We start from the raw sequence: 455,861 nt of genomic DNA, 5'->3' as shown, positions 1-455,861 counted from the left end.
GCGCGTTGACGGCCGCGTACACCTGGGCGAAGTGCGGGAAGTCGCGGAAGGTGTAGAACGCGCGCAGCTCCTCCTCGCTCGTGGGCACGCCGTTGCCGGGGTGGCGGCGGGCCAGCTCCAGCACGGTGGGCACGGAGGCGGATCCGACCAGGTGGACGTGGAGTTCGACCTTGGGCAGGGCGTCGATGAAGGCGTCGATGGTCATGCCGACGACCTTAGGCCGGGCCTGGTTCCATCCGGAAGGTTTCGCACCTAAATCTGCCATTATCTTGTCAGATTTGTCCTGACCCTCGGCGGGCTCTGCGGCACTCCTCCCACCGTGCGGACACCGGTCCTCACATCGGGGACCTCGTATTCATGTCCGTCCTCCTGGTGCTGGCGGCGTCCGGCGCTCCGCTCGGCCACGCGCACGGGGGCGGTTCGCTAGCCGTGGTGGACCTGGACCTGCGACCTTGTCCGCGTCCTGCCCGAGCGGGGCAGGAGCCGAAGGGTGACCGGCCACGAGCTGTGCTCGGCCGGGATGGCGGCCGGCATGACCTTCGTGACCGCGCTGCCGTTCATGACCCGCTGCCGTTCATGGCCGCGCGCTGTCGTACATGGCCGCGCCGTCGCTCTGACGGGCGGTACTTCTGCCTCGGGAGACGCTAGCCGTTCAGCCGGGCGCGGGCGTGGCGCTCCTCGCGGCGGGCCACGTCGAGCCGGTGGGCCGCGGCCTCCAGCCGTTTGCGCGCCTTGGCCAGCCTCTTCTCCAGCCGGGCCACCTTGTCGGCGCGCTCGCCGTGCTCCCGCTCGGCCTCGGCCAGAGTCTCGCTCCACTCGCGGTGCGCGGCCTCGGCCTCCGTCCGCTCCTTCGCTTCCCTGGCCTCGGCCTCCGCCCGCTCCTTCGCCTTCCGGGCCTCGTCCTCCGGCGGGGGCGGCTTCTTCCTGCGGGCCGCCGGAGCGGCGCTCACGGGAGCGGGCGCGAAACCGCTGTAGCTGAGCGGCTTGGCCAGGCGGCCGCGGCGCACCTCATCGGCGGCGTCCGCGTCCACGACGGCGGCGTCGAGCGTCTGGTCCACCTCCGCCGCTGCGGCGGCCGACAGGTCCGCAACCTCCCTGATCAACCGGGACAGCCGGCCGGTCACCTCGCCGCGCCGCCGGGTCGCCGCGGCCAGCGCGTCGGAGTCCTGGGCCGCCCACGCCGCGCGCAGCTCCTCGCCGACGGCCAGCAACTCGCCGAGCTCGTCCGCGTGCTCGCGGGCGGCGCGGTTCACCGCCCAGGCGGAGACGGTGGGCTTGCGCAGCTTGCCGATCTCGCGGGCCAGCGCGGCGTCCCCCGCCTCCTTGGCCGCCCGGGCCTCGGCCGTGCGGGCGGCCGTGAAGTCGGAGGGCGGCAGCGCGTACAGCCGCCCGGCCACCTCATCAAGATCCACACATGTGGGGTACCCCACATGGCCGGTTTTCTAGCGCATAGTGGAGACAGCCCACTCGAACGGAGGCCGCCCGTGTTCGAGCGCTTCACCGACCGTGCCCGCCAGGTCGTCGTCCTCGCCCAGGTGGAGGCCAGGGCCATGCGTCACAACTACATCGGCACCGAGCACCTGCTGCTCGGTCTCATGCGGGAGGGCGAGGGGGCGTCCGCGCGCGTGCTGGCCGACTGCGGGGCGAGCCTGGAGCCGGTGCGGGAGTTCGTGGTGCGCGAGATCGGCACCGGCGAGAGCGGGCCCGACGAGCACATCCCGTTCACCCCCAGGGCCAAGAAGGTGCTGGAGCTGTCGCTGCGCGAGGCGTTGCAGCTCCGCCACACCTACATCTCCAGCGAGCACATCCTGCTCGGCCTGCTCAAGGAGGGCCAGGGCCTGGGCGCGCAGGCGCTCGCGGCGACGGGGGCCGACTTCGTCGCGATACGGCAGCGCGTCCTGGACCGGCTGGACCGGGGCCCGAAGGAGCGGCCGGGTGAGACGTACTTCACCGCGAGTTCGACGGTGGCCCAGCGGCTCGCGCAGATCCAGGAGAGCCTCGAACGCATCGAGCGGCATCTCGGCATCGGGCCGGAGCCCGGTCCGTCAGACTGACGTCATGGCGCCGACGGGCAGCCGCCCCTCCACCACGCCGGGGTCGTCGGTGTAGGCGAGCGTGGCGCCCAGCGAGACGAGCAGCCTGCGCATGCGTACGTTGTCGGCGAGCATGGAGGTCCTGACCTCGGCGTAGCCCAGGTCCCTCGCCTCCCGCACGAGCGCCCTGGCCATGACCGAGCCCAGCCCGCGCCCCTGCCAGCGGTCCTCTACCAGGAACGCCATCTCGGCGATGCCCGGATCGGCGGTGAAGACGAGGTTGGCCAGCGCGACCACCTGCCCGTCGTTGCCCGCCACCAGCGAGTGGCCGCGGCGGCGGTCGCACAGCCGCTCGAACATGCGCGGCGGCAGCGACGGCATCGCGGTGAAGTAGCGGAACCGGCGCGACTCCGGCGAGCAACGGTCGTGCAGGTCGCGTACCGCCTCGCGGTAGACCGGGGTGAGCGGCTTGATCACGACCTCGGCGCCGTCGGCCAGCTTGACCGCGGTCTCACCGCCCGCCTGCTCCACGGGCGGCTGGGCCAGCCGGGCGAAGGAGGCGGCCCTGGCGGCCTCGGTCAGGGTGAACGGCAGCTCCGCGCGGCGCAGCCGCACGGCTCTCTTGGCCGCGACCGGCACGACAAGCTGGGTCGGATCAGGCAAATCACTCACCGCATCACCATAGGTCCACCTGGCGTCGTCCGCGCGCAGCAGCTCCGCCAGCAGCTCGGGGAGCCGCCACGGCATGGCGCGCAGCCGGGAGGCGAGCAGCAGGGCGCGGGTGGGCTCGTCGGTCAGCTCGTGCGCGGTCGCGGGCACGACCACGACGCGCCGCCCGCCGGCCGCTTCGAGCGCCTCGCGCACCGTCTCGGGGTTCGCGGGGATGTCGGCGACGAACTCGTCCACGGTGCCGTCAGGGTCGGACTGGACGCTCAGGCCGAGAATGTTGCCACCCCGCTCGGCGAGCGCGGCGGCGAGGGAGGCGAGTCGTCCGGGACGCTCGTCGACGGTGGTGCGGATGCGCAGAAATCCCATATGAGAAGGATGCCGGGTACCTGTTACGTTGCCGCTAACGTCGTGTTTCACCGCTCAACTACCTGTACGAAAGAGCAGGCCGCATGAACATACTCTTCCGAGGCGGACGCGTGTTCACCGCGAAGGGCGACTTCGCCGAGTCCGTCCTGGTGCGCGACGGAGTGATCGCCGCCGTCGGCGCCGAGCGGGAGCTGTCCGCCCGGGCGCCCGGGCACGAGACCGTGGACCTGGACGGCGGCCTGCTGACGCCCGGCTTCACCGACGCGCACATGCACCCGGTCCAGGCGGGCCTGGAGCGGGCCCGATGCGACCTCTCGGAACGGTACGGGCTGGACGAGTATCTTGACGCCGTCCGCGCCTACGCGGACGCGCACCCGGACAGGGCCTGGATCGAGGGCGGCGGCTGGGACATGTCCGCCTTCCCCGGCGGGCTGCCCAGGCGCGAGCAGCTCGACTTCCTGGACCGGCCCGCCTACCTGATCCAGCGCGACCACCACGCCGCCTGGGTCAACGGCCGCGCGCTGGAACGGGCCGGGATCGGGAAGGACACGCCCGACCCCGCCGACGGCCGGATCGAGCGCGACCCGGACGGCACCCCCACGGGCGTGCTGCACGAGGGCGCGATGGACCTCGTCGGCCTGCTCACCCCGCGCCCCACCGCGGCGGACCTGGACGCCGCCCTGATGGACGCCCAGGCGCACCTGTTCACGCTGGGCATCACGGGCTGGCAGGACGCGATCGTGGGCTCGTACGCCGGCTCGGACGACCAGTTGCCCGCCTACCTGTCCGCGGCCCGCTCAGGGCGGCTCAGGGCGCGCGTGGTGGGCGCGCTGTGGTGGGACCGCACCCGCGGCCTGGACCAGATCGACGACCTGCTCTCACGACGGGCGTCGGCCGAGGGGCTGGACCGGTTCGCCGCCACCTCGATCAAGATCATGCAGGACGGCATCACGGAGAACTTCACCGCCGCCACGCTGGAGCCCTACTGCCGGTGCGGCGGCACGGGCCTGTCGTACGTGGATCCGGCCAAGCTCAGGGAGTACGTCGCCGAGCTCGACCGGCTCGGCTTCCAGGTGCACGTCCACGCGATCGGCGAGCGCGCGGTGCGGGAGGCACTCGACGGCTTCGCCGGCACCGATCCGGCCAACCGCCACCACATCGCGCACCTGCAGATCATCGAGCCGTCGGACGTGCCGCGCTTCGCCGAGCTGGGCGTGACGGCCAACCTGCAGCCGCTGTGGGCCACCCACCATCTGCAGATGGACGAGCTGACGCTGCCGTTCCTCGGCGAGCCGCGCTCGTCCTGGCAGTATCCGTTCGCGGACCTGCTCCGCCACGGCACCCGGTTCTGCGCCGGCAGCGACTGGCCGGTGTCGAACGCCGACCCGCTGCAGGGCATGCACGTGGCCGTCAACCGCACAGAACCGGGCGGGTCCGTGCACGCCGGCTACCCGACGGCGCAGACGCCGTTCCTGCCCGAGCAGCGCGTCGACCTGGCCACCGCGATGACCGCGTACACGGCGGGCTCGGCGTGGATCAACCGCTCCCCCGCCGGGAAGATCGAGCCGGGCCGCCCCGCCGACCTCGTGGTGCTCGACCGCGACCCGTTCGCCCTGCCGGCCGAGGACATCTGGACCACCCGGGTCCGCATGACGTTCGTCGACGGCGAGGCCGTGTACGAGAAGGCCTGAACACGCCGAAGGGCCCCAGCGCGACGCCGGGGCCCTTCGGGTGGTCTGGCCCTACCAGGGGGACTTGTTGTTGCGCAGCCGCTCCAGGGCTTCCTGGAGGATGGCCTTGCCGTCCTTGTCGCTCCTGCGCTCCTTCACGTAGGCGAGGTGCGTCTTGTAGGGCTCGTTCTTCGGGGGGGCAGGCGGCGCATTCTCATCCTGACCGGCCGGGAGGCCACAACGCGGGCAGTCCCACAGCTCGGGGATCGCTGCGTCGCTGGCGAAGCTGGGGCGCGTTTCGTGCATGTTGGCGCACCAGAACGAGACCCGCACTCTCGGAGCCGCTTCGCCGCGCTCGGCCTCCCCCATAGGACCGGCACCGACTCGGCTGCCACGGATCGCGTTGCCACTACCCACGGATGAACTCCTCGCTCGATCGCCCCGTGAGCCACGGGGGGAGAATCACTGTCACGCGTTCTGTCTGGCCTCAGGGCTTGACGAGCAGGCCCAGAGCGATGATGCAGACGAACCAGACCACTCCCGTGATGACGGTGAGCCGGTCGAGGTTACGCTCCACCACCGAGGAACCGCCGAAGTTCGACGAGAAACCGCCGCCGAACATGTCAGACAGGCCGCCACCCTTGCCCTTGTGGAGCAGGACGAGCAAGATCATCAGCAGGCTCGTCAGGATGAGGGCGATGGAGATTCCGAGTTCCACGGTATGCCTAGTCCTTCAATGGTTTGGTACGCGTGACGATTCAGACTTGCCTCTAGAGGGTACGACCTCATGTCAAGTCGCACCCACCGAACGGCTCAGTTAGCCTGCCATATCCGAGAATCGGCAGATCTTCACGAACTCCCCGGCGTCGATGCTGGCTCCACCCACGAGCGCACCGTCGACATCCGGCTGAGCCATGATCCCCGCGATGTTCGCCGACTTGACCGAGCCTCCGTAAAGGATACGGACCGCCGAGGCCACTTCGGGGTCGTACAGCTCCGCGAGTCGCTGCCGCAGTGCGCCGCAGACCTCCTGGGCGTCGTCGGGAGTGGCCACCTCGCCGGTGCCGATCGCCCACACCGGCTCGTAGGCCACCACGATCGACTTCGCCTGCTCGGCGGTGACCTTGCGCAGCGCCCCGTCGAGCTGGCCGAGCGAGTGGGCGATGTGACCGCCCGCCTGGCGCACCTCCAGCCCCTCGCCCACGCACAGGATCGGCGTCAGCGAGTGGCGGAGCGCGGCCAGCACCTTGGCGTTGACGAGGTCGTCGTCCTCGCGGTGGTACTGCCTGCGCTCCGAGTGACCGACGGTCACGAACGTGCAGCCCAGCTTGGCGAGCATGACGCCGGAGATCTCGCCGGTGTAGGCGCCGGCGTCGTGCGGCGACAGGTCCTGCGCGCCGTAGACGATGCGCAGCTTGTCGCCGTCGACGAGCGTCTGCACGCTGCGCAGGTCGGTGAACGGCGGCAGGACCGCCACCTCGGCGCGGTCGAAGTCCTTGTCGTTGAGCGCGAAGGCCATCTTCTGGACCAGCGCGATCGCCTCAAGGTGGTTGAGGTTCATCTTCCAGTTGCCGGCGATGAGGGGCTTTCTCACGCTCAGTCCTCCAAAGCGGCGAGTCCGGGGAGGGTCTTGCCCTCAAGGTATTCCAGGCTGGCCCCGCCACCGGTGGAGATGTGCGAGAAGCCGTCTTCAGGCAGGCCGAGCCTGCGCACCGCGGCCGCCGAGTCGCCGCCGCCCACCACGGTGAAGGCGTCGGACGAGATCAGCGCCTCGGCCACCGCGCGGGTGCCGCCGGCGAACGCGTCGAACTCGAACACGCCCATCGGGCCGTTCCAGAACACGGTCCTGGCGTCGGCCAGCTTGCCGGCGAACAGCTCCCGCGTACGGGGCCCGATGTCGAGCCCCTGCCGGTCGGCGGGGATCGCGTCGGCGGGCACCACGTCGAAGGCGGCGTCGGCGGCGAAGTGGGTGGCGGCCAGCACGTCGACCGGCAGCACCAGGTCGACGCCGCGCTCGGCCGCCTCGGTCAGGAAGCCGCGGACCTGGTCGAGCTGGTCCTCCTGGAGCAGCGACCCGCCGACCTCGTGGCCCTGGGCCTTGAGGAAGGTGTAGGCCATGCCGCCGCCGATCAGGAGCCGGTCGACGCGGGTGAGCAGGTTGGCGATGACGCCGAGCTTGTCGCTCACCTTGGCGCCGCCGAGCACGACCACGTAGGGCCGCTCGGTGTCCTCGGTCAGCTTCCGCAGCACGTCGACCTCGGCCGCGATCAGCCCGCCCGCCGCGTGCGGCAGCAGCGCCGGCACGTCGTAGACGCTGGCGTGCTTGCGGTGCACGGCGCCGAACCCGTCGCCCACGTAGAGCTCGGCCAGCCCGGCCAGCCGCTCGGCGAAGGCGCGGCGCTCGGCGTCGTCCTTGGCCGTCTCGCCGGGCTCGAAGCGGAGGTTCTCCAGCAGGGCCACCTGGCCCTCCTGGAGGCCCTCCACCGTGGCCCTGGCGCCGTCGCCCGCCACGTCGGAGGCGAAGGCGACGTCCTGGCCGAGCAGCTCGCCCAGCCGCCGGGCCACCGGCCGCAGCGAGAACTCCGGCTTGACCTGCCCCTTGGGCCTGCCCAGGTGGGCGCAGACGATGACCTTCGCCCCGTTGCCCGCGAGGGCCCGGACGGTGGGCAGCGACGCGCGGATGCGGCCGTCGTCGGTGATCGTCTCACCGTCGAGCGGCACGTTGAGGTCCGCGCGCACGAGCACGCGCCGGCCCTTCACGTCGAGATCGTCGAGATTGCGCAACTGGCTCCCTTTCCTCGCTCGCCCGTCGTCCTACAGGTCCGCGCCCACCAGCTCGATGAGGTCGACCAGGCGGTTGGAGTAGCCCCACTCGTTGTCGTACCAGCCGACGACCTTGACCTGGTTGCCGATGACCTTGGTGAGGCCGGCGTCGAAGATGCAGGAGGCCGGGTCGGTGACGATGTCGGCGGAGACGATCGGGTCCTCGGTGTAGGTGAGGATGCCCTTGAGCGGACCGTCGGCGGCGGCCTTGACCGCGGCGTTGACCTCCTCGACCGTGACGTCACGGCTGACGTCGATGGTCAGGTCGGTGGCCGAGCCGGTGGGGATCGGCACGCGCATGGCGAAGCCGTCGAGCTTGCCCTTGAGCTCGGGCAGCACGAGGCCGATGGCCTTGGCGGCGCCGGTGGAGGTGGGCACCACGTTGAGCGCGGCGGCGCGGGCGCGGCGCAGGTCCTTGTGCGGGCCGTCCTGGAGGTTCTGGTCCTGCGTGTAGGCGTGGATGGTGGTCATCAGGCCCTTCTCGATGGTGAAGGCGTCGTGCAGGACCTTCGCCATCGGGGCCAGGCAGTTGGTGGTGCAGGAGGCGTTGGAGATGACGGTGTGCTGGGCCGGGTCGTAGGCGGTGTGGTTGACGCCCATGACGACCGTCACGTCTTCGTTCTTGGCCGGCGCGGAGATGATGACCTTCTTGGCGCCGTTGTCGGCGTGGACCCTGGCCTTGGTCGCGTCGGTGAACAGGCCGGTCGACTCGACGACCACGTCGACCCCGAGGTCGCCCCAGGGCAGCTTGGCCGGGTCGCGCTCCTCGAAGACCTTCATGGCCTTGCCGTCGACGGTGATCTCGTCGCTGGAAGCCTTCACCTCGTACGGGAGGCGGCCCAGGATGCTGTCGTACTTCAGCAGGTGGGCCAGCGTCGCGTTGTCGGTGAGGTCGTTGACAGCGACGATCTCGATGTCCTTGCCACTGGCGGCCACCGCGCGCCAGAAGTTGCGACCGATGCGGCCGAAGCCGTTGACGCCTACGCGGATGCTCACGGAACCGATCTCCTCGTACGTGATGGCGGGCTGATACCTCAACTCCAGAAACCCTATCGGACCTAAATTGGTTTAGACCACGCGGTCCCGCCTCGCCGTGAATGGCGGTTCGTTACGCGCGCTTTGTGCACTTCGAGTAAAGTGCCCGACTCATCGGAGTAAACTCGGGCATTCTCTGGGGGCTGAGATGTCAAGACAACGATCCGGCCTGCTTTCAGGCCTGGTCATCGGCTTGATCACGATGCTGATCTGCACTGCCGGATTCGGGACCGCCGTCATCTTCATGGACCGGCTGCCCCCATCGCTGCGCGCCTTCGGGGACGGGATCCCGGTCCTCGCCGCGTTCGCGTTCGTCGTGGGCGTACTCGTCGGCTGGGCCATCCGCCTCGTCCGCCCCCGCAGCGTCCTGCTGTCCTTCTTCGCGGCCCTGTACGCGGCCGCGGCCGTGCCGGGGGGCCTGATCGTCATGGGCGCGTACGTGTTCTCGACCGTCGGCGCGCAGCGCTTCGGCGCGGACACCGCGGCCGCGCCGCTGACCCTTCAGGGCTTCCTCGACGCGCTCCCGGGCGCCGCCCGGCAGTTCTGGAACTCGCTCGACCCCTCGTGGCCGCTGCCGGCCATCATGGCGGCCGCCGCCCTGCCCGCGTTCGTCCTCGTACTCTCCCGCGCCCTGCGCCTGCGGCGTACGGGCAGGCACGCCGCGGCCGAGAAGCCGCAGCGGGACCCGGAGGAGACGGCGGAGGAGCCGGAGCCCGAGTATCGGGCCCCGTTCGAGCCGCTCCAGCCGCCCAAGGCGGACCCGACCGCGACCGGCAGCTTCTTCCTCCCGCCGGACCGCGGCCAGGCCTGAGCGCCGCTCAGGACGTCAGCATGTCGACCGTGAGGTTGGCCTCGGTGCTGGGGATGCCGAGGTCGGCCGCGCGCTTGTCGGCCATGGCCAGCAGCCGGCGGATCCGCCCGGCGATCGCGTCCTTGGTCAGCGGCGGGTCGGCGAGCTGGCCCAGCTCCTCCAGGGACGCCTGCTTGTGCTCCACCCGCAGCCGGCCCGCGACCACCAGGTGCACCGGCGCCTCGTCGCCGAGGATCTCCAGCGCCCGCTGCACCCGCGCGCCCGCCGCCACCGCCGCCCTGGCGGAGCGGCGCAGGTTGGCGTCGTCGAAGTTGGCCAGCCGGTTGGCGGTCGCCCTGACCTCGCGGCGCATCCGCCGGTCCTCCCACATCAGGACGCTGTCGTGGGCGCCCAGCCTGGTCAGCAGGGCGCTGATGGCGTCGCCGTCGCGCACCACGACCCGGTCGACGCCGCGCACCTCGCGCGCCTTGGCGTGGATCTTCAGCCGCCTGGCCGAGCCGACCAGCGCCAGCGCGGCCTCCGGACCCGGGCACGTCACTTCGAGCGACATCGAACGCCCCGGCTCGGTGAGCGACCCGTGGGCGAGGAACGCGCCGCGCCAGGCCGCCTCCGCGTCGCACGAGGCGCCCGCCACCACCTGCCGCGGCAGGCCCCGCACCGGCCGCCCGTGGTTGTCGATCAGTCCCGTCTGCCGGGCCAGCGCCTCACCGTCGCGGTAGACGCGCACGACGTAGCGAGACCCCTTGCGCAGCCCTGCGGGAGCCAGCACCAGCACCTCGGCCTTGTGGCCGAACACCTCCCCGATGTCCTTGATCAGCCGCCGCGCGGTGGCGTTGGTGTCGAGCTCCGCCTCGATCACGATGCGCCCTCCCACGAGGTGCAGGCCGCTGGCGAACCGCAGCAGCGTCGACACCTCCGCCTTCCGGCAGCAGGGCTTGAGCACAGACAGTCGGCTCAGCTCGTCCTTCACCACACCCGTCATCGCCATGAGCGTTAGTCCTCCCCCAAACAGACCGGCTCACAGCATCCTCTCGCACCTTCGCGCCACGCCGACCAGGATCAACGCTTCTGGAGGAAAATCTCGTCCAGGACGGAGGCAAGACGTCGTGGGTCGTGCCGGGGGGAGCCGTCGCGGGCCGCCACGTCGGCCGTCACCAGCCTGGCGCCGAACGCCGCCGCCGACTTCTCCAGCGCGGGCAGGTCGTCGACCACGCCGACGTCGGCGAGCACCACGTCGAGCGAGAGGCCAGGAGCGTGCTGCCTGAGCACCTCCAGGTGCTGCTGCGGCGAGAGGTCGTCGGTCTCGCCCGGCTGCGGCGCCAGGTTGAGCGTGACCAGCCGCTTGGCGCCGGTGTCGTGCAGTGCCCTGGCCAGCTCGGGCACCTTCAGGTGCGGCAGCACGCTGGTGAACCACGAGCCCGGCCCGAACACCACCCAGTCGGCCTCCAGCACCGCCTCGACGGCCTCCGGCCGCGCGGGCGGGTCTTCGGGCACGAGCGAGATCGCCTGCACCCGGCCCGGGGTCAGCGCGCACGCCACCTGGCCGCGCACGGTCGAGATCACGCCGTCGAGCTCGACCTCCGCCACGATGTCGAGAGGCACCGAGGCCATCGGCAGCACCCTGCCGTGCGCGCCGAGCAGCCGGCCCACCCATTCGAGGCCCGCCACGGGGTCGCCGAGCAGCTCCCACAGGGCCACGATGAGCAGGTTGCCGACGGCGTGCCCGTGCAGCTCGCCCTCGCTGCGGAAGCGGTGCTGCACCACCTCGCTCCAGGTGCTGCCCCACTCGTCGTCGCCGCACAGCGCGGCCAGCGCCATGCGCAGGTCACCCGGCGGGAGCACGCCCAGCTCGCGCCTGAGCCGGCCGCTGGAGCCGCCGTCGTCGGCGACGGTGACCACCGCCGTCAGCGCGTCGGTCACCACCCTCAGCGCGGACAACGACGCGTACAGCCCGTGGCCGCCCCCGAGGGCGACCACGCGGGGCCCTCCGGACGGCGGCTGCGACCCCGCCCAGAACGGTGGTTCGCTTAACCCGCGCCCGCTGCCACCGGTCACTCCCGCCCCACATCCCGGTGGCTCACCTGGACCTCCATGCCGCGGTCGCGCAGGCGCGCGGCGAGCTGCTCGGCCATGGCGACGCTGCGGTGCTTGCCGCCCGTGCAGCCGACGGCGAGCGTGGCGTAGCTCTTGCCCTCCCGGCCGTAGCCGGTCGCGACCACCCGCAGGACCTCCTCGTACGAGTCGAGGAACTCCTTGGCGCCGGGCTGGCCGAGGACGTAGTCGCGCACGGCCGGGTCGGTGCCGTTCATCGGGCGCAGGTCGGGCACCCAGTGCGGGTTGGGCAGGAAGCGGCAGTCGACGACCAGGTCGGCGTCGACCGGCAGGCCGTACTTGAAGCCGAACGAGACCACGTTGAGCCGCAGGCCGGGACGGTCGTCGCCGCCGAAGTAGGCGACGATCCGGTTGCGCAGCTCGTGGACGTTGTGGGCGGTGGTGTCGATCACCAGGTCGGCGTTGGCCCGCACCTCGCGCAGGATGCCGCGCTCGCGGGTGATGCCGTCGACGAGCCGGCCGTCGCCCTGGAGCGGGTGGGGGCGGCGGACGTTCTCGAAGCGGCGCACCAGCTCCTCGTCGCTGGCCTCCAGGAACACCACGCGCACCCGCACGGCGCGCGTCTCCAGCTCCTCGATGGCGGCGTTGAGGTCGGTGGTGAACGCCAGGCTGCGCACGTCGACGACGGCCGCCACCTTGTCGGCTGCGAGCTTGACCTTGCCGGCCTCCTCCGCCATGGCGAACAGGAGCCCGGGCGGCAGGTTGTCGATCACGAACCAGCCGAGGTCCTCCAGGGCCTTGGCCGCGGTGCTCCGCCCGGCCCCCGACATGCCGGTGACGATGACGAACGCCGGCTCGGTGGTCTTCACTGCCTCTCCCCCTTCAGGGTCGACACGATCACCTCGGCCGTGGCGGGGCCGATGCCCGGGACCTCGCGGATCTGTTCCGCGGTGGCCTCGCGCAGCTTCTTGACGGAACCGAAGTGCTTGAGCAGCGCCTGGCGGCGCGCCGGTCCGAGGCCGGGCACGCTGTCGAGCGCGCTCTCCTTGACGGACTTGGACCTCTTGGCCCGATGGTAGGTGATGGCGAACCGGTGTGCCTCATCACGCACGCGTTGCAGCAGGTAGAGGCCCTCACTGGAGCGCGGCATGATCACCGGCTGGTCGTCGCCCGGCAGCCACACCTCCTCCAGCCGCTTGGCCAGGCCGGCCACGGCGACGTCGTCGACGCCCAACTCGTCGAGCGCCCGCTGCGCGGCGGCGGCCTGCGGGCCCGCGCCGTCGACCACCACCAGGTTGGGCGGATAGGCGAACTTGCGCGGACGGCCCGTCTCGGGGTCGATGGGGCCGTGGCCGTCGTCGTCCTCGGGGGTCAGCTCGCCGGTGGCGGAGCGCTCCTCCAGGTAACGGCGGAAGCGGCGCAGGATGACCTCGTGGATGGCGGCGACGTCGCCCTCCTTGGTCTTGACCGCGAAGCGGCGGTATTCGCTCTTGCGGACCAGGCCGTCCTCGAACACCACCATGGAGGCGACGACGTTCTCGCCCTGCAGGTGGGAGACGTCGTAGCACTCGATGCGCAGCGGCGCCTGGTCGAGGTCGAGCGCGTCGGCGATCTCCTGCAGGGCCTTGCTGCGCGTGGTCAGGTCGCTCGCGCGGCGGATCTTGTGCTGGGCGAGCGACTCCTTGGCGTTGCGCTCGACGGTCTCCATGAGCGCCTTCTTGTCGCCGCGCTGCGGCACCCGCACCTCGACGCGGGCCCGGCGCTGCTCGGTCAGCAGGTCGGCGACGGCGTCGGCGTCGGGCGGCAGCGCGGGCACGAGGACCTCGCGGGGCATCGACTCGGCGGCGGCGTCGCCGTACATCTGGAGCAGGAACTGCTCGACCAGCTCGCCGGGGCCGGCCTCCTCGACCTTGTCGACCACCCAGCCGCGCTGGCCGCGGATGCGCCCGCCGCGCACGTAGAAGACCTGGACGGCGGCCTCCAGCGGGTCCTCGGCGAGCGCGACGACGTCGGCGTCGGTGCCCTCGCCGAGCACGACCGCCTGCTTCTCCAGCGCCCGCTGCAGCGCCTGGATGTCGTCGCGGAGCCGGGCGGCGCGTTCGTACTCCTGCTCGGAGGCGGCCTCGCGCATCTCGCGCTCCAGCCGCTTGATGAAGCGGCTGGTGTTGCCCGCCATGAAGTCGCAGAAGTCCTCGGCGAGCGCGCGGTGCTCCTCGGGGGTGACGCGGCCGACGCACGGCGCCGAGCACTTGTCGATGTAGCCGAGCAGGCACGGCCGGCCGATCTGGCCGGCGCGCTTGAACACGCCCGCGCTGCACGTGCGGACCGGGAAGACGCGCAGCAGCAGGTCGACGGTCTCGCGGATGGCCCAGGCGTGCGAGTAGGGGCCGAAGTAGCGGGTGCCCTTGCGCCTGGCGCCGCGCATGACCTGCACGCGCGGGAAATCCTCGCCCATGGTCACGGCGAGGTACGGATAGGACTTGTCGTCGCGGTACTTGACGTTGAAGCGCGGGTCGAACTCCTTGATCCAGGAGTATTCGAGCTGCAGCGCCTCCACTTCGGTGGCGACCACGGTCCAGTCGACGTCGGCCGCCGTGGTCAGCATGGTCTGGGTGCGCGGGTGCAGGGCGGAGAAGTCGGCGAAGTAGGAGTTGAGCCGCTGGCGCAGGCTCTTGGCCTTGCCGACGTAGATCACGCGTCCGTGAGCGTCCCTGAACCGGTAGACCCCGGGGGAATCGGGGATGGAGCCGGGCCGGGGACGGAAACTCAACGGACTGCCACCTGATCGCGCCACGATTCCAGCCTAGTGGCCGTCACCGACAGGCTCGCCCGCCGCGAAGGCGGGCGAGCGCCGGGACGTCACGCCAGCGAGATCTGGTCACCCTCCACGGTGAGCTGGTGCTCCGGCAGCGGCTTGGTGGCCGGGCCGTCGCTCACCGAGCCGTCCTCGATCTTGAACTTGCTGCCGTGGCACGGGCAGACGATGGCGCCGTTCTCGACCTTGTCCACCGGGCAGCCCTGGTGGGTGCACGAGATGCCGTACGCCTTGAACTGCCCCTGCGCCGGCTGCACGACGACGACCTTCTGGTCCGCGAAGATCTTGCCCCCGCCGACCGGGATCTCGGAGGTCGTGGTCAGCCCCCCGCCCTGCGCGGGCGCGGCCTGCGAGGGGGCGCTGGACGAGGCCGGAGCGGCCGGTTCCTGCGTCGCGGCCGTGGTGTCGCTGCTGCCGCAGGCGGCCAGTGCCAGCGTCAGCCCACCCGCGCCGACACCCGCGATCACCGCTCTACGGCTCTTGAGGTCTTCTCCCATGCGCCACAGCCAACCGCAGCCAGGTGAGAAAACCATGAAAGGCGCCTTAGGCGAGCCTGATCTTGCCTCCTGACACACTGATCTTTTTCTCTGCCAGCGGCTCGCCGGCCGGACCTTGGACCACGGATCCGTCCTCGATGCTGAACTGGCTGCCGTGGCACGGGCAGTTGATCACGCCGTTGGAGACGCTGGCGACCGCGCAGCCCTGATGGGTGCAGGTGGCGCTGAACGCCCGGAACTCGCCCTCCGACGGCTGGGTGATGACCACGTCCTGGTTCTTGAATATCTTTCCCTCACCGCTGGGGATGTCGCTGGTGTCGGCGAGTGCCTTCGGCTTCTTCTTCTTGGGCGCGGCGGCCGACTCCTCGCCGTCGGGCTCTTCCGCCAGGTCCGCCGTGTCCGGGGCCGGCTCCGCCGCCGGTGAGCCGTAGCTGGCGCAAGCGGTGAGCACCGCGGCGAGGCCGGCCCCGCCCGCTCCGAACATCACCGCCCGGCGCGTCGTTTCGGTCATGGTGCGTCCTCCCAGGTTCGGGTTTCACTTCAGGTACGTCCGGCGACCTGACTGCGGTTCAGCGTGCCGCGCACCAACCCGGGAGAACCACGCACAATTACCGGTTCACACGACCACGATGCCGTCGCCCTCGACCTTGACCTGGTACGAGACCAGGCTTCCGGTGGCCGGGCCCTTCGTTGCCTGCCCGGTGCCGGCGTCGAACTCGCTGCCGTGACAGGGGCAGGTCATCACGTTGTCCCGCGGGGTGCTGACGGCGCAGCCGCGGTGCGGGCAGGACGCCCCGTACGCCTTGTAGACGCCTTCCGACGGCTGCGTCACCACGATCTTGTACTTCTTCACCACCGTGCCTCCGCCGACCGGGACGTCGGCGGTCTTGGCGATGACCTTGCCCTTGATGCCCGGCACCTGCCGGTCCTCCGCTTCGCCGCCGCACGCCGCCAGCGACACGCCGCACGCGGCCACCCCCGCGGCGCCCAGCGCCTGCCGCCGCCCGATCACGGAGCCCCCGTCCACCGTCATGCCCTCCCCTGACCTTCATGGCCTGCGCATTACCGGCTTTTCACGATAGGGCCACCCCCCGTCGCCCTCTCTTCCGCCCCGCCCCGAACGACCCGCGACCTCAGCGGGCGCCGGGACGCTGACCGACCCTGCACGTGATCTTCAGGCCGGTCGCGGTGCTCTCACTCGGGGGCCGACAGGCACGGGGCAGCGCCGCAGACGTCCGTCACCACCCCCGTCTTGAGGAAGACGGCCTTCTGGAGCTGGGCCGCGGGGGTGCGGCGGGGGTCCTCGTGCGGGTCGGTGCCGTGCGGGCCCTCCATCGGCGGCGTGTTGGTGAGCGGCGGCGACGGGGTGCCGCTGTCCCACACCACCAGCGCCGACCCCGCGTGCGCGGTGCGGAAGCCGCGGATGCCCCAGTACGGTTCGGTGTCGGGTGAGCGGCCGGGCGCGAGGGCCGGGAGCCGGACCCGGGCGCCGACGGTGCGCGCCTCGGCCTCCGCCGTCACCGTGGCCACCTGGTGGTCGCCGTACGCCACCTGCATGAGCACCCGGTGCCGGGGCGTGCCCGGGTACGGGTCGTCGGTCATGTGGGCGGCGTACCCACCGGCCTCGCCGCGGTCCCACAGCATCTGCATGAGCGCCAGGATGATCTGCTGCTCCAGCCGGTCGGGATAGCTCTGGTCGAACACCGCCTGGAAGGGCGCCGCGTCCGAGCTGCGGTTGAACAGGGTGCTGTAGTTCATGCCGGTCACGCCGAGCACGCCGCGCCGGATGTCCGTGGAGAGCGCGACGAGAGCGCCGCCGAAGATGCCGCCCTGACTGTTGCCGTCGTAGACGAGCTCGGCGCGGGTGTCGATGAGCGGCCGCCCGCGCTCGTTCCTGAAGGCGGCGTGGGCGGTGAAGCCGTCGCGGGCCGTCATCGCGCGTCCCAGGAACATGAAGTTCAGGAAGCCCTGCTGGGTACGGTCAGGCACGGTATGGAAGCGTGACATGTCACCGAATGTGGCGATGACGTTGGGGATGTCCTCGTCCGCCATGCCGATCCACTTGGTGGCGCAGAACACGAACCCGTGCCGCTGCGCCATCGTCCTGACGTTGGACGCGCCCACCTCGGTGTGCCTGCCGAGCAGCCCGTGCCCGTACAGGGAGGGCCTGGCCGGGCGGGTGAAGGCGACGCGGGGGATCTCGCAGCGGAACGTGGCGACCTGCTCGTTCCCCGGCAGCCTGGCCGGCCGCCCGTCCGGGCCGTAGTTCAGCCCGGAGCCGGGCGGCCCGCCGGGCCTGTCGAGGTAGCTCGGCACCCGGAAGGTGCCCTCGACCCGGCGCGCGATCCTGTCGTCCTGCTCGGGGGTGAGGTCGGTGACGGCGGTGACCTCGTACGGGGGCGCGTTCCCGCGCAGCCCGCGCAGGGCGTCGTCGCGCATGGCGAGGGCCCGGCCGGCCAGGTTCCGCTCGCTGGCCACGGTGAAGTCCCAGGCGAGGTGGAGGCCGCCGGCGCGGACGCCGTGGCGGCGCAGCGCGTGCAGCACCGGCTGGAGCTCCCGCTGCCGGTCCCGCAGCTCGTGCCCGTGCGGCAGCGGTGCGCCGGCGATGGCGGCGAACGCGGCCCCGGGCGGGATCGGGTCGCCGCCGGCGTCGCGCAGGTGGCGCAGCGCGACCGCGTACCGGTGTCCCTCGCGCAGGTTGCGGGCGGGGCGGACGATGAGCGCCCGGCGGCCTTCCGGCGCGTTCGCGTCCAGTTCGGCCCAGTACGGCCAGCGCTCACCGGTGTCGAGGTCGAGCAGGACGATGGGCGCGTCCCTGCCGAGCGAGGCGCCGATGTCGGTGATCGGGGCCGCGCCGGTCCTGGCCAGGTCGAGGCCGGGGACGAGGGTGAGGATCATCGAGCCGGGCGAGAAGCCGTCGTTGCCGTTCCACGCGGTGGGATCGACGGGGACTCCGGCCACCGAGCGGGGCATCGCCTCGACGGGGAACGCGACGCGGCGGCCGGTGGCGGTGCCCCGGTCCGCCACGGTGTAGTGGTCGCTGGGGAACGGCAGCAGGCAGACGGCCGGGTCGATCGGATCACATCCGGGCGCGGCCGGGCCGGTGGTGACAGCCGGGCGCGCGGCGGCGGGCGGGGCCGCAAGCGCCGTGACGAGCGCCGTCATCAGGGCCGTGGCGAGCGTGAGGGCGCGGGCAACGGCTCGCATGGGCGGCACCTTCTGAAGAGCGGTCGGGCGTACCGATGATCAGCCTCCCGCCCGGTCCCGTCAATCCCCTTCACAGGCCCCGCACCGGTTTTGTGACGGGTCACAGCAACCGGCCGCCGACTTTACGTTCCCGTCCAATTCACAGGATCCCGTCCACGGCTCATCGTGTGTGGACGCCGTCGCGTACCCCCTCGGGAGCCGCCATGCATCGCCGGACGTTCCTCCGTACGGTCTCCGCGGGTCTGGGCGCCGTCGCCCTGCCCGGCTCGCTCTGGCAGGAGGCGGCCGTGGCCGGGGTGGTGCGGGGCGCGAGCCCGTACGGGCCGCTGGGCTCTCCCGACGGCAACGGCGTCGCGCTGCCCGCGGGGTTCACCAGCCGGGTGGTCGCCCGGTCGAGCAGGCCGGTCGGCGGCATCCTCTGGCATCCGGCGCCCGACGGCGGCGCCTGCTTCGCCGACGGCGGCGGCTGGATCTACGTGTCCAACTCGGAGGTGCCGCTGGTCGGCGGCGCGTCGGCGATCAGGTTCCGGGCTGACGGCTCGATCGAGCGCGCGTACCGCATCCTGGACGGCACGAACCTCAACTGCGCGGGCGGCAGGACGCCGTGGGACACCTGGCTGTCCTGTGAGGAGATCTTCCGGGGCCGCGTCTACGAGACCGACCCGTACGGCGTGCGGATCGCGCAGCCGCGGCCGGCGATGGGCCGGTTCAAGCACGAGGCGGCCGCGTGCGACCCCGACCGGCGGGTCGTCTACCTCACCGAGGACGAGGACGACGGCTGCTTCTACCGGTTCGTCCCGTCCACGTGGGGCGACCTGTCGAGCGGCCGGCTGGAGGTGCTGTGCGGCGGCGACCCGGTGGTGTGGCGCCAGGTCCCCGACCCCACGCCCGCCGTGCTGCAGCGGCAGACGCGGCACCAGGTGAGCGAGGCCAGGCACTTCGACGGCGGCGAGGGCTGCCACTACGCCAACGGCGTCTGCTACTTCACGGCCAAGGGCGACCGCAAGGTGTGGGCGTACGACGCGGTCCGCGAGCGGCTCGGCTCGGTCTACGACGGCGGCGGCACGCTCGACGGGGTCGACAACATCACCGGCGCGCCCACGGGTGACCTGTACGTGGCCGAGGACGGCGGCAACATGGAGATCAACATCATCACGCCGGACGGGGTGGTGGCGCCCGTCCTGCGCGTCGACGGCCACGACGGGTCCGAGATCACCGGGCCCGCGTTCTCCCCCGACGGCACCCGCCTGTACTTCTCCTCCCAGCGAGGCTCCAGCGGCGGCAGCGCGGGCCTTGACGGCATCACGTACGAGGTGACCGGCCCCTTCCGCCACTGATTCCGCCCCCAGCACCGCTCCACCCCCCACTCCCCCCGAGAGGTGCCCCGCATGATCCGACGTCTGACCGCTGCCCTGGCCGCGCCCCTGCTGGTCCTCCTGCTGTCCCCGCCCGCCCAGGCGCGGGCCGCCGAGTCGTACGTCGCGCTCGGCGACTCGGCCGCGGCCGGCCCGCTCATCCCCAACCAGGTGCTGCCCGACCTGGGCTGCCTGCGCTCCGACCGCAACTACCCCCGCCTGACCGCGCAGGCGATCGGCGCCGCCTCGTTCCGCGACGTCACCTGCTCGGGCGCGAAGACCCGCGACATGTACGAGCGCCAGAACACCGAACTCGGCTCGGTGGCTCCGCAGCTCGACGCCCTGCGCCCGGACACCACGCTGGTCACGGTGCACATCGGCGCCAACGACGTCGGCCTGACCGGCTTCATCGAGGACTGCCTCAACCTGCTGCCGCCTCCGGTCGGCGACGCCTGCAACGACGACTACCGCACCCCGGACGGCCAGGACAGCTGGCGGGTCAAGACCGACGCCCTGCGGCCCACGCTGGTCAGGCTGGCCGGCGACATCCGGGCCCGGTCGCCGCAGGCCAGGATCTTCATGGTCGGGTACGCCACGTACGCGCGGCCCGACGGCTGCTATCCCCGCGTCCCGATCATCAGGCAGGACGCGAACTACATCCGGGCGACGCTGCAGTACTTCAACCAGATGCTGGCCGAGCAGGCGGCCGCCGCCGGGATCGGCTTCATCGACCTGCAGACCCCCAGCGTGGGCCACGACCCGTGCGCCTCCACGGGCACCCGCTGGATCGAGCCGTACGTCCCGGCCTCACCCGCGGCCCCGTTCCACCCGAACGCCCTGGGCATGCGTAACTTCGCCACCATCGTGACCTCGGCCGTGAACGCCGCGCGCTGACGCTCACCCGCCGTTCAGCGTGCGTCGGGCCGCCAGGGCCGCGCCGATGCGCTGGAGCTGGGCCGGGTCCATCGGGTCCAGCCCGGTCAGGGTGACGGCCCTGCGCAGCCGGTAGTCCACGGTGTTCGGGTGGACGTGCAGGCGCTCGGCCGTGCGCCGCCGGTCCAGGCCCGCGTCCAGGTACGCCTTGAGCGTGCGCAGCAGATCGGGGTTGCCGAGCAGCGGATCCAGCAGCCCGGCGAGGCTCGCCAGCGCCTCGCTGGGCCTGCTCAGCTGATACTCCAGCAGCACGTCGGCGAGCCGGTACGCGCCGGGCGGCCGGCCCAGGGTCCGCACCACCTCCAGCACCTCCTCGGCCAGCTTGGCGGCGGCGGGCACGCGGGCCGGCTCGGCGGGCTCGGCCGCGGCCCACACCGGGACGCCCGCGGCGCGGCCCGCCGCCGTCACCAGCTCGCCGGCCCGGCACCACCCGGGCTCGCCGGCGCCCAGCGGCACCAGCACCAGCCCGCCGGTGCTGTCGAGCGCCGACAGCACCTGCCCGGCGGCGTGCCGCTGCCAGGCGGCCCGGAACCGGTGCAGCTTGCGCAGGCCGGCGATAGGCCCGCCCTGGTCGTCGGCCGTCTCGTCCGGGTGCGTGCCGAGCGCGGTGGCGACGACCAGGTAGCGGGGCGCGAGCCGGACCCCGGCCAGCGCCTCCCGGTCACCGGCGAGCAGCGCGGCGACGGTCGCGTGCATGGTGTGCTGCTCCTGGCTGAGCATCGCCTCGCGTTCCTCCAGGTACGCGGCGCACACCGCGGACGTCACAGCGCCGGTGTAGCAGAGGATGAGCCGGTTGGCCTCCAGCACGTCGCCGAGGTCGCCGGGCCCGGCGTGGGCGAACAGGCTCTCCCACACCTTCGTCACCCCGAGCTGGTAGGCGGCAAGCAGCGCGTCGAGCGGCACCCCCTCCTGGGCGCGGCGCGCGGCCGAGGCGCGCAGGGGCGCCAGCTCGGCCCGCGTCGGCGGGCGCCGCTCCCGGAACATCCCGCTGATCAGTCGCAGGTTGTGCTCGGTGATGCGGGTGATGTCGCCGTCGAGCTCCTCCCGGGGCAGCCGCCGGTAGAGCGGGATCTCCTCGGCGAACTCGCCGACCAGCCGCCGCGCGAGGCGTACGAGGGGCCGCTCCAGCAGCTCGTGCACGCACACACCGCCCAGCATGAGGGGCCGCGGCGCATCTTCCGACACGGTCAGACCCTGTCAAACCACCCGTCGGAAGACAAGGGCCCACCCGCACCCCGGTCGTGGCCCCGTCCGGACGGGGCCACGACCCCGTGTCAAACGGACAGGATCTTCCGCAGGAAGCGCCCGGTGTGGCTCTCCTCCACCAGGGCCACCTCCTCGGGGGTGCCCGCCGTCACCAGGGTGCCGCCGCGCGAGCCGCCTTCGGGGCCCATGTCGATGATCCAGTCGGCCGTCTTGATGACGTCGAGGTTGTGCTCGATGACGATGACGGTGTTGCCGCCGTCGACCAGGCGTCCGAGGACGCCAAGCAGCCGCCGGATGTCCTCGAAGTGCAGGCCGGTGGTGGGCTCGTCGAGGACGTAGACGGTCCGCCCGGTCTGCCGCCGCTGCAGCTCGGAGGCGAGCTTGACGCGCTGCGCCTCGCCGCCGGAGAGCGTGGTGGCGGGCTGCCCGAGCCGGACGTAGCCGAGACCGACGTCGTGGAGCGTCTGCAGGTGGCGCTTGATGGCCGGGATGGCGTCGAAGAAGCCGAGCGCCTCCTCGATCGGCATGTCGAGCACCTCGGCGATCGTCTTGCCCTTGTAGTGGACCTCCAGCGTCTCGCGGTTGTAGCGGGCGCCGTGGCACACCTCGCAGGGGACGTAGACGTCGGGCAGGAAGTTCATCTCGATCTTGATGGTGCCGTCGCCGGAGCACGCCTCGCAGCGCCCGCCCTTGACGTTGAAGCTGAACCTGCCCGGCTGGTAGCCGCGCACCTTGGCCTCGGTGGTGGCCGCGAACAGCTTGCGCACGTGGTCGAACACGCCGGTGTAGGTGGCCGGGTTGGACCGGGGCGTGCGGCCGATCGGCGACTGGTCGACGTGGACGACCTTGTCCGCCTGGTCGATGCCGTTGATCCTGGAGTGGCGTCCGGGGACGGTGCGGGCGCCGTTGAGCTCCTTGGCCAGCGAGTTGTAGAGGATGTCGTTGACCAGCGTGGACTTGCCGGACCCCGACACGCCGGTGACGGCGGTGAACACGCCGAGGGGGAAGTCGATGTCGACGCCCTTGAGGTTGTGTTCGCGCGCGCCCTTGACGGTGATCTGCCGCTTCTTGTCGCGCTTGCGCCGGGTGGCCGGCACCGGGATGCTCCTGCGCCCCGACAGGTACTGGCCGGTGATCGACTCCTCGCTGGTCAGCAGATCCTGGACGGTGCCGGAGACGACGACCTGGCCGCCGTGCTCGCCCGCGCCGGGGCCGATGTCGACCACCCAGTCGGCGGCGGCGATGGTGTCTTCGTCGTGCTCGACCACGATCAGCGTGTTGCCCATGTCGCGCAGCCTGATCAGCGTGTCGAGCAGGCGCATGTTGTCGCGCTGGTGGAGGCCGATGGACGGCTCGTCGAGCACGTACAGGACACCGACGAGGCCGGAGCCGATCTGCGTGGCGAGCCGGATGCGCTGCGCCTCGCCGCCCGCGAGGGTGGCGGCGGCGCGGTCCATCGAGAGGTAGTCGAGACCGACGTCGAGCAGGAAGCCCATGCGGGCGTTGATCTCCTTGACCACCCGCTCGGCGATGTGCATGTCACGGTCGGACAGCTTGAGCCCGGCCAGGAACTTGGCGCACTCGCCGATCGACATCGAGGAAACCTCGGCGATCGACTTGTCGGCGACGGTCACGGCCAGCGTGACCGGCTTGAGCCTGGCGCCCTTGCAGGCTGGGCAGGGCACCTCGCGCATGTAGCCCTCGAACCGCTCCCGGGTCGAGTCGCTCTCCGCCTCCGCGTGACGGCGCTGCACCCACGGGATGACGCCCTCGTAGGTGGTGTAGTAGGCGCGCTGGCGGCCGTAACGGTTGCTGTAGCGGACGTGGACCTGCTCGCCGTGGCCGAACAGCAGCGACTTCTGCGCCTTCTTGGAGAGCTTCTCCCACGGGGTGTCGGGGGTGAAGCCCATCGCGTTGCCGAGCGCCTCGATCAGGCGGCCGAAGTATTCGCTGGCGTGGCCGCCGGTCCACGGGTGGATCGCGCCCTCGCGGAGCGTGCGCTCCGGGTCGGGCACGACCAGGTCGGGGTCGACCTCCATCTTGGTGCCGAGACCCGTGCACTCCGGGCAGGCGCCGAACGGCGAGTTGAACGAGAACGAGCGCGGCTCCAGCTCCTCGAACGACAGGTCGTCGTAGGGGCAGTAGAGGTGCTCGGAGTAGAACCGTTCACGGCCGGGGTCGCCTTCGGGCAGGTCGACGAACTCGAGCGTGATCGTGCCCCCGGACAGCTGCAACGCGGTCTCGACCGAGTCGGTGAGCCGCCGCCTGGCCGACTCCTTGACCGACAGGCGGTCGACGATGACCTCGATGTCGTGCTTCTCGTACTTCTTGAGCGTCGGCGGCTCCTCCAGCCGCACGACCGTGCCGTCGACGCGGGCGCGGGCGAAGCCCTTGGTCTGCAGCTCGCGGAACAGCTCGGCGTACTCGCCCTTGCGGCCGCGGACGACCGGGGCCAGCACCTGGAACCGGGTGCCCTCGTCGAGGTCCATCACCCGGTCGACGATCTGCTGGGGCGTCTGGCGGGCGATCGGGCGGGCGCAGACCGGGCAGTGCGGCTTGCCGACGCGCGCCCACAGCAGCCGCAGGTAGTCGTAGACCTCGGTGATCGTGCCGACCGTGGACCGCGGGTTCTTGCTGGTCGACTTCTGGTCGATGGAGACCGCGGGAGACAGGCCCTCGATGAAGTCGACGTCGGGCTTGTCCATCTGGCCGAGGAACTGGCGGGCGTAGGCCGACAGCGACTCGACGTAACGCCGCTGCCCCTCGGCGAAGATCGTGTCGAAGGCCAGGCTGGACTTGCCGGAGCCGGAGAGGCCGGTGAAAACGATCAGAGAGTCTCGCGGCAGGTCAAGCGAGACGTCCTTGAGATTGTGCTCTCGTGCACCACGCACGATCAGGCGGTCTGCCACGGCGATCCCGGAAGTCGAAAGGCGGATAGGTCCACGGGGGATGGTAGACGGGGGCCCCGACAATTTCGCTGAGCCGATCCCGGCCGGCCGGTGCCGCTCGCCGGAACTCCGTCCCTCTCAGATTACGGCCTCCAGGGCACAGCGCAGGAGGTCTTCCGTTGTCAACCGCATGACCTGTGCTTTTATGCCCGTGCCCCGCTGCGCCGGAGCGCGTGATGAAATATCGGTTCATGACTGTGCTTGCCGCGGTGCGGGAGGAACTGGCCGAGGAGACCGCCCGGTTGCTGGCCACCGCCGCCGCCCTCACCGACCCAGAAGTCCGCGCCCCGTCCAGGCTGCCCGGCTGGACCCGCGGCCACGTGCTCACCCATCTGGCCAGGAACGCCGACAGCCACGTCAACCTGCTTACCTGGGCCAGGACGGGCGTCGAGACCCCGCAGTACCCGAGCCCTGAGGCCCGCGAGGCCGGGATCGAGGCCGGCGCCGCCCGCCCGGCGGCCGAGCAGGTGGCGGACCTGCGCGACAGCGCCGCGCGCCTGGACCGCGCCGTCCGCGAGCTGCCCCCGGACGCCTGGCGGGCGCCGGTCGGCGGCCTGCGCCCGCCCCGTCACCCCGCCTGGTACTGCCTGGTCAGGCGGCTGCGCGAGGTGGGGATGCACCATGTGGACCTGGACGCGGGATACGGCCCCGCCGACTGGACGGACGCGTTCGTGGCCAGGGAGCTGCGCGACTGCCTGCGTACGTGGCCGCGCGACCGGAGCACGATCGGCGCGGCCCGGTTCGTCGGCCCGGGCGGCGAGACGCTGGAGGAGTGGCCCGACCTCGGCGACGGCCCGGTGGTGATGGGCACGCCGGCCGACATGCTGGCCTGGCTGACCGGGAGGTCGGAGGGAGATCGGGTTAGGGTGGTGACAGAGGGACGGCCGGTCCCGCCGCCACCGCCGTGGCTGACCGGCGTCGCCCCCGCTGACCTGCCCGCGACGCCTCCGAAGGACTACTGATGACCTACACCGGCGACGTCCAGGTCGGCGGCCCCGCCGACGTGCGGGAGCTGACCGATCTGAGCATCTCCAAGCTCGCCGTCGGCCCCTACGACAACAACGCCTACCTGCTGCGCTGCCGGGCGACGGGCGACGGCCTGCTCATCGACGCGGCCGCGGAGCCCGACCGGCTGCTCGCCCTGATCGCCGACAAGCCGGTCAGCACGATCGTCACCACCCACCAGCACGGCGACCACTGGCAGGCGCTCGACCAGGTGAGCAAGATGACCGGCGCCCAGGTCGTGGCGCACCCGCTCGACGCGCCCGCCCTGCCCGTGCCGGTCGGCCGCACGGTCGAGCACGGCGACCGGATCAACGTGGGCGACGTCACGCTCGAGGTCATCCACCTGCGCGGCCACACCCCCGGCTCGATCGCCCTGCTGTACGAGGGCGACGACGACCACAAACACCTGTTCACCGGCGACTCGCTGTTCCCCGGCGGCGTGGGCAACACCTGGAAGGACCCGGAGCGGTTCGAGCAGCTCTACACCGACGTGGTGGAGCGGATCTTCGACCGGCTCCCCGACCAGACGTGGGTCTACCCGGGTCACGGCAAGGACACCACGCTGGGCGCCGAGCGCCCGTCGCTGCCGGAGTGGAAAGCACGCGGCTGGTAGGAGCGCGGCCGGTCCGCGGGTCAGCCGCGCGACAGGACGCGCACAATCCGCTCGGCCGCCCGGGCGGGCTCGTCGACCAGGCCCACGAGCTCGCCCCACGACCAGCGGTAGAACCAGCCGTCGGCCAGCGGCACGCAGTCGACGGTCTCGGCGAGCATCACCGTGTCGGGATCGCTGACGCGCAGCACGGGCGGGTCGGCCCGGAGGGTGGCGCTCAGCCCGTGACGCTCCAGCTCCCCCGCCAGCTTGGCGAGGAAGTACGTGCGCGTGTGCTCGCGCGGGTTGGCCGGCATGGTTCCATGAAAGCCGATGACACCGGGAAAGTCCGCACTTTCCCGGCGCCGGAGGGTCACTGGCCGAGGCGGGCGGCCTCGCGCCGGAGCTCGCGCTTGTAGAACATCATCCGCAGCGGGATGGCGGCGACCAGGGCGATCTGCATGGTGGCGCCGATCTTGATCGGCATGTCGCCGCCCTCGGGCCAGGCGACCCAGAAGGTCAGGAACGCCACGTTCACCATGATCCAGGCGAGCACGACGGCGGCGAGCTGGCCCTTGGGCTTGGGGTATTCGATGCGGCTGACCATCAGCCACGCGACGGCGAGCACCCCGAGCAGCGTCCACACGCTGGGCTCGAAGAGCAGCACGATCGAGATCACGGTCATCGCGCCCATCGGGATGGGCAGGCCCATGAAGTCGCCGCTCTTGGTCTTGACGCAGGCGAACCGCGCCAGCCGGACCACCCCGGCGACCAGCACCGCCGCGGCGGCCGTGACCACGGCGGCGAACGGCACGGCATCGGTGAAGCCGCCCCAGATCACCACCATGAACGCCGGCGCGAAGCCGAAGCTGATCACGTCGGCGAGGTTGTCGAGCTCGGCGCCCATCGCGGAAGCGCGGAAGCGCCGGGCCACCAGCCCGTCGAACAGGTCGCAGGTGGCGCCGATGAGCAGCAGCACCACCGCGGTGGCGAAGTAGCCGGGCGCGGGCGTGAAGTCGCCGCTGGTGCGCAGCGCGTCGAAGACGGACGCGGCCAGCACGCACACGGCGAGGAACCCGCACAGCGCGTTGCCCAGGGACAACGAGTCCGCGGCGGACAGACGGAACGCCTTGCCGACGGGGCCGCGAGGTTCTTCCTCTTCAGCCGCCTGCCAGCCACCGGCGTCAGCCGTGGTCAATTCTGGTCACCCCCGCAACCGTCTTCTCGCCCACGGACACCGCGGAGGAGATCCCTTCGGGAAGGTAGATGTCGACCCTGGAACCGAAGCGGATGAGCCCGATGCGCTCACCCTGCGCGACCTTCGCGCCGGCAGTCAGGTAGGGCACGATCCTGCGCGCCACCGCGCCCGCGATCTGCACCATCTCGACGTCGCCGAGCGCTGTCGCGAAATGCCACACCACGCGCTCGTTCTGGTCGCTGTCCTTGTTGAATGCCGGCAGGAACCCACCCGCCACATGCTGCACGGAGGTGACATTTCCCGCAAGAGGTGCACGATTGACGTGGACGTTCACCGGGCTCATGAAGATGGCCACCCGGGTGCGGCCGTCGGGCCACGGGTCGACGCTCTGGACGACGCCGTCGGCCGGTGACAGGATCCGCCCGTCCCCGACCGTGCGGTCGGGGTCGCGGAAGAACCAGAGCATCGCGCCGGTGAGGGCGCCCAGCGGCACGGCCGCGAACGCCCATCGGCGGTCCCGTCGCGTCAGCAGCGCGGTGGCGGCCGCCGCGGCCGTCGTGGGGAGGAGCCACGGGGAGACCCCGCGTGCGAGCCTGACCCGGCTCGACTTTGCAGAATCGACTGACACGTACAACCTTTGGTGGTGACTGAACGGAGCGCTTTTGCCGTGATGGTACAGAACCCGCAACTATGACACGATACAGCTTCTCCAGCAAAGCGCCTCGAAAGCCGTTTAGCTAGACCTTCTCCGAGGCCGCCTTCACACTCTTGCGCATGTCGACGCGGGCCTTGATCAAGCTTGCCACGGTGGTGATCACCATCGTGGAGCCGATGACCGTGAGGGACACCCAGATCGGGATGTGGGGCGCCCAGGAGACTCCACTGGAGTGCAGAGCTTCCAGAACCAGCTTAACCCCGATGAATCCCAGGATGAACGCGAGCCCGTAGCTGATGTAGACCAGCTTCTGCAGCAGGCCGCCCAGCAGGAAGTAGAGCTGACGCAGTCCCATCAGGGCGAACGCGTTGGCGGTGAAGACGATGAACGGGTCGGTGGTGAGCCCGAAGATCGCCGGAATCGAGTCGAGCGCGAACAGCAGGTCGGTGCTGCCGATGGCGATCATGACGATCAGCATCGGGGTGACCATGCGCTTGCCGTCGATCTTCACGGTGATCTTGGAGCCGACGTATCCCTCGGTGGTGGGCAGGCTCCGGCGCACCCAGCGGAGCAGGAGGTTCTCGTTGACCTCTTCCGCCTCGCCCTTCAGGTGGCCGCGGATGATGTTGATCGCCGTGTAGATCAGGAAGGCGCCGAAGACGTAGAACAGCCAGCCGAACCGTTCGAGGGCGGCGGCGCCGAGCGCGATGAAGATGCCGCGCATGACCAGCGCGAGCAGGATGCCGATGAGGAGCACCTTGTGCTGGTAGGCCTTCGGCACCGCGAACCGGCTCATGATGATGAAGAAGACGAACAGGTTGTCGACGCTGAGGCTGTACTCGGTGATGTATCCGGCGAAGAACTCCCCGGACTTCTCCGGCCCCGAGGTGAACCAGAGGATCACGCCGAAGATGACGGCCAGGGTCACGTAGAAGCTGACCCAGGCGCCGGCCTGGCGCATGGAGAACTCGCGGGCCTCGCCGCGGTCGACGATCCACAGGTCCACGGCGAGGACGATCAGAAGACCGCCGATCACGACGATCCACGCCCACAAGGGTTCGGTCACGTTGTACAACCTCCGGCACGCAGGACTGACTGCCGGAGGTCTCTCCCGCCCGCCAAACCCGCGGACCGGCAGCCCCGGGGGCCCCGTGGATCGGGGCTACACCGTGATGACGAGGCTGCCGCGAAGGGATACTCCCCTCCCCAACTCACGCAGTATACGAGAACGTCTCAGTGCAATGTCATCTTCCCTCTGGATCACAAACCGGTGCGGTCCGTCACGACCGGCTGTAGGCCGCGAGCGCGCTCCGCACCGCGTCGTCCTCCCCGGGCAGCTCCTCGCCCCTGCGGGCGGCCGCCGCCGCCCACCGGGCCGCCTCCCCGGGATCGGAGATCAGATCCTGTACGGCGGAGCGCAGGGCGGCAGGGTCACCGTAGGGGACGAGGATCCCCGCGTCGCCGACGAGGCCGGGAACGCCGCCGACGGCGGTGGCGATGACGGGTGTGCCGGCCTTGAGCGTCTCGCTGACGCTGAGCGGCAGCCCCTCCCACCGGCTGGCCCAGACCGCGACGGTGGCGGCGGCGAGCAGGTCGGGCACGTCGTCCCGGTTGCCCAGCAGCACCACGGGCAGGCGCTCGGCGTCGATCCGGCGGCGCAGCTCGCCCCGCAGCGGCCCCTCTCCGGCGATCGCGAACAGCGGCGGCGGATCCTGCCACGGGCCGGCGGCGGCGTCGAGCAGCGTCTCCAGGCCCTTCTGCTGGGCGAGCCTGGCGACGGTGAGCACGAGCGGCCGGTCACCCGCCCCCAGCTCGGCCCGCACCTCCCCGGGCGTCCGCCGGGGCTCCCGCAGGGGCGGCGCGGGCACGACGGCGGGCCTGACGTCCCGCGCGCCCAGCGCGCTCATCCGCTCCCCCAGATCGGGCGAGACCACCAGCACCCGGTCCGCCCGCCGGGCCACGATCCGCTCCAGCACCCCGTACACGGCCCCGACGAACCCTCCGGCCGTCAGTGCGTTGTGCAGCGTCACCACGAGCAGCGGCACCCTCTCCCCCGCCGGCGCCCCGAGGGAAGCGGAGGCCGCCTCGGCACGCCGGGGCATGGCCAGGGCGGCCAGCGCGCCGGCGCGCAGACCATGGGCGTGCACGACGTCGGCCCCCCGTACCACCCGCCGGACGGCCAGCACCGCTCGCGTGTCGTTCACCGGATGCGGCCGATCGGACACCGGAACCTCGACGAACCGGACACCGGCCGCACTGAACCCGAACTGCTCCCCGACCTCCCGCGGACCGGCGGCCACCACCCGGTGCCCGCGCCGCACCAGCCCCGCGGCCAGCATGCGCACATGCCGCCCGGTCCCTCCCGTCGTGGTGCCCACCACGTAAGCCACTCGCACCCGTACCCCTCCCTCTCCAGCATCGAGGCCGCCACCACCCAGCCCGGCCCGGTCACCCTCCGGGCGCGCGCCGCCGGAGGACCCCGGCCACCGCCCGGGCGTCGTCCCTGTCGACCAGCACGACCACGCCGGCGCCCACCGCGACCGCCACCACGGCGGCCAGCAGCGTGACGCCCAGGTTCGCCCACACCCCGTGCGCCCCGATCCCGGAGGCCGCCCAGGCCCCCGCCAGGAACCCGGCCGCGCCTCCCGCGACGGCCGCGCCCAGCGCCCGGCCGAGCCCGGCCATGGCCGCACGGCCGCGGGCCGCGACCACGTACCCGAGCATGAGCGCCCCGCCGGCGGTCATCCCCACCGTCATCCCGAGCCCCAGCCCGGCGATGCGCCACCCGTCCGGCAGCGACAGCGCGAAGACCGTCTGCGCCACGATCGTCACCGACCACCCGGACACGGTGCCCACGGCGGCCCCCCGCCCCCGGCCGGTCGCGTACAGGACCCGGCTGAGGTGCGCGATGAGCCCGTATCCGATCAGACCAGGAGCGAACAGCGCCACGGCCCGCGCCAGCGCCAGCGGGTCCACGTCGCTCTTGTCGGCCAGGAACACCGCCGCCCCGGGCTCGGACGCGGCGGCCAGCACCCCGGCGGCCACCCCGGAAACGAGCACGATCGCCCGGGTGGTGCTCGCCGCGAGCCGGGCGAACGCCTCGTCCTCCCCCACGCCGGCGTGCGCGGACAACCGGGGGAACGCGCTGGTCGCGATGGGCACGGCGAGCACCGCGTACGGCACCAGGTAGATCGCCCAGGCGTAGTTGTAGACGGCCAGCGCCCCGCCGCCGATGACGTCGTTGGCCAGCAGCAGCACCACGACCATGGCGGCCTGCTGGGCGAGCAGCCCGGCGATCCCGGCCAGGGCGAGCCTGCGCACCTGCCCGGCCACCCCGTCGGGGAAGCGCAGCGTGGGCCGCCACCGCACGCCGAGCCGGGCGGTCGGCCCGATCACGGTGAGGACGAGCGCGAGCACGCCGAGGCTGGTGCCCGCCGACAGCGCCAGCTCGGCCGCGCGCGGCACCCTCTCCGGCGTGGCGATCCCGCCGCTGAGCGGCACGAACATCAGGTACGCGACAATGACCACGATGCTCGACACCAGCGGCGCGAGCGCGGGCCCGGCGAACCGGTGGTGCGCCTGCAGCAGCCCGTAGAGCACGACCGCGATCCCGTACAGCGGGATCTGCGGGGCGAAGATCACCAGCATGCGGGCGGCGACGTCGACGGCGGCGCGGCCGCACCCCTCGATGGCGAACAGTCCCATGATCGGCCCGGCGAGCAGCGCGGTGAGCACGGCCACCGGCACGAGCACCACGAGCACCCAGGTGAGCAGGGCGGAGGCGATCCGCCCCACCCGCTCCCTGGCGTCCTCGGACACGGCTCCGGCGAGCACCGGCACGACCATGCCGGCCAGCGCGCCGCCGACGACGACCTCGAAGACGATGTTCGGGATCTGGTTGGCGGTGAAGTACGCGGACGTCAGGCAGTTGGTGCCGACCGTGCGCGCGAGCGCGTACTGCTTGGCGAAGCCGGCCACCCGGGCCAGCACGGTGATCGCGCCGATGAGCAGCGCGCCGCCGGCCACGCCACGGGCCAGCCTCGCCTCGCGTTCGGTCAACGGGTCACGCGTCGGCGGGGCGGCGGCCCAGCAGGTCGAGCCGGTTGAGCACCTTGTTGCCCGCGATGACCTTGGTGAAGCTGATCTTCTCGGAGGCGGCGGTGAGCGCGGCCACGGTGCCGAGCAGGACGAGCCTGCCGGGACGGCCCAGCTTGGTCACCGCGGCCAGGCCCAGCAGCGCGCCCAGCGCGTTGGCGCCCGCGTCGCCGAGCATGGCCCGCTCGCCCAGGTCGTCGGGGAGCAGCGCGGCGGCGGCGCCCAGCGGCACGGCGGCCAGCGCGGCCGTCGCGGGCGAGTCGCCGGCCACGGCCGCCGCCAGCAGCGGCCCGCCGGTGAGCAGCCCGACCTTGATCGCCCGGCCGGGCCGCAGGTCGAACAGGTTGGCCAGGTTGGCCGCGCCCGCGACGACCGCGCCGTTGACGAGCGTGTCGGCGGGGCCGTCGGACACCAGCGCGGCGGCGGCCAGCCCCGTCGCGCCGATGCCGAGGATCTTGACCGCGCCGCTGGTGACCTCGCCCCGGGCGAGCGCGCTCAGGTGGCCCTTGAACCCCTTGGACGAGGTCGTGCCGTAGAGGTCGTCGTAGGCGCCGAGCGCGCCGCTGCCGGCTCCGGCCAGCAGCGCCGCCGCCCGCGCGCGGGCGGGCAGGCCGGGCGCCAGCGCGGCCGCGGCGCTCGCCCCGGCCACGAACGCGGGCCCTTCGAGCAGCGTGATGGGCTCGCCGCGGTGGTTCTTGCGGGTCCAGCGGCTGGCGGGGTCGCCGCCCCCGCCTTGCGTACGGGTGAGCGCGGCGTAGGCGGCACGAGCCGCGGCGGCGCCGATCGCGGCGCCCGCGAGGGCGTAGAGCAGGCCACGGGCCATGTCAGCTCCCTGACTCGGTGGACGACGGGGCCGGGCTGGGTGTCACCGGCTGGAACGCCGTGGCTCCGGCGCCGGTGCCGTACTGGCCCACGCCCCCGGTCGCTTGCTCTCGCAGAGCGTAGACGATCACGACCTGGCCTTCAGGCATATCGACGTTGTCGACGCTGGAGACCCGCTTGGCGGTCTCGCTGTCGTCGCGCAGGGCGGTGATGGCGCCGCCCGGCGCGGCGGAGGTGGCGGCGGCGCCGGCCATCACGGCGCCCTTGCCGCCGGCGTCGATCCCGCCCGCCACCGAGACGAGCGCCGCCGCCTGGCTTTCGGCGTTGTCTCCCTCGTACGGCGCGTCGGGCGAGTAGAGGACGGCGAGCGTGGCGCGGTTGATCGGCTCGTCGTTGTCGTCGATGAAGTCGACGTCGATGAACCCGCCCGTCTGGAGGCCGTCGACGACGGCGGACGTGGCCTCGTTGGGGGTGCCGGCCAGCGCCGGGTCGGCGGTCATGAGCGTGGCGGCGAGCAGGGTGGCGGCCTTGTCGTGCACGGTGGCCGTGTCGGCGAAGGCCATCTCGGCGGGCTTGAGCTGGTTGACCAGGCCGTCGAGCACGCCGGCGCTCTTGGGGTCGAAGAACTTGTCGAGCAGCAGGAGCCGGCCGGTGACCTTCGCGCCCGCCTCGGCGAGCACCTGCTCGGTCAGCTCGCGATAGGTGGAGCTCGCGCCGGGCGCCTCCACCAGCAGCACCTGCTCACCGGCGAGCCCGCCCTGGACGAGCTGCGGGGTGAGGGTGGTGATGAACTCCTGGTGGACCTGCTCGCGCCCCTTCATCACGTCGAGCTCGCCGCGCAGCCCTTCGTTGGTCTGGGTGAGCTGACGCGTCATCTCGTTGGCCGTCTTGATCGCTGGATCCTGCAGCAGGTTCGTGCCGAGCACGATGCCGACGGCCAGCGCCAGGAAGATGGCGACGATGGAGACGAGGTGATAGCGGAAATCGATCACGAGAAGAGTCCGACCAACCAGAAGATGAACGCGTTCCAGACGTCTTGCAGGCCGTTCAGCCAGATCTGGCCGAGCGGTGAGGCGGAGAGAGCGACGCCCATGGTGACCAGCGCGGTGGCCGCCAGGAGCAGCAGCTGGGAGGTGGTGATGCGACTGCGGTAGAGCATGCTGACGCCCTTGGCGTCGACGAGTCTGCTGCCGACGCGCAGCCGGGTGAGAAACGTGCTCGCCATGCCGGAGCGGCCCTTGTCGAGGAACTCCTCCAGCGTGCCGTGGGTGCCGACGGCGACGATCAGCTCGGCGCCCTTCTCGTCGGCCAGCAGCATGGCGATGTCCTCGCTGGTGCCGGTCGACGGGAAGACGACCGCCTCCTGGCCGAGCTGGTGGACCCGCTCCAGGCCGGGCGCCCGGCCGTCGCGATAGGCGTGCACGATCAGCTCGGCGCCGCAGGTGAGCGCCTTGGCGGAGACCGAGTCGAAGTCGCCGACGATGACGTCGGGCAGGTAGCCCGCCTCCAGCAGCGCGTCGGCGCCGCCGTCGACGCCGATCAGGACGGGACGGTATTCGCGCAGGTAAGGGCGGAGGGTGGCGATGTCTTCCTTGTAGTGGTAGCCGCGGACCACGATGAGCGCGTGCCTGCCCTCGATCTTGGTGCGGATGTCGGGCACGCCCACGCCGTCGATGAGCAGCTTGCCCTCGCCGCGGACGTACTCCATCGTGTTGACGGCGAACGCCTCGATCTGCACGGCCAGCCCGGCGCGGGCCTCGGCCATGGCCGCCTCGATGGACTCTGCCGTCTGCTCCTCGCCCTTGCCGACGACCTCGTCATCCAGGTAGACGATGCCCTCGTGGAGCCGGACGACGGCGCCGTCCTTGACCCGCTCGAACAGCTCCTGGCTGGCATTGTCGACGAACGGGATGCCGGCCTCGGCGATGATCTGGGGGCCCAGGTTGGGATAGCGGCCGCTGATGCCGGCGGCGATGTTGACCACGCCCGCCGCTCCGCACGCCACAAGGGCCTCCGCGCTGACCCGATCGACGTCGACGTGGTCGATGACGGCGATCTCGCCGGGCTGGAGGCGCTTGGTGAGCCTCTTGGTCCGCCGGTCGATCCTCGCCACACCGGTGACGCCGGGAAGGTCGTTGGCCTTCTTCGCGCGGAGGCCCGGCATCCTGTTCCCCGGAACCTTCATCAAGACCATCCTGCCAGAGCAAAAGACCGGGGAGGCCACGCATGACCGGGCGTGTCCGCTATGTCACACGGAATCACCTGTCGGCCGCCGCCAACCCTAGAAGTTCTTCTGCATGCGCTCTGCCCAGTTCGGAGTCCTCCAAGCCGGCCAGCATGCGCGACAGCTCGCGCACCCGCCCTTCGTGGTCGAGCGTGACCACGCCGCTGCGCACCACGCTGCCGTCGCCGGCCTTCTCCACCACCAGGTGCTGGTCGGCGAAGGCGGCGACCTGCGGCAGGTGGGTGACGACGACCACCTGGGCGGTGCGCGCCAGCCTGGCCAGCCTGCGCCCGATCTCCACCGCGGCCTTGCCGCCCACCCCCGCGTCGACCTCGTCGAAGACGAACGTGGGCACCGGGTCCGCGCCGGCGAACACGACCTCGATGGCGAGCATCACCCGGCTCAGCTCACCGCCGGAGGCGCCCTTGTTGAGCGGCAGCGGCGGCGCGGCGGGGTGGGCCGCCATGCGCAGCTCCACCTCGTCGACCCCGTCGGGGCCGAACTCGGCGGCCCTGGCGAGCTGGACGACGACCCGGGCGTGCGGCATCGCCAGCGCGGTCAGCTCCTCGGTGACGGCCTTGCCGAAGCGCTCGGCGGCGGCCTCGCGCACCCGGGTCAGCTCGCCGGCCAGCTCGGTCAGCCGTTCGGTCAGCTCGTCGTACTCGCGGGTGAGCTCGCCGACGCGGTCGTCGTCGCCCTCCAGCTCGGCCAGCCGGGCGGCCGCCTGCTGCGCCCAGGCCAGCACCGCGGCGCTGTCCTCGCCGTACTTGCGGATGAGGCCGGTGAGCACGGACCTGCGCTCCTGGACGGCGGCCAGCCGGGCGGGGTCGGATTCGACCGACTCGGCGTAGGAGGCCAGGTCGGTGGCCACGTCGGAGATCAGGTAGCCGGCCTCTGCCAGCCGGTCGGCGACGGCGGCCAGCGCGGGATCGTAGTCGCGGACCGCTTCGACGGCCGCGCGGGCCTCGCCGAGCAGCGAGATCACGTCGTGGGCGCCGCCGTCGGCCGCCTCCATGGGGTCGCCGAGCAGCGCGGTGTGGGCGCCGGTCGCGGCGGTGCGGAGGGCGTCGGCGTGGGAGAGCCGCTCCTCCTCCTCGCGCAGCGCGGCGTCCTCACCGGGCTTGGGGTCGACCTTCTCGACCTCCTCCAGGCCGAACCTGAGCAGGTCGGCCTCCTGCGCGCGCTCCCTGGCCCTGGTGGTCAGCTCCTCGACCTGCGCGCCGACCTGCTTGTGGCGCTTGTATGCCTGCTGGTAGGCCCGCAGGGGCTTGACCAGGTCGTTGCCGGCGTAGCGGTCGAGCGCGGCGCGCTGCCTGGCGGGCTGGAGCAGCCGCTGCTGGTCCATCTGGCCATGCACGGCCACCAGGTCGTCGGCGAGGTAGGTCAGCGTGCCGACGGGCACGGACCGGCCGCCGAGCCAGGCGCGCGAACGGCCCTCGGCGGAGACCGTGCGAGAGATGATCAGCTCGCCGTCCTCGGCCTGGCCGCCGATGTCCTCGACCTGCTGGGACACGCGGCCGCCCGGCTCGATGACGAGCGTGCCCTCGACGGTGGCCTTGTCGGCGCCCGGTCTGATGCGGGACGGGTCGGCCCGGCCGCCGAACAGCAGCCCGAGGCCGGTGACGACCATCGTCTTGCCCGCGCCGGTCTCGCCGGTCACCACGTTGAAGCCCGGCGATAGCTCCAGCACGGCCTCATCGATGACACCGAGCCCCTGGATGCGGACCTCCTCGACCCTTGGTCGCACTGCCCACTCCCGTCACTTGCGAGAATACGATCAACCGCGCCGCGGCCCGAACACGTGTGCGTATGCGATCCTACGTGTTCGGCCCTTCAATTCATTCAGGGTCGCACCCTCCCACGCCAGCCCTGCACAGGTAGTTCGAACTTGGCGACCAGCCTGTCGGTGAAGGGGGCGCCGGTGCTCTCGACGCCGTGCAGCCGGGCCAGCAGCACCGGCTCGGCGCCGCGCCGCACCTCGACGCGGCTGCCGGAGGGCAGGTCGAAGCGGCGGCGGCCGTCGCACGACAGCACCCCGCCCGGGGTGTCGGGCAGGATCTCGACGGCGACCGTGGAGCGCGGCGAGATGACGAGCGGCCGGGCGAACAGGGCGTGGGCGCTGATCGGGACCATGAGCAGCGCCTCGACCTCCGGCCAGACCACGGGCCCCCCGGCGGAGAACGCGTAGGCGGTGGACCCGGTCGGGGTGGCGCAGATCACGCCGTCGCAGCCCCAGCGTGACAGCGGCCGCCCGTCGATCTCCGCCACCACCTCCAGCATGCGCTCCTGCTTCTCGACGGTGACCTCGTTGAGCGCCCAGGTGTCGGCGATGACGTTGCCGTTCTGGCGGGCCAGCACGTCGACGGTCATGCGTTCCTCGACGTCGTAGCGGCCGGCGACCACGTCGTCGACGGCGTCGTCCAGGTCGGCGACCTCGGCCTCGGCGAGGAACCCGACGTGGCCCAGGTTCACGCCGAGCAGCGGGGTGCGGGTCGGCCTGGCCAGTTCGGCCGAGCGCAGCAGCGACCCGTCACCTCCGAGCACGATCATCACCTCGGCGTCCTTGGCGGCGCTCGGCTCCGCGGGCACCACCTCCACGCCTTCCGCGCCGACCTCGCCGGCCTCCACGTCGAGGACCCGTACGCGCAGGCCCGCGTCGAGCAGCCGCCGGATGACCAGGCGGGCGCTCTCGACGGCGGCCTCGCGGCCGGTGTGGACGGTGACCAGGACGGTCCGGTTCATTGCGGCCCTTCCGCGACGGCCCGCCGGATCTCGTGCTCGAGGTCGGCGACCGGCGGCTCGCCCTCCCCCTTGCCCAGCCACAGCAGGTACTCGACGTTGCCCGACGGCCCGGGCAGCGGGCTGTAGGTGACGCCGCGCACGGCCAGCCCCAGCCGCGCCGCCTCGGCCGCGGCCGCGCGCACGGCCCCCGCCCGCAGCTCGGGGTCGCGCACCACCCCGCCCGCGCCGACGAGGTCCTTGCCCACCTCGAACTGCGGCTTGACCAGCATCACGAAGTCGGCCTCCGGCGCCGCGACGGCGGCCAGCGCGGGCAGCACGAGCCGCAGCGAGATGAACGACAGGTCGCCGACGACCAGCGTGGGCGGCTCGCCGACGAGATCCGGAGTGAGGTCGCGGACGTTGACCCGCTCCATCACCGTGACCCGCTCGTCGGTGCGCAGCGACCAGGCGAGCTGGCCGTAGCCGACGTCGACGGCGAGCACGTGCGCCGCGCCGCGGCGCAGCAGCACGTCGGTGAACCCGCCGGTGGACGCGCCGGCGTCGAGGCAGCGCCGCCCTTCGACGGTGAGGCTCCCGAACGTGTCGAGCGCCCCGATGAGCTTGTGGGCGCCGCGCGAGACGTAGTCGGGGCCGTCCTGGGACTCGGCGACGACGACGGCGGCGGCGGTGTCGACCTGGGTGGCCGGCTTGGCCGCCCGCCGTCCGCCCACGGTGACGCGGCCCGCCTCGATGAGCTGGACCGCCTGCTCCCGGGAGCGGGCCAGCCCGCGCCGCACGAGCTCGCTGTCGAGCCGGACTCTGCGGCTCACTGGGCGTCCACGGCGCCCAGCGCGGCCTCCAGCCCGGAGAACGCCTCTTCGAACACCGCCACGTGATCGCTCACCGGCAGGCCCGGCAGCCGGCCCAGCCCGGCGAGGACCGCGTCGACCCGCGCGTCGCCGGTCTCCTCTGGCAGCTCACTCATGACTCGACGGTAACGCCTCGGGCGAGCGCGCGGGACCTTGGCAGGCGTGTCACGCGTTGAAGGGTCATACGGGGCGCTCGGTGTGGAACGCTACCGACCGTAAAGGAAGTAGAAAGGGAGCGATCATGGCAAGCGTCGAGGAGTGCCGGGCGGCACTGGTCAAGCTCGTCGCGCAGTTCGACGAGATCGACGAGGAGGACCGTGCCAGGCATGTGGTCGAGCGCACGGTCAGCTGCCGCGTCTCCGATCTCGACGTGACCTTCCACGGACGCCTGCACCACGGGGGCCTGGACCCGTTCCTGGAGGCGCCGCCGGCCGACGGCAGGCCGGCCGACGTGAAGCTGACGATCGTCAGCGACGACCTCGTGGCGCTGGTCGACGGAGAGCTGGATCTGGCCCGTGCGCTGCTCGGCGGCCGGGTGAGGATCGACGCCAGCTTCGGCGACCTGCTCCGCCTGCGCCGGCTCCTCTGACCGAGCCGCCCGCCCGCTCACCGCAGGCGGCGTGGCCGGTCCGGGTCGATTCCTCCGCCGATCACCGGGTCAGCCGGTCGTCCCCGAGCACCGGATCAGCCGATCCGACCGAGCACCGGCTTGACCGCGTCCTCCTCGGCGGGGCTGTCCCCCGCCGCCGCCCACGCCGCGTCGCACGCCGCCCTCAGCCCGTCGATCCGGCTCCCGTCGCCGTCGAGCCGCAGCGTCCCGTCCACCCAGCGGGCCCGCCACCCGCCGCACGCCCCGTCCCGCACTTCCGGGTACGGTGCCAGCAGGCCGGACAAGTCCTCGGCCACGTACGTCGGCCGCTGGTGCGGCGGCGCGGTGAGCACGTCGAGCGGCTTGGCCACCCCCGTGAGCACCAGCAGCCCGTCGACACCCGCGTTCCGCGCCCCCTCGATGTCGGTGTCGAGCCGGTCGCCGACCACCAGCGGCCGCCGCGCCCCCGTACGGATCATCGACTCCCGGTGCAGCGGCGGATCCGGCTTCCCCGCGTAGAGCGGCTCCACCCCGGTCGCCGACGCGATCACCCGCGACATCGCCCCGTTGCCCGGCACCTCGCCGCGCCCGGTGGGCATGGTCGAGTCGCGGTTGGCGGCCACGAACAGCGCCCCCTGCCGCACCGCCAGCGCCCCTTCGGCCAGCAGCCCGTACGACAGCCCCGCCCACATCCCCTGCACCACGGCCGCGGGCCCCTCGGCCGCCGCCGTGACGGGCCTCAGCCCCTGCCCGCGCACGGCCATCCGCAGCCCGGCCCCGCCGACGACCAGCACCTTCGCCCCCGCCGGCACCCGCTCGGCCACCACCCGCGCCGCCGCCTGCGCCGACGTCACCACGTCGTCCCGCTCGGCGGGAACCCTCAGCTCCCGCAGATGGGCGGCGATGGCGGCCGGCGTCCGTGAGGCGTTGTTCGTCACGTACGCCAGCCTCACCCCCTGCCGCCCCGCCTCCTCCAGCGCCTCGGCCGCGCCGCGCACGGCCCTTGGCCCGAGATACACGACGCCGTCGAGGTCGAGCAGCAGGGTGTCGTAACCGTCGATCAGCACCGCGCCTCTTTCCGTCTCCGGCTCACATCCTGTGAGACTCTAGCCCGCCGTCCCACCGCCACGTTCGCGCCCATACCCCCGCGAATCCCGTCCCCGCACCCCCGCGAGTCCCGTTCCAGCACCCCCGCGAGTCCCGTTCCAGCACCCCCGTGAACTCCCATTCCCGCACACCCGCCACCCCGACCGGCTGCCCAAGACCACGGCCGCAGAGCTCCTGCCACCGGACGCCCAGAACCACATGAGACCGCCCACAGGCCCATGCGACGCCGTCGAGCCCCGCCTCGGGAGACCCACCGTGGATATCTGCTGCCGGCCCCACTCCACGACCGACTCAGAGGTCGACACACAACACCCCAGGTCCCGCAGTGGAACCCCACCCGGGAGACCGCTGTGAGGGATCTCCGTACAGATCCGCCACGAAAATCCGCCATGCTGACGCACCGCGCAGACCCGCCACGCGGCCCCGCCACGCGGCCCCGCCACGCAGACTCACCGCGCAGACCCACCGCGCAGACCCACCGCGCAGACCGCCACCCAGGCGCACCGCCCAGACCCACCACGCAGACCGCCACCCAGGCGCACCGCCCAGACCCACCACGCATCGCCTAGACCTGCCACGCCGACCTGCCCTGCAGATCCGCCGTGGAAGGTGCCGCGAGGCGCGCTGCTCTTACCGTCAGTCACGTCCGACCCGCCGAGGCCGCACGCCGAACGGTGCACTCATCCCCGGTGGCGAGTTCCCCTGGGGAGGCCGTCATACAGCGACAGGAGCTCTATCGGGCTGCGTGACGGCGATGACACGTGTTTCCTGGATGGTGTGACGGTTCTTCGTACCAACCGGCTGGAACTACTCCCGGCCAGTCAGGCCGACCTGGACATCCTGGTCGCGCACTGGAACCAGCCGGAAGTGAGGCAGTACCTGTTCGACGACCGGGAGGTCTCCGCCGAACTCGCCGCCACCATCCTCGCCGACAGCGCTGACGACTTCACCGAACACGGGTACGGCCTGTGGAAGGCATACCTGCGGGACGAGCTCGTCGGCGTGTGCGGCCTTCGCCGGCACGACAGCGGCCAGGTGGAGATCGTCTACAGCCTCGAACCCGCCCGCTGGGGCTCCGGCCTGGCCACCGAGGCCGCCCTCGCCGTCCTGGAGACGGGCCGGCGAGCGGGCCTCAAGGAGATCCTGCTGGAGACCGACGAGGGCAACGTCGCCTCCCAGCGCCTGGCCCGGCGCCTGGGCGCCGTGCCCAGGGGCGGTGCGGACGGCATACTCCAGTACGTGATCAGCCCTCCGTGACGGCAGCCGCGCCTCACATGTCCCTCCGGGCCTTTAAGGTGGCCCGGACGCTGCGCAACGCCGACACGTAGTTGCGATCGTCGGGCCGCATGGCGACGGCGATCGCCAGCGGCTCCTGGGCCGCCTCGATGTCGCCGGTCCGCCACAGCGACAGCCCCAACCCGAAGTACGCGTAATCCTCCGTCGGGTTGTCGTCCACGATCCACTGGAAACTGCTGGCCGCCTCCGCGTACCGGCGGGAGTTGAACTGGGCCCGTGCCAGCGCCTCCCTGATGCTGCGCGAATCCGGCTCCGCGTCGGCGGCACGCTCCAGCAGCGCGGCGGCGGCCGCGGGGCTGCCCTCCTTCAAGAGCTTCACACCCCGCTGGTACCAGTCGTACACGTCACCCTGGGGAGTGCCGGGGGAATCTGCGCGGCCGTCGGCACCTTCCATCATGCGTGAGCCCTCCTACATCGGCATACGACGGAGTTACGGAATCGGATCCCAGCGGGGCATTGAGGCGACTACGGGAAGACTCGGGCGTTTATGGCAGCATGCCCGGTATGGGGAATTCTGAACTGCCGATACCGGACGGGCTGATCCTTCGCCCGTTCCGGGGCGTCCGCTTCGCCGTAGACGATCCCGCCAAGGTGACCTCCCCGCCTTACGACCTGATCTCCGACGGCGATGTGAGCGCCCTGCTGGACGCTCATCCCAACAACGTCGTCCGTCTCATCGTTCCCGGCAGACCCGGCACTGATGCTCAGAAGCCCCCTTCCGATCCCTCTACCTCTACAGACCAGAACACCATTAACTCTGACAATCCTCTTGTTTCCTCCCAAAGTCAGATCCAAGTCTCGCCCAATTCCAGGTATCAGGAGGCGGGAAGAACGCTGGAAGCGTGGCTCGCGTCCGGTGTCCTCGTCCCCGACGAGCAGCCGGCGCTCTACGTGTACGAGCAGCGAGGCCCAGGGGTGCTGCAGCGCGGCATCATCGGCGACGTCTGCCTCCCGGATCCGGCGCAGCGCATCATCCTGCCGCACGAGGACGTGCTACCCGGCCCCATCACCGACCGCCTGGCCCTCATGAGCACCACCCAGGCCAACCTCGAGCCCATCTTCCTCCTCTACAACGGCCAGGACGGCGCGGCGACCCGCCTCGTGGACGAGGTGGCCACCCACCGCGAGCCCCTGGTCACCGCGCACACCGAGGACGGCCTCACCCACCGGCTCTGGGCGGTCACCGACGACGCGGAGATAGCCGCCGTCAACGCCGACCTCCATCCCCGCCAGGCCCTCATCGCCGACGGCCACCACAGGTACGCGACGTACCGCATACTCCAGCGCCGCGAACACGCCCTGCACGCCGAACCCACCGGACCCGGCCACCCCGCCCAGGACGGGATCCCCTCGAACGGCCGTGAGGACGACGGCCGAGGCGCTCAGGACTCGGAGCAGGTCAAGCGGAGCCCGTGGGACTTCGGCCTGGCGTTGCTCGTGGACACCGACGCGTACCCGCCCGACCTCAAGGCCATCCATCGCGTCATCCCCGGCCTCCCGCTGGAGGAGGCGGTGGCCAGGGCCAAGGGCTCGTGGCGCGTACAGGATCTCAGCGACCTCGACGAGGGCATCCACGCGCTCCACCACACCGAAGGCCCGGCCTTCCTGCTGGCCTGTGAGAACGGCGCGCACCTCCTCACCAGCCCCGACCCGCTGCAACTCGCGCAGGCCATGCCGGCGGACCGCTCGGCCCGGTGGAACTCGCTGAACACCTCCATCCTCACCGAGTTCGTCCTGCCCAAGGTGTGGGGCCTGCGCGACGACGAGGAGACGGTGCGGATCGTGCACCACGACCCGCACGCCGCCGTGCAGCTCGCCGCGGCCACAGGTGGCACCGCCGTGATCCTCAGACCGCTGGACGTCGCCGACGTCCTCGCGGTGGCGTCGGGCGGCGAGCGGGTGCCGCGCAAGTCGACCTCCTTCGGCCCCAAGCCCCGCACGGGCCTGGTCCTGCGAACCTTCGCCATCCGCTGACCGTTCTCCCCTGTCACGAGCACCGACGGCGGAGAGCACCGGCCCGTCTCGGACGGCCCGCCGAGCGGACCGCCCATCACGGACGGCGCGCCGAACGGACCGCCCGGCGTCAGCCCGCCTCGGCGAGGACGGCGACCGGGCGGGGCGCGGAAGGGACCGGCGGTTCGCCGGGCTCGCCCGCCGGGAGGGGGTCGGCCTCGATGACCCTGACCGTGGCCACCTCGACCTCGTAGGCCCAGACCTTGCCCGACGCCGGACCGAAGACACGGCAGCGGAAGGCACCGGTGACCTCCATGGCGTCACGGGGTCGGAGAGTGCGGAGGACGTCGGCCACCTCCTGGTTGAAGCTGACGCACGGAATGCTGTCGGTGACCATGCCGTCCCGCCTGTGCCTGCGGCGGCGCACCAGCAGCCGCCACTTCGTCATGGTGTCGCCGCTCGGCAGACTCCGGTCTTCGACTGCCGCGGACAGCCGTCCCACCAGCAAGACCTCGTTGCGGTCCACTGTCGTCCTCCCATTGGTGATCGGGTGGAGATCACTCTCTACGATGTGAGGAAGTCCAGTTCGGCTCGAACGCCGTTCTGGGGATAGCGGACACGGCTCTGGAGTGCCTGTGGACAACATCACCGCCCTGGGCGGCGACGTCTATGAGATCGACACGAAGATGGCCGGATACTCAGGTATCACCGCCGGTTACCTCATCCTGGGTGATCGTCCCTGCCTGGTCGAAACGGGGACATCCACCTCGGCCCCCGTCGTGCGAGACGCGCTCGCGTCGCTGGGCGTCGGCCCGGAGGATCTGGCCACCGTCGTGGTCACGCACATTCATCTCGACCACGCGGGCGGGGTGGGAGACATCGCCAAGTTCTTCCCGTCCGCGCAGGTCGTCGTACACGAGAAGGGCGCCCGGCATCTGGCCGAACCGGCCAGGCTGATGGCCAGCGCCAGAATGGTGTGGGGAGACCGCCTGGACACGCTGTTCGGCGAGCTCTCCCCCACCGAGGCCGAACGCATCGTCGCCCTCGGCGACACCGGCGCCATCGACCTCGGCAACGGCAGGACGCTGAGCAGCCACTACTCTCCCGGCCACGCCAAGCACCACGTAGGGCTGATCGACTCCGCCACCGGTGACCTCTATGTCGGCGACGCCGCGGGCGTCTACCTGCCGCAGACCGGCGATCTGCGCCCGGCCACCCCGCCTCCGGACTTCGACCTGCAGACCGCCCTCGACTCGATCGCCCTGTTCCAGGCACTGCAGCCACAACGGCTGCTGTTCAGCCATTACGGGCCGGTCGACGCGGTACGGGACACACTTGACCGATCAGCTGAGGAGCTGCGCATCTGGGTGGACCTCACCCGCCAGGCCCACGCCGAAGGCTTGGACCTGGACCACGCCGTGGCCATGGTGCGGGACCGTACCAGAGAGCGCTACCAGGCGCTGGCCGGCGACGACGAGACGGCCGAGCAGTTCGAGCTGCTCAGCGGCGCCCCGTCGAACGTCGCCGGCATCCTCCACTGGCTGGACCGCGTCTCCCCGTGAACGCGACCTCGGGTACGCACTCGCCGGAACGGGAGTGCGTACCCGAGAACGTCACCTACTCGGACTGCTTACCGGGTTCGTCCCCAGCATGGTCACCGAAGTCCGGCTCGATGAAGGACGGGGAGATCGGCACCGATGAAGCGCCGCCCTGCTTTCCGTGCTCGGCATCCGCCGGCTCGTCCGGCTCGCCCACTACGGGCTCGCCCGTCTGAACGGGTCGTGCCGCCCCGCCGGTTCGCTTGGACGACGCGCCCCCGGCCTGCTCAGGCGACGTACCCGCCTCCTCCCGAGCCCGCCCGGGCGACATGGCCGAGGTGCTCTCACCCTCAGCCCGCTCAGGCGACGTAGCGACACTCTCGTCCCCGGCGCGCTCGGCCGACGTACCCGCCTCCCGAGGCTGCCCCGGCGACGTGGCCGCGTCGCTCTCGCCCTCAGCCCGCTCGGCCGACGTACCTGCCTCCCCCCGAGCCTGCTCGGGGGACGTGGCCGAGTCGCTGTCGTCCCCGGACTGCTCAGGCGACGCAGCCGGGACGCTCTCGGCCTGCTCACGGCGGTTGTCCACGCCGGGCCGCTCGGACGACCTGCCCTGCTCGGCGTCATGGTCGGCCTCTTCAGCACGCGGCGCGTCCGGCTCCGCCTCGCTGCCGGCCTTGCCGGCATCCTGCGCGGCCGGTCCGGCGTCACGAGCTTCCGGTTCGCCTTCGCCGCCGGCCTCCGTGGATGCCTCGGAAGCGGCGTCCCCCGGGGACACGAAGTCCTCGTCGTAGCCTTCCTCGACGTCCTCGATCGTCGCGCCGGTCAGCTCGGCGTACCGCTCGGCGGCGTCCGTCTCGCCGTCCTCGTCGAACGCCACCGCCCTGCCGAACCAGTCCACCGCCGCGTCGTGGTGTCCCGCTTCCTCCAGCGCGTCCGCGTACGCGAACGCCAGGCGCGCCGACCACGGACGGGGCTGCGGGTCGCGCAGCTCCGGAAGCCGCTGGAGCGTGATGACCGCCGCGTCGTGCTGGCCGAGGTCGCGACGCGCCCCCGACTCCACGATCGTCAGCTCGATCCGCCCGGCCCGGTCAAGCCGCTCGGCCTCCGGCGAGCGCACCAGGTCGAGCGCCCGTTCCGGACGTCCCATCCCGCGCTCGCAATCCGCCATGACCGGCAGGTACGCCTCCGAACCGGTCATCCTCCTGGCGGCGCGCAGATCGCTCAACGCCTCGCTGAAGTGTCCGGCCCGGTACGCGACGATGCCGGCTGCCTCCCGTACGACACCGATCCTGGCCGCGAACCTGCGCGCCACCTTGGTGTGTTCGTGAGCCTTGTCGGGATCGTCCTCTTCGAGGGCGCGCTCGGCGGCGAGGAGGTGCCGGCCCACCAGCTCCGCAAGATCCGTGGGCAGGGACCGCAGCTCCTCGCGCACCTCCTTGTCGAGGTCGTCGGCACTGATGTCGGGCGCGACCTCAGGCAGCGGCTCGCGCTGCGGCCGGTCGCCCTCGCGGTCGTCCCTGCCGAAGCGGGCGCGAGTGCCGGGCCGCTCCTCCCGCGAGAACGGACGCGAGCCCCCCTCACGGCGCGGGCCACGGTCGTCACGCCGGGGTCCGCGATCGTCGCGCTCCCTGAAGGGACGGCGCTCAACCTCGCTCCTGGAGCCGCGATCGTCGCGATCCCGGTACGGACGACGCTCATCACGATCCCTGGGAGGACGACTCTCGTCCCGATCGCGGTACGGGCGACGCTCCCCACGATCCTGATAGGACGGACGGTCACCCCGGTCCTGATAGGGGCGACGCTCGCCACGATCCTGATCCGGCCGACGGTCCCCACGGTCTTGGTAGGGCCGACGCTCGCCACGATCCTGGTAGGAGGGACGGTCCCCACGGTCCTGATAGGGCCGACGCTCGCCACGATCCTGATGGGACGGACGATCCCCCCGGTTCTGGTAAGGGCGACGCTCGCCACGGTCCTGGTAGGACGGGCGGTCCCCACGATCTTGGTACGGCCGACGGTCCCCACGATTCTGATAGGACGGACGGTCCCCACGATCTTGGTACGGCCGACGCTCCCCACGATCCTGATAGGACGGACGGTCCCCACGATCCTGGTGCGGCCGACGGTCACCCCGGTCCTGGTAGGACGGGCGGTCTCCCCGGTCCTGATAGGGGCGACGCTCGCCACGGTCCTGGTAAGAGGGACGGTCCCCACGATCTTGGTACGGCCGACGCTCCCCACGATCCTGATAGGACGGACGATCCCCCCGGTCCTGGTAGGGCCGACGTTCGTCCCTGTCCCTTGACGGGCCACGCTGGGAGCCGCGGTCGTCCCGATCGCGGAAGGGACGACGGTCGCCCTCACCACGCGGTCCACGGTCGTCCCGATCCCGGAACGACCGGCGCTCGCCGCTGTAACCACGCTCCTGCCGAGGACCGCGGTCATCACGGTCCCGGTACGGCCGGCTCTCGCCACGGTCTCCGGAAGGACGACCTTCGTCACGATCCCGATAGGAACGGCGGTCGTCGCCCTCACGGCGATCCCGGTAACCCCCGGCGCCGCGCGGCCCGCGATCGTCGCGGTCGCGGAACGGCCGGCCGCCACCGCCTTCGCCCCGCCCCTGGCCTCCCCGGCCTCGGTCCTGATAGGAACGCCTGTCGCCGCCTGAACGGAACGGACGGTCTCGATCGTCGCGCCCGCGGGAACCGGATCCGCCGTTCCTGTCGCCATGCGAGCGCTCGCCCCCGTTGTCGCCGCGCCCGCGCTGCTCGCCGTCCGATCCGCTATCTCTGTTCACTTCTGGTCCATTTCGTTGGCTCACTCAGCGAGCCTCTATTACCCGTACGGGCCCGCCGTGGCTGGTCGCCGCCCATCCCGGGCCTTACGCGACGAAGGCCACCCGTGGTTGGGGTGGCCCGGTACTCCCCCAGCCTAGCAAGCCGGGGCATGTCCGGAACCCGCACAACCACGGATCCGGCCAACCTGAAGCCGCCGGTCATCTGAGTGACCCGCATATTGAGTGGCAGGGCCGAGGCGGCTTCCGTGAGACTGACCCCATGTCTCTGCGCTTCCATGAAATCGCCGAAGCCCGTCACCGCATACTCAATCCGCTCACCGATGACAAGCTCGATCTGCTGGGCGAGATCTGCCATGTCGACGCGGGAACGCGGCAACTCGACCTGGCGTGCGGCAAGGGCGAAATGTTGAATCGCTGGTCCGCCCGTTACGGCCATCAGGGCATCGGCGTCGACATCAGCAAGGTGTTCCTGGAAGCGGCGAGAGATCGCGCCGGTGAACTGGAGGTCGCCGACCGCGTCCAGTTCGTCGAAGCGGACGCCGGCACATACGACGCCGAACCGGAAGCGTTCGACATCGTGTCCTGCATCGGCGCGACGTGGATCGGCGGCGGCCTTTCCGGCACCCTCGACCTGATGCGCCGCCCCCTCCGCCGTGACGGGCTCGCCCTGGTGGGAGAGTGCTACTGGACGACCCCGCCCCCGCCCGAAGCGGTGCGGGCCCTCTCTCTGGAGGAGGACACCTTCACCTCTCTTTCCGGTACGGGCGAGCGTTTCGAGCAGGCGGGATTCGAGCTGCTGGAAATGGTGCTGGCCAGCCCGGACAGCTGGGATCGGTACGTGGCGAGCCAGTGGTGGACGATAAGCGACTGGCTTCGCGCCAACCCCGGAGATCCCGACGCCGACGCCATGCGTGAGTTCCTGACGACGGCCAGGCGCTCACATCTGGAGTACGGGCGGGAGTATCTGGGCTGGGGTGTCTTCGTACTCCGCCAGGAGGCGACCTCCTGAAACACAAAGGGGCCTCGGCAAGCATGCCGAGGCCCCAGAAAACGAGAAAAGCCCCGAAGCCGAAGCCTCGGGGCTCACCACAAGAAAAACCCCCGAGACCGAAGCCTCAGGGCCCACCCACGAAAAAGGCCCCGACACTACTGTCGGGGCCTTTCCCATATGAAAATTGTCCGGCGGTGACCTACTCTCCCACACCCTCCCGAGTGCAGTACCATCGGCGCAGAGAAGCTTAACTTCCGGGTTCGGAATGTAACCGGGTGTTTCCTTCCCGCCATAACCGCCGTAACCCTCCGAAACACACAAGCACCGCTTGCTGTCTCAGAATTGCCTAGTGGACGCGAGCAAAACTCAAAAAGAACGCTTTGTGGTCAAGTCCTCGGCCTATTAGTACCGGTCAGCTCCACACGTTACCGCGCTTCCACCTCCGGCCTATCAACCCGGTCGTCTACCGGGAGCCTTACCCCTTCACAGGGTGGGAGACCTCATCTCAAGGCAAGCTTCCCGCTTAGATGCTTTCAGCGGTTATCCCTCCCGAACGTAGCCAACCAGCCATGCACCTGGCGATACAACTGGCACACCAGAGGTTCGTCCGTCCCGGTCCTCTCGTACTAGGGACAGCCCCTTTCAAGTCTCCTGCGCGCGCAGCGGATAGGGACCGAACTGTCTCGCGACGTTCTAAACCCAGCTCGCGTACCGCTTTAATGGGCGAACAGCCCAACCCTTGGGACCTACTCCAGCCCCAGGATGCGACGAGCCGACATCGAGGTGCCAAACCATCCCGTCGATATGGACTCTTGGGGAAGATCAGCCTGTTATCCCCGGGGTACCTTTTAGCCGTTGAGCGACACCGCTTCCACACGCCGATGCCGGATCACTAGTCCCAGCTTTCGCTCCTGCTCGACCCGTCAGTCTCACAGTCAAGCTCCCTTGTGCACTTACACTCAACACCTGATTGCCAACCAGGCTGAGGGAACCTTTGGGCGCCTCCGTTACCCTTTAGGAGGCAACCGCCCCAGTTAAACTACCCACCAGACACTGTCCCCGATCCGGATCACGGACCAGAGTTAGACATTCAAAACGACCAGAGTGGTATTTCACCAATGACTCCACCCGAACTAGCGTCCGAGCTTCCCAGTCTCCCACCTATCCTACACAAGACGCTCCAAACACCAATGTCAAGCTGTAGTGAAGGTCCCGGGGTCTTTCCGTCCTGCTGCGCGAAACGAGCATCTTTACTCGTAGTGCAATTTCGCCGGGTCTGCGGTTGAGACAGCGGGGAAGTCGTTACGCCATTCGTGCAGGTCGGAACTTACCCGACAAGGAATTTCGCTACCTTAGGATGGTTATAGTTACCACCGCCGTTTACCGGCGCTTAAGTTCTCACCTTCGCACGACGAATCGCGCTAAGCGGTCCCCTTAACGTTCCGGCACCGGGCAGGCGTCAGTCCGTATACATCGTCTTACGACTTCGCACGGACCTGTGTTTTTAGTAAACAGTCGCTTCCCCCTGGCCACTGCGACCCCCACCAGCTCCCACCGCAAGGGCGTTCACCAGCAGAGGTCCCCCTTCTCCCGAAGTTACGGGGGCAATTTGCCGAGTTCCTTAACCACAGTTCACCCGATCGCCTTGGTATTCTCTACCTGACCACCTGAGTCGGTTTAGGGTACGGGCCGCCACAACACTCACTAGAGGCTTTTCTCGGCAGCATAGGATCATCCACTTCGCCACAATCGGCTCGGCATCACATCTCAGACACATGGAACGCGGATTTGCCTACGTTCCGTCCTACATGCTTACCCCAGGACAACCATCGCCTGGGCTGGACTACCTTCCTGCGTCACCCCATCGCTTACCTACTACCAAATCAGGTCGAGCGTTCGGCCTAACACCCGCCCCGAAGGGCCGGCTGACTTAAGGACTCTTAGTATCAATGGGTTCAGTATGGGCGCATTGAAGCGGGTACGGGAATATCAACCCGTTGTCCATCGACTACGCCTGTCGGCCTCGCCTTAGGTCCCGACTTACCCTGGGCGGATTAACCTGCCCCAGGAACCCTTGGTCATCCGGCGCGAGGGTTTCTCACCCTCGATTCGCTACTCATGCCTGCATTCTCACTCGCACAGCCTCCACCACTCGATCACTCGGCGGCTTCACCGGCTGCACGACGCTCCCCTACCCACCAACAAGACTCACGTCCCATCAGTGCCACGACTTCGGCGGTGTACTTGAGCCCCGCTACATTGTCGGCGCAGAATCACTTGACCAGTGAGCTATTACGCACTCTTTCAAGGATGGCTGCTTCTAAGCCAACCTCCTGGTTGTCTCTGCGACTCCACATCCTTTCCCACTTAGCACACGCTTAGGGGCCTTAGTCGGTGATCTGGGCTGTTTCCCTCTCGACTACGAACCTTATCGCCCGCAGTCTCACTGCCACGCTCTCACTTACCGGCATTCGGAGTTTGGCTGACGTCAGTAACCTTGTCGGGCCCATCGGCCATCCAGTGCTCTACCTCCGGCAAGAAACACGTGACGCTGCACCTAAATGCATTTCGGGGAGAACCAGCTATCACGAAGTTTGATTGGCCTTTCACCCCTACACACAGATCATCCCCCAGGTTTTCAACCCTGGTGGGTTCGGTCCTCCACCCAGTCTTACCTGAGCTTCAACCTGCCCATGCGTAGATCACTTCGCTTCGGGTCTACAGCATGCGACTCAAACGCCCTCTTCAGACTCGCTTTCGCTACGGCTCCCCCACACGGGTTAACCTCGCCACACACCATAACTCGCAGGCTCATTCTTCAAAAGGCACGCAGTCACATCACACACGTCCGAAGACGTGTAAGCTCCTACGGCTTGTAGGCACACGGTTTCAGGTACTCTTTCACGACCCCTCACCGGGGCACTTTTCACCTTTCCCTCACGGTACTCGTGCACTATCGGTCACCAGGGAGTATTTAGGCTTACCAGGTGGTCCTGGCAGATTCACACAGGATTTCTCGGGCCCCGTGCTACTTGGGATCCCCTCCAGCAGTCGACAAGGTTTCGCCTACCCGGCTCTCACGGTCTACGGCAGCCCTTCCCAGAGCTTTCGACTACCCCATCGATTTCTCACTGCTCGAAATCCCGGCAGAGACTTCAAGAAGGTCCCACAACCCCGGACATGCAACGCCTGCCGGCTATCACACACGCCCGGTTTAGCCTCCTCCGCTTTCGCTCACCACTACTCACGGAATCACTCTTGTTTTCTCTTCCTACGGGTACTGAGATGTTTCACTTCCCCGCGTTACCACCAACCGCCCTATACATTCAGGCGGAGGCAACACCACATGACTGGTGCTAGGTTTCCCCATTCGGACATCCCCGGATCAACGTCTGGTTGGCGACTCCCCGAGGCTTAACGCAGCCTCCCACGTCCTTCATCGGCTCCTGATGCCAAGGCATCCACCGTGTGCCCTTAAAAACTTGGCCACAAAGATGCTCGCGTCCACTATGCAAATCTCAAACAACAAACAGCAACCAGCTCCACCGCCACCACCTGTGACGACATCCCTGGTCCTGTGCTGAGGTCCCACAGACAGGCGGGCCCACCCGAACGAGTGGGCCCAGCTGGTCCGTTTCCTCAGGACCCAACAGTGTGTCCAACCAGTCTCGATCCTCTGATCGCACGCTCCCACTCCCACCCTCACGAGGAGGGCAGGCGGTACTAGCGCGGTGACAACCGAGACCGGTTGAGTAGCCAGTGCTCCACTAGTGAGCTGCCGTGTGCAAGACGTTCGCTTGCAGGCACAGCGTGGACCAGGGCGGTCAGGCCCCGGCCGGTGCTCCTTAGAAAGGAGGTGATCCAGCCGCACCTTCCGGTACGGCTACCTTGTTACGACTTCGTCCCAATCGCCAGCCCCACCTTCGACCGCTCCCCCCACACAAGGTGGTTGGGCCACGGGCTTCGGGTGTTGCCGACTTTCGTGACGTGACGGGCGGTGTGTACAAGGCCCGGGAACGTATTCACCGCAGCGTTGCTGATCTGCGATTACTAGCGACTCCGACTTCATGGGGTCGAGTTGCAGACCCCAATCCGAACTGAGACCGGCTTTTAGGGATTCGCTCCACCTCGCGGTTTAGCAGCCCTCTGTACCGGCCATTGTAGCATGTTTGCAGCCCAAGACATAAGGGGCATGATGACTTGACGTCATCCCCACCTTCCTCCGAGTTGACCCCGGCAGTCTCCCATGAGTCCCCACCACCCCCGAAGGAGCGTGCTGGCAACATGGAACAAGGGTTGCGCTCGTTGCGGGACTTAACCCAACATCTCACGACACGAGCTGACGACAGCCATGCACCACCTGTCACCCAGTCCGAAGAGGCGCACATCTCTGCACGTTTCCGGGTGATGTCAAACCTTGGTAAGGTTCTTCGCGTTGCGTCGAATTAAGCAACATGCTCCGCCGCTTGTGCGGGCCCCCGTCAATTCCTTTGAGTTTTAGCCTTGCGGCCGTACTCCCCAGGCGGGGCGCTTAATGCGTTAGCTCCGGCACGGAACCCGTGGAAGGGTCCCACACCTAGCGCCCAACGTTTACGGCGTGGACTACCAGGGTATCTAATCCTGTTCGCTCCCCACGCTTTCGCTCCTCAGCGTCAGGTAAGGCCCAGCAAGCCGCCTTCGCCACCGGTGTTCCTCCTGATATCTGCGCATTTCACCGCTACACCAGGAATTCCACTTGCCCCTGCCTACCTCTAGCCGGCCCGTATCCACCGCAGACCCGCAGTTAAGCTGCGGGCTTTCACGGCAGACGCGACCAGCCACCTACGAGCTCTTTACGCCCAATAATTCCGGACAACGCTTGCGCCCTACGTATTACCGCGGCTGCTGGCACGTAGTTAGCCGGCGCTTCTTCTGCAGGTACACGTCAACTTCGTCCCTGCTGAAAGAGGTTTACAACCCGAAGGCCGTCATCCCCCACGCGGCGTCGCTGCGTCAGGCTTCCGCCCATTGCGCAATATTCCCCACTGCTGCCTCCCGTAGGAGTCTGGGCCGTGTCTCAGTCCCAGTGTGGCCGGTCGCCCTCTCAGGCCGGCTACCCGTCGTCGCCTTGGTAGGCCACTACCCCACCAACAAGCTGATAGGCCGCGAGTCCATCCCCAACCAAGAAATCTTTCCACCACCATCAGATGCCTGAAGTGGTCGTATCCGGTATTAGACCCAGTTTCCCGGGCTTATCCCAGAGTCAGGGGCAGGTTACTCACGTGTTACTCACCCGTTCGCCGCTCGAGTACCCCGAAGGGCCTTTCCGCTCGACTTGCATGTGTTAAGCACGCCGCCAGCGTTCGTCCTGAGCCAGGATCAAACTCTCCATAAAATGAATTTGAATCCCAACCAAAAAGGAATCCGTCACAGAAATACATGACGGGGTTGTGCATCATGCACTGGCTTTTAACACACTGTTGAGTTCTCAAGAAACGGACGCGTACACCCGCACCGAAGATTATCGCCTTCAGTACCAGGGGCGCACATCTGCTCTTCTCCACTTTATCAGGTGGCCCGATATCCGGTCAAATCCGTTTATCGGTTCATCTGATCAAGATTTTGGCAGTCCCCGGAACTTACAGTGTCATCCTGCGTCTGTCGAATCAACCGATTTATTCGGTGATCACGCCGGACGCCCGAGACAACCCGATCAAGAGCGCATTGCAGCGCTCCGGCCGAGTGGCTTGTTCTCAAGGGACTCTGCCCTGGGGCCCGTCCGCCTGACCGGCGTCCGGCTCACTCCCGGGGCGAGTTATGAGGTTAGGTCGCGATCCGCCAGACGTCAAATCACACGCCGGACGGACGGCCGGGCTGTCGTCCTCGCGCCACAGCGATGTGGTGCTGAAGGAAGCGTTCTCATCCCCCGAAGCCACCACGCCATGCGTCGGAGGGACGCGGGCCCGCTAACGGATGAGGGCGCGGACCTGGTCCGGTGAGGTGAACAGCTCGGCCGGCATCCCCGCCGCCCGCGCCCCCGCCACGTTGACCTCGTTGTCGTCGAAGAACAGCGCGTCCCGCGGAGCCACCCCGAGCCGCGCCGCGCAGATCTCGTACGCCCGCGGGTCCGGCTTGGCGACCCTGATCCGGCACGAGTACGTCAGCGCGTCGAACCGCCCCAGCCAGTCACCGTGGTTGCGTTCCCACACCGGCACCAGGTCTTCGATGATGTTCGACAGCAGCCCCAGCTTGACCCCGCGGTCGGCGAGCTCGTGCACCAGCGCCACCATCTCCTGATCCACCTGCGACCAGCTCTCCAGATCGGCCGCCGTCAGGGCCGCCACGTCGGCGAACTCCACTCCCAGCCGCTCGCCGACCGCCGCCCAGTACGCACCGGTCTCCTGCCCGGCGTCGTAGGCGGGCCGGCAGCCCCAGTAGGCCTCCCAGAACGCCTCGGCGGAGACCCCGCCCAGGTCCACGAGCTGCTGCTTCGCCTCGTCCGTCTGGGTCCGGGCGATGACACCGTACAGATCGAAAACGATTACTTGATTCATGCATCAGAGCCTATGCGCCGTATTCTGCACCGATGATCTCTGCGGCCACACTTGCCCCTGATGCCCCGCCAGTTCCGCGACAGAGTCGCACCCGCGGCAGGCCGTACGCGGAGGGGGTGATGGCCGCGCTGGCCGGTGGGGTGGCGTTCAGCGGGTCGGGCGCGGCGACGCTGAACGGCGACGAGCTGGCCACGATCAGCGCCGCCACCCGCTCGCTGGCCGGGCTGTGGGAGCTGGTCCAGCACATCGACGGCCATTTCCTGCCCTATTACCTGTTCATGCACGTGTGGGCGCTGGCGGGCACGGCGGAGCTGTGGCTGCGGCTGCCGTCGGCGCTGGCGATCGGCGCGGCGGCGGGCCTGCTGGTGGCGCTGGGCAGGCGGCTGCACAGCACGCGGGCCGGGGTGACAGCGGCCGCGCTGCTGGCGGCGCTGCCGTCGGTGTCGTACTACGGGGCGTTCGCGCGACCGTACGCGTTCGCCGCGGCCGCGGTCGTGCTGTCGTTCTGGGCGTTGCACCGGGCGCTGGAACGCTCCGGCCCGCGCCGGTGGGCGGCGTACGGCGCGACTGTGGCGCTGGTCTGCTGCACGCACCTGTTCGCGGTGCTGGTGCTGCCGGCCCATCTGCTGCTGATCCGGCGGGAGACGGCGGCGCGGATGCTCGCCGCGCTGGCGGCGGGGTGCGTGCCCGCCGTGGTGCTGGGGCTCGTCGGGTACGGGGAGCGGCACGCGATCAGCTGGATCCCGCAGCGTGGCCCCGACGTGCTGCTGAAGTTCCCGAAGATGGCGGCGGGGGCGGCCGAGGCCGGGGTGCCGCTGTTCGTGGTCGCGCTGGCCGGGGCGGCGCTGCTGGGGCTGTCGCGGCGGGCGGCCGGGCCGCGGGGCGCCGCGAGCACGGGTCTCCCGCCCTGGCGCTGGGCGGGCGCGCTGCTGGGGTGGCTGGTGCTGCCGCCGCTGCTGCTGCTCGCGGTGTCCCACCTGGTCACGCCGGTGTACGTGGATCGCTATCTGTTCGTGACGGCGCCGGCGCTGACCCTGCTGGCGGGGCTGGCCGCCGCGCACGCCGGAAGCCGGCGGGTGTCCGTGGCCGTCTGCTGGGCGCTGGTCGCGGTCTGCCTGACGGCGGGAACGTACCAACATGCGGAGGTCCGGGATGAGAACGGGCGGTTCGAGAACTTCCCGTGGGCCATCTCCCGGATCCAGGCCCAGCCGGGCGACGCGATCGTGTACGGGCAGAGCCAGATGCGGTCCGGGTTCGACTACTACGGCCCCGCCTACTACGGGCTCGACGGGTTCGGAGACGGCTCGATGCCGGAGGACGTGCTCCGGCTCGGCCACGACCCGTCGCCAACCGGCTTCGGCTACCGCGAGCGGAGCGCCGTCGCCGGCGCGCTGCGCGGGCGCGAGCGGGTGTGGGTGGTGTGGCGCGGCACCAAGGCCACGGGCGACCGTCTGGCCCGGGTGCGGGAAGTCGAGGAGGCCGGGTACGAGCGGGAGGGCTCGTGGCACTCGGCCGACCTGCCGGGCATGACGGTCGCCCTCTACACGAAGGCGGGCGGCTGAGGGTCAGCCGACCTCGACGCCGCCGACCGACTTCTTGCCGCGCCGCAGCACCAGGAAGCGGCCGTGGAGCAGGTCGGCGGCGGCCGGGACGTACGCCTCGTCCGTGATCTTGGTGTTGTTGAGGTAGGCGCCGCCCTCCTTGACCGCCCGGCGGGCGGCCGACTTGGACTCGACCAGCCCGCTGTCGGCCATGAGGTCGACCAGCGACGCGCCGAGCCCGGGGACGGTCGCCTTCGGCACCTCGGCCAGCGCCGCCGCCAGGGTGGAGGCCGGCAGCTCGTCCAGCGAGCCCTGGCCGAACAGCGCCTTGGACGCCGCCACCGCCGCGGCCAGCTCCTGCGGGCCGTGCACGAGCGTGGTGAGGTCCTCGGCGAGCGTCCGCTGCGCCTCGCGGGCGAACGGCCGGTCGGCGACGGCCTTCTCCAGCTGCTCGATCTCCTCCCGGGAGCGGAAGGTGAACACCTTGAGGAAGCGGATCACGTCGCGGTCGTCGGCGTTGAGCCAGTACTGGTAGAACGCGTAGGGCGTGGTCAGCGCCGGGTCGAGCCAGACGGCCCCGCCGGCGGTCTTGCCGAACTTGGTGCCGTCGGCCTTGGTGATCAGTTTGCCGGTGAGGGCGTGCACGTGAGCGCCCTCGACCCGCCTGATCAGGTCGACGCCCGCGGTGATGTTGCCCCACTGATCGCTGCCGCCGAGCTGGAGGGTGCAGCCGTGGCGCCGGTAGAGCTCCAGGTAGTCGTTGGCCTGCAGGATCTGGTAGCTGAACTCGGTGTAGCTGAGCCCTTCGCCGCCGAGCCTGGCCGAGACCGACTCGCGGGCGAGCATCCGGTTGACCGGGAAGTGCTTGCCGACGTCACGCAGGAAGTCGATGGCCGACAGCTCGGCGGTCCAGTCGAGGTTGCTGACGAGCGTGGCCGCGTTGGGGCCCGGCTCGAACCACAGGAACTTCTCCACCTGGACCCGGATCCGCGCCACCCATTCGGCCACCACCTCGCTGGTGTTGAGCGCCCGCTCGGTGCTGCGGCCGCTGGGGTCGCCGATCAGGCCGGTGGCGCCGCCGACCAGGCCGATCGGCCGGTGGCCCGCACGCTGGAAACGGGTCAGGATCAGCAGCGTGGCGAGGTTGCCGACGTGCAGCGACGGTGCGGTCGGGTCGAAGCCCGCATAGACCGTGATCGGACCCTTCGACAGCGTTTCGCGCAGGGCGTCGGTGTCGGTGGTCTGCGCGGTCACGTCGCGCCATTCGAGCTCATCGAGGATGTCGGTCACGATGCTGACTTTCCTGATAGATGGTGAGTGGGTACAGCGTGCCTGATCGCGGCCGGACGCCGCCACTTGGATAATGTCGGCCCCATGTGGAAGGTCCGTCGTGAACTGGCCGTTTTCAAGATCTTAGGGGCTCTGGCGTGCGCGGGGCTCGCAGCGTACTGGTATGCCGACGGTGACGTGCCAGGAGTGGTCCTCGCGGTGCCGGCGGCGGTGCTGCTGGGCGGGATGGGGTTGCGCGACATACTGGCCCCGGTGCGGCTGGCGATGGACGAGAGCGGCATCACGGTGGTGCACGGTTTCGCGGGCAGGCGGCACGTGCCGTGGGACGCCATCCGGGACGTCGAGGTGGACGTCCGCAGGCGGTGGGGCCTGCGCAGCGAGATGCTGGAGATCGACACCGGCGACCATCTGCACATCTTCAGCGCTCACGACCTCGGCGCCTCACCCACGGAGGTGGCCGCGGCGTTGCGCCGCCGCGGCATGTGAGCGCGGTACGGGGAGACGGTCGGATCTCCCTCGACCCAGAACCGCCACGGGGTGTCCTTGGCCGTCGAGATCCCGGTGCGCGGCCCCGACCTGATCGCTCCGGGCTCCGGCGGGCGGCCCTCCAGGACCACCGCCGACCCGGCGGGCCACACCGGCGGGCCGTCGGCCTGCGGCGCGGCACTGATCAGGCGGTCGACGGCCGGGATCGCGCCGGGCGGGCCCTCCCAGACGGCGTCGACGCCGTTGTGCTCGCGCAGCAGCCCGAGCGCCACGGCCAGCCTGGCCGGCCCCCGGCCGAGGTCGCGGTCGGCCACCGGCCTGGGGCCGCCGTCGCCCGCGGGCGCTCCCCTGCCGGACCGCCGGGACCGGGCCAGGCCGACGCCGCCGACCACCTCACCGGCCCGCAGCAGCACCGCCGAGCCCTGGTCCTCGGGCAGGCAGACGAGGTTGGCGCAGAAGTGCATGCCGTAGGTGAAGTACACGTACAGGTGTCCGGGCGGGCCGAACATGACCGCGTTGCGCGCCGTCTTGCCGCGGTAGGTGTGGGCCGCGGGGTCCTCGCCCGGCCCGCCGTACGCCTCGACCTCGGTCAGGCGTACGGCCACGCCGCCGTGCACGATGAGGCGCCCGAGCAGGTCGGGCGCGACCTCGTGGGACGGCCGGTCGAAGAAGGCCCGCGGCAGCGGGGCCGTGCTCAGCACCCCGCTCAGGAGCCGGCCGCCCAGGCCGCCTGGGCGTCGACCGCCTCGCGCAGCGCCACGAGCTGGTCGCGGACGCGGTCGGGGGCGGTGCCGCCGTGGGCCTTGCGGGCGGCGAGCGCGCCCGGCACGTTGAGCACGTCGCGCACGTCGGGCGTCAGGTGCGGCGAGACCTTGACCATCTCGTCGTCGGTGAGGTCGCCGAGGTCCTTGTCGTTGACCTGGCACCACACCACGAGGTGGCCGACCGCCTCGTGCGCCTCACGGAACGGCACCCCGCGCCGCACCAGCAGCTCGGCCAGGTCGGTGGCGAGGGCGAACCCGTCGGGCGCCGACGCCTCCATCCGGGCGGTGTTGACCCGCATGGTCGAGACGAGGCCGGCCATCGCGGGCAGGACCAGCAGCAGGGTGTCGACCGAGTCGAACACCGGCTCCTTGTCCTCCTGCAGGTCGCGGTTGTAGGTGAGCGGCAGGCCCTTGAGCGTGGTCAGCAGCGCCATCAGGTTGCCGATGAGGCGTCCGGACTTGCCGCGGGCCAGCTCGGCCACGTCGGGGTTCTTCTTCTGCGGCATGATCGACGAGCCGGTGGAGTAGGCGTCGTCCATCTCGATCCAGCGGAACTCCTGCGAGGCCCACAGGACGATCTCCTCGCCCAGCCGGGACAGGTGGGTGCCGATCAGGGCCGCGGCGAACAGGAACTCGGCCGCGAAGTCACGGTCGGCGACCGCGTCCATCGAGTTGGGCGCGGCCGAGTCGAACCCGAGCTCCTGCGCCACCGCCTGTGGGTCGAGCGGCAGCGACGAGCCGGCCAGCGCGCCGGAGCCGAGCGGCGAGACGGCCGCCCGCTTGTCCCAGTCGGTGAGCCGGTCGACGTCGCGGGCGAACGCGTGCACGTGCGCGAGCAGCTGGTGGCCGAACGACACCGGCTGCGCGTGCTGCAGGTGGGTCATGCCGGGCGCGGCCGTCTCGGCGTGCTGCCCCGCCTGCTCCATCAGCGCCGTCTCCAGCTCCACCAGCCGGGAGACGATCGTGCGGGCGTGGTCGCGGAGGTAGAGACGCAGGTCGGTGGCGATCTGGTCGTTGCGACTGCGGCCGGCCCTGAGCTTGCCGCCGAGCGAGCCGAGCCGCTCCAGCAGGCCGCGCTCCAGCGCGGTGTGCACGTCCTCGTCCGCGACGGTGGGCCGGAACTCGCCCTCCTTGCAGGCGCGCTCCAGGTCGTCGAGCGCGCCGATCATGCGCTGCAGCTCCTCGGCGCTCAGCAGCCCCGCCCTGTGCAGCACGCGGGCGTGCGCCCTGGACGCCGCCAGGTCGTAGGGCACCAGCCGCCAGTCGAAGTGCACGCTCACCGACAGCCGGGTCAGCGCGTCGGACGGGCCCCCTTCGAAACGCCCGCCCCACAGCCGCATCGGCTTGCCATCACTCACCGTCTTCTCCTCAGCCTTCACCGCACGTCCTCCGCGACCTTAGTGCACTTCACCCCTGCTTCGCGTCGCGAGCCGCCGCGATCTTCGAAGGCAGGCTGAACAGTTGTACGAAACCCTTGGCCAGCGACTGGTCGAACGAGTCGCCGGTGTCGTAGGTGGCGAGCGAGAAGTCGTACAGCGACTGCTCGGAGCGCCGGCCCGTGACCGTGGCGCGGCCGCCGTGCAGGGTCATCCTGATGTCACCGCTGACGTACCGCTGCGCGTCGGCGATGAGCGCGTCGAGCCCGCGCTTGAGCGGCGAGTACCACAGCCCGTCGTAGACCAGCTCGCTCCACCGCTGGTCGACGCCCCGCTTGAAGCGGGCCAGGTCGCGCTCGACGGTGACGCTCTCCAGCTCCAGGTGCGCCGTGATGAGCGTGATCGCGCCGGGCGCCTCGTACACCTCGCGTGACTTGATGCCGACCAGCCGGTCCTCGACCATGTCGATGCGCCCGACGCCGTGCGCGCCGGCCCGCCGGTTCAGCTCGTCGATGATCTCGTACGGGGTGAGCGGGCGGCCGTCGAGCTTGACCGGGACGCCCCGCTCGAAGGTGATGACCACCTCGTCGGGCTCGCGCGGCACGGCGGGGTCGGCCGTGTAGGCGTAGACGTCCTCGCTGGGCGCGTTCCAGATGTCTTCCAGGAAGCCGGTCTCGATGGCGCGGCCCCACAGGTTCTGGTCGATCGAGAACGGGTTCTTCTTGGTGGTCTCGATGGGCAGGCCCCTGCGCTCGGCGTACTCGATCGCCTTGTCGCGGGTCCAGGCGAAGTCGCGGGCCGGGGCGACCACCTTGAGCTCGGGGGCCAGCGCCGCCAGCCCGGCCTCGAAGCGGACCTGGTCGTTGCCCTTGCCGGTGCAGCCGTGGGACACGATCGTGCCGCCGAGCTGCTTGGCCGCGGTGACCAGGTGCTTGACGATGAGCGGGCGCGAGAGCGACGACAGCAGCGGATAGCGGTCCATGTAGAGGGCGTTGGCCTGGAGCGCGGGCACGCAGAAGTCGGCCGCGAACTCCTCCTTGGCGTCGACCACCACGGACTCGACGGCGCCGCAGTCCAGGGCGCGCTCGCGGATGGCCTTCATGTCCTCGCCGCCCTGGCCGAGGTCCACCGCGACGGCGATGACCTCGGCGTTCATCTTCTCGGCGAGGAACGGGATGGCCACCGACGTGTCCAGGCCCCCGGAGAACGCCAGGACCACTCTCTCCGTCATTGCTCTGTCTCCATCGATTGCGATAAAGCGTGATAATTCGGTCTAAGTGCGCCGGTCTGCCGCCTTCAGCAGCGCCTCCGCGAGAGCCGGCCCGCCCTGCGGGTCTCGGCTGATGACCAGGATCGTGTCGTCACCCGCGACGGTGCCGAGAATCGACTCCCAGTCGGCGTGGTCGATGGCGGAGGCGAGGAACTGGGCCGCGCCCGGCGGAGTCCTGACGATGACCAGGTTGGCCGAGGCGTCGGCGCTGACCAGCAGTTCCTCCGCGATGCGGTGCAGCCGCGCGGCCGGGGACTCGCCGGTGCCGAGCCTGGCCAGCGGGATCCGCCCGCCGCCCTCACCGGGCAGCGCGTACACCAGCGAGCCGTCCTCGGCGCGCAGCTTGAGCGCGCCCAGCTCGTCGAGGTCGCGTGAGAGCGTGGCCTGGGTGACCTCGACGCCGCTCTCCGCCAGCAGCTTGGCCAGCTCGGGCTGGGAGCGCACCGGCTGGCGCTGGAGCAGGTCGGTGATCTTCGCCTGCCGGGCCGCCTTGGTCATCGGGATCGTCATGGTCTGGTCACCAGCCAGTGGAGCAGCGCCTTCTGCGCGTGCAGCCGGTTCTCCGCCTGGTCCCACACGGCGCTGCGCGGGCCCTCCAGGACGTCGGCGGTGATCTCGTTGCCGCGGTAGGCGGGCAGGCAGTGGAGCACGACCGCGTCGCCGTCGGCGTGTGCCAGCAGCTCGGCGTTGACCTGGTAGGGCATGAGATCGCGGACCCGGTCGTCCTTGCCGTCCTGGCCCATCGACACCCAGGTGTCGGCCGCCACGACCTGCGCCCCCTGAACGGCGGCGACCGGGTCCGAGACGGACACCACGGAACCGCCGGTGGTGGCGGCGATGGCCGCGGCCCTGGCCAGGACCACCGCGTCGGGCTGGTAGCCCACCGGGGCGCCGATCCGCACGTGCATGCCGGCGGTGGCGCCGCCCAGCAGGTAGGAGTTGGCCATGTTGTTGGCGCCGTCGCCCACGTACGCGAGTGTCAGCCCGGCGGTGCGGCCCAGCCGCTCGCGCACCGTCTGCAGGTCGGCGAGGATCTGGCAGGGGTGGAACTCGTCGGTGAGCGCGTTGACCACGGGCACCGCGGAGTTCGCCGCCATGGTCTCGATCAGCTCCTGGCCGCTGGTGCGCCACACGATGGCGGCCACCTGCCGGTCGAGCACGCGGGCGATGTCCTCGACCGGCTCGCCGCGGCCCATGAGGGTGGAGACGCCGTCGACGATCAGCGGCAGGCCGCCCAGCTCGCCGATGCCCACGTGGAAGGAGACGCGGGTCCTGGCCGACGGCTTGTCGAACAGCACCGCCACGGTCTTGGGCCCCTCGAACGGACGGTGGCCGAAGCGGTCCTTCTTCATCTCCGCCGCCAGGACGAGCACCTCTTCCTGCTCGGCCGGCGAGAGGTCGTCGTCCCGCAGAAAGTGCCTGACGTCCGCGTTGTTTCCTGCGGTCACTGGCTCGCCTCCGTGAGAATGTTCGGGAACGCGGCGGTGAAGGCGTCCACCTGGCCGGCCGTCACGACCAGCGGCGGCGCGATCCGCACCGCGTCCGGCTGCACGGCGTTGACGAGGAAGCCCGCATCCTGCGCCGCCTTCTGCACCTTCCCCGAAACGGGCTCGGCGAGCACGGCGGCCAGCCACAGGCCGCGTCCGCGCACCCCCTTCAGCAGCGGGTGCGCGATGGATTCGAGACCGCCGCGCAGCCGCGCGGCGACCTCGTTGACATGGCCGAGGTCCACGTTGTCGAGCACGGCCAGGGCCGCGGCGCAGGACACCGGGTTGCCGCCGAAGGTCGAGCCGTGGTCGCCCTTCTCGAACAGGGTGCCGGCCTCGCCGAATCCGACGCAGGCGCCGATCGGCAGCCCGCCTCCCAGCCCCTTGGCCAGGGTGAGGATGTCGGGGGTGAAGCCGTCGGCCTGGTGGGCGAACCAGTGGCCGGTCCTGCCGATCGCCGACTGGATCTCGTCGGCGACCAGCAGCGCGCCGGTCGCGTCACAGATCTCGCGGGCCGCCGCCAGGTAGCCGTCGGGCGGCGGCACCACGCCGGCCTCGCCCTGCGTCGGCTCCAGGAACACCGCCGCGCAGTCGCCGGTCACGGCCTCCTTCAGCGCGTCCGCGTCCCCGTACGGGACGAACCGGACGTCGACCGGGAAGGGGCCGAACTGGTCGCGGATGGACTTCTTGCCGCTCAGCGACAGCGCGCCGATCGTACGGCCGTGGAAGCCGTTCTCGGCCGCGACGAAGTAGGACCTGCTGGTGCGCTTGCCGTACTTGACCGCGAGCTTGTAGGCGGCCTCGTTGGCCTCGGTGCCGGAGTTGGCGAAGAAGACCCGGGCGGGGGCGCCGAGCAGGCCGGTCAGCCTCTCGGCCAGCAGCACCTCGGGCTCGTGCAGGAACAGGTTGCTGGTGTGGGCGATCGTCGCCACCTGCTTCGACACCGCCTCGACCAGCGCGGGGTGGGCGTGACCGAGCGAGACGACCGCGATGCCGGCGATGAAGTCGAGATACTCCCTGCCCTCGACGTCCCACACGCGGGCGCCCTCGCCCCTGGCCAGCGCGACCGGCGGGACGCCGTAGTTGGGCATGAAGACCTGCTCGAACCGCTCGTACAGGCTACTCATCAGGGCACCACCATGGTTCCGATTCCTTCGTTGGTGAAGATCTCCTGCAGCAGCGAGTGGGGCACCCTGCCGTCGAGCACGTGGGCCTGCGGGACGCCGTTGCGCACGGCGGTCAGGCAGGCTTCCATCTTGGGCACCATGCCGCTGGACAGCGTGGGCATCAGCCGCTCGAGCTCGGCCGCGTCGATCTCGTCGATGACGTCGGTGTCGTCGGGCCAGTTGGCGTACAGACCCTCGACGTCGGTGAGGACGATGAGCTTGTCGGCCTTGAGCGCCACGGCCAGCGCGGCGGCCGCGGTGTCGGCATTTACATTGTAGATTTCGCCGTCGGCGCCGCGGGCGATGCCGGACACGACCGGGACGCGCCCGTCGGCCAGCAGCGCCTCGACCGTGCCGGGCTCGACCTTGACGATCTCGCCCACCTGGCCGATGTCGACCGGGCTGCCGTCGACGATGGCGCTCTTGCGCTCGGCGGTGAACAGGTGGGCGTCCTCGCCCGACAGGCCCACCGCGAACGGGCCGTGGCGGTTGATCAGGCCGATGATGTCGCGGCCGACCTGGCCGACCAGCACCATCCTGACGACCTGCATGGCCTCAGGGGTGGTGACCCGCAGCCCGGCGGTGAACGTGGACTCGATGCCCAGCTTGTCGAGGTGGGCGTTGATCTGCGGGCCGCCGCCGTGCACCACGACCGGCCGCAGCCCGGCGTGGCGCAGGAAGACGACGTCCTCGGCGAACGACTCCTTGAGCGCCTCGTCGGTCATCGCGTTGCCGCCGTACTTGATGACGACGGTCGCGCCGTGGAAACGCTCCAGCCACGGCAGGGCCTCGATGAGCGCGGCCGCCTTCTCCTGTGCGTCCCTCATGTCGAGTACGCCGAGTTCTCGTGGACGTACTCGGCCGTCAGGTCGGTGGTGTGCACCGTGGCGGTGTGCGGGCCGGCCGACAGGTCGACGGTGATGGTGACGTCGCGCGGGCGCATGTCGACCTTGTCGCGGTCGTCGCCGACGGCGCCGCCGCGGCAGATCCAGATGCCGTTGATGGCCACGTTGAGCCGCTCGGGCTCGAACTCGGCGTCGGTGGTGCCGACCGCGGACAGCACCCGGCCCCAGTTGGGGTCCTCACCGTGGATGGCGCACTTGAGCAGGTTGGAACGGGCGACCGCGCGGCCGACCTTGACCGCGTCGTCCTCGGAGGCGGCGCCGACCACCTCGATGGAGATGGCCTTGCTGGCGCCCTCGGCGTCGACGAGGAGCTGCCTGGCCAGGTCGGCGCAGACCTCCGTCACCTTCTGCTCGAACTCGGCCAGGTCCGGCCTGACCCCGGCGGCGCCGCTGGACAGCAGCAGCACGGTGTCGTTGGTGGACATGCAGCCGTCGGTGTCGAGCCGGTCGAACGTCGTGGACGTGGCCCTGCCCAGCACCGAGCCCAGCTCCTCGGCGGTCAGCTCGGCGTCGGTGGTGATCACGCAGAGCATGGTGGCCAGGGCGGGGGCCAGCATGCCGGCCCCTTTGGCCATCCCGCCGACCATGTAGCCGGCGCCGCGCTTGAAGGAGATCTTGGACACCGTGTCGGTGGTGCGGATGGCGTCGGCCGCGTTGAGCCCGCCGTCGCGGGACAGCTTGGCGGCGGCCTGCTCCACGCCGGCCAGCACCGCGTCCATCGGCAGCCGCTCGCCGATCAGCCCGGTCGAGCAGACCGCGATCTCGCCGGCGGAGTCGTCGAGCAGCGCGGCCGCCTTCTCGGCGGTCGCGTGCGTGTCCTGGAAGCCCTCGGGGCCGGTGCAGGCGTTGGCGCCGCCGGAGTTGAGCACGACCGCCCGCAGCCGCCCGCCTCGCAGGACCTGCTGCGACCACAGCACGGGCGCCGCCTTCACCCTGTTGGCGGTGAAGACGCCTGCGGCGGCGCGGCTGGGCCCGTCGTTGACGACGAGGGCCAGGTCGCGGGCGCCGCCGGACTTGATGCCGGCGGCCACGCCCGCGGCCCGGAAGCCTAGGGGGGCGGTCACGCTCATGGAGCTACTCCATTCGTGGGGAGACCGAGCTCTTCTGGCAGGCCGAGGGCGAGGTTGGCGCTCTGGATCGCGCCTCCGGCCGTGCCCTTGGTGAGGTTGTCGATGGCGATGACGGCCAGCACGCGGCCGGCCCGCTCGTCGAGCGCCACCTGCAGGGCGGCGGTGTTGGCGCCGTAGGTCATCGCGGTGGCGGGCCAGACGCCCTCCGGCAGCAGCGTCACGAACGGCTCGGCGCGCAGCGCCTCCTCGTACGCCTCGCGCAGCGCGGCCCCGGTGAGGCCGGGCGCGGCCGGGGCGGTGCAGGTGGCCAGGATGCCGCGGCTCATCGGGGCGAGCGTGGGCGTGAAGGAGACCCGCACCGGGACCCCCGCGGCCGCGCTCAGCCCCTGCTCCATCTCGGGGGTGTGGCGGTGGACGCCGCCGGCGCCGTAGGCGCTGACCGAGCCGATGACCTCACTGCCGAGCAGGTTGGGCTTGAGCGACTTGCCGGCGCCGCTGGTGCCGCTGGCGGCGACCACGACGACGTCCGGCTCGGCCAGGCCCGCGGCGAACGCGGGCGTCAGCGCGAGCAGGACCGAGGTGGGGTAGCAGCCGGGCACCGCGATGCGGCGGGCGCCCTTGAGCACCTCGCGCTGGCCGGGCAGCTCCGGCAGCCCGTAGGGCCAGGTGCCCGCGTGCTCGCCGCCGTAGAACTCCAGCCAGGCGGCCGCGTCGGCGAGCCGGTGGTCGGCGCCGCAGTCGACGACCAGCGTCTCGTCGCCGAGCCTGGCGGCGATGGCCGCCGAGTGGCCGTGCGGGAGCGCGAGGAAGACCACGTCGTGGCCGGCGAGCGTCTCTGGCGTGGTGTCTTCGATGATCTGCCCGGCCAGCGCCGGCAGCTGCGGCTGGTGGGCGCCGAGCGGGCTGCCCGCGCTGGAGGCGGCGGTGAGCGCGCCGATCTCCAGTCTCGGGTGGCCGAGCAGCAGGCGGAGCAACTCGCCGCCCGCGTAGCCGCTGGCTCCGGCGACCGCTGCTCTCATGCCTGCCTCCTGCATAGTCATGCATCTTACCTCATGGATTTGCTTTTTAAGAGGATGCACCGCAGGGGATGAACATGCAACCCGTAGACCGTATATCGGGACGGTGACGGAACGCGCACGGCCACGGATAATCCCCGGTGAATCACGGTCTAGCGCTACGTACCTACCGGTCGGTACTGTGATGTATCCGACAGCCGTCCAGCGGGAGTACTGCGTAATGACCCTTTCGCACGCCCAGGTGGAAGCCCAGCTCACCGGACCCGGACAGCTCTTCGAGATGGAGGAGATCGGCGGCACCGGCATTCGGACGTGGAAGCACGCACCCGCCCACTTCCGCGTGCTGCTGGAGAACAGCCGGTGGCACGGCGACAAGGTCTTCCTCGTCTACGAGGACGAGCACATCACCTTCGAGGACCACTACCGGCGCGCCGCCACCCTCGCCACCCGCCTCGCCGACGACTACGGGGTGCGCAAGGGCGACCGGGTGGCGGTCGCCATGCGCAACTACCCCGAATGGTCGATCGCCTTCTCCGCGGCGCTCGCTGCGGGCGCCGTCGCGGTGCCGCTGAACGCCTGGTGGACCGAGCCCGAGCTGGCGTACGGGGTGAGCGACTCCGGCGCGAAGGTGATCATCGCCGACGACGAGCGGGCCCCCAGGCTGGCCGGCACCGGCGTGCCGCTGATCGTCGCCAGGGGCGCGGCGCCCGAGGGGGCGCGGACGTTCGACGAGGTGCTCGGCGAGGTCAGGGCCGACGTGACGCTGCCCGAGGTGGAGCTCTCCCCCGACGACCCGGCCACCATCTTCTACACCTCCGGCACCACCGGGCGGCCCAAGGGCGCGCTCGGCAGCCATCGCAACCTGGGCCAGTCGCCGATGACCGTCGCCTACGGGCTCTACCGCGCCAGCGCGCTGGCCGGCAAGGACCCCGGCGAGGCCACGGCCGTGCGCCGGGTGACGCTCCTGACGGTGCCGCTGTTCCACGTCACCGGCTGCTTCTCGGCGCTGACCACGACCCTGTTCAGCGGCGGCGGCCTGGTGCTCATGTACAAGTGGGACCCGGGCCAGGCGCTGAAGCTGATCGAGCGGGAAAAGGTCAGCGCCATGATCGGCGTGCCGACCAACGCCTGGCAGCTGATGTCCCACCCCGACTTCGCCAAGCACGACCTGTCGTCGCTCAACACGCTCGGCTACGGCGGCGCGCCCGCCCCGCCCAGGCTGCTGGAGCGCATCACCGAGAACCTCCCCGCCCGCGCCGCGTCCAACGGCTACGGCATGACCGAGACGACCGCGCTGGCCATCGGCAACGGGGGCGCCGACTACCAGGCGCACCCCGACAGCATCGGCAGGCCCTCCCCCGTGGTCGACGTGCGCGTGGTCGACCCGATGAACAACGAGCTGCCGCCCGGCGAGGTCGGCGAGCTCTGCGTGCGCGGCCCCAACGTGATCCTGGGCTACTGGAACAAGCCGGAGGCCACCGCCGAGACGTTCGTCGGCGGCTGGCTGCACACCGGCGACCTGGCCAAGATCGACGAGGACGGGTTCGTCTACATCGTCGACCGGGCCAAGGACATGGTGATCAGGGGCGGCGAGAACGTCTACTGCGCCGAGGTGGAGGCCGCGCTGTTCGAGCACCCGGCCGTGGACGACGTCGCGGTGATCGGCGTGCCGCACGACGAGCTGGGCGAGGAGGTGGGCGCGGTGATCCGCCTCGCCGCCGGCGTCCCGGCCACCGGCGAGGAGCTGCGGGCGTTCCTCGACGGGCGGATCGCCGCGTTCAAGGTGCCGCGCCACTTCTGGTTCCGGGAGGGCGAGCTGCCGCGCAACCCCGGCGGCAAGATCCTCAAGACCCACCTGCGCCGGGAGGTGCTCGGCGCCTGACGACGCGCGAAGCGGCCCGCCCTCGACCGGCGGGCCGCTTTTTTCATGACATATCACCAGGTCAGCATGTCTGCACCAGATCGCATTACCTTCCACGTAATCGCGTGGCCTATGTGCTCGCTGGCACCGTTGCGGGTGTCGGAACGAACACCTAAGGAGACGCGAGATGAGCACCCCCACCAGCGCCACTACCGGCCGCGCGAGCTTCCTGCGGCTCGTGCTCGCCGCGGACGCCGTCGTCACAGGGGTCAACGGCCTGGCCTACCTCGCCGCCGCCGGCCTTCTGAGCGACCTGCTCGGGCCGGACGCGGGCCTGCTGCGCGGGATCGGGATCTTCCTGCTCGCGTACGGGGTGGCCGTCGGTCTCCTCGCGGGCCGCCGCCAGGTCAGCGAGGCGGGCACCCAGGTCGTGATCGGCCTGAACGTCGTCTGGGCACTGGCAAGCGTCGCCGCCGTCGTCACCGGTCTCCTCGCGTTCACCACGATCGGCGCGGTGTGGGCGATCCTCCAGGCCCTCGTGGTCGCCGGGTTCGCCGTGCTGCAGATCGCCGGTCTCCGCAAGCTTCGCTAACCATCTGAAAGGCTGACAAATCATGACGAACCTCGTCGAGCGTTACGTGGCCGCCTGGAACGAGACCGACCCCGCCGCCCGCGCCAAGGCCGTGGCCGGCGTCTGGACCGAGGACGCGACGTACACCGACCCGCTGGCGGACGTGGCCGGGCACGCCGGCATCGCCGCCGTCATCGAGGGCGCCCAGGGGATGTTCCCCGGTCTGGTCTTCACCCCCGGCGAGCTGTACGACGCCCACCACGGCGTCGCCCGCTTCACCTGGCACCTCGGCCCGGAGGGCGGGGAGCCGGTGGCGACCGGCTTCGACGTGGTGGAGCTGGCCGAGGACGGGCGCATCAGCAAGGTGCTCGGCTTCCTGGACAAGGTGCCGGCCGTCTGACCCTCCTCTCCCATGGCCCCCGCCCCGGCGGGGGCTTCCGCTTGCCGCTCCGATGTTTCCACGGATGGTCATGGACTTGTCAGGTGGAAGTCAGTAAAGATCTAACTTGCAGCTTTAGCGTGATTTGCGCTCAAGAAGGATCAAAGAAGGGTACGTAACGTACACATGCGGGTGGCAAACGCACTACTCACGGCAGTCCTGGCTTCGGCCCTCGTCACCAGCGCCTCCGCCGCCCACGCGGCGCCGCGCCCCGAGTTCCCCGCGGAGGTGTACGGCGGCGCCTGGCAGGCGGGTCACGTGCAGGGGATCGCGGTGGACGAGAAGAAGGGCTTCATGTACTTCTCCTTCACCAACCTGCTCGTCAAGACCGACCTGTCCGGCAAGCCCGTCGGCTCCGTCACCGGCTTCACCGGCCACCTCGGCGACCTCGACTTCAACCGTCAGGACCGCCGGGTGTACGGGTCGCTGGAATACAAGGACGCGCAGGCGTTCTACATCGCCATCTTCGACGTCGACCGCATCAGCAGCCTCGGCATGGACGCCGAGACCTCCGACGTGGTGACCGCCGTCTACCTCAAGGAGGTGGTCGACGACTACAGCGCCGACATGAACGGCGACGGCGTCTTCGACGGCAACGTGGCCAACACCCCCGACCACCGCTACGGCTGCAGCGGCATCGACGGCGTCGCGTTCGGCCCCGAGTTCGGCAAGCGGCACGGCAAGCAGAAGCTGACCGTGGCCTACGGCGTCTACTCCAACACCGCTCGCCAGGACAACGACCACCAGGTGCTGCTCCAGTACGACATCACCAAGTGGCGCAAGTACGAGCGCCCGCTCACCCAGAGCGCCCCGCACACCTCCGGCCCGGCCAAGGTCGACGGGAAGTACTTCGCCCGCACCGGCAACACCCGGTACGGAGTCCAGAACCTGGAGTACGACGGCCACACCGGCAAGTGGCTGATGGCCGTCTACAAGGGCGCCAAGCCGCAGTTCCCCAACTACTCGATGTTCACCGTCGACGGCGCCACCCGCCCGGTGCGCGGACCGATCGAGGGACAGCCCCAGCCGGAGCAGGGCGACCTGCTCACGCTCGCGCCCGAGGGCCTGCACCACGAGGCGTCGGGCGTCCGCGGCTGGGAGTCCTCCGGTGAGTACGGCCTGGCCTCGCTGGACGACGGCCGCTTCTACCTGGTGGACGCCGGCACCGTGACCGAGGACGGCGTCACCAAGCAGACGGCCCACTCCCGGCTCCACCGCTGGACCGGCAGCACTCCGACCCCGTTCGAGCGCCTCCCCTAGCCATCCGGGACAGGGCTCCCGACCGGCGAAGCCGGGGAGCCCCCGGCGCGGGCCCCGCCACCGCAGCGGCGGAGCCCGCGCCACATCAGCCCTCCTCGCGCCACCCCTCGAACCGCTCGGTCAGCTCGTCCACCTTGGCCAGGCTCTCCCCGGCGAGCCCCTCCACGACGACGAGCCACTGCGCGTCCTCCGCGTCGTCCTCCCCCGCCAGCGTCTCCCGCACCACCCGCGGCACACCCAGGCCGGGGAACCACTCGCCGAGCGTCGCCGCGACCTCCTCGGCGTCGTCCCGCTCAGAAAAGATCAGCAACTGCCTCATGAACGGCATTCTGGCAGCAGGCGAGAGCGCGCGTTCACGAACAGTGAGCGGGGTACGTTGCTAACGTAAGACCATGACGGCCGAAGCGGTGAGCATTCCCATGGCGCCAGAGTCCTCGCTGCCCGACTGGATCTTCCCTCCCCCTGAGGGGTTCACGGCGGATGACCTCGATCACCTTCCGCATTTGCCTGCGCACACGGAGTTGATTGACGGAAGCTTGGTCTTCGTGAGCCCGCAGCTAGACTTCCACACCTCGACGATCTACCTGTTGGAGGCCGGTCTGCGCCGTGCTGCTCCGAAGGGCCACCGCGTGCGCCGCGAGATGAGCGTCAAACTCGGTCCCAGACAGCGCCCGGAGCCGGATCTGATCGTTCTCAAGCCCGGCGCCGACGTCCGTTCCTCAGCCACCTACTACCCGGCCGGCGACGTCGCCCTCGCCGTCGAAGTGGTGTCCCCCGAGTCCGAGGAGCGCGACCGCAAGCGCAAGCCCCTGCTCTACGCGGAGGCGGGCATCCCCCACTTCTGGCGGGTCGAGAACGACTCCGGCAGGCCTGTCGTCTACGTCTACGAACTCGACCCTGCCACCCGCGCCTACGTGCCCACGGGTATCCATCACGACCGCGCCAAGGTGACCGTCCCGTTCGACATGGACATCGACCTCGCCGAGATCGACTCGATCTGACCGAAAAGGGCCGGTACGAACCCGTACCGGCCCTTGACGCGTCAGGCAGAGCGCAGCTGGGCGCCGACGCGGTCGGCGGCGAGCGCCACGGCGGCGTCGCGGGCGGCGGAGATCTCCTCGGCCGTCAGCGTGCGGTCGGGGGCGCGGAAACGCATCGCGTACGCGAGCGACTTGTTGCCCTCGCCCACCTGGGCACCGGCGTAGACGTCGAACAGCCGCACCGACTCCAGCAGCTCACCCGCGCCGTCGCGGAGCGCCGCCTCGACGTCGGCCACCGGGGTGAAGTCGGGCACGATCAGCGCGACGTCCTGGGTGGCGACCGGGTAGGCGGAGATGGCCGGAGCCTGGGCCGGGCCGGGCATGGCCGTCTCCAGGCGGGTCAGCTCCAGCTCCAGCGCGGCCGTGCGCGGCGGCAGCCCGTAGGCCTCGATGACCCGCGGGTGGAGCTCGCCCGCGTGGCCGACGAGCAGGTCGCCGAGGTAGAGGGCGGCGCACCGGCCCGGGTGCCACGGCTCGTGCTGGTCGGCCACGACCGACAGCTCCAGCCCGGCCTCGGCCGCGACGATCCGTCCGGCCTGCACCGCGTCGGCCCACGACGCCTGCCGGCCCGCGCCCCACCAGCCGGAGCGCTCGAACTCGCCGGCGAGCACCACCGCGACCCGCCACGGCTGGTCGGGCAGCGCCGCCTCGATCGAGGCCAGCTCCTCCTCGGTGGGCCGCCGCTCGACGCCGAGCACGGGGGCCGCCTCGGGCGCCCCCTCGCGCGGCCGGTAGACGGCGCCGGCCTCGAACAGGGCCACGTCGGCGAAGCCGCGCCCGACGTTGCGTACCAGGGTCTTGAGCAGCCCGGGCAGCAGCGTGGTGCGCATCAGCGGCTCGTCCTCGCCCAGCGGGTTGGCCAGCCGCATCGCGCGGCGGCGGGCGTCGTCGGCGGGCAGCTGCAGCCGGTCGAAGTCGTCGGCGCTGATGAACGGGTAGGCCAGCACCTCGGCGTAGCCCGCTTCGGCCAGCGCCCGGCCGACCCTCCTGCGCAGCCGCTGGCCCTCCGTGAGCCCTGCCCCCGCGGGGGCGCTGGGCAGCACGGACGGCAGCCGCTCGTACCCTTCCAGCCGGATGACCTCTTCGGCGAGGTCGCTGGGGTCGGTGAGGTCGGGCCGCCACGACGGCGGGGTCACCGTGATCATGTCGTCGCCCTTGACGGCCAGCCTGGCCGCCAGCTCGCCGCCGGTGACCACGCCGGTCGGGTCGACGCCGCCCTCGCGCACGGCCGGGTCGTCGCCGTCGACCACGACGCAGCCGATCTGCTCCAGCCTGCGCACGACGGTCTCTTTCGCGTACGGCATGCCGGCGATGTCGCCGGGGTGGGCGGCGGGGATCGACACGCGGGCGGGCCTGACCTCGACCTCGGCGTGCGTGACCCCGGGCACGATGGTGGCGCCGCCCAGCTCGGCCAGCATGCTCACGGCCCGCCAGGAGGCGACGAGCGGCAGCTCACGGTCGACGCCGCGCTCGAACCGCTTGGACGCCTCGGAGACGAGGTTGTGGCGGCGGGACTCGCGGGAGATGCCGGTAGCCGAGAAGTGGGCGGCCTCGATGACGATCTCGGTGGAGCCGTCGGAGATCTCGGTCTCCAGGCCGCCCATGGTGCCGGCCATGGAGATCGGCCCCGACTGGTCGGTGATGAGGATGTCGTCGGGGTCGAGGTCGCGCACGACGTGGTCGAGCGTCTCCAGCCGTTCGCCCGGCAGCGCGCGCCGCACCACGATCTCGCCGGTGAGCTTGTCGGTGTCGAAGGCGTGCAGCGGCTGGCCGAGCTCCAGCATGAGGTAGTTGGTGATGTCGACGGCCAGCGACACCGGCCGCATGCCGGCCCGGATGAGCCGGGTGCGCATCCACAGCGGGCTCTTGGCCTCCGGGTCGAAGCCGGTGACCTGGCGCAGCACGAACCGGTCGCACGCGGTCGGGTCGTCGATGTAGGCCGGCCAGGCCCGGCTGGTGTGCTCGGGCGGCCGCACGTCGGCGGGGTCGCGGAACGCCGCCCCGAACGCGATCGCGACCTCGCGGGCCACGCCCCGGATCGACAGCGCGTAGCCGATGTCGGGGGTGATCTCCAGCTCGATCACGTCGTCGCGCAGGCCGAGCAGCTCCACCACGTCGGCGCCGACGGGGGTGCCGGCGGGCAGCACCATGATGCCCGCGTGGTCCTCGCCCAGGCCCAGCTCGCGCTCCGAGCAGATCATGCCCTCGGACAGGCGGCCGTAGGTCTTGCGGGCGCCGACCTCGAACCCTCCGGGCAGCACGCCGCCGGGCAGCACCACGGGGACGCGGTCGCCGACGGCGAAGTTGGTGGCGCCGCAGACGATCTCGCGCGGCGTCGGCTCGCCGACCTCGACCCGGCAGTGGCGGATCGGCTTCTTGAAGCCGGTCAGCTCCTCGATCTCCAGCACCTCGCCGACGACGACGTTCTTGACGTCGTGGCCGTGGGAGGCGATGGACTCCAGCTTGAGCCCGGCGGCCGTGAGCTTGTCAGCCACCTCTTGGGCGGTGACCGCCGGGAGATCGACATACTCCCGCAGCCAGGAAAGCGGGACCCTCATCAGATCTCCATTCCGAACGGGAGCGTGAAGCGCACGTCTCCCTCGATCATGTCGCGCATGTCCTCGGCGTTGTGGCGGAACATCAGCGTCCGCTCGATGCCCATCCCGAAGGCGAACCCGGAGTAGACCGACGGGTCGATGCCGCAGGCGACCAGCACCCGCGGGTTGACCATGCCGCAGCCGCCCCACTCGATCCAGCCCTCGTTCTTGCAGGTGCGGCAGGGCGGGTTGCCGGGCACCGCCGAGGCGCCGCGGCAGACGAAGCACTTGAGGTCCATCTCGGCGGACGGCTCGGTGAAGGGGAAGTAGTTGGGCCGGAACCTGGTGGTGATGCCCTCACCGAACATGACCTCGGCGAACCGGTCGAGCGTGCCCTTGAGGTGGGCCATGGTGAGGCCCTTGTCGACGGCCAGGCCCTCGGTCTGGTGGAAGACCGGGGTGTGGGTGGCGTCGAGCTCGTCGGTGCGGAATGTCTTGCCGGGCGCGATCGCGTAACACGGCGCGCCGCGCTCCAGCAGGGCGCGGATCTGCAGCGGCGAGGTCTGCGTGCGCAGCACCATGCCCGAGTCGGTGGAGCCGACGAAGAACGTGTCGTGCTCGGAGCGGGCCGGGTGGTCCTTGGCGATGTTGAGCGCCTCGAAGTTGAACCACTCGCCTTCGAGCTCGGGGCCTTCGGCCACCTCATAGCCCATCGCGACGAACGTGTCGGCGATGCGCTCCTGCAGCGTGGTCAGCGGGTGGCGGGCGCCGCGCGGGCGGCGGTCCCACGGCAGGGTGACGTCGACGGTCTCCTCGACGAGCACCCGGGCGTCGCGCTCGGCCTCCAGCTCGGCCTGCCGGGCGGCCAGCGCCTCGGCGACGGCTCTGCGGGCGGTGCCGACCCGCTTGCCCGCCTCGGCGCGGGCGGCGGGCGGCAGGGCGCCGATCTCGCGGTTGGCCAGGGCGAGGGGCGAGCGGTCGCCGGAGTGCGCCAGCCTGGCCTGCTTGAGTGCGTCGAGGCTGCCGGCCGCCTTGATCGCCGCGATGGCGTCGGCCTCCATCCGGGACACCTCGTCGGCGTGCAGCGGGGTGACCTCGACCGGGTCGTAGTCAGACAAGAGTGAGCTCCGTATCCAGGGCTTGAGCGGGAAAAGTCTAGTGGTGGCCCACCGGTCCCGGTGTCACGCGAAGTCGGGCGTGCCGGTGGGCACGGTAAATCGGAACTCCGCCCCGCCCTCGGGCGCCTGCTGCACGGTGATGGTGCCGCCGTGGGCCTCCACCAGCCCCTTGACGATGAACAGGCCGAGGCCGGTGCCGCCACGCTTGCGGCTGTTGCCGCGCCAGAACTGCCTGAATACGCGCGGGGCCACCTCGGGCCTGACGCCCTCGCCCTGATCGCGCACCGACACGGCCACTCCCCACCCGACGGACTCGATCTCGATGGTCACGGTGCCTCGACCGTGACGCACCGCGTTTTCCACCAGGTTAGCCAGGATCTGGTCAACCTTGTCCTGGTCAAGCCACATTTCGGGAAGATCGTCACCCGTGATGAGGCGGAAGCGGTCCTCCTGCTCGCCCGCCGCGACCCGCCCGGCGACGACCCGTCGGGCCCTGGCGGGGATGTCGACGACCTGGCGGCGCAGCTCCAGCCGGCCGGACTCGATGCGGGAGACGTCGAGCAGCTCGGTGATGAGCCGGGTGACGCGGTCGGCGTCGTTGTTGACGGTCTCGAGCATGACGAGCTTCTGCTCTTCGGTGAAGCGGCCCCACTTGGCGAGCAGCGTCGCGGTGAACCCCTTGACGCTGGTCAGCGGCGAGCGCAGCTCGTGGGCGACCGTGGAGACCAGGTCGGCGCGGCTGCGCTCCAGCCGGGCCCGGGCGCCGCCGTCGCGCAGCGTGATCGCCACCCGCTCGACGTCGCCGCACCGCTCCGGCTCACGGACGAACCGCGCGGTCACGTACAGCTCCTGGCGGCCGGGCAGGTGGAGGGGCTTCTCCGGGACGCGGCTGCGGGTGCGCAGGCCGCCCTCGGGGTCGAGCGCCTTCCACCAGTCGCGGCCGTCGTTGTCGCGGAACGGGAACACCTCGTTCATGTCGCGGCCGACGGCGCGTTCGGGCGTGACGCCGGTGAGCCGGGCGGCGGCGCGGTTGACCGCCAGCACGCGGCCGAACCGGTCGGCGACGACGAGCCCGTCAGGGAGATCGTCGATCGCTATCGTGCACGCGGCGGCGACCAGCCGCCCATCGGTGTCTGCGCCGTGCACGACCTCGCCTCCTCCGCCTCCAAGGCCGACAATAGCGGGTTTCCCGCCGCCTAGGGCACTCGCTGAGCCCTGGCGGAGGAGTAAAGGCACACCGCCGCGGCGGTGGCCAGATTGAGGCTCTCGGCCTGTCCGTAGATGGGCACGCGCACCACATCGTCGGCCAGCCCGAGCACCTCTTCGGGCAGACCCCACGCCTCGTTGCCGAAGATCCACGCGGTGGGCCCCGACAGGTCGACGTCGTCGAGCGTGTGGCGGCCCGCGCCGTCCGCCGCGAGCACGCGCAGCCCACGCTCCTTCAGCCGGCGCACGGCCTGCGCGACCGGGGCGCCGACGGCCACGGGCACGTGGAACAGGCTACCCGCGCTGGCGCGCACGCACTTGCCGTTGTACGGATCCACGCTGGCATCGGTGAAGAGCACCGCGTCCGCGCCCGCGGCGTCGGCGGCGCGCATGACCGTGCCGGCGTTGCCCGGGTCGCGCACGTGCGCGAGCACCGCCACCAGGCGGGCGGCCTCGGGCAGGGCGTCGTCGAGCGGCACGTGCACCGGCCGGCACACGGCGACCAGGCCCTGCGGGGTGACGGTCTGCGACAGCTCGGCCATGACTTCGCCGCTGGCCCGGTGGACCGGGACGCCCTGCTCGGCGGCCGTGCCGACCAGCTCGGGATGGCGCGCCTCGGCCTCGGCGGTGGTGAACAGCTCCAGCGTGATCCCGTCCAGCTTGAGCGCCTCGCGCACCGCCTGCGGGCCCTCGGCCAGGAACTTGCGGTCCTGGTCCCGGAAGGCGCGTTTGGTGAGCCTGCGAGCCGCCTTGACCCGCGGCGACCGGACGTTGGTCAGCTCGGCTCCGGCCATCTCACTCCTGTTGGGTGCGTGCATGGAAAAGGGCCCACCACTCGGGTGAGCCCTTCCCGCAGAATTCGGGTCAGCCCGCGGCCGGCGCGTTCACGTTCGCGGGCAGCGCCTTCTTGGCGGCCTCGACGAGCGTGGCGAAGGTCTGGCTGTCGTTCACCGCGAGATCGGCGAGGATCTTGCGGTCCACCTCGATGTTGGCCAGGCGCAGGCCCTGGATGAGGCGGTTGTAGGTGATGCCGTTCTGACGAGCCGCGGCGTTGATCCGCTGGATCCACAGACGGCGGAAGGCGCCCTTGCGGTCCTTGCGGTCCCGATAGGCGTACGTCATCGAGTGGAGCATCTGCTCCTTGGCCTTGCGGTAGAGCCGCGACCGCTGGCCACGGTAACCGGTTGCCCGCTCGAGAACGACCTTGCGCTTCTTCTTGGCGTTGAGCGCCCGCTTCACGCGTGCCATTTTATTCTCCCCGGGGGTTCGCGCTACTTGCCGAGCAGCTTCTTGATCTTCTTGGTGTCGGCCTCGGAAAGGACGACCTCGTTCTTGAGACGGCGCGTCAGCTTAGACGACTTCCACTCGTTGTAGTGAGCGCGGTTGGCGCGGCGGCGCTTCACCTTGCCGGTGCCGGTAAGCCGGAACCGCTTCTTCGCACCGCTGTGCGTCTTCATCTTCGGCATCTCGCCGTCTCTCCTCAATTCGGTCGTGCCGGTGGCCGGGCCGGCGGCGGAGCCGGCCCGGTCTTCGGCGTCTTCGTCTGGCTGCTCGGGGGTGCGCCAGTAAGGCTAACCCGAGCCGCGGGTCACGCCTCCTGCTTGGAGGGCTCCTCGCTGCCATGCTGGGCCTTCGCGGCGGCCTTCTCGGCCTTGGCCTCGGCCTTCTTCTTGTGCGGACCGATCACCATGATCATGTTGCGGCCGTCCTGCTTGGGCTGGGACTCCACGAAGCCGAGCTCCTGGACGTCCTGCGCGAGCCGCTGCAGAAGCCTGAATCCCAGCTCGGGCCGGGACTGCTCGCGGCCCCTGAACATGATCGTGACTTTGACCTTGTCTCCCGCCTTGAGGAACCGGACGACGTGACCCTTCTTGGTCTCGTAGTCGTGCGGGTCGATCTTCGGCCGGAGCTTGATCTCCTTGATGATCGTGTGCGCCTGATTCTTGCGCGCCTCGCGCGCCTTCATCGCGGACTCGTACTTGAACTTTCCGTAGTCCATGAGCTTGCACACGGGCGGTCGAGCCGTCGCCGCGACCTCGACGAGGTCAAGGTCGGCTTCCTGGGCGAGCTTGAGTGCGTCGTGGATGGACACGATGCCCACCTGCTCGCCGTTCGGGCCCACGAGGCGCACCTCGGGAACTCGGATACGCTCGTTGATGCGGGGCTCAGTGCTGATGGGGCCTCCTAGGTTTGCGATCCCTACGTGCTCGTCGTGCCGGGAGCTCCCGCGAAACGCGAAAAGCCCCGCACGTCGCGCATGCGGGGCCACTGAGCTCTTCGGCATCGTGGCCTTCAAGCTCCCCGGAGTAGTCCGGCGTGATCCTTGACCCGGCCACCTTTCGGTCGCTCGGGTGGGAGGGAGACCTCCGCTTGCGCGTCCAGCAATGGCATGCCGGACCGATCAGAGAGCTACGCTACCACAACACCGGCGCGACCTCGAATCTTCCCCGTGGGCGGCGGCCGCCCTGATAAACTTCTGTCCAGTCTGGACAGAAGGAGGGGCTTCATGGGCGTTTGGCAGCTTCAGGAGGCCAAGCAGCGTTTCAGCGAGGTCGTCAGGAAGGCGCACGACGAGGGACCGCAGATCGTCACCCGTCACGGGTTGGACGTGGCGGTGATCATCGACATGGAAGAGTACCGCCGGTTCAAGGGCGAGCAGCCGGACTTCAAGGAATTCCTGCTCAACGGACCAGACCTGTCCGATTTGGAGCTGACCCGCTCCCGGGACCTGCCTCGGGAAGTCGACTTCGGTGACGGCTGGTGAGCCACCTCCTCGACACGAACGTCGTGTCAGAGATGACCAAGCGCTCGCGGGACCCGCATGTGCAGGCCTGGCTGGACAGCACCAACGGCCCCATCCTGCACCTGAGCGTCCTTGTGCTGGGTGAGATCCGCAAAGGCGTCGAGCAGCTGCGCCGCCGCGACCCGGCGCAGTCCGGGGTCTACGAGGCCTGGCTCGACAGGCTCCAGCGCGAATTCAGCACGCGGATCATACCGATCACGGCCGACGTGGCCGAAGAGTGGGGACGGCTGCACTCCAAGCGACCGCTCCCCGTCGTCGACGGCCTCATCGCCGCCACGGCCCGCGCCCGTGGTCTCACGCTGGTCACTCGCAACGTCAAGGACTTCGACGGCCTGGCCGTGAAGATGGTCAACCCGTTCGAGTGGCCCGTCTGAGGATCTCGGCCTCGCCGGCCGCTCGCATCGCCGCCACCGGGACGTCGGCGCGGCCCGTCATCAGCTCCACCTGGCGCACCGCCTGGTGGAGCAGCATCGGGAAACCGCCGATCACGATGCCGCCCGCCGCCTCGACGGCCGCCGCCGCCCGGGTCGGCCAGGGAGAGTAGACCACGTCGAACAGCGCGGGCACCCCGGCCAGCCGGTCGGCGTGCGCGTCGGCGGCGCCGCCCGGCAGGGTGGAGACCACCAGGTCGACCCCGAGGACCGTGTCGAGCTTGTCGAACGTCTGCACGGCCAGCGCCATCCCGAGCCGCTCGGCCGCGCCCGCCGTCTCGCCGGCCCGCGCCGGATCGCGGACCACCAGCGTGGCCTCGTGCAGACCCAGGTCGCGCAGCGCGGCCAGGGTCGAGCAGGCGGTGGCGCCGCCGCCCAGCACGGTCGCCGAGCGCGGCGCGGGCACCCCCGCCTCGGTCAGGGCCTGCTCGATGCCGTGGACGTCGGTGTTGTGGCCATGGGCGGCGCCGCCGGCGAACACCACGGTGTTGGCCCCGCCGACCTCCAGCGCCACCTCGGACACGGTGTCGAGCAGCGGCAGCACGGCGCGCTTGAGCGGCATGGTCAGCGACAGCCCGGCCCACGTGCCCGGCTCCTCCGGCCCTTCGCCGCGCACCGGGCGCAGCTCGCGCAGCAGGCCAGGCAGCGCCGCCTCGTCGCACTCGAACGCGTCGTAGCTCCAGCCGGACAGCCCCATCTCACGGTAGGCGGCCCGGTGCAGGTGCGGCGAGAGCGAGTGGGCGATCGGCGAGCCCATCACGGCAGCTCGCATGCACCCCCCTTTCGGTCCGCCATCATACGGGTCAGCCGCCGGACGAGTTCCGCTCCAGCTCGGCGAGGAGCGCCTGGAACTCCGCGTCGGTGGTGGCGAACTTGGTGACGTTGCTCTTCGGGTCGGTGGCGGCGAAGAACAGCCAGGGCCCCTTGGCGGGGTTGAGCGCCGCCTCGATGGCGTGGTCACCGGGGTTGGCGATCGGGCCGGGCGGCAGGCCGAGGTTCTTGTACGTGTTGTACGGAGACTTGATCTCCAGCTCGGCGTGCGTCGCCCTGGTGCGGTAGCGGCGCCAGGCGTACATGACCGTGCTGTCCATCGACAGCGTCATCTCCGGCTCGTGGTTCATCCGGTTGTAGATGACCCGCGCGATCTTCGGCATGTCCTCGTGACGGCCCGCCTCCGCCTGGATGATGCTGGCGATGGTGATCATCTCGTGCGGCGTGTAGCCCATCTTCTTGGCGCTGGACTCCAGCTCGAACTTCTCGGCCGTCTGGTTGAACCGCTCGATCATCTGCGCGAGCATCTCGGCCGGGGTGGCTTTCGGCTGGAAGTCGTACGTGGCGGGGAAGACGTAGCCCTCCAGCTTGCCCTTGGCGTACGAGGGCAGGCCGAGATCCTCGGCGCTCTTGGCCGCGTTCTCGAAATCCTTCGGCTTCTTGCCGGTCTTCTCGGCGAGCTGCTTGAAGGTGTCGGACAGCCGCAGGCCTTCCTTGATCGTCGCCTTGGCCACGATCAGGTTGCCCGGGTCGAGCAGCTTGACCGCCTCGGCCGCGGCCATCTGCTTGCGCAGCTTGTACGTGCCGGGCTGCAGGGAGGAGCTCTTGCCCGCGCTGTCGATGGCGTTGGTGAAGGCCCTGGCGCTGGCGACGACACCCTGCCGCTGCAGCTCCTGCGCCACCTCGGAGGCGCTCTGGCCGTCCTTGATCTCGATGACGACCTCGCCCGTGCCCTGGCCGGTGTAGTCGTCGGGCACCAGCGCGTCGCTGACCCATCGGTAGCCGTAGTAGCCGCCGCCGCCGATGATGCCGGCCAGGATGATGAAGGCGAGCAGCGGGGCGAGGAAGCCGCCCCGGTTGCGGCGGCGCCGCCGCCTGCTGCCCCGCCGGCCGTTGCGGCCCCGGCCCCGGCCCCGGCGCCTGCCGCGGCCGTCGTCGTCATCCGAACCGAGCAGGAAGTCCATGTCGTCGAGATCGTTCATAGGTGAGCTGGCCAATCTCCCGGTACTGCTGGCCCGGCGCCGATTGGGAGCGCCTGGCGGCGGGGGGTCACCGAGCGGATGAGGGGGATGCGCCGGTCACGCCCTGACGACCGGCCGAGGTCACTGTGGGTAGCCATGCTAGAGGATGGAAAGAGCGCGTGTGTCCCGGCTCGGAAGGGTCGCCTGGATGGTGCGACGTCCTCCCGAACTGCGGTTACTGGCCCGGTGAGCATGAGTTCGTCCCGAGTCTCTCGTTCGGCTCTTTCCGGTATCTCACGAACTCGCTCTCTTTGCGGGTGAATTGGGTGATTCTATGCACCTGAGGTTGGCTACCAAACCTGCTGCCCGAACCCTCGGCAGTGTGTCCGCCGCCTGGCGTGCGAGCGGACGGTTCACCCAGAGTGACGGGTACACGCCGGTACGAGACGTCCGTTCCGGCATGAGCGTGCCCGCCCACTTTAGCGATCTTCAACGGCAGGGGCGTCCTGCTCACAAATGCGAGTCTTCCCCCGAAAACGGCACACACACGAACCCGTTCACAACCGCCTGTGTTTCCGGGCGAATCGGACGAAGCATCTGCGCGCGCCCTCTTCCGTACCCCCGCGCGACCAGCGGGGACCTCGCGCGGAACCGGCACGCGGGAAGCCGTCCGGGCAGGCCGGAGCGCGAAGGCGCGCGGATGGGTGGGTGGGATGTGCGGGGGTGGCCGGCGGCCCGTCATGAGGCGGGGTCGCCGGGCGGGGTGACGGGGTGGCCCGGCGGCCTGTCGGTGGCGCGTTCGGAGTCGAGGGCGTCCTGCAGCAGCACCACCGCCGCCGCCTGGTCGATGACTCCGCGCTGCTTCTTGGCCCGCACGCCACTGGCGCGCAGCCCGTGCTGCGCGGCGACCGTGGTGAGCCGCTCGTCGAAGAGCCGGACCGGCGTCGGAGCCAGCCGGGCCGCGAGCAGGCCCGCGAACTCGCGGGCGAGCGCCGCGGCGGCGCCCTGGCGCCCCGACAGCGACGTGGGCAGCCCCACCACCACTTCGATCGCCTCGTGCTCGGCGGCGATCGCGGCGATGCGGTCGAGGTCGCCCTTGCCGCGTTTGACGGTCTCCACCGGCGTGGCGAGCATCCCCGATGGGTCGCTGCGCGCCACGCCGATGCGAACCGACCCGACGTCGACGCCGAGCCGTGTGCCGAACCTCATGTCAGCCGAGCTGCTCCGTGATGGCCTGTTCGACGAGCCGCAGCGCGTCGCCGATCGCCTCGGGACGGCTGCCGCCGCCCTGTGCGACGTCGTCCTTGCCGCCACCGCCACCTCCAAGCGCCTTGGCGGCGACGCCGACCAGTCGTCCGGCCTTGAGCCCGCGCTCGCGTCCCGCCTCGTTGACCGCGGCGACCACCACGGGCCGGTCGGAGGGGACGCCGGCGACAACGATCACCGCCGGCCGGTCGGACGGGAACCTGCCGCGTACGTCCAGCGCGAGCTTACGCAGATCGTCGGCGTTCGTGCCATCAGGCGCGCGGTGTGTCACGACGGACACTCCGTGCAGGTCGGTGGCCTTGCCCGCGAGTTCGCCGGCCACCTGCAGCACCTGGGCGGAGCGGACCTTCTCCAGCTCCTTCTCCGCCGCGCGGAGCCGGGTGACGATGCCCTCGACGCGCTCGGGCAGCTCCTCGCGGCGCGCCTTGAGCTGCTCGGTGAGCTGCGAGACCAGCACGCTCTCCCGCGCCAGGTAGCGGAAGGCGTCGATGCCGACCAGCGCCTCGACGCGGCGCACGCCCGCGCCCACCGACTGCTCGGCCAGCACCTTGACCAGGCCGAGCTGGCCGGAGCTGTGGACGTGGGTGCCGCCGCAGAGCTCGCGGGAGTAGTCGCCGATCTCGACCACGCGGACCTCGTCGCCGTACTTCTCGCCGAACATCGCCAGCGCGCCCATCGCCCTGGCCTCGGCCTGCGAGGTGTAGAAGGCGTTGACCTTGAGGTCGTTGACGAGAACGGCGTTGACCTCGTCCTCGACGTCGCGCAGCACGCTCTGCGGGACCGCGCCCGCGGCGGTGAAGTCGAAGCGGAAGCGGCCGGGCGAGTTCTCGGAGCCCGCCTGGGCCGCCGTCTCGCCGAGCGCGTTCTTGAAGCCGCGGTGGACCATGTGGGTGGCGCTGTGGCTGCGCGAGATGGCCCGCCGCCGCTCCAGGTCGATCTCGGCGTGCGCCTCGTCGCCGGTCTTGAGCTCGCCGCTGCGGATCCTGCCGCGGTGGACGACGAGGCCCCCGATCGGCGACTGCACGTCGAGGATCTCGACCTCGGCGCCGCCGGTGCGGATGACGCCCTGGTCGGCGAGCTGGCCGCCGCCCTCGGCGTAGAACGGGGTGCGGCCGAGCACGACCTCGACCTCGGTGCCCGCGCCCGCCGCCGGCACCGACGCGCCGTCGACGAGGATGCCGACGATCGTGGTGTCGGCCGCGGTCTCGTCGTAACCGAGGAACTCGACCTTGCCCGCCTCCTCCAGGAGCCGGCCGAAGATGGAGACGTCGGCGTTGCCGATCTTCTTCGCCGCCGCGTCGGCCTTGGCGCGCTCGCGCTGCTCCTTCATCAGGCGGCGGAAGCCCTCTTCGTCGACCTTGAGCCCCTGCTCGGCCGCCATCTCAAGGGTGAGGTCGATCGGGAAGCCGTAGGTGTCGTGGAGCTGGAAGGCCTGCTCGCCGGAGAGCGTGGCCGCCTTCTTGCGCTTGGTCTCCTCGACGGCCACGTCGAAGATCGCGGTGCCGGTGCGGAGCGTGCCGAGGAACGACGCCTCCTCGGCGTCGATGACCGCGTGGATCTGCGGCGCGTCGGTCTTGAGCTCGTCGTACTGCTCCCCCATGACGTTGATCGCCACGTCGGTCAGGGTGTGCATGAGCCGCCGGTCGCCGGAGCCGAGCAGGCGCAGGTTGCGCACGGTGCGGCGGAGCAGGCGGCGCAGGACGTAGCCGCGGCCCTCGTTGCCGGGCATGACGCCGTCGGCCACCAGCATGGTGCCGGCGCGCACGTGGTCGGCGATGACCCGCAGGCTCACGTCGGTGCGCGGGTCACGACCGTAGGCGGTGCCGGTCAGCTCCGCCGCCTTGTCGAGGATCTTGTAGGTGGTGTCGATCTCGTAGATGTTGTCGACGCCCTGCAGGATCGCCGCCATGCGCTCCAGGCCCATGCCGGTGTCGATGTTCTTGCTGGGCAGCTCGCCTGCCACGTCGAAGTCGACCTTGGAGCGGACCTCGCTGAGCTGGTACTGCATGAACACGAGGTTCCACACCTCGAGGTAGCGGTCCTCGTCGGCCACGGGGCCGCCCTCGCGCCCGTACTCGGGGCCGCGGTCGTAGTAGATCTCCGAGCAGGGGCCGCCGGGGCCGGGCACGCCCATGTGCCAGTAGTTGTCGGCCAGGCCGCGCCGCTGGATGCGGTCGGCGGGCAGGCCGACCGTCTTGTGCCAGATCTCGAACGCCTCGTCGTCGTCCTGGTAGACCGTCGCCCACAGCCGGTCCTCGGGGAAGCCGAAGCCGCCCTCGGACTCGGGCTTGGTGAGCAGCTCCCAGGCGTACGGGATCACCTCGGCCTTGAAGTAGTCGCCGATGGAGAAGTTGCCGAGCATCTGGAAGAACGTGGCGTGGCGGGTCGTCCTGCCGACCTCGTCGATGTCGGGGGTGCGCACGCATTTCTGCGCGGTGGCCAGCCGGGACGCCGGAGGCTTGCGCTGCCCCAGGAAGTACGGCTTGAAGGGCACCATACCGGCGGGAACCAGGAGGAGCGTCGGGTCCTCAGCGATCAGGCTGGCCGAGGGCACTACTTTGTGCCCACGCTCCTCGAAGAAGCGCAGGAAGCGGCGGGCGATCTCTGCCGACTCCATGGCGGCCGTCCTTTGCGTTAGTCGTTGTGTTCAGGGTTGTCGAGGCCGAAACGGGCCCGCAACTCGATTTCGCGGCCGGCGGCCTCGCCGAGCGCGTCAGAAGTAAAGTCTCTCACCTGTTCGAGCATGCCCGCGGCACCGTGGGCGGTCCTGCGGGCGACGTGGTTGGGGTGGAGCGCCTGCAGCTTGCGCATCACCCACAGGGAGAGGAACGCGCCGAGCGACAGGTAGAACAGCCGCCTGATCATCGCCGCCGCCCCGTCCTGCGCGGCTTGCGGGCCTCGATGGCCCGGCGCACGCCGTAGCTGATGGACGACACCTTGATCAGCGGACCGGTGAAGACGGTCTGGGTGACGGCGCTGAGCTTGGCGGCGTGGCCGGTCACCTGCTTGACGTCCCTGGCGATGGACTCGACGGCGACGAGCTGCCGGTTCGTCTCGTTGACCGTGAGGCTCATGTCGTCGAGCAGCGGCGTCAGGCGGGCGTTCAGCTCGGAGACCGCCTTGGTCGTCTCGGTGAGCAGCCTGGCGAGCTTGAGGAGCGCCATCGTGAGAACGCAGACCAGGACCACCCATCCCGTGGCCGCGATCAGCCCGGCGACCTCTCCAGCGGTAAGCATCCGCGCATCTCCCTCGTACGCTGGGCCGGAACGTCAAGACCCTATCGTGTCCGGCGGACGAGGTCGGCGATGACCGAGTCCTTGATCACGCGGCGTGCCAGGCCCGTTCCGGTCCTGACCTCGGCCATCCCGCCCCGGCGGCCCCCTCTGGTACGGGAAACGGGCCTCCTCGCCGTGCGGGTGTGGCGGCTGGGGTCCCGTCCGAGTGCGCTGAGGGAATTCCGTTCGGATCCGTACGAGTGCGCTTGCCTTCGCAACGCGGCCCCGTACGAGTGCGGATGCCTTCGAGACGCTGCCCGTTATGCGAGCTGCCACCTCCCGGAGCAGGACGCCATCGTTGCCCGGCAGACTTAAGGCTGAAGATCGCGGGCGAGGACGCGCCCTTGGCGGCCGAGGCCGGTGCAGGACCCCGTGGCGGCCTTCGCGGGTGGATTCGCGACGGGAGGGACCACTACGGGACGCGGGCGTACGCGCGGGCCGGGGTGGCGCCCGACGCGGCGTGAGGCGGGACGGCGGTGAAGTAGGCGCCCGTGGGCGGCAACGCTTCCAGGCCGGTGAGGGACTCGGCGATGGGTATGCCTGCCTCCAGGAGGAGGCTCCGCGATGCGCCGAGCGTGCGCGCATCGGTGGCGACCAGAGCGACAGCCTGTGAGACGAGCCAGCGAGCGGCTGCCTCGCTCAGGCACTCGCCGGCCTGGGTCTGCAGGAGGACCGCGTGACCGCGGACGGCGAAGGGCGCCAGAGCACCGACGCCGATCGTCTCCCAGTCCGCCCCGGAGGCACGCACCACCACCGCGGGAAGCTCGACCGTACGTGCAAGAACGTCAATAGCCTCCTCGCGGGTCACTGACGGCCCATCGCCACCAACCACCGTCTCCGGGCCGATTCCGGCAGCCTCCCCCTCACCAGCGGGAGCCTCCCCTCGGCCCGTGTCCGACCCGGCCGAGGGCTTTGCAGGAGCTGCAGCGCGCTCGACACCACCCGAGCCCTCCCCGCCGACTACGGCAGGTCCAATCCCACCAGCTCCGGTCTCCCCGCAGGCCGCGGCGGGCCCGGCCACACCCGCCGCGGCCTCTCCTCGGCCTGCGACCGGCCCGAGCATGCCGACCGCGACCTCCTCACGGACCGCAGCGTGCTCGACACCAGCCGAACGCTCCCCGCAGACTGCGGCAAGCCCGACCACACCCGCCGCAGCCTCCCCTCGGCCTGTGGCCGGCCCATGCGGGCCGACCGCAGCCTCCCCACGGACTGCGACGCGCTCGACATCAGTCGAACCCTCCCCGCAGACTGCGGCAGGACCGACTCCGCCGGCTGCGGTGCCCCTGAGTGCCGCGGGGGCGGCTACGCCGGCAGGGAGTTCCAGGCGGGTGGCGGGGGTGTCGAGAGGGAGGATGCAGCCGTGGAAGGCCGCGGGGGCGGTGCGGTCGCTGGGGCCGCCTCGGGTGCCTTTGTGCGGTTCGGGGAAGACACGCACGTGGGAGAGCTCGACCGCGTCGGTCATCAACAGCCCGAGTGAGGCCACGAACAGGGCGGCGATCTCGTCCTCGGTGACGCCGGGCGAGGGCACGTCGACGCGGAAGTCGTGGACGGTCAGATCGCCGCCGTTGCCGAAGGTGATGGACGCGTCGAAGGCTGCGCGGTGGTCGGTCATTGCCGGGCGTCCCTGAGATCGGGAATGTTGTGGTCGGTCATGCCCCCGGCATCCCCGAGTTCATGGAGGTCGTGGTCGGTCGTTCCCGGGCATCCCTGGGAACTTCGTGGTCGGTCATGTCTCGGGGACCCACGAGCTCATGGATGGGGTGCCCCGGCGACCCCCATGCCCATGAACGGCATGGCCCAGAGGCGGCGCGGTCATGGGGATCCGCGCAGGAAGTCGCGGATGCGCGCCCAGCGTTCGGCGACCGGCGCCTCGGCGCCGTGGCGGGTGGGCTCGTAGTAGCGCCGGTCGCGGATCTGCTCGGGCGCGTAGTCCTGGCGGACGAGGCCGTGCTCGAAGTCGTGGGGGTACTTGTAGGCCTCGCCGTGGCCGAGCTTGGCCGCGCCGGGGTAGTGGGCGTCGCGCAGGTGGCCGGGCACCTGGCCGATGAGGCCGCGCCGGACGTCGCCGACGGCGGCGCCGATGGCCTTCACCACGGCGTTGGACTTGGGAGCCAGCGCGCAGTGGATGACCGCGTGGGCGAGGTTGATCTGGCCTTCGGGCAGGCCGATGAGCTGCACCGCCTGGGCGGCGGCGACCGCGGTCTGCAGGCAGGCGGGGTCGGCCATGCCGACGTCCTCGGAGGCGAAGATGACGATGCGGCGGGCGATGAAGCGCGGGTCCTCCCCCGCCTCGATCATGCGGGCCAGGTAGTGGAGCGCGGCGTCGGCGTCGGAGCCGCGCATCGACTTGATGAACGCGCTGATGACGTCGTAGTGCTGGTCGCCCTGCCGGTCGTAGCGGACGGCCGCCTTGTCGACGGCCTTCTCCACCACCTCGATCGTGATGTCGTCGGACAGCAGGGCCGCCGCTTCGAGGTAGGTCAGCGATCTGCGGGCGTCGCCGCCGGCGAGGCGGACGAGCTGGTCGAGGGCCTCGGGGGCGAGCGTGGCGCGTCCGCCGAGCCCGCGCTCGTCGGACACCGCCCGTTCCAGCACCGCGCGGACGTCGTCGTCGCCGAGCGATTCGAGGGTGAGCAGCAGCGAGCGCGACAGCAGCGGTGAGATGACGGAGAAGAACGGGTTCTCGGTGGTGGCGCCGATGAAGGTGACCCAGCGGTTCTCGACGGCGGGCAGCAGGGCGTCCTGCTGGGCCTTGTTGAAGCGGTGCACCTCGTCGACGAAGAGCACGGTCTGGCGGCCGCTCATGCCGAGCTCGCGGCGGGCGGCGTCGATGGCGGCGCGGACGTCCTTGACGCCGGCGGAGACGGCGGAGATCTCCACGAAGCGGCGCTTGGTGACGTTGGACACGACGTAGGCGAGGGTGGTCTTGCCGGTGCCCGGCGGCCCCCACAGGAACAGCGACATCGGCGCCTCGCTCTCGACCAGCCGGCGCAGCGGCGTGCCGGGGCCGAGCAGGTGGCGCTGGCCGATCACCTCGTCGAGGCTGCGGGGGCGCATGCGCACGGCCAGGGGCTGAGGTGTGGCCTCCTCGGCCGCCGAATCGAACAAGCTCTCCACATCCGCGAGGTTACAGCTCCCACACGGCTCTCGCGCCCGAGTCCCCCGCCAGGAAGACGTAGTACGCCGTCACCGCGGCCAGCACCACGGTCAGGCCGGACAGCACCGCCGTGCCGGGCTTGCCGAACCGGTCGCCGCGGGAGGCGTGGACGAGGACGAGCGACACCGAACCGAGACCCGCGGCCGACAGCAGCAGGGGGACGGCGTGCGCCTCGTGGGCGCTGATCCGCTGGCCGAGCTCGCCCCCGGCGGTGGCGAAGCGGGCGGCCTTGAGGCTCTGCCCGCTCTGCCAGGCGGCGAAGACAGCCACGGGGGCGGCGATCGAGAGCAGCGTCACCGCCCACGCCGTCGCGGCCCGCCAGCGGGGCACGAGGGCGTAGGCTACGGCGACCGCCACGAGCATGGGCGTCAGCACCACCGCGAAGTGCACCACGAGGGGGTGCGCGGGCAGGCCGAGAACCTGATCGAACATCCGGGGCTCCTTAGTTTCGTTTTCAACTACGAATCCCGGATCGATATGGTTCCACCCTTCCGGCCACACAGGTGGCTTCTGGTCACTTACGTCCAGCACATATCTAGGGCCGGTAGCATTCCCCAAGTTGTTTGGTCATGTGTAGGCAAAGATGGAGGACATACCGGTGAGCGGCGACGACGACGACCGCCAGAGCGAATTGGCGCGTCAGCACAAGGAGCGGCAGCGGCAACGCGCCGCCGAGCAGTCGTCCAAGGCGAGGCGCAACACCTTCATCGGCGCGGGCGTGGCCGTCGCTGTGGTGGCCGGTGGCATCTTCGCCGTGACGACCCTGGTCAACAACAACGCGCCAGGCACGCCGGCGGCGGCCGAGTCCTCGGCGTCCGCCAGTCCCACGGAGGAGCCCATCACGGCGCTCCCGACGCCGACCAAGACCGGCCCGGTGACCTGCCAATACAAGCGGGACACCTCGGACGTGCCGATGAAGTACGTGGGCATGCCGGGCAAGAAGCCGAACCTGAAGCTGTCGAAGATGACGGTCACGACCAACCACGGTGACATCGTCATCGAGGTCGACCCGCAGCTCACGCCCTGCTCGGTGAACTCGATGGCGTTCCTGGCCAAGAAGGGCTTCTACGACAACACCAAGTGTCACCGGCTGGTGACGCCCGAGGTGTCGGGGCTCTACCTGCTGCAGTGCGGCGACCCGAAGGCCAAGGCCGACGGCGAGAACCCGACCGACGGCCAGGGCACGGCGGGCTACACGTTCCTCGACGAGGCCGCGGGCGCGATCCCGTACGGCAGGGGCGTGGTGTTCCTGACGCAGCCGGCCGACGCGGCGGGCCAGAACAGCAGCCAGTTCGCCATCTCGCTGTCGGACGAGAACACCCAGATCGACCCGGTGTACTCGGTGCTCGGCATGGTGACCTCCGGCCTGGAGATCATCGACAAGGTGGCCAAGGACGGCGTGATCGTCAACGACGACGACATCACCGGCGACGGCGGCTCCACGGCGCCCAAGACGCCGATCATCATCAAGAAGGTCAAGCTCTCCTAAGAAGAGCCGCGAAAGATACGGCAGGCGCCGCGGTGGGCGCCTGCCGTTTCGCATGTCAGGCGTCGGCCTTGGGCCGGGCGTCGACGCCCGCCTCCTTGCGCTGGCCTGCCGTGATGGGCGTGGGCGCGCCGGTGAGCGGGTCGAAGCCGGAGGCCGTCTTCGGGAACGCGATCACGTCGCGGATCGACTCGCCGTCCGACAGCAGCATGCAGATGCGGTCCCAGCCGTAGGCGATGCCGCCGTGCGGCGGCGGGCCGTACTTGAACGCCTCCAGCAGGAAGCCGAACTTGCTCTCCGCCTCCTCCTTGGAGATGCCGAGCACGTCGAAGACGCGCTGCTGCATCTCGGCGCGGTGGATGCGGATCGAGCCGCCGCCGATCTCCATGCCGTTGCAGACCATGTCGTAGGCGTAGGCGAGCGCCTCGCCCGGATGGTCCTGGAAGTTGTCGGACCACTCCGGCTTGGGACCGGTGAACGGGTGGTGCACGGCGGTCCAGCCGCCCTCGCCGTCCTCCTCGAACATGGGCGCGTCCACGACCCACAGGAACGACCAGAGCGACTCGTCGATGAGCCCGCAGCGGCGGCCGATCTCCAGGCGGGCGGCGCCGAGCAGGTCGCGGGCGGCGCCGCGGGCGCCCGCGGCGAAGAACACCGCGTCGCCGGGCGCGGCGCCGACCTTGCCCGCCAGGCCGGAGATCTCCTGCTCGGACAGGTTCTTGGCGACCGGGCCGCCGAGCGTGCCGTCTTCCTGGACGAGCACGTAGGCCAGGCCCTTGGCCCCGCGGCTGCGCGCCCACTCCTGCCAGCCGTCGAGCTCCTTGCGGGTCTGGGAGGCGCCGCCCGGCATGACGACCGCGCCGACGTACTCGGCCTGGAAGACGCGGAAGGAGGTGCCGGAGAAGTAGTCGGTCATGTCGACGAGCTCCTGGCCGAAGCGCAGGTCGGGCTTGTCGGAGCCGTAGCGGGCCATCGCGTCGGCGTAGGTCATGCGGGGCAGCGGCAGGGGGATCTCGTAGCCGAGGATCTCGCGCCACAGCCGGCCGATCAGCTTCTCGCCGACCGCGATGACGTCCTCCTGGTCGACGAAGGACATCTCGATGTCGATCTGGGTGAACTCCGGCTGCCGGTCGGCGCGCAGGTCCTCGTCGCGGTAGCACTTGGCGAGCTGGTAGTAGCGCTCCAGGCCGGCCACCTGCAGCAGCTGCTTGAACAGCTGCGGCGACTGCGGCAGGGCGTACCAGCTGCCCGGCTGGAGCCGGACCGGCACCAGGAAGTCGCGGGCGCCCTCGGGGGTGGAGCGGGTCAGCGTCGGCGTCTCGACGTAGACGAAGCCGAGCTCGTTCATCACCTCGTTGGCGAGGTAGGTCGCCTTGGAGCGCACCCGCATCGCCTCGGCCACCTGCGGGCGGCGGATGTCGAGGTAGCGGTACTTCAGCCGGGCCTCCTCGGAGACGCCCGTGCCGCCCTCGATGGGGAACGGCAGCGGCGCGGACTCACTGAGCACCTCGACCGCGTCGGCCACCACCTCGACCTCGCCGGTGGGCAGGTCGGGGTTCTCGTTGCCCTCGGGGCGCACGCGGACCTGGCCGACCACCTTCACGCAGTATTCGGCGCGCAGGTCGTGGGCGTGGTCCTCCTCCCGGAAGACCACCTGCGCCGAGCCGGAGGCGTCGCGCAGATCGATGAAGACCACCCCGCCGTGGTCACGGCGGCGGGCCACCCATCCGGCGAGCGTCACCTGCTGCCCGGCGTGCTCCTTGCGGAGCGACCCGGCCGTATGCGTGCGGATCACTGCACTTTCCCCTTCAAGACTTCCACGACCCGGGCCAGCGGCACCTCGGTCTGCTCAGCGGTGGTCAGGTCTTTCACTTGCACGGCTTGCGCCGCCAGGTCACGCTCGCCCAAGATCAGCGCGTAACGGGCCCCCGAGCGGTCGGCGCCCTTCATCGCTCCCTTGAGCCCCTTGCCGCCGAAGGCCATGTCGGCGCTGACGCCGGCCTCGCGCAGCTCGGCCACGAGCAGGAACATCCGGCGGCGGGCGTCGTCGCCCAGCGCGACACCGTACACCTGGACGCCGCCGGGCGCGGCATCGCCGAGCAGCCCCTCGGACTCCATGGCCAGGACCGTGCGGTCGACGCCGAGCGCCCAGCCGACGCTGGGCAGCGGCGGACCGCCGAGCATCTCGCTGAGCCCGTCGTAGCGGCCGCCGCCGCCGATCGCCGACTGCGAGCCGAGCCCGCCGTGGACGAACTCGAACGTGGTGCGGGTGTAGTAGTCGAGCCCGCGCACCAGCCTCGGGTCGTCCTCGTACGCGACGCCGGAGGCCTTCAGCAGGGCGCGGACCTCCTCGTGGTAGGCCTTGCAGGCGGCGCACAGGTGGTCGACGACCAGCGGCGCGCCGCCGAGCTGGGCCTGCACCTCGGGGCGCTTGTCGTCGAGCACCCGCAGCGGGTTGATCTCGATCCGGGCCCGCGTCTCCTCGTCCAGGTCGAGCCCGCGCAGGAACTCCTGCAGCGCGGCGCGGTAGGCGGGGCGGCAGGTCTTGTCGCCGAGCGAGTTGAGCAGCAGCGTGAACTGACGCAGGCCCAGCGAGGCGAAGGCGCGGGCGGCGAGCACGATCAGCTCGGCGTCGAGCGCCGGGTCCTCGGCGCCCAGCGCCTCCGCGCCGACCTGCCAGAAGTGGCGGTAGCGGCCCTTCTGGGCGCGCTCGTAGCGGAACTGGCTGCCCGAGTACCACAGCTTCACCGGCAGCTGGCCGTTGTGCAGGCCGTGCTGGAGCACGGCGCGGACCACCGACGCCGTGCCCTCCGGGCGCAACGTCAGCGAACGGCCCTTCTTGTCGGGGAAGGTGTACATCTCCTTGGAGACGATGTCGGTGGACTCGCCCACTCCCCTGGCGAACAGCTGGGTGTCTTCGAAGACCGGCGTCTCGACGTAGCCGTATCCCGCGCGCCTGGCCGGGGCGACGAGCGCCTCGCGGACGGCGAGCACCTGCTCGGAGCGGGGAGGCAGCCAGTCGAAGGTGCCTTTGGGTGCTTGGAAGGTCATCAGATTCCTCTTGTGGGACCGGCGTGCGGCGCGGCCTCCTTGAGATAAGGATTGGTGGCGCGCTCGCGGCCGATCGTGGTCTGTGGTCCGTGGCCCGGCAGGACGACCGTATCGTCAGGCAGCGGCAGGCACTTGGCGGCGAGGCTGCGCAGGATCGTCGGATAGTCGCCGCCCGGCAGGTCGGTGCGGCCGATGGAGCCGGCGAACAGCAGGTCACCGGAGAACATCACGCCGCGGCCCGCGTCTCCCCTGAAGCTCACCGACCCCCTGGTATGGCCGGGCGTGTGGTCGACGACCAGCTCCATGCCCGCGAGTTCCAGCGTGGCGCCGTCGGACAGCTCGCGCACGTCGTCGGGCTCGCTGAGGGTGAGGTCGCCGAAGAGGGAGGAGCTCGTGGAAGACCAGCCCGCCGCCGGGTCGCTCAGCAGGTGGCGGTCGTCGGGGTGGATCCAGGCCGGCACGCCGCGCGCGCCGCACACCGGGGCGACCGACCAGACGTGGTCGAGGTGGCCGTGGGTGAGCAGGACCGCGACCGGCTTGAGACGATGCTCACGCAGCAGTTCGTCGACCCCCTCGACAGCGTCCTGACCGGGGTCTATGATCACGCACTCCTCGCCTTCCGCGGGCGCGATGACGTAACAATTGGTCTGGAAGGCCCCTGCGGGGAAGCCGGCGATGAGCATCTGCCTCAGCTGATCTCGTCAAAAAAGCCAATGGGAATGTAACCGAAGGGTACCGGTGCGGGTCGCCGGGCTGCGAATCATCGGCCTTTGGCCGATACGATTCGCCCACCTCAGTTGATTGACTACGGGAGGCAAAGCGGTGGCCACGGGCAAGGACCGGCAGAAGCAGCTGGCACGCGAGCACTACGAGCGCCAACAGCAGCGCCGGCTCGAGCGCGAGCAGCGCAACAAGCGCATGGCGATCATCGGCTCCACCGTGGGCGTCGTCGTCGTGGTCGGCGGCATCGTGGCCTCGGTCGCCCTGCTGGGCGGCGGCGACGAGCCCACAGAGGCGGCCGCCGAGCCGTCGGCGCAGGCGAGCACGTCCGCCCCGGCGGTCGCTCAGCCGAAGCCCTACGACGAGAAGACCGGCACCTGCGGCTATGTCGCCGACACCGGCGGCGGTCAGGTCAAGGACGTCGGCATGCCGCCGGAGAAGGTGGACCTGAAGCCGGCCAAGAAGACGATGACGATGAAGACCGGTCTCGGCGACATCGTGGTCGAGCTCGACAACGCCAAGGCGCCGTGCACCGTCAACTCGCTGCAGTTCCTGGCGGAGAAGGACTATTACGACGGCAGCAAGTGCCACCGGCTGGGCAACGAGCAGTTCCCGATGCTGCAGTGCGGCGACCCGACGGCCAAGGCCGACGGCAAGAGCCAGACCGACGGCTCGGGCGGCCCCGGCTACGTGCTGGTGGAGGAGAACACCAAGGACGCCAAGTACAAGCGGGGCGTGATGGCGATGGCCAAGACGCAGGCCCCGGGCAGCACGGGCAGCCAGTTCTTCCTGGTGTACGGCGATATCCAGCTCGACCCGCTTTACACACCGGTGGGTACGATCACGAAGGGGCTCGACATCCTGGACAAGGTGAACAAGGCGGGTGTCCTGGCAGGTACGGCTGACGGCACCGGAGCGCCGAAGGAAACCGTGGAAATCAAAGACGTGACAATCGCTGGCAAGAGCTGACGTAATACAAACTAGGGACGAACAGTCCCGAAGGGTCTGATGGAAAGTGCGGGAGGACACGGTGAGCACCGACCCGTGGGGCCGGGTAGACGACGACGGCACCGTCTACGTGCGAACGGCTGAGGGAGAGCGGGCCGTCGGGTCCTGGCAGGCCGGCGAACCCGAAGAGGCGCTGGCCTACTTCCATCGCAAGTACGACGAGCTGGCGGGCCAGGTCCAGCTGCTGGAGCAGCGGGTGCGGGGCACCGACCTGGCGCCCGCGCAGGCCGAGGCGAGCATCGTCAAGCTGCGCGAGGCCGTGGCCGACGCGCACGCCGTCGGTGACCTCGGCGCGCTGACGGCCCGGCTCGACGGGCTGACCGCGCTGGTCGCGCAGCGCCGCGAGGAGCTGAAGGCGGCGCGCGAGGTCGCCCGCGCCGAGGCCAGGGCCGTCAAGGAGCGGATCGTCGCCGAGGCCGAGCGCATCGCCGAGGAGACCACCCACTGGAAGTCCGGCGGTGAGCGGCTGCGTCAGCTCGTCGAGGAGTGGAAGGCCGCCGACCGGATCGACAGGGTGACGGAGGCGCAGCTGTGGAAGCGCCTGTCGACCGCCCGCACCGCCTTCGCCAAGCGGCGCAAGGCCTACTTCGCCACCCTCGACGAGCAGCGCGAGGGTGTGCGTGCCACCAAGGAGGCCATCGTCGCCGAGGCCGAGGCGATCGCCGACTCCACCGACTGGGGGCAGACCGCGGCCGTCTACCGGGATCTGATGCAGCGCTGGAAGAGCGCCGGCCGGGCCTCCAGGGAGGTCGAGGACGAGCTGTGGGGTCGCTTCAAGGCCGCCCAGGACCAGTTCTTCCAGGCCCGCTCGGCGGTGTTCGCCGAGCGTGACGCCTCGCTCGCCGCCAACGCGCAGGTGAAGGAGGAGCTGCTGATCGAGGCCGAGAAGCTGCTCCCGGTCACCGACGTGCGCACCGCCAGGGGCCAGCTCCGCCACATCCTGGAGCGCTGGGAGGCGGCCGGCCCGGTCCCCCGCGAGCACCGCGACCGCCTGGAAGGCGGGCTGCGCAAGGTCGACGAGGCCGTGCGCAAGGCCGAGGACGCCGAGTGGAAGCGCTCCAACCCCGAGGCCCGCGCCCGCGCTCAGAGCACCGTCGACCAGCTGCGCACCTCCATCGAGCAGTTGGAGAAGCGCCTGGCCAAGGCGCAGGCGGCCGGACGGGCCAAGGACGTCAAGGAGGCGGAGGAGGCCATCACGGCCCGCCGCGCCTGGCTGGAGGAGGCCGAGCGCACGCTCGCCGAGTTCAGCTGACCGAGCCCGGCTCGCGGTCCCTGCCCAGCGGAGGCGGGGCCGGCGAGCCGGAGGTCTCGATCATGGTGTGCCCGGTTGGCTATCGTGGCCGCCATGGATCCTGTGAGCGAGGCCCGTGCCCTGGTCGACGAGCTGTTCCCGGAGGCGCTGTACGCCCTGCTCGGCGGCAGCGTGGCGGCCGGGCGCCGGACCCCCACCTCCGACCTCGACATCCTGGTCGTCGTCGACGGGCTCGCGGCACCGTACCGGGAGTCCCTGCGCCGGCACGACTGGCCGGTCGAGCTGCTCGTGCACAGCCAGACCAGCTTCGGGGCCTGGCTGGAGCGTGACTTCGGCAACCGGCAGCCCGTGCTGGCCCGCCTCTGCGCCGAGGGGATCGTGCTGGCCGACCGGAGTGGCGGGCGGCTGGAGGCGCTCAGGGAGGAGCTGAGAGGGCGGCTGGAGCGCGGCCCCGGGGCTCCGCACGACGCCGCGCTCGGCAGGGCCCGCTACGTGCTGTCCGATCTGCTGGACGATCTGGCCGGGGTGACCGACCCGGGCGAGCGGGCGTTCATCGAGTGGAACGTGGTCGAGGAGGCCGCGCGGCTGGCGCTGTCGCTGGGCGGGCGCTGGCAGGGCGGCGGCAAGTGGCTGCTGCGTGAGCTGCGCGCGCACGATCCCGAGCTGGCCCAGGCGCTGCTGAAGGCACGGGAGACGCCCGGCGAGCTGGCGGCGGTGGCCGGAGGGGTGCTGGAGCGGGCCGGTGGACGCCTGTGGGAGGGATACCGGGCCGACGGCGACGTCTTCCACCGTCCGCTGCGGCACCTCACTCCTGAGGACCTGTCCGGGGCGACGGCGCAGAGCGCGGGGATGCGCCGGCTGGCGGCGGTCAGCGACGCCACCACCGGCTCACGGCGGCTCTGGATGGGCCAGACGCACGTGGCGCCCGCGACCCGCTCGGCCGACCACCATCACGGCGAGTCGGAGACCGCCATCTACGTGGTGAGCGGCAGGCCGGTGTTCGTGTTCCTGGAGGACGGCGGGGAGCGGCGGATCGAGACCGGGCCGGGCGACTACGTGTTCGTGCCGCCGTTCGTCCCGCACCGCGAGGAGAACCCGGACCCGGAGCAGGAGGCGGTGGTGGTCATCGCCCGCAGCACCCAGGAGGCGATCGTGGTCGACCTGCCGGACCTGCGGATGCGGTGACGGCGGCCCCTCAGCCGCCCGCGCCGCTGACGCGGTAGACGTCGTAGACGCCCTGGATGCCGCGCACGGCCTTCAGGACGTGGCCCAGGTGCTTGGGGTCGCCCATCTCGAAGGTGAACTTGCTGACGGCCACCCGGTCGCGCGAGGTGGTCACGGAGGCGCTCAGGATGTTGACGTGCTGGTCGGAAAGCGTACGGGTGACGTCGGACAGCAGCCTGGGCCGGTCGAGCGCCTCCACCTGGATGGCCACGAGGAACACGCTGTCGTCGCCGGGCGACCAGCTGACCTCCACCAGCCGGTCGGGCTGCGACCTGAGCTGCTGGATGTTGGTGCAGTCGGAGCGGTGGACCGAGACGCCGTGGCCGCGGGTGACGAAGCCGACGATCTCGTCGCCGGGCACGGGGGTGCAGCACTTCGACAACCGCACCCACACGTCGGCGTCGCCCGCCACCACCACGCCCGCGCCGCCTCCACCCCTGGGGCGGCCGCGCAGCCGGGTCGGCAGCGAGGTCTCGGCGATGTCCTCCTCGGCGCTCTCCACGCCGCCGATGGACGCCACCAGCTTCTGCACGACCGTCTGGGCGGCCGTGTGGCCCTCTCCGACGGCCGCGTACAGCGCCGACACGTCGGGGTAGCGCAGGTCACGGGCGAGCGCCAGCAGCGCCTCGCCGGACATCAGGCGCTGCAGCGGCAGGCCCTGCTTGCGCATCGCCCGGCCGATGGCCTCCTTGCCCGCCTCGATCGCGGTCTCGCGGCGCTCCTTGGAGAACCACTGCCGGATCTTGTTACGGGCGCGGCCCGACTTGACGAACTTCAGCCAGTCGCGCGAGGGCCCGGCGTCGGGCGACTTGGAGGTGAAGATCTCGACCGTGTCGCCGTTGCCCAGCCGCGACTCCAGGGGCACCAGCCGGCCGTTGACCCGGGCGCCGATGCAGCGGTGGCCCACCTCGGTGTGGACCGCGTAGGCGAAGTCGACGGGGGTGCCGCCCTCGGGCAGGGCGATGACCTGGCCCTTCGGGGTGAAGACGTAGACCTCCGACACCGACAGGTCGAACCGGAGCGACTCCAGGAACTCGCCCGGGTCGGCCGTCTCCTTCTGCCAGTCGAGGAGCTGGCGCAGCCAGGCCATGTCGCTGCCGGGCTTGACCTTGCCGACGGGGCCGGGCCCGCCGACCTCCTCCTTGTACTTCCAGTGCGCGGCCACGCCGTACTCGGCCCTGTGGTGCATGGCGTGGGTGCGGATCTGCAGCTCCACCGGCTTGCCCTCGGGACCGATCACCGTGGTGTGCAGCGATTGGTACATGTTGAACTTGGGCATCGCGATGTAGTCCTTGAACCGGCCGGGGACCGGGTTCCAGCGCGCGTGGATCGTTCCGAGCGCCGCATAGCAGTCGCGTACGGAGTCGACCAGGACTCGGATGCCCACCAGGTCGTAGATGTCGTCGAAGGCGACGTCGCGGGCGATCATCTTCTGGTAGACCGAGTAGTAGTGCTTCGGCCTGCCCTTGACCACGGCCCGGATGCGGGCCTCGCGCAGGTCGCCGGAGACCTTCTCGATGACCTCCTGCAGGAACAGGTCGCGCCGCGGCGCCCGCTCCGACACCATGCGCGCGATCTCGTCGTAGCGCTTGGGATAGAGCATGGCGAAGGCGAGATCTTCTAGCTCCCACTTGATCGTGTTCATGCCCAGGCGGTGGGCCAGCGGGGCGAAGATCTCCAGGGTCTCGCGGGACTTCTGGTGGCGCTTGTGCTCCGGCAGGTAGCGCATCGTGCGCATGTTGTGGAGCCGGTCGGCCAGCTTGATGATCAGCACCCGGATGTCGCGGGACATGGCCACGACCATCTTGCGCACGGTCTCGGCCTGGGCCGCGTCGCCGAACTTGACCTTGTCGAGCTTGGTGACGCCGTCGACCAGCGAGGCGATCGTGTCGCCGAAGTCACCGCGCAGCTCGTCGAGGCCGTAGGCGGTGTCTTCGACGGTGTCGTGCAGCAGGGCCGCGCAGAGCGTCTCGTCGTCGGTGCCGAGCTCGGCCAGGATCGTCGCCACCGCCAGCGGGTGGGTGATGTACGGGTCGCCGCTCTTGCGCTTCTGGTCGCGGTGGTGGTGAGCCGCCACCTCGTAGGCGCGCTCGATGACACGCAGGTCGGCCTTGGGGTGGGTGGCCCGGACAGTGCGGAAGAGCGGCTCCAGCACCGGATTCATGGCCCCACCCCCAAACCGCCGACGGCGCGCCGCGGGTGCGGCCGGCGCGGCATCGGCTTGCGCGGCGGCACCACTCGCGTCCGTTACGTCGGGCACGACCACATCACGGGGCACTCAGACTCCTTACGTTCGAGTCCAGATCCCCAGTGTATCCAGGCGACGCACCCGGACCGCCTCGGGTCCTCTCCTCAGACGATCAGCAGGGAGCGGGTCTCCACTCCCGTGAGGCGCTCGCGCCCCTTCAGGAAGGCGAGCTCCATCAGCACGGAGACGCCCACCACCTCGGCTCCCGTCCTGCGCACGAGCTCCACCGCCGCCGCCGCCGTGCCGCCCGTGGCCAGCACGTCGTCGACGATGAGCACCCGGTCGCCGGGCGAGAAAGCGTCGTCGTGCACCTCGATGGTCGCCGAACCGTATTCCAGATCGTAGGACTCTTCGAGCACGGCGGCAGGCAGTTTGCCCTTCTTACGCACAGGTACGAAGCCGGCACCCTCCTGGTAGGCCACCGGCGCGGCCAGGATGAAGCCGCGCGCCTCGATGCCCACGATCTTGTCGGCCTCGAACCCGTCGGCCAGGGCGTCCACCACGGCGCAGAACACGGCGTGGTCGGCGAGCAGCGGGGTGATGTCCTTGAACACCACGCCGGGCTTGGGGTAGTCGGGCACGTCCCGGATGCGGTCCAGGATCAGCGCGGTCAGGTCGCTCATGAGGTGCTCCTCGGAGGGGTCAAGGTGGGTGGCGACGTGGAGGGGTCCGCGTCCGCCGGGCTTCATGATGGCGCATCCCCGCCCCTGACGTCCCCACGGCTGCGCCCCCGCCCGGGAGGGACGGGGGCGCGTGCGGACAGGTCAGCCCTTGGCCGCGGCGGCGCGCCTGGCGCCCTTGCCGCCGCCGGTGGAGGCGAGCCTCCTGGCGATGGCCTGGTACTTCGGCTCCCGCTCCTTGAGCGTCACCAGCAGCGGCGTGGCCACGCAGATCGACGAGTAGGTGCCGACCACCATGCCGACGAACAGGGCCAACGCGAGGTCCTTCAGCGTGCCGGCGCCGAGCACGGTGGTGCCGATGAACAGGATCGCCGCCACCGGCAGGATCGCGACCAGCGACGTGTTCAGCGAGCGGATCAGCGTGTGGTTGAGCGCGTCGTTGGCGGCCATCGAGTAGGTCTGCTTCGACGTGGTGCCGAGCTTGGCCGTGACCTCCTTGATCATGTCGAACACCACGACCGCGTCGTAGAGCGAGTAACCCAGGATGGTCAGGAAGCCCAGCAGCGTCGCCGGCGTGACCTCGAACCCGGACCAGGCGTAGACGCCGGCCGTGATGACGAGGTCGTGCAGCAGCGCGACGATCGCGGCGAGCGCCATCTTCGGCTCGAACGCCATCGACAGGTAGGCGATGATCGCCACCATGAACGCGACCAGGCCCCACAGCGCCTTGGTGGAGACCTCACCGCCCCACGAGGCGCCGATCGACTGCACGTTGACCTGCTCGACGGGGGTGCCGAACTCCTTGGAGATCACGTCCTGCATCCGCAGGCTCTGGCTCTCGACGAGCGTCTCGGTGGTGACGCGGTAGCGGTCGCCGGCGGTCTGCACGATCGGCTGGTGGATGCCCTGCTCGCTGAACGTCTCGCGCACCTCCTGGACGCTGACGGTCTGCGTCGGCTGGAAGGAGAAGACCGAACCGCCCTTGAACTCGACGCCCAGGTTGAGCCCGTTCCAGAGCAGGCCGGCGAAGGAGATCACCAGCAGGATGGCGGACAGGCTGTACCACAGCCGCCACTTCCCGACGAAGTCGACGTCGATCTCGCCCCGGTAGAGGCGTCGCCCCAGTCCCATCTCAGGCCTCCCGCGGGGTGGTCTTGCGGACGGATCCGCTGGTGTCGGCCACGCTCATGCGCTCGGCGTCCAGGCCGGACAGCGGATGACCCTTGGCGAAGAACTTCAGTCTGGCCAGCAGCGCGATGAAGGGCTTGGTGAACATGAACACCACGACGACGTCGATCAGCGTGGTCAGGCCCATCGCGAAGGCGAAGCCGGCGACGCCGCCCACCGACAGCAGGTAGAGCACGATCGCGGCGATGAACATGACGGCGTCGGCGATCAGGATCGTGCGCCGGGCGCGGACCCAGGCCACTTCGACGGCCGCGCGGAGAGTCCGCCTGCCCTCCTTCATCTCGTCGCGTATGCGTTCGAAGTACACGATGAACGAGTCGGCGGTGATGCCGATGGAGACCACCAGGCCGATGATGTGCGGCAGGGAGAGCCGGAAACCGGCGTTCTGCCCCAGCACGACCACCGCGGTGTAGGTCAGGATCGAGGCGACGACGAGGCTCAGCACGGCCACGATGCCGAGGCCGCGGTAGTAGAGCAGGCAGTAGACGACCACGAGGGCCAGGCCGATGACGCCGGAGATGAGGCCGCCCTGGAGCTGGTCCTGGCCGAGCGTCGAGGAGACCGTGTCGATGGAGCTGCGCTCGAACTTCAGCGGAAGCGCGCCGTACTTGAGCTGCTCGGCGAGTTCGGTGGCGGACTGCTGGTCGAACTGGCCGGTGATCTCGGCGCGGCCGCCGGGAATCGGGCTGATGATGTTGGGAGCGGTGATGACGACGCCGTCGAGGACCACCGCGACCTTGTTGCGCGGTTCCTGCGAGTTGTAGGCGGTGGAGGTGAGCTTGCTCCACTCCTGGGCGCCGGCGCTCTTGAAGTCGAGCTGGACCACCCATTCGGTGGTGCCCTGCTGGACTCCGGCTGTGGCGGTGCTGATGTCGGTGCCGACGACCTTCGCTACGTCGAGGACGTACTTGAAGCTGCCGTTGGACTCACACGCGGCGTACTGCTTGCCGGGGTCGTCCTGGACTCCCTGGCCTCGGTTCTTCGGGTCGGTGCAGTCGAGCGCGGCGTACTGCTTGAGCACGGCCGGGTCGATGCCCTTGGTGTCGATCTGCGGGTTGGGGGTCTGAGCGTTGGGATCTGGTGCGGGCTCGTCGGTCGCTGACGGCGACGGTGTCGACTTCTTGTCCCTGTTGCCCCTGTCGCCCTGAGAGGGAGTCGGGGAAGTCGACGGCGCCGGGTCGGTCAGCGCCGACGAGAGCGCCTTCCCGGTCGGAGAGACTGACGGTGACCCCGAAGGCTGCGGCCTGGCCGACTGGCTCGGCGCGACCGACGGCGTCGACGACGGGGCCGTCGACGCCGTCGGGGAGACGTCCGGACTGGGCGCCTCGGTGGCGAGCTGTTCCTGCGCGATCGGAGTCATCTCCATCGCCAGGACCTGCCGGAAGCGGAGCTCCGCAGTGGTGGCGACCAGCTTGATGGCCTCGCTCTGCCCGACGCCCGGGATGGAGATGATGATGTTGTCGCCTGACTTGGCGACCTCGGCGTCGGAGATGCCGGTGCCGTTGACCCGGTCGCGGATGATGTTGACCGCGCGGTCGAGGATCTCCTCGGGAGGAGAGGCACCGTCCTGGGTGACCGGTGACAGTGTCACCGTCGTACCGCCGGCGAGATCGAGTCCTAGTTTCGGCGTGAACGCCTTCTGCAAGAACATCGTCCCGCCCAGGGCGAGGATGAGCGCCAGGAGCAGCAGGAGCGTTCGCCCCGGCTTGCTGTGGCTGCTGGTCGGTCGGGCCACTGGTCGTCAGTTCTTTCGGATTGGGGTCATGGGTTCAGGACTTCTTGCGGGAGTCCTGGTCGTCGTTGTGCTCCGCGCTCGTGTCACCGTCGGCCGGCTCGTCGGCGATGGGCTCGTCGGCCACCGGGTCACCCGGCGTGACGATACGGCCGATGGCGGCCTTGACCCAGCGCGTCTCGATGTTGGGCGCGATCTCGAGGACGACATCTTCATTGTCCACCGCGACGACGGTGCCGAACAGGCCTGTCGTCGTCATGACACGAGTGCCCGGCGTCAACGAGTTCTGCATCTGGATCGCCTCCTGCTGGCGCTTGCGCTGCGGGCGAATCAGCAGGAAGTAGAACACCACCACCAGAAGGATCAGCGGCGCGATGCTCATGAGTTGGTCCATCAGGGGCGACCTTCCATCGTCGTACAGTGAGTTGACACCGGCTTCCCGCCGGAAATTCCGCGGTTGCGGGCGGCGCCGCTCAGCGCATCAGCCTACACAGCCAGCCAAGCCACGGAGTGTAGGCGCTTGTTGCGAAACGCGGCAACGAGGCAGCGTTTCGGCGCGCGGGGAAGTTCCCGATTCGCAATGGTTGCAACCGATTCGTGATCAGGTGGAGGGTCCGGCACCGAACGCGTCGGGCGGTGGCGTCATGCCGAGATGCGTCCAGGCGGCGGCGGTGGCGACCCGGCCGCGCGGGGTGCGCGCGATCAGGCCCTGCCGCACCAGGAACGGCTCGGCCACCACCTCGACGGTCTCCGGCTCCTCCCCCACGGACACGGCGAGGGTGGACAGGCCGACGGGGCCGCCGCCGAACTTGCGCAGCAGCGCGCCGAGCACCGCCCGGTCGAGCCGGTCGAGCCCCTCGCCGTCGACCTCGTACAGCTCCAGAGCCCTGGCGGCCACCGCGCGGTCGACCACGCCGCCGGCGCGCACGTCGGCGTAGTCGCGCACGCGGCGCAGCAGCCGGTTGGCGATGCGGGGGGTGCCGCGCGAGCGCCTGGCGATCTCGTTGGCGGCGTCGTCGGGCAGCTCGACGGCGAGCAGCGCGGCCGAGCGGCGCAGCACCTGCTCCAGTTCGCCGGTCTCGTAGAAGTCCATGTGGGCGGTGAACCCGAACCGGTCGCGCAGCGGCGCCGGCAGCAGGCCGGCCCGGGTGGTGGCGCCGACGAGCGTGAAGGGGGCGATGTCGAGTGGGATAGCGGTGGCGCCGGGACCCTTGCCGACGACGATGTCGACGCGGAAGTCCTCCATCGCCATGTAGAGCATCTCCTCGGCGGGGCGGGCCATCCGGTGGATCTCGTCGATGAACAGCACCTCGCCGTCGCCCAGCGTCGACAGGATGGCCGCCAGGTCACCGGCCCGCTCCAGCGCGGGGCCGGAGGTGATGCGCAGCGGCGCGTTCAGCTCCGCCGCGATGATCATGGCGAGGGTCGTCTTGCCGAGCCCCGGCGACCCGTTCATCAGCACGTGGTCGGGCGGCCGCTGCCGCCGCAGCGCGCTCTCCAGCACCAGTGACAGCTGCTCGCGCACCCGGGCCTGGCCGATGAACTCCGCCAGCCGCTTGGGCCGCAGCGCCGCCTCGATCTGCCGCTCCTCGCCGTCGGCGTCGGGCGACACGAGCTCCCGCTCGAACGTCACGACACCACCTCCGCCGGGGATCGGGACGGGCCCACGCCTCCGGTGTGGCGGGTCATCGGACGCTCAGCGCCCGGAGCGCGGCCTTCAGGAGGGCGGCGATCTGCGGCGCGCGGCCGGCGGCCAGGTCGGCCTCCGCCTGGGGCTCGACGGCGGCGACGGCCTCGTCGGCGTCCTTGCCGGAGTAGCCCAGCCCGACCAGCCCCGAGTGGACCTGCTCGCGCCACAGGGTGTCCTTGCGTGAGCCGTTGAGCGCGGCGTCGACCGCCTCCGGGGAGGCGCCCAGGCGGTCTTTCAGCTCCAGGACGATGCGCTGGGCGCCCTTCTGGCCGATGCCCGGCACCTGGGTGAGCGCCTTGAGGTCGGCTCCGGCCACGGCCACGCGCAGGGCCTGCGGGGAGTGGACGGCGAGCATGGCCAGGGCGAGCTTGGGGCCGACGCCGCTGGCCGTCTGGAGCAGCTCGAAGACGGCCCGCTCGTCGTCGGTCGCGAAACCGTACAGGGTGAGCGACTCCTCGCGCACCACGAGCGAGGTGGCCAGGCGCGCCTCCTGCCCGGTCTTGAGCGTGGCGAGGGTGCCGGGCGTGCAGTGGACGAGGACGCCGACGCCGCCGACCTCGACGACGGCCGCGTCGGGGGCGACGGCGGCCACCCGGCCGGTCACGGAGGCGATCACGGCCGCACGCCCTTCCGCGAGGCGCGGGCGACGGCCTCGGCCAGGCGGTGCTGGGCGCCGCCGCGCCACACGTGGCAGATGGCCAGCGCCAGCGCGTCGGCGGCGTCGGCCGGCCTGGGCATCTCGCTCAGCCGCAGCAGCCGGGTGACCATGGCGCCGATCTGCTTCTTGTCGGCGGTGCCGCTGCCGGTGATGGCGGCCTTGACCTCGGACGGCGTGTGGAGCGCGACCGGCAGGCCGCGGCGGGCGGCGCACAGCACGGCGATGCCGGCGGCCTGGGCGGTGCCCATGACGGTGCGGACGTTGTGCTGGGCGAAGACCCGCTCGACCGCGACGGCGTCGGGGCGCACGTCGTCGAGCCACTGCTCGATGCCGGCCTCGATGCCGACGAGCCGCGCGCCCAGCTCGTCGCCGGCGGCGGTGCGGACCACCCCGACGGCCACCAGGCTGAGCGGCGCGCCCGGGCGCCCCTCGACGGCTCCCAGGCCGCACCGGGTCAGCCCCGGATCGACGCCCATCACCCGCACCGGCATGCCTCCCCGCCCCGCCGAACACTAGTTCGGCACGAGACTCTACCCCGCCCGGCCTGCTCGCGCACCGGGAAACGCCTGTCAGAAGTAGTCGAGCATGTACGGGCGAGCGGCGAACGCGGCGTCGAGCACCTCGTCGTGGCGCTCGTCGCCGGTCATGAGCCCGCCGCGCCGCAGCGTGGCGGTCGGGATGCCCGCGTACAGGGCCGAGAAGGCGTTCACGCTCAGCACGGGCGCGTCTTCCCCGGCGGCGTCCGCCTGGCCGAGCCAGGTGGCGGCGCCCGAGCCGTCCGCGAACTCCAGGCGCCACAAGCCCGCGTTGCCCGCCCGCAGCGGGTCATCCACCCGGACGACGGCGGCGGCTCCGACCGCGGCCGGATAGCCCCGGCGCGCCACCGCCTCCACCAGGTCGATGACCCGGAACATCCACCGCACCTGCTCGGTCTTCTCCTTCGACCGCTCGCGCAGCAGCCACAGCACCGGGTCGTCGGGCGCGACCACGGCCTTGACCTGCTTGGCGACCGACGAGGACGTGCCGACCAGCGACCACAGCGCCCTGGCGGTGTCGGCCGAGCCGGCGACCACGCCGTCGACCTCGATGTCCTGGCCGTCCCACCGGTAGACGACGAACCCGTCGTCGGCCAGGTAGAGGAAGTCGTCCTCCTCGGACAGCCACAGCCGCCAGATGTCCTCCCCGTACGTGATGGGGCCGCTGGCGCGGGCGGCGCCGTGCAGCCGGTGCAGCAGGGCGATGACCTCGGCGGCGTCGTCGGGCCCCATCCGGCGGAGCTTGACGTCCTTGCCTGGCGGGATGGTGCGCAGCGCCTCGGCGGGCAGGGTCATCAGGTTCTGGGCGCCCGCGTGCTCGTAGCCGAGCGACCGGTAGATGGGGGTGGTGGCGGGATAGAGCGCCGACACGGCGTCGCCGAGCGCGGCGGCCCGCTCGATCACGGCGCGCATGATGAGGCTGCCGACGCCGCGCCCGCGGTCTTCCGGGCTGACGGTCACGCCGGCGACGCCGGACATGGGCTGCGGCCTGCCGTGCCACCACTGGGTGAAGGGCCGCAGCCGGGCGGCGGCCGCCATCCGGCCGCCGTCGAAGGCGCCCAGGTAGCGGCCCGCGGCCAGGGTCGGGTGCACCAGCTTGCGGAAGGTCTCCACGTGTCCGGCGGGGATGGGGCCGAAGGCGCGCTTGCGAAGGTCGAGCACGGCGTCGAGGTCGTCGGCCGTCAGGTCACGAATGTCCACAACCGTCCAACCTAAGCATCCGGCCCGTGCTCCCGCGACCCGATATCGCGCCCGACGGTGAGGGCGAGCCGGTCCAAGTACAGCAGTTGCGCCGCGACGGCGGCGGCGAGCGCGAGCACGATCGCGATCAGCGGTGTGGCGAGACCCACGTCGGCGCCGCCGCCGGGGAACTGGCTCGACGCCATGAACTGGGCGAGCGGCGCGGTGGCCAGGTCCGGCTGCTGGGTGACCAGGAGCGGCCAGAGCAGGTCCTGGGCGTTCACCAGCGTGACGGCGACGACCAGGACGCAGGCCATCGGGAACGAGGGTCTGACGACGCCTGAGAGCAGGTCGCCGGTGTTGCGCTCGGCCAGGCCCTTGCAGAGCAGGGTGAGGATGACCAGGGCGGGCACGCTGACGAGCAGCGGTGGCACGAGGGCGGCGACGGTGTCGACGAGACCGAGGCCGCGCAGGGTGTTCCAGTTGGCGATGCTGAGCGGGCCCGCGCCGACGAACAGCCAGGGGGCGAACGGCAGCAGGAGCCACTCGCTGCGCCTGCCCAGCGGGCGCAGGCCGCCGATGCCGAGCGCGCCGAGATAGGCGACGCCGACGGAGACCAGCGCGCCGGCGAAGGCGGGCAGCCAGGTGTTCAGGTGCACGTTCCGCCCGTGGGGCGCGCCCGCCTCCGCCGGCTGGAGAAGGGCCGACAGCCAGGGCCGGCTCCACAGGAAGACGAGAACCGTCGCCACGAGCAGCGCGGCCACCCCGACGGCCATGCCCGCCGCCGAGGGCTTTCGGGCGGTGTCCGGCTTCCCGGCCCCGGTCTCGTACGGGGTGCCCGGCGCGTACGGGTTGCCCGGAGGGGGCGCGGCGCCGTACGGGACGGCCGCGCCCGGCGGCTGGCCGGACAGCCCGGTCGCGAGCCCGGCGTCCTGCGGCCGGGCCTGGAAGTACGGACTGCCTGGGCCCGCCGCGGAAGCCCGCGCGGAGTGATCCTCGTCCGGAGCGGTGGCGGGGGTCACGGTGAGGCGCATGCGGGTGGCGATCGCGAGGATGGTGGCGGCGATGCCGAGCACGCCGAGGATCACGCCCGTCAGGGTGGCGATCGCGGCTCCCATGCCCAGCCTGGCCGCCCGCCAGGTGAACGTGTACTGCAGGAGCGCGAGCGTCTGGGTGGAGTCGCGCGGCCCGCCCCCGGTCAGCACCAGCCCGAGCGTGAACAGCTGCAGCCCCGCCGCGACGGTGGCGAGCGCGACGATCCCGGCGACCGCGAGCATGGCCGGGGTGACGGTGCCGCCGCGCAGGGCGGGCAGGAACGCCAGGACGGCCAGCGCGCACACCACGCCGAAGGTGGCCGCGGCGACGATGAGCCGGAGCGTTCCCGGGGCGGTCGCCGGTTCGGCGAGGGAGCGTGCCATGGCCGTCAGGCCCTCGGCGTCCGGCCGGAGCCCGCGCAGCCAGGAGACGGCGACGGCGGCCGGCGAGAAGGTCACCAGGGACAGCGACAGCAGGATGCGCCCGGCCCGCCTGACCCAGGCGCCGCCCCGGTCGAGGGCGAGCGCCAGCAGCGGCGCGACCACCAGGGCGACGAGCAGCGGCATGATCGTCACCGACAGGGTGAAGCCGAGCGCCGGCCAGAACGAGTCGTCGCCGAGCAGCCGGCCGTAGTTGCCGAGCCCGGCGAACGCGCTCGGCCCCACGAGCCCGCCCGAGCGCAGGCTGAAGCCGATCGTCAGGACCGTGGGCAGGAGCAAGGTGATCAGCATGCCCAGCACGGCCGGCATGAGGAGCAGCCAGCCCAGCACCGGGGCCGGGGAGTCAGGAGTGCGGGAGGTCACGACGCCCGACCCTATGCCGATTCCGGCCCGCCCTGCTACGCGTCCGGGAACGCGCCGAGCGGGAACGACGGCCCCCCTGGGACGGCCCCCAGGAGGTCGCTGACGGCACACCGTGAGCCCTCGGCTACCCAGGCCGGACGACGCGCCCGCCTCCGCGCGACGGCGCGCTGAGCGCCCGCGAGGAGCAGGCTCGCGACGGCGGCCCGTCAGGCGTCGAGCTTCTCCATGACCTCGTCGGAGACGTCGAAGTTGGCGTAGACGTTCTGCACGTCGTCGCTGTCCTCGAGCGCGTCGATGAGCCGGAACACCTTCTTGGCGGCCTCCTCGTCGAGGGGCACGCTCATCGTCGGCAGGAAGCTGGAGTCGGCCGAGTCGTAGTCGATGCCGGCGTCCTGCAGCGCCTTGCGCACCGGCACCAGGTCGCCCGCCTCGCACACCACCTCGAACGACTCGCCCAGGTCGTTGACCTCCTCGGCGCCCGCGTCGAGCACGGCCATGAGCACGGTGTCCTCGTCGAGCCCGTCGCCGGGCACGATCACGACGCCCTTGCGGTTGAACATGTAGGACACCGAGCCGGGGTCGGCCAGCGAGCCGCCGTTGCGGGTCAGCGCGACCCGGACCTCCGAGGCGGCGCGGTTGCGGTTGTCGGTCAGACACTCGATGAGCACCGCGACACCGCCGGGGGCGTAGCCCTCGTACATGATGACCTGGTAGTCGGCGCCGCCGGCCTCCAGGCCGCCGCCACGCTTGCGGGCCCGCTCGATGTTGTCGTTGGGGACCGAGTTCTTCTTCGCCTTGAAGATCGCGTCGAACAGCGTGGGGTTGGCATCCGGGTCAGGCCCGCCAGTCCTGGCCGCCACCTCGATGTTCTTGATGAGCTTCGCGAACAGCTTGCCGCGCTTGGCGTCGAGCGCGGCCTTCTTGTGCTTCGTCGTCGCCCATTTGGAGTGGCCGGACATCGCCTATAGCTCCCTCACCATGTCTACGAAGTATCGGTGCACGCGCGTGTCTCCCGTCAGCTCGGGATGGAACGACGTCGCGAGCAACGGCCCCTGTCGGACCGCGACGATCCTATCCCCAGGCTCGGCCCGCCCCAGCACGTCGACTCCCGGCCCGACCGATTCGACCCAGGGGGCGCGGATGAAGACGGCGTGCACGGGGGCGCCGGCGAAGTCGAGGCCGGCCTCGAAGGAGTCGACCTGGCGGCCGAAGGCATTGCGCCTGACCACCATGTCGATGCCGCCGATCGTCTGCTGGCCGGCGACGCCGTCCTCGATGCGGTCGGCCAGCATGATCATGCCGGCGCACGAGCCGTAGGCGGGCATGCCTTCCTTGACCCGCATCCGCAGCGGTTCGAGCATGTCGAAGGTCTCGGCGAGCTTCCACATGGTGGTCGACTCGCCGCCGGGGATGACCAGGGCGTCGACGGCGTCGAGCTCGGCCGGCCGGCGCACGGGGCGGGCCTCGGCGCCCGCCTCCTGGAGCATGCGCACATGCTCACGCACGTCGCCTTGCAGAGCGAGTACCCCGATTTCGGGCACGGTCGTCCTTCCGTCAGCTTCAGGGTGTCGTCCGTTCAACACCGCACATACCTGACATCTTCCTACAGAGCCAGTTCGGCGTAGAGCGGCCGGTGATCGGAGAGCGTGACGCCGTGGCCGACGTGGCAGCGGCGGACGGCGCCGGGCGGCGCGAACACGTAGTCGAGTTTCTTGCGCCTGCCGCTGCCCAGGTGCGTCCACCGTCCGGTGCGGTCGCCGCCGCGCTGGTCGCACTCCTGGTGACGCCGGTAGGCGGGGGCGACCGCGCGGCGGCCGGCGGCGGCGCCGGTGCGGCTGTCCGGCGGCGCGGCGTTCAGGTCGCCGCCGAAGACGGCCCGGTGGCCCTCCTTGTCGGCGACGTCGAGCAGCCTTCTGATCTGTTTGGTGCGGTAGGGGGCGCCCGGCTGCCTGTCGTCGTAGGAGGTGCCGGCCGACAGGTGGGTGTTGCAGGCGTGCACGCGGATGGCCCGAACGGTGGCGCAGAGGACGGCGCGGCGTACGTACCAGGGCGGGGAGGGCAGCGGGTGGACGCGGAAGTCGGCCTCGTGGCGGGCGACGGCGACGGCGACGCTCTGCGCGCCGCGCGGGCGGCCGAGGCGGTCGGGATGGCACGGGTACGGGACGCCGGCGGAGTCCAGCAGGCTCCAGGAGCCGACCGTCCAGGCGCGGCCGGTGCGGATCTCCAGCGTGCGTTCGAGGGTGTGGGTCGCGCCGGAGCAGAACTCCTGCAGGAAGATCACGTCCGGGCGGACGGGGGCGCCGATCGCGTGCCCGCTGATGTTCCAGGCCAGCTCCTGGGCTCCGGCCCGGTAGAGGGCGCACGCCGCGTTCGTGCCCGCGCACACGTTCCAACTGAGCACCGACAACCGGACCCGCCCGTCCGCCGCGACGCCCGTGACGGTCAGGGTCAGCGTGAGGATCAGCCGTGCGACCACGAACGCATCCAACCAGATGGCCAGACTCCCGCGGATCTCGTACGAGCAGACAGCAACCCAGCCCCACCCCGGCGAAACGGAGCCTGGGAACCCCCCGGCCCCGTCACCGGGCGAGACCCGCAACTCCCGCTTTCAGGGACGACGTCACGAGCGAGGATCCGCGAATCCGCCGACACGAACGTCACGAGTGGAGTCCGGCGATCCCACCTCCTGGGAGGACCTCAGGGGCGGGGGTCTGCGATCGCCACGTTCCGGATCTGTGGGTTGCCGTCTCCGGGAGGGGAGGGCTGGGGGCGGGGTTCCGCCCCCAGGGGTCACGGGCGTTCGGTCTCCCAGCGGACGGTGTCCTCGGCCGTCATCTGGCCGCTGGAGCGGGCCGACGGGTCGAGCGGACGCAGGTAGGTCTGCTGGACGCCCGGGACCCGGTCCTCGATCACGAAGGTGGCCTTGGTGTGCGCCTCCGCACCGGGCTCGCGCACGGTCGGCACCACCTTGAAGTCGGCGGTGAGCCGCTCGCGCTCGACCCGGGTGATCACGTAGCCGCGCTGGTTGTTGTAGAACCGCAGGTGGGGGTTGATGCCCAGGAAGGGGTGCGTGGCGGGGTCGGAGTCGGCGCCGTCGCCGCAGCCCTGGTCGTCGCGGTACTGGCGGGTGTCGAGCATGTGGAAGGTGGCCATCCGGCCCCACCGCACCCGCCGGAACAGCTGCATGTCGACGCCGCGCGGGATGGAGTCACGGCGCAGCGGCATGTTCTCGTAGTAGGCGCGGAAGGCGGCCTCGCGCCGGGCGAGGAAGTCCGGCTGCGGCCGGTCGGGGCGCTCGGGGACCTCGCCGGCCCAGTTGTTGTCCACCTCGTGGTCGTCCCAGACGACCAGCCACGGCGCGGCGGCGTGCGCGGCCCGCAGGTCGGGGTCGGTCTTGTACTGGGCGTGCCGGAGCCGGTAGTCGGCGAGGGTCTCGGTCTCCGGGCCCTCGTGGTCGCGGACGTTGCCGCCGGGGGCCTCGTAGCTGTTCCTGGCGTACTCGTACTGGTAGTCGCCCAGGTGCAGGATGAGGTCGGGGTGCTCCTCGGCGAGCCTGCGGTAGGCGGTGAAGTAGCCGTGCTCGTACTGGCTGCAGGAGACGAAGGCCATCGCCAGCGGGCCGCCGTAGGAGTGCGGGTGCGGCGCGGTGCGGGCGCGCCCGACAGGCGAGACGTACGGGCCGGCGCGGAAGCGGTACCAGTAGTCGCGCCCGGCGCTGAGGCCGTCCAGCTCGACGTGCACGCTGTGGCCCCATTCCGGCGCGGCGACGGCGACGCCGGAGCGGACCAGGCGGCGGCAGCGCTCGTCGGCGTACACCTGCCAGCGCACCTGGACGGGCCGGGCCGGCATGCCGCCGAGGCCGTCCTCGGCCAGCGGCTGCGGGGCGAGCCTGGTCCAGAGCACGAAGCCGTCGCTGCCGGGGTCGCCGCAGGCGACGCCGAGGGTGAAGGGGTCGGCGTGCGGCCCGCGCGAGGCGAGGGCCCGCGTGGTCCCGGGGTCCGCGTGCGCGGCGGCGGGGACGGCGGCGGCCGCGCCGGCCGCGAGACCGGTGACGAGGAAGTGCCGGCGGTTGAGCTCGGGCATGGGAGGCTCCTGAGGAGGCGATCATGGCCAGGGGGACGTCCGTATCCTGACTGGTGATCCTGACTCCCGAGTGAACGCCGATCAACACAAAAATGGCGACATCCTTCGCGGATGTCGCCATTTTCGGAAATAAGCACCCACTGTACGGGGCACCCGCCGGACAAGATCGTCTCATCCGGCGGGCCCGGACACGGGGTGCGACGCGCCGGTTACCAGCCGCGCTCGGCCAGGCGGTGCGGCTGCGGGATCTCGTCGACGTTGATGCCGACCATGGCCTCGCCCAGGCCGCGCGAGACCTTGGCGATGACGTCGGGGTCGTCGTGGAAGGTGGTGGCCTTGACGATCGCGGCGGCCCGCTTGGCCGGGTCGCCCGACTTGAAGATGCCGGAGCCGACGAACACGCCCTCGGCGCCGAGCTGCATCATCATCGCGGCGTCGGCCGGGGTGGCGATGCCGCCCGCGGTGAACAGCACGACCGGCAGCTTGCCGGCCTTGGCCACCTCGGCGACCAGCTCGTACGGGGCCTGCAGCTCCTTGGCGGCGACGTACAGCTCGTCCTCGGGCAGCGAGGCGAGGCGCTTGAGCTCGCCGCGGATGGTGCGCATGTGGGTGACGGCGTTGGAGACGTCGCCGGTGCCGGCCTCGCCCTTGGAGCGGATCATGGCCGCGCCCTCGGTGATGCGGCGCAGGGCCTCGCCCAGGTTGGTGGCGCCGCACACGAAGGGCACCGTGAACTGCCACTTGTCGATGTGGTTGGCGTAGTCGGCCGGGGTGAGCACCTCGGACTCGTCGACGTAGTCGACGCCGAGCGACTGCAGCACCCGCGCCTCGAGGAAGTGGCCGATGCGGGCCTTGGCCATGACGGGGATCGAGACGGCGTTGACGATCCCGTCGATCATGTCGGGGTCGCTCATCCTGGAGACGCCGCCCTGCGCGCGGATGTCGGCGGGCACGCGCTCCAGGGCCATGACGGCGACCGCACCGGCGTCCTCGGCTATCTTCGCCTGCTCGGGGGTGACGACGTCCATGATGACGCCACCCTTGAGCATCTCCGCCATGCCTCGCTTGACGCGGGCGGTGCCGGTGCCGGTGGTCGACGGGGTTTCGGGCGTGCTGGTGGACAACGGTCTTCCTCACGAGCTAGGGGGGAACGGTAAGTTTTCAAACCCATCGTAGGTCCTGAGGCACTTCTCCCCCGCATGCCACCATGTCACGAATGGCGCGGAGTTTTGTACGTCACGGCGTCACGGGCTTGCGGCTGGCGAGCGCCACCCAGACCTGACCGGGCGCGAAGTTCATCGGCTCGCCGCTCTGTGTGGTGAACGTCGTGCCGCCCTCTTCGGATTCCCGCTCCCACCTCGCCTTGTACGCCTTGCCGTCGCGCAGCACGATGGCCGAGCCCTTGCCGACCGTCTTCACCAGCGGCGTGTAGCTCTGGTTGGAGTCGTGGAACTCGGAGCGCTCGGTCTTGGTGTACTGGATGACGACCGTGGACGCGCCGAGCTGGCCGCCCTCCGCCGCCACGTCCTTCTTGCCGTCCTGCCAGATCAGCCACTGCTTCTCGTCCTCCGACCAGCGGAAGGTGAAGCGCGCGGCGGGCCACTTGACGGTGTACGACGTGCGGTCGACGCCGCCCTCCGCGGGCGGATCGCCGAAGGTGAAGCCGATGTCGCCGGCCTTGCTCGCCTGGCGGGCGGCGGCCAGGAGCTTCTTGGGCCTGGCGAACAGGTTGTAGGGGGCGTAGCGGCCGGGCTCGCGGTAGTAGGCGCCGGGCACCCGGCTGTCGGAGACGTCGTGCAGCGACGCCTCGGCGATGAACGGCAGCATCTTGGTCTGCGCGCCCGAGTACGCGAACGCGGGCTCGCCGAACATGGGCGCCACGTGCAGGTCGGTGATGCGGGCGCTGCGGACCGGCCCGATCTTGGCCGGGATCTTCGAGGAGAAGACCGCGATCAGGCGGGTCAGGCCGGCCTCGACCTGCGTGACGTACACGATGTCGGCGCTCTTGAGACCCATCTGCGGCTTGCCCGCCGCGGTGTTCTCGATCTTGACGGCGAGCACCGGCTTCATCTTGTCGGCGGGCTGCCCGGTGAAGGGATGCAGGTTCTCCGGCGTCGGCTCCTCGGTCGGCGTGGCCGACTCGCTGGCCTGCGGGGCGGCGCCCCCCGCGGGCTCGTCCGACGAGCAGGCCGTGACGGGGAGCAGAACAGCCAGCCCGGCCAGCGTCACGGTGATCATCCGGGGTAGCCGCACCTGTACACTCCTCCGCTTTTGCCCAGAACGGATGGAAGCTTACCGGTCTCCCTCAAACCGGGTCATTCAGTTGCCATCGTCGCGGGCGGATTGTCATCGATCTCGAAGAATTGCGGATACTCCGTATGACCCGCCAGGCGCAGCGTGCGCGCCAGCCACCGCCGCTGCGCCGCCCGCGTGACCGCGACCGCGTTGTTGTAGAAGCGGCGCGAGTAGACCACCTTGGCCACCGCGGCGTCCAGCTCCTCCAGCAGGTCCTGGCCGCCGGGCGACTCGCCCAGCCTCTCCCTGAACCGCTCCTGGTCCGCCACCGCGCGCAGCGCCCCCGACAGGTCGCTCTCGGCGTGCTCGCGCTCCTCGGGACCGGCCATCCTGGCCTCGTGCGCGGCCGCCGCCAGCACCAGCGAGGTCGCCGGGTCGAGCAGCCGGGAGCCGGCCAGCTCCAGCACCACGGCCCGCCGCCGCACCAGCGCCGCCTCCAGCGCCTCGCGGGCCAGCTCCAGCCGGATGTGCAGCCGGTCCAGGCGGCCCGCCCGCCAGGAGATGTAGACGGCCGTGAGCACCACGACGATGCCCACGACCAGGACGATCATCGTGGGTGTCACAGGTCTTCCTCCACGCCGGCGCCGGCCGCCGTCACCGTCTCGTAGACGCGCACCACGTCACGCGCGACCGTCGACCAGTCGTACTTCATGACCGCGACCAGGGCCTCCTCGGCGAGCTTGGCCCGCCGGTCCGGCGCGTCGAGCAGCGCGCCCGCCTCGCGCGCCAGCGAGGCCGGGTCGCCGTTGGCGAACAGCGCGCCCGCCTGCCCCTCGCCGAGCACCTTGCGGAACGCCGGGATGTCGCTGGCCAGCACCGTCGCGCCGGAGGCCATGGCCTCGGCGAGGACGATGCCGAAGCTCTCGCCGCGGGTGTTGGGCGCGCAGAACACGTCGACCGAGTGGTAGGCACGGATCTTGTCGGCCTCGCTCACCATGCCGAGCACGGTCACCCGGTCGCGGAACTCCTTGCGCACCCGGTCGTAGACGTCGCCGGTGTCGCCGGGCCCGGCGATCAGCAGCTTGACGTCAGGCCGCTCGGCGGCCAGCAGGTTGAAGGCGTCGAGCAGGATCGGCAGGCCCTTGCGCTCCTCGTCCATGCGGCCGAGGAAGCCGATCGTGGCGCCGCCGGGCCCCCAGCCGTCGAGCGGCTCGGCGTCGGTGTAGCGGCTGACGGTCACGCCGTTGGGGATCACCACGGTGTCGCCGCCGAACTGCTCGACCAGGCTTTTGCGGGCGGCGTCGGAGACCGCGATGCGGCCGCTCAGCTTCTCCAGCGCGCTCTGCAGCAGCGGCTCGGCCATCGCGATCGCCCGGGAGCGGGTGAAGGAGGCGTGGAAGGTGGCCACGATCGGTCCCTTCGCCGCCCAGCAGGCCAGCACGCCCAGGCTGGGGATCAGCGGCTCGTGGATGTGGAGCACGTCGAAACGGCCGTTGCGCACCCAGCGGCGCACCCGGGCGGCCGACAGGAAGCCGAACGACATCCGGGCCACCGACCCGTTGTAGGGCACCGGCACCGCGCGGCCGGCGCCCGTCACGTAGCCGGGGAGCTCGTCGTCGTCACTGGCAGGCGCGATGACGGAGACCTCGTGGTCCTGCGCCATGAGCGCCTGGGCCAGGTCGTCGACGTGCTGCTTGACACCGCCGGGCACGTCCCACGAGTAGGGGCAGACGATGCCGATCCTCACCGCGGGTCGTCCAGCCACAGGCGCTGCAGCATGTGCCAGTCTTCGGGGTGTTCGGCGATGCCCTTCTCGAAGACGTCTGCCAGGCCCTGCGCCACGGCCGCGACCTTCTCCTGGCGGGTGCCCTCCTCGGGCACCGGCACCTCCTCGTGGATGTGGATGCCCCAGTCGGCGCCGTCGAAGTAGACGACGGCGGGCAGCAGCGCGGCACCGGTCTGCACGGCCAGCAGCGGCGGGCCGGCAGGCACCTTGGTGGCCGCGCCGAAGAACTGCACCTCGACGCCGCTCTTGGTCAGGTCGCGCTCGGCCGGCAGGCACACCACGCCGCCCTTGCGCACCCGGGAGGCGAGGGTGCCGAAGTTGTGGCCGTCGCCGCCGGTCAGCGGCAGCACCTCCATGCCCAGCCCCTCGCGGAAGCGCACGTAGCGGCGGAACAGCGACTCGGGCCGCAGCCGCTCCGCCACGGTGGTGAACGGATGGCCGACGCCGACCAGCCAGGCGCCCGCGGCGTCCCAGTTGCCCATGTGGGGCAGCGCCAGCACCACGCCGCGGCCCGCGGCGACGTTGCCGTGGACGTGTTCGGCGCCGACCACGTGGGTGCGCCGGACGATCTCCGCGCGGTCGATGGAGGGCAGCCGGAAGATCTCGTGGAAGTAGCGGAAGTAGGACCGCATGCCGGCCCTGGTGAGCTCGCCGAGCTCGCTGCTGCCGGGCCGCAGCCCGGTCACCCTGGCCAGGTTGGCCTCCAGGCGGCGCACCGACCTGCCGCGCCGCCGCCACACCCGGTCGGCCAGGAACCCGAACGCCGCGGCCGTCGGGCGTTCGGGCAGGTAGGGGACCAGCGTCCAGCCCGCCGCGAACCCCGCGGCGACGACGCGATCGGTGACTGACGGCTTGCCGCTCATCGCTCCCTCGTCTGCCGGTAGACATGGACCACGCGCTGTACAACGGTGACGGCTCCGGCCGCCGCGAGCAACCACATGCCGGCCGCCAGCAGGTAGGGCACCCCCAGCCCGGAGAAGCAGGCGGCGACCAGGACCACCACCAGCCGCTCGGGACGCTCGGCCAGCCCCACGTCGCAGGTCAGCCCGAGCCCTTCGGCCCGCGCCTTCGCGTAGGACACCAGCAGGCCCGCCACCAGGGCGAACAGCGTCACTCCCGCCAGCAGGGCGTCACCGTCGGCGATGAAGTAGAGGATCAGCCCGGAGAAGATGGCCGCGTCGGCGACCCGGTCGAGCGTGGAGTCGAGGAACGCCCCCCACGTGCTGCCCCCTCCCCCGCCGAGCCGCGCCACCACGCCGTCGAGCAGGTCGAACAGCACGAACACGGTGATCACCAGGGCGCCGGCGGTGAGCAGGCCCATGGGGAAGAAGAACAGGGCGGAGACCACCGTGCCGAGAGTGCCGATCGCCGTGACGGCGTCCGGGCCGATCCCGCGGCGGACCAGTGCCCTGCCCAACGGGGTGAGTAGCCGGGTCACGGCCGGGCGCAGGAGTTTCAGCATCGCGATGTCGATCGTAGGCCATCCCGGCACCGGCCACTTTCTTTGCCCCGGCCCCCTTGTGATATCCGCCACATGGGTATTTGGTGAACACACCGCGTCCATGCGGTTTTCTCACTCCCCGCGCGGGCGCGGCGTTGGCACGCAAACCGACGACGCGGGAGGCGTAGTGGCGGACAAGAACGCGGGCGGGGCCATGGGAGCCGCGGGCAGGGCACCAGCGGCCGACAAGGCGGATGCGATACGCAATGTCGTCCTGGTCGGCCACTCTGGAGCGGGCAAGACGACCCTGGTCGAGCAACTGCTGGCGGCGACCGGCACCATCCAGCGGGCAGGCCGGGTGGAAGACGGCAACACGGTCAGCGACTTCGACGAGGTGGAGGTGCGCCAGCAACGCTCGGTCAACCTGACACCGGCGCCGCTGACCTTCAACGGCATCAAGATCAACCTTCTCGACACCCCCGGCTACGCGGACTTCGTCGGCGACCTGCGGGCCGGGCTGCGCGCCGCCGACGCGGCGCTGTTCGTGGTGTCGGCCACCGACGGGATCGACGGGCTCACCCAGATGCTGTGGGAGGAGTGCGCCCAGGTCCGCATGCCCAGGGCCGTGGTCATCACCAAGCTCGACCACCAGCGGGCCGACTTCGACGGGGTGCTCGCCACCTGCCAGGAGGTCTTCGGCGACGGGGTCGCTCCCCTGTATCTGCCGGTCATCACGAACGGGAACGTGAACGGCCTGATCGGGCTGCTGACGCAGAAGTTCTACAACTACGCCGGCGGCACCCGTACGGAGAAGGAGCCGGGAGCGGAGTACGAGGCCCGCATCGAGGAGCATCGCGGCGTCCTGATCGAGGGGATCATCCAGGAGAGCGAGGACGAGTCGCTCATGGAGCGCTACCTCGAGGGCGAGCCCATCGACATCAAGGTGCTCGTCCAGGACCTGGAGAAGGCGGTCTGCGAGGGCGACTTCCACCCGGTGCTCTGCACCGGGCTCGGCGTGGGCGCGATCGAGCTGCTGGAGCTCGTCACCCAGGGCTTCCCCGCGCCCCACGAGCACCCGATGCCCGAGATCACCACCCTCGACGGCAAGCCGGTGGCGAACATCGCCTGCGACCCCGACGGCCCGCTGGTGGCCGAGGTCGTCAAGACGACCAGCGACCCGTACGTGGGCCGCATCAGCCTGGTGCGCGTCTTCTCCGGCACGCTGCGGCCCGACATGACCGTGCACGTCTCCGGCCACGGCCTGGCCGAGCGCGGCCACGAGGACCACGACGTCGACGAGCGCGTCGGCGCCCTGAGCTGCCCGCTCGGCAAGCAGCAGCGCCAGACCGCCAAGGGCGTGGCGGGCGACATCGTGGCCGTGGCCAAGCTGTCGCGGGCCGAGACCGGCGACACGCTGTCGGAGGTCGAGCGGCCGCTGCTGATGACGGCCTGGGACATGCCCGAGCCGCTGCTGCCGGTGGCGATCCGCGCCAAGTCGAAGGCCGACGAGGACAAGCTGGGGCAGGCGCTGGGCCGCCTGGTGGCCGAGGACCCGACGCTGCGCCTGGAGAACAACGCCGAGACCCGGCAGCTCGTGCTGTGGTGCATGGGCGAGGCGCACACCGACGTGCTGCTGGACCGGCTGGCCAAGCGCCACGGGGTCGAGGTGGAGCGGATCGCCCTGCGGGTGCCGCTGCGGGAGACGTTCGGCGGCCGGACGCAGGCGATGGGCCGCAACGTCAAGCAGACCGGCGGCCACGGCCAGTACGCCATCTGCCATCTGGAGGTGGAGCCGCTGCCGTCGGGCGGCGGGTTCGAGTTCGTCGACAAGATCGTCGGCGGCGTCGTGCCGCGCCAGTTCATCCCGTCGGTCGAGAAGGGCGTGCGGGCCCAGATGGACCGGGGGGTGCGCGCCGGCTATCCGGTCGTTGACGTCCGGGTCACGCTGTACGACGGCAAGGCGCACTCCGTCGACTCCTCCGACATGGCGTTCCAGATCGCCGGTCAGCTGGCGTTGAAGGAGGCGGCGTCGAAGGTGCCGACGCTGCTGCTGGAGCCGGTCGACGAGCTGTCGGTGCTGGTCTCCGACGAGCACGTGGGCGCCGTGATGTCCGACCTGTCGTCGCGGCGCGGGCGGGTGCTCGGCACCGAGCCGGTGGGCCGCGGCCGCACCCTGGTCAAGGCGGAGGTGCCGCAGCTGGAGGTCACCCGGTACGCGATCGACCTGCGCTCCATGTCGCACGGCACCGGCACCTTCCAGCGCGCGTTCCTGCGCTACGAGCCGCTGCCGCCGCATCTCGCCGACAAACTGGCCGCGGAGTCGGGCTAGGGTCCCGCCGGGTCGCCGGGAGGGCAGCCCCTCCCGGCCCACCGGTCACAATGGTGTCACGAGTCGATTTCTTTTTTCCGTACGGAGCATGCCGGCTCCGATGCGAGACTGGTTGGCACTATGCGAACCGGACGCCCACTCCTCGCCGCCACCGCCCTCGCCGCCGTGGCCGTCGGCGCTGCCTACACCTTCGGGCCCGCCGAGGCCGGCCAGCGCAAGGCGGAGGCGGCCAAGAAGAAGTCGACCGAGAGCGCGGTGGTCACCGCGGCGTGCACCCCCGACCCGCGCCACCCGAAACGCCAGTTGCGCGGGGTGTGGATCGCCACGGTCAACAACATCGACTGGCCCTCGCGCAAGGGCCTGTCGGCCGACCGGCAGCGGGCCGAATACACGAGGCTGCTCGACGCCGCCGCCAAGCGCAACTTCAACGCCGTCTTCGTCCAGGTCAGGCCGGCGTCCGACGCCCTCTACAAGTCGTCGATCGAGCCGTGGTCGCAGTTCCTCACCGGCACCCCGGGCAAGGACCCCGGCTGGGACCCGCTGCCGTTCCTCATCAAGGAGGCGCACAAGCGGGGCCTGGAGTTCCACGCCTGGTTCAACCCGTACCGCGCCGCCTACGACGCGAGCGTCGCCGAGCTGCCCGCCTCCCACCCGGCGCGCAAGAACCCCGGCTGGACCGTCAAGTACGGCGACCGCCTCTACTACAACCCGGGCCTGCCCCAGGTGCGCCGCCACGTGGTCAAGGTCGTCACCGACGTGGTCGAGCGCTACGACGTCGACGGCGTCCACTTCGACGACTACTTCTACCCCTATCCCGCGCCCGGCAGCACGTTCGACGACCGCGCGGCCTTCAAGAAGCACGGCAAGGGCATGAAGCTGGCCGACTGGCGGCGGCAGAACGTCGACAAGCTCGTGGCCGAGGTCGACGAGGCCGTCCACGCCGCCAAGGGACACGTCAAGTTCGGCATCAGCCCGTTCGGCATCTGGCGCAACAAGGCGCAGGACCCGTCCGGCTCCGACACCTCCGGCATGTCCGCCTACGACTCGATCTACGCCGACGCCAAGGCGTGGATCGAGGCGGGCACCGTCGACTACGTGATGCCCCAGCTCTACTGGTCGCGCTCGCACAAGCTGGCCGGCTACGGCAAGCTGGCGCCGTGGTGGGCCGACGCGGTCGAGGGCACCGACGTCCACCTCTACATCGGCCAGGCGCTCTACCGGGTCGGCGCGAAGGACGAGGCCGCCTGGACCAAGCCGGGCGAGCTGCCGGCCCACCTCACGCTCAACCGCAAGCTCGACCGGATCAGCGGTGACGTGTACTTCAGCGCCAAGCAGCTGCTGACCAACCCGCTGGGCGCCATCGACCGGGTGGCCAAGGCCCACTACGCCCGCCCGGCGCTGCTGCCGCTGATGGAGGAGCGCGGCGGCGCCGCCCCGGCGAAGCCGTCGGGCGTCAAGGCGGCCGGCTCCGCCGTGTCGTGGGCGCCGGTGAAGGGGGCCCGCGCGTACGCGGTCTACCGGGTGCCGAAGTCGGGCGACGACTGCCACACGACCGACGCCCGCAACCTCGTGGCCGTGGTGTCGGACCCGTCGTTCACCGCGAAGTCGGCAGGCACCTACCTGGTGACCGCGCTCGACCGGCTCCACAACGAGAGCGGCGCGGCCCGGGTGAAGGTCGAAGCCGGCTAGTCGCGCCACGCCTCGGCGAGGAGCCGGCGGGTGTCGCGGAGCAGCTGCGGGAGCACCTTCGTGCGCGCCACCACGGGCATGAAGTTGGTGTCGCCACCCCACCGGGGCACCACGTGCTGGTGCAGGTGGGCGGCGATGCCCGCGCCCGCGACGTGGCCGAGGTTCATGCCGACGTTGAAACCCTGGGCGCCGCTGGCCTCGCGCAGCGCGCGCAGCGCCCGCTGGGTGAACTCGCCCAGCTCGACGATCTCGGCGGCGGTCAGCTGGTCGTAGTCGGAGACGTGACGGTAGGGCACGACCATCAGGTGGCCGGAGTTGTAGGGGTAGAGGTTGAGCACCGCGTACACGACCTCGCCCCTGGCGACGACCAGGCCGTCCTCGTCGCTCATCTCGGGGATGGCGTCGAACGGGCACCCGTCGGGGCTGGTGTCGATCGGCTTGTTCTCGCCCTTGATGTAGGCCATGCGATGCGGGGTCCACAGACGCTCGAAGTTGTCGGGCTCCCCTGCCCCTGCCTGATCGTGCATATCTAGCAGCATAGGGCCCCCGTGCAACGGACCGACGAGGTGCTCATCAGGCCGGCTCCACGCCCTTCTAGCGGGTGTCGCGGATCCGGTCGGCGAGGTCCGTGACGGCGCCGATCATCCGGGGCCCGGACAGGAACACCGGGTCGTTGTGCCCGGCCCCGGCGATCTCGACGACCGTGACCGGGCCCGCGGCGGCCGCGGCGACCGCGCGGCTCTGGCCGGCCGGCACGATCGTGTCGGCGGTCCCGTACACCACCACGATCGGCGCCTTGATGGCCGCGACCCGCTCCGCGACCGGGAAGCGGTCGCGGAGCATGGCCCGTACGGGGAGGAAGGGGTAGTTGGCCTGCCCCGCCGCGGCCAGGTCGGTGAACGGCGAGCGGAGCACCAGCCCGTCCGCCGGGCGCTCGGCGGCGAGCCCGGCCAGCACGGCCGCGCCGAGGCTCTCGCCGAAGTAGATCACCGGCACGTCGCCGAGGAAGTCGCGCGCCGCCAGGACGTCCAGGCGCAGCCCTTCCTCGGTGGGGCTGCCGGGGTTGCCGCCGTAGCCCCGGTAGTCGACGACCAGCACCGGCAGCCCGCGGGCGGCGAGCGCGCGGGCCAGCGGCGCCCGATGCAGCCGGTTGCCGGCGTTGCCGCCTGCCACCAGCACGGTCACCGGGTGGTCGCCCGGCACGTACCAGGCGCCGAGCCGCAGCCCGTCAGCGGTCGTCAGCGTCACCTCGCGCGCCCCCGGCACGACCTGCCCGGCCGGCGGCACCGGGGCCGGGTCGGGCAGGTAGATCAGCCGCCGCTGGAAGACCCACAGCAGCCCGAGCAGCAGCACCGCCACCACGAGGACCACGAGGGCGGCGCGCAGCGCGCCGGGCAGGTTCACGGGGCCAGTCCACCACAGGTGAAGCCGTCACTTCACCCGGGTCATATTGGACTCGTAGCCGCCTCCGCCCGGGTAGACCCAGGCGCCGGTGACGGAGTCGCCGTCGAACGTGCCCCGGTAGTAGGCGGGCGAGCCCTTCTCGCCGCCCCAGATGGTGAGCGTGTCGCCCGCCATCTCGTAGACGTAGTCGAAGGTCTCGCCCTGGCTGCCGTAGTAGCGGGACTTGACGTCCTCGCCCGGCTCGCCGCCGAAGGGCCGCTCCCTGCCGATCATCTCCACGCCCTTGACCGCGTGGCCGTCCTGGACGAGGTCGATGTCCTGGATGAGGAAGAAGCCGCCGTCGAGCCAGCGGTACGTGACGGTGCCCTCGCTGCCGCCCGTCACCCGCCAGGTGCCGACCAGCCGGTCCAGGGCCTCAAGCTGCTTGTCGCCGGTGTTCATGTCGCCGTCCTTCACAGGTCGTCGTCGGTTGTGCCCGTATGACGGCGGTGGCGCGGAAAAGGAATCGGCGGGACTCAGATTTTCTCCGGAAGCCCGAAGGCTGCGAGCACCTCGGGGCCGAACGTGGTGATCTCGGCGATCAGGCCGTCCTCGATCCGCAGCACGTCGAGGTTGACCGCGGTGAACGACGTCTCGCCGGGGCGGCGCACGTAGCTCGCCACGGCGGGCTGCCGGTTGGCTCCGGTCTCGATCAGCCGCCACTCGCCCCACGCCTCGGGGCCCTCCATGACCGGGCGCCACATCTCGAGGATCGCGGCGCGGCCCGCGTACAGCAGGGTCGCGGGCGGCATGGCCTGGCGGGCGTCCTCGCGCAGCAGCGCGGCCAGCGTGTCCAGGTCGCCCGCCTGGGAGGCCTTGAGGTAGCGGCGCAGCACCTGCCGCTCCTCCGCGCTCGGTTCGGTGGCCGGCTTCCAGTCGGCGCGGCGTTCGGGCAGGTGGGCGCGGAGGGTGGCGCGGGCCCGCTGGAGCGCGCTCTTGATCGCAGGCACGCTCAGCTCCAACGCGTCCGCGGTCTCCTCGGCCCGCCATCCGGCCACGTCACGCAGGATCAGCACCGCCCGCTGGCGCGGCGGCAGATGCTGGATCGCCGCGAGGTAGGCGAGCTCGATCGTCTCCCGCGCGGCCGCCACCGCGTGCGGCTCGCCTTCCCCCGGGGCGGCCAGGTCGAGCACCCGGTCGGGGATCGGCCGCAGCCACGGCACCTCGGCCTGCGCCGACCGCTCGCCGCCCGCCATCGCCATGACCACCTCGCGCGAGCGGGCCGGGCCGGACAGCGCGTCGAGGCAGGCGTTGGTGGCGATCCGGTAGAGCCAGGCGCGCGGCGTGGCGCGGCCCTCGAACGTCTCGCGCCGCCGCCACGCCCGCAGCAGCGTCTCCTGCACCATGTCCTCGGCGTCGCTGTAGGACCCGAGCATGCGATAGCAGTGGACCTCCAGCTCGTGCCGGTGGCACTGGGCCAGCGCGGCGAACCGCTCCTGGTCGCCCGCCCGGATCGCCTCGGTCACCTCGCCGGTCTCGCTCACCGCTCCTCCCCTCGTCGCGCGGGTCATCGTACGCGCCGCCGCCGACAATCCGGGCGCCCGGCGTCTAGGGTGGCGGGCATGGCCGATCAACTCGAACCCATGCCCACCGACTGGCAGCGGGCGCTCGCCGTGGTGGCCCACCCCGACGACCTGGAGTACGGCTGCGCGGCCGCCGTCGCGACCTGGACCGCGGCGGGCCGCGAGGTCGCCTACCTGATGGCCACCCGCGGTGAGGCGGGCATCGACACGCTCGCCCCGGCCGAGGCGGGTCCGGTGCGCGAGCGGGAGGAGCGGGCCGGCGCCGCCGTCGTGGGCGTGACCACAGTGGAGTTCCTCGACCACGCCGACGGGGTGATCGAGTACGGTCCGGCGCTGCGCCGCGACATCGCGGCGGCGATCCGCCGCCACCGTCCCGAGCTGGTGGTGACCCTCAACTTCGACGACACCTGGGCCGGCGGCGCCTACTGGAACACCCCCGACCACAGGGCTGTCGGCCGGGCCGTGATGGACGCCGTCGCCGACGCCGGCAACCGGTGGATCTTCCCCGACGCGGGCGAGCCGTGGGGCGGCGTGCGCTGGGTGGCGGTCGCGGGCAGCGACTCCCCCACCCACGCCGTCGACGTCACGGACGGCCTGGAGGCCGGCGTGCGCTCACTGGTGGCGCACCGCGCCTACATCGAGGCGCTCACCGGCGACGACCCGGAGAAGTACGCGCGCGAACTCGTCGAGGGCTTCGCCCGCGAAAGCGCCACCCGCTTCGCCGGCCGCCCCGCGATCCCCTTCAGACTGTTCAACCGCTGACCCGGACACTCCAACGCCCGCACATCCGGACGCGTCCCGTGCGCGTCCGGGGTAAGCCGGACGCGTCCGGGGGTTGGGTGTCAGACCTGGATGCGGCGTTCGATGGCGTCGGCGATCTCGGCGACCGCTCGGTCGACCGGGACGCCGTTGTTCTGCTCGCCGCTGCGGTAACGGAAGGACACCGCGCCGCCCGCGACGTCGTCGTCGCCGGCCAGGAGCATGTAGGGCACCTTGGCCTTCTGGGCGTTGCGGATCTTCTTCTGCATGCGGTCGTCGGAGGCGTCGACCTCGACCCGGATGCCGCGCTCGCGCAGCTTCTTGGCGACGTCCTGCAGGTAGGGCACGTGCGTGTCGGCGATCGGGATGCCGACCACCTGGACGGGCGCGAGCCAGGGCGGGAAGGCGCCCGCGTAGTGCTCGGTCAGCACGCCGAGGAAGCGCTCGATGGAGCCGAACAGCGCCCGGTGGATCATGACCGGGGTCTGGCGGCTGCCGTCGGCGGCCTGGTATTCGAGCCCGAACCGCTGGGGCTGGTTGAGGTCGAGCTGGATGGTCGACAGCTGCCAGGTGCGGCCGATCGCGTCCTTGGCCTGCACGGAGATCTTGGGGCCGTAGAAGGCCGCGCCGCCCGGGTCGTCGACCAGCTCCAGGCCGGACTCCACGGCCGTCTCGCGCAGCGCCTCGGTGGCCTCGTCCCAGTGGGCGGGGTCGCCGATGAACTTCTCGGAGTCGTCGCGGGTGGACAGCTCCAGGTAGAACTCCGACAGGCCGAAGTCGCGCAGCACGCTGAGCACGAAGGTGAGCAGGCTCTTGATCTCGCCGACCATCTGCTCACGGGTGCAGTAGATGTGGGAGTCGTCCTGCGTCATGCCGCGCACCCGGGTCAGGCCGTGGACCACGCCCGACTTCTCGTAGCGGTAGACGCTGCCGAACTCGCACAGCCGCAGCGGCAGCTCGCGGTAGGAGCGCCCGCGGGCCCGGAAGATCAGGTTGTGCATCGGGCAGTTCATCGGCTTGACGCGGTATTCGACGCCCTCCAGCTCGAAGGGCGGGAACATGTCGTCGGCGTACCACGGCAGGTGGCCGGAGGTCTCGAACAGCGTCGACTTGGTGATGTGCGGGGTGTTGACGAACTCGTAGCCCGCCTCGGCCTGGCGGCGGCGCATGTAGTCTTCCATCTCCTTGCGGATGATGCCGCCCTTGGGGTGGAAGACGGGAAGGCCGCTGCCCAGCTCGGGCGGGAAGCTGAACAGGTCGAGCTCGGCGCCGAGCTTGCGGTGGTCGCGCTTCTCGGCCTCCTCCAGCAGCTTGAGGTATTCGTCCTGCTTGTCGCGGGACTCCCAGGCGGTGCCGTAGATGCGCTGGAGCTGCGGGTTCTTCTCGCTGCCGCGCCAGTAGGCGCCGCCGGAGCGCATGAGCTTGAACGCGGGGATGGACCGGGTCGACGGGACGTGCGGGCCGCGGCACAGGTCCTTCCAGTGCAGCTCGCCGGTCTTGGCGTCGAGGTTGTCGTAGATGGTGAGCTGGCCGGCGCCGACCTCGACCGACTCCTCGGCGTCCGCGCCGCCCTTCAGGCCGATGAGCTCCAGCTTGTAGGGCTCGTCGGCCAGCTCCTCGCGTGCCTCGTCGTCGCCGACGGGACGGCGGGAGAACAGCTGGCCCTGCTTGACGATCTCGCGCATGCGCTTCTCGATGCGCTTGAGGTCGTCGGGGTGGAAGGCCTCGGCCACGTCGAAGTCGTAGTAGAAGCCGTTGTCGACCGGCGGGCCGATGCCGAGCTTGGCCTCGGGGAACAGCTCCTGGACGGCCTGGGCCATGACGTGCGCGGTGGAGTGGCGGACGATCGCCCGGCCCTCCTCGCTGGAGATCTCGATCGGCTCGACCGCGTCGCCGTCGGCGAGCGGGCAGGCCAGGTCGCGCGCCTCGCCGTTGACCCTGGCGGCGATCACGGTGCGGCCGTCGGCGTCGAGCGCCTGGCCGGCCGTCGTGCCGGCCGCGACCACACGCTCGGCTCCGGCGAGGGTGATGCGTAGCTCGGCTGACACGATGGCTCCCTTGGATAGCGCTCGTCGGTGACGGAAAACGATGCTATCGCGGGTCGAACCCCATCCTGGTCAGCCTTCTGCGGCTGCCCAGGAACACGTTCCGGTCGATCGGGCTGTTGGCGTGCTGGTGGATCGACCAGTCCCGCCACGGTCCCGGCACCGCAGGCCGGCCGCGCGGGCGGTGCGGGCTGGCGATCCACAGCGGGTACTCGCCCAGGCCCGCGCAGTTGCCCTCCTCGGCGAAGGACTGGAAGGTGTAGACGAACGGCCGCGTGCCGGTGCGCGCTTCCACGTACTGGCACCAGCGGCGGGCGAAGCCGGCGACCCGCTCGGGCTTGATCCCGTCATCGGTCTCCAGGTCGAGCGCGATCAGGTCGCCCCGGCGCAGCCCGCCCGCCTGGTTGATCGTGCGCAGGAAGTGGCGCGCCTGCTCCACGGGATCACCCTTGGGTCGCGCGAAGTGGTAGGCGCCGCAGACGATCCAGTTCTCCCGCATGCGGTCCCAGTTGCGGGAGAACCAGTGATCGGTCCAGTCGCCGCCCTCGGTGGCCTTGGCGAAGGCGAACGCCACTCCACTGCGCGCGTGCTCGGCCCAGTCGACGGATTTCTGCCAGTTGGACACGTCGATGCCGTGCAGCAAGCGCTTGTCCATGTCGGAGTACACCCTGCCGGAGTTTATGGCGACTCCGGCTGATCAGCCCTTCGACGCGCCGATGAGCAGCTTGTGCGCGCGCTCGCGGTCGCCATAGACCGCGGCCACGAAGTCGGTGACCCCGGCCTGGGCCAGGGCGTCGATCTGGGCGCGCACCGCGTCCTCGTCGCCGACCACGGCGACGCCGCCGGGGTTCTCGACGCCCTCCCTGTCGAGCATGGCCCGGTAGGACGGGAGCTGCCCGTACATGACGAAGATCTCGTCGGCCTTGGCCCTGGCGGCCTCCGGGTCGTCGGTGACGCAGACGGGCAGGGTGCAGACGACGCGCGGCGCGGGCCGGCCCGCCTCCTTCGCGGCGGCGGTGATGGTGGGCACGATGTGCTCGGCGACGGTCTTGCGGCCGGTCATCCAGAGGACGGTGCCGTCGGCGACGGTGCCCGCCAGCTTGAGCATGCGCGGGCCGAGCGCGGCGACCAGCACCGGCAGGCCGGCCCCCGGCGTGCTGAGCCGCACGTTGGCCTTGAGCGTCTCGCCGGTGTAGTCGACCTGCTCGCCGCGGGTGACGGGCAGCAGGACGTCGAGATACTCCTTCATGTGCCGGGCGGGCCGGTCGAAGCTGTAGCCGTACATGCCCTCGATGACGACCTGGTGGGAGAGGCCGATGCCGAGGGCCAGCCGGCCGCCGAGCGCGGCGTTGACGGTCATGGCCTGCTGGGCGAGCACGACGGGATGGCGGGGGTAGGTGGGCACGACGCCGGTGCCGAACTCGATGTCGCGGCCCCCGGCCAGGGCGGCGCTGCCGGCCACGGCGAGCGAGGTGAGCGCGTCCAGGCCGAAGATCTGGGACATCCAGACCGAGTCGAAACCGTCGTCGGCCGCGCGGGCGATCCGGTCGCGCAGGTCGGGGAACGGATCCTGGCCGTTGGGCTCATTGATCAGAAGTCCGAATCGCATGCTGACAGAACTCCATTCTAGTCGGCTGGGGCGAGTGTAACCCCGGTCGCGCCGGGTGGTGCCGAGGCCGGGCCGTACCCCCTTTGTAAAGTGGCTTCATGACCCACGAACGTGCGGGACAGCCCGCTCAGCCCGCGGATCTGGTGGACGTGGCCCGGCTGGTGACCGCCTACTACGCGTTGCGGCCCGACCCGGGCGACCCGGGGCAGCGGGTGACGTTCGGCACCTCGGGCCATCGCGGGTCGTCGCGGGCCTCGGCCTTCAACGAGTCCCACATCCTGGCCACCACCCAGGCCATCTGCGAATACCGGCTGACGCAGGGCACCGACGGCCCGCTCTACCTGGGCATCGACACGCACGCGCTGTCGGAGCCCGCGCGGGTGTCGGCGCTGGAGGTGCTCGCGGCCAACGACGTGCGGGTGCTGATCGACTCACGCGACGGCTACACGCCGACGCCGGCCGTCTCCCACGCGATCCTCACGTACAACCGCGGCAGGAAATCGGGGCTCGCCGACGGGGTGGTCATCACGCCGTCGCACAACCCGCCGTCCGACGGCGGCTTCAAGTACAACCCGCCGAACGGCGGCCCGGCCGACACCGAGGCCACCTCGTGGATCCAGGACCGCGCCAACCGGCTGCTGGCCCAGGACCTCACCGGGGTGCGCCGGGTGCCCTACGCCAGGGCGCTGGAGGCGGCGGGCCGCTACGACTTCCTCGGCTCGTACGTGGACGACCTGCCCTCGGTCGTGGACCTGGACGCGATCAGGGCGGCCGGGGTGCGGATCGGCGCCGACCCGCTCGGCGGCGCCAGTGTGGCCTACTGGGGCGAGATCGCCGAGCGCCACCGCCTCGACCTGACCGTGGTCAACCCGCTGGTCGACCCGACGTGGCGGTTCATGACGCTCGACTGGGACGGCAAGATCCGCATGGACTGCTCGTCGCCGTACGCGATGGCCTCGCTCATCGACGGCCGCGACCGCTTCCAGATCGCCACCGGCAACGACGCCGACGCCGACCGGCACGGCATCGTCACCCCCGACGGCGGGCTGGTCAACCCGAACCACTACCTGGCGGTGGCGATCTCCTACCTGTACGAGCACCGCGACGGGTGGCCGCGAGACGCCGGGGTCGGCAAGACGATGGTCAGCAGCGGCGTCATCGACCGGGTGGCCGCCTCGCTGGGGCGGCGGCTGTACGAGGTGCCGGTGGGTTTCAAGTGGTTCGTGCCGGGGCTGCTCGACGGCTCGCTCGGGTTCGGCGGCGAGGAGAGCGCGGGCGCGTCGTTCCTGCGCCGCGACGGCTCGGTGTGGACCACCGACAAGGACGGCCTGATCCTGGCCCTGCTGGCGGCCGAGATCCAGGCGGTCACGGGCAGGTCGCCGAGCGAGCACTACCGGGGCCTGACCGAGCGGTTCGGCGAGCCCGCCTACGCGCGGGTGGACGCGCCGGCCACCCGCGAGGAGAAGGCGGTGCTCGGCAAGCTGTCGGCCGACCAGGTGACGGCCTCCAGCCTGGCCGGCGAGCCGATCACGTCGGTGCTCACGGCCGCGCCGGGCAACGGGGCGTCCCTGGGCGGCGTCAAGGTCTCCACGGAGAGCGCCTGGTTCGCCGCCCGGCCGTCGGGCACCGAGGACGTCTACAAGATCTACGCCGAGTCGTTCCGCGGCCCGGACCACCTCGCCAAGGTGCAGGAGGAGGCCCGGTCGCTGGTCTCCGCGGCGCTGGGCTGATCAGGACCCTTCAGGACTTCGCGAGCACCCGGCCGTCGTCGTCGATGGCCGGGAACGCGCCGGTGTCGACGATGCCGTGCTGGTGGTAGAGCTGCTCGATGAGGGCGTGGGCCGCGGGCTCCAGCTTCCACAGCGCGCGCCACTCGCGGGCGACGGGCACCGGGATGCCGATCTCCTGGGCGATGTCCACGGTGCGCGGCACGATCCCCTTGGCGATCTGCCGGTTCCAGTAGGCGCGGGCCTGGCGCATGAGCACCGCGCGCTGGGCGGTGTCGACGATCTGCGGGGCCGCGTCGATGACCGCGATCTCCTCGTCGTCCTCCTCCCGCACCAGCTCGGCGAGCGCGGGCGGCAGCTCGGGCCTGGCGGGCACCGGACGGTGGTCGCGCTCGGGCTCCCACGGCACCCGAGGGTCGGCGTCGATGAGCGCGGTGGTGTTGTAGAGGGCGGCGATCTGGGCGAGCAGCGCCTCCTGGCGGCCCTGGTCGACGGCCAGGCCGGTGTGCTCGACCGCCTGGTCCATGGCCTTGTCGAGCTTGGCCAGGGCGGCGCGCATCTTGCGGTCGGGGGCGCCGGCCTCGCGCAGCGCCTTGGCCCGCTTGGCGGCCAGCGCGACCCGGGTGAGCCTGCGGTGCGCGTCGACCTCGCTGGCGGTGCGGTCGCTGACCTCGGCCAGGCCGAGCCGGACGAGCAGCCGCTCGGGGGTGAGCCGCCAGTTGATGCGGCCGGTGCCGCGGATGCGGTGGCGCTCGATGGCCATGCCGCGCTCCCAGAGCCAGGCGGCCACCAGCGGCGCGGCGAGCCGGAACACCGCCTCGGGGAAGCTGCTGGCGTCCATGCTGGACAGCACCGCGGTCAGGCAGGTCAGCGCCCACACGGCGATGCCGTCGATGCCCGCGGAGAAGTTCTCCCGCATGTTGCGGCGGGCGCGCACGGCGGAGGTGATGATGGCCACTTCGATGAAGGCGAACAGCAGCAGCCTCAGCGGGCCGTCCAGGCCCAGCACGTCACCGGAGAAGCGCCACATGCCCTGGGCGGACACGCCCGTCGCGATGGAGGCGGCCACGATGGTCAGCACGTCCTCGATGGGACGGTTGGCGACGTAGCGGGCGAACAGCCAGGCGGTGACCCGCCAGGCGACGCGAAGCACCAGGAAGGCCAGGATGAGCCCGGCCAGGCTCAGCAGCGCGATCACGGCGGTCGCGAGCGGCTTCTCGGTGATGAAGGTAGTGATTTCCTCAAATGTGGGCATCAGTCACTATCCGTTGAGGCTCAGTCTCGGGGGGCTCGATGACGAGATCATTGCAGACTGTAGCCACCTTGTACGCCAAACTCCGGCTGCTGCCCAGTTTGCACTGATTTCCCCATACGTCCCACCAGCACCGGAGCTGTCGGGGAACGCGCCAAACGGACCCGGAGTGGCCAGTCCCGTGGACGCCACGGCGTCTCCCCGATCCTCACGGAGCGCACCCGGCTCGCCACCCGCTTACCCGGCGGTCGGGGCTCCGTCCGCGAACCCGCCCGTCTACGCTCATCACCGGACGGTTCCGCCCTGGGGGCGAGGTGACCAGGGCTCTTACCTGAGGCTGAGATGAAATCTCGTCCTTCGGGAGGTCACCAGCACGGCTTCCAGGATGGGACCATCTAGCGAGGGATTTATCCCAGCATCGTGCGATGTATCCCAGCAGGACGGAATCCATGTCAGAGTCAGAAGAGTTTCCTCTCGTCCAGTTCATGCGGGAACGGTTCGATCCAGCGGATGAACTGCTCCGCATCCAGGCGGATCACCCCGTCTACCCGATGGAGATCCCCGGCGGGCAGACGGTCTACCTGGTCACCCGCTGGGACGACGTCCGCGGCGTGCTCGGCGACCACGAGCGGTTCAGCAACGACTTCGCCGGCGTCATCGGCCTCGGCTCGAACCAGGAGGACCCGGGCGGCCTGGGCTTCCGCGACCCGCCCGAGCACACCCGGCTGCGCAAGTTCCTGACGCCGGAGTTCACCATGCGCCGGCTGCGGCGGCTGGAGCCGCGCATCGAGGCGCTGGTCACCGAGTGCCTGGACCGGATCGAGGCCAAGGGCTCCCCCGCGGACCTGATGGAGGACTTCGCGCTCCCCATCCCGTCCCTGGTGATCTCCGAGCTGCTCGGGGTCCCATACGACGAGCAGGCCGACTTCGTCAAGGTGAGCACGAACCGGTTCGACTTCACCGCCGGGCCCGAGGCGTCGCTGCAGGCGATCAACGACGCGATGACGTACCTCACCGACCTGGTCGCCCGCGAGCGGCGCGACCCCGGCGACGGCCTGCTCGGCCAGCTGCTGCGCGACCACGGCGACGCGCTGGACGACCGCACCCTGGCCAGCATGGCCGACGGCATGCTCACCGGCGGTCACGACACCAGCACGAGCATGCTCGCGCTCGGCTCCCTCTGGCTGCTGGAGAACCCCGACCAGGCCGCCAAGGTGCGCGAGGTCGACGGCTACATCGACGAGGTGATCGAGGAGCTGCTGCGCTACATGACCGTGGTGCAGGTGGCCTTCCCTCGCTTCGCCCGCGACGATCTGGAGCTGCACGGGCAGCAGATCAAGAAGGGCGAGCTGGTGCTCTGCTCGCTCGCCGCCGCCAACCGCGACCCGAACCTGGGCGAGGACATGAACCAGGTCAAGCCGGGCCGCCACACCGCCGGCTCCCACCTGGCGTTCGGTCACGGCATCCACCGCTGCATCGGCGCGCCGCTGGCGCAGATGGAGCTGCGCATCGCCTACCCGATGCTGCTGCGCCGCTTCCCGACGCTGCGCCTGGACGGGGAGGTCCCGTGGCGCAAGCTGGCCATCGTCTACGGCGTGGAGAAGCTACCCGTGGCGTGGTGAAGCGGTTACGTTCGCAGGGTGAACGAGCTTGTCATCGACCTGAGCGCGATCGGCGCCGTGGTGTTCGACACCGACGGCACGGTCACCGACACCGCCCGCGGGCACGCGGCCGCGTGGAAGCACGTGTTCGACGGGTTCCTGCGCGGCCGCTCCGCGCCGTTCGAGCCGTTCGACGTCCGGGAGGACTACCTGCGGTACGTCGACGGGCGGCCGCGACTCGACGGCGTCCGCGCCTTCCTGGCCTCACGGGGCCTCACCGCGCCGGAGGGCGCGCCGGACGACGAGCCTGGCGCGCCGACCGTGCACGGTCTGGGCCGGGCCAAGGAGCAGCTGTTCATGGAGCAGGTGAGGCTGCACGGGGTGGCCGCGTTCCCCGCCGCTGTGGCGCTGCTGCACGAGCTGCGCAACCGGGGCGCCCGCACCGCCGGGGTGTCCGCCAGTCTGCACGGGCGCACGCTGGTGGCCGCGGCGGGCGTGCTGCACCTGTTCGACACGCTGGTCGACGGCGGCGACGCGGCGCTGATGAACCTGCCGGGCAAGCCCGATCCGGCGCTGCCGCTGGAGGCGGCCCGCCGTCTCGGCGTGCCGCCCGGCAGGACCGCCGTGGTGGAGTCGGCGCCGGCGGGCGTCGAGGCGGGCAGGAAGGGCGGATTCGCCCTGGTGATCGCCCTGGCGCCGGCCGGGGAGGGCGCCGACCTGGTGGTGAAGGACCTCGGTGAGCCGGTCGTGCGCGGCCGCGTTCTACCCTTGACCTCGTGACGGTGCTCATCGATCCCCCGCAGTGGCCGGGGCCGCGCGGCCTGATGTGGTCACATCTGGTCAGCGACACGTCCCTGGACGAACTCCACGTTTTCGCCGCCCGGCTGAGCGTGCCCGTGCGCGCGTTCGACCGCGACCACTACGACGTGCCCGAGACCGTGCACGCGTTCGCCGTGTCGCTGGGCGCGCAGGCGGTCACCTCCCGCGAGCTACTGCAGCGGCTGGTCGCGGCCGGGCTCCGCCGCCGGAAGGTGCACGCCGTACGCGCCGGGGAATGACGCCCCGCCCAGAGAGGCGTACGCGTCCTCGGGCACCGGCTCCTCCTCCTCGCCCGGCTCGCCCGACCCGAGCAGGGTGCGGGTCAGCGCCGCGCGCTCGTGCAGCATCCGGTCGAGCGCCCGGTTCAGCAGGTCGCCGGTGATCGCGGGCGTCCCGCCGTCGTGCGCGAGCGCGTCCAGCACGGCCCGGCGCAGCAGCTCCTTGAAGAACGAGGCGGTCGCGCCCTCGGTACGCGCCACGATCGGCTCCAGGTCGGCCCGCAGGGGCAGGTCGCGGGCGTAGAGGCGGAGCAGCGCCGCCCGCCCGGCGGCGTCGGGCCTGGGGATCTCCACGGCCAGGTCGACCCGGCCGGGGCGGTCGGCCAGCGCGCGTTCGAGCACGTCGGCCCGGTTGGTGGTGAGCACGAACGTCACGTCGGCGTCCGCGCCGACCCCGTCCATGGCGTCGAGGAGCGCGAACAGCAGCGGGTTGCGGTCGTCGCCGAACGACCGGTCGCGCGCCACCAGGTCGACGTCCTCCAGCACCACGATCGCCGGCTGCAGCCGCCTGGCCAGCCCGGCCGCCTGCGACACGAACCGGATCGCCCCTCCGGTCATCACGATCACCGTGCAGCCGGTCATCCTGGCCATGAGGTAGCGGACGGTGTGGGTCTTGCCGGTGCCGGGCGGGCCGTGCAGCAGCAGGCCGCGCTTGAGGTGCTGGCCGTGCGCGCGCAGCCGCGGCGCCTGCTCGGCGACGCCGACGATGTGCCGTTCGATCGTCTCCAGCACGCCGTCGGGCAGCACCACCTGGCCGGGCCTCAGGTCGGGGCGGGGCAGGAAGGTCACCAGGTCGTTGCCGCGGTACTCGCTCCACGCGAACGACAGGATCTGCCCCCGGTAGACGTCGTGCTCGCGCATCAGGCGCTCGATCTCGTCGCGCGACTCCTTGGCGGCGGCCCTGTCCGGCGCCAGCACGACCACCTGGCAGTCGGTCGACATGTGCTCCTGGGCGCCGCGCAGCGCCAGCACCACGGGCGTCCCGCCGGGGGCCCGGGTGAGCACCATCCCCAGCGAGATCACCTCGGTCGTCTCGTCGGGGCCGATCGCCACGGCCTCATAGTCGACCGCGCCCGGCTCGTACCGCTCCCAGCCCCGGGCGGCGCGGGCCAGCATGTTGACGATGTCGTCGTGCTCGCGGCCCTGACCGGCGATGCCGAACCACTCGGCGCCGGGGGTGTGCGCGGCGAGGTAGGCGTCGACGCCGCGCTGCAGGTTGGCGTGCTCCCAGCCGGGGAACGCGGCCACCACGTTGACCACGTGTCTCAGCTCGCAGCCGAGGTGGCCGGTCACGCGGGTCACCAGCTCGGGTGGCGTGTCGAGGGCGAGGGTGTGGTGGGCGTCCTGGATCAGCTCTCTCAGCGACCGGGCCAGTGACCGGGCGTCGTCGGTGTCCATGACCGCCCACACTGACAGATCGCCGGGCCGCGCCGCTCCTTGTCCGTCAAGCGCGGTCATGCCGCTCGTCAGCGCTCCAGCTCGGCCAGCTCCGCGCTCACGGCCTCCCGGGCGCGCGCCTCCCACAGCTCGCGCGCCGGCGGTGTCCTGTAGAGGCGGGGTACGGCCAGCAGGCGGCGGAGCACCTGGGCCCGGCCCCGCCTGAACAGCTCACCGGGGACGTGCGCGTACTCCTGCCTGATCTTGGCCGCGTAGTCCGCGTACCCGTCGCCGCCCAGCACCGCCAGGTCGGCGTCGCAGAGCACGGCCCCGTCGCGGTCTCCCTCGGCCAGCGTGTCGTGCGCCGCGGTCAGCCGTACCAGCCTGGACACCTCGGCCACCCGCCGCGCCGGCACGCCGCAGCGGGGCAGGCGGGACCGGGCGAGCTGCGCGCTGCGTTCCTCGTCCCACCCGGGCCTGCCGTCGTAGACGGCGTCGTGGAACCAGGCGGCCAGGCGCACGGCCACGGGGTCCGCGGCCCACTCCTGGATCAGGCCGACGGCGCGCAGGACTGCCCGCAGGTGGTCGAGGTCGTGGTAGCGCCGGTGCGGCTCGGACCACCGGGCGACCAGCTCGGCTCCCACCGCGTCCCCGGCCCGGGACCCGCCCACCAGCGCACGCCACTCCTCCAGCACCCGGCCACCCTAGCCGCGCGCCGTGACCGCCGGGAAGGTTCACGGGTCGCCGCCCGCTTGTTAGCGTGGCGGCATCGAGCAGGGTCAGGGTGCGGGCCGGCGGCTGCCGCGGTGGCGGGAGCTGCGCGCGTTCGTGCCCCGGAGGCGGGCGCGCGGCGGGCTGGCCGGGGCGGCTGACGTGGCGGACGTGCGCCGGCTGGCGCGGCGGCGGGCGCCCCGGGTGGTGTTCGACTACGTCGACGGCGCGGCCGAGGGCGAGCTGTCGACGGCCAGGGCGGCGGAGGCGTTCGCGCGGGTGGAGTTCCGGCCGCACGTGCTGCGGGACGTGGCCCGCGTCGACACCGGGACCGAGATCCTGGGGCGGCGGGTATCGATGCCGGTGGTGCTCGGGCCCACGGGGTTCACCCGGATGATGCACCGGGCCGGTGAGCGGGCCGTGGCCAGGGCCGCCGCCCGCGCCGGGGTCCCGTACACACTCTCCACGATGGGCACCACGAGCGCCCGGGACGTGGCCGCGGCGGCGCTCGGCGGGTGGAACTGGTTCCAGCTGTACGTGGTGCGTGACCGGGGGCGGGTCAGGGAGTGGCTGCGGCAGGCCCGTGAGGCGGGCATGGACGTGCTGGTGGTCACCGTGGACGTGCCGGTGGCCGGCGGGCGGCTGCGTGACGTGCGCAACGGCATGACCATGCCGCCGTCGCTGCGCTGGGGCGGGCTGGCGCAGGCGATGACCCGGCCGGCCTGGTGGTTCGGCTTCCTGACCGGCGAGCCGTTGCGGTTCGCGACGGTGGAGGGGGCGCCGGACGACCTGGCGGGGATCACGAACCTGATGTTCGACCCGGCGGTGACCCTCCGCGACCTGGAGTGGATCCGGTCGGAGTGGGGCGGGCGGCTGCTGGTGAAGGGCGTGCAGCGGGTCGACGACGCCGAGGAGCTGGTGGCGGCGGGGGTGGACGGCCTGGTGGTGTCGAACCACGGCGGCCGGCAGCTCGACCGCTCCCCCACGCCGCTGGAGCTGCTGCCGGAGGTGGCGGCGGCGGTGGGCGACAGGACCGAGGTGTTCCTCGACGGCGGCGTGCGCAGCGGCGCGGACGTCGCGGCGGCGGTGGCGCTGGGCGCGCGGGCCTGCCTGGTCGGCCGCGCCTACCTGTACGGCCTGATGGCGGGCGGGGAGGCGGGCGTGGACCGGGTGCTCGCGATGCTCCGCGGCGAGCTGGTGCGCACGCTCGCGCTGCTGGGCGCGTCCGGGGTGGACGGTCTGGACGCGGACGTGGTGCGGCTGCGCTGAGCCTGGCGGACTACCTGAGCCGGGACAGCCGGTGCTCCATCAGCTCGTCCTCGGCCTGCTCGGCGGCGGTCCGCAGCTTGCGGACCGCCCGCAACGCCTCCTCGACGCCGGTGCCGCTCCGCTCGACCTCCGCGGCCGCCTCCCGGACCCGGCGGAGCGTGGTGGCGATGAACGTGTCATTCATGACCCGACGGTACGCCGGACATACCTCCCCGAACAGGGCCCCTGCGCGGGGCTGTTGAACCCGGGCCGCGCGCTCCGCGTATCCCCGCGTGTGAGTGGTGTTCGCGCACGCGGCGCCCGGGAGGCGCAGGCGACCGGCCGGTCCGCCGTGCGGCTCCTGGGCGCCGCCGTGTTCGCGACGGTCTGCGTGTACGCGGCGCTCGGGACGCACGTGCTGGCCGGTGGTTCCGGGGCCTCCCTGGGGGTGGTGGCCGCGACGACCGTGGCCGCCGGGGCGGGCGCGTACCTGCTGGGCCGGCGCCGCCGGGGCAGGGGTGTGCTGGTGGCGGCCTCGTTCGCCGCCCAGTACGGCATGCACCAGGTGTTCAGCGCGGACATCCCCGATGCGGCGCACGTCCTGGGCCACGGCGCGGGCCACCATGGCGGGGGCCCGCTGCCCGGGGTGGCGATGCCGCTCGCGCACGTGCTGGTCGCCGTGCTGTGCGCCTGGTGGCTGGAGCGGGGCGAGACGGCGCTGGTGACCGTGCTCGTCCTGCTGGGCTGCTCGCTGGCCGGGCTGTCGCGGCCGTCGCCGCGCGGCCCGCTGACTCCTGCGCCTCTCCGGATCGTGCCCGCCGCCGGAGAGCCACCGGTACGCGGGCCACAGGTGCTCGCGTGGGCCGTGAGCCATCGGGGACCGCCCCGCTAGAGCGGGGAAAGACATCGTCCGCCGACGGAGCCACGCCCTGACCACGGCGCCGGAAACCCGCCGTCGGTCCGTCGCGCCGTGATCACGGCGCCGGAACCGCCGTCGGTTCGATCGTGCCGCGGGATGCCCGCCGCTGTGGCCGGTCGCCGTCGCGCGGCCTGATCGTCATGGCCGGATGCCGGCCGTGGCGGCCCCCTCGCTCTCGTTCTTCCGGAGTTGACCATGACCACTGTCCACGCGCGCCCGGAGACCGTCACCGTCCGGCCCGCCCCGTCCTCCTCGCGGCGGTACCGCGCCTTCTGGCGCTGGCACTTCTACGCGGGCCTGTTCGTCGCCCCCGTCCTGCTCGTCCTGGCCATCACGGGGTCCGTCTACCTGTTCAAGGAACCGTTCGAGGAGTGGCGCTACCAGGACGTGCGCACGCTCGCCGAGCCCGTCACCACCGCCCGCCCGCTGTCGGAGCAGATCACGGCCGCGCAGCGGAGCATGCCAGGCGCGCCCGTCATGTCGGTGATCCCGCCGACCGCTCCCGACCGCACGACCCGGATCATCTTCCAGGGCGAGGACGCCGGCCCGTGGGCGGAGGGCGTCTCGGTGTACGTCGATCCGGGGTCGGCCACGGTCGTCGGCACGATCGACGACGCGGCCACGTTCATGCGGGTGGTGCGCACCATCCACGGCGAGCTGATGGCGGGCACCGCCGGCGACCGGGTGGTGGAGACTGCGGCGTGCTGGTCGCTGATCCTGGTCGCGACCGGCACGTACCTGTGGTGGACCAGCCGCGGCAGGCGCCCGGCCCGCTCGCCGAGGGCCAGGCTGCGCCGCGTGCACGCGCTGACCGGGGCGGGCGCCGGCGTCGTCATCGTGTTCCTGGTGATCTCGGGCCTGCCCTGGTCGGGCGTGTGGGGTGACGCGCTGCAGCGGATCCAGGAGCGGACCGGCTCCACCTACCCCGACGCCGGCGACTACCCGAACCGTTCGGCGGATCTGTCGGACAACCCCGACGCCAAGGTGCCGTGGGCCGCGGAACGGCTGCCGGTGCCGACCTCCCAGGACGGCGGGCACGCGGGCCACGACGCGGGAGGCGGGAGCGCCTTGCACCCGGGCGCGCTCCCCCTGGAGCAGGCGCTGGCCGCCGCCCGGCCTGCCATCCGGGACTGCTCGCCGGCCGAGTGCGACCTGAAGATCCTCCTGCCGAAGGACCACGAGGGCGTCTACACGGTCGTCACCGCCCCGCGCCGCGACCCGTCGGCCGCCCAGACCCTGCACGTGGACCAGTACAGCGGCCGCGTGCTCGTCTCGTACGGGTGGGACGAGTACGGGGTGCTGGCCAAGGCTGTGGAGCAGGGCGTGGCGCTGCACGAGGGCCGCCGCTACGGCACGGTCAACCTGCTGGTGATGCTGGGCGCCTGCCTGGCGCTGATCACGCTGGTCGTCTCGGGGGCGTGGATGTGGTGGAAGCGCCGTCCGAAGGGCCGGATGGGCGCGCCCGCCCGGCCGATGGACAGGCGCGCCGCGTACGGGGTGACGGCGATCATGGTGGTGCTGGGGGTGCTGTTCCCGCTGGCGGGCGTGACGATGCTGGCGGTGCTGCTGCTGGACCGGCTGGTGCTGCGCCGGATCCCGCGCCTGGCCGAGATCGTCGGCTGACGGCGCGGGCCGGTCCGGGCGCTCAGCCTCGGCGGACGGGGACTTCCAGCCGGGCGGCCAGCTCGTCGAAGCCGATGCCGTACGTCTCCGCCACCGTGACGCCGTCCGGGCCGAGGTGGAAGATCGCCTGGTCGGTGTAGAGGCGGCTCACGCAGGCCAGGCCCGTCAGCGGGTACGTGCACTCGGGGACGAGCTTGGCCGTGCCGTCCTTGGCGAACAGCGTCATCATGACGAACACCTGCTTCGCCCCGATGGCCAGGTCCATGGCGCCGCCGACGGCCGGGATGGCGTCGGGGGCGCCGGTGTGCCAGTTGGCCAGGTCGCCGCGCCACGACACCTGGTAGGCGCCGAGCACGCACACGTCGAGGTGACCGCCGCGCATCATGGCGAAGGAGTCGGCGTGGTGGAAGTAGGACGCCCCCGGCAGCTCGGTGACGGGCAGCTTGCCGGCGTTGATGAGGTCCGGGTCCACCTCGTCGCCCTTGGCCGCGGGGCCCATGCCGAGCATGCCGTTCTCAGTGTGCAGGATGACGCCCGAGTCGGCCGGCAGGTGGTCGGCGACCGTGGTGGGCTGGCCGATGCCGAGGTTGACGAACGCGCCGCGCGGGATGTCGCGGGCGACCACGGCGGCCAGCTCCTCGCGGCCGAGCGGCCCACGGCCCGGATGCTCGACGGTGCTCATGCTGCCTCCCCCGCCTTCGTGTCCAGGATCCGGTCGACGTAGACGCAGGGGGTGACGACGGTCTCGGGGTCCAGGTCGCCGACCTCGACCACGTGGCTCACCTGCGCGATCGTCAGGGCGGCCGCGGTCGCCATGACCGGGCCGAAGTTGCGCGCGGTCTTGCGGTAGACGAGGTTGCCGAGCCGGTCGCCGGCGTGCGCGGCGATGAGCGCCACGTCGCCCTTGATCGGGTACTCCAGCACGTGGTCGCGGCCGTCGATGGTGCGCGTCTCCTTGCCCTCGGCCAGCGGCGTGCCTGCGCCGGTGGGGCAGTAGAACGCGCCGATGCCGGCCCCGGCGGCGCGCATCCGCTCGGCGAGCGTGCCCTGCGGCACCACCTCAAGCTCGATCTCGCCCGCGCGGTAGAGGCCGTCGAACACCCACGAGTCGCTCTGCCTCGGGAACGAGCAGATCATCTTGCGTACCCGGCCGGCGGCGAGCAGCGCCGCCAGGCCGGTGTCGCCGTTGCCCGCGTTGTTGCTGACCACGGTCAGGTCCTTGGCGCCCTGCCGGATCAGCGCGTCGATGAGCGTGACCGGCATGCCGGCCATGCCGAAGCCGCCGATCAGGACGGTCGAGCCGTCCTCGACGCCCGCGAGCGCCTCGTCGGGGTCGGTGAGTATCGCGGTCATGCGGCGCTCACGTTCTCCAGGACGACCGCCAGGCCCTGGCCGACGCCGATGCAGATGGCGGCGACGCCCCACCGCTCGCGCCGCTCGCGCAGCACGTGGGCGAGGGTGCCGAGGACGCGGCCGCCGGAGGCGCCCAGCGGGTGGCCGATGGCGATGGCGCCGCCCTTGACGTTGACGATCTCCGGGTCGATCCCCCAGGCGTCGACGCAGGCCAGCGACTGCACGGCGAAGGCCTCGTTCAGCTCGACCGCGCCGACGTCGTCCCAGCCGACGCCGGCCCGTCTCAGGGCCTGGTTGGCGGCCTCGACCGGCGCGTACCCGAACGCCTGGGGTTCGAGGGCGGCGGCGCCGCGGCCGGCGACGCGCGCGATCGGCTCGGCGCCCAGCCGCCGGGCGGCCGTCTCGGAACCGAGGACCAGCGCCGACGCGCCGTCGCTGAGCGGAGAGGCGTTCCCGGCGGTGATCGTGCCGCCGGGCCGGAAGGCGGGCTTGAGCCCGGCCAGCACCTCGGGCGTGGAGCCGGGCCTGACGCCCTCGTCGCGCGCGAGCTCTGTGCCCTCGACCGGGACCGCCAGGTCGTCGTAGAACCCGGCGCTCCAGGCGGCGTCGGCCAGCGCGTGCGAGCGGGCCGCGAACGCGTCCTGCCGCTCCCTGGAGATGGAGAACTTCTCCTGCAGCTGTTCGTTGGCCTCGCCGAGCGAGACCGTCCACTCCTTCGGCATGCGCGGGTTGACCAGGCGCCAGCCGAGCGTGGTCGACACGGCGGTGACGTCGCCGGCGGGGAAGGCCCGCGACGGCTTGGGCAGCACCCACGGCGCCCGCGTCATCGACTCCACCCCGCCGGCCACCACGACGTCGGCGTCGCCGCTCTCGATCGTGCGCGAGGCCATCATGGCGGCGTCGAGGCTCGACCCGCACAGCCGGTTGACGGTGGTCGCCGGGACCGTCACCGGCAGCCCCGCCAGCAGCACGGCCATCCGGCCCACGTTGCGGTTGTCCTCCCCGGCGCCGTTGGCGTTGCCCCACACCACGTCGCCGATGCCGGCCGGATCCAGCTCGGGCACCCTGGCCAGCACGCCGCGCAGCGCGGCGGCGGCCAGGTCGTCCGGTCGGACACCGGCGAGCGCGCCGTTGAACTTGCCGAACGGCGTGCGCGCGGCGGCGTAGACGAAGGCCGAACCCATCACGTCCTCCCCTTCTGTTCGCTATACGAACACACGTTCCTTATGCGAACAGTGTGTAGCTTAGCGCAGCACCCGCACCTACCGAAGAGGCATGAGATGTTGCCTTTGTCAGGGTGTCCGCACTTCCCACCGCGGCACCAGAGGGAGCGCGACACAGTGATCTGGGACGGCATCACCCTCCGGCCGGGCCACCACGAGGCCGGGAAACGCGACGCGCTCGCCGACGCCGCGCGGCACGGCGACTGGGACGCGGTCTTCGCCCTGCTCGGCGAGCACCCCGGCTGGGTGAACAGCGGCAGACTCGGCGGCGCGACTTGGTACGCCCCGTTGCACCAGGCGGCCTGGCGAGGGGCCGCGCCGGAAGCCGTGCGGCGGCTGGTCGCGCTCGGCGCCTGGCGTACGCTGCGCACCGCCAGCGGGGAGCGTGCCGTGGACGTCGCCCGCCGTAAGGGGCATCGGCACCTGGTCGAACCGCTCACGCCCGCGATCCTCCACCCGGTGCCGGAGGGCACGCTGGCGACGATCCAGCGCCACTTCCACGGCCTCATCCGCCAGCGCGCCGAGGACCTGGTCACCCTCCACCGGCTCCGGCTGCCCGAGCTGGAGCCGCTCACCGAGCAGGCGGACCCGTCCTGCTGGTTCCCCGTGCCCGGCATGTACGGCGGGTTCGGCTACCGCCTGGAGCCGCCCGGGCTCGTCGTGGAGAGCTGGTGTCGCGTGGTGGGCGGGTCGGGGCAGAGGCACGCGATAGACGAGGGCGGCGTACGGCTCCTCGACGAGGGCTTCGTCTGAGGCGGTCAGGGCTTCGCCGAGCCCGCCAGGGCCGCTTTGTCGATCTTGCCGGTGGCGTTGCGGGGCAGGGCGCCGACCAGGACGATCTCGCGGGGCACCTTGAAGCCGGCCAGCCGCTCCCGGCAGTGGCCGATCAGGTCCTCCGGCGTGACGGCCAGGCCCGGGCGGGGCACCACGTAGGCCCGGCCCACCTCGCCCATCCGCGCGTCCGGCACGCCGGTCACCACGGCTTCGGCGACCGCGTCGTGCCCGGCCAGCGCCTGTTCGACCTCGGCCGGGTAGACGTTGAAGCCGCCGGTCACGTACATGTCCTTGGAGCGGCCGGTGATGGTGAGGTAGCCGCGCTCGTCGAGCCGGCCGCGGTCGCCGGTGACCAGCCAGCCGTCCCGCACGGCGTCCGCGGTGGCGGCCTCGTCGCCGAGGTAGCCGAGCATCACGTTGTGGCCGCGCACGAGGATCTCGCCGTCCTCCCCGGCGGGCACCGGCGCGCCGTCGGCGCCGGTCACCCGCACCTCGACGCCCTCGATGGGCCTGCCTGAGGTGGTGGCCACGGTCCGGTCGTCGTCGTCCACGGAGCAGGCGGTGACCGTGCCGCACGACTCGGTGAGCCCGTACGCGGTGACGACCTCGGGGAACAGCTCGGCCCGCATCCGGCGGACCAGCGCGACCGGCACCACCGACGCGCCGGTGACCGCGAGGCGCAGCGACGACAGGTCGTGCCGCACGCGTTCCGGGGCGTCCAGCATGGTGATGTAGATGGTCGGCGCGCCGGGCAGGACGGTGATCCGCTCGGCCTCGATCAGCCGCATCGTCTCGCCCGCCTCGAAGACCGGCTGCAGCACCATGGTGGCGGCCCTGATCAGGCAGGCGAAGACGCCGGCCTTGTAGCCGAAGGAGTGGAAGAGCGGGTTGACGATCAGGTAGCGGTCGCCGTGGCGCAGCCCGGTCCTGTCGGCCCAGGCGCGGTTGGTCCTGACGTCCTGGGCGTGGGTGCACATGGCGCCCTTGGAGCGGCCGGTGGTGCCCGAGGTGAAGAGGATGTCGGCCACGTCGCCGGGCCGGACGGCGGCGGCGCGGGCGTCCAGCTCCTCGTCGCCGACCGAGGCGCCGGCGGCGAGGAAGTCCTCCCAGGTGGTGGCGCCCGGACGGGGTCCGGCGTCGTACGTGACAGCGGTCAGGCCGGGCAGGGCCGGGACGCCCGCGCCGGGCGTGAGGCCGAGCATGGCGAGATAACCGTTGCCGAGGAAGCCGTCCTCGGTGAAGAGCAGCCGCACGCCGCCGCGGCCGAGCATCCAGCGGGCCTCGTCGCCCTTGTAGCGGGTGTTGACGGGCACGACGACGGCGCCGGCGGTCAGCGCGCCGAGCGCGGTCACCACCCAGCGGTGGCTGTTGGGCGCCCAGATGCCGATCCGGTCGCCGTGCCGGACGCCGGCCGCGACGAACGCCCTGGCCGCCTCCCGCACGCGGGCTCCGAGCTCGGCGTAGGTGAGCCGGACCGGCCCGTCGACGACGGCCTCGGCGTCCGGGTGCTCGCGGACCGCACGGGCCAGGACGCCGGGGATCGTCAGGTCCTCGTTCACCGGTCCGCTCCCAGCATCAGGCCGCTGGTCGGCACGCCGGTCCCGGCCGTGACGAGGACGTGCCGTACGGACGGGGGCTGGTTCACGGAGGTGCCGCGGACCAGCCGCACGCCCTCGGCGATGCCGTTCATGCCGTGGATGTACGCCTCGCCGAGCTGGCCACCGTGGGTGTTGACCGGCAGCCTGCCGCCGACCTCCAGGTGGCCGTCGGCGATGAAGTCCCGGGCCTCGCCCCTGCCGCAGAAGCCGAGCTCCTCCAGCTGCGGCAGCACCAGCGGCGTGAAGTGGTCGTACAGGACGGCCGCGTCGACGTCGGCGGGGCCGAGCCCGCTCTGCCCGTAGAGCTGCCGTCCGACCAGGCCCATCTCCGGGATGCCGGTGATCTCGGGACGGTAGTAGCTGGTCATCATGTGCTGGTCGTCGCCGGAGCCCTGGCCGGCGGCGAGGATCAGCGCGGGCGGGTGCGGCAGGTCGCGGGCGCGTTCGGCGGAGACCACGACCAGGGCCTGGCCGCCGTCGCTCTCCTGGCAGCAGTCGAGCAGGCGCAGCGGCTCGGCGATCCAGCGCGAGGCCTGGTGGTCGGCGAGGGTGATCGGCCGCCCGTAGAACCAGGCCGCCGGGTTGGTCGCGGCGTGCTTGCGGTCGACCACGGCGACCCGGCCGAAGTCCTCGCCGGTGGCCTTGTACTCGTGCATGTAACGGCGGGCGAACATGGCCACCCACTGGGCCGGGGTGAACAGCCCGAACGGGCTGACCCAGGCGAAGGCGGCGTCGTCGGCCCCGGCGCCGGAGGGCGCGTCGGCCCTGCCGAGTCCGAAGCGCTGCCCGGACCGTTCGTTGAAGGCCCGGTAGCAGACGACCACCTCGGCGACGCCGGTCGCCACCGCCATCGCGGCCTGCTGGACGGTGCCACAGGCCGCGCCCCCGCCGTGCGGGACGCGGGAGAAGAACCTCAGCTCGCCCATGCCGGTGCTGCGGGCGATGTGGATCTCGGAGCTGGAGTCGGCGGTGAACGTCACCATCCCGTCCACGTCGGACGGCCGCAGCCCGGCGTCGGCGACGGCGGCGAGCACGGCCTCGCAGGCCAGCCGGAGCTCGCTGCGGCCGGAGTCCTTGGAGAACTCGGTGGCGCCGATCCCGGCGATCGCCGCCCGCCCGGACAGCCCGCTCACGACTCCGCCCCGCCCGGCAGCCGCACCGCGACGGTGCCGGTGACGTGCGCGCCGAGGCGGTTGGCGCCGCGTACGGCGATCTCGACCCGGCGGTCCTCGTCGTGCTTGGCGGTGACCGTCCCGGTCAGCACCATGGTGTCACCGGGGTAGTTGGGCGCGCCGAGCCTGATCTTGATGGCCTTGACCTCGGCGGCCGGTCCCGCCCATTCCGTGACGTACCGGTCGATGAGGCCGTTGGTGGTCAGGATGTTCATGAACACGTCCGGGGAGCCGCGCTCGGCGGCCAGGCCGGGGTCGTGGTGCACGTCCTGGTAATCACGACTGGCGATCGCCGTCGCCACGATCAGCGTGCGGGTCAGCGGGACGGGCAGCTCGGGCAGCGTCTCGCCGACCGTCACCTCGTCGTACGCGCGGCTCCTCATGCCGTCACCGGCCGGAACACCGGGAGCGACAGCTCAGGGTCCGGGTCGAGCCATTCGAGGGCGACCGGCATGTCGATCTCGACCTCCTCGGGGGCGACGCCGACCAGGTTGGTGACGAGCCTGGTGCCTTCCTCCAGCTCCACGAGCGCGACCACGTACGGGGGCTCGAAGGCCGGGTGGCGCGGGTGGTGGCTGATCACGTAGCTGTAGACGCGTCCCCGGCCGGACGCCTCGGCGGTGTCCCATCCGTACGAGCCGCACTGGGGGCAGCAGGGGCCGGGCGGGTGGCGCAGGGCGCCGCAGGCGTCGCAGCGCTGGATGACCAGGCGGTGCTCCCGCGCGGCCTCGAACCAGAACGCGTTGTCCCGGTTGACGGCGGGCCGCGGCCGCAGGGCCGTCGGCTCCCGGCCTCCGGGCGGCGTCCGAGCGGGGCGGAACCACAGCATGCGCCAGCGCTGGACGGCCACGGTCTCGCCGTGCTGGTCCAGGTACGTGCGCTCGGTGGTCACGAAGCGCCCGGCGCCGAGCGCGGTCTTCTTCTCCGGCGAGATCGACTCGATGATCTCGCGCACCCCGACGTGGTCGCCCACGGTCAGCTCGCGGTGGAAGGCGAACTCCGAGTCCGTCGCCACCACCGAGGTGTAGCCGCCCTCGGCCAGCAGCGCGATCAGCTCGCCCAGGCCGGACCCGCCGTCCTGCCCGGCGGTCGCGGCGGCGTACCCGCGCATGGTCCAGGCCTGCATCATCGAGGCGGGGGCGACGATCCCGGCGCGGCCGGTCCGGCGGGCGGCCTCCTCGTCGAGGTAGACGGGGTTGCGGTCGCCCATCGCCTCCACCCAGTGGCGGATCATCGGCACGTTGACCGGGTCGGGTCCGGGCCGCGGCGGCGCCGCCTCCCGGCCGGCGAACTCCCCCAGCCGTTTCTCGTAACCGTCCTGCTCTGTCTGGGCCAACGGGTCCCTCCCTGAGCAACGCCTGCCGGCCTCCGACGTTAACCATCCGGGAGCCCCGGCAGGAGGGCGAATCCCGCTGAACGGGAGCGACGTCAGGCGTTCGAGCGACCGGCGAGCAGGAGGCGGCAGGCGATGCGCAGGTCGCCCTCCATCCGGGGGATCGGCAGCCGCCCGTTGAGCCCGGACTGCAGCACCCCGTACCAGCACTGGACGAGCAGCCGCACCAGCGTGACGTCCATCGGGGTGGGCTCGTCGACGGCCAGCGTCCGCAGGATGATGTCGCGGGAGGTGTCCTCGACGCGCGCGGCGTCGGCGACCACGGACGGGTTGGCGGTGCTGGCCGACTGGAGCATCGCGGCGGCCAGCGCGGGCCGGCGCAGGAGCTGGCGGCTGGCCTGGACGAGCACGTCGGCGACCGCGTCCTCCGGGCGGATGGCGGGCTCCGGGCGGCGGATGCTCTCGCTGAACCGGTCGATCTGCTCGGCCAGCACCGCGGTGAACAGGTGGGTCTTGGACGGGAAGTAGCGGTAGAGGGTGGCGATGGCGACCCCCGCCTCCTTCGCCACCTCGTGCATCTGCACGCGCTCCAGGCCCCTGTCGGCGCCGATCCGCGCCGCCGCCCCGAGGATGCGCAGGTGGCGGGCCCGCTGCTCCGGCGAGCTGGGCTCGGCCGGTGTCCTGACCTCGGCGATCCTCGGCACCTTCTCCCCCCGACCGGTCTGTGGGATGGCACGACCCTACACACCCGCGCGCCCGTGGACCTGGGAGTCTTCCACTCAACGGGATCCCGGGGGTGGAATGCCGGAGGGGGGTTTGTAGGTTCGAGTCGTCAAGCGCACGTTGAGGGGAAGCGATGACAGCCGAGTTCGCCGACGCCGAACCCCTGATCGACCCACCTACCACGGCCGAGTTCCGCAGGGCGATGGGCATGTTCGCCAGCGGGGTGACCGTGGTCACCGGCCTCGACGACGGCGAGCCGGTCGGGTTCACCTGCCAGTCGTTCGCGTCGGTGTCGCTGGAGCCGCCGCTGATCCTTTTCTGCGCCGATCACCGGGGGCGCGCCTGGCCGCGCATCAGGAAGAGCGGCCGCTTCTGCGTGAACGTGCTGGGCGAGGACCAGGTCGAGCTCTGCGGCCGGTTCGGGTCCAGCACCGGCGGGAAGTTCGACGGCCTCGGCTGGGATCTGTCCCGCTGGGGCGTCCCCGCCCTGCGCGACGTGCTGCTGCGGGTGCACGGCGAGGTGCGCGACGTGCACGTCGCGGGCGACCACGACGTGGTCATCGGTCTGGTACGGGAGCTCGAACCGGTCACCGAGCAGCAGCCGATGCTGTTCTACCGCGGCCGGTTCGGTCTCGGCGAGCGGCGGCCCGGCGAGCCCGGCGCCAACCTGTGGAGCTGGGGCGACTACTGAGTCCGGCCCGCGAACCCCTGGACAGGAGCAAGGACCGGCGCACGACGATCGTCCGGGCAGGCGCGTGGGCTGCCGCGGGGATCAGGACCGGTCGCCTCGTCCGGCGGTGAGCAGCCGGTCGATCGGTCCGGGGAGCCGTCCCCGGTGCGGCACGCGGGCGGCGTGCCGGAGCGGCTCCGGCTCGGGGAACAGCGCGCGCGACGCCTGCCGCGCGGCGTCGCGCACCAGCGGCGCCACCCGCTCCAGCGGCGCGCGGGAGTCGCCCGCCAGCGAGATGCCCGCCACCGGCCCCTCGGGCCCGCGGATCGCCGCCGCGACCGACGTGATGCCGGGGAAGCAGTCGCCGCGTTCGAAGGCCAGCCCGCGGCGCTGCCGGACGCGGTGCAGCTCCTGGTGCAGGGAGCCCGGGTCGCCGATGAGCGCCTCCACCCGTTCCGGCTCCAGCCAGGCGAGGATCGCCCGGCCGAGCGCGGTGGCGCGGGCGGGCGCGCGGCCGCCGACCCTGGACGGCACCGACCGCGCGAACGGGCCGCCGGCCTTGTCCAGGAAGCGCACGTCGGCGCCGTCGAGGACCGCGAGGTGGACGACCAGGCCGCTGCTCAGCTGAAGCTCGTGCAGCAGCGGCGCGGCGGCCTCGCGGATCCGGCCGTGGCCGCCGTCGCCGCCGAGCCCGAGCGCGCGCCGGCCCAGGCGGTAGCCGGACGAGGTGTGCTCCAGCCAGTCGAGCCTGACGAGCTGGTCGAGGATGCGGTGCGCGGTGGAGCGCGGCAGCCGGGTCCGGCGGGCGACGTCCTCCAGGGTGAGCAGGGCGGCGCGGCCGGCGAACGCGTCCATGATGAGCGTCATCCGCTCGACCATGGACGGCGGCGGCTCCGCGCCCGCGTTGAGAGGGGTCATCACACCTCCCAAATCTGAAATGAATTCTTGCGTGGACCCTAACAACGGGACGTACCCGTGGGAAGGCCCGGCGCCGTCACGCGCCGGGCCCGGGACGCCGCTGGGGTCAGGAGGCGCTGTGGCCCACCGCCCTCGCGTAGAACGAGCGGTCCACGTACCGGTCCTCCGCGATGACGTCCGCGTACTTCACGGTCTTGAAGGCGATGAACACCTTCTGCTCCGACTCGCCGGTCCCCTGGCGGATCTCCCAGTCGAAGGTGAGCGACGGCGTGCGGGTCAGCGAGTCGCGCGGCTGCTGGGTGCCCTCCGCCATGGCGTCCAGCACCTTGTCGTCCTTGATGTAGTCGCCGTCCAGGTAGGTGTTGACCGTGCGGATGTACGCGCGGACGAACGCCTGGAGCACCTCGGGCCGCTCCTCGATCATCGACTTGCCCGCGTAGAAGCCGCCGAGCGGCTCACCCGCCGGCTGCCCGCCGACGAGCACGTAGCTGTCCGGCTGGTCGGCCGCGGCCAGCCAGTACGGGTCCAGCAGCCAGGCGGTGTCGATGGCCTTGTTGGACAGCGCGGTCATCAGGTCGGCGGCCGGGAGCTGCTTGATCTCCATGTCCCCCAGCGTGATGCCGTGCTCGCGCAGGGCCTTGTCCATCGGGTAGGCGATCGCGGAGGCGGCGCCCACGGTGGAGCCGAGGGTCTTGCCCTTCAGCTCCTTCAGGTCCGGATCGGCCGGGTCGGAGAAGATGTCGCGGCGGGCCCACAGCCCGGTCTGCGGCTGGGACAGGTCGGCCGCCTTCGGCTCGACGAAGTTGCCCAGCACCCACTTGATGTCCAGCCCCTGGCTGACCGCGTTGAACAGGCCCGCCTCGGTGCCGCCGTACGAGACGTCCACCCGGCCGGCGGCGAGCTGCGGCATCGCGTCGGCGAACGGCAGGACGGAGAACTCGATCTTCAGGTTCTCCTTCTCGAACTCGCCCTGCGCCATCCCGACGAAGATCGGCGCGAGGCTGCTGGAGCGGGACGCGGAGGTCATGCGGATGGTCGCGGGCTCCTTGAGCGGCTGCGCCGCGGGCGTGCCCGCCTCGCACCGGGCGATCTTGCGGTCCGGGCTCAGGTCGGCGGGGTCGACGTACGAGTCCGGCCCGCAGCCCTCGACGGGCACGACCGCGCCGAGGTCGGTGGCGGGCGCGGCCGACGGCTCCCCGCCGCCACCGCCGCACGCCGCGGCGGACAGTAACAGCAGCGCGGCGCCCAGGACGCGGAATCTGGACATGGGTTCCTCCAGGATGAACATGCGGAAGGGGGGGTCAGGTCGGGATGATCGCGTTGTCGTCGGACGTCCACCGGATGAACAGCCGGCCGATGGCCTTCACCAGGAGCGCGAACAGATAGCCGATGAGGGCGACGAGCACGATGCCGACGTAGCTCTGTTCCAGCAGCAGCAGGGTGCGGCCCTGCTCGATGAGATAGCCGAGACCCTGGTCGCTGATCACGAACTCGATGCCGACGAGCATCAGGACGGAGACGCCGGCGGAGATCCGCAGGCCGACGAAGATCTCCGGGAGCGCGGCGGGGAGCAGCACGTGGCGGAACATCTCCCACCGGTTGGCGCGCAGCATCAGCGCGGCCTCGCGGTAGCCGGTGGGCACCGCCATGACGGCCGACATGACCGAGATCCAGACGAAGAAGTAGACGGTCGCCGCGATCAGGACCACGACCGAGGTGTCGCCGAAGCCGAAGATGGTCAGGAAGATCGGCAGCAGCGCCAGCTTGGGCACGGTGTACCAGGCCCAGGAGAAGGGTTCGAGCGCCGCGCGCAACACCCGCGACATGCCCATGAGCAGGCCGACCACGAGCCCGCCCGCGGCCCCCAGCAGGTAGCCGAGTATGACCCGGCGGACGCTGGTGACGGTGGCCTCGACCAGCTTGCCGTCCTCCCACAGCGCGACGAGGCCCGGGATCAACCGGCTCGGCGGCGGGTAGAGGAACGGGTCCACCCATTCGAGCACGGCGCTGAGCTGCCACAGCACCACGAACCCCACGGGCACCGAGACGCCGAGCACGACCTTGGTCGCGTTCCAGCGGCGGCGGGTCCGTACGGGATGCAGTTCGGCCACCCCGGGACGGCGGTACAACGTCGTGCTCATCGCGGGTCCTTCCCGGCGTCGAACTGGGCGACGACCTCGGAGTGCAGGCTCGACCAGAGCTCGCCGCGCAACTTGGCGAACAGGGGATCGGTGCGGATGGCGCTGGAGCGGGGGCGCTCGAACGGGACGTCGATGTCGGCGATGACGCGGCCGGGCCGCGCGCTCATCACGACCACCCGGTCACCGAGCAGCAGCGCCTCCTCCAGGCTGTGGGTGACGAACACGACCGTGCGCCGCCTGGCCTGCCAGATGGCCAGCAGCTCGTCCTGCAGCACCTCGCGGAGCTGGGCGTCGAGCGCCGCGAACGGCTCGTCCATGAGCAGGACCTCGGGGTCGATGGCCAGCGCTCGGGCGATGGAGACGCGCTGGCGCATGCCGCCGGACAGCGCGCTGGGGTAGACGTCGGCGAAGTCGGTCAGCCCGAGGCGGCCGAGCCAGTCGTCCACCGTCTCACGCCGTTCGGCGGGAGGCCGGCCGCTGAGCCGGAGCCCGAGCTCGACGTTGGCGCGGACGGTCTTCCACGGGTAGATGCCGTAGTCCTGGAAGACCATCGCGATGGGGATGCGGTTGTCTCCGGAGATCTCGACCGCGACCTCTCCCGAGGACGGCGCCAGCAGGCCCGCGATGATCTTGAGCAGGGTCGACTTGCCGCAACCTGACGGCCCCACCACGCAGAGGAACTCGTCATCGCCGATCGACAGGTCGACTGGTCCCAGGGCGTGCACGGTCGAGCGGCCGGTCGTGACGAAGGAGCGGGTGACGTCGCGGGCGGCGATGCGCCGGCCAACGTGATCCATGGGTCTCCCTGTCGGCGAGGGGATATTAGATTTAGCATTGCTATTATTTACAAGATAGTAATGAGAATAGAGACAAGTCAACGATCAGGAGGCAACGTGGCGGTCCGGCTGCTCGAAGGTGTCCGCGTGGTGGAGTTCGCTCTCCTCGAAGCGGGAGGTGTCGGCACCGTCCTCGCCGACCTCGGCGCCGACGTGGTGAAGGTGGAGCGTCCCGGCGGGGGCGACTACATCCGCCAGGTCGGGTGGCCGTTCGTGAACGGCGTGTCCCTCATGCACCATCACCTCGGCCGGGGCAAGCGCAGCCTCGCCCTCGACATCCAGCGGCCGGAGGGCGCCCGGCTGGCCGCCCGCCTCGTCGAGGCGAGCGACGTCGTCATCGAGGGCATGCGGCCGGGCGTGCTCGCCCGGCGCGGGCTCGGCTCGGCCGAGCTGCGCGAGCGCCACCCCGCGCTGGTGTGGTGCACGGTCTCCGGGTACGGCACCACCGGCCCGTACGCCGGGCTGGCCGCGCACGGGGTGGCGTTCGACGCCTGGGCGGGCGGGCTGCGGCTGGGGACCGACGAGCGGGGGTTCGCCTCGGCCGAGCTGAACGTGCCGCTCGGGACCCGGGTGGCGCCCCTGCTGGCGGCGAGCGCCATCCTGGCCGCGGTGCTGCGGGCGGCGCGCACCGGGCGGGGGTGCGCGATCGACATCGCCCAGGCCGAGGCGGCCGCGTCGGTGGACTGGCTGACGATCGAAGGGCACCGGGCGCATCTGCGGCCGGCGACCGAGGTGACCGGCAACCCGTCCGACGGCGGGGTACGCCGCGAGCCGGGCACGGCGGGGATGGGCGACAGCGTGCGCTACCAGGTGTACCCGAGCGCCGACGGGCACGTCCTGATCATGGCGACGGAGCGGAAGTTCTGGGAGCGGTTCTGCCACGCGGTCGAGCGGCCCGACCTGCTCGGCGACACCCCCGGCGGAGAGGTCGCCGACCACGCGCTCGGCGACCACCGGCTGCGCGCCGAGCTGACCGAGATCTTCCGCACCCGTGACACGGCCGGCTGGATCCGGCTCGGGCTGACCGCCGACGTGCCGATAGCGCCGGTGAACTCCCCCGCGACCCTTCCCGCCGATCCGCACTTCGCCGCCCGCACCCCGTGGCTGCCCGCCGCCGAGTACGGCGCCGACCTGCTGCCGCTCCCCGTCCACCTGGAGGACGAGGAACTCGCCCGCCCCTCCCCCGCCGCCACCCCCGGTCAGCACACGGACGAGGTCCTGACCTCCCTGGGCGTCCCGGCGTCCGAACTGGCCGAACTCCGCGAAGCCGGCGTTCTGGGCTGACCCCCAGCGGTCACCACACCGCGGAACCGCCGCCCCCGGGGCCACCCGGGGGCGGCGGGCCGCGCGTCGTGCTCGGGTCAGAGCACCTCGATGGCCGCCAGCACCGGGTCGCCCGTGCGGCAGACCTGGACGTCGATCTGGACGGCGCAGGCCGGGCAGTAGAGACGCCGCAGGACGAAACGGTCAGCGCCCTCGTACACGGCGCCGAGCGGGCTGCGCTCGGCCGGGGACGCGTCGGACACGACAAGGTGCTCGTACACGTTCCCGGCCGCGCCGCACAGCACGGTGCCGCACCGCCCGCACGCCACGACGCCCTCCCGGTGCGGCGCGTCGCCGTCCGGTGGGAGGAGGTCGAGGACGGCCGAGAGGGGACGGCCCTGGCGGGAGGGGGCAGGGGGCGCGGGCGGTCGGCCGATCCTGGCGTGCCTGCGGTCGTCGCGGCACCGGGACGTGGCGGGATCGTCGACGCGCAGCCCGTCCGGCCGCCGCGGGTCGCCGGTGACGACGACGCCGTAGTCGCGCAGCGCGCCGCGTACCGACACCAGGCCGTCCAGGACGTCGTCCAGCACGGCGGCCGGGTCGCGGTCCAGCGGGTCGCCCAGCCCGCCGCCGCCCTGGGAGACGGAGACCAGCAGGTCGCCCGTCCGGATCGGCACGGTCGCCGACGGCATGGGCAGCCGCCGCTCCCCCTCGTCCTCCAGATCCGCGAGATCGGGCACGACGGCCACGACGCTCTGCCCGCCGTACTCGCCCCCGCACACCCCCGCCGCCAGCGGATGCTGCAACCCCTGGCCGAACGACATCATGGTCATCGAGGCCCCGTCCCCGTGCGGGGTCAGCGCGTGCAGGGTGCCGACGCCGCCGCGGTGCCGTCCGGGTCCGCCGGTGTCGGCCAGTTCGGCGCGCCGCTCGTACAGCAGCGGCAGGTACGCCTCGTTGACCTCGACGTTCGCGCACGAAGCGCCGGGCGAGGTGGTGTAGCCGGAGGAGTCCGCGCCGTCGCCGGACCAGGTGGCGCCGCCGCCGCCGGTGATCTCGTCGAGCGTCATGGTGGCGTACGAGGTGCCGTCGCCGCGCTCCCCGTGCACCGTCCCGCCCCCGCCGCCCGCGGCCTGGCAGCTCGCCATCACCAGGTGCGCCAGGTCCCGCGACGCCTCCAGCATCCTGGCGAGGCACGCGTTGACGGAGACCCGGACCGCCTGACACGTGGCGGCGGTGCTCATGGCGACCCCGGCGGGCCACCGGGCGTGCACGACGGTGCCCTCGCGGCTGCGGATCCGCACGACCGGCCACACCCCGCCGGGCACCCAGGGCAGGCCGCCGCACAGGTAGATGAGCACGCCGCCGATCGCGAACCCGGCCAGCGCGGGGTATGCGGCGTTGATGGTGCCGGGCGCCTGCGGGTCGCTTCCGGTGAAGTCCAGCTCCAAGTCGTCGCCGCGCTTGGTCATGGTCAGCCGCACCGCGTACACGGCCTCGGTGGTGCCGCCGTGCGGGCGGTACTCGACGTACGCGACGTGCCGCCAGCGGCCGTCCGGCAGCGCGCGCAGCCGCTCGCGCAGCAGCGCCTCGGTACGCTCCAGCAGCCGGTCCATGACGGCCGCCACCGCGTCCGCGCCGTACTGCCCGCACAGCCTGCCCACCTCGGCGGTGACGCTCCGGTTGGCGGCCACCTGGCCGACCAGGTCCAGCCGGTTCAGTTCGGCCGTACGGGAGCGTACGAGATATTCGCGTTCGAGGTCGCGGCGCAGCCGGCCGCCCTCGACGATCCGCACCGGAGGCATGGGCACCGCCTCGTCGAAGATGGAGCGGGCGTCATACGTGATGCCGCCCGGGTTGGGGCCGCCCACGTCCGCCTGGTGGGCGGTGGAGCCGCACCAGCCGACGAGGGCGCCGTCCACGAAGATGGGCGCGACCACGACCACGTCGGGCTGGTGCAGGGTGCCGATGTAGGGGTCGTTGGTGACGAACTGGTCGCCGGGGCCGAAGCCGGGATTGTCCGCGTAGTTCTCCAGGATGTCCCGTACGACCAGGTGCATCGAGACGACCTGGGCGAGCACGTACCGGCCGCAGCAGACGACCCGCCCGTCCGGCGCCATGATCGCGGTGTTGAGGTCCCTGGCCTCGGCGGCCAGGTGCGAGCCGGACAGCCGGGCCAGCACCGCGGCCGCGTCGTCGTTGATCGTGTCGAGCCGGTGCCTGAGCACCTCGAACGTGATCTCGTCGATCATCGCTGTTCCTTGTCAGCTCGGGGATCAGGTCAGGTGGAGGTGGCCGCCGGCGTCCATGCGCGCCCGGCGCCCCGGGGGGAGCACGACGGTGGTCTGGCCGGACTCGACGAAGGCGGGTCCGGTGATCTCGCAGCCGGCGCTCAGGCGGCGCCAGTCGTAGACGGCGCAGCGGTGCTCGGCTCCGGCGAACCAGGCGGCCCGCTCGTCCACCGGCTCGGCCGCGCCGCCCGGCCGCGTGACCGGGGGCGGCACCGGCACCGGGGCCACCAGCTCGACCCGGACGCCGACCGCCTCGACCGGGGTGCCGTCGGCGGCGGTGCCGGCGCCGACGATCTCCTCGTACCGCTTGCGGAACTCCGACTCCAGCCGCGCCAGCTCGGCGGCGTCCACCGGCACGGCGACCGGCAGCTCGATGCGGCGCTGCTGGCGGTAGAAGCGCAGGGCCACGGTGTGGCGCAGGACGGGGGCGCGGCCGGACACCGCGGTGACGCTGTCCACCGCGCCGGGCAGGTCCGCCTCGATGCCGCCGGCCAGCTCCGCCAGCGCGGCCGCGACGGCCGGGCCGGCCTCGGCGACGGGCCCGGGGACGAGGCCGCGCTCGACGCCGATGCTCAGGTCGCTGGACACCGCCCCGTACGCGGACAGCTCGGCGGCCAGGTTCGGGATGATCACGTCCGTCGCGCCGAGCCCGTCGGCGTACCAGCTCGCGTACTGCGGCCCCGCGCCGCCGAAGGCGACCAGCGCGAACGCGGACGGGTCGTGCCCGCGCTGGATCGTGGTGCGGCGGATCAGGTCGCGCATCTGGTCGGCGGCGATGCGGACGATCCCCTCGGCGGCGGCCACGACGCCGATGCCGAGCGGCTCGGCGATGTGCGCGCGGATCGCCTCGCGGGCGGCCGCCACGTCGAGCGGCATCGACTCGCCGAGTCTGTTCAGGTAGCCGAGGACGGCGGAGGCGTCGGTGAGCGTCGGACGGGTGCCGCCCCGGCCGTAGCTCGCCGGACCGGGGTCGGCGCCCGCGCTGCGCGGGCCGACCCGCAGCGCGCCCAGGCCCTGGTCGAGCCAGGCGAGGCTGCCGCCGCCGGTGCCGATGGACTCGACCTCGACCACCGGGATGGCCAGCGCGTGCCGGTGCACCATCGGGGTGCTCGCCCGCTGCATGGCGCCGCCGATGACGAGCCCGACGTCGAAGCTGGTGCCGCCGACGTCGGTGGCGACGACGTTGGCGTGCCCCAGTTCGGCGGCGAGCGCGGCGGTGGCGGCGAGCCCGGCGACGGGTCCGGAGCGCAGGGTGTTCACCGGGGCGCGCAGGGTGTGCTCGACGGGTTCGGCGCCGCCGCCGGTGCGCAGGATCATCAGCACCCCGCCGAAGCCGTGCTCGCGCAGCCGTTCCTGCAGCGCGCGCAGGTAGGTGGCGACGACCGGGGCCACGTACGCGTCCAGCACGGCGGTGGACGTGCGCTCGTACTCGCCCACCACCGGGGCGATGGCGGAGGAGCAGGAGACGTGCACGCCGGGCAGTTCCTCGGCGACCAGGGCGGCCAGCCGCCGCTCGTGCCCGTCGTTGACCGGCGACCACAGCAGGCAGACGGCGACCGAGTCGGCGCCGCACTCGGCGAGGCGCCGGATGGCGGCCCGGGCCTGCTCCTCGTCGAGCGGCCGCACGACGGCGCCGGACACGTCGACGCGCTCGCTGACGCCGGCGGTGCGGGAGCGGGCGACGAGCTGGTCCGGCTTGCGCCAGCGGACCGGCATGGTGACGTCCAGCTCGTCCAGGCCGTGCAGCTTGTTGGCCTTGGCGATGGGCAGCGTGGACTCGAACCCGGCGGTGGTGAGCAGGCCGACGCGGGCGCCGCCGCCGGTGAGGAGCGCGTTGAGCCCGACCGTGGTGCCGTGGGTGAGGATCACCGTACGGGACAGCAGCTCGGACAGGGTGAGGCCGAGCGCGGCGGCGGCCTGCCCGATGGAGTCGAGCACGCCCTGCTCGACCCGGCCGGGGGTGCTGAGCGCCTTGCCGACGCCCAGGCGGCCGTCGGAGAGGGTGACCACGGTGTCGGTGAAGGTGCCGCCGGTGTCGACGCCGATGAACGCCTTGACGCCGCTCGTCTCCGTCTGGATCATGCGGCGGCCCCGCCCGCGACCGGGAGGTTCACTCCGCTGACGAACGAGGCGGCGTCGGACACGAGGAACTCGACGGCGGCGGCCACCTCGTCCGCCGACTGGCCGCGGCCGAGCGGGATGGTGCGGGCGAGCCAGTCGGCCAGCGGGAGCCCTTCGCGTTCGGCCAGCCTGACCAGGCCGGGGTTGGGGAACCGGGGGTCGCCCGGGTGGACGCCGAGCGGGCAGACGGTGTTGACCCGGATGCCGAGCGGGCCGAGCTCGCCGGCGAGCGCCGCGGTGAGGTGGTTGACCGCGGCGCGGGCCACGCCGACCACGCCGGCGTCGGCGACCGGGGTCAGGCCCGCGTACGAGGAGAGGGTGACGATGGCGCCGCCGCCGGCCGCGGTGAGCGGGGGCACGCAGGCGCGGGCGATGAGCCAGGCGGCGGTGAGGTTCCAGTCCAGGCCGCGCTGCCAGGCGTCCGGGCCGGTGGCCGCGAGCGGACCGTCGCCGAGCGCCGAGCCGGTGGCGCCGACCAGGTTGCAGCAGGCGTCGAGGCGGCCCAGCTCCCCGACGGCACGGGCCACGAGCTCCTCGACCGAGGCCGGGTCGGTGGGGTCGACCGGGAACGCGGCCACCGGCCGCCCGGCGGCCTCGGACACCTCGGCCGCGACGTCCTCCAGCTTCGCCGCCGCCACCCTGCCGGTGCCCGCGCCTCCCTGGGACACGTCCACGGCGTCGGCGAGGACCAGCCGCGCGCCGGCCCTGGCCAGCCGTAGCGCCGTGGCCCGGCCGATGCCGGGCGGGCGGGCCGCTCCCACCACCAGGATCGCCTTCGCGCTGAGGTCCATGCCACCTCCACTGATATTATTGTCTTATCAATCTTAACCATGATTGCTCTCTTTGAGCTAGGCTTGATCACATGACTTCACCCCCACTCGACGTCAGCGGCCGCCCGCTCGCCCTGCGGGCCATCGACTGGGACCCCCTGTTCGCCCCGCGCTCGGTCGCGGTGATCGGGGCCACCGACACCGAGGGCAGCCCGCAGCGGGCCCAGTGGCGCCAGGCCAGGGAACGCCTGCTCGCGCGGGGGGCCCACGCCGTCCACCCGGTCCACCCGGTCAAGCCCGCCATCGACGGCGTCCCCGCGTACCGCAACGTCCTGGACGTCCCCGGCGACGTCGACGTGGCGATCGTGCTCGTCCGCGACCCGCTGCCGGTGCTGGAGGACTGCCTGGCCAAGGGCGTGCGGTTCGCGTACGTGTTCGCGGCCGGCTTCGCCGAGCTGGGCACCGAGGAGGGGCACGCGGCGCAGCGGCGGCTGGAGGAGGTCGCCCGCGGCCCGATGCGGATCATCGGCCCCAACACGAACCTCAACCTCATCGAGCCGTGGCGCGAAGGCCTGCCCGGCCGCAAGCTCGCCGTGGTGACCCAGTCGGGCAACCAGGGACGGCCCGTCGTGCAGGGGCAGGAGCTGGGCATCGGCGTCCACGCCTGGGCGACCGTCGGCAACGAGGTGGACCTGGAGTTCGCCGACTTCGCCGCGCACTTCGCCAGGACGCCGGGCGTCGGCGCCATCGCCGCGTACGTCGAGGGCTTCGTCGACGGCCGCACCATGCGGCTGGCCGCCGACGAGGCGGTGCGGGCGGGCGTGCCCATCGTCTGCATCAAGGTCGGCCGCAGCGACCAGGGCCAGGCCATGGCCAGGGCGCACACCGGGCACCTGACCGGCCCCGACGCGGTGCACGACGCCGTGTTCCGCCAGTCCGGGGTGATCCGGGTGGACGACATCGACGAGGCGATCGAGGTCTCCGGCGCGTTCTGCCACACGCCGCCGCTGGCCGGGGACCGGGTGGCGCTGTGCGTCATGTCAGGCGGCACCGGCTCGCACGTGGCCGACCTGTGCGGCCTGGCCGGGGTGCCGCTGCCCCGGCTGGAGGAGCGTACGATCGCCCGGCTGCGCGAGCTGCTGCCAGGCTACCTGCACCTCGGCAACCCGGTCGACACGGGCGGCGTCGCGACCGCCCGGCCCGAGGGCCGCAAGGTGCTGGAGGCGCTGATCGAGGACGCCAACACCGACGTCCTGCTCGCGCCGATCACCGGCGTGTTCCCCGGCATGAGCGACGCCATCACCCGCGACCTGATCGCGCTGCACGAGCGGGGCGGCAAGCCGATCGTGGTCGCCTGGACGTCGCCGATCAGGGACGCCGACCATCGGGCGCTGTGCGAGGCGGGCATCCCGGTGTTCCACTCCTTCCGCACGGCGGTCCGCGGCATCCGGGCGATGGCGGACTTCTGGGCGCTGCACCGCGGCTACCGCGGCCCGTTCGCGGACGCGCCGCGCGAGCCGTCCGCCGCCTTGGCCGCCGTCCGTGACCGGCTCGTGCCCGGCTCGACGCTGGACGAGGTGGCCGCGAAGGACGTGCTGCGCGCGTACGGGATCCCGGTGGTGGAGGAGGCGGTCGCCGCGTCGCCGGACGAGGCGGTGGCGGCGGCGGCCCGCTTCGGGTATCCCGTGGTGCTCAAGGCGCTCGCCGACGGGCTGGCCCACAAGTCCGACCTCGGGCTGGTCCGGGTCGGGCTCCGCGACGCGGACGGGGTACGGGACGCGTACGCGGAGATCGTGGCCGGGGCCTCGGGGCTGCGGCTGACGGGGGTGGTGGTCCAGCCGCAGGTGACCGACGCGGTGGCCGAGCTCATCCTGGGGGTCAGCCACCAGGCGCCGTTCGGGCCGACGATCACGTTCGGGCTGGGCGGGGTGTTCACCGAGGTGGTGCGGGACGTGTCGTTCCGGGTGCCGCCGTTCTCCCGTGAGGAGGCGCTGCGGATGATCGGCGAGACCCGCGCGCCGGCGCTGCTCGCCGGCGTCCGCGGCCGGCCCGCCGGCGACCTGGACGCGGTCACCGACGCGGTCATGCGCCTGCAGACGCTGGCGCTGGAGCTCGGCGACTCCATACGCGAACTGGACGTCAACCCCCTGCTGGTACGGCCGGACGGCCTCGGAGCGGTGGCCGTCGACGCCCTGGTGATCACGTCCTGACGTGAACCCCCGCACGACGCGGGGCCGGGCCGGGCTCCCACACCCGGCCCGGCCCCGCGCACGGTGCGGCGGCCTGGTCTGGTTACTCTGCCCAGTCCTCGGTGCGGTCGGAGCGGGCCGGTTGGCGGCCGATGCGCATGGGGGACAGCGGGGCGTCGACCAGGAGGGTGCGCTGGAAGGACCGGGCCGTGTCGCGGAGCCGGGTCTTCCAGCCGCCGGCGGCCCGGTCGGCGTCGTTCGCGGCCTCGAAGGCGGCCCACCGCTCGTAGTCCGGCACGGCCCAGAGCAGGAAGCACTCGGAGTCGTCGCCGAGCGCGGTCCGCCAGGCGCCGGCCAGGTCCCAGCCGAAGCGCCCGTAGTGCGGGACGGCCTGGTCGCGGACCCGTTCCAGAAAGTCGGCCGCGTCCCCCGGCGGCACCGTGATCCGCTCGTGCGCGTACACCTCGCCGCGCACCCCGTCGGCGCACAGCTCCTCGATGGTGCGCGTCCACGGCGCGGGCAGGAGCAGGCGGTCGACGCCGCCGGAGCGCATCTCGGCGGCGGCCGCCCACCAGGCGGCCAGCTTCGGGTCCTGCAGCGACGGGTGGCCCAGCTCGTGCCGGAACGACGACGCCAGGCCGTCCCACCCGTCCTCCTCCCAGATGTTGACCACGCCCGGCCACCAGGCGGTCGAGCCGACGACGCCCCACACCCCGTAGCAGAGCTGGTCGCGCTCCTCCTGGGCGATGGGGCTGAAGTTGGCGGTCATGTGGTGCATGTACCGGGCGCGGTTGTGGCCGGTGACGTCGATGAACTCGTGGATGTACATCTTGTCGTTCACGGGGACCCTCCGGAGGTTCAGGCGCTGAGGCGCATGGTCTGCTCGGCGACCCCGGCCAGGGAGGCGCCGTCCTGCCACAGCGCCACCCGGCCGGCGGCGGTGCGGCCGGCGCGGGCCACCAGGCTCACGTCGAGCAGGACCCACTCGGCGACGGGACCGCCGAACAGCCGGAGCGACGCGCTGACGGTGGTCACCCGGGGCCGTTCCGGCAGGGTCCGGCGCAGCAGGTAGGGGACGTGGTCGCTGACCACCGCGAGCCGCACCTCGTCCGGCACGTCGCAGAGCACCCGCGCCCACAACAGGACCGACCCGGGCGACCCACCGGCCACCCGGACGTCGAGCATCATCGCGCCGCCTGACCCCGACTCGTACGAGCGCTCCGGACACTCCAACGGCCCGGGAACCCGCGGCGGGCTCGCGACGCCGCCCGAGGTCACCGTCCCAGGGCGAGCGACGACGCCGCCCGGCGCCACCGCCTCAGCGGCGGGGGCCGCCTCGACGACGGCGGTGCCGGTGAGGGCAGGTCGGTCGCCGTCGGTGGCGTCGAGGCGGCAGTGGGACAGGGCCCGGCCCTCGGTGAGCACGTCGCACCGTACGGAGAGCCGGGCGCCACGCGCGACGGGCCGCAGGAAGGCCGCGGACAGGTCGCGCAGCCGCCGCCCGGTAGCGCGCTGGGCGGCGTCGGCGAGCAGCCCGAGCCCCCAGCCGCCGAAGAGCGCGCCGGTCCCGGAGCAGATCTCGCGGGACACGGGCACGTCGGACGGCGGGCCGCCGAGCGGCCAGGTCATCGCCTGATCACGGGTTTGGTCACCGAGTTGGTGCCGCCGAAGCAGAACTGGCTGCGCCCCGCCTTGGCCCCGACCACGAACAGCTCGAAGCAGTCGGCCGACGGGTTGACGGTGACCGGCGTCTCGGGGGCGTCGAGCAGCCAGCGCAGCTCGGGGTGCGAGGTCTCGAAGGCCGGCATCGACTGGTTGAGCATGAGCTGGCGGAAGGGCAGCTTGGTGCGCCGGTGGATGGCCTCCTTGATGTCGGCGGGCGTCCACCCGGCGGCGGCGAACGCGGCGGCGTGGTCGGGCGCCATCAGCAGCAGGTTGGAGAACGTGCCGTGGAACGGGTAGCCGGCCTCCAGCGGCGCGTCCTTCTTGATCAGCCACGCCCCGGCGGACGGGGTGCCGACCGCGTGGGAGGTGAGCGTGGACCAGCTCTCGATGAGCTTCTCCGGGTCGGAGTTCTGGAAGTCGAAGAACTCGGTCATCCCGTACGGCACGTTCACGGTGACCGTGGAGTCTTCGAGGGAGTGGCCCTGCTGCACCCGCCACGGCGCCCACGGGGTGCGCTCCTCGTTCTCCGCCACGCAGGCGGAGAACTTCATCGGCGTGCCGATGGTGTCCATGTCGGTGATGCCGGGGTAGGACAGGCCGACGTTCATCATGATCAGCCGCAGGGCGCGGCCGATGGCGATGTTGACCTCGGAGACGGAGCCGGGGCCGAGGGCGCACATGCCGCGGTTCATGCCGATCTCGTCGGCGATCGGGCCGGACACCAGCACCACGGGCGCCTGCGGGCCGGTGGACATGGCCCAGGTGCGCAGCCCGATGGACGGGTCCAGCACGCACTCCATCATGGCCATGATCACCGGCATGGTCTCGGGCCGGCAGCCGGCCATGACCGCGTTGGCCGCGATCTTCTCGACCGTGCCGATGCCGAACCCCGGCGCGAAGTCGCCCACGACGTGGCCGCCGTCCAGCCCGGACGCCGCGATCATGGCGTCGACCTTGGCCCGGGTGGGCGGCACCAGCGGCATGCCGTCGCTCCAGCCGTTGGCCACGAACCGGCGCTGCATCTCGTCGAACGCCTCCAGCAGGTCGCCCCCTCCGTAGTGCAGCTCGGGGGCGCTCTCCAGGACCATCGAGGCGAACTCGGGCAGCACGTCGAACACCGGCCGCGGCTTGGTCAGGCACTCGACCACCTCGGCGAACGACTCCTCGACCATGCGGTGGATCTCGGCGGTGTCCTTGTTGGAGAAGCACTCGGGCACGATGACCGGGCAGGCCTCGGGCACCCCGAAGGTCTTGGCGCTGAACCGGGCGTCCTCGTCGAAGATCGCCGCGGTGTAGCCGATCGCCGGCACGCCGCGCCGCTCCACCTCGCACAGGTCGCGGATCAGCCAGGAGGTGCAGCTGCCGCAGTCGGCGGAGGTGCCCACCAGGGCGTCGACCTTCTCCTCGATGAGCGTGAGCTGCTCCTCCGACAGGTAGCGGGTCGTGCCGCCGAGCGCGCCGGTCATCTCGACGAACGTGACGTCCTCGTACGCGGCCTCGATCAGCTCGCGGGCCTTGACCAGCGCGTCGAGGCCGTTCTGCTTGCCGTTCCAGTAGAGCGCCACCGTGGCGCCGTCGAGCGTCTCCGGCCGCGGCGCGGGCGGGAACCGGTCGCCGTCGGCGTGGGAGCGTGGCGTGGCCACCGGGTTGACGATGCTCAGCCGGGCACTCATGTAAGGACCTCCACCACGATCTCCGTTCCTGGGCTGCGGCGGCGCAGCGTCTCCGCCATGAGCTGGCTCAGCTCGTGCTGCGGCAGGACGCACACGTCGTCCGCGCAGTCGGGACCCGCGCTGCCGGGCCGGTAGCCGACCCGGATCGTGCCGGCGTCCTCCGCCAGCAGGACGAGCTCGCCGCCGTCACGGCTGACCATCCGCTCGAACTCCGCCACCAGCCGCGCTCCGGTCGACGTCACGGCCATCACCACCCTTGCTTCCATAACCAGGTACCTAGTCTTACAGCCCGTACGAGCGGCCGACAAGAGACCTGAAGCGAATTCAGGTACCTAGTTTTTCTCAGCTATGTTTTCTATCATTGCTACGATAAATTGAAACGGTGGCAACCCTCAAGCGGGTGCGCGCGGGAAAGTCAGGACGGCTCGCGCACGTCCGACCAGTCGATCACCTGGGCGATCTGCCGGGGGTAGCCCTCGCGCAGCCGCCGCCCGAACTCCTCCTCCAGCTCGCGCATCGCGTCGCGGGCCGCCTGCGCGTCACGCGCCGCCACCGCCGCGTGCACCGTGCGCAGCCGGCCCAGCACCTGCGCGCGGTAGCGCTCGTCCGGCACGAACCCGGCGCTGTTCACGATCGCCCGCAGGGCCGGGCTGAGGAAGGCGAACAGCTCGTTGTGGCAGCTCTCGGCCAGGTGGCGCCAGTAGGACTCGTAAGCCGCGGAGAAGGCCCGGTAGGAGCCGAGCCCGCGCTCGATCGCGTCGAGGTCGCCCGCCATCGCGGCCAGCTCCTCGTCGGTGGCGTTGCGCGCGGCCAGCTCCGCCAGGCCGGGCTCGATCATCACCCGGGCGTCCAGCACCGAGCTCAGCGGCGCCCCGGCGAACTGCAGCAGCAGGGCGACGGTGGAGGCGAGGTTGGGCCAGCCGGGCTGCACGATCTCCGGCCCGCCGTTCGGCCCCGGCCGCATCACGATCAGCCCCTGGTGTTCCAGGAACCGGAGCGCCTCCCGGTAGGTGCCCCGCCCCACGCCGTGCCGCCGCATCGCCTCGGCCTCCGGCAGGTAGCGGTCGCCCGGGCCCATGCCGCTGTCGCGCATCGTCTCCACGATCTGCCTGGCGACCTCGAGAGACAGCTTCGGGCGGCGCTCACCGGGATCAACTCGCACCCGCAGATTGTACGCAGCACGCACAGGAGGACCCGATGACCGATCTCGGCCTGCTCGGACTGTGCCACGTGGGCATCGCCGTGCCCAGCGTGGCGGAGTTCACCCGTACCTGGGGCACGCTGCTGGGCGTCTCCGACTGGCTGGTCACCGAGATCGACCAGCCGGCCGGCCTCCTCCAGCTGCACGGCGAGCGGCAGGGCCCGTCCCGCTCCAGGATCGCCATGGCCCGCCTGGCGGACACGGCGATCGAGCTGGTCGAGCCGCTGGAGGGCCGCACCCGCACCTCGGCCTGGCTGGAGACCCGCGGCCCCGGCATCCACCATCTGGCCTTCTGGGTGCGCGACCTGGACCACGCCGTCGCCGCGCTCGCCGACCACGCCGACGTCACCTACTCCCCCGCCGCCCGCCTCCGGCCCGGACCCGCCGGGACGCCGGTGTCCGCGGTGGCCCGCGGCAGCGGCCCGCTTCCCGTCGATCCGGGGTTCTGGCTGTACTCGGAGTCGCGTGACGCCCAGGTGCCCTGGTGCCTGGAACTCCTGGACGCGCGCCGGGCGGACGTGGTGCGCGCCGCCTTCGGCGACCACGTCGTGTACCCCTCTTCGTGATCGGCCGCACCAAGGTCTTGCCGGAGGTGTGACGTAGGCGACAATATAAGTCGCTATACGTCTAACGACGCGCCCCTGGCACCAACGGAGGTGGCCTGTGACGATGATCGGCTCGGCAGTACCACGCAAGGAGGACGCCGCGTTGCTCACCGGGCGCGGCACGTTCGTGGACGACATCCATCGTCCCGGGCTGCTCCACATGGTCTACGTGCACAGCACGGAGGCCCACGCGCTCATCACCGGCGTCGACGCCGAGGAGGCCCGCTCGCTGCCCGGCGTGGTCGGCGTCTGGACCGCGCGGGACTTCGCCGGCCTGCCGCCCCGCCCGTCCGTGCCCGGCCTGGAACGCGGCTACCTGGCCGCCGGCAAGGTGCACTACGTCGGCGAGCCGGTGGCCGTCGTCGTCGCCGCCGACCGGTACGCCGCCGCGGACGCGGCGCGCGCCGTGCGCGTGGCGTACGAGCCGCTGCCGGTGATGGCCACGGTGGCCGACGCGCTCGCGCCGGACGCGGTGCCCATCTTCGCGCCGCTGCCCGGCAACCTCGCCCTGGAACAGCAGGTGACGCCGGAAGACGTGACGGCCGATCTGGAGGCCGCCCCGCACCGGCTGCGCGCCCGCCTGGTCAACCAGCGCTGCGCGGGCGCGCCGATGGAGCCGTACGGGGTGCTCGCCGACTGGACCGGGGCCGGGCCGACCGTGTGGGCCACGGTGCAGGCGCCGCACCGGGTCCGGGCGGAGATCGCCGAGCGGTTCGGGCTCGCCAGGCACCTGGTCCGGGTGGTCGCGCCCGACGTCGGCGGCGCCTTCGGGGTGAAGTCGTCGTTCATGCCCGAGCTGTTCCTCGCGCCCGAGCTGTCGCGCCGGCTCGGCCGGCCGGTCAAGTACGTCGAGACCCGCGGCGAGCACATGGTGCACACCTACCACGGCCGCGACCAGCTGCAGGACGTCGAGGTGGGCTTCGACGACGAGGGCCGCATCCTCGCCCTGGACGTGACGCTCACGGTCAACATCGGCGGCGTGCCCGACCCGGTGGGCATCGGTCTCGCCACGCTCACCTCGTACATGCTGGGCGGCTGTTACAAGATCCCGAAGATCGCCGCGCGCTACCGGAGCGTCGTTACCAATACCACGCCTACCGCGTCCTACCGGGGAGCGGGACGGCCCGAGGCGAGCTTCCTGATCGAGCGGGTGGTCGACCTGGTCGCCCGCGAGCTCGGCAGGGACCCCGCCGACGTCCGGAAGGCGAACCTGATCCAGCCGGGCGAGATGCCGTACCAGACCCCGTTCGAGGGGATCGTGTACGACGAGGCCGACTACCCGGCCGCGCTGGACCTGCTGCTGGACCGGCTCGGCTACGCCGGGTTGCGCGAGGAGCAGGCGCGGCGGCTCGCCGACCCGCGCGCGCCGCTGCTCGGCGTCGGGCTGTCCACGTTCGTGGAGATGGGCGGGTTCGGGCCCACGCCGCTGTTCGAGCAGTTCGGCTACCTCGGCGGCTGGGAGTCGGCGAACGTCCGGATGCAGCCGGACGGATCGGTGATCGTCCTGGTCGGCACCGCCCCGCACGGGCAGGGCCACCAGACCGCGCTGGCCCAGATCGCCGCCGATCAGCTGGGCGTGCCCTTCGACGCCATCAGCGTGCTGTACGGGGACACCGCGGTCGTGCAGGAGGGCACCGGCACCATGGGCAGCCGCGGCATGCCGGTCGCGGGCAACGCCGTGCGGATGGCCGCGGTGGAGGTGGCGGACAAGGCCAGGCGCGTCGCGGCCCACATGCTGGAGGCCGACGCGGACGACCTGGTGCGGATCGGCGACGGGTTCCAGGTCAAGGGCGTGCCCGACGCGACGGTGACGCTGGCGGAGGTGGCGGAGCGCGCCTTCAAGCCGCACCTGCTGCCCGAGGGCACCGCGCTCGGCCTGGAGAACACCTCGTACTTCGAGCCGAAGAACCTCAGCTACCCGAGCGGGGCGCACGGGTGCGTGGTGGAGATCGACCGCGACACCGGGCGGGTGTCGATCCTGCGGTATGTCTGCGTGGACGACTGCGGCACCGTCATCAACCCGATGACGGCCCGCGGGCAGATCCACGGCGGGGTCGCCCAGGGTATCGCGCAGGCGCTGTTCGAGAAGGTCGCCTTCGACGCCGGCGGCCGGCCGCTCACCGCGTCCCTGGAGGACTACATGGTGCCGGGCGCGCTGGACCTGCCCCCGTACGAGACCCACCACATCGAGACGAGGTCCAGCTTCAACCCGCTCGGCGCCAAGGGGCTCGGCGAGGCGGGCGCGACGGCGGCGCCGCAGGCCGTGGTGAACGCCGTGGTGGACGCGCTGGCCCATCTCGGCGTGCGCGACGTGGAGATGCCCTGCACGCCGGAACGAGTCTGGAAGGTCATGCACGATGCGAGTTGAGATCACCGTCAACGGGCAGGCGCACAGCCGGGAGATCGAGCCCCGGCTGCTGCTCGTCCACTTCCTGCGCGACACGCTGTCCCTGACGGGCACGCACGTCGGCTGCGACACCTCCAGCTGCGGCGCCTGCACGGTCCTGCTCGACGGCGAGGCCGTGAAGTCCTGCACCGTCCTGGCGGCGCAGGCCGACGGCCTCGCGGTCACCACGGTCGAGGGGCTGGCCGGTGAGGACGGGCTGTCGCCCGTGCAGGAGGGTTTCCGGCAGTGTCACGGGCTGCAGTGCGGGTTCTGCACGCCGGGCATGGTGATGGCGGCCACCGCGCTGCTCGCCGAGAACCCCGACCCGACGGAGCAGGAGATCCGTGGCGGGCTCAAGGGCAACATGTGCCGGTGCACCGGCTACCAGATGATCGTCGAGTCGGTCCAGTGGGCCGCCGCGAACGGAGGCGCGAAGTGATCCCGGCCGGCTTCTCCTACGTGCGCGCCGGCTCCGTCGAGGAGGCGCTCGACGAGCTCTCCCGGCACGGCGACGCCGCCAGGCCGCTCGCGGGCGGCCACTCGCTCCTGCCCGCGATGAAGCTGCGGCGGGCCGAGCCGGGCGTCCTGGTCGACATCGGCCGGCTCCGCGAGCTGTCGTACGTCAGAACGGACGGCGACCGGATCGCGGTCGGCGCGCTCACCAGCCACCGGACCCTGGAGCGCGACCCGGTGGTGGCCGCGCAGGGGCCGCTGCTGGCCGCCGCCGCGCGCCGGATCGGCGACCCGCAGGTGCGCAACCGGGGCACGATCGGCGGCTCGCTGGCGCACGCCGATCCGGCGGCCGACCTGGCCGGCGCGGTGCTCGCGCTGGACGGGGTGCTGGTGGCGCGCGGCCCTGCGGGCGTGCGGGAGATCCCGGCGCGGGAGTTCTTCACCGGCCGGCGCCGTAACGCGCTGGCGGCGGGCGAGCTGCTCACCGAGATCCGGCTGCCGGCCGCGCCCGGCCGGTCGTACGCGTTCGAGAAGTTCAGCCGCCGCGCCCTGGACTGGGCCGTGGTGGGGGTCGCGGCCCAGGCGCGGCCCGGCGGGGGCGTGGCGATCGCGCTGATCGGCATGGGGCCGACGCCGGTGCGGGCGACGGCGGTGGAGGAGGCCCTGGCGGCGGGCGAACCGGCCGCGGAGGCTGCCCGGCTGGCCGCGTGGGGCTGCGAGCCGCCGGACGACGCGGTGGCGAGCGCGTCCTACCGCGTCCACCTCGCCGAGGTGCTGGTGACCCGCGCCCTGGCCGCGCTGTAGAAGCCCGGGGCCCGGCCGCGACCTCGCGGCCGGGCCCCGCTCGTTCAGGACGTCGGCTTGACCTGCTGGAGGAGCGGGAGCACGCGGTACGGGACGCGACCGCGCAGGGCTACCTCGGTACGGGTCCGGACCACGCCGGGAAGCGCGAGCAGGGCCTGCACGATCTGCTCCAGGTGACCGTTGTCCAGGGCGGCGATCCGGCACAGCAGGTCGCCCTCTCCGGTGGTCGAGTGGGCCTCCAGCACTTCCGGGAGCCGGCCGAGCCGCTCGGTCACGTCGTCCAGCCTGCCCTGCGCGAGGTGCAGGTGCACGAACGCCTGGACGGTGTAGCCGAGGGCGGCCGGCGAGACGTGCGCGGCGTAGCCGGTGATCGCCCCGCGCCGCTCCAGCCGCGCGATGCGGGCCTGCACCGTGCCCCTGGCGACGCCGAGCACCCGCGCGTACTCGCGGTAGCCCGCGCGCGGCTCCTCCAGGAGCAGGCGCAGGAGGGCCAGGTCCAGGTCGTCGAGGTCCACGAGGCTGTCAGCCCGCGAGCACGGGGGCGATCAGGGCCCGCCAGGGGGCCAGATCGGTGTAGTCGCGGAAGCCGGTGATCAGCTCGCGGGCGGGATCCACCTCCGCGACGCCGTTGCAGGCGACGCTGTACTCCCGGCCGTCGATCCAGAACCGGTCGACCCGTTCGAGCCACGCGCGCTCGTCCGTGTAGCTCGCGGTCACCAGCTCCCACCGCACCCGCTCGGCGCGGCCCAGAATCGGCCGGAGCAACGCCGCTACGCCGGCCCGCCCGGCCACGGGCGCATGCGGGACGTTCGCGTACGTGCCGTCCTCCGCGAAACATCCGGCCGCCGCGTCCGCATCCCTAGCGTGCACCGCCGCCAGAAACCGCTCCGTCACCCGATACCCGGCCGTCACCCGTCCCCACCCACCCTCCCGTGAGCGCCCAACACCCCACAGCCGGTCGTCATCGCGTGGGTGGATGTCATCGGAACAGCACTGGATAGGAGGCGAAGTGGTCGCGGGAGGAGTTGGGGTCGCGCCTGGGCGGATGGTGGGGGTCGGGGCGGGCGCCGGCGGTGAGCAGGGCCGACAGCATGAGGGTGACGGTGCCGAGAACCTGCTCGGCGTCGTCCGCCGCCGGGACACCGCCGGCGAGTTCGGTGCCGATGCACGCGTGGGTGCCGCCGCCGAAGGCGTGGCCCCAGCGGGGGACCCCGGCCGGGACCTCGCGCAGGGGGTCGAACTCGTCCGGGCGCTCGAACACCCGGGGGTCGCGGTTGGCCGCCGCGATGTCCAGCACGACGAACGCGCCCTCGGGGATCTCGGTGCCGCCGCGCAGCACGGCGGGGGCCAGCGCGCGGCGCTGCGCGACAGGGCTGGCCGGGTGCAGCCGCAGGGTCTCGTGCACACAGCGCTGGAGCAGGGCCGGGTCGTCGAGGGCCTTCTCGGCGGCGGCCGGGTCGCGGCGGACCCAGGCGAAGAACTCGTCGGCCGAGTGCGTGAACGCGTCGGCGGTGCTGTGCGAGCCGGCCTGGAGGTAGAAGGCGCATTCGCGGAGCAGGATCTCCTGGTCGATGCCGAGCTCGTCCCAGTGGCGCAGCAGGCCGGTGAGCACGTCGCGGGGCAGGTCCTGCTCACCCAGCTCGCCGGCCGCGTGCCGGGCCAGCAGCGCCCTGCGGCGTTCCAGCGACGGCCGCATGAACGTGGCGTCGAACTCGTCCAGCGCCGCCCGCACCTCGGCCCGGACGACGTCCGGGTCCCGGGTGGTGTGCACCAGGGTGGCGCCTTCGGAGAACTTCTTCGCGTAGCGGTAGAGCGCGTCCGCCTCGGTCGCGGAGCCGGTGGGCCGGTCGATGCCGGCGACCAGCGCGGTCAAGCTCATGATCGTGCGGTAGCCGAGCTCGACCAGGTCCGCGCGGCCGTCGGCGGCGAACGGCGCCAGCGTGTCGCGTACGACGTCGTGCAGGAACTCGCGCTCCCAGTGCCGGAACGTGCCCCGGCGGAACAGCCGGTTCTCCACCCTGCGCCGCACGCGGTGGTCCTCCCCGTGCAGCACCAGCAGGCAGTCGGCCATGACGACCCCGCCCTCGTCGTAGAGCGCCTGCTTGAGGTCGCGCAGCCGGAAGGCCTCGCGTACGTCGGCGTAGCCGTCAAGAGTGATCGTCGTCATCGCCACGCGCTCCCTGATTGACACGGGGTTAGAACACTAACGACGCTACCAGCGGACACCGCCCTGCGGAAGATGTGACCCTGCGTACCGCCCTGTCATTCGTCGTTAGGGTCTTGACGCCGCTCGGGGAGCCACGAGACCCTCAGCAGGGACCGGCAACCCCCCGATCCGGTCGTGCGCAACGGAGGAGCAAGTCCAGATGACAGCCGTCGCCGAAGAGACAACGATCGTCCTCACCACGTTCGCGGACGCCAAGGACGCCTATCGCAGCAAGGACCTGCGCCAGTCGCTCTACGACGAGGGCGAGGTCGTGATGGCGGACGTGCTGGTGAACCTGCACGGCGACGAGCACAGGTCCCGGCGCCGGGTGGAGAACCGGATGTTCCGCCGCGAGGTGTTCGAACGCTACGAACGCGAGCTGTTCCCGCGGGTGATCGAGCAGACCCTGGCCCCGTACCAGGCGGAGGGCCGGGTCGACCTGGTGCACCTGGGGCACGAGCTGATGCTCAACCTCGCCGCCCTGACCGCGGGCGTCGACCGCCCCGCGGGCACCGCCGAGGAGACCGGCCGGCTCTACGCGTACATGATGAGCTTCATCGAGGGCGCCACGCTCGCGCACTCGACGAAGGACAAGGACGAGCAGCGGCGCGTGATCGCGCGGGCCCTCGAAGACTGGGACGCGGAGTTCCTGGCCCCGTCCATCGCCCGCCGCCGCGACCTGCTGGAGCGGGAGGCGGCCGGCGAGGACGTGGACGTGCCCAGCGACGTGCTGACCACGCTGCTGCGCCACACCGGGGAGCTGCGCCTGCCGCACGAGGTGATCCGCAGGGAGGTCGCGTTCTTCCTGCTGGCCGGCGCGCACACCAGCGCCACCGCGTTCGTCCGCTCGGTCGATCACATCCTGGGCTGGATCGAGGCGCACCCCGAGGACGCCGGGCTCGCCGCCGCCGACCCGCTGTTCGTCCAGCGCTCCGTGCACGAGACCGTACGGCTCAACCCGTCCAGCCCCATCGGCCGGAGGCGCGCGCTGGCTCCGGTCTCGCTGCGTTCCGGCATCGAGATCCCCGAGGGCGCGACCGTGGTGATCGACCTGCAGTCGGTCAACCGCGACCCGGAGGTCTTCGGCCCGGACGCCGCCGCGTTCGACCCGCACCGCACGTTCCCCCCGAACGTGGCCCCGTTCGGGCTGAGCTTCGCCGCGGGGATGCACGTGTGCATCGGCCAGGACCTCGCCGCCGGGGTCGTGCAACGGGCCGGCTCGGATCCGGACGACCACCTTTTCGGCCTGGTCACCGGCGTGGTCCAGCGGATGTTCGCGGCGCGGGTGCGGCGCGACCCGGACAACCCGCCGCAGCGGGACGCCAACACCCAGCGGCCCTACTGGGGCTCCTACCCGGTCCTGTTCGGAGGCGACGAGTGACGTACCGGATCGAGCTCGACCGGGACGTGTGCATCAGCTCCGGCAGGTGCGTCGCGGAGGCGCCGGAGTCGTTCCGCTTCGACGACGACGAGATCGTCGCGCTGGTCCCTGGCGGGCCGCGGCTGACGGACGAGCACATCTTCGACCTCGCCCGCGACTGTCCCTCCGGCGCCATCCGCGTCTTCGACGGGGACGAGGAGATCGATGTCTACTGAGGGCCTGATCCCGTTCGGCACGGTCAGCGCCGTGGACACCGTGGGCGGGCCGCTCGGGCGGTTCGCCGCGCGGCGCGAGCCGTAGTCGTGGAGCTGGGAATCCGGGGCCGGCGTGCGGCCGTGGCGGCGGCGAGCGCGGGGCTCGGTCACGCGAGCGCGGCCGCGCTGGTCGCGGAGGGGGCGCGGGTCACGATCTGCGGCTCCGACGAGGAGCGGGCGCGCGCCGCGGCGGAGCGCCTGGGGCCAGGCGTGCGGTGGCTGCGCGCCGACGTCTCAGGGCCGGACGGCGCCGCGGCGTTCGTGGAGGAGGCCGCGGCGCTGATGGGCGGGCTCGACATCCTGGTGGTGAACGGGCCGGGCCCGCCGCCCGGCACGATCGCGCAGACCCCGCTGGACGCTTACCAACCAGCGCTGGAACGCAGCCTGCTCGCCGTCGTGCGGATGTCGCTGGCCGCGCTGCCGTTCATGCGGGAGGAGGGCTGGGGCCGGATCGTCGCGATCACCTCGCTCGGCGTGCGCCAGCCGTACCCGAACCTCGCGCTGTCCAACACCGCACGCGCGGGCGCCACGGGTTTCCTGCGCACGCTGGCCCGCGAGGTGGCCGCGGACGGGATCACGGTGAACTCCGTGCAACCCGGCCTGCACCGTACGGAACGGGTCACGCAGGTGTACGGCGACAGCCCGCCGGTCGGCGACGTGCCGGCGGGACGGCTGGGCGAGCCGGCCGACCTCGGCGCGGTCGTCGCGTTCCTGTGCTCGGCGCAGGCCGGTTACCTCACCGGCGCGGCGGTGCCCGTGGACGGAGGGGCCTACCAGGCGCTGCTGTGACCGGGTGACCCGTCGAACGTTGTGAACAAGGCACGCCGCCGCGTCCCTTAGCGTCGTTATCCTTATGACGACGCTTGGGACAGGCCGACAAGGGGAGAGAACAGCATGACGAAATGGGCCGTGGTCACCGGGGCGGCGCACGGCATCGGAGCCGTCATCGCCGAGTACGCGGTGAAAGAGGGCTACCGGGTCGCCGCATGGGACGTCGACGGCCCGGCCGTCGAGCAGACGGCCCGCGACATCGGCGACGCGTGCGCGGGCACGGCCGTCGACGTCGCCGACGAGGAGTCGGTGCGCGCCGCGGCGGCGCTGCTGCCGGAGCCGCCGCAGCTGGTGGTGAACAACGCCGGCATCGTCCGGTTCGGGCCGCTGCTCGACCTGCCGGTGACCGAGTGGGAGGCCGCGCTGCGGGTCAACCTGACGGGCACCTTCATCGTCGCCAGGACGCTCGCCAGGGCGATGGCCGACGCCGGCGGAGGCGCGATCGTCAACCTGGCCTCGATCAACGGCATCGCGGCCGCCCCGAACGCGGGCGCCTACTCGGCCAGCAAGGCCGGCGTCGTCCGGCTGACCGAGCACATGGCGATGGAGTGGGCCAGGCACGGCATCCGCGTCAACTGCGTGGCTCCCGGGCTCATCCACGCGGGCATGTCCGACGCCATCTACGCCGACCCCGAGGTCCGGCGCGTCCGCGAGGGCGCGGTGCCCCTGGCCCGGCTCGGCTCGGCCGAGGACATCGCCGCCGCCGTCCTCTTCCTCGGCTCCGAGAAGTCCGCCTACGTCAGCGGCCAGACCCTCGCCGTCGACGGCGGCCTCATCAAGAGCACCCTCGCCTCCCTCCCACGCCCGGCCTCAGTGGACTCCGTCGGCTTCGCCGAGGCCTGACGACTGGGGGCGCGTCACGTCGTACGTGACGCGCCCCCCGCCGTCTTGTGCACGGGCTGTTCGCGCGCCGGCGGGATCGTCTCGCATGTGCGAGCCGTCGCGTGTGCGGGGCGTCTCGCGTGTGCGTGCCGTCTCCCTGTGCGTGCCGTCTCCCGTGTGACGGGCCGTCTCGCGTGCGGCCGGCCGTTTCATACGCGCTGGTCGGTACGGCGGTGAGGGTTGTCTTCACACGTGCGGGTGCGGTTTGGGGTGTGTGGGTCAGCCGTGGGTGGTCCAGTGGATGGCGCGGCGGAGGATTTCGCGGTGTTCGGGGACCTCGTACGACGGCGGGTGGTGGCCGAGGGCGTCGTAGACGATGCGGCCGCCGGCGTGTTCGCGGGCCCACAGCAGGGGGTGGCGGCTGTGGGTGTCCGGGCCGGTGGGCTGGGCGGCGGTCAGGAGCGGGACGGTCCCGGGCGCCCGTTCCAGGTTCCCGTAGACCTCGTCGACGACCGTGAACGGGGCAAGGCCGTCGACCAGTTCGTGCCCGCCCTCCGGCCGCACCTCGACCGCGGGGCCGATGGGCGGGTGGTGCGAGCGGCCCCACACCCAGGCGGCGCCGAGCGTCCGCCCCCACTCCGGCCAGTCGTCGAAGCAGATGCTCGCCGTGTGCATACCGAGCACGCCGCCGCCCGCTTCTAGGTGGGCCGCCAGTCTGGCCCTGGCGCTCTGGGACGGGCTCTCGCCCTCCGTTCCGGCCAGTTCCCGATAGCGGTCGGGGGTGCCTGGCCCGGTCATCGTCCAGCGCAGCGCGTTCACCACCAGCAGCGCCGCACCCGGCAGCGCCCGCAGGGCGGCGTCCACGTCGGTATGGACCTCCGCCCGGATCCCCTGTCCGGACAGGAGCTCCACCAGGCAGGCGGTGGTGGCGGGGAAGTCATGGGTGAGCCCTCCGGACAGCACAACGGCACGCATGGGGTGTCCCTTCGCAGTTAGGTGTCAGATCAGCCTGGGTGCCCTATCGACAGCCACCGGGGCAGGCTGGGTATCCGCACGAAGCCTCCGTCTCCGCACGGAAGCTCTGTCTCCGCACAAAAGCTTCGTCGCCACACGAAAGCTCTGTCTCCGTACGGAAGCTTCGTCGCCACACGAAAGCTCTGTCTCTGTACGGAAGCTCCGTCGCCGTACGTTCCGTCTCCGTACGGAAGCTCCGTACGAAACGCTGCACGAAGAGGCTGTGGAGGGCATGGGGTCGTCAGGTGGCTGTCCAGGCGCCGTCGACCGGGATCACCGCGCCCGTGAGGTACGACGCGCCGCCGGAGAGCAGGAACGCCACGGCCGCCGCGACCTCTTCCGGCTCGCCCACGCGCGCCATCGGGACCCGGTTCATCAGCCACGCCGCCTGCTCGGGCGCGCCGAGCCGGTCCGCTGTCATGGGGGTACGGATGACGCCGGGCGCGATGGCGTTGACCCGGATCCCGGCGGGGGCCAGCTCGGCCGCCGCCGCGCGGACCAGCCCGGCGACCCCGGCCTTGGCGGCCACGTAGTGCGGCTGTCCGGCGACGGCGTGGGTGCCGGTCACCGAGCTGATGGTGACGACGGCGCCGCCGACGCCGGCCGCCAGCCAGCGCCGGGCGCAGCCCTGGATGCCCAGGAACGTCCCGGTGACGTGCACGGACAGCATGCGTTCGAACTCGGCGACGTCTAGCTCGGTGATCGCGCCGCGGCTGCGGTGGCCGGCGCAGTTCACCAGGGCGTCGAGCGGCCAGGCCGCGTCGAGCACGCGCTCCCAGGACTCCCGGTCGGCCACGTCGAGCTCGTGCCGCCCCGGCCCGGGGCGCAGGTCGGCGACCTCGACCTCCCAGCCCTGGGCGGCGAGGAGCTCTGCGCACGCGAGGCCGATGCCGGAGGCGCCACCGGTGACGAGGACGCGGCAGGATGCGCTGGCCGAATCTCCCACTTGGCCGAGGGTCCTCGCCGGACTTCCCACGTGGCCAGGCGCCGTCATCGGACCTCCAGCAGACTTCCCTCACGGCCAGGCGCCGTCATCGGACCTCCAGCAGGTCAGGGCGGCGCAGGAGTCGGGCGGCGTTGGCGGCCAGGACCGCGGGGTCGAGCCCCGGCCCTTCGTGGGCGCCGGAGTCCCAGCCGGCGAAGTTGGTGCCGAACACCAGCCGCTCGGTCCCCGCGTGCTCGGCGAGCAGGTGAAGCGACAGGTCGTCGTGCACGTGGGTGTCGAACCACAGGCGGCGGTAGTAGTGCTCGAACCCGTTCTCCCGCAGCTTCGCGCCGGCCCACGGGCGCTTCTCCACGGCGCGGGCGAACCGCCCGGCGACGAACGCCGCGGCGCCGCCGCCGTGGGAGACGCACACGTCCAGGCCGGGGTGCCGGTCGAGCACGCCGCCGAAGACCAGCGCGGCCACGGCCAGCGTCTCGTCGCGGGCGAACCCGAAGAGCAGGTCGAGGTCGAAGCGGCGCAGCCGGGGGTCCTGCGGCGGCCCGTCCGGGCCGAGCGGCGACGGGTGCACGAACAGCGGCACGTCCAGGTCGGCGAGCGCCTCGTAGAGCGGGTCGAGCCCGGGATCGTCGAGGGTGCGCCCGGCGGGGTCGGTGCCGATGTACACGGCCGCCATCCCCAGCTCGCGCACGGCGCGCCGGGCCTCGGCGATCGACGCGGGGACGTCCTGCACCGGCAGCTGGGCGGCGCCGAGCAGGCGCGCCGGGTGCTTGCCCACCGTCTCGGCCAGCGCGTCGTTGTGGGTGCGCGCGTAGGCCACCGCCGCGCCGGGGTCCAGCCGGTCGAAGTAGGTCAGCGGGTTGGGCGACAGCAGCTGCACGTCGACGCCGGCCTCGTCCATGGCGGCGATGCGGACGCCCACGTCCATGAAGGGGCTTCCGGCGTAGCGCACGCCGTTCAACACGTACCCGCCGACGCGGTAGAAGGGCGTGCCGTCGGGCGAGACGCCCAGCTCGGGCCCCGCCGCGCCGGCCGCCCCGAGGCTGACCTCCAGTACGGCGTGCGCGTGCACGTCGATCACCGGTGAACGCCCGGGAGGAAGCTCGAGGTGGTCAGACACGGGCCAGCTTCTCCAGTTGATCCTCGGTCAGGGCCAGCCCGCGGGTGAGGGGGCAGGAGGCGAGGAACCTGACCTGGTCGGTGGAGCGCATGCGGCGCTCGGGGATCGGGGTGGTGAGGTCGATCCGGCGCCCGCCCTTGATCACCTCGGCGATCCGGGTGCGGTCCTGGAGGATCGTGACGTCCTTCAGCGGATCGCCGTCGACGATGAGGACGTCGGCGAGCCGGCCGGTCTCCAGGGTGCCGACCTCGCCTTCCATGCGCAGCGCGAAGGCGCCGTTGCGGGTGGCGGCGACGATCGCCTCCATCGGCGTCATGCCCATGTACTGGACGAACATCTCCAGCTCGCGGGCGTGCCACTCGCCGACGGGGGTGACGGCGAAGCCGGTCTCCGAGCCGGTGAGGAACGGCACGCCGGCGGCGTGCGCCTTGGCCATCTGCGCGGCGGTGACCTCGATCTCGGCGCGGAACACGTCGAGCAGCTCGGGCGCGCTGCCGATCTTCTGGCCGTAGTCGGCGAGGTTGCCGAGGAGCGTGAACGTCGGGCACAGCGCGCTGCCGGACTCGACGACGGCTTCGAGCGCCTCGTCGTCCATGTAGGAGGCGTGGTAGATCAGGTCGACGCCCGCCCTCGCGGCGTCGCGGGTGCTCTCGGAGTTGCGGCAGTGGGCGACGACCTTGGTGTTGAGCTCGTGCGCGGCGTCGCAGACGGTACGGAGCTCGTCGAAGCTCCAGACCTTGACCTCGGGGCCCTTCATGGACGGGATCAGGCCGGTGACCATGATCTTGATCCAGTCGACCCCGTACTTGATCTGGCGTCGTACCTCTTTGACCATCATGTCGCGGTTGTGGACGACGGTCGCGTAGCCGGTGGTGCCCTCGTCGCGGATCATCCGGCCGGCGGTGCCGCCGAGCATGGTCATCAGGGCCTGTCCCCCGGCGCGCATGCGGGGACCTTCGACGATGCCGGTGTCGATGGCGTCCCGCAGCTCGACGCCGATGGACCACAGGCAGTCGGCGTCGAGCACGCCGGTCACCCCGGCGCGGAGCACCTTGCGGGCGTGGTAGGCCGACAGCATCGAGCTGTAGCCCTGCGTGCGGTGGTTGAGCAGCTCGTCGTTGCCGGTCGGTTCGCCGAAGCTGAGGTGGGTGTGGGCGTCGATCAGGCCGGGCATGACCGTGCGCCCGCTCGCGTCGATCCGCTCGTCCACGCCGTCCGACTCGGCCTGGGCCAGCGCCTCGGCGCCCAGGGCGGCGATCCGGTCGCCGCGCACCAGCACCGCCTCGTCGGCTCGCGGCGCGGCGCCGGTGCCGTCGATGACGGCGCCTCCGGTGATCAAGATGCTGTCGGCCATCGGCTCTCCTCGGACCTCGTTATGCGTCAGAAGGTTAACTACTATGAAGCGTCCTGGCTAGACTGGCCTGGCGGTGATCGGAATTCGTCCCGGAGCCCGAGGTGATGCGACGATGGCAACGTGTCTCAGCAGAGAGTGATCGAAGAGCTCCAGCGCCTCGGCATGTCCGGCTACGAGGCCAAGGCCTACGTCGCGCTCGTGGCGGCCGGCGCCCCGCTCAACGGCTACGAGGTGGCCAAACGATCGGGAGTGCCGCGCAGCACGGTCTACGAGACGCTGGGCAAGCTCGTGGGCCGGGGAGCCGCCTACGAGGTGCGGCTCGGCGACGCGGGCGTGGGCTACATCTCGCTGCCCCCGATGTCGCTGCTCGACCGGATGCGGCGCGAGTTCGACCAGTCGATCAGCACGCTGCGCGAGTCGCTGCCCGAGGTGGCCTCGCCCACCCAGGTCCGGCTGATCCACAACCTGACCGACCGGTCGTCGCTGATCACCCGGGCCGAGGACGTGGTCTCGGCGGCGCGCAGAGACCTGTTCCTGTCCGGCTGGCCGGCGGAGCTGGAGCCGCTCAAGCCGCTGGCCCGCAGGGCCGAGTCCGACGGCGTCGACGTCTCCACGGTCGTCTTCGGCGACGACCCCGACCCGGTGGGCCACACCACCCAGCACCGCTTCTCCAGCCCCAAGGTGGCGCTTGAGAACCTGGGCTGCCGGCTGCTGGTCGTGGTGGCCGACCGCGAGCAGGCGGTCATCGGCGGCGTGATCAACGACGACGCCTGGGGCGTCTACACCGACGACCCGGCGGTGGTCCTGGTCGCGGTCGAGTACGTGCGCCACGACATCGCCATGCACCTCATCGTGGAGAAGTTCGCAGCCGAGGACTTCGAGACCTTCTGGAAGTCCGATCCGGCGCTGCTGCGGCTGCGCGCCGACCACGGCGCCCCCGCCACGCTGCTCAGAAGGGGCGCCGGCGCGCCCCCGCCCGCCCCCGGCCGCCGGCGCGGGAACGACACGTCCCGCTGATCCGCTGACGCGGGGGCGTCCGGCGGACGGACCCCCGGACCCGCCGGACGGCCCCGCCCGCCGATCCGGCCGCATCAGGATCGCGACGGCGTCCATCTGACGATGGGCGCCGTTTCCGCGTGCCCGCAGGCCGGGCCGCCTGATCGCGCTCCGGTCGCTCCGGTCTCGCCGCGTCGTTGCCAAATCGGGACTGTCGCGTCTTCCCATTGGACGTTAGCATCCTGACGACTAGCGGCTGGAGGCGTAACCGTGTGGCAACAGATCATCAGCGGCTTGCAGGCGGGGAGCTGGTACTCCCTCATGGCACTGGCCATCGTCCTCGTGCTGAAGGCGACCGACGTACCCAACTTCGCCATGGCTGAGCTGGGATTGTTTCCGGCTTTCTGCACCTGGGCGCTCATCGACGGCGCGCACCTGTCATGGTGGCTCGCGGTACCGATCGGGTTGCTCATCGGCGTCGCGCTGTCCGTAGTGGTGGAACGAACGGCTATCCGTCCGATCCTGGCGGAGAACCACTTCGCCACGGTCCTGATGACGATCGCGGTCTTCGTCGTGATCAACGCGGTCGTCCAGCTCGTGTGGGGATCCGAGCCCCGCAAGATCGACTCCCCGTTCGCGGGCTCGTTCACCGTGGCCGGGCAGGTCGTGGCGTACGAGCAGCTGCTCAGCATCGCGGCCGGGCTGGCGGTGATGGCCGGGCTCATCCTCTTCTTCCGCACGCCGCTCGGCGTGCGGATGCAGGCGATCGCGGAGGACCGCGTGACGCCGAGGCTGCTCGGCGTCTCGGTCACGACGGTGTTCCGCACCTCGTGGGCCCTGGCGGGGGCGATCGCCACGATCGCGCTGCTGCTGCAGGGGCAGGCTTCGCTGCTCACCGACCAGAATGGCTCCGGGCTGCTCATCAAGGGCTTTGTCGCGGCGACGCTCGGCGGGTTCTCCAGCATCACCGGGGCGTTCGTCGGCGGGCTCGCGCTCGGCGTCGCGGAGAACCTGGCGGGCGCGTACATCTCGACGTCGAGCAAGACCGCGATCGCGCTGCTGGCCATCGTCGTGGTGCTGTCGATCAAGCCGCAGGGGCTGTTCGGCCGCCACCAGGTCCGGGAGGTCTGATGACACCGCTCGCGCTGCTCTCCGGCTCGCCCCGGCGGGTCGCCGGCGTGGCCGGCGCCGTCGCGGCGGCGCTCGTCCTGCTCGCACTGCCCGGCCTGGTCAACCCGTACCTGCTGTTCCAGGCGTGCCTGGTCATGGTGACGGCGACGGCCGGGCTGGGGCTGGTCCTGATCATGGGATGGTCGGGGCAGATCGCGCTGTCCCAGGCCGGTTTCCTCGGCGTCGGGGCGTACGCGACCACGTACCTGGTCGCGCAGGGCTGGGCCTGGCCGCTCGCGGCGGTCACCGCGGGCCTGGTCGCCGCGCTGTTCGGGGTGCTGATCGGGCTGCCGGCCACCCGGCTGCGCGGCTTCTACCTGGCGATCGCCACGCTCGCGTTCGCCGAGCTGATGATCCGCGTGTTCGTGGAGGCCACGCCGGTCACCGGCGGCATCGCCGGCACCGCCGTGCAGGCCGTGGTGCTGCCCGGGATCGACGTCGACGGCAGCCGCTGGTACCTGTGCCTCGCCGTGGCGGCCGTCACCACCGCCGTCGTCATGCGCATCGGCCGTGTCGGGCTCGGCAGGCGCCTGCGGGTCGTGCGGGACGCGGAGATCGCCGCGCCGTCGCTGGGGGTGAGCCCGATGCGGACGAAGCTGCTGGCCTTCGCGCTGTCGGCGTTCATCGGGGGCGTCGCCGGGGCGCTGTACGCGCAGTGCCTGTCGTACCTGACGCCGGAGATCTTCGACATGGGGCTGCTCATCGAGTTCCTGGTCGTCGCGTTCCTCGGCGGCGTGGGTTACGTCGCCGGGCCGTTCCTCGGCGCGGTCGTCGTGGTGGTGCTGCGTGACCTGCTGCAGGACCTGGGGAGCTGGCAGCGACTGGTGTACGGGCTGATCCTCGCGCTGGCGATCGCGTTCCTGCCGCGCGGGCTGGCCTCGCTGCCCGCCCGGCTGCGGGCCAGGCGCCCGGCCCCGCCTGCGCCCGAACCGCCGCCCGTGTCCGGGCAGGCCGACCTGACGGGAGCCGCCCGATGAACGCGCTCGAACTGTCCGGGATCGCCGTGCGCTTCGGCGGCAACGAGGTGCTGAAGGGCGTCGACCTCGCCGTCGGCCCGGGGTTCACCGGGCTGATCGGCCCGAACGGCGCGGGCAAGACGACGGTGTTCAACGTGGTGACCGGCTATGTGCGGCCGGTCGCGGGGTCGGTGCGGATCGCGGGCGAGCCCGTACGCGCCGGACGCCCGGCCGTCGTGGCCCGCAGGGGCGTGCGCCGGACGTTCCAGACTCCCCGGCTGGTGGCCGAGCTGTCGGTCGAGGCGAACGTGCTGGCCGGGCTGGACGCCGGGCTGCCCCCGGGCGGCGGGCTGGCCGACTTCCTCGGGGTCTCGCGCGGGGCGCGCGCCGCCAGGGAGCGGGCGCGCGAGCTGCTCGACGCCTTCGGGCTGGCCGCACGCGCCGGTGAGCCCGCCGGCAACCTGCCGCTGGGCAGCCAGAAGATCGTCGAGGTCGTCCGCGCGCTGGCTCCGCGGCCGCGCATCGTGCTGCTGGACGAGCCCGCCGCCGGACTGTCGGCGGCCGACGTCGACCGGATGGTGGCGCCGCTGGCCGAGATCGGCGAGCGGGACGAGCTGTCGATCCTGATCATCGAGCACGACCTGGAGCTCGTCTCGCGGCTGTGCCCGCGGGTCGCGGCGCTGCACTTCGGGCGCATCCTGGCGGACGGCACTCCGGCCGAGGTCGTCGCCCATCCCGATGTCGTCAAGGCCTACCTGGGAGCCGGCGTTGCTACTGTCGATTCGTGAGCTGACCTCCGGCTACGGCCGGGTCCCGGTGCTGCGCGGGGTCGACCTCGACGTGGCGGAGGGCGAGATCGTCGCGCTGCTCGGGGTCAACGGCGCGGGCAAGACCACGACGCTGCGCGCCGTCTCCGGCGTGCTGCCCACCTGGTCGGGCTCGGTGAGCTTCGACGGCGCCACGCTCGGCGGGCGGCCGCCGGAGGCCAGGGCCAGGCTCGGCCTCGGCCACGTCCCCGAGGGCCGCGGCATCCTCTCGTCCCTCACCGTGCGGCAGAACCTGCGCCTGGGCGCCACCGCCCGCGGGCGCGGCGCCCGGGACGTCGCCCGGGACGAGGAGCGGCTGCTGGAGGTGTTCGACGCGCTCCGCGACAAGCTGGCCGCGCCCGCCGGTTCGCTGTCCGGCGGCCAGCAGCAGATGCTGGCCGTCGCCAGGGCGCTGCTCGGCCGGCCGCGCCTGGTGATGGTGGACGAGATGTCCTTCGGCCTCGCGCCGATCCTGGTCACCCAGCTGCTCGGGCTGGTCGCCCGGTTGCGGGCGGAGTCGGGCACGGCGTTCCTGCTCGTCGAGCAGAACTCGGCCGTGCTCGACATCGCGGACCGCGCGTACGTGCTCGCCGGCGGAGCCGTGCACACCTCGGGCCCCGCCCACGAGCTCGCGGACTCGGAGAACCTCGTCCGCGCCTACCTCGGCTGAACCACTAGCACCATTCTGACTGGAGGGTCCCATGAGGCCACGACGGTTCCCGCTCACCGCCCTGCCCGTCCTGCTGACCGCGCTCGCCGTCGCGGGCTGCTCGTCCCAGGCGGCCGCGCCGTCGGACGCGGGAGGGACGGTCCAGGGTGTCACGGACGACACCATCACCATCGGCACCACCCTGCCGCTCTCCGGCGGCGCCGCCACCTCGGGGAAGGGCTTCGAAGCCGGGCTGAACGCGGCGGTCAAGGAGATCAACGACAAGGGCGGCGTCCTGGGGCGTCAGGTGAAGCTCGTCGTGCTCGACGACGGGTTCGAGGCGGCGCGCAGCGTCGCCAACATCCGCCGGCTGGGCGACCAGGAGAAGGTGTACGCGGTCGTCTCCCCCGCCGGGTCGGCCAACATCCCGGGCAGCTACCCCTACCTGGCGCAGAAGGGGATGCCGCTGTTCGCGCCGGTGCTGCCGCCCGACCCGGAGCAGGACTCGGTGTTCCTGCTCGGCACCAGCCAGCGTGACCAGGCCAGGGTGATCGTGGACTTCCTGGCGGGCAAGGACGTCAAGAAGGTCGCCGTCATCGGGCAGGACAACGAGCTCGGCCACGCGATCCGGGACGGGGTCAAGGAGGAGGCCGCGGCCGTGGGGGTCGAGGTCGTCGCGAACGAGACGACCGAGCCCAACTCGACCGAGGTGAGCTCCGCCGTACTGAAGGTGCGGGAGGCGAAGCCGGACGCCATCGTGCTCGGGACGGACAACACGCAGTCGGCGCTGATCATGAAGGCGGTCGGCGAGCTGGGCTGGAAGCCCACGATCATGGGCACCTCCTCGACCGTGACCACGGGCAGCGCGGGCACGGTGGGACCGGCGGGGCCCGCGGCGAAGGGCATCTACGGCACGTTCATCTCCGAGCTGCCGACGTCGGACGCCCCGGAGGCGGCGGCGTGGCGGACCGCCCAGCAGGCCGTCGCCCCGGACCAGGCCGGCAGCGCCTACGCCCTGCAGGCGTACGCCAACACGAAGATCTTCTTCGAGATCGTGAACCGGATGGGCGACGACCTGAGCTGGGCGAGCTTCCAGAAGACCGCCGAGTCGCTCAAGGAGCACGCGTCCGGCATCTACCCGCCGATCACCTTCGGCCCGGCCGCCGGCGGCGGGCATGTCGGGACGACCGGCGCGAAGGTCGCGGAGTGGGACGGCTCCGCGTGGAAGCTCGTCAGCGAGGACTGGCTGGAGCCCGGCAAGTCCGCGTCCTGACACGACCCGAAGGGCGCGTGGTGTCCCCGCCACGCGCCCACCGCCGGCAAACCTCGCACAGGCCCGCCCGTGTCGTCAGGCGTTGGTGACGCCGAGGCCGAGGCCGCCGTCGATGGTGAGCACGCCGCCGGTCGCCCACTCGGCCGTGATCAGGTACTCGACGGCCTCGGCGACCTCGGCCGCGGTGCCCGCCCGGCCGAGCGCGTGGGCGGGGCCGAGCGAGCGCATGCGCTCGGCGGCGGTGGCGTCGTCCATGAGCCCGGCCCGCTGGTTGATCTCGGTCAGCACGCCGCCGGGCCGCACGCAGCCGACCCGCACGCCCTGAGGCCCCAGCTCCGCGGCCAGGACGCCGGTCAGCGTCTCCAGCGCGCCCTTCGTGGCGGCGTACGGGGACGCGCCGGGAAAGGCGCGCTGGGTGTGCACGGAACCGAAGAAGACCACGGCGCCGGAGCGCTCCCGCAGGTGCGGCAGGGCGAGCGCGGTCAGCATCATCGGGCCGATCGTGTTGGAGGCGAACACGTCGTGCAGCGCCTGCTCGTCGAGGTCTTCGAGCGCGCCTCGGTACATGTTGCCCGCGGCGTGCACCACGGCTTCCAGCCCGCCGCCGTGCTCGACCGCCCGCGCGACCATGCGCTCGCGGTCCGCGGCCACGGTGACGTCGGCGACGACGCCGCACGCGCCGGAGCCCGCCTGCCTGGCGACCGCCTCGACCCTGTCCGCGCGCCGGCCCGCGAGTGTCACCTTCGCACCGGCCTTGACCAGCCGGTGGACCACCGCCTCGCCGATCCCAGAACCGCCCCCGGTGACGAGCACCGGCATCCCTTCGAGCGAACGCCCCACGGAAGCCTCCCGACCTCACTGTCTTTGGACGGGATGCTAACGACGACTACACCGCTCCAGGAAGCCGTATCCGCTGACTTTTTAGCCGTTAACAGGTTAGCGACTAGCCAAGTGTCCAGTGAGCCCGCCGGCCGACCGGCCTCTTCTGTGCCAGTGGCCCAGACCCTCTTGAGCCCGCCGCGCCCGCGTGGCTGAATCTCGCCCAGCCACCCAGGAAGGGGGACGGACCGGATGCGGCTGGAAGATCGCTACGAGGCGACGGCTGGACGGGTCCAGCTGACCGGCGTGCAGGCGCTGGCCCGGCTGCCCATCGACCAGCACCGCCGGGACCTGGCTCGCGGCCGCCGGGTCGCGACCTTCGTCTCCGGCTACGAGGGCTCGCCGCTCGGCGGCTACGACCTGGAGCTGCACCGCCAGCGCCGCCTCCTCGACGCCAACGACGTCGTCTTCCGGCCAGGGTTGAACGAGGAGAGCGCGGCGACCGCGGTGCAGGGCAGCCAGCTGGCCAACACCCTCGACGGCGCCCGATACGACGGCGTGCTCGGCATCTGGTACGGCAAGGCCCCCGGGCTGGACCGGGCCACGGACGCCCTGCGGCACGGGAACCTGATGGGCGCCCACCCGGACGGCGGCGCGATCGTGCTGGTGGGCGACGACCCGGCCGCCAAGTCCTCCAGCGTCCCCTGCTCGTCGGAAGCGGCGCTGGCCGATCTGGCCATGCCGTTCCTGTATCCGGCCGACTCCCAGGACGTGCTGGACCTGGGAGCGCACGCCGTGGAGCTGTCCCGGGCCACCGGGCTGTGGGTGGGACTGAAGATCGTCACCGCCGTGGCCGACGGCTCCTCGACGGTGTTCCTCGACGACGAGCGGCCCGAGCCGGTGCTCCCGCCGGGCGCCGGGCGCCACCGGCCCACCGCGCGGCTGCTGCAGCCCACGCTGGGGCCGCTCGAACGCGACCTGGTGACCAACCGGCTGCGGCTGGCCGTCGACTACTCCCGGCTCAACCGCCTGAACCGCGTCGTGGGGGCGGCGCCGGGCGACCGGGTCGGCGTGATCGCCGCGGGCCGCACCTTCCTGGACGTGGTCGAGTCGCTGCGCCGGCTCGGCGTCGACGAGCCGGACCTGCGCGCGAGCGGGCTCCGGCTGCTCCGGGTGGGCATGCCGTTCCCGCTGGAGCCGGAGACCGTCAGGGAGTTCGCGGACGGGCTGGCCGAGATCGTGGTCGTCGAGGAGAAGCGGTCCTTCCTGGAGACGGCCGTCCGCGACATCCTCTACGGCGGCCCGGCCGTCCCCCTGGTCACCGGGAAGCGGGACCAGGACGGCGACGAGCTGGTTCCCGCGTACGGGGAGCTGGACGTGGACGCGATCGTCCCCCGGCTGCGCCGGCGGCTGCTCGCCAACGGCATCCCGGTGACGCCGGGACCGCGCCCCGACCCGCGCCGTCCGCTGCCGCTCCTGCGGCGCGCGCCGTACTTCTGCTCGGGCTGCCCGCACAACACCTCCACCAAGACGCTCGAAGGCAGCCTGGTCGGCGGCGGCATCGGGTGTCACGCCATGGTGGTGCTCATGGACGAGGCCCAGGTCGGCTCCGTCACCGGGCTCTCCCAGATGGGCGGGGAGGGCCTGCAATGGGTGGGGATGGCGCCCTTCGTCGAACGTGACCACTACGTACAGAACCTGGGGGACGGCACCTTCGACCACTCCGGCTCCCTGGCGATCCGGGCGGCGGTGGCGGCGGGCGTCGACATCACCTACAAGCTGCTCTACAACTCCGCCGTGGCCATGACCGGGGGGCAGCGGACGGTCGGCGGGATGGACGCGGCCCGGATCGTCGGCGTGCTGCTGGCCGAGGGCGTCTCGAAGATCATCGTCACCACCGAGGACCGCCGCAGGTACCGCCGGATCCGGCTGCCGCGCGGCGTCGAGGTCTGGGACCGGTCGCGCGTCGAGGAGGCGCAGCGGGTCCTGGCCGGCACCCCGGGCGTCACCGTGCTCCTGCACGACCAGGAGTGCGCGACCGAGACCCGCCGCAAGCGCAAGCGGGTCCTGCTCCCGCGACCGGCGACGCGGGTCTTCATCAACGAGCGGGTCTGCGAGGGCTGCGGCGACTGCGGCCGCAAGTCCAACTGCCTGTCGGTGCAGCCGGTCCCGACGGAGTACGGCCGCAAGACGCGCATCCACCAGGCCTCGTGCAATCTCGACACCCGTTGCCTGGACGGCGACTGCCCCGCCTTCATGACGGTCTCCGCCGCCCCGGTGACCCGCGAGGGCGGCGCGGTCGAGGCGGACCTGCCGGAGCCGGAGTCCGTGGTGGGCGGTGACGCCTTCGGCGTCCGGGTGCTCGGCATCGGCGGGACCGGCGTCGTCACCGTCTCCCAGATCCTCGCCACCGCCGGGCTGATCGCCGGATGGAACGCGCGGTCGCTCGACCAGACGGGGCTCGCGCAGAAGGGCGGGGCGGTGGTGTCGGACGTGAAGTTCTCCCGCGACCGCAGGCTGACCTCCAACCGGCTCGCCGAGGGCGAGTGCGATCTCTACCTCGGTTGCGACCTCCTGGTCGCCGCCGACCCCGGGAACCTGACGGTCGCCTCGCCCGAGCGGACCGTCGCGGTGCTGTCCACCTCCGAGGTGCCCACCGGCCGGATGGTCGCCGACCCGGCGGTGGGTTTCCCCGAGCCGGACGAGGTCACCGGCCCGATACTCGACCGGGTCCGTCCCGGCCTGGCCCGGCTGCTCGACGCCCGCGCGCTGGCCTCCGACCTGTTCGGGGACGACCAGACGGCCAACATGCTGCTGGTGGGCGTCGCCTTCCAGCAGGGCGCGATCCCGCTGCCGGCCGAGGCGATCGAGGAGGCCATCCGGGTGAACGGCGTCGCGGTGGAGGTCAACCTGCGGGCGTTCCGGCACGGCCGCACGTTCGTCAGCGACCCCGCCGTGCGGGACGCGCCCGGGCCCGCTCCGCAGGAGGACGTGACGGGGATCGTGCAGGCGCCTCCGGGGTCGGAGCTGGCCCGGCTGGTGGGGCTCCGGTCCCAGGAGCTGCTGGCCTATCAGGACCTCGGCTACGCCCGCCGCTACACGCGCCTGGTGGAACGGGTGCGCGCCCTGGAGGCGTCGCGGGTGCCCGGCTCGGCCGCCTTCGCCGAGTCGGTCGCGCGCCACCTGTTCAAGCTGATGGCCTACAAGGACGAGTACGAGGTCGCCCGCCTCAGCCTCGGCGACGACGTCCGGTCGGCGCTGGCGGAGCGGTTCGGACCCGGCGCCAAGGCGTCGTGGAAGCTCCACCCTCCGCTGCTGCGGGCGATGGGCGTGCGGCGGAAGCTCACGCTGGGCCCGTGGTTCCGGCCGGCGCTGGTGGCCCTGCGCGGCCTGCGCCGCCTGCGCGGGACCGCCTTAGACCCGTTCGGCCGTACGAGGGTGCGCCGGGTCGAGCGTGAGCTGGTGCGGGAGTACGCCGGCCTGGTGGAGCGCCTCGCCGGCCGCCTCTCCCCGGACAACCTCGCGCTCGCGGTCCAGCTGGCGGAGCTGCCTGACCTGGTGCGCGGGTACGAGGACGTGAAGCTGCGCAACGTCGAGAGATACCACGAGGAGCTGGCGAGACTGCTCGCCCGGTTCGAGAACGGAGTTCAGGAGCTGTGATCAAGCAGGTTCAGCAACTCGATCGGGTGATCATCCGGTTCGCCGGTGACTCCGGTGACGGCATGCAACTCACCGGTGACCGGTTCACCGCGGGCACCGCCGAGTTCGGCAACGACCTGTCCACGCTGCCCAACTTCCCCGCCGAGATCCGCGCCCCGGCCGGCACCCTGCCCGGCGTGTCCAGCTTCCAGCTGCACTTCGCCGACCACGACATCCTCACCCCCGGCGACGCCCCCAACGTCCTGGTCGCGATGAACCCCGCCGCGCTCAAGGCCAACCTGGCCGACCTGCCGCGCGGCGCCGACATCATCGCCAACACCGACGAGTTCACCAAACGCAACCTGGCCAAGGTCGGCTACCCGGCCAGCCCGCTAGAAGACGGGTCGCTGGCCGAGTGGCGGGTGCACTCCGTGCCTTTGACGTCGTTGACGGTCAAGGCGCTGGAAGACTTCGACATCAGCAAGAAGGACGCCGAACGCGCCAAGAACATGTTCGCGCTCGGCCTGCTGTCCTGGCTCTACCACCGCCCGACCGAGCAGACCATCAACTTCCTGGAGACCAAGTTCGCGCGGAAGCCGGAGATCGCCAAGGCCAACATCGCCGCCTTCCAGGCCGGCTGGAACTTCGGCGAGACCACCGAGTCGTTCTCGGTCTCGTATGAGGTGAAGCCGGCCCGGCTGGCGCCGGGTGTGTACCGCAACATCTCCGGCAACCAGGCGCTGGCCTACGGATTGATCGCCGCCGCCGTGCAGGCGAAACTGCCGCTGTTTCTGGGGTCGTATCCGATCACTCCGGCCTCGGACATCCTGCACGAGTTGTCGAAGCACAAGCAGTTCGGCATCCGCACCTTCCAGGCCGAGGACGAGATCGCGGGGGTGGGTGCGGCGCTGGGGGCGGCGTTCGGTGGCGCGCTCGGGGTGACCACGACGTCCGGGCCGGGCGTGGCGTTGAAGGCCGAGACGGTCGGGCTGGCGGTCACCACGGAGTTGCCGTTGATCGTGGTGGACGTGCAGCGGGCGGGTCCGTCGACGGGGATGCCGACCAAGACCGAGCAGACCGACCTGCTGATGGCGTTGTTCGGCCGCAACGGCGAGTCGCCGGTGCCGGTCATCGCGCCGATGTCGCCTTCGGATTGTTTCGACGCGGCGGTGGAAGCGGCTCGTATCGCGGTGGCCTATCGGACGCCGGTGATGTTGTTGTCGGATGGGTATCTGGCCAACGGGTCGGAGCCGTGGCGGCTGCCGGAGGTTGCGGCGCTGCCGGACATCAGTGTGCCGTTCACCACCGAGCCGAACGGCGAGGACGGCGTGTTCTTGCCGTTCCAGCGGGACCCGGAGACGCTGGCGCGGCCGTGGGCGATCCCCGGCACGCCGGGGTTGGAGCACCGTATCGGTGGTATCGAGAAGGCGGACGGCACGGGCAACATCTCCTACGATCCGGACAATCATGACCGGATGGTGCGGTTGCGTGCGGCCAAGGTGGCCGGCATCGACGTGCCGGATCTTCAGGTCGACGACCCCCACGACCCGCACAATCTCGACGTCACCGACAACCCCGACGACCCTCACGGCCCCGATGTCCCAGGCGGTCCTGGCGGTCCTGGCGGGCCCGGCGAGTCCCGCGCTCACGCCGGGTCTGGCCGGTCTGGGTCTGGTGGTGCGCGGGTGCTGGTGCTCGGGTGGGGTTCCACCTACGGTGCGATCGCCGCTGGGGTGCGGCGGGTGCGGGCGGCGGGCGGGAAGGTGGCCCAGGCGCATCTGCGGCATCTGAACCCGCTGCCGGCCAACATCGGCGAGGTCCTGGGGCGCTATGACAAGGTGTTGCTGCCGGAGATCAACCTGGGTCAGCTGGCGTTGCTGCTGCGGGCCCGGTTCCTGGTCGACGTCATCAGCTACAACCGGGTGCGCGGGCTTCCGTTCAAGGCCGAGGAGCTGGCCGCAGTGATCCAGGACGTGATCGACCGCGATGGACCGTATGAGCGACCTGTTGATCCGGCGGGTGAACGGCAGTGACTGACATGAACGGGCTCGTCAACGGCAAGGGCCTGTCGCTGGTGCCCAAGACCGACACCAAGCAGAGCCTGAAGGACTTCAAGTCCGACCAGGAGGTGCGCTGGTGCCCGGGCTGCGGTGACTACGCCATCCTGGCCGCGGTGCAGTCGTTCCTGCCTGAGCTGGGGCTCAAGCGCGAGAACATCGTGTTCGTCTCCGGGATCGGCTGCTCCTCCAGGTTCCCGTACTACCTCAACACCTACGGCGTGCACTCCATCCACGGCCGCGCCCCCGCGATCGCCACCGGGCTGGCGGCCTCGCGGCCGGATCTGAGCGTGTGGGTGATCACCGGTGACGGGGACGCCCTGTCGATCGGCGGCAACCATCTGATCCACGCGCTGCGCCGCAACGTCAACCTCAACATCCTGCTGTTCAACAACCGGATCTACGGGCTGACCAAGGGCCAGTACTCGCCCACCTCCGAGGTCGGCAAGGTCACCAAGTCCACCCCGATGGGATCTTTGGACAAGCCGTTCAACCCCATCTCCCTCGCCCTGGGCGCGGAGGCGTCGTTCGTGGCCCGCACCCTGGACTCCGACCGCAAGCACCTGCAGGCGGTGCTGCGGGAGGCGACCGCGCACCGGGGCGCGTCCCTGGTGGAGATCTACCAGAACTGCAACATCTTCAACGACAACGCCTTCGAGCCGCTCAAAGACCCGGAGCTGCGCGACGACATCACGTTGAAGCTGGAACACGGCCGGCCGATCGCCTCGGCCTCCAAGGCGGTCATCCGGGCCGCGAACGGCAGCCTGGAGGTCGTCCCCCGCGACAGCGTGGAGGAGGACCGGGTCCTGGTGCACGACGCGCACAACCCCGACCCGTCGGTGGCGTTCGCGCTGTCCCGGCTGGACGAGCCCGCCTTCGACCACGTCCCGATCGGGATCTTCCGCAGCGTGGACCGGCCGGCCTACGACACGCTGATGACCAGCCAGCTCGACGAAGCGGTGACACAGAAGGGCCGGGGCGACCTCAGGCACCTGTTCGACTCCGGCGACACCTGGCGCGTCCCCTGAGCGCCCGGCGTACCGGCGCCGCACGCCGGGCGCCGTACCGGCGCCGACGGCGCGCGGGCGCCCACGCTCACGCGGCCAGCCCCGGCAGGTCGGGCCGGACCAGTTCCTGCTCGATCGCCTCCAGCAGCTCCCGAGCGGTCCTGATCTTGCCGGCGGGCGCGGCCCGGTCGTCGACCCGGCCCGCCTCGACCGCCTTGGTGTGGGCGATCCGTTCCGCCATCCGCTTGTCGACCCTGTCCGCGATCTCCGCGCTGCCTCCGGCGGTCGTGAACACCATCCGCAGCTCCGACCTCGACACCCCGTCGAACTCGCCGAACCAGTTGCCGGGCAGCCGCCCGCAGTGCCGGTGCAGCAGCGCCAGCCGGACCAGCCCGTACCGGCGCAGCGTCGGCGTCCGCTCCGCCAGCAGGAGAGTGCGCACGATCAGCGCCTCGATGTCGCGGCGCTGCGTGGCCAGATCGCGGCCGGACCAGCGCACACCGCGCAGGGCCACCCATCGCGCGTCCAGCCAGCCGGACGGTCCCCCGGACCGCCCGGCCCGGCGCGGCGGCTGCGGCCTGGCCGACGAGTTGGCCGCGACGGCGCGCGCCGACTCGTCCCACAGGTCCGCGAAGCGGTCGGCCAGGTCCTGGTCGCGGCCCTTCCACGTGTCCTTGCGCGTGCGGGTGATACGGCCGCGCAGCAGCTCCAGTTCGCGGGTGGACGACAGGCGCAGATAGCGCTCCAGCCGCCGGAACGTCCGGTGGAACCAGCTCGACCCCATCCGCTGCGACCACAGCGACTTCGCCGTCACGCCCAGCACGATCGCGGTCAGCAGGCCGAGGACGCCCCACACCATGGCGTGCAGCCGGCGGTCCGCCATGAACAGGTCGTCCACGACCTGCTTGTGTTCGATCTCCATGAAGAAGTCCATAAAGGTGAGGACCGCGAAGGCGCCTATCGTCATGCTCAGCCAGAAGCCCGCCCGTTGCAGCACCTCCAGCTCCCTGACCCGGCGCTCGTCGAAGGCGTGCGCCATCGACTCGAGCAGGTTCTTGTACTGCTCGGTGGCGCGGTCGGCGACGTCCCGCGCCCGCGAGCCGAACCGTTTGAGTTCGGTGAAGTGGCTGGCGTCGGCCAGCGCCTCCCGCAGCCCGCGGCCCGCCCAGCCGAGCGTCTCGGCGAACCGCTCGTCGGCGAGGTGCTCCAGCCGTTCGATCCGGCTCACCCGTTCGTCGACGTGGCTGGCCACGTCGGCGAGGTCCGCCATGCCCTGCAGCAGCATCAGGTGGATCAGCTCCACCGCCCGGTGCGCGCGGTTCAGCCGCCACCAGCGCCGGATCGGCAGGTGGGTGGCCACCCCGTCCCACAGGGCCCCGGCCGTGCGGGCGGCGTGCTGGTAGATCATCGCGTGCTCGCGCCAGACCTGGAGCTGCTCGCGGATGTCGTTGCCGGAGGCGGCCAGCGCCTCCAGGGTCAGAAGCCCCGCCACCGCGGGACGTAATCGCTCCCCCACGACCGTGCCGTTGAGATGCGGCGTGTCGGGCAGCACCACGTAGCATTCGCGTACCGTGCGGTCGTCGCGCCGGGCGGGCTCCACACACACGTCCGCGCTGCTCAGCTCCGTGGCGCCGGCGCCACCGAGCAGCCGGCGCAGCGGGAAGCGCCTGCGCGCCCCACCGGACGTGGCACCTCCGTGCACCACCTCGTACAGGTCACGCGCGTTCTTCAGGCTCGGCCGGTCCCCCGTGCCGTTGTCCTCCAGCGCGATCCAGAACTCCGGGGCCTCGTACTCCCTGATGTCCTGCTTCGCCTTGCGGAAGTGGGCTCTCACGTGGGTGCGGGCCTGCCGCTCGCAGCGCATGAACCATTCGTGCCGCCGGTGGGCGCTCGTCTCCCGCGGTGCGCGGCCCAGCGCCTCGTCGGGGATCCAGTTCGGATCGCCGACCCAGAAGCTGACGCCGATGAACATCATCCGCGAGCTCCAGCGGTTGCGGAACTGGATGTCGAACAGGATCCACGGCTTCCCGCCCCCGCCCTCCCGCTTGAACGGCCCCACTTCGTGGTCGGGGTGGATCAGGACGTGGTACCAGTGGAGGCTGTCGGCCGCGTCCAGGTAGCCGGCCTCGATCTCCCGGTACGCCTGGTCGACCTTCTCGTTGCCCCGGTCGAGCTCCCGCAGCGCGGCGTCGCCGGTGCGCCAGGTGACCTGGTCGAGCAGGCCGTCGGGCGACGTCGCCAGCCACACCCCGGGTTCGGCGCCCCCGTTCGACTCGAGCAGTTCCCTGATGATGCGGTCGTCCGCCTCGCCGCCCCCAGGCCCCCACGCCCGCCACTCCCGCCAGTACGTCACCAGATAGACCAGATGTGTGGACGATTCCGACGACCCCACCGAGAACCCCCCTTCACTCCCCCCTCATGTGATGATCGGTGGAGTGAAGGGACTAACGCGACACATCGTCACGATCCGATTACAGGTAGAGCCCGGGGTCGCTCCGGTCGCGGCGTTCCTCGGGGGAACGCGGCTCGGGCTTGGCCAGGACCTGCGGCTCGGTGTCCGGGCCCACCTCGGCCCCCGCGTCGAGGACGGTGATGGCCAGGTCGCCGTTCCTGACGCCGATGTGGGCGTGCTGTTCCGGCTTGAGCGTGCCGTCCAGCAGCAGCCGCGACAGCGTGTTGTCGAGCTTGCGCTGGATGGTGCGGCGCAGCGGCCGGGCTCCGTACTGCGGCTGGTAGCCCTCCTTGGCGAGCCAGTCGACGGCCGCCGGCTCGATCTCCAGGACCACCTTCTGCGCGTGCAGCCGCCGCCGGGTCTCCTCCAGCAGCAGGACGGTGATCTGGCGGAGCTGCTCGGCGTCGAGGCCGCGGAAGATGATGATCTCGTCGACGCGGTTGAGGAACTCCGGCCTGAACTGCATCTGCAGCAGCCGCGAGAGCTGGCCGCGCAGCGCCTGCGGGTCCTCGCCGGCGTGCGCCATGATGAGGTCGGCGCCGAGGTTCGACGTCATGATCAGCACGGTGTTCCTGAAGTCCACCGTCCGGCCCTGCCCGTCGGTCAGCCGCCCGTCCTCCAGCACCTGCAGCAGCAGGTTGAACACGTCCGCGTGGGCCTTCTCGATCTCGTCCAGCAGGACCACCGCGTACGGCTTGCGCCGGACCTGCTCGGTGAGCTGGCCCGCCTCCTCGTAGCCCACGTAACCGGGGGGCGCCCCCACGAGCCGTGAGACGGTGTGCCGTTCCTGGAACTCGCTCATGTCCAGCCGGATCATCCGGTCCTGCTCGCCGAACAGCGCCTCGGCCAGGGCCCGGGCCAGCTCGGTCTTGCCCACGCCGGTGGGCCCGAGGAACAGGAAGGAGCCGATCGGCCGGTTGGGATCGCTCAGGCCGGCGCGGGAGCGGCGCACGGCCTCGGCGACCGCCTCCACCGCCTGGTCCTGGCCGATGACGCGCTGGTGCAGGTGTTCCTCCAGGCCCAGGAGCCGGTCCCGCTCCTCCTCGGTGAGCTGGGCGACCGGGATGCCGGTGGCCCGGGAGACGACGGCGGCGATGTCGTCCGCGGTCACCTCGGCGACCTTCCCTCGGCCGTCGCGGGTCTGCTCGATCCTGGACTGGAGATCGGAGATCTCGTCGCGGAGCTCGCGGGCGCGTTCGTAGTCCTCGCGCGTCACCGCCTGCTCCTTCTCCCGCTGCCGGTGGCCGAGCTCCTCCTCCAGCTCGCGGGTGCCGGTCGGGGCGGTGCCGGTGCGCAGTGCCACCCGGGCGCCCGCCTCGTCCATCAGGTCGATCGCCTTGTCGGGCAGGAAACGGCTGGAGATGTAGCGGTCGGACAGGTCGGCCGCCGCCACCAGCGCCTCGTCGGTGAACTTGACCTGGTGGTGGGCCTCGTACCGGTCACGCAGGCCGCGCAGGATCTCGATGGTGTCCGCGACGTCCGGCTCGGGGATCAGGATGGGCTGGAAGCGCCGTTCGAGCGCGGCGTCCTTCTCCACGTGCCTGCGGTACTCGTCCAGCGTGGTGGCGCCGATCACGTGCAGCTCGCCGCGGGCCAGGGCGGGTTTGAGCATGTTGGAGGCGTCGATGGCGCCCTCGGCGCCGCCCGCGCCGACGACGGTGTGCAGCTCGTCGATGAAGATGATGAGCTCCTCGCTGTGCGCGCGGATCTCCTCCATGACCTTGCTCAGGCGTTCCTCGAACTCGCCGCGGAACTTCGTCCCCGCGACCAGGCCGGCCAGATCCAGCTGGACCACGCGCTTGCGCTTGAGCGTCTCGGGCACCTCGCCGTCCGCGATGCGCTGCGCCAGCCCTTCGACGACCGCCGTCTTGCCGACGCCCGGCTCGCCGATCAGCGCGGGGTTGTTCTTGGTCCGCCTCGACAACACCTCGACCGCCCGGAGGATCTCCTGGTCCCGGCCCACCACCGGGTCGATGCCGCCCTCGCGGGCCTCGCCGGTCAGGTCCCGGCCGTACTGGTCGAGCGTCGGGGTGCTGCTGGGCGGCGCCTGCTGGCCCGTCAGCGTCTCCCCGTTGCCGGCGCCTTCCTGGACGAACGACTGCGGGGTGACGTGCGCCTCCCGGAGCAGCCGCCCCGCCATCGACCGGGGGTTCGCCGACATGGCGAGCAGCAGGTGATGCGGGTCGATGTAGGAGGCGCCGGTGGCGTGCGCCACCTGCCTGGCGTCCAGCAGGGCCCGTTTGGCCGCCGGTGCGAGCGACATCGGGTCCTGCCGGGGCTCACGCTTCTCGACGGCCTGCTCGACCTCACGGGCCAGCGCGGCCGGGTCGGCCCCGGCCCGCTCCAGGAACTGCCGGGCCGTGTCCACCTGGGCGGCCGCCCACAACATGTGCTCGGTGTCCACGTAGTCGGCGCCCCACTCGGCCGCCTTCTCCGTCGCCACGCGCAGGAGGTCGATCGCGTCCTCGCTGAGCAGCCTCCCGATGTCGACACGGCGGGGCAACGCCGGCTGGCCGTACCCGAAGAACCTGGCCAGGAGATCGTCCATGGGGCCGTGGCCGTAGTTCCAGAAATCACCCGTTGTCATGGTCCCCTCCCCCGAAGGTGACGTCGGTTACGCCCGCCTACCCCCGACGTCAGGAGGTAACCAACACCTCCCGCCCAGGCGCCCACGACGCTACCGGTTGCGGAACACGGGATCCCGCTTCTCCAGGAAGGCCCGGATCGCCTCGCGGGTGTCCTCGGTGGTGCCGTTGATGTTCTGGGCGGCCGCCTCACGCAGGACGCTGTCGTGGAAGCTTCCCGAGGCGGCGAGGTTGAGCATCTCCTTGGTCTGCGACAGGGCGAGGGGCGCGAGGGCCAGCAGCTCACGGGCCCACTCGTACGCCTGCGCCAGGGCCTCCCCCTCGGCCACGACCTTGTTGAGCAGCCCGAGGGCGTGGACGTCGGCGGCGGGGAGCATCCGGCCGAAGAAGGCGAGTTCCTTGGCACGGTGGAGCCCCAGCATGTGCGTCAGGAACCAGGTCCCGCCGAAGTCGACGGAGAGCCCGCGCCTGGCGAAGATCTGCGAGAACCTCGCCGTCTCCTCGGCGATCGCCAGGTCGCAGGCGAGCGCCAGGTTGAAGCCGCCGCCCGCCGCGACCCCGGAGACCGCGGCGATCGTGGGCTGCGGCAGGTCGCGGACGGCGAGCAGCGCCGCGTTGACAATCCGCATCGCGCGGCGCGGCGAGTCCGCGGAGTCGCCGCCGCGCAGGTCGGAACCGGAGCAGAAGTCGCCGCCCGCGCCGGTGAGCACCACCACGCGGTCGTCCGCCCGGCCCGCGATGTCGCCGAACACCTCGGCGAGCTCGATCCAGCCGGCGCGCGGCACGCTGTTCTTGGTGTCGGGCCGGTCGAGCGTGACGGTGACGATGCCGCTCCCGTCACGCTCCACCAGGACGACAAGGTTGTCGGACACGGATGCCGTTCCTCTCTCCCGCCGGTCAGCGGGCGCCGGACGCCTGGTTCTTCAGCGACGCCAGCGCCGCGCGGATCTCCGGCGCGGGCGTGCCGGCCGGCGGCTGGATGTGGACCTGGTCGACCAGCCCGCCGAACCGGCGGGAGACCTCCGCCGTCACCTCCGCGAGGGAGCCGCTGACGCAGAACGTGTCGAGCACCTCGTCGTCGACGAGGTCGGCCATCCGGTCCCAGCGGTCCTCGTCAGGGGTGACCGACAGGGCGTGCAGCCGCTCGTGCAGCTCCTGCCAGCCGTGCAGGTCCAGCACGCCGCGGTAGGCCGGTGTGGAGCCGTAGAAGGCGACCCGCCCGCGCAGCATCCGCCGTTGCGCGTCGACGTCGTCGCCGGGGGCGTGGACGTGCACGAACCCCGGGCAGTGGACGGTCACCTCGGAGCGGTCGCGGCCGGCCCGCGCCAGGCCCTCCTCCAGGGCCGGGAGGGTCACCTCGCGGAAGTAGCGCTCGGTGCTGAAGCCGTGCGGGATCAGCCCGTCGGCCACCTCTCCGGCCAGCCGGGTCATGAGCGGCCCGACCGCGGCGAGGTGGATCGGCGGGTTGCCGTGACCGTGCGGCGCCGGGCGGAAGGTCGCCGTCATCAGCGTGTGCCGGTAGTGCTCCCCTTCGTGCCGGACCGGGCGGCCGGTGTTCCAGTCGTCCCAGATCGCGCGCAGGGCGGTGACGTACTCCCGCATCCGCGCCGCCGGCCGGCCCCACGGCATGCCGAACCGGCGGGTGATGTGGGGCTTGGTCTGGGTGCCGAGGCCGAGGACGAACCTGCCTCCGGACAGCGCCTGCAGGTCGTTGGCGACGTACGCCATCGTCATCGGCGTGCGGGCGAAGGCCACCGCGATCGTGGTCGCCAGCCGCATCCGGCTGGTGTCACGGGCGGCCAGCGCCAGCGGCAGGAACGGGTCGTGGTCGACCTCGGCGCTGGCCACGACGTCGTAGCCGGCCTCCTCGGCCCACGCGGCGCAGGCGGCGACGTCGGCTATGCCGGCCTCGAAGGCGTGCACGCCGGTCTTCACGGCTTCTCCCCCTCACCCGCGTAGTGGTCGCGGAGCTTGCGGCGCTGCAGCTTGCCGGTCTCCGTCCGGGGGAAGTCGGCCCGGAACTCGAAACGCCGGGGGATCTTGAACGAGGCCAGGCGCTCGGCGCAGTGGGCGCGCAGCGCGGCGGCGAGCTCGTCACCGGGGACCGCGTCCTCGGCCGGCTGGACGACGGCCAGCACGTTCTGGCCCCAGTCCGGGTCGGGGACCCCGATGACGGCGACGTCGGCGACGGCGGGATGCGTGATCAGGGCCTGCTCGATCTCCGCCGGGTAGATGTTGACGCCGCCGGAGATGATGAGGTCAGTCCGCCGGTCGAGCAGGAACACGTAGCCGTCCTCGTCGAAGTAGCCGTAGTCGCCGACGGTGGCGAGCCCTCCCCTCCGGCTGGCGGCGGTCTTGACCGGGTCGTTGTTGTACTCGAAGAGCGCCTCGCGCCCGGGGATGCCGAAGTAGATCGTGCCCGCCGTCCCGGTCGGCACCTCCTCGCCGTCCTCGCCGAGGATCTTGACGATGGTGTTCGGCGTCGGGCGTCCCACGGTGCCGGGCTTGCGCAACCACTCCCGCGGGCTCACCAGGGAGACGCCGCCCTCGGTCGAGGCGAGGTACTCCCACACCACCGGCCCCAGCCAGTCGAGCATCCGCTGCTTGATCGGCACCGGGCACGGCGCGCCCGCGTGGATCACCGCTTCCAGGCTGGACAGGTCGTACCTGGCCCGGACCTCCTCCGGCAGGCGCAGCATCCGGTTGAAGTGGGTGGGGACCATGTGCACGCTGGTCACCCGGTGCCGCTCGATCGCCTCCAGCACGCCCTCGGCGTCGAACTTGCCCTGGATCACCACGGTGTGCCCGAGCTGGAGGAACGCGTAGGCGTGCCCGGTCGGGGCGGCGTGGTAGATCGGCGAGCACACCAGGTGCACGCCCTTGTCCAGGGTGACCTCGTAGCGGGCGGCGAGTCCCCCGTACAGGGCGCTGATGACCGGCTCCGGCTCGGAGTCGGGGTAGAGGAGGGACCGCACGCCCTTGGGGTTGCCGGTGGTGCCGGAGGTGTAGCCCATGGTGCCGCCGAACCGGCGGTCCGGCGGCGCGTCGGACGGCTCGCCCTCGCCCAGCTCGGGGTACGGGCGCCAGCCGGCCGTCTGCCCGCCGATCACGAACCGGTGCTCGGGCAGCGACTCCTCCGGCAGCGTACGGGCCTGCTCGACGTCGGCGACGACGACCCTGGCTCCGGAGTCCTTGATGATGTAGAGCATCTCCGCCGGGGTCAGCCGCCAGTTGACCGGGACGAGGAACATGCCGACCTGCCCGGTGGCCAGCATCAGCTCCAGATACTCGTGGCCGTTGTGCACCGCCACCGCCACGCTGTCACCGGCCGACAGGCCGTGGGAGCGCAGCGCGCGCGAGACGCGGTTGACCCGCGCCAGCAGGTCGCCACAGGTGATCGTCGATCCATCGGGGTCGATGATGGCGGGCCGGCCGGGGTCGGCGGCGGCGATCTCGTAGAAGCCGGTGGGTGCCGTGGTCGAGTGAGTGGCAAAGGACATGGTGCGTCTCTCTCCTGTCGGCGTGACGTAGCTAGACGATCCCCCCGTGGCCCCCGGGCCCCCGTGTCGTGGCGGCCGGGCGGGATCGCGGCCCGCCCGGCCGGTGCGTCCCGGTGAGCGGCTGCCCGGCCGCCCCACCTGGACGCGGCCCTCACTTGGGAAGCTGCCCCATGAAGATCGACGGGTGCAGGCCGTCCGCCTTGGGCCGGAACGACGTGGTGAGCTTGGCGGCGAGGTCCTGGAGGTCCCACGGCCCGTCGGAGCTGATGGTCTCGACGACCTCGGGGTTGTTCCACAGCCGGACCTCGTGGCCGGCCGCGCCGATGGTGCGGCCCGACAGCCAGTCGGACTCGGTGCCGGCGAGGTAGGTGACGATCGGCGCGATGTTGTCCGGCGACATGAGCTGCTCCTCGCCAGGGTCCTCGCCGAGCTTCTTGTCGTCGGGGACGGTGGCGGTCAGGCGGGTGGCCGCGCCGGGGGCGATCGCGTTCGCCGTCACGCCGTACCGGGCCAGGCCGTTGGCGAGGGAGGCGGTCAGGCCGATGATGCCCATCTTCGCGGCGGCGTAGTTGGGCTGGCCCGGGGAGCCCTGGAGGGCGGAGTCGGAGGTGAAGTTGATGATGCGGTAGTGCCCGTCGGGGTTGCGCTGCTGGCGCCAGTAGGCGGCGGCGGGCTTGATCGCGCTGAAGTGGCCGCGCAGGTGGACCCGGATGACCTCGTCCCAGTCCTCCTCGGGGAGGTTGAAGATCATTTTGTCGCGGAGGATGCCGGCGACGTTGACGACGACGTCGAGGCGCCCGTAGGACTCGACGGCCATCTCGACGAGACGCCGGCCGGTCCCGGTGTCGCCGATGTCGCCGCCGTCGGAGACCGCCTCGCCGCCGAGGTCGGTGACCTCCTTGGCGATGTCCTGCGCGGGCCCGGCGTCGCCGCCGCTGCCGTCCGGGCCGGCGCCGAGGTCGTTGAGCACGAGCCGCGCGCCCTGCTGGGCGAACGCGCGGCTGATGGAGGCTCCGATGCCGCGGCCGGCACCGGTGATGATGGCGACTCTGCCGTCAAGAGATCCCATGGGACGCCCTTCCGATGTGGAGGAGTTGGAGGTGTTCGCGCGGCGGGGCCGCGCCTTCTGACGGGCGCGGCGGGGCCGCGCCTGTCAGAAGCCGGTCAGCGGATGACCGCGGTTCCGTGGTCGATCACCACGGCACCGGTCTCGTCGGTCGTCCGGAACCGGACGTCGGCGCCGTCGGCCCAGATCGACACCGTGATCGTCTGCCCGGGGAGTATCGGCTTGGTGAAACGGCCGGACATGGCGTGGAAGCGCCCGGGGTCGGATCCGGCGGCGGCGTGCAGCAGCGCGCGGCCGGTGAAGCCGTAGGTGCACATGCCGTGCAGGATCGGCCTCGGGAAGCCGCCCCTGCCGCTGAAGGACGGGTCGGTGTGCAGCGGGTTCCGGTCGCCGGTCAGCCGGTAGAGGAGCGCCTGATCGGGCCGGGTCGCGTAGGTCACGACGTGGTCGGGGGCGCCGGTCGGCAGCTCCCACGACGTGCCCGGCCCCCGCTCGCCGCCGAAGCCGCCGTACCCGCGGAAGAAGAGCGAGGTACGGATCCTGGCGAGCGGTTGGCCGGCGGAGTCGCGGGCGAGCGTCTCACTGGTGACGATGGCGCCGGAGCCCTTGTCGTAGACGCCGACGATCTCGCCCGTCGCCTCGACCTCGCCCGTGGCCGGGACCGTGCCCAGCAGCTCGAAGGCCTGCTCGGCGTGGAGCATCCTGGTGAGGTCGAGGTCGTCAGGCAGGGCCATGCCGCCGCCCATCGCCACGTTGCAGAAGGTCGGCAGGACCCGCTGCGGCTTGCCCTCGGTGTTCTCGGTGGTGAACTCCAGCTCGGTCAGCGGGTCCTCCTGGCCGGCGCCGACGGCGATCGCGTAGAGCAGCGCGTCGGCGGACGTCCAGGACCTCGTGAGGGGCTCGCTCTTGCGGCCGACCAGAGATGCGTCGATTGGCATGATCCTCATTCCCGCGAACGCTCGGCGGACATGACCACGGGATCCGTCCCGGTCCCACAACTGACGACAAGTAGAACACGTTACGGCAAACAGGACAAGAGTCCGTACCCCCTTGACAAGGGGCGCTCTGGCGTCAACCCTGCTATAAGCAGAACATGTTGTCTTTAACTCGGCCGGGCTCGGCCCGCCGACCGTCGTCCCGCGCCGTCGAAAGGAACCGCCATGCCCGGCCCGGCCCCCGCGCCCATCCCGGAGACGCTCCCGTTCTGGGAGGGCGCCGCGGACAAGGAGCTGCGCGTCCAGCGCTGCACCCCCTGCTCGCGGCACTACTTCTACCCCCGCCCGTTCTGTCCCCGGTGCGGCTCGGAGGAGGTGGAGTGGACGACGGTCAGCGGCGACGCGCGGCTGGTGTCGTACATCATCAACTACCGGCCGTTCCCGCCCTTCGACCCCGCGACGCCGGTCGTCGTGGCGCTGGTGGAGCTGGCCGAGGGGCCCCGCATGATGACGAACATCGTCGGCGTCGCGCCCGAGCCCGAGAACCTGGAGCTGGACATGCCGCTGAAGGCCGCATTCATCGAGTACGAGGACTACACGCTCCCGGTGTTCGCCCCGGCGGTGGCCCGATGACGTCGATGCACCGCGGCGACATCGCCGTCGTCGGCGCCGCGGAGACCACCGGCATCGGCGTCCGCCCCGAGATGTCCGTCCTCGGCCTGCACGCGGAGGCGGCCAGGAACGCCCTCGCGGACGCGGGGCTCACCACCGCCGACGTGGACGGCGTGGCCACCGCCGGGCCGCTGGCCATGGAGGTCTCCCACCACCTCGGCATCGAGCCGCGCTGGCTCGACGGGACCCTGGTCGGCGGCTGCAGCTTCATGCTGCACGTCCGGCACGCCGCGGCCGCCATCGCGGCGGGCGCCGCCGACGTCGTGCTCGTCACGCACGGCGAGTCCGGCCGCTCGCGCGTCGGCGTCGCGCCCTGGGCGCCCAACCCGGCCTCCGCGAGCGGGCAGTTCGAGACCGTGTACGGAGCCCAGGCCCCGTACTCCACCTTCACCCTCCCCGCGCTGCGCTTCCTGCACGAGCGCGGCATGACCCGCGAGCACCTGGCCCAGGTCGTGGTGGCGCAGAGGTCGTGGGCGCTGAACAACCCGCGCGCCTTCCGGCGCAAGCCCGTCACCGTCGAGGAGGTCCTGGCGGGTCCGCCGATCGCGTACCCGTTCACCAGGGACATGTGCTGCGTGGTGACCGACGGCGGCGGCGCGCTCGTGCTCACCTCGGCCGAGCGGGCGAAGGACCTGCCGAGCGGCGACCGGGCGGTGTACCTCCTCGGCTCGGGAGAGGCGGCCGAGGGCCCCCTGGTGTCGCAGATGGCCGACCCCGGATCGTTCGCGGCCTTCCGCAAGGCCGGCGAGGAGGCGTTCAGGACCGCGGGCATCACGCACGCCGACGTGGACCATCTCATGGCCTACGACGCCTTCGCGCACGTCCCGCTCTACATGCTGGAGGACCTCGGGTTCGTCGGCCGGGGCGAGTCGGGCGACTTCGTCGCGGAGGGCAACACGGTCAAGGGCGGCTCGCTGCCGATGAACACCAACGGCGGCGGCCTGTCCTACACCCACACCGGCATGTACGGCATGTTCGCCATCCAGGAGGCGGTGCGCCAGCTCCGGGGCGAGGCCGTGGAGCAGGTCCAGGACGTCGACGTCAGCTTCGTGCAGGGCGTGGGGATGTTCTTCGCCGCGGCCGGCAGCCTCGTGCTCTCCCGCCACCGCGGCTGAGCCCGGCGGGGCGGCGCCGGGGAAGGCGCCGCCCCACTCGATAACCTGTACTCTTTGTTTCCGGCTTTCAGCCGTCGACGCCGTACCACGCGGGGTGGCCGTAGCGTTCTCCACCGGCCGGAAAGGGGGCTCTTCGTGGGCCGTGTCAGCAGGAAGGGCCGGACGCCCGAGGCCCGGGCCTTCAGAGCGGAACGCGTTTTGGATGCCGGGATGGCCCTGGCCACCAGGGGCGGCTACGAAGCGGTCCAGATGCGCGAGGTCGCCCGCATCGCGGACGTCGCCCTGTCGACCCTCTACCGCTACTACCCGTCGAAGGACGCGCTGATCAGCGCTGCCATCATGGTGCAGCTCGAAGAGCTGCGGCAGGACATCATCCGGCGCCCGCCACGGCAGCGCACCCCCGAGGGACGGGCCGCTGAGGTGCTCAACCGCGCCTTCCGGGCGATGCAGTACAACCGCGGCTGGGCACACGCCGCGCTCAGCGCCTACCACATCCCCAAGCCGCTGGGGCAGCAGCCGGAGGACGCCTCGCCGCTGGTGGAGAAGTCCGACCCGACCGCGCTCACCGACCTCCTCGCGCTCGCGGCCTGGGGCCCGTCACACCGCACCACGACGGCCGAGTACCGCGTGCTGCACATGCTGGAGTCGCTCTGGAACAGCAGCGTCATCGGCTGGCTCAACGACCAGATGACCCCCGAGTACGTCGAGGAGCGGCTGAAGTTCGCCGCCAAGCGCCTGCTCGCCCCGGAGCCCGAGGCGGGCAGGTGATCCGCGTCAGCGCGCGCCCTGGCCGTCGTCGACCTTGACCACCGTCCCGGTGACGAACTCGGAGTGCGGCGAGACCAGGTAGAGCAGCGTGCTGTCGAGCTGCCGCGGGTCGCCCATGCGAGCCCGGGGGAAGTAGCCCGTCGGGTCGGCGCCGGTCCGCTCCATCATGCCGTCCATCATCTCCGAGGCGAAGGCCCCCGGCGCGATGGCGTTGACGTTGATGTGGAACCTGGCCCACTCGACGGCGAGCACCTCCGTCATCCTGGACAGGGCGGCCTTCGTCACCGAGTACAGCGCCGCTCCCCCGCCTCTGTACTCGTAGGCGCCCATGGAGGAGATGTTCACCACCCGGCCGCCGGTGCCCGCCTTGATCAGCCGGCGCGCGAAGTCGCAGGACAGGAGCCAGGGCGCGCGCAGGTTCGTGCCCAGCACGCGGTCGACGAGCTCCACGGGCATCTTCGTGGCGTACTGGGCGTCGGGGACGCCGGCGTTGTTGACCAGGATGGTGGCGGTGCCGAACCGCTCCTCGGCCGCGTCGAGCACGCCGCCGAGCTGGGCGTCGTCGGTGAGGTCGGCGCCGAGCGGCAGGCAGGAGCCGCCGGCCGCCTCGATCTCTTCGGCGAGGTCCTTGAGCCGGTCGGCCCGCCGCGCCACCGCGACCACGTGGGCGCCGTGCTCCGCCAGGGTGACGGCGAACCGCCGCCCGAGGCCCGAGGAGCAGCCGGTCACGACGGCGGTCTGGCCCGTGAGGTCGACGATCTGAGGGGACATGGCGGTCACCTTCCGTTGCGGGTGGGTCAGTCGAGGACCTGCTCCAGGGTGCCCGACGCGGCGAGTTCCGCCACCTCGGCCCGGCTGAAGCCCAGCAGCGCGGTGAGGACCTTCTCGTTGTCCTCTCCGAGCAGCGGAGCCGCCTTGGTGACGCGGTGCGGCGTCAGCGACATCTCCGCCTGGGCGCCCTCGTAGGGCATCTCGCCCATGACGGGGTGCGGGTGCCGCCGGAAGTAGCGCCGGTGCGCCACCTGCGGGTCGGCCTGGAGCCCCCGGGCGTCGTGCACCGGCCCGGCCGGCACGCCCGGCTGGAGCGCGCCGGCCACCTCGGCGGCGGTGCGGGCGCGCGTCCAGGCGGCGAGCTCCGCTTCGAGCCGGTCCTCCTGCTCCTTGCGCCCGGCCAGGGTGGCGAGGCGGGGATCCGCCGCCCATCCGGGGTCGCCCAGCGCCCGGCGCAGGGCCGCCCACGGCGTCGGACGTCACCGCGATGGCGACCCACCGCTCGCGGCCGTCCTCGGGCAGGCACGGGAAGACACCGTGCGGCGCGGCCTCGCGGCTCCGGTTACCGTCGCGCGTCGCGACGCGCCCGGTCCGCTGGTAGCCCACCAGCTCCGGCGCCAGGAACATCAGGGCCGTCTCCATCTGCGACAGGTCGATGTACTGTCCCTCGCCGGTCCGGTCGCGGTGCTCCAGCGCGGCGATGACGGCCGCGGCCGCGAACCGCTGGGCGATGAAGTCGGTGTACGCGCCGTACGGGGAGCCCGGGTCGCGGTCGGGCCACCCGGTGAGCTCGCAGAAGCCGCTCATGGCGGCGAGCACCGTGCCGAAGCCGGCGAAGTGGCGGCGCGGGCCGGTCTGGCCGTTCATGGACGTCGAGATCATGATCAGCGCGGGGTTGACCTGCCGCAGCCGGTCGTAGCCGAGCCCGAGCCGGTCCATCACGCCGGGCGTGAACGCCTCGATGACGACGTCGGCCCAGGCCGTCAGCCGGTTCGCGACCCGCTTGCCGCCTTCGGTGGACAGGTTCACCCCCAGCCCCAGCTTGGAGGCGTTGTAGTCGGCGAAGAACTGCGAGCGGTTGACGCCCGGCACGCCGTCCTTGAACGGCGGCGCCATCCGCAGCACGTCCACCGACCGGAGGCTTTCCGTGCGCACCACCGTGGCACCGTACTCCGCCAGGTATCTCGCCGGCAGCGGGCCGACGCCCACCCACGACGCGTCCCACACCTTGACGCCGCCGAGCGGCCCGGCCATCAGATCACCCCTTCGTCGCGGTGACGGCGCAGCTCCAGGGCGGAGAGCCCGGCCTCGTCCCGCCACACCGTCTCGTTGTCGGCCCCGGCCTCGGCGACGTGCCCGCCGCCCGCCAGCGGGGTCGCGGACAGGCGGGCCCACGTGCCGGGCACGCGCAGGGTCTCGCCGCCCGCGCGCACCGTGCGGAAGTAGTCGCGCCCGGCCAGCTGCTCGTCGTCCATCAGGTCGGCCACCGTGTTGACGGGAGCCACCATGAGCCGGCGCTCCAGCGCCTTGCGGGTCAGCGTCGCCTTGGTCTCGGTGCGGAAGTACGCCGCCAGCGCGCCGGCCAGCAGCTCGGGGAACCCGGGATCGCCGTCGGCCGAAGCCTCCAGCCCGGGAGTGAGGTGCCCCTCGTCGCGCAGCCAGGCGAGATACCCCTCTGGTCCTGGCCCGAAGGGGACGGTCGCCAGGACGTGCCCGTCGCGGCAGGCGTACAGCTGTAGGGCAGGCCGGGGACCGGCTCCCCGAAGGAGGCCCGGTCCACGACCGAGCCGTCCGTGTACGGGCCGGGCACCGCGTTCATGAGCGAGCGGATCGTCGCCAGCTGCGCCGACACGTCGACGTGCTGGCCCCGCCCGGTGAGCCTGGCGTGCCGGACCGCCACGAGCGTGTGCACCACGGCCTCGGCCGCGGCGTGCAGGAAGTACTGGCCGGAGCTGATGCGGACCGGCGGGCGGTCGGGGTCGCCGCTGAGCCACACCGCGCCGCCGGTGGCCGCGACGACGAGGTCGCCGGCCGCGTGGCGGGCGTACGGGCCGGTCTGGCCGAAGGGGGTGACGCCGGCCAGCACGACGCGCGGGTTCACCGCCGCGAGCGCGCCGGGCGGGCCTTCACTGCCGCCGTGACCGGTCATCGCCGCACCCCGGAGGCCAGGGCCAGCATCGCCTCGGCCGCTTCCCCGTACTCGCGGGCGAGCCGGTCCACCAGCTCGGCGACGGACGGCACGTCGCGGACGCCCGAGACGGAGTGGCCGGCGCTCCAGATGTCGCGCCACCGTTTCGGGGCTCCGCCTTCGCGGCCTTCCAGCGCCGTCATGGAGAAGCGCTTCGGCCCGATGCCGAACTCGGCGGGGTCGAGCCCCTGGGCCGGCAGGGACCGGCGCAGCAGGTTGGTCTCCAGGCCGGACAGGGCGTTGGTCAGGTGGATGTCGTCGAGCTCGCTCTCGACGATGAGGTCCTTGTGGCGCGCCTGGGCGCGGGCCTCCCGCGTGGCGATGAAGCGGGTGCCCATGTAGCCGAGGTCGCAGCCCAGCGCCTGCGCGGCGAGCAGGGCCGCGCCGTCCGCCTGCCCGCCGGACAGCGCGATGATCCCGTCGAACCTCTCCCGTACGGCGCGTACGAAGGCGAACGGGTTGGCGTTGCCGGTCTGGCCGCCCGCTCCCGCCGTGAGCGCACTCTTCCCCGATGCGGCGCAGCCACTCGTCGAGCTGGCCCTCCTCACGGCAGTTCGCCGTCGGGAAGCTCCCGAAGACGCCCGCGCGGCAGGCGGCGATCACCAGTTCGGGACCGGAGACGAGCAGCATCGGGGCGGCGACGAGCGGCAGCCGCGCGCGGCGGAGTATCGCCCGTGGGTCCGTGTCGGCGGGGGCCTGCGGGTCAGCGGTCATGGTTCATCCCAGGTGGAAGGCATGGAAGGCGGGCGCCGCGCGGGCGCCCGCCCGTGGCCGCGTGTCAGACGCCGAGCTTGTCGGCGAGCCGGTCCTGCTGGTAGTCGGCGTCGCCGGCGAGCACGTTGCCGGCGATCGCGTTCTTGTAGAAGAAGTGGGCGTCGTGTTCCCAGGTGAAGCCGATGCCGCCGTGCAGGAGCATGGTCTCCTTGGCCGAGGTGAGATATCCGGGCGAGGAGAGCGTCCGCGCGGCCGCGGCCGCCGTGCCGAGCTTCGCCGGCTCCTCGTCGGCCGCCCGCGTCGCCTCCCGCAGCGCCGCGTCGGCGAGCGCCCACAGGTTGTACATGTCGGCCAGCTTGTGCTTGACGCCCTGGTAGGCGCCGATGGGCTGGCCGAACGCGTAGCGGACCTTGGCGTACTCGGTGGTCATGGTGAGGCACGCGAGCATGGCTCCGCACTGCTCCGAGGCGATCGCCAGGTTCGCGAGGTCGGCCACGCGGTCGAGCGCGGCGACGGCGTCGCCCGCGACGAGCCGGGCCGGGGCGCCGTCGAGCGTCACGGTGGCCGAGCTGCGGGTCGGGTCCACGACCTCGTCCTTGGTCACCGTGAGGCCGCCGGCCGAGCGCTCGACGAGGTACAGGCCCACGCCCTGCGGGCCGCGGGCCTGCACGAGCAGGACGCCCGCCTCCGCGCCGTTCAGCACCGCCACCTTGGCGCCGGACAGGGTGACCGCGTCGCCGGAGCCGGTCGCCGTGGTCTCCGGATCCGCGGGGATCCACCGGCGGTTCCCCGGCTCGCTGACGGCGAGCGCGCCGACGAGGGCGCCCTCGGCGATCCGCGGCAGCACCTCCCGTTTGGCCTCCTCGTCGTCCAGGGCGAGCAGGGCGCCGGCCGTCAGCACACAGGCCAGCAGCGGCGAGGGCACCAGCCCCGCGCCCAGTTCGCGCAGCGCCGCCGACAGGTCCGCCTGGGTGGCGCCGGCGCCGCCGTACTCCTCCGGGATGGTCAGACCGGCCAGGCCGAGGTCCCCGGCCAGCCGCGACCACACCTCCTGGTCGTAGGCCTGGTCGCCGCCGATGACCTCGCGGACCTTCGGCAGGGGCGTGCGCTGCGCGACGAAGTGCCTGACCGTCTCGGCGAGGCTCTTCTGGTCGTCGGTGAAGATGAGTGACACGTGAGCTCCTGAGGTGATGGCCCGGTCAGCGGGACAGCTTGAGCTGGTTGAAGGGCGTGTTCCGGTCGACGCCGGGATCCTTCGCCAGCCCGAGCACGCGCTCGCCGACGATGTTGCGCTGGATCTCGTTGGTGCCGCCCGCCACGGCGCCGCCGGGGGCGGCCACGATGGCCGAGACCACCCGCTCCAGGTCGGCGCCGCCGAGCGCGATGTCGCTGCCGATGATGTCCTGCGCCAGATCGGCCGCCCAGAGGGCCAGCTCGGCGCCGGCGAGCTTCGCGGCGGACCCGCGGGCGCCGATCTCGACGCCGGCGGTGGTCTCCTCGTGCAGCACCCGCCCGTACGCGCCGAGCGCGGACTCCCGGGCGTACAGGACGGCGAGCCTGCGCCGGACGGCGGTGTCGGTCTCCAGGCCGCGAGCGCGGGCCAGCTCGACGAGCGCGTCGAAGCCCAGCGGGTTGGAGCGGGCGCGGCCCCCGGCGCCGATGGTGACGCGCTCGTTGCGGAGCATCACCACCGCGGCGCCCCAGCCCTCGCCGACCTCGCCGACGACCGCGTCCGCCGGCACCTCGACGTCGTCGAAGAACACCTCGTTGAACGGGGCGTGCCCGGTGGCCACGACGAGGGGCCGCACGGTGACGCCCGGGTGGTGCATGTCGACGATGAACATGGTGATGCCGCGGTGCTTGGCCACCGTCGGGTCGGAGCGGGCGATGATGGTGCCGAAGTCGCTGTACTGGGCGCCCGAGGTCCACACCTTCTGGCCGTTGATGAGCCAGCCGGTCTCGGTCCGCGTGGCCGTGGTCTGCAGGCCGGCGACGTCCGAGCCCGCGCCGGGCTCCGAGAAGAGCTGGCACCAGATCTCGTCGCCGCGCAGCAGCGGGGGCAGGTAGCGCTTCCTCTGCTCCTCCGTGCCGAGCTCCAGGATCGTCGGGCCGGGCATGCCGAGGCCGATGGTGAACGGCCCGGTGGGCAGGTCGAAGTCGGCCGCCTCCTCGTTGAAGGCGATCAGCTCCGCGGCGCCGAGGCCCTGCCCGCCGTACTCCTTCGGCCAGGTGATGCCGGCGAACCCGGCCTCCCACAGGGCCTTCTGGAACCGCTTCGACTCCTGGAGCGGGACGGCGCTCCCCTCCAGGTCGTATCCGGCCGCCTCGTCGAAGGGTTTGGCGTGCTGCTCCAGCCAGGCTCGCGCCCTGGCACGGAACTCATCGATCGACGTCATCCGCGTTCCTCTCGGAGATGGAGACGGCCGGACTGCCGGGCACATCACGACCGTTTGGTAACACGTTCTGTTTAGCGAAGGCTCACCCGTCCGGCGGCATCTGTCAAGAGTGCCGCCGAGATTCCGGTGGCAGCAGCGATATTGACAAGCCGTACTCGGCTGGTCACGCTACCTCCAACGGTAACGGGTTCTCTTTGCTAGGACGCCGGTCGGCGCTTGCGGTGGAGACGCGCCTCTCCGAGGAAGTGAGCACACATGAACCTTGCCCAAGCCGCCCATGCCCGCCCGCCCGGCGATCCCGGCGGCGCGAACGTTCTCCGCCTGGCGGACGTGACGGTGCGATTCGGCGGGATCACGGCGGTCGACGCGGTCACCCTGGACGTTCCCGGCGGCCAGGTGGTCGGCCTCATCGGCCCCAACGGCGCCGGCAAGACGACACTCCTGGACTCGGTCTCGGGGCTGCGCACCCCCACCGAAGGGCGCATCGTCCTCGACGGCGCGGACGTCACCGCCAGGACGGCCTCCTGGCTCTCCCGGCACGGCATCCGCCGGACCTTCCAGCGGCACCAGGCGTTCGGCTGGCTGACCGTCCGGCAGAACGTGCTCGTACCGCTGGAATGGCGCACCCGAGGGCGCGGGCTGCTGGGCGACCTGCTGGGCCTGCCGCACCGCAGGCGCGAGACCGAGGCCCTGCTCCAGCGGGTGGACGAGGTCGTCGAGCTGTGCGGGCTCTCCGACGTGCGCGAGTACCAGGTCGCGGCGCACTGCCTGTGGGAAGGGCTGGAGGAGGAGGCGCAGGCGATCCTCGCCGGGCTCTGGCGCCGCTACGACGGCGGCCGGCGCAACCCCTACAACGAGATCGAGTGCGGCGACCACTACGTGCGCGCCATGGCCGGCTGGTCGGTGCTCGACGCCCTGGCGGGAGCCTCCTATGACGCCACCAGCGGGCGCCTCACCCTGGCGCCGCGCGGGCACGGCCGATGGCCGCTGCTGCTCCCGACGGGCTGGGGAACCCTGGTCCGGGACGCCGGCGGCGCCCGCGTGGTCCCCGCGCACGGCGAGCTGAGGATCAGCGAGATCATCTGTCACTGAACGCCCCCTCCTCGGCCGGACGCTGCTGACGGCATGGCAGATCGTGGAATGATCTATTCGTGATCGGTCTGTCATGCATGGTCCGCTATATTCGGCACGTCGCCGCCTCCGCGACATACGGCACCACTTCGGGGGTCATGGTCACCGCATGAGCCGCCTGGACGATTCCGGCCTGACCAGCGTCGGTCAGCTCGGAGGGCTTGGCCCGCCCCACCGCGGCCGGGGCGACGCCGACGTGGCCCTGGTCGACGCGCTGGACCCGCTGACCTGGCGCGCGGCCATGACCTGGCTCGCGGGCAGGCCCTCCACGGCCCGGCGGCGGACCTGCCTGCGGGTCCTCGCCTCATGGCTGCGCTGGCTGTACGCGGCCGAACAGGGCCTCGAACCGCTGGCCGCCTCCGCCACCCATCTCGACGCCTACTGCTACGCCGCACTCACCACCGGCGACGGCGTCACCGCCAGGCCGCTGGCCCAGGCGACGGTGGCCGGCAGGCGCGCCGTCGTGGCCTCCTTCTACGCGCACGCCGAGCGGACCGGCGCCGTACGGGCGCAGCGCATCCTGAACGGCACGTCCCGCCTCACCCGGGACGAACGACGCCTGCTGCGCAGGGGGATCGCGCGGCTGGCCGGTGACGGCCGGCGCGCCGAGGCGCTCGCCGTCGCCCTGCTGGAGGCCACCGGCACGTCCGCGGACGCGCTCGCCTCGCTGTCGGCCCGCGACCTGCACGCGCTGCCCGGCGACGGCCCGCCCGTCGTGCTCGTCGTGCGCGACGAGCGGGACCCGGTCGCGTACCCGATCTCGCCGCAGATCCGCCGCCTGCTGGAGGCCGAGTCCGCCGGACGGGGCGCCGACGAGCCGCTGATCAGGCGGCCGGACGGCGGTCAGGTGGAGCCCGGCTGGATCGCCGACGCGCTCACGGGCGCCGCGCGGGCCGGCGGGCTGCCCCTGCAGCGGGCCGAACTCCTGCGCCCGCACCTGCTGCGGGCGACCGGGGTGCACGGGGACGCCGGGGGCGGGTAGAGGGCGGCCGGGCGCGGCGCGTGCCGGCCGCCCTGCCGCGTCAGTAGACGTACGGCCAGCCGGCCGCGTCATAGCCGATCTTGTTGATGCCCAGCCGGGACGAGTTGTCCGCCGCGTACCAGTGGTAGAAGAGGACGTCGCCGTCGGTGTCGGCGAGGACCGCCTGATGGCCGGGGCCGTGGATGTCGCCGTGGCCGGCCAGGATCTGCGTGCCGCCGCCGGCGGTCAGCGCCACCCCGTTGCGGTCCACGTACGGGCCGGTCACCGAGGTGGAGCGGCCGGCCATGACGCGGTAGGTGCTGGCGGCGCCCCGGCAGCACGCGTCGAAGGAGACCAGCAGGTAGTAGTACGCGCCGTGCCGGTAGACGGTCGGCGCCTCGATCGCGCCGCCGTTGCGGCCGGCGATGGAGTGGATGGCCGAGCCGGGCCGCCTGCCGGTGGCCGGGTCGAGCTGGATCATCTTGATGCCGGACCAGAACGAGCCGAAGCTCAGCCACCAGCGGCCCTGGTCGTCGACGACGAGGTTGGGGTCGATGGCGTTGAAGTCGTCCGAGGTCCGCGACTCGATGACCAGACCCTGGTTCGTCCACGACCCCGACGCCCCGCTCGTGCTGGTGGCGAGGAAGATCGCCGAGCGGTTGGAGCCGAAGGTGGAGGCCGAGTAGTACATGACGTAGCGGCCGCCGGTGTAGGTGATGTCCGGAGCCCAGAGCGTGTTGCCGCCGTTCGTGTACGGATGCGCCCACGGCACGCCGCCGGGGAAGGCGGACCCGGCGTTGCGCCAGGCCGTCCGGTCGGCCGAGGTCTTCAGCTGGATGCCCTCGCCGGTGTGGGCCAGCAGATAGCCGCCGGCGGGAGTCTTGGCCACCTCGGGATCGTGCACGTTGACGGAGCCGGTGACGGTGCCGGGAGCGGGGTAGGAGGGCGGCGGCGTGGACGAGTCGCCCAGCTTGACGAGCTGCCACTGCTGGTTGGCGCCGTTCAGGTCGGCGTACTGCGACAGCCGTCCGCCGTCGGCGGTCGACCACTCCCAGACCTCCAGGGCCTTGCCGCTGTTGCGGTTGATCAGCTTGACGAAGCCGTTGTCGGTGTCGGCGACGCGGAACTGCTGGTTGGCGCCGTTGCGGTCGCTCCACTGGACGATGTTCGCGCCGTCGGCGGTGGAGTTGTCGCGGACGTCGAGGACCTTGCCGCTGTGGCGGGAGCGCAGGCGGTAGTGGCCGCCTCCGGAGTCGACGAACTGCCACTGCTGCCAGGCGCCGTCGTTGCGGGCCCACTGGACGATGGGCGCGCCGTCGGCCGTGGCGCGCTCGTAGACGTCCATGACCTTGCCGCTGTGCCGGTTGACCAGCACGTACCAGGCGCTGGTGTCGATCGTCGCGGCGGCCGCCTGCCCGGCGGCCACGAGGGTCTGGCACATGGCCAGCAGCGCCACGACGGCTGCCGTGACGGCGCGGCGGGGTCTCGGTCGTGAGGGGGCGGGTCTGTTCATGGAGCGCCTCTCGATGTTAGCGCTAACAGATGGCGGGGCTGTCGAGAAAGGAAGGTCGATCGAGAACTACACCACCGAGGGCCGACGTCCGCGGTGCTGGTCATCCTGGTTGTGCGCCCAGTGTTAGCGCGAACAACCGGCCGGTCAAGGAACCGCGCGCAGCCCCGCCGTACCGCAGGAACGGCGCCCGCCGCCGCCCGCGGTGCCCGCCGCCGCCCGCCACCTGCCCGTGATCCCCACGGAAGATCGCCCCGCGCGGCTCCGGTCGCCCGGCGCGGCGCGCTGAAAGTTTCACCGCTCGCGACCGTCGCGCGTCCGTGCCGCCCCGCCCGTGGCCGCTAGGTCGGACAGCTGACCTCTTTTTGAGGGTTGTGCTCCTCCACCAGGCATGGAGGCGAGCAAAGTCTCAACCGTACGTCCAACGATACCGTTGATGGCATGACTAGTGGCATCAAGGACACCGCCCATGCCGTCGAGGCCGCCGCCGTCATGCGGCTGCTCCCGGCTCGGCCGCGGGTGCTCGCGCTGGGCGAGCCGACCCACGGCGAGGAGCTCCTGCTCGACGTCCGCAACGAGCTCTTCCGGCAGCTCGTCGAGCAGGAGGGCTACACCACGATCGCCATCGAGAGCGACTGCGTGATGGGCCTGGTCGTGGACGACTACGTCACCGGGGGCACGGGCACCCTCGACGAGGTCATGGAGCGCGGCATCAGCCACGGGTGGGGCGCGGCGGCGGGCAACCGCGAGCTCGTGCGCTGGATGCGCGCCTACAACGAGGGCCGGCCCGCGCCGGAGCGGCTGCGCTTCGCCGGTGTCGACGGCCCGATGGAGATGACCGGCCCGGCGAGCCCCCGGGAGTCGCTCACCGCGCTCCACGGTTACCTCGCGGCCCTGGTCCACGAGAGCCTGCTCCCCTGCACGGCGGAGACGCTCGACCGCCTGCTGGGCGCCGACGACCGGTGGACCGAGCAGGCCGCGATGATGGATCCGTCCCGGTCCGTGGGACGGTCGGCCGAGGCCCGCGAGCTGCGGCTGCTCGCCGACGATCTGGCGGCGCTGCTCGACGAGCGGACGCCGCACCTGATCGCGGCGACCTCACGCGACGCCTGGGAACGGGCGCGCCAGTACGCGCGGGCCGCCACCGGCCTGATGCGCTACCACTTCTGGATGGCCGACGACTCGCCGGGCCGCATGGCGCGGCTGCTGGGCGTACGGGATTCGATCATGGCCGACAACCTCCTCGCCGCCGCCCGGCGGGGTCCGGTGCTGGTCCACGCCCACAACCTCCACCTGCAGCGGCACGAGGCCGCGATGCGGATGGGCGACCTGCCGCTGGACTGGTGGGGCGCCGGCGCGCTGGTGAGCGCCCACCTGGGCGAGGAGTACGCCTTCGTGGCCGGGGCTCTCGGCACGATCCGGCACCAGGGGGTGGACACCCCGCCCCCGGACACCGTCGAAGGGCTCCTGTACGCGCTCCCGGAGGACCGCTACGTCGTCGACGCCCGCTGGCTGGCCGCCGTCCTCGCCGATGCGCCGCCCGGGCCCCGCGAGTCCTCCTGGTTCGGCTACTTCCCCCTCGATCCGGCCCACCTGGCTCAGAGCGACGGCATCGTGTACGTCAAGGACATGCCGCCGAGGTAGGTCAGCGCGACCGGACGTGTTCCCGGTCGACCAGGGCACGGGCGAAGACGACCGTGACGAGGCCCGCCAGCACGACGGAGAGCAGCCCGGCGCGGAGGCTGACGAGGTCGGCGACGAGTCCGACGAGGAGCGGGGACAGCAGGAGTCCCCCGCGCAGCAGCCAGCTGACGACGGTCAGGCCGGTGCCGGGGGGCAGCCCCGGCAGCTCGTCGGCGGTGTGCATGGCGGCGGGGACGAGCGTCGCGAAGCCGAGCCCGGCCAGGGCGAAGCCGGTCAGCGCGGTCGCGATCGACGGCACGGCGAGCGCGCCGCCCATGCCGGCGGCGGCCAGCGCCCCTCCCGCCCGCGCGACGGCGCGCCGGCCGAAGCGGTCCACCACGCGGTCGCCGGTTAGGCGGCCGGCGGTCATGGCGGCCTGGAAGGCCACCACGGCCAGGCCGGCGGTGGCGGCGTCGGCGTGCAGGCCGCTGAGGTAGAGGGCGCCCCAGGACGCGCCGGCGTCCTCGACGAGCGCGCCACAGGCGGCCAGCACGCCGAGCGCGGCCAGCATCCGCACGGCGGGGCCGGCGAACGAGCGCCGCCCGCCCCGGACGGGCGGGGCGGCCGGATGGCCGTCGGCGGCGGCCGGGGCGGCTGGATGGCCGTCTGCGGCGACCGGGTCCTGGGCCTCGGCGGTGCGCTCGGCGTCCTCCGGGCCGGACAGCAGGAACCGGTAGGCGACCACGGCGACGACGCTGAACAGCGCGGCGGAGATGGCCAGGTGGATCGCCAGGGGCAGCCGGAGACCGGCGGCGGCCGCGCCCATCAGGCCGCCCAGCACCGCGCCGACGCTCCACAGGCCGTGCAGCGAGTTCACGATGGAGCGCCGGTAGAGCCGCTGGACCCGCAGGCCGTGGGCGTTCTGGGCGACGTCGACGATCGCGTCGAGAGCGCCCACGACGAACAGCACGCCGCCGAACGCGACCCAGTTCGGCACCAAGGGCAGGACCAGCGTCGCGATCGTCGTCAGGACGATCCCGAACGCCGCCACCCGCGCGGAGCGGAAGCGGCGGATGGCGGCGCCGGCGAGCAGCCCGGCCAGCAGCGCGCCCAGCGGGTATCCCGCGAGCGCGGTGCCGAAGACGGCGTTGGTCACCCCGAGGTCGGCCTTGATCTGCGGGTAGCGGGGGACGATGTTGAAGAACACGGCGCCGTTGGTGAGGAACAGCGCCGCGACGGCGACGCGGGCCCGGCGGGCGGGCGCGGTGACGGACATCGGCTTTCCGATCGGGGTAGAGGGGGTGGGGGTCAGCGCAGGTAGCGCTGGATGGCGTCGCGGATCTGCGCGGGCGTCATCGGCTCGGTCGACAGCGCGTTGTGCAGCGTGAGGCCCTCGATGAGCGCGTCGAGGCCCCGGGCGGTGTCGGCGTCGAAGTGGCGCTCCAGCGCCTGGCGGCTGCGGGCCATCCATTCCTGGGTGACGGCTCTCAGGACCGGGTTGCGGGCCGCGGCCACGTACAGCTCCACCGTGAGCACGAGGTCGCGCTGCGAGCCGAGCAGGTCGTCCGAGACCAGCGTGATGACGGCCTCGACCGCCGCGTCCCGGTCACGGGCGGCCGCCATCCGCTCGTCGAACACCCGGGCCACCGTGGCGGCGTACCGCTTGAACGCCTCGGCGAGCAGTTCCTCAAGAGAGGTGAAGTGGTAGGTCGTCGAGCCCAGCGGCACGTCCGCCACCCTGGCGATCTCCCGGTGGGTCGTCCCGGCGAGGCCGCGCTCGGCGATGACGGTGAGCGCGGCGTCGATCAGCCGGTCCCGCCGGCCGGGGTCGTGGCGGCGGGCGCGCCGGGGCGCGGCCCCGCCGTCCCCGCCGGAGACACGACTCACCCCGCGCCCGGACCAGCGCCCAGACCTGCACCCGGACCTGCGTCCGGACCTGCGCTCGGTCCGGTGTGCTCGATCGTGCGGATCACCCGGGCAGGGTTGCCGGCCGCGACCACGTTGGGCGGGAGGTCGCGGGTGACCACCGCGCCGGCGCCGACGACCGTGTTCTCCCCGATCGTGACGCCGGCCAGGACGATCACGCCGCTGCCCAGCCAGACGTTGTCGCCAATGGTGATCGGCGCGGCGGACTCCCACTTCGCCCGGCGGAGGTCCGGGGCCACCGGATGGGTCGGGGTCATCAGCTGCACGTTCGTCCCGATCTGCACGTCGTCGCCGATGGTGATCGGCGCGACGTCCAGGGCGACGAGGCCGAAGTTGGCGAAGGACCGGGCGCCGACGCGGATGTGGCTGCCGTAGTCGACCCGCAACGGCGGCCGGATCTCCGTGCCCTCGCCGACCGCGCCGAGCAGCTGGGCGAGCAGCCGCCGCCGCACCTGCGGGTCACGGGCCGACGTGGCGTTGTACGCGTCCATCAGGTCCGCGGCCCGCCGCATGTGCTCGGCCAGCTCCGGGTCGTCGGCGATGTACAGGTCGCCGGCGAGCATCCGCTCACGCATCGAGCGGCCGTCCGAATCATGCGTCATAAGGACGAGTGTACACATTATATGTACATTCGTACGTAAAGGATGTTTTCCCCGGTGGAAACGCGTCAGCGGGGTGACCTACGTGGTCGGCACGGTGACGTCGTCGTCCCGTTCGACCTCGCCGAGGCGCAGCTCCGGCGGGCGGCGGGTGAACATCCGGGTCAGGCCGAGCAGGTAGACGAATCCGGCGCCGACCCAGGTCAGCCCGACGATGAACGTGAGGCCGGACAGGCTGGTCCACAGCCAGAGGCAGAGCAGCACGCCGACGGCGGGCGCCACGCCGTACTTGACCAGGTCAGGCGGAGTCCGCCTGCCCTCGTTCACGACGTAGTGCTTGATCACCGAGAGGTTGACGAAGGAGAAGGCCACGAGCGCGCCGAAGCTGACCATGGCGGACGCCAGCTCCAGGTCGATGACCAGCGCCACCAGCGACAGCGCGCCGACCGCGAGCGTGGCGAGCACGGGGTTGCGGAACCTGGGGTGCACGTAGCCGAAGAACCGCCGCGGCAGCACGCCGTCGCGGCCCATGGCGTACAGGATGCGGGAGACGCTCGCCTGCGAGGTCATCGCCGAGGCGAACGCGCCGGAGATGTAGGAGGCGGTGAAGAAGGCGGCCAGCAGCGTCCCGCCGACGTGCCGCATGACGTCCAGGGCCGCCGAGTCCGGGTCGGTGAACGACTGCCAGTCAGGGAAGGCCAGGTGGCCGACGTAGGAGATGACGATGAAGAAGACGCCGCCGGCCAGGGTCGTCAGCATGATCGCCCGGGGCACCCGCCGCCGGGGGTCGTGCGTCTCCTCCGACAGCGTGGAGACCGCGTCGAACCCCAGGAAGGACAGGCACAGGATCGCGGCGCCGCCGAGGATCGTCGACAGGTCGGTGCCGTCGCCGAAGAACGGCTCGGTGATCGACGGCATCGGTTCACCGGCGATGGCGCGCAGGGCTCCGGCCAGGAACACCACGACGAACACGACCTGGATCCCGATGAGCACGACGTTCATCCGGCTGACCATCCGGATGCCCAGCACGTTCAGCCCGGTGACCAGGGCGATCGCGCCGACGACCCAGACCCAGGCCGGGATCGCCTCGAAGGCCGCGTTCAGGTAGATGCCGATCACCAGGTAGTTGATCATCGGCAGGAACACGTAGTCCAGCAGCAGGGCCCAGCCCGCCATGAAGCCCAGGTGCGGGCCGAACGACTTCTGGGTGTAGGTGTAGGCCGAGCCGGCGTACGGATGCGCCCGGACCATCCGCCCGTAGCTGTAGGCGGTGAACAGCATCGCGACGAGGGTGACGACGTACGCGCCGGGCAGGTGCCCCTCGGTCATCTCGGTGACGATCCCGTACGTGGTGAACACCGTGAGCGGCACCATGTACGCCAGGCCGAACAGGACAAGCGAGGGCAGACCGAGCACCCGCCGCAGGTGTGGGGTGGGGGGTTGGCTGGACAAGGGTTCCTCCTCAGGGGCGTTCGTAGACGACGGACCCCTCGGTGATGGTGTAGTCGACGCGGGCGTCGGCGGCCGGGCCGGCGGCGCGGGCGAACAGGTTGCGGTCGAGGACGGCGAGGTCGGCGCGGTTGCCGACGGCGATGGTGCCGGCGTCGGCGTCGTGGTTGACGTACGCGGAGCCGGCGGTGAACGCGGCCAGCGCGACGGGCAACGGCAGCGCCTGTTCGGGCAGGAACGGCGCGTTGTCCCGGTTCTCCGGGTCGACGCGGGTGACGGCGACCTCGATCTCCTCCAGCGGGTTGGCGGTGGTCACCGACCAGTCGCTGCCCATCGCCAGGGTCGCGCCGGAGCGCAGCAGGTCGCCGAAGGGGTACTGCAGGTCGGCGCGGTCGCGGCCGAGGAACGGCAGCGTCAGCTCCTCCATCTGCGGCTCCATCTGCGCCCAGTACGCCTGGCAGTTGGCCGTGACGCCGAGGGCGCGAAAGCGGGGGACGTCGTCGGGGTGCACGAGCTGCAGGTGCGCGATGTGGTGCCGGCGGTCGCCGGGGCCGTTGGCGGTCCTGGCGGCCTGCACGGCGTCGAGCGCGTTGCGCACGGCGCGGTCGCCGATCGCGTGCAGGTGCGTCTGGAAGCCGAGCCGGTCGAGCTCGGTGACCGCGGCGGCCAGCAGGTCGGGTTCGACGTAGGTCAGGCCGTGGTTGGCGGTGTGCCCGCCGCAGCCGTCGCAGTAGGGCTCAAGCAGCGCGCCCGTGTAGTTCTCCATCACCCCGTCGGTCATGATCTTCACGGTGGTGGGGCGGAACCGGGCGGTGCCCGTCTCCCTCTGGCCGAGGAACTCCGGGATCTGGTCCAGCCCGCGATGCCGGTCCCACCACAGCGCGCCCACGACGCGCGCGGTGAGCCGGCCGGCGGAGTCCAGGGAGCGGTAGGCGTCCAGGGTGGCCGGGGTGACCCAGGCGTCCTGCCAGCCGGTGATGCCGAGGGAGTGCAGGTGCGCCTGGGCGTCGAGGATGGCGTCCTCCCACTCCTCGCGGGAGGGCAGCGGGACGTGCCGGTCGTTGAAGGAGTAGGCCGCGCCCTCGTGCAGGGTGCCGGTGGGCTCGCCGGTCCGCGGGTCGCGTTCGATCCGGCCGTCGGGCGGGTCGGGGGTGGCGGCGGTGATCCCGGCCAGCGCGAGCGCGGCGGAGTTCACCCACGCGCCGTGCACGTCCCGGTTGAACAGGAACACCGGCCGGTCCGGCACGATCGCGTCGAGGTCCTCCTTGCGCGGGGTGCCGCCGGGGAAGTACTCCATCGCCCAGCCGCCGCCGACGATCCAGGGCCGGTCCGGCTCCCCCGCCGCGTAGGCGGCGATGCGGTCGAGGTAGGCCCGCCGGCCCACCAGTCCGTTGAGGTCCACGTTCAGCCGGTTGCGGCCGGCGAACGGCGCGTGGACGTGCGCGTCCTGGAAGCCGGGCAGCACCATCCCGCCGCGCGCCTCGATCACCCGGGTGCGCGGGCCGACGAGCTCGCGGACGGCGGGCTCGCCCAGTGCGACGATCCGGTCCCCGCGCACGGCCACCGCGTCGGACCAGCTCCGTGCGGCGTCGACGGTGTAGACGTCGGCTCCGACGATCACGAGATCGGCGTGTGGGGTCACTCGGTGCACCTTCTTCGAGGTCAGAGGAAGTACAGGCGGGACAGGGACACCTGTTCGGCCGGTGCGGAACTGATGGGCTCGCCGTCCAGCCGGACGGCGCCGGTGCGCGGGTCGACGTGGACGTGGCCGGTGCGGGCGTTGCGCACCATGTCGGGCAGGCCGATGCCGCGCGTGCCGCGTACGGGGACGCGGCGGCGGCGGGTGGGCAGCAGATCCGACCCCGCCTCGGCGGCGGCCCGGCTGACGAAGGCGACGGCCAGCTCGGCGGGAGCGGCCCCGTACCCGCCGAACTGCGGGCCGAGGACGAGCGGCTGCGCCTCGTCCACCGCCGCGTTCGGGTCGCCGGTCACGCCCCAGGCGGGGAACCCGGCCTTGAGCACCAGTTGCGGAGTGGCGGCGAACCTGGCCGGCTCCCAGAGCACGAGGTCGGCGAGCAGGCCGGGCCGCAGCGAGCCGATCTCGTGGCCGAGCCCGTGCGCGAGCGCCGGGTTGACGGTGAGCTTGGCCAGGTAGCGCAGGACCCGGGCGTTGTCGTGGCGGTCGTGCTCGGCCCCCCGCTCGGCCTTCATCTTCGCGGCCAGGGCGAAGGTCCGCCGGACCGTCTCACCGGCCCGGCCCATGCCCTGGGCGTCGGAGGAGGTGATGGGTATGACGCCGAGGTCGTGCAGCACGTCCTCGGCTCCCATGGTCTGCTCGCGGATCCGGTCGCGGGCCATCGCCTCGTCGCAGGGCAGGTCCGGAGAGAGCCCGTGGCAGGAGACGATCATGTCGTAGTGCTCGGCGACGGCGTCCCGGCCGAACGGCAGCGTCGGGTTGGTGGAGGAGCCGATGACGTGCGGCTGCCCGGCCAGGCTGAGCACGTCGGGCACGTGACCGCCGCCGCAGCCCTCGATGTGGAAGGCGTGGATGGTGCGCCCGTCCAGCACCGCCAGCGTGTCGCGTACAGACAGGCTCTCGTTCAGCCCGTCGGTGTGCAGCGCGACCTGCACGTCGTGATCCTCGGCCACCCGGAGCGCGGTGTCCAGCGCGCGGGCGTGCGCGCCCATGTCCTCGTGCACCTTGAACCCGCAGGCGCCGCCCTCGGCCAGCGCCTCGACCAGCGGCTCGGGCCGCGACGAGGAGCCGCGGGCCAGGAACCCGACGTTGACCGGCCAGGCGTCGAACGCGGCAAAGGCGGTGCGCAGCGCCCACGGCGAGTTCACCCCGACGCCCCACACCGGGCCGAACTCCTGGCCGAGGATGGTGGTCACCCCGGAGGCGAGCGAGGCCTCCATCACCCGCGGCGACAGCAGGTGCACGTGCGTGTCGATCACTCCCGCGGTGGCGATCAGGCCTTCGCCGCTGATGATCGTGGTGCCGGTGCCGGCCACCACGTCGACGCCGTCGAGGGTGTCGGGGTTCCCCGCCCGCCCGATCGCGGAGATGCGGCCCTCCCGGATCCCGATGGAGGCTTTGCGCACCCCGAGCAGCGGGTCGAGGATCAGCACGTTGGACACGATGAGGTCGCACGTGTCGTGGGTCGAGGTGGCCTTCAGGTGCAGGCCGTCGCGGGCGGTCTTGCCGAAGCCGGCCAGGAACTCGTCCCCGCGCCGCTGCGCGTCCGCCTCGACCTCCACCACCAGCCCGGTGTCGCCGAGCACCACCCTGTCCCCGGTGGTCGGCCCGTACACCGCCGCGTAGTCGCCGCCGTTCACGGTCACTCCGATCCCAGGTAGCCGCAGGCCCGAGCCCGTTCCAGCGCCGCCTCCCGGGCGCCCGGGGCGTCCAGCGGCCCGTCCACGAGGCCGGCGAAGCCGACCACCACGCGCGCGCCGCCGATCGGCGCCAGCCGCACCCCGGTGGTCTGGCCGGGGTCGAACCGCGTCGCCGTGCCCGCCGGCACGGCCAGGTGCCGCCCGTAGGCGGCGGCCCGGTCGAACCGCAGCCGCGGGTTCACCTCGAAGAAGTGGAAGTGCGAGGTGACGCTGATCGGCACCGCCGCCGTGTTGGTGACCAGGACCGTCACAACCTCGTCGCCGTACGGCTCGGGACGGTCCGCCCCGGGCAGCAGGGCGCCCGGCCCGGCCGGGTCGGGAACCGCAGGGCCGAACGGGGCGGTGACCACGGCCAGCCGGGTCCCGTCGTCGAAGACCGCCTCGACCTTCACCTCGGCGACCACGTTGGTGACGCCGGGCAGCACGTCCTCGTGGGTCAGCACGGAGCGCCCGGCGGCGATCGCCTCGCTGACCCGCCGGCCGTCACGCGCCGCCTCGCAGACCGTGTCCGCGATCAGCGCGGTGGCCTCGGGCACGTTCAGCCGCAGGCCCCTGGCCCGCCGCGCCCGTGCCAGCTCCGCCGCGGTGAACAGCAGCAGCCGGTCGCGTTCCGCAGGAGTGAGATGCACGACGACCGCCTCCATGACCTGTAGGGAATCCGCCGAGGTGGGCATGATTAGAACACGTACAGGAACGTTCCTGCAATGGTCTGGAGAAACGTTCCTGCACAGGCGCGGGAACCACGGCCGCGACCGCCGTCGCGCGGGAGTACGGTGGCCCTTGATGAACGCGCCTCGACCGATCACCTTGCAGGACGTGGCCCGCGCGGCGGGGGTGTCGACGACGACCGTGTCCGACGCCCTGAGCGGCCGGGGCCGGCTGCCCGCCGCGACGCGCGAGCGGGTGGCCGCGGTCGCCCGCGACCTGGGCTACGTCGCCAACCGGAGCGCCCGCAACCTGCGCAGGGGCCGCACCGGGGCCATCGGCCTCTACTTCCCCGGCCGCACGATCGGTCTCGAGTACTACATGCACCTCGCCATCGGCGCCGCCGAGGAGGCCCTGGCCCACGATCTGGCGCTCACGCTCATCCCGGCGACGAAGGATCCGGGGCGCGCGCCGTCCCTCCACCTCGACGGCGTGGTGGTCTCCGACCCCGTGCTCGGCGACCCGATGCTGGAGACGCTGACCGGCCTGCGTGTGCCGATCGTCACCTGCGAGCGCGACCTGACGCCGGGCGCCCGGCACGCGGGCCGGGTCGAGTCCGACCACGCCGCGGCGACCCGCACGCTGCTCGGCCACCTGTCCCGCCACGGCGGCCAGATCGCGATGCTCTGCCCCGGCGAGGAGACCGCGTTCGGCCTGGACATCCGCACCGCCTACCAGAGGTGGTGCGCCGAGACCGGCCGGACGCCGCTGGTCTACGACGTGCCGCTGGTCTGCGAGCCGCAGGACGTCAGCCGCGCCGTGGCCGAGGCCCTGCGGGCGCCCGGCGGCGTCGAAGCGATCGTCTCCGTCCCCGACGGCGGCGCGAACAGCGCCGTGCAGGCCGCCTTCCAGCAGGGCCGCCACGTGCCCGGTGACCTGCGGGTGGCCTCATACGTCGACAGCCCTTCCCTGCGCGGCCTGGCCACCCCCATCACCGCGATCGACATCGCGCCGCGCGAGATGGGCCGCCGGGCGGCGCGGATGCTCGCCGACCTTCTCACCGGCGCCGTCGCGCCGGGCGCGGTGGAGGTCCTGCCCACCCGGCTCATGGTGCGGGCCAGCACCTCACCGGCGGGCTGAACACGGCGCGGTACGGGCGAGCACGCCCAGCGGGTCGGCCAGCAGGCCGGAGAAGCCGAGTTCGGCGGCGCCGGCCAGCGTGGCGTCGTAGCCCAGGGCCGACGTGCGCAGCCGTACCCTCTCCCGGGCGACGGGCAGCGCGTTGGCGGCGATGCGGGCGCGCACCTGTGCCGCCATGCCCGGATAGATCTCGCGCAACGTGCCGCCGAAGATGACCATGCCGGGGTTGAAGAGGTTGCACAGGTTCGCCACCCCGATGCCGAGCCAGTCACCGATCCGGTGCAGCGCCTCCTGGGCCGCCGGATCGCCGCGGTCGGCGTCGTCCGCCACCGCCCGCACGGCGTCGCGGCCGAACAGCTCGGCCGGTCGCCCGGCGGCGTCGAGCAGGGCCCGCTCGCCGACCTCCGCCTCCAGGCAGCCGTGCGAGCCGCAGCCGCACGGGCGCCCGTCGTACGGGTTGACCACCATGTGCCCCAGCTCGCAGCCGTATCCGCTGTCGCCGTCGAGCAACTTGCCGCCGACGATGATGCCGCCGCCCACGCCGACGTCACCATGGAGGTAGATCAGGTTCTGCAAGTTCGCGCCGGCTCCGCGCTGCTGTTCGGCGAGCGCGCCGAGGTGCGCCTCGTTCCCCACCGACACCGGCAGGCCGAGCCCGAGGCGGCGCCCGAGCTCGGCGCCGAACGCCTGGTCGACCCAGCCCAGGTCGGGCCCGAAGCGCACCATGCCGTCGCCGGGCCGGATCATCCCGCAGTAGGACGCGCCGACCCCGACGCACAGCGCGTCAGGAGGAGCCTCCCCGTGCAGCCGGCGACCGAACTCGGCGAGCACCTCGACCACGCGGTCGAGGTCCGCCCCGGCGCGCGGGCGGACCGCCTCCCTGCGGTCGAGCACGATCCCGCCCAGCGCGACCCTGGCGGCGACCAGTCTGTCCACCGCCACGTCGAAGGCCAGCACGTACGCCCGGCCCGACTCGGGCCGGACCACGAGCGACGGCCGCCCCGCCCGCCCGGTGCCCTGGGGAAGCTCCTCGCGCACCAGGCCGGCCCTGGTGAGCTCCGCTATCAGCGCCATGATGGTGCTGCGGTTGAGCCGCATCCGCTCGCTCAGCGCCGTACGGGAGACCGAACCGCCCAGGTGCACGTGTCGGAGCAGGGTGCCGACGTTGTTCCGGCGGATCTCCTCCTGAACCAACCTGACCTCCGCGATCGTCCGGCTTCCCAGTATCGCGGAGTATGCCCCGGAAGTGTGATCTTCGGCACCCGGACGGCCGGGGCGGCCGGTCCTCCGCCCGCCCCGCGGATACAGTGACCTGCCGTGGCCGGGGGGCGCGACGGGACGCCGATCGTCGTCACCGTCCGGAGGGCACCGCGAACAAGAACGCCCGCATCGGGCAATCAGCGCCGACCCTCTTCTCGAGAAAGGCGCCGGATGCATGACCCTTCGTACCCCGCCACACGGCTGGCCGCGGAGCCGGACGACGCGTCGGTCATCGCGAACTCCCGGCACGAGCCGGAGTGGTTCTCGGTGATCTTCGACCGGTACTTCACCGCGATCCACCGCTACGCCGCCGCCCGGCTCGGGTCCGGCGCCGCCGACGACGTGGCAGCGGAGACGTTCCTGGCTGCGTTCGACCAGCGCGACCGCTACGACCTGACCCGCCCGGAGGCCAGGGCCTGGCTGTACGGCATCGCCACCAACCTCATCGGCCGCCATCGCCGCGGCGAGCTCCGCCTCTACCGGGCACTCAGCCGCTCGGCCGCCCGCGACGACGTGGAAGGCCACGCCGACCGCGTCACCGACCGGGTGACCGCCGAGCAGCTCAGCCCCCGGCTGGCGCGCGGCCTGCAGGGCCTGGCCCGGGGCGACCGCGACGCGCTGATGCTCGTGGCCTGCGCCGGCCTCAGCTACGCGGAGACCGCCTCGGCCCTGGACATCCCGATCGGCACCGTCAGTTCCCGGGTGAACCGGGCCAGGGCCAAGCTGCGCGAGGCACTGGGTCACGTGGCGAAGGAGGTTTGAATCATGGACGAGCTGCAGGAACTGCGCCGCTATCACGACGCGCTGCCGGAGACCTCCGCGGAGACCATCGGCGCGGCCCGGTCCCGCCTGGCGGATCACGCGCGAAGGCGTCCGCGGGCCCGCCGCCTCCGGCCGGTGTGGGGGCTGGGCCTGGCCGGAGCGGCCGCGCTGCTGGCCGTGGCCGCGACGATGGTTCCTGGCGTCACCCAGGAGAAAGGCGGCGAGGTCGCCGGGGCGCGGCACTCCCCCGCCATCACCGAGCTCCGGTTGCGACCGGTGGCGAACGCCCAGGATCTGGCCGACAACGCGGCGGTGCTGGCCTCCGGCGAGCCCGGATGGAGCGCCGGCCCCGAGCAGTGGGGCTACGTGAAGAGCCTGCGGGCCCGGACACGGCTGGACGGCGGGCGATGGCTGATCGGCAGGCCGGAGGTGACGAGCACCCACGAGCAGTGGCGGCGGCTCGACGACAAGGCGTTCGCCACCGTCGAGAAGGGCAGGCTCAAGGTCTCCAAGGGGTCGGAGTTCGAGGTGACCTACCCCTACCTGCTCTCCCTGCCGGCCGACGCCGGCCCTCTGCTGGCCCGCGTCTACCAGACCGTCGACACCGAGAACGCCAGGAATCGCGCCTCCTTCCTGCGCTCGGCCCGGGAACGTGCGGAGAACAGGGGCAAGACCCCCGAGGAGGCGAAGCGGCTGGCCGGGGAGTCGCTGCCCGCGTTCACCTCCCAGGACCGCGACCGGTGGGCGTTCCAGCTGATCGCGATGGGCATGAGGGAGACCGCGCTGCCGCCCAGGCTCCGCGCCGCCATGTACGGCGCGATGGCGAAGATCCCGGGCGTCCGCTACGAAGCCGAGGCATCCGACCTGCTCAAGCGCCGAGGCGTCACCCTCTACCACGTCCTGGACGGCTACCTGCGCGACGAGATCTTCGTCGATCCGAAGACCTACGAGTATCTGGGCTACCGCACCCTCGTGGTCGAGGACCACGAGGACAGGCCTTTCGGGACCATGAAGAAGGGCGAGATCCATGACTGGGACGCCCTGATCGCGGCGGCTGTCGTCGACCAGCCGGGGCAGCGGCCCGGCTGACTCCGCGTGGACCGTAGGGCTCGCCCTACATCCCAGGCGGACTCAGCCGATGCGCCAGGTGTCGCCGCCCATCAGCAGACCGGCCAGATCACCCTGGCCCTTCTGTGCCACCGCTTCGTCGAGCTGGCTGGTCATCAGCGTGTCGTAGGCCGGGCGGTCGATCTGCCGGAAGATCCCGATCGGGACGTGGTCGAAGGCGGGTTCGTCCAGCCGGGACAGCGCGAACGCCACCGACGGGTCGGGGCTGTGCACGTCGTGCACCAGGACCCGGTCCTGCTCGACGCTGTCGCGGGGGACCACGTCCAGGCTGCCGTTCGCGGCCCGGATGACGGCCTTGGAGGCCGAGGCGATCGGCCGGCCGTGCTCCAGCTTCAACGTGATGTCGTCGCGCAGCTCGGGGTCTTTGAGTGGTTCGAAGGCGTTGTCGTTGAAGATGTTGCAGTTCTGGTAGATCTCCACCAGGGACGCGCCCCGGTGCGCGGTCGCCTCCCGCAACACCGCCTGCAGGTGCTTGCGGTCCGAATCCAGGGTGCGGGCCACGAACGACGCCTCGGCGCCGAGGGCCAGCGAGATCGGGTTGAACGGCTTGTCCAGTGATCCCATCGGGGTGGACTTGGTGACCTTGCCGACCTCGGAGGTGGGCGAGTACTGGCCCTTGGTCAGCCCGTAGATCCGGTTGTTGAACAGCAGGATGTTGAGGTTGACGTTGCGGCGCAGCGCGTGGATCAGATGGTTGCCGCCGATCGACAGGGCGTCCCCGTCACCGGTGATCACCCACACGCTCAGATCCGGCCGCGAGGCCGCCAGCCCGGTGGCGATCGCGGGCGCGCGGCCGTGGATGGAGTGCACGCCGTAGGTGTTGAGGTAGTACGGGAACCTGGAGGAGCAGCCGATCCCGGAGACGAACACGATGTTCTCGCGCTTGAGTCCGAGTTCGGGCAGGAAGCTCTGGACGGCGGCCAGGATGGCGTAGTCGCCGCAGCCCGGGCACCAGCGCACCTCCTGGTCGGACTTGAAGTCCTTCAGGCCCTGCTTCACGTCGGTCTTGGGCACCAGAGACAGGCCCTTGCCGTTGACGAGCCCGTCCATGTCAGTCACTGCCGTTCACCTGCTGATCATCACGGTCGATCACGTCCTGGATCACTGCGGCCAGTTCCTCGGCCTTGAACGGAAGCCCGCGCACCCGGTTGTAGCTGATGACGTCGACCAGGAACCGGGCCCGCAGCAGCAACGCCAGCTGACCCAGGTTGATCTCCGGCAGCAACACCTTGTCATAGCGCGCCAGGACCTCACCGATGTTGGCCGGCAGCGGGTTCAGATGCCGCAGATGCGCCTGGGCCACCTTCCCGCCCGCCGCCCGCACCCGCCGCACCCCAGCGGCGATCGCCCCGTAGGTGGAACCCCACCCCAGCACCAGCACCCGCGCGTCCCCATCCGGGTCGTCCACGGCCACGTCCGGCACGTCGATACCGGCCACCTTGGCCGCACGCAACCGCACCATCCGGTCATGATTGTCCGGATCGTAGGAGATGTTCCCGGTGCCGTCCGCCTTCTCGATACCACCGATGCGGTGCTCCAACCCCGGCGTGCCCGGGATCGCCCACGGCCGCGCCAGAGTCGCCGGGTCCCGCTGGAACGGCAGGAACGCGCCGTCCTGGCCGTTCGGCTCGGTCGTGAACGGCACACTGATGTCCGGCAGCGCGGCAACCTCCGGCAGCCGCCACGGCTCCGACCCGTTGGCCAGATACCCATCCGACAACAACATCACCGGCGTCCGGTAGGCCACCGCGATACGAGCCGCTTCCACCGCCGCGTCGAAACAATCCGAAGGCGACATCGGCGCGATGACCGGCACCGGCGACTCGCCGTTGCGGCCGAACAACGCCATCAGCAGGTCGGTCTGCTCGGTCTTGGTCGGCATCCCCGTCGACGGACCCGCCCGCTGCACATCCACCACGATCAACGGCAACTCCGTGGTGACCGCCAGCCCGACCGTCTCGGCCTTCAACGCCACCCCCGGCCCGGACGTCGTGGTCACCCCGAGCGCGCCACCGAACGCCGCACCCAGCGCCGCACCCACCCCCGCGATCTCATCCTCGGCCTGGAAGGTGCGGATGCCGAACTGCTTGTGCTTCGACAACTCGTGCAGGATGTCCGAGGCCGGAGTGATCGGATACGACCCCAGAAACAGCGGCAGTTTCGCCTGCACGGCGGCGGCGATCAATCCGTAGGCCAGCGCCTGGTTGCCGGAGATGTTGCGGTACACACCCGGCGCCAGCCGGGCCGGCTTCACCTCATACGAGACCGAGAACGACTCGGTGGTCTCGCCGAAGTTCCAGCCGGCCTGGAAGGCGGCGATGTTGGCCTTGGCGATCTCCGGCTTCCGCGCGAACTTGGTCTCCAGGAAGCTGATGGTCTGCTCGGTCGGGCGGTGGTAGAGCCAGGACAGCAGGCCGAGCGCGAACATGTTCTTGGCGCGTTCGGCGTCCTTCTTGCTGATGTCGACGTCTTCCAGCGCCTTGACCGTCAACGACGTCAAAGGCACGGAGTGCACCCGCCACTCGGCCAGCGACCCGTCCTCCAGCGGGCTGGCGGCATACCCGACCTTGGCCAGGTTGCGTTTGGTGAACTCGTCGGTGTTGGCGATGATGTCCGCGCCGCGCGGCAGATCCGAAAGGTTGGCCTTGAGCGCGGCGGGGTTCATCGCGACCAGCACGTTGGGGGCGTCGCCGGGGGTGAGGATGTCGTGGTCGGCGAAGTGCAGCTGGAAGCTGGACACGCCGGGCAGGGTGCCGGCCGGGGCGCGGATCTCGGCGGGGAAGTTGGGCAGCGTGGACAGGTCGTTGCCGAACTCGGCGGTGCCCGCGGTAAACCGGTCACCGGTGAGTTGCATGCCGTCACCGGAGTCACCGGCGAACCGGATGATCACCCGATCGAGCTGCCGAACCTGCTTGATCACAGCTCAGACCGCCTCGATGATCGTGGCGTTGGCCATGCCGCCGCCCTCGCACATCGTCTGCAGGCCGTAGCGCAGGCCGTTGCGGCGCAGGTGATGGACGAGCGTGGTCATCAGCCGCGCGCCGGTCGCGCCGAGCGGGTGGCCGAGCGCGATCGCGCCGCCGAGCGGGTTGACGCGATCGGCCGGGGCGCCGGTCTCCCGCTGCCAGGCCAGGACGACCGAGGCGAAGGCCTCGTTCACCTCGAACGCGTCGATGTCGCCGAGCTTGAGCCCGGCCCGGCGCAGCACCGCCTCGGTGGCCGGGATCGGGCCCGTGAGCATGAGCACCGGGTCCGAGCCGACGACCGCCATGCTGTGCACGCGGGCCAGCGGCGTGAGCCCGAGCCTCCGTACCGCGTCGCCGGAGGCGATCGCCAGCGCGGCGGCGCCGTCGGAGATCTGGCTGGAGGTGGCGGCGGTCAGCCGGCCGTCGGGGACGAGCGGCTGGAGGGTCGCCATCTTCTCCAGGCTGGTCGCGGGGCGCGGGCCCTCGTCGGCCTCCAGCCCGGCGACCGGGACGATCTCGCCGGCGAAGAGCCCGGCGCCGGCCGCCGCGGCGGCCCGCTGGTGGCTGGCCAGCGCGAACTCCTCCATGGCCGCGCGGCTCACGTCCCACTTGGCGGCGATCGTCTCCGCGCCGCGGAACTGGCTGATCTCCTGGTCGCCGTAGCGTTCCGCCCACTTGCGGCCGCCCCGGGGCATGCCCATGCCGGCGTCGGCGCCCACGATGGCGGAGGAGGCGATCGGGATCAGGCTCATCACCTCGACGCCGCCCGCCACCACGAGATCCTGCGCGCCGGACGCGACCGCCTGCGCGGCGAAGTGGACCGCCTGCTGGGACGAGCCGCACTGCCGGTCGACGGTGGTGCCGGGCACCGACTCGGGCAGGCCGGCGGACAGCGCGACGACCCTGGCGATGTTGGTCGACTGGGCGCCGATCTGGCTGACGCAGCCGAAGACGACGTCGTCCACGTGCTCGCCGGCGATGCCGGCGCGGTCCAGCAGCGCGGCCACGACCTCGGCGCCGAGGTCGGCCGGGTGGACGCCGGACAGTCCGCCGCGGCGGCGGCCCACCGCGGACCGCACCGCGCCGACGATGAAGGCTTCTCGCATGGTTTCTCCTGTCAACGTCCCTGCCACACGGGAGCCCGCTTCTCGGTGAAGGCGCGGGCGCCTTCGCGGGCGTCCTCGGAGGCACGGACGGGTTCCGATATCTCGCGCTGACGGTCGAACGCCTGCTCGGGCGGCCAGTGCGCGGACTCGGTCATGATCTTCTTGCTCGCCGAGACGGCCAGCGGGCCGTTGGCGGCCACCGCCCGCGCCAGTTCGAGCGCGGACGCGACCGCCCCGCCCTCGGGGACGAGCCGGTTCAGCAGGCCGTGGGCGGCGGCGTCGGCGGCGCTCAGCCGCCTGCCGGTGATCGCCAGCTCCATGGCCAGGTGGTAGGGCAGCCGGTGCTGCAGCCGCAGCAGCGCGCCGCCGGCGGCGACGAGCCCGCGCTGGACCTCGGGCAGGGCGAACACGGCCGACTCCGCGGCCACGATGAGGTCGCAGGCCAGCACGATCTCGAACCCGCCGGCCAGCGCGTAGCCCTCGACCGCGGCGATGAGCGGCTTGCTCAGGGGGCGCTCGACCAGGCCGGCGAACCCGCTCCTGGCCGTCGAGGGACGCTCGCCGCGCAGGAAGCCCTTCAGGTCCATGCCGGCGCAGAAGGTGCCGCCCGCGCCGGTGATGACGGCGGCACGCAGGCCGGGCGTCTCCTCGTACGCGTCGAGGGCCTGTTCGATGCCCTCGGCGACGGCGAGGTCGACGGCGTTGCGGGCCTGCGGCCGGTTGATGGTGATGAGCCGCACCGGGCCTTCGTCGGCCACCAGGACGGGGGCGCTCATCGGGGAGCCATCCTGATCGCGCCGTCGAGCCGGACCGTCTCGCCGTTCAGCATCGGGTTGGCGATGATGTGCTCGGCCAGGGCCGCGTAGTCGGCGGGGTCGCCGAGCCTGCTGGGGTGCGGCACGGCCGCGCCGAGCGAGGCGCGCACCTCCTCCGGCAGCCGGCCGAGCATCGGGGTGTCGAACACGCCGGGGGCGATGCTGCACACGCGGATGAGCCGCCGCGACAGGTCGCGGGCCGCCACCAGCGTCATGCCCACCACGCCGGCCTTGGAGGAGGCGTAGGCGACCTGGCCGATCTGGCCCTCGTAGGCGGCGACGGAGGCGGTCAGCACGCACACGCCGCGCTCGCCGTCCACCGGCTCGGTGGCGGACATGCGGGCCGCGGCCAGCCGGATCACGTTGTACGAGCCGATCAGGTTGGTGGTGACGATGCGGGTGTAGTCCTCCAGCGAGCCCGGGGCGCCTTCCCTGTCGACGACGCGGACCGTGCCGCCGCGGCCGGCGCAGTGCACGAGCGCGCGCAGCGGGCCGAGTCCGGCGGCGGCGTCGAGGGCCGACGTCACCTGCTCGGGGTCGGTGACGTCGGCGGGCGCGAACCGGCAGCCGAGGTCCGCCGCCACCTGCTCGCCGGGCGAGCCGGGGAGGTCGGCGATGACGACCTTCGCGCCGCCCCAGGCGAGCCGGGTCGCGGTCGCCAGGCCGAGCCCGGACGCGCCGCCGGTGACGAGCGCGACGGATCCTTCCACTTTCACGGTGATGAACTCCTGTTCACAGACGTTCGACGATGGTCGCGTTGGCCATCCCGCCGGCCTCGCACATGGTCTGCAGGCCCCAGCGCCCGCCGGTGCGGCGCAGGTTCCACAGCATGCTGGTGAAGAGCCGGCTGCCGGACGCGCCGAGCGGGTGCCCGAGCGCGATGGCGCCGCCGACCGGGTTCAGCACCTCGTCGGCGACCGGGTACTCGGCCTGCCAGGCCAGGGGCACCGGCGCGAACGCCTCGTTGACCTCGGCGTGGTCGATGTCCGCGAGGTCGAGCCCGGCCCGCTCCAGCACCGTGGCGGTGGCGGGGATGGGGGCGGTGAGCATCGTCACCGGGTCGTCGCCGCACACCGAGAAGGCGTGGAAGCGCGCCAGCGGGGTCAGGCCGAGGCGCTCGGCCCGCTCCTCGCTCATCACCAGCACGGCGCTGGCGCCGTCGGTGATCTGCGAGGAGTTGCCGGCGGTGACCCGCCAGCCGATCTCCGGGAAGCGCCGGGCGGCCTCCTCGTCCTGGAAGGAGGGCTTGAGCCCGGCCAGCCGCTCGGCGGTGGTGCCTGGCCTGATGGTCTCGTCGCGGTCGACGACGGTCCCGCCGGGCACGGTGATCGGCACGATCTCGTCGCGGAAGTGTCCCGCGTCGGCCGCGGCGGCGGCCCGGTGGTGGGAGCGGGCCGAGTAGGCGTCGAGCGTCTCGCGCTCCAGCGCCCACTTGGCGGCCACGAGCTCCGCCGCCACCCCCTGGGAGACCAGGCCGGGCGCGTACCGCTCGGTCACCGAGGGCCCGTACGGGTCGCGGCCCATCCGCGCCGACCCCATCGGCACCCGGCTCATCGACTCCACGCCGCCCGCGACGACCACGTCGTAGGCGCCGGCGAGCACGCCCTGGGCGGCGAAGTGCAGCGCCTGCTGGCTGGATCCGCAGCGGCGGTCGATGGTGGTGGCGGGCACGTGCTCGGGGAACCCGGCCGCGAGCCAGGCCATACGGCCGGGGGTGACGGACTGGTCGGCCGCCTGGCTGACGCAGCCGACGATCACGTCCTCGACCGTGCCGGGGTCGATGCCGGTACGGTTCACGAGCCCGGCCAGCACCTGGGCGAGCAGCTCGACGGCGTGCAGCTCGGAGAGCGCGCCGCCGGGCTTGCCCTTCCCCATCGGGGAACGGACCGCGTCGACCACCACGGCTGTCCTCATGAGGTCTTCTCCAGCTCGTCGTCGGGGGTGGTCCAGCGGGGCGGGCGCCGGTCGAAGAACGCCTGGGTGCCCTCGCGCAGGTCGCCGCCGAGGAAGAACGGCAGGTTGAGGAACTGGGCGGCGTCCAGCGCCTGCCCGGCCGGCATGTCGGAGAGCAGGGTGAAGGCGCGCCTGCCGAGGCGGACGGCCGCCGGGCTGACCGCCTCGAACTTGGCCGCGTACGCGTCCAGCCCTTCCATCAGGCCGTCGTGGTCGGGGTAGACCTTGCTGACGAAGCCGAGCCGGTGCGCCTCGTCGGCGTCGATGCTCTCTCCGGTCAGCATCATCTCCAGCAGCCGCTTGCGGGGCAGCGACCTGGCCAGGTGCGCCACGATGATCATCGGGAAGAGCCCGATCTTCACCTCGGGCATCGCGAACCGGGCCTTCGGCGTGGCCAGGATGACGTCGCACATCCCGGCCAGGCCCATCCCGCCCGCGTAGGCGGGCCCGTGGACCGCGGCGATCACCGGCTTGGGCGCCTCCAGCATGAGCCGGTGCAGGTCGACGATGGCGCCGGGCCACAGGTACGCGTCCTCGACGTCGCCCTCGGCCAGCTCCCGCATCTGCCTCAGGTCGCCGCCGGCGCAGAACGCGTCCCCGTCGCCGGTCACCGCGACCGAACGCACCTGCGGGTCGGCGAACAGGCCGAGGAAGGCGTCGCGCAGCCCGGCCGCCGTCTCCTTGTCCAGGGGGTTGCGCTCTTTGGCGCGGTTCAGCGTGACGAGCCCGAGGCTGCCGCGCCGGGTCACCAGGATCTTCTCGCCGCTGCTCATCGGCTCTCCTCCGTCTCGCCGAGGACGATCAGTGCGTCGACCGCGACCGCGCCGTGGCCGGCGGGCCTGACGAGCACGGGGTTGAGGTCCAGCTCGGCGATCCGGTCCGCGTGGTCGGCGCCGAGCCTCGACAGGGCGCTGACGGTGTCCGCCAGGGCGTCCACGTCGGCGGGCGGGGCGCCGCGGAAGCCGGTGAGCAGCTTCCGGCCGCGCAGCTCCGCGATCATGTCGCGGACCTCGCCGGGCTCCACAGGGGCGGGCCGCAGCACGGCGTCGGAGAGCAGCTCGGTGAGCACTCCCCCGCTGCCCAGCAGCACGAACGGGCCGAACTGGGGGTCCACCACGATGCCGGCGATCATCTCGACGCCGTCGGTGATCTGCTGCTGCACGAGCACGCCCTCGGGGGCGTCGCCGAGGTGTGCCCGCGCGCGGGCGTCGATCCCCTCGTACGCGGCGCGCACGGCGGCGGCGCCGGCCAGGCCGACCTCGACGCCGCCGATCTCGGTCTTGTGCGGGACGCGGGCGTCCGCGACCTTGAGCACGACCGGGTATCCGATCCGCTCGGCGTGCGCCACCGCGTCGTCCGCGCTCGTGGCCAGCGCCTCGGCGGGGACGGCGACCCCGTACTCGGCGAGCAGCGCCTTGGCGGCCGCCTCGTCCAGCGGGCCGGCGCCGCCGGGCAGCGCGCGCGAGGCCGCCTGGCCGGACTCCCCGGTGCGGGCCGCCGGGCCGGTTCCCGCCCCACCAGACTCCCCGATGCGGATCGCCGGGACGGTTCCCGCCCCACCGGACTCCCCGGTCCGGGCCGCCGGGCCGGTCTTCCTGGTGCGGGCGCGTTCGGCGCCGCGCCGGTAGGCGGCCAGCGTGCGGACGGCGGTGAACAGCTCGCCCGCCGAGGTGAAGACGGGGATGTCCGCCTCGGCGAACGCCGCCTTCTCCTCGTCGTTGGGCTCCCCGTCCATGGAGTAGATCGCGAGCGGGGTGCGCTCCTTCGGCGCGGCGGCCGCGGCGATCCGCTCGGAGGCTCGCCGCCCGGCGTCGCCGGTCAGCTCCTTGCGCGCGTACACGACCGTGGAGACGGACGGGTCGGCGTCGAAGGCGGTGTAGGCGGCGGTGGCCAGGCCGCTGTCCCTGGCCACCTCGCCGGTCAGGTCGCACGGGTTGATGGCGGTGCCGAAGGCCAGCAGCTCCTCCAGCTCGGCGGTGGCCGCCGGGCCGAGGTCGGGCACGGTGACGCCGGAGCGGGCGGCCCGGTCGGCGAGCGCGCCGGCCTGCCCGCCGGAGACGGACATGATGGCGACGCCGTCGTCCTGGGGCAGCCCGCGTGACAGGTAGAACTTGGCGACGGCGACGACCTCGCTGAGCTCGTCGACCCTGATGATGCCGAGCGAGTCGAAGACCGCCTGGTAGATCTCGTCGGCGCCGGCCAGCGCGCCGGTGTGCGCGGCGGCCCGGCGGGCGGCCTGCTCGGTCCTGCCGACCTTGATGAGCACGATCGGCTTGCCCAGCTCGGCGGCCAGCTCGGCGACCTTGACGAAGTCGTCGGGACGGCGGATGGCCTCGACGAACGAGACCACCATGGAGACCTCGGGGTCCTGCAGGGCGACGGACAGGTAGTCGGCCAGGCCCAGGTCGATCTCGTTGCCGGCGCTGGCGTACAGCCGGGTGCCGATGCCCTCCTCCTTGAGCCGCATGATCAGGGAGGCGGCGGTGGCGCCGCTCTGGGTGATCACCGCGACCCGGCCGGGCTCGACGCCCTGGCCGAAGATGGGCTGGATGGTGGCGAGCGCGCCGGTGGCCAGGTTGCCGACGCCGTCGGTGTTGGGGCCGACGATGCGCAGCCCGCTCTCGCGGGCGGCGGCCAGCATCTCGCGTTCCATGGCCCGGCCGTCCTCGCCGGTCTCGCCGAAGCCCTGCGAGGGCAGCACGGCCACCTTGACGCCGGCGGCGGCGCAGTCGCGTACGGCCTGGACGGTGTTCTTGGCGTTGAGCGCGATGACCGCCAGGTCGACGGGCCCGCCGACGTCGGCGAGCGAGGCGACGCAGGGCACGCCCTCGATCTCGCTGCGGGACGGGTTGACCGGGTGCACGCCGCCCGCGAAGCCGTACTGGACGAGCAGGCGCAGCGGCCACCAGCTGAGCGTGCCGGGCTTGCTCGACGCGCCGATCACGGCGACGGACCGGGGGTTGAAGAGCGTCTGGACGGCGGGTTCCGCGCCGGTGACGGTGATCACGCGACCGCCTCCGGCCGCGGTCCCGTCGGGTAGGTGGGGACGTCCTCGGCGGCGGTGATCTCCATGCGCAGCAGCCAGGCGTACATGGTCTTGCCCAGGTGGTCCGAGCGCAGCGAGCGGGTGCCCCCGCCGTCGAGCGCCCCGGTGAGCACGAAGTTGAGCGCCTTGATGCCGGGGATCTCGTAGCGGGTGACGGTGCCGCGCACGAGGGAGCCGTAGTGCTCCTTGACCCGCTCCTCGGTGAGCTCGCTCTTCAGCGTGGCGTAGCCCGCGTCGTCGTAGGCGACCAGGCCGACGTTGCACACGTCGCCCTTGTCGCCCGAGCGGCCGTGGGCGATGTCGGCGACCCTGATGTTCGCCATCTCAGACCTCCAGAATGTCGACGGCCGCGGTCACGTGCTCGCGGGGGATCAGGCAGGGCCAGAGCGAGAACAGCTCCTTCAGCGGCGGGCGGGTGCCGATGCCGCCCACGCCGGCCGGGCCGTTGTTGTACAGGGGGACGCTCTCGGTGAAGACCTTGCGCGCCTCGGTCTCGTCCGGGCAGCGGGCGGCGTAGCGCACCACGAGCTCCAGCAGGTCGTCGTCCGCCGGGTCGGGCTCGGCCACCCGGTCGCCCCACATGGAGTTGCGCCCGACGTACTCGATCTGCACGTCGTCGGACTTGAAGCCGGCCCTGTCGAGCCGGTTCTCCAGGAACTCGATGCCGCGCCGGGCCTTGGCGTAGGCGTCGGGCCAGGTGTAGGTGAACTGGACCTCGCCGATGAAGCCGGCCCGGTAGCCCATGTTGACCTTGAGCGTGTCGGGGCGGGCGCGGCCGGTGCCGCCGGTGATGCGGACCTGGTCCGGGCCGACCTCGGTGAGGCGGACGCCGGAGAAGTCGGCCGTGACGTCGGCGGTGAGGTAGTTGGCCGGGTCGAGGATCTCGTACACGAGCTGCTCGCTCACCGTGCCGATGTCCACCCTGCCGCCGCTGCCGGGGGTCTTGGTGATGACCGCGGTGCCGTCCTCGCTGACGTCCGCGATGGGGTAGCCGAGGTTCTCCAGGCCGGGGGTCTTCCACCAGCCGCCGTCGTAGAGGCCGCCGGTGGCCTGGCCGCCGCACTCGATCGCGTGCGCGACGACGGTGGCCATGCCGAGCCGCTCCCAGTCGTCGGCGGCCCAGCCGAACTCGTGCCGCAACGGCCCCAGGTAGAGCGCGATGTCGGTGACCCGGCCGCAGATGACGATGTCGGCGCCCTGCTCCAGGGCCGTCACGATGCCGTCGGCGCCGGTGTAGACGTTGGCGTGGGTGAGCCTGTCACGGACCGAGGAGAGAGGCTCCCCCGTGTCCATGTTGGTGAACGAGACGCCCTGCGCCATCAGCCGGTCGATGTCGCCGCTGATGTCGTCGCCGGTCACCACGGCGATGCGGACGCCGGTCAGGCCGAGGTCCTTGCACAGCTCGGCGACCCGCTCCGCGCAGGCGCGCGGGTTGGCGCCGCCGGCGTCGGTGATGACCTTGACGCCGTTGGTCACGCACTGGCGGATGCTCAGGCGCAGCAGGTCGAGCACATCACGCGTGTAGCCGTACTCGGGGTTGCGGGACCTCTGCTTGCTCAGGATCGACATGGTCAGCTCGGCCAGATGGTCGCAGCAGAGGTAGTCGATCTCCCCGCGCTCCACCATCTGGACGGCGGGGAGCACGCTGTCCCCCCAGAAAGCCATACCCGCACCCAGTCGGACTGTCTTCACTCGCTGCTCCCCATCACGATCTCACTTGATGCTAATCTTATGCATAGATTCGGCCGCGTCAATCGGTCAGCCTCATCGAATTTCTCCTGGTGGCGGGCTTGCGTGGCGCCGCCGCGGCCGGGGGACGCGCGGCGGCACCACGGTCATTGGAGGCCCAGGAGGCCCGCCAGGTTCCCGCCGAGGATCGCGGCCTCGTCCTCCGGCGGCAGGCCCAGCGCCCGCACCGCCGCGATCTCCGTGGCCGGGTCGGTCATCGGCCAGTCGGAGCCGAACACCACGCGATCGGCGCCGTGCCTCTCGATGATCTTCCGTACCCGCTCGGGCGGCAGGCTCCCGAGGCTGGGCGGCCAGGACGTCTCCAGCACCGCCCCGGAGCCGGCCACGACCTCCTCCGCCTCCTCCAGCCGGTGGTAGCCGCCGAAGTGGCAGGCGATCAGGGTCAGCCCCGGGATGCGCTCGGCCAGGGCGGGGATGTGCCGCGAGGCGCCCCGCTCGTTGGCCGCCTCGTCGCCGCCGGCGCCCACGTGCGTGATGACGGCGATGCCCTCCTCGGCCAGCGCGGACAGCAGCTCCACCACCCGGGAGTCGCCCAGCGACAGCTCCTGGAACAGCGGGTGCAGCTTCACGCCGGGGATCCCGTTGTCCTTCAGCGAGGCGAGGTTCTCCTCCACCGTCAGGTCCGGGTGGACGGTGCCGAACGGGATGAACCTGGTGCGGTCGATGCCGCCGATGAACCGGTTGGTGCCGGCCACGTGCCTGGCCACGTTGGCCACGGCCAGGCAGACGGCCAGGTCGATGCCGGCCGCGTCCATGGTGGCCCGCAGGCCGTCCAGGGTCCCGTCGTGCACCGGGTCCAGGCCGACCGGGCGGTCGGCCAGCACCTTGCGGGCGATCTCGTCCGGCCAGACGTGCGCGTGCGCGTCGATGATCATGTGGCGAGCTCCTTGACCAGCTTGCGGGAGAGCGAGTCGAAGATGACCTCGGTGGCGCCCTCGTAGACGCGCATCGGCCGGGCCGCACGGTAGAGCCGCTCGATCTTCGACCCCCGGACCAGCCCGAACCGGCCCATCACCTGGACGCACCGGTCGACCACCCGACCGGCCGTCTCGGTCGCCGCCACCTTGGCCATCGAGGACAGGTGCAGGCTGCCCAGCGGGTCGCGGGCGGCCGCCGCGGCGGCCCGGTAGGTGAACGCGCGGGCCATCTCGATCTCGGTCCACGACCTGGCGAGCTGGTCGGCCACGGCGCCGAGCTGGATGAGCGGCCGGCCGAACTGCTCGCGGTTCGCGGTGTGCACGGTGGCCTCCTTCAGCGCCGCCTGCGCGGTGCCGACCGCCGCGGCGGCCACCGACACCCGGAAGGTCGCCAGCGTGGCCAGGCCGAGCCGCATGCCCTTGCCGGGCTCGCCCAGCCGCCACGACCGGGGCACCCGGACCCCGTCCAGCACCACGTCGCCCAGGACGTGCGGGGCGATGATCTGGTGCGGGCGGGTGGTGGTCAGGCCGGGCGTGTCCGCGGGCACCAGCACCATGGACAGGCCCGCCTCCTCCTTGCCCAGCACGCAGTAGAAGTCGGCGTCGCCGCCGTTGGTGATGAACGACTTGTGACCGCCGACCACCAGCTCGTCGCCGTCCTCGGCGACGGTGGTGGCGGTGCCGCGCAGGTCGGAGCCGATGTCCGGCTCGGTCAGCCCGAGCGCGGCGATCGCGTCCAGCGCGGCCACCCGGGGCAGCCACCGCTCGCGCAGCTCGGGCGTGCCGCCCCTGGCCAGCGCGTAGCTGCCGATGCCCTGCATGGCGAAGAGCGAGTCCAGGTGCGCGCTCTCGGCGGCCAGCTGCTCGCGGACGACGGCGACGGCCAGCGGGTCGAGGTCCGCGTACCGGCCGCCGTACTCGGCGGGCACGCACACGGCGGCCAGCCCGCTCGCGGCCAGCGCCGCGCGCATCGCCGGGTCGATCGCGTCGGCCTCGTCCGCCTCGGCGGCCAGGTGCGCGACCGACGCGGCGAGCGCCGCGGCCTCCTCGCGCAGCCCGTGGTAGCGCTCGGGCAGCTCGAACTCGGCGCCGCTCATCGGGCGACCGCCGGACGCTGGTCGAAGCCGCGCCCGAACAGCTCGGAGGCGATCCTGACCCGCTGGATGGCGGGCGTGCCGCCGGCGATGGCCCAGCCGTGCGCGTCGCGGTGCAGCGCCTCCAGGCCGAACTCCTCGGTGTAGCCGTTGCCGCCGTGCATCTGCATGCCCAGGTCGGAGACCCGCTTGCCCATCTCGTTGGCGAAGCACTTGGCCAGCGACACCTCCAGCGGGTCCGGCAGGCCGCGGCCGGCGTTGCCCGCCGCCCGGTAGATGAGCAGCCGCGCGGCCTCGACCTGGAGCGCCATGTCGGCGACGGTCATCTGCACGTTCTGGAACTCGACCAGCGTCCGGCCGAACTGCTTGCGCTCCTGCACGTACGCGACGGCGCGGTCCAGCGCGGCCTGCCCGAGGGCCAGGCTCATGGTGGAGTTGCCGAGCCGCTCGATGGAGAAGACGCCGAACAGGTCGCGGAACCCGCCGGGCCCGACCACCAGGTTCTCGGCGGGCACCCGGGCGTCCTCGAAGATCAGGTCGGCGGACGGGATGGTGCGCCAGCCCATCAGCCGCTCCCGCTGCCCGAACGACAGGCCGGGCGTGTCGGCGGACACGATGATCGCGCCGATGCCCTTCGACCCGGGCGCGTCACTGAGCCTGCAGTAGAGCAGGTAGTGGTCGGCGTGGCCGCCGTTGGAGATCCACCGCTTGGTGCCGTTGATGACGTACTCGTCACCCTCCAGCCGCGCCCGGGTGGTCATGTCGGTGGCGGCGGAGCCGGCGTCGGGCTCGGAGATGCCGATGGCCATCGTCACCTCGCCCGTCACCACCTTCGGCAGGTACTTCTGGCGCTGCTCCTCGGTACCGAAGAACTCCAGCACCCGGGCCGGGCCCACGTTCGCCTCGAACACCTGGAACGCGGCGGAGCGGCACTCCTTGGCCAGCTCCTCGATCACGATCAGGGCGTCCAGCAGGGTGCCGCCCGCGCCGCCGTACTCCTCGGGCAGGGCCAGGCCGAGGAAGCCCAGCTCGGCCAGGCGCGTCACCTCCTCGGCGGGCAGCGGCGCGCGCTCCAGGTCCCACTGCGCGGCCTTGGGCGCGTACACCTCCTTGGCCACCTTCGCGGCGACCTCGCGCAGGTGGAGTTGCTCATCGCTGAGCCGAAAACCGTTCACAGGAGTCTCCTCAGATCTTGGCGGTCTCGCCGCCGTCGATGACGTACGTGGCCCCGCTGACGAAGCCGCTCAGCGGCGAGGCCAGGTAGCAGACCAGGGCGCCGATCTCCGCCGGGTCGGCGACCCGGCGGGCGGGGATCTTGGCGACCCGGCGGCGCAGCGTCTCGGGGTCGTCGAGCACCGCGCGCTGCGCCTCGGTGGCGAACGCGCCGGGGGCGATCGCGTTCACCTGGACGCCGTGCCTGGACCATTCGGCGGCCAGCGCCTCGGTGAGCCGGACCAGCGCGCCCTTGGACGCCGAGTAGACCGCGAGGCTGCCCTTGCCGCGCACGCCGGAGATGGAGGCGACGTTGACGACCTTGCCCGAGCCCTGCCCGACGAAGATCTCGCCGCAGGCGCGGGCGAGCAATGCGGGCGCCACCACGTTGACCGCGAAGACGTCCTCAAGCAGCTCGGCGGTGGCGTCCAGGAACTTCCCCGCGGGCGCGATGCCGGCGTTGTTGACCAGGATGTCCAGCCGGCCGAACTCCCGCAGCGCCCGCTCCGGCAGGGCCGCCAGCCCGGCCGCGTCGCGCATGTCGCACACGACGCCGGCGATGCGGCCCGGCGCCTCGGCCGCGAGCTTGTCCAGCTCGTCGCCGGAGCGAGCCGCGGCCACCACGTTCACGCCCTCGGCCACCAGGCTGCGCACGGCCGCGGCGCCGAGGCCGCGGCTGGCTCCGGTGACGATGGCGACCTTGCCGTCGAGTTCCAGGTTCACGCGCGCGCTCCCGGCTTGGATGGACGGCGGTGCCGGTCCATGGACTTCCAGCCCAGGGCGTCGTCGGCGATCAGGACGGCCTGGATGTTGGCCGAGCCCTCGCCGGTCTGCCAGAGCTTGGCGTAGTTGAGATAGGTGCTGATCGGCAGCTCGTCGCTGAAGGCGTAACCGCCGAAGATCTCGGCGGTGGCCTGGGCCGCCCGGTTGCACACCTCGCCGGCGTAGTACTTGGCGATGGAGCTCTCCCGGGTGGGGATGACGCCCTCGTCGTAGCGGGCGGCGGCGTCCTGGACCAGAGCCCTGGCGGCCGACACCTCGCAGGCCATGTCCGCGATCTGCTTCTTGACCATCTGGAAGGAGCCGATCCGCTGGCCGAACGCCTCGCGCTGGTTCGCGTACTCGACCGAGGCGTCCAGGCAGGCCTGGGCGAGGCCGACCGAGCGAGCGGCGACGGAGAGCCGGCCGTAGTCCATGGCGCTCATGGCGACCTTGAAGCCCTCGCCCTCCTCGCCGAGCAGGTTGGCGGCCGGCACCCGGACCTCGCTGAGGATGACCTCGTTGGTGGGCATCAGCTTGCCGAGCACCCGGCAGGGCACCCGGCTGGTGGCGAAGCCCGGCGTGCCGGTGGGCACCACGAACGCGCTCACCCCGCGGTGGCCCAGCTCGGGATCGGTCTTGGCGTAGACCACGGCGACGTCGGCGACGTTCGCGTTGGTGATCCACATCTTGCTGCCGGTGATGACGTAGTGGTCGCCGTCGCGCACGGCCCTGGTCCGCATGGCGCCCAGCAGGTCGGAGCCGCCGTCGGGCTCGGTCATCGCGTTGCAGCCCAGGAGCGTGCCGGAGATCAGGCCCGGCACGTACCGCTCGACCAGCTCGGCGGCGCCCCAGTTGGCGATGGTCAGCGGCACGGTGGCGGCCTGGAGGTTCATCGCGGCGCTCAGCGGCGGGTAGGCCCAGGCGAGCTGCTCGGCGACCGCGGCCAGCGCCTGGTAGCCGGCGTCGGTCCCGCCCACCTGCTCGGGGAAGCAGCAGCCGAAGAAGCCCAGCTCGCCCATCTGCCGGTAGAGGTCGCGGGGGAACTCCCCGGCCTCCTCCAGCTCCCGGATCCGGGGGCGGATCTCCTTGAGACCGAAGTCGCGCACGAGCGCTCCGAGCTCCTGTGCCGCCTCGCCGGCCATGTCGGTGGCTGTCACCATCTGATCCTCTCTGCGTCTCAACCGGCCAGCTCGGGAAGCACCCGGGTGCCGAACAGCTCCAGCTGGCGCATCGCCTCGGTGTGCGGGAGCCCCTGCCAGTGCGACTTGAACATGAAGTGCGTCATCCCCAGCTCGTCGCGGAGCCGGCCGAGCTGGTCGACGATCTCGGCCGGCGAGCCGAGCAGGAACTGCCGCTCGACGTCGATGCCGGGCGCGTCCGCCTGGACCGGGGTGTTCTCGCCCGACAGGCCCCACGAGCGGTAGGTCTGGTAGCGCAGGGCGCTGCGCCGCCGGGCCAGCTCCTCCGCCTCGCGGCGGGAGGAGGCCACGATGAGCTCGCGGCGCAGCGGGAAGTCGCCGTCGAGGGGCAGGCCGTGCGCGGCGCGCTCCTCAAGGAAGATCTCGCGCAGGCCGGCCAGCTCGTCGTGGCTGGGGAACGGCGGCGCGTACCAGGCGTCGCCCAGCCGTGCGGCGCGCCGCACGGCCGCCTCCGACTGGCCGCCGATCCAGACGGGCGGGCCGCCCGGCCGCGCCGGCTGGACGGCCGGGAGCACGTCCTCGACCTTCCAGTACGGGCTGTCGAAGTCGACCTTCTCCCCCGACCACAGGGCCTTGATGAGGGCGAGGCCGTGCTCGAACCGCTTGACCTTGGACCGGGAGTCGATGCCGAAGGCGCGGAACTCCCGCTCGGAGTAGCCGAGCCCGGCGCCGAAGACGCAGCGGCCGTCGGTGACCACGTCGAGCGTGGCGATCTGCTCGGCAAGGTCGACCGGGTTGGCCATGGACAGCAGCATGATCCCGGTGACGGCGGTCATGCGGGGCGCGGCGCCGTGCAGGTACGTGAGGTACGGGACCGGCTGGTAGTAGCGCAGCTCGGTGCCGAGGAAGTGCTGACCGGCCACCATCATGTCGAAGCCGAGCTGGTCGGCGACCCTGACCAGCTCGCGGTGCTCTCTCAGTTGTTGCCCGTACGGCGTCTCGGCGCCGTGGATCGGCGTGGTGAGGATGCCGAACCGCACTCCAGAACCCATCCTGACTCCTCTGCAATCCCTCCTATTGATACACATGATTATCCTCGTCCTGCAACTCGGGTCCGGCTGCTGAGAAGGACGAGGGCCGCGGACACCGCCGTGCAGGCCGTCACGGTGAGCCAGGCGGCGGGCAGGCCCGCGGCCTCGGACACGGCGGCGAACAGCAGCGGCCCGGTGGCCGCGCCCAGGGCGGTGCCCAGCTGGAACCTGGCCCCGGCCACTCCCGGCCGGTCCGGATGCTGCGCCAGCACGCCCATCAGCAGCAACGCGGGCCAGCCCCACGCGCCGCAGAAGGCGACGACGGTGCCGGCCACGGTGAGCGCGGTGCCGCCCGAGGCCATCGCGAGCATCCCCAGCGCGCAGGCGGCGATCATCACGGCCGCGGGCCTGAACCCGTCCGACCCGCGCCGGTCCGCCAGCCGCCCCGCGCCGAGCCGCACGACGAGCGACACGAGACTGGTGACCGAGATCACCAGCCCCGCCGTACTGACATCGAGCCCGGCCCGCGTGAGCGTGCTCACAGCAAAGGTCGTGAGCGAACCAATAGACAACGTCCCAAGCCCGGCCACAACCGAAACCCGCACCAACGACGTCACCGCCCTCGGACCTGTGCTCCCGACCCGCACCTCCCCAGCAACCGCCGCGAACCCTGGACTCGCGGGCGCGGACCGCACGTCTCCAGCGGCCGCCGCAGGCCCCGCACTCGCCACAGGCCCCGGACTCGCGCTTGCGGACCGCACCTCCCCAGCGGCGCCCGCAGACCCCGAACTCGCCGTAAGCCCCGGACCCGCAGGCGTGGGCCGCGTCTCTTCTGCGGACCCCGCCGAATCTTGATCTTTGCGTGCGGGTTGCGTCGTGGGCGCGGGGGTGTGCTCCGGACCGGTGGCCCGAGGTGAGGGCCGGGTGCGGGGGAGGCTGGTTGCGGCTGCGGCCACGGTCAGGAGGGTGGCGAGGACGAAGGCCCATTGCCAGCCGATGGTCAGGGCCACCAGGGGGACGGCGAGCCCGGCCAGGAGGGCGACGACGGGGGTCGCCGACTGCTTGGCGCCCAGCGCCGTGCCGCGCAGCCGGGCGGGGATCTCCCGGACCACGACCAGGTTGCTGGCGGGCGCTACCACCCCGTACCCCGCGCCCGCGACGACCAGCCACGCCAGCAGCGCCGCGACCGACCCGCTCGTGGCGACGCCGAGCTGGCTCACCAGGCTGACCGCCAGCCCCGCCAGGGCCGCGCGCCGCCAGCCGGCGCGGTCGATCAGACGGCCGCCGGCCAGGGCGGTGAGCCCGGTGCACGCCCAGAACGCGGTCACGCACAGCCCGAGCGCGCCGTCGCCGATGCCCAGGTCGGCCTGGATCTCGACGGCCAGGACACCCACCAGGATCGGGGTGGACACCACCGCCGCCAGCATGAGGATGGCCGCCCACCACGCCCGCCCGCCGGCGGGCACCGGCCGGAACGCCTGGACGGTCTCGGCCGGTTCCACCCGTTCCCGCTACAGGGTCACGGGCACGGTACGCGGCCCGCGCATCTTCAGCCCGACGTCACCCGCCGCCTCAGGGTCGGCCAGCCGCATCTCCGGGAACCGGTCCAGGAAGAGGTTCACGCCGATCTCCAGCTCCGCCTTCGCCAGCATGGCTCCCAGGCAGAAGTGCCGCCCGGAGCCGAACGCCAGATGGTCGGCCGCTCCCGAGAACGCCTTGGTCGCGTCCAGGTCCTCACGTTCGAGCACGAACCGGTCCGGATCGGCGTAGCGCCGGTCGTCGCGGTTGGCCGAGCCGATGAGCACCAGCACCGTGGACCCCGCCGGGATGAGCACGCCGCCGAGCTCGACGTCCTCCGTCGTCTCCCGCGTGTTGATCTGCGTCGGCGGGGAGAACCGCAGCGTCTCGGCGACCGCCTTGACGACCAGCGAGCGGTCATGCCTGATCCGCTCGAACTGGCCGGGGTCGGCGAGCAGGTTGCGGAACAGGCTCGCGAAGGTCTTGTCGGTCGTCTCCGCCCCGGCCGTCAGCAGCAGGCTGACGTACGCCCTGATCTCGTCGTCGGCGAGCGGCTCGCCGTCGATCTCGGCGGTGGCCAGGACCGACAGCAGGTCCTCTCCGGGGTTCGCCCGCCGTTCGGCGATGAACGGGGTGACGAACTCGCTGATCTCCGCCCGGACGGCGGCGGCCTCGGCGATGATCTCGGGGTCGCGGCCGAGGTTGGAGATGACCCGGATCACGGCGGTGTACCACCGCAGGAACCTCGGGTGGTCCTCCTTGTCGAAGCCGAGCAGGTCGGCGATCACGTACACCGGGAAGTAGTTGGCGAAGTCGCGCACCAGGTCGACGTCACGCCGCCCGGCCAGCTCCCCGGCGAGGTCCGTCGCGGCGCGCAGCACGATCTCCTCCACCACGGCGCCCGCGTTGCGCATGAGCATCGGGTGCAGCCGGTCCAGGCTCTTGCCCCGGAAGGCGGGAGACACCAGGGCCCGGTGCCGGGCATGCTCGGTGCCGTCCATCTGCAGGATCGTCTTGCCGTGCACCGGTTCGAGCTGCCACTCGTACGCCTTCGTACTGAAGACCGGGTTCTTGTACACCCGCGCGACGTCCTCGTACCTGCTGACCAGGTACGCCCGCACGCTCTCGTCCCAGACGACCGGCGCCTCGGCGCGCAGGCGGCGGTAGAAGGCGTGCGGGTCGGCGGCGACCTCCGGGGACAGCAGCTCCGGCAGACCACGATCAGTCATCACAACTCCTCACGACTCCAGCTCGGACCCGGTGGCCTTCCAGGCCGTGAACCCGCCGTCGACGCTCCACACCGCGCCGTTGACGAACGCGGCGGCGGGGCTCGCCAGGAAGCAGACGACCTCGGCCACGTCACGCGGCTTGCCGATGGAACGGCTGAGGTAGTTCGCCAGGACGTCCCGGCGGGTGGCCTCGGGGTCGGGGCGGGAGGCGATGTAGCGCGAGGCCATCTCGGTCTCGATCATCCCGGGCGCGTAGCAGTTGACCCGGATGCCGTCGGGGGCGAGCTCCAGCGCCAGGCTGCGGGTCAGCTGGGCCACTCCGGCCTTGCTGGCCGCGTACGCGAGGGTGTGCGGCCGGGCCAGGCCGGCGGCGATCGAGGCGGCGTTGATGATGGAGGGGTTCTCACTGCGCCGCAGGTGCGGCAGTGCGGCGCGGGCGGCGAGGTACGGTCCGCGCAGGTTGACGGCGTGCACCCGGTCCCACTCCTCGGGGCCGAAGTCCTCGATGCCGAGGGTGCGGCTGACCACGGCGTCGGCCACGCCGGCGTTGTTGTGCAGCACATCGAGGCCGCCCATGAGAGCGGTGGCACGTTCCACCATCTCGGTGATCGAGGCGGGGTCGCTCATGTCGCCGCGCACGTAGTCGGCGCGGGGGCCGATCTCGGCGGCCAGCCGCCTGCCCGCGTCGTCGGCGATGTCCGCGATGACCACCGTCGCGCCGCGGGCCGCGGCCAGGCGCGCCGTCTCGGCGCCGATGCCGCTCGCGCCGCCGGTGATGAGGAACCGCAGACCTGACACGTCTGACATCAGCCGGGGACCTTTCTGAAGTAGTTGGCGTGGCGGGGCCCGGTGAGCGCGTCGCTCACCGGCACCTCGGGCTCTCGGCCGGCGCGGGCGGCGCGCTCGCGCTCCTCCCCCACGGCGATCCGGCGCTCCTCGCACCGGCCGATCCCGCCTTCGGGCACCGCGTACAGGGTGAGGTAGCGGTAGGGCGGGCTCTGCCCGCCGACCGGCTCCAGGGCGAAGCGCTGGGCGCCCTCGAATCCCATGTGCTCGAAGGTGTGGGCGAGGTGCACCTGGTCGTACCAGCGGGCGTACTCGTCCTCCCGGCCCTGGACGGCGTTGTTGAAGACCACGAAGATCTCCCGATGGTCCTCGGGCAGGGACTCGGACGCCGAAGGGCTGACCCATCCGGTCTGCGGTACGGCCCGCCAGGCGACGTCACCGAACCCGGGGTCGAGCGCGCCGGGACCGGTCACGCGGGCGAGCGCCAGGACGGGGAAGACGGTGTCGTTCTCGCCGATGTCGCGCGCCAGCGACCAGACGGCGGCCCCGTCAGGGGCGGGCAGCCCGGCGGGGCCGAGCGCGATGAACGTCTCCATCAGGCCCGCCCGGTCGGCCGCTTGGGCTTCCAGCGGAGCAGCCACATCTCCATGAGGCGGATCAGCAGCATCAGGGCGATGCCCACGATCATGAGCACGAAGATCGCGGCGAACGTGCCGGCGGTGTCGAACTGGTTGGCCGACTGCACGAGCAGGTATCCGAGCCCGCGGTTGGACGACATCATCTCGGCCGTCACCGCGACCACGAGCGCGTACGGGGCCGACACGCTCAGACCGGAGATGATGAACGTCATCGCCGAGGGCAGGGTGGCCTTCAGGTGCACCTGCAGGCGGCTGGCCCGCATGAGCCGGAGCTTGTCCACCAGCAGGTGGTCGACGTCCTTGACCCCCGCGTACGTGGAGTAGAAGACGAGGAAGGCGACCACGCTGATGACCAGGGCCAGCTTGGAGCCGATGCCGATGCCGAACCAGAGCATGAACAGCGGCACCAGGGCCAGCCGCGGGATCGCGTAGATCGCGTCCACGAAGGGCTGGCAGACGGCGGCGAGGAACGGGCTGACGCCGAGGACGAACCCGGCCACGAGGCCGGCGAGCGCGCCCAGCACGAACCCGATCACGGTCGTCTGCAGCGTGACCCACAGGCTCGGCCACAGCAGGTTCTGCGAGACCCAGAGGCCCATGGCCTCCCAGATGAGGGACGGCTTGCTGACGTAGTACTGGTCGATCAGGACGTGCGGCTCGCCGGGCTTGCCGGCGAAGTACTCCCAGGCCGCGAGCCCGGCGACGAGCAGCGCCACCTGGATCGCGGTGATCAGCAGGCGCCGGGTCAGCCTCGGGTTGAGCCCGCCGGAGGCCGCCGGCGCGCCGACCGGCTTCGGGGCGGCCTCCGGCCGGCCGGCCTCGATCGTGTCGGACCTGGTCATCAGTGATCCTCCATCTGCGGGCTGAGCAGCGCCCACAGCCGTGACCAGACCGCGGCGAACTCGGGGTCCGTGCGCAGCGATCCGAAGTCGCGGGGCCGGGCGAAGGTGATGGGCTCGACGTGGATGATCCGCCCCGGGTTCGCGCCGAACACCACGACGCGGTCGGCCATGAGGATGGCCTCTTCGAGGTCGTGGGTCACGAACAGCACGGTCTTGCGCTCGCGTTCCCAGATCTCCAGGGTCTGCCGCTGCAGGTTGAGCCGCAGCTGCGCGTCCAGCGCGCCGAAGGGCTCGTCCATCAGCAGCGTGTTGGGACGGTAGACCAGGGTCTGCGCGAGCGCCGCGCGCTTGAGCATGCCGCCGGACAGCTGCGACGGGTACCTGTTGCCGTACTGGCCGAGGCCGACCAGGTCGAGCACCTGGGCGACCCGCTCCTTGCGCTCCCGGCGGGGCACCTTCTGCACCTCGAGCGGGAGCGAGACGTTCTTCTCCACGGTCCGCCAGGGCAGCAGGGTGTCCTTCTGGGTGACGTAGCCGACGTCGTTGTTGATGCCGTTGATGGGCTTGCCGTCGTAGAGCACCTCGCCCGTGCTCTGGGTGAGCAGGCCGGCGGCCATGTTGAGCAGGGTGCTCTTGCCGCAGCCGCTGGGGCCGATGATGCAGATGAACTCGCCCTTGCGGATCTCCAGGTCGATCCCCTGCACGGCGGTGAACGTGCGCTTGGCGGTGGTGAAGGTGCGCCCGACCTGGTGGTAGCTCACCGCGATCGGACGGTCGTCCGCCTGTGCCGCCGCGGCGGACGCGCGCTCGGTCGATGTTCCGATGCTGGACACGGGTCTCTCCCTCACTCAGGCGTCCGGCAGGGCCTTGACGAGCTCGGTGTCGTAGAGCTCCTCGAACGGCACGGAGACCGGGTCCGGCTTGCCGATGTTGTAGACCTTGATCAGGTTGTCGGCGAGCTCCTGGGTGGGCACGATGCTGCCGGTGAAGACGGGCAGGATCGCCTCGATGCCGGTCTTCCACGCGGCGTCGCTGGTGCTGGCGAAGAACTTCTGGTGCAGGGCGTCGCTGTGCTCCTGGCTGAAGTCCTTGGCGTCGTCGCGGGCCTGCGTCATCGCCTTGAGGAACTTCGTCACCGCGTCGGGCTGGTTCTTCAGGAAGTCCGGGTTGACGGCCACCACGATGTAGGGGATGTTCGCCGCTTCGGGGGCGTCCTTGACGATGTCGATGAACACCTTGCCCCAGCCGTCGGCCTCGGGGCCGGTCGTCTGGCTGGGGAACCCGGCGAGCCCGTCGGACGCGCCCTGCTTGACCGCGGCGGTGCCGGCGGCGGCGTCGCTGAACGGCTGGATCGTCACGTCGCTGTCCGGCTTGAGGCCGCCGAGGGTGAGGATCTGCCGGAACAGGAGGTCCGTCGTGGAGCCGGTCGCCGCTGAAGCGATCTTCAAACCCTTGAGCGCCGCGAGCTTCTCCTGGTACGGGGACTCAGGCGTGACGCCCTTCTGGGCGAGCTTCTCCAGCGTCTGGTTGTTGAGCGTGATCTGCTCGGGCGCCGGGGCGCCGAGCACGGCCACCACCTTGACCAGCTTGCCGGCCGCGGCCGAGGCCAGCGGAGCGGTCCCGCCGGTGAGCGCGATGTCGGCCTGACCTTGGGCGACGGCCTGGATCAGCTGGTTGGCGTTGAAGATGGAGGTCTTGTTGTCGATCTCGATGCCCTGCTGGGCGAAGTAGCCCTGGGCTTCCGCCTGCAGCCTGGGGTAGCTGCACAGACAGGCCGAGCCGGCGTCGATGTAACTGATCGTGGTCAGCCCGCCATCGCCGGACGCGGCGCTCTCGCCACCCTCCGGCGAGGAGGATGCGCATCCGCTGACGAGAACCGTGAGCAGGACCGCGAGGGCCGAGGCAACGAGTTTTGTGGAACGAACCATAGGAGCGCTCATCTCCGGGGGGCGTGCAGGTAGGCCTCAATAATTCCTGATAACGATAGGGACAGTAGAGCGCAACGTCAACGATTTCCCCGCGTCGACTTGGCGTCACCGGAGTGTCTGCGAGCAGCCAGATCTTGCCGGTTACGGACTCGGCGGACCCGGACGGACCCTCATGAGGGCAGGGTAAGCGATGGCCGGAGCGCGCTACGCCCCGGCCCTGTGCCCTGTGTGGATTCCGTACGATTGGTTATCACTGATAGCGCGGCAGGTGCCTCGGCGGGGACGCCCCGGCCACCGGCGCGCCCGGATCCCCGTCCGGAGACGCCTCGATGTGTTGACGTGATCTTCAACAAGCCGTTGGCGGGCCGTGCTCAGGCGAGGGCGCCGTCGGCGCGCAGCCGGGCCGCGGCCTCGGTGATCCAGGAGGTGACCTCGCCGACCTCCGCCACGGCCCTGGGCAGGTTCAGCACCACCTCGTCCACGTCCCGTTCGGCCAGCGCACGGACGCCGGCGAGCGGCTCGTCCTCCGGGGCCCGCGCCACGATGTGGAAGGAGGAGCGCTCGCGATCCTGGCGCTCCAGCTCGGCCTGGAGCGCGGTGACGTAGGTAGCGGTCTGGTCCGCCGTGCCGGGAGGGCCGTACCAGCCTTCGCCGTGCTGGACGGCGCGGGCCAGGGCGCGCTCGCTGGCTCCGCCGATGAGCACCGGCACCGGCGCGGTCACCGGCGGGGCGACGGTGAGCTCGGGGAAGGAGTACCACCGGCCCTCGTGCCGCACCGGCTCTCCGGTCCACGCCCGGCGCATGACGTCCAGCATCTCCTCGGTGCGGCCGCCGCGGCCGGAGAACTCCTGGTCCAGGGACTCGAACTCGGTGCGCATCCAGCCCACGCCGACCCCGAGCACGAGCCGTCCGCCGGACAGCTCCTGGGCGGACATCACCGAGCGCGCGGCGATGAGCGGGTGGCGCAGCGGCAGCACGTAGACGCCGATGCCCAGCCGGATCCGGGAGGTCGCGGCCGCCAGGTGGCCCGCCATCACCAGCGGGTCCGCGAACGGCGTCGCCGGGTCGAAGCTCGGCCGGCCGTGCGCGCTGTACGGGTACTTGCCGTCGGTCATGGTCGGCGAGACGACGTGGTCGGGGATCCACAGCCCGTGGAACCCCTCCTGCTCGGCCGTCTCCGCGATGGGCCGGTACCACGTGAGCGGGAAGCCGAAACAGCGCACCGACACCTTCATGACGCTCTCACCTTTTCTTGACATGGCAACGTGGTCACCATACTAATCATGCATACCAATTATGACCCCCGGGAGGGCACAACCATGACGAAGCGCCCAGGCGTGATGGTCGCCATGTTCGACATCCCCGACTCCTTGGACGAGGAGTTCAACACCTGGTACGAGGAGGAGCACATCCCCGAGAAGATCGGCCGGGTGCCGGGCTTCCTGAGCGCGCGCAGGTACAAGGCGCTGGACGGGCGGCCGAACTACCTGTGCATCTACGAGCTGGAGGACGTCTCCGTCGTCGACAACCCCGACTACCAGCAGAACTACCGTAACGGCACGGTGACGACCGAGCGCATGAAGGCCAAGGCCAAGACCTTCTACCGCAACGTCTACGTCCAGATCCACGAGGCCGCGAACGGCCTGCCGCTGCCGGAGTGAGGACGGGCATGAGCGACCTGGAGAGCCGGATCCGCCGGCTGGAGGACCTGGAGGAGATCCGCGGCCTGGCCGTCCGGTACGGGTTCGCGGTGGACGAGCGCGACCTGGACGGCGTCTGCGCGCTCTTCACCGAGGACGCCGAGCTGCGCACCATGAGCGGGCCCGGCAAGGGCAAGGGCGTCGCGGCGATCGCCGCCTACTTCGGCGGCCGGTTCGCCGCCCTCGGGCCGACGAACCACTTCACCCACGGCCACGTCGTGGACTTCGACGACGAGGACCCGGACGTGGCCACCGGGCTGGTCTCCTCGCACGCCGAGGTGTGGCGGGACGGCGCGCCGATGATCACCGCGCTCCGCTACCACGACCGCTACCGGCGCGGCCCTGACGGCTGGCGGTTCAGCGAGCGGGTGCAGGCCTACATGTACTTCGTCGACGTCCGCGAGTATCCGCAGGCGCTGGGCGACCGGCTGCGCATGCGGGCGGGCGACCCCTGGAAGAAGGCGGACTGGCCGGCCGGTCTGTGACCGGGTGGAGGGCCGCTCGCGGCCCTCCGCCTCAGGACCGCGCGTCCCAGCGGATGGTCTGCTCCAGCAGCTTCGGATGCTTGCGCTCGACGTAGCGGACGTAGGCGTCGATGTGTTCCTGCATGCGGGCCTCCGCGCCCGCCGCGTCGCGGGCGGCGATCATGGCGTAGATCTCCTCGTGGGCCTTGAGGATGGCCTTACGCCTGCGCTGCGGGTAGTCGCTGCCCACGGCGCTGTAGTCGACGGCGGCGACGGTGCCGTCGAGGATGCCGAGCAGCGAGTCGACGATGTAGCCGAAGAGCGCGTTGCCCGATCCCCAGGCGATGATGTCGTGGAAGCGCTGGTTGGTGTCGAAGAAGATGTAGTCGTCGTCCATGTGGTCACGCATGTCGGCCAGGCACCGGCCCAGCTCGGCGATCTGGTCGTCGCTCATGCGCTCGGCGGCCAGGGCGCCCGTCTTGGGCTCCAGCGTGGCCCGCACCTCCATGATCGCCCGGAACGGGGCCTGCTTGACCTGCATGAGCAGCAGCATGGTGCTGGCCAGGTGGGACGGGTCGGGGTCGAGCAGCACCGGGCCGCCCTTGGGGCCGGGCTTGAGGGCGATGACGCCGTGGAACTCCAGCAGCCGCAGGGCCTCACGGAGCGTGCCGCGCCCGATCTCGTACTTCTCCAGCATGATGCGCTCGGGCAGGAGCATGTCGCCGGGGTGGAGGTCGTCCCGGCTGACGTCACGCATGATCCGCTGGGCCACCAGCATCGCGGCCTTGGGCGGCCGGGTACCGTTCGTCATGTCGCCCCTTCGTGGAGGTGATCGCCCGAGGTCCTGAATCTATGCTAACCATAGCGGTTGATACACCCCTGGTGGCGACGTCGGCGAAGCCGGTCCCGGCCGGGCGGGGTCAGCAGTCGCAGCCGATGGCGTGCGCGGGAGCGGTGAGCGGGTCCACCGCGCGGACGACCCGGCCGTGGTCGTCCTCGACAGGGTAGCCCTCGCGGGCCCAGTACTCGAACCCGCCGATCATCTCCTTCACCTGGTAGCCGAGCTTGGCGAACTCCAGCGCGGCACGGGTGGCGCCGTTGCAGCCGGGTCCCCAGCAGTAGGTGACGACCGGCATGTCCAGGGGGATCTCCAGAGGCGCGCGACGGGCGATCCGCGCGGTCGGCAGGTGGACGGCGCCGGTGACGCGGCCCTGGGTCCAGGCGTCGTCCCCCCGGGAGTCGACCAGCACGAACCGGGCGCCGCGTTCCTGGTCGGCGTGCACGTCAGAGGGGTCCGTCTCGAACTGGAGCTTGCCGGCGAAGTGGGCCACGAGAGCGCTCGCGGCGGAAGTGACGGGTGACATGCCTCGACGATACTGACGGCTCCGGCCTCGGCTGAAGAGCCGATCACCGGCATTCCGCCGCTATAGCGGGGAATTTGATGCAATATCTAGGACATGACCTTCAGTGTCCCTTACGAGCTCGACAAGGTCGACGCGAGCATCCTGCGGGCTCTCCAGGCGAACGGCCGGCAGAGCGTCGCGGACCTGGCGCGGAGCATCAACATGAGCCACAGCGCGACGGCGGAGCGCGTCCGGCGGCTCGAACAGGCGGGCGTGATCACTGGCTACGGCGCCCAGGTCGACCCGGAGCGGCTCGGGTTCACGATCATGGCCTTCCTGCGCCTGCGCTACCCGAGCAGCGCCTACGAGCCGCTGCACAGCCTGCTCGCCGAGCTCCCCGAGGTGATCGAGGCCCATCACGTCACGGGCGACGACTGCTTCGTGATGAAGGTCGTCGCCACGGACATGAAGCACCTGGAACGGGTGAGCGGCCGGATCGGCGCGCTCGGCGGCGTCACCACGAGCGTCGTCTACTCGTCCCCGCTCCCGCCGAGACCGCTGCTGCCGCCGGGACCGCCCGCCGGGCCGGACGGCCCTCCGCTCAGCGGCGGGCGGGCGCCGGTGTGATCGGGCTCGCGGCCAGGTGGCGGCCTCGCGGGGTGGCGTCGGCGAGCACGCCGTCGTGGACCACCACCCGGCCGCCGACCAGGACGGTGCGCGGCCTGCCGGTGACCGTCATCCCCTCGTACGGCGTGTAGTCGGTCGCCATGTGCAGGTCGCCTGAGGTGATCGTCCAACGGGCGGACGGGTCCCAGATCGCGATGTCGGCGTCGGCGCCCGGCATGAGGGTGCCCTTGCGGGGATACAGGCCGTTCGTCCGGGCGGGGTTGGCCGCGGTCAGCTCGACGAACCGGCTGACCGGCAGCGCGCCGCCCGCCACGAACTCCGAGAAGATCACCGGCAGCCGGGTCTCGACGCCGGGCAGCCCGTTCGGCATGGCGCGCACGTCGGACCGGCGTGACTCCTTCTGCGCCACGTCGTAACAGCAGTGGTCGCTGCCGATCGTGGTGATCTCGCCGGTGGCCAGGTGGCGGGCGAGACCGTCCACCACCGGGCGCGGGCGCAGCGGCGGGCAGCACACGAACCGCTCGGGGGCGGCCCCGGCGTAGAGCCCGTCGTCCAGCACCAGGTGGTGCGCGACGGACTCGGTGTAGGCCGCCAGGCCGCGCCGCCTGGCCGCGGCCACCAGCTCGACTGCCTCCGGCGTGGACTGGTGCACGAAGTAGACCGGCGCCTTCAGGGACTCGGCGATGGCCAGCACCTCGGCCACGGACGCGGTCTCGGCCAGCTCGGGCCGGGTCGCCGCCATGTGCTCGGCGCCGATCCGGCCGTCGTGCGAGCAGCGCGTCTGGGTGTCCTCGATGATGTGGTTGGCCTCGCAGTGGATCACCACCATGCCGCCGAGGTCACGCAGCGTGGACATGGTGCGCAGGATCGTGTCCTCGTCGGCCATCGTCTCGCCGCGGTAGGTGGTGAACATCTTCACCGTCGGCATGCCGTCGGCGACCAGTGAGCGGAGCTGGTCGGGCACCGTCTCGTCCCACTCCACGACGCAGGCGTGCAGCGCGCTGTCGCACAGGCCGCCCGCCGCCTTGGCCCGCTGGGCGTGCGCGGCGTCGGCGGGAGCCTGGCCGGGACGCGGGATGGCGAAGTCCACGATCGTGGTGGTGCCGCCGAACACCGCGGCCGTCGTGCACTGGGCGTAGTCGTCGAGTGAGGTGAAGTCACCCGAGGTGAAGCCGACGTGGCAGTGCGGGTCGACGCCGCCGGGCAGCACCAGCATGCCGCCGGCGTCGATCTCGGCGGTGCCGCGCGGCGCGGGCGTGCCCGGCTCGGCCAGCGCGGTCACCCTTCCATCCGCGACGAACACGTCGGCGGGGGCGCACCAGCTCGCCTCCGCCACCGTGCCGCCGCGGATCACCACAGGGTCGCTCATCCGCCGGCTCCGGCCAGGTGCGCGCGCCAGCCTCCGGCCTCGCTGATGTCCACGACGCCCGGCGCCTCCAGCGCCTCGGCGCGCATCCGCATCGACAGCGAGCCGCTGCCGTCGGCCAGCTCGATCACGCCGAGCTCCAGCTCGGGCGGCTCGCCCGGCAGCAGGTGGTCGCGCAGGATCTCGTACGTGACCTCGTACAGCTCGCCGGGCACCGCGTAGCCGTCGCCGACCGGGTGGAGGCCGGGGAACTCGTCGCGTACGGAGTAGAACCGGTAGCGGGGCGCCGTCGTCGCCGGCCCCAGGAACCGGGCGCCGGCCAGCGCGGCGTTCAGGCTGCCGCCCGACATCGCCTGGCCGTTGACGAACATGCGCAGATTCTCCACGTGGTGCTCCTTCATGCGGTGGTGTGGCGCCGCTTGGCGAGCGCCGGGTCGGGGACGGGCACGGCGTCGAGCAGCGAGCGGGTGTAGGGGTGGCTCGGCTCGCCGTAGATCTGCTCGCGGGTGCCGATCTCGGCCAGCTCGCCGTCGAGCATGACCGCCACCCGGTCGCAGAGGTAGTAGACGACCGCCAGGTCGTGGGCGATGAACAGGATGGACAGGCCCAGCCGTTCGCGCAGGTCGCGCAGCAGGTTCAGCACCTGGGCCTGGACCGACACGTCCAGCGACGAGACCGGCTCGTCGCAGATGAGCAGCCGCGGCTCCACCGCGAGGGCGCGGGCGATGGAGATGCGCTGGCGCTGCCCGCCGGAGAAGGAGCGCGGGTGGCGGTCCAGGTGCTCGGCCGACATGCCGACCGTCTCCAGCAGTTCCGCGGCCCGTTCGCGGCGTCGCCGGCGATCGGGTTCCAGCCCGTGCACGAGCAGCGGCTCGCCGACGAGCTCGGCCACGGTCATGCGCGGGTTCAGCGACGAGTACGGGTCCTGGAAGACCATCTGCATGTCCGCCCGCAGGGCGCGCAGCTCGCGCCGCCCGGCGGTGAGCACGTCGCGGCCGCCGAGGAGGACCCGGCCGCTGTCCGGGCGGGTGAGCCGGGTGACGCACCGCGCGGTGGTGGACTTGCCCGACCCGGACTCCCCGACCAGGCCGAGCACCTCGCCCGGCGCCACGTCGAAGGAGACGCCGCCCAGCACGCGCCGCCCGCCGAAGGTCTTGACCAGGTCACGGACCTGGAGCAGCGGCTCGCTCACGATTCCTCCTCCTCGGGCGCGTTCCCGGCGGCGCCGATGACGGCCAGCGGCCGGGTGACGTCGCCGCCGATGCGCGGGACGGCGGCCAGCAGCGCCCTGGTGTAGTCGTGCCGGGGCGCGTTGTAGATCTGGTCGACGGTGCCGGTCTCGACGGCCCGGCCGTGGCGCATCACCACCGCCCGCTCGGCGAACCCGGCGACGATGCCCAGGTCGTGGGTGATCAGCAGGATGGACATGCCGCGCTCGGCGGCCAGCTCGTGCAGCAGTTCCAGGACCCGTGCCTGCACCCGCACGTCCAGCGCGGTCGTGGGCTCGTCGGCGATGAGCAGCGCGGGCTCGGCGATGACCGCGATGGCGATCACCACGCGCTGCCGCATGCCGCCGGAGAACTGGTGCGGGTAGTCGTCGACGCGGTGCTCCGCGTCGCGCACGCCGAGCCGTTCCAGCAGCTCGATCGCCCGGCGGCGGGCCACCCGCCGGGACACGCCCCGGATGACGAGCGGCTGCATGACCTGGCGGCCGATGGTCATGACCGGGTTGAGCGAGGCCAGCGGGTCCTGGAAGACCAGGCCGACCCGGCCGCCGCGGATCTCGCGCATCCGGCGCTGCGGCAGCCCCAGCAGGTCGACGCCCTCCAGCTCGATCCCGCCGGACAGCCGCGCGTCCGGATCCAGCCGGAGCACGGCCCGCGCCGTGACCGACTTGCCGGACCCCGACTCGCCGACCAGGGCGACCCGCTCGCCGGGCGCGAGGTCGAGGTCCACGCCGTGGACGACCTCGGCCATGCCTCCCGCGCCTCCCGCCGCCGGGTAGGACACCCGCAGGTCCCGGATGCGGAGCAGGGGGTCGGTGCTCATCGCGCCTCCTGACGGATCGTCGGGTCGTTGCGCACCCGCAGCCAGTCGCCCACCAGGTTGAACGCCAGGGCGGTCAGCAGCAGGGCGAGGCCCGGGAAGGCCACGGCCCACCAGGCGTTGGTGAGGTTGTTGGCCTCACCGGCGATCATCGCGCCCCACTCGGACGAGGGCACCTGGGCGCCCACGCCGATGAAGGACAGGCCGGAGATCACCAGCATCACCGCGCCCACGTCCACCGTGGTCTGCACGTAGAGCGTGTTGAGCGCGTTGGGCAGGATGTGCCGGAAGATCAGCCGTCCCTGCGGGACGCCCATGACGCGGGCCGCGTCGACGTACTCGGCGTCCTTGACCTCGCGGACGAGCGTGCGCACCAGCCGGGCGTAACCCGGCCACCAGGTGAGCGACAGCGCGATGACCGCGGAGGACAGGCCGGGCCCGAGCGCGGCGGCCAGGCCGAGGGCCAGGATGATCGCCGGCAGCGACAGCCCGATGTCGGTGATCCGCATGAGCACCTCGTCGACGACCTTCCCGCCGAGCGCCGCGAGCGTGCCGATCAGCAGGCCGATCAGCGTGGAGGCGGCGATGACGACGAGGGTCGCCGGCAGGGTGACGCGGGCGCCGTACAGGACCCGGCTCAGCACGTCCCGGCCGTTGGAGTCGGTGCCGAGCCAGTGCTCGGCCGACGGCGGCAGGAGCGACCGGGAGAGGTCCACCGCGTACGGGTCGTACGGGGCGAGCAGCGGCCCGGCGACGGCCATCAGGACCACGAGCGCCGCCACGGCGAGGGCGATCCCCTCCACGACGGGCACCCGGCGCCGGGTCCGCGGCTTGGCGGCGGCGTGCGCGCTCATGCCGGCACCTCCGTCGCGGGGGTCTCGGAAGGCACGGTCGTGCGCCGGGCGCGGGCGCCGGTGTGGCGCAGCCTCGGGTTCAGCCAGAGCTGGACGAGGTCGACGGCGATGTTCGCCAGCACGAAGACCACTCCGATCACGAGAACCGTGCCGATCACGGCGTAAAGGTCGTTCTGCAGCACCGCGGTCACCGCGTAGGAGCCGATGCCGGTCCTGCCGAAGACGGACTCGACCAGGACGGTGGAGCCGAGCATCCAGCCGAGCTGCATGCCGAGGATGGTGCTGGCGGGCACCAGCGCGTTGCGCAGCCCGTGCCGCACCACCACGCGGAACTCCGACGCGCCGGTCGCCCGGGCCAGCGCGATGTAGTCGCAGCTCAGCGCGGTGAGCATGGAGGAGCGCACGGTCCTGGCCACCACCGCCACGAACGACGCGGCGAGCGTCACGGCCGGCAGCAGCAGGTGGGCCATGGCGTCGCCGAAGGCCGCCATGTCACCGCTGAGCAGCGCGTCCACCGAGGTCATGCCGGTGATGGCCGGCACCTGGCGGCCGAAGGAGAGCTGCCCGGTGAGGGGCAGCACCCTGAGCTCGGCGGCGAACACCAGCTGGAGCATCAGGCCGAGCCAGAACACCGGCACGGCCGCGCCCAGCAGGGTGATCAGCCGGGCGGCGGCGTCCGCCGCCCGGCCGCTCCGCCAGGCGGCGTACGTCCCCAGCGGCACCGCCACCACGATGTTGATCACCATGGCGGCGAGCACCAGTTCCAGCGAGGAGGGCAGCATGGCCGCGACATCCTCCAGCACCGGGCGCTGGGTGAACACCGACGTCCCGATGTCTCCCTGGAACAGCCGGCCCATGTAGGCCAGGAACTGGTCCCACACCGGCTGGTCCAGGCCCAGCCGGGCGGCGACGGCGGCCACCTGCTCGGCTGTCGCGTTGCGCCCGGCGGCGGCGCGGGCCGGGTCGCCGGGCAGCACCTGGGTCATCAGGAACGTGACGACGGCCAGGCCGACCAGCACGACGACGCTCGTGACGAGCCGCCGGAGCAGCAAACGGGCCATGCGGGGGTCCCTCCTCGTACCGCGGCTCAGCCGACCTGGATCTTGTAGACGTCCACGGTCTGGTGGTGGGCCGGCTGGTAGGTGTAGCCGGTCAGGCCCTGGCGCAGGACCGTCACGTACTGCGAGTTCGCCAGGTTGACGGCGTAGTGGTCGGCGGCGATGAGCTTCTGGGCCTCGCTGTACGCGGCGCACCGCTCGGCCTCGTCGGTCGCCTGCTGGCCCTGCTCGGTGAGCTTGTCGACCTCGGCGTTGTCGTAGCCGCCGCTGTTCAGCCCGCCGTTGGCGAAGCTGGAGTGGAACTGCAGGTACAGCACCGCGTCCGGGTCCGGGTACGGCGGGAAGCCGTAGATCATGCCGAGGTCCGGCGTGGTCTCGTTGGTCTTCAGCCGCTCCACGTACTGCGGGTAGGTGATGGCCTCCAGGTTCAGCTTGACGCCGATCTCGGACAGGTTGGACTGCAGCAGCGTGGCGGCCTGCTCCATCTCCGCCGTGGCCTTCAGGTACGTCATGGTGAGCGTGACGCCGCTCAGCCCGGCGTCGGCCAGGATCTGCTTGGCCTTGGCCACGTCCCTGACCGGCTGCGGCGTGGTCTCGTCGAAGCAGGTCATGCCGCTGGGCAGGACGCCGACGGCCTTCTTGCCGGCTCCCTTGAGGATGGCGCTGACGTGCTGGTCGTAGTCGTAGGCGTGCGCGATCGCCTCACGCAGCTTCGGGTTCGACACCGCCGAGTCCTTCATCTTGAAGAACACGTACAGCTGGACGTTGGTGTCGGCCTTGTCGACCGTGAACCCGGAGCCCTCCATCCCGGCCCAGTCGGTGGGCGCGATGTCCATCGCGATGTCCACGTCGCCCGAGGCCAGCGCCGTCTTCTGGGTCGCGGCCTGCGGGAGGTAGCGGAACACCACGTCCTTGGCCTGGTTGGTGAACCCGCCCCAGTAGCCGTCGTAGCGGGTGAAGCGCGCCTCCTGGTTGGCGGTGTAGCCGGCCAGCTTGTACGGGCCGGACCCGGCGTCGTTGGTGGCCAGCCACTTCTGGCCGTCGTCGTCGCCGGCGTTGGCGGTCACGAGCTTGGAGTTGAGCAGGTAGACGCGGGTGAGCGCGGAGGCGAACGGCGCGTTCGGCTGCTTGAGGTTGATCCGCACGTGGGTGTCGTCCACGACCTCGGTGGAGTCGTAGGCGCTCACCAGGGACGCGACGCCGATGCCGAGCCGGGCGACGCGGTCGAGCGTGTACTTCACGTCGGCGGCCGTCAGCTTGGCGCCGTCGTGGAAGGTCACGTCGTCGCGCAGCGTCAGGTCGAGCGCGGTGCCCTTCTCGTCGAACTTCCACTCCGTGGCGACCGACGGCGACAGCTCGTTGCCCTCGTACCGCAGCAGCGTGTCGTAGGCCGGGATGGACACCTCGTCCACGGTGGAGTTGTCCGCCTGGGCGGGGTCGAAGGTCGCCGGGGGCTCGTTCTCGGCGATGATCAGGGTCTGCTTGCGCGCGTCCGCGCCTGCCCCGGTGGAGCCGGCGCCGCCGCCGCACGCCGCGAGGGCGAGGGAGGCGGCCAGGGCGGCCGCGACCAGACGCAGGGGACGGACCCGGCGGGACGGTCCCGCTGATGGGGGGATGCGGTGGTGCATGGATCTTCTACCCTTCATGAGTACGCCGTTGCGGCGAACACCTGCTTCCGGCCACGGCGCCTTGCCGTGTCCCACGTGGTCAGGACTCCGGGGCGGCCGTTCGCGCCGCTCTGGCCGGCGTGGGCCGCCAGGCTCCGGAGTCGTCCACGACGACGCCGTAGACCCGCTCCGCCGCCTCCGCGCTGACGTAGCCGTCGAGCACGTCGGCGACCACGGCGGCCGGGTCGCGGTCGAGCGGGTCGCCGTACCCGCCGCCGCCCGCGGTGCGGTTGACGAAGCGGTCCCCCGCCCGCATCGCCGCCCGGTACATGCCGACCCGCTTGGCCCGGTCGGTGCCCGGCCACAGCACCATCTCGCTGGGCTCGGGCTCGTGGCCGCCGTCCAGCGCCCAGGGGCGGGTCTTGCTCTTCTTCTTCATCGACAGCACCTCGCCGTCGGCGAGGTAGCGGACCTGCCGCAGCACGCCCACGCCGCCACGGAAGCGGCCCGCCCCGCAGGAGTCGGGGATCAGCTCCAGCCGCTCGTGGAACACGGTCGACTTGTGCTCCAGCACCTCGATCGGGGTGTTGCGGACCACGCTCTGCGAGGGGTGCTGCTGGGCGTTGGCGCCGTCGCGGTCCTTGCGCGCGCCCCAGCCGATGCCCTCGTTGTTGCTGATGACGAAGTCGGCGCCGGTGCGCGGGTCGTTGCCGAGCGCCATGAAGCCCGGCTCGTCGCCGCCGGAGGAGGCCGGGATGGTGTCGAGCACCTGGGCCAGGGCCTTGTGCAGCAGCTCGAAGGCGACGATGGCGCTCCACTGGGTGAACGTCGCCACCGGATACTGCGCGTTGAAGAAGTTGCCGGGGTCGGCCACGACGGACAGCGCCCGGTAGTGCCCGGCGTTGGACGGCTCGTCCGCGCTGGTCAGCTCCTTGAACGTGGCCTTGGCCAGGCTCTCGGTGGCGCCGATGGGCAGGTTGACCGGGCCCAGCACGGCGCCGTCGGAGCCGTTGAAGTCGACCTCCATGTGGTCGCCGTCGATGGTGACCTTGACTTCCATCCGGATCAGGTCGTCGGTGATGCCGTCGTCGTCGCAATAGTCCACGGCGGTCCAGGAGCCGTCGGGCAGCGCGGCCACGGCCTTGCGGGCGACCCGCTCGCCGTGCTCGATGAGCTGACGGATGGCCTGGTCCACGGTCTCGCCGCCGAACTTCTCCCACACCTGGGCCAGCCGGTTCTCGCCGGTGCGCAGCGCCGCGAGCTGGGCGTGGAAGTCGCCGATGGTCAGGTCGGGCAGCCGGGAGTTGAACCGGATCAGCTCGATGATGTCCCGCACCGGCTCACCACTTCTCACGATCTTCGTGCCGGGGAAGATCAGGCCTTCCTGGTGCATGTCGGTCGAGTCCAGGACGTAGCCGGGGGCCTTGGCGCCCAGGTCCATCCAGTGGGCGCGGACCGCCAGGTAGGCCGCGGGGCCGTCGTGCCCGTCCCGGAACACCGGGGCGAACAGCATCGCGTCGTAGGAGTGCGCGCCGCTCCAGTACGGATAGTTCAGCAGGTAGACGTCGCCGGGCGCGAGGTTCTCGCGGCCGACGTACTCCACGCCCTTGACGATGGCGTGGTCGTTGGCGCCCAGGAACGAGGTGATGCCGGCCGCCTCGGCGGTCAGGTCCAGGTCGGCGTTGTAGATCGAGATGCCGAAGTCCAGCACCTCGTAGATGACCGGGTTGAACGCCGCCCTGACCAGGGTGCGGCGCATCTGCTCGCCCACCGAGACCAGGTAGTTCCTGATCACCTCGACGGTCGCGCCGTCCAGCCGCTCGCCCGTGCTCATGCCTGGCCTCCCGTGATCACCAGTTGCCCGTATCGGTCGACGGTGAGCCGCTGGTCTCCGAAGATGACCGTGGTGGAGGTGCCTTCCTCCACGATGGCCGGCCCGCTCACCTCGTGGCCGGCGCCCAGGGTGGCCCGCGCGTACACCGGGAACGGGACCGTCTCGCCCGTCGCGACGTCGAACGCCGGGCGCTCGGCGATCGGCTCGGGGGTGGCGGTCCCGGCCGGCGGCAGCTCGCGCAGGCCCGGCTTGGCCAGCCGGCCGACCGCGCGCACCCGCAGCGTCAGGATCTGGCCCGGCTCCGGCATCGCGTGGCCATAGCGGGCCTCGTGCTGCTCGCTGAAGCGGGCGAGCACGGACGCCGCGGTGTCGCCCGGCACCAGGTCGATGCCGAGGCTGTGCTCCTGGCCGTGGTAGCGCACGTCCAGGCGGCGGATCAGGGTGCGGTCCTCGGGCTTGACGCCCTGGGCGGACAGCACCTCCTCGCCCTGCCCTTCCAGTTCGGCGAACGTGTCCTCCACCGCGGCCAGCGTCTCGTCGGTCAGCGGGCGCAGGACCGTGGTGGCGAACTCGTACTCCAGGTCCGACATCAGCATGCCGAAGGCCGAGAACGCGGCCGGGACCTGCGGCACGATCGTGGTGGCGATGCCCATCTCGCGGGCCAGCATGGGCGCCAGCAGCGGCCCCGCCCCGCCGAACGCGAGCAGCGCGAACTCCCTCGGGTCCAGCGCCCGCTCCACGGTGATCTCGCGCAGCGCGCCGACCGTACGGGCCAGCAGGACCTGGAAGACGCTCGCCGCCGCCTTGGTGACGTCGACGCCGAGAGGCTCGGCCAGCTCGGTCCGCACGGCGGCGCGGGCGGCGTTGGCGTCGATGGTCATGTCGCCGTCCAGGAACCCGGAGGGGTCCAGGTAGCCGAGGACCAACGCCACGTCGGTGACGGTCGGCTCGGTGCCGCCGGCGCGGTACGCCACCGGGCCGGGCACCGCGCCCGCGCTGTGCGGGCCGACCTTGAGCAGGCCCTCGTCGATCCAGGCGATCGAGCCGCCGCCGGCGCCCACGGTGCGGATGTCGAAGATCGGGATGAGCAGCGGGAAGCCGTCGATGGCGGCCTCGTGCACCTCGCCGGGCTCGCCGTCCTCGATCACGCAGCAGTCCAGGCTGGTGCCGCCCACGTCGAAGGTGATCACCTTCGGCAGGTTCTGCTCGCGGGCCAGGAAGGAGGCGCCGACCACGCCGCCCGCGGGCCCGGACAGCACGGTCATCAGCGGCGCCTGCCGGGCCAGCTCGGAGGTCATCGCGCCGCCGCCCGAGCGCATGATGTGCAGCGGGTGGGTCAGCCCGGAGTCGTTCAGCCGCGACTCCAGGGTGGCGATGTAGTCGTTCAGCACCGGCCGAATGTAGGCGTCGAGGGTGACCGTGCTGGTCCGCTCGTACTCGCGGTACTCGCGGGTGATGTCGGTGGAGGTCGAGACCGACACCTCGGGGTACGCCTCGCGCAGGATGCGCGCCGCCAGCCGCTCGTGCTCGGGGTTGGCGTACGAGTGCAGGAAGCAGATGGCCAGCGAGCGCAGGCCGTGCTCCTCCACCAGCACCCGGCCCGCCTCGCGCACCGCGTCCTCGTCCAGCGGCTCGATCATCGTGCCCTGGGCGTCCACGCGGCCGGGCACGCCGGCGCGGTGCCGGCGGGGGACGAGGGGCGGCGGCGGGGCGTAGGAGAAGTCGTACATGTACTGGGAGGGCACGTTCGCGCGGGCGATCTCCAGCAGGTCGCGGAAGCCCTCGTTGGTGATGATCCCGACGTCGGCGCCGCGCCGCTGGAGGATCGCGTTCAGGCCCAGCGTGGTGCCGTGGACGAACGCCTCCACGTCGTCCAGCCGGTCGGCGAGCCCGCCGACCGCGTCGAGGACGCCGCGTGCCGGGGCGTCGGGGGTGGTGGAGGCCTTGTGCAGCCGCAGCTCGCCGGTGGCGTCGTCGTAGGAGATGGCGTCGACGAAGGTGCCGCCGATGTCGACGGCGAAGCGGGTGCGGCCGGAGTCCTGGCTCACTGTGCGCCCTCCGTGGCGTGGTGGTCGGGTACGGCGGGCAGGTCGTCGCGGACGACCCGCCCGGCCTGCATGACGAAGGTGATCCGGCGCAGCGCCGACAGGTCGCTCAGCGGGTCGCGCTCGGTGACGATCAGGTCGGCGAGGTGGCCCTCCTCCACGACGCCCGCCTGCCCTTCGAGGCCGGTCAGGCGGGCCGCGTCGAGGGTGCCCGAGCGCAGCGCCTGGTGGGTGTCGAGCCCGGCCTCGGCCAGGAACTCCATCTCACGGACCGCGACCACGGTGTCCTCGATCGGCGCGCCGGGCGGGTAGTCGGTGCCGGCCAGGAAGGTGATCCCGGGCTTCTCCGGGTCGGTCGGGTCGGCGACGCCGGCCGCGATGGCGGTGCGGATGCTGGCGAGATGCCCGGGTCCGACCTCCAGCGCCCGCTCGATCTGCCACGGGGTGAAGGCGTGCTCGGCCATCCAGTCGGGGCAGCGGGTCACGCACAGCGTCGGGGTCAGGTAGACCCGCTGCGCCGCCATCTGCCTGGCGGTGGCCTCGTCGAGGTCGTAGGCGTGCTCGTAGCCGCGCACCCCGGCGGTGAGCGCCTCGCGGATGGCCGAGCCCGCGCCGGCGTGCGCGGTCACGTACGTGCCGTGCTCGTCGGCGGCGCGGACCACGGCGCGCATCTCGTCGACGGTCATCTGCGCGCCGTTGAACGACTCGCCCTGGTGGGCGATGCCGCCGGTGATGAAGATCTTGATGAGGTCGGCCCCGGCGGCCAGTTCCGTGCGGGCGGCGCGCAGGAAGGCGTCGTAGCCGTCGGCGTAGGCGCAGCCGCTGCCCTGCCCGTGGCCGCCGGTCGTGGAGATCGCCCGGCCGGCGCCCACGATCCGCGGCGCCTCCACCCAGCCCTGGCCGGCGGCGGTGCGGACGAGGAGGTCGGCGCGGTTCTGCTCGTGCACGGTCCGGATCGTGGTGACTCCCGCGTACAGCGCCTCGCGAGCTCTGGACAGCGCGCGCAGAGCCGTGATGCCGGGGTTCTCCGACTCGTCGTTGTCCGAGAACGGGTAGACCACCGACAGGTGGGTGTGCACCGAGATCAGCCCGGGCAGCAGGTAGCGTCCGCCCAGGGGCACGGTGCGCGCTCCGGGGGGCGGGGCGTCGGTGGTGATCCGTTCGATCCGGCCGTCGCGTACGACGACGTTGGTGTCCCGCCGGATCGATCCGGATCGCACGTCCACGACGTGACCGCCGGACAGCCACACGGGCTCGGTCACGGGCGCTCGCCCGTCTATCGCTGTCACCGTTTCCTCATCTCTTCTTCTCGGGGAGGTTGTGCATGAGCCGATCCGGCCCCAGGTCGGAGACGTCCACGGGCGGCTCCGCACCGGCCACGAGGCAGCGCAGGGTCTCGGCCCACAAGGGGGCGAAGGTGAAGGCGTACGTGCCGCCCGCGACGAGGAACCCCGGCCTGCCCGGCACCTCGCCGATCACCGGCATCTCGTCGGGCGTGGCCGCGAGCGGCCCGGCCCATGCCCGCAGCAGCCGCAGCCGGCGCACGAACGGCAGGATCCGCACGGCCAGGGCCAGGTTGCCCACCATGCTGTCCACGCCCGCGTCGCTGCGGCCGTCGAGGTTCAGCCGGCGGGCCGGCCAGCCGCCGCCGACCAGCAGGTTGCCCGCGTTCACCTGTTTGACCGACAGTCCTTCGCCGATGTGCTGGACCAGGTGCGGCAGGCCCGACGAGCAGCGCACGGTGGCGTGCATCTGGATCGCCACCGGGGCCATGTCGAGCGCGACCCCGGTCAGGGCGGCGATCTTGTGCAGCCACGGCCCGGCCACGTCGATCACCACAGGGGTCTCGATCTCCCGCGCACCGGCGCGCACCCGCCACGAGCCGCCCTCGCGGGCGATCGCGGTGACCGGCGCGAACGGCACCACCTCGGCGCCGTGCCGCACCGCGTCGTCCAGGTAGGCCGGGGTGACCTTCAGCGGGTTGGCGTAGCCGTCGTGCGGGCACCAGGTGGCGGCGGCGACGGTCGGCCCGAGCTGCGGCAGGGCGTCGCGGGCCGCGTCGCCGCCGAGGATCTCCGTCTTGATCCCGGCCGCGTTCTCCCAGTCCTGCTTGTCGTACAGCTCCTGGACCTGCTCGGGGGTCTCGGCGACGGTGAACCCGCCGCTGCGGCGCAGCTCGACCGAGGCGCCCAGGTCGTCCTCGACGGTCTCCCACAGGTCGCTCGCGGCGCGCTGCAGCGGCGCGAACCGGGCGCTGTCCAGGGGGACGGCCTGGCCGGGACGCCGGGTGTGCACCGCCTGCACGTGCAGGTTCCCGGCGGTGGTGCCGGAACCCTCCCGTCCGGGGGCGCCACGTTCCAGCACCACGACCCGGTGGCCGTCGCGGGCCAGCCTGCTCGCCGCCGACGCGCCCAGCACGCCGGCGCCGACGATCACCACGTCCGCCGTCCTCATGCCGGCTCCCCTTCGCCGGCCATCTCCAGCAGCGTGGCCACCGGCACGGGGCGGACCGGGAGCCGGGACGGGAAGACCCCCGCGGGCAGCCCGTCCGCCGGGGACGCCCGGGTCACGGCGGTGACGGCGAAGCCGCACTCCCGGCCCTGGCACGGTCCCATGCCGGCGCGGGTCCACGCCTTGGCGGCGTTCACGTCGCGGCCCGCGGTCCTGGCGATCCCGCGGACCTCTCCCGCGGAGACGGCCTCGCAGCGGCAGAGCGTGGCGGCGTCCGGCAGCGCGGACGGCAGCAGCCGCGCCAGCTCGGCCGGAGCCGGGTAGAGCGCGTCGGTCAGCCGCTTGAAGTGCGCGAGGCGGCGACCGGCCGCGGCCAGCCCGCGCGCCTCGCCGGCGCGGGGTTCGTGCCCCTCGCGGCCCAGGATGTCGAGCGCGGCGGCGAGGCCGCGGACCTCCGCGACGGGCGCGCCGCCGATCCCCGCCGCCTCGCCGATGACGTACACGTCGTCGCGCGAGGAGCGCCCCGAGTCGTCGAGCTCCGGTGTCGCGTCCCCCGTCGCCGGGTCGGTGCGCACCGCGCAGCCGAGCATCCTGGCCAGGTCGGTCTGCGGGCGGAAGCCGTACCCGACGCAGAGCGCGTCCACCTGGACCGTGCGCACCGGCCGGGTGGGCGCGGTGGCGGCGGCCAGCGTCACGGAGGTGATCCGGTCGCCTCCGTCGGCGCGCACCACCACGGTGTTCTGCCAGAGCGGCACGCGTGCCCTGGCCAGTCGCGCGGCGTATCCGGCCAGCTCACGCAAGCGCGCGGGATGCCGTACGGTCCCGAGCGCGCGGGTGCTGGGCCGGTAGGGACGGCCGGCTTCGGCGATCCCGGCGACCGTCACGCCGAGGTCCAGCAGCGAGCAGGCCACCGGCAGCAGGAACGGTCCAGAGCCGGCCAGCACGACCCGCTCGCCGATCGGCGTGTGGTCGGCGGCGGCCAGATGCTGGGCGAAGCCGGGCGTGGTCACGCCGGGCAGCTGCCAGCCGGGGAAGGGAAAGGGGCGCTCGTGGGCGCCGGTGGCGATGATCAGGTAGCGGCCGCGCAGCCGCACGGGACGCTCCGCGGGGTCGCAGACCAGCAGTGTGCGCCCGTCGTCGCCGACGCCCCAGACCAGGTGGCCGGTGCGGCACTCGACGCCGGCCGCGCGCACGGCGCCGACCAGGCGCCCGCCCTCGGGGCGGTGGTCGCCCCAGACGCGGGCGACCTCGGGGGCGGGCCGCCTGAAGTACTGGCCGCCCAGCTCCGCCTGCTCGTCGACGACGGTGACGCTCAGCCCGGCGGCGGCCAGCCGGTGCGCGGCGGTCAGCCCGGCGGGGCCGCCTCCGACGATCACCACGTCGCGCTCGTGGACGGTCACGCCCGCTCCTCCTCGGTCTCGACGCGCATGCCGGGGCGTACCGGGGTCAGGCAGGCCCGCACGCCGGGCCGGCCGTCCACCGTCACCTCGCATTCGAGGCAGACGCCCATGCCGCAGAACGGGCCGCGCGGCTCCTCGCTGACCGGGTTGTAGCGGAAGGTCCAGGTGCGGTCGCCGACGAGCGCCGCCGCGAGGCTGACGCCCTCGACGACGCTGACCGGCCGGCCGTCCACGTGGATCGTGACCGTGCGCGGCGGCGTCCCGATGACGGCCTTCGCTCTCATGCCCGGGCTCCCGCCGCGGCCTTCAGGCCGGATTCGGTCAGGACGGCGTCGATCGCCCGCAGCGTCGCCTCGTCCTCGATCGGCAGGAGCGGCGGGCGGACGTGCCCGCCGGGCTGGCCGAGCAGGTTCATCGCGGCCTTGAGCTGGGCGATGGGCGTGCCGTAGACGCCGCTGTAGTCCGGGTTGATGAGCCGGGACGACAGCGCGCCGTAGCGGCCGGCCCACTCGCGGGCGGCCTGACGGTCGCCCGCGGCGACCGCCTCGTAGTAGGGGACGGCGAACGGGGCTCCCATGCCGCCGCCGTCGATGTTGCCGTCGCCGCCGATCTCCATGAGCACGGCCAGGCCGCGCCGGTGCAGGAAGCTGCCGAAGACCCGCACCCGGTCGCAGACCGCCTCGACGGTGCCGAGCATCCGCAGCCAGTCGCCGGTGCTGTCCTTGATGGCGACCACGTTGTCGAGCGCCGCCAGCCGCTCGGCCAGCCCGGGATGGGCGGAGATGTCCACGGCGACCCCGCGCGGCCAGTTGTAGACCATGAACGGCAGCGCGGTGGCGGAGCTGATGCGGTCGTAGTAGTCCACGATCTCGTCGGGGCCCGGGTGCACGTACGGCGGCGGCGTGGCGAGCACGCCGTCGGCGCCGGCGTTGGCGGCGTGGCGGGCCAGGCCGATCGCCTCGTCCGGCGTGTAGGCGGTGATGCCGGCGACCATGGGGAAGCGCCCGGCGACCTCCTCCGCCGCGATCTCGACGACCCGCCGGCGCTCGTCCGGGCTCTGGCTGAACCACTCGCCGGTGCTCCCGTTGACCAGGACCCCGTGCACGCGCTGCTCGGCGTAGAGGCGCAGCAGCGCGCGCCACGCGTCCTCGTCGAGGCGCCCGTCGGCGGTGAAGGGAGTGGGAGCGGCAGGCCAGTAGCCGTGCCAGGTGACGTCGTCGCGGTCCATGCGGTTCTTCGACCTCTAAAAAGTTGGAATGGGATCGATTGCATAAGGTTGTAGCATCCGCCGGTTTCCGGTCAAGGGCGAAACCGGGTTTTTACCGGCGAAATCTCGGCGTTACATCGACGTACGAGTGATCTTCTGGAAGGATCACCGTGCACAATGGGATCGATCCCAAAGATCCACGCCAGGCAGGAGGACGATGCGGATCGGACTGAAGGAGGTCGCCGCGGAGGCGGGGGTGTCGCGCAGCACCGCCTCTCGCGCCCTCAGCGGCTCCCCGCTGATCTCCGCCGAGACACGAGCGGCCGTCGAGGAGGCGGCCGCCCGGCTCAACTACCGCCCCAACCGGCTGGCCGGCGCCCTGCGCACGCGGCAGTCCCACCTGGTGGGCCTGGTGCTCAACAACCTCATCAACGCGTCGTTCCACACGATCGCCGAGGTCGTCCAGCGCCGCGCCGCGGCCGAGGGATACCAGGTCATGCTGGGCATCACCGACGCCGACCCGGCGCGGGAGAAGGCGTTCCTGCTCACCCTCGCCGCCCACGGCGTGGACGGGATCGTCATGATCGGCACGGGAAAGAACGGCGCGACCACCAACGCGCTGCGCGCCGAGGGCGTGGCGGTGGTCAACGTCATCCGCCGTCCGATCGACAGCGCCGCCCCGGCCGTGCTGGCCGCCGACCGGGAGGGCGCCCACGCGGCCACCGCCCACCTGCTCGACCTCGGTCACGAGCGCATCGGGTTCATCGGCGGCGAGCCGACGGCCAACTCCGGGCGGGAGCGGTTCGCCGGATACGAGCAGGCGCTGCGGGAACGCGGCCTCGACCCGGACGCGTCACTGATCGAGCGCGGCCCCTTCACCCCCGCCTTCGGCACCGAGGCCATCGCCCGGCTGCTGGGGCGCACGCCGCGGATGACCGCGCTGTTCGCCGCCAACCACGAGGCCGTGTTCGGGATCCTGCCCACGCTGGCGAGCACCGGCGTCGCCATCCCCGGCGACCTGTCGCTGGTGTGCTACGAGGACATCCCGTGGCTGCGCTACTGGTCCCCCGCCATCACGGTGGTCGACAACGGCGCCAGCGAGCTGGGCGAGCTGGCGATGAACCTCCTGCTGCACCAGCTGAAGCAGACCCGGGGCGCGGAGAACGGCGAGACCCCCAACGGCCGCGCCTACCGGGTGGGCGCGCAGCTCATCCTCCGCGACTCCACCGCTCCCCGCGCGCGGGGCGGCGACCGCCCGTCGGGTCCCACCGCGGCGGCCGTCGAGGCGTAGGGATCGGGACAGAGCCGCGGGCGAGTTTTCGTCCGCGGCTCTGCTGTTCCATGCGCGCCGGCGCCGGTCTGGAACGTACCGAACGGCTTGGGCTACTGAATTCGATTTCGACAGCACGCGCTCATCGCCCCGATGCATGGGCCCGCATCCGGCGGCGAAACCGCCGTGAAGAAGCCTTTGCCGGGCCCCGCTCCGGGGGATCGGGGAAACCGCCGGACGGGCTTTTCTCAATACGGCCGGGAATCAGGCTGGCGGAAGAGATGCCGAGCTGATATGGACGCTGCACCGGGCACCCGCCGTTATCGGCTACGCACTGGTCACGCCGGGTGGGACGGACGGATCGGGCGCGCGGGACCGCCCGGCTCCCAAGCGCTCAGGACAACCTTCTCCCGCCATGAATCGGCTCGTTCTCCCGTCGGCCTGCCCGCCCGCTCCGGATGGTTCAATGCGCGCCCCGGATGACTTCACGCTCCGGTCTCCGCGTTTCGCACGCACCATAGTCACGGGAGGACAACCCGTCTACTGAAGACCGCTACAGTAGACCGCAAGCCTATGACTATGGAGCTGCAGCATGGCTAAGCAGATTCGCGAGATTTACATTGACGACCTCGACGGAAGCCGGATGTCGTCCGAGAACGTCGTCAAGTTCGGCCTCGACGGCGTCGCCTATGAGATCGATCTGGGAGAGAAGAACGAAGAAGCGTTGCGCAAGGCGCTGTCGCCCTTCATCACCAAGGCTCGCCCGGTCAAGAGCGAGCGGGCCGGGCGCGGCCGTCGCGGGTCCGGCGGCGCCGCCCGCGCGCTGAGCCGGGAGAAGTCCGCCGAGATCCGGCAGTGGGCCAGGGCCCAGGGCCTGCCGGTGAGCGAGCGCGGCCGGATCGCCTCCTCGGTGGTGGAGAAGTACGAAGCCGCCCACTAGGGCGCTCCTGGCATCGCCCGAGAGGTGGCCGGCCGGCCACGGGCTCGGGCGAGGTTCAGGCCCCGGCGGGGCCGGAGCGGCGGCGGCCCACGGCGCGACGGCGCCGGCCACAGCCATAGGTCCCGGAAACCAGGGGCGTTCGCCGCTTCCCCCGGCCCGCCCGGGAAACCATCCTGACGGTGTCACGGCATGTGGAGGTGAACCGATCATGATCGGTGGACGCGTGATCATGGAAGCCCCGGCGATCGACGCCGAACTGCTGGCCCTGAAGAAGCGGGTCGACGACCTCGACGAACAGGTGCGCACGCTGACGGCCGCCTGCCTCGCCCTCGCGCGCGCCGTCGAGAACGCGCCGCGCCGGACCCCGTCCGGCTGAGCGTCCGCCCCCGCGTGGCGCGCTGACCAACGACCGTCCGGCAGAGGACTTCCGGCCCTTCGATCCGCCTCCTCCATGAGGTGCGATGGAGGGGACGACAAAGGAGACCCCGATGCGGATGACCGTCGCGGACGTGATGACGACCGAGGTCGTCTCCGTCACCGCCACCACCCCGTTCAAGGACATCGCGGAAGCGCTCATCACCGGCGGCATCAGCGCCGTCCCCGTCGTGGACGACGACCGCCACGTGATCGGCATGGTGTCCGAGGCCGACCTCCTGCGCAAGGAGGAGTTCAGGGAGCAGTTCTACCGTGAGGGCTACCGGCCGCCGCTCCGCGCCCGGCTGCGCAACCCCAAGGGACGGCAGAAGGCCGAGGGCGACACCGCCGCCGACCTGATGACCGCTCCCGCGGTGGCCGTCTCCCCCCAGGCGTCGGCGGTCGAGGCCGCTCGCCTGATGGACGCGCACGACGTCAAGCGGCTGGCCGTCGTCGACCCCGACGGCCGGCTGGCGGGCGTCGTCAGCCGTCGTGACCTGGTCAAGCTGTTCCTGCGCGGCGACGAGGAGATCGCCGCCGAGGTCCGCGAGGACATCCTCGACCACGCGCTGTGGGTGGAGACCTCCGGCGTGCGGGTGGAGGTGTACCAGGGCGTCGTGACGCTGTCCGGCTGGATGGAGCGCCGCACCGAGGCCGCCATCGCCGTCCGGATGACCCGCCGCGTCAACGGCGTCGTCGATGTCATCGACAAGCTCACCTGGAAGCAGGACGATTCCGCGTGGGAGGGCAGGTAGCCATGCTGGTGCGCGAGGTCATGAGCAGCCCGGTGGTCACCGTCCGCGGCGCCGACCCGGTGCGGCGGGCCGTCCGGATCCTGCACGGCCACGACATCACCGCCGCTCCGGTCGTCGACGACGCGGGCCGCCTGGTCGGCGTGGTCAGCGAGCTGGATCTGCTGCGCGGGGAGTTCGAGCCCGACCCCCGCGCCACCGTGACGCCTGTCCCCCGGACGGACGGGCCGCCGCCGCACCGGGTGCACGAGGTGATGACCGGCGACGTCGTCACGGTCACCGAGACGACCGACGTCACCACCGCCGTCGACCTGATGGTGGGCAAGCGGATCAAGAGCCTGCCCGTGCTCCGCGGCAAGGAGATCGTCGGCATGGTCAGCCGCCGCGACCTGATGGCCATGCTCGCCCGTACCGACGACGAACTGCGCGCGGCGGTCGAGGCGGCGCTGCGCGAGCAGTATCCCTCCGGCCCGAGCTGGGACGTCACCGTGCGCGACGGCGTGGCCGAGCTCAGCGGGCCGCCCTCCGAGCACGCCGGTCAGATCGCCGGTCTGCTCGCCCGCACCGTGCCCGGCGTCGTCCGGGTCAAGCTCCTGAGGAGATCGCCATGACCGCCATCGTCGAGAACGTGATGACCACCGACGTCGCCGCCGTCAACCAGAACGCGTCCTTCCACACCGTGGCCGAGCTGCTCATCAGCCGGGGCGTCAGCGGGGTCCCGGTCCTGGACGACGAGAACCGCGTGCTGGGCGTCGTCTCCGAGGACGACCTCCTGGCCAAGCACGAGTTCAAGCAGCTCTACTACGGCGAGGACTACCGGCCGCCGCTGCGGGCGCGCATCCGCCACGGCGCGGGCGCCGGGGGCGGCGGCTACCGCAAGTCGCTCGGCGAGACCGCCGGCGCGCTGATGACCAGCCCCGCCCGTGTCACCACCCCCGACACGCCGGTCGTGGCCGCGGCACGCGTGATGGACCGCTACGGCGTCAAGCGGCTGCCCGTGGTCGACGCCGGCGGACGCCTGGTCGGCATCGTCAGCAGGCGCGACCTGATCAAGATCTTCCTGCGCCCCGACGAGGACATCGAGCGGCACGTACGGGAGATCGTCCGCGCTGGCGACCACGCCCTGGACGTCGCCGTCGCCGAGGGCGTGGTCACCCTGACCGGCACCCTGCCCGAGCACAGCCAGGCCGTCACCGCCGTCCGCCTGGCCGAGAACGTCGACGGCGTCGTCTCCGTCCGCGACGAGCTCAACTGGAAGCACGACGACATCGCCGACGTGCCCATGTGGGGCGGCGCATGACACACGCGCCGGAGCGGACAACACCAGCACCGCGCCCGAACCTGTCACCACCGGCGACGCACGCCGACGGCGGAACCACAAAGGTCACAACCTTCGGCCGCCGCACGAGTCCTCGTTGACACCCGAACTGCCGATGCTGTATGAAACCAGGTGGTTATTGAACTTCTAGGTTATGGATGAGTGTGCTCGACGACACCTTCGCCGCCCTCGCAGATCCGACGCGCCGGGCGATCCTCGCCCGGCTCAGGTCTGGCGAGGCCACCGTGACAGAGCTCGCCCGCCCGTTCAACATGAGCCAGCCGGCGATCTCCAAGCACCTCAGAGTGCTCGAACGCGCCGGGCTCGTCTCCCGGAGCCGGGATGCGCAACGACGGCCCTGCCGGCTCCAGGCGGGTCCGCTCAAGGCCGCCACCGACTGGCTGGAGGGCTATAGCCGGTTCTGGGAGGACCGCTACCAGAACCTCGACGAACTGCTGGACGAACTCAAAGGTGAAGAGGCCAACGATGGGTGAGATCGCCGACCGCTACCGGCGGCGCGCGGACGCCTTCGACCGCAAGGTCGCGACCGTACGCCCTGATCAATGGAACAACCCGTCCCCGTGCGAGAAGTGGACCGCCCGGGATGTGGTGCGGCACATCATCGACATGCACGGCGTGATACTGCGCCAGCTTGACCGCACGCCCAGCGCCGCGCCGTCCGTGGACGAGGATCCGGTCGCCGCGTTCCGTTCCGCGCGGGCCGACGTCGAGGCGATCCTGGACGACCCTTCGCTGGCGAGCCTTGAGTGTGAGACGCCCACCGGCAGCATGACGGCCGAGGAGCACATCGACAAGGTCCCGAGCGCCGATCTTCCGCTGCACGGATGGGACCTCGCCCGAGCCACCGGCCAGGACGACACGATGGACCCCGCCGATGTGGAATACCACTGGTCGGCCATCACCGCGCTGCCGGCGGACCTCCTGGAGAAGTACCGCACGCCCGGCGCGTTCGGTCCGGGCGTGGAGGTGTTCGGCCCGGAGGTGCGGATCGAGGAGGACGCCCCGCCGCAGGACCGGCTGCTCGCCCTCATCGGCCGCGATCCGCGGTGGTCCGCATGACGGCTGGGGTCACCGTTCTGACGCCTTCCGACCGGACTGTGGTGATGCTGCGGGTCTTCAGCGCCCCTCGCCATCTGGTCTTCGACGCCTGGACCCAACCCTCGCTGCTGGTCAAGTGGTACGGCGCACACGGCTGGAACCTGGTCGTGGCCGAGGTCGATCTCCGTCTCGGCGGCGAGTGGCGCTTCGTCTGTGGGCCGGACGGCGCCTCGATGTCCTCCGGCGGGGTCTACCGGGAGATCGATCCGCCCGCCCGCCTCGCTTACACGGAGTCCTTCGACGACCACTGGTATCCGGGCGAGTCGCTGGTCAGCCACGACTTCACCGAACAGGACGGCAGGACGACGCTGACCACCACCATGCTGTTCGATTCGCAGCACACCCGCGATCTCGTCGTCTCCTCCCCCATGGCCCGCGGTGTGGCCGAGGGCTTCGACCGACTTGATGCAGTGCTGTCCCCAAGACCTGCATCCTGATGCATTCGTACTCGGCACAAGCCCGGCATGATCATGTGGTGGCTGTCCCATGTCACGCCGCCACACCCAAGATCACGACCTCCGGCTGCCGTACCAGGCCGCGGTGCCGCCGGTCGTGGGCAGGCCGGCCGCGCGCCAGGCGTGGAAGCCGCCGACGACGTCGGTGGCCTTGGTCAGGCCGAGCTCGTGCAGCGAGGCGGCGGCCAGGCTGGAGGTGTAGCCCTCCGAGCACAGGACGATGATCTCGACGTCGTAGCCGGTCGCCACCGGCAGCCTGGCCTCTCCCGCGGGGTCGAAGCGCCATTCGAGCACGTTGCGTTCGACGACGAGCGCGCCCGGCACCTCGCCCTCGTCCGCCCGCTGGGCCGCCGGGCGGATGTCGACGATGAGCGCCCCGGCGAGGGACCGGGTGTGCGCCTCGGCGGGCGGCAGCCGGCGCAGCAGCCTCCGCCTGTCGTCGAGGATCTGGTCGATCGTGCGCGCGCCGGGCGGCGGTCCCGTCACCACTGCTCCGCCGTCTCCTCCACCAGCTTGACCAGGCCGTGGTCCGTGAGCTCGTAGCGGTTCATCGTGGACAGCGGAGGCGAGTAGACGTGCACGCTGACCGCTGGCGCGGCGGAGCCGTTGTGGACCTCGTGCACGTAGCCGGGGCCGAACGCGCGGGCCTCACCGGGGGCGAGGTCGCGTTCGGCGGTCAGGTCGTGCTCCCGGAGGGTGCCGAGGGCGACGGCGAAGGCGCCCCGCGAGCCGCCGTGGTCGTGGAAGCCGGTCGTCTGCCCGGGGAGCCAGCTGATCAGCCAGACCTCGTGGTCGTCGTCCTGGTGGAGTCGCTCGTACCAGCGTTCCCCGGTGTTCAGCCGCACGCGCCCCACCCACGCGTCGAGGTCGGCGGCGATGGCGCGGGCCCTGCTCTCCAGGCTGGGACGGGCGGGCGCGGATGTCGTCACGGTCATGTCGGTGTTCCTGATCTCGTCGATGCCGGTCGTCGTCACGCGGATGCGGGCGCCGTACACAGCGCGCTCGCCTGCCGTCCGAGATCGACGGGCAGGTCTGACCAGAGAAGGGACCCGGAGTGCATGCGTCACAGGTTGGCCGAAATTCCCCACTAAGTCAACCTGAAATTAAGGGTTTTGCCGCGAAGGCCCCCACGTCAACGGCCGGCGTCGTCCCGGCGTGGCGTCTCGAAGCAGGCGAGCCAGGTGGCCAGCAGCGACTCCAGCTGGGCGGCCTCCTCGGGCGGCAGGCAGTCGAGCAGCCGGCGTTCGTTGCGCATGTGCTCGGTGAACGCCTCGTCGATCAGCTCCCGGCCGGCGGCGGTCAGGGCGACGACCCGGCCGCGGCCGTCGCTCGCGCTGCGGCGGCGGGTGACCAGCCCCGCGCGTTCGAGCCGGTCGATGCGTTTGCTCATCGCCCCTGTGGTGACCATGGTGTGCGCGGCCAGCTCGCCGGGCGCGCGCTCGAAGGGTTCGCCGGCGCGCCGCAGCGTGGCGAGCACGTCGAACTCCCCCTCCGCCAGACCGTAGCGGCGGTAGACCGCGCAGAGCTGCTCGGTCAGATGTCCGGCGAGGCGGTGGAGGCGCCCGATCACGCCCTGCGGCCGCACGTCCAGGTCGGGCCGTTCGCGTTCCCACGCTCGCTGGATCCTGGCCACGTGGTCCGAGTACTCGCTCATGGTTCCAATATATCTTCCCGGGAAGTTATATTGCTTCCATGGAAGCTACCTTCCGCTGGCTGCCCGTCACCGCGATCGCGCCCGTGGCGTGGGGCGCGACCTACTACGTCACCCAGCAGTTCCTGCCGGCCGACCATCCCATGTACGGCGCCGCGATCCGGGCGCTTCCCGCGGGCCTGCTGCTCCTCCTCGTCCGCAGGAGACTCCCCCGGGGATCGTGGTGGTGGAAGTCGGCGGTGCTCGGCACGCTCAACATGGGCGCCTTCTTCGCCCTGGTCTACCTGGCGGCGCAGACGCTCCCGACCAGCGTCGCCTCCACCATCATGGCGACCTCCCCGATGGTGATGATGCTGTTCGCCTGGGCCGCCCTGTCCGAACGGCCCCGGGTGACCCATCTCGCCGGGGCGTGCGTCGGGATCGCGGGCGTCGGCCTGATGCTGCTGGAGGACATGGGAGCGGCCGGTCTCACCGGCATCCTCGCCTCCGTCTCCGCCATGACGATGTCGTCCTTGGGTTACGTGCTGGCCAAGCGGTGGAGCGGCGACGTCGACGTCTTCTCGCTCACGTCCTGGCAGCTCATCGCGGGTGGCGCCGCGCTGGTGCCCGTCGCGGTCGCGGTCGAGGGCGCACCCCCTTCGCTGGACGGGCCCGCGCTGCTCGGCTTCGGCTACGTCACGGTCGTCGCGACCGCGCTCGCCTTCGCGGCCTGGTTCGCGGGACTGCGCCACCTGAGCGCCGGCACGGTCGGGCTCATCGGGCTGCTCAACCCGGTGACGGGAGTCCTCCTAGGTACGGTGCTCGCTGGCGAGACGCTGACCGGCCGGCAGATCTTCGGACTCGTCCTGGTCTTCCTCGGCATCCTCCTGGGACAACCCATCGCGGCCCGCCTCACCAGACGCTCCCCGGACCGGAAACCGGCGGATCATGCCCCGTGGCGGGTCGCGGAGAAGGGGCCGCCGGGCGGTGAGGCCCCGCGACAGGTCGCAGAGAAGGGCGCCCCCGGGCGATGACGCACCCCGGGAGGTCGCGGAGAAGGGGGCTGCCGGGCGGTGACGTCACGGAGAAGCGCGCCATGCGCTGCCGGTCCGCACGTAACGGCGGCGGAAGCGGAAGGCGCTTTCGGCGGTTGCCCGCCGTTTCGGGGCGGGTGTTCGAACGCGATGTCGGCGGGCGAAGTACCCTGGGCCGATGTTCTCGCCTCAGGGTCCGTCGCTGCGTGAACTGGTGGTCCAGGCGCTGTCCTCGGTGGAGCGGGGTTACGACCTGCTGGCCCCGAAGTTCGACCACACGCCTTTCCGCACCCCCGACAGCGTCCTCGACGCCACGGCCGACGTGCTGCGCCCGCTCGGGCCGTTCGGTCAGGCGCTGGACGTGTGCTGCGGCACCGGCGCGGGCATGCGGGTCCTCGCGCCCCTGTGCCGGGGACCGATCACGGGCGTCGACTTCAGCGCCGGCATGCTCGCGCGGGCGCGCCGGACGCACCCGGACGCCGCGTGGGTCCAGGCCGACGCCCGGGCCCTGCCCTTCGCCGGGTCCTTCGACCTCGCGGTCAGCTTCGGGGCGCTCGGGCACTTCCTGCCCGCCGAACGGCCGGCGCTCTTCGCCGGGGTGCGTCGCGCGCTGCGGCCCGGCGGGCTCTTCGCCTTCCCCATCGGCGCGCCGCCGCCCGTCACGTCGGGCATGTACTGGGCGATGCTCGGGTTTGACCTCGCCATGCGGGCCCGGAACGCGCTGTGGCGCCCGCCGTTCGTCATGTACTACAACACCTGCCCGCTGAGCGCGGTCCGCGCCGAGCTGACCACGGCCGGGTTCACCGTGGCGACGGCCCCCTTGACGGCTCTGGGCCGGCGCGAGGACGGCAGCCCGCGGTGCCTCCTCGTCCTCGCCCACACGATCAACCACCCGGCACCGTAAGCATCCAGCACCGTACGCGAACTTCCGCCCTGGGTGGAGGCTGACCGGCACCGTGAAGGTTCCGTACCATACGCGAACTCCCCCGGGTTCGTGGGGAGGCCGCCCAGCACCGTGAGAGTCCGGTCCGTACGCGAACCCCCGCCCTGGGGTGGTGGAGGCTGCCCGGCGCTGTGAGTATTCGGTACCGTACGCGGGCTTCCATCTGGGTCCGTGGGGAGGCTGGCCGGCGCCGTGGGGGTCCGGTCCGTACGCGACCCCCCGCCCGGGGGGGAGAGAGACTGCCGGGCGCCGTGAGCTTCCGAGCTGGGGTTGTGGAGGCGGACCGGCTTGTCGTACAGCCGGACCTCCGCGAGCAGGGTCGGCGCGAGGTGCGGGTCGATCTCGTCGATCAAGTCCGGTTCGAGAAGCTGAGCGCCGATGCCGGGCGAGAACGCCCCGAGGTTCCTTCCGCCTGCCCGATCCGGGCCGCCTCGGACGCGCCGTAACAACGAGGCCGCGCCGTAACGAGGGTCGCGCCGTAACGACGGGGCCGCACCGTGACAACGGGATCGTGCCGTAAAGAGGGGTCGCACCGTAACGACGAGGCCGCACCGTGACGACGTAACCGCAGGGTGGCGGGAAGGGCGATCGGCGCTGGTTTATGCGGTTGCGTCCGGCTCGGCGGGCGTGCCTATGATCCCCCATGCCTCCCCTCACGCTTCCTCGTCAGCATGCCCGTACGGCCCGGTTCAAGCTCGGCGTCCCCAGGGACTTCACGATCTCGCCGGACGGCGCCCGGGTGGTGTTCCTCAGGTCCTCGGGCGGTGAGGACCCGGTCAACCGGCTGTGGACGCTGACCGTGGCCACCGGGCAGGAGCGGCTGCTCGTGGACCCCGGCACGCCGGGCGGAACGTTGCCGGAGGCGGAGCGCGCCCGCAGGGAACGCACCCGCGAGCGCGCGAGCGGCATCGTCGCCTACGCCACCGACGCCGCCGTCACCAAGGCCGTCTACGCGCTCGACGGCGCGCTCCACACCGTCGACCTGCTGACCGGCGAGGTCACCCCGCTCGGCACGACCGGATCCGACCCGCGGCTCGACCCGGCCGGGCAGCGCGTCGCCCACGTGTCCGACGGCGCCCTGCACCTCGAAGGCAAGCCGCTGCTGACTCCCGACGGTCCCGAGGTGACCTGGGGGCTGCCCGAGCACGTGGCGGCCGAGTCGATGGCCCGCCACCGGGGCTACTGGTGGTCGCCCGACGGCACCCGCCTGCTGGTGGCGCGGGTGGACAACGCCCGGGTGAGCAGGTGGCACCTGTCCGAGCCCGCCGATCCTGGCAGGCCCTCCAGGACCATGGCCTATCCGGCGGCCGGCACCGACAACGCCGACGTGACGCTCTGGCTGACCACGCCGGCCGGGGAGCGTACCGAGGTGGTCTGGGACAGGGCGGCGTTCGAGTACGTCGCGGCGGTGTCGTGGACCGGGCAGGGGCTGCTGATCCTGGTGCAGAGCCGCGACCAGCGCACCACCCGCCTCCTGGAGGCCGACCCCGGGACGGGCGCGACCACGCTGGTGCGCGAGGACGCCGACGATGCTTGGCTGACGCTGGTGCCCGGCACCCCCGCCCGCACGGCGGCCGGTGAGCTGGTCTGGACGGTGGACCGCGACGACACCCGCCGGCTGATGGTCGGGGACGACCTGGTCACGCCGCCGGGCCTGCAGGTGCTGCGGATCCTGGCGGTGGACGGCGACACCGTGCTCGCGCAGTGCTGCGACGAGCCGACGGAACGCCACCTTTACAGCTACTCCAGGGCCGCGGGGCTGACCAGGGTCACCTCCGAGCCGGGGGTGCACACCGGAACGCGCGCCGGCGGCGTCACCCTGGTCGTCAGCCGCACTCTGGAGGAGCACGGGACCCGCGTCACGGTGACCGGCGGAGGGGCGGTCACGCCGATCGTCTCGAACGGCGCGACCCCGGTCGTGCGCCCGCGGGTGGACCTGGTGTCGCTGGGCGAACGGGAGCTGCGCGGCGCGATCGTGTTCCCGTCCGGGCACGTGCCGGGCTCGCGGCGGCTGCCGGTCCTGCTCAGCCCGTACGCCGGGCCGGGCGGCGCCCTGGTGCTGCGCGGGCTGGACGACTACGCGGTCGCGCAGTGGTTCGCCGACCAGGGCTTCGCCGTGCTGGTCGTGGACGGGCGCGGCACGCCGGGCCGCGGACCGGCCTGGGAGCGGGCCGTGCACCTCGACAAGCTGAGCGCGGCGCTGGAGGACCAGGCCGACGCGCTGCGGGCGGCCGCGAGCCGCTTCCCCGACCTGGACCTGGACCGGGTGGCGATCCGCGGCTGGTCGTACGGCGGTTATCTGGCCGCCGCGGCCGTGCTGCGCCACCCCGACGTCTTCCACGCCGCCGTCGCGGGCGCGCCGGTCACCGACGCCCGCCTCTACGACACCCACTGGCAGGAACGCTACCTCGGCCATCCCGACCGGAACCCCGAGGCGTACGACCGCAGCTCCCTGATCGCCGACGCCCCGAACCTGCGCCGCCCGCTCATGCTCGTGCACGGTCTGGCCGACGACAACGTCTTCGCCGCGCACACCCTGCGGCTGTCCGCCGCGCTGCTGGCCGCGGGCCGCCCGCACACCGTCCTGCCGCTGTCGGGCGTCTCCCACATGACCGCCCAGGAGCAGGTCGCCGAGAACCTGCTCCTGCTGGAGCTGGACTTCCTGCGCCGGGCGCTCGGCCCGGAGCCCAGCTGATCACGCCCAGCGGAAGACGTGCCGTCCGGCTCCCACCTCGACGGCGGTATCCGGGTCAGGGGGCACGTGGACGGCGGCGGTGGTGTTCGCCGGCACCACCACGACGAGTTCCGTCTGGTCCCCGGTCCGCTCCCAGCCGGCCTCGGCCCGGCCGTACGGGGTGTCGAGCGTGGCGCGGGCGCGGGTGAGGCCGCCGCCGGGAAGCAGGCGCGCGTCGTGGCACTCGCCGTCGTGGAGGCTCGCGGCGGTGACCGGGCCCGGCGCGCAGCGCCAGGCGCCGTCGGTGGCGACGGTGTCCGTGGTGCCGTCGGAGTAGGTGATCTCCAGCTGGGCGATCAGGGCGGTCCGGTCGCCATAGACGGCGGACCTGCCCCCGGCGAAGCCGACGCGGCCCCGGTAGCAGCCGTCGGCGAGGGTGGCGCCGATCGTGTTGGCGCCCTCCTCCAGCAGGGCGGTGACGTCGTGGGTGCGGTAGCGCAGCCGGTGGTGGTAGCTGCTCCAGCCGGGGGCGAGCACGTCGTCGCCCACGACCCGGCCGTTCATCTCGACTTCGTACGTGCCGTGCGCGGTGACGTACAGGCGGGCCCGCTCGACGGGACCGCGCCGCTCGCGCGAGCCCAGCTCCGGTCCTGGCCACGGCACGAGCACCGACTCCCCCGACGCGACGACGCCGGTGCGGGTGCCGTCGCCGCAGAGAGGTCATGTCATCCCTTGATGGCGCCGGCGGTCATGCCGGCCACGATCTTGCGGTTGAAGAAGACGAAGGCCAGCAGCGGCGGGATCGTGATCAGGACGATGTCCATGAACAGCAGGTTCCACTGGGTGCTGTACTGGCTCTGGAAGTTGTAGAGGGTGACCTGCACGGTGGCGTTGTCGTCGCCGGGCAGGAAGTAGAGCGGGTTGACGAAGTCGTTGAAGACGGCCACGGACGAGGTCAGCACGACCGTGATGGTGACCGGCCGGAGCAGCGGGAAGATCACCCGGAAGAACAGCCGCGCCCCGTGGCAGCCGTCGATCTGGGCCGCCTCGTCCAGCTCGCGCGGGATCGCCGCGATGAACGCCCTGAACAACAGCATCGCGAACGACAGCCCGTAGGCGACCTCGACCAGGATCAGGCCCGGCAGGGTCTTGAACAGGCCCAGTGCCTGCAGCAGCCAGATGGTGGGCACGATCGCGGGCGGGATGATCAGCCCGGACAGCACCAGGAAGTCGACCAGCGTCCCGACCTTGCCGGCGCGGCGCTGCAGCACGAACGCGGCCATGGCGGCGAAGAACACGATGAGCGCGACCGAGGCGACGGTGAGGACGGTGGAGTTGACGAAGGCGCGCAGCAGCACGTAGTCGCGCGCCTGGACGACCTCGACGAGGTTGTCCACCACCCGCCAGTCGACCGGCCAGGCGAAGTCCAGATCGGCGGCCTGCGCCGGGTCCTTGACCGCGGTCAGCAGCATGAACGAGAACGGCACCAGGAAGATCACGGTGGCCAGGACCAGCGCGATCGTGTCGGCGCCGTACCTCCTGAAGGTCCTCATACGGCGACCTGCCTCTTGCCCAGGACGTAGGTGAGCGGGACGACGATGGCGGTGACGATGAGGAACAGCAGCACGTTGCCGGCGGTCGACAGGCCGAAGAAGCCCGCCTGATACTGCTTGTAGATGATCGAGGCGATGACGTCGCTGGTGAAGCCGGGACCGCCCCGCGTCATCGTCCAGATGAGGTCGAACGACCGCAGCCCGCCGATGAACGACAGGATGATCACCGAGTAGGTGGCGGGCCAGGACAGCGGCAGCGTCACGTGCCGGAACCGGTGCCAGGCGCCGCCCCCGTCGACCTCGACCGCCTGGTAGTAGTCGCGCGGGATCGACATGATCCCCGCGATGTAGATGACGGTGGCCAGGCCCACGCCCTTCCACACGTCGACCAGCGCGACCGACAGCAGCGCGGTCGTGGCGTCGCCGAGCCAGTCGGCGCCGTCGACGCCGGCCAGCGCGAGGGCCTTGTTCACCAGGCCGGTGTCCGGGCGGAGCAGCGCGCTGAAGGTGATGCCGACCGCCACGGTGGACACCAGGACCGGGAAGAACACCACCGCGCGCAGGAAGCCGCACAGCCGCAGCCTGGACGTGAGCAGCACGCCCAGCAGCAGGCCGAGCACCACCTTCAGCCCGCTGGTGACGACGGCGTAGACGATCGTGTTCCGGAAGCCGACGCGCAGGTTCTGCTCGGAGAGGAAGTCGCGGAAGTTGTCCAGGCCGACGAACTCGCTGTCGAACAGCGTCCACCGGGTCAGCGCGAAGTAGAACGCCATCACCGTCGGCACCAGGAAGATCACCAGGTAGACGACGGCGGCCGGCAGGTAGAGGGCGTACGGGTAGGGCGACCTGCGCCTGGCCGCGGGCCGGGCGTGCCGCTCGGCCGGCGGCCCGCCGGGCCCCGCGCGGAGCCCGGCACGCTGCTCGGTCACCACCCTGCCAGCCCCAGTTGCCTGGCCTGCTTCTCCACGTCCTTGTCGTACTGGGCGGCGCCCTCGGCGGGCTGCGTCAGCCCCGAGCCGACGGCGACGGTGATCTGCTCCAGCGACGGGCCCTTGATGGGCGACAGGAACTCCAGCGCGGGCGTCGTGGCGCCCCGGTCGATGTAGGCCTGGAGGTCCTTGGCCACCTGGATGGCGTCCTCCGGCAGCTTCGACCCCTTGATCCGGTACGGTCCGGACGGCTGGACGGCGGCGGTCACGGCTTCGGTGCCCGCCGGGGAGGCGACGAAGGCCAGGAACTTCTTGGCCGCGTCCAGGTGCTCGGTGGTCCTGGCGATGTAGAGGGCGGCGGGCTCCCAGACGGTGGCGCCGCCGGCGGCCGGGTCGTCGCCCGGGATGCCGAAGTAGCCGACGTCGGTCGCGGTCTGGGGGTAGGTCTCCAGCAGCGGCGGGAGCAGCTGACTGAGCATCGCGTAGTGCGCGCCCTCGCCCTCGACCAGCATCTTCAGGCCCTGGTCGAGGGTCGCCGAGCCGAAGCCCTTGTTGAGGTGGCCCTTGGCGTGCACGTCGGCGAGGTGCTGGAAGCCGCCCGTCGCGGCCGGCGTGGTGGCGAACTTGGCCTTGCCCGCGGTGTAGTCGGCGGCGAAGCCCGGCACGGCGGCCTGGACGTTGTGGTAGTCGGCGAGCACGAAGATCTGGGACGTCCAGGTGTCCTTGAACGTGCTGATCACCGGCGTGATCCCGGCGGCCTTGATCGTGTCGTTGTTGGCCATGAAGTCGGCCCAGGTCCTGGGGACCTCCAGGCCGAGCCGCTCGTAGACCTTGCGGTTGTACAGGATGCCGCCGCCGCCCATCGTGGTGGCCGGGACGCCGTACGCCTTGCCGTCGTGCGAGACGACGGGCAGGTAGTCGGGCTGGACCTGGGCCAGGACGGGATCCCCGGTCAGGTCGACGAGGGTCTGGGCCGGGTTCAGCGCCTGCAGCAGCGAACCGGAGTTGTACCAGAACACGTCGGTCATCTCGCCGGTGGACAGCCGGGTCTTGACGACGTTGTCGCCCTCGCTGCCTCCCGGCTGGTGCTCCATGTCGATCTTGATCGTGGGGTTGACCTTCATGAACGCGTCGGCCAGCGCCTTGGAGGTGTCCACGGTCGACTGGTCGCTGCCCGTCATGAAGGACAGGGTCACGGTGCCGTCGGCGGCGGGCTCCGAGCCGGATCCGCACGAGGCAAGGGCCGCCGTCGCGAGCACGGCCACGGCCGATGCCAGCATGCGGTGGGAGGTCTTCACACACCCTCCAGGGGTTTTTGAATCGTTTTAAGCGGCTCCCCGATGCGGTTAACGTAGGCGTTGCCCGAAGGGGTGTCAAGACATGATTTGGGTAACGGTACCCACTCTTCTCGCAGTTGAGATCGCTGTATGCACGAGTAACGCAGGTATTGTTTCCCCCGTCGGACCGGCTCGCGTCCAGCTCGTACACTGGGATCACCCCTCGGGAATTGGAGCCTCATGGTCGCGCCCAGCCGACGCCGACGAGTGACGATCAACGACGTGGCCAGCCGCGCCCAGGTCTCCGTCACCGCGGTGTCCAAGGTGATCCGCAACGCCTACGGCGTCAGCCCCGCCATGAGAGACCGGGTCAAGACGGCCATCGAGGAGCTGGGCTACCGGCCCCAGGCCGTGGCGCGGGGCATGCGCGGGCGCACCTTCACGATCGGCCTGATGCTGCCGCACATCAGGAACCCGTTCTTCGCCGACATCCTCGACGGCCTCACCGAGCAGCTCGCCGGCACCGACTACCGGGCGTTCATGATCCAGGGGGGCGCCACCCGCAAGGTGGAGAGACTGGCGGTCGACGCCCTCATCGACCGCCAGGTCGACGGCATCATCATGGTCGCCCCGCTCGCCTCGAAGGCGCGGCTGGAGGAGGTGGCCCAGGAGAAGCCCACCGTGGTGCTGGCCCGCCACGAGCGGTCGTCCTTCTACGACTCCGTCTACGACGACGACGAGGCGGGCGCCGAGCTGGTCGTGAAGCACCTCATCGAGCTCGGTCACCGCCGGATCGCGCACATCACGCACCAGGACGACAGCCAGGCGCAGCCGGCCGACCTGCTTCACAACATCCGGGCCGCGACCTACGAGCGCGTCATGCGCGAGCACGGGCTGGCCGACGAGATCGCCGTCGCGACCAGCTTCTACCACGAGAAGGGCGGCTACGAGGGAGCGCGGGAGCTGCTGGACCGCGATCCCCGACCGACGGCCATCTTCGCGGGGGCCGACCAGGCGGCGTTCGGCGCGCTCGCCGCGGTCTACGAGGCCGGGCTCCGCGTCCCGGCGGACGTCTCGGTGGCCGGCTACGACAACACCCACCTGGCCGCCCTGCCCAACATCACCCTGACCAGCGTCGACCAGGAGGGCTCCGTCATGGGCGGCGCCGCCGGCAAGCTGCTGCTGGAGCGCATCGAAGGCCGCACGTCCGCGGTCCGCTTCTCGGTCACCCCCAGCCTGGTCGTCCGCGGCTCCACGGCCCCGCCCGCGTCCTGACGCGTGGGTAACGTTACCCACGAATCCACGCCACGCGGCCGGATGAGGTGGGACGGGAGCGGGAACCGTTGCCTCTTGACGGCACATGAGGGAGCGCTTACGGTGACGACGTCCGCGGATGTTAAATCGTTTCACTCTCCAGGGGGCTCACCACGGAAGAGCGGCCATGCCGCCGGAAGGGAGTGACCTCGTGTTCACCGCACCTCGCCGGACCCGCGTGCTCGCCGGGGCGGGGGTGTCTCTCGCCCTCGTCCTCTCGCAGCCCCTCGTCCCCCCGGCGTCCGCCGCCGGCGGACAGCCCCACGTCGAGGCCGTCGACCTGCGCGTCGACGGCCGGCGTTCGCGGCGACGACCTGACCCGCCCGGCGGTCACCCTCGTGACACGGGGGTGACCGCCTGGTCTGGATTCCCCCGCGGTGTTAGCGTCGGGGGCGGAGCGCCGGGAAACCGGGGGCGGCCATGTCGCGCATGGCGCCGGCCATGAGGAGATGGCGCGATGAAGCTGATCGGGTTGTCCGAGATCGACGCCTCCATGATCGACCTGGTGGGCGGCAAGGGCGCCGGGCTCGGAGAGATGATCAGGGCGGGTGAGCGCGTCCCCGACGGCTTCTGCCTCACCGTCGAGTGCTACCGGTCAGGAGAGCTGCCGGAGCGGGAGCTGGTCGAGGCGTACGAGCGGCTCGGCGGTGGGCGGGTGGCTGTCCGGTCCAGCGCCATCGCGGAGGACCTGCCGGAGGCCAGCTTCGCCGGGCAGCAGGACACGTACCTCGGCGTCGAGGGTCACGCGGAGCTGATCGACGCGGTCCGCCGCTGCTGGGACTCCCTGTTCACCGAGCGCGCCGTCGCCTACCGCGCAGCCGTGCGCGTCGAGGACGAGCCTGCCATGGCCGTGGTGGTGCAGCGCATGATCGACCCGGTCGTGGCGGGGGTGATGTTCACCGCGAACCCGATCACCGGCTGCCGTACGGACATGGTCGTCGACGCCGCTCCCGGTCTGGGCACCGCGATCGTCGAGGGCACCGTCGTACCCGACCATCATGTACTCCGCCGGGGAGCGCCGGCCGTGCCGGACCCGGACGGGTGTCTCGACGGGGCGCGGCTCGAAGAGCTGCGCGCGGCGGGGGCGCGGCTGCAGGAGCGTTTCGGCTCGCCGCAGGACGTCGAGTGGGCGATCGACGCCGAGGGGACGCTGTGGCTGCTGCAGTCCCGGCCGATCACCACGCTCTTCCCGCCGCCGCCCGACACCGGTGACACGCGGCTCTACCTGGAGTTCGGCCACATGCAGGGCATGCTGCGCCCGTGCACCCCGATGGGGTTCTCGCTGCTCAAGTCGGGCTCGAGCCTGTGGTTCGAGGCCGCGGGGGCCCGGGTCGACCGGCGCGACCCGATGCCCCGGCTGGTGTCGATCGGCGGCCGGCTGTTCTTCGACGTGACCGACTTCCTGCGCAGCGGGGTCATGCGCGATCGCCTGGGGACCTCGCTGGAGATCTACGGGCCGAGGGTGCAGGGCGCCGTCCTGAGCATGCTGGACGATCCGCGGTTCGCGCCGCGGCCCGGTCTGCCGTTCCGCGTCGGCAGCCTGGTCAAGGGCGCGCTGCGGATGTTGCCCGGCGGGGTCGCCGGAGTCGTGTCGAGCCTGGTCAACCCGGATCTCGCCCGCGCCCGCGCCTACCGTGGCGTCGCGGAGATCAGGCGCCTCACCACCCCGCCGGGCGAGTCCGCCACCGCCGCGGAACGGCTGCGGTGGGTGATCGAGGACTCCCACAAGCCGATCATGAACATCGACATGCACGGGATCCTCTGGCCGTTGGCGGCCGGCATTATCGCCGGGACGATCCCGGCCGCGCTGCTCAAGGGCGTCGCCTCGGACGAGGAGCTCGACACCGTACTCGGCGGCATGCCGTACAACGTGACCACGGAGATGGACCTCCAGCTCTGGGACCTCGCGGTGCGGGCCCGCGAGCACCGCGAGCTGTTCCTCGGCACCCCGCCGGAGGAGCTCGCCGCCGGATACTTCGCCGGTGACCTCCCGGACATCGGGATGGCGGGCTTCCTGGAGAAGTACGGGATGCGCGCCGCGGCCGAGATCGACGTCGGCGTGCCCCACTGGGACGAGGACCCCGCGCCGCTGTTCGCGACGATCGCCAACTATCTCCGCGTCGACGACCCCGGGCAGGCGCCCGACGTGCGGTTCAGGGCGGCGGCGGCGAAGGCCGAGCGGATGATCGCGACGCTGTCGCGGCGGGCGCGGCGCAGACGGCCGGTGCGCGGCCGGCTGGCGGTGTTCTTCATGCGCCGCTCGCGCCGGCTCACCGGGCTGCGGGAGATCGGGAAGTTCGCCTGGCTGCCCGCGATCCAGGCGGCCCGGCGGCAACTCCTCCTGGTCGGCGCGGACCTGGCCGCCCGTGACCGGCTGGCGGACGCCGGCGACATCATGTTCCTGACTCTCGACGAGGCGCGCGCCGCCGTGCACGACGGAACCGACCAGCGAGGGCTGGCCGCGAGGCGGCGCGCGGAGCACGAGCGGGAGCTGCGGCGGCCCTCCGTTCCCGGCGCCCTGCTGTCCGACGGGACCGACGTGGAGGCGCTCGCCCCCGCGCGGCCGGTCCAGGACGGCGTGCTGACCGGGATGTCGGGTGCCGCGGGCCAGGCGACGGGCCGGGCGCGGGTGATCCGCGACCCGGTCGGGGCGCACATCGACCCGGGCGAGATCCTGGTGGCGCCGACCACCGACCCGGGGTGGACGCCGCTGTTCATGACCGCGGCCGGCCTGGTGACCGAGACCGGCTCGCCGGTCGCGCACGGCCCCACCGTGGCCCGCGAGTACGGGATCCCGGCCGTCATCTGCGTCCGCGACGCCACCCGCGAGATCACGACCGGTCAGCTGATCACGGTCGACGGCACGGCGGGCACGGTACGCGTCGAACCGGAGTGACCGGCGGCGCGCGTCGCTTCCGATGGCACGCGTAGAGAAGCCGTCAAGATTCGGTTCGTAGCCGTATGAAACCCGTCAAGAACGGCAAAACCCTCCATACCTCAGCGTTCGCTTGTTCTGCGGCCACCGCGGTGAAGGCGGCGGCGCTCTCGGACATCGAACTGAGGAGTGGAATGGCAGACGTCATCTTCGTCGTCCTGACGATCGCGGTCTTCGCGGTCCTCGGGCTGGTCGTCAGGGCGGTGGAGCGGCTGTGAACGCCGTCAACGCGACCGGTCTCGTGGTCGCCGTGACCCTGGTGATCCTGTTGGTCGCGGCCCTGCTGTTCCCCGAGCGCTTCTGATGAGCACCACCGTGGCGGGCCTCGTCCTCGTCACCTCGCTGATCGCGGCGCTGGCCCTGGTGCACAAGCCGTTCGGCGACTACATGTACCGCGTCTACTCGACCGACCGGCACAACCTCGTCGAACGCGGCATCTACCGGCTGCTCGGGGTGCGCGCCGACGCCGAGCAGCGCTGGGGCGTCTACGCGCGCGCCCTGCTCGCGTTCTCCGTCGTCTCGGTCCTGGTGGTGTACGGGCTGCAGCGGCTGCAGGACAAGCTGCCGCTGAGCCTGGGCATGGCGCCGGTGACCGACCACATCGCCTGGAACACCGCGGTCAGCTTCGTGACCAACACCAACTGGCAGGCCTACTCCGGCGAGTCCACGATGGGCCACCTGACCCAGATGGCCGCGCTGGCCGTGCAGAACTTCGTCTCGGCCTCGGTCGGCATGGCCGTGGCGATCGCCCTGGTGCGCGGGTTCGCCCGGCGTTCCGCCGGCACGATCGGCAACTTCTGGGTGGACCTGGTCCGCGGCACCGTCCGCATCCTGCTGCCGATCGCGTTCACCGGCGCGCTGGTGCTGGTCGCGGGCGGGGTGATCCAGAACCTCTCCGGCGTCCACGAGGTCACCACGCTGACCGGCGGCACCCAGGCGATCACCGGCGGCCCGGTGGCCTCCCAGGAGGCCATCAAGGAGCTGGGCACCAACGGCGGCGGCTTCTACAACGCCAACTCCTCCCACCCCTTCGAGAACGCCACCGCCTGGACGAACTGGGTCGAGATCTTCCTGATCCTGCTGATCCCGTTCGCGTTGCCGCGCACCTTCGGCAGGATGGTCGGGCAGGTCAGGCAGGGCTACGCGATCGTCGCCGTGATGGGCGTGCTCGCGCTGGCGAGCGTCCTGCTCACCAACGTCTTCGAGCTCTCCGGGAACGCGACCGTGCCACAGGCGGCCGGCGCCGCCATGGAGGGCAAGGAGATGCGTTTCGGCGTGTCCAACTCCGCCACCTTCGCCGCCTCCACCACCCTGACCAGCACCGGCGCGGTGAACTCCGCCCACGACTCCTACACGCCCTTCGGCGGCATGATGACGCTGGTCAACATGATGCTCGGCGAGGTCGCCCCCGGCGGGGTCGGCTCCGGCCTGTACGGCATGCTGATCCTGGCCGTCATCACGGTGTTCGTGGCCGGGCTGATGGTCGGCCGCACGCCGGAGTACCTCGGCAAGAGGATCGGCGCCCGCGAGATCAAGCTCGCCTCGCTGTACTTCCTGGTGACCCCGGTCCTGGTGCTGGCCGGGACCGCGTCCGCGATGGGATCGGAAGAGCGGCGCGCGGCCATGCTCAACACCGGCCCGCACGGCCTCTCCGAGGTCCTGTACGCCTTCACCAGCGCCTCCAACAACAACGGCTCCGCCTTCGCGGGCCTGACCGTCAACACCCCCTGGTACGACGTGGCGCTCGGCCTGTGCATGGCCTTCGGCCGGTTCCTGCCGATCATCCTGGTGCTCGCGCTGGCCGGCTCGCTGGCCGCGCAGTCACCCGTCCCCGAGGGCGCCGGCACGCTGCCCACCCACCGGCCGCAGTTCGTCGGCATGGTCGCCGGCGTGACGATCATCCTGGTCGCCCTCACCTTTCTTCCGGCCCTCTCGCTCGGCCCCCTCGCGGAAGGACTGTCCCGATGATCCGCTCGCTGCCGGACGCGTTGAGAAAGCTCAACCCGGTCACGGCGTGGCGCAACCCGGTGATGTTCATCGTGGAGGCCGGCGCCGTGTTCGCCACCGTGCTGGCCGTCGTGGAGCCGACGTTCTTCGCCTGGGCCGTCGTGGTGTGGCTGTGGCTCACCGTGATCTTCGCGAACCTGGCCGAGGCCGTGGCCGAGGGCCGCGGCAAGGCGCGGGCCGCCACGCTGCGCGCGGCCAAGACCGGCACCGAGGCCCGCAGGCTCAGGAGCCCGGACGACCCCGGCCACTGGGACGTCGTCCGGGCGCCCGAACTGCGGCAGGGCGACCGGGTGATCGTCGAGGCGGGTGAGGTCATCCCCGGCGACGGAGACGTCGTCGAAGGCATCGCCAGCGTGGACGAGTCCGCCATCACCGGCGAGTCCGCCCCGGTCATCCGCGAGTCCGGCGGCGACCGCTCCGCCGTCACCGGCGGCACCAAGGTGCTGTCCGACCGGATCATCGTCGAGATCACGCAGAAGCCCGGCGAGAGCTTCATCGACCGGATGATCGCCCTGGTCGAGGGCGCGAACCGGCAGAAGACGCCGAACGAGATCGCGCTCAACATCCTGCTGGCCGCGCTGACGATCATCTTCCTGACCGCCACCGTCACCATGCAGCCCCTGGCCATCTACACCAAGCTCGTCAACCCGGGCGTGCCGGACTCGCTCGCCCTCGGCTCGGACGGCGTCACCGGCATCGTGCTGGTCTCCCTGCTGGTCTGCCTCATCCCCACCACGATCGGGGCGCTGCTGTCGGCCATCGGCATCGCCGGCATGGACCGCCTCGTCCAGCGCAACGTCCTGGCGCTGTCCGGCCGCGCGGTCGAGGCCGCCGGCGACGTGTCCACGCTGCTGCTGGACAAGACCGGCACGATCACCCTGGGCAACCGGCAGGCCACCGAGTTCGTCCCGGTGGACGGGGTCGCCGAGGCGTACCTGGCCGAGGCGGCGCAGCTGTCCAGCCTCGCGGACGAGACCCCCGAGGGCCGCTCGATCGTGGTCCTCGCCAAGCAGCGCTACGGCCTGCGCGAGCGCCGGCCGGGCGAGCTGGCCCATGCGGAGTGGGTGCCGTTCACGGCCCAGACCCGCATGTCCGGGGTCGATCTCCCACCGGAACCCGGCGCGCCGGACCAGGCCGGGCGCCAGGTCCGCAAGGGCGCCGCCACCGCGGTCATGAAGTGGGTGCGCGACGCCGGCGGCCACCCCGCCGACGAGGCCGGCGGTCTCGTGGACGGCATCGCCGCCTCCGGCGGCACCCCGCTGGTGGTCGCCGAGAAGGGCCGCGTCCTGGGCGTGATCCACCTCAAGGACGTGGTCAAGGAGGGCATCCGGGAGCGCTTCGACGACATGCGCCGGATGGGCATCCGTACCGTCATGATCACCGGCGACAACCCGCTGACCGCCAAGGCCATCGCGGACGAGGCGGGAGTGGACGACTTCCTGGCCGAGGCCACCCCCGAGGACAAGCTCGCCCTCATCAAGAAGGAACAGGAGGGCGGCCGGCTGGTGGCCATGACCGGCGACGGCACCAACGACGCCCCGGCCCTGGCCCAGTCGGACGTCGGCGTGGCCATGAACACCGGCACGAGCGCCGCCAAGGAAGCCGGGAACATGGTCGACCTGGACTCCAACCCGACCAAGCTCATCGAGATCGTCGACATCGGCAAGCAGCTCCTCATCACGCGCGGCGCGCTGACCACGTTCTCCATGGCCAACGACGTCGCCAAGTACTTCGCGATCATCCCGGCCATGTTCGCGGCCGTCTATCCCGGCCTGGACGCGCTCAACGTCATGCGCCTGGCCAGCCCGCAGTCCGCCATCCTGTCCGCCGTCGTCTTCAACGCGCTCGTCATCGTCGCGCTGATCCCGCTGGCGCTCCGCGGGGTCCGCTACCGGCCGTCCAGCGCTTCCAAGCTGTTGTCGCGCAACCTGTACGTTTACGGCCTGGGCGGCATCATCGCGCCGTTCATCGGCATCAAGATCATAGATCTGCTGATCCAGTTTCTTCCGGGGATGTCATGATGAAACGCCTGCCAAGCTGGGTGCGCCGGTACGCGGCCGCGGTCCGGGCGGTCGCCGTCCTGACGGTGCTGCTCGGCCTGATCTATCCCCTGGTCACCACAGGCGTCGCCCAGATCCTGTTCAACCACCGGGCCAACGGCTCGATCGTCGAGGGCGGCCGCGGCAGCTCGCTGATCGGCCAGTCCTTCACCGACGCCGGCGGCGATCCGGTCAAGAAGTACTTCCAGTCCCGCCCGGCGGCGTCCGGCGAAGGCTACGACCCGACCTCCACCGGCGCGAGCAATCTCGGCCCGGAGGACATCGTGGACGTCCTGCCGGTGCCCGGCGCGGGGGACGAGGGCAGGCAGTCGCTGCTGACCCGGGTCTGCGCCCGCTCGAAGGCGGCCGGTGAGCTGGAGGGCGTGAGCGGCGCCCGACCGTACTGCACCCCCGACGGGACCGGCGCGGTGCTGAAGGTCTTCGCCGGCCACGCGGTCAGCGTCAACCAGGCCTGTCCCGCCACCCCGTTCATCGCCTCGTACCAGGGCAAGAGAGTGGAGTGTGCGAAACCGGGCGAGGACTACGCGGCGGGCCGTACGGTCGCGGTGCGCGGCGACGCCGGGCCGCCGGCCGTGCCGGCGGACGCGGTGACCGCCGGCGCCTCCGGACTGGACCCGCACATCTCCGTCGCCTACGCCGAGCTCCAGGCGCCCCGGGTGGCGCGCGAACGCGGCCTGCCGCCCGCACGGGTCAAGGCCCTGGTCGAGGAGCACACCACCGGACGCGCGCTGGGCTTCATGGGCGAGCCGGCGGTCAACGTGCTCGAACTCAACCTCGCCCTCGACGGGGCGTGACGTGCGGGGGCGGCTGCGGGTCTACCTCGGGGCGGCGCCCGGGGTCGGCAAGACGTTCGCGATGCTCGCCGAGGGCCGCCGCGCCCGGGAGCGCGGCCGGGACGTGGTCGTGGGCTTCGTCGAGACCCACGGCCGCCCCCGCACCGCCGCCCTGCTGGAGGGCATGGAGATCGTCCCCCGCAAGACCATCGTGCACCGGGGCGCCGCCTTCACCGAGCTGGACGTGGCGGCCGTCATCGCGCGCAGACCGAAGGCGGCGCTGATCGACGAGCTGGCCCACACCAACGTGCCCGGCTCCGAACGCGTCAAGCGCTGGCAGGACATCGACGAGATCCTGGACGCCGGCATCAACGTCGTGACGACGGTGAACATCCAGCACCTGGAGTCGGTCAACGACGTCGTCCAGGAGATCACCGGCGTCCCGCAGCGCGAGACCGTGCCCGACGAGGTGGTACGGCGGGCCGACCAGATCGAGCTGGTCGACATGTCGCCGGAGGCGCTGCGCCGCCGGATGGTCCACGGCAACGTCTACGCGCCGGAGAAGGTCAGCGCCGCGTTGTCGAACTACTTCCGGGTCGGCAACCTCACCGCCCTGCGCGAGCTCGCTCTGCTCTGGGTCACCGGCAAGGTGGACGACCAGCTCGACCGCTACCGCGCCGAGCACGGCATCACCACCACCTGGGAGACCCGCGAACGCGTCGTCGTCGCCCTGACCGGAGGCCCGGAAGGCGACACCCTGGTGCGCCGCGCCTCGCGCATCGCCGCCCGCACCAAAGGCGCCGACCTGCTGGCCGTCCACGTCACCAGCTCCGACGGCCTGGTCGCCAGCGACCCGGCGAGCCTGGCCCGGCAGCGCGCGCTGGTGGAGAGCCTGGGCGGCAGCTACCACCAGGTGGTCGGCGACGACATCCCCCGCGCCCTGCTGGACTTCGCCCGGGGCGTCAACGCCACCCAGCTCGTCCTGGGCGCTTCCCGGCGCGGCAGGTTCGCGCAGATCCTCTCCCGCGGCGTCGGCCTGGAGACCACCGCGCTGTCCGGTTCGATCGACGTCCACCTCGTCACCCACGAGGAGGTCAAGCGGGGCCGCCGGCGGCCCGAACGCGCGCGGGCGGCGCTGACCCGCAAGCGGCGGGTGGCCGGGTGGATCGTGGCGGTGGCGGGCCTGCCGGCGCTGACCGCCGCGCTCTGGCCGTTCCGCGACGTGATCTCGCTGCCCAGCGAGATCCTGCTGTTCCTGTGCCTGGTCGTCGTGGTGGCGCTGATCGGCGGCATGCTGCCGGCGATCGCCACGGCGGTGGGCGGGTCGCTGCTGCTCAACTGGTTCTTCACCCGGCCCACGGGAAGGCTGACGATCGCCGATCCGGACAACCTGCTCGCGCTCATCGTGTTCGTCCTGGTCGCGGTGGCGGTCAGCACGATCGTGGACGTGGCCGCCCGGCGTACCCGCCAGGCGGCCCGCGCCGGGGCGGACGCCGAGGTGCTGTCCACCCTGGCCGGGCACGTGCTGCGGGGCGAGGCCGCGCTGCCCTCACTGCTCGCCCGGCTGCGCGAGACGTTCGGCCTGGACTCGGTCACCCTGCTCGAACGCGTCGGCGAGCCCACGCCCGACGACAAGTCCGAACCCGGAGCCTGGCGCATCGTCGCCGCCTCCGGCTCCGCCCCCTGCACCGCGCCCGCCGCGGCCGACACCGACGTGGTGATCAGCGACGAGCTGGTGCTCGCCGCACGCGGGCGGCTGCTGGACGCCGGCGACCGGCGCGTCCTGGAGGCGTTCGCCGCCGAGGCCGCCGTCGCGCTGCGGCATGAGCGCCTGGAGGAGGAGGCCGAACGGGCCAGGCCGCTGGCCGAGGCGGACCGCATGCGCACCGCGCTGCTCGCCGCCGTCAGCCACGACCTGCGCACCCCCCTGTCGGCCGCCAGGGCCTCCGTCGAGAGCCTGCGCAACCGCGAGATCACCTGGACCGACGAGGACCGTGAGGAGCTGCTCGCGACCGCCGACGAGTCCCTGGCCCGGCTGGGCCGGCTGGTGGAGAACCTGCTCGACATGAGCCGCCTGCAGGCGGGCGTCCTCGGCCTGTCGCTCCAGCCCATCGCCCTGGAAGAGGTCGTGCCCCGCGCGATCGACGACCTGGGCCCGCTGCGCGGGCGCGTCAGGAGCGACGTCTCCATCGAGCTGCCGGAGATCGTCGCCGACGCGGCCCTGCTGGAACGCGTGCTGGTCAACCTGATCAGCAACGCCGTCCGCTACAGCCCGCCCGCTCACCAGGTGCTGGTGACCGGCAGCCGACAGGACGACATGGTCGAGATCCGGGTGGTCGACCACGGCCCCGGCATCCCGCCGGAGGACCGCGAGCGGGTCCTCCTGCCGTTCCAGCGGCTCGGCGACCGCGACAACGGCACCGGCGTGGGGCTCGGCCTGGCCCTCGCGCGCGGGCTGACCGAGGCCATGGGCGGCACCCTCACCCCCGAGGAGACTCCAGGAGGAGGTCTCACGATGATCGTCAGCATGCCGGTCCACTTCGAGACGTCGACCTCATGACCAGGATCCTGGTCGTCGACGACGAGCCGCAGATCCTGCGCGCGCTGCGCATCAACCTGACGGCACGCGACTACGAGGTCGCCGTCGCCACCGACGGCGCCTCCGCGCTGCGCCAGGCCGCCGAATGGCATCCTGATCTGGTCGTGCTCGACCTCGGCCTGCCCGACGTCGACGGCGTGGAGGTCATCCACGGACTGCGCGGCTGGACGCGGGTCCCCATCGTCGTGCTGTCCGGGCGGGCCGGCAACCAGGACAAGATCGAGGCTCTGGACGCCGGCGCCGACGACTACGTGACCAAGCCGTTCAGCATCGAGGAGTTCCTGGCCCGCATCCGCGCCGTCTCCCGCCGCGCCGCCACCCGGGACACCGAGCTCGCCGCCGTCCACCTCGGCGACCACACCGTGGACCTGGTCCGCAAGACCGTGTCAGGCGGCCTGCGGCTGACGCCCACCGAGTGGCACATCCTGGAGATCCTGCTGCGCAACCCCGGCAAGCTCATCCCCCAGCGCTACCTGCTGGCCGAGGTGTGGGGCAGCACGTACGTCAAGGAGACCCACTACCTGCGGCAGTACATGGCCCAGCTCCGCAAGAAGCTCGAACGCGACCCCGCCCACCCCCGGCACCTCATCACCGAACCGGGCATGGGCTACCGCTACACCCCTTGACCCCCGTGCGGCCGGCCGCGGACCCGCGTGCCCTCTTCGGGGATCCGAAGGGGCGACCCACGGGCCTTTGACCTGCGGATTCAAGGGTTGCCGAAGATTTGCGGAAGGAGCGGCCCGCAGGCTGGCGCCTACACATCGACGGTGGAGGTATGTCAGTGAGACAACGCATTCATGGGCCGGTCGCCCTCGTCGTCGCGGCGCTGCTGCTGTCAGCCGGGACGCCGGCCTCGGCCGCGGCTCGTACCGGCTTACCGGACCCGCCGCCCGTTCAGTCGCCGGCGGAAGCCCTGCGTCAAGATCTGAAGCTGGTCGCGGAGGGCAAGGGCTGGACCCTGGCGCAGGCCGCCGCGGACCGCAAGGCGGCGGAGGCCGTCGGTGACGTCGCCGCGAAGGTCGCGCGCGAGAGGCCGGAGATCTTCGTCGGCTCGGCCGTCAACCCCCTTCCCGGCGGTGCGCCGACGCTCTACGTCAAGGGGCCGGCCGATGCGTTCGTCGACCGGCTGGTGGCCGGCGCGGACGTGGACATCGACGTCGTGGACGGGCAACCGTACTCGTTCGGTGAGCTGGAGGAGCGCCAGCTCACCGTGCACAAGGCGCTCGTGGCCTACGGTTTCACCTCCGTGGCCACGTCCGTCGACATCGTGGGCGCGGGGCGGATCCCGGCCCAGGTCACCGAAACGCCGGGGGTCGACTCGCGGCCGGAGGCCGTGCTGTCCGCGATGCCGCAGGGCCTGCGCCCGCACATCGATCTCGCCGTGCGGGACGAGCCGGTCACGAGCCTGGAGTTCGGCTTCGGCGGGGAACGGGTGCGCGGCGGCGGCTCCCAGTGCACCAGCGGCTGGCCGATCCTCGCCAACGGCGTGCTTCCCGGCATCACCACCGCGGGCCACTGCGACGGCATGAACGAGATCGACTGGACCGACGCGGGCCTGTCGTTCCCGATCACGCCCCAGTTCCAGCATCGCCGGGCCTGGGGCGACGTGGAGTACCACTTCGGCGTTCCCGTACTGGCGGGGATCTTCTACGCCAGCAGCGCCGACGTGCGGGAGGCGAGGTCGGTGGAGCCGGTGGCCGCTATCAGCCTGGGCGAGTCCGTCTGCCAGTACGGCCGGTCCTCCAACGTCAGGCACTGCACTCCCGACGTCGACAGCGTCTCGGTGACCTGCACGTTCGCCCCCTTCCCCTTCCCGACGGAGCGGCTGGTCGGGACCGACAACGACGTCGGCATCAGCGGCGACAGCGGGGGCGGCTGGTCCTTCAACGACACGGCGTACGGATCGCACGTGGGGAACTGCGACAACGGCGAGGTGTTCAGCGCGGCCGACTACTACGACGAGGCGCTCGGCGTCCAGGTGTGGCTGGCCCCGTGACCTCGGCGGCTCACGATCCGGTCCCTCGCGGCGCGACCGGCCGCGAGGGACCGGAGCTTCGCGCCCCGCCGAGCTTGACCCGGACCTCCTCGGCGCGGTGGTGGCCGAGCTGGTCGAGGATGTCGAACGCGTCCTGCCAGTGGCGGTGGGCGGCGGCGGGATCGCCGGCGTCGTGAAGGATGTCACCGAGCGAGTCCAGCGCCAGGCCTTCGGAGTACCTGGCGCCGAGCTCGCTGAACAGCGCCAGCGCCCGCGCGTAGCAGGTGACGGCCTGGCGGAGATGGCCGAGGCGGCGCCGGATGAAGCCGAGGCTGTCCCAGGTCGCCGCCTCGCCCTGACGATCGGCGATCTCCTGGTAGAGCGACAGGGCCTGCCGGCAGTGGGCGAGGGCTCGGTGATGGTGGCCCAGGTGGGCGTGGTGCCAGCCGATGGCGTTGAGCCCGGCGGCCTGGCCGCGCCGGTTCTTCAGAGTCCGGAACAGGTCGAATGCCTGCTCGTCGTGGGGCAGCGCCTCCCGGTGGTGGCCCTGCTGTGCGAACAGCCGGGCCATGCAGCGGTGGGCGTGGGCCTGCCCGGCGCGGTCACCGAGCGCACGAAACAGTCGCAGGGCCTGCCGGAGGTGCTCGCCGGCATCACCGTACCGCCGCACGGAGATGTACGCGAGCGCGAGGCCGCAGTGGGCGTGGGCCTCGGCGGGGCGGTCCGCCAGACGCCGGGCGGCCTCCAGGGCGGCGCGCTGCGTCGCGGCCTGATCATGCCACAGCCCTCGCCTGTCGCAGAAGGTCATGAGCGCCCACCCCAGCCGGCAGACGTACGCGTCGGACCCGGCGTCGTCGACGGTGGCCAGCAGCGCCGGGTACTCGGCGCCGAACCAGGCCCGAGCCGCGCGGTGGTCGGCGATGTCCGCCACGACGACGCCGGGCCGGGGCGGGGGCAGCGTCAGCGGCTCGCGGTGCGGGCTGAGCGCCCGATCCGCGCGATGGGCGGTGTGCAGGTAGTGGTCGAGCAGCCGCCTCAGCCCGGCTCCCCCGGCGTCGAGACGGCCGGACAGCTCGGCCGCGTAGAGCAGCACCAGGTCATGCGCCCGGTAGCGGTCAGGGACCGGCTCGTCCAGCAGATGCGCGTTGACCAGCTCGCGGAGGAGGGCCCGGGTACGGGTGACGGTCAGCGCCGTGAGGCTGGCCGCCGCCGGCAGGCTGATCTCCGGTCCCGGGGCGCGGCCCAGGAGGGCGAAGACGCGGGCCGCACCGGAGGACAGGGCATCGTACGAGCAGGACAGGACCGCCCGCAGGTTGACCGCCAGTTCACCGCCGTCCAGGGCGTCCAGCCGGGTGGTGGCCTGCCGCAGCTCACCGGCGAGCACGCCGAGGGAGAGCCCGGGGTGGACAGCGGCGCGGGCGGCGATGACGCCGAGCGCCAGCGGCAGGCCCCCGCAGTGGCGGATCACGGCGGCGACGGCCTCGGGCTCGGCCGCCGTCCGGCTCGCGCCGAACTCGCGGGTGAGCAGCCGGCGTGACTCGGCCTCGGTCAGCACGTCCAGGACCAGCGGCCGGGCGCCGTGCGCGGTGATCAGCCCGGTCAGCCTGCGGCGGCTGGTGACGAGCACGGCGCAGGTGGGAGTGGCGGGCAGCAGCGGCGCCACGTGGGCGGAGTCGCGGGCGTTGTCCAGCACGATCAGCATGCGTCTGCCGGCGGTCAGGTGCCGGTACATCGCCGCCTGCGCTTCCGGATCCGGCGGGATCACGGCGGGCGGCACGCCGAGAGCGTCGAGGAAGGAGCGCACCGCGACCGCCGGGTGCAGGGGATCCGCCGCCGGGTCGAAACCCCGGAGATTGACGTGCAACTGGCCGTCGGGGAACCGGTCCGCGTTCTCATGGGCCCACCGCAGAGCCAGCCACGTCTTGCCGAGGCCGCCGGCACCGCTGATCGTCACGGTGCCCCCCAGGCCGGACGGCGCGCGCATGGCCTCGCCGAGCGCGGCGAGCTGGCGGGCCCGCCCGGTGAACGACCGCGGTGGCGCGGGCAGCTGACGCGGTATCAGCGGCTGGACGGGCCGTTCGGCTGCCTTCACGGGCTCGCGTACGACCAGGGCCGGATCCGTGGTCAGGATCCGCACGTGCAGATCTCGCAGTGCCCCGGTGGGGCCGGCGCCCAGTTCCTCGGCGAGCAGTCGCCGAAGCCGTTCGTAGACGTCGAGCGCGCCGGCCTGGCGGCCGCAGCGGTAGAGGGCGAGCATCAGCTGACCCGCGATCCGTTCGTCCAGCGGATGCGCGGAGGCGGAGGCGGTCAGCTCCGCCAGCAGCCCGGCGTGCCCGCCGCGGTCGAGGACGAGATCGTTGCGGTCCAGTTCGGCCGTCAGACGCTCCAGGGCCACGCCATGACGGACGTCGTTCAGCCACGCGGAGTCATGCCCCGCCACCAGGTCGCCGCGCCATAGACGCAGCGCCCTGTCGAACAGGGCCAGGGCGGTTCCGCCCTCCTCCGCCTCGCGGGCTTCGGCGACCAGCTTCCGGAACTTGAGCAGGTCCACGGTCATGGGGTCGACGGTGAGGGCGTACCCGCCGGGCCGGCGCACGAGGCCGACACCGTCCATCTCGGTCAGCACCCGCCGCAGCCTGCACAGATAGCCGTGGACGGCCGCGCGGGCGCGTTGCGGAGGGGCCTCACCCCATACCCGATCCAGTATCTGGTCGGCCGACACGACACGATTGGCCTCGATCAGGAGCACCGCCAGGACGCGGCGTTGCCGTGCGTGGCCGAGATCCACGAGCCGGCCGTCGGCCGCCGCCTCGACCTCGCCGAGCAGCCGGAACTCCACCGGCGGCCCGGCCGGTATCGTGCCCGTCGAGTCCGCAGGAGCGTGCTTCATGGCCATCGGGACCCCATAGAGCCCCTTCCGACCGGCGGGATCGCGCGTACATTCCCGATCTTCAGGGGGACATGGCAACTGACTCCCTGATGATCGCCTCCGGCCCGGCATCGATCCACGTCTATTTACCGGCTGCACCGGACTCGGCGTCGAACCCGGTGGCCCACCGGCCGGGCACTTGACCTGGAGCGCACTCGAGCTTCTAGCGTCATGACACGGGCGCGCCACGGGGGCCGCCGGGATCGCGGGCGTCATCGCCACGAGATCGAGGAAGGACGCGAATCACATGAAGACCGTGCAGCTCGGCCGTACCGGTGAACAGGTCAGCCAACTCGCCCTGGGTTGCATGATCATGGGCACCGCCACGCCGGAGGACGAGGCCGTCGCGATCCTGGACCGGTACGCCGAGGCGGGCGGCGGCTTCCTGGACACCGCCGACTGCTACGCCTGGTGGGAGCGCCGGGGCAGCCGCGGCGGCGAGAGCGAGGAGCTGATCGGCCGCTGGCTGGCCAGGACCGGACGGCGCGAGGACGTGTTCCTGGCCACCAAGGGCAGCGCCGTCCCCCGTGACCTGGACGCGGTCTGGGCCGGCGGCCGGCCGGACTGGGAGGTGGCCTACAGGACGTTCGCCGGGGCCGGGGCGAAGACCCTGCGGGAGGCGATCGACGGCAGCCTGCGCCGGCTCGGCACCGACCACGTCGACCTGTACTACGTCCACGTCGACGACCGGGCCACGCCTCTGGAGGAGACGCTGGAGGCGCTCGCCGGGATCGTCAGGGCCGGCAAGGCCCGCCACATCGGCTGGTCCAACGCGCGGACCTGGCGGCTGGAGCGCATCCGGCAGCTGTGCGCCCGGCATGGCTGGCCGGCGCCGGTCGCGCTCCAGCAGCAGCACTCGTACCTGCGCCGCCGCGCCGGGCTCCGGCACGCGTCGATCGTGGACGACGAGCAGCTGGACTACCTGGAGGGGCATGACGACCTGACCCTGGTGGCGTACTCCCCCATCCTCAAGGGCATCTACGACGACCCGGCCAAGCGCGAGGGCCACGGGGCGATGGAGCCGTACGGCGGCCCGGACGCCGAGGCCCGGCTCGCCGCCGTCGCCGAGGTGGCCGCCGAGGCGGGCGTGACGCCGAACGCGCTGGTCCTCGCGTGGCTGCTGCGCCAGACCTCGCCCACGGTCGTGCCGCTGATCGGGCCGCGCACGCTCCAGCAGTACGAGGCGGCCCTGCCGGCGCTCGACGTCAAGCTCACCGACGAGCAGTTCGCCCGCCTCGACACGGCCGGCGCCTGAGACGAGAGCGGATCCACGACACCGTGACGGAGCGCCCGGAGCGGGTGCCGAAGCCGGTGAGGACGCGGGTCAAGCTCTGCGGGAGTCCTGCCAGTACGGCGGCGGGGTCAGTCCTCGGGCAGCGGCGCCGGAGCTGGGGCCATCGGGGCGAGTCCGAGGTCGCGTAGCGTGGCGGCGCCGCGTGAGGCGTGGGCGCCGCCGGCGAGCACCAGGGTTCGCGCGGACTGGTAGCGGCAGCCGGCGGCGTCGAATGCGGCCGCCAGGGCGGGCAGCGCCTCCCGGTCGCCGTCGAGCAGGGCTCCGGCTCGCTCCACGATGGCGCCGGCGACCGGGTTGCCGGCCACGACGGCACGTGCCCCGGCCACGCGGTCGCGGGCGTCGGGGCTCCCGGCCAGTACGGCGGCTTCGGCGCGCAGCGCCACGTACCAGTGGAGCCAGATCCAGGTGACCCACTGCCACACCTCGCCCGGCTCGGGCGCCAGCCGCTCCAGCGCCTCCGCCGCCTGCCCGCGGTGGAGCAGCGGCAGTGCGTCGAAGACCGCCCCGTAGCCGAGGGTGTTCCCCGGGGAGTCGTCGAGCCGGCCCAGCACCGCGCTCCACTCGCGCGAGGCGTCCAGGTCGCCGCGCAGGGCGTGCGTCATCGCCACCGCGGCCGCCGGCGGGCCGAGGACCGACCTGGCGGGGCGGCCGGCCCGCTGCCACGCGTCGAGGAACCGTACGCCGCCGGTGAGCACGTCCTCGACGTCGCCCGCCAGCGCGTCGGCCACCAGGAGCCAGCCCGTGGCGCGGTGGCCGACCTCCGCCAGCAACGGATGCTCCGCGAGCCGCCGCGCCCACCGGCGGGCACCCGGCAGGTCGCCGGTGCCGATGCCGGCCTCCGCCGCCTCCCCCAGCGCCTCGATCAGCTCGTGGGTGCCGGCCGGGGTCTCCGGCGCGGACGAGAGCAGCGCGATCCGCCGCCGGGCCGTGCCCGCGGCGGCGAACGTGTCACCGGCCCAGCTCAGGGCGCAGGTGAGCGTGTCGAGCGCGGCGGACTCGGCGAGCGGGTCGCCCGTGCGGCGGGCGAGCTCGACCGCTCGTTCCGCGCGGGCGATCGTCGCCTGGACCGCGTCGTCCAGGCCCTCCTCCGCACCGACCTCGGTGAGCGCCCGCCCGGCCTCGGCCAGCGCCACGGCGGCCTCGGCGACCGCGTCGCCGCCGGCCAGCTCCCGTGCCCGGGTGATGAGCGCGTCCGTCTCCTCCGGTGGCAGTTCCCGTACGAACTTGCCGGAGAACCGGCAGGCGTTGGCGGCGGCGACCGCCAGGTCACAGGCGGCGCCGGCGAGGTCGCCTGACCGGCGGGCGGCGTCCGCGGCGGCGCGCTGCAGGCGGTACATGTCGTCGCCGCGCATCCTGCACCCGGCCACGGCGGCGGCCTGCCGGAGCATCGGCGCGGCGGCGTCGTCGCCGGCGAGCGCCGCGGCCTGCTCGTAGCGCTCCTGGGACTCGCCGATCAGGTTGCGGGTGAAGGTCAGCTCCGCCAGGCACCGGGCGAGGCGGTACGCCTCCGCGCGCCGTTCCGGCCGGTCGGCCGCCCACGTCAGGGCCGCGCGCAGATCGTCCGCCACCGCGTCGAACCCGGCCCGCCAGCCCTCCCGCGCCACCGCCAGCCCCTCGGCCCGGTCCAGGCACCAGCGGACGTGGCGGGATCGGGTGACGGCCAGCTCGTCGGCCTCGGACAGCCGTTCCAACCCGTACTGGCGGATGGTCTCCAGCGCCCGGTACCCGGTCCCGCCCGGGGAGGCCGTCACCACGAGCAGGCTCTGTTCGGCCAGCCGGGCCAGCCCTTCGGCGACGATGCCCTCCTCGTCGCCCGCCTCGTCCCCGGCCACCTCCGCCGCCGCGGCGGCGGTGAACGGCGCGACGAACACCGACACCCGGCGCAGCAGCGCCCGGTCGGCCGGCTCCAGCAGCGCGTGGCTCCAGTCCAGCGCCCCCCGCACCGAACGATGCCGCTCGTCGGCGCGGGAGCCGCCCGTCAGCATCCGCAGCGGGTGGGACAGGGCGGCGGCGATGCCGTCCAGACCGAGCGTGGAACACCGGGCGGCGGCCAGCTCGATCGCCAGCGCCATCCCGTCCAGCCGCTCGCAGACGGAGGCGACCTGGTCGCGCAGCGCGGGATCCAGCGGCCGGCCCGCCGCCGCGGCCCGCTCCATGAACAGCGCGACCGCGTCGGACCCGCCGTCGGCGGACAGCGACAGCGGCGGAACCGTGTACACGCGTTCGAACGGCACCATGAGCCGTGCCCGGCTGGTCGCCAGCACCGTCACGCGCGGGCACGCCGCCAGCAGCCGCTCGGTGAACAGCGCCACCCCGTCCAGCACGTGCTCGCAGTTGTCCAGCACCAGCAGCGCGTGGCGGTCGGCCAGCGCGGCGGCCACCGACTCGGTCAGGTCGCGGCCGGGCTCCTCGCCGAGGCCGACGGCCCCGGCGACGGCGGTGGCGACCAGGCCGGGATCGGTGACCGGGACCAGGTCGGCGAACCACACGCCGTCGGCGTACTCGCCGGCCGCCCGCGCGGCCACGGTCAGCGACAGCCGGGTCTTGCCGACTCCGCCTGGACCGACCGCGGTCACCTGGCGGTTCGTCTTGATCAGCTCGGCCAGCTCGGCCCGCTCGCTCGCCCGTCCGACGAACGAGGTCAGCGGGGCCGGCAGGACCGGTGCCGGCGACGGGGCGGCGCCGGCCGGTTCTGGCGCGCGCCGGGCGAGCGCCCGGCGGTCGGGCACCTCCAGCTTGCGCAGCAGCGAGGAGACGTGACTCTCCACCGTGCGCACCGAGATGCACAGCCGTGCCGCGATCTCGGCGTTGCTGAGATGGGCCCCGACCAGGTCCAGCACCTCGGCTTCCCGAGCCGAGATATCCACTTCTGTCGCCACTGTCCCAGTTTGGCGCATCCGCTCCGTACGTGGTCCGTGCCGTCGATCCGTGGCCGGATTCCGTGGTGAGCACGGATGTGGACCGGACGGGCCGGGCGGCAGGCTTTACCCAGCGACGAACCACGAGGAGCGACCATGACCATCTCCATCAAGACCGTGCTGCACCCGGTGACCGACCTGGCCAAGGCCAAGGCCGTGTACGCGGCTCTGCTCGGTGTCGAGCCGCAGACCGACTCGTCCTACTACGTCGGCTTCGAGGCCGGGGGCCAGCACATCGGGCTGGTGCCCGGCGGCGGGCCGCAGGGGATGACCTCGCCGGTGGCGTACTGGCACGTGCCCGACATCGAGGCGAAGGTGGCCGAGATGACGGCCGCGGGGGCCACCGTGCGGGAGGCCGCGCACGAGGTCGGCGCCGGCCGCCTGGTGGCCACCGTCACCGACCCCGACGGCAACGTCCTCGGACTGATCCAGGACCGATGAGCCCCCTGATCGACCGCGACCCCGACTCTCCCAAAGGAACCGCCATGACCTCCTTCGCATCCGTCACCCTGGAAGTCCCCGACCCCGCCGCCGCGGACGCCTTCTACCGGGCCTTCGGCCTGGACCCGTACGTGCACGTCCGTGCCTCCGACGCGCCGGCGACCGGCTTCCGCGGCTTCGCGCTGTCACTCGTGGCGGCCCAGCCGGGCGACGTCGACGCCCTCATCGGCGCCGCGCTCGACGCCGGCGCCACGACACTGAAGCCGGCCGCGAAGGGGTTCTGGGGCTACGGCGGCGTCGTACGCGCCCCGGACGGGACGATCTGCAAGATCGCGACCTCGAAGAAGAAGGACACCGGCCCCGCCGCCCGGCGCATCGAGCAGGTCGCCCTCCTGCTGGGGGTGGCGGACGTCAAGGCGAGCAAGCGGTTCTACGTCGAGCGCGGCCTGGCCGTGGCCAAGAGCTTCGGCGGCAAGTACGTCGAGTTCGACACCCCGTCGTCGGCCGTCACGCTGGCGCTCTACCCGCGCCGCGCGCTGGCCAAGGACACCGGAGTCGCCCAGGAGGGCGCCGGGTCGCACAGGCTCGTGATCGGCGGCGACGCCGGGCCCTTCACCGACCCGGACGGGTTCGTCTGGGAGCCCGCGTCCGTCTGAGCCGTTCCGCACATCTTCGAAAGATTCGAAAGAGAGGTCCTGTCATGAGCAGCACGTACGAGGGATTCACGGCCGAGGAGCGGGCCGCGATGAAGGAGCACGCCACCGAGCGGAAGAAGGCGGCACGGCGCGGCACGCACGCGGACAAGGCGGCGGAAGCGGCGCGAGACGTGCTCGCCAAGATCGCCGAGATGCCGGACCAGGACCGGATCATGGCCGAGCGCGTGCACGCCGCCGTCATGGCCGGCGCTCCGGCCCTGGCGCCGAGGCTCTGGTACGGCATGCCCGCCTACGCGCTGGACGGCAAGATCGTCTGCCACTTCCAGCCCTCGGGGAAGTTCAAGACCCGCTACGCGACCCTCGGGTTCAGCGACCGGGCGAACCTGGACGACGGCCCCATGTGGCCGGTCGCGTTCGCCCTGACCGAGGTGACGCCCGAGGTCGAGGCGCGGATCAGCGCACTGGTGAAGCAGGCGGCGAGCTGAGGCCCGGCGCACGGGGACGGTCAGTCTCCGATGTCGGTGGTCACCTTCCCGGGATCGGGCGCCTTGATGGACACCTTGGCGCCCCACCCGGTGAAGCGGCTGTCGATCACGATCGTCTTGCCTTCGTGCTGGTTGGTGTCGAACACGCCCGTGGCCGCGTACGACGACTTCACCCTGCTCACGAGCCCGGCCGAGGTCAGCGTGAGCGTGTAGGAGACCTTCGTGTCGTTGTGCATGCGCAGCGGGATCGACGCGTCGAACCAGCGTGACACCTTCTCCAGCTCCTTGAAGGTGATCTTCCCGGTGAGGCTGCTCCCGCGCAGTCTGCCCTTCTTGACCAGCGCCGCGAGGGTCTTCGGCTCGGCCGGGTTGATGACCTGCCCGTAGAAGCCGCTGCCGCCGCCGAGGATGGCGTTGCCCTTGAGCCAGGTCTTGCCCTCCGGGAAGCGGCCTTCCCACATGCCGCCCGAGGTGTAGCTGACCTTGCCGACGCTGATCGTACGCTCGCGAGGGCGGGTCGGGGAGGTCGCGGTGATGTCGGAGGCCGCCACGCCCTTGGCGTCGAACTGGAAGGTCCCCTTGCGGCTCTGGATCTTCTTCTTGCCGCCGCCGGAGAGCGTGGTCGTCTCGGTGAACCGCACGCCGTGGCCGGAGGCGAGCTTGCTCTTGAGCGCGCGTACGGGGTCCTTCGGGGCGGCCTGAGCGGGCGCGCCCGCCGCCAGCAGGCAGCCGCAGGCCACCAGTGCGATGATCGTGGTCTTCTTCATGATCGGTGATCTTGCCGCGGGCGGATCACGGCCGAGGATCGGCGGACGATCGGAAGGGCAACGGCTCTCCGGCGCACGCGGGGCCCGGATCGTGGTTCCATGGGGACGGACCCGTTTCGATCGCTCCTCCGATGAGTCCGCCCTCGCCCCCCGAGGCGTACGAACGATCAGGAGTGCCGCGTGTCCCCTTCCTTCTCCCTGACCGGCGCCGATGTGACCACCGAGCGGCTCGTGCTGCGTCCGTGGCCTCCCGGCGACGTCGCCGCCGTCCTCGGCGGCCACCGGCTCGCGCACTGGGCGCCGGACTTCCCCTCCGCCGCCGACCGGCGCATCTCCGGCTTCGTCGCCGAGCACCCCGAGGCCATGAACGTGTACGGCCAGCGCCAGATCGTCGAGCGGGAGAGCGGTCTCGCGGTCGGCGCGATCGGGCTGTTCTGGCCGCCCGAGGACGGCGTCATCGAGATCGGGTACGGGATCGTGGAGTCCCGGCGTGGGCGCGGATACGCCACGGAGGCCACCCGGGCGATGACCGCCTTCGGGCTCACCGCTCCGGGCGTGGACGAGGTGTTCGCCGACGTGGAGCTCGCGAACGCGGCCTCCGTCCGTGTCCTGGAGAAGGCCGGGCTGCGACGCGTGCGCGGCGACGGCGCGACGGCGAGGTTCACCGCCAGGAGGCCGTGAGCCGGGAATCTTGGCACGGACGGGCAACAGGCGTGGCACGCACGGAAAACCGGCGGCTGCGCGCCCGTGCCATGCTCGACCCGGAGCTATCGAACGGGGGAACGAATCGGGTGCCCTCATCCCCTCTGCTTCTTCGTACACAGGCACGCTACCGCGTCGGCACACACGAGATCCGAAGGGAGGTGAACATCCATGACCGAAACGATCATGAGGTTCGGCGACAGACTGCTGGAACGGCTCGTTCCCAGGATGACGGTCCTCGCATCAGGTCCCTGCCAGTGCGTGCGCACGTGCTGCATCGTCTACAGCGACGGGACCCGCAGGAAGGGAACCTACATCGAGCACTGTTTCAGCGGCTCGGCGTGCACGAGCTGCACGCAGACCTCCGGCACCTGCTAGCGGCGCCGCGGACCCCGGCGCCCGATCCCCCGCACCTGTCCGTACGACACGCGACCGCATCGGCGGCACGCGATCCGGAGGGAGGTGAACACCGGTGACACAAGCGATCATGAGGTTCGGCGACAGGCTGCTGGAGCGGCTCGTCCCCAGGATGACGGCCCTCGCGTCGGGTCCCTGCCAGTGCGTCCGCACATGCTGCATGAAGGACGGCGGGCTGCCCGCCCTGCGCGGAACGTACATCGAACACTGTTTCAGCGGCTCGGCGTGCACGGGCTGCAGACTGACCGGCGGTTACTGCTGACCGGAAGGCACGCGGCCGCCGTGCCCCGCCACGGGCACGGCGGTCCCGGAATCACCGTCCGGCCGGATTCGCGCTGGGAGTACGCGTGGAGTACCTCGCTTTCGGATGTCACTGGCTCGTCGCCCTCGTCTTCGCCGTCTCCTTCGCGAGCAAGCTCAAGGGGAACCGGCGGGAGTTCGCGGAGTCGACGCGGAAACTGCTGGGCGCCCTCCTTCCGTCGGGAAGCGCCCCGGCCGCCGCCGCCAAGTTCGTGGCCCCCCTCGTCGTGGCGGCCGAGGCCGCCGTGGTGGTGCTGATGATCCCGGCGCCCGCCGCGGCTCTGGCTCTCGCGGGCGTCCTGGTCACCGCCTTCGGCCTGGCCATCGCGCTGGCGCTGCGCCGGGGCGTGGCCACCGCCTGCCGGTGCTTCGGCGGGTCGGCGCCGCTGAGCGGGTGGCATCTCGTGCGCAACGCGCTGCTCCTCGGCGCGGTGGCCGCGGGGCTGACGTTCGACCCCGGCCCGCTCGGCGCGGCCGGGACCGCGGGGCTGGCGGTCACCGCGGGCGCGGCGCTCGCGGCCGCCCTGGTCGTCGTACGTCTTGAGGAGATCGGCGAACTGTTCGGCCCGAGGCTGTCGTAGCCGCCGGGACGCTCGAAGGGAGCACGCAATGGCTGTGATGTGGGCCGCCATCGTCCTGGTCGGGGCGGTGTGCGCACTGGATCTCGTCCTGACGCTCGGAGTCGTCCGCCGCCTGAAGGAGCACACCGCCCATCTCGAAGGCCTGCTGCGGGCCGGACCGGCGGGGGCGTTCCCCGGCGGGCTGCCGGAGGTGGGGGCCACCGTCGGGGAGTTCACGGCGACCACCCTCGACGGGGAGGAGATCGGCAGGAGTTCCCTGTCGGGTGAGACGCTGGTGGCGTTCTTCAGCTCCGGCTGCGCGCCCTGCGTGGAGAAGCTGCCGGGTTTCCTCGCCCATGCCCGCGAGCGCATCGGGGGCCGGCGGCTGATCCTCGCGGTCGTGGCGCCCGGGGAGCGGGCCGAGACGGCGAAGATGACCGCCGAGCTGCGGCAGGTGGCGACGGTCGTCGTGGACGAGAACTACGCCGGCGGGGTCGCCAGGGCCTTCTCCGTCACCGAGTACCCCGCGTTCTGCCTGGTCGACAGCGAGGGGACGGTCCTCGCGGTCGAGCGTGAGGTCACCAGGCTCGCGGCGCCCGCCGAGAGATGACGACGCCCGACCGCCGCCCGCTGGCGGCCGGGCTGGTCCGGGCGATCGGGCTCGCCTGCCGGTCGGCTCCCTCCGCCATGGCCTGCTACCTGACCGTCACCGTGCTGACGGCCGCGTTCCCCGTGGCGATCGCCTGGCTGACCAAGCTGACGCTCGACACGGTGGTGACGGCCGGATCCGTCGCGGCGGTCGCCGGGCTGGTGGCCGGTCTCGCGGCGGCCGGCCTGGCGAACGCGGCCGTGCCGTACGCGACGCAGTACCTGCGGGGCGAGATCGACCGCAGGGTGGGGCTCGCGGCCCAGGACCAGCTGTTCACCGCGCTCGACCGGGCCGTGGGCGTGAGCCGGCTGGAGGACCCCGCCTTCCTGGACCGGCTGCGGCTCGCCACGCAGAGCGCGAGCTCCCCCGGGCGGCTGGTCGACTGCGTGCTCGGCTTCGTCCGCGGCCTGCTCACCCTCGCCGGGTTCGTCGGGTCGCTCCTGGTGATGAACACGCTGGTCACCGTCATCGTGCTGGCGGCCGCGGTGCCCGCGCTGATGATGTCCGTGCGGCTCTCGCGGCTCAGGGCGGCGGTGCTGCTGTCGATCGGCCCGACCGAGCGCCGCGAGTTCTTCTACGCCGACCTCCTGACCAGCGCGAACGCGGCCAGGGAGATCCGGCTGTTCGGGCTCGGCGGCTTCCTGCGCGGGCGGATGCTCGCCGACCGCGTGGCCGCCAACGACGCCCGCCGCCGACTCGACCGGCGCGAGCAGCTGGTCCAGGCGGCGCTCGCGACGCTGTCGGCGGCGGTTTCGGGCGCCGGGCTGGCCTGGACCGTGTTCGAAGCCGTCCAGGGGCGGCTCACCGTGGGCGACGTGTCCATGTTCGTGGCCGCCGTGATGGGCGTGCAGGGCGCGCTGGACTCCGTGGTGGACGCGATCGCCGGCGGCCACCAGCAGCTCATGATGTTCGGCCACTACGCGGCGGTGGTGGACGACGGGCCTGACCTGCCCGCCCCGGCCGAACCCCTCGGCAGCCCGGAGCTGCGCCACGGCATCGAGCTGCGCGACGTGTGGTTCCGCTACAGCGACGGGCATCCGTGGGTGCTGCGCGGCGTGGACCTGTTCCTCCCCGCGGGGACGACGCTCGCGCTCGTCGGCCACAACGGCTCGGGCAAGAGCACGATCGTGAAGCTGCTCTGCCGCTTCTACGACCCCACGAAGGGCGCCATCCTGTGGGACGGCGTCGACATCAGGGACATGGACCCCGCCGGGCTGCGCGCCCGCATCGGCGCGGTGTTCCAGGACTTCATGGCCTACGACTTCAGCGCCGCCGACAACGTCGCACTCGGCGACCTATCCGCGCTCGGCGACCGCGGCCGCGTCGAGACGGCGGCCCGCACGGCGGGCGTGCACGAGACCCTCCGCGAGCTGCCCCTCGGCTACGACACCCTGCTGACGCGGATGTTCTTCGGCGACTCAGGCGACGACGACACGCGGACGGGGGTCGTGCTGTCCGGCGGCCAGTGGCAGCACGTGGCCCTGGCCAGGGCCTTCCTCCGCCGGTCCCGCGACCTCATGATCCTCGACGAGCCGAGCGCGGGCCTCGACGCGGAGGCCGAGCACGACATCCACACCCGGCTCAGGACCATCAGGTCGGGCCGCACCAGCCTGCTCATCTCCCACCGGCTCGGGGCCATCCGCGACGCCGACCGCATCGTCATGCTCGACAGCGGCACCGTGAAGGAGCAGGGCACCCACGGAGAGCTCCTCGCGGCCGGCGGGACGTACGCGCGGATGTTCCGGCTCCAGGCCCAGGGCTACTCGGACACCGCCGCGCTCCGGCCGGAGGGATTCCCCCAGTGACCGTCATCGTCGTGGCCCTGGCCGTGTGCGCGGGAGCCGTCCTGTGGCTGCGCCGCCGCTACGTCATGGTCTCCGTGTCCGGCGCGAGCATGGAGCCCGCGTATCGATCGGGCGACCGGGTCTGGGTGCGCCGCGCCCCGGTCGGCTCGGTGCGGGCCGGCCAGGTGGTGGTGGTCAGGCTCAGCTATCCCCCGGACTGGCAGCTCGCGGTCAGGGAGCCCTGGAGCATCAAACGCGTGACGGCCGCCCCCGGCGACCCGGTGCCCAGGAGCGGCTTCGACGCCCTCGCCCACGTCCCCGAGACGACCGTCCCCGCGGACCGCCTGGTCGTCTGCGGCGACAACACCGCCGACTCCTACGACTCCCGCCACTGCGGTTACGTCCCCGGCGACCGGTTGCTCGGCGTGGTGGTCCGCCGCGCGGCCGGCTGAACGCCTGTCAGCGGCTGTCGGCCGAGCCGTCCGCCCGGGCCTGCCACCGGTAGGCGGCCGGGGTGACGCCGAACGCCGCGCGGAAGGTCCGGCTGAAGTGCGAGTCGTTCGGGAAACCCCAGCGGGCGGCGATGGCGTTGATCGGTACGCCCTCCAGCCGGGGGTCGGCCAGGGCGCGGCGGCAGCGTTCCAGCCGCCGCTGCCGGATCCACCCGCCGACGGTATGCCCCTCCTGCTGGAACATCCGGTACAGCTGGCGCAGGGAGATGTGGTGGGCGGCGGCGATGACGGCGGGCGACAGGTCGGCCTGTCCCAGCCGCTGCTCGATGAACGCCCGGATCTCCAGGACGAGCGTCCCGCCGGGGTCGGTCAGGGACGGGGTGGGGTCGACCTCCAACTCGTGGGCGAGCACGGCGATGACGAAGTCCACGATGACGGTGGACAACCGGCCCACGTCGGCGGCCGACAGCTCACCGGACCGGATCACGACGCCGCGAAGCAGATCACCGAGCAGCGCGGCGACGCCCTGCCGACCCGCGATCCTGGTGGCCAGCAGCCGCCGGATCTCCGGCTCCGGGAACGGCAGGGCGGCGTGCGGAACCTGCAGGATGAGGCCGTCCGAGCCGGCCCCGTGCCGCCCCGTCGCACTGTCGCGCGGATCGCTCCTCGTCCACGCCTTGAAGGGCAGGGAGGTGTCGGAGAGCATCAGGTCGGTCGGCGTCAGGAGCGTCTCACGGCCCTCCTGCCGCATCCCCGAAGTGCCGCGCAAGGTGAGGGAGATCTGGTACGCCTCGGGATCCGAACTCCGGATCCTGCTCATGCTCCGGTGCGCCTCGAAACCGGCGCACCTGACCCGGGACATCTGCACCGAGCGGAGGTCGATCGTCGTCATCTCGGCCCAGAAGTCGGCTGCCCGATCGCTGGCGGCGCTGACCGAGACCACCGACCTGGCCACGGCCTGCCACCAGTAGTCGAACCGTTCGCCGACCGGCACGTCGTCGAGTCGCACCATCGAAGTGATCACCGTCGTTCCCCATTCCGAACGGTCGCCGCCGGGTCTGCCGCGCTACCCCTTGGCACGTACGAAACACGGATATCCGGCGATGTCCACCGCCGTGGGTGTCAGGTGAGGGCCGCGCCGTAGCGGTCGACGAGACCGGCCAGCCGGGCGACCTGGCCCGCCTCGGGCGACCAGCAGTAGAGGATGACCTCGTCCGCCCCGAGTTCCTCGAAGCCGCGCAGCGCCGTGCGGATCTGGTCCTCGGTGGTGAGCATGCCCTCGACCATCCAGTGGGAGGCCCCCACGATCGCGTAGCACTCGCTGATCGCCGCCTTGGCCGTGGCCACGGTCTCCGCCGAGCCGAAGGCCACGTTGAGCTGGCCGACGTTGCGCGGGCGCCCGGCCCGGCCGGCCTGGGACCACTCCTTGTCCACGGCGCGGAAGAGGTCGCCGGCCCACGGCGGAGGAGCGGCGCACAGCAGCCCGTGGCCGAACCGGGCCACCCGGGCCAGCGCGGCCGGCGCGAACGCGCCGAACAGGATCTCCGGGCCTCCGGGGGTCAGCGGCGCGGGCCCCACCGGCCCGAGCCCGCCCGCCGTGCACTCGCCGGCCCACAACTGGCGCATCTCGGACAGTTGGTCGTCGAGCCGTCGTCCTCGCCCCTTGAGCGGCATTCCGGCCGCGGCGAAGTCATCGGTCCGGCTGCCGACTCCCATTCCCAGCGTGAACCTGCCCTGTGCGAGCCGATCGAGGGTGGCCACCTGCTTGGCCAGCAGGGCGGTGTCACGCAGCGGGCCGATCAGCACTTCGGTCTGGACGCGGATCCGGCGGGTGACGGCGGCGATGGCCGCCAGCATCACCAGCGGCTCGGGGTTGCGCCAGATGAAGCGGTCGAGCAGTCCCAGCGTGCTGAACGGTCCCGCGTCCGCCTGCCGGGCCCAGTCGAGCAGGAGGTCCGGTTCGTCACCCGGCAACCCTATTCCGATCTTCATCGGTGTCTCCTTCGCAAGTGCGCCTTCTTATCTGCGGCGATAGACTCGCTCTGGTTCTTCAGTCGCTGATCGAGAGCTGACACACATGACGGACGACCCCCGCGCGATCAGGCTGGACGAGTTCGTGCCCTACCCTCCCGACCGCGTGTGGCGGGCGTTCGTGGAGCCCCGGCTGGTGACGAAATGGCTGGGGCCGGAGGATTTCCAGCCGGTCGTCGGCCACCGGTTCACCATCGTGACGCAGGCCGTGCCGACGACGAAGTTCGACGGCGTGATCCACTGCCGGGTGCTGGCCATCGAGCCCGAGCGGATGCTCCGCATCAGCTGGGACGACCACGGCCCGAGCGGAGCGCGGTGCACGGCGACCTGGCGGCTGGTCGCCGAGGGCCACGGCACCCGCCTGTTCTTCGACCACGAGGGCTTCGACCCGGACGACGAGCTGCAGCAGCGAGCGCGCCGGATCATGGGCGGCGGCTGGCGCTCGTGGTTGTTCAGCCGGTTGGAGACGGTCCTCGCCGGCGACACGGCCGGGCAGGACGCGACCGGCGAAGGGCTCCCCTACCGCCCCCGCTGATCGGCCTCCTCCTCGACCACCGTGTCGCGCAGGAGCCTCAGCCGGTCCTGCCAGTAGACCTCGTACGGGTGCAGCCAGTTGGAGATCTCCTCCAGAGGCGCCCGGCACAGCGAGTAGTGGCGTTCCCTGCCCACTCTCCGCTCGGTCACCAGGCCGGCGTCGCGCAGCACCTTCAGGTGCTCCGACACACTCGGGCGGGCCATGTCGAAGTGCGCCGCCAGGTTGTTGACCGAATGCGGCCCGGCGAGCAGGAGCTGGAGTATGCGGCGCCTGACCGGGTTGGCCAGCGCCGGGAACACGTCGTCGAGCAGGGTGGGGACGCCGTCTGGCGTCGTCGTCTTCCCGCTCCGCGGCATGATGAGCAACCCTTGATCGCACTGTCGCCGGCGGCCCGGTATGCGCCGACCCGCCTACATTATCAGTAGGCGCTATCCTACCTGTCAATGCGGCCGGCGGGAGCGAGGGCAGGACGGGCGCGCCGGGCCAGGCGAATCCTCCCGCCGGACCGCTCACCACGTCACCGGGAGCGCCTCGGGCCCTCGCACCAGCCGGTCGGCTTTCCAGACGATCTCCTCGGGCTCGACGGCGAGCCGCAGGCCGGGGACCCTGCGCAGCAGACCGCCGACGGCCGCCTCGATCTCCATCTTCGCCAGCGCCGCGCCCATGCACCGGTGCGGGCCGAACCCGAACGTCAGGTGCGGCTCCCGCTCGGCCTCGGCGTCGATCTCGTCCGGCTCGGTGAAGACCTCCGGGTCCCGGTTGGCCGCCGACAGCTGGGTGTACACGGCCTCGCCCTTGGCGATGAGGGTTCCGCCGACGACGACGTCCTCGGTGGCGACGCGGGCGAATCCGCCGGGGCTCTCCAGCGGGACGAAGCGCAGCAGCTCCTCGACGAGGCGGGGCAGCGGCGGACCATCGCCCCGCGCCAGCTCGGCGTAGAGGCCGTCGCGGAGCATGACGAACATCATGTCGGCGATCTCGTTGACGGTCGTCTCGTGACCGACCACGAGCAGGGTGACGCCGAACGTGATCAGCTCCTCCTCGCTCATCACCGCCTCGACGTCCCGCGCCCGTACCATGGCGCTGAACAGGTCGGCCGCCGGCGCGACGCGGCGCTGCCCGACCAGCCACCGCAGGTATTCGGTGAGGCTCAGGAACGCCGCCTGGATCTCGTCCGGGGTGAACGCCGTGACCGACATGACGATGTCCGACCAGTCGCGGAACTTCTCCCGGTCGGCGAACGGAACGCCCAGGATCTCGCAGATCACCGAAACGGGCAGCGGCAGCGCGAGATCCCGCACGAGGTCCGCGGGCGGCCCCTGCCCGGTCATCCGGTCGAGCAGGCCGTCGACCTGCTCGTCGATCCACGGCCGCAGCTTCTCCACCCTGCGGGGGGTGAACGCGCGGGCGGCCACCTGACGGACCCGCGTGTGGTCGGGCGGGTCCATGCTCATGATCATGCCGGGGTTCTGGACGATGTGCGGCTGCAGCCGGGGCAGGTCCATCGTCAGGGTGACCGCACGGCTGAACCTCGGGTCGGAGAGCACGAACTTGGTGTCCTCGTACCCGGTGACCAGCCACGCGTCCCCGCCGAAGGGCATGCGGACGCGGGCGACGCGCTCGGATTCCTGCAGCTTGCGGTACTTCGCGTCCAGCTCCAGCCCGGTGGTGGGGCCGAACGGGAATCGGTGCACGGTGCGCTCGTCCATCACGCGCTCCCGGCGGGCGTCGTCCCGGCCGGGGCCAGTTCCAGGATGGCCAGGCCGAAGGAGGTCGGGTGTGAACCGGTGATGGTCAGCCCGGCCCGCGCGGCGAGCTCGTCGTACTGCGGGCGGCTGCGTTCCTTTCCTCCGCAGAACAGCAGCATCATCATGTCCAGCCGGGCCAGGCTCCGCTGGTCGCCCGCGCCGCCGACGACCGTCTCGACGACCAGGAGGCGGCCGGTGGGCCCGAGGGCTTCGGCGCCGCGCCGCAGCAACCGCACCACCTGGTCGTCGGGCCAGTTGTGCAGCACGTTCATCAGGACATAGGTGTCGGCGCCGGCGGGCCACCGGCCGAAGAAGTCCCCCTCGGCGAAGGCGATGCGGCCCGCGACCGGCGAGCCGGCCAGGTGGGCCCGTGCCGTGGCGACCCCCGCCGGTGTGTCGAACACCGTTCCGCGGGCTTGCGGGGAGATCTTCAGGATGGCCTGCAGCAGCAGCCCGTGGCCGCCGCCCACGTCCACCACGTCTCCGCGGGCCCGCCAGTCGACGGCCGCGATGACGCTGTCCAGGGATATGCGGGTCTTGTGGGCCATCGCCTGCTCGAACGACGCCGCCAGCGGCGGGTGCTGGGCGAGGTCCGCCCAGACGTCCCGGCCGAAGATCCGCTCGTACACCGGCTCGCCGGTCCTGATCGCCTCCATCATGAGGGTGGGCGTCTGGTCGAGCCGGCACATCGCGCTGTCCATGCGCCACCAGTCGCGCATGCTGACGGGGCTGTCCCCCGTCATCAGCTCCGACAGCCGCGTCGGGCGGTACAGCTCGGAAGCCGCGTCGTACTCGAAGACACCCAGGGACGCGAGGTAGCGCAGCAGGCGGCGCACCGCTTCGTGATCCACCCTCTCGCCCGCGGCCTCGAGTCCTTTGAGTATCGCGTCAGCAGGGGCGCCGCCGGGCGCGACCAGGTCGGCCAGGCGCAGCGTCGCCGCCACGCGGACGGCCCAGGGCGCGACCGTGTCGGTCAGGGCCAGCATGGTGCCGAACGCGTCGTCGGCCTGGATGTCGGGCATGGCATCGGACACCTTTACTCCGTTCGGGAGCGCGCGGCGGTCAGTTGAGGAACTCGCGTGCCGGATTGGCACGGGGATAGGTGCGCATGTAGTCCAGGAACATCGCCAGGGTCTTGTCACGGGCGGTGAGCAGGCCCGGCTGGAAGTGGATGGTGTCGAAGATGTCGGAGTCATCGGAGTAGAACTGCATCTGCGCCTTGAACACCCGCTGCAGCGCTTCTTCCGCGGCCTCCTCGGTCTCCGACCCGTCCTTGCGGATCCCGTACACGAAGAACGAGTCCGTCCGGCCGGGAGCGGGCAGGCTGGGCGAGGTCATCCAGAAGTACCAGCGCCCGTTGAGCAGCCCTGTCTGCAGGAACAGGTTGGGGCCGTGGATGTCGATCCGGACGTCGTACGCGGTGCCGTCCGGCAGCGAGCCCACGAGGTCGTAGCCGTGGCTGTGCTCGGTGCGCCGCACGGTGTCGGCGGGCGGCACCTTCAGGTCGAACCCGTGCGGCAGGGACAGGTGCTGCAGGTCGAGGGTGTGGGCCGAGACCATCCAGGGCTCCATGGCCAGGTGGCCGAAGCGTCCGCGCCGGGCCCTGATCTCCTCCTCGGGGCAGGGCAGCCCGGGGATCCGGAAGATCGGTTCGGTGCCGTTGAAGGCCCACACGACGCCGAACCTCTCCTCGGTGGGGAACCTGAACAGCCGCGCGCCGTCGGGCACCGCGTCGCCGCTGCCGGTCCGGCGGCACACCCCCCGCTCGTCGTAGGTCCAGCCGTGGAAGCGGCATCTCAGCAGCCCGTCGGCGGCCGTCCCCACGCTGAGGTCGGCCCCGAGGTGCATGCAGTACGCGGACAGCACCGACGGCCGCCCTGACCGGTCGCGGAACGCCACCACGCGCCCGCCCAGGAACTCCGCGCCGACGACCGCGCCCGGCGTCAGATCCTCGGCCATGCAGATGGGGTACCAGCTCTGTGTGTAGAGTCCGTCGTCGCCTTCGTGGGGAAGGTGCGGGCTCGTCGGCCGGGGCACCGGGGCGTCGAGACTGGTCACGGTCACCTCCGCTGGGGGAATAACGCGGTGGCCCAAACGCTAGGTCAGGCCGGTCGCCGGTACTTCTTCGAGCCTGCGCAACGGCCGTCAGGTGCCGACCGTCGAGTCCAGCAGGCTTTCCTGCGCCGCCAGCAGCGGGGAGACGAAGACGATAGGGGGATCGCTCGGCCGGCGCGGGCGCAGGTCGATGACGATGCTGCTCTGGGTGACGTGGCCGCCTCTGACCTGTATATGCCCGTACGAGCCGACCAGGCAGAGGCCGGGCACGTCGCTGGTCATCAGGTCCTCGACGTCGACGTCCGGCGGGAAGCTCATCGCCAGGGCCATGTAGGAGCCGTCGGGTCCGACCGCCAGATCGGCCTCGCTGGTGCCCCGCGCCATGGCGCAGGCGGCCGGCCAGCCCTGGGGGATGCCGGACTCGAAGAGCCCGATCAGCGCGAAGTCGCCCGGCCGCAGGTTGTTGAGCCGCACCCGGAGCGTCCGGGCCGGCTCCGGCTCCGGTGGCGGGGGCGCCGCGGCGTCGAGCACCGCTTCCCAGGACTGGTCGGCCATCTCGCTGATCAGCCGCCGGAACTTGCGCGGGGACACCCCGACGTGCCGCGCGAACTGGTGGGAGAACGTGCCGAGGCTCGTGTACCCCACCTGCATGCAGATCGTGGTGATGTCCAGGTTCGTGACGGCGAGCAGCCGTTTCGCCTCGGCGATCCGCAGCGCCGCCAGGAACCGCGCGGGGGTGGTGGCGGTGATGCCGCGGAACACGCGCAGGAAGTGGAACGGGCTGAAGCACGCGGTCTGCGCCAGGTCGTCGAGCGAGTGGGTGCGTGACAGGTCACGCCGGATCTTGCTGAGGACCTGTTCGACGGCCCGGAGCCGATGATCGTCTGACATGCCGGGCTTGTCCGTTGCGCTGCTTCCGCGGATCCGCACGCTTACCTCCAGCTCCCAGTAGCATCCGCTCACGGGGTCGGGGTTGTCCACGCCGCCCGGCCGTCGTTCAGGCCGGCCTGGAGGGCTCCGGCCACATCGACGCCCAGCCGCCCTGGGCGCCGTGGGTCTCCCGCAGCAGATCCGGGATCTTGGCGACGTCGAAGACCCCCCAGTGCTCCACGATCTGCCTGCCGTCGAAGCGGAACGTGTTCGATCCGCCGATCGCGAAGGACCGGCCCGTGGCCGGGATGCCCATGAACTCGCCGGTGTGCGCGAAATGCAGCTCGATGGCCTGGGACAGGAACTCCCCCTCGCACACCGAGACCAGCACCTCCACCTTGGTCGTGGTCAGGGCGTCGGCGGCCTGGCCGAACCGGTGCGCGACGCCGTCGCGGCCGGGCGGATCCCACGGAGGCGCGAAGTGGTCCACGAACTCCGGGGCCAGCACCTCCTCTATCGCCGACAGATCCCTGGAGAAGAGGACGGCCCCGCGGAAACGCCGGACGACCTCTTCCCGTTCGGCCTTGACTGTCGCCAGTTCGTCGTTCACACGCCCTCCCAGGTCATGCGGTCGCCTCCAGCAGCTCGCCGTCGATGAGCCCGAGCTGCTCCAGGAGATGGACGGTGTCGGCGACACCCCAGTGCTCGACCACCTTGCCGCCGACGATGCGCAGCTGGCCCATCAGGGCGCAGCGGACGGACCGGCCGGTGGGTTCGATGTTCAGATAGGGGCCGGAATGGGTGGCCGAGACCGTGAGCCGGGTGCTGACGAGGTCACGCTCGGCGATCATCTCCTCGACGTGGATGTGGATGTCCGGGAACGCGGCGATGAAACGCTGCATCTCCCCGCCCACCTCACTGGCGGGCATGGCCCCGTCCCGCCCGTGATGCACCATGTCGGGCGACCAGTACCGCATCATCTGCGAGACGTCGCGGACGTTCCACGCGTCGACGAGCTTCCCCACGACGGCCTTGTTCGCGGCGAGCTGGTCCGTATCGACGTGCACGGTTCCTCCCAGTCGGATGACACCTCCTTAGGCAAACACATCGACGTATGCCGGGTTTCTTCGAGATTGTCGTTCTGACGGGCTCGATTGACCCCGCCGTCAGGCGGCGGTGAGACTGAACGCGATTCAGCTCCCCCCGCCAGGAAGGTCGGAACCCGTCATGACGATCACGGACGACGTACGACACCGGCCCCGCTCCGAGCCGATCCCCTCCGAGGGCGAGGACGGGTTGTTCACCCAGACCTGGCACCCGGTGTGCCTGAGCGACGCCCTGCCCGAGACCGGGGGCATCGTGGGCGCCGACCTGCTGGGCGGCAGGGTGGTGGCCGTGCGCTGGCCCTCCGGTGAGGTGGCGGTGTTCAGCTCCTACTGCGTCCACCTGGGCGCCGACCTCGCGGTGGGCAGCCTTGAGAGCGACGCCATCCGCTGCGCCTTCCACGGCTGGCGGTACGGGATGGACGGGCGGTGCGTCTCCGCCGGCGGCACCCCGGTCGATCCGCGGGCGCGGTTGTTCCGCTTCCCCACCGTCGAGGCCCACGGCATCGTGTGGGCGTTCAACGGCTCCGCGCCGCTGTTCGAGCTGCCCCGTGCGGACCCGCCCGTGCCCGGGGCGCGCGTCGCGACCCGGGCCATGGCCTTCGACCAGCAGCTCGCGGTGGATCCGTGGGTGGTCGCGGCCCAGACCATGGATCTGCAGCACTTCGCGCTCCCGCACGAGGGGAAGTTCGTCGAGGACCCCAACGAGTCGGTCACCTGGGACGAGTTCTCCGTCGGCTACCGCTACCACGCGCTGATGCCGGGCGGCGAGGAGTACCGCGTGTGGGCGTCGATCCACGGCAGCAACATCTTCTGGCAGCAGGGCACGCTCGACGGCCGCTGGTTCTACTGGATCACCGGCATGGCGGCGCCCCGGGCGCGGACGACCGCCTCGTTCTTCAGCTGGGGCACCCACGTGCTGCCCGGCGAGCCCGCGGAGAAGGCCGAGGAGTTCCTCACGAAGGCACAGGCCTTCATGTTCAACCTGCTGGCGGAGGACGCGCCGGTGCTGATGACGATTCACTACACGCCCGGGTTGCTGACCCGCGGCGACGCCGCGCTCGCCGACTTCTTCGCGTACCTGCGCAGGTATCCGCGGGCCAACCCGGCTCGGCACTATCTGCGGTGACCCGGCGTGCCGGGGCCGGGAATCAGGCGTTCTGCTCGTACGCCTGCCGCAGCAGCGCCCTGACCTCGTCGTCGACCTGTTCGACGGCGGTCAGGCCGAGCTTGTGGGTGGACTGGCCCGGCGCCGTGGCCTGCTTGAGCCGCTGGTCCGCCGGCGGGTCGGTGAAGCGCAGGCCGAGATCCATCCGGCTCGCGGTGGCCGGCTGGATGGCGGCGAACTGCCGCTTGCGGTTCACCGCGACGAAGCCGGCGCGCACCTCCAGGGTCACGTCACCGCCGAGCCCGGTGGCCGCCTCCACCAGCGCTTCGTAGATCGGCTTCAGCGCCTGCCTGGATCCGTCGTACTGCGCGGCGAGATGATCGTCGGCGGTGGGCTCGGACCAGCCGGCTTCCTTGGCCGCGGCTGTGGCGACCGCCTCCTGCTGCGGTTTGGTCAGCCCGTGCTCGGACTTCAGCCACTGCCGCACGGCGCGCTGGTCGAGCGGGTCGAGTCCGGACTCGCCCACCGAGGCGACCCACTCCTCAAGCGACTTGCCGGTCTTGTCGGATAGAGAGGCCGCCACGCGGACCAGCATCTCCGCTCCTGAGAGCGCCATGGCCAGGTTTCCTTTCAATGGATTGCGGAAGTCAGCCCCAGGCTCCGCCCGGGTCCTGCTCGGGCGCCCGCACGCGGCTCGCGACCACGGCGGCCACCACCATCAGGACGGCGCCCACGATCAGCGCGGTGTTCAGGCCGCTGGTGAAGCTCTGCCCCACCGCCATCTCGATCCGGGCGCCGACCTCCGGTGTCACCCCGCCGACCTGGGGCAGAACGCCCTGGGCCGCCACCGAGGTCTGCTCCACCGCCTTGCCGGCGGCGTCCTGCGGGACCCCGGCCGCCGTGAGGCGCCCGGGAAGGTCGGCGGCGACGCGCAGGCTGATGACGGTGCCGATGATGGCCGTGCCGAGAACCGCGCCCAGCATGAGCGCGGTCTGCTGCATGCCCGACGCCGTCCCCGCGAGGTTGGCGGGGCTGTGGCCGAGGATCACCCCGACGGCCACCGGCACGATCGCGCCGATCCCGACGCCCATCAGCCCCAGCGACGGGCCGAGCAGCGCGTACGAGGAATCGGCCTGCAGCAGCGCGATCCCCACCGAGCCGAGGGCGACCAGGACGGCGCCGAGCATCATCGGCACGCGCGGGCCCCGGTCGCTGCCCAGCTTGCCGCCGACCGCGGCGCCGACGCCGAACAGGACCGTCTGCGGGAGCAGCAGCAATCCGGCGGTCAACGGCGCGTGGCCCTGCACCTGTTCGAGGTAGAGGCCGAAGTAGAAGTAGCTGCCGAAGGCGACGAAGGCGGCCATCGCGATGACCACGACGGCGGCCGAGAGCGACGTGGAGTGGAACAGGCGCAACGGCAGCACCGCGTTCGCCGAGGTCTGCTGCCGCCACAGGAACAGCCCGCCGAACAGCGCGAAGGCCACGAAGAGCAGCCCGGTGAACAGGTCGAGGCCGTCCACGGGGATGCGGACGATCCCCCACACCAGCGCCAGCAGCGCGCCCGACAGCAGGATCACGCCCGGGATGTCGATCGGTGCGACGAGCCGCCGCTCGCGCCCCTTGTCGATCAGCAGCAGGCCGGCGATCACCACGACCACGCAGATCGGCACGTTGAGGAAGAAGATCCCCCGCCAGCCGAACTGACCGACCACCAGGCCCCCGACGAAGGGACCCGCCGCCATGGCCAGCGCGCCGAACCCGGCCCAGATCCCGATGGCGGTCTTCATGCGATCGTACGGGAACAGGTTCCGGATGATCGCCAGGGAGTTGGGCGCGAGCACCGCGCCGAACAGGCCCTGCGCGACGCGGGCGGCGATGAGCACTTCCACGGAACCGGCGAGTCCGGCCGCGACGGAGCTGGCGGCGAAGCCGACCATGCCGACGAGGAAGGTGTTGCGGTGGCCGAACCGGTCACCGATCTTCCCGGCCGTGATCAGGAAGACGACCACCGCGAACATGTAGCCGTTGCTGACCCATTGGAGCTGGGTGAGCCGGGTGCCGAGTTCGACGGCGATCATCGGGTTCCCGATCGCCATCACGGTGGAGTCCAGCGCCTCCATCATGGCTCCGAGAGAGACCAGCACCAGGGTGATCCACATCCGGGTCGAGACGGTGCCTGCGGGCGGGTGGTCGTCCGCATCGGATGGTGACCACGTTTCGTCGCGGGGTGGTTGCGTCATGGTTTCTCCCACCTCAGTACGCCCTTCGGGCGAGGCGCGTACCGGGCGCTAGACGATGGGCGGGCCACCACGCGGGCCGGGCCGCGCGGTGGTGACGGTCGGGTCAGGCGCCGCCGCCGTCGGTGATGATGAACGTGTTGCCGTCAGGGTCGGTGATCGTCGCCTGCTTGCCCCAGGGCGTCGGGGTCGGGTCGTCGATGGAGAGACCGGCCCCGCGGAGGGCGGCCACGGCCTCGTCGGTGTTCTTGGTCTCGAGCATGGCGTTCTGGACCTGCGGCGTGTTCGGGATCCAGTTGCACAGCACCAGCGTGGTCTGCCCGCCCTTGGGCGCCACCTCGATCCAGCGCAGGTTGTCGCCCATCGGCATGGGCTGCTCGGTGCGGACCTCGAAGCCGAGTTTGTCGACGTAGAAGGCCTTGGCGGCGTCCTGGTCGGTGACGGGAACGGTGAGTTTCTGAAGATGCGTGATTTCCATGCGGCAATCGTAGGTAGGGAAGATCCTACCCGTCAAGGGTCGGCTGCTTCCTACGCGTCGGCGTCGCGCGCCCGGTACGAGGGGCCGCAATGTGGGAGAAAAGTCGCGCCCTCCTGTCGGGCATGCTCGGAGGATGGACGCGACGAGACGAGGCCGGATCCTCGTGGCGGGCGGCGGCATCGCCGGGCTGGCCCTGGGCATCGCGCTGCGCCACCGCGGGCTGGACGCGGTCGTCCTGGAGCGTTCGGCCGAACCCGAGCGGGCCGGCGGCGGGCTGGTGCTGGCTCCCAACGCCGTCAAGGCGCTGGCCGCGATCGCGCCCGATCTCGCCCGTCGCGTCCGGGAGGCGGGCCACCCCGCGGGCGCCCGCGGTTCGGCCCCGCACCGCAGCGCGTTCCTCGACCATCGCGGGCGGGTGCTCGGGTGGGTGTCGTTCGACGGGTACGAGGACCGCTGGGGCATGCCCTCGGTCACCGTCCTGCGCGCCGACCTGCACCGGCTGCTCCGCGACGAGGCTCAGGCGGCCGGGGCGGAACTCGTCGAGGGCCGCGCCGCCACCCGTTACCTCCACGGTGACTCGGGCGTCGGACTGGTCACCGGCACCGAGGACGTCCTGAGCGGGGACGTCCTGGTCGGCGCGGACGGCATCCACTCGGCCGTCCGCGCCCAGTTGCTGGGCGACGGCCCACCGCGCCACCGGGGGTTCACCGCGGTGAGAGGCATCGGCCCGGCGCCCGCCGCGTACCCGGACGGCTTCATCGCCTACGGGCGGGGCCTGGTCCTGTTCACCGCCGCCATCGGCGGCGGCGAGCTCTACTGGGTCGCGTCGATGACCGCCCCGCGCGGCGTGATGCCGTCCCTGCCGATCGCCGAGGCCCTGTCCCGGGTGCACGAGCGCGTCGGCGGCTGGCACCCGGACCTGCGGAAGGTGACGACCTCGGCGGACCCGGCCGGGTGCGTGGCGCACGACGTCTTCGACCGCCCGCCGCCGCGCACGTGGGCCCGGGGCCGCGTCGTGCTCGCCGGCGACGCCGCGCATCCCATGGTCTACACCCTCGGTCAGGGGGCCGGAATGGCCCTGGAGGACGCGGCCGTGCTGGCCGGCGTGCTGGCCGCCGTGCTGGCCGGGGGCGTCGCGACGACCGCGGCGGTCGAGGCGGCGCTGCGTCGCTACGCGGCGGAACGAGGGCCGCGGGTGCGCAAGGTCGTGCGCCAGTCGCGGATGCTGGGCCGCGTCGCGCACGTGCGCTCGCCGCTGCTGGCCGTCATCCGCGACGCGATGCTGAGGGCGATGACTCGGGGAGGCGATTCCGGCAGGCAGAGCTCCGACCTGTTCGGGTGGGCGCCCCCGTGACCTATCGCCGCCGGTCCGCCAGGTAGGCCGCGCCGCGCGGAGAGATCCGGTAGCCGGTGCCCAGGCTGACGGTGAGGCCGAGGTTCTTGAGCTTCCGCACGTCCAGCTTGAACTGGGCGGCATCGCGGCCCAGCTCTTCGGCCAGGTCGCCGGCCCGTACGGCGGGCCGGCGGCTGATGATCTCCAGGGTCGCCGCCGTCCACGGCCCGGTCTTGCTCGCCCGGTCCAGCCGGGCCAGCCTGGCCTCGACGTCCTCCAGGTCCGCCGCGGTGAGCTCGCCGGAGGCGGCGAGCTCGTCACGGGGATCCGGCTCGTCGACGAACCGGATGCGGAGCCGGTACACGGGGTCGCCGGGGCGCCCGCGAAGGTCGCCGGCCACGGCGGCGGCGGACGGGTAGCCGGCCGCCGCCGCGTCGGCGTCCGTGATCTGCTCGGGGGTCACGACGTCGACCGCGTCGACCGCCACCTGTCCCAGCGCGGTGCGGTACACGTTGCCCGCGGTCGCCTGCCGCTGCCGCCAGCGGCGGAACAGGACGGTGATGGCGCCGCGCCGGATGCCGTCGTGCCGTTCCTTCTCGATCAGCATGAGAGGAAGGCTACTTCCCGGCGCCGGTCAGCCCCGGCCGGACGCGGCCGGTTCCAGGAGCCGGTCCGGGTTGGGGCAGACGTGGTCGGGGCCCGGCGTGCTCCCCGTCAGCAGGAAGTCGCAGACCAGCTCGTTCAGTCCGGTGTTGCCGTAGAACGGGAAGACCCGGTGGTGCGCCGTGTCCGCCACGGTCACGAAAGTCGAGCGCTCCCCCAGCACCTCGTGCATCCGCCGGGCGGCCGCCCAGGGAGTGGACATGTCCTCGTCGGCCGCCACCAGCAGGTAGCTGCCGCCGCCGGACTCCGTGCCGAGCCGGGTGGCGGGCTCCGCCGGCGGGACGGGCCAGAACGCCGGCGCCTTGATCCCGTTGAGCGCCGCGCCGGTCCAGGGGAACTCCCCGGCCGCCTTCAGCATGTCCTGCTCGTAGAGCGCCGGGCTGCGGGGCCAGAGCGCGTCGCCGGCCAGGATCGCCAGCTGGGCGACCGTGCCGCTCTCCTCCTTCGGCTCGCCGAACATCCGGGCGAGGAACTCCATGCTGCTCGCGTCGAGGTCCGCCTGGGTGAGCAGGTGGCGGAGGATGTCGGCGAGGACGGGATAGGCCTTCTCGCTGTTGAGTATCCCGACGGGGATCAGCCTGGCCAGGGTGCGGTCGAGGGGGAACCCCATCAGCGTGACGGGCTCCCCCCGGTCCACCGCGGCGAGGACGGAGTCGTAGGCGGCCCGCACCTCGGGGCCGGCGGTGCCGAGCCGGTAGGTGGCGTGCTGGGTGGCGGCCCACCTGCACCACCGGTTCAGCGCGCGTTCGCCGTTGGCCGGGAAGTCGGTGAACAGCCCGCGCCACACCCAGTCGGGGCTGCAGATCGCGTCCAGCACCGCGCGGTTCAGGTGCGCGCCGAACATCTCGCCGTAGACGGCGCCGAGATAGGTCCCGTACGAGTACCCCAGGTAGTAGATCCGGTCCGCGCCCAGCACACCGCGGATGACGTCCATGTCGCGGCAGATGTTGCGGGAGTTGGCGTGGGCGAGCAGGTCGAGCGTCCCGGCCGAGCACTTGGCGGCCACCGTGGCCTGGTAGCGCATCTCGGCGTCGAAGGACTCGGGCTGGTGGAAGACCCAGAAGCGTTCCTCGGGTTCGAGGTCGCAGAAGACGGGGGTGCTGGCGCCCATGAACCGGTGGTCGAACCCCACGACGTCGAACGCCTCGGTCAGCCGGTCGGGGAGGCTGCCGAGCAGCGCCGCCAGGAGTGCCAGGCCGCTGTTGCCCAGGTCGTCGCCCGGGCCGACGAGAAGCACCCCCTGGCGGCGGCCCGTCGCACTGTGCCTGGCGATGCCGATCTCGATGTCGCGCTCCCCCGGCCGCCGGTAGTCGAGGGGCACCCGCAGCACCGCCCGGCGGGCGCCGCCCAGCGCGGGGTCCGGCTCGCCCCATGCGACCTGCTGCCGGTAATAGGACGCCGGCTGGTTCATCGACGGGCCTCCCCATCCTCGTAGGAGTCGTCGCCCACGACGACGTCGGCCTCCGGCAGCCGCCCGGTCATCAGGAACTCCTGCGCCACCGCGTCCACCCGGGGGTCGCCGGCGAAGGGGAAGATCCGGTGTTCGATCACGTCCCGCAGCATGACCAGCCGGGACCGGTCGCCCAGCAGGCCGCGCAGCCGTCTCGCCCCGGCGTCGGAGGTGAACATGTCACGCTCCGCCTGGATCAGGAGCACGCCGCCCGTCTCGCGCGGGCCGAACACGGTCGGCGGCTCCAGCGGCTGGACCGGCCAGAAGGCGCCGGCCTTGACGCCGAGCAGCGCCCGGTCCATGAACCCGGACGCGTCCTGAACGGCCGCCTCGTACTCCTCCAGCGCCCGCGGCCAGGCCGCGTCCCCGCACAGGATCGCCAGCTGCGCGGCGGCGGTGCTCGCGTCGCGTGGCACCGCGAACATCGAGCCGATGAGCTGCTGGGTGCCCGCCTGGAGTGGCGCGCCGGACCTCGCCGACCGGACGACGTCCTCCAGGGCCGGATGTGAGCGCCGCGAGCTGAGCAGCATCATCGTCAGCACCCGCAGGAACTGCTCGTCCAGCGGCACCGGCACCCCCGGCAGCGTGACCCCCGCCGCCCCCGCCTTGCGGAGGACCTCGTCGAAGGCGTCGCGCACCTGCTGGGGGGTGTCACCGAGGGGACCCTGCGGGCGGGCGGTCGCCGCGCACCAGTGCCGCAGCGTGGCCTCGCAGTTGCGCGCGAAGTTCGTGAACAGGCCCTGCCACACCCAGTCGGGGCTGAGGACGCTGTCGAGGATCACCCGGTCGGCGCGGTCGCCGAACAGCTCGCAGTAGACGGCGGCGACGTAGGAGCCGTAGTTGTGCCCGAGCAGGCAGACGCGCTCCTCGCCGAGGGCACGCCGGACGACGTCGAGATCCCTGGCGATGGCGCGGGTGGTGATGTGCGGCAGCACGTCGACGGAGTGGCCGGCGGCCTTGGCGGCGAGCTCGGCCTGGAACCGGACCTCTTCGGCGAACGACTCCGACTCGTGGAACACCCAGAAGATCTCGCGCTGGTCCAGCCCCCACCGCAGCGGCGCGCTCTCGCCGCTGAAGCGGTGGTCGAACCCGATCACGTCGAAGGCGGCGGCGACGGACGGCGCCAGCGCCGCCCTCACCTGCGTGGCCATCGCGATGCCGGAGCTGCCCGGGTCGTCGGGGGTGACGACCAGGACGCCCCGCCGGGCTCCGGGCCCGGCGGCGGGGTAGCGGACCAGGGCGAGGTCGATCGCCGGCCCATCCGGGTCGCGGTGGTCGACGGGTACGGGCACGCGGGCCCGCTGTGAGCCGTCGCCCGCCTCGGACCAGCGGATCGGCGCGGGCGGTGCGGGGACGTCGCCGGCCGTACGGGCTCCGCTCATGATGCCTTCCTGATCTCGTAGAGGACGTTGAAGGGGGTGGGGGCGGCGATCCGCCGGGGAGCCGTCAGACCGGCGTCGGCGCACAGGCGGGTGAGCACCGGCTGCGGGAGCCCCAGCATGCCCGCCACCACCGGCCCCGTCCGGGAGAGCGGCACCGAGTACAAGGTGCTGGTGCCGTAGAGGAAGGCGGCGACGTCCCCCACGTTCTCGTGCGGGTCGGTCGAGCAGTCCGTCTCCAGCAGCAGGAAGACGCCGGTCTCCGTCAGCGCGCGGGCCACGTCGCGCAGGACGTCGCCGGGGTCGGCCGCGAGGTGGAGCGAGTCGAAGGCCATGACCAGCTCGTACGGTCCGGACAGGCCGTCCGCGAACCCCGTCACCCGGGTGAGCGTCACCCGGTCCGCGACGCCGTACTCGGCGATCTCGCCGCGGGCCCGCTCGACGTTGAGTTCGTGCCGGTCGACCCCCGTGCAGCGCGAGGCCGGGAAGCGCCGGGCGAGCAGGGCGAGCGCGGTGCCCGACCCGCAGGCCAGGTGGGCGACCTCGGCGCCGGCCGTCAGCTTCTCCTCCAGGCCGGGGACGAGCGGCAGCCACTGGTCGAGCAGCATCGCTTCGAGCCACTTGGCGCTCATCCGCCAGGTGGCCTGGTACATCGCCGACGGATAGTCGCCCGGCGTCAGTCCCTCGCCGCTGCGGAAGCAGCCCGCCACCCGCTCGACCATCGCGGCCAGAGGAGGGACCAGGCGGGCGATCCCGCCGACGTAGAAGGGAGAGCCGGGGTCGGCCAGGAGCGCCGTGTACGCGGGCGGGAGGCGGAACTCCTCGCCGGAGCGGTCCAGCTCCAGATAGCCGGCCGCGGCCAGCGTACGCGCCCATTCGCGCACGTAACGGGCGTCGGCGTCGGCGCGCTTCGCGATGTCGTCCGCGCTGTGGCCTTCGCCGTCGGCCAGCGCCGCGAACAGGCCCAGCTGGTCCCCGACGGCGCACGACAGCACCACCATGGCGCGGCTCAGATCCGTCATGAACCGCGCGCCGGCCGCCATGGCCTCTTCGATGTCGGATGTACGGTCGAAAACGCCGGGATCGCCCATGTGCGCCACCTGTCGTCGTTTCCTGTCCAGTTCCGTCAGCGTAGGCATCGGCTCAGCCGGGCGGCTTCTTCCAGATTGCGGCCGCGGGCCGAGGCGATGAAAGAAACCGGCACGCCGGTCCGCGTCGGTGCGCGGGGATCGGCGTGCCGGGTGTCTGGCCGGGTCGTCGAGGCGGCTAGGCGGTCTCGCGCCGGGTGAACCAGACCGGCAGCTCGGCGAGGCCGCGGAGCACACCGGTCTCGCGGTACTCCAGCTTCTCGACCGGGCAGGCGAGGGTGATGTCGGAGAACTCGTTCAGCAACGACGTGAACGCGATCTCGGTCTCCAGCCGGGACAGCGGCGCCCCGATGCAGTAGTGGATGCCGTAGCCGAACCCCAGGTGGTTGCGGTCGCCGCGGCTCACGTCGAGCCGCTCGCCGTCCTCGAACCTGCTCTCGTCGCGGTTGGCCGCGGCGTTGGCGACCGTCACCAGCCCGCCGGCCGGGATCGTGACGTCGCCGATCGTGACGGGCTCGGTGGCCACGCGCAGCATCGCGCGCTCCACGGGGCCGTCGTAGCGGGCCAGCTCCTCGACCGCCGACGTCATCAGGGACGGGTCCCGGCGCAGTCGCTCGATCTCGCCCGGGTGCTGCAGCAACGCCAGCATGCCGTTGCCGATCAGGTTCACGGTGGTCTTGTAGCCCGCGATCAGGAGCAGGCCCGCCGTGGACACGACCTCCTTCTCGCTGAACGTGTTGCCCGAGTCCGACGCCACGACCAGCGCGCTGAGCAGGTCGGGCTGCTCCTCCTCGCGCCCCGAGCCGGGCTTGAGCTCGGCGCGCTTGCGGGCGACCAGGTCGACGAAGTAGTCGCGCAGCAGCCGGTTGGCCTCGTACGGGCGGATCCGCTCGCCCGTGACGTAGGTGGGGGTGAGGGCCGCGAGCACCCAGTTGGTGAAGCTCACGGCGTCCTGGTACGGCACGCCCAGCAGCGTGCAGATGACCTTGATCGGCATCGGCGCCGCGAACTCGCGCATGAAGTCGACCTGCTTGGAGGTGTCGATCCCGGCGAGCAGCTCATCGGTGATCTGCTGGATGCCCGGGCGGAGCCGCTCCACCCGCTCGGCGGTGAACGCCTTGTTGGCCAGCTGGCGGAGCCGGGTGTGCTCGGGCGGGTCGGCGTTGAGCATGTGCGGCTCGGAGTCCTCTTCGCCCTCGTCGTAGAGTTCCGTCTGCCGCATGACCTCCCACATGTTCCGGGGATCGCGGGAGAGCCGCCGGTCCGCGAGCGCGGCCCGCGCCTCCTCGTACCGGGTGATCACCCAGTGCTCGATGCCGCGCGGCTCCTTGACGAGCTGGACGGGTCCCTCCTCCCGCATGCTCGCGTAGATCGGGAAGGGGTTGTTGCGAAGATGCGGCTGGTACAGCGGGTGAACCTCGTCCTCGGCGTGTCCCATGTCGCCGGTCCTTCCGTTGGGTGTTCGTGCGATGACTTGCGCGGGCTCACGTCATCCGGGGATGCCGTCCGGCATGTCCGGTGGCGCGGACGCGCGCCGGATGAGAGTGCCGAGACGGTCGAAGGCCGAAGCCCAGAACCGCGTGAGCAGGGTGCGGTCGTGCGGGGCGGTCTCCGTCGAGCCGAACATCTCCCAGCCGTAGTGGAAGACCTGCAGCAGGCTGCCGCCCAGGTGCGCCGGCTCGATCCACAGATGGCCGGAGAGGTGATCCGGCCATCCGCCGCGGTCGAGCCTGAAGTTCAGGCTCGGCAGGTAGGACGGGAACCGCTGCCCGGCCTCCAGGTGCTCGGTGACCGTCAGCACGCAGCTTCCGCTGGCGTCGCCGATCACGAACGCCATCGGGTCGTCGACGTTCAGCGAGCCGGAGGTGCGTCCCGTCCAGTACTGCAGCGCGGGGACGGCGGTGAGCGCCGCCCACGCCTCGTAGGCCGGCAGGGGCAGCTCGGTCTGGACGTACGGCCCCATGCGCCGCCAGGTCCAGCGCACGTCCCGTCCGGTCTGCACGTGGTCGGAGAGCTGGTCGAGGATGCCCGGCCAGCCGGTGCCGTTCCAGCTCCGCCAGTCCGACGGCCCGTTCGAGCTGATCTCCGTGACGGTCACGGCGGTGGCCGCGCCCATGGCGGTGAGCTGCCACGTCACGCGGGTGGCCGGGCCCACGCCGACCCAGCGCCAGCGATAGCTCAGCGTGGCCGTGTGACCGTCCGGGCCGGGCGGCCGCACCTCGTCGGTGTGGCACCAGAAGAACTCGCCGTCGCGGAAGTCGAGCATGCTCCGCTCGCCCTCGCGCGCCCAGGACTCACCCGTGCGCGCCAGCCAGAGCCCGATCCGCCCGGGATCGGCCAGCGCCGTCCACACCGCGTCCAGATCCGCCGGTACGGTCACCGTCGTGATCAGCCTTTCCCACCGGTCGTGGGCGACCGGCTGGGCCGTCGCGCGGAAGGGAGGGAAGGGTGACGGCTCGGTCAGCGGAACGGTGAGCTCGTCGGGCAGTGGTGAGACAGTGGTCATGGCGTCCTCGGCTCGTTCAGAGGTGCTGGGAAACCGGTCAGGCGATCTTCTCCGGGGCCAGGTAGCCGCCCATGTTGAAGCGCAGGCTGGTCAGGTAGCCGACCGGCTCGGCGTCGGGGTTCTTGAGGTCGTGCAGCGGCAGCATCCGGTAGATCTGGCCCTTGCCCGGGGCGCCCGCCGGCGGGATCGAGCGGACGTCGTCGATCGTCAGGATGACGGGTTCCTTGTTGAACAGCGTCTTGCCCAGCTTGGGGATGTCGAACAGGCATCCGACGGCCATCCGGCACGCCTTGGCCGAAGGGCCCTCTCCCGCGTAGGGATCGAAGGGGTTGCGGATCTGGCCGGCGGACAGGCAGGTCGGGTTGAGGGTGACGGTGATGGTCCCCAGTTCCTCCGACGTGCCGGTCATCTTCATCTCGATGAGGTTGGTGTACACCTCGGCGTCGGCCCACTCGTTCTCCGTGGGCTCGGACCGGACCACCCGCACGTAACCGTCGAACTCGACGTCGAACTCGCCGACTCCGGGGATGGCGAAGGTGTCCCAGGAGTGGATGCCGAGGTTGTCGATGCCGGCCTCGGGCGTGGCCCAGCGGACGACCTGCGTGCCCTCGTACAGGTTGGGCACCCCGTCCGTCTGGACCGGCCGGCCGTAGACGGTGGTCTTCTCGGGATTGGTGATCATGGCTCTTCCTTTCAGGGGGTGTGTGATCGGCCTGTGGCCGGAGTCAGAGGCCCACGGCGCGGTAGTCGCAGCAGGTGCGCCCGGGCTCGTCGGCGATGCCGTCCTGGTTGCTGTCGATCTCGCCGTCGACGGTGCTGTAGACGTCTCTGGAGTTGAGGTCGATGCGGCCGTCGCCGTCCCAGTCGTTCAGCTTCCCCTTGAAGGTGCCGAGGATGAACACGTTGGTCAGGTCCCTGACCTCGGGGTCGTGCATGGTCGACAGGATGCCGTTGCCCGGCTGCAGGATCTCCTCGAGTGACTTGCCGGCGACGCTCTCGACGTTCGTGTAGCCCCAGCCCTGGAACCGGCCCCGGACGTACCTGATGGCGTCCTCGCCGCGGACCTTCAGCGTGGGGTCGAGGTGCCAGGTGCCGTAGCGGGCGAAGCCGATGCGGGTGTCGTGGGTGCCCTGCGAGGGGTCGTCCGCGCGGCCGGACTTGAAGAACGTCCGCGGGACCTGCGACTCGAAGAAGAAGTTGCCGCGGTCGCGCCTGCTGCGCTCGGTGAAGCCGCGGAACAGGTAGTTGTCCATGTGCGGCGAGCCGTCGACGTGCAGGCCGCTGATCGTCTTGGCCATCAGCAGTTGCTTCTCGCGGGTCGCGACGTTCGGGCACGCGTGCGCCTGGCCGTAGACGCGCGCCAGGCCGAGCGGGCCCAGCGAGACCTTGCCCCAGTGCTGGTTGGTGCCGTCGAGGCGGACGTAGAGGTCGCAGTGGATGAGCAGGTAGATCGTCTCGTCGAAGGTCCTGCCCTCGGTGAAGACGCCGCCGCGGCCGTCGAACGCGGGGTCGCCGGTGGTGAGCTCGCTGGCGAACAGCTTCGACCACTCGGCGATCTCCGGGTCGGAGTCCTTCGCGAAGCGGCGCAGCGCGGCGATGGCGTGCGGGCCGCCGAGCTTCTCCATGGCCCAGAGGGTGTCCCAGCGGACCTCGCGGTTCTTGTCGTGCCGGATGACCTCGGCGAGCAGCTCGAACGCGTCGGGCAGGTCCCGGTCGGCGTACTCGAAGACGGCCTGCTCGCGCATGACCGGGTCGGGGTGGTGCAGCGCGTCGTGCTGGAGCTCCTCGTCGGTCCGGTTGTCGACCCGGACGGCGGCCCTGTTCAGGGCGTAGCCGAAATCGCTGCACCAGGCGGCCGGGTCGCCGGCCACGAAGCGCGGGTCCATGCTGAGCGTCGTGCGGTAGGCGAAGTTGAGCGCGTCCCGCTGCTCGTCGCGGAGCGACTCGAGCGGCGGAGCCTCGACCGGAAGCGATGACTCAGGACCGGGGTTACCCACTGATTCCGGGGACTTATTGCATAGATCGATTGCCATCTGTTGCCTCCGAAGGGCGAAGTTGTGGCTACAGCAGTCACGCTAGGAGGGAGCGGATGACAAAACTTCTCCCACGTTGCCTACCGAGGCCGGGCACGGTGTTCGCGCCTGGCAGGAGAAAAAGTGATCGGATACTGTCGGCGTGACCTCAGAAAGCCGATCAGCCGGTCGAGGTGATCCATGGAAGGGTCGCGATGGGCAATCTGATCGCACCGAACACGGATTTGACGTTCGTCCCCGGCCCCTGCCCGCCGCGGCCGTGCGCGCTCCCGGAAAGGCGGCATTCCGGATCACGTGTGCACGCGGACGACGACGGGATCCTCGTCGAACTCGGCGCTCGCTGGCGCCCGGGTGACGCCGCTCTGCTCCTCGGCGGGATCAGGCGAGCCGCGGAGCGCGGCCTGCCGCTCACGCTCGCCCACCGCGGCGCCGGCGGCGGCAGCCTGCTCCGGGCGGCGTCGCGCGAGTGGCCGCACCTGCGTCACCGCGAGATCGTGCGCGACGGCCGGGAGTCCTTCCGTACGCGTCCGCCACGGTGGATGCGGTACCGCCTGCCCGCGCCCACCGGTGCCGGCGCCGAGCCCGCCGGGGTGGCGATCAGCGGCGGGCTCGGCGGGATCGGCCTGGCCCTGGCCGCGCGGCTCGCCGCCGCGGGGCACCCGCTGTGGCTGCTCGACCGGCGCCCGGCGGGCGGCCTGCCCGCTGCCGACCGGCGGCGGCTCGCCGCCACGATCGCGCGCACCCGCGTGGTCGTCGATCAGGCGGACGTCACCGCGGCCGTTCCCGCGGCACCCTTCCCGATCACGCACCTGGTGCACGCCGCGGGCGAGCTGGATCTGGCGCCGCTGGCCGACCTGGCCGCCGACGACCTGGAACGGCTGGCGGGCGGCAAGGCCACGGCCCTGCGCACCCTGGTGGAGGCCCTGGTGCCCGCCGGGCTGCGGTCGGTGGTGGCGTTCGGCTCGACCGAGTCCCGCCACCCGCACCGGCTGTTCGGCGGGTACGCGCTGGCCAACGAGCTGCTGCGGCGGGAGGCGGCGCGGCTGCGGGAGGAACGTCCGGAGGTGCGCGTCGTCACGGCGGAGTGGTCGCTCTGGTCGGCGGTGGGGATGGGGGCGGCCAGCGCCGGGATGGCGGGCCGGGCGGGGTTCGCGGTCGTGCCGCCGGAGTGGGGCGTCCAGGTCACCGAGAGACTGCTGGACCGGCGGCGGCCGATGCCGGAGGAGATCGTGCTCGGCGGGCCCCAGCCCACGCCCGAGCGTCCGGTGGCGGCGATCTCCGGGATCGGCGGCAGCTCCCTCGTGGCGGACGACGCGTCGGTGCGGCGCCTGGTGAGGCTCTGCCTCCCGGGCGGGACCGCGCGGCATCGGGAGGTCGGTCCGCGGGATCGGATCGTCCGCGCCCAGGTCGCGGACGACACCGTCTACACCTGGGGTTCCGGCCACCGTGACTGGAACACCCGCGCGCCGGGGAGGCAGAGGTGAACGGTTCCGTCGTCGAGCACTCCGTCCGGCTGCCGTGCGACGCCGCGGCAGCGTGGCGGATGATCGTGGACGCCCGGCGCGCCCAGGCCTGGTGGGGGCGGCTGGAGGCGGACATCACCCACGTCGCCCAGGAGCTGACCGTCGCGACGGGCACGTCCTCGGTGTACCGCCTCTGGGTCGAGACGATCCTCCCGGAGCGGGTCCTCGCGTTCACCAGCGCCTATCTCGGGGTCAGCCCCGTCACCGCCGTCCGGTTCGACGTCCTCGGGTCCGGGCCGGTGCTGCTGCGCGTCAGTGAGACGCTGGAGTCGGCGGACCCGGCGACCGTCCACCAGGCCAGGCGGCTGTGGCAGCACCGGCTCGATCGCCTGGCGGCGTCGCTGCCGGGCGCTCCCCCGGCCCCCGGCGAGACGGACGACGGCCTCGCCGACATCACCGAGCGCCGGACGCTCGACAGGCCGGGCTGGCGCCCGCTGCACCGGGCCGTCCTGAGCGAGTGGCTGCCGCTCTCCGGTCCCGCGTGGCCGCCGCGCTGGTTCTACGTGATCGACTCCGAGGGGCCCCGGCCGTTTCCCGTCGTCCGCTGGCGCACGCACTTCGACGACCTGGTCGCGCTCGGGATCGAAGCCGTGCCCGGGTGCCCGCCCACCGAGGCCGAGGTGGCCGTCACGGCCACCGCGACCGCGCTGGAGCTGCGGGTGCGGCACACAGGATGGGCGGCGCTGGACCTGGACGCCGAGACGCGGGAGGTGCTGCGGGACCGGTTCCTGGCCACCTGGCGGCACACCCTCCAGCGGGCGGTCCACGCCTGAGCCCGCCCCGGGCTCACCGGACTCCGGTGGCCGCGGGGACCTGCAGGCCGGGCCACCAGCGCCGGAGCGTCCCCTCCACGATCATCAGGGACATCAGGGGGAACGCGAAGTCGGCCGGCGGGTGGACGCCGTAGCTGTTCTGGTGCTCGAAGACGCGGGGGCCGAAGTCGGTCATGTCGAACCGCCCTCCCGGCTCCGTCGTCGCCCGTACGAGCCCGGCGATCTCGCGGGCGAACGCGCGCCTGCGCGCCGGGGTGTGCCCGGCGGGCGGTCCCGTGGGGAAGGCCGAGTCGTACATGATCTCCCCGCACCGCTGCCCGTTGCGGAGCGCCAGGTTGATGAAGAAGTCCCGGAGTGCGTCCCGGACCCTCCCGGGCATCTCCACGCAGTAGCCGGCGTCCAGGATCACGACGGTGCCGTCCGGCCGGATGTAGATGTTGCCCGGATGGAGATCGCAGTGGACGAAGCCGTCCTTGAAGATCATCGAGCCGACGGCTTCGAGCACCCGCGACGCGACGCGGTCGCGCCCGGCCAGGTCGGCGGCCGGAACGTCGTCGGCGAGCCCCGGGACGAGGTCGGTCACCAGGGCCACGGGGCAGGTGTAGTCCTCGTGCACCCGCGGCACGATGATCTCCTCGTACCGGGCCAGGTTCGCGGCGAGCCGGCGCAGGTGGCCGGCCTCGCGGAAGAAGTCGATCTGGCCGTAGAGCGCCCGGGACATGTAGCCGACGAGGTCGGCCATGGGCGCGCCGCCCGCCGCCGGCAGCTTCTCGGCCACCCGGGTGAGCGCGGTCAGCAGGGTGAGGTCGGTCGACATCGACTCCGCGACGCCCTCCCGCTGCAGCTTGACGGCCAGCAGGCGGCCGTCCGGGTCGATGGCCTCGTACACGCAGGCGATGCTGCCGCTGCCGACGCAGCGATCCGTCACGTTGAGCCGGCTCAGGCGCGGCTCCTGACGCGTGGCGAGGGCCAGTTGACGGCCGAACTCCGCGGCGCCCATCGGGGTGACGTCGTCGTGCAGGGCGGCCAGCTGCTCGGTGACGTGGGCGGGGAACAGGTCGGCGCGGCTGGCCAGCATCTGCCCGAACTTGACGTAGGTGGGGCCCATGCGTTCGACATGCCGCACGAGCCGCCTGGTGCCGCGCGTCTGCGCCCGTGTCCTGCCGCGGAGCAGCCGGTCGACCAGCCACGCCGACACCACGTGCGGCGCCGCGGCGCCCACCTGGCCGGTCAGCCGCGCCGCGCGGCCGGCCAGGCGGAGCCCGCGCACGCGTGGCAGGTGGTCCGGGCCGGCCGCGCTCTCCCGCGCGGGCTCGCCCGGTCCGGCATCGCCGGGCGCCCGCTCGGCCGTCCTGCCGAACGCGTGCGCCGCCACCATGGGGTGCACGGCGGGCAGCGTCGTGACCGGCGACAGCCCCGCCTCGGCGGCGGCGGCGACCAGGGTCTCGGGCGTCAGCCCCAGGGTGCCCAGCGGCCGGCCGCCTCGCGCGGCGGTGGCCGGGACGCAGTACAGCACGCTGGTCGCCAGCAGCATCGCCGCCGCCGGGCCGGTCAGCGGCGGAGACTCCACGACCAGCAGGGTGCCGCCGGGGCGCAGGGCGGAGGCCGCGGCGCGCAGCATGCCGGACAGGTCGCTCACGTCGTGGAGCACGCTGAGCGCGAGAATCAGGTCGTATCCGCCGCTCAGCGCCGTCGTGGCGTCCAGGTGGCACAGCGAGACGCGTCCGGTCAGGTCGCGCGCCGCCAGCCGGGCGTTGCCCGCGCTGGTCAGCCGTTCGTCGAGGTCGAAGCCCTGCGCCGTGATCCGGGGGAAGGCCGTCGCCAGGGTCTCCAGCGTCTCACCGGACGCGCAGCCGATCTCCGCCACCCTGCCGCCGGCCCGCAGGGTGTCGGTGAGCCCGGGGACGGCGGGCAACCAGATGTCCGGAAGGATGATCCCGGTCCACTGGGCGCTCATCCGCTGCATCGCCTCGGCGAGCTCCTGCGGATAGCTCGCGTCGTCGAGGGCTCCCCCGGTGTGATAGGCCTCGGCGATCGCGGGGACGCACCGGGTCAGCGCGCCGAACAACGCCACCCCCGGCTGCACGTCCATCATCCCGCCGATGTACGGCCGGACCTCGGGCGACCACGCGTAGCCCGCCTCGTCGTGGGAGACCAGCCCGGCGGCGGCCAGGCCGCGCAGCCACTCCTCGGCGAGGCGCGCGTCGCCGCCGGTGGCCCGGGCGAGCCCGGCCGCCTGAGCGGGGCCGGCGGCCAGCGCGGCGCTCAGCCCGGTCCGCGAGCCGAATTCCAGCATCGTGGCGACCATCGCGGTGGCCACGACGGCCATCGGCCGCGGCAGCTCCGGCCCGTCGCCGATCTCGTGTCGGGTCGTCCCGGCAATTCTCTCACCCATGGAAAGACACCCTTTTGGCACGACAGCAAATGTACGAATTATAGTCAGGCGTTTCCGGGGCGGCTTCTTCGAAATTGCGGTGTGCTTTCCTGCGGAATTCGGCGACCGGCCCGTTCCGCCGATGATTTGGGCGTGCTAACGTGACGCCATGTCCGTGGACAGAGATTCGTCCGCCGTTTCCATCCACCGGCATTTAGACTGCGCTTTCCCCGAGTTATGGCTGTCGGTGACCGCGCCCGAGTCGATCTCCGCCTGGTTCACGCCGTGCGCCCGGGGCTCTGACGGACGCTACCGGCTGCGGTTCACGGAAGACTCCGGTGAGTCCTATGTCAAACACGCGACGGTGCTCCGCTACCGGCGCAGGGAGGACGCGGGCGAGTATCGCTTCCTGCTGGAGGACCCGGGTCATCACGACAGCGTGGTGGAGGTGAGCGTCAGCGGGGCGCCGGGCGGCGCGGTCCTGACGCTGCGGCACCTCGATCCTCCCGCGGAGCTGGCCGACGGGTACGCCCGCGGCTGGGCCGACTACCTGGACTCCCTGGAGCGGCACCTGGCGGCCTCCCGCCAGGACGCGATCCGGCGTCCGGAGGGCGGGAGATGAGCTCCGCGGCCCGGTCGGCCGTGCGGATCGCGCAGGTCGCCGTCGTGGTGTGCGCCACGGCGGCGTCGCTGGCCTGGGCCGTGGTGCGGCACGGCCGGCGGGAGGGGACGCTCAGGAGGGCGGGCGCCGTGGTGAGCGCGGCCCTGTGGCGGCTGGGCCCGGCGTTCATCAAGGTCGGGCAGATGCTGTCGAGCCGCAGGGACATCCTCCCCGCCGCGTTCTGCGAGGAGCTGGAGGAGGGCCTGGCGCGCGGGCGGGCCGGCGCCGGCGGGGCGGACGTGGAGATCGGATCCGTGGCCACCGTGGAGCGGCGCCAGGTGGACGGCGCCGACGTGGCGGTGAAGACGGTCCACCCCACGGCCGCCGAACAGCTGCGGATCGATCTCGGCCTCATCACGGCCATGGCCCGGGTCGCGGGCGTCCTGCTCCGGCGCTCGGGGCCCACGCTGGAACGGGTCGTGCATGAGATGTGCGAGTCGGTCCGCGGGCAGACCGACCTGGTGGCGGAGGCGGCCACCCTCAGCCGGCTCGAAGACCTCGAACTCGTCCTGCCGGTGGTCTTCCCCCGGGTGCTGCCCGGGCAGAGCGGGCCGGGCGTGCTGACGATGACGTGGATACCGGGACAGGCCGGCGGCCGGCGGTTCCGCGATCCCCGGCGCACCGCCAAGCGGCTCGTCCTGACGGTGTACGAGATGCTCTTCATCACCGGCGTCGTCCACTGCGATCTGCACCCGGGCAACTGGTGGGAGCTGCCCGACGGCCGGCTGGCGATCGTGGACGCCGGGTTCACCTACGAGCTGGACGAGGAGATGCGGACGCATTTCACCGAGTTCTTCCTCGGGATGTCCAGCGGGAACGCCGAGATCTGCGCCACGCACGCGCTGGCGGCCGCGGCCCGGCCGGTGCCGCCCGAGGCCGAGAAGGCGTTCCGCCGCGACATGGAGGGCCTCATCGGCTCCGTCACGGGGCTGACGGCGGGGGCCTTCTCCCTGGCGGGGTTCGCCGCCCGCTTCTTCGCCGTGCAGCGGCGGCACCAGGCGTTCTCACGGGCCGAGTTCATCTTTCCTCTCATGGCCCTTCTGGCCATAGAAGGGCAGGTCAAGCAGCTGGATCCGGGAATCAACTTCCAATCTCTGGCGGGCCCCGTCGTGTTGCGCTCCATCGTCGCGCGGGCCCGCGCCGAGCGCGTCCGCTGAGCCCTGCCACGCGCTCACCTCGCCGGCGACGGCTTCCCGAGGCATCGCCGGAGCATCGCTATACACTTTCTTAGTATGGTGAACGAGTCGGTGGCCCGCGCCGGCGAACGCAGACGTTACGGGCAATACTGCGGTCTGGCCGCGTGCCTCGACGTGATCGGCGAGCGGTGGACCCTGCTGATCATCCGAGAGCTCCTCGTCGGCCCTCAGCGATACAACGAGCTGCTTCACAATCTTCCAGGCATCGGCACCAACCTCCTCGCCGAACGGCTCCGGTGGCTGACCCGCCAGGGCGTCGTCCGGCAGCACCCGCGGCTGAGCGGCAGGGGGCACACCTACGAGCTGACGTCCTTCGGTGAGGAGCTCCGCGAGCCGGTGCTCGGCCTGGCCCGGTGGGGGCTGAACGTCCCCCACTCCTTCAGCGCGGAAGACGAGGTGCGGCCGCAGTGGGGTGTCCTGGCCGTCGAGGCGCTGATCAGGAAGGACCAGATCCCCGACGTCGACGAGTCCTACGAGTTCCTCGTCGACGACCAGGTGTTCCACATCGCGGTGCGGGGCCGGCAGATCTCGGTCGTCCAGCAGGGCGCCGAGGACGCGGTCCTGCGGGTCTCGACCGACGCCAAGACGTTCGTGGACATCGGTTCCGGCCGGCTCTCGCCCTTCGAGGCCGTGGTGACCAAACGGCTGAGCCTGGAGGGTGACCAGGAAGCCCTCACCCGCTGTTCCCGTCTGCTGGGGCTGCTTCCCGGCCCCCGCCCGACCGCGATCTGAGCGTCTCCAGGTACGCGTCTATGTCCGCGGCCAGCGGGGGAAGGTCGACCGCCGGGTTCGGCGACCGGGCGAGCAGCATGCCGCCTTCGCAGATCAGCGAGAAGACGAGCTGCGCGCGGGCGGCCACCGTCTCCGGCGCTCCCCCGCCGGCCAGGCGCAGACCGGCCAGCAGGACCCGCAGGGTGTGGCCGTGCTCCAGCTCCCGCACGGCCTCCCAGCCCATCAACGACGGGGCGTCGAGCAGCACGATCTGCCGGAAACCCGGATCCAGGCAGTGCTCCAGGAAGGTGCGGACGCCGTTGTGCAGGGCTTCCCACGGGTCGTCCTCCTCGGCGGCGGCGTACTCCAGTCTTGCCGCGATCTTCTGCTGCTCGCGGATGAAGACGGCGCGGAACAGCTCGATCTTGCTACCGAAATGGTGGTAGACGGCGCCCTTGGTGACCCCCGCCGCCGCGGAGATCGTGTCGATCGAGGTCGCGGCATAGCCGTTGCCGCCGAACAGCTCGTGCGCGGCGCCGACCAGCCGGGCCGTCGTCACGTCCGAGCGCTCGGCCTGCGTTCGCCTGGCCATGCTTCTCCTCATCAGCTCCGGTTACCGGCCCGCCCGTCGTCCGGGCGGCCCGTCACCAGGGGATCACCGGGTACCAGGGGATGAGCTCGCGTCTGGCCAGCAGCCGTACGTCCCAGTACAGGAAGGTGAAGACCCCGACGACGATGAAGGCCGCTCCCGTGATGAGGGCGAGCCGGCCGGGCCGGGCGGCGAACCAGCCCTGCACCCGGCCGCCCATGACCACCGCGAGCAGGACGAAGAGCACCGTGAGGATCACGATGTTCCCCACGGACTGCAGCATGAACGCCAGCGCCCCGTAGAGCGGGTTGTGGCTCTCGGCGGCGTCCCGGAACAGCTGCCGGAACAGTCCGTACGGCCGTCCGATGAGGAAGCCGCCGATGAGCGCTCCCATGACCACCATGGGCGCGTTGGGGAAGCGCCGGGTGAGCCGGGCGAGCGGGTCGCGCACGATGCCGAGCGCGGCCAGCCCGAGCCAGACGAACGCCAGCCCGATCACGCCGAAGGCCACCATCGACTGGACGCTCCTGGCCGACAGCTCCCCCGGGAGGGTGGGGGCGGTCGAGAACTGCGGCATGGCGGTCCCGACGATCCCGACCACGGCTCCGTACACGCCGGAGACCGTGAGCATGCCCACGGTCAGCCAGGCGAGGGGCTTGAAGACGGCCCCCACGCGGTCGGACAGCGAGCGCGGCTGTCCGACGATCGGGCAGAGCGCGCCGAGGACGGCGATGTTGCAGGCGGTGAAGGTGCCGCCCAGCCCGGTGGCGAAGGCGAAGACGATGCCGGGCAGGATGCCGTCGAGGACCGTGGCCTCCGGCTCCTGGCCGAGCACGGTGCCGGCGACGTTCTCCCCGATGACCGAGTCGACGAACTCCGCTGACCAGACGACGGTGAGCAGGAATCCGATCAGCGAGCTGATCAGGACGGCCCGCCAGGGATGGCGGATCCCGGCCCGCTCGGCGGGGCGCTGTTCGGTGAGTGCCATGTGGGTCTCCTCTTCGTACCGGCGCGACCGGCGCGCCGGTCGGATCATGGACGTTCGAGGTGCTGGACACGGCTGCGCCGCAGGTGCTGCCTGCTGCCGCGCGGCGCGGCGAAACCCCCGGGACCCGCATGGGCAGCGGCCGATCACGGTTCCCGGGAGGTGGAGCGGTGTGCGGCAGGGCTCAGCGGCCGGCCCAGAGGCCCACGTGGTTGCCTTCCGGGTCGCGGAAGACGGCGCAGTGGCCGTGGTTCCCGCCGATGTCCATCTTCGGCCGGTCCACCTTGCCGCCGGCCTTCAGCACGGCGTCGAGCGTGCCGTCGATGTCGTCCACGAGCAGGTAGACGACGGTGGACTCACCGGTGGGCGAGGGCCGGCGCGCCGACTGGGCGAGCCCTCCGACGGGCGGCCCGCCCGCGCCGGTGACGATCATGGAGTACGCGCCCAGAGGGAACTCGGGGATCTCCTCGTAGGTCCAGCCGAACACTTCCGTGTAGAACGTACGCATTCGTCCTATGTCGTTGACGTGGATCTCGAACCAGGCGACCGCGTCTGACAGGGACACGTGATTCCTCCTCGGCTGGCTAGGGTGTGGCGGCGAACGTGAGCGGCAGGCTGACCACCCCGCGGAACATCGTGCTGCGCCGGTAGACCAGCTCACCGGTGGGAACGGCCTGCCGCAGCTCGGCCAGACCGGCGAGCTGCCCCAGCGCCGCCCTCAGCTCCATGCGGGCGAGCAGGGCGCCGAGGCAGAAGCGCATGCCGGCGCCGAAGGACATGGGCGGTCGCTCCGAGCGGCGGATGTCGAACCTGTCCGGATCCGTGAACTGCGCCGGGTCGCGGTTCGCCGCCCCCGCGAGGGCGACGACGAAGGCGCCCTCGGGCAGCTTCGTGCCGGAGAGGTCGAGGTCCGCCGAGATCTGCCGGCTGTTGGACTGGACCGACGAGTCGTAGCGCAGGCACTCCTCGACGGCGCCCGCCAGCCGGTCCGGTTCGGCGCGTAGCAGTTCCAGCTGCCGAGGATGGCGCAGGAAGGCGAGGACGCCGTTGCCTATCTGGTTGGTCACGGTGTCGTGGCCGGCGAAGACCAGCGCCACGGCCGTGCCGATCAGGGCGTTGGTGGTGATGGGCCGCTGCCCGCCGGTGGCCTCGATCATGGCGCTGATGAGGTCGTCCCCCGGGCTCCTGCGCCGTTCGGCGATCAGCTCGGTGAGGTACTCGGCGAACTGTCCCATGGCGGCCTGGCCCCGGGCGATCTCCTCCGGACTGGCCAGGAGGTCCAGCGTGGGGGCGATGTCGACCGACCAGGCGCGCAGCGCGTCACGGTCGCGGGCCGGCATGCCGAGCAGCGTGGAGATCGTGGCGAGCGCGAGCGGGTAGGCGAAGTCGTCGACCAGGTCCATCTCGCCCCGCCTCCGCAGCGGCCGGAGCAGGTCGCGTGCGGTCTGCTCGATCTCCGCGCCCATCCTCCGGATCAGCCGGGGAGTGAACGCCGGGCCGATCAGGGAGCGGAGCCGCTCGTGGTCGGGGTCGTCCTGGAAGAAGATCGTGTGACGCAGCACCTCGCTGAGCGGGCCGGGGCCGACCAGCGAGGCCCAGAAGTCGCGGATGCCGGCCCGGCCGAACCGGGCCTCGCCCAGGACGGTGCGGACGTCGTCGTACCGGGTGACGTACCAGATGCCGTTCGCGCCGCGATGGACCGGATCGTGGCGCAGCAGCCAGGCGTAGTAGGGGTACGGATCGCGCAGGACCGCGGGGTCCACGGGATCGAACCCGGCGCCGATGGGGACCGTCATCCGGACCGCCCTCCCTCCGTAGCTTTAAACAGCTATACCAAATGTCCCGATATAGGTCTAGATCTGACCATTGTTCGAGGTAAATAGCTATGGTTTATTGAAGTGAAGCCGAAAGCGAGGTGGCGAGAATGTCCGTCGACGCCCGGCCGGCCCGGTTCGATCGTGCCGACCCGCTGATCATCCCGGGCAGCACGCATCACGTGGGGCTGGCCATACGAGGCGAGCTGAAGCTCTTCTTCGCCGACGGGGAGACCCTCGACTGCGACGACGTGCAGGGCATGAGCGCGGTCCGAAGCTCGGACACGGTCACCACGACCCCGGACGGGCGGCCGACCGTCGAGGTGACCCGGCTCATGACCCACTTCCACTCCAACGTCACCGGGCTGCTGATCCAGCAGAACCCCAGCCGGCTCAACCTGGGCCGGCTGACCGGGATCGCGCCGGGGGGACCGGAGCGGCTGCTGCCCGCCGACGTCACCTTCGACCAGTACCTGATCCTCGCGCTGCGCGGCCGACTCCACATCAACATCGACCCGCTGGTGATGGAGGCCAAGGAGATCACCGTGTTCCCGCCGATCGGCACCACGTTCCTGTCGCAGGGGGCCACGCTCTTCTACGACGTGGCGGACCTGCCCGGCGGGATCGCCCAGCGGGAGCCGGGGAACGCGACGCCCAGCCTGGCGCTGGCCTCCCAGAGCGTCTGCGGCAGCCACCTCACCCACTACATCGACATGCCTTCCGCGGATGGATGAGGGCGCCGCCACGTGACCTGCTGCCGCTGGTCGTCCGGGCGGCGCGGATCGGCGGGATCCTGGGGCTGGCCCTCCTGCGGGCGGTCACCGACGTGCGCGGGCTCTTGTCCGGGGTCCCGCCGGCGGCGATCGCCGGGGATCGGCTGGCCTGGGCCTGCGAGCGTCTCGGACCGGCGTTCGTCAAGATCGGCCAACTGCTGAGCACCAGGGTCGACGTGATCCCTCCGGCGGCGTGCCGGGCGCTGGCCCGGCTACGGGACCGCCTCACCCCGCTCCCGGTCGCGGAGGCGGCTCCGGCCCTGCCCGCCGGTCTCGCCGGGCGCCTCGCGGAGCCGCTCACACCGGTCGCGGCCGGCGCGGTGGCGTGCGTCTACCGCGCCAGGCTGGAGGACGGCCGGCGGATCGCCGTCAAGGTGCGCAGGCCGGGCGTCGACCGGGTGATCGCCCGCGATCTGGCCCTGTTCGGGCTCGGCGCCCGGCTGCTCCAGCGGCTGCCGGGGCTGCGTGGCGCGCCGTTCGCGGCCGTGGTCGACCAGCTGGGCGACGCGCTGACGGGGCAGCTCGACTTCCTCGCCGAGGCGGCGGCGTTGCGCAGGCTCCGGGCCGACCTCCGGCACCATCGGGCCGTCCGGGTGCCGGAGGTGCTGACCGAGTTCTGCCGCCGTGACGTGCTGGTGATGGAGTACATGCCGGGACTCGACCGGTCCGGCCGGGGACCGGGCAGGCGGGTGGCCGTGGTGAACGCGCTGCGGGCGATCTACCACATGCTGTTCATCGACGGGTTCGTCCACTGCGACCTGCATCCGGGCAACCTGCACCCGATGCCGGACGGTTCGGTGGTGATCGTCGACGCGGGGTTCCACCGGCAGCTGGCCGACTCCGACCGGCTCGCGTTCGCGGCGTTCTTCTACCGCATGAGCCGGGGGGAAGGGGCGGAGTGCGCCTCGATCGTGCTGTCCACGGTGCTCGGCGGCGCCGCCGGCCACGACGCCTCGGGGTTCCGCGCCGACATGGAGGAGCTGGTGCGCAGCAGCACGGGCGCGCGGATCGCGGAGTTCGATCTGGTGGCTTTCGCCGTACGGCTCTTCGCCATCCAGCGCAGGCACGGCTATTACGCCGATCCGCACTTCGTGTTCCCGCTCCTGTCGCTGATCGTCATGGAGGGGACGTTGCGCGAAGCGTGCCCGGAGGTGGATTTCCAGATGGAGGCGCTGCCCTTCGTGCTGCGCGGGCTCATGCGGCCGGGCGGGGCGTAGGGGGTCGCTCACCCCTCCGCCGCGGCGACCTCCGCGAGCCGGGGCAGAACCGTGCCCTGCCAGCCCTTGCCCATCCGCTCGAACGCCGCGCGGTCGCGCTTGTCGTCGAGGTCGAAGCCCGAATGTTCGAGAAGCAGGCGGGTGCCCTTGCCCTCGACGACCAGGCGCCAGGTCAGGGTCCAGGTGGTGTTGAAGGTGTAGACGAGCCGCTCGTACGGCTCCGCCTCCAGCACCTCGCACGGCACCGAGCCCCAGCCGGGCATCTGCAGGTGGAACCGGTGGCCGACGACCGCGCTGACGTCGCCGGGCGCCCACCAGCGGGCCAGCAGTTCGGGTTTGGTCAGCGCGTCCCACACCTTGGCAGGCGGCGCGGGGATGAACTGGTCGACCGAGATGGACGCGTGGCGGGTGTCGGGCACGGTGCTCCTTGTGCATCGGAGAGCGACCCACCAGATCCTAGGACATCGAAGACACCCTCACCATCAGTGACACAGCTTGAACAGGATGTGCCTCTGTCTCATCAGTGACAATCGCCGAGCCCTTTCGTCGTGCGGCTCTGAACCTGGAGACAGTTGAGCCACTTCGCCCCACTCGGAAACGTGGGCAATTGACTATGACTGGTCGCATTACGGACAGCCGATTATCAAAGTCAACCACGCTCCTATCTGCCGGACCTGGCGCCCGACATGCCAGGTCATCTACCAACATCAGCATTTATAGTTCAAGATTCACATGCCAACCGTACGCGAATTCATGAATCTTCAATTGTCTGGATTTTGGCGTATCCGCCGACCCTTGACCCTTCGCTTGAGAATTGCTTAGTGTCTCCCCCGGAAGGTCATCCAGATCAGACGGGGGACAGCCATGGCGCTCACCCGGCTATTTCGCCTGCCCGAACGCAGACTGACGGGGTTCGTACCAAACTCCAGCCCGGCGAAAAGGCAACTCCTGGAGATTGTCGCCGCCTTTGGAGAAGGGTATAACCGGGCGCTCGACAAAGTTCCCGATGTCACCGATTTACCGCGTCATCTGCACGGATTCGCGATCGAGGGCGCGGCCATGAGCTGCACCCTGCTGGACACGATCACCTTCAGGGGAAACCGCCTGCGCGCTCTCATGGAGAACACCGGAGGCCGGTACACCCACCTGATCCATGTCGGCGCCGGTTGGGCTCTGGCACGCCTGCGCCGCACCCGGTGGCCGGGCCTGGGCGACGAGATGCTCCGCTGGCTGGCCTGGGACGGCTGGGGATTTCACCAGGCGTACTTCATGCCCCGCAAGGTCTTCCACAACCACTGGATCGAGGTGGGGGCGCGCGGCGCCACCCGCCCGATCAGAGACCAGGGAACGGGCCGTGCCCTATGGTTCTACACCGGCTCCGACCCCGAGCTGATCGCCCGGCTCATCGGCACGTATCCGCCGCACCGCAGGAGCGATCTGTGGGCGGGCATCGGCCTGGCCGCCGCCTACACCGGCGTGTCCGGCGGGACGGACGACCTGCTCGCCGTCGGCGCGGGCCACCGGGAGCATCTGGCCCAGGGCGCCGCCTTCGCGGCCAAGGCGCACGTGCTCAGCGGGCACGTCCCGCCCGGGTCGGCGAAAGCCGTCGAGACGCTGACCGGGGTCACACCCGACGTGGCCGCCGGGTGGACGGATCAGGCTCTCGCCCGGATACCCCGGCCCGGCTCCCCCGCGGACTACGAACTCTGGCGCGCCGGGATCCGGAAGACCTTCCACCACCACACCGAGGGTGTCCTGTGATGATCAATTGGTCGGCCCACGCGGTCAAGATCGGCGCCTTCCTCACGATGCTCGCCACAGGCTGGGCTGCGGCGCTGCCCGGCGACCTCCCCGCCGAGGTGGAGCGGGCCGCCGCCGCGTTCTCCTTCGCCCGGCAGCCGCTCAACGCCGCCGACGGCGGTCGCGGCGTGCGCGAGGTCGCCCCCGCCTACCAGGACATCCGACACTGGATCTCCTCGGTCGGGGCCGCGGTCGCGCTCTCCGACCTGGACGGCAACTCCCGCTCCGACGACGTGTGCCTGGTCGATCCGAGAACCGACACCGTCACGCTCCAGCCGGCCCCCCAGACGCAGGACCGGTATCCGCCGATCTCCCTCGTCCCTTCGGGCCTGCCCTACGACCCGACGATGGCGCCGATGGGCTGCGTGCCCGCGGACTACGACGACGACGGCGCCACCGACGTCCTGGTCTACTACTGGGGCCGCTCCCCCGTGCTGTTCCTGCGCGGCGACGGGCCGCTCACCGGCCCGGCCGCGTTCACCCCGCGGGAGCTGGTCCAGCCCTTCCAGGTGTGGAACACCAACGCCCTGTCGCTGGCCGACGTGGACGGCGACGGCCGCACGGACCTGATCGTCGGCAACTACTTCCCCGACGGCGCGCGCGTCCTGGACCCGGCCGCCCGCTCCGGGCCCGAGCTGCGGATGCAGGCCTCCATGTCGAACGCCACCAACGGCGGCTCGAACCGTGTCCTGCTGTCGCGCGGCGGCGGGACGTACGCCGAGGCCGCGGGCGCCTTCGACCAGGAGGTGGCGGACGGCTGGACCCTGGCGATCGGCGCCCAGGACCTCGACGGCGACGGGCTGCCGGAGCTCTACATCGCCAACGACTTCGCCCCCGACCACCTGCTGCGCAACCGGTCCCGTCCCGGCGAGGTCTCCTTCGAGGTCACGCGAGGACCCCGCCACGTCACCACCCCGAAGTCCAAGGTGCTGGGCCAGGACTCCTTCAAGGGCATGGGCGTCGCCTTCGCGGACCTGAACGGCGACGAGGTCTCCGACATCCTGGTCAGCAACATCACCCAGGAGTACGGCCTGCTGGAGAGCAACTTCGCGTGGGTCAGCGGCCGGGGGCGCGTCTTCGACGACGCGGGCACCGCCTTCTACACCGATGAGAGCGAGGCGCTCGGGCTGTCGCGCAGCGGCTGGGGCTGGGACATCAAGGCCGGCGACTTCAACGGTGACGGCGTCAACGAGATCCTCCAGGCCACCGGATTCCTGCGCGGCACGGTCAACCGCTGGGCGGATCTGCAGGAACTCGCCATGACCAACGACGACCTCCTGGCGAATCCCGCCATGTGGCCCGATTTCCATCCGGACGCCGACATCTCCGGGGACAACGTCAACCCCTTCTTCGTCCGCCTCCCCGGCGGGCGCTACGCCGACGTCGGCCAGGCCGTCGGCGTGGCGGATCCGGGCGCGTCGCGCGGCATCGCCACGGCGGACGTCGACCATGACGGCCGGCTGGACTTCGCCGTCGCCAACCAATGGCGGCAGAGCCACTTCTATCGCAACACCGGACCGGGGCGCCCGCCCTTCCTGGGACTTCAGCTGATGCGCCCGGCGGGCGGCTGCTCCAGCAACGCCGAAGCCCTCTCCCCCGCCATCGGCGCGACCGTCCGGCTGGCTGCGGGCGCCCAGGGCACGCGCACCGGCCAGGTCTACCCCGCGAACGGACACGCCGGCGTCGCCGCCGCGGAGCTGATGTTCGCGCTCCGCGCGGGCACCACGTCCGTGCCGGTCGAGGTGACCTGGCGCGACACCTGCGGCCGGGCCCGCACCGCCGCCGTCGACCTCGCGCCCGGCTGGCATCGCCTCCGCCTCGGCGACGACCGCTCGATCACCCCTGTCACGGAGGGAACACCATGACCTCTGCCCAGCGCGATCCGAGAACGGCGGCGCTTCGCAGATTCGCCCTGTCCATCACCGTGTTCAACCTCCTCGGGCACCTCTGGCTCGGCTTCGAGCAGGCGTACATCACCCCGATCGTGGCCGTGGCGTTCGCCTACGCGCTCGACCTCGCGCTGGAGACCGCGGAGGCGAGCGCCGAGAAGCGGACGCCCAAGTACCGGAAAGAAGGCCTGCTGGACTTCCTCCTGCCCGCCCACATCTCCGGTCTGGCCTGCGCCATGCTGCTGTACGCCAACGACCGGCTCTGGCCGGTGCTGTTCGCCGTGGCCGTCGCCATCGGCGGCAAGTACATCGTCCGGGTGCGCGTCGCCGGGAAGAAGCGGCACATACTCAACCCGTCGAACGCCGGCATCGCGATCACCCTGCTGGTGTTCCCCTGGGTCGGCATCGCGCCGCCGTACCACTTCACCGAGTGGGTCAGCGGTCCGATCGACTGGATCATCCCCGCCTTCATCCTCGTCGCCGGGACCATGCTCAACGCCAAGCTCACGGGGAAGATGCCGCTCATCCTGGGCTGGGCCGGGGCGTTCCTCGCCCAGGCCGTGATCCGCACGTGGGTCGACGGCACCGCGACGACGAGCGCGCTGGTGGTCATGACGGGCGTCGCCTTCATCCTGTTCACCAACTACATGATCACTGATCCCGGCACGACACCGGTCAAGCCGCGCAACCAGGTCGTCTTCGGAGCGTCCACGGCGGTGGTCTACGGCCTGCTCGTGCACTTCCACATCGTGTACGGCCTGTTCTTCGCGCTGGTCATCGTGTGCGTCGCCCGGGGCGTGCTGCTCGCGGCGCTGTCCGCCCGGGAGGCGCGCCTCCAGCAGAGCGCCGTGCCGGTCCCCGCCACCTCGGTGGCCGTCCCCAGTTCCAGGTGACCGCCATGACAGACGTCGCCATCGTCGGCATGGGCTGCCGCTATCCCGACGCGGCCGGCCCGGACCGCCTGTGGGAGCTGGTCATGGCCCGCAGGCGGGCGTTCCGGCCCATCCCCGCGACCCGGCTGAACCTCGCCGACTACGACACCGGCGACCCCGACTCGACCTATGTCCGGTACGCGGCGCTCCTGGAGGGCTGGTCGTTCGACCGGGCCCGGCACCGCATCCCGGGAACCACCTACCGTGTCACAGATCCGGCGCACTGGCTGGCCCTGGACGTGGCCGCCGACACCCTCGCGGCGGCGGGCTTCGCCGACGCGTCCGGACTCGACCGCGACAGGGTCGGCGTGGTCCTGGGCAACACGCTGACCGGCGAGTTCACCAGGGCCACCGCCATGCGGCTGCGATGGCCGTACGTGCGCCGCGTCCTGCAAGAGGCCATGGCCGGCGAGGACCTCGGCGAGTCCGTCCGCGACCAGCTCGTCAAGCGGGCCGAGGAGCTGTTCAAGGCGCCGTTCCCCGAGCCCACGGACGAGAGCCTCGCCGGAGCGCTGTCCAATACCATCGCCGGGCGCGTCTGCAATCACTTCGACCTGCACGGCGGGGGTTTCACCGTGGACGGCGCGTGCGCCTCGTCGCTGCTCGCGGTGATCCACGCCTGCGTGGCCCTGACCTCCGGGGATCTGGACTTCGCCCTCGCCGGAGGCGTGGACCTGAGCCTCGACCCGTTCGAGCTGGTCGGGTTCGCCAGGACCGGGGCCCTCGCGCGTACGGACATGCGGGTCTACGACGCCTCTCCCACCGGCTTCTGGCCGGGCGAGGGGTGCGGCATGGTCGCGCTGATGCGCGCCGAGGACGCGCTGGCGCTGGGGCGGCGGCCGCTCGCGCTGATCCGCGGATGGGGGGTGTCCTCCGACGGGCGCGGCGGGATCAGCAGGCCCGAGCCCGACGGGCAGCTGCTCGCCCTGCGGCGCGCCTACGAACGCGCCGGGTTCGGCGCGGACACGGTCGGCTACTTCGAGGGGCACGGCACCGGGACGGCGGTCGGCGACCACGCCGAGCTCCAGGCCATGCGGGCCGTGCGCGAGCAGGGCCGCCGCCCGGCCTTCGTCGGGTCGATCAAGGCCAACATCGGGCACACCAAGGCGGCGGCCGGCGTGGCCGGACTGATCAAGGCGACGCTGGCCGTGCACCATCAGATCGTCCCGCCGACCACCGGTTCGCACACGCCGCACGAACTCCTCGGGGACGGGCTCACCGTCGCGGAGGGGCCCGTCCCCTGGCCCTCGGCCCCCGTACGGGCAGCGGTCAGCGCGATGGGGTTCGGCGGGATCAACACCCATCTGGTGGTGGAGAGGGCGGGATCGGCCCGTCGAACCCGGTTGTCCGCCGTACAGGAGCGGATGGCGCGCACGCCGACGGACACGGAGGTCTTCGCCGTGACGGCGGACAGCCCCGCCGCGCTCACCGGGAAGCTCCGGCACGTCGCCCGGCTGGCGGAGACCCTGTCCTTCTCCGAACTCACCGACCTGGCCGCCCGGCTGGCCGGTGAGCCGCAGGGGAGCCACCGGGTCGCCTTCACGGCCCACCATCCGGGTCAGCTGGCCCGCCGGGCCGAGCGGGCCGCCGCCCTGGCGGGCCGCGCCGCCGCCGAGTCCGGCGTCTTCAGCGGGGTGGGCCCGCCCGGGAAGGTCGGCCTGCTGTTCACCGGCCAGGGCGGACCGGCCCGCGGCGACGCCGGCGCCCTGGGCAGGCTGTACGACGGGGCGCGGGCGTACTTCACCGGGGAAGAAGGCATCGACACGGCGATCGTGCAGCCGGCCGTCTTCCGGGCCTCCATGGCCGCGCTGCGGTGGCTGGACAGCCTCGGGGTCGCCGCCGTCGCCGCGCTCGGCCACAGCGTCGGCGAGATAGCGGCGCTGACCTGGTCCGGGGCCATCGACGAGGAAGCCGCGCTGGAGCTGGTGACCGAGCGCGGCCGGATCATGGGCGAGGTGGGCGCGCCAGGCACCGGCATGGCCTCCGTCTCCGCCCGCGCGAGCCGGGCCGCCGCCCTGATCGAAGGGCTGGACCTGGTCGTCGCGGCCGACAACGGCGCCTCCACGGTCGTCGCCGGGCCGTGGACCGCGGTCGAGACCCTGGTGCGGCGGGCCGGCGCGGACGGCGTCACGGCGACGCGACTGGAGGTGAGCCACGCCTTCCACTCCCCCGCCGTGCGGCAGGCCGTCGCGCCGTTCACCATCTGCCTGGACAAGGCGCCGTTCACCGTGCCGGTGGGACCGGTCTACTCGACGGTCACCGGCACTGAGCTGAGCGCGGGCACCGATCTGCGCCGGCACCTGGCCGCCCAGATCACCGATCCGGTGCGGTTCCGTGAGGCGCTGGATCTGCTCGCCGCCGAGTGCGACCTGCTGGTCGAAGCCGGTCCTGGACATTCGCTGGCGACCCTGGCCACCGCCCACCTCGGCGGCTCGCCTCCGGCCGTCTCCGTCGACGCCGGCGCGGCCGGCGCGCGGGGCCCGCTGGAGACCGCCGCCGCCCTGTTCGCGGCAGGCGCGACCGACTCGTTGCGCACCCTGTTCGACCAGCGCTTCCACCGGCCCTTCGAGCTGGACCGGGAGCCCGTGTTCCTGACGAATCCCTGCGAGGCGGCGCCTGAGCCGGCCCCGTCCGCCGCGCCGGAACGGCCGCGGCCGGAAGGCGGCGGCGTGGCCGAGATCGTGCGCGAGCTGGTCGGGGCCGCCCTGGAGCTGGAGCCTGACGCGATCGCGGACGACGACCACCTCCTGGCCGACCTGCACATGAACTCGCTGCAGGTCGTCCAGCTCGCCGCCGAGTCGGCGTCGGCGTGCGGGAAGGCGCTGCCGCCGGTCCTGCCCTCGATCGCCGAAGCCACGGTCGGTGACCTGATCGCCGCCGTCGAGGCTTTCCCCCGGGCCGAGGAGCACACGCTGGACCTGCCCGCCTGGTTCCGCCTGTTCACCGAGCACCGGGAGCCCGTCCAGCCGCCCGAGCCGGAAGGCGCGCTGCGCGCGCACGTCCCCGCCGCGCCCACGGACGCCGACCTGGCCGCCTTGGTCGCCACGGCGCGCCGGGCGATCGCCGGTGGGCGGCCCCTCGTCGTCACCGACGAGGCCGACTGCGCCTCCGGGTTCGTCGCCGCCCTGCGCCAGGAGCATCCGGACGCCGACGTCCATTGGCTCGGCGTGGACCGCGCGGGCCGGACCTACGAGGTCCGGCACTCGCCCATGGCCCGCCCGCGCAGCGATCCCCCGCTCCGGCGGGACGACGTGGTCGTCATCACCGGCGGAGGCAAGGGGATCGGGCTGGAAGCCGGGCTCACCCTCGCGAAGGCGTACGGGGTCCGGCTGGCGCTGATCGGCCGGTCGGATCCCGGCACCGACCCCGAACTGGCCGGCGGCCTGGAGAGGCTGCGGGCCGCCGGGGTGGTGGCCGCCTACCGCAGGGCGGACGTCACCGACGCCGCCGCTGTCACGCGGGCCATGGCGGAGCTGTCCGAGCTCGGCCCGATCGCCGGGGTGGTGCATGCCAGCGGGATCAACCGGCCCGCCCTCTTCGGCGAGCTCACGGACGAGGACTTCGCCGAGCACGCCCGTACGAAATGTGCCGGTCTGGCCAACGTGCTCGCCGCCGTCGACCTCAGCGGGCTGCGGCTCCTCCTCGCGTACGGGTCCGTGATCGGGCGGTTCGGGCTGGCCGGCGAGACGCACTACGCCCTGGCCAACGGACGGCTCCAGGCCATGGTGCGCGCCCTCGCGCCCCGGCTGCCCGACGGCTGCGTCAGCGCGACGCTGGCCTGGACCGTGTGGTCCGGGGCGGGGATGGCCGAACGGCTCGGCGTGGTCGACCACCTCGCCGGCGCCGGGATCGGCACCCTGCCCGCGGAACGGGGCGCCGAGCTGCTGCTGGACGCCATAGCGGCAGGTCCGGCCGGGGAGACCATCGTCATCAGCGGCCGGCTTCCCCAGCTCGACCGCGCGCAGGTCACCCCGCCGCGGCATCCGCTCCTGCACCGCCTGCTCAGGTTCGTCCCGGGGGTCGAGCTGGCGGCCGAATGCGAGCTGGACGCGTCGCGCGCGTTCCTGGCCGACCACCAGCTCCACGGGGTGCGGCTGCTGCCCGCCGTCTGCGCTCTGGAGGCCATGGCCCAGGCCGCGGAGATGCTCGGCACTCCCGCTCGCACGATCACGGACGCCCGGTTCGAACGACCGGTCATCGTGCCCACCGACGGGACGCGGACCATCCGGATCCACGCCCTGCGCCACCCCGACGGCAGCGTGGCGGTCACCGTCCGCAGCGCGGAGACCGACTTCTCCGCCGACCACTTCGCCGGACGGGTCGTCCCCGGGCCGGCCGATCCGCCGGACGTCGAGGTCCCCGCCGGTGACCCGCCCGGCCACGAACCGGCCGACCTGTACGGATCGCTGTTCTTCCACGGCCCGGCGTTCCGGCGCCTGACCCGTTTCGAGTCCCTCTTCCCCACCGGCTGCCGGGCGGTGCTGTCCGGGGCCGGCGAGGACCTGGGGCTGGGCGAGCCGGTTCTGGGGGACGCCGCCCTGCACGACGCGGCCATCCACGTCCTGCAGGCGTGCGTGCCCCACCGGCGCCTCCTGCCGGTCGCGTGCGATCGCTTCCAGGTGCACGGCGGCGCCCGGTCCGCCGACGTGGTCGTCGAGGCGGTCGAACGGGAGCACCAGGGCGTCGACTACACCTACGACGTCCTGGCCCGGTCCGTGGACGGGCGTCCCCTGTTCAGCTGGTCGGGGTTGCGGCTGCGCGACACCGGGCCGCTGCGCCTGGACGCCGTCCCGCCGCTGCTGACCGGCCCGTACCTCGAACGCGTGGTGGGGGACCTGTGCCCGGGGGCGGCCGCCGTGACCCAGGAGTGGGTGGAGCTGGACGGCCCGCCGCTCCCGCTCGGTCCCGAGTGGACGGATCAGGCCGAGCAGCTGGCGCGCCTGACCGGCGAGTCCCGCACCTCTCTGAACTCGCGGCTGAGTGCGGTGCTCAAGTGTCTGCCCGAAGCGGGCCAGGCCACGTCGCTCCGGGTCGAGGCCGCGTACGAGCACGGCTGGATCAAACTCAGCGGCCCGTCCGGGTCGGCCGTCCTGTCCGGCCTGCTCACCCTGAACGATTCCGGCGGCCCGCCACGACCCATGGTCGTCGCCGTGCTCACCCAGGAGAGGCGATGAATCCTTTCTACGAACACCGCCAGGTGGTGACCTTCGCGGACACCAACGTGGTCGGGAACGTGTACTTCACCCATTACTTCGAGTGGCAGGGCCGCTGCCGGGAACGGTTCCTCGCCGATCAGGCGCCGGAGGTCCTCCAGGAGCTCACCCGCGACCTCGCCCTGGTGACGGCCGACTGCGCGTGCGAGTTCTTCGCCGAGCTGTACGCGCTCGACGAGGTGTCGATCCGCATGTCGCTGGGCGGCATCGAGGCCAACCGGGTGACCATGGAGTTCCACTACTACCGGCTGGGCGCCGGTCCGGCTCTGCTCGTCGCCCGGGGACGGCAGACGATCGCGTGCATGCGCCGCGGCTCCGGCGGCGCCCTCCACCCGACGGAGATCCCCGGCCCGCTCAGGCGGGCGCTCGACCCTTACCGTCCCGTCCCGGCAGCCTAGGAGGACCGCCCCGTGGATCCGCGGATCGGCATCATCGGGTGCGGGCGGATGGGCACGGCCCTGGCCCGGCTCATCGACCTGCACCGGATACCGCTGCTGCTGGCCAACCGGACGCCCGGACGGGCCGCCGCGCTCGCCGCCGAGCTGTCGTGCGCGCGGGCCGTGCCGCCGGAGGAGGCCGCCGCCGAGTCCGATCTGACCATCCTGGCCACGCCCATCGACGCCACCTGCCGTGACGTGGCGCCCCAGTTGCGGCGGACGCGGTCCGTCATCGTCGACGTGTCCAACCCGTGCTTCGGTGAGCCGGCCGCGCCGCCCTACGCCTCGGCGGCGCAGCGGATCGCCGCGGCGCTGCCGGGTTGCGCCGTGGTGAAGGCGTTCAACTGCCTGTCGGCCCGATGGATCAGCGCCTACATCCGCGCGCCCGGCCTGGTCACGATCCCCATCGCGGGCGACGACCCCGATGCCAAGCTGCTCGTCACCCGGTTCTGCAAGCAGCTGGGATTCGACATCGCCGACGCCGGGCCCCTGGCCAACAGCCGGTGCATCGAAAGCCTGACCGAGCTGCTGCTGTGCCTCGACGCCGACTCGATCGGCGTGAAGCTCGTGCCGGCCCTCCCCTGACCGCGGCCGCGCCATCCCCCACGAAACCGATCCCAGGAGTCGTCATGTCCGCTCCCGCCATCAGCCGTTCGACGCTCAACGAGCGACACCACAAGACGGCTCTCGGTGTCTTCCTCGTGATCGTCCTCGCGCACTGGGCGGAACACGTCGTCCAGGCGATCCAGATCTACGCGCTGGGCTGGCCGGTCCCCGAGGCGCGCGGACTGCTCGGGCTGCCGTTCCCCTGGCTCGTCACCTCGGAATGGATGCACTACGGCTACGCCCTGGTCATGCTCGTGGGGCTGATCCTGCTGCGCCCGGGCTTCACCGGCCGTTCCAGGACCTGGTGGACCGTCGCGCTGGCCATCCAGTTCTGGCATCACATCGAGCACCTGCTCCTGCTGATCCAGGCGCTGTCGGGGACGTACCTGGCCGGACGGGCCGCGCCCACCAGCGTCATCCAGCTCGTGATCCCCCGCGTCGAGCTGCATCTGTTCTACAACGCCGTGGTCTTCGCGCCGATGGTGGTGGCCATGGTGCTGCACCGGCGTCCGCGCCTGGAAGAACGCGCCGTCATGCGGTGCGACTGCGCGCTCCAGCCCGCATGAGGTTCCGCCCCTCCCCGCCGATGGCCGTCGTCCTGCTGCTGGTCGCCGCGCTCGCGCTGTCCTGGACGCTGCCCGGGATCGGCCCGGCGCTACGGCTCGCCACCGGCCACGGCCTGCGGGGCACCTTCACCGCGCAGCGCCTGGACTGCCTGCGCCATCCCGGGCACGAGAGCTGCGCCTGGACCGGCGCGTTCCGCTCCCGCGACGGCCTCGTCCAGCGCACGGAGGTCACCCTCGCGGGCAGCGACCGGGGCACCCATCGAGCGGGCCAGCGGGTCGAGGCGGTCGACGTGGGGCTGACCAACCGCGTCTACGGCCCGGGCGGCTCCGCCGAATGGGTCTTCACCGTACTGCTGGCCCTGGCCGAGCTGGCGCTCCTGGCCTTCGCCCTCATGGCGATCGCCGGAGCGGTCCGGCGCGGTGAAGGGACGCGTTCCGCCGCCGGGGCGTCGCGGTCAGCGCCAGCCGAGTGCGGGGGCGACGTGGGTCAGGACCGATGAGAGCAGGTGGGCGTTGTAGTCCACGCCGAGCTGGCTGGGCACCGTCAGCAGGAGCGTGTCGGCCGCGGCTATCGCCTCGTCGGCGGCCAGTTCCTTGACGAGCACGTCGGGCTCGGCGGCGTACGTGCGCCCGAAGACGGCCCTGGTGGTGGCGTCGATGAAGCCGACCTGGTCGGAGCTGGTGCGCTCGTGGCCGAAGTACGCGCGGTCGGTCTCGTTGACGATCGGCATGATCGAGCGGCTCACCGACACCCGCGGCTCGCCCTCGTGGCCGGCCTCCTTCCACGCCTCCCGGTAGGCGGCGATCTGCTCGGCCTGCTGCACGTGGAACGGCTTGCCGTTCTCGTCGTCCTTGAGCGTGGAGCTCATCAGGTGCATGCCGAGCCCGGCGGCCCACTTCGCGGTGGCGTTCGAGCCGGAACCCCACCAGACGCGCCGGCGCAGCCCTTCCGAGTGCGGTTCGAGACGGAGCAGTCCGGGCGGGTTGGGGAACATCGGCCGCGGGTTCGGCTGGGCGAACCCCTCGCCCTCCAGCACCTTGAGGAAGACCTCCGCGTGCCTGCGCGCCATGTCCGCCTCGGTCTCGCCCTCGGCCGGCTCGTAACCGAAGTAGCGCCAGCCGTCGATCACCTGCTCGGGTGATCCGCGGCTGATGCCGAGCTGGAGCCGCCCGCCCGCGATGAGGTCGGCCGCGCCGGCGTCCTCGGCCATGTAGAGGGCGTTCTCGTACCGCATGTCGATGACGCCCGTGCCGATCTCGATCCGGCTGGTCCGCGCGCCGACGGCCGCCAGCAGCGGGAACGGGCTCGCGAGCTGCCGGGCGAAGTGGTGGACGCGGAAGTAGGCGCCGTCGGCCCCGAGCTCCTCGGCGGCGACCGCCAGCTCGATCGACTGCAGCAGGGTGTCGGACGCGCTGCGCGCCTTGGAGTACGGCGAGGACGACCAGTGCCCGAAGCTCAGAAACCCGATCTTCTTCATACGCACTTCAACATTCCGCACGTCAAAGAGATTCCATCACCGCCCGGCGGTCAGTCGCCGTATTTCTTCACAGCCTCGTAGGACGCGTAGTAGCCCCGGCTGAACGTGGAGTCGTACCACCAGGCCCGCCCGTCGGCGCCGAACGCCATCAGCTGGTTGTACATCTGACGCTTCGGCATGAGCAGCATCGCCGTCCGGACGACGCTGTCGCGCTACGCCTCGGCTCTGGACCGGCTGACCGGCGGCTGGTCGGGCAGCTCGCTCATCGCCGCCTACCTCTCGGCCCCCGACCAGGTCGAGGCCGCGGTGCGCTGCGCCCAGCCGGAGAGGGCTCGCGCGACGTTCCACCGCTTCGACGCCTGGGCCGCCCAGACCGGCCGGCCCACCCCCGAAGCGCTCGCCCACCGCTGCCGGGCGCTCCTCATGCCTCCGGGCTCCCCGGACGACGACCGCCAGGCCTGCTTCGAAGCCGCCCTGCGCGCTCATCACCGCGACCCGCAACCGTACGAACAGGCCAGGACCGAGCTCGTCTACGGCCAGTGGCTGCGCCGCACCCGCCGCAAGCGCGCGGCGCGCGAGTTGCTGGAAGCCTCCCGCGAACGTTTCGACCAGCTCGGCGCCCGTCCTTGGGCCCGCCGCGCCGCCGCCGAGCTGCGCGCCACCGGCGACCCGCGTCACGGCCGCGCGGCCGGGCACGTCCCCCGGAACCTGCTCACCGCCCAGGAACGCCAGATCGCCAGGCTCGCCTCGCGCGGCGTCCGCAACCGCGACATCGCCGCCCAGCTCTTCCTCAGCCCTCGCACGGTCGGCAACCACCTGTACAACGTCTTCCGCAAGCTCGGCATCACCTCCCGCCGCGACCTCGGCACCGCTCTCGGCCTCGACACGCCCTGACAGGCGCCGAACACGCCGGCGCCCTCGCCGCGCAGGCCAGGTACGTGCCGGCGCCCTCGCGGCGCAGGCCAGGTACGCGCCGGCGCCCTCGCGGCGCAGGCCGGGTGCGCGCCGAGCGGTCTTCCCGGCCTGATCCGCGTCATCACGTGCCTAGTTCGGCGTGGAGGGGATGGGATCCCCTTGTCTCAACCGGCCGGGCGTCACCAGGGCGGCGACGACGACGCCGGCGCCCGCCGCGACGGCGGCCACGGTGAACCCGCCGGCGAAGCCGCTCAGCGTGGTTCCCGCCAGGCTCGCGGCGGCGACGCTGGAGACGACCGCGGCGCCGAGTGAGGCGCCGAACTCGTGGAAGGTGCTCACGATGCCGGACGCGATCCCGGCCTCATGGGGCGCCACCTGGCCGAGCGCGGTCGCCGAGGCGACGACGAACAGCGCGCCGGTGCCCGCGGCGGCGACGGAGACGCCGACCACGACGACGGCGGGATGCATCGACACGGCCGGTGCGGCCAGGCCGAGAGCCGCGACCGCCAGTCCGGCGACGGCCGGCGCGCGTCCGCCCCAGCGGCCGATCACGCGGCCGGTCAGGTTGGCTCCGAGCATCGTGGCCACCGCCACGGGGAGGAACAACAGGCCCGTGTGCAGCGCGCCGTATCCCTGAGCCTGCTGGAAGTAGAAGGTGCCCAGGAAGAACACGGCGATCATCAGGGCCGTCGCCATCAGGATGAGGAACGCGCCCGCCGCCACGGGCCGCCGCGCGAGCAACCGGACGTCCATCAGGGGCGACCGCGCCCGCCGCTGCCACACGACGAACAGGACGTAACCCACCGCGGCGGCCAGGACGAGCCAGCCGGTGAACGACGTGAGCCAGCCTCGCTCGCCGGCGGCGATGAGAGCGTAGATCAGCGACGCGGTGGAGGCCGTCACCAGGATCGCGCCGAGGACGTCCAGCCGTGACCGTTCGGTTCCCCAGGTCGGCAGCCGCGGCACGAGAGCGGCGAGCACCACGGCGATCACCAGCCCGATGGGCACGTTGACGTAGAAGACCCACGACCATCCCGGGCCCGCCGTGAGGAGGCCGCCGACCAGGACGCCGAGGGCGGCTCCGCCTCCGCCGAGCGCGGACCAGACGCCCAGGGCCTTGTTCCGCTCCTCGCCGTCGAACAGGGCCACCACCAGGGACAGCGCCGAGGGTGACAGCAGGGCCGCGCCGACCCCCTGGGCGATGCGGCCGCCCACGAGCATGGCCGCGGATTCCGCCAGTCCGGTGACCAGCGACGCCGCGGTGAAGAGAAGGAGCCCGGTGAGCATGACGCGCTTGGCGCCCACCAGGTCCGAGATCCGCCCGCCGAGCAGCATGAGTCCGCCGAAGGTGAGCGTGTAGGCGCTGACGGTCCAGGTCAGCGCCTCGCGGGTGAGCCCGAGTTCGGTCTCGATGTGGGGCAGGGCGATGGCGACGACGGTGACGTCGAGGATCAGCATGAGCTGCGCCACGCCGAGAAGGCCGAGAACGCGCCAGCGCGCCGGGTGTGCGCCCGGCTGGGCGATCTGTTGGTTCATGAGGTCTCCATGGCAAGAACTCGTACTTCCATGTACGAGCTTTGCCCTTACTATAACTCGTATGTGTGCGTACGCGTTAGAGTGCCGACATGGCTGAGCCGTCCATACGCCCCAAGCGCCGCGCCGATGCCGAGCGCAGCATCGCCCGCATCGTGTCCGCGGCCCGCGCCCTGCTGAGCTCCGACCCCAACGCGAAGACGGACGACATCGCGAAGGCGGCGGGCGTGGGGCGGATGACCCTCTACGGGCACTTCGGCACCCGCGCCGAACTCGTCGAAGCGGCGCTCGTGGACGCGTTGAAGGCCGGTGACGAGACCCTGTCGGCCGTCGACCTGACGGGGAACGCCCGCGAGGCCATGACCCGCCTGCTGGCGTCGAGCTGGCAGATCGTGGCCGAGTCCGCGGCCCTGCTCGCCGCGGCCGAGGAGGTCCTCCCCGCGGGACGGATCAGGGAGCTGCACGAGAGACCGGTCCGGCGCATGACCGAGCTCGTCAGCCGCGGCCAGGACCAGGGCGTCTTCCGCGCCGACCTGCCCACCACATGGCTGGTCAGCGTCGTCCAGTACATTCTGCACGGGGCGGCGACCGAAATACGGGCGGGACGCCTCGCTCCTCACGACGCCGCGGAAGTGGTGACGAAATCCGTGGAGTCGGTGCTGACCGGCCAGGCCGTCGAGAGATGAATACGACCAGGATAACAAAGAAAGAAAACAGCAGGCCGAGGGCCAGATTCCCGTCATTCACGAGAATCTCGTCCGTTCTATTCGTGACCTACATCATTGCATTTATCGCCTTAAATGCTCCTATAATAGGGAACAAAGGCGGGATTCGATGAACAGCGCATGGAGAACGGCATGATGATTTCACCCGGCCCGTACGACGAGTTCGATCTGACGGGACACGCGTGCGTCGTCACCGGGGCCGCGCAGGGCATCGGCGCCGCGGAGGCGCGGCTGCTCGCGCGGCGCGGAGCGGCGGTGCTGTGCGCGGACCTGGCGGACACCGGGCCGTTGGTGGAGGAGATCCGCGACGAGGGCGGCATCGCCCTCTCCTGGCAGGGGGACCTCACCGAGCGGGGAGCGGCCGAGGACGTCCTGGCCGCCGCCGAGGGTTCCGGGCGGCCGGTCTCGGTTCTGGTCAACAACGCCGGCATCGTCCGTGACCGGATGGTCTTCAACCTGGACGACGCCGACTGGGACGCGGTGCTCGCGGTGAACCTGACCGCGCCCTTCCGGCTGTGCCGTGCCCTGGCCCGGCACTGGCGCGGGCAGCCGCGGCGCGCGGGACGGCGGATCATCAACACGAGCAGCGAGTCGGGGCTCTACGGCAACGCCGGGCAGAGCAACTACGCGGCGGCCAAGGCCGGTCTCGCCACGCTGACCTTGACCCTCGCCGCCGAGCTCTCCCGCTACGGGGTCCGCGTCAACGCGATCGCCCCCAGGGCACGCACCCCGATGAGCGAGGCCGCGTTCGGCACGCTGCCCGGCGGCGCGCTGCCGCCCGACCGCGTCGCGGCCCTGGTCGCCTGGCTCGCCGGTCCGTCCGGTGAGGACGTCACCGGGCAGGTCTTCGTCGTCGCCGGGGACACCGTGCGGCGGATGCGCACCTGGTCGCCGGTGCGCGCGGCCCGGCAGCCGGAGGAATGGTCCCCGGAGACGAGCAAGCGCTTCCTGGCGGAGCTCTTCGACGGGGACGCCACGCGTCACGAGCCCGCTCCGATCAGCGCCCTGTTCACCGGCGAAGCCACCGGGTAGCGCGTCGGCGGACCGACCGCCGGGATCGGCGATGGTGTGGCGGGCACGGAGGGGCCGGGACGGACGTACGTGATCAGGCACCGGTCCGCGTGTCCTGGGCCGTGCCGGGGATGAGGGACCGCCGGACTTCTTCCTCGATGAGGTTCCAGATGTGGTCGACATAGCCGGTGAACCTCTCCCCGCGCTTGGTGTGCAGGTCGCGGGGGCGGGGGATGTCGATGCGGATCTCCTCACGGATGCGCCCGGGGTGGGCGGCCATCACGATCACCCGGTCGGCGAGCAGCACGGCCTCGTCGAGCTGGTGCGTGATGAACACCACGGTCTTGCGCTGCTTCGTCCAGATGTCGAGCAGTTCTGTCTGCATCACCTCGCGGGTCTGCGCGTCGAGGGCGGCGAAGGGCTCGTCCATCAGCAGCAGGGTCGGGTCCACCGCGAGGGCACGGGCCAGGTTGACCCGCTGGCGCATGCCGCCGGAGAGCTGGTGCGGGTAGTGGTTCTCGAACCCGCGCAGCCCGACGAGCTCGATGCACTCCCTGCTCCGCGCGTCCGTCTCCGCCGAGCGACGGCCGCGGACGTCCAGGCCGAAGCGGACGTTCGCGAGCACGGTCCGCCACGGGTAGAGGGAGTCCTGCTGGAACACCACCGCCATGTCGCCGTGGCGGGGATGCGCCGGACGCCCGGACACGCGCACCTCGCCGGCCGACGGCGCGATCAGCCCGTCGATGGTCTTGAGCAGCGTGGTCTTGCCGCAGCCGCTCGCGCCGACCACGCAGACGAACTCCCCGTCCTCGACGGTGAGGCTGACACCGTCGAGGACCGTGGTGAAGGCGCCGCCGACCTCGTAGCCGACCGACAGCCCGTCGATCTCCAGCAGCGGCGACGCCCCCGGCGGGACGGGAGCGTCGATGGGGTTCTGGCCGCCGGCGGGGCGACGGCGGAAGGACCGGAGCATACGGCTTCCTCTCTCGATCTCGGCTCCCCGGAGCGGCCGGGCACGGCCGATGTCAGTCGCGGGCATCCTGGGAGAAAGAGCGGGCGTCGACGGCGGCGAGGGATTCCAGGGCCAGTCCGTGGGCGAGACCGAACTGCAGCTCGCGGCGGATCAGCATGGTGAGGCACGCGCGGGTGTAGCGGAGCATGAGCGTGGTGTTGGCGGCGAGCTCGCGGGCGAGCTCCCAGGCCCGGTCCAGCAGCCGGTCCGGTGGCAGCACCTCCGCCACCAGGCCGAGTTCCAGGGCTTCGCGGGCGCCGATGGTGCGCCCGGTGAGCAGGAAGTGCCGGGCCCTGTTCATGCCCAGGAGCCACGGCCAGACGACGTGGACGCCGTCGCCGGGCACCACCCCGGCGACGACGTGCTGGTGGTCGGCGAAGACGGCGGTCTCCGAGGCGAGGACGATGTCGGAGAGGAGGGCGAGCTCGGCGTGCTCGGTGGCCGGGCCGTTCACCGCGGCGATGATCGGCACCTCGATGTCGAGCAGGTCGAAGAGCATGTGCCGCCCCTCGTGCGCCACCCGGTCCCAGCCCTGCGGGGTGGTGTTGCGCTTCTCGAACGCCATCTCGGTGAGGAAGTCGGGGCCGCTGCCGGTGAGGATGACGACGCGGTTGTCCGGGTCGGTGGCGATCTGCCGGAACGCCTCGGGCAGTTCGCGGTGCGCCCGCTCCGACCACTTCAGCGATCCGCCGTCGGTGTGCAGGGTCACCTGGAGGATGCGGTCCTCCCGCGCCATCCGCACGTCGCCGAAGCGGTCCCGGTACTCCTCGAACCTGCTCACCGCCCCTCCTCCCCGGGCCGGCGGCCGTCGGGCGCCCACGGCTGGTAGTCCGGTTCCAGCGGCACCTGGAAGGTGTCCATCAGCATGGTCAGCGCCCGCCAGATCGCGATGACGTAGCAGATCTCGACCACCTCGCCGTCGTTCGCGAGCACCTCCTTCAGGTCGCCCAGGGTCTTCTCGGAGACCCGGTCGTCGCGCGTCATCTCGTCGACCGCGCGCATCACGGCGCGTTCTGCGGGCCCGAATCCCTCGTACGCCGCGCCCTCGCGCACCCCGAGCACGTCGGCGGGCCGCTTGCCCGGCAGGTCGACGTCGACGGTCGGCGCGTAGTGGTGCGCCCACAGGTACGTGGAGCCGGTCACCCAGGCCACGCGCATGATCGCGAGCTCGCGCAGCCGGGTCGCCTCGGGCCTGCGGGTCAGTCTCCCTTCCCAGAGGATGCGGTCGTTGATCTCGTTCTCGACGCGGGCGGACTGCGGCGAGTTCAGCAGCAGCCGGTAGAAGAAGATGCGCGACATCTCCTCGCGCATGCCCGCCTCGACGGCGATCCGCGCCGCCTCCTCGACGGGGAGCATCGGGATCAGGCCCTGGGGTTCGTCGGTCGGCATAGCCGTGGTCTCCCTGTCGTGGGTGCGGGTCATGCCTGGCCTGACTGCCAGGGGGCGACCCGCCGTTCCAACCATTCGAAGATCTTGACGAGCAGCACGCCGGTGACGGAGAAGATGAGCACCCCGGCGAGCAGCACGTCGGTCTGGAAGTACTGAGAGGACACGAGGATCCGGTAGCCGAGGCCGCTCTGGGAGCCGAAGAGCTCGCCGACGACGACGCCGATGAGCCCGCGCCCGATGCCCATGCGGATGCCGGCGACCAGGAACGAGACGGAGGTCGGGAACCGGACCATGGTGAACAGCTGCAGGCGGCTCGCGCCGAACGACCGGGCCGCCTCCAGGTGCTGCGGGTCCGTCGCCCGGATCCCGGCGTCGGTGTTGATCGCGATGGGCAGGACGACGAGCATGAACACCAGCAGCACGGTCTTGGTCTCGCCGATGCCGAACCAGAGGATGAACAGCGGCGCGAGCGCGACGAGCGGGGTCGCGTACAGCCCGTTGATGAGCGGGTCGATGTAGTCCTTGGCGCGGCGGCTGGTGCCGAGGAGCAGCCCGAGCAGCACCCCGGCCACGAGCCCGGCGCCGAACCCCTTGAGGAACTCGTCCGCGCTGACGAGCAGGTCCTGCTGGAGCGTCCCGTCCGCCCACATCGTGCCGACCGCCTGGACGGTGCTGATCGGTCCGGCCAGGAAGAGCGGGTTGGCGACGAGATACTCGGCCGCGACATGCCAGACCACGAGGAAGCCGGCGAAGCTGACGACGGCCCGGTAGCCGCGCCATCGGCGGCCGGAGCCCTTCCGCCGGCGCGGCCCCGGCGCGGGGGGCGTGGTGGTGTGCCGCGCCCCCCGCTCGCGGGAGGTCACGCCGCTCATGCCGCCGTCTGGCCCTCGGGAAGCAGGCCCTTGGGGCCCGGGCCGTTCTTGACCGAGTCGGGCAGTTCGTCGAAGGCGGCCTTGACGTGGGAGTTCTCGATCAGTCCCGCGATGTCGGACGGCACGGAGGCGTCCAGGGAGCCGCCGGACTTCATCAAGGAGATCGTCCGGGGGATCACCTCGTCGGCGATGACGCCGTCGCGCGGGTACGCCCCGGAGGTCACCCAGGTGTAGGAGGCTTCGGCCACGTCCGGCTCGACCTGCGCGTTCCTGGCCAGCAGGGCGATCACCCGGTCCTTGTTCGCCGGGTCGTAGAGGAAGGCGATGGAGGCGAGATAGCCCTTGAGGAAGGCGCGCGTGGCGTTGGGGTGCTCGGCGACCCAGTTCTTCAGGGCGATGATGCCGAAGAAGGACAGGTCCTGGTATTCGGGCACCTGCTGCAGGTCGTACAGGATCTTGTAGCCCTGCCGTTCCAGCAGCGTGGACGTGGGCGGCAGCACCGCGATGCACTTGATCTGGCCGGACTGCAGGGCCGCGAGCGCGGGGCCGGCGTTGAGGTTGACGTTCGTGAGCTTGAAGTCGGCGCCCACCTTCAGCTTGCCGCCGTGCTCCATCATCTTCGACAGGTAGAGGGCGTCGCCGATCCCCTCCGGGTTCTGCGCGCCGCACGTCGCGCCCCTGAGGTCCTCGAAGGACCGGACCTCCTTGGGCACGACCAGATACTCGGGGTACGACCGGTAGCCCTCGGCGACGGCGATGACGCGCGGGTCCTTCTGGTGGGCGAGGACGACGGCGTCGTACACGGTGGAGGTGAACTGCACCGAGCCACCGATCATGGCGGCGAGCGCGTTCGGGCTGGACTGCGAGTAGATCATCGACACGTCCAGGCCGTGCTCCCTGAAGATGCCGAACTCGACGCCGACCTGGATGGCCCAGTTGCCGGCGTTGGCGGTGACGCCGCTGAAGGTCACCTTGTCCACCTCGGGCCCGGCGGCGCCCGCCGTGCTCGTCTCGGGCGTGACGGCGGGGGGTTCGCCGGCGCCGCACGCTCCGGCTGTCACCAACAGGACTGTCGCGGCGAGGATCCGAAGGGCACGGGCGGCACGGGCGGCACAGGTGGGGGGCATCGAAACTCCTAGGCGGGATTCGCGTGCGTTGCTCGACCTCACCCGAACGCCGTTATCGGCATCGTTACCGGCGCGCGGGCGGGGGCGGACGATCGGGGCGGCCACGGCGGAGTGGCCTGCGGCGACTCCGTTACCGGGCCGCCGTGACAGGTCACGGGGCGGGTTCCTCGGCCGGGTCCTCGGCGGGGACGAGAGGGAGGACGAGCGCCGACGGGTGGCGGTCGTCGTGGACGACGGTCTGCCGCGCGGGGCGCAGGTCCTCGGGCGCGGTGGCGGTGCCGTCCTCGGTGCCGGCGTGGCGGTCGTACTTGGGGAACGAGCTGCTGGAGACCTCCAGCCGGATCCGGTGGCCCGGCAGGAAGACGTTGCCGGTGGCGATCAGGTCGACTTCGACGCGGACCGGCCCGGGCCCGGCGGCGGCGACCTCCGCCGCGGTCACCCGCCGGATGCCGTCGCAGAGCAGGAACGCCCGGCCGTCGGGGTGGACGTCGACGAGCTTCGCCGTCACGTCCGTGGCGGGAGCGTCGGTGACCAGGTGCAGGATGGCGTGGACGGGGCCGATCACCTCGACCGGGCCGGTCAGCGGGTCGCTGCTGTAGACGAGGACGTCGTCGCGGTCCTCGATCGCGCTCTGGTCCATCGGGCCGGAGTTCGCCGCCGGGTTGGGCAGGTAGGTCGCGCCGCCGCGGGTGGGCACGGGGTCGCGCGGGTCGTACCGGAACGTGTCGGGCGGCTGCGGCCCCTCGGGGGGTGTGCGGGACAGGCGGCCGTCGCCGTGGCGGGAGTTGGCGGCTCCCCCGCTGTGCAGGTACCAGGGGGTGGCGCGGGCGCGGGCGAGCGGCCACTCCCGCTCGTCGCGCCACTCGTCCACGCCCATGACGAACACGCGCACCGGCGGCAGCTCGGGACCGCCGGCGCCGGACAGATGCTGGGCGAACCAGGCGAGCTGCAGTCCTTCCATGTCGATCGCGGCCGGGAAGCGCCGCTCGGGGCCGCAGGCGTCGCCGAACAGGGCGGGCGACCACTGCGTCCACGGGCCGATGATCAGGCGCTGCCGTTCGGCCGCCGGGCCGCCCGCGGCCTTGATCGTCTCGTACGCGGCCAGGTTGCCGTCGAGGTGGACGTTGTACCAGCCGGCGACGTGCAGCACGGGCAGGTCGGTCGCGGCGAGCGCGTCACGGGCGCTGAGCGCGTGCCAGTACGGGTCGCCGGGCGGGTGGGCGAGCCATTCGCGGTAGTGCGGGGCGATGCCGTCCAGGGCGGGCGCGTCCGTCAGCGGCAGCCGCCCGAAGGCGGCGTCCGGGTCGCGCAGGGCGCCGGCGAGCGCCCGCGCCGTGTCCTGGTGCGCGGCGGCGCCGTCGCGGGCTGCCGCGCGGCGGAGCTGGTCGGGGGCGAGGTTCGCCAGGCTCCACCACAGGTTGAAGCCGAGCTGGAACGCGCCGCCGCGCCAGACCCAGCCGCTGTCGTACTCGGACGCGGTGAAGTGCGGCACGATCGTGCGCAGCGCGGGCGGCCGGCGGCGCAGCGCCTGCCACTGCGGGACGCCGTTGTTCGACGCCCCGTACATGCCGACCTGGCCGCTCGACCACGGTTGCGCGGCGGCCCAGCCGACGCACGCGGCGGCGTCCTCGCCGGAGCCGGCGAACGGGCGGAACGGCTCGTCGCCGCCGGAGCGGAACCGGCCGCGGGCGTCCGCCACGACGACCACGAAGCCGTGGTCGACCGCCCGCTCGGGGTTGATCACGCCGTAGACGGAGGCCCAGTTCGCCTTGTCGTAGGCGGTGTACTGGAGGAGCACCGGCCGCGGTCCCGCCGCCGGGTCGCGGTACACGTCGGCCCGGAGCACGACGCCGTCGGGGAGCGGGATCGGCACGTCCCGCTCACGCAGGATCGCCGGGCGCATCAGGACTCCCCCGCGCGCTCCACGCGGGTCTCCAGCGCGCCGAGCCCGTCGATCTCCAGCCGGATCACGTCGCCCGGCTTGATCCAGCGGTCGATCTCGATCCCGGCGCCGGTGCCGACCGTCCCGGAGCCGAGCATGTCGCCGGGCAGCAGCGTCTCCCCCGCCGAGGCGTGCGCCACGATCTGCTCGATGGACCAGTGGATCGACCCGGCGGAGCCCCGCGACCACAGCTCGCCGTTGACGAAGGCCCGCATGCCGGCCGCGAAGGGGCGGGGGATCTCGTCGGCGGTGACGAGGTACGGTCCGGTGGCGCAGCCGCGGTCGAAGCCCTTGGTCTTGGCCGGGCCGACCGCGGTGCCCATCTCGCGGCGCTGGACGTCGCGGCAGGACAGGTCGTTGAAGATGGTGAGCCCGGCGATGTGGTCCCAGGCCCGCTCGGGCGGGATGTCCCGGCCGCTCCTGCCGATGACGATCGCGAACTCCAGCTCGTAGTCGAGCTTCTCGGTGTACGCCGGCCACTGACCGGCCTCGTCCGGGCCGAACACCGACGCGCTGCGGGTCACGTAGTGGGAGGGCGCCTCGTACCACGCCGGCGGGACCTCCCTGCCCAGGTTGCGCAGGGCGTTGACCATGTGGTCCTCGAAGGCGAAGAAGTCGCGCAGCGCCGGCGGGCGGTCGACGGGGGCGAGCAGGCGGACCGCCTCGCGCGCGTGGGCGTGCGGGCCGAGCGGGCCGGTCTCCCGCCGCGCGGCCTCAGGGTCGCCGAGCGCGCCGAGGAGCCGCTCCGCCTCACGCTGGGCGCGTCCGCCGGAGCCGAGCAGGGCGACCGTGCTCCCCGGGAAGGTGGCGCGGGCGAGCTCCGCGGCGCGGCCGGGCTCGCCGCCGTCGGCGACGATCTCGGAGGCCAGCAGCGCGGCCAGGTCGACGATGACCGGCGCGTCGAGCGCCCCCACCGCGGCCCCCGCGCGCACCTCCGCGTCCGGCCAGCCGTGCGGCGTGAAGCGGCAAATCCTCATCTGGAACCCTCCGTAGATCATGGCCGGCTGCCGGGTTTGTCGTGCGGCAGGTTCTATTTCCGAGGCCGTTACTCCCTCATTAACGGCGGCGCGGAACGGCCCGGTAACTGCGCGCCCGTTGGATGACGGCGAAGGATTCTGTCAGCCAGCTGCTGAGGAGCGAGATTTTGAGTGTCAAGGCGATCGTGCAGCTCTATCCGGTCATTCCGGCCGAAGGCGGTGCCGCGGGGCGTGCCGCCCGGCGCCCGCTCGGGCGGGATCGGGACGAGTTCCAGAAGGTGATGCGGGACTGGGCGAGGATCGCCAAGGCCGCCGAGGACCTGGGTTACTGGGGCATCGCCGGGATCGAGCATCATTTCCACTCCGAGGGCTACGAGGTGGCCCCGTCGCCCGGCGTGGTGAACGCGTGGCTCGCGGCGCACACGAGCCGGATCAACGTCGGCACCAACGGCTACGTGCTCGGCACCCATGACGCGATCCGCGTCGCCGAGGAGTGCGCGATGCTCGACCACATGCTCGAAGGCCGGTTCTGGGCCGGGGTCAGCCGCGGCTACCAGTCCCGCTGGACCGACGTGCTGGGCCAGCACCTGGGCACCCCGGCGACGCTCTCCGACGGCGGCTCCGCCGACAAGGAGAACCGCGTCATCTTCGAGGAGCAGGTCGAGCTGATGCTCAAGGCCTGGACCGAGGACTCCTTCGACTTCAACGGCGCCAAGTACCAGGTCCCGTTCCCGTACGACGCCGGCATCACCACCTATCCGGCCACCGACACCGCGTCGCTGATGGGCGCGGTGGACGAGGTCGACGAGAACGGCGTCATCCGGAAGATCTCGGTCACGCCGCCGCCGTACCAGCGGCCGCACCCGCCGGTGTTCGTGGCGTCGTCGAGCTCGGAGGAGTCGATCCGGTACTGCGCGCGCAACGGCTTCGTCGTGACCAGCTTCTCCCCCGCGGCGAAGACCGAGGAGTTCGCGAAGATCTACGCCGAAGAGGCCGCCAAGGTGGGCCACCCGGTGCCGCTCGGCGCGAACCAGGCGCCCGTGCGCTGGCCGCACGTCACCGAGTCCGCGGCGGCGTACGACCAGGCCCTGCGCGACTACGACGCGGACATGTTCGAGAACTTCTACGCGAAGTTCTTCAAGAAGAAGATGCCGGTGAACGGGGACGTCGTGCAGGCCATCAAGGACTCCGGCCTGTTCCTCGGCGGCACCGTCGACCAGGCGAAGGCGCAGTTCGCCGCCGAGTGGGAGCAGGTCCCGTACGAGTACTCCGTGCTGATCTGGCACTGGGCGCAGCAGCCGACCGACGACCTGATCCGCGAGATGGAGCTGATGGCCACCAAGGTCTACCCGGAGATCGGCGGCCTGTCCGGCCCGCAGGAGCGTCCGCGGGCGCAGTGGGCCACCACCTGACCCGCCCGGCGCGCCGGCCCGCGCCTGCCGCGCGGCGGCGGGCGCGCCGGGTAACGCCATCCGTAATGCAACCGCTTGTACTGTACTGACCAGAGAGAACCGCACGGCCCCGGCCGCGCGTTGTCATACCGTTCCATGAGGAGTCGCCGTGTTCGAGTTCTTCCCGGGCGACCACGTCCGGTCGTCGAGCGTGAACCTGGCCCTGATGGCCGGCGGCTCGCTCGCCGACATCGGGCGCTGGCTCGGCCCGCTCCGGGACACGCCGGAGGCGGGCCTGGACGCCTGGGCGGCCGCCTGGGCGGGCATGGCGCACCAGCAGGAGGCGCTCGCCGCGGGCGACGTCCGCGCCGGATACCTGGCGGCGGCCGGCCGGCGGTATCTGCGCGCGTCGGTGTACCACGCGACCGCCCAGCGGCAGATCCCGCCGGGGCCGACGAAGTCGGAGAGCTACGCCGCGTCCCTGCAGGCCTTCGGGAACGCCATGGACTGTGGGGCCCTGCCGCTGGTGCGCGTCCACGTCGACTCCCCCGACGGCACGCTGCCCGGCTACCTGATCGCGCCGGACGCCGCCGACCCGCGGCCGGTGGTCATCGTGTACGGCGGGCTCGACCTGACCAAGGAGATGCTCTACGCCACCGTGGGCGCCGCGTTCGCCCGCCGGGGCATCACCTGCCTGGTCATCGACACCCCGGGCACCGGGGAGCTGATCCGGCTGCGCGGCGTGCCGTCCCGCCCCGACTACGAGGTGCCGACCGCGGCCATCATCGACCACCTCCAGGCCCGCCACGACGTGGACGCGCGGCATGTCGCCGTGCTCGGCGTCAGCTTCGGCGGCTACTACGCGGCCCGCTCGGCGGCGTTCGAGCCGCGGGTCTCGGCCTGCGTCTCGTGGGCGGGCAGCTGGGACTGCGGCGCGCTGTGGCGGCGGCGCTGGGACGAGGCCGAGGCCGAGCCGACGTCGTGGTTCCTGCCCTGGGTGACGGGCACCGGCACGATCGAGGAGGCCCTGGAGCGGCTGGAACTGTGGACGCTGGCCGACGTCTGGCCTCGCGTGACGCAGCCGCTGCTGATCGTGCACGGCGAGAACGACCGGGAGATCCCGGTCGCGGACGCGCGCCGCGCCTTCGAGGCCGCGGGCTCCGCCGACAAGCGGCTGCACGTCTTCGCCGCCGCCGACGGGGGCGCCGAGCACATCCAGTCGGACGACCCCGCCCCCGCCCTCGACCTGATCGCCGAGTGGCTCTCCCTGCGCATGCCGGTGCTGCCGGAGCCGCCGGTGCCCGCGCTCGCCTGAGCGCCCCGGACACGAGGAAGCCGGGAGGGGAATCCCCTCCCGGCTTCCGCGTTGCCGGGGAGCGGCTCAGGTGGCCGCCGGTCGCCAGAACGGCAGCGACGCCTCCTCGTTCAGCGGGACGAACTCGACCTCGACCCGCATCCCGATGCGCACCTCGTCGACCTCGCAGCCGATCACGTTGCCCATGATGCGGGGGCCCTCGTCGAGCTCGACGACGGCGACCGCGTACGGGGTCCACTGGTTGAACGGGTAGGCCCCCTGCTGGCGCACCACCGAGAAGGTGTGCACGGTGCCCCGGCCCTCCGTGGTGAGCCAGCCGGGCGTGTCACCGCACTCGACGCAGATCTGGCGAGGGTAGAACTGGCGGTGGCCGCAGCCGGGGCATTCCTGGACGAGCAGCTCGCCGCGGAGGGTGGCCTCCCAGTACGGGCGGCCGGCCGCGTCGAGCAGCGGGACCGGCCGGCCCTCCGTCGGCGGGGTGGTCACGTTCGTCATGCCTTGTCCTTTCCGAGTATCACGGTGCCCATCGCCGACAGCCAGCCGCCCGAGCCGCACGCGAGGGCCACCTCGGCGCCCGCCACCTGGGCGTCGCCGGCCTGGCCGCGCAGCTGCCTGGTGGCCTCGATGAGCAGGAAGATGCCGCGCATGCCGGGGTGGCAGGAGCTGAGCGCGCCGCCGTCGGTGTTCATCGGGAGGCTGCCGCCGAGCTGGAGCGCCCCGGAGGCGGCGAACGGGCCGCCCTCGCCCTTCTTGCAGAAGCCCAGGTCCTCCAGCATGAGCAGCGCGGTGATGGTGAAGCTGTCGTAGAGCTGTACGGTGTCGACGTCGTCGGGGGTGAGACCGGCCTGCGCGAACGCCTCCTTGCCGCTGCGCTCGGCCGCGGTGCGGGTGTAGTCGGGCATCTGGCTGATGTTCCAGTGGGTCTGGGCCGACGCCGCGCCGAGGATGTGGACCGGGGGCTGGCGCAGGTCGCGGGCGCGCTCGGCGGTGGTGACGATCACCGCGCCGCCGCCGTCGGAGACGACGCAGCAGTCGAACAGGTGCAGCGGGTCGGCGATCATGCGGGAGTTGACGACGTCCTCGACCGTCAGCGGCTTGCGGTACTGGGCGTTGGGGTTGAGCCCGGCGTGCGTGCGGCAGGCCACGGCGATCGCGGCCAGCTGCTCGGAGGTGGTCCCGTACTCGTGCATGTGCCGCTGGGCGGCCATCGCGTACGCGCCGATCAGGGTGTTGCCCCAGGGCGCCTCGTACTGCAGCACGCCCGCGACCTGCTCGCCCGGCTTCTTGGCGCCGAAGCCGGGGTTGGTGCCCGACTTGGTGTACAGGTCGGAGCCGTAGACGATGAGCACGGTCTCGCACAGGCCGGCTTCGATCGCCGCCTTGGCGTGCTGGACGTGCAGCTCGAAGCTGGAGCCGCCGACGGCGGTGCCGTCGAAGTACCGGGGGTTGATGCCCAGGATCTCCGCCATGGTGCCGGCGTTGTCCGGCTGGGCGAAGTCGCCCTGGGCGCACATGAACCCGTCGATGTCGCTCTTGCGCAGGCCGCTGTCGGCGAGCGCCCGCTGGGTGGCGAGCACGTGGTGCCCGACCGCGTCGAGGTGCGGTGCCTTGGGGTAATCGCTCAGGCCGATGCCGGCGATCACTGGCGTACGGTCAGCCATGGATGTGTTGTCTCCTCGGATGCGCGAAGGGATGGCGCGCCGCCTGCGGGCGGCGCGCCCGCGGTGTCAGGTCGAAGGGCGGGGTTCGCGGGGCAGGCCCAGGATGCGCTCGGCCATGATGTTGCGCATGATCTCGTCAGTGCCGCCGGCGATGCGCCGGGACGGCGCGCTGAGCGCGAGCTCGGCCCAGACGTAGGTGCCCCACTCGCCGGTGTCGGCCGTCATGCGCGGGCCGAGCACGCGGCCGGCGAGCTCGCCGATGGCGCGGACGTTCTCCGAGTCCATCAGCTTGATGATCGAGGCCTCGGCCCCCGGCTCGCCGCGGCCGGCGGCGCGGGCGGCGGTCCACCGGATCACGTCCCGCCGGATCGCGATCCGCGCGAACTCCTGGCGGATGTGCGGGTCGCCGTCGAGGCCGAAGTGCTGGATGAGACCGAGCAGCCGCTCGACCGGGTCGGTGGCGGGCGAGGCGGTGCGGTAGCCCATCGACGCCCGCTCGTTGCCGAGCGTGGTCATCGCCACCTTCCAGCCGTCGCCCGGCTTGCCGAGCACGTGGCTGTCGGGCACGAAGACGTCGTCGACGAACACCTCGTTGAACGCCTCGCCGCCGGTGAGCTGGCGCAGCGGGCGGACCTCGACCCCCGGATCGTGCATGTCGACCATCAGCATGGTGAGCCCGGCGTGCTTGGGCGCGTCCGGGTCGGTGCGGACGAGCATCTCGCCGATGTCGCTGTAGTGACCGCCGGAGGTCCACACCTTCTGCCCGGAGACCCGCCAGCCGTCGCCGTCGCGGACTCCCCTGCTCTTCACGCCGGCGAGGTCGGAGCCGGCCTCGGGCTCGGAGAAGAGCTGGCAGGCGAGGAGGTCCGCCCGGTACAGCGCCCGCAGGTACCTCTCCTTCACCTCGGGCGTGCCCCAGGCGAGCAGCGTCGGGGCGACGATGTGGTGGCCGACGATGAAGCAGGCCTCGGACGGCAGTTCGTAGTCGGCCGCGACCTCGTCGAACAGCTCCTGGTAGCGCTGGTCCCGGCCGGCCCCGCCGTACGCCACGGGGCCGGTGAGCCAGCCGAAGCCGGCGTCGAACAGCTCGCGGCGGAAGGCCACCGCGGCCGCGACCATGCTCAGCTCCTCCTCGCGGGTCGGTTCCGCGCCCGCGCTCAGCTCGTCGGGACCGTTGCCCCAGCCCTCCTCCCATTCCGGCAGGGGCTTGGCGTGGGTGTCGAGGAAGGCCCGGACGGCGTCCTGGAACGCGGTCTCGTCCGGGTTCCGGCGCTGGTCGTTCACGATTGCTCCCGAAGCAGGCGGTGGAGCACCTTGCCGCTGGCGTTCTTGGGCAGGGTCTCGGTGTGGACGCGGATGTGGTCGGGCACCTTGTACTTGGCCAGGCGCTCGCGGCAGAACCGCTGGAGCTCCTCCGGCGTGGCCTCGGTCCCCTCGGCGAGCACGACGTGGGCCCGCACGGTCTCGCCCCAGTGCGGGTCGGGGACGCCGACCACGGCGCACTCCACCACACCGGGGTAGGCGAACAGGGTGGTCTCGATCTCCAGCGGGTAGACGTTCTCGCCACCCCGGATGATCATGTCGTCCTTGCGGCCGGCGAGGTAGAGATAGCCGTCCTCGTCGAGGTAGCCGAGGTCGCCGCCCTTGAACCAGCCGCCGGAGACGACCTGGGCGGTCTTCTCCGGCTGCCCGTGGTAGCCGCTCATCACCATGTCGCTGCGGGTGACGATCTCGCCGACCTCGCCCACCGGCACCTCGTTGCCGGCGGCGTCCCAGATCTGCAGGTCGATGTTGAAGCCGGGGCGGCCGACCGACCCGAGCAGGTGCGGGTGGCCGTCGAGGGCGCGCACGTGGTCCTCGGGGGTGAGCACGGTCTGCATGCCCGCCTCGGTGCCGGCGCCGAAGCCGTTGTAGAAGTCGCACCGCATGATCGACATGGCCTGGGTGAGCAGGCCGGGCGACATCGGCGCGGCGCCGTAGAAGACGGAACGCAGCGTGGCGAAGTCGTCCGGTCTCACATCCGGCTGCCGGAGCAGGGCGCTGATCATCGTGGGGACGAGGAACACGTCGGTGAGGCCCTCGCGGCACCACCGCAGCAGCTCCGCCGGATCCCACTGGGGGACGATCAGGGACGCCGAGCTGCGGCAGATCGCGTTGAGCACGAGGCTGAGCCCGGCGACGTGGTAGAGCGGGGACGCCGAGTAGCGGAACTCGTCCCGCAGGAAGCGGTACTCCAGGACCGCGTTGGAGACCATCGTCTTCCACATGCGGTGCGACTGCATGACGCCCTTGGGCAGGCCGGTCGTGCCGCTGGTGTAGGCGAGCGCGACGATGTCCTCGTCGTCGACGACCGCCTCCCGCGGCGAGCCTCCGGCCCCGCGCCGGAGCACCTCCTCGAAGGGCGTCGTGCCCTCGCTCCCGCCGAAGCCCACGACGTGGTCGAGATGCTCCAGGTCGTCCCTGGCCGCCAGCACGTCCGGCGCGTACCGGTCCCCGACGAAGATCCAGGACGCCTCGGAGCTGCGCAGCAGCGTCGTGATCTCCGCGGGTGACAGCCGGAAGTTGAGCGGGACCGCGACCGCCCCGAGCTTGAACAGGGCGAGGAAGGTCTCCACGTACTCCGGCGAGTCGGTGTCGAGCACGGCGACCCGGTCCCCCTGCGCCAGGCCCATCGCCTGCAGACCGGAGGCGAGCCGGTGCACCCGGTCGCGCACCTCGGCGAACGTGCGCGTGCCTGACGGGGTGACGAAGCAGTCCCGGTTCGGCGAGCGCTTGGCCGCCATGTCGATCCACTCGCCGATCTGCGTCCTCGACAGGCGCCGCCCGGTCAGGGAGGCCGGGCGGAGGCGCTGCGCGGTCATCTCACTTCCCCAGCATCTTGGCGAGCAGGGTCATCTCGGCCATGCTGTTCTCCGGCACCACGTAGCCGGCGTCGTCGAAGATCTCGGTCAGGTTGTCGCGGACGTCCTCGGCGGTCAGGTCGCCGTTCAGGTATCCGCGGGTGACGCCGACGAACACGCGCGCCACGCGCCCGCCTCCCGCGCTGAGGATCTCGCCGGACGGCTCGCAGGAGTCGTGGCACAGGTAGGCGACCACCGCCGAGACCAGCGCGGGGTCCAGGTGGTCCGCGAGCGGGTTGTCGAAGCCCTCGGTCATGCGGGTCTGCGCCACCGGGCCGATCGCGTTCGCCTTGATGTCGTACTTGCGGCCCTCGATCGCGAGCACCTTGATCAGGCCGACCAGGGCGAGCTTCGCCGCGGCGTACGACGACTGGCCGAAGTTGCCGAAGAACCCGGCCGACGACGAGGTCACCACGACCCGCCCGAACCCCTGCTCCCTGAAGTGCGCCCAGGCCGGGCGGGTGACGTTGAACGCGCCCTTCAGGTGCACGTCGAGCACCGGGTCCACGTCGTCAGGGCTGGTGTTGTGGAAGGTCTTGTCGCGCAGGATGCCCGCGTTGTTCACGATGACGTCGACCCGGCCGAACGCGGACAGCGCCGTGTCGATCACGGCCTGGCCGCCGGCCACGGTGGCGACCGAGTTCGTGTCGGCCACCGCGATGCCGCCGAGCTCCTCGATCTCCTTGACCACGATCGCCGCGCGGTCCTGCTCCACCCCGTCCCCGGACAGGGACGTGCCCATGTCGTTGACGACCACCTTCGCACCGCGGCGCCCGAGTTCGAGAGCGTGGGCCCGGCCGAGCCCTCCACCTGCTCCCGTGATGACGGCGACACGACCGTCGAAGCTGAGATCCACGGCAATTTCCTCCTTCTCGGGGCGGGGCACGCACCGGCGTCGGCACCAGCCGCACTCTTGCGCGCGAGGAGTTACTGCGGGCGTTACGGCTTCCGCCGCTCATGCCCGGTGCACGCCCGCGGCCTACCGTCCCCTGACATGAGCGGACTTCAACAGCTAGCCGACGCGACCGCGTCGTTCACCGGCCTCGCCGAGGAGCACGAGGACTTCCGGGAGAGCGTGCGGTCGTTCGTTGAGCACGTCTCACCGGAGACACAGGTACGCCGCCTCATGGAGGACGAGCGGGGTTACGACCCGCTGGTGTGGCGGCAGATGGCCGAGCAGCTCGGCCTGCAGGGGCTCGCCCTGCCCGAGCGCTTCGGCGGCTCGGGGGCGACCTTCCTCGAACTCGGCGTGGTGCTGGAGGAGATGGGCCGGGCGGTGATGTGCGCCCCGTTCTTCTCCACCGTGGTGCTCGCCGCCAACGCGCTGCTGCACTCCGGTGACGAGCAGGCGAAGGACGATTTCCTGCCGGGCATCGCGGCCGGCGAGACGATCGCCACGGTGGCGCTCGCCGAGCGCTCGGGGTCGTGGTGGGGCGAGGACGTCGAGGCGCGCGCGGCCGTGGAGGACGGCATCTGGCGGCTGACGGGCGTCAAGTCGTTCGTCCTGGACGGGCACGTGGCCGACCTGCTGCTGGTCTTCGCCAGGACCGGCGCCGGCCTGTCGCTGTTCGCGGTCTTCGGGGAGGCCGCCGGGGTGACACGGAAGCCGCTGCCCACCATGGACCAGACCCGCAGGCAGGCGGTGCTGGAGTTCGACCGCAGCCCGGCCAGGCTGATCGGGCCCGAGGGCGGCGCGGGGCCCGTGCTGGAGCGGGTGCTCGACCTGGCCGCCGCCGGTCTCGCCGCCGAGCAGGTCGGCGGGGCGCAGCGGTGCCTGGAGATGGCGGTCGAGTACGCGAAGGTGCGCAGCCAGTTCGGCCGGCTGATCGGGTCGTTCCAGGCGATCAAGCACAAGTGCGCCGACATGCTCATGGCGGTCGAAACAGCTCGGTCCGCGGCGCATTACGCGATGTACGCCGCCGGCGAGGACCTGCCGGAGCTGCCCGTGATCGCCAGCCTGGCCAAGGCGTACTGCTCGGAGGCCTACACGATGGTCGCGGGGGAGAACGTGCACGTCCACGGCGGCATCGGATTCACCTGGGAGCACCCGGCGCACCTGTACGTCAAGCGGGCGATGTCGTCGGCGCTGCTGTTCGGCGACCCCGACCGGCACCGGGCCCGGTACGCGGACGGGGTGGGACTGTGAGCACGCTCCCGGGCATCGCCCGCGACGACCTGCGCGGGGTGATGGCCTGCTTCGCGACCGGCGTCGCCGTGATCACCGCCGCCCAGCCCGGCCGGCCGCCGGTGGGCATGGCGGTCAACTCGTTCGTGTCGGTGTCGCTGGACCCGCCGCTGGTGCTGTTCTGCGCCGCGCACACCTCGTCCACGTGGCCGGCGATCCGCGCCGCCGGGCACTTCTGCGCGAACGTGCTCGCGGCCGGCCAGGAGGAGCTGGCCCGGGCGTTCGCCCGCAAGGGCGACCGGTTCGCGGGCGTGACGCACACCCCCGGCATCACCGGCGCGCCCGTGCTGCGCGACGTGCACGCGCACATCGAATGCAAGATCGTCGAGACGTACGAGGCCGGCGACCACACGGTGGTGCTCGGCCGCGTGCTCGATCTCGACGCCGACACCGAGGCCGCGCCGCTGCTGTTCTACCGCAGCGCCTACCGGCTGTTCTGACGCTCACCCGCGATCACTGACCCGGAACGTACAGGAGGACACACGTGGTAGCCGCGATCCGCCAGGCCGAATGGCACGCGCAGTTTCCCGAGGACTACCGATGGTCGTACAACGTCATGCTCGTGCTCGCCGTGATCCCGGCCGGCGGCGCCGAGGTCGGCGAGGTCGACAGGGTATGCCGGCGGCTCGCCGGGCACGTGGGGGACGACGAGCGCTGGTTCCGCGAGTGGCGCGCCATGGGCGACCAGGTCCGGGCGCTCGCCGAGGAGGCGCGGGAGCTCGGCGACCGGCGCGCCGCCATGGCGCACTACCGGCGGGCGACGAGTTACTACTTCGCCGCCGAGCGGTTCCGCTTCCCCAAGGACGACGAGGCGCTCGACGCCTACCGCGCGATGGTCGGCTGCTTCCGGCTGTCCGCCGAGCTCGACGACCGGTACCGGGTCGAGTACGTGGACGTCCCGTACGAGGACACGGCGCTGCCCGGCATCTTCGTCTCCGCCGCGCGGTCGCCCGGTGAGCGGACGCCCGCCGTGCTGTTCATGAGCGGCTTCGACGGCAACAAGGAGCACAACTGGTTCCTCGGCGTCGAGGACCTGCTCGCCCGGGGCGTCTCGGTGCTGTCGCTGGACAGCCCCGGCGTCGGTGAGGCCGTGCGCTTCCGCGGCGTCTCCCTGCGGCACGACTACGAGGTCGCCGGCAGCGCGGCCGCCGACTGGCTGCAGGGCCGCGACGACGTGGACCCGGAGCGGATCGGCGTGCTCGCGCTGAGCCTCGGCGGCTACTACTCCTCGCGCAGCGCGAGCATGGACCCCCGGTTCAAGGCGTGCGCCGCCTGGGGCGCGATCTGGGACTACCACCGGGTCTGGAGCGAGCGCATCGAGGCCGCGTTCGCCAAGCAGCTCCCGGTGCCCGGCGAGCACCTGGTGTGGTCCACCGGGACCGGCTCCACGCAGGAGGCGCTGAAGGTCCTGGAGGGCTTCCGGCTGGCCGACGTGGTGCCCCGGATGAAGGGCGCGTTCCTGCTCGTGCACGGCGAGGACGACCAGCAGGTGCCGGTGTCCGACGCCCACCTGCTCTTCGAGGCGTGCGGCTCGCCGGACAAGACGCTGCGGATCTTCACCGCCGAGGAGGGCGGCGCGCAGCACTGCCAGATGGACAACCTGTCGATCGCCGTACCCGAGATCAACCGGTGGCTGGCCGACCGGCTCGGCGCGTCCGCCACCTCCCGATAACGACCGGCTTAACGGTGCGCCGCCTAGCGTGCCCCGCACCAGCCGGAACAGATCCGACGACCGCCCACCACCTGGAGAGAGCTCACGATGTCTACCGGTAACCCCCGTCCGCTGATCTCGGTCGACTCCCATGTCGTGGAGCCGAAGGACCTCTGGCTCAAGAGGCTGCCGCAACGCTTCCAGCACCAGGCCCCGCAGGTGCAGTCCACCGAGCAGGGCGACTACTTCATCGTGCCGAACACGGGGATGTCGCCGAAGCCGGTCGGCACCGAGGGCGCGATGATCAACACCAAGATCAACGGTGTGATCACCAAGCCCACCGGCTACCGTTTCGAGGACCAGCGGGCGGGCGCGTACGACCCGGTCGCGCGCCTGGAGGACCAGGACAGCCAGGGCGTCCGGGCCGAGGTCGTCTATCCGGGCTGGCTGATCGTGCACAGCATCCCGGACTTCGACCTCAAGGTCGCCTGCGTCCGCGCCTACAACGACTGGCTGTTCGAGGAGTTCTGCTCGCACGCCCCCGACCGGCTGATCGGCGCCGTCGCGCTCCCCGTGGGCAACGGCCCGGTCGAGCCCGCGATCGAGGAGGCGAAGCGCTGGGCCGCGCGCGGCGCCAAGACCTTCCTCCTCCCCCAGGCGGTCCCCGGCATGGCCTGGGGCGACGCCCACTGGGAGCCGCTGTGGGCGGTGCTGGAGGAGATCGGGGTGCCCGTCGGGTTCCACCAGGCCGCCGGTCAGGTCGCCATCTTCAACGACAAGACCACGCCCGGCGTGTTCTGGACCACCGCCATCGGCAACAAGATCAGCCTGGGCTGGGTGTTCATGCAGCTCGTCTACGGGGCCGTGCCGGAGCGGCATCCGAACCTGCGGTTCATCCTCGTGGAGGGCGGCATCGGCTGGATCGCCTTCCAGCTCAACACGATGGACCACATGTTCACCGACCACCACCGCTGGACCGTGCCCGAGCTGTCGATGAAGCCCAGCGAGTACTTCAACCGCAACTTCTGGGCCACCTTCGAGGACGACCGCCCCGGCATCCTCACCCTGCCCATGCTCGACGAGAAGCGCCTGATGTGGGCCGGCGACTACCCGCACACCGAGGGCAACTTCCCCTTCGCCCAGGAGCAGGTCGCCCACGACTTCCAGGACGTGGACGACGCCGTCGTGTCCGCGATCACCCACGACAACGCGATCGACCTGTTCGGCCTCGACATCCCCCGCCTCGTCAGCTCCTGACGGCGAACGGTGCGGCGGCGGCCCCCTCCGGCCGCCGCCGCACCGTTTTCGCGCGGGTCGGGCCCGCGGTCAGGTCGCCCGAAGCTCGCGGACGAGCTGCCGGGTCGCCGGGGTCGGCTCGACCCCGAGTTCGGCCAGAGCCGTGGTGAGCCGCTGGAACTCGGCCAGGACCGCGTGCGGTGAGCCCAGGGCCCCCTCCACCCGCATCCGCACGCAGTAGGCGGACTCGCAGAACGGGTCGCGGTTGATCGCGAACGTGGCCGCCTGCCTGGCACGCTCCAAATAGCCCAGGGACACCGCCACCTGGGCCGCGTCCACCGCCGCGTTCACGATCATCACCTCCAGCTCGTGACGGCGCTCCTCGGCCCACTCCAGCTCGCTCTCGGGCAGGTACGGTCCCTCGACCATCTCCAGCGTGGACTCGATGCAGTCCAGCCGCTCCTCGCCCCGCAGCCGGTACGCCTCGCCGATCATCCGCTCGAAGCGCAGGTCGGTGCTGTCCACGTACAGGCCGTCCGCCCAGCGGACGTGACCGTGCGCGGTCCTGGACAGGTTCACCCCCGTCGCCTGGCGCAGCTTGTGCACCACCTGGCGGAAGTAGTTGCCGCCGCGGCGCGGGTCCGCGTCGGGGAACAGGCGCTCCTGCAGCCGGTGCCGCTCCACGCCCTCCGGGTGCAGCGCGAGATAGGCGGCCAGCTCCAGCACCTTGGTGCGGCGCGAGCAGCGGGGCACGCCGTCCACGATCAGGTCGACCACCGGGCCGTGCGTGTGCACGTCCACGACGATCACCCGCTCGGAGGGGACGGCCGGCTGCCGCTTGCGCACCTCCGGCGGCTGCTGCCCGACGAGCTGACGCCAGCGGGTGCCGCCGGCGTCGTTCTCGATCTGGCGGCGCAGCACGCCCGGCACGTCGTTCAGCGCGTTCTTGAGCACGAACAGGCAGCCGATCGAGCTGGCGGTCGCGTAGGCGAGCTCGACCGCGGCCGACGCCGCCTCGGCACGCCCCAGCCGGGCCTCGGCCTCGGCGAGGTAGGCCGCGGCGAACGGCAGCATGAGCGTGCGGCCGGCCGCCCGCATCGCCTCGGTGGCGGTGCGCAGCACCCGGGCGGCGTCCTCCGGCCGGTCGATGCGCAGGTAGGCGAGCCCCTGGAAGGTCTGGCCCCACTCGGCGTAGCAGCGGTTGCCGCTCGCCGCCGAACGGCTGATCGCGTCGGCGAGCGTCATGCGGGCGTCGTCCACCCGGCCCAGCGCGAGCTGCAGGACGCCGACCACGACCTCGAAGCAGGGCTCCCAGCCGAACAGGGTCCTGCGGCTGTGGTCGACCGCGGCCTCGGCGGCCGCCAGCGCCTCCTCGACGTGCCCCTCGGCCCACAGCAGCCATGCCTCGTGGAAGAACCACAGGTCGGTGTGGGCGCCGAACTTGATCGCCTCGGGCACCTCGTCGAGCAGCTCGCGGGCGAGTGCCAGTTCGCCCCGCCACACCAGGGCGAGCAGCGGGTGGGGGGTGCGGAAGAAGGAGCGCGGCGGCCAGTCCCCCTCGTCGGGGAGCATGCGCAGGAGCTGGTCGAGCCGCCCCTGCACGAGCAGTCCCCAGGAGTAGACGCGCTCGCTGTCCACCCAGTCGCGGCCGGGCGGCGGCGCCACCGGCTCGCGGCCCGCCACCGCCTCCAGCTCGTAGCGGACCGCCTCGGCCCGGAAGTCGCCCTCGTAGCCGCGCACCAGCTCCAGGGCATCGGCCGGGCGCCACTGCATGGCGTAACCGACGAACGCCACCGCACCGGGGTCGGCCTTGGCGACGTCGCTGAGCACGCCCTCCTGGTGCAGCCGGAGGATGAGCGCCTGGGCCTCGGGGATGCGCCGCACCCCGTACAGCGCCCGCAGCGCGGCGCCGAGCAGGACCGGACGGGACTCGACCGCCGCCGGGCCGAACGCCTCCAGCCAGCGCAGCAGCACCTGCCAGTCCGCGCGCGCGGCCAGCGCGGCCACGGCGCGCTCGGCCGCGTCCGCGCCCTTCTCCAGCTCTCCCGCCTCCAGGTAGGTCTCGACGGCGTCCTCGTGCATGCCGCACTGTTCCAGCAGGCGGGCGTAGCGGCTCTGCAGCTCGGGCAGTTCCCCGGGCAGGCGGGCCTGCAACTGCTCGCGCAGATGCTGCCGGAACCGGGGGTGGTAGACGAGGGCCCGGTCGACCTTGGTCGCCGGCAGGTGCCGCGAGCCCAGCGACTGCCACAGCCGGTAGCCCTTCTCGCCGCAGAGGGCGACGGCGGCCCTGGCGGTGACGCCGGCCGGGATCGACGTGCGCAGCAGGAAGTCCTGCTCCTCCTCAGGGAGGCGGGCGAGGATCTCCCGGGAGACGAAGCCTGCCAGCACGTCCGGCCCGTTCCCCGACTGCAGCCCGGGGACGATGTCGAAGGCCACCGCGGCGATCCAGCCCTTCGTGGCCTCCATCAGCGGCGCCGGGTCCCGGCCGCCCTGGCCGTGCGCGGCGAGCAGGGTGCGCGCCTCGTCCATGCTCAGCGCCAGGTCCTCGCCGCTCACCCGGGCGATCCGGCCCTGCAGCATCATGCGGCCGATCGGGCCGCCCAGGTCCTCGCGGCTGAGGATGACCGTGCGGACGTTCGGCGGCAGGTAGTCGAGGAAGACGCCGAGCGCGTCGACCGCCTCGTCCGCCTCCACCAGCCATTCGCAGTCGTCCAGGACGAGCAGCAGGGACGTGTCGTGGATGCCCTCGGCGAGCATCGCCGCGACCTCGGCCGCGGGGAAGCCCTCCTCCAGCGCGGTCTCCACCGTGCGCGGCGCCTCGGGGTTCACCTCGGCGAGGGCCTTGGCCAGGTAGGTCATCAGCCGGGACGGGCTGCGGTCGCCGGCGTCGAGCGTCAGCCAGGCGAGCGGCCAGCCGAACCGCGCGGCGAACATCCGGGTCTGGACGGTCTTGCCGGACCCTGCCGCGGCGAAGATCACGATGGTCTCGTAGACATCGAGGAGGGTGGCGAACTGCTCGTCAAGGCGGTCTCGGGCGATGGTGCCACGTGGTAGTCCCGGGGGGAGGACCTTGTGACTCAAGATCATGCCGACCTCAGTTCACGGAAGTGTAACGTCACGCAAGGCCGCCGAAATCCCCGCGTTACGGCGGTGTGGTCTCTCCATAAAGTGGTACGGGACGACCAAAGTCAAGACTTCTTGGCCATTTAATGTCATTTGGGCGATATATCCCCATAGAGATCACTTAGGGCGGTCGTTCGCCAGGCACCGATCGTGCCACCCGGGCATTCTCCGGGCGTCACCCGGACCGCCTCCCCGGATCCCGGCAGGGCCATAACGACGGTGGTAACGCGGGCCGGATGAGGTGGCGCGTGGAGCCCTCTGCCCCCACCGCACGTGAACGGAGCCCGCACGGTGTTCTATTACTTCCCGGACAACTACATGTGGTCATCGGCCTTCAACCTCGCCCTCATGGCGGGCGGCTCGCTCGGTGAGATGCACCGCTGGCTCGCGCCGCTGCGCGACGGCGAGCCCGAGCCCGAGGCCTGGGGCAAGGCGTGGGCGGGCATGGCCGGCCAGCAGGAGGAGCAGGCCGAGAAGGACCTCCAGGCGGGGCTGCGCCGCAGCGCGGGCCTGCGCTATCTGCGCGCCTCGGTCTACCACGCCAGCGGCGAGCGGCAGATCGCCCCCGGCCCCGAGAAGACGGCCAGCTACCGCGCCGCGCTCGACGCGTTCGAGAAGGCCGTCGAGCTGGCGCCGCTGAACGTGGAGCGCATCGAGGTCCCCTCCCCCGACGGCGTCCTGCCCGGCTACCTCATCCCGGCCCGCACCGCCGAGCCCGCCCCCGTCGTGATCTTCTACGGCGGCTTCGACGTCACCAAGGAGATCCTGTACGGCTTCGTCGAGGAGGAGTTCGTCCGCCGCGGCATCACCTGCCTGGTGATGGACAGCCCCGGCGTGGGCGAGCCGCTCCGGCTGCGGAACGTGCCCTCCCGGCCCGACTACGAGGTCCCCACCGGGGCCGTCATCGACTACCTGGAGACCCGCGCGGACGTGGACGCCGACCGCATCGGCGTCATGGGCATCAGCCTCGGCGGCTACTACGCGCCGCGGTCGGCCGCGTTCGAACCGCGGATCAAGGCGTGCGCGGCCTGGGGCGGCATCTGGGACTGGGGCGCCACCTGGGAGAAGCGCTGGGCCACCCGGTCCAAGACGGTCTCGGTGCCGTGGTTCCAGCTCCCCTGGGTGATGGGCACCGACACGATGGAGGCCGGCCTGGAGCGGGTGCGGCAGTGGACGCTCGTCGACGTGCTGCCCGAGCTCACCCAGCCGCTGCTGATCGTGCACGGTGAGAACGACCGCCAGGTCGCCGTCGAGGACGCGCACAAGGCGTACGAGGCGGCCGGCTCGGCCGACAAGACCCTGCGGATCTTCACCGTCGCGGAAGGCGGCGCCGAGCACTGCCAGACCGACGAGCCCGACCCCGCCCGGCAGCTCATCGCCGACTGGTTCGCCCAGCGCTTCGGCACGCTGCCCGCGCAGTCCTGAGTCCCGTTCCGCGACGATGGGGAGACATTGACGTGAGCACCGACACTGACGTGAGCACCGGCGCTGCCGGGGACGGCCGCGGAAAGGTGACGCTGGACGACGTCCACGCCCTGTGCGAGCGATACCGCAACTGGGGCAAGTGGGGCCCCGACGACCAGATCGGCACGCTCAACTACATCGAGCCGGAGATGGTCGTCGCCGCCTCCGCGCTCGTCCGCCAGGGCAAGGTGATCTCCTGCGCGCTGCCGTACGACGGCGACGGCCCGCAGAACGGCTGGGGCGGCCGGGTGAACCCGATCCACCTCATGCTGCAGGACGGCGGCGACGCCGCCATCGGCGCCCAGGACCACATGGCCAGGCTCCGCTACGCCGACGACGCCGTCTACATGCCGTTGCAGTCAGGCACCCAGTGGGACGCCCTGTCGCACGTGTTCTACGAGGGCAAGATGTACAACGGCTTCGGCCAGGAGCACGTCTCCAGCACCGGAGCGGGCAAGTGCGGCATCGAGCTGACCACCGAGAAGGTCGTCGGCCGGGGGGTGCTGCTCGACATCCCCCGCCACCGCGGCGTGCCGTGGCTGGAGCCCGGTCAGGGCATCGACAGCGCCGAGCTCGCCGCCTGCGCCGAGGCGCAGGGCGTCACCGTCGGCCGCGGCGACTTCGTCCTGGTCCGCACCGGGCACATCGCCATGTGCCGGGCGCGGGGCTCGTGGGGCGACTACGCGGCCGGCGACGCCCCCGGCCTCTCGCTCGACTCCGCGCACTTCCTCTGCGGCAACGAGGTCGCCGGCGTCGCCACCGACACCTGGGGCATGGAGGTCCGGCCCAACGAGACGGACGAGATCTTCCAGCCGGTGCACATCGTGCTGCTCGTCAACGCCGGCCTGCTGATCGGCGAGATCTTCGACCTGGAGAAGCTCGCCGACGACTGCGCCGCCGACGGCGTCTACGAGTTCATGTTCGCCGCCGGGCCGCTGCCGTTCACCAAGGCGGTCGGGTCCCCGCTGAACCCGCTGGCGATCAAATGACCCCGCCCGCCTTCCGGAGATTCCCGTGAACGTCGACGAGCTGAACCGGCTCCCCATCGCGTGGGAGCCCGACCCCGCCGCCTTCCCCGGCACCCCGCTCGGCCGGATGGCCGCCCGGCACGGCCTCACCTCGGTCGACGAGGTCGCCGACCGCGCCGCGGCCGACCCAGGATGGTTCTGGGCCGCCGCCGCGGACGACGTCGGGCTGCGCTGGCGGCGACCGTACGAGAAGGTCCTCGACCTGTCCGACGGCCCCGAGTTCCCGCACTGGTTCAAGGGCGGCGGACTCAACTGGGCGGACTACGCCGTCGACCGCTGGGTCGACGAGGGCCGCGCCGGCGCCGAGGCGATCGTCTGGGAGGGCGACGACGGCGCGGTGCGCACCCTCACCTACGGCGAGCTGAAGGAGCAGATCGACCGCGCCGCCGGCGCGTTCGCCGCGCGCGGGGTCGGCGCCGGCGACGTGGTCGCGCTGTACCTGCCGATGGTGCCGGAGGCCGCCGTCGTCATGCTCGCCGCCGCGAAGATCGGCGCCGTCGTGGCCCCGTTCTTCAGCGGGTTCGGCCCCGGACCCGTCCGCGAGCGGCTGCTCGACTCGGGGGCGAAGCTCATGGTCACGGCCGACGGGTTCGAGCGGCGCGGCAAGCTCGTGCCGCTCAAGGAGACCGCCGACGAGGCCGCCGCCGACGCCCCCGGCCTGCGCACCGTGCTCGTGGTCCGCCGTCTCGGCCGCGACATCCCGCTCGTGCCCGGCCGCGACGAGTGGTGGGACGAGGCGACGGCCGCCGCCGAGCCGATGACCGAGACCCCGGTCTTCGACGCCGAGACCCCCTGCGTCCTGCTGTACTCGTCCGGCAGCACCGGCCGGCCCAAGGGCTGCCTGCACACCCACGCCGGGCTGCCGTTCAAGTTCGCGCAGGAGGCCAGGCACGGCTTCGGCATGGACGTCGGCGAGCGCCTCATGTGGGTCACCGACATGGGCTGGGTCATGGGCGCCTACGTGGTGACGGCCGCGTTCACCAACGGCGGCACCGCCGTCCTGTACGAGGGCACGCCCGACCATCCCACCCCCGACCGCCTCTGGTCGGTCGTCGAGCGCCACCGCGTCACCGCGCTCGGCGTCTCCCCCACCCTCATCCGGGTCCTCGCCGGTCTCGGTGACCGGTGGCCGGACGCACACGCGCTCCCCGACCTGCGGGTCATCTGCAGCACCGGGGAGCCGTGGAACCTGGAGCCCTGGTGGTGGTGCTTCCGCCACGTCGGCAAGGGCCGCACTCCCATCGTCAACATGAGCGGCGGCACCGAATGCGGCGCCTCCATCGTGAGCGGCTCCGTGCACCGCCCGATCAAGCCGGCGGGCTTCTCCGCCCCCTCGCTCGGCATGGCCGCCGACGTCTTCGACCCCGACGGCCGGCCCGTCCGCGGCCAGGTCGGCGAACTCGTCGTCCGCGCCCCCTGGCCCGGCATGACCAAGGGCCTGTGGGACGGCCCGGAACGTTACCTGTCCACCTACTGGAGCCGCTTCCCCGGCAACTGGCAGCAGGGCGACTTCGCCTACGTCGACCCCGACGGCCACTGGTTCCTGCTCGGCCGCTCCGACGACACCATCATGCTCGCCGGCAAGCGCGTGGGCCCCGCCGAGATCGAGTCCCTCCTCGTCGACGACCCCGCCGTGGTGGAGGCCGCCGCGGTGGGCGTCCCCGACGACCTCAAGGGCGAGGCCCTCGTCTGCTTCGTCGTCCTCACCGGGGACGCCGACCCGGCCGAGGTCCTCCCGCGCCTGGAGGAGTCGATCGTGGCCCGCGAGGGCAAGGCCACCCGTCCCAAGGCCGTCCACGCGGTCGCGGCCCTGCCGAAGACCCGCAACGGCAAGGTGATGCGCCGCGTCGCCCGCGCCGTCTACATCGGCGCCGATCCCGGCGACGTCACCGCCCTGGAGAGCCGGGAACCGCTGACCGGCTTCCCGCGCCGGGACAGCGTCTGAACAGGGCCTGATCCTCGACAACGAACCCCGCGCCGCCGTTCGGGCGACGCGGGGTTCGTCTCGTGGTCAGGCGGTCTCGGAGCGCTTCTCCTTGACGATGTCGGCGAGCGCGTCCTCCAGGGACCAGCGGGTCGTGTAGCCGTACTCCCGGCGGAAGAGGGAGTCGTCGAAGTTCATCGGCCAGCGGTGGTCGGCGTCGCCGGGTTCGATGGTGGCGCCGGGGATGAGCTTGCGTGCGACCTCCACCATGTCGCCGATGCTGCGGTAGTCGCCGCGTACGTGGTAGACGTGGCTCGACGGGACCGGGCCCTCGCTCGCGCGGACGAACGCGTCGGCGGTGTCGTGGATGTAGACCATGTTCATCATCGAGCCGCCGTGGTAGGCGGGCCTGCCCGGCTCGCCGGCGAGGGGCTTGGTGACCAGTTCGTCGACGAGCCGGCGGGCGGTGCCGATGAGGCAGGCGGCGCCGTACGCGAGGCCGATGCGGATGGAGGTGTTGGTGACGCCGAGGGTGCGCAGGTAGTACTCGCCCATGGTCTCGCCGAAGATCTTGCTGCCTTCGTACACGTCGCCCCCGTGGATGCGGGCGTCCTCGGCGATGGGGCGGGCGGGGTCGTGGTGCGCCGGGCTGAAGAGGGCCGCGCTGCTCGCCAGTACGGTGCGTGACACGCCGAGCAGGCGGGCGGCTTCCAGGACGTTGTAGGTGCCGACGACGTTGGACTGGATGCACTGGCCGCGCTGGCCGGCGGAGCGGTCGTGGAGTTCGGCGGCCAGGTGGATGATCCGGTCCACGCGGTGGGTGCTCACCAGGTCGGCGACGAGGGAGAAGTCGGTGACGTCGCCTTCGACGAAGGTGAGAGCGGACGGGTCGGGGGCGGCCGGCTCGCGGGCCCAGTCGGGGCGGCGGTCGAGCGCGATCACCGGATGGCCGTCGCGCAGCAGCCGGTCGACGACGTACGAGCCGATGAATCCGGTGGCGCCGGTGACCAGATAGGTCATTGCGGGTCTCCTGATGTGTGAGGCGGGGGGACGCGGGGATGCTGGGGTGGCCGGGCGTCAGCCGCCGGGCCGGAAGCCGCCGTCGATCTGCAGGGCGGCGCCGGTGACCGACCGCGCCGCGTCGGAGGCGAGGTAGGCGAAGGCGGACGCGGTCTCTTCCGGCTCGATCATGCGGCCGAGCGACATCGTCGCGGTGTACCGCTGTTCCAGGTCCGCCAGGTCCGCCATGTCAAGGCCGCCGGTCGCGGCGGCGAAGATGCCGGTGCGGGTGGGGCCGGGCAGGACGGCGTTGACGCGGATGCCGTCGCGGCCGTACGCGGCGGCGAGTGAGCGGGTCAGGTGGACGACCGCGGCCTTGGCCAGGCCGTACGCGGGGAAGGCCGGGGTGGGCCAGAGCGCGGCCGTCGACGCGGTGTTGAGGATGACGCCGCCGCCGTTGGGGCGCATGCGGGCCACGGCGGACCGGCAGCCGTGCCAGACGCCGGCGACGCAGACGCGCCAGACCTGGTCGAACTCGTCGTCGGCGTCGTCCTCATGGAGGGATCCGCCGGCGATCACGCCGGCGTTGTTCACCGCGATGTCGCAGCGGCCGAAGCGGTCCATCGCGACCTGGAACGCGCGGTCCACCTGGCCGGCGTGGCGGACGTCGGTGCGCTGGAAGACCACCCGCGCGCCGGAGGGGTCGATCTCGGCGGCCGCTCCGGCCGCGGAGTCCGCGTAATCGGCGAGCACCACGCGCGCGCCGTCGGCCACGAAGCGTTCGACGGTGGCGTGGCCGATGCCGGAGCCGCCGCCGGTGACCACGGCCACCCGGCCGTCGAGGGGGCCGGTCATGACGCCGCCCCGGGCGGCAGGTGCTCGGCGAGGAACGCGCCGGCCAGTTCGGCGGTGGTGTCGACGAGCTCGCCCATGGGGCCGCCGTGACCGCCGTGCGGCAGCAGGTGCAGCGCCTTGGGCTCGCCTGCGCGGGCGTGCAGGGCGAGGGAGTGCTCGGCCGGGATGACCGTGTCGTCGCCGGGGGTGATCAGGCACAGGGCGCGGGGGGCGATCGCGGAGACCAGCTGCTCGGGAGAGAAGCCGAGGGCGAGCCGGGCGTTCTCCAGCGGGTAGCCCTCGGGATAGGCGGTGGCGATGAGCGCGGCCTCGGCGTCGGCGGCCGGGCTCGGCGGCAGCGGCATGAGCGTGCCGAGCGGCACCCGCTCGCCGAGGCCGGTGCGCACCCGTTCCGCCTCGTCCCGGGCGACCCGGTCCAGGAAGGCGGGCCAGGATCCCGGGCCGTGCGGGCCGCCGTGCGGGCCGCCGTTCAGGTCGCCGTGCGGGCCGCCATGCGGGCCCGCGTGCAGGTCGCGTAGCCAGCGGCGGCCGTCGGCGAGCGGGACGAGGGCGACGCAGGCGCGGAGGCGTTCGTCGGCGGCCGCGGCGGCGACCGCGATGGCCCCGCCGAAGCTGGCGCCGATCACGCCCAGCGCGGAGCCGTCGATCTCCGGCCGGCCCGCCAGGTAGGTGGCGGCGTTGGAGACGTCGCGTACCTGCTCGTACGGGTCGCAGCGCAGCCGGGCGCCCTCGCTGCGGCCGAAGCCGCGATGGTCGAGGGCGAGCACGGCGTAGCCGCGCCGCGCGAGGCGGCCGGCGAGCGGCAGGACGCGGAAGTTGACCGCGCCGCTCCAGCCGTGGCTGGCGACGAGGGCGGGCATGGCCCCCGCCCGCTCCCGGGGCGTGACCAGGACGCCGTTCAGCCGCAGGCCGTCGCTGTAGAAGTGCACGATCTCGGTGTCGACCCGCGGACCGTCCGGGAGGTCGAGCCGGATCTCGTTGTCGGCCGGCACGATCATCGTGGCAGGGCTCCCGTCCGGGTCAGAGCGGGGCTGATCAACATGGGGCTCATGGATTCGGGGCTCACCGCTGACACGTAACGCGGTCCCCCATTACCTCCCGCGTTACGCCGTGCGCCGCCGCCCCGGGGTATGCCCTGGCGGCTGTAGTGGGCGCGGGAGAAAGGAGCCCGCCATGGGTGACAGGCCGCTGCCGATCGAGCCGGGTGAACGGCTGGACTACCTGCTGTCGCGTAAGAGTCTGCAGCTCGCGACGCTGGATCCGGACGGGGCGCCGCATCTGGCCACGATGTGGTTCGGGGTGCTCGACGGCGAGATCGTGATGTGGACGCAGCGTACGTCGGTGAAGGCGCGCAACCTGCGCACCGACCCGCGCGTGGCGTGCCTGGTGGATTCGGGAGAGGATTACGGCAGCCTGAAGGGCCTGTCGGTGACCGGCCGCGCGGAGCTCGTCGAGGACGACGAGGGGATGCTGCGCATCGGTGAGGCGATCGTCTCGCGCAACTTCCCGGAGCCGGGCCGGCCGGACTACCGGGAGATGGCGCTGTCGGGCGCGCGGGTCGGCATCGTCGTGCATGCCGACCGCTGGGCGAGCTGGGACTTCGCCCGTTCGGCGGCGCGCCGATCAGCCGGTTAGCCGGTCGAGGCCGCCGTGATCGCGGGCAGGAGCTCGCCGAGCACGGCGGCCTGGTGCCGCGGCGACTCGTCCAGCGGGTGCAGGATCAGGTCGGTGACGCCGAGGCGGGCCAGCTCGGCGAGTTGTTCCGCGCAGGTCGCCACGTCGCCGTGGACGGTGGCCTCGCGGCCGTGGTCGGGGGTGCCGTAGAAGGCGCCGAACCAGGCGTCGATCGTCCGGTGGGCGCGGGCCTGGTCGGGCTCGACCAGCAGGTACACGCGCTTGGCGACGCTGAAGGAGTCGCGGGCTCGGCCTTCCTGCTCGGCGACCTCGTCCAGGCGGACGGCCAGCTCCGCGAAGCGGGCGGTGGGCTGCCGGCCGGCCGCCACCCAGCCGGATCCGAGGCGCAGCGCCCGGCGCAGCGCCGGGACCGAACCGCCGCCGACCCACAGCGGGGGCGGCGCGACAGGGCGCGGGGTCACCGTGACGTCGGCGAAGGGCCAGATGGGGCCGTCGTGGGTGACGCCGGTCCCGGTCCAGAGGCGGTGCACCGCCGTCAGGAACTCGTCCAGGACCGCGCCCGGCCGGTCCTCCCAGTCGCCCAGCCGGAGCGCGGGGAACAGGCGGCGGTCACCGCTGCCGACGCCGACCACGAGCCGGCCGCCGGTGAGGCGGTCGAGCGAGGCGAGCTGCTTGGCCGCCGCGATCGGGCCCCGGCCGGGGGCGACGAGGACGGCGATGCCGAGCCGGACGCGGGTCGTATGCGCGGCGGCGAAGCCCAGCAGCGCGATCGGCTCCGGAGTGGGCATGCGCCCGGCGAGCTGGTCGAGGGTCCACAGCGCGTCGACGGACGCGGCCTCGACGTCGCCGAACCAGGCGGCGATGGCGGCGGGGGCGGCGCCGGCGAAGCTCAGCGGCAGGTTGAGCCCGATGCGCGGGCGTGGGGCGGCGGGCACGTGGACCTCCTCGGCGAGGGCGTCGCCGTCGCGGACAGAGGGCCGCCAGCGTGCCGGGCGCGCCGTTACCTGCGACGTTACGAACCGGGTCCGTAACCCCGGGGCGAACGGCGAGGCGGGAGAGTCACGGCCGACAACCAGGAGGCACGAGCATGGCAGTCGAGCGGTTCCCGGTCGAGGGGGGCCACATCATGATGTTCGCGCGGGCCGTCGGGGATCCCCACCCGGCCTACCACGGCGCGATCACCGGCACTCCGGCGATCGCCCCGCCCACGTTCGTCTGGGCGGCCGACCACTACGACCCGGACAGCGCCGTCCGGCCGAAGCCGGACGAGCCCTGGCCGGGCTCGGGCGCGACGCCCTCCGGCGCGCCCCCCGCCGACGGCGCGGGTCTCGGCCTCCACGCCGAGCAGCGGTACGAGTACCACCGGCCGGTGCGCGAGGGCGACGTGCTCAGCGCGGTGGACCGTCCGGGCAGGACCTGGCGGAAGGAGGGACGGCGGGGCGGCGCGCTCACCTTCACCGAGAAGATCACGGAGTACCGCGACCAGGAGGGCGAGCCGGTCGTCACCGCGACGATGGTGACGGTGACCACCTCCACCACGGTGGGGGCGGGCGGATGACGGCCGTGGCGGCGGGCGACACCAGGGAGCTGGTGCTCGTCCGCGATCTGACCAGGACACGGATAGTCCAGTACGCGGGGGCTTCGGGCGACTTCAACCCGGTGCACACCGACGAGCGGTTCGCGGTGGAGGCCGCCGGTTACCCGTCGGTGTTCGCGCACGGGATGCTCACGATGGGCATGGCGGGCCGGGTCCTGACCGACTGGTTCGGGCCCGAGTCGCTGCTGCGGTACGAGGCGCGGTTCCGCGCCCAGGTGTTCCCGGGGGCGACGCTCACCGCCCGCGCCCGGGTGGAGTCGGTGCACGGCGACGGGACGGCCGCGGTCGCGCTGACCGTGACCGACGGGCAGGACGCGGTGGTGATGACGGGGAACGCCGTCGTGCGCGCGTCCGCAGAAGCGAAATGACCTCCGCGGATCGAGGAGACGTTGTCATGCCGGATGGAAACCCGCTGATCGGCCGTGTCGGATTCGGCAGCGGCACCATGATCGCGCAAGGGTACGGACAGGTGGACGAGGACGCGGCCCGGGGCGCGGTCGAGGCCGCGTACCAGGCGGGGGTGCGCTTCTACGACACGGCGCACTTCTACGGTTCGGGCCGGTCGGAGGCGATCGTCGGCGAGATCCTCCAGGGCCGGCGCGACGAGGTGCGGCTGTGCACCAAGGGCGGCGTGCGCTACACCGACCCGACGAACCTGCTGACCCTGGTCTGCGACTCCTCCTACGACGCGCTGCGCCGGTTCATGGAGGAGTCGCTGACCCGGCTGCGCACCGACCACGTCGACGTCTACCTGCTGCACCAGTTCGATCCGGCCCTCACCCCCGAGCAGCAGATGGAAAACCTGCTGCGCCTCAAGGAGGAGGGGCTCGCCCGCGACGTCGGCTTCTGCAACTTCGGCGCCGAGGCGGCCAGGCGGGCGCTGGCCACCGGCATCCCGACCGCCGTCGAGTACAGCTTCAGCCTGCTCGACCATCGTTACCTGAACGAGCTCGCCGCCTCGGGCGCGCGCGGCGGCCTGCGCATCACCTATGGCTCGTACGTACACGGCCTGCTGTCGGAGGACTTCACCGACGACCACGAGTTCGAGCCCGACGACTGGCGGGGCCGCAGCCGCCGCGAGGGGCGGTCCGGCACGTCGGGCAACGTGTTCTTCGCCGGTGACGCGTTCGCCGCCAATCTGGCGATCGCCCGGCGGCTGCGCGCGCTCGCCGACCCGCTGGGGCTCTCGCTCGCCGCGTTCGTCCTGGCCCTGACGGTGCGCCAGCCGTACTCCGATGTCGCGCTGTTCGGCTGCCGCGACGCGGCGGAGGTGGCGGACGGCCTCAGCGGGCTGTCCGCCGACCTGGACGACGAGACCCTCGCCCGCGCCGCGGAGATCCTGGCGACCGCGAACCGGCCGGCCGAGAACCTGCTCGGCCTGTGAACCCACCCTGCGGCGACCGAGCGTAACGGACCCGTTAACGAGGTCTCCGCAGGATCAGGTCCCCCTGACGCATCGCCGTCACATGCTGGTGACTCCGCCGGAGTCGTCGACCCCCGGAAGGTTGATATGCGAAAGAGCAAACTCGGGATAATCCTCTGTGCGGCACTGCTGGCGGCGGCCTGCGGCTCCGGCGGTGACGAGGGCGGCGACACCGCGCAGGCGGCCGGACTGCCCTCCACCATCAAGATCGGCGTCCCGCTCGACCTGAGCGGTGCGGCCGGCATCGCGGGCGTGGGGACCAGCGAGCGCGACGGCGTGCGGCTGGCCGCCAAGGAGATCAACGACACCGGCTTCCTCGGCGGCTCGAAGATCGAGCTCGTGGAGATCGACACCAAGGCGGACAAGCAGGAGGCCGTGCAGGCGGTGCTCAAGCTCGCGGCGGACAAGGTCGACGCGGTCGTGGGCTTCACCCTCACCCCGTCGTTCCTGGCCGCGGGGCCGCAGCTCCAGCAGAACGGCATCCCGACGATGGCGGTCGGGCTCTCCGCGGCCGGCGTCACCGAGGTCGGCGACTACATGTTCCGTCTCTATCCGGACATGGCGAACGTGATGCCGCCCGCCGACAAGGAGTTCGCCGAGACGTTCACCGGGCTCAAGACCGCGGCGTACCTGTACCAGAGCGACTCCGAGGCGGCCAAGATCGTCATCGGCAAGCGCAAGGAGACGCTGGAGGCCGCGGGCATCACGACCGTCGGCGAGGAGACCTTCGTCGGCACCGACACCGACGTGCGGGCCCAGCTCACCAAGCTCAAGCAGGCGAACCCGGACGTGCTGGTGACCATGCCCCTGCCCGGCATGATGAGCACGATCTACCTGCAGCTCGACGAGATCGGCTACGACGGCCCGGTGTTCATGGCGCCGGACGTGAGCGACGCCACCATGGAGCAGGCGGGCCAGGCCATGCAGTGCTTCGTGTACGTGACCGCCTGGAACGGCCAGAGCACCGAGGGGAACAACGCGCACTTCCTCGACTACTGGAAGCAGCACGGCGAGAAGCGCTCCGCCACCGTGTTCGAGGCGGCCGGCTACGCGTCGCTCTGGTCGATGGCGCACGCGTTCAAGGAGGCGGGCACCACGGACAAGAAGACCGTCCGGGACACGCTCGCCGGGCTGAGCGACATCGACACGCCGTTCGGCAAGATCGGCTTCACTGACAACCGCACCGCCAGCGTCAAGGGCACCAAGCTGCAGATCGTGGACAGCAAGATCACGCTCTTCGACCCGCAGACGGCCGCCGCCTGCAAATAACCCGTCCCTTCAGAGAAGCCGCCGCCCCGGCACGCCACCAGCGTGCCGGGGCGGCGTCGTCACTCGCACGGAGAGAGGACCTCCACCATGACCCTGGGCATCACCCACCTCGTCCACGCCAACGTGGTCTGCGCGGACTTCGACCGGTCGTTCGACTTCTACACCCGCGTGCTCGGCGCCCGCCTGATCGGGCGGGTCTTCGAGTTCGACGCCGCCGCGGACTTCCAGGCGATCCTCGACGTCACGGGCTCGGTGCGCTGCAAGGCCGCGCTGCTCACCTGGAGCGACGACGACGCCGCGACCTACCTCGACCTGCTGTGCTTCGCCGACGAACGCGGCGAGCCCGTCCCCCGTACGGCCAAGCAGCCCGGCCTGGCCCGGCTGGGCCTGCGCGTCCGCGACATGACGGCCACCCTCGCCCGGATCCGCGAGCACGACGTGCCCGTGGTGGCCGGGCCGGTCACGCTCACCCCCATGCCGGGCCGGCACCGCCACGTGCTCACGATCCGCGACCCGGACGGGACCATGCTGAACCTCATGGAGTTCCCGGAGCTCGGATCCGGCCGTGGTTAACGCCCGTATCGGGACGTAACGGTGGCGTTAACGAGCTGACGGAACGCTGGGCACCTATCTCGTCACACCGAAGTCAGCCTGGTCCCCCAAGGCTGTGAGAGGGAGCGGAGGATGGTGTGCAGCAGACCATTAACGGCTTGGCCTTGGGAAGTACCTACGCCCTGCTGGGCGTAGGCGTCACCTTGGTGTGGGGTGTCCTCGGCATCCTGAATTTCGCGCATGCGCAGATCCTGACGTGGGGCAGCTTCGCCGCCCTGGCGGCCCTGCACCTGGGACTGCCGGTGCCGCTCGCCATCCTGGTGGGCATGGTGGCGGCCGGCGTGCTGTCGGTGCTCCTCGACCTGGCCGTCCTCGCCCCGCTCCGGGCCCGCAAGGCGCCCGAGTTCTCCTTCGTCGTCGCGACGATCGGCGTCTCGCTCGTGCTCACCACGATCCTGCGCACCTACACCGACGCGCAGACCGAGGCGTTCCCCCGGCAGGGCTTCCCGGTGGGGGCCTTCGAGGTGGCGGGGCAGAACGTGCCGCGGCTCCAGGTCGTCATGCTGGCGATCGCGATCGTGGCGATGGCCGGCCTCGCCTTCTGGCTGAACCGCACCAGGTCGGGGCGGGCGGTGCGGGCGGTCGCCCACAACCGGGAGACCGCCGAACTGCTCGGCGTGAACAGCCAGCTCGTCTTCTCGATCTGCTTCTTCGTCGCCGGCGGCCTCGCCGCCGTGGCCGGCATCTTCGTGGCGGCGTCGGCGGCTCAGGTGTCCTACTCATCGGGTGACGGCCTCCTGCTGGTCGCCTTCGCGGTGATCATCCTCGGCGGCATGGGCTCGGTGAAGGGCGCGATCGTCGGGGGCCTGGTGCTCGGCGTCATCGAGGTGTACGCGACCTCGTACGTGTCCAGCGTGTTCCGGGAGATCATCGCGTTCGCGACCATCCTCGCGGTGCTGGTCGCGCGGCCGTCCGGGTTCTTCGGCAAGAAGGAGGCCGCACGTGTTTGACTGGCTCGAACCGCTCCAGCTCTTCCGGCTGGACACCGCTCTCATCCTCACCCTGCTCGTGGTGAGCGTGCACGTCACGTTCCGGGTCGGCATCATGTCGCTGGCCCCGATGGGGTTCGCCGCCGTCGGCGGCTACACGGCCGCCCTCGTCTCGACCAAGACCGAGCTGCCGTTCGCCGTCGGGCTCCTCGGCGCGACGCTGCTCGCCGGGGCGATCGGCGCGCTGTTCGCGCCGCCGGTGCTGCGGCTGCGCGGCATCTACATGGCGCTCGGGAGTCTCGCGCTCGCGCAGGCCATCGTCGTGCTGATCCGGATCAGCGACTTCACCAACGGGCCGAACGGCATCGCCGGCATCCCGGTCGAGGTGAGAACGGAGTACCTCATCATCGCCCTGGCCGTGGCCTTCCTGGTGCTGGAGCTCGGTCACCGCTCCTACTTCGGCCGGGCGGCCAAGGCAGTGCGGCTGGACGAGCGCACCGCCGAGGGCCTGGGGATCAACGTGTTCCGGGTGCGGTTCGTGGCCTTCACCGCCGCCGGCGCGATCGCCGGCTGCGCGGGGGCGCTGGAGGCGCACCGGACCATGGTGATCAGCCCCGACCAGTACGGCTTCGCCACGCTGGTGATCGTGTTCACGTACGTGCTCGTCGGCGGCAACGGGCACTGGGCAGGGCCGGTCCTGCTGACCTGGGGGCTGACGATCCTGCGCGACCTGTTGCAGGTCGCCGGCGGCCACTGGGAGGACATCGTCTACGGCGTGCTGCTCGTGGTGGTGCTGCTGGTGGCGCCGAACGGCCTGTCCGACCGGTCGCTCTACCGGGGGTTGCGACGACGATGGCGGGACCGTGGGAACCCGCCGTCTCCCAAGATCGACGAACCTGCGGAGAAGGTGGCGAGCCCATGACCGCGCTCCTGGAACTGTCCGGGGTCAGCAAGCACTTCGGCGGCATGAAGGCCGTGGACGACGTCTCGTTCACCGTGCGGCAGGGCGCCATCTGCGGCCTCATCGGGCCCAACGGCGCAGGCAAGACGACCGTCGTCAACCTCATCAGCGGCTATCTCAAGCCGACGACCGGGACCATCCGGCTCGCCGGGGCGGACGTGGCCGACCTGCGCCCGCACCGCCTCGCCGCCGCGGGCGTCGCCCGCACGTACCAGAACCTGCAGCTCTTCGAGGAGAGCACGGTCCTGGAGAACGTCCTCATCGGCCGTCACCTGTCCTTCAAGGGCCGCCGCTGGCAGATGGGCCGGACCCGCAGGCGGGAGGAGGCCGAGCAGCACGAGGTGGCCCGGCGGCTCATCGACCGCGTCGGACTCACCGGCGTGATCGACGCCGACGTGGCCGAGCTCTCTTATGGCATGCGGCGGCGCGTCGAGATCGCCCGCGCGATGGCCACCGAACCCCGGCTGCTGCTGCTCGACGAGCCCACCGCAGGGATGAACCGCACCGAGTCTGACGAGATCGGCGAGCTCATCCGCTCGATCAACGACGAGGGCGTGACCGTACTGCTCGTCGACCACAACGTCCGGCTCGTCACCGAGGTCTGCCACCGCGTCGTCGTGCTCGACTGGGGCCGCGTCCTCACCGAGGCCGGGCCCACCGAGGTGTGGCAGGACCAACGGGTCAAGACGGCCTATCTCGGCACCCACGACCGTAACGCAGTGGAGGCACCCGATGCTGGTCGTTGAATCCCTCGTCACCCGCTACGGCGCGGTGGAGGCGCTGCACGGGGTGAGCCTCACGGTCGGCACCGGCGAGGCCGTCGCCATCGTCGGCCCGAACGGCGCCGGCAAGACCACCCTGCTGCGGACCATCTCCGGCCTGGTACGGCCCGCCGCCGGCACCGTCGAGATCGACGGCCGGGTGATGGGGCGCACGGCCGCGCACCGGATCGCCCGGCTCGGCGTCAGCCACGTGCCCGAGGGACGGGCCATCCTGTCCACGCTCACCGTGCGGGACAACCTGCTGATGGGCGGCTACCGGCTGCCCGGCGGCGGGGTCGAGGAGCGCATGGCCGAGATGATCGACCTGTTCCCGGTGCTCGGGCGCAAGCTCGACGACCTCGGCGGCGTGCTCTCCGGCGGCGAGCAGCAGATGCTGGCGATCGCGCGCGGGCTCATGGCCAAGCCGCGCCTGCTCATGATCGACGAGCCGTCGATGGGGCTCGCTCCGCGCATCGTCGGGGACGTGCTGGAGGCGCTGAAGCGGGTGGTGGCCACCGGCACCGCCGTGCTGGTGGCGGAGCAGAACGCCGGGCTGGCGCTGGAGGTGGCCGACCGGGCCTACGTGATGGTCGTCGGTGACGTCGTGACCTCCGGCAACAGCGCTGACCTCGACGAGAACCGGCTGCTGGAGACCTACCTGGCCTGACGCGACCTCAGGTGGCCAGGTGGGAACGGCCGGGCCGGCGGTGATCCCGCCGGCCCGGCCGTTTCGTTCCGCGCTCTGACTTACAGGCGTTCGATGATGGTGACGTTGGCCTGGCCGCCGCCCTCGCACATCGTCTGCAGGCCGTAGCGGCCGCCGGTGCGCTCCAGGTGGTTGAGCAGCGTCGTCATCAGCCGCGCGCCGGTCGCGCCGAGCGGGTGGCCCAGCGCGATCGCCCCGCCGTTGGGGTTGACCCTGGCCGGGTCGAAGCCGGTCTCCTTCAGCCAGGCGAGCACCACGGGGGCGAACGCCTCGTTGATCTCGACGGCGTCGATGTCGTCCGGCGTCATCTTGGCCCGCCGCAGCGCCCGCTCCGTCGCGGGGATCGGGGCGGACAGCATCATGATCGGATCGTCGGCCATCACGCTCATGTGGTGGATGCGCGCCCGGGGGGTCAGTCCGAGGTGCTTCACCGCGCGCTCGCCGGCGATCAGCAGGGCCGCGGAGCCGTCGCTGATCTGGCTCGCGCAGGCCGCGGTGATGCGCCCGCCGGGCAGCAGCGTGGGCAGCGACCTGATCTTCTCCCAGTTCGGCTCGCGCGGGCCGTCGTCGGCGCCGACGCCGTCGAGCGGCGCGATCTCCGGTTCGAAGAGCTTGTCAGCGTTCGCCCGCAGCGCCCGCTCGTGCGACTCGACGGCGAACTCCTCCATCTGCTCGCGGGAGATGTCCCAGTGGGTGGCCATCATCTCCGCGCCACGGAACTGGCTGACCTCGCCGTCCCCGAACCGGCCGGTCCACGCCGGCGAGGTGGAGAACGGGTCGTCGAAGCCGAGCGCGCGGCCCGCGTTCGCCGCCGACATCAGCGGCACCATGCTCATGTTCTGCACGCCGCCGGCGACGACGAGGTCCATCGTGCCGCTCATCACGGCCTGCGCGGCGAAGTGCACGGCCTGCTGGGCCGATCCGCACTGCCGGTCGATCGTCACCCCCGGCACGTGCAGCGGGAACCCCGCCGCGAGCCAGCAGGTGCGGGCGATGTCGAACGACTGCGGACCCACCGAGTCCACGTTGCCGAACACGACGTCGTCGACGAGTCCCGGGTCGATCCCGGTCCGCTCGACCAGGGCGCGGATGCTGTGGGCGCCGAGGTCGGCGGGATGGACGGTGCTCAGCGGCCCGCCCCGCTTGGTCACCGGGGTACGGACGGCATCGATGATGAAAGCTTCAGCCATGCCGGGAGGCTACGAGCGCGGCGTTATCCCGGCGTGCGCCGGATGACGGTCCGGCGTTACCCGGCCCGTACGGCGCCGCCGTCAGAAGGGCAGGCCGCCGCGCTCGACGAGTTGCCGGGCGATGACGTCGCGCTGGATCTCGTTGGTGCCCTCGCCCACGATCATCAGCGGGGCGTCGCGAAAGTAGCGCTCGACGTCGAACTCGGTGGAGTAGCCGTAGCCGCCGTGCACCCGGATCGCGTTGAGGGCGATCTCCATCGCGACCTCCGAGCAGAACAGCTTCGCCATGCCCGCCTCCATGTCGCTGCGCTCACCCGAGTCGTAGCGCTCGGCCGCGTACAGCAGCAGACGTCGGGCGGCGGTCAGCTTGGTGCCCATCTCGGCGAGGTGGTTGCCGACGGCCTGGTGCCGCCAGATCGGCCTGCCGAACGACTCCCGCTGCTGGGCGTAGGCGAGCGCGTCGTCGAACGCGGCCCTGGCCACCCCGGTCGCCCGCGCCGCCACCTGGATGCGGCCGATCTCCAGGCCGCGCATCATCTGCGTGAACCCGGCGCCCTCCACGCCGCCGAGCAGCGCGTCCGCCGGGACCCGCGCGCCGTCGAAGACCACCTCACAGCTCTCCACGCCCTTGTAGCCGAGCTTGGGCAGGTCGGCGGTGACGGTGACCCCCGGCACCTTCTCCACCAGCAGGACGGAAAAGCCGCGGTGCCGGGGCTCGGCCGCGGGGTCGGTCTTGCACAGCAGCGCCACCAGACCCGACATGCGGGCGTTGCTGATCCAGGTCTTGGTGCCGTCGATCACGTACCCGTCGCCGTCACGCCTGGCCACGGTGCGCATCGCCTGCAGGTCGGAGCCGCCGCCGGGCTCGGTGAGCGCCATCGTGGCGCGCAGCTCGCCCGTCGCCATCCGCGGCAGGTAGCGGTCCTTCTGCTCCTGGGTGCCGTACGCGAGGATGAGCCTGGCCACCACGGTGTGCCCGCCCATGGCCCCGGCGAGGCTCATCCATCCTCGTGCCAGCTCCTCGGTGATCATCGCGAAGCACGGGGTGGAGACCTGGACGTCGCCGTACGGCTCGGGGATGGCGAGACCGTAGACGCCCATCCGCTTCATCTGGTCGATGAGCTCGCCCGGATAGGCGTTGGCGTGCTCCAGCTCCCTCGCGACCGGCCGTACCTCGCGGTCGACGAAGTCGCGCACCGCCTCGACCATGGCCGTCTCTTCGGCGTTCAACGTCATCGGAACTCCTTCGCCGCCCGTGGGGCCGGTCAGATGATCTTCTTGTCGGCGAGGTCGGCGATCTCCCCCGGTGAGCGGCCCAGCTCGGCGAGGACGGCGGCGGTGTGCTCGCCGACGGCCGGCACCGGGTCCATCCGCGGCTCCTCGTCGCCGAGGGAGATCGGGGGGAGCAGCGCGCGGATGGCGCCGCCGGGGGTGTCGACGTCCCGCCACCGCTTGCGCTCCCGCAGCACCGGGTGGTCCAGGAAGTCGCCGACCGTGTTGACGCCGGCGTTCGCGATCCCGGCCCGGTCGAGCAGGGCGGAGGCCTCGGCCGCGCCGAAAGCGGCGAAGCGGGCGTCCACGATCGCCTCCAGGGCGTCGCGGTTGGCCACGCGCAGCGTGTTGGTGGCGAAGCGCGGGTCGGTGGCGAGCTCGGGCGCGCCGAGGAACTCCGCGCAGAACCGCACCCACTCGGTCTCGTTCTGGATCGAGATCAGGACCGTGCGCCCGTCTCCTGCGGTGAACGGCCCGTACGGGGCGATGGTGGCGTGCCGGGCGCCCGCGCGCGGTTGCTGGCGGCCGCTCCCGGCGGTGTAGTGGGCCGGCTGGCCCATCCACTCGGCCAGGGCCTCGAACAGCGAGACCTCCAGGGTGGCGCCCTCGCCCGTGAGCCGCCGCTGGTAGAGGGCGGCGAGGACGGCGCTGAAGCCGTACATCCCGGCGGCGATGTCGGCGACCGAGATGCCGACCCGCGCGGGCTCGTCCGCCGACCCGGTCAGCGAGACCAGGCCGGCCTCGCACTGGGCGAGCAGGTCGTACGCCTTGCGGCCGGCCCACGGGCCGTCGCTGCCCCACCCGGTGATGCCGAGCACGATCTTGCGGGGGTCCCGTGCCCGCACGGCGGCGGCCGACAGGCCGAGCCGGTCGGCCGCGCCCGGCCCGAGGTTCTGCACCAGCACGTCGGACCGGCCGACCAGCTCGTGCAGGATCTCCCGGCCGCGCGGCGACTTCACGTCCAGCGTCACCGACTCCTTGGAACGGTTGAGCCAGACGAAGTAGCTGGACTGTCCGTTGATCGACTCGTCGTAGCGCCGGGCGAAGTCGCCGGAGCCGGGCCGCTCGATCTTGATCACCCGGGCGCCGAGGTCGGCGAGCTGGCGCGTCGCGAACGGCGCGGCCACCGCGTGTTCGAGCGCGACCACGGTGATCCCTGTAAGTGGCAGCACGTCTCCCCTTTCGTCCCGATATAAAATATATTATTGATGCTCGAATCACCAGATGTCTCATGAATCTCGTAGCTGAGCAGGACTTCCCTCCGCACACGGGAGCGCGAAACTCTATAGAGACCGGCCGGCACCTGGCTCCATGAACGGGCTAGGCGGGGTCCTGCTCGCCCGCCGCGCGCTTGTCGAACTGCCTGGCCAGCAGATCCCCGGCGTTGGCGATGTGATCGTGCATCGCCGCCCGCGCCGCCTCCGCGTCCCGGGCGCGCAGGCCCTCCAGGATCTTCGAATGGTCGTGCAGGGTGGCCTGCGGCCACCCCTCGATCTCGGAGTAGAAGCGGGTGGGGATGTACCGCCCGGTCAGGGTCAGCACCCACGTGATCTTGCGGGCGTCCGCGACCAGGTTGATCAGGCGGTGGAAGGCGTGGTTCTTCTCCTCCAGCAGGGCCAGGTCCTTACGGTACGCCGCCGCCAGCAGCTCGTGATGGAGGGCGTCGAGCTCGTCGAGCTCGTCAGGGGTCGCCCGGACCGCCGCCCGGGCGGCCAGCTCCCCCGAGATCAGCGCGTGCGCCTCGAACAGGTCGCGGATGTCCTGCCCCGTCAGCCGCGCCACCTGGAACCCACGCCGGGGCAGCAGCTCCAGGAAGCCCTCCACACGCAGCACGTGCAGCGCCTCGCGGGCCGGGGTCGCGGAGATGCTCAGTGCCTGGCCGACCGCCTCAGGCCGGACGGAGTCGCCCGGACGCCACTGCCCCGACATGATCATGCTGCGCACGTAGGCGGCGGCGTCGTCGCTGAGCTGCGGCCGCCCCGCCTCTGCCGCCCTGGCGCCCATCGCACCACCTCTCGTCTCGGCTCCCCCGGCGCGTGTCGCGCTGAAGATCCTAGACGCGCAGCATCCCGCACGACACCCCGATCGGCTATATTATCCGGCCGATCCGAGCGGATACGGTCGCCTTACCAGGGGGTTCGTCTCTATAGAAGCAGCCACCCGGCGCCGGCGCCAGGGTGCTCCATCCGCCTACAGCGGCGCCTGCTGGACGAGGACGACGACGCCCGTCACCAGGACGAACCAGCCGAACCCGCTGCGCAGCCGGTCGGCGTCGAGGCGGCCCGCGAGGGCGCCGCCGACGAGCCCGCCGGCCACGGCCGCCGCGGTCACCGACAGCGCCAGGGACCAGTCGACGGGCGTGGAGTGCAGGTATCCGGCCAGGCCGGCCAGCGACTTCATGGCGATGACGACCAGTGAGGTGCCCACCGCCGCGCCCATGGGCAGGCCGCCGAGCAGCACCAGCGCGGGCACGACCAGGAAGCCGCCGCCCGCGCCGACGAGCCCGGTCACCAGGCCGACCACGGCGCCTTCGGCGACCACGTGCGGGACGGGCAGCTCTCGCGGGACCGCACGGGTGACACGACGGCCACGGATCATGGCGACGGCGGTGGCGAGCATCATGGCCGCGAAGGCCACCATGAGCAGCGTCTCGGGCAGGTGCGGGCCGATCAGGCCGCCCCCGTACGCGCCCGCCATGCCCGCGGCGCCGAAGATCAGCCCGGTGCGCCAGCGGACGCGCCCGGCCCTGGCGTGGCCGACGGCGCTGACGGCGCTGGTGACGGCCACGACGAACAGCGACATGGCGATGGCCTGCTTGACCGGCACACCTGCCAGGTAGACCAGCAGGGGAACGGTGAGGATGGACCCTCCGCCGCCGAAGAGTCCGAGCGTCATGCCCACCACGACGGCGGCGGCGAGAGTCAAGGCGATCACAGATACCCCCGGGGGTATGCAAAGGACATGAGAAAGCGCCTGGTCAAGGGGCCGAAGGCCCGCGCAGACGGGCGACGGCGGCTTCGACGTCCACCTCGCCGGCGCGGTTGTAGGGCAGCTTGGCCAGCAGCATGCCCATGGCGCAGGTGCCGGTGAGCGCCGCGACCGTCAGGCCCGCGCCGACGAACGCGGCGACGAACACGGCGGCCGGGACCCACAGGCTGGTCACGGCCGAGACGAGCACGATGCTCCCGGCGACGAGCCGGACCTGCCGCTCCAGCGGCCAGCGCGGCCGGCCGCGGTTGACGGGTGCTCCGGAGGCGATCCAGGCGTTCATGCCGCCGTCCAGCACCGCCACGCCGGGCAGTCCGGCCTCGCTGAGCGCTCTGCGGGCCCGCTCGGCCCGGCCGCCGGACTGGCAGACGAGCACCATGCGGCCGCCGGCGTCCTGGACGATGCGTCGCAGGTGGGCGTCCACCTGGTCGAGCGGCAGGTTGACGGCGCCGTCGATGTGGGCGGACTCGAACTCGGACGGGGTGCGGACGTCCACGACGAGGACGCCGGGGTCGGTCGTGATCAGTGCGCGGGCGGTGGCGGTGTCGATGTGGGACACGAAGGTTCTCTCCTGGAAAGGTTGTCAGGCGGTGTGGTGCCGGCGGAGGGCGTCGGCGACCTCGGCGATGCCCGCGCCGTTGAGCGCGACCGGCCGGTAGCCACGGCCGGCGAGGAAGCCGGCGGCGATGGCCGCCCGGCGCCCGGAGGCGCAGGCGACGAGTACGGGTCGCTCCGGGTCGAGTTCGGCGGGCACGCCCTGGACGAACAGGTCGGGCAGGAAGCGCTCCACCGTGCCCGGCAGCCGGACCTGCTCCCGTTCGCTGGGCATCCGGACGTCCAGCAGCTGAGCGCGCGGCTGGGCGAGCCGCTTGACGAAGACGTCGAGCCCGGCGAGCTCGTAGGTCTGCGTGGCGTCCGGGCCGGGATGCCGGACGACGCCCCGCACGGTGTCGATGCCGATCTGGGCGAGCTGCGTGACGGCTTCGGTGACGTCCTGGCCGGGCTCGGCGACCAGCGTGATCGGCTCGGCGTACGGCAGCAGCCAGCCGGTCCAGCTGCCGAAGTCCTCGTCCAGCTCGATGCCGGTCGAGCCGGGCAGCATGCCGCGGGCCTGCACCCCGCGCGGGCGGATGTCCACGACGTGGGAGCCCTCCGGCGCGGCGTCGAGCTCGGGGACGCGCACGGCCGGCATGGGCGGGGCGCCGAGCGTGTTGGCCGGGCCCATGTGCCGGTAGAAGGCCGGGATGGGCATGGGAGCGGTGAGCATGGCGTCGGCGAACTCCTCCGGGTCGTCGATGGCCAGCATCGGGTTGCCCTCGCGCTCGGCTCCGATGGTGGACGTCAACCGGCCGGCGCCGCTGGCCGTGCAGAACGAGCCCTCGCCATGGGTCGGGTACAGCCCGACGCCGGGAGGCAGCGCGGCCAGGCGGTGCAGCGAGCCGTGCTGCAGGCGTGCCAGGGAGCGGGCGCGCTCGGGGCCGAGCAGGTCGGGCCGGCCCGCCGAGGCGACCAGCAGGCTGCCGCCGGAGAAGAGCGCCACCGGCTCGCCGTCGACGAGCACCAGGTAGCTGGTGTGCTCGGGCGTGTGGCCGGGCGTGTGGATGGGCCGGAGGGTCAGGCCGGCGCCGCCGTCGATGTCCTCCAGGTGGAAGGCGGGCGTGTGCCGGTAGGCGGGCGTCGCGGCGGCCGGCAGCACCAGCTCGGCGCCGGTGCGCAGCGCGGCCTGCTCGCCGCCGGAGACATAGTCGTTGTGGATGTGGGTTTCCAGCACGAACCGCAGCTCGGCGTCGCGCTCGGCGGCGGCGTCCAGGAAGCGGCCGATGTCGCGTTGCGGGTCGACGAGGACGCCCTTGCCCTCGTACGTCAGCAGGTAGGTCTGGTCGCCCAGGCCGGGCGTCCGGAAAGAGGTGATGTCCATCGTGCGTCCATTCCCTTCAAATACCCCTGGGGGTATAGGAGAGTCAGAAAAACGCGGCCACGACGTGGCCGCGGGTCTCAGGCGAGGGCGAGGAAGAGCTTCTCCAGCTCCGCCACGCTCATGGGCGGCTGGTCGCCGCGGTTCTGCGCGTCCTGGCAGTGCCGCAGACCGGAGGCGACGATCTTGAACCCGGCGCGGTCGAGCGCCTTGGAAACGGCGGCGAGCTGGGTGAGCACCTTCGTGCAGTCCTCCCCCGCCTCGATCATCGCGATCACCCCGGCGAGCTGGCCGTGCGCCCGCTTCAGTCGAGTCAGCGCGTCGCCCACCATGCTCTCGTTCAGCTCCATGACCGCAGCATACCCCTAGGGGTACCCTTCTCCGCAAATCGGGCTCGGGCACGTAGGTCCCGGGGGTCCTGGGAATAGGTCATCGAGGCCGGACTGTGTGACCTTCGGCCCTGGCCACCCGACTGTGACCAGCGAAGATGAGGGAGAGGTCGTGCGAGCCGGGAGAGATGGGTGAACCGATGACGCTGGCATCACCGGGGCTGACGTCGGAGGAGGCGGCCGTACGGCTGGACCGCGACGGGCCCAACCTGCTGCCCGCCAAGCCGCCCACGCCGCTGTGGCGGCGGGTGGCCGGGCAGCTCCGTGACCCGCTGATCGTCGTGCTGCTGGTGGCCACCGCGCTGACCGCGTTCACCGGCGACTGGACGGACATGACCGTCATCCTCCTGGTGATCGTCGTCAACACCGGCGTCGGCGTGACCCAGGAGGTGCGCGCCGACAGGGCCATAACCGCGCTGTCCACGCTCACCGCGCCCACGGCCCGGGTCGTCAGGGACGGCGCCCAGCGGGAGGTGCCCGCGGCCGAGGTCGTCCAGGGCGACGTGCTGGTGCTGGCCGAAGGCGACATCGTCCCGGCCGACGCCCGCCTGGGAGAGGCCGCGGCCCTGCTGATCGACGAGTCCGCGCTGACCGGCGAGTCGGTGCCGGTGGACAAGAACCCCGGTGACGAGATCGCCGCGGGCACGGTGGTGCTGCGCGGGCGCGGCCGGGGCGAGGTGAGCGCGACCGGCGCGGCCAGCGCGACCGGGCGGATCGCGGCGTTGATGGTGGCGGCGGCCGGGCTGACGCCCCTGCAGCGGCGGCTGGTCGGGGTGGGGCGGCTGCTGGCCGGGGTGACGGTGTTCCTGTGCGTGGTGGTCGGGGCGCTGGGCCTGGTGCGCGGGCAGCCGCTGGAGCTGATGGTGATCACCGCGATCAGCCTGGTGGTGGCGGCCGTGCCGGAGTCGCTGCCCGCCGTGGTCACTCTCAGCCTGGCGCTGGGTGCCCGGCGGATGGCCGCGCGGCGCGCCCTCGTACGCCGCCTGCACGCCGTCGAGACGCTCGGCTCGGTCACCGTCCTGGCCACCGACAAGACCGGCACCCTCACCGAGGGACAGATGGTCGTGCGCCGGCTGTGGACACCCGCCGCGCGCGCGGCGCTCACCGGGACCGGCTACGGGCCGGACGGGGAGGTCGAGGGCGACGCGGCGCCCGAGGCGTTCGCCGGCCTGCTGACGGCCGCCGCGCTGTGCAACGACGCGCGGCTGATACGGGGCGACGGCGAGGAGTGGCGGGCCCTGGGCGACCCGACCGAGGCCGCGCTGCTGACCGCGGCCACCAAGCTCGGCCTGGACCGCGGCGAGCTGAACCGCCGTTATCCCCGCCTCGCCGAACGGCCCTTCGACAGCGCCCGCAAGCGGATGAGCACCCTGCACCGGCTGCCCGAGGGCCGGTCGAAGGCGATCTGCAAGGGCGCGCCTGAGGTGCTGCTGCGCGCGCCGGCCCTCGCCGACGACCGTGCGCTCCTGGACGACGCCGCCGCCGAGGCGGCGCGCCTCGCCCTCGAGGGTTACCGGGTCCTGGCCGTGGCCGAGGCCGACCTGCCCGGCATCCCCGAGGAGGTGCCGGAGGAAGGGCTGCGGCTCCTCGGCCTGGTCGCCATCCTGGACCCGCCCCGCCGGGCCGCCGCCGGCACCATGGCCGCCTGCCGGCGCGCCGGCATCCGGCCGATCCTGATCACCGGCGACCATCCGGGCACCGCCGGCGCCATCGCCACCGAACTCGGCATCATCGGCCCTGGCGAGCCGGTCGTCGACTGCCGCGCCCTCGCCACCTCCGACGGACACTCCGGCGCCTCCGTGTACGCGCGCGCCACCCCCGAGCAGAAGCTCGCCCTCATCGAGGACATGCGGGCGGACGGCGAGGTGGTCGCGATGACCGGCGACGGCGTCAACGACGGCCCCGCCCTGCGCCGCGCCGACATCGGCGTCGCCATGGGGGGACGCGGCACCGAGGTCGCCCGCCAGGCCGCGGATCTGGTCCTGGCCGACGACGACCTGGACACCGTGGTCGCCGCCGTCGACGAGGGCCGCCGCGTCTACGCCAACATCCGCCGCTTCCTGGTCTACGGCCTGTCCGGTGGCGCCACCGAGATCGCCGTCATGCTGATCGGCCCGGCGTTCGGGCTCGCGCTGCCGCTGCTGCCCGCCCAGATCCTCTGGGTCAACCTGCTCACCCACGGCCTGCCCGGCGTCGCGCTCGGCGGCGAGCCCGCCGAGCCGGCCGCGATGCGCCGCCCGCCGCGCCCGCCGGACCAGAGCATCCTCGGGGCGGGCCTGTGGCAGCGGGTGATCCGCATCGCGGTCGTCCTGACCGTCGTCACGCTCGGCGTCGCCGTCTGGGCCCTGCACACCGGACGTCCCTGGCAGAGCATGGCGTTCTTCACCCTGGGCGCCGTCCAGCTCGGCGTCGCGCTCGGGTCCCGCGCGCGCCCCGGCTCCCTCGCCAACCCGGCGCTGCTGGTCGCCGTGGCCGGAGCGCTGCTGCTGCAGCTCGCCGGCCTGTACGTGCCGCTGCTCCGCGACCTGCTCAGCACCGAACCCCTCGCCGCCGGAGACCTGCTTATCGTGACCGCGCTGTCGGTCCTCGGTTACGCCGCCGCCCGGCTGGACCGCATCCTGCACCGCGAGCCCGTGCCCGAAGCCGTCCGCTGACTGCCACCGGAGTCAGGGAAGGGCGAACCGCGCGGCGTGCCCGAAGGCGATGGCGGGCACCGTGTGGTGCGCGTCGTAGGGGCTCGGCCTGAGCGCCGCGTCGGAGAACGCCCGCGGCCGTCGCAGGACCTGCGCAGCGAGGAACGCCAGGTGATCTACGGCAGCCTGATCCACAAGCTCAAGCCGTTCGAGCTGTTCGAGAACCAGTATCTGGGGTCGGAGCTGCTCCGGCAGATCTTCGACGTGGACGAGATGCTGTACTTCGTGGCCCCGGGCTGGTACTCCCACACCGACCGCACCAACGCGATCGATCCGGGCGGCCACGCCACCGACGAGTGGCGGGTCGACTACCTCATCACCGAGCAGACACAGCCCGCGCCCTTGGGGAGCTCACTCGGCTGGCTGATCCAGATCGACGGCGACGCCCGCCGCAACGAGTTCCTCAACGCCGCGTGGGCCAAGGCGGTCCTGCCCGTACGGCCCGGACGCGAGAGCGCCGCACTGGAGTGGCTCCGGCAGGCGAACGTCGAGGGAGAGGCGGCACTCGACCTCCCGTACGAGTTCCAGGAAGGCGACCCCCCGGCCTATCAGGGCAAGAAGGTGGGAGAAGTCCTGGACATCCTCGCGTCCCAGTTGCAGCAGTCCAACACGCTCATCGGCAACCCCTCGCCGCGGAGGAGGTCTTCGAGACCGGTTTCGACCCCCTCGCCGGCGGCTTCCGCCCGGCGAAGCCGTACGAGGTCTTCGACCAGTGGGTCGAGGTGCTGCCCACCGACCAGGTGGTGGCGGTGGAGGTGCAGTACGACCCGAAGACCGGTCAGCAGCTGTGACCGGCCGTGTCACCTGTCGTCCGCCGCCGAGGGCCGGACGACCGCCACCGGGCAGGTGACGTGGTTCAGCACGCCGCGGCTCACCGAGCCGAGCACGGCCGAGGCGAAGCCGCCCATGCCACGCGAGCCCACCACGACCAGATCGGCCGTGGCCGAGGCCTTCATGAGGGCGGCGACGGGATGCTCGCACACCTGCTCGTCGGTGATCCCGACGTCCGGGTTCTCCTCCCGCCACGGCGTCACCGCTTCGCGGGCCTCGCGCTGCTGCTCCTCGAAGGCGCTGTCCAGGACACCGACGTAGGCGGCGGCGTACGGCACGGACATCGGCACCTGCCAGGCGAACACCGCGTGGACACGGGCCCGGCGGGCGCGCGCCTGCTCGATGGCGTACCTCATCGCCGTCCGGGAGCACTTCGAGCCGTCGTAGCCGACCACGACCCGCCCGTACGTCGCCTCGGCCCTGCCGCGCACGACGACGACGGGCACGGCGGCGTATCCCGCCACGGCCGCGCTGACCGAGCCGAGCAACATCGCGGCGAAGCCGCCCCGTCCCCGGCTGCCCAGGACCACGCACTCGGCCGAGGCCGACTCGGTGATCAGCTGCTCGACGACGTTGCCGCTCCGCACCTCCGTGGTCACCTCCACGTCTGACGCCACCTCGTGTGCCCGGGCGGCGGCGGCCCGCAGCGCATCGGCGCCGTACCGCGACTCGGCCTCGTCCAGGACGAGTGGCCAGTGCTCGTGCACGTGTACGAGGTGGAGCGAGCGCCCGCGGCGGTGCGCGTCGGCGGCCGCCCACTCGACGGCCGCGGTCGCCGGTACGGAACCGTCCACTCCGGCCATGATCTTTCCCGCCATGACACGCCCTCCCCTTCAGCCGGCCACCGTGCTGCCCCTCTCCGTATCTCCCCAGGTTGATGCGGTTGATTCCGTCCCAAGGGCCGCCCCGCGGATTGCCTTCTCCAGACCCCCTCCACGCACGTTCTGGGTATCAACCCATCTTCGCGGGCCCCTGGAGGGAGCCGGGCAGGAAGGCGATCCAGTGCGGGGGATGTGATCGATGAGCCAGGCGGAGCAGCCGGCCCAGGGCCGGGAGGTCGATCCGACTGAGCGGCTGGAGCTGCTGCTGCGTGATCTGCGCAGCGCCCGGTCCGGTCTGACCTCGCGGGAGGCGGCGCGGCGGCTGGTCCAGTACGGCCCGAACGAGCTCCACCGCCGTGGTGGTCATCGGTGGCCTGGGGAGCTGGTGCGGCAGTTCACCCACCCGCTGGCGCTGCTGCTCTGGGCGGCCGCGGCTCTGGCGTGGGTGGCGGGGATCATCCCGGTGGCGGTGGCGATCGTGGTGGTGATCGTCATCAACGCGGCGTTCGCGTTCGTCCAGGAGTTGCAGGCCGAGCGGGCGGTCGAGGCGCTGGCCGCGTACCTGCCGGTGCAGGCGAAAGTGCTGCGCGACGGGCGTCCGGCGGTGGTGCCCGCCGCCGAGCTGGTGCCCGGCGACGTCCTGGTGATCGACGAGGGGGACCGGATCTCGGCGGACGCCCGGTTGGTCGAGGGCGGCGTCGAGATCGACCTGTCGATGCTGACCGGCGAGGCCATGCCGGTGTTCCGCTCAGCGGAGCTGCTGGATACCGGGGTGAGCCTGCTGCGGGCTCGCGACCTGGTGTTCTCCGGGACGATGTGCACCGAGGGCCGGGCGCGGGCCGTGGTGTTCGCCACCGGGATGCGGACCGAGCTGGGGCGGATCGCGGCGCTGTCGGAACGCGTCCAGCGCGAGGAGAGCCCGCTGGAGCGGCAGGTCCGCAAGGTGGCGTGGCTGATCGCGGCGATCGCGGTGGTCACCGGGGCGGCCTTCATCCCGCTGGCGACCTTCGGCGCGCACCTGCCGGTGCAGGAGGCCGCGGTGTTCGCCGTGGGGCTGCTGGTGGGCAACGTGCCGGAGGGCCTGCTGCCGGTGATCACCCTGGCGCTGGCCCTGGGCGTGCGCGACCTGGCGCGGCGGGGAGCGGTGGTCAAACGGCTGAGCGCGGTGGAGACGCTGGGGGCGACGGGGGTGATCTGCACCGACAAGACCGGCACGCTCACGGAGAACCGCATGCGCGTCACCGTGATCTGGACCGCGGCCGGGACCTACGAGCCGGAGAGCAGCCCTCCGAGCGCCGGGGACACCCGAGACCCGGCGCTCGGAGGGCTGCTCTCCGTCATGGTGGCGTGCAACAACGCCCAGCGCGACCTCGCCGGAACCCTGACGGGCGACCCGACCGAGATGGCGATGCTCGCGGCCGCCGACCGGCTCGGCGCACCCGGCCGGTCCGGCGGGCGGCTGCGCCTGTTCCACTTCGACCCGGTGCTGAAGCGGATGTCGACCGTCGACGAACGTGACGGCGGCACGTGGGTGGACACCAAGGGAGCTCCCGAGACGGTCCTGCCGCTCTGCACCGCGATCATGGAAGGCGGCGAGGTCCGGCCTTTCACCGCGGCCCGGCGCCACGACGTCGAACAGGTCGTGGACGCCCACGCCCGCCGGGGCCTGCGCGTGCTCGCCCTGGCCGCACGCCGCCTCGATCCGGCAGGGCCCGCGCCCCGGGACCGTGCGGACGCCGAACGCGAACTGACCCTGCTGGGCCTGGTGGCGATGCACGACCCGCCGCGGGCAGAAGTCGCCGAGGCCGTCGCGTACTGCCACGCCGCCGGCATCCGCATCATCGTGGTCACCGGTGACCACGCGCTGACCGCGGCGGCGATCGCCCAGCAGGTGGGCATCGCCGGCGAGCACCCGGTGGTCGTCACCGGTGAGCGGCTCGACGCCATGAGCGAGCACGACCTCGACGCGCTGCTGCGCGAGCACCGTCAGCTGATCTTCGCGCGCAGCTCGCCCGAGGCCAAGCTGCGGATCGCCGACGCGCTGCGCGCCGAGGGGCACGTGGTGGCGATGACCGGCGACGGGGTCAACGACGCGCCGGCGCTGCGCCGCGCCGACATCGGCGTCGCCATGGGGCGCTCGGGCACCGACGTGGCCAAGGAAGCCGCCACGATGGTGCTCACCGACGACAACTTCGCCACCATCGTGGCCGCCATCAGGTCAGGCCGGCAGGTCTACGACAACATCCGCAAGTTCATCTGTTACATCTTCGCCCACACCACCCCCGAGATCGTCCCGTTTCTGGTGTTCGCCCTGGCGGGCGGGGCCGTCCCGCTCCCGCTCACGGTGCTGCAGCTGCTCGCCTTCGACGTCGGCACCGAGACCCTGCCCGCGCTGGCGCTCGGCCGCGAACCCGCCGAGCCCGGTCTCATGCGGCGCCCGCCGCGCGAGCGCTCGGAGAGCGTGATCCGCACCTCGATGCTGCTGCGCGCCTGGCTGTTCCTCGGCGTGATCTGCGCCGTCCTGTCCATGTCCGGGTTCTTCTACGTACTCCTGAGAGCCGGTTGGCACCCGGGCGATCCGACCGGTCCCGGGAGCCCGTTGCACCACGCCTACCGGCAGGCGACCACCATGACCTTCCTCGGCATGATCACGTGCCAGATCGGCACCGCGTTCGCGGCCCGCACCGAACGCGCCTCCCTGCGCTCGGTCGGCGTCACCTCCAACCCCCTGCTGCTGTGGGGCATCGCCTTCGAGCTGGCCCTGGCCGCCGTGCTCATCTACACCCCGCCGTTCCAGGCGCTGCTGGGCACCGCCGCCCTGACAGTGGACATGCTCGCCTTCGTCGCCCCGTTCCCGTTGATCGTCTGGGGCGCCGACGAGATCCGCCGGTGGCTGCTGCGCCGCCGGGAGGCCCAGCCGCTGTGATCGGCCTCGCGGCGGTTCCGTGAATGTGCCCTTGCCCAATGATGACCAGCGCCTTCGTAGGACAGTCACCGGCACGGGTTCATGATGGGAATGTGGGTTCAACCAGCAGATTCGACGCTTTTCGCGCGCTGGCCGAGCGTCGCGGGCGTCCGCGGATGCTGGATTCCCTGTCCGAGGCGGCGAGAGCCGGACAAGGATCCGCCGAGGAGCGGGCGCCCGAAGTGGCCCGGCGACTCGGCCTGCCGGCCGCGGCGGGGCTCGGACCGGCCACCTTCTACGCCGATCTGGCCGCTCCCCGCGGTCGCCGTCACGTCCGGGTCTGCACCGCCGCCGCCTGCTTCGCGGCCGGGTCGGGCCGCCACGTCCAGGAGGTGGAGGAGGCGCTCGGCGTCGCGGCGGACCACGTGGACGCGCGGGCGCGGGTCTCGCTGCAGAGCGTCCGGTGCCTCGGCTACTGCTACGCGGGCCCGGCCTGCCTCGACGGCGACACGCCGTGCACCGGCCCGGATCCGGCCGCCCAGCTCTCCGGCCGCGCGCGGGCCCACGCTCCCCCGATACCCGCCGCCGACGCCACCGGCGCTCCGGTGGTGCTGGCCGGCGTCGTCGGGAGAGAGGATCCCTGGGAGGTGTGGCCCCGCGTGGTGCGGACGCTCGCCCCGGAACGGGTCCTCGCCGAGGTGGCGGCCTCCGGGCTGCGCGGGCGCGGAGGAGCCGGTTTCCCGGTGGCCGCCAAGTGGGCCGCCGCCCAGGGCTCGCCCGACACCGTGGTGGTGGCCAACGGCGACGAGGGCGACCCGGGCTCGTACGCCGACCGGCTGCTGATGGAGGCCGATCCGGGACGGGTGCTGGAAGGGCTGGCGCTGGCTTGTCACGCGGCCGGAGGCCGCCGCGGCGTGGTGCTGGTCCGGTCGGAGTATCCGCAGGCGCTGGCCCGCATGCGGGCCGCGGTGGAGCGGGCACGCGCCGACGGGCATCTGGGACGGCGGATCCACGGCACCGGCGTCGATCTCGACATCGAGGTGGCCGAGGGCGCGGGCTCCTATGTCGCGGGCGAGGAGACCGCCCTCGTCGCGGGGCTCGAAGGCGGGCGTGGCTGCGCCCGGCCGCGCCCGCCGTACCCGACCAGGAAGGGCCTGTGGGACGCCCCGACCGTGGTGAACAACGTGGAGACGCTGGCCGCGGTCCCGTGGATCGTCCAGCGGGGCGGAGACGCCTACGCCGCGCGCGGCACGTCCTCGGAGACCGGCACGAAGCTGGTCTGCCTGTCCGAGCGGTTCGCCCGGCCGGGCTGCTACGAGGTCGAACTCGGCACGTCCGTGCTCGCGATCGTCGAGGAGCTGGGCGGCGGCCTGCGCGAGGGCTCGGAGCTGGCCGTGGTGCAGGTCGGCGGGCCGCTCGGCGGCTTCCTCGCCGCCGGCGAACTCGACGTGCCGCTGTCGGAGGCGGCCCTGGCCGGTCGCGGCGCGGCGCTCGGACACGCCGGGCTCGTCGCCTTCGACCAGCACGTCGAGCCCGAGGACGTGCTGCGGCACGTATGGGAGTTCGCCGCCGCGGAGAGCTGCGGGGCGTGCTCGCCGTGCCGGGTGGGGTCCCGCCGGGGTCTGGAGATCGCCCGGACCGCCGCGCGGGCGGGCGACGAGTACGCGCGGCTGCTGCGCGTCATGGGCGAGGCCAGCCTGTGTGCTTTCGGACGTCGCGTGCCGGCGGCGGTGCGCAGCCTCGCCCGCGCCTACGGCGACCGGCTGGCGGGGTGGGACCGGTGAGGGTTCTGGTCGACGGGGTGACCGCGCACGTCGCGGACGGCGCCTCGATGCTCGACGCCGTGCGCGCGGCCGGCGGCGAACTGCCCACGTTGTGCGACGACGACCGGCTGACCTCCGTGGGCTCCTGCCGCACCTGCCTGGTCAGATCCGGCGGCTCGGTGGTGGCCGCCTGCGTCACTCCGGCCGCCGACGGCGCCCGGATCGAGGTCGCCGCCGAGGATCTGCGGACGTCGCGCCGCGAGGCGGTCGAGCTGATCGTCTCGGCGCTGCCGCCGTACGCTCTCGACGGCGGCAGCGAGCTGGCCACACTCTGCCACTCGCTGGGGATAGCCCCGGACCTGGCCCGGGGAACCGGCGGCCGGGGACGTGACGACAGCCACCCGTACGTCCACCTCGACCGCGACCTGTGCATCGCCTGCGGCCGGTGCGTGCGCATGTGCGCCGAGGTGCAGGGCACCTTCGCCCTCACCCTGACCGGACGGGGTTCCGACACGGTGGTGGCGCCCGGCACGGGAGGGCCGTGGGCGGAGTCCGACTGCGTCTCCTGCGGCGGCTGCGTCGACACCTGTCCCACCGGGGCGCTCACCGAGCCCGGCCTGCCCGGCGGCGGCCGAGCGCCGGAGGCGGCCCGCACCCGCACCACGTGCGGCTACTGCGGGGTGGGCTGCTCGCTGGACGTGCTCACGCGCGACGGCGAGGTGATCGCGGTGTCGCCCGCCCACGACGGCCCGGTCAACCGCGGGCACGCGTGCGTCAAAGGACGGTTCGCCCACGGCTTCCTCCGCTCGCCCGAGCGTCTCACCGGGCCGCTGCTGCGCCGCGCCGGCCGGCTGCGGCCGGTGAGCTGGCGCGAGGCGCTCGATCACGTCGCCCGGGGGCTACGGGCCGCGGTCGCCGCGGGCGGCCCCGGCGCGGTGGCGGCGATCTCCTCGGCCAGGGCGACCAACGAGGATAACTACCTGCTCCAGAAGTTCATGCGGGTCGTGATCGGCACCAGCAACGTCGACAACTGCTCAAGGCTGTGCCACTCCCCCTCGGCCGCCGGGCTGACAGCGACGTTCGGCCTGTCCGGCGGCACCGACGGCTTCGACGACGTGGAGACCGCGGACTGCCTGCTGCTGGTGGGCGCCAACCCGGCCGAGGCGCATCCGGTGGTCGGCGCGCGGCTGCTCCAGCGGACCCTGCGCGGGGCACGGCTCGTCGTGGCGGACCCCCGGGCGGTCGGCCTGGCCCGCTACGCCGACGTGCACCTGCGGCCCCGGCCCGGCACCAACGTCGCGCTCTTCCACGGGCTGGCCCACGTCTTGCTCGCCGAGGGCCTGGTCGACGAGGAGTTCCTGCGCCATCGGGCGAGCGGCCTGCCCGAGCTCACCGCGCTGCTGGAGGACTACTCGCCGGAGCGGGCCGCCGCCGTCACCGGCGTCCCCGCCGGCGACATCGTCGCGGCCGCCCGCCTCTTCGGCCGGGCGGAGCGGCCGGCGATCGTCTACGGGCTGGGCGTCACCGAGCACCTGCACGGCACCGACGGCGTGCGCACCCTGTCCAACCTCGCGATCCTGCGCGGAGCGGTCGGGACCGGCCGCGGCTTCGGGGTGAACCCGCTGCGCGGCCAGAACAACGTCCAGGGCGCTTCCGACATGGGCGCGCTGCCGGACCTCCTGCCCGGCTACGGGAAGGTGACCGACCCCGCCGCCCGGGCCAGGGCCGAGGAGGTGTGGGGCGCCCCGGTTCCCCCGCGGCCGGGGCTGCGCATCCCGCAGATGTTCGCCGCCGCCCGGTCGGGAGAGCTCCGCGCGCTGTGGGTCATCGGGGAGGACGTCTGCGCCACCGATCCCGACAGCACGCTCGTCGCCGAGGCGCTCGACGCCTGCCCGCTCGTCGTCTGCAGCGAGCTGTTCCTGTCCGAGACCGCCCGCAGGGCCGACGTCGTGTTCCCGGTCGCGTCCTGGCTGGAGAAGGAAGGCACCTTCGTCAACTTCGACCGCCGCTTCCAGCGGGTGCGCGCCGCCCTCCGCCCGCCGGAAGGGGTGCTCACCGATTTCGAGGTCATCCACGCGCTCGCCGCGACGCTCGGCGCCGACCTGGGGTGCCCCACCCCGGCTGACGCTCTGGACGAGTGCGCCCGCCTGGTCCCCGCCTTCGCGGGGCTGTCGCACGGACGGCTCGACCGCGAAGGCGCGGTCTGCTGGCCGTGCCCGGACCCCGACCGGCCCGGCGAGTCCTCGCTCTACCGGGAACGGTTCGCGACCCCCGACGGGCTCGCCCACCTCAGCGCCGCGCCCTATCTGCCGCCGGGCGAGCAGCCCGACGACCGTTACCCTCTGGTCCTGGTCACCGGACGGCGCTGGGCGCACTACAACTCCGGCGGGATGACCCGTCGTACGGACAATCTGCGGCTCGACCCCGTCGACCGGGTCGACGTCCATCCGGACGACGCGGCCCGGCACGGCCTGCGCGACGGCGACCGGGTCAGGGTGGAGAGCCGCCACGGCAGCGCCTCCCTGATCGCCCGCCTCAGCGACGACGTGGCTCCGGGCCAGGTCTTCTGCGCTTTCCACTTCCCCTCCAGCGGGGTCAACGCCCTCACCTCCGACCGGGCGGACACCGTGACCTCCTGCCCTGAATACAAGGTCACCGCCGTGCGGCTGACGGCGCTGACGAAGGACACAGAACTTCTCCGGAGGCGGCGATGAGCGATGGATACGCCGGTCGGCCCGTACTGGTCGGCTACGACGACTCGCCGGGGAGCCACCAGGCGCTGAGCTGGGCGCTCGACGCGGCGCGCATCCGAGGGCTGCCGGTGCTGGTCTGCCATGCCCTGCACTGGCCCTACGCCTTCCGGCCCGTCACCCACGAGATCATGGCGCAGATCGAGCACGTCGCCCTGACCGTCGTGGAGGAGGGCGTCCGCCGTGCCCGGGAGCTGGCTCCCGACGTGAATGTCCTGCAACTGCTCGGCAAGGGCACGCCGGCGGCGGTGATCCTGGAGGCCGGGCGCGACGCGGAGCTGACCGTGCTCGGGTCCCGCGGGCAGGGCGGCTTCGACAGCTTGCAGGTGGGATCGGCCGCCGTGCAGGTGCCCGCGCACAGCGCGCGGCCGGTCGTCATCGTACGGCCCGTCCCGCCGCCGAGCAGCCCGGAGGTCCGGATCGTGGTCGGGCTCGACGGCTCGCCCCCGAGCCTGGCGGCCTTCGACTTCGCCCTGGACGAGGCCGCCCTGCGCGGCGGCACGGTGCAGGCACTCTGCTGCTGGACCGAGTGCGGCTCGTCGGCCTGGCAGGATCCGCTGCCCTTCGTGGATTCGCACGCGCTGCGCAGGGGAGCGGAGGCCCGCTTCCGCGAAGTCGCGTCGGAGCTGGCCCGCAGGCACCCCGAGGTACCGGTCATGACCGCCTTCGTGGCCGAGCGGCCCCAGCGCGCGCTGATCGAGACGGCCCAGGACGCGACGCTCCTCGTGCTGGGGAGCCGCGGCAACGAGTCACCCGCCTGCCTGCTGCTGGGACCGGTGACCCAGACCGCGCTGCGCGAGGCCAGGTGCCCGGTCGCGGTGGTCCCACCGGCCCCGTGACCCCGCCGTCACCTGGAGTATCTGTCAGGCACGCTGCCTGGTCGTACGGCTCGCGCTGACGCCCTGCCCTGCGGAAACGTTCACCGAGGCCGGGTGACGAGGTCGCTCAGGGCCGCTGCCAGGCGGTCGACGTCGTCGGTGGAGGTGAACAGGGCGGGGGTGACCCTGACGGCGTCGCCGCCGCTCATACCGCTGCGGGCGACCGTGAAGATCCGGTGCTTGGTCATGAGCTCGTCCGCGATCGCGACGTTGTCAGCCTCCGAGTCGCGGCCGGGCAGCCGGAACGCGGTGATGCCGCCGTACATGCCGGGCTCGTCCGGGGTGAGGACCCGCGCGCCGAGCTCGTGCGCCCGCCGGACCCAGCGGTCGCGCAGGAAACACAGGCGGGCCTGCTTGACCTTCGCGCCCAGGGTCTCGTGGAAGTCCAGGGCGGCGTCCGCGGTCAGGAACGGGGCCACGTTCATGGTGCCCGAGTGCACCCGTGAGCGGATGTCGGACGCCGGGTAGGTCTCGTCGTCGTACAGAAGATCGATGTCGGCCAGGCGATCCGCGCGGATGTAGAGGAACCCCGCGCCCAGCGGCACGCCCATCCACTTGTGCAGCGAGAACACCCCGAAGTCGGCGTCGAGGCCGGCGATGGTGAAGTCGAGCTGGCCCCAGGAGTGGGCGGCGTCCACGATCACGTCCACGCCGCGCTCACGCGCCATGGCCATGATCTGGCGTACCGGGGTGACCAGGCCGGTGCGGTTGTTCATGTGGCTGAGCAGGAGGAGCCGCACCTTCGGGTGCAGGCGCAGGGCTCGCTCGTAGGTGTCGAGCACCGCCTGACGGGTGGCGGGCTCGGGCATGACGATGCGCTCGACGGTGACGCCGCGCCGGGCTCGCAGCCAGTTCATGGCGTACTGCCCGCTGTGGTAGTCGAGGTCGGCGTACATGACGGCGTCGCCCGGGCGCAGGCGGCGGTAGCCGGAGATCAGGTTCTGCAGGGCCTCGGTGCCGCCCCGGGTGAGCGCGATCTCGTTCCTCGTCACGCCGAGCAGGGCGGCGATCCGGTCGCGGACCTCGTCGGCCCGCGGCTTGTAGGTGGTCCGCAGCAGGTGGGAGCTGTGCTGGTTGAGATGGTCGACGTTGTGGTGGTACGCCCGCCGGACCGGCTCCGGCATGACCCCGTAGTAGCCGTTCTCCAGGTTCACGAAGTCCGGGCTCACCCGGAACTGCCGCGCGACGGTCGCCCAGAAGCGCTCGTCACGCGCGAGCCGCTCCGGGGCGACGCCGGGCGGCACGGCCAGGGTCGCCGGCGCGTACGCGCGCTCCCGGTCATAGGGGCATGCCACGGCGCCGACCGCCATGGCGCCGAAGCCGGCGACGATCCGTCGTCTGGACAGGGCCATGGCGCACTCCTGATATCAGCGGGAATTGACGGACGGCGGACGAGAAGGACCGCCGCGCTGTCCAGTGTGGCCGATATTCCGGCGGACAGGGCAAACCCCCGGCGCCGTGTCGCGCAGATAAGACGAATGACCGGTCGCTCTCGGCGAGAAAGCCCGCCATAACCTGTGACCGGCGGTAGCTTTACCGGAAAGTTTGCTCCTGCCGAGCGCGCCCGGCCGCCTTCCGGGCACTATTTCAGGTGATGTCAGCGACACGGACGACCCTTTCGCGCCGCCCGGCCGGATCTCGCGCCGGGCGGCTCGTGTCGCACGCGCTGCTGGCGGTCGTCTGGCTGATCGTCGCGGTCTTCGCCCACGGCGGCGCCTGCGCCGCCCTGGAGCTGTCGGAGCAGGCCAGCCACAGCGCCCAGGTCGGCGACGGCGGTCACGCCGCGGACCAGGGGCACGTCGCCGCAGCTCAGCACCGTGCGCACTGCTGGCATCACCAGCTGCCCGAGAGACACAGGCACAGCACGGAGCAGGACGGCTCGGCGACCCATCCGGCCGGCCCGCCGACCGGCGCGCCCATGCCGGCCGCGATCGTCGTCTCCCCTCCCGCCGCCGTGGGCGGCACGGCCCCGGCGGCCGTGGCGGGCCGCCCCACGTCCTGTCAGGAAGATCTCTGTGTGATGCGCATATAGGACGCGCGGCCTTTTCATGAGCCGTCAACCGTCCATTCATTTCGGGGATCTCCATCATGTCATCGCAAGCTGTTTCCGCGCGCCTGAAAGAGGCGCCGTCCGGTAGATATTCGACGCTGCCGCTCTCGGTCGGCAATACGCCGTTGACTTTCATATCCGAGCCGTTCGTGCCGGGCGGCGGAGGATTCTGGGCCAAACTCGAAGGCTTCAACCCGGGCGGCATCAAGGACCGCCCGGCGCTGCACATGGTGCGCCGGGCACGGGCGCGCGGCGACCTCCAGCCGGGCGCGACCGTCGTCGAGTCGACCAGCGGCACGCTCGGGCTCGGCCTGGCGCTGGCCGGCATCGTGTTCGGCCATCCGGTCGTGCTCGTGGCCGACCCCGGCATGGAGCCGCTCATGTGCCGGCTGCTGACTTCCTACGGGGTACGGCTGGAGATGGTCACCGAGCCCTGCGCCGTCGGCGGCTGGCAGCAGGCCCGCCGCGAACGGGTGCGGCAGCTCCTCGCGGAGAGCCCCGGCGCCTACTGTCCCGACCAGTACAACAACCCCGACAACGTGGACGCCTACGCCGGGCTGGCCCACGAACTGCTGAACCAGGTCCCCCAGATCGACACGCTGGTGTGCTCGGTCGGCACGGGCGGGCACAGCGCGGGCATCTCCAGCGTGCTGCGCCGCCACTTCCCCGGCCTGAGCCTCGTCGGCGTGGACACCGTGGGCTCGACCATCTTCGGCCAGCCCGCCAGGCCGCGGCTGATGCGCGGGCTCGGCTCCAGCATCTACCCGCGCAACGTCGCCTACGACGCCTTCGACGAGGTCCACTGGGTCGCCCCCGCCGAAGCGGTCTGGGCCTGCCGCACCCTGGCCGCCCTGCACTACGTCTCCGGCGGCTGGAGCACCGGCGCCGTCGCCCTCGTGGCCCGGTGGCTGGCCCGTACGCAGCCCGGCCGGACGATCGTCGCGATCTTCCCGGACGGGCCGTGGCGTTACTGGGAGAGCATCTACGACGACGACTACTGCCGGGCCCACGGCCTGCTCGGCGCCGTCCCGGCCGGCGAGCCGGACCTGCTGCTCGCTCCGGACGAGCGGGAAGTCCACCGCTGGACGCGCTGCACAGGCGTGCGCGCCCCGCTGGCAGCCGGGCGATGAGGCGCACCCTGGCCGAGTTCCGCTCCTTCGACCGGCCCATCCAGCTCCTGCAGATCAACCAGGCGGGCATCAACCTCGGCTTCTACATGCTCATGCCCTACCTCGCCCAGCATCTGTCGTCCGGCGCCGGTCTGGCCGCCTGGACGATCGGGCTCGTCCTGGGCCTGCGGAACCTGAGCCAGCAGGGCCTGTTCCTGATCGGCGGCACCCTGGCCGACCGGCTGGGCTACAAGCCGCTGATCATGCTGGGGTGCGCGCTCCGTACGATCGGGTTCGCCCTGTTCGGGCTGACCACGTCGCTGCCGTGGCTCCTCGTGGCGGCCGCCGTGACCGGGGTCGCCGGGGCGCTGTTCAACCCGGCGGCCCGCGCCTACCTGGCGTGCGAGGCGGGTGAGCGCAAGGTGGCCGCGTTCGCCGTGTTCAACGTGTTCTACCAGGGCGGCATCCTGCTCGGCCCGCTGGTCGGCATCGCCCTGCTGAACGCCGGTTTCACCGCCGTGTGCCTGTCCGCCGCGGGTGTCTTCGCGGTGCTGACCGTCATGCAGGGCCTGTGCCTGCCGGCCCGGCGTGGGCCCGCCGGTGAGCAGCAGCCGGTGCTGAGCGACTGGCGGCGGGCGTTCGGCGACCGGGCCTTCGTCTCCTTCGCCGCGGCGATGATCGCCTCCTACGCGCTGTCGTTCCAGATGTACCTGGCGCTGCCGCTGGAGGTGGAGCGGGTCGGCGGCGGCGAGAGCGGCGTGATGGCGTTGTACGCGCTGTCGGCGCTGCTCGGCATCGCCGGGCAGGTACGGCTGACCGCCTGGTGCTCGGCCCGGTGGAGCCGGGGACAGGCGATCAGCCGGGGCCTGGCCCTCATGGGGATCGCGTTCCTGCCCCCGGCGGCGACGGCGCACCTGGCCCTGCCCCCGGGCTGGGCGCTGCTGCCTCTGGTGGCGTGCACGCTGCTGCTCACCCTGGGGACGCTGGCCGCCTTCCCGTTCGAGATGGCCACCATCGCCGACCTGGCGGGAGACCGGCTGATCGGCACCTACTACGGCGTGTACAACCTGCTGTCCGGCATCGGGATCCTGGCCGGCAACCTGCTGGCGGGCGCCCTGGTCGACGCGGGCCGCTCCAACGGCATGACAGCTCTGCCGTGGGCGCTGCTGGCCGCCGCGGGGCTGGCCTCCGCGGCGGCCGTCAGGCGGCTGGACAGGAGGGAGCGGCTACCGGTCGCCGGCCGGGTCCCCGCCGGCTGACCACGACCGCCGGCGGGGAGCACCGGGCGGCCGGCCCGGACAGAGGGAAGCATTACCTCCGTTGTCACGTCGGATCACCGGTGGCTGGGCAGCATCTGGGGTGATGCGGTCCAGCCGGCCGTATCGGGCTGGTTGGGGGCCGGGACCGAAGATGAGCGACGAAGCGTGGGACGACCGCGAAACACCGAGCGTGCGCCGCCGCGAGATGCTCAGCCTGCCCGTCGCCCTGGCCTGTGGCTCGGCGGTGCTGACCGCGTGCGGGACGATCCGGCAAGCCGGCGGCGCCGCGACATCCACCCCTGCCCCAGCACGGAGCAGACCCAAGAGGTGCCGGTCACGCCACCAGAAGACCTCATGCGCGAGCACGGGGTACTCAAACGCATCCTGCTGATCTACCGGGAGGGCATCCGGCGGATCAACGCCGGCGAGCCGGTGCCCGCCCAGAGGAGTACCACGAGCAACTTGAAGAACGTCACGTCTTCCCGCGCCTGGTCAAGGCCGGCAAACTGACCGACACCGCGCCCATCCTGGTCCGGCAGCACCAGCGCGGCCGCGTGCTGACCGGCCGCATCCTGGACGTCACCGCCAAACCTGCCCCCCAGCGGGCCCGCCGGGACCTGACCGCCGACATGGCCGCCTTCATCCGCATGTACGAGCCCCACGAGGCACGCGAGGACACCGTGGTCTTCCCCGCCATGCGCGAGGTCATCCCGCCCAGGGAATTCACCGAGATGGCCGAGACCTTCGAAGACGAGGAGCACCGCCGTTTCGGCGCGGCCGGCTTCACCGGCGTCGTCGGGCAGGTGGCCGACATCGAGAAGGCGCTCGGGATCTATGACCTGAACCAGTTCACGCCTCGCGTATGACCCTGCTGAGAGCGACATGCTCCGGCACAGGCAGGACTGAGTCGGCACGCCCGTGAGGGCGAACCGCCGGCGCTGAGGAGGCCCCCGTCGCAGTCGTCGCTCATGCCGGGTAGGCGTGGGTCTCGGTGGCCTTGACCGAGGCCCAGATCCGCTGGCCCGGGGTCAGGTCCAGGTCGGCCACGGCCGCGGGGGTGATGTCGGCGAACGCGGTGACGGGCCCGTCGAGGTGCACCCGGACGTTGTCGCCGTGCCGTTCGATGCCGTCGATCGTGGCCCGCCACAGGTTGCGCGGGCTGCCGTCCGGGCGGGAGCGGTAGAGCGCCACGGCGGCGGGCGGGAAGGCGACGAACGCGGGCCCGTCGAGCTGCTCGCAGGTGTGCAGCAGCAGCTCGCCGACCTTGACCCGGCCCGCGTCGGCGCCGCCGCGATACAGGTTGAGCCCGACCAGCCGGGCCACGTAGTCGGTGCGCGGGCGCCGGGCGACCTCGCCCGGGGCGCCCTGCTGGACGATCGCGCCGTGCTCGATCACGATCAGCCGGTCGGCCAGCACCATCGCGTCGAGCGGGTCGTGGGTGACCAGGACCGTCGCGCCGTCGAAGTCGGCCAGGTGGCGTCGGAGCCGGGAGCGGACCTCCAGCCGGGTGTGGGCGTCGAGCGCGGCCAGCGGCTCGTCCAGCAGCAGCAGCTCCGGCCGCACGGCCAGCGCCCGCGCCAGCGCGACCCGCTGTGCCTGCCCGCCGGACAGCTGCGCCGGTCTGGCGCTCGCGCGGTCGGCCAGGCCGACCCGCTCCAGCAGGGCGGCGGCGGCACGGCGGGACTCGGCCTTGGAGACGCCCTGGCAGCGCGGCCCGAAGGCGACGTTGTCCAGCGCCGACAGATGGGGGAAGAGCAGGTAGTCCTGGAAGACCATGCCGATCGGGCGGCTCTCGGCGGGCAGGGTGTGCAGCGGCCGGCCGCGCAGGCTGATCTGCCCGCCGGACATGCGGGTGAGCCCGGCCAGGGCGCGCAGCGCGGTGGTCTTGCCCGCGCCGTTGGGGCCGAGCAGCGCGACCACCTCCCCGGCGGCGACATGGAGGTCGAGGTCGAGGGTGAACGCGGGCCGGTTGACGACCAGGCGGGCGCGCAGGGTCATGGCGCGCTCACCCACCGGTCGCGCAGGCTGGCCAGGATGACCACGGAGACGGCCAGCAGCACGAGACTGAGCACGATCGCGGCCTCCGGCTCGGTCTCCAGGGCCAGGTAGACGGCCAGCGGCATGGTGCGGGTGGTGCCGGGGAAGTTGCCGGCGAACGTGATCGTCGCGCCGAACTCGCCCAGCGCCCGCGCCCAGCACAGCACCGCCCCGGCCACCACCCCCGGCATGACCATCGGCAGCGTCACCCGCCGGAACACCGTCCAGCGGGAGGCGCCGAGCGTGGCGGCGGCCTCCTCGAAACGCCGGTCGGCGCCGCGCAACGCGCCCTCGACACTGATCACCAGGAACGGCATCGCGACGAACGCCTCGGCCACGATCACCCCCGCGGTGGTGAACGGCAGCGTGATCCCGAAGCTCGCCTCCAGCCACTGCCCGACCAGCCCGCGCCGCCCCAGCACCAGCAGCAACGCGACACCGCCGACCACCGGCGGCAGCACCAGGGGCACGGTGACCAGCGCCCGCACCAGCCTCCGGCCCGGGAACTCCACCCGGGCCAGCAGCCAGGCCAGCGGCACCCCGAGCAGCAGGCACACGACGGTGGCGACGGTGGCCGACACCAGCGACAGCCGCAGCGCCTCCAGCACCTGCGGCTCGGCCAGCCGCTCCAGCAGCGTCGGCCACGGGGCACGGATCAGCAGCCCGGCCAGCGGCAGCACCAGGAAGACCAGCCCCACCACGGCGGGCAGCACCAGCATCCACGGCAGCCGCCCGGAGACCTCACGGCGCGGGCCCGGCAGGTCGAGGCGCTCCGGCGCGGAAGAACTCATCCTTGATCAGGGCGCCTCGAAGCCGGCCTCGGTCAGCACGTCCCTGCCCTGCCGCGACAGCATCAGGTCGACGAACTGCCGGGCCGCCTCACCGGCCGGCGCCTTGGCCAGGGTGGCGATCGGATAGTCGTTGATCGCCTGGTCCGCTTCCGGGAACTCGATGCCGGTCACCTTGCCGTCCGAGGCGATCACGTCGGTCGCGTAGACCAGCGCCGCGTCCACCTCACCCAGCCGCACCTTGGTCAGCGTGGCCTTGACGTCCTGCTCCAGGGTGACGGGGGTGACCTTCAGCCCGGCCGCGGCCAGCGCCTTGACGGCCGCCGCCCCGCACGGCACCTGCTCCGCGCAGAGCGCCACCTTCACCTCGGGGCCGGCCAGGTCCTTCAGCTCGTCCACCTGCGCGGGGTTGTCGGCGGGGACGGCGATCCGCAGCTTGTTGCGTACGAACGTGACCGGCGCACCGGCCAGCGCGGCGTCGGTGACGGTCTTCATCGTGGCCGGGCTCGCCGCCGCGAACACGTCGGCCGGGGCGCCCTGGACGAGCTGCTGGGCCAGCGTGGCGCTGGAGCCGAAGTTGAACCGGACCGTCGTGCCCGGATGCGCGGCCTCGAAGGCCTTGCCCAGCTCGGTGAACGTCCCGGTCAGCGACGCCGCCGCGAACACCGTCACCTCTTTCGCGTCGCCGCCGGACGCCGCCTCCGAAGCGGGGGACGTGGCGCCGGAGCCGCACCCCGACAACCCCAGCGCGAGCGCGACGGGCAGGGCGACCGCCCACCGGGAAAGACGAAAGACCAAGGGGGCTCCTCACAGATGACTGGCCACACGCTCGTGACCGGGGATCTCCACGACGACGTTGGTGGACTTGATCACGGCGACCGCCACCACCCCCGGCTCCAGGCCCAGCTCGTCGGCGGCCTGGCGGCTCATCAGCGACACCACCCGGAACGGCCCCGCGGCGATCTCCACCTGCGCCATCACCGCGTCGCGGATCACCTCGGTGACGATCCCGCGGAAACGGTTGCGCGCCGACGTGCGGCCGCCGTCGCCGACCGACTCGACCTGGGCACGGGCGAAGGCGGCCAGATCGGCGCCGTTCACCCTCCGGTGGCCGTGCTCGTCGCGCTCCGCGCGCAGCCGGCCCGCGTCCACCCACCGGCGGACCGTGTCGGAGCTGACCCCGAGCAGCGCCGCGGCCTCACTGATCCGGAACGTCGTCACAGCCCTCACCATACCCTTCGCACATGCCAACCTGAATACCGGTCTTGCACCGCAACAGCGGCGCTCTCTACCGATCCGCCATGGCATCCACGAGATCCCCGGCGCAACCTGGCCGGCGAGAACACCCGAGGAAGATCTGCCGCCCCTTGGCGAACCTCAGAGGCCGTCAAGAACCCAACATGTCTACCTTGAGGGACAGACAGGGAGAAAGGGCGGCCATGACTGCTGGAGAACCCGGTCACTCAGGCGACTCCCGCTACCTGCCGATCGGAGACCACGGTCTCATCGGCGACCTGCGGACGGTGGCGCTCGTGGGCACCAACGGCACCATCGACTGGTACTGCTGCCCGCGCTTCGACGCGCCCAGCGTGTTCGCCGCGATCCTCGACGCCGACCGGGGCGGCTCGTTCGAGCTGGCCGCCGACACCCCGGCCAGGACCAAACAGTTCTACTTCCCCGACACCAACGTCCTCATCACCCGCTTCTTCGCCGACGACGGGGTGGGCGAGATCCAGGACTTCATGCCCATCGCGGACGACTCGCGCGAGGCCGACCGGCACCGGATGATCCGCCGGGTGTCCTGCGTCCGCGGCTCGCTCCCGTTCCGCGCCCGGGTCGCGCCCCGCTTCGACTACGCGAGGCAGCCGCACACCGTGATCCCGCAGGAGGATCGCGTGCTGTTCGAGTCGGCGTCGCTGTCGCTGTCCCTGACCGCCAGCGTGCCGATGGAGACCGACGGGCAGGACGCGTGGGCGAAGTTCGAGCTCAGCGAGGGAGAGCAGGCGGTGTTCGCGCTCGACCGGGTCGGCGGCGACCTGGCGGCGCGCGGCTGCCCGATCGCGGAGGCCGAGGACGAGTTCACCGCCACGGTCCGCTACTGGCGGCGCTGGCTGTCGTCCTCGCGCTACCGCGGCCGGTGGCGCGAGGTGGTCCACCGCTCCGCGCTCACGCTCAAGCTGCTCACCTACGCCCCGACCGGCGGGATCGTCGCCGCGCCGACGACCAGCCTGCCCGAGCAGCTCGGCGGCGAGCGCAACTGGGACTACCGCTACGTGTGGGTCCGCGACGCCGCGTTCTGCGTGTACGCGCTGCTCAGGCTGGGCTTCACCAAGGAGGCGGAGGCCTTCATGGGCTTCCTGTCCACGCACGTGCCGCTCAGCAGCGACAGCGGCACCGGCCCGCTGCAGATCATGTACGGCATCGACGGGCGCAGCGACCTGCCCGAGCACGAACTCGGCCATCTGGAGGGCTATCGGGGCTCCGCCCCGGTGCGGATCGGCAACGCCGCCGCCGACCAGCTCCAGCTCGACATCTACGGGGCGCTCATCGACTCCATCTACCTCTACAACAAGTGGGGCGACCCGATCGCCAGCGACCGCTGGGACGAGCTCTGCACCCTGGTCGACTGGGTCTGCCTGCACTGGGACCAGCCCGACGAGGGCATCTGGGAGACCCGCGGCGGCCGTAAGAACTTCGTCTACTCGCGGCTGATGTGCTGGGTGGCCATCGAGCGCGCCATGCGGGTGGCGATCCAGCGCGGGCTGCCCGCCGACATCCCGCGCTGGCGTGAGGCACGCGACGCGATCTACCAGGAGATCATGCGGCGCGGCTGGTCGGCCAAGCTGCGGGCGTTCGTCCAGCACTTCGACGAGGACGTGCTGGACGCGTCCCTGCTGATGATGCCGCTGGCCAAGTTCGTCTCCCCGACCGACCCCAAGTGGCTGTCCACCCTCGACGTGCTCGGCGACGGGCTGGTCTCCGACTCGCTGGTCTACCGCTACGACCCCGCGGTCAGCTCCGACGGGTTGCGGGGCTCGGAGGGCACGTTCTCCATCTGCTCCTTCTGGTACGTCGAGGCCCTGGCCCGCGCCGGCCGCGTCGACGAGGCCCGCCTGGCCTTCGAGAAGATGCTCACGTACGCCAACCATCTGGGCCTGTACGCCGAGGAGATCGGTCACACCGGCGAGCAGCTCGGCAACTTCCCGCAGGCCATCACCCACCTCGCGCTCATCAGCGCGGCCTTCAACCTCGACCACGCCCTCGGCTGACGGCGAGGTCAGGCGGGCCGGCGGTCTTCGAGGGGGTTGGCGGCGATCCGTCCCGCGACGTCGTTCCCGACCGACGCGGCGGTGGCGCTGTCCGGCTTGCGCCTCGCCTGGTCCTCGAAGCACGCCAGGAACTCCGCGCCGAATCCCAGCCGGGGATGGCGGGCGAGCATCTCCGCCCTGGCCTCCGGCGAGAACTCCTCCGGCCGCCGTCCCACCACCTCCCAGCTCGTGGCGACCTGCAGCAGGTGGGACTCGGGGTCGGTGGCCGGGGACACGTCGTCGCGCATGTGCAGCACGATGATCTCGCCGACCCTGGCGGCCCGCTCCGCCGGCCAGCCGGCCGCCACGCCGAAGACCCAGGCCAGATGTCCTCCGGCCTCCTCGAACGGCGCCCTGTGGCTGTCGAAAGGCTCCGTCAGCCCGATGTCGTGGAGCAGGGCCGAGACGTAGTAGAGCTCGTCGTCGAAGGCGATCCCGTGCGCCGTGCCGTACATCGTCCCCCAGAGGTAGGAGCGGACGCAGTGGTTGAACAACGCGGGCGAGTAGAAACGCCTGGCCACCGACAGCGCCGCCGCGGCGGCGGGAGTCTCCGGGAACATGGGCCCAGCTTGTCATCCGGTCGTCAGGCCGCCGAGGTCCGGCCTCGGCCGCATGCGGCGGTCGGTACGCGATGCGGGGACCGCGCTGACCGAGCCCGCCCGGCCGATGGCCTATCTTGGCGGGTCGTCGGCCTTGAGCTTGTCTCCCGTGTCGGAGACGAAGACGACCAGCAGCTTCGCCGGCCGCGTCCGGCTGGTGTTCTCCGTGAGCACATGGTGGGCGCCCGGCGGCTCGACCCAGTTCTCGCCCCGGCGGTACGTACGCACCGGCTCGCCGCCGAGCCGGCTGCGCACCGTGCCCTCGAGTACGTACGCGTAGACGAAAGCCTGGCCGTGCCGATGCGGCGCCGCGCGTGCGGCGGGCGGGAAGTCCACGATCGCCGAGGTGAACGTCTTGCCCTCGACGTTGGGCAGCGGCTGCTCCAGGAGGCCGGCGACAGCGTCTCGGACGGCGGCCGCGAAACCGTGGCGGCCACCGGCGGCTGGGCGGTCGCGCGCTCCACCGCGGGCGCGCACGCGAGGGACGCGGCCAGAAGCCCACCGGCGGACAGTACGCGGATCATCACGGCTCTCCTGTCCTGCTTCGCACGTACGAAGCGGGGATCGGGCAGGAGGAGTGATAGGTACGTGTCCCGGCGTTTAGCCGCCTAACCACGGGCGAGTCCAAGCCATGGTGACGGCCCGGTCATCTGCCTTCCGTGACCCGGATGATCGTCTTGCCGGAGACGCGCTGGGTCGGCGCGAACGCGGAGGGCGCCTCGGCGAGCGTCCGCACGGCCCCGACGATCGGGCGGAGCCGTCCGTCCTGGACCCGCCGTGCCAAGTCCGCCAGCCGGGCGCGATCGGCCTCGACGACGAAGAAGATCGCCCGCCCGTCGGGGGGCCGGACGGCGGGCGGCGAGACGATGGTGACGAGCGTGCCGCCGGCGCGCACCAGCGCGGCCGAGCGGTCCAGAACGTCACCGCCGATCACGTCGAACACCACGTCGACCTGACCGGCGTCTTCGAGAGGATCGGCCCGCAGGTCCAGGAAGGCGTCCACGCCGAGCCCGAACGCGGTGTCCCTGTCGCCGGCCCTGCCGGTGCCGATCACCCGGGCTCCCGCCTCGCGCGCGAGTTGCGCCGCGACAGAGCCGACACCGCCCGCGACGCCGTGGATCAGGACGGTCTGGCCGGCGGCAAGACGGCCGTGGTCGAACAGGCCCTGCCACGCGGTCAGTCCTGAGATCGGCAGCGCGGCGGCCACGGTGTGGTCGACACCGGCCGGCAGCGGCGCGAGGTTGCGGGCCTCCACCGCGACGTACTCGGCCAGCGAGCCGTTGCGGGCCCAGTCGGTCAGCCCGAACACCCGCTGGCCGACGGTCAGGCCGGTCGTCCCGTATCCCAGTTCGGCGACGACACCCGACACCTCGTGCCCGGGCACACTGGGCGTCCGGTCGCGGCCGGCGCGATCGGACCACGTCGCCGGCCAGTCGAGCTCGCCGCGGGTGAACCCCGCGGCATGCACCCGGACGACGACGTCGTTCTCGGCGGCGTGCGGGTACGGCTCTTCCGTCAGGGAAAGCCCGGCCAGACCGGCGGCGCGGTCTCGAACGGTGATGGCCCGCATGACGGCTCCTCGCTCGTGGTGGAGACATCGAACAGGACGAACGTACAGGCGTTCCCCTCCCGGACCCGGCCCCGCCACGACGTGCCGCGCGGATCCGCGCGCGATGGCTCCGGGCCCCCTCCGCTCGACAGGCACTCCCGGCCGGTCGGTACAGTGGGATGAGGTGCGCCGGGAAGTCTGGTCGGCAAATGACCGACCCGTACCCGAATCCCGGAGCGCCTCATGACCAACCCTGTCCCGCCCCGTAAGCCTGCCCTGCTCGGCCGGGGGTCCTGGGGCGAGACACTGAGGATCGGCGCCATCCTCCGCAAGGAGACCGTCGGCGGGGCGTTGCTCCTGGTCGGCGCGGTGGTGGCGATGGTCTGGGCCAACTCCCCCTGGGCGGACGCCTACGAGACGCTGCGCGGCGTCACGTTCGGGCCCGAAGCGCTCCATCTGAACCTGAGCCTGGCCACCTGGGCCGCCGACGGCCTGCTGGCGATCTTCTTCTTCGTGGCCGGGCTGGAGCTCAAACGCGAGTTCGTCGCCGGTGACCTGCGCGACGCGCGGCGGGCCGCGGTCCCGATCGCGGCCGCGCTGGGCGGGGTGATCGTCCCCGCTCTGCTGTATCTGCTCTTCGCCGGGGGCGTGGAAGGCGCGGCCCGCGGCTGGGCGATCCCGACGGCCACCGACATCGCCTTCGCCCTGGCGGTGCTGGCGGTCATCGGCCGGTTCCTGCCCACGGCGCTGCGCACCTTCCTGCTCACCCTGGCCGTGGTCGACGACCTGGTGGCCATCGTCATCATCGCGCTGTTCTACACCGACCACCTCTCGCCGGTCCCGCTGCTGGCGGCGCTGGCGCCGCTGGCGCTGTTCACCGTGCTGGTGCAGCGCCGCGTGCGCTCCTGGTGGCTGCTGCTTCCGCTGGCCGCCATCACGTGGGCGCTGGTGCACGCCTCGGGCGTGCACGCCACCGTCGCCGGCGTCCTGCTCGGCTTCGCCGTACCCGTCCTGCGCAGCCCCAAGTCCGGCGGCCCGGACGCGGGCCCCGGCCTGGCCGAGCACTTCGAGCACCGCTTCCGTCCCCTCTCGGCCGGGGTGGCCGTGCCCGTGTTCGCGTTCCTGTCCGCGGGAGTGACCCTCGGCGGAGCGGACGGCCTGATGAGCGCCTTCCGCGACCCGGTGGTGCTGGGCGTCGTCGTGGGCCTGATCGCGGGCAAGCCGATCGGCATCATGACGGCGACCTGGCTCATGGCCCGCTTCACCCACGCCGACCTGGACGAGAACCTGTCCTGGGTCGACATGCTGGGACTGTCGCTGCTGGCCGGGATCGGGTTCACCGTCTCCCTGCTGATCGGCGAACTGGCCTTCGGCGTGGGTGACGACGCGCACGTCAAGGTGGCGGTGCTGGCCGCATCGGTCACCGCCGCGCTCCTGGCGACGGTGGTCCTGCGCCTGCGCAACCGCGCCTACCGGCGCATCCACGAGATCGAGACCGCCGACCTCGACCAGGACGGCGTCCCGGACGTGTACGAGCCCGGCCAGGCCCGGCAGAACTGACCGCCGTCACGCGGCGAGGGTCCCCTCCAGCAGGGTGTTGAGCGTGAGCGCGCCCAGGAGACGGCCCCCTTCCACGACCGCGACCAGCGGGCTGCGCGTGCGCGTCATCAGGACCGCCAGTTGCAGCGTGGTGGCGTCGGGGCCGCAGATCGGCAGATTCCCGGGGCGGGCGGAAAGGCAGTCGCGCAGGGCCCGGCCGCTCATCCGATGCGGGAAATCGTCAGAACCCGCCTCGTCCACCACCCGGACCAGGTTCGGATCAACCTGGAAGTGGTGCGGGACGGCCAGCCGCAGAACCTCGGTGCCCGGCAGGACCGTGTACGGCGATCCGTCGTCGCCGACCACGATGAGTCCGGGCAGATCCCGCTCGGCGAGCAGCCGCACGGCGTCGCCGACGGATGCGTTCAGGTCGAGCACGGGAAGGTCGATGATCAGGTCACGAGCGCGCACAGTGCATCCTCAAGCCTCGACAGCATGACGCGCCGACCAGACTTCCCGGCTCACCTGAGACGACCCTATCCACAAATTCGCCGAGCTGTACCCCTGGACGAAACGGATCGACGGGCGCACGACTTCGTTCACGAGCACGTCCCGTGAAGGAAGGGAGGTTCCGGCGCGCCCAGCAGGACGGCGTGGTGGCCGCCGACGCCGACCTGGACGTGCTGATCGACCTGATGGCCGGCGCGGTGACGTACCGCGACCCGCAGCCGGACCCGCCGGACGCCGCCGAGATGCTGCGCTACCTCACCGCCAGGCCGGCCTGACCGGCGCCCGCGGGTCGGCGGCGGAAGCACGAGCCGAAGCCGCCCGGGTTCACCGGGTGAGTGGCTGGAAACCCCAGTCGTAGATCGATCGGGCGCCGTCGTCGTGCACGATCGCCACGTCCTCCAGCCAGTACCGTTCGCGTACGGAGCCGCCGTAGTAGAGGTGGGTGGAGATGACCATCCCCTCGGTCACCGACCAGTCGGCGAGCCTCTGGTTCTCCCCCTCGGCCGGCAGCTCGATCTCGCCGTGCTCCAGGCCGACGCCGTGGAAGAAGAACAGTGCCCGCTCGGGGTCGGCGAGACCGTGGCGCCGCAGCACGGCGCGTGCGGTCCCCTGCAGCTCGCTGATCTTGGTGCCGGGGACCATGCGGGCCTCCATCTCCTGCAGGGCCTCGGAGAACGCGTTCGCGGTCCGTACGGAAGCCGGATCGTCGCCGCCGTCCACGATCCAGGTCTTCCCGCCGTCCCAGCCGTACTCCTTGAAGGTGCCGTGGCAGTCGAACATGATCCGCATGCCGGGTTCGATCGCGTAGTCGGGGTCGAGGCCCGCGTGGACCAGGAAGGCCGGGTCACCGTGCGGCGGGTTCGACACGACGAAGGGGTAGGGGTCACGGCACAGTCCGCTGCGTGCGGTGACGTTGCGCGCGTACTCCCTGGCGAGGTCGCGCCAGGTCATGCCCCGGGTCCAGCTGTCCACGGTGGCCTGCAGCGCGCGCTGGTTGATGTCGGCCGCGGTCTTGAGGATCTCCAGCTCCTGCGGGGTCTTCACCAGCCGCACGTGCTTCATCAGACCGTACCCGTCTACTTCCTCGACGTCGTCGAGACGCAGTTGCCGGGCCAGTCTCGGGTTGTCGAAGGCGACGCGGGCGTGGGACAGGCCGAGGTCGCCGACGGCCTTGCGGACGCCGAGCACGAGGCTGGGGGTGAGGTTCTCCCGCATCCTGCGCGCCCAGTCGGTGTTCAGCGCGTCCCCCGGGAGGAAGTTGTCGATGAAGTCGGGGTCGTCCGGCAGGTCGAGCTGGCGGACCAGGCTGCTGAACGGCCGGATGTCGGACACCCAGCTCGGCTGGTGGCGGAAGAACGCCAGCTCGGTGTCCTGGACGACCAGGATGGGGTGGTCGGGGTGGTGCCGGGAGAAGACGAAGGCGGCCAGGCCGTTGGCCTCCAGGTGGGCGTGGCCTCCGGCGGCGTAGAAGCTGCTCAGGTAGAGGACGTTGGGCACGTAATAGGAGACGAGGCCGTCGATGTCGCGGGCCTCCATGGTCGCCAGCAGCCGTTCGAGGTTGCACAGCCGTTCGGGGAGCAGGGACTCCCGTTCGGTGCGCGCGTGGTCCAGTCGGATGGCCGGGATCGCATCGGTCATGGTCAGCCTCCGGGTGTGGGTTGGAGGACGAGGTCAGAGGATCTCGTCGAGGCTCGTGATGTCGGTGCGGTCGTCGATGGTGTGGCTGAGCCCACCTCGTCGGACGACCTTGGTCTCGGTGGCGAGGGCTCGCACGGCTGTCAGGCTCGACTCGGTGATGACGAGGGCGACGCCGGTCTCCTCCTGGATCCGCCGGACGACTTCGACCATGGATTCGGCGGTGGCCGGGGCGAGGCCCAGGGTCGGCTCGTCCAGCAGCATGACGGCGGGTTTCCGGATGAGCCCGAGGGAGATCGCGAGCATCCGGTTCTCGCCGCCCGACAGGGCTCGTGCCGGGCTGTCGCGGCGCTCGTGGATGCGCGGGAACCAGTCGTAGACGCGGGTGAACGCCTCGGACCGCTGCGCCCTGCTCAGTTTTCCGGACAGGCCTATGATCACTTCCAGGTTCTCCTGGACGGTCATGCCGCGGAAGGTGCCGTGCTCCTGCATGACATAGGACAGACCGTCACGCGCGCGCTCGGCAGGAGAACGCCGGTCCAGCGAGGCGCCGGTGACTTCCACGCTGCCGGCGCTGACCGCGCAGAGCCCCATGATCGCCCTGAATATCGTGGTCTTGCCCGCGCCGTTGTGGCCGACGAGCAGCAGGCTGCCGCCCCTGGGCACGGCGAAGGTGATGTCCTTGACGACGTCGCCGCGCCCGTATCCGGCGGCCAGACCCGTCACACGCAGAGCCGTCGCCGTGCCGCTCACGCCCGCCACCCCTTCCCGAAGTACATGTCGATCAGTTCGTCCCTGCGGAACAGGTCCTCGGGGGTGCCCCGGGCGACGACCTCTCCGTTGCTCATGAAGACGCAGGAGTCGGCGAGGGAGCGCACCACGGACAGGCTGTGCTCGACGATGACCACCGGGAGGCCCCCGGCGGCGATGTCGCGGACGATCCCCACGACGCGGTCGATGCTCTCGCCGTCCAGTCCCGCCGCGGGCTCGTCGAGGAGGAGGAGCCTCGGCCGCCGGATCAGCAGCCGGCCAATGCCGACCAGGCGCTGCTCCGCGTAGCCGATGTCGCCCGCTCTGTGGTCCCGGAACGCCGACAGGCCGAGCGTCTCGAGAACCTCGTCGGCCTGCCGTACGAGGCCGGCCTCCAAGCGGGCCGCCCGGCGCGGGCGGGCGAGCCGCCAGAACGGGCTCTCCGCGCGTGGGCACCGCACCGCCACGACGAGGTTCTCCAGGACCGTCATGTCCAGGAAGGCACGGCCGTCCTGCCAGGAGCGGGCCAGACCCCGGCCGGCCAGTCCCGCGGGGCCGAGAGCCGAGGCGGCGGTCCCGAACACCTCGACGGTGCCCGACCTCGGCCGTATGTGACCCGAGAGCACGTTGAACGCCGTGGTCTTGCCGGCGCCGTTCGGGCCGATGAGCGCCATGATCCCGGTCGACGGGACGTCGAACGAGACGTCGTTCATGGCCACGATGCCGCCGAAGGCGACCGTCACTCCGGACAGGCTGGCGATGGTCGCCATCAGGACCTCCCTTCGGCCGCCGCCACGCGGTCACGGTCGACGCCGGGGCCGGGGGGCGGTGACGGGGGCGGGCGGCTCGTGCGCGCCGCCCGCAGGGCCGGCGCGGGAGGCGCGACGATGCCCTCGGGCCGGAACAGGAGAAAGAGCAGAAGAAGCAGCCCGAACAGGATCTGCAGCAGATCCGCGGCCTCGGCGGCCTGGATCTCCAGATACTGCAGGAGCTGCGGGATGAGCTGGTAGAACAGCGCGCCGACCGCGGGCCCGAGCACCGCCCGCGATCCCCCGACGATGAGCATGGACAACAGGGTGATCGACACGTGGATGCTGAAGGCGTTCGCGTCGATGTACGACAGGTACTGTGCGTACAGAACGCCCCCCAGGGCGGCCGTGCCCCCGCTCAGGCAGATGATTTTGATCTTGAGTACGGCGGGCCGCACCCCCAGTCCTTCCAGGACCTGCGGGTCCTCCCCCAGCGCCCGCACGGTGAGGCCGAAGGCGCTGCCGTGCAGCACCCGGTAGGCCAGCACGACGACCGCGCAGGCGGCGACGGCGACGAGCAGCGCCGACTCGGTCTCGGTCAGCGGCCCGATGGAGGACATCCCGCGGATGCCGGCGAGCCCGCTCTGCCCTCCCGTGATCTCCAGGTTCTGCAGCACCGTGACGAACACGATCTGGAAGGCGAACGAGACGATCGCCAGGTAGATGCCGCTGACCCGCAGTGCCGTCAGCGCGATGACCGCGCTCGCGACGACGCCTCCCGCCACGCCGAGCAGGGCGCAGACCGCGGTGGGCCAGTCCGTCTCGAGCGAGAGGATGCCGTAGACGTACGCGCCGACACCCCACATGGCCGCCTGTGAGATGAGGAACTGTTTGCCGAGACCGGCGCTGAGGCCGTACCCGGTGACCACGATGATGTAGACGGCGGCGAACATCGCCAGGCTGATGACGTATTCCATAGCCGGTTTCCCTTCCTCTCCGTGAACCCGGGGTCAGGTCTCCATCGCCGTGCGCGCGTTGCCGAACAGTCCGTGCGGGCGCAGAAGCAGGACGAGGAAGAGGATGCCGAACAGGATGGCCGTCTCCCAGATCGACTCCACGCGCCAGAGCGCGACGCTCTGGACGATGCCGAGGAAGATGCCGACCAGGAAGTTGGGTACGGGCCGCCCGGTGCCGCCGAAGATGACGGCGACCGCGCCCACCAGGGTGGGCTGGAGGCCCAGGAACGGGGTGATCGTCCGTCCCGACGAGAACAGGATCGCCGCGACCGCGGCGACGAGTGATCCGATGGCGAACGCCCACAGGTAGGAGCGCTGGACGGAGATGCCCGCCGCGCCCGCGAGCACGGGGTTGTCGGAGACCGCCCGCATCTTGCGTCCTTCGGCGGTGCCGTTCATGAAGGCCGCGACGCCGACGGTGGCCAGCACGCCGCAGGCGACGATGATGATCTGCCGCAGGGTGATGTTCACACCGCCGAACGTGTACGACGTTCCGTCGCCGAACCCCGGCACGGGCAGCGGCGTGTGTCCCCAGACCAGGGCGATGGTGGAGGAGACGATGGCCATCACGGCCAGTGATCCGACGAGGAGCATCATCTCGTCGCCGCCCCGGCGGCGCAGCGTACGGTAGACCACGCCTTCGCAGAACAGCCCGGTCACCAGGGCGGCCGCCGCCGCGGCGAAGACCGCCGCGGCGGCTGGAAGTCCTGCTGCCAGCGCGGTCTGGTAGGCGAACGCCGCTGTGGCGAACACCGCGGCCAGCGCGACGTGGAAGACCTTGGCCACCAGGTAGGTCGTCCCGAAGGCCACGGCGAACAGGCCGTACACCGCTCCGACGGCGACGCCGTTGACCAGCAGTTGCAGGAGGAGTTCCACTTTCCCTCACCTGGCTCAGGAAACGGGTTCGAGCGTCTCGACACGGACGAACGCTCCGTCGCGGGCCTCGAAGAGCGCGAAGGGCTTCTTCACCGTGCCCCGCTCGGGTCCGCTGTTCAGGAACCGGGTGGTGCCCGTGTAGGGAGCCTCGAACGCCTGGGAGTCGAACAGCTTCTTGACGTCCTCGCCGGTGGGCGCCGCCTTCGTCTCCCCCGCGATGGCGTCGATGGCGCTCAGCGCGACCCAGGTCGCGTCGTACATCGAGGTGAAGAAGGCGCCCGGGTCCTTGCTCGCGTGCTTCTCGCGGTATTTCCGCGTGGCCGCGGCCGCTTCCGGGGTGCCGTCGAGTGAGTAGCTCGGGTCGGAGTACTTGGTGCCCTCGACGGCCTCCTTGGCTATCGTGAAGATCGTCGGCTCGCCGAACCCGCGGTAGCTCCACAGGGGTACGTCGACTCCGGCCTCCCTGATCTGCTTGGCGACCTGGGCGAAGACGCTGTAGGCGGCGAAACCGAAGATCGCGTCGGGATCGGCGTCCTTCAGCTTGGCCACCTGGGAGGAGAAGTCCACCGCGTCGGCGGCGACGCTCTGGCGTTCCGCCACCGTGCCGCCGAGGCGGGTGAACGTCTCGGCCAGCACGTCGGTGGCCGATCCGCCGTCGATGTCGGGGGCGAAGACGACCCCGATCTTCCGGTGCCCGGCGTCCCACATCGCCTTGGCGACGGTGCGCATCTCCTCCGAGGTCATCGGCAGGGTGTTGAAGAGGTACTCGTGGCCGGCCAGCTTGTCGGTCGGGGCGAGCGGGTTGATGTAGACCGTCCTGGTGCGGTCGGCCACGGGGGCCACCGCGATGGACGGCCCGGCGAAGCCGCCGAGCACCACCGGCACCTTCGCCTGGGAGGCGAACTTCGTGAAGACCTGGACGGCCGCGCCGTTGTCGAGCCGGTTGTCCTCGTAGGTCATCTCGGGTTTGAAGTTCTTGTACGGATAGGCGTCGACGGCGTGCTCGATGGCCTCGCGGAACGACTGTCCGACGGAGGCGTACTGGCCGCTGAGCGCCAGCGACACGCCGATGGGGACGGTGATCTTGCCGTCCGCGTCCTGCGTGCCGCCGGACGTGCCGCCGGACCCGCAGGCGGCCGTCAGGGCGAGCATGGCGGCGACCGCGCCGGCACGCCTCGTGATGGTTCTCACGGCGTGGCTCCCTTCTCGGTGGGGGTGGTCGGCCGGTTACCCGAACATCGACAGGAGGGACTGTCCGCCCAGCACGGCGAACAGCAGGATCGCGCCGCCGAGCACGAGGTTCGACACGGACAGCGGGCGGTTGCGGTACACGGCGTCGATCCGGCGGGAGTTGAGCAGCCACAGGAGGGTCGCGCACAGGAACGGCGCGAAGACCGCGGCGAGGACCCCGGTGAGGATGACCAGGAACACCGGCTGCCCGACCGCGGCGAGGATCATCGGCGGGAACGTGATGAGGACCAGGAAGACGCGGAAGGCGGGGCTGCGGGTCGAGGTGTGCTGTTCGGACTCTTCCTCCGGCACTCCACGGAAGGCCCGCACGGCGTCGGCGAAGAGGTAGCCGAAT

423 protein-coding genes, 3 rRNA genes and 2 pseudogenes (2 of these 428 only partly in view) are annotated in these 455,861 nt (G+C 71.9%); 155 read left to right on the top strand and 273 right to left on the bottom strand.

Going from position 1 to position 455,861, the window contains the following annotated elements:
• Positions 1-205, bottom strand: partial view of an adenosine deaminase gene (gene add, locus FR742_RS13400; protein ID WP_148031274.1) — the 5' portion only. It extends 809 nt beyond the left edge of the window; the window shows 205 of its 1,014 coding nt (coding positions 1-205); it begins with the start codon at positions 203-205; the stop codon falls past the left edge of the window.
• A gap of 439 nt (positions 206-644) precedes the next feature.
• Positions 645-1,412 carry a hypothetical protein gene (locus FR742_RS13395; protein WP_148031273.1) on the bottom strand — a complete coding sequence of 256 codons (768 nt, stop codon included), beginning with the start codon at positions 1,410-1,412 and terminating at the stop codon, positions 645-647.
• 72 nt (positions 1,413-1,484) lie between these two features.
• Here FR742_RS13395 and FR742_RS13390 point away from each other — a divergent pair, with 72 nt between their 5' ends.
• A complete protein-coding gene (locus FR742_RS13390) occupies positions 1,485-2,054 on the top strand; it encodes a Clp protease N-terminal domain-containing protein (protein WP_148031272.1) in 570 nt (189 codons plus the stop codon).
• Here FR742_RS13390 and FR742_RS13385 read toward each other — a convergent pair.
• The gene (locus FR742_RS13385; RefSeq protein ID WP_148031271.1) at positions 2,046-3,068 is read right to left on the bottom strand and encodes a GNAT family N-acetyltransferase; all 1,023 of its coding nucleotides are present in this window, start codon (positions 3,066-3,068) and stop codon (positions 2,046-2,048) included. The two genes, FR742_RS13390 and FR742_RS13385, sit on opposite strands and share 9 nt — an antisense overlap.
• 83 nt (positions 3,069-3,151) lie before the next feature.
• Between FR742_RS13385 and FR742_RS13380 the strand changes: the two genes are divergently transcribed.
• Entirely contained in the window at positions 3,152-4,759 is a 1,608-nt protein-coding gene (locus tag FR742_RS13380; RefSeq protein WP_148031270.1) for an amidohydrolase, read from the top strand.
• A 51-nt stretch (positions 4,760-4,810) separates the two neighbouring features.
• Here FR742_RS13380 and FR742_RS13375 read toward each other — a convergent pair whose 3' ends face one another.
• From FR742_RS13375 to gap, 5 genes are all read right to left on the bottom strand, one after another.
• The gene (locus tag FR742_RS13375; RefSeq protein ID WP_148031269.1) at positions 4,811-5,155 is read right to left on the bottom strand and encodes an RNA polymerase-binding protein RbpA; all 345 of its coding nucleotides are present in this window, start codon (positions 5,153-5,155) and stop codon (positions 4,811-4,813) included.
• 70 nt (positions 5,156-5,225) lie between these two features.
• Positions 5,226-5,456, bottom strand: coding sequence for a preprotein translocase subunit SecG (secG, locus tag FR742_RS13370; RefSeq protein WP_148031268.1), 231 nt, complete (start codon positions 5,454-5,456; stop codon positions 5,226-5,228).
• A 99-nt stretch (positions 5,457-5,555) separates the two neighbouring features.
• Positions 5,556-6,338 (bottom strand): triose-phosphate isomerase, encoded by a 783-nt coding sequence (gene tpiA / locus FR742_RS13365; protein WP_148031267.1) that lies wholly within the window; start codon positions 6,336-6,338, stop codon positions 5,556-5,558.
• Positions 6,335-7,522 (bottom strand): phosphoglycerate kinase, encoded by a 1,188-nt coding sequence (locus FR742_RS13360; protein ID WP_148031266.1) that lies wholly within the window; start codon positions 7,520-7,522, stop codon positions 6,335-6,337. Before FR742_RS13360 ends, tpiA begins: the two co-directional genes overlap by 4 nt.
• Positions 7,523-7,552: 30 nt before the next feature.
• On the bottom strand, positions 7,553-8,557 hold the full coding sequence (gap, locus tag FR742_RS13355) for a type I glyceraldehyde-3-phosphate dehydrogenase (RefSeq protein WP_148031265.1): 1,005 nt from the start codon (positions 8,555-8,557) through the stop codon (positions 7,553-7,555).
• A 241-nt stretch (positions 8,558-8,798) separates the two neighbouring features.
• On the opposite strand from gap, the gene FR742_RS13350 reads away from it, so the two are divergent.
• Positions 8,799-9,407: a hypothetical protein gene (locus FR742_RS13350; protein WP_148031264.1), complete on the top strand. Its 609-nt coding sequence runs from the start codon at positions 8,799-8,801 to the stop codon at positions 9,405-9,407.
• 7 nt (positions 9,408-9,414) lie between these two features.
• Here the strand turns inward: FR742_RS13350 and whiA are convergent, their stop codons facing one another.
• From whiA to FR742_RS13310, 8 genes are all read right to left on the bottom strand, one after another.
• Entirely contained in the window at positions 9,415-10,395 is a 981-nt protein-coding gene (gene whiA / locus FR742_RS13345; protein WP_148031263.1) for a DNA-binding protein WhiA, read from the bottom strand.
• Positions 10,396-10,466: 71 nt separating this feature from the next.
• Complete coding sequence (gene yvcK, locus FR742_RS13340) at positions 10,467-11,384, bottom strand: uridine diphosphate-N-acetylglucosamine-binding protein YvcK (protein ID WP_148031262.1); 918 nt, start codon at positions 11,382-11,384, stop codon at positions 10,467-10,469.
• A gap of 74 nt (positions 11,385-11,458) precedes the next feature.
• Positions 11,459-12,328, bottom strand: coding sequence for an RNase adapter RapZ (rapZ, locus tag FR742_RS13335; protein ID WP_148031261.1), 870 nt, complete (start codon positions 12,326-12,328; stop codon positions 11,459-11,461).
• Positions 12,325-14,229, bottom strand: coding sequence for an excinuclease ABC subunit UvrC (gene uvrC / locus FR742_RS13330; RefSeq protein WP_148031260.1), 1,905 nt, complete (start codon positions 14,227-14,229; stop codon positions 12,325-12,327). Before uvrC ends, rapZ begins: the two co-directional genes overlap by 4 nt.
• Before the next feature lie 89 nt (positions 14,230-14,318).
• Complete coding sequence (locus FR742_RS13325; protein WP_148031259.1) at positions 14,319-14,771, bottom strand: Rieske (2Fe-2S) protein; 453 nt, start codon at positions 14,769-14,771, stop codon at positions 14,319-14,321.
• A gap of 46 nt (positions 14,772-14,817) precedes the next feature.
• Entirely contained in the window at positions 14,818-15,282 is a 465-nt protein-coding gene (locus FR742_RS13320; RefSeq protein WP_148031258.1) for a Rieske (2Fe-2S) protein, read from the bottom strand.
• Positions 15,283-15,387: 105 nt separating this feature from the next.
• On the bottom strand, positions 15,388-15,804 hold the full coding sequence (locus FR742_RS13315) for a Rieske (2Fe-2S) protein (protein WP_148031257.1): 417 nt from the start codon (positions 15,802-15,804) through the stop codon (positions 15,388-15,390).
• A gap of 161 nt (positions 15,805-15,965) precedes the next feature.
• A complete protein-coding gene (locus tag FR742_RS13310; protein WP_148031256.1) occupies positions 15,966-17,978 on the bottom strand; it encodes a hypothetical protein in 2,013 nt (670 codons plus the stop codon).
• Positions 17,979-18,181: 203 nt separating this feature from the next.
• On the opposite strand from FR742_RS13310, the gene FR742_RS13305 reads away from it, so the two are divergent.
• On the top strand, positions 18,182-19,315 hold the full coding sequence (locus FR742_RS13305; RefSeq protein ID WP_148031255.1) for an alkaline phosphatase PhoX: 1,134 nt from the start codon (positions 18,182-18,184) through the stop codon (positions 19,313-19,315).
• 51 nt (positions 19,316-19,366) lie between these two features.
• Positions 19,367-20,227, top strand: a complete 861-nt coding sequence (locus tag FR742_RS13300) for an SGNH/GDSL hydrolase family protein (RefSeq protein WP_148031254.1) — start codon at positions 19,367-19,369, stop codon at positions 20,225-20,227.
• Between the two features lie 3 nt (positions 20,228-20,230).
• Here FR742_RS13300 and FR742_RS13295 read toward each other — a convergent pair whose 3' ends face one another.
• Both FR742_RS13295 and uvrA read right to left on the bottom strand, forming a co-directional pair.
• The gene (locus FR742_RS13295) at positions 20,231-21,451 is read right to left on the bottom strand and encodes a CdaR family transcriptional regulator (protein ID WP_148031253.1); all 1,221 of its coding nucleotides are present in this window, start codon (positions 21,449-21,451) and stop codon (positions 20,231-20,233) included.
• A gap of 89 nt (positions 21,452-21,540) precedes the next feature.
• Positions 21,541-24,381: an excinuclease ABC subunit UvrA gene (uvrA, locus tag FR742_RS13290; RefSeq protein ID WP_148031252.1), complete on the bottom strand. Its 2,841-nt coding sequence runs from the start codon at positions 24,379-24,381 to the stop codon at positions 21,541-21,543.
• Positions 24,382-24,611: 230 nt separating this feature from the next.
• Between uvrA and FR742_RS13285 the strand changes: the two genes are divergently transcribed.
• A complete protein-coding gene (locus tag FR742_RS13285; RefSeq protein ID WP_148031251.1) occupies positions 24,612-25,382 on the top strand; it encodes a maleylpyruvate isomerase family mycothiol-dependent enzyme in 771 nt (256 codons plus the stop codon).
• Positions 25,382-26,038: an MBL fold metallo-hydrolase gene (locus FR742_RS13280; protein ID WP_148031250.1), complete on the top strand. Its 657-nt coding sequence runs from the start codon at positions 25,382-25,384 to the stop codon at positions 26,036-26,038. Before FR742_RS13285 ends, FR742_RS13280 begins: the two co-directional genes overlap by 1 nt.
• 20 nt (positions 26,039-26,058) lie before the next feature.
• Here the strand turns inward: FR742_RS13280 and FR742_RS13275 are convergent, their stop codons facing one another.
• The 13 genes from FR742_RS13275 to FR742_RS44510 form a co-directional block, all read right to left on the bottom strand.
• The gene (locus FR742_RS13275; protein ID WP_148031249.1) at positions 26,059-26,331 is read right to left on the bottom strand and encodes a hypothetical protein; all 273 of its coding nucleotides are present in this window, start codon (positions 26,329-26,331) and stop codon (positions 26,059-26,061) included.
• A 56-nt stretch (positions 26,332-26,387) separates the two neighbouring features.
• The gene (gene pssA, locus FR742_RS13270) at positions 26,388-27,212 is read right to left on the bottom strand and encodes a CDP-diacylglycerol--serine O-phosphatidyltransferase (RefSeq protein WP_148031248.1); all 825 of its coding nucleotides are present in this window, start codon (positions 27,210-27,212) and stop codon (positions 26,388-26,390) included.
• The gene (locus FR742_RS13265; RefSeq protein ID WP_187281417.1) at positions 27,199-27,840 is read right to left on the bottom strand and encodes a phosphatidylserine decarboxylase; all 642 of its coding nucleotides are present in this window, start codon (positions 27,838-27,840) and stop codon (positions 27,199-27,201) included. Before FR742_RS13265 ends, pssA begins: the two co-directional genes overlap by 14 nt.
• A gap of 109 nt (positions 27,841-27,949) precedes the next feature.
• Positions 27,950-28,933 carry a TerC family protein gene (locus tag FR742_RS13260; protein ID WP_148031247.1) on the bottom strand — a complete coding sequence of 328 codons (984 nt, stop codon included), beginning with the start codon at positions 28,931-28,933 and terminating at the stop codon, positions 27,950-27,952.
• Between the two features lie 214 nt (positions 28,934-29,147).
• On the bottom strand, positions 29,148-30,263 hold the full coding sequence (locus FR742_RS13255) for a glycosyltransferase (protein ID WP_148031246.1): 1,116 nt from the start codon (positions 30,261-30,263) through the stop codon (positions 29,148-29,150).
• Positions 30,264-30,315: 52 nt separating this feature from the next.
• Positions 30,316-31,926: a murein biosynthesis integral membrane protein MurJ gene (gene murJ / locus FR742_RS13250; RefSeq protein WP_148031245.1), complete on the bottom strand. Its 1,611-nt coding sequence runs from the start codon at positions 31,924-31,926 to the stop codon at positions 30,316-30,318.
• Between the two features lie 4 nt (positions 31,927-31,930).
• Complete coding sequence (locus tag FR742_RS13245) at positions 31,931-32,785, bottom strand: hypothetical protein (RefSeq protein ID WP_148031244.1); 855 nt, start codon at positions 32,783-32,785, stop codon at positions 31,931-31,933.
• A gap of 1 nt (position 32,786) precedes the next feature.
• Positions 32,787-33,776, bottom strand: a complete 990-nt coding sequence (locus FR742_RS13240; RefSeq protein ID WP_148031243.1) for a copper transporter — start codon at positions 33,774-33,776, stop codon at positions 32,787-32,789.
• The gene (gene steA, locus FR742_RS13235) at positions 33,773-34,969 is read right to left on the bottom strand and encodes a putative cytokinetic ring protein SteA (protein ID WP_148031242.1); all 1,197 of its coding nucleotides are present in this window, start codon (positions 34,967-34,969) and stop codon (positions 33,773-33,775) included. Before steA ends, FR742_RS13240 begins: the two co-directional genes overlap by 4 nt.
• Before the next feature lie 73 nt (positions 34,970-35,042).
• A complete protein-coding gene (gene recN, locus FR742_RS13230; protein ID WP_148031241.1) occupies positions 35,043-36,755 on the bottom strand; it encodes a DNA repair protein RecN in 1,713 nt (570 codons plus the stop codon).
• A gap of 95 nt (positions 36,756-36,850) precedes the next feature.
• Entirely contained in the window at positions 36,851-37,750 is a 900-nt protein-coding gene (locus FR742_RS13225; RefSeq protein ID WP_148031240.1) for an NAD kinase, read from the bottom strand.
• The gene (locus tag FR742_RS13220) at positions 37,747-38,559 is read right to left on the bottom strand and encodes a TlyA family RNA methyltransferase (RefSeq protein WP_148031239.1); all 813 of its coding nucleotides are present in this window, start codon (positions 38,557-38,559) and stop codon (positions 37,747-37,749) included. The genes FR742_RS13225 and FR742_RS13220 overlap by 4 nt, the downstream gene beginning before the upstream one ends.
• On the bottom strand, positions 38,556-38,714 hold the full coding sequence (locus tag FR742_RS44510) for a hypothetical protein (RefSeq protein ID WP_187281133.1): 159 nt from the start codon (positions 38,712-38,714) through the stop codon (positions 38,556-38,558). The genes FR742_RS13220 and FR742_RS44510 overlap by 4 nt, the downstream gene beginning before the upstream one ends.
• Before the next feature lie 125 nt (positions 38,715-38,839).
• Between FR742_RS44510 and FR742_RS13215 the strand changes: the two genes are divergently transcribed.
• A complete protein-coding gene (locus FR742_RS13215) occupies positions 38,840-39,187 on the top strand; it encodes an SCP2 sterol-binding domain-containing protein (protein ID WP_148031238.1) in 348 nt (115 codons plus the stop codon).
• A gap of 95 nt (positions 39,188-39,282) precedes the next feature.
• Here FR742_RS13215 and FR742_RS13210 read toward each other — a convergent pair whose 3' ends face one another.
• Positions 39,283-40,254: an HAD-IIA family hydrolase gene (locus FR742_RS13210; protein WP_148031237.1), complete on the bottom strand. Its 972-nt coding sequence runs from the start codon at positions 40,252-40,254 to the stop codon at positions 39,283-39,285.
• 817 nt (positions 40,255-41,071) lie between these two features.
• Between FR742_RS13210 and FR742_RS13205 the strand changes: the two genes are divergently transcribed.
• Positions 41,072-41,551, top strand: coding sequence for a GNAT family N-acetyltransferase (locus FR742_RS13205; RefSeq protein ID WP_187281132.1), 480 nt, complete (start codon positions 41,072-41,074; stop codon positions 41,549-41,551).
• A 13-nt stretch (positions 41,552-41,564) separates the two neighbouring features.
• Here FR742_RS13205 and FR742_RS13200 read toward each other — a convergent pair whose 3' ends face one another.
• Positions 41,565-41,987: a M48 family metallopeptidase gene (locus FR742_RS13200; RefSeq protein ID WP_148031235.1), complete on the bottom strand. Its 423-nt coding sequence runs from the start codon at positions 41,985-41,987 to the stop codon at positions 41,565-41,567.
• Positions 41,988-42,085: 98 nt separating this feature from the next.
• Between FR742_RS13200 and FR742_RS13195 the strand changes: the two genes are divergently transcribed.
• A complete protein-coding gene (locus FR742_RS13195; RefSeq protein ID WP_148031234.1) occupies positions 42,086-43,564 on the top strand; it encodes a DUF1015 family protein in 1,479 nt (492 codons plus the stop codon).
• Between the two features lie 109 nt (positions 43,565-43,673).
• On the opposite strand, the gene FR742_RS13190 is transcribed toward FR742_RS13195, so the two are convergent.
• Complete coding sequence (locus tag FR742_RS13190) at positions 43,674-44,069, bottom strand: single-stranded DNA-binding protein (protein WP_187281131.1); 396 nt, start codon at positions 44,067-44,069, stop codon at positions 43,674-43,676.
• Between the two features lie 109 nt (positions 44,070-44,178).
• On the opposite strand from FR742_RS13190, the gene FR742_RS13185 reads away from it, so the two are divergent.
• Positions 44,179-45,105: an MBL fold metallo-hydrolase gene (locus FR742_RS13185; protein WP_148031232.1), complete on the top strand. Its 927-nt coding sequence runs from the start codon at positions 44,179-44,181 to the stop codon at positions 45,103-45,105.
• 55 nt (positions 45,106-45,160) lie between these two features.
• Here the strand turns inward: FR742_RS13185 and FR742_RS45760 are convergent, their stop codons facing one another.
• Complete coding sequence (locus FR742_RS45760; RefSeq protein ID WP_261808504.1) at positions 45,161-46,468, bottom strand: hypothetical protein; 1,308 nt, start codon at positions 46,466-46,468, stop codon at positions 45,161-45,163.
• Here FR742_RS45760 and FR742_RS45755 point away from each other — a divergent pair.
• Positions 46,406-47,386, top strand: a complete 981-nt coding sequence (locus FR742_RS45755) for a hypothetical protein (RefSeq protein ID WP_261808503.1) — start codon at positions 46,406-46,408, stop codon at positions 47,384-47,386. The two genes, FR742_RS45760 and FR742_RS45755, sit on opposite strands and share 63 nt — an antisense overlap.
• 751 nt (positions 47,387-48,137) lie before the next feature.
• Positions 48,138-48,887, top strand: a complete 750-nt coding sequence (locus FR742_RS13175; protein WP_148031231.1) for a cyclopropane-fatty-acyl-phospholipid synthase family protein — start codon at positions 48,138-48,140, stop codon at positions 48,885-48,887.
• A 168-nt stretch (positions 48,888-49,055) separates the two neighbouring features.
• Here the strand turns inward: FR742_RS13175 and rrf are convergent.
• The 4 genes from rrf to FR742_RS13155 all read right to left on the bottom strand — a co-directional run bounded on the left by rrf (position 49,056) and on the right by FR742_RS13155 (position 55,402).
• Positions 49,056-49,172 (bottom strand): 5S ribosomal RNA (gene rrf, locus FR742_RS13170).
• A gap of 79 nt (positions 49,173-49,251) precedes the next feature.
• Positions 49,252-52,357: ribosomal RNA gene (locus tag FR742_RS13165) — 23S ribosomal RNA — on the bottom strand.
• A 361-nt stretch (positions 52,358-52,718) separates the two neighbouring features.
• Positions 52,719-54,243, bottom strand: a 16S ribosomal RNA gene (locus FR742_RS13160).
• Together the 16S, 23S and 5S rRNA genes form the textbook arrangement of a ribosomal RNA operon.
• Positions 54,244-54,814: 571 nt before the next feature.
• Positions 54,815-55,402: an HAD family phosphatase gene (locus FR742_RS13155; RefSeq protein ID WP_148031230.1), complete on the bottom strand. Its 588-nt coding sequence runs from the start codon at positions 55,400-55,402 to the stop codon at positions 54,815-54,817.
• Positions 55,403-55,521: 119 nt separating this feature from the next.
• Between FR742_RS13155 and FR742_RS13150 the strand changes: the two genes are divergently transcribed.
• Positions 55,522-56,964: a glycosyltransferase family 39 protein gene (locus FR742_RS13150; RefSeq protein WP_148031229.1), complete on the top strand. Its 1,443-nt coding sequence runs from the start codon at positions 55,522-55,524 to the stop codon at positions 56,962-56,964.
• Positions 56,965-56,967: 3 nt separating this feature from the next.
• Here the strand turns inward: FR742_RS13150 and tyrS are convergent, their stop codons facing one another.
• Entirely contained in the window at positions 56,968-58,233 is a 1,266-nt protein-coding gene (gene tyrS / locus FR742_RS13145) for a tyrosine--tRNA ligase (RefSeq protein ID WP_148031228.1), read from the bottom strand.
• Between the two features lie 177 nt (positions 58,234-58,410).
• Between tyrS and FR742_RS13140 the strand changes: the two genes are divergently transcribed.
• Positions 58,411-58,719 carry a PH domain-containing protein gene (locus tag FR742_RS13140; protein WP_222708918.1) on the top strand — a complete coding sequence of 103 codons (309 nt, stop codon included), beginning with the start codon at positions 58,411-58,413 and terminating at the stop codon, positions 58,717-58,719.
• Here FR742_RS13140 and FR742_RS13135 read toward each other — a convergent pair.
• The 9 genes from FR742_RS13135 to argC all read right to left on the bottom strand — a co-directional run bounded on the left by FR742_RS13135 (position 58,659) and on the right by argC (position 67,791).
• The gene (locus FR742_RS13135) at positions 58,659-59,417 is read right to left on the bottom strand and encodes a DNA-3-methyladenine glycosylase (RefSeq protein ID WP_187281416.1); all 759 of its coding nucleotides are present in this window, start codon (positions 59,415-59,417) and stop codon (positions 58,659-58,661) included. The two genes, FR742_RS13140 and FR742_RS13135, sit on opposite strands and share 61 nt — an antisense overlap.
• Positions 59,418-59,425: 8 nt before the next feature.
• A complete protein-coding gene (gene argH / locus FR742_RS13130) occupies positions 59,426-60,823 on the bottom strand; it encodes an argininosuccinate lyase (RefSeq protein WP_148034516.1) in 1,398 nt (465 codons plus the stop codon).
• A 67-nt stretch (positions 60,824-60,890) separates the two neighbouring features.
• Positions 60,891-62,090, bottom strand: coding sequence for an argininosuccinate synthase (locus FR742_RS13125; RefSeq protein WP_148031226.1), 1,200 nt, complete (start codon positions 62,088-62,090; stop codon positions 60,891-60,893).
• Between the two features lie 42 nt (positions 62,091-62,132).
• Positions 62,133-62,639, bottom strand: coding sequence for an arginine repressor (locus FR742_RS13120; protein ID WP_148031225.1), 507 nt, complete (start codon positions 62,637-62,639; stop codon positions 62,133-62,135).
• On the bottom strand, positions 62,636-63,577 hold the full coding sequence (gene argF, locus FR742_RS13115; protein WP_148031224.1) for an ornithine carbamoyltransferase: 942 nt from the start codon (positions 63,575-63,577) through the stop codon (positions 62,636-62,638). The genes FR742_RS13120 and argF overlap by 4 nt, the downstream gene beginning before the upstream one ends.
• A complete protein-coding gene (locus tag FR742_RS13110) occupies positions 63,574-64,743 on the bottom strand; it encodes an acetylornithine transaminase (RefSeq protein WP_148031223.1) in 1,170 nt (389 codons plus the stop codon). Before FR742_RS13110 ends, argF begins: the two co-directional genes overlap by 4 nt.
• Positions 64,743-65,609: an acetylglutamate kinase gene (gene argB, locus FR742_RS13105; protein WP_148031222.1), complete on the bottom strand. Its 867-nt coding sequence runs from the start codon at positions 65,607-65,609 to the stop codon at positions 64,743-64,745. The genes FR742_RS13110 and argB overlap by 1 nt, the downstream gene beginning before the upstream one ends.
• The gene (gene argJ / locus FR742_RS13100; protein ID WP_148031221.1) at positions 65,606-66,757 is read right to left on the bottom strand and encodes a bifunctional glutamate N-acetyltransferase/amino-acid acetyltransferase ArgJ; all 1,152 of its coding nucleotides are present in this window, start codon (positions 66,755-66,757) and stop codon (positions 65,606-65,608) included. The genes argB and argJ overlap by 4 nt, the downstream gene beginning before the upstream one ends.
• Positions 66,754-67,791, bottom strand: a complete 1,038-nt coding sequence (argC, locus tag FR742_RS13095; protein ID WP_396990174.1) for an N-acetyl-gamma-glutamyl-phosphate reductase — start codon at positions 67,789-67,791, stop codon at positions 66,754-66,756. The genes argJ and argC overlap by 4 nt, the downstream gene beginning before the upstream one ends.
• A 202-nt stretch (positions 67,792-67,993) precedes the next feature.
• Here argC and FR742_RS13090 point away from each other — a divergent pair, with 202 nt between their 5' ends.
• The 4 genes from FR742_RS13090 (at position 67,994) to FR742_RS13075 (ending at position 71,904) form a co-directional block, all read left to right on the top strand.
• Positions 67,994-69,655, top strand: a complete 1,662-nt coding sequence (locus FR742_RS13090; RefSeq protein ID WP_148031219.1) for a class I adenylate-forming enzyme family protein — start codon at positions 67,994-67,996, stop codon at positions 69,653-69,655.
• Positions 69,656-69,821: 166 nt separating this feature from the next.
• Positions 69,822-70,226, top strand: coding sequence for a hypothetical protein (locus tag FR742_RS13085; protein ID WP_148031218.1), 405 nt, complete (start codon positions 69,822-69,824; stop codon positions 70,224-70,226).
• Between the two features lie 22 nt (positions 70,227-70,248).
• Positions 70,249-70,605, top strand: a complete 357-nt coding sequence (locus tag FR742_RS13080; protein ID WP_148031217.1) for a nuclear transport factor 2 family protein — start codon at positions 70,249-70,251, stop codon at positions 70,603-70,605.
• A 165-nt stretch (positions 70,606-70,770) separates the two neighbouring features.
• Positions 70,771-71,904, top strand: a complete 1,134-nt coding sequence (locus FR742_RS13075; protein WP_148031216.1) for a hypothetical protein — start codon at positions 70,771-70,773, stop codon at positions 71,902-71,904.
• Between the two features lie 85 nt (positions 71,905-71,989).
• Here the strand turns inward: FR742_RS13075 and FR742_RS13070 are convergent, their stop codons facing one another.
• A complete protein-coding gene (locus FR742_RS13070; protein WP_148031215.1) occupies positions 71,990-72,223 on the bottom strand; it encodes a hypothetical protein in 234 nt (77 codons plus the stop codon).
• 73 nt (positions 72,224-72,296) lie between these two features.
• Here FR742_RS13070 and FR742_RS13065 point away from each other — a divergent pair, with 73 nt between their 5' ends.
• Positions 72,297-72,905 (top strand): Uma2 family endonuclease, encoded by a 609-nt coding sequence (locus tag FR742_RS13065; RefSeq protein WP_396989221.1) that lies wholly within the window; start codon positions 72,297-72,299, stop codon positions 72,903-72,905.
• A gap of 41 nt (positions 72,906-72,946) precedes the next feature.
• On the opposite strand, the gene FR742_RS13060 is transcribed toward FR742_RS13065, so the two are convergent.
• From FR742_RS13060 to infC, 7 genes are all read right to left on the bottom strand, one after another.
• Complete coding sequence (locus tag FR742_RS13060; RefSeq protein WP_148031214.1) at positions 72,947-75,502, bottom strand: phenylalanine--tRNA ligase subunit beta; 2,556 nt, start codon at positions 75,500-75,502, stop codon at positions 72,947-72,949.
• The gene (gene pheS, locus FR742_RS13055) at positions 75,502-76,542 is read right to left on the bottom strand and encodes a phenylalanine--tRNA ligase subunit alpha (protein ID WP_246639256.1); all 1,041 of its coding nucleotides are present in this window, start codon (positions 76,540-76,542) and stop codon (positions 75,502-75,504) included. Before pheS ends, FR742_RS13060 begins: the two co-directional genes overlap by 1 nt.
• 120 nt (positions 76,543-76,662) lie before the next feature.
• Positions 76,663-77,745, bottom strand: a complete 1,083-nt coding sequence (locus tag FR742_RS13050) for an ATP-binding protein (protein ID WP_148031212.1) — start codon at positions 77,743-77,745, stop codon at positions 76,663-76,665.
• A 50-nt stretch (positions 77,746-77,795) separates the two neighbouring features.
• Positions 77,796-78,599, bottom strand: a complete 804-nt coding sequence (locus FR742_RS13045; RefSeq protein ID WP_148034514.1) for an RNA methyltransferase — start codon at positions 78,597-78,599, stop codon at positions 77,796-77,798.
• Positions 78,600-78,669: 70 nt separating this feature from the next.
• On the bottom strand, positions 78,670-79,053 hold the full coding sequence (rplT, locus tag FR742_RS13040) for a 50S ribosomal protein L20 (RefSeq protein WP_148031211.1): 384 nt from the start codon (positions 79,051-79,053) through the stop codon (positions 78,670-78,672).
• Between the two features lie 23 nt (positions 79,054-79,076).
• On the bottom strand, positions 79,077-79,271 hold the full coding sequence (gene rpmI / locus FR742_RS13035) for a 50S ribosomal protein L35 (RefSeq protein ID WP_148031210.1): 195 nt from the start codon (positions 79,269-79,271) through the stop codon (positions 79,077-79,079).
• Positions 79,272-79,393: 122 nt separating this feature from the next.
• On the bottom strand, positions 79,394-79,981 hold the full coding sequence (infC, locus tag FR742_RS13030; RefSeq protein ID WP_219543471.1) for a translation initiation factor IF-3: 588 nt from the start codon (positions 79,979-79,981) through the stop codon (positions 79,394-79,396).
• A 330-nt stretch (positions 79,982-80,311) separates the two neighbouring features.
• Here infC and FR742_RS13025 point away from each other — a divergent pair, with 330 nt between their 5' ends.
• Positions 80,312-80,569, top strand: coding sequence for a type II toxin-antitoxin system Phd/YefM family antitoxin (locus FR742_RS13025; RefSeq protein WP_148031209.1), 258 nt, complete (start codon positions 80,312-80,314; stop codon positions 80,567-80,569).
• On the top strand, positions 80,566-80,982 hold the full coding sequence (locus FR742_RS13020; protein ID WP_148031208.1) for a type II toxin-antitoxin system VapC family toxin: 417 nt from the start codon (positions 80,566-80,568) through the stop codon (positions 80,980-80,982). Before FR742_RS13025 ends, FR742_RS13020 begins: the two co-directional genes overlap by 4 nt.
• On the opposite strand, the gene FR742_RS13015 is transcribed toward FR742_RS13020, so the two are convergent.
• From FR742_RS13015 to FR742_RS12975, 9 genes are all read right to left on the bottom strand, one after another.
• Positions 80,957-81,811 (bottom strand): shikimate dehydrogenase, encoded by an 855-nt coding sequence (locus FR742_RS13015; RefSeq protein WP_148031207.1) that lies wholly within the window; start codon positions 81,809-81,811, stop codon positions 80,957-80,959. The genes FR742_RS13020 and FR742_RS13015 overlap by 26 nt on opposite strands.
• Positions 81,812-81,842: 31 nt before the next feature.
• Positions 81,843-83,012 carry an endolytic transglycosylase MltG gene (gene mltG, locus FR742_RS13010; protein WP_148031206.1) on the bottom strand — a complete coding sequence of 390 codons (1,170 nt, stop codon included), beginning with the start codon at positions 83,010-83,012 and terminating at the stop codon, positions 81,843-81,845.
• Between the two features lie 717 nt (positions 83,013-83,729).
• Complete coding sequence (ruvX, locus tag FR742_RS13005; protein WP_148031205.1) at positions 83,730-84,200, bottom strand: Holliday junction resolvase RuvX; 471 nt, start codon at positions 84,198-84,200, stop codon at positions 83,730-83,732.
• Between the two features lies 1 nt (position 84,201).
• The gene (gene alaS, locus FR742_RS13000; RefSeq protein ID WP_148031204.1) at positions 84,202-86,874 is read right to left on the bottom strand and encodes an alanine--tRNA ligase; all 2,673 of its coding nucleotides are present in this window, start codon (positions 86,872-86,874) and stop codon (positions 84,202-84,204) included.
• Between the two features lie 17 nt (positions 86,875-86,891).
• Positions 86,892-87,122 carry a hypothetical protein gene (locus tag FR742_RS12995; protein ID WP_148031203.1) on the bottom strand — a complete coding sequence of 77 codons (231 nt, stop codon included), beginning with the start codon at positions 87,120-87,122 and terminating at the stop codon, positions 86,892-86,894.
• Positions 87,119-87,493, bottom strand: coding sequence for a DUF948 domain-containing protein (locus tag FR742_RS12990; RefSeq protein WP_148031202.1), 375 nt, complete (start codon positions 87,491-87,493; stop codon positions 87,119-87,121). The genes FR742_RS12995 and FR742_RS12990 overlap by 4 nt, the downstream gene beginning before the upstream one ends.
• A 451-nt stretch (positions 87,494-87,944) precedes the next feature.
• On the bottom strand, positions 87,945-89,144 hold the full coding sequence (locus FR742_RS44505) for a hypothetical protein (RefSeq protein ID WP_187281130.1): 1,200 nt from the start codon (positions 89,142-89,144) through the stop codon (positions 87,945-87,947).
• A 200-nt stretch (positions 89,145-89,344) separates the two neighbouring features.
• Positions 89,345-90,589 (bottom strand): replication-associated recombination protein A, encoded by a 1,245-nt coding sequence (locus FR742_RS12980; protein ID WP_246639258.1) that lies wholly within the window; start codon positions 90,587-90,589, stop codon positions 89,345-89,347.
• A gap of 70 nt (positions 90,590-90,659) precedes the next feature.
• The gene (locus FR742_RS12975; RefSeq protein WP_148031200.1) at positions 90,660-91,121 is read right to left on the bottom strand and encodes a DUF2231 domain-containing protein; all 462 of its coding nucleotides are present in this window, start codon (positions 91,119-91,121) and stop codon (positions 90,660-90,662) included.
• Positions 91,122-91,287: 166 nt separating this feature from the next.
• Between FR742_RS12975 and FR742_RS12970 the strand changes: the two genes are divergently transcribed.
• Entirely contained in the window at positions 91,288-92,178 is an 891-nt protein-coding gene (locus FR742_RS12970) for a peptidylprolyl isomerase (protein WP_148031199.1), read from the top strand.
• A 55-nt stretch (positions 92,179-92,233) separates the two neighbouring features.
• Here FR742_RS12970 and aspS read toward each other — a convergent pair whose 3' ends face one another.
• The 3 genes from aspS to FR742_RS12955 are packed head-to-tail and all read right to left on the bottom strand — an operon-like array spanning position 92,234 to position 95,909.
• Entirely contained in the window at positions 92,234-93,970 is a 1,737-nt protein-coding gene (gene aspS, locus FR742_RS12965) for an aspartate--tRNA ligase (RefSeq protein WP_148031198.1), read from the bottom strand.
• A complete protein-coding gene (hisS, locus tag FR742_RS12960; RefSeq protein ID WP_219543318.1) occupies positions 93,967-95,226 on the bottom strand; it encodes a histidine--tRNA ligase in 1,260 nt (419 codons plus the stop codon). The genes aspS and hisS overlap by 4 nt, the downstream gene beginning before the upstream one ends.
• Entirely contained in the window at positions 95,226-95,909 is a 684-nt protein-coding gene (locus FR742_RS12955) for an MBL fold metallo-hydrolase (protein WP_148031196.1), read from the bottom strand. The genes hisS and FR742_RS12955 overlap by 1 nt, the downstream gene beginning before the upstream one ends.
• 139 nt (positions 95,910-96,048) lie before the next feature.
• Between FR742_RS12955 and FR742_RS12950 the strand changes: the two genes are divergently transcribed.
• The 3 genes from FR742_RS12950 (at position 96,049) to FR742_RS45750 (ending at position 99,391) form a co-directional block, all read left to right on the top strand.
• A complete protein-coding gene (locus tag FR742_RS12950; RefSeq protein ID WP_148031195.1) occupies positions 96,049-96,915 on the top strand; it encodes a peptidylprolyl isomerase in 867 nt (288 codons plus the stop codon).
• 61 nt (positions 96,916-96,976) lie between these two features.
• Positions 96,977-98,206 carry a DUF349 domain-containing protein gene (locus tag FR742_RS12945; protein WP_148031194.1) on the top strand — a complete coding sequence of 410 codons (1,230 nt, stop codon included), beginning with the start codon at positions 96,977-96,979 and terminating at the stop codon, positions 98,204-98,206.
• Positions 98,207-98,299: 93 nt separating this feature from the next.
• Positions 98,300-99,391 carry a cupin domain-containing protein gene (locus FR742_RS45750; RefSeq protein ID WP_261808502.1) on the top strand — a complete coding sequence of 364 codons (1,092 nt, stop codon included), beginning with the start codon at positions 98,300-98,302 and terminating at the stop codon, positions 99,389-99,391.
• 10 nt (positions 99,392-99,401) lie between these two features.
• On the opposite strand, the gene FR742_RS12935 is transcribed toward FR742_RS45750, so the two are convergent.
• From FR742_RS12935 to pgsA, 20 genes are all read right to left on the bottom strand, one after another.
• Positions 99,402-101,594 (bottom strand): bifunctional (p)ppGpp synthetase/guanosine-3',5'-bis(diphosphate) 3'-pyrophosphohydrolase, encoded by a 2,193-nt coding sequence (locus tag FR742_RS12935; RefSeq protein ID WP_148031193.1) that lies wholly within the window; start codon positions 101,592-101,594, stop codon positions 99,402-99,404.
• Between the two features lie 188 nt (positions 101,595-101,782).
• The gene (locus tag FR742_RS12930; protein ID WP_148031192.1) at positions 101,783-102,301 is read right to left on the bottom strand and encodes an adenine phosphoribosyltransferase; all 519 of its coding nucleotides are present in this window, start codon (positions 102,299-102,301) and stop codon (positions 101,783-101,785) included.
• Between the two features lie 141 nt (positions 102,302-102,442).
• On the bottom strand, positions 102,443-103,429 hold the full coding sequence (secF, locus tag FR742_RS12925) for a protein translocase subunit SecF (protein WP_148031191.1): 987 nt from the start codon (positions 103,427-103,429) through the stop codon (positions 102,443-102,445).
• A 1-nt stretch (position 103,430) separates the two neighbouring features.
• Positions 103,431-105,221, bottom strand: coding sequence for a protein translocase subunit SecD (secD, locus tag FR742_RS12920; protein WP_261808501.1), 1,791 nt, complete (start codon positions 105,219-105,221; stop codon positions 103,431-103,433).
• Positions 105,222-105,255: 34 nt separating this feature from the next.
• Entirely contained in the window at positions 105,256-105,600 is a 345-nt protein-coding gene (gene yajC, locus FR742_RS12915; protein WP_246639244.1) for a preprotein translocase subunit YajC, read from the bottom strand.
• Positions 105,601-105,819: 219 nt separating this feature from the next.
• Positions 105,820-106,851, bottom strand: coding sequence for a Holliday junction branch migration DNA helicase RuvB (gene ruvB / locus FR742_RS12910; RefSeq protein WP_148031189.1), 1,032 nt, complete (start codon positions 106,849-106,851; stop codon positions 105,820-105,822).
• Between the two features lie 52 nt (positions 106,852-106,903).
• On the bottom strand, positions 106,904-107,524 hold the full coding sequence (gene ruvA / locus FR742_RS12905) for a Holliday junction branch migration protein RuvA (RefSeq protein WP_148031188.1): 621 nt from the start codon (positions 107,522-107,524) through the stop codon (positions 106,904-106,906).
• On the bottom strand, positions 107,521-108,051 hold the full coding sequence (gene ruvC, locus FR742_RS12900) for a crossover junction endodeoxyribonuclease RuvC (protein WP_148034510.1): 531 nt from the start codon (positions 108,049-108,051) through the stop codon (positions 107,521-107,523). The genes ruvA and ruvC overlap by 4 nt, the downstream gene beginning before the upstream one ends.
• 84 nt (positions 108,052-108,135) lie before the next feature.
• Entirely contained in the window at positions 108,136-109,302 is a 1,167-nt protein-coding gene (eis, locus tag FR742_RS12895) for an enhanced intracellular survival protein Eis (protein WP_261808500.1), read from the bottom strand.
• A gap of 11 nt (positions 109,303-109,313) precedes the next feature.
• Positions 109,314-111,119, bottom strand: a complete 1,806-nt coding sequence (locus FR742_RS12890) for a carbohydrate ABC transporter permease (protein ID WP_148031187.1) — start codon at positions 111,117-111,119, stop codon at positions 109,314-109,316.
• A gap of 206 nt (positions 111,120-111,325) precedes the next feature.
• Complete coding sequence (locus FR742_RS12885; protein WP_148031186.1) at positions 111,326-112,078, bottom strand: YebC/PmpR family DNA-binding transcriptional regulator; 753 nt, start codon at positions 112,076-112,078, stop codon at positions 111,326-111,328.
• 3 nt (positions 112,079-112,081) lie between these two features.
• Positions 112,082-112,660 (bottom strand): pyridoxal 5'-phosphate synthase glutaminase subunit PdxT, encoded by a 579-nt coding sequence (gene pdxT / locus FR742_RS12880; RefSeq protein WP_148031185.1) that lies wholly within the window; start codon positions 112,658-112,660, stop codon positions 112,082-112,084.
• Positions 112,661-112,722: 62 nt separating this feature from the next.
• The gene (locus tag FR742_RS12875; protein ID WP_187281129.1) at positions 112,723-113,595 is read right to left on the bottom strand and encodes an endonuclease/exonuclease/phosphatase family protein; all 873 of its coding nucleotides are present in this window, start codon (positions 113,593-113,595) and stop codon (positions 112,723-112,725) included.
• 314 nt (positions 113,596-113,909) lie between these two features.
• Positions 113,910-115,202, bottom strand: coding sequence for an alkaline phosphatase (locus FR742_RS12870; RefSeq protein WP_148031183.1), 1,293 nt, complete (start codon positions 115,200-115,202; stop codon positions 113,910-113,912).
• A 209-nt stretch (positions 115,203-115,411) separates the two neighbouring features.
• Complete coding sequence (gene pdxS, locus FR742_RS12865; protein ID WP_148031182.1) at positions 115,412-116,326, bottom strand: pyridoxal 5'-phosphate synthase lyase subunit PdxS; 915 nt, start codon at positions 116,324-116,326, stop codon at positions 115,412-115,414.
• Between the two features lie 112 nt (positions 116,327-116,438).
• A complete protein-coding gene (locus tag FR742_RS12860; protein ID WP_261808499.1) occupies positions 116,439-117,455 on the bottom strand; it encodes a DUF3048 domain-containing protein in 1,017 nt (338 codons plus the stop codon).
• A gap of 62 nt (positions 117,456-117,517) precedes the next feature.
• Positions 117,518-118,048, bottom strand: a complete 531-nt coding sequence (locus tag FR742_RS12855; RefSeq protein ID WP_222709133.1) for a hypothetical protein — start codon at positions 118,046-118,048, stop codon at positions 117,518-117,520.
• 8 nt (positions 118,049-118,056) lie between these two features.
• Positions 118,057-119,184, bottom strand: a complete 1,128-nt coding sequence (locus tag FR742_RS12850) for a glycosyltransferase family 4 protein (protein WP_148031180.1) — start codon at positions 119,182-119,184, stop codon at positions 118,057-118,059.
• Complete coding sequence (locus tag FR742_RS12845) at positions 119,181-120,086, bottom strand: phosphatidylinositol mannoside acyltransferase (protein ID WP_148031179.1); 906 nt, start codon at positions 120,084-120,086, stop codon at positions 119,181-119,183. Before FR742_RS12845 ends, FR742_RS12850 begins: the two co-directional genes overlap by 4 nt.
• Positions 120,083-120,685, bottom strand: a complete 603-nt coding sequence (pgsA, locus tag FR742_RS12840) for a phosphatidylinositol phosphate synthase (RefSeq protein WP_148031178.1) — start codon at positions 120,683-120,685, stop codon at positions 120,083-120,085. Before pgsA ends, FR742_RS12845 begins: the two co-directional genes overlap by 4 nt.
• A 166-nt stretch (positions 120,686-120,851) precedes the next feature.
• On the opposite strand from pgsA, the gene FR742_RS12835 reads away from it, so the two are divergent.
• Together FR742_RS12835 and FR742_RS12830 are read left to right on the top strand one after the other, a co-directional pair.
• A complete protein-coding gene (locus FR742_RS12835) occupies positions 120,852-122,993 on the top strand; it encodes an elongation factor G-like protein EF-G2 (RefSeq protein WP_187281128.1) in 2,142 nt (713 codons plus the stop codon).
• Positions 122,994-123,113: 120 nt separating this feature from the next.
• Positions 123,114-124,682, top strand: coding sequence for a glycoside hydrolase family 10 protein (locus FR742_RS12830; RefSeq protein WP_148031177.1), 1,569 nt, complete (start codon positions 123,114-123,116; stop codon positions 124,680-124,682).
• On the opposite strand, the gene FR742_RS12825 is transcribed toward FR742_RS12830, so the two are convergent.
• The 4 genes from FR742_RS12825 to FR742_RS12810 form a co-directional block, all read right to left on the bottom strand.
• Positions 124,679-125,209 carry an HIT domain-containing protein gene (locus FR742_RS12825; protein WP_315970612.1) on the bottom strand — a complete coding sequence of 177 codons (531 nt, stop codon included), beginning with the start codon at positions 125,207-125,209 and terminating at the stop codon, positions 124,679-124,681. The two genes, FR742_RS12830 and FR742_RS12825, sit on opposite strands and share 4 nt — an antisense overlap.
• A gap of 67 nt (positions 125,210-125,276) precedes the next feature.
• Positions 125,277-126,086, bottom strand: a complete 810-nt coding sequence (locus tag FR742_RS12820; RefSeq protein WP_261808498.1) for an alpha/beta hydrolase — start codon at positions 126,084-126,086, stop codon at positions 125,277-125,279.
• Positions 126,087-126,113: 27 nt separating this feature from the next.
• Entirely contained in the window at positions 126,114-126,527 is a 414-nt protein-coding gene (locus tag FR742_RS12815; protein ID WP_148031175.1) for a hypothetical protein, read from the bottom strand.
• 74 nt (positions 126,528-126,601) lie between these two features.
• Positions 126,602-127,609 carry an RNA polymerase subunit sigma-70 gene (locus FR742_RS12810; protein ID WP_261808497.1) on the bottom strand — a complete coding sequence of 336 codons (1,008 nt, stop codon included), beginning with the start codon at positions 127,607-127,609 and terminating at the stop codon, positions 126,602-126,604.
• A 78-nt stretch (positions 127,610-127,687) separates the two neighbouring features.
• On the opposite strand from FR742_RS12810, the gene FR742_RS12805 reads away from it, so the two are divergent.
• Positions 127,688-128,410: a PIG-L deacetylase family protein gene (locus FR742_RS12805; RefSeq protein ID WP_148031173.1), complete on the top strand. Its 723-nt coding sequence runs from the start codon at positions 127,688-127,690 to the stop codon at positions 128,408-128,410.
• Positions 128,411-128,490: 80 nt separating this feature from the next.
• Here the strand turns inward: FR742_RS12805 and thrS are convergent, their stop codons facing one another.
• Genes thrS through FR742_RS12790 form a run of 3 tightly spaced genes read right to left on the bottom strand, consistent with a single transcriptional unit; the run spans position 128,491 to position 132,061 of the window.
• Complete coding sequence (gene thrS / locus FR742_RS12800; protein WP_148031172.1) at positions 128,491-130,455, bottom strand: threonine--tRNA ligase; 1,965 nt, start codon at positions 130,453-130,455, stop codon at positions 128,491-128,493.
• Positions 130,456-130,498: 43 nt separating this feature from the next.
• Positions 130,499-131,107 carry a glycoside hydrolase family 25 protein gene (locus tag FR742_RS12795; RefSeq protein ID WP_148031171.1) on the bottom strand — a complete coding sequence of 203 codons (609 nt, stop codon included), beginning with the start codon at positions 131,105-131,107 and terminating at the stop codon, positions 130,499-130,501.
• A 42-nt stretch (positions 131,108-131,149) separates the two neighbouring features.
• Entirely contained in the window at positions 131,150-132,061 is a 912-nt protein-coding gene (locus tag FR742_RS12790; RefSeq protein ID WP_148031170.1) for an LLM class F420-dependent oxidoreductase, read from the bottom strand.
• A 98-nt stretch (positions 132,062-132,159) separates the two neighbouring features.
• On the opposite strand from FR742_RS12790, the gene pgm reads away from it, so the two are divergent.
• Positions 132,160-133,791, top strand: coding sequence for a phosphoglucomutase (alpha-D-glucose-1,6-bisphosphate-dependent) (gene pgm / locus FR742_RS12785; RefSeq protein WP_148031169.1), 1,632 nt, complete (start codon positions 132,160-132,162; stop codon positions 133,789-133,791).
• Positions 133,792-133,801: 10 nt separating this feature from the next.
• On the opposite strand, the gene FR742_RS12780 is transcribed toward pgm, so the two are convergent.
• Entirely contained in the window at positions 133,802-135,043 is a 1,242-nt protein-coding gene (locus FR742_RS12780) for a hypothetical protein (protein WP_148031168.1), read from the bottom strand.
• Positions 135,044-135,489: 446 nt separating this feature from the next.
• Here FR742_RS12780 and FR742_RS12775 point away from each other — a divergent pair, with 446 nt between their 5' ends.
• From FR742_RS12775 to FR742_RS12765, 3 genes are read left to right on the top strand one after another with little or no spacing between them, the layout of a single operon-like run.
• A complete protein-coding gene (locus FR742_RS12775) occupies positions 135,490-136,662 on the top strand; it encodes a cytochrome P450 (RefSeq protein ID WP_148031167.1) in 1,173 nt (390 codons plus the stop codon).
• Between the two features lie 18 nt (positions 136,663-136,680).
• On the top strand, positions 136,681-137,421 hold the full coding sequence (locus tag FR742_RS12770; protein WP_148031166.1) for an HAD family phosphatase: 741 nt from the start codon (positions 136,681-136,683) through the stop codon (positions 137,419-137,421).
• Positions 137,418-137,699, top strand: coding sequence for a DUF4031 domain-containing protein (locus FR742_RS12765; protein WP_148031165.1), 282 nt, complete (start codon positions 137,418-137,420; stop codon positions 137,697-137,699). The genes FR742_RS12770 and FR742_RS12765 overlap by 4 nt, the downstream gene beginning before the upstream one ends.
• On the opposite strand, the gene FR742_RS12760 is transcribed toward FR742_RS12765, so the two are convergent.
• Entirely contained in the window at positions 137,631-139,196 is a 1,566-nt protein-coding gene (locus FR742_RS12760; protein WP_222708917.1) for an ATP-binding protein, read from the bottom strand. The genes FR742_RS12765 and FR742_RS12760 overlap by 69 nt on opposite strands.
• An 8-nt stretch (positions 139,197-139,204) precedes the next feature.
• The gene (locus tag FR742_RS12755) at positions 139,205-139,810 is read right to left on the bottom strand and encodes a metal-dependent phosphohydrolase (RefSeq protein WP_148031164.1); all 606 of its coding nucleotides are present in this window, start codon (positions 139,808-139,810) and stop codon (positions 139,205-139,207) included.
• Positions 139,811-139,943: 133 nt separating this feature from the next.
• Here FR742_RS12755 and FR742_RS12750 point away from each other — a divergent pair, with 133 nt between their 5' ends.
• Positions 139,944-141,095 (top strand): alpha-hydroxy acid oxidase, encoded by a 1,152-nt coding sequence (locus tag FR742_RS12750; protein WP_261808496.1) that lies wholly within the window; start codon positions 139,944-139,946, stop codon positions 141,093-141,095.
• Positions 141,096-141,105: 10 nt separating this feature from the next.
• Here the strand turns inward: FR742_RS12750 and FR742_RS44500 are convergent, their stop codons facing one another.
• Positions 141,106-141,279 (bottom strand): hypothetical protein, encoded by a 174-nt coding sequence (locus FR742_RS44500; RefSeq protein WP_187281127.1) that lies wholly within the window; start codon positions 141,277-141,279, stop codon positions 141,106-141,108.
• 90 nt (positions 141,280-141,369) lie between these two features.
• Here FR742_RS44500 and FR742_RS12745 point away from each other — a divergent pair, with 90 nt between their 5' ends.
• Together FR742_RS12745 and FR742_RS12740 are read left to right on the top strand one after the other, a co-directional pair.
• Positions 141,370-141,966, top strand: coding sequence for a hypothetical protein (locus FR742_RS12745; RefSeq protein ID WP_148031162.1), 597 nt, complete (start codon positions 141,370-141,372; stop codon positions 141,964-141,966).
• A gap of 222 nt (positions 141,967-142,188) precedes the next feature.
• A complete protein-coding gene (locus tag FR742_RS12740) occupies positions 142,189-143,616 on the top strand; it encodes a PepSY domain-containing protein (protein ID WP_148031161.1) in 1,428 nt (475 codons plus the stop codon).
• A 22-nt stretch (positions 143,617-143,638) separates the two neighbouring features.
• Here FR742_RS12740 and FR742_RS12735 read toward each other — a convergent pair whose 3' ends face one another.
• From FR742_RS12735 to FR742_RS12725, 3 genes are read right to left on the bottom strand one after another with little or no spacing between them, the layout of a single operon-like run.
• On the bottom strand, positions 143,639-144,298 hold the full coding sequence (locus FR742_RS12735) for a 3-oxoacid CoA-transferase subunit B (RefSeq protein WP_148031160.1): 660 nt from the start codon (positions 144,296-144,298) through the stop codon (positions 143,639-143,641).
• Positions 144,295-144,969, bottom strand: coding sequence for a 3-oxoacid CoA-transferase subunit A (locus tag FR742_RS12730; RefSeq protein WP_148031159.1), 675 nt, complete (start codon positions 144,967-144,969; stop codon positions 144,295-144,297). Before FR742_RS12730 ends, FR742_RS12735 begins: the two co-directional genes overlap by 4 nt.
• A complete protein-coding gene (locus FR742_RS12725) occupies positions 144,966-146,153 on the bottom strand; it encodes a thiolase family protein (protein ID WP_148031158.1) in 1,188 nt (395 codons plus the stop codon). The genes FR742_RS12730 and FR742_RS12725 overlap by 4 nt, the downstream gene beginning before the upstream one ends.
• Before the next feature lie 156 nt (positions 146,154-146,309).
• Here FR742_RS12725 and FR742_RS12720 point away from each other — a divergent pair, with 156 nt between their 5' ends.
• Positions 146,310-146,945: an ankyrin repeat domain-containing protein gene (locus tag FR742_RS12720; protein WP_148031157.1), complete on the top strand. Its 636-nt coding sequence runs from the start codon at positions 146,310-146,312 to the stop codon at positions 146,943-146,945.
• A 5-nt stretch (positions 146,946-146,950) separates the two neighbouring features.
• Here FR742_RS12720 and FR742_RS12715 read toward each other — a convergent pair whose 3' ends face one another.
• From FR742_RS12715 to FR742_RS12695, 5 genes are all read right to left on the bottom strand, one after another.
• On the bottom strand, positions 146,951-148,525 hold the full coding sequence (locus FR742_RS12715; protein ID WP_148031156.1) for a FadD3 family acyl-CoA ligase: 1,575 nt from the start codon (positions 148,523-148,525) through the stop codon (positions 146,951-146,953).
• Positions 148,522-149,697, bottom strand: a complete 1,176-nt coding sequence (locus FR742_RS12710; protein WP_148031155.1) for a lipid-transfer protein — start codon at positions 149,695-149,697, stop codon at positions 148,522-148,524. Before FR742_RS12710 ends, FR742_RS12715 begins: the two co-directional genes overlap by 4 nt.
• On the bottom strand, positions 149,694-150,119 hold the full coding sequence (locus FR742_RS12705) for a MaoC family dehydratase (protein ID WP_148031154.1): 426 nt from the start codon (positions 150,117-150,119) through the stop codon (positions 149,694-149,696). Before FR742_RS12705 ends, FR742_RS12710 begins: the two co-directional genes overlap by 4 nt.
• On the bottom strand, positions 150,116-151,072 hold the full coding sequence (locus tag FR742_RS12700) for a bifunctional MaoC family dehydratase N-terminal/OB-fold nucleic acid binding domain-containing protein (protein ID WP_261808495.1): 957 nt from the start codon (positions 151,070-151,072) through the stop codon (positions 150,116-150,118). Before FR742_RS12700 ends, FR742_RS12705 begins: the two co-directional genes overlap by 4 nt.
• A gap of 92 nt (positions 151,073-151,164) precedes the next feature.
• Entirely contained in the window at positions 151,165-151,773 is a 609-nt protein-coding gene (locus FR742_RS12695) for a TetR/AcrR family transcriptional regulator (RefSeq protein WP_148031153.1), read from the bottom strand.
• 152 nt (positions 151,774-151,925) lie between these two features.
• On the opposite strand from FR742_RS12695, the gene FR742_RS12690 reads away from it, so the two are divergent.
• Positions 151,926-152,483: a flavin reductase family protein gene (locus tag FR742_RS12690; RefSeq protein WP_148031152.1), complete on the top strand. Its 558-nt coding sequence runs from the start codon at positions 151,926-151,928 to the stop codon at positions 152,481-152,483.
• An 81-nt stretch (positions 152,484-152,564) separates the two neighbouring features.
• Here FR742_RS12690 and FR742_RS12685 read toward each other — a convergent pair whose 3' ends face one another.
• The 4 genes from FR742_RS12685 to FR742_RS12670 form a co-directional block, all read right to left on the bottom strand.
• The gene (locus FR742_RS12685) at positions 152,565-153,380 is read right to left on the bottom strand and encodes an IclR family transcriptional regulator (RefSeq protein ID WP_222708916.1); all 816 of its coding nucleotides are present in this window, start codon (positions 153,378-153,380) and stop codon (positions 152,565-152,567) included.
• 106 nt (positions 153,381-153,486) lie between these two features.
• A complete protein-coding gene (locus FR742_RS12680) occupies positions 153,487-154,647 on the bottom strand; it encodes an ABC transporter substrate-binding protein (RefSeq protein ID WP_187281126.1) in 1,161 nt (386 codons plus the stop codon).
• Between the two features lie 34 nt (positions 154,648-154,681).
• Entirely contained in the window at positions 154,682-155,521 is an 840-nt protein-coding gene (locus FR742_RS12675; RefSeq protein ID WP_148031150.1) for an ABC transporter permease, read from the bottom strand.
• Positions 155,518-156,318, bottom strand: a complete 801-nt coding sequence (locus FR742_RS12670; RefSeq protein ID WP_148031149.1) for an ABC transporter ATP-binding protein — start codon at positions 156,316-156,318, stop codon at positions 155,518-155,520. The genes FR742_RS12675 and FR742_RS12670 overlap by 4 nt, the downstream gene beginning before the upstream one ends.
• Before the next feature lie 96 nt (positions 156,319-156,414).
• On the opposite strand from FR742_RS12670, the gene FR742_RS12665 reads away from it, so the two are divergent.
• A complete protein-coding gene (locus FR742_RS12665) occupies positions 156,415-157,641 on the top strand; it encodes a CaiB/BaiF CoA-transferase family protein (RefSeq protein WP_222708915.1) in 1,227 nt (408 codons plus the stop codon).
• Positions 157,642-157,718: 77 nt separating this feature from the next.
• Here FR742_RS12665 and FR742_RS12660 read toward each other — a convergent pair whose 3' ends face one another.
• Genes FR742_RS12660 through FR742_RS12650 form a run of 3 tightly spaced genes read right to left on the bottom strand, consistent with a single transcriptional unit; the run spans position 157,719 to position 162,823 of the window.
• On the bottom strand, positions 157,719-159,872 hold the full coding sequence (locus tag FR742_RS12660; RefSeq protein ID WP_148031147.1) for a hydantoinase B/oxoprolinase family protein: 2,154 nt from the start codon (positions 159,870-159,872) through the stop codon (positions 157,719-157,721).
• A 24-nt stretch (positions 159,873-159,896) separates the two neighbouring features.
• Positions 159,897-161,993, bottom strand: coding sequence for a hydantoinase/oxoprolinase family protein (locus FR742_RS12655; RefSeq protein ID WP_148031146.1), 2,097 nt, complete (start codon positions 161,991-161,993; stop codon positions 159,897-159,899).
• The gene (locus FR742_RS12650) at positions 161,990-162,823 is read right to left on the bottom strand and encodes an SDR family NAD(P)-dependent oxidoreductase (protein ID WP_148031145.1); all 834 of its coding nucleotides are present in this window, start codon (positions 162,821-162,823) and stop codon (positions 161,990-161,992) included. The genes FR742_RS12655 and FR742_RS12650 overlap by 4 nt, the downstream gene beginning before the upstream one ends.
• Before the next feature lie 71 nt (positions 162,824-162,894).
• Here FR742_RS12650 and FR742_RS12645 point away from each other — a divergent pair, with 71 nt between their 5' ends.
• Entirely contained in the window at positions 162,895-165,012 is a 2,118-nt protein-coding gene (locus FR742_RS12645) for an acetate--CoA ligase family protein (protein WP_148031144.1), read from the top strand.
• An 82-nt stretch (positions 165,013-165,094) separates the two neighbouring features.
• Here the strand turns inward: FR742_RS12645 and FR742_RS12640 are convergent, their stop codons facing one another.
• From FR742_RS12640 to FR742_RS12620, 5 genes are all read right to left on the bottom strand, one after another.
• Positions 165,095-165,832 carry an NIPSNAP family protein gene (locus FR742_RS12640; protein WP_222708914.1) on the bottom strand — a complete coding sequence of 246 codons (738 nt, stop codon included), beginning with the start codon at positions 165,830-165,832 and terminating at the stop codon, positions 165,095-165,097.
• A gap of 17 nt (positions 165,833-165,849) precedes the next feature.
• Positions 165,850-166,620 carry an acyl-CoA thioesterase domain-containing protein gene (locus FR742_RS12635; RefSeq protein ID WP_148031143.1) on the bottom strand — a complete coding sequence of 257 codons (771 nt, stop codon included), beginning with the start codon at positions 166,618-166,620 and terminating at the stop codon, positions 165,850-165,852.
• Entirely contained in the window at positions 166,617-168,329 is a 1,713-nt protein-coding gene (locus tag FR742_RS12630; RefSeq protein WP_148031142.1) for a hypothetical protein, read from the bottom strand. The genes FR742_RS12635 and FR742_RS12630 overlap by 4 nt, the downstream gene beginning before the upstream one ends.
• Complete coding sequence (locus tag FR742_RS12625) at positions 168,326-168,571, bottom strand: hypothetical protein (RefSeq protein WP_148031141.1); 246 nt, start codon at positions 168,569-168,571, stop codon at positions 168,326-168,328. The genes FR742_RS12630 and FR742_RS12625 overlap by 4 nt, the downstream gene beginning before the upstream one ends.
• 173 nt (positions 168,572-168,744) lie before the next feature.
• Entirely contained in the window at positions 168,745-169,491 is a 747-nt protein-coding gene (locus FR742_RS12620; protein ID WP_148031140.1) for a FadR/GntR family transcriptional regulator, read from the bottom strand.
• 35 nt (positions 169,492-169,526) lie between these two features.
• Here FR742_RS12620 and FR742_RS12615 point away from each other — a divergent pair, with 35 nt between their 5' ends.
• From FR742_RS12615 to FR742_RS12600, 4 genes are all read left to right on the top strand, one after another.
• Positions 169,527-170,096, top strand: a complete 570-nt coding sequence (locus tag FR742_RS12615; RefSeq protein ID WP_148031139.1) for a VOC family protein — start codon at positions 169,527-169,529, stop codon at positions 170,094-170,096.
• Between the two features lie 103 nt (positions 170,097-170,199).
• A complete protein-coding gene (locus FR742_RS12610; protein ID WP_261808857.1) occupies positions 170,200-172,503 on the top strand; it encodes a xanthine dehydrogenase family protein molybdopterin-binding subunit in 2,304 nt (767 codons plus the stop codon).
• The gene (locus tag FR742_RS12605; protein ID WP_148031137.1) at positions 172,493-172,960 is read left to right on the top strand and encodes a (2Fe-2S)-binding protein; all 468 of its coding nucleotides are present in this window, start codon (positions 172,493-172,495) and stop codon (positions 172,958-172,960) included. Before FR742_RS12610 ends, FR742_RS12605 begins: the two co-directional genes overlap by 11 nt.
• Complete coding sequence (locus FR742_RS12600; RefSeq protein WP_148031136.1) at positions 172,957-173,778, top strand: xanthine dehydrogenase family protein subunit M; 822 nt, start codon at positions 172,957-172,959, stop codon at positions 173,776-173,778. Before FR742_RS12605 ends, FR742_RS12600 begins: the two co-directional genes overlap by 4 nt.
• Before the next feature lie 44 nt (positions 173,779-173,822).
• Here FR742_RS12600 and FR742_RS12595 read toward each other — a convergent pair whose 3' ends face one another.
• The 3 genes from FR742_RS12595 to FR742_RS12585 all read right to left on the bottom strand — a co-directional run bounded on the left by FR742_RS12595 (position 173,823) and on the right by FR742_RS12585 (position 175,945).
• Positions 173,823-174,293 (bottom strand): Lrp/AsnC family transcriptional regulator, encoded by a 471-nt coding sequence (locus FR742_RS12595; protein ID WP_148031135.1) that lies wholly within the window; start codon positions 174,291-174,293, stop codon positions 173,823-173,825.
• 7 nt (positions 174,294-174,300) lie between these two features.
• Positions 174,301-174,690, bottom strand: a complete 390-nt coding sequence (locus tag FR742_RS12590) for a nuclear transport factor 2 family protein (protein ID WP_148031134.1) — start codon at positions 174,688-174,690, stop codon at positions 174,301-174,303.
• A gap of 67 nt (positions 174,691-174,757) precedes the next feature.
• Positions 174,758-175,945 carry a cytochrome P450 gene (locus FR742_RS12585; RefSeq protein ID WP_148031133.1) on the bottom strand — a complete coding sequence of 396 codons (1,188 nt, stop codon included), beginning with the start codon at positions 175,943-175,945 and terminating at the stop codon, positions 174,758-174,760.
• A gap of 199 nt (positions 175,946-176,144) precedes the next feature.
• On the opposite strand from FR742_RS12585, the gene FR742_RS12580 reads away from it, so the two are divergent.
• From FR742_RS12580 to FR742_RS12565, 4 genes are all read left to right on the top strand, one after another.
• Positions 176,145-177,365 carry a cytochrome P450 gene (locus FR742_RS12580; RefSeq protein WP_148031132.1) on the top strand — a complete coding sequence of 407 codons (1,221 nt, stop codon included), beginning with the start codon at positions 176,145-176,147 and terminating at the stop codon, positions 177,363-177,365.
• Positions 177,362-177,580 carry a ferredoxin gene (locus tag FR742_RS12575; protein ID WP_148031131.1) on the top strand — a complete coding sequence of 73 codons (219 nt, stop codon included), beginning with the start codon at positions 177,362-177,364 and terminating at the stop codon, positions 177,578-177,580. Before FR742_RS12580 ends, FR742_RS12575 begins: the two co-directional genes overlap by 4 nt.
• A gap of 87 nt (positions 177,581-177,667) precedes the next feature.
• On the top strand, positions 177,668-178,408 hold the full coding sequence (locus FR742_RS12570; protein WP_148031130.1) for an SDR family oxidoreductase: 741 nt from the start codon (positions 177,668-177,670) through the stop codon (positions 178,406-178,408).
• Positions 178,409-178,513: 105 nt separating this feature from the next.
• Positions 178,514-179,293 (top strand): SDR family NAD(P)-dependent oxidoreductase, encoded by a 780-nt coding sequence (locus FR742_RS12565; RefSeq protein ID WP_148031129.1) that lies wholly within the window; start codon positions 178,514-178,516, stop codon positions 179,291-179,293.
• A 258-nt stretch (positions 179,294-179,551) separates the two neighbouring features.
• On the opposite strand, the gene FR742_RS12560 is transcribed toward FR742_RS12565, so the two are convergent.
• The 4 genes from FR742_RS12560 to FR742_RS12545 form a co-directional block, all read right to left on the bottom strand.
• Positions 179,552-180,247 (bottom strand): ThuA domain-containing protein, encoded by a 696-nt coding sequence (locus FR742_RS12560; RefSeq protein WP_148031128.1) that lies wholly within the window; start codon positions 180,245-180,247, stop codon positions 179,552-179,554.
• 280 nt (positions 180,248-180,527) lie between these two features.
• Positions 180,528-181,232 carry an SDR family NAD(P)-dependent oxidoreductase gene (locus FR742_RS12555; protein ID WP_187281125.1) on the bottom strand — a complete coding sequence of 235 codons (705 nt, stop codon included), beginning with the start codon at positions 181,230-181,232 and terminating at the stop codon, positions 180,528-180,530.
• An 85-nt stretch (positions 181,233-181,317) separates the two neighbouring features.
• A complete protein-coding gene (locus FR742_RS12550) occupies positions 181,318-182,349 on the bottom strand; it encodes an amidohydrolase family protein (protein ID WP_222708913.1) in 1,032 nt (343 codons plus the stop codon).
• Positions 182,342-183,703, bottom strand: coding sequence for an amidohydrolase family protein (locus FR742_RS12545; protein ID WP_148031126.1), 1,362 nt, complete (start codon positions 183,701-183,703; stop codon positions 182,342-182,344). The genes FR742_RS12550 and FR742_RS12545 overlap by 8 nt, the downstream gene beginning before the upstream one ends.
• Positions 183,704-183,823: 120 nt before the next feature.
• Between FR742_RS12545 and FR742_RS12540 the strand changes: the two genes are divergently transcribed.
• From FR742_RS12540 to FR742_RS12515, 6 genes are all read left to right on the top strand, one after another.
• Entirely contained in the window at positions 183,824-184,720 is an 897-nt protein-coding gene (locus FR742_RS12540) for a TrmB family transcriptional regulator (RefSeq protein ID WP_261808494.1), read from the top strand.
• A 249-nt stretch (positions 184,721-184,969) separates the two neighbouring features.
• Positions 184,970-185,830, top strand: a complete 861-nt coding sequence (locus FR742_RS12535) for a branched-chain amino acid ABC transporter permease (RefSeq protein WP_148031125.1) — start codon at positions 184,970-184,972, stop codon at positions 185,828-185,830.
• On the top strand, positions 185,830-186,846 hold the full coding sequence (locus FR742_RS12530) for a branched-chain amino acid ABC transporter permease (protein ID WP_148031124.1): 1,017 nt from the start codon (positions 185,830-185,832) through the stop codon (positions 186,844-186,846). The genes FR742_RS12535 and FR742_RS12530 overlap by 1 nt, the downstream gene beginning before the upstream one ends.
• Entirely contained in the window at positions 186,843-187,613 is a 771-nt protein-coding gene (locus FR742_RS12525; RefSeq protein WP_148031123.1) for an ABC transporter ATP-binding protein, read from the top strand. The genes FR742_RS12530 and FR742_RS12525 overlap by 4 nt, the downstream gene beginning before the upstream one ends.
• Positions 187,594-188,301 carry an ABC transporter ATP-binding protein gene (locus tag FR742_RS12520; protein ID WP_148031122.1) on the top strand — a complete coding sequence of 236 codons (708 nt, stop codon included), beginning with the start codon at positions 187,594-187,596 and terminating at the stop codon, positions 188,299-188,301. The genes FR742_RS12525 and FR742_RS12520 overlap by 20 nt, the downstream gene beginning before the upstream one ends.
• 31 nt (positions 188,302-188,332) lie before the next feature.
• The gene (locus FR742_RS12515; RefSeq protein ID WP_148031121.1) at positions 188,333-189,553 is read left to right on the top strand and encodes an ABC transporter substrate-binding protein; all 1,221 of its coding nucleotides are present in this window, start codon (positions 188,333-188,335) and stop codon (positions 189,551-189,553) included.
• Between the two features lie 75 nt (positions 189,554-189,628).
• Here the strand turns inward: FR742_RS12515 and FR742_RS12510 are convergent, their stop codons facing one another.
• Positions 189,629-190,393, bottom strand: a complete 765-nt coding sequence (locus tag FR742_RS12510; RefSeq protein WP_261808493.1) for an SDR family NAD(P)-dependent oxidoreductase — start codon at positions 190,391-190,393, stop codon at positions 189,629-189,631.
• 231 nt (positions 190,394-190,624) lie between these two features.
• Between FR742_RS12510 and FR742_RS12505 the strand changes: the two genes are divergently transcribed.
• The 3 genes from FR742_RS12505 to FR742_RS12490 are packed head-to-tail and all read left to right on the top strand — an operon-like array spanning position 190,625 to position 197,096.
• Entirely contained in the window at positions 190,625-194,032 is a 3,408-nt protein-coding gene (locus tag FR742_RS12505) for an indolepyruvate ferredoxin oxidoreductase family protein (protein WP_148031120.1), read from the top strand.
• A complete protein-coding gene (locus FR742_RS12500) occupies positions 194,029-196,044 on the top strand; it encodes a 2-oxoacid:acceptor oxidoreductase subunit alpha (protein WP_261808492.1) in 2,016 nt (671 codons plus the stop codon). Before FR742_RS12505 ends, FR742_RS12500 begins: the two co-directional genes overlap by 4 nt.
• Positions 196,045-196,049: 5 nt before the next feature.
• Entirely contained in the window at positions 196,050-197,096 is a 1,047-nt protein-coding gene (locus FR742_RS12490) for a 2-oxoacid:ferredoxin oxidoreductase subunit beta (protein ID WP_148034498.1), read from the top strand.
• Positions 197,097-197,163: 67 nt separating this feature from the next.
• On the opposite strand, the gene FR742_RS12485 is transcribed toward FR742_RS12490, so the two are convergent.
• The 7 genes from FR742_RS12485 to FR742_RS12455 all read right to left on the bottom strand — a co-directional run bounded on the left by FR742_RS12485 (position 197,164) and on the right by FR742_RS12455 (position 207,616).
• Entirely contained in the window at positions 197,164-199,428 is a 2,265-nt protein-coding gene (locus tag FR742_RS12485) for a hypothetical protein (RefSeq protein ID WP_148031119.1), read from the bottom strand.
• A gap of 118 nt (positions 199,429-199,546) precedes the next feature.
• Complete coding sequence (locus tag FR742_RS12480) at positions 199,547-202,114, bottom strand: ATP-dependent Clp protease ATP-binding subunit (protein ID WP_148031118.1); 2,568 nt, start codon at positions 202,112-202,114, stop codon at positions 199,547-199,549.
• A 90-nt stretch (positions 202,115-202,204) separates the two neighbouring features.
• Positions 202,205-202,984, bottom strand: a complete 780-nt coding sequence (locus FR742_RS12475; protein ID WP_148031117.1) for an enoyl-CoA hydratase/isomerase family protein — start codon at positions 202,982-202,984, stop codon at positions 202,205-202,207.
• Positions 202,985-203,009: 25 nt separating this feature from the next.
• Positions 203,010-204,047, bottom strand: a complete 1,038-nt coding sequence (locus FR742_RS12470; protein WP_261808491.1) for a TIGR03617 family F420-dependent LLM class oxidoreductase — start codon at positions 204,045-204,047, stop codon at positions 203,010-203,012.
• Positions 204,044-205,612 (bottom strand): AMP-binding protein, encoded by a 1,569-nt coding sequence (locus FR742_RS12465; protein ID WP_148031116.1) that lies wholly within the window; start codon positions 205,610-205,612, stop codon positions 204,044-204,046. Before FR742_RS12465 ends, FR742_RS12470 begins: the two co-directional genes overlap by 4 nt.
• Positions 205,613-205,763: 151 nt before the next feature.
• Entirely contained in the window at positions 205,764-206,681 is a 918-nt protein-coding gene (locus FR742_RS12460; RefSeq protein WP_148031115.1) for an SDR family NAD(P)-dependent oxidoreductase, read from the bottom strand.
• A 95-nt stretch (positions 206,682-206,776) separates the two neighbouring features.
• Positions 206,777-207,616, bottom strand: a complete 840-nt coding sequence (locus FR742_RS12455; RefSeq protein ID WP_148031114.1) for a MaoC family dehydratase — start codon at positions 207,614-207,616, stop codon at positions 206,777-206,779.
• A 222-nt stretch (positions 207,617-207,838) separates the two neighbouring features.
• Between FR742_RS12455 and FR742_RS12450 the strand changes: the two genes are divergently transcribed.
• The 3 genes from FR742_RS12450 to FR742_RS12440 all read left to right on the top strand — a co-directional run bounded on the left by FR742_RS12450 (position 207,839) and on the right by FR742_RS12440 (position 210,168).
• A complete protein-coding gene (locus FR742_RS12450) occupies positions 207,839-208,246 on the top strand; it encodes a Zn-ribbon domain-containing OB-fold protein (protein ID WP_148031113.1) in 408 nt (135 codons plus the stop codon).
• Positions 208,243-209,400, top strand: a complete 1,158-nt coding sequence (locus FR742_RS12445; RefSeq protein ID WP_148031112.1) for a thiolase C-terminal domain-containing protein — start codon at positions 208,243-208,245, stop codon at positions 209,398-209,400. The genes FR742_RS12450 and FR742_RS12445 overlap by 4 nt, the downstream gene beginning before the upstream one ends.
• Positions 209,401-209,610: 210 nt before the next feature.
• Positions 209,611-210,168: a TetR family transcriptional regulator gene (locus FR742_RS12440; protein WP_148031111.1), complete on the top strand. Its 558-nt coding sequence runs from the start codon at positions 209,611-209,613 to the stop codon at positions 210,166-210,168.
• A gap of 6 nt (positions 210,169-210,174) precedes the next feature.
• On the opposite strand, the gene FR742_RS45745 is transcribed toward FR742_RS12440, so the two are convergent.
• From FR742_RS45745 to FR742_RS12410, 7 genes and pseudogenes are all read right to left on the bottom strand, one after another.
• Positions 210,175-210,939: an SDR family NAD(P)-dependent oxidoreductase gene (locus FR742_RS45745; protein ID WP_261808490.1), complete on the bottom strand. Its 765-nt coding sequence runs from the start codon at positions 210,937-210,939 to the stop codon at positions 210,175-210,177.
• A gap of 26 nt (positions 210,940-210,965) precedes the next feature.
• Positions 210,966-212,193, bottom strand: a pseudogene (locus FR742_RS45740) (CaiB/BaiF CoA transferase family protein).
• Positions 212,193-212,645, bottom strand: a complete 453-nt coding sequence (locus FR742_RS45735) for a CoA transferase (RefSeq protein ID WP_261808855.1) — start codon at positions 212,643-212,645, stop codon at positions 212,193-212,195. The pseudogene FR742_RS45740 and the gene FR742_RS45735 overlap by 1 nt, the downstream one beginning before the upstream one ends.
• 77 nt (positions 212,646-212,722) lie before the next feature.
• A pseudogene (locus FR742_RS45730) lies at positions 212,723-213,088 on the bottom strand (CoA transferase); the annotation flags it as partial.
• Entirely contained in the window at positions 213,085-213,675 is a 591-nt protein-coding gene (locus FR742_RS12420; protein ID WP_222708912.1) for a nitronate monooxygenase family protein, read from the bottom strand. The pseudogene FR742_RS45730 and the gene FR742_RS12420, both read right to left, overlap by 4 nt.
• A 230-nt stretch (positions 213,676-213,905) precedes the next feature.
• A complete protein-coding gene (locus FR742_RS12415; RefSeq protein ID WP_148031107.1) occupies positions 213,906-215,015 on the bottom strand; it encodes an acyl-CoA dehydrogenase family protein in 1,110 nt (369 codons plus the stop codon).
• A gap of 25 nt (positions 215,016-215,040) precedes the next feature.
• Positions 215,041-216,237 (bottom strand): acyl-CoA dehydrogenase family protein, encoded by a 1,197-nt coding sequence (locus FR742_RS12410; protein WP_148031106.1) that lies wholly within the window; start codon positions 216,235-216,237, stop codon positions 215,041-215,043.
• A 255-nt stretch (positions 216,238-216,492) separates the two neighbouring features.
• Between FR742_RS12410 and FR742_RS45725 the strand changes: the two genes are divergently transcribed.
• Complete coding sequence (locus tag FR742_RS45725; RefSeq protein WP_261808489.1) at positions 216,493-217,329, top strand: ATP-binding cassette domain-containing protein; 837 nt, start codon at positions 216,493-216,495, stop codon at positions 217,327-217,329.
• A 148-nt stretch (positions 217,330-217,477) separates the two neighbouring features.
• A complete protein-coding gene (locus tag FR742_RS12400; RefSeq protein ID WP_148031105.1) occupies positions 217,478-218,350 on the top strand; it encodes a hypothetical protein in 873 nt (290 codons plus the stop codon).
• Between the two features lie 40 nt (positions 218,351-218,390).
• On the opposite strand, the gene FR742_RS12395 is transcribed toward FR742_RS12400, so the two are convergent.
• The gene (locus tag FR742_RS12395; RefSeq protein WP_315970611.1) at positions 218,391-219,842 is read right to left on the bottom strand and encodes a family 43 glycosylhydrolase; all 1,452 of its coding nucleotides are present in this window, start codon (positions 219,840-219,842) and stop codon (positions 218,391-218,393) included.
• A gap of 438 nt (positions 219,843-220,280) precedes the next feature.
• Between FR742_RS12395 and FR742_RS12390 the strand changes: the two genes are divergently transcribed.
• A complete protein-coding gene (locus FR742_RS12390; RefSeq protein ID WP_148031104.1) occupies positions 220,281-221,483 on the top strand; it encodes an erythromycin esterase family protein in 1,203 nt (400 codons plus the stop codon).
• Position 221,484: 1 nt separating this feature from the next.
• Here the strand turns inward: FR742_RS12390 and FR742_RS12385 are convergent, their stop codons facing one another.
• From FR742_RS12385 to ureA, 7 genes are all read right to left on the bottom strand, one after another.
• Positions 221,485-222,738 carry an MFS transporter gene (locus tag FR742_RS12385; protein WP_148031103.1) on the bottom strand — a complete coding sequence of 418 codons (1,254 nt, stop codon included), beginning with the start codon at positions 222,736-222,738 and terminating at the stop codon, positions 221,485-221,487.
• 32 nt (positions 222,739-222,770) lie between these two features.
• Positions 222,771-223,349, bottom strand: a complete 579-nt coding sequence (locus FR742_RS12380; protein ID WP_148031102.1) for a TetR/AcrR family transcriptional regulator — start codon at positions 223,347-223,349, stop codon at positions 222,771-222,773.
• The gene (locus tag FR742_RS12375; protein WP_261808488.1) at positions 223,346-223,990 is read right to left on the bottom strand and encodes a sugar O-acetyltransferase; all 645 of its coding nucleotides are present in this window, start codon (positions 223,988-223,990) and stop codon (positions 223,346-223,348) included. Before FR742_RS12375 ends, FR742_RS12380 begins: the two co-directional genes overlap by 4 nt.
• Positions 223,991-224,068: 78 nt before the next feature.
• Entirely contained in the window at positions 224,069-225,439 is a 1,371-nt protein-coding gene (locus FR742_RS12370; RefSeq protein WP_148031101.1) for an APC family permease, read from the bottom strand.
• Between the two features lie 10 nt (positions 225,440-225,449).
• Positions 225,450-227,078, bottom strand: coding sequence for an amidohydrolase (locus FR742_RS12365; protein WP_148031100.1), 1,629 nt, complete (start codon positions 227,076-227,078; stop codon positions 225,450-225,452).
• Between the two features lie 20 nt (positions 227,079-227,098).
• Positions 227,099-228,778: an urease subunit alpha gene (locus FR742_RS12360; RefSeq protein WP_148031099.1), complete on the bottom strand. Its 1,680-nt coding sequence runs from the start codon at positions 228,776-228,778 to the stop codon at positions 227,099-227,101.
• The gene (gene ureA, locus FR742_RS12355; protein WP_315970610.1) at positions 228,775-229,476 is read right to left on the bottom strand and encodes an urease subunit gamma; all 702 of its coding nucleotides are present in this window, start codon (positions 229,474-229,476) and stop codon (positions 228,775-228,777) included. Before ureA ends, FR742_RS12360 begins: the two co-directional genes overlap by 4 nt.
• A 139-nt stretch (positions 229,477-229,615) precedes the next feature.
• On the opposite strand from ureA, the gene FR742_RS12350 reads away from it, so the two are divergent.
• A complete protein-coding gene (locus FR742_RS12350; protein ID WP_187281124.1) occupies positions 229,616-230,617 on the top strand; it encodes a LacI family DNA-binding transcriptional regulator in 1,002 nt (333 codons plus the stop codon).
• Here FR742_RS12350 and FR742_RS12345 read toward each other — a convergent pair.
• A complete protein-coding gene (locus FR742_RS12345; RefSeq protein WP_261808487.1) occupies positions 230,603-231,811 on the bottom strand; it encodes an ROK family transcriptional regulator in 1,209 nt (402 codons plus the stop codon). The two genes, FR742_RS12350 and FR742_RS12345, sit on opposite strands and share 15 nt — an antisense overlap.
• Before the next feature lie 237 nt (positions 231,812-232,048).
• Between FR742_RS12345 and FR742_RS12340 the strand changes: the two genes are divergently transcribed.
• Both FR742_RS12340 and FR742_RS12335 read left to right on the top strand, forming a co-directional pair.
• Positions 232,049-232,639: an RNA polymerase sigma factor gene (locus FR742_RS12340; RefSeq protein ID WP_148031097.1), complete on the top strand. Its 591-nt coding sequence runs from the start codon at positions 232,049-232,051 to the stop codon at positions 232,637-232,639.
• Between the two features lie 3 nt (positions 232,640-232,642).
• Complete coding sequence (locus FR742_RS12335) at positions 232,643-233,728, top strand: CU044_5270 family protein (protein WP_148031096.1); 1,086 nt, start codon at positions 232,643-232,645, stop codon at positions 233,726-233,728.
• A gap of 42 nt (positions 233,729-233,770) precedes the next feature.
• Here the strand turns inward: FR742_RS12335 and FR742_RS12330 are convergent, their stop codons facing one another.
• The 24 genes from FR742_RS12330 to FR742_RS12220 form a co-directional block, all read right to left on the bottom strand.
• Entirely contained in the window at positions 233,771-234,817 is a 1,047-nt protein-coding gene (locus tag FR742_RS12330) for a 2-oxoacid:ferredoxin oxidoreductase subunit beta (protein ID WP_148034492.1), read from the bottom strand.
• A gap of 1 nt (position 234,818) precedes the next feature.
• Complete coding sequence (locus FR742_RS12325; protein ID WP_148031095.1) at positions 234,819-236,687, bottom strand: 2-oxoacid:acceptor oxidoreductase subunit alpha; 1,869 nt, start codon at positions 236,685-236,687, stop codon at positions 234,819-234,821.
• A 3-nt stretch (positions 236,688-236,690) separates the two neighbouring features.
• The gene (locus FR742_RS12320; protein ID WP_148031094.1) at positions 236,691-237,839 is read right to left on the bottom strand and encodes an acetyl-CoA C-acyltransferase; all 1,149 of its coding nucleotides are present in this window, start codon (positions 237,837-237,839) and stop codon (positions 236,691-236,693) included.
• A gap of 11 nt (positions 237,840-237,850) precedes the next feature.
• Complete coding sequence (locus FR742_RS12315; protein ID WP_148031093.1) at positions 237,851-238,615, bottom strand: crotonase/enoyl-CoA hydratase family protein; 765 nt, start codon at positions 238,613-238,615, stop codon at positions 237,851-237,853.
• A complete protein-coding gene (locus tag FR742_RS12310) occupies positions 238,612-239,370 on the bottom strand; it encodes an SDR family NAD(P)-dependent oxidoreductase (protein ID WP_148031092.1) in 759 nt (252 codons plus the stop codon). The genes FR742_RS12315 and FR742_RS12310 overlap by 4 nt, the downstream gene beginning before the upstream one ends.
• A gap of 16 nt (positions 239,371-239,386) precedes the next feature.
• Complete coding sequence (locus FR742_RS12305) at positions 239,387-240,568, bottom strand: thiolase family protein (protein ID WP_148031091.1); 1,182 nt, start codon at positions 240,566-240,568, stop codon at positions 239,387-239,389.
• Positions 240,565-241,380 (bottom strand): enoyl-CoA hydratase/isomerase family protein, encoded by an 816-nt coding sequence (locus FR742_RS12300; protein WP_148031090.1) that lies wholly within the window; start codon positions 241,378-241,380, stop codon positions 240,565-240,567. The genes FR742_RS12305 and FR742_RS12300 overlap by 4 nt, the downstream gene beginning before the upstream one ends.
• Positions 241,377-243,614, bottom strand: a complete 2,238-nt coding sequence (locus FR742_RS12295; protein ID WP_187281123.1) for an acetate--CoA ligase family protein — start codon at positions 243,612-243,614, stop codon at positions 241,377-241,379. Before FR742_RS12295 ends, FR742_RS12300 begins: the two co-directional genes overlap by 4 nt.
• The gene (locus tag FR742_RS44490) at positions 243,611-243,976 is read right to left on the bottom strand and encodes a hypothetical protein (RefSeq protein WP_187281122.1); all 366 of its coding nucleotides are present in this window, start codon (positions 243,974-243,976) and stop codon (positions 243,611-243,613) included. The genes FR742_RS12295 and FR742_RS44490 overlap by 4 nt, the downstream gene beginning before the upstream one ends.
• 1 nt (position 243,977) lies before the next feature.
• On the bottom strand, positions 243,978-245,318 hold the full coding sequence (locus FR742_RS12290) for an acyclic terpene utilization AtuA family protein (RefSeq protein WP_148031088.1): 1,341 nt from the start codon (positions 245,316-245,318) through the stop codon (positions 243,978-243,980).
• Between the two features lie 170 nt (positions 245,319-245,488).
• Entirely contained in the window at positions 245,489-246,277 is a 789-nt protein-coding gene (locus tag FR742_RS12285) for an amidohydrolase family protein (RefSeq protein ID WP_148031087.1), read from the bottom strand.
• The gene (locus FR742_RS12280; RefSeq protein WP_148031086.1) at positions 246,274-247,416 is read right to left on the bottom strand and encodes an acyl-CoA dehydrogenase family protein; all 1,143 of its coding nucleotides are present in this window, start codon (positions 247,414-247,416) and stop codon (positions 246,274-246,276) included. Before FR742_RS12280 ends, FR742_RS12285 begins: the two co-directional genes overlap by 4 nt.
• Positions 247,413-248,588, bottom strand: a complete 1,176-nt coding sequence (locus tag FR742_RS12275; protein ID WP_148031085.1) for an acyl-CoA dehydrogenase family protein — start codon at positions 248,586-248,588, stop codon at positions 247,413-247,415. The genes FR742_RS12280 and FR742_RS12275 overlap by 4 nt, the downstream gene beginning before the upstream one ends.
• A gap of 10 nt (positions 248,589-248,598) precedes the next feature.
• Positions 248,599-249,348, bottom strand: a complete 750-nt coding sequence (locus FR742_RS12270) for an SDR family NAD(P)-dependent oxidoreductase (RefSeq protein ID WP_148031084.1) — start codon at positions 249,346-249,348, stop codon at positions 248,599-248,601.
• Positions 249,345-250,547: an acyl-CoA dehydrogenase family protein gene (locus FR742_RS12265; RefSeq protein WP_148031083.1), complete on the bottom strand. Its 1,203-nt coding sequence runs from the start codon at positions 250,545-250,547 to the stop codon at positions 249,345-249,347. Before FR742_RS12265 ends, FR742_RS12270 begins: the two co-directional genes overlap by 4 nt.
• 17 nt (positions 250,548-250,564) lie before the next feature.
• Entirely contained in the window at positions 250,565-251,578 is a 1,014-nt protein-coding gene (locus tag FR742_RS12260) for an LLM class flavin-dependent oxidoreductase (RefSeq protein ID WP_187281121.1), read from the bottom strand.
• A 38-nt stretch (positions 251,579-251,616) separates the two neighbouring features.
• On the bottom strand, positions 251,617-253,059 hold the full coding sequence (locus tag FR742_RS12255; protein ID WP_148031081.1) for an MFS transporter: 1,443 nt from the start codon (positions 253,057-253,059) through the stop codon (positions 251,617-251,619).
• Positions 253,060-253,068: 9 nt separating this feature from the next.
• Positions 253,069-254,304 (bottom strand): cytochrome P450, encoded by a 1,236-nt coding sequence (locus tag FR742_RS12250; RefSeq protein ID WP_148031080.1) that lies wholly within the window; start codon positions 254,302-254,304, stop codon positions 253,069-253,071.
• 9 nt (positions 254,305-254,313) lie between these two features.
• The gene (locus FR742_RS12245) at positions 254,314-255,111 is read right to left on the bottom strand and encodes an SDR family NAD(P)-dependent oxidoreductase (RefSeq protein WP_148031079.1); all 798 of its coding nucleotides are present in this window, start codon (positions 255,109-255,111) and stop codon (positions 254,314-254,316) included.
• Positions 255,111-255,731 (bottom strand): hypothetical protein, encoded by a 621-nt coding sequence (locus FR742_RS12240; RefSeq protein ID WP_148031078.1) that lies wholly within the window; start codon positions 255,729-255,731, stop codon positions 255,111-255,113. The genes FR742_RS12245 and FR742_RS12240 overlap by 1 nt, the downstream gene beginning before the upstream one ends.
• Entirely contained in the window at positions 255,686-256,570 is an 885-nt protein-coding gene (locus FR742_RS12235) for an ABC transporter permease (RefSeq protein ID WP_148031077.1), read from the bottom strand. Before FR742_RS12235 ends, FR742_RS12240 begins: the two co-directional genes overlap by 46 nt.
• The gene (locus FR742_RS12230; RefSeq protein WP_148031076.1) at positions 256,570-257,403 is read right to left on the bottom strand and encodes an ABC transporter ATP-binding protein; all 834 of its coding nucleotides are present in this window, start codon (positions 257,401-257,403) and stop codon (positions 256,570-256,572) included. Before FR742_RS12230 ends, FR742_RS12235 begins: the two co-directional genes overlap by 1 nt.
• A 15-nt stretch (positions 257,404-257,418) precedes the next feature.
• Positions 257,419-258,498 (bottom strand): ABC transporter substrate-binding protein, encoded by a 1,080-nt coding sequence (locus FR742_RS12225; protein WP_187281120.1) that lies wholly within the window; start codon positions 258,496-258,498, stop codon positions 257,419-257,421.
• A gap of 371 nt (positions 258,499-258,869) precedes the next feature.
• Entirely contained in the window at positions 258,870-259,733 is an 864-nt protein-coding gene (locus FR742_RS12220; protein ID WP_187281119.1) for a TIGR03619 family F420-dependent LLM class oxidoreductase, read from the bottom strand.
• An 84-nt stretch (positions 259,734-259,817) separates the two neighbouring features.
• Here FR742_RS12220 and FR742_RS12215 point away from each other — a divergent pair, with 84 nt between their 5' ends.
• Positions 259,818-260,159 (top strand): DUF4286 family protein, encoded by a 342-nt coding sequence (locus FR742_RS12215; RefSeq protein WP_148031073.1) that lies wholly within the window; start codon positions 259,818-259,820, stop codon positions 260,157-260,159.
• A gap of 8 nt (positions 260,160-260,167) precedes the next feature.
• Positions 260,168-260,683, top strand: a complete 516-nt coding sequence (locus FR742_RS12210) for a nuclear transport factor 2 family protein (RefSeq protein ID WP_148031072.1) — start codon at positions 260,168-260,170, stop codon at positions 260,681-260,683.
• A gap of 31 nt (positions 260,684-260,714) precedes the next feature.
• Here the strand turns inward: FR742_RS12210 and FR742_RS12205 are convergent, their stop codons facing one another.
• Positions 260,715-261,473 carry a FadR/GntR family transcriptional regulator gene (locus FR742_RS12205; protein WP_148031071.1) on the bottom strand — a complete coding sequence of 253 codons (759 nt, stop codon included), beginning with the start codon at positions 261,471-261,473 and terminating at the stop codon, positions 260,715-260,717.
• Between the two features lie 109 nt (positions 261,474-261,582).
• A complete protein-coding gene (locus tag FR742_RS12200) occupies positions 261,583-262,026 on the bottom strand; it encodes a rhodanese-like domain-containing protein (RefSeq protein WP_148031070.1) in 444 nt (147 codons plus the stop codon).
• A gap of 93 nt (positions 262,027-262,119) precedes the next feature.
• On the opposite strand from FR742_RS12200, the gene FR742_RS12195 reads away from it, so the two are divergent.
• Positions 262,120-262,632 (top strand): Lrp/AsnC family transcriptional regulator, encoded by a 513-nt coding sequence (locus FR742_RS12195; RefSeq protein ID WP_148031069.1) that lies wholly within the window; start codon positions 262,120-262,122, stop codon positions 262,630-262,632.
• Here FR742_RS12195 and hydA read toward each other — a convergent pair.
• The 14 genes from hydA to FR742_RS12125 form a co-directional block, all read right to left on the bottom strand.
• Positions 262,607-264,001 (bottom strand): dihydropyrimidinase, encoded by a 1,395-nt coding sequence (hydA, locus tag FR742_RS12190; RefSeq protein WP_148031068.1) that lies wholly within the window; start codon positions 263,999-264,001, stop codon positions 262,607-262,609. The two genes, FR742_RS12195 and hydA, sit on opposite strands and share 26 nt — an antisense overlap.
• Positions 263,998-264,384, bottom strand: a complete 387-nt coding sequence (locus tag FR742_RS12185) for a gamma-glutamylcyclotransferase (RefSeq protein WP_148031067.1) — start codon at positions 264,382-264,384, stop codon at positions 263,998-264,000. Before FR742_RS12185 ends, hydA begins: the two co-directional genes overlap by 4 nt.
• Before the next feature lie 11 nt (positions 264,385-264,395).
• Positions 264,396-265,190 carry an ATP-binding cassette domain-containing protein gene (locus FR742_RS45715; protein ID WP_261808486.1) on the bottom strand — a complete coding sequence of 265 codons (795 nt, stop codon included), beginning with the start codon at positions 265,188-265,190 and terminating at the stop codon, positions 264,396-264,398.
• Positions 265,187-266,047, bottom strand: coding sequence for an ABC transporter ATP-binding protein (locus FR742_RS45710; RefSeq protein ID WP_148031065.1), 861 nt, complete (start codon positions 266,045-266,047; stop codon positions 265,187-265,189). Before FR742_RS45710 ends, FR742_RS45715 begins: the two co-directional genes overlap by 4 nt.
• Positions 266,044-266,898, bottom strand: coding sequence for an ABC transporter permease (locus FR742_RS12170; RefSeq protein ID WP_148031064.1), 855 nt, complete (start codon positions 266,896-266,898; stop codon positions 266,044-266,046). Before FR742_RS12170 ends, FR742_RS45710 begins: the two co-directional genes overlap by 4 nt.
• Positions 266,895-267,959: an ABC transporter permease gene (locus FR742_RS12165; protein WP_148031063.1), complete on the bottom strand. Its 1,065-nt coding sequence runs from the start codon at positions 267,957-267,959 to the stop codon at positions 266,895-266,897. Before FR742_RS12165 ends, FR742_RS12170 begins: the two co-directional genes overlap by 4 nt.
• A gap of 26 nt (positions 267,960-267,985) precedes the next feature.
• Positions 267,986-269,584, bottom strand: coding sequence for an ABC transporter substrate-binding protein (locus FR742_RS12160; RefSeq protein ID WP_187281118.1), 1,599 nt, complete (start codon positions 269,582-269,584; stop codon positions 267,986-267,988).
• A 79-nt stretch (positions 269,585-269,663) separates the two neighbouring features.
• Entirely contained in the window at positions 269,664-271,397 is a 1,734-nt protein-coding gene (locus FR742_RS12155; RefSeq protein ID WP_148031061.1) for a hydantoinase B/oxoprolinase family protein, read from the bottom strand.
• Positions 271,394-273,445, bottom strand: a complete 2,052-nt coding sequence (locus tag FR742_RS12150) for a hydantoinase/oxoprolinase family protein (RefSeq protein ID WP_148031060.1) — start codon at positions 273,443-273,445, stop codon at positions 271,394-271,396. Before FR742_RS12150 ends, FR742_RS12155 begins: the two co-directional genes overlap by 4 nt.
• Positions 273,442-274,704, bottom strand: coding sequence for an amidohydrolase family protein (locus tag FR742_RS12145; RefSeq protein WP_187281117.1), 1,263 nt, complete (start codon positions 274,702-274,704; stop codon positions 273,442-273,444). The genes FR742_RS12150 and FR742_RS12145 overlap by 4 nt, the downstream gene beginning before the upstream one ends.
• Positions 274,705-274,738: 34 nt before the next feature.
• The gene (locus FR742_RS12140) at positions 274,739-275,896 is read right to left on the bottom strand and encodes an FAD-binding oxidoreductase (RefSeq protein ID WP_187281116.1); all 1,158 of its coding nucleotides are present in this window, start codon (positions 275,894-275,896) and stop codon (positions 274,739-274,741) included.
• On the bottom strand, positions 275,893-277,293 hold the full coding sequence (locus FR742_RS12135; protein ID WP_187281115.1) for an FAD/NAD(P)-binding oxidoreductase: 1,401 nt from the start codon (positions 277,291-277,293) through the stop codon (positions 275,893-275,895). Before FR742_RS12135 ends, FR742_RS12140 begins: the two co-directional genes overlap by 4 nt.
• Positions 277,290-277,577 carry a (2Fe-2S)-binding protein gene (locus FR742_RS12130; protein WP_148031057.1) on the bottom strand — a complete coding sequence of 96 codons (288 nt, stop codon included), beginning with the start codon at positions 277,575-277,577 and terminating at the stop codon, positions 277,290-277,292. Before FR742_RS12130 ends, FR742_RS12135 begins: the two co-directional genes overlap by 4 nt.
• Positions 277,574-278,521, bottom strand: a complete 948-nt coding sequence (locus FR742_RS12125) for a dihydrodipicolinate synthase family protein (protein ID WP_148031056.1) — start codon at positions 278,519-278,521, stop codon at positions 277,574-277,576. Before FR742_RS12125 ends, FR742_RS12130 begins: the two co-directional genes overlap by 4 nt.
• A gap of 196 nt (positions 278,522-278,717) precedes the next feature.
• Here FR742_RS12125 and FR742_RS12120 point away from each other — a divergent pair, with 196 nt between their 5' ends.
• From FR742_RS12120 to FR742_RS12085, 9 genes are all read left to right on the top strand, one after another.
• Positions 278,718-279,791, top strand: a complete 1,074-nt coding sequence (locus FR742_RS12120) for a LacI family DNA-binding transcriptional regulator (RefSeq protein ID WP_148031055.1) — start codon at positions 278,718-278,720, stop codon at positions 279,789-279,791.
• A gap of 571 nt (positions 279,792-280,362) precedes the next feature.
• Positions 280,363-280,710 (top strand): Lsr2 family protein, encoded by a 348-nt coding sequence (locus FR742_RS12115; protein WP_148031054.1) that lies wholly within the window; start codon positions 280,363-280,365, stop codon positions 280,708-280,710.
• Positions 280,711-280,918: 208 nt separating this feature from the next.
• Positions 280,919-281,086 carry a hypothetical protein gene (locus FR742_RS44485; protein ID WP_187281114.1) on the top strand — a complete coding sequence of 56 codons (168 nt, stop codon included), beginning with the start codon at positions 280,919-280,921 and terminating at the stop codon, positions 281,084-281,086.
• A gap of 112 nt (positions 281,087-281,198) precedes the next feature.
• A complete protein-coding gene (locus FR742_RS12110; RefSeq protein ID WP_261808485.1) occupies positions 281,199-281,879 on the top strand; it encodes a CBS domain-containing protein in 681 nt (226 codons plus the stop codon).
• Positions 281,864-282,487 (top strand): CBS domain-containing protein, encoded by a 624-nt coding sequence (locus FR742_RS12105; RefSeq protein WP_148031053.1) that lies wholly within the window; start codon positions 281,864-281,866, stop codon positions 282,485-282,487. The genes FR742_RS12110 and FR742_RS12105 overlap by 16 nt, the downstream gene beginning before the upstream one ends.
• Entirely contained in the window at positions 282,484-283,176 is a 693-nt protein-coding gene (locus tag FR742_RS12100) for a CBS domain-containing protein (protein WP_148031052.1), read from the top strand. Before FR742_RS12105 ends, FR742_RS12100 begins: the two co-directional genes overlap by 4 nt.
• A gap of 176 nt (positions 283,177-283,352) precedes the next feature.
• The gene (locus tag FR742_RS12095) at positions 283,353-283,688 is read left to right on the top strand and encodes a helix-turn-helix transcriptional regulator (RefSeq protein ID WP_148031051.1); all 336 of its coding nucleotides are present in this window, start codon (positions 283,353-283,355) and stop codon (positions 283,686-283,688) included.
• Positions 283,681-284,274: a TIGR03086 family metal-binding protein gene (locus FR742_RS12090; RefSeq protein ID WP_148031050.1), complete on the top strand. Its 594-nt coding sequence runs from the start codon at positions 283,681-283,683 to the stop codon at positions 284,272-284,274. Before FR742_RS12095 ends, FR742_RS12090 begins: the two co-directional genes overlap by 8 nt.
• A gap of 44 nt (positions 284,275-284,318) precedes the next feature.
• A complete protein-coding gene (locus FR742_RS12085) occupies positions 284,319-284,750 on the top strand; it encodes an SRPBCC family protein (protein ID WP_261808484.1) in 432 nt (143 codons plus the stop codon).
• Positions 284,751-284,822: 72 nt separating this feature from the next.
• On the opposite strand, the gene FR742_RS12080 is transcribed toward FR742_RS12085, so the two are convergent.
• The 3 genes from FR742_RS12080 to FR742_RS12070 form a co-directional block, all read right to left on the bottom strand.
• Positions 284,823-285,254, bottom strand: coding sequence for a rhodanese-like domain-containing protein (locus tag FR742_RS12080; RefSeq protein ID WP_187281112.1), 432 nt, complete (start codon positions 285,252-285,254; stop codon positions 284,823-284,825).
• On the bottom strand, positions 285,251-285,763 hold the full coding sequence (locus FR742_RS12075; RefSeq protein WP_261808483.1) for a cysteine dioxygenase family protein: 513 nt from the start codon (positions 285,761-285,763) through the stop codon (positions 285,251-285,253). The genes FR742_RS12080 and FR742_RS12075 overlap by 4 nt, the downstream gene beginning before the upstream one ends.
• 137 nt (positions 285,764-285,900) lie before the next feature.
• On the bottom strand, positions 285,901-286,422 hold the full coding sequence (locus tag FR742_RS12070; protein ID WP_148031047.1) for a MarR family winged helix-turn-helix transcriptional regulator: 522 nt from the start codon (positions 286,420-286,422) through the stop codon (positions 285,901-285,903).
• 38 nt (positions 286,423-286,460) lie between these two features.
• Here FR742_RS12070 and FR742_RS12065 point away from each other — a divergent pair, with 38 nt between their 5' ends.
• The 3 genes from FR742_RS12065 (at position 286,461) to FR742_RS12055 (ending at position 291,070) form a co-directional block, all read left to right on the top strand.
• Complete coding sequence (locus FR742_RS12065) at positions 286,461-287,432, top strand: DMT family transporter (RefSeq protein WP_148031046.1); 972 nt, start codon at positions 286,461-286,463, stop codon at positions 287,430-287,432.
• Positions 287,433-287,610: 178 nt separating this feature from the next.
• Complete coding sequence (locus FR742_RS12060; RefSeq protein WP_148031045.1) at positions 287,611-288,336, top strand: class I SAM-dependent methyltransferase; 726 nt, start codon at positions 287,611-287,613, stop codon at positions 288,334-288,336.
• 682 nt (positions 288,337-289,018) lie between these two features.
• A complete protein-coding gene (locus FR742_RS12055) occupies positions 289,019-291,070 on the top strand; it encodes a S9 family peptidase (protein ID WP_148031044.1) in 2,052 nt (683 codons plus the stop codon).
• Here the strand turns inward: FR742_RS12055 and FR742_RS12050 are convergent, their stop codons facing one another.
• The 4 genes from FR742_RS12050 to FR742_RS12035 all read right to left on the bottom strand — a co-directional run bounded on the left by FR742_RS12050 (position 291,071) and on the right by FR742_RS12035 (position 294,829).
• Positions 291,071-291,712: an alpha-L-rhamnosidase N-terminal domain-containing protein gene (locus FR742_RS12050; protein WP_261808482.1), complete on the bottom strand. Its 642-nt coding sequence runs from the start codon at positions 291,710-291,712 to the stop codon at positions 291,071-291,073.
• Positions 291,713-291,774: 62 nt separating this feature from the next.
• Positions 291,775-292,602: a carbohydrate ABC transporter permease gene (locus FR742_RS12045; RefSeq protein ID WP_148031042.1), complete on the bottom strand. Its 828-nt coding sequence runs from the start codon at positions 292,600-292,602 to the stop codon at positions 291,775-291,777.
• The gene (locus FR742_RS12040; protein ID WP_222708911.1) at positions 292,599-293,531 is read right to left on the bottom strand and encodes a carbohydrate ABC transporter permease; all 933 of its coding nucleotides are present in this window, start codon (positions 293,529-293,531) and stop codon (positions 292,599-292,601) included. The genes FR742_RS12045 and FR742_RS12040 overlap by 4 nt, the downstream gene beginning before the upstream one ends.
• Complete coding sequence (locus FR742_RS12035; protein WP_222708910.1) at positions 293,528-294,829, bottom strand: ABC transporter substrate-binding protein; 1,302 nt, start codon at positions 294,827-294,829, stop codon at positions 293,528-293,530. The genes FR742_RS12040 and FR742_RS12035 overlap by 4 nt, the downstream gene beginning before the upstream one ends.
• A gap of 261 nt (positions 294,830-295,090) precedes the next feature.
• Between FR742_RS12035 and FR742_RS12030 the strand changes: the two genes are divergently transcribed.
• The 10 genes from FR742_RS12030 to FR742_RS11985 all read left to right on the top strand — a co-directional run bounded on the left by FR742_RS12030 (position 295,091) and on the right by FR742_RS11985 (position 308,492).
• The gene (locus FR742_RS12030; protein WP_261808481.1) at positions 295,091-296,083 is read left to right on the top strand and encodes a LacI family DNA-binding transcriptional regulator; all 993 of its coding nucleotides are present in this window, start codon (positions 295,091-295,093) and stop codon (positions 296,081-296,083) included.
• Positions 296,084-296,579: 496 nt separating this feature from the next.
• Positions 296,580-299,018, top strand: a complete 2,439-nt coding sequence (locus tag FR742_RS12025; RefSeq protein ID WP_148031040.1) for a PEP/pyruvate-binding domain-containing protein — start codon at positions 296,580-296,582, stop codon at positions 299,016-299,018.
• A 65-nt stretch (positions 299,019-299,083) separates the two neighbouring features.
• Positions 299,084-299,275, top strand: a complete 192-nt coding sequence (locus tag FR742_RS45145; protein ID WP_222708909.1) for a hypothetical protein — start codon at positions 299,084-299,086, stop codon at positions 299,273-299,275.
• Positions 299,272-299,361: a K(+)-transporting ATPase subunit F gene (gene kdpF / locus FR742_RS12015; protein ID WP_148031039.1), complete on the top strand. Its 90-nt coding sequence runs from the start codon at positions 299,272-299,274 to the stop codon at positions 299,359-299,361. The genes FR742_RS45145 and kdpF overlap by 4 nt, the downstream gene beginning before the upstream one ends.
• Entirely contained in the window at positions 299,361-301,025 is a 1,665-nt protein-coding gene (kdpA, locus tag FR742_RS12010; RefSeq protein ID WP_187281111.1) for a potassium-transporting ATPase subunit KdpA, read from the top strand. The genes kdpF and kdpA overlap by 1 nt, the downstream gene beginning before the upstream one ends.
• Positions 301,022-303,085 carry a potassium-transporting ATPase subunit KdpB gene (gene kdpB, locus FR742_RS12005; protein ID WP_148031038.1) on the top strand — a complete coding sequence of 688 codons (2,064 nt, stop codon included), beginning with the start codon at positions 301,022-301,024 and terminating at the stop codon, positions 303,083-303,085. Before kdpA ends, kdpB begins: the two co-directional genes overlap by 4 nt.
• On the top strand, positions 303,085-303,918 hold the full coding sequence (locus FR742_RS12000; protein ID WP_148031037.1) for a potassium-transporting ATPase subunit C: 834 nt from the start codon (positions 303,085-303,087) through the stop codon (positions 303,916-303,918). The genes kdpB and FR742_RS12000 overlap by 1 nt, the downstream gene beginning before the upstream one ends.
• A gap of 1 nt (position 303,919) precedes the next feature.
• Positions 303,920-306,457 (top strand): DUF4118 domain-containing protein, encoded by a 2,538-nt coding sequence (locus tag FR742_RS11995; RefSeq protein ID WP_148031036.1) that lies wholly within the window; start codon positions 303,920-303,922, stop codon positions 306,455-306,457.
• The gene (locus tag FR742_RS11990; protein ID WP_148031035.1) at positions 306,454-307,122 is read left to right on the top strand and encodes a response regulator; all 669 of its coding nucleotides are present in this window, start codon (positions 306,454-306,456) and stop codon (positions 307,120-307,122) included. The genes FR742_RS11995 and FR742_RS11990 overlap by 4 nt, the downstream gene beginning before the upstream one ends.
• A 149-nt stretch (positions 307,123-307,271) precedes the next feature.
• Positions 307,272-308,492, top strand: a complete 1,221-nt coding sequence (locus FR742_RS11985; protein ID WP_222708908.1) for a S1 family peptidase — start codon at positions 307,272-307,274, stop codon at positions 308,490-308,492.
• A gap of 10 nt (positions 308,493-308,502) precedes the next feature.
• Here the strand turns inward: FR742_RS11985 and FR742_RS11980 are convergent, their stop codons facing one another.
• Positions 308,503-311,367 carry a BTAD domain-containing putative transcriptional regulator gene (locus FR742_RS11980; protein ID WP_222708907.1) on the bottom strand — a complete coding sequence of 955 codons (2,865 nt, stop codon included), beginning with the start codon at positions 311,365-311,367 and terminating at the stop codon, positions 308,503-308,505.
• A gap of 280 nt (positions 311,368-311,647) precedes the next feature.
• Here FR742_RS11980 and FR742_RS11975 point away from each other — a divergent pair, with 280 nt between their 5' ends.
• A complete protein-coding gene (locus tag FR742_RS11975) occupies positions 311,648-312,655 on the top strand; it encodes an aldo/keto reductase (protein WP_148031033.1) in 1,008 nt (335 codons plus the stop codon).
• 107 nt (positions 312,656-312,762) lie between these two features.
• Here FR742_RS11975 and FR742_RS11970 read toward each other — a convergent pair whose 3' ends face one another.
• On the bottom strand, positions 312,763-315,573 hold the full coding sequence (locus FR742_RS11970) for a LuxR C-terminal-related transcriptional regulator (RefSeq protein ID WP_261808480.1): 2,811 nt from the start codon (positions 315,571-315,573) through the stop codon (positions 312,763-312,765).
• A 135-nt stretch (positions 315,574-315,708) separates the two neighbouring features.
• Between FR742_RS11970 and FR742_RS11965 the strand changes: the two genes are divergently transcribed.
• The 3 genes from FR742_RS11965 to FR742_RS11955 are packed head-to-tail and all read left to right on the top strand — an operon-like array spanning position 315,709 to position 317,194.
• Positions 315,709-316,053 carry a VOC family protein gene (locus tag FR742_RS11965; protein ID WP_148031031.1) on the top strand — a complete coding sequence of 115 codons (345 nt, stop codon included), beginning with the start codon at positions 315,709-315,711 and terminating at the stop codon, positions 316,051-316,053.
• 44 nt (positions 316,054-316,097) lie between these two features.
• The gene (locus tag FR742_RS11960; protein WP_148031030.1) at positions 316,098-316,709 is read left to right on the top strand and encodes a glyoxalase; all 612 of its coding nucleotides are present in this window, start codon (positions 316,098-316,100) and stop codon (positions 316,707-316,709) included.
• Positions 316,710-316,753: 44 nt separating this feature from the next.
• Positions 316,754-317,194 (top strand): iron chaperone, encoded by a 441-nt coding sequence (locus FR742_RS11955; RefSeq protein ID WP_148031029.1) that lies wholly within the window; start codon positions 316,754-316,756, stop codon positions 317,192-317,194.
• Between the two features lie 20 nt (positions 317,195-317,214).
• Here the strand turns inward: FR742_RS11955 and FR742_RS11950 are convergent, their stop codons facing one another.
• Complete coding sequence (locus FR742_RS11950; protein WP_148031028.1) at positions 317,215-317,961, bottom strand: hypothetical protein; 747 nt, start codon at positions 317,959-317,961, stop codon at positions 317,215-317,217.
• 180 nt (positions 317,962-318,141) lie between these two features.
• Here FR742_RS11950 and FR742_RS11945 point away from each other — a divergent pair, with 180 nt between their 5' ends.
• The 7 genes from FR742_RS11945 to FR742_RS11915 all read left to right on the top strand — a co-directional run bounded on the left by FR742_RS11945 (position 318,142) and on the right by FR742_RS11915 (position 322,825).
• On the top strand, positions 318,142-318,642 hold the full coding sequence (locus tag FR742_RS11945) for a GNAT family N-acetyltransferase (protein WP_222708906.1): 501 nt from the start codon (positions 318,142-318,144) through the stop codon (positions 318,640-318,642).
• A 192-nt stretch (positions 318,643-318,834) separates the two neighbouring features.
• Entirely contained in the window at positions 318,835-319,041 is a 207-nt protein-coding gene (locus FR742_RS11940; RefSeq protein WP_148031027.1) for a hypothetical protein, read from the top strand.
• A gap of 94 nt (positions 319,042-319,135) precedes the next feature.
• Positions 319,136-319,342: a hypothetical protein gene (locus tag FR742_RS11935; protein WP_148031026.1), complete on the top strand. Its 207-nt coding sequence runs from the start codon at positions 319,136-319,138 to the stop codon at positions 319,340-319,342.
• Positions 319,343-319,427: 85 nt separating this feature from the next.
• A complete protein-coding gene (locus tag FR742_RS11930) occupies positions 319,428-319,961 on the top strand; it encodes a MauE/DoxX family redox-associated membrane protein (RefSeq protein ID WP_187281110.1) in 534 nt (177 codons plus the stop codon).
• A gap of 28 nt (positions 319,962-319,989) precedes the next feature.
• Entirely contained in the window at positions 319,990-320,550 is a 561-nt protein-coding gene (locus FR742_RS11925; RefSeq protein WP_148031024.1) for a TlpA disulfide reductase family protein, read from the top strand.
• A complete protein-coding gene (locus FR742_RS11920) occupies positions 320,547-322,394 on the top strand; it encodes an ABC transporter ATP-binding protein (RefSeq protein ID WP_148031023.1) in 1,848 nt (615 codons plus the stop codon). Before FR742_RS11925 ends, FR742_RS11920 begins: the two co-directional genes overlap by 4 nt.
• Positions 322,391-322,825 (top strand): S26 family signal peptidase, encoded by a 435-nt coding sequence (locus tag FR742_RS11915; RefSeq protein ID WP_222708905.1) that lies wholly within the window; start codon positions 322,391-322,393, stop codon positions 322,823-322,825. The genes FR742_RS11920 and FR742_RS11915 overlap by 4 nt, the downstream gene beginning before the upstream one ends.
• Positions 322,826-322,832: 7 nt before the next feature.
• On the opposite strand, the gene FR742_RS11910 is transcribed toward FR742_RS11915, so the two are convergent.
• Both FR742_RS11910 and FR742_RS11905 read right to left on the bottom strand, forming a co-directional pair.
• Positions 322,833-323,849 (bottom strand): helix-turn-helix domain-containing protein, encoded by a 1,017-nt coding sequence (locus tag FR742_RS11910; protein ID WP_148031022.1) that lies wholly within the window; start codon positions 323,847-323,849, stop codon positions 322,833-322,835.
• 98 nt (positions 323,850-323,947) lie between these two features.
• Positions 323,948-324,817 (bottom strand): LLM class flavin-dependent oxidoreductase, encoded by an 870-nt coding sequence (locus FR742_RS11905; RefSeq protein WP_148031021.1) that lies wholly within the window; start codon positions 324,815-324,817, stop codon positions 323,948-323,950.
• Positions 324,818-324,902: 85 nt separating this feature from the next.
• Here FR742_RS11905 and FR742_RS11900 point away from each other — a divergent pair, with 85 nt between their 5' ends.
• Positions 324,903-325,391 (top strand): SRPBCC domain-containing protein, encoded by a 489-nt coding sequence (locus FR742_RS11900; protein WP_148031020.1) that lies wholly within the window; start codon positions 324,903-324,905, stop codon positions 325,389-325,391.
• On the opposite strand, the gene FR742_RS11895 is transcribed toward FR742_RS11900, so the two are convergent.
• The 7 genes from FR742_RS11895 to FR742_RS11865 form a co-directional block, all read right to left on the bottom strand.
• The gene (locus FR742_RS11895) at positions 325,376-325,747 is read right to left on the bottom strand and encodes a helix-turn-helix transcriptional regulator (RefSeq protein ID WP_148031019.1); all 372 of its coding nucleotides are present in this window, start codon (positions 325,745-325,747) and stop codon (positions 325,376-325,378) included. The two genes, FR742_RS11900 and FR742_RS11895, sit on opposite strands and share 16 nt — an antisense overlap.
• A gap of 153 nt (positions 325,748-325,900) precedes the next feature.
• Complete coding sequence (locus FR742_RS11890) at positions 325,901-327,100, bottom strand: cytochrome P450 (RefSeq protein ID WP_148031018.1); 1,200 nt, start codon at positions 327,098-327,100, stop codon at positions 325,901-325,903.
• Positions 327,100-328,161, bottom strand: coding sequence for a methyltransferase (locus FR742_RS11885; protein ID WP_187281109.1), 1,062 nt, complete (start codon positions 328,159-328,161; stop codon positions 327,100-327,102). Before FR742_RS11885 ends, FR742_RS11890 begins: the two co-directional genes overlap by 1 nt.
• Positions 328,162-328,201: 40 nt before the next feature.
• Positions 328,202-329,197, bottom strand: a complete 996-nt coding sequence (locus FR742_RS11880; RefSeq protein ID WP_148031016.1) for an aromatic ring-hydroxylating dioxygenase subunit alpha — start codon at positions 329,195-329,197, stop codon at positions 328,202-328,204.
• Positions 329,198-329,284: 87 nt separating this feature from the next.
• Positions 329,285-330,085, bottom strand: coding sequence for a helix-turn-helix domain-containing protein (locus FR742_RS11875; RefSeq protein WP_148031015.1), 801 nt, complete (start codon positions 330,083-330,085; stop codon positions 329,285-329,287).
• A gap of 106 nt (positions 330,086-330,191) precedes the next feature.
• Entirely contained in the window at positions 330,192-330,674 is a 483-nt protein-coding gene (locus tag FR742_RS11870; protein WP_187281108.1) for an ester cyclase, read from the bottom strand.
• Positions 330,675-330,687: 13 nt separating this feature from the next.
• On the bottom strand, positions 330,688-331,131 hold the full coding sequence (locus FR742_RS11865; protein ID WP_187281107.1) for an ester cyclase: 444 nt from the start codon (positions 331,129-331,131) through the stop codon (positions 330,688-330,690).
• Between the two features lie 160 nt (positions 331,132-331,291).
• Between FR742_RS11865 and FR742_RS11860 the strand changes: the two genes are divergently transcribed.
• Positions 331,292-332,296 (top strand): aromatic ring-hydroxylating dioxygenase subunit alpha, encoded by a 1,005-nt coding sequence (locus FR742_RS11860; protein ID WP_148031012.1) that lies wholly within the window; start codon positions 331,292-331,294, stop codon positions 332,294-332,296.
• A gap of 22 nt (positions 332,297-332,318) precedes the next feature.
• Here FR742_RS11860 and FR742_RS11855 read toward each other — a convergent pair whose 3' ends face one another.
• The 3 genes from FR742_RS11855 to FR742_RS44480 all read right to left on the bottom strand — a co-directional run bounded on the left by FR742_RS11855 (position 332,319) and on the right by FR742_RS44480 (position 334,990).
• Complete coding sequence (locus tag FR742_RS11855; RefSeq protein WP_222708904.1) at positions 332,319-332,891, bottom strand: DUF5655 domain-containing protein; 573 nt, start codon at positions 332,889-332,891, stop codon at positions 332,319-332,321.
• Between the two features lie 31 nt (positions 332,892-332,922).
• Positions 332,923-334,515, bottom strand: a complete 1,593-nt coding sequence (locus FR742_RS11850) for an MFS transporter (protein ID WP_148031011.1) — start codon at positions 334,513-334,515, stop codon at positions 332,923-332,925.
• A 103-nt stretch (positions 334,516-334,618) separates the two neighbouring features.
• Positions 334,619-334,990, bottom strand: coding sequence for a VOC family protein (locus FR742_RS44480; protein WP_187281106.1), 372 nt, complete (start codon positions 334,988-334,990; stop codon positions 334,619-334,621).
• A gap of 133 nt (positions 334,991-335,123) precedes the next feature.
• Between FR742_RS44480 and FR742_RS11840 the strand changes: the two genes are divergently transcribed.
• Entirely contained in the window at positions 335,124-336,344 is a 1,221-nt protein-coding gene (locus FR742_RS11840) for an FAD-dependent monooxygenase (protein ID WP_148031009.1), read from the top strand.
• 1 nt (position 336,345) lies between these two features.
• On the opposite strand, the gene FR742_RS11835 is transcribed toward FR742_RS11840, so the two are convergent.
• The 8 genes from FR742_RS11835 to FR742_RS11800 form a co-directional block, all read right to left on the bottom strand.
• Positions 336,346-336,930 carry a hypothetical protein gene (locus tag FR742_RS11835; protein WP_148031008.1) on the bottom strand — a complete coding sequence of 195 codons (585 nt, stop codon included), beginning with the start codon at positions 336,928-336,930 and terminating at the stop codon, positions 336,346-336,348.
• Between the two features lie 27 nt (positions 336,931-336,957).
• Entirely contained in the window at positions 336,958-338,397 is a 1,440-nt protein-coding gene (locus tag FR742_RS11830; RefSeq protein WP_148031007.1) for an alpha/beta fold hydrolase, read from the bottom strand.
• Complete coding sequence (locus tag FR742_RS11825) at positions 338,394-339,818, bottom strand: alpha/beta fold hydrolase (RefSeq protein WP_148031006.1); 1,425 nt, start codon at positions 339,816-339,818, stop codon at positions 338,394-338,396. Before FR742_RS11825 ends, FR742_RS11830 begins: the two co-directional genes overlap by 4 nt.
• On the bottom strand, positions 339,815-340,906 hold the full coding sequence (locus FR742_RS11820; protein ID WP_187281105.1) for a trans-aconitate 2-methyltransferase: 1,092 nt from the start codon (positions 340,904-340,906) through the stop codon (positions 339,815-339,817). The genes FR742_RS11825 and FR742_RS11820 overlap by 4 nt, the downstream gene beginning before the upstream one ends.
• A gap of 175 nt (positions 340,907-341,081) precedes the next feature.
• Positions 341,082-342,341, bottom strand: a complete 1,260-nt coding sequence (locus FR742_RS11815) for a cytochrome P450 (protein ID WP_148031004.1) — start codon at positions 342,339-342,341, stop codon at positions 341,082-341,084.
• Positions 342,342-342,392: 51 nt separating this feature from the next.
• The gene (locus FR742_RS11810) at positions 342,393-343,409 is read right to left on the bottom strand and encodes an SRPBCC domain-containing protein (RefSeq protein WP_148031003.1); all 1,017 of its coding nucleotides are present in this window, start codon (positions 343,407-343,409) and stop codon (positions 342,393-342,395) included.
• Positions 343,410-343,446: 37 nt separating this feature from the next.
• On the bottom strand, positions 343,447-344,091 hold the full coding sequence (locus tag FR742_RS11805) for a DUF6073 family protein (protein WP_148031002.1): 645 nt from the start codon (positions 344,089-344,091) through the stop codon (positions 343,447-343,449).
• A gap of 43 nt (positions 344,092-344,134) precedes the next feature.
• Positions 344,135-345,406, bottom strand: coding sequence for a HEAT repeat domain-containing protein (locus tag FR742_RS11800; protein ID WP_219548083.1), 1,272 nt, complete (start codon positions 345,404-345,406; stop codon positions 344,135-344,137).
• Between the two features lie 332 nt (positions 345,407-345,738).
• Here FR742_RS11800 and FR742_RS11795 point away from each other — a divergent pair, with 332 nt between their 5' ends.
• Positions 345,739-346,926 carry a KR domain-containing protein gene (locus FR742_RS11795; RefSeq protein WP_187281104.1) on the top strand — a complete coding sequence of 396 codons (1,188 nt, stop codon included), beginning with the start codon at positions 345,739-345,741 and terminating at the stop codon, positions 346,924-346,926.
• Positions 346,923-347,738, top strand: coding sequence for a hypothetical protein (locus FR742_RS11790; protein WP_148030999.1), 816 nt, complete (start codon positions 346,923-346,925; stop codon positions 347,736-347,738). Before FR742_RS11795 ends, FR742_RS11790 begins: the two co-directional genes overlap by 4 nt.
• Before the next feature lie 13 nt (positions 347,739-347,751).
• Here the strand turns inward: FR742_RS11790 and FR742_RS11785 are convergent, their stop codons facing one another.
• Complete coding sequence (locus FR742_RS11785) at positions 347,752-350,133, bottom strand: AarF/UbiB family protein (RefSeq protein WP_148030998.1); 2,382 nt, start codon at positions 350,131-350,133, stop codon at positions 347,752-347,754.
• A gap of 148 nt (positions 350,134-350,281) precedes the next feature.
• On the opposite strand from FR742_RS11785, the gene FR742_RS11780 reads away from it, so the two are divergent.
• The 3 genes from FR742_RS11780 to FR742_RS11770 all read left to right on the top strand — a co-directional run bounded on the left by FR742_RS11780 (position 350,282) and on the right by FR742_RS11770 (position 352,701).
• Positions 350,282-350,734, top strand: coding sequence for an SRPBCC domain-containing protein (locus FR742_RS11780; protein WP_148030997.1), 453 nt, complete (start codon positions 350,282-350,284; stop codon positions 350,732-350,734).
• Positions 350,731-351,930, top strand: a complete 1,200-nt coding sequence (locus tag FR742_RS11775) for an AarF/UbiB family protein (protein ID WP_148030996.1) — start codon at positions 350,731-350,733, stop codon at positions 351,928-351,930. Before FR742_RS11780 ends, FR742_RS11775 begins: the two co-directional genes overlap by 4 nt.
• A 75-nt stretch (positions 351,931-352,005) precedes the next feature.
• Complete coding sequence (locus FR742_RS11770) at positions 352,006-352,701, top strand: winged helix-turn-helix transcriptional regulator (protein WP_148030995.1); 696 nt, start codon at positions 352,006-352,008, stop codon at positions 352,699-352,701.
• Here the strand turns inward: FR742_RS11770 and FR742_RS11765 are convergent.
• The 4 genes from FR742_RS11765 to FR742_RS11750 form a co-directional block, all read right to left on the bottom strand.
• Positions 352,643-353,272, bottom strand: coding sequence for a TetR/AcrR family transcriptional regulator (locus FR742_RS11765; protein WP_187281103.1), 630 nt, complete (start codon positions 353,270-353,272; stop codon positions 352,643-352,645). The two genes, FR742_RS11770 and FR742_RS11765, sit on opposite strands and share 59 nt — an antisense overlap.
• A gap of 52 nt (positions 353,273-353,324) precedes the next feature.
• Positions 353,325-354,257 carry a hypothetical protein gene (locus FR742_RS11760; RefSeq protein WP_148030993.1) on the bottom strand — a complete coding sequence of 311 codons (933 nt, stop codon included), beginning with the start codon at positions 354,255-354,257 and terminating at the stop codon, positions 353,325-353,327.
• Between the two features lie 181 nt (positions 354,258-354,438).
• Positions 354,439-354,819, bottom strand: a complete 381-nt coding sequence (locus tag FR742_RS11755; protein ID WP_148030992.1) for a VOC family protein — start codon at positions 354,817-354,819, stop codon at positions 354,439-354,441.
• A gap of 19 nt (positions 354,820-354,838) precedes the next feature.
• On the bottom strand, positions 354,839-356,050 hold the full coding sequence (locus FR742_RS11750; protein ID WP_148030991.1) for a cytochrome P450: 1,212 nt from the start codon (positions 356,048-356,050) through the stop codon (positions 354,839-354,841).
• A gap of 128 nt (positions 356,051-356,178) precedes the next feature.
• Between FR742_RS11750 and FR742_RS11745 the strand changes: the two genes are divergently transcribed.
• Both FR742_RS11745 and FR742_RS11740 read left to right on the top strand, forming a co-directional pair.
• Entirely contained in the window at positions 356,179-356,802 is a 624-nt protein-coding gene (locus tag FR742_RS11745) for a hypothetical protein (RefSeq protein WP_148030990.1), read from the top strand.
• Positions 356,799-358,058 carry an AarF/ABC1/UbiB kinase family protein gene (locus FR742_RS11740; protein ID WP_148030989.1) on the top strand — a complete coding sequence of 420 codons (1,260 nt, stop codon included), beginning with the start codon at positions 356,799-356,801 and terminating at the stop codon, positions 358,056-358,058. The genes FR742_RS11745 and FR742_RS11740 overlap by 4 nt, the downstream gene beginning before the upstream one ends.
• Before the next feature lie 8 nt (positions 358,059-358,066).
• On the opposite strand, the gene FR742_RS11735 is transcribed toward FR742_RS11740, so the two are convergent.
• The gene (locus tag FR742_RS11735) at positions 358,067-358,477 is read right to left on the bottom strand and encodes an SRPBCC domain-containing protein (protein WP_148030988.1); all 411 of its coding nucleotides are present in this window, start codon (positions 358,475-358,477) and stop codon (positions 358,067-358,069) included.
• Between the two features lie 445 nt (positions 358,478-358,922).
• Here FR742_RS11735 and FR742_RS11730 point away from each other — a divergent pair, with 445 nt between their 5' ends.
• The 8 genes from FR742_RS11730 to FR742_RS11695 are packed head-to-tail and all read left to right on the top strand — an operon-like array spanning position 358,923 to position 370,001.
• Entirely contained in the window at positions 358,923-359,819 is an 897-nt protein-coding gene (locus tag FR742_RS11730) for a DUF1702 family protein (protein WP_148030987.1), read from the top strand.
• Positions 359,819-361,723 (top strand): CRTAC1 family protein, encoded by a 1,905-nt coding sequence (locus tag FR742_RS11725; protein WP_148030986.1) that lies wholly within the window; start codon positions 359,819-359,821, stop codon positions 361,721-361,723. Before FR742_RS11730 ends, FR742_RS11725 begins: the two co-directional genes overlap by 1 nt.
• On the top strand, positions 361,720-362,640 hold the full coding sequence (locus FR742_RS11720; protein WP_148030985.1) for an RnfABCDGE type electron transport complex subunit D: 921 nt from the start codon (positions 361,720-361,722) through the stop codon (positions 362,638-362,640). The genes FR742_RS11725 and FR742_RS11720 overlap by 4 nt, the downstream gene beginning before the upstream one ends.
• A 5-nt stretch (positions 362,641-362,645) precedes the next feature.
• Positions 362,646-367,853 carry a type I polyketide synthase gene (locus FR742_RS11715; RefSeq protein ID WP_148030984.1) on the top strand — a complete coding sequence of 1,736 codons (5,208 nt, stop codon included), beginning with the start codon at positions 362,646-362,648 and terminating at the stop codon, positions 367,851-367,853.
• Positions 367,850-368,290, top strand: a complete 441-nt coding sequence (locus FR742_RS11710) for a thioesterase family protein (RefSeq protein WP_148030983.1) — start codon at positions 367,850-367,852, stop codon at positions 368,288-368,290. The genes FR742_RS11715 and FR742_RS11710 overlap by 4 nt, the downstream gene beginning before the upstream one ends.
• A 12-nt stretch (positions 368,291-368,302) precedes the next feature.
• Entirely contained in the window at positions 368,303-368,914 is a 612-nt protein-coding gene (locus FR742_RS11705; protein ID WP_148030982.1) for an NADPH-dependent F420 reductase, read from the top strand.
• 44 nt (positions 368,915-368,958) lie between these two features.
• Complete coding sequence (locus FR742_RS11700; protein WP_148030981.1) at positions 368,959-369,501, top strand: hypothetical protein; 543 nt, start codon at positions 368,959-368,961, stop codon at positions 369,499-369,501.
• Entirely contained in the window at positions 369,498-370,001 is a 504-nt protein-coding gene (locus tag FR742_RS11695; RefSeq protein WP_148030980.1) for a hypothetical protein, read from the top strand. Before FR742_RS11700 ends, FR742_RS11695 begins: the two co-directional genes overlap by 4 nt.
• Here the strand turns inward: FR742_RS11695 and FR742_RS11690 are convergent.
• Together FR742_RS11690 and FR742_RS45705 are read right to left on the bottom strand one after the other, a co-directional pair.
• Positions 369,957-370,979 (bottom strand): LLM class flavin-dependent oxidoreductase, encoded by a 1,023-nt coding sequence (locus tag FR742_RS11690; protein WP_148030979.1) that lies wholly within the window; start codon positions 370,977-370,979, stop codon positions 369,957-369,959. The genes FR742_RS11695 and FR742_RS11690 overlap by 45 nt on opposite strands.
• Positions 370,980-371,029: 50 nt before the next feature.
• Positions 371,030-371,158: a hypothetical protein gene (locus FR742_RS45705; protein ID WP_261808479.1), complete on the bottom strand. Its 129-nt coding sequence runs from the start codon at positions 371,156-371,158 to the stop codon at positions 371,030-371,032.
• On the opposite strand from FR742_RS45705, the gene FR742_RS11685 reads away from it, so the two are divergent.
• Positions 371,157-371,873: a helix-turn-helix transcriptional regulator gene (locus FR742_RS11685; protein WP_148030978.1), complete on the top strand. Its 717-nt coding sequence runs from the start codon at positions 371,157-371,159 to the stop codon at positions 371,871-371,873. The genes FR742_RS45705 and FR742_RS11685 overlap by 2 nt on opposite strands.
• Positions 371,874-372,023: 150 nt before the next feature.
• Here the strand turns inward: FR742_RS11685 and FR742_RS11680 are convergent, their stop codons facing one another.
• Positions 372,024-373,430, bottom strand: coding sequence for an MFS transporter (locus FR742_RS11680; RefSeq protein ID WP_148030977.1), 1,407 nt, complete (start codon positions 373,428-373,430; stop codon positions 372,024-372,026).
• 89 nt (positions 373,431-373,519) lie between these two features.
• On the opposite strand from FR742_RS11680, the gene FR742_RS11675 reads away from it, so the two are divergent.
• Together FR742_RS11675 and FR742_RS11670 are read left to right on the top strand one after the other, a co-directional pair.
• Entirely contained in the window at positions 373,520-374,113 is a 594-nt protein-coding gene (locus FR742_RS11675) for a TetR/AcrR family transcriptional regulator (RefSeq protein WP_148030976.1), read from the top strand.
• 171 nt (positions 374,114-374,284) lie between these two features.
• Entirely contained in the window at positions 374,285-375,184 is a 900-nt protein-coding gene (locus FR742_RS11670) for an SDR family NAD(P)-dependent oxidoreductase (protein WP_219548117.1), read from the top strand.
• A gap of 73 nt (positions 375,185-375,257) precedes the next feature.
• Here the strand turns inward: FR742_RS11670 and FR742_RS11665 are convergent, their stop codons facing one another.
• From FR742_RS11665 to FR742_RS11635, 7 genes are all read right to left on the bottom strand, one after another.
• Positions 375,258-376,136: an ABC transporter ATP-binding protein gene (locus tag FR742_RS11665; protein WP_148030975.1), complete on the bottom strand. Its 879-nt coding sequence runs from the start codon at positions 376,134-376,136 to the stop codon at positions 375,258-375,260.
• A gap of 52 nt (positions 376,137-376,188) precedes the next feature.
• Positions 376,189-376,956: an enoyl-CoA hydratase/isomerase family protein gene (locus FR742_RS11660; RefSeq protein WP_148030974.1), complete on the bottom strand. Its 768-nt coding sequence runs from the start codon at positions 376,954-376,956 to the stop codon at positions 376,189-376,191.
• Positions 376,953-377,564, bottom strand: a complete 612-nt coding sequence (locus tag FR742_RS11655) for a carboxymuconolactone decarboxylase family protein (RefSeq protein ID WP_148030973.1) — start codon at positions 377,562-377,564, stop codon at positions 376,953-376,955. The genes FR742_RS11660 and FR742_RS11655 overlap by 4 nt, the downstream gene beginning before the upstream one ends.
• Positions 377,565-377,593: 29 nt before the next feature.
• On the bottom strand, positions 377,594-378,436 hold the full coding sequence (locus FR742_RS11650; RefSeq protein WP_148030972.1) for an ABC transporter permease: 843 nt from the start codon (positions 378,434-378,436) through the stop codon (positions 377,594-377,596).
• The gene (locus FR742_RS11645; RefSeq protein WP_187281102.1) at positions 378,433-379,497 is read right to left on the bottom strand and encodes an ABC transporter substrate-binding protein; all 1,065 of its coding nucleotides are present in this window, start codon (positions 379,495-379,497) and stop codon (positions 378,433-378,435) included. The genes FR742_RS11650 and FR742_RS11645 overlap by 4 nt, the downstream gene beginning before the upstream one ends.
• A gap of 217 nt (positions 379,498-379,714) precedes the next feature.
• Positions 379,715-381,466, bottom strand: coding sequence for a CocE/NonD family hydrolase (locus FR742_RS11640; protein WP_148030970.1), 1,752 nt, complete (start codon positions 381,464-381,466; stop codon positions 379,715-379,717).
• Positions 381,466-382,482: a fumarylacetoacetate hydrolase family protein gene (locus FR742_RS11635; protein WP_148030969.1), complete on the bottom strand. Its 1,017-nt coding sequence runs from the start codon at positions 382,480-382,482 to the stop codon at positions 381,466-381,468. The genes FR742_RS11640 and FR742_RS11635 overlap by 1 nt, the downstream gene beginning before the upstream one ends.
• A gap of 167 nt (positions 382,483-382,649) precedes the next feature.
• Here FR742_RS11635 and FR742_RS11630 point away from each other — a divergent pair, with 167 nt between their 5' ends.
• Both FR742_RS11630 and FR742_RS11625 read left to right on the top strand, forming a co-directional pair.
• On the top strand, positions 382,650-383,894 hold the full coding sequence (locus tag FR742_RS11630; protein WP_187281101.1) for an LLM class flavin-dependent oxidoreductase: 1,245 nt from the start codon (positions 382,650-382,652) through the stop codon (positions 383,892-383,894).
• A 148-nt stretch (positions 383,895-384,042) separates the two neighbouring features.
• Positions 384,043-385,188: a S9 family peptidase gene (locus FR742_RS11625; RefSeq protein WP_148030967.1), complete on the top strand. Its 1,146-nt coding sequence runs from the start codon at positions 384,043-384,045 to the stop codon at positions 385,186-385,188.
• A gap of 66 nt (positions 385,189-385,254) precedes the next feature.
• On the opposite strand, the gene FR742_RS11620 is transcribed toward FR742_RS11625, so the two are convergent.
• From FR742_RS11620 to FR742_RS11600, 5 genes are all read right to left on the bottom strand, one after another.
• Complete coding sequence (locus FR742_RS11620; protein WP_148030966.1) at positions 385,255-385,683, bottom strand: Zn-ribbon domain-containing OB-fold protein; 429 nt, start codon at positions 385,681-385,683, stop codon at positions 385,255-385,257.
• Complete coding sequence (locus FR742_RS11615; RefSeq protein WP_148030965.1) at positions 385,680-386,849, bottom strand: acetyl-CoA acetyltransferase; 1,170 nt, start codon at positions 386,847-386,849, stop codon at positions 385,680-385,682. The genes FR742_RS11620 and FR742_RS11615 overlap by 4 nt, the downstream gene beginning before the upstream one ends.
• Before the next feature lie 66 nt (positions 386,850-386,915).
• Positions 386,916-388,133 (bottom strand): acyl-CoA dehydrogenase family protein, encoded by a 1,218-nt coding sequence (locus FR742_RS11610; protein ID WP_187281100.1) that lies wholly within the window; start codon positions 388,131-388,133, stop codon positions 386,916-386,918.
• Entirely contained in the window at positions 388,130-389,710 is a 1,581-nt protein-coding gene (locus FR742_RS11605; protein ID WP_148030963.1) for a class I adenylate-forming enzyme family protein, read from the bottom strand. Before FR742_RS11605 ends, FR742_RS11610 begins: the two co-directional genes overlap by 4 nt.
• A gap of 1 nt (position 389,711) precedes the next feature.
• Positions 389,712-390,605: an SDR family NAD(P)-dependent oxidoreductase gene (locus FR742_RS11600; RefSeq protein ID WP_148030962.1), complete on the bottom strand. Its 894-nt coding sequence runs from the start codon at positions 390,603-390,605 to the stop codon at positions 389,712-389,714.
• A gap of 138 nt (positions 390,606-390,743) precedes the next feature.
• Here FR742_RS11600 and FR742_RS11595 point away from each other — a divergent pair, with 138 nt between their 5' ends.
• The 4 genes from FR742_RS11595 to FR742_RS11580 all read left to right on the top strand — a co-directional run bounded on the left by FR742_RS11595 (position 390,744) and on the right by FR742_RS11580 (position 394,842).
• A complete protein-coding gene (locus tag FR742_RS11595; protein WP_148030961.1) occupies positions 390,744-391,895 on the top strand; it encodes an acyl-CoA dehydrogenase family protein in 1,152 nt (383 codons plus the stop codon).
• Entirely contained in the window at positions 391,892-392,374 is a 483-nt protein-coding gene (locus tag FR742_RS11590; protein ID WP_261808478.1) for a flavin reductase family protein, read from the top strand. The genes FR742_RS11595 and FR742_RS11590 overlap by 4 nt, the downstream gene beginning before the upstream one ends.
• 44 nt (positions 392,375-392,418) lie before the next feature.
• Positions 392,419-393,606 (top strand): S9 family peptidase, encoded by a 1,188-nt coding sequence (locus FR742_RS11585; protein WP_148030960.1) that lies wholly within the window; start codon positions 392,419-392,421, stop codon positions 393,604-393,606.
• Between the two features lie 87 nt (positions 393,607-393,693).
• Positions 393,694-394,842 carry an amidohydrolase family protein gene (locus FR742_RS11580; protein WP_148030959.1) on the top strand — a complete coding sequence of 383 codons (1,149 nt, stop codon included), beginning with the start codon at positions 393,694-393,696 and terminating at the stop codon, positions 394,840-394,842.
• Positions 394,843-394,911: 69 nt separating this feature from the next.
• On the opposite strand, the gene FR742_RS11575 is transcribed toward FR742_RS11580, so the two are convergent.
• Positions 394,912-397,908 (bottom strand): BTAD domain-containing putative transcriptional regulator, encoded by a 2,997-nt coding sequence (locus tag FR742_RS11575; RefSeq protein WP_148030958.1) that lies wholly within the window; start codon positions 397,906-397,908, stop codon positions 394,912-394,914.
• A 327-nt stretch (positions 397,909-398,235) separates the two neighbouring features.
• Here FR742_RS11575 and FR742_RS11570 point away from each other — a divergent pair, with 327 nt between their 5' ends.
• Genes FR742_RS11570 through FR742_RS11560 form a run of 3 tightly spaced genes read left to right on the top strand, consistent with a single transcriptional unit; the run spans position 398,236 to position 402,381 of the window.
• Positions 398,236-399,369, top strand: coding sequence for a S9 family peptidase (locus FR742_RS11570; protein ID WP_148030957.1), 1,134 nt, complete (start codon positions 398,236-398,238; stop codon positions 399,367-399,369).
• A gap of 32 nt (positions 399,370-399,401) precedes the next feature.
• On the top strand, positions 399,402-400,397 hold the full coding sequence (locus FR742_RS11565) for a cyclase family protein (RefSeq protein WP_222708903.1): 996 nt from the start codon (positions 399,402-399,404) through the stop codon (positions 400,395-400,397).
• Between the two features lie 25 nt (positions 400,398-400,422).
• Entirely contained in the window at positions 400,423-402,381 is a 1,959-nt protein-coding gene (locus tag FR742_RS11560) for an AMP-binding protein (RefSeq protein ID WP_148030956.1), read from the top strand.
• A gap of 66 nt (positions 402,382-402,447) precedes the next feature.
• Here the strand turns inward: FR742_RS11560 and FR742_RS11555 are convergent, their stop codons facing one another.
• From FR742_RS11555 to FR742_RS11545, 3 genes are read right to left on the bottom strand one after another with little or no spacing between them, the layout of a single operon-like run.
• A complete protein-coding gene (locus FR742_RS11555) occupies positions 402,448-403,380 on the bottom strand; it encodes an NAD(P)-dependent oxidoreductase (protein ID WP_148030955.1) in 933 nt (310 codons plus the stop codon).
• Positions 403,381-403,437: 57 nt separating this feature from the next.
• Positions 403,438-404,214 carry an SDR family NAD(P)-dependent oxidoreductase gene (locus FR742_RS11550; RefSeq protein ID WP_148030954.1) on the bottom strand — a complete coding sequence of 259 codons (777 nt, stop codon included), beginning with the start codon at positions 404,212-404,214 and terminating at the stop codon, positions 403,438-403,440.
• Positions 404,211-405,212, bottom strand: a complete 1,002-nt coding sequence (locus FR742_RS11545; protein WP_148030953.1) for an alpha/beta hydrolase — start codon at positions 405,210-405,212, stop codon at positions 404,211-404,213. Before FR742_RS11545 ends, FR742_RS11550 begins: the two co-directional genes overlap by 4 nt.
• A gap of 175 nt (positions 405,213-405,387) precedes the next feature.
• Between FR742_RS11545 and FR742_RS11540 the strand changes: the two genes are divergently transcribed.
• Positions 405,388-405,849 (top strand): pyridoxamine 5'-phosphate oxidase family protein, encoded by a 462-nt coding sequence (locus FR742_RS11540; protein WP_148030952.1) that lies wholly within the window; start codon positions 405,388-405,390, stop codon positions 405,847-405,849.
• Here FR742_RS11540 and FR742_RS11535 read toward each other — a convergent pair.
• Positions 405,846-406,784: an LLM class flavin-dependent oxidoreductase gene (locus FR742_RS11535; protein ID WP_187281099.1), complete on the bottom strand. Its 939-nt coding sequence runs from the start codon at positions 406,782-406,784 to the stop codon at positions 405,846-405,848. The two genes, FR742_RS11540 and FR742_RS11535, sit on opposite strands and share 4 nt — an antisense overlap.
• A 152-nt stretch (positions 406,785-406,936) precedes the next feature.
• Between FR742_RS11535 and FR742_RS11530 the strand changes: the two genes are divergently transcribed.
• The 9 genes from FR742_RS11530 (at position 406,937) to FR742_RS11490 (ending at position 414,068) form a co-directional block, all read left to right on the top strand.
• A complete protein-coding gene (locus FR742_RS11530) occupies positions 406,937-407,407 on the top strand; it encodes a MaoC family dehydratase N-terminal domain-containing protein (protein ID WP_148030950.1) in 471 nt (156 codons plus the stop codon).
• On the top strand, positions 407,404-407,814 hold the full coding sequence (locus tag FR742_RS11525) for a MaoC/PaaZ C-terminal domain-containing protein (protein WP_148030949.1): 411 nt from the start codon (positions 407,404-407,406) through the stop codon (positions 407,812-407,814). The genes FR742_RS11530 and FR742_RS11525 overlap by 4 nt, the downstream gene beginning before the upstream one ends.
• Before the next feature lie 26 nt (positions 407,815-407,840).
• On the top strand, positions 407,841-408,830 hold the full coding sequence (locus FR742_RS11520) for an aldo/keto reductase (RefSeq protein WP_187281098.1): 990 nt from the start codon (positions 407,841-407,843) through the stop codon (positions 408,828-408,830).
• Between the two features lie 126 nt (positions 408,831-408,956).
• On the top strand, positions 408,957-410,138 hold the full coding sequence (locus FR742_RS11515) for an ABC transporter substrate-binding protein (RefSeq protein WP_148030947.1): 1,182 nt from the start codon (positions 408,957-408,959) through the stop codon (positions 410,136-410,138).
• 87 nt (positions 410,139-410,225) lie between these two features.
• Positions 410,226-410,711, top strand: a complete 486-nt coding sequence (locus FR742_RS11510) for a VOC family protein (RefSeq protein WP_148030946.1) — start codon at positions 410,226-410,228, stop codon at positions 410,709-410,711.
• A 137-nt stretch (positions 410,712-410,848) separates the two neighbouring features.
• Positions 410,849-411,700: a branched-chain amino acid ABC transporter permease gene (locus tag FR742_RS11505; protein ID WP_187281097.1), complete on the top strand. Its 852-nt coding sequence runs from the start codon at positions 410,849-410,851 to the stop codon at positions 411,698-411,700.
• Positions 411,693-412,601 carry a branched-chain amino acid ABC transporter permease gene (locus tag FR742_RS11500; protein ID WP_148030944.1) on the top strand — a complete coding sequence of 303 codons (909 nt, stop codon included), beginning with the start codon at positions 411,693-411,695 and terminating at the stop codon, positions 412,599-412,601. Before FR742_RS11505 ends, FR742_RS11500 begins: the two co-directional genes overlap by 8 nt.
• Positions 412,598-413,386: an ABC transporter ATP-binding protein gene (locus tag FR742_RS11495; RefSeq protein ID WP_148030943.1), complete on the top strand. Its 789-nt coding sequence runs from the start codon at positions 412,598-412,600 to the stop codon at positions 413,384-413,386. The genes FR742_RS11500 and FR742_RS11495 overlap by 4 nt, the downstream gene beginning before the upstream one ends.
• Entirely contained in the window at positions 413,373-414,068 is a 696-nt protein-coding gene (locus FR742_RS11490; protein ID WP_148030942.1) for an ABC transporter ATP-binding protein, read from the top strand. The genes FR742_RS11495 and FR742_RS11490 overlap by 14 nt, the downstream gene beginning before the upstream one ends.
• Before the next feature lie 80 nt (positions 414,069-414,148).
• Here FR742_RS11490 and FR742_RS11485 read toward each other — a convergent pair whose 3' ends face one another.
• The 8 genes from FR742_RS11485 to FR742_RS11450 form a co-directional block, all read right to left on the bottom strand.
• A complete protein-coding gene (locus tag FR742_RS11485; RefSeq protein ID WP_148030941.1) occupies positions 414,149-415,297 on the bottom strand; it encodes an acetyl-CoA C-acetyltransferase in 1,149 nt (382 codons plus the stop codon).
• A gap of 81 nt (positions 415,298-415,378) precedes the next feature.
• Positions 415,379-416,533 (bottom strand): acyl-CoA dehydrogenase family protein, encoded by a 1,155-nt coding sequence (locus FR742_RS11480; protein ID WP_148030940.1) that lies wholly within the window; start codon positions 416,531-416,533, stop codon positions 415,379-415,381.
• Between the two features lie 29 nt (positions 416,534-416,562).
• Positions 416,563-417,741: a CaiB/BaiF CoA-transferase family protein gene (locus FR742_RS11475; RefSeq protein ID WP_148030939.1), complete on the bottom strand. Its 1,179-nt coding sequence runs from the start codon at positions 417,739-417,741 to the stop codon at positions 416,563-416,565.
• 148 nt (positions 417,742-417,889) lie between these two features.
• Complete coding sequence (locus FR742_RS11470; RefSeq protein ID WP_148030938.1) at positions 417,890-418,573, bottom strand: GntR family transcriptional regulator; 684 nt, start codon at positions 418,571-418,573, stop codon at positions 417,890-417,892.
• 186 nt (positions 418,574-418,759) lie between these two features.
• Positions 418,760-419,503: a sulfite exporter TauE/SafE family protein gene (locus tag FR742_RS11465; RefSeq protein ID WP_148030937.1), complete on the bottom strand. Its 744-nt coding sequence runs from the start codon at positions 419,501-419,503 to the stop codon at positions 418,760-418,762.
• 43 nt (positions 419,504-419,546) lie between these two features.
• The gene (locus FR742_RS11460) at positions 419,547-420,116 is read right to left on the bottom strand and encodes a rhodanese-like domain-containing protein (RefSeq protein ID WP_148030936.1); all 570 of its coding nucleotides are present in this window, start codon (positions 420,114-420,116) and stop codon (positions 419,547-419,549) included.
• A gap of 24 nt (positions 420,117-420,140) precedes the next feature.
• Complete coding sequence (locus FR742_RS11455; protein WP_148030935.1) at positions 420,141-421,475, bottom strand: MBL fold metallo-hydrolase; 1,335 nt, start codon at positions 421,473-421,475, stop codon at positions 420,141-420,143.
• 77 nt (positions 421,476-421,552) lie between these two features.
• On the bottom strand, positions 421,553-421,822 hold the full coding sequence (locus tag FR742_RS11450; RefSeq protein ID WP_148030934.1) for a metal-sensitive transcriptional regulator: 270 nt from the start codon (positions 421,820-421,822) through the stop codon (positions 421,553-421,555).
• Positions 421,823-422,001: 179 nt separating this feature from the next.
• Between FR742_RS11450 and FR742_RS11445 the strand changes: the two genes are divergently transcribed.
• Positions 422,002-424,515 carry a cation-translocating P-type ATPase gene (locus FR742_RS11445; protein WP_261808477.1) on the top strand — a complete coding sequence of 838 codons (2,514 nt, stop codon included), beginning with the start codon at positions 422,002-422,004 and terminating at the stop codon, positions 424,513-424,515.
• 12 nt (positions 424,516-424,527) lie between these two features.
• Here FR742_RS11445 and FR742_RS11440 read toward each other — a convergent pair whose 3' ends face one another.
• The gene (locus FR742_RS11440) at positions 424,528-424,839 is read right to left on the bottom strand and encodes a hypothetical protein (RefSeq protein WP_148030932.1); all 312 of its coding nucleotides are present in this window, start codon (positions 424,837-424,839) and stop codon (positions 424,528-424,530) included.
• A gap of 515 nt (positions 424,840-425,354) precedes the next feature.
• Positions 425,355-426,203: a universal stress protein gene (locus FR742_RS11435; RefSeq protein ID WP_148030931.1), complete on the bottom strand. Its 849-nt coding sequence runs from the start codon at positions 426,201-426,203 to the stop codon at positions 425,355-425,357.
• 202 nt (positions 426,204-426,405) lie between these two features.
• On the opposite strand from FR742_RS11435, the gene FR742_RS11430 reads away from it, so the two are divergent.
• From FR742_RS11430 to FR742_RS11415, 4 genes are all read left to right on the top strand, one after another.
• The gene (locus FR742_RS11430) at positions 426,406-429,132 is read left to right on the top strand and encodes a cation-transporting P-type ATPase (protein ID WP_148030930.1); all 2,727 of its coding nucleotides are present in this window, start codon (positions 426,406-426,408) and stop codon (positions 429,130-429,132) included.
• 155 nt (positions 429,133-429,287) lie between these two features.
• Positions 429,288-430,895, top strand: coding sequence for an NAD(P)H-dependent oxidoreductase subunit E (locus FR742_RS45140; protein ID WP_148030929.1), 1,608 nt, complete (start codon positions 429,288-429,290; stop codon positions 430,893-430,895).
• Positions 430,892-433,588, top strand: a complete 2,697-nt coding sequence (gene fdhF, locus FR742_RS11420; protein WP_148030928.1) for a formate dehydrogenase subunit alpha — start codon at positions 430,892-430,894, stop codon at positions 433,586-433,588. The genes FR742_RS45140 and fdhF overlap by 4 nt, the downstream gene beginning before the upstream one ends.
• Positions 433,585-434,463, top strand: coding sequence for a universal stress protein (locus tag FR742_RS11415; protein WP_148030927.1), 879 nt, complete (start codon positions 433,585-433,587; stop codon positions 434,461-434,463). Before fdhF ends, FR742_RS11415 begins: the two co-directional genes overlap by 4 nt.
• Before the next feature lie 80 nt (positions 434,464-434,543).
• Here the strand turns inward: FR742_RS11415 and FR742_RS11410 are convergent, their stop codons facing one another.
• Positions 434,544-435,854 (bottom strand): aminotransferase class V-fold PLP-dependent enzyme, encoded by a 1,311-nt coding sequence (locus tag FR742_RS11410; RefSeq protein WP_148030926.1) that lies wholly within the window; start codon positions 435,852-435,854, stop codon positions 434,544-434,546.
• Positions 435,855-436,096: 242 nt separating this feature from the next.
• On the opposite strand from FR742_RS11410, the gene FR742_RS11405 reads away from it, so the two are divergent.
• The 5 genes from FR742_RS11405 (at position 436,097) to FR742_RS45130 (ending at position 439,786) form a co-directional block, all read left to right on the top strand.
• On the top strand, positions 436,097-436,534 hold the full coding sequence (locus tag FR742_RS11405; RefSeq protein ID WP_148030925.1) for a hypothetical protein: 438 nt from the start codon (positions 436,097-436,099) through the stop codon (positions 436,532-436,534).
• Positions 436,535-436,590: 56 nt separating this feature from the next.
• Complete coding sequence (locus FR742_RS11400) at positions 436,591-437,682, top strand: PLP-dependent cysteine synthase family protein (RefSeq protein WP_148030924.1); 1,092 nt, start codon at positions 436,591-436,593, stop codon at positions 437,680-437,682.
• On the top strand, positions 437,679-438,920 hold the full coding sequence (locus tag FR742_RS11395) for an MFS transporter (protein ID WP_148030923.1): 1,242 nt from the start codon (positions 437,679-437,681) through the stop codon (positions 438,918-438,920). Before FR742_RS11400 ends, FR742_RS11395 begins: the two co-directional genes overlap by 4 nt.
• A 255-nt stretch (positions 438,921-439,175) precedes the next feature.
• Positions 439,176-439,430 (top strand): hypothetical protein, encoded by a 255-nt coding sequence (locus FR742_RS45135; RefSeq protein WP_222708901.1) that lies wholly within the window; start codon positions 439,176-439,178, stop codon positions 439,428-439,430.
• Positions 439,409-439,786: a hemerythrin domain-containing protein gene (locus tag FR742_RS45130; protein WP_396990168.1), complete on the top strand. Its 378-nt coding sequence runs from the start codon at positions 439,409-439,411 to the stop codon at positions 439,784-439,786. The genes FR742_RS45135 and FR742_RS45130 overlap by 22 nt, the downstream gene beginning before the upstream one ends.
• A 100-nt stretch (positions 439,787-439,886) precedes the next feature.
• Here the strand turns inward: FR742_RS45130 and FR742_RS11385 are convergent, their stop codons facing one another.
• Genes FR742_RS11385 through FR742_RS11370 form a run of 4 tightly spaced genes read right to left on the bottom strand, consistent with a single transcriptional unit; the run spans position 439,887 to position 442,966 of the window.
• Positions 439,887-440,918: an ABC transporter ATP-binding protein gene (locus tag FR742_RS11385; RefSeq protein ID WP_148034477.1), complete on the bottom strand. Its 1,032-nt coding sequence runs from the start codon at positions 440,916-440,918 to the stop codon at positions 439,887-439,889.
• Positions 440,915-441,748 (bottom strand): ABC transporter permease, encoded by an 834-nt coding sequence (locus FR742_RS11380; RefSeq protein ID WP_148030922.1) that lies wholly within the window; start codon positions 441,746-441,748, stop codon positions 440,915-440,917. Before FR742_RS11380 ends, FR742_RS11385 begins: the two co-directional genes overlap by 4 nt.
• A gap of 6 nt (positions 441,749-441,754) precedes the next feature.
• On the bottom strand, positions 441,755-442,543 hold the full coding sequence (modA, locus tag FR742_RS11375; RefSeq protein WP_148030921.1) for a molybdate ABC transporter substrate-binding protein: 789 nt from the start codon (positions 442,541-442,543) through the stop codon (positions 441,755-441,757).
• A 9-nt stretch (positions 442,544-442,552) separates the two neighbouring features.
• The gene (locus FR742_RS11370; RefSeq protein ID WP_148030920.1) at positions 442,553-442,966 is read right to left on the bottom strand and encodes a molybdopterin-binding protein; all 414 of its coding nucleotides are present in this window, start codon (positions 442,964-442,966) and stop codon (positions 442,553-442,555) included.
• Positions 442,967-443,184: 218 nt separating this feature from the next.
• On the opposite strand from FR742_RS11370, the gene FR742_RS11365 reads away from it, so the two are divergent.
• Positions 443,185-445,014: a glycoside hydrolase family 15 protein gene (locus tag FR742_RS11365; protein WP_148030919.1), complete on the top strand. Its 1,830-nt coding sequence runs from the start codon at positions 443,185-443,187 to the stop codon at positions 445,012-445,014.
• An 8-nt stretch (positions 445,015-445,022) separates the two neighbouring features.
• Here the strand turns inward: FR742_RS11365 and FR742_RS11360 are convergent, their stop codons facing one another.
• From FR742_RS11360 to FR742_RS11350, 3 genes are all read right to left on the bottom strand, one after another.
• Positions 445,023-445,613: an HD domain-containing protein gene (locus FR742_RS11360; RefSeq protein WP_148030918.1), complete on the bottom strand. Its 591-nt coding sequence runs from the start codon at positions 445,611-445,613 to the stop codon at positions 445,023-445,025.
• A 111-nt stretch (positions 445,614-445,724) separates the two neighbouring features.
• Positions 445,725-446,129 (bottom strand): cupin domain-containing protein, encoded by a 405-nt coding sequence (locus FR742_RS11355; RefSeq protein ID WP_222708898.1) that lies wholly within the window; start codon positions 446,127-446,129, stop codon positions 445,725-445,727.
• 169 nt (positions 446,130-446,298) lie between these two features.
• On the bottom strand, positions 446,299-447,222 hold the full coding sequence (locus tag FR742_RS11350; RefSeq protein WP_148030917.1) for an NADP-dependent oxidoreductase: 924 nt from the start codon (positions 447,220-447,222) through the stop codon (positions 446,299-446,301).
• A gap of 222 nt (positions 447,223-447,444) precedes the next feature.
• Here FR742_RS11350 and nhaA point away from each other — a divergent pair, with 222 nt between their 5' ends.
• A complete protein-coding gene (gene nhaA / locus FR742_RS11345; RefSeq protein ID WP_148030916.1) occupies positions 447,445-448,761 on the top strand; it encodes a Na+/H+ antiporter NhaA in 1,317 nt (438 codons plus the stop codon).
• 6 nt (positions 448,762-448,767) lie between these two features.
• On the opposite strand, the gene FR742_RS11340 is transcribed toward nhaA, so the two are convergent.
• Positions 448,768-449,211 (bottom strand): CBS domain-containing protein, encoded by a 444-nt coding sequence (locus FR742_RS11340; protein ID WP_187281095.1) that lies wholly within the window; start codon positions 449,209-449,211, stop codon positions 448,768-448,770.
• Between the two features lie 143 nt (positions 449,212-449,354).
• On the opposite strand from FR742_RS11340, the gene FR742_RS11335 reads away from it, so the two are divergent.
• Entirely contained in the window at positions 449,355-449,525 is a 171-nt protein-coding gene (locus FR742_RS11335) for a hypothetical protein (RefSeq protein WP_222708897.1), read from the top strand.
• 49 nt (positions 449,526-449,574) lie between these two features.
• On the opposite strand, the gene FR742_RS11330 is transcribed toward FR742_RS11335, so the two are convergent.
• The 7 genes in view from FR742_RS11330 to FR742_RS11300 are tightly spaced (at most 36 nt apart) and all read right to left on the bottom strand, a layout consistent with a single transcriptional unit that may run on beyond the window.
• Positions 449,575-450,888: a Xaa-Pro peptidase family protein gene (locus tag FR742_RS11330; protein ID WP_148030915.1), complete on the bottom strand. Its 1,314-nt coding sequence runs from the start codon at positions 450,886-450,888 to the stop codon at positions 449,575-449,577.
• A gap of 33 nt (positions 450,889-450,921) precedes the next feature.
• Positions 450,922-451,638, bottom strand: coding sequence for an ABC transporter ATP-binding protein (locus FR742_RS44475; RefSeq protein ID WP_187281094.1), 717 nt, complete (start codon positions 451,636-451,638; stop codon positions 450,922-450,924).
• Positions 451,635-452,405 carry an ABC transporter ATP-binding protein gene (locus FR742_RS11320; protein ID WP_148030913.1) on the bottom strand — a complete coding sequence of 257 codons (771 nt, stop codon included), beginning with the start codon at positions 452,403-452,405 and terminating at the stop codon, positions 451,635-451,637. Before FR742_RS11320 ends, FR742_RS44475 begins: the two co-directional genes overlap by 4 nt.
• Entirely contained in the window at positions 452,405-453,361 is a 957-nt protein-coding gene (locus FR742_RS11315; RefSeq protein WP_148030912.1) for a branched-chain amino acid ABC transporter permease, read from the bottom strand. Before FR742_RS11315 ends, FR742_RS11320 begins: the two co-directional genes overlap by 1 nt.
• Before the next feature lie 33 nt (positions 453,362-453,394).
• Complete coding sequence (locus tag FR742_RS11310) at positions 453,395-454,276, bottom strand: branched-chain amino acid ABC transporter permease (protein WP_148030911.1); 882 nt, start codon at positions 454,274-454,276, stop codon at positions 453,395-453,397.
• Positions 454,277-454,291: 15 nt separating this feature from the next.
• Positions 454,292-455,467, bottom strand: a complete 1,176-nt coding sequence (locus tag FR742_RS11305; RefSeq protein WP_148030910.1) for an ABC transporter substrate-binding protein — start codon at positions 455,465-455,467, stop codon at positions 454,292-454,294.
• A 36-nt stretch (positions 455,468-455,503) separates the two neighbouring features.
• On the bottom strand, positions 455,504-455,861 hold the end of the coding sequence (locus tag FR742_RS11300) for an Nramp family divalent metal transporter (RefSeq protein ID WP_148030909.1). Its footprint extends 929 nt past the window's final position; only the last 358 of its 1,287 coding nucleotides appear in the window; the start codon falls outside the window, past its right edge; it ends in the stop codon at positions 455,504-455,506.

The sequence above is a fragment of the Nonomuraea sp. C10 genome (assembly GCF_008017515.1).
Lineage (GTDB): Bacteria > Actinomycetota > Actinomycetes > Streptosporangiales > Streptosporangiaceae > Nonomuraea > Nonomuraea ferruginea.
The sequence above is the reverse complement of the archived record's forward strand: the minus strand, read 5'-3'. Positions and strand labels throughout refer to the sequence as shown.

What these genes read in the sequence shown, in the direction of transcription:
- FR742_RS13385 (WP_148031271.1), bottom strand. Translation starts at nt 3,068, where the DNA reads ATGGGATTTCTGCGCATCCGCACCACCGTCGACGAGCGTCCCGGACGA.
- FR742_RS13380 (WP_148031270.1), top strand. Translation starts at nt 3,152, where the DNA reads ATGAACATACTCTTCCGAGGCGGACGCGTGTTCACCGCGAAGGGCGAC.
- FR742_RS13350 (WP_148031264.1), top strand. Translation starts at nt 8,799, where the DNA reads ATGCTGATCTGCACTGCCGGATTCGGGACCGCCGTCATCTTCATGGAC.
- whiA (WP_148031263.1), bottom strand. Translation starts at nt 10,395, where the DNA reads ATGGCGATGACGGGTGTGGTGAAGGACGAGCTGAGCCGACTGTCTGTG.
- FR742_RS13325 (WP_148031259.1), bottom strand. Translation starts at nt 14,771, where the DNA reads ATGGGAGAAGACCTCAAGAGCCGTAGAGCGGTGATCGCGGGTGTCGGC.
- FR742_RS13320 (WP_148031258.1), bottom strand. Translation starts at nt 15,282, where the DNA reads ATGACCGAAACGACGCGCCGGGCGGTGATGTTCGGAGCGGGCGGGGCC.
- FR742_RS13315 (WP_148031257.1), bottom strand. Translation starts at nt 15,804, where the DNA reads ATGACGGTGGACGGGGGCTCCGTGATCGGGCGGCGGCAGGCGCTGGGC.
- FR742_RS13310 (WP_148031256.1), bottom strand. Translation starts at nt 17,978, where the DNA reads ATGCGAGCCGTTGCCCGCGCCCTCACGCTCGCCACGGCCCTGATGACG.
- FR742_RS13305 (WP_148031255.1), top strand. Translation starts at nt 18,182, where the DNA reads ATGCATCGCCGGACGTTCCTCCGTACGGTCTCCGCGGGTCTGGGCGCC.
- FR742_RS13300 (WP_148031254.1), top strand. Translation starts at nt 19,367, where the DNA reads ATGATCCGACGTCTGACCGCTGCCCTGGCCGCGCCCCTGCTGGTCCTC.
- FR742_RS13285 (WP_148031251.1), top strand. Translation starts at nt 24,612, where the DNA reads ATGACTGTGCTTGCCGCGGTGCGGGAGGAACTGGCCGAGGAGACCGCC.
- FR742_RS13280 (WP_148031250.1), top strand. Translation starts at nt 25,382, where the DNA reads ATGACCTACACCGGCGACGTCCAGGTCGGCGGCCCCGCCGACGTGCGG.
- FR742_RS13275 (WP_148031249.1), bottom strand. Translation starts at nt 26,331, where the DNA reads ATGCCGGCCAACCCGCGCGAGCACACGCGCACGTACTTCCTCGCCAAG.
- FR742_RS13245 (WP_148031244.1), bottom strand. Translation starts at nt 32,785, where the DNA reads ATGGCCCGTGGCCTGCTCTACGCCCTCGCGGGCGCCGCGATCGGCGCC.
- steA (WP_148031242.1), bottom strand. Translation starts at nt 34,969, where the DNA reads ATGAAGGTTCCGGGGAACAGGATGCCGGGCCTCCGCGCGAAGAAGGCC.
- FR742_RS13225 (WP_148031240.1), bottom strand. Translation starts at nt 37,750, where the DNA reads ATGAACCGGACCGTCCTGGTCACCGTCCACACCGGCCGCGAGGCCGCC.
- FR742_RS44510 (WP_187281133.1), bottom strand. Translation starts at nt 38,714, where the DNA reads ATGAGTGAGCTGCCAGAGGAGACCGGCGACGCGCGGGTCGACGCGGTC.
- FR742_RS13215 (WP_148031238.1), top strand. Translation starts at nt 38,840, where the DNA reads ATGGCAAGCGTCGAGGAGTGCCGGGCGGCACTGGTCAAGCTCGTCGCG.
- FR742_RS13200 (WP_148031235.1), bottom strand. Translation starts at nt 41,987, where the DNA reads ATGATGGAAGGTGCCGACGGCCGCGCAGATTCCCCCGGCACTCCCCAG.
- FR742_RS13195 (WP_148031234.1), top strand. Translation starts at nt 42,086, where the DNA reads ATGCCCGGTATGGGGAATTCTGAACTGCCGATACCGGACGGGCTGATC.
- FR742_RS13175 (WP_148031231.1), top strand. Translation starts at nt 48,138, where the DNA reads ATGTCTCTGCGCTTCCATGAAATCGCCGAAGCCCGTCACCGCATACTC.
- FR742_RS13155 (WP_148031230.1), bottom strand. Translation starts at nt 55,402, where the DNA reads ATGAATCAAGTAATCGTTTTCGATCTGTACGGTGTCATCGCCCGGACC.
- FR742_RS13150 (WP_148031229.1), top strand. Translation starts at nt 55,522, where the DNA reads ATGGCCGCGCTGGCCGGTGGGGTGGCGTTCAGCGGGTCGGGCGCGGCG.
- argH (WP_148034516.1), bottom strand. Translation starts at nt 60,823, where the DNA reads ATGCGGCTGTGGGGCGGGCGTTTCGAAGGGGGCCCGTCCGACGCGCTG.
- FR742_RS13125 (WP_148031226.1), bottom strand. Translation starts at nt 62,090, where the DNA reads ATGACGGAGAGAGTGGTCCTGGCGTTCTCCGGGGGCCTGGACACGTCG.
- FR742_RS13120 (WP_148031225.1), bottom strand. Translation starts at nt 62,639, where the DNA reads ATGACGATCCCGATGACCAAGGCGGCCCGGCAGGCGAAGATCACCGAC.
- FR742_RS13110 (WP_148031223.1), bottom strand. Translation starts at nt 64,743, where the DNA reads ATGAGTAGCCTGTACGAGCGGTTCGAGCAGGTCTTCATGCCCAACTAC.
- argB (WP_148031222.1), bottom strand. Translation starts at nt 65,609, where the DNA reads ATGAGGGACGCACAGGAGAAGGCGGCCGCGCTCATCGAGGCCCTGCCG.
- argJ (WP_148031221.1), bottom strand. Translation starts at nt 66,757, where the DNA reads ATGAGCGTGACCGCCCCCCTAGGCTTCCGGGCCGCGGGCGTGGCCGCC.
- argC (WP_396990174.1), bottom strand. Translation starts at nt 67,791, where the DNA reads ATGCAGGAGGCAGGCATGAGAGCAGCGGTCGCCGGAGCCAGCGGCTAC.
- FR742_RS13090 (WP_148031219.1), top strand. Translation starts at nt 67,994, where the DNA reads ATGACCCTTTCGCACGCCCAGGTGGAAGCCCAGCTCACCGGACCCGGA.
- FR742_RS13085 (WP_148031218.1), top strand. Translation starts at nt 69,822, where the DNA reads ATGAGCACCCCCACCAGCGCCACTACCGGCCGCGCGAGCTTCCTGCGG.
- FR742_RS13080 (WP_148031217.1), top strand. Translation starts at nt 70,249, where the DNA reads ATGACGAACCTCGTCGAGCGTTACGTGGCCGCCTGGAACGAGACCGAC.
- FR742_RS13075 (WP_148031216.1), top strand. Translation starts at nt 70,771, where the DNA reads ATGCGGGTGGCAAACGCACTACTCACGGCAGTCCTGGCTTCGGCCCTC.
- FR742_RS13070 (WP_148031215.1), bottom strand. Translation starts at nt 72,223, where the DNA reads ATGAGGCAGTTGCTGATCTTTTCTGAGCGGGACGACGCCGAGGAGGTC.
- FR742_RS13065 (WP_396989221.1), top strand. Translation starts at nt 72,297, where the DNA reads ATGACGGCCGAAGCGGTGAGCATTCCCATGGCGCCAGAGTCCTCGCTG.
- FR742_RS13060 (WP_148031214.1), bottom strand. Translation starts at nt 75,502, where the DNA reads ATGAGGGTCCCGCTTTCCTGGCTGCGGGAGTATGTCGATCTCCCGGCG.
- pheS (WP_246639256.1), bottom strand. Translation starts at nt 76,542, where the DNA reads ATGGAGGCCGACGCCATCGCGGCGATCAAGGCGGCCGGCAGCCTCGAC.
- FR742_RS13045 (WP_148034514.1), bottom strand. Translation starts at nt 78,599, where the DNA reads ATGGCCGGAGCCGAGCTGACCAACGTCCGGTCGCCGCGGGTCAAGGCG.
- rplT (WP_148031211.1), bottom strand. Translation starts at nt 79,053, where the DNA reads ATGGCACGCGTGAAGCGGGCGCTCAACGCCAAGAAGAAGCGCAAGGTC.
- rpmI (WP_148031210.1), bottom strand. Translation starts at nt 79,271, where the DNA reads ATGCCGAAGATGAAGACGCACAGCGGTGCGAAGAAGCGGTTCCGGCTT.
- FR742_RS13025 (WP_148031209.1), top strand. Translation starts at nt 80,312, where the DNA reads ATGGGCGTTTGGCAGCTTCAGGAGGCCAAGCAGCGTTTCAGCGAGGTC.
- FR742_RS13015 (WP_148031207.1), bottom strand. Translation starts at nt 81,811, where the DNA reads ATGCGAGCTGCCGTGATGGGCTCGCCGATCGCCCACTCGCTCTCGCCG.
- mltG (WP_148031206.1), bottom strand. Translation starts at nt 83,012, where the DNA reads ATGAACGATCTCGACGACATGGACTTCCTGCTCGGTTCGGATGACGAC.
- ruvX (WP_148031205.1), bottom strand. Translation starts at nt 84,200, where the DNA reads ATGAGGTTCGGCACACGGCTCGGCGTCGACGTCGGGTCGGTTCGCATC.
- alaS (WP_148031204.1), bottom strand. Translation starts at nt 86,874, where the DNA reads ATGGAGTCGGCAGAGATCGCCCGCCGCTTCCTGCGCTTCTTCGAGGAG.
- FR742_RS12995 (WP_148031203.1), bottom strand. Translation starts at nt 87,122, where the DNA reads ATGATCAGGCGGCTGTTCTACCTGTCGCTCGGCGCGTTCCTCTCCCTG.
- FR742_RS12990 (WP_148031202.1), bottom strand. Translation starts at nt 87,493, where the DNA reads ATGCTTACCGCTGGAGAGGTCGCCGGGCTGATCGCGGCCACGGGATGG.
- FR742_RS44505 (WP_187281130.1), bottom strand. Translation starts at nt 89,144, where the DNA reads ATGACCGACCACCGCGCAGCCTTCGACGCGTCCATCACCTTCGGCAAC.
- FR742_RS12980 (WP_246639258.1), bottom strand. Translation starts at nt 90,589, where the DNA reads ATGCGCCCCCGCAGCCTCGACGAGGTGATCGGCCAGCGCCACCTGCTC.
- FR742_RS12975 (WP_148031200.1), bottom strand. Translation starts at nt 91,121, where the DNA reads ATGTTCGATCAGGTTCTCGGCCTGCCCGCGCACCCCCTCGTGGTGCAC.
- hisS (WP_219543318.1), bottom strand. Translation starts at nt 95,226, where the DNA reads ATGACCTTCCAAGCACCCAAAGGCACCTTCGACTGGCTGCCTCCCCGC.
- FR742_RS12955 (WP_148031196.1), bottom strand. Translation starts at nt 95,909, where the DNA reads ATGCTCATCGCCGGCTTCCCCGCAGGGGCCTTCCAGACCAATTGTTAC.
- FR742_RS45750 (WP_261808502.1), top strand. Translation starts at nt 98,300, where the DNA reads ATGGATCCTGTGAGCGAGGCCCGTGCCCTGGTCGACGAGCTGTTCCCG.
- FR742_RS12935 (WP_148031193.1), bottom strand. Translation starts at nt 101,594, where the DNA reads ATGAATCCGGTGCTGGAGCCGCTCTTCCGCACTGTCCGGGCCACCCAC.
- FR742_RS12930 (WP_148031192.1), bottom strand. Translation starts at nt 102,301, where the DNA reads ATGAGCGACCTGACCGCGCTGATCCTGGACCGCATCCGGGACGTGCCC.
- secF (WP_148031191.1), bottom strand. Translation starts at nt 103,429, where the DNA reads ATGGGACTGGGGCGACGCCTCTACCGGGGCGAGATCGACGTCGACTTC.
- yajC (WP_246639244.1), bottom strand. Translation starts at nt 105,600, where the DNA reads ATGAGCATCGCGCCGCTGATCCTTCTGGTGGTGGTGTTCTACTTCCTG.
- FR742_RS12885 (WP_148031186.1), bottom strand. Translation starts at nt 112,078, where the DNA reads ATGTCCGGCCACTCCAAATGGGCGACGACGAAGCACAAGAAGGCCGCG.
- FR742_RS12870 (WP_148031183.1), bottom strand. Translation starts at nt 115,202, where the DNA reads ATGCCCGAGCTCAACCGCCGGCACTTCCTCGTCACCGGTCTCGCGGCC.
- FR742_RS12855 (WP_222709133.1), bottom strand. Translation starts at nt 118,048, where the DNA reads ATGATCGTCCTGGTCGTGGGCATCGTCGTGGTGCTCACGGCCGTCTAC.
- FR742_RS12845 (WP_148031179.1), bottom strand. Translation starts at nt 120,086, where the DNA reads ATGAGCGGCAAGCCGTCAGTCACCGATCGCGTCGTCGCCGCGGGGTTC.
- pgsA (WP_148031178.1), bottom strand. Translation starts at nt 120,685, where the DNA reads ATGCTGAAACTCCTGCGCCCGGCCGTGACCCGGCTACTCACCCCGTTG.
- FR742_RS12830 (WP_148031177.1), top strand. Translation starts at nt 123,114, where the DNA reads ATGCGAACCGGACGCCCACTCCTCGCCGCCACCGCCCTCGCCGCCGTG.
- FR742_RS12825 (WP_315970612.1), bottom strand. Translation starts at nt 125,209, where the DNA reads ATGCACGATCAGGCAGGGGCAGGGGAGCCCGACAACTTCGAGCGTCTG.
- FR742_RS12815 (WP_148031175.1), bottom strand. Translation starts at nt 126,527, where the DNA reads ATGAACACCGGCGACAAGCAGCTTGAGGCCCTGGACCGGCTGGTCGGC.
- FR742_RS12805 (WP_148031173.1), top strand. Translation starts at nt 127,688, where the DNA reads ATGGCCGATCAACTCGAACCCATGCCCACCGACTGGCAGCGGGCGCTC.
- FR742_RS12795 (WP_148031171.1), bottom strand. Translation starts at nt 131,107, where the DNA reads ATGGACAAGCGCTTGCTGCACGGCATCGACGTGTCCAACTGGCAGAAA.
- FR742_RS12790 (WP_148031170.1), bottom strand. Translation starts at nt 132,061, where the DNA reads ATGCGATTCGGACTTCTGATCAATGAGCCCAACGGCCAGGATCCGTTC.
- pgm (WP_148031169.1), top strand. Translation starts at nt 132,160, where the DNA reads ATGACCCACGAACGTGCGGGACAGCCCGCTCAGCCCGCGGATCTGGTG.
- FR742_RS12780 (WP_148031168.1), bottom strand. Translation starts at nt 135,043, where the DNA reads ATGCCCACATTTGAGGAAATCACTACCTTCATCACCGAGAAGCCGCTC.
- FR742_RS12775 (WP_148031167.1), top strand. Translation starts at nt 135,490, where the DNA reads ATGTCAGAGTCAGAAGAGTTTCCTCTCGTCCAGTTCATGCGGGAACGG.
- FR742_RS12760 (WP_222708917.1), bottom strand. Translation starts at nt 139,196, where the DNA reads ATGACCGCGCTTGACGGACAAGGAGCGGCGCGGCCCGGCGATCTGTCA.
- FR742_RS44500 (WP_187281127.1), bottom strand. Translation starts at nt 141,279, where the DNA reads ATGAATGACACGTTCATCGCCACCACGCTCCGCCGGGTCCGGGAGGCG.
- FR742_RS12740 (WP_148031161.1), top strand. Translation starts at nt 142,189, where the DNA reads ATGACCACTGTCCACGCGCGCCCGGAGACCGTCACCGTCCGGCCCGCC.
- FR742_RS12735 (WP_148031160.1), bottom strand. Translation starts at nt 144,298, where the DNA reads ATGAGCACCGTCGAGCATCCGGGCCGTGGGCCGCTCGGCCGCGAGGAG.
- FR742_RS12730 (WP_148031159.1), bottom strand. Translation starts at nt 144,969, where the DNA reads ATGACCGCGATACTCACCGACCCCGACGAGGCGCTCGCGGGCGTCGAG.
- FR742_RS12725 (WP_148031158.1), bottom strand. Translation starts at nt 146,153, where the DNA reads ATGGGTTCGGCCTTCGTCTACGCCGCCGCGCGCACGCCGTTCGGCAAG.
- FR742_RS12705 (WP_148031154.1), bottom strand. Translation starts at nt 150,119, where the DNA reads ATGAGGAGCCGCGCGTACGACGAGGTGACGGTCGGCGAGACGCTGCCC.
- FR742_RS12690 (WP_148031152.1), top strand. Translation starts at nt 151,926, where the DNA reads ATGACAGCCGAGTTCGCCGACGCCGAACCCCTGATCGACCCACCTACC.
- FR742_RS12685 (WP_222708916.1), bottom strand. Translation starts at nt 153,380, where the DNA reads ATGACCCCTCTCAACGCGGGCGCGGAGCCGCCGCCGTCCATGGTCGAG.
- FR742_RS12680 (WP_187281126.1), bottom strand. Translation starts at nt 154,647, where the DNA reads ATGTCCAGATTCCGCGTCCTGGGCGCCGCGCTGCTGTTACTGTCCGCC.
- FR742_RS12675 (WP_148031150.1), bottom strand. Translation starts at nt 155,521, where the DNA reads ATGAGCACGACGTTGTACCGCCGTCCCGGGGTGGCCGAACTGCATCCC.
- FR742_RS12670 (WP_148031149.1), bottom strand. Translation starts at nt 156,318, where the DNA reads ATGGATCACGTTGGCCGGCGCATCGCCGCCCGCGACGTCACCCGCTCC.
- FR742_RS12660 (WP_148031147.1), bottom strand. Translation starts at nt 159,872, where the DNA reads ATGATCGACGAGATCACGTTCGAGGTGCTCAGGCACCGGCTCGACACG.
- FR742_RS12655 (WP_148031146.1), bottom strand. Translation starts at nt 161,993, where the DNA reads ATGATCCAGACGGAGACGAGCGGCGTCAAGGCGTTCATCGGCGTCGAC.
- FR742_RS12650 (WP_148031145.1), bottom strand. Translation starts at nt 162,823, where the DNA reads ATGGACCTCAGCGCGAAGGCGATCCTGGTGGTGGGAGCGGCCCGCCCG.
- FR742_RS12645 (WP_148031144.1), top strand. Translation starts at nt 162,895, where the DNA reads ATGACTTCACCCCCACTCGACGTCAGCGGCCGCCCGCTCGCCCTGCGG.
- FR742_RS12635 (WP_148031143.1), bottom strand. Translation starts at nt 166,620, where the DNA reads ATGACCTGGCCGCTCGGCGGCCCGCCGTCCGACGTGCCCGTGTCCCGC.
- FR742_RS12630 (WP_148031142.1), bottom strand. Translation starts at nt 168,329, where the DNA reads ATGAGTGCCCGGCTGAGCATCGTCAACCCGGTGGCCACGCCACGCTCC.
- FR742_RS12615 (WP_148031139.1), top strand. Translation starts at nt 169,527, where the DNA reads ATGACCGATCTCGGCCTGCTCGGACTGTGCCACGTGGGCATCGCCGTG.
- FR742_RS12610 (WP_261808857.1), top strand. Translation starts at nt 170,200, where the DNA reads ATGATCGGCTCGGCAGTACCACGCAAGGAGGACGCCGCGTTGCTCACC.
- FR742_RS12605 (WP_148031137.1), top strand. Translation starts at nt 172,493, where the DNA reads ATGCGAGTTGAGATCACCGTCAACGGGCAGGCGCACAGCCGGGAGATC.
- FR742_RS12585 (WP_148031133.1), bottom strand. Translation starts at nt 175,945, where the DNA reads ATGACGACGATCACTCTTGACGGCTACGCCGACGTACGCGAGGCCTTC.
- FR742_RS12580 (WP_148031132.1), top strand. Translation starts at nt 176,145, where the DNA reads ATGACAGCCGTCGCCGAAGAGACAACGATCGTCCTCACCACGTTCGCG.
- FR742_RS12565 (WP_148031129.1), top strand. Translation starts at nt 178,514, where the DNA reads ATGACGAAATGGGCCGTGGTCACCGGGGCGGCGCACGGCATCGGAGCC.
- FR742_RS12560 (WP_148031128.1), bottom strand. Translation starts at nt 180,247, where the DNA reads ATGCGTGCCGTTGTGCTGTCCGGAGGGCTCACCCATGACTTCCCCGCC.
- FR742_RS12545 (WP_148031126.1), bottom strand. Translation starts at nt 183,703, where the DNA reads ATGGCCGACAGCATCTTGATCACCGGAGGCGCCGTCATCGACGGCACC.
- FR742_RS12530 (WP_148031124.1), top strand. Translation starts at nt 185,830, where the DNA reads ATGACACCGCTCGCGCTGCTCTCCGGCTCGCCCCGGCGGGTCGCCGGC.
- FR742_RS12525 (WP_148031123.1), top strand. Translation starts at nt 186,843, where the DNA reads ATGAACGCGCTCGAACTGTCCGGGATCGCCGTGCGCTTCGGCGGCAAC.
- FR742_RS12515 (WP_148031121.1), top strand. Translation starts at nt 188,333, where the DNA reads ATGAGGCCACGACGGTTCCCGCTCACCGCCCTGCCCGTCCTGCTGACC.
- FR742_RS12505 (WP_148031120.1), top strand. Translation starts at nt 190,625, where the DNA reads ATGCGGCTGGAAGATCGCTACGAGGCGACGGCTGGACGGGTCCAGCTG.
- FR742_RS12490 (WP_148034498.1), top strand. Translation starts at nt 196,050, where the DNA reads ATGAACGGGCTCGTCAACGGCAAGGGCCTGTCGCTGGTGCCCAAGACC.
- FR742_RS12480 (WP_148031118.1), bottom strand. Translation starts at nt 202,114, where the DNA reads ATGACAACGGGTGATTTCTGGAACTACGGCCACGGCCCCATGGACGAT.
- FR742_RS12465 (WP_148031116.1), bottom strand. Translation starts at nt 205,612, where the DNA reads ATGTCCTTTGCCACTCACTCGACCACGGCACCCACCGGCTTCTACGAG.
- FR742_RS12460 (WP_148031115.1), bottom strand. Translation starts at nt 206,681, where the DNA reads ATGGGATCTCTTGACGGCAGAGTCGCCATCATCACCGGTGCCGGCCGC.
- FR742_RS12455 (WP_148031114.1), bottom strand. Translation starts at nt 207,616, where the DNA reads ATGCCAATCGACGCATCTCTGGTCGGCCGCAAGAGCGAGCCCCTCACG.
- FR742_RS12450 (WP_148031113.1), top strand. Translation starts at nt 207,839, where the DNA reads ATGCCCGGCCCGGCCCCCGCGCCCATCCCGGAGACGCTCCCGTTCTGG.
- FR742_RS12445 (WP_148031112.1), top strand. Translation starts at nt 208,243, where the DNA reads ATGACGTCGATGCACCGCGGCGACATCGCCGTCGTCGGCGCCGCGGAG.
- FR742_RS12440 (WP_148031111.1), top strand. Translation starts at nt 209,611, where the DNA reads ATGGCCCTGGCCACCAGGGGCGGCTACGAAGCGGTCCAGATGCGCGAG.
- FR742_RS45745 (WP_261808490.1), bottom strand. Translation starts at nt 210,939, where the DNA reads ATGTCCCCTCAGATCGTCGACCTCACGGGCCAGACCGCCGTCGTGACC.
- FR742_RS12410 (WP_148031106.1), bottom strand. Translation starts at nt 216,237, where the DNA reads ATGACGTCGATCGATGAGTTCCGTGCCAGGGCGCGAGCCTGGCTGGAG.
- FR742_RS45725 (WP_261808489.1), top strand. Translation starts at nt 216,493, where the DNA reads ATGAACCTTGCCCAAGCCGCCCATGCCCGCCCGCCCGGCGATCCCGGC.
- FR742_RS12400 (WP_148031105.1), top strand. Translation starts at nt 217,478, where the DNA reads ATGAGCCGCCTGGACGATTCCGGCCTGACCAGCGTCGGTCAGCTCGGA.
- FR742_RS12395 (WP_315970611.1), bottom strand. Translation starts at nt 219,842, where the DNA reads ATGAACAGACCCGCCCCCTCACGACCGAGACCCCGCCGCGCCGTCACG.
- FR742_RS12390 (WP_148031104.1), top strand. Translation starts at nt 220,281, where the DNA reads ATGACTAGTGGCATCAAGGACACCGCCCATGCCGTCGAGGCCGCCGCC.
- FR742_RS12385 (WP_148031103.1), bottom strand. Translation starts at nt 222,738, where the DNA reads ATGTCCGTCACCGCGCCCGCCCGCCGGGCCCGCGTCGCCGTCGCGGCG.
- FR742_RS12375 (WP_261808488.1), bottom strand. Translation starts at nt 223,990, where the DNA reads ATGACGCATGATTCGGACGGCCGCTCGATGCGTGAGCGGATGCTCGCC.
- ureA (WP_315970610.1), bottom strand. Translation starts at nt 229,476, where the DNA reads ATGGAGGCGGTCGTCGTGCATCTCACTCCTGCGGAACGCGACCGGCTG.
- FR742_RS12350 (WP_187281124.1), top strand. Translation starts at nt 229,616, where the DNA reads ATGAACGCGCCTCGACCGATCACCTTGCAGGACGTGGCCCGCGCGGCG.
- FR742_RS12340 (WP_148031097.1), top strand. Translation starts at nt 232,049, where the DNA reads ATGCATGACCCTTCGTACCCCGCCACACGGCTGGCCGCGGAGCCGGAC.
- FR742_RS12335 (WP_148031096.1), top strand. Translation starts at nt 232,643, where the DNA reads ATGGACGAGCTGCAGGAACTGCGCCGCTATCACGACGCGCTGCCGGAG.
- FR742_RS12330 (WP_148034492.1), bottom strand. Translation starts at nt 234,817, where the DNA reads ATGGACGGGCTCGTCAACGGCAAGGGCCTGTCTCTGGTGCCCAAGACC.
- FR742_RS12320 (WP_148031094.1), bottom strand. Translation starts at nt 237,839, where the DNA reads ATGCGAGAAGCCTTCATCGTCGGCGCGGTGCGGTCCGCGGTGGGCCGC.
- FR742_RS12315 (WP_148031093.1), bottom strand. Translation starts at nt 238,615, where the DNA reads ATGAGCGCCCCCGTCCTGGTGGCCGACGAAGGCCCGGTGCGGCTCATC.
- FR742_RS12305 (WP_148031091.1), bottom strand. Translation starts at nt 240,568, where the DNA reads ATGAGGACAGCCGTGGTGGTCGACGCGGTCCGTTCCCCGATGGGGAAG.
- FR742_RS12300 (WP_148031090.1), bottom strand. Translation starts at nt 241,380, where the DNA reads ATGAGCAGCGGCGAGAAGATCCTGGTGACCCGGCGCGGCAGCCTCGGG.
- FR742_RS44490 (WP_187281122.1), bottom strand. Translation starts at nt 243,976, where the DNA reads ATGGCGAACATCAGGGTCGCCGACATCGCCCACGGCCGCTCGGGCGAC.
- FR742_RS12290 (WP_148031088.1), bottom strand. Translation starts at nt 245,318, where the DNA reads ATGGCTTTCTGGGGGGACAGCGTGCTCCCCGCCGTCCAGATGGTGGAG.
- FR742_RS12285 (WP_148031087.1), bottom strand. Translation starts at nt 246,277, where the DNA reads ATGATCATCGACGCGCACGCGCACGTCTGGCCGGACGAGATCGCCCGC.
- FR742_RS12280 (WP_148031086.1), bottom strand. Translation starts at nt 247,416, where the DNA reads ATGAGCGGCGCCGAGTTCGAGCTGCCCGAGCGCTACCACGGGCTGCGC.
- FR742_RS12265 (WP_148031083.1), bottom strand. Translation starts at nt 250,547, where the DNA reads ATGGTGACAGCCACCGACATGGCCGGCGAGGCGGCACAGGAGCTCGGA.
- FR742_RS12260 (WP_187281121.1), bottom strand. Translation starts at nt 251,578, where the DNA reads ATGGGTTCTGGAGTGCGGTTCGGCATCCTCACCACGCCGATCCACGGC.
- FR742_RS12250 (WP_148031080.1), bottom strand. Translation starts at nt 254,304, where the DNA reads ATGACTGATCGTGGTCTGCCGGAGCTGCTGTCCCCGGAGGTCGCCGCC.
- FR742_RS12245 (WP_148031079.1), bottom strand. Translation starts at nt 255,111, where the DNA reads ATGTCAGACGTGTCAGGTCTGCGGTTCCTCATCACCGGCGGCGCGAGC.
- FR742_RS12235 (WP_148031077.1), bottom strand. Translation starts at nt 256,570, where the DNA reads ATGACCAGGTCCGACACGATCGAGGCCGGCCGGCCGGAGGCCGCCCCG.
- FR742_RS12225 (WP_187281120.1), bottom strand. Translation starts at nt 258,498, where the DNA reads ATGGTTCGTTCCACAAAACTCGTTGCCTCGGCCCTCGCGGTCCTGCTC.
- FR742_RS12220 (WP_187281119.1), bottom strand. Translation starts at nt 259,733, where the DNA reads ATGAAGGTGTCGGTGCGCTGTTTCGGCTTCCCGCTCACGTGGTACCGG.
- FR742_RS12215 (WP_148031073.1), top strand. Translation starts at nt 259,818, where the DNA reads ATGACGAAGCGCCCAGGCGTGATGGTCGCCATGTTCGACATCCCCGAC.
- FR742_RS12210 (WP_148031072.1), top strand. Translation starts at nt 260,168, where the DNA reads ATGAGCGACCTGGAGAGCCGGATCCGCCGGCTGGAGGACCTGGAGGAG.
- FR742_RS12205 (WP_148031071.1), bottom strand. Translation starts at nt 261,473, where the DNA reads ATGACGAACGGTACCCGGCCGCCCAAGGCCGCGATGCTGGTGGCCCAG.
- FR742_RS12200 (WP_148031070.1), bottom strand. Translation starts at nt 262,026, where the DNA reads ATGTCACCCGTCACTTCCGCCGCGAGCGCTCTCGTGGCCCACTTCGCC.
- FR742_RS12195 (WP_148031069.1), top strand. Translation starts at nt 262,120, where the DNA reads ATGACCTTCAGTGTCCCTTACGAGCTCGACAAGGTCGACGCGAGCATC.
- hydA (WP_148031068.1), bottom strand. Translation starts at nt 264,001, where the DNA reads ATGAGCGACCCTGTGGTGATCCGCGGCGGCACGGTGGCGGAGGCGAGC.
- FR742_RS45710 (WP_148031065.1), bottom strand. Translation starts at nt 266,047, where the DNA reads ATGAGCACCGACCCCCTGCTCCGCATCCGGGACCTGCGGGTGTCCTAC.
- FR742_RS12170 (WP_148031064.1), bottom strand. Translation starts at nt 266,898, where the DNA reads ATGAGCGCGCACGCCGCCGCCAAGCCGCGGACCCGGCGCCGGGTGCCC.
- FR742_RS12165 (WP_148031063.1), bottom strand. Translation starts at nt 267,959, where the DNA reads ATGGCCCGTTTGCTGCTCCGGCGGCTCGTCACGAGCGTCGTCGTGCTG.
- FR742_RS12160 (WP_187281118.1), bottom strand. Translation starts at nt 269,584, where the DNA reads ATGCACCACCGCATCCCCCCATCAGCGGGACCGTCCCGCCGGGTCCGT.
- FR742_RS12155 (WP_148031061.1), bottom strand. Translation starts at nt 271,397, where the DNA reads ATGAGCACGGGCGAGCGGCTGGACGGCGCGACCGTCGAGGTGATCAGG.
- FR742_RS12140 (WP_187281116.1), bottom strand. Translation starts at nt 275,896, where the DNA reads ATGAGGACGGCGGACGTGGTGATCGTCGGCGCCGGCGTGCTGGGCGCG.
- FR742_RS12130 (WP_148031057.1), bottom strand. Translation starts at nt 277,577, where the DNA reads ATGAGAGCGAAGGCCGTCATCGGGACGCCGCCGCGCACGGTCACGATC.
- FR742_RS12125 (WP_148031056.1), bottom strand. Translation starts at nt 278,521, where the DNA reads ATGGACCGCGACGACGTCACCTGGCACGGCTACTGGCCTGCCGCTCCC.
- FR742_RS12120 (WP_148031055.1), top strand. Translation starts at nt 278,718, where the DNA reads ATGCGGATCGGACTGAAGGAGGTCGCCGCGGAGGCGGGGGTGTCGCGC.
- FR742_RS12115 (WP_148031054.1), top strand. Translation starts at nt 280,363, where the DNA reads ATGGCTAAGCAGATTCGCGAGATTTACATTGACGACCTCGACGGAAGC.
- FR742_RS44485 (WP_187281114.1), top strand. Translation starts at nt 280,919, where the DNA reads ATGATCGGTGGACGCGTGATCATGGAAGCCCCGGCGATCGACGCCGAA.
- FR742_RS12110 (WP_261808485.1), top strand. Translation starts at nt 281,199, where the DNA reads ATGCGGATGACCGTCGCGGACGTGATGACGACCGAGGTCGTCTCCGTC.
- FR742_RS12100 (WP_148031052.1), top strand. Translation starts at nt 282,484, where the DNA reads ATGACCGCCATCGTCGAGAACGTGATGACCACCGACGTCGCCGCCGTC.
- FR742_RS12095 (WP_148031051.1), top strand. Translation starts at nt 283,353, where the DNA reads ATGAGTGTGCTCGACGACACCTTCGCCGCCCTCGCAGATCCGACGCGC.
- FR742_RS12090 (WP_148031050.1), top strand. Translation starts at nt 283,681, where the DNA reads ATGGGTGAGATCGCCGACCGCTACCGGCGGCGCGCGGACGCCTTCGAC.
- FR742_RS12085 (WP_261808484.1), top strand. Translation starts at nt 284,319, where the DNA reads ATGCTGCGGGTCTTCAGCGCCCCTCGCCATCTGGTCTTCGACGCCTGG.
- FR742_RS12070 (WP_148031047.1), bottom strand. Translation starts at nt 286,422, where the DNA reads ATGAGCGAGTACTCGGACCACGTGGCCAGGATCCAGCGAGCGTGGGAA.
- FR742_RS12065 (WP_148031046.1), top strand. Translation starts at nt 286,461, where the DNA reads ATGGAAGCTACCTTCCGCTGGCTGCCCGTCACCGCGATCGCGCCCGTG.
- FR742_RS12060 (WP_148031045.1), top strand. Translation starts at nt 287,611, where the DNA reads ATGTTCTCGCCTCAGGGTCCGTCGCTGCGTGAACTGGTGGTCCAGGCG.
- FR742_RS12055 (WP_148031044.1), top strand. Translation starts at nt 289,019, where the DNA reads ATGCCTCCCCTCACGCTTCCTCGTCAGCATGCCCGTACGGCCCGGTTC.
- FR742_RS12045 (WP_148031042.1), bottom strand. Translation starts at nt 292,602, where the DNA reads ATGAGGACCTTCAGGAGGTACGGCGCCGACACGATCGCGCTGGTCCTG.
- FR742_RS12025 (WP_148031040.1), top strand. Translation starts at nt 296,580, where the DNA reads ATGAAGCTGATCGGGTTGTCCGAGATCGACGCCTCCATGATCGACCTG.
- FR742_RS45145 (WP_222708909.1), top strand. Translation starts at nt 299,084, where the DNA reads ATGAAACCCGTCAAGAACGGCAAAACCCTCCATACCTCAGCGTTCGCT.
- kdpA (WP_187281111.1), top strand. Translation starts at nt 299,361, where the DNA reads ATGAGCACCACCGTGGCGGGCCTCGTCCTCGTCACCTCGCTGATCGCG.
- kdpB (WP_148031038.1), top strand. Translation starts at nt 301,022, where the DNA reads ATGATCCGCTCGCTGCCGGACGCGTTGAGAAAGCTCAACCCGGTCACG.
- FR742_RS12000 (WP_148031037.1), top strand. Translation starts at nt 303,085, where the DNA reads ATGAAACGCCTGCCAAGCTGGGTGCGCCGGTACGCGGCCGCGGTCCGG.
- FR742_RS11990 (WP_148031035.1), top strand. Translation starts at nt 306,454, where the DNA reads ATGACCAGGATCCTGGTCGTCGACGACGAGCCGCAGATCCTGCGCGCG.
- FR742_RS11985 (WP_222708908.1), top strand. Translation starts at nt 307,272, where the DNA reads ATGTCAGTGAGACAACGCATTCATGGGCCGGTCGCCCTCGTCGTCGCG.
- FR742_RS11980 (WP_222708907.1), bottom strand. Translation starts at nt 311,367, where the DNA reads ATGGCCATGAAGCACGCTCCTGCGGACTCGACGGGCACGATACCGGCC.
- FR742_RS11975 (WP_148031033.1), top strand. Translation starts at nt 311,648, where the DNA reads ATGAAGACCGTGCAGCTCGGCCGTACCGGTGAACAGGTCAGCCAACTC.
- FR742_RS11965 (WP_148031031.1), top strand. Translation starts at nt 315,709, where the DNA reads ATGACCATCTCCATCAAGACCGTGCTGCACCCGGTGACCGACCTGGCC.
- FR742_RS11960 (WP_148031030.1), top strand. Translation starts at nt 316,098, where the DNA reads ATGACCTCCTTCGCATCCGTCACCCTGGAAGTCCCCGACCCCGCCGCC.
- FR742_RS11955 (WP_148031029.1), top strand. Translation starts at nt 316,754, where the DNA reads ATGAGCAGCACGTACGAGGGATTCACGGCCGAGGAGCGGGCCGCGATG.
- FR742_RS11950 (WP_148031028.1), bottom strand. Translation starts at nt 317,961, where the DNA reads ATGAAGAAGACCACGATCATCGCACTGGTGGCCTGCGGCTGCCTGCTG.
- FR742_RS11940 (WP_148031027.1), top strand. Translation starts at nt 318,835, where the DNA reads ATGACCGAAACGATCATGAGGTTCGGCGACAGACTGCTGGAACGGCTC.
- FR742_RS11925 (WP_148031024.1), top strand. Translation starts at nt 319,990, where the DNA reads ATGGCTGTGATGTGGGCCGCCATCGTCCTGGTCGGGGCGGTGTGCGCA.
- FR742_RS11920 (WP_148031023.1), top strand. Translation starts at nt 320,547, where the DNA reads ATGACGACGCCCGACCGCCGCCCGCTGGCGGCCGGGCTGGTCCGGGCG.
- FR742_RS11905 (WP_148031021.1), bottom strand. Translation starts at nt 324,817, where the DNA reads ATGAAGATCGGAATAGGGTTGCCGGGTGACGAACCGGACCTCCTGCTC.
- FR742_RS11900 (WP_148031020.1), top strand. Translation starts at nt 324,903, where the DNA reads ATGACGGACGACCCCCGCGCGATCAGGCTGGACGAGTTCGTGCCCTAC.
- FR742_RS11895 (WP_148031019.1), bottom strand. Translation starts at nt 325,747, where the DNA reads ATGCCGCGGAGCGGGAAGACGACGACGCCAGACGGCGTCCCCACCCTG.
- FR742_RS11890 (WP_148031018.1), bottom strand. Translation starts at nt 327,100, where the DNA reads ATGGACGAGCGCACCGTGCACCGATTCCCGTTCGGCCCCACCACCGGG.
- FR742_RS11885 (WP_187281109.1), bottom strand. Translation starts at nt 328,161, where the DNA reads ATGCCCGACATCCAGGCCGACGACGCGTTCGGCACCATGCTGGCCCTG.
- FR742_RS11875 (WP_148031015.1), bottom strand. Translation starts at nt 330,085, where the DNA reads ATGTCAGACGATCATCGGCTCCGGGCCGTCGAACAGGTCCTCAGCAAG.
- FR742_RS11860 (WP_148031012.1), top strand. Translation starts at nt 331,292, where the DNA reads ATGACGATCACGGACGACGTACGACACCGGCCCCGCTCCGAGCCGATC.
- FR742_RS11855 (WP_222708904.1), bottom strand. Translation starts at nt 332,891, where the DNA reads ATGGCGCTCTCAGGAGCGGAGATGCTGGTCCGCGTGGCGGCCTCTCTA.
- FR742_RS11850 (WP_148031011.1), bottom strand. Translation starts at nt 334,515, where the DNA reads ATGACGCAACCACCCCGCGACGAAACGTGGTCACCATCCGATGCGGAC.
- FR742_RS44480 (WP_187281106.1), bottom strand. Translation starts at nt 334,990, where the DNA reads ATGGAAATCACGCATCTTCAGAAACTCACCGTTCCCGTCACCGACCAG.
- FR742_RS11840 (WP_148031009.1), top strand. Translation starts at nt 335,124, where the DNA reads ATGGACGCGACGAGACGAGGCCGGATCCTCGTGGCGGGCGGCGGCATC.
- FR742_RS11835 (WP_148031008.1), bottom strand. Translation starts at nt 336,930, where the DNA reads ATGCTGATCGAGAAGGAACGGCACGACGGCATCCGGCGCGGCGCCATC.
- FR742_RS11830 (WP_148031007.1), bottom strand. Translation starts at nt 338,397, where the DNA reads ATGAACCAGCCGGCGTCCTATTACCGGCAGCAGGTCGCATGGGGCGAG.
- FR742_RS11825 (WP_148031006.1), bottom strand. Translation starts at nt 339,818, where the DNA reads ATGAGCGGAGCCCGTACGGCCGGCGACGTCCCCGCACCGCCCGCGCCG.
- FR742_RS11820 (WP_187281105.1), bottom strand. Translation starts at nt 340,906, where the DNA reads ATGGGCGATCCCGGCGTTTTCGACCGTACATCCGACATCGAAGAGGCC.
- FR742_RS11815 (WP_148031004.1), bottom strand. Translation starts at nt 342,341, where the DNA reads ATGGGACACGCCGAGGACGAGGTTCACCCGCTGTACCAGCCGCATCTT.
- FR742_RS11810 (WP_148031003.1), bottom strand. Translation starts at nt 343,409, where the DNA reads ATGACCACTGTCTCACCACTGCCCGACGAGCTCACCGTTCCGCTGACC.
- FR742_RS11805 (WP_148031002.1), bottom strand. Translation starts at nt 344,091, where the DNA reads ATGATCACCAATCCCGAGAAGACCACCGTCTACGGCCGGCCGGTCCAG.
- FR742_RS11785 (WP_148030998.1), bottom strand. Translation starts at nt 350,133, where the DNA reads ATGGGTGAGAGAATTGCCGGGACGACCCGACACGAGATCGGCGACGGG.
- FR742_RS11780 (WP_148030997.1), top strand. Translation starts at nt 350,282, where the DNA reads ATGTCCGTGGACAGAGATTCGTCCGCCGTTTCCATCCACCGGCATTTA.
- FR742_RS11775 (WP_148030996.1), top strand. Translation starts at nt 350,731, where the DNA reads ATGAGCTCCGCGGCCCGGTCGGCCGTGCGGATCGCGCAGGTCGCCGTC.
- FR742_RS11770 (WP_148030995.1), top strand. Translation starts at nt 352,006, where the DNA reads ATGGTGAACGAGTCGGTGGCCCGCGCCGGCGAACGCAGACGTTACGGG.
- FR742_RS11765 (WP_187281103.1), bottom strand. Translation starts at nt 353,272, where the DNA reads ATGGCCAGGCGAACGCAGGCCGAGCGCTCGGACGTGACGACGGCCCGG.
- FR742_RS11760 (WP_148030993.1), bottom strand. Translation starts at nt 354,257, where the DNA reads ATGGCACTCACCGAACAGCGCCCCGCCGAGCGGGCCGGGATCCGCCAT.
- FR742_RS11750 (WP_148030991.1), bottom strand. Translation starts at nt 356,050, where the DNA reads ATGACGGTCCCCATCGGCGCCGGGTTCGATCCCGTGGACCCCGCGGTC.
- FR742_RS11745 (WP_148030990.1), top strand. Translation starts at nt 356,179, where the DNA reads ATGTCCGTCGACGCCCGGCCGGCCCGGTTCGATCGTGCCGACCCGCTG.
- FR742_RS11740 (WP_148030989.1), top strand. Translation starts at nt 356,799, where the DNA reads ATGAGGGCGCCGCCACGTGACCTGCTGCCGCTGGTCGTCCGGGCGGCG.
- FR742_RS11730 (WP_148030987.1), top strand. Translation starts at nt 358,923, where the DNA reads ATGGCGCTCACCCGGCTATTTCGCCTGCCCGAACGCAGACTGACGGGG.
- FR742_RS11725 (WP_148030986.1), top strand. Translation starts at nt 359,819, where the DNA reads ATGATCAATTGGTCGGCCCACGCGGTCAAGATCGGCGCCTTCCTCACG.
- FR742_RS11720 (WP_148030985.1), top strand. Translation starts at nt 361,720, where the DNA reads ATGACCTCTGCCCAGCGCGATCCGAGAACGGCGGCGCTTCGCAGATTC.
- FR742_RS11715 (WP_148030984.1), top strand. Translation starts at nt 362,646, where the DNA reads ATGACAGACGTCGCCATCGTCGGCATGGGCTGCCGCTATCCCGACGCG.
- FR742_RS11710 (WP_148030983.1), top strand. Translation starts at nt 367,850, where the DNA reads ATGAATCCTTTCTACGAACACCGCCAGGTGGTGACCTTCGCGGACACC.
- FR742_RS11700 (WP_148030981.1), top strand. Translation starts at nt 368,959, where the DNA reads ATGTCCGCTCCCGCCATCAGCCGTTCGACGCTCAACGAGCGACACCAC.
- FR742_RS11695 (WP_148030980.1), top strand. Translation starts at nt 369,498, where the DNA reads ATGAGGTTCCGCCCCTCCCCGCCGATGGCCGTCGTCCTGCTGCTGGTC.
- FR742_RS11690 (WP_148030979.1), bottom strand. Translation starts at nt 370,979, where the DNA reads ATGAAGAAGATCGGGTTTCTGAGCTTCGGGCACTGGTCGTCCTCGCCG.
- FR742_RS11685 (WP_148030978.1), top strand. Translation starts at nt 371,157, where the DNA reads ATGAGCAGCATCGCCGTCCGGACGACGCTGTCGCGCTACGCCTCGGCT.
- FR742_RS45705 (WP_261808479.1), bottom strand. Translation starts at nt 371,158, where the DNA reads ATGCCGAAGCGTCAGATGTACAACCAGCTGATGGCGTTCGGCGCCGAC.
- FR742_RS11680 (WP_148030977.1), bottom strand. Translation starts at nt 373,430, where the DNA reads ATGAACCAACAGATCGCCCAGCCGGGCGCACACCCGGCGCGCTGGCGC.
- FR742_RS11675 (WP_148030976.1), top strand. Translation starts at nt 373,520, where the DNA reads ATGGCTGAGCCGTCCATACGCCCCAAGCGCCGCGCCGATGCCGAGCGC.
- FR742_RS11670 (WP_219548117.1), top strand. Translation starts at nt 374,285, where the DNA reads ATGATGATTTCACCCGGCCCGTACGACGAGTTCGATCTGACGGGACAC.
- FR742_RS11665 (WP_148030975.1), bottom strand. Translation starts at nt 376,136, where the DNA reads ATGCTCCGGTCCTTCCGCCGTCGCCCCGCCGGCGGCCAGAACCCCATC.
- FR742_RS11655 (WP_148030973.1), bottom strand. Translation starts at nt 377,564, where the DNA reads ATGCCGACCGACGAACCCCAGGGCCTGATCCCGATGCTCCCCGTCGAG.
- FR742_RS11650 (WP_148030972.1), bottom strand. Translation starts at nt 378,436, where the DNA reads ATGAGCGGCGTGACCTCCCGCGAGCGGGGGGCGCGGCACACCACCACG.
- FR742_RS11640 (WP_148030970.1), bottom strand. Translation starts at nt 381,466, where the DNA reads ATGCGCCCGGCGATCCTGCGTGAGCGGGACGTGCCGATCCCGCTCCCC.
- FR742_RS11635 (WP_148030969.1), bottom strand. Translation starts at nt 382,482, where the DNA reads ATGAGGATTTGCCGCTTCACGCCGCACGGCTGGCCGGACGCGGAGGTG.
- FR742_RS11620 (WP_148030966.1), bottom strand. Translation starts at nt 385,683, where the DNA reads ATGACGAACGTGACCACCCCGCCGACGGAGGGCCGGCCGGTCCCGCTG.
- FR742_RS11615 (WP_148030965.1), bottom strand. Translation starts at nt 386,849, where the DNA reads ATGGCTGACCGTACGCCAGTGATCGCCGGCATCGGCCTGAGCGATTAC.
- FR742_RS11605 (WP_148030963.1), bottom strand. Translation starts at nt 389,710, where the DNA reads ATGACCGCGCAGCGCCTCCGCCCGGCCTCCCTGACCGGGCGGCGCCTG.
- FR742_RS11595 (WP_148030961.1), top strand. Translation starts at nt 390,744, where the DNA reads ATGAGCGGACTTCAACAGCTAGCCGACGCGACCGCGTCGTTCACCGGC.
- FR742_RS11580 (WP_148030959.1), top strand. Translation starts at nt 393,694, where the DNA reads ATGTCTACCGGTAACCCCCGTCCGCTGATCTCGGTCGACTCCCATGTC.
- FR742_RS11575 (WP_148030958.1), bottom strand. Translation starts at nt 397,908, where the DNA reads ATGATCTTGAGTCACAAGGTCCTCCCCCCGGGACTACCACGTGGCACC.
- FR742_RS11555 (WP_148030955.1), bottom strand. Translation starts at nt 403,380, where the DNA reads ATGACCTATCTGGTCACCGGCGCCACCGGATTCATCGGCTCGTACGTC.
- FR742_RS11550 (WP_148030954.1), bottom strand. Translation starts at nt 404,214, where the DNA reads ATGACCGGCCCCCTCGACGGCCGGGTGGCCGTGGTCACCGGCGGCGGC.
- FR742_RS11545 (WP_148030953.1), bottom strand. Translation starts at nt 405,212, where the DNA reads ATGATCGTGCCGGCCGACAACGAGATCCGGCTCGACCTCCCGGACGGT.
- FR742_RS11540 (WP_148030952.1), top strand. Translation starts at nt 405,388, where the DNA reads ATGGGTGACAGGCCGCTGCCGATCGAGCCGGGTGAACGGCTGGACTAC.
- FR742_RS11530 (WP_148030950.1), top strand. Translation starts at nt 406,937, where the DNA reads ATGGCAGTCGAGCGGTTCCCGGTCGAGGGGGGCCACATCATGATGTTC.
- FR742_RS11525 (WP_148030949.1), top strand. Translation starts at nt 407,404, where the DNA reads ATGACGGCCGTGGCGGCGGGCGACACCAGGGAGCTGGTGCTCGTCCGC.
- FR742_RS11520 (WP_187281098.1), top strand. Translation starts at nt 407,841, where the DNA reads ATGCCGGATGGAAACCCGCTGATCGGCCGTGTCGGATTCGGCAGCGGC.
- FR742_RS11515 (WP_148030947.1), top strand. Translation starts at nt 408,957, where the DNA reads ATGCGAAAGAGCAAACTCGGGATAATCCTCTGTGCGGCACTGCTGGCG.
- FR742_RS11510 (WP_148030946.1), top strand. Translation starts at nt 410,226, where the DNA reads ATGACCCTGGGCATCACCCACCTCGTCCACGCCAACGTGGTCTGCGCG.
- FR742_RS11495 (WP_148030943.1), top strand. Translation starts at nt 412,598, where the DNA reads ATGACCGCGCTCCTGGAACTGTCCGGGGTCAGCAAGCACTTCGGCGGC.
- FR742_RS11490 (WP_148030942.1), top strand. Translation starts at nt 413,373, where the DNA reads ATGCTGGTCGTTGAATCCCTCGTCACCCGCTACGGCGCGGTGGAGGCG.
- FR742_RS11485 (WP_148030941.1), bottom strand. Translation starts at nt 415,297, where the DNA reads ATGGCTGAAGCTTTCATCATCGATGCCGTCCGTACCCCGGTGACCAAG.
- FR742_RS11480 (WP_148030940.1), bottom strand. Translation starts at nt 416,533, where the DNA reads ATGACGTTGAACGCCGAAGAGACGGCCATGGTCGAGGCGGTGCGCGAC.
- FR742_RS11470 (WP_148030938.1), bottom strand. Translation starts at nt 418,573, where the DNA reads ATGGGCGCCAGGGCGGCAGAGGCGGGGCGGCCGCAGCTCAGCGACGAC.
- FR742_RS11455 (WP_148030935.1), bottom strand. Translation starts at nt 421,475, where the DNA reads ATGGACATCACCTCTTTCCGGACGCCCGGCCTGGGCGACCAGACCTAC.
- FR742_RS11450 (WP_148030934.1), bottom strand. Translation starts at nt 421,822, where the DNA reads ATGGAGCTGAACGAGAGCATGGTGGGCGACGCGCTGACTCGACTGAAG.
- FR742_RS11445 (WP_261808477.1), top strand. Translation starts at nt 422,002, where the DNA reads ATGACGCTGGCATCACCGGGGCTGACGTCGGAGGAGGCGGCCGTACGG.
- FR742_RS11435 (WP_148030931.1), bottom strand. Translation starts at nt 426,203, where the DNA reads ATGGCGGGAAAGATCATGGCCGGAGTGGACGGTTCCGTACCGGCGACC.
- FR742_RS11430 (WP_148030930.1), top strand. Translation starts at nt 426,406, where the DNA reads ATGAGCCAGGCGGAGCAGCCGGCCCAGGGCCGGGAGGTCGATCCGACT.
- FR742_RS45140 (WP_148030929.1), top strand. Translation starts at nt 429,288, where the DNA reads ATGCTGGATTCCCTGTCCGAGGCGGCGAGAGCCGGACAAGGATCCGCC.
- FR742_RS11415 (WP_148030927.1), top strand. Translation starts at nt 433,585, where the DNA reads ATGAGCGATGGATACGCCGGTCGGCCCGTACTGGTCGGCTACGACGAC.
- FR742_RS11410 (WP_148030926.1), bottom strand. Translation starts at nt 435,854, where the DNA reads ATGGCCCTGTCCAGACGACGGATCGTCGCCGGCTTCGGCGCCATGGCG.
- FR742_RS11405 (WP_148030925.1), top strand. Translation starts at nt 436,097, where the DNA reads ATGTCAGCGACACGGACGACCCTTTCGCGCCGCCCGGCCGGATCTCGC.
- FR742_RS11400 (WP_148030924.1), top strand. Translation starts at nt 436,591, where the DNA reads ATGTCATCGCAAGCTGTTTCCGCGCGCCTGAAAGAGGCGCCGTCCGGT.
- FR742_RS11395 (WP_148030923.1), top strand. Translation starts at nt 437,679, where the DNA reads ATGAGGCGCACCCTGGCCGAGTTCCGCTCCTTCGACCGGCCCATCCAG.
- FR742_RS11385 (WP_148034477.1), bottom strand. Translation starts at nt 440,918, where the DNA reads ATGACCCTGCGCGCCCGCCTGGTCGTCAACCGGCCCGCGTTCACCCTC.
- FR742_RS11380 (WP_148030922.1), bottom strand. Translation starts at nt 441,748, where the DNA reads ATGAGTTCTTCCGCGCCGGAGCGCCTCGACCTGCCGGGCCCGCGCCGT.
- FR742_RS11365 (WP_148030919.1), top strand. Translation starts at nt 443,185, where the DNA reads ATGACTGCTGGAGAACCCGGTCACTCAGGCGACTCCCGCTACCTGCCG.
- FR742_RS11360 (WP_148030918.1), bottom strand. Translation starts at nt 445,613, where the DNA reads ATGTTCCCGGAGACTCCCGCCGCCGCGGCGGCGCTGTCGGTGGCCAGG.
- FR742_RS11350 (WP_148030917.1), bottom strand. Translation starts at nt 447,222, where the DNA reads ATGCGGGCCATCACCGTTCGAGACCGCGCCGCCGGTCTGGCCGGGCTT.
- nhaA (WP_148030916.1), top strand. Translation starts at nt 447,445, where the DNA reads ATGACCAACCCTGTCCCGCCCCGTAAGCCTGCCCTGCTCGGCCGGGGG.
- FR742_RS11330 (WP_148030915.1), bottom strand. Translation starts at nt 450,888, where the DNA reads ATGACCGATGCGATCCCGGCCATCCGACTGGACCACGCGCGCACCGAA.
- FR742_RS11320 (WP_148030913.1), bottom strand. Translation starts at nt 452,405, where the DNA reads ATGGCGACCATCGCCAGCCTGTCCGGAGTGACGGTCGCCTTCGGCGGC.
- FR742_RS11315 (WP_148030912.1), bottom strand. Translation starts at nt 453,361, where the DNA reads ATGGAATACGTCATCAGCCTGGCGATGTTCGCCGCCGTCTACATCATC.